396 protein-coding genes, 14 tRNA genes, 3 pseudogenes and 1 riboswitch (1 of these 414 only partly in view) are annotated in these 461,373 nt (G+C 61.2%); of the genes and pseudogenes, 234 read left to right on the top strand and 179 right to left on the bottom strand.

Translation table 11 applies throughout. From position 1 onward, the window contains the following. Positions 1–107 precede the first annotated feature (107 nt). On the top strand, positions 108–3,101 hold the full coding sequence (locus KSS96_RS19865; RefSeq protein WP_135196155.1) for an RHS repeat-associated core domain-containing protein: 2,994 nt from the start codon (positions 108–110) through the stop codon (positions 3,099–3,101). 90 nt (positions 3,102–3,191) lie between these two features. Next, a complete protein-coding gene (locus KSS96_RS19860) occupies positions 3,192–6,083 on the top strand; it encodes an RHS repeat-associated core domain-containing protein (protein ID WP_217855262.1) in 2,892 nt (963 codons plus the stop codon). 60 nt (positions 6,084–6,143) lie between these two features. Here KSS96_RS19860 and KSS96_RS19855 read toward each other — a convergent pair whose 3' ends face one another. The 3 genes from KSS96_RS19855 to KSS96_RS19845 are packed head-to-tail and all read right to left on the bottom strand — an operon-like array spanning position 6,144 to position 18,350. After that, positions 6,144–10,700 carry a SpvB/TcaC N-terminal domain-containing protein gene (locus KSS96_RS19855; protein WP_068935600.1) on the bottom strand — a complete coding sequence of 1,519 codons (4,557 nt, stop codon included), beginning with the start codon at positions 10,698–10,700 and terminating at the stop codon, positions 6,144–6,146. After that, on the bottom strand, positions 10,697–15,514 hold the full coding sequence (locus KSS96_RS19850; RefSeq protein ID WP_217855260.1) for a Tc toxin subunit A-related protein: 4,818 nt from the start codon (positions 15,512–15,514) through the stop codon (positions 10,697–10,699). The genes KSS96_RS19855 and KSS96_RS19850 overlap by 4 nt, the downstream gene beginning before the upstream one ends. A gap of 49 nt (positions 15,515–15,563) precedes the next feature. Next, positions 15,564–18,350, bottom strand: a complete 2,787-nt coding sequence (locus KSS96_RS19845; protein ID WP_217855258.1) for a Tc toxin subunit A — start codon at positions 18,348–18,350, stop codon at positions 15,564–15,566. A 224-nt stretch (positions 18,351–18,574) separates the two neighbouring features. On the opposite strand from KSS96_RS19845, the gene trhO reads away from it, so the two are divergent. The 5 genes from trhO (at position 18,575) to KSS96_RS19820 (ending at position 25,335) form a co-directional block, all read left to right on the top strand. Then, positions 18,575–19,516 carry an oxygen-dependent tRNA uridine(34) hydroxylase TrhO gene (gene trhO, locus KSS96_RS19840; RefSeq protein WP_017527741.1) on the top strand — a complete coding sequence of 314 codons (942 nt, stop codon included), beginning with the start codon at positions 18,575–18,577 and terminating at the stop codon, positions 19,514–19,516. Between the two features lie 3 nt (positions 19,517–19,519). After that, on the top strand, positions 19,520–20,155 hold the full coding sequence (locus KSS96_RS19835) for a DsbA family protein (protein ID WP_017527742.1): 636 nt from the start codon (positions 19,520–19,522) through the stop codon (positions 20,153–20,155). Beyond that, entirely contained in the window at positions 20,148–21,950 is a 1,803-nt protein-coding gene (locus KSS96_RS19830) for an ABC transporter ATP-binding protein (protein ID WP_017527743.1), read from the top strand. The genes KSS96_RS19835 and KSS96_RS19830 overlap by 8 nt, the downstream gene beginning before the upstream one ends. Before the next feature lie 71 nt (positions 21,951–22,021). After that, the gene (locus KSS96_RS19825) at positions 22,022–24,487 is read left to right on the top strand and encodes an EAL domain-containing protein (protein ID WP_116077668.1); all 2,466 of its coding nucleotides are present in this window, start codon (positions 22,022–22,024) and stop codon (positions 24,485–24,487) included. Between the two features lie 47 nt (positions 24,488–24,534). Continuing rightward, complete coding sequence (locus tag KSS96_RS19820; protein ID WP_017527745.1) at positions 24,535–25,335, top strand: iron-containing redox enzyme family protein; 801 nt, start codon at positions 24,535–24,537, stop codon at positions 25,333–25,335. Positions 25,336–25,356: 21 nt separating this feature from the next. Here KSS96_RS19820 and KSS96_RS19815 read toward each other — a convergent pair whose 3' ends face one another. Both KSS96_RS19815 and lldD read right to left on the bottom strand, forming a co-directional pair. After that, entirely contained in the window at positions 25,357–26,283 is a 927-nt protein-coding gene (locus tag KSS96_RS19815) for a GGDEF domain-containing protein (protein ID WP_217855256.1), read from the bottom strand. A gap of 281 nt (positions 26,284–26,564) precedes the next feature. Next, a complete protein-coding gene (gene lldD / locus KSS96_RS19810) occupies positions 26,565–27,707 on the bottom strand; it encodes an FMN-dependent L-lactate dehydrogenase LldD (RefSeq protein ID WP_217855254.1) in 1,143 nt (380 codons plus the stop codon). 101 nt (positions 27,708–27,808) lie between these two features. Between lldD and KSS96_RS19805 the strand changes: the two genes are divergently transcribed. The 5 genes from KSS96_RS19805 to KSS96_RS19785 all read left to right on the top strand — a co-directional run bounded on the left by KSS96_RS19805 (position 27,809) and on the right by KSS96_RS19785 (position 32,530). Next, entirely contained in the window at positions 27,809–28,705 is an 897-nt protein-coding gene (locus tag KSS96_RS19805; RefSeq protein WP_065877741.1) for a LysR family transcriptional regulator, read from the top strand. 60 nt (positions 28,706–28,765) lie between these two features. After that, positions 28,766–28,841 (top strand) — tRNA-Asn (locus KSS96_RS19800). Positions 28,842–29,003: 162 nt separating this feature from the next. Beyond that, entirely contained in the window at positions 29,004–30,326 is a 1,323-nt protein-coding gene (locus tag KSS96_RS19795; protein ID WP_217855252.1) for a tyrosine-type recombinase/integrase, read from the top strand. A gap of 909 nt (positions 30,327–31,235) precedes the next feature. Further along, entirely contained in the window at positions 31,236–32,216 is a 981-nt protein-coding gene (locus KSS96_RS19790) for an integrase domain-containing protein (RefSeq protein ID WP_217855250.1), read from the top strand. Further along, positions 32,213–32,530, top strand: a complete 318-nt coding sequence (locus KSS96_RS19785) for a hypothetical protein (protein WP_217855248.1) — start codon at positions 32,213–32,215, stop codon at positions 32,528–32,530. Before KSS96_RS19790 ends, KSS96_RS19785 begins: the two co-directional genes overlap by 4 nt. Positions 32,531–32,646: 116 nt before the next feature. Here the strand turns inward: KSS96_RS19785 and KSS96_RS19780 are convergent, their stop codons facing one another. After that, entirely contained in the window at positions 32,647–33,282 is a 636-nt protein-coding gene (locus KSS96_RS19780) for a hypothetical protein (protein WP_225913344.1), read from the bottom strand. A 251-nt stretch (positions 33,283–33,533) separates the two neighbouring features. Next, positions 33,534–34,502: a DUF4145 domain-containing protein gene (locus KSS96_RS19775; RefSeq protein WP_217855244.1), complete on the bottom strand. Its 969-nt coding sequence runs from the start codon at positions 34,500–34,502 to the stop codon at positions 33,534–33,536. 445 nt (positions 34,503–34,947) lie between these two features. Between KSS96_RS19775 and KSS96_RS19770 the strand changes: the two genes are divergently transcribed. From KSS96_RS19770 to KSS96_RS19755, 4 genes are all read left to right on the top strand, one after another. Continuing rightward, complete coding sequence (locus KSS96_RS19770; protein ID WP_217855243.1) at positions 34,948–35,685, top strand: hypothetical protein; 738 nt, start codon at positions 34,948–34,950, stop codon at positions 35,683–35,685. A gap of 256 nt (positions 35,686–35,941) precedes the next feature. After that, the gene (locus KSS96_RS19765) at positions 35,942–36,931 is read left to right on the top strand and encodes a hypothetical protein (protein ID WP_217855241.1); all 990 of its coding nucleotides are present in this window, start codon (positions 35,942–35,944) and stop codon (positions 36,929–36,931) included. A 450-nt stretch (positions 36,932–37,381) separates the two neighbouring features. Continuing rightward, positions 37,382–38,218: a hypothetical protein gene (locus KSS96_RS19760; protein ID WP_217855240.1), complete on the top strand. Its 837-nt coding sequence runs from the start codon at positions 37,382–37,384 to the stop codon at positions 38,216–38,218. 349 nt (positions 38,219–38,567) lie between these two features. Continuing rightward, positions 38,568–39,320, top strand: a complete 753-nt coding sequence (locus KSS96_RS19755) for a ParA family protein (protein ID WP_065877739.1) — start codon at positions 38,568–38,570, stop codon at positions 39,318–39,320. 44 nt (positions 39,321–39,364) lie between these two features. Here KSS96_RS19755 and KSS96_RS19750 read toward each other — a convergent pair whose 3' ends face one another. Next, a complete protein-coding gene (locus KSS96_RS19750) occupies positions 39,365–40,126 on the bottom strand; it encodes an Abi family protein (RefSeq protein WP_225913298.1) in 762 nt (253 codons plus the stop codon). Positions 40,127–40,496: 370 nt separating this feature from the next. Between KSS96_RS19750 and KSS96_RS19745 the strand changes: the two genes are divergently transcribed. After that, positions 40,497–41,659 (top strand): IS3 family transposase gene (locus KSS96_RS19745; RefSeq protein ID WP_217854995.1). Its coding sequence is split into 2 segments (ribosomal slippage): positions 40,497–40,752 and positions 40,752–41,659, totalling 1,164 coding nucleotides; the frame shifts between segments, so codons are not numbered across the junction. Positions 41,660–42,037: 378 nt separating this feature from the next. On the opposite strand, the gene KSS96_RS19740 is transcribed toward KSS96_RS19745, so the two are convergent. Next, positions 42,038–42,850 carry a DUF1206 domain-containing protein gene (locus KSS96_RS19740; protein ID WP_017527752.1) on the bottom strand — a complete coding sequence of 271 codons (813 nt, stop codon included), beginning with the start codon at positions 42,848–42,850 and terminating at the stop codon, positions 42,038–42,040. Between the two features lie 216 nt (positions 42,851–43,066). Continuing rightward, positions 43,067–44,293, bottom strand: coding sequence for a benzoate/H(+) symporter BenE family transporter (locus KSS96_RS19735; RefSeq protein ID WP_065877737.1), 1,227 nt, complete (start codon positions 44,291–44,293; stop codon positions 43,067–43,069). A 95-nt stretch (positions 44,294–44,388) separates the two neighbouring features. On the opposite strand from KSS96_RS19735, the gene pdxR reads away from it, so the two are divergent. The 3 genes from pdxR to KSS96_RS19720 all read left to right on the top strand — a co-directional run bounded on the left by pdxR (position 44,389) and on the right by KSS96_RS19720 (position 48,263). Beyond that, the gene (pdxR, locus tag KSS96_RS19730) at positions 44,389–45,888 is read left to right on the top strand and encodes a MocR-like pyridoxine biosynthesis transcription factor PdxR (protein ID WP_065877735.1); all 1,500 of its coding nucleotides are present in this window, start codon (positions 44,389–44,391) and stop codon (positions 45,886–45,888) included. A gap of 168 nt (positions 45,889–46,056) precedes the next feature. Then, positions 46,057–47,160, top strand: a complete 1,104-nt coding sequence (gene wecB / locus KSS96_RS19725) for a non-hydrolyzing UDP-N-acetylglucosamine 2-epimerase (RefSeq protein WP_304650857.1) — start codon at positions 46,057–46,059, stop codon at positions 47,158–47,160. Positions 47,161–47,444: 284 nt separating this feature from the next. Continuing rightward, entirely contained in the window at positions 47,445–48,263 is an 819-nt protein-coding gene (locus tag KSS96_RS19720) for a glycosyltransferase family protein (protein WP_223271397.1), read from the top strand. A gap of 47 nt (positions 48,264–48,310) precedes the next feature. Here KSS96_RS19720 and KSS96_RS19715 read toward each other — a convergent pair whose 3' ends face one another. From KSS96_RS19715 to KSS96_RS19685, 7 genes are all read right to left on the bottom strand, one after another. After that, positions 48,311–50,224, bottom strand: a complete 1,914-nt coding sequence (locus KSS96_RS19715) for a glycosyltransferase (protein WP_225913297.1) — start codon at positions 50,222–50,224, stop codon at positions 48,311–48,313. A gap of 157 nt (positions 50,225–50,381) precedes the next feature. Beyond that, entirely contained in the window at positions 50,382–51,359 is a 978-nt protein-coding gene (locus KSS96_RS19710) for a class I SAM-dependent methyltransferase (protein WP_223494586.1), read from the bottom strand. Between the two features lie 19 nt (positions 51,360–51,378). Further along, positions 51,379–53,535 (bottom strand): glycosyltransferase, encoded by a 2,157-nt coding sequence (locus KSS96_RS19705; RefSeq protein WP_065877729.1) that lies wholly within the window; start codon positions 53,533–53,535, stop codon positions 51,379–51,381. An 11-nt stretch (positions 53,536–53,546) separates the two neighbouring features. After that, complete coding sequence (locus tag KSS96_RS19700; protein WP_065877728.1) at positions 53,547–54,251, bottom strand: 2OG-Fe(II) oxygenase family protein; 705 nt, start codon at positions 54,249–54,251, stop codon at positions 53,547–53,549. Next, positions 54,244–55,566 carry a polysaccharide pyruvyl transferase family protein gene (locus tag KSS96_RS19695; protein WP_135196147.1) on the bottom strand — a complete coding sequence of 441 codons (1,323 nt, stop codon included), beginning with the start codon at positions 55,564–55,566 and terminating at the stop codon, positions 54,244–54,246. The genes KSS96_RS19700 and KSS96_RS19695 overlap by 8 nt, the downstream gene beginning before the upstream one ends. Beyond that, positions 55,563–56,831 (bottom strand): ABC transporter ATP-binding protein, encoded by a 1,269-nt coding sequence (locus KSS96_RS19690; protein WP_068935583.1) that lies wholly within the window; start codon positions 56,829–56,831, stop codon positions 55,563–55,565. Before KSS96_RS19690 ends, KSS96_RS19695 begins: the two co-directional genes overlap by 4 nt. Beyond that, positions 56,821–57,636, bottom strand: a complete 816-nt coding sequence (locus tag KSS96_RS19685) for an ABC transporter permease (protein WP_017527763.1) — start codon at positions 57,634–57,636, stop codon at positions 56,821–56,823. Before KSS96_RS19685 ends, KSS96_RS19690 begins: the two co-directional genes overlap by 11 nt. Before the next feature lie 258 nt (positions 57,637–57,894). On the opposite strand from KSS96_RS19685, the gene KSS96_RS19680 reads away from it, so the two are divergent. Then, a complete protein-coding gene (locus tag KSS96_RS19680) occupies positions 57,895–58,353 on the top strand; it encodes an Hsp20 family protein (RefSeq protein ID WP_065877722.1) in 459 nt (152 codons plus the stop codon). Positions 58,354–58,434: 81 nt separating this feature from the next. Here the strand turns inward: KSS96_RS19680 and KSS96_RS19675 are convergent, their stop codons facing one another. The 4 genes from KSS96_RS19675 to KSS96_RS19660 all read right to left on the bottom strand — a co-directional run bounded on the left by KSS96_RS19675 (position 58,435) and on the right by KSS96_RS19660 (position 63,119). Continuing rightward, on the bottom strand, positions 58,435–60,846 hold the full coding sequence (locus KSS96_RS19675) for a TonB-dependent siderophore receptor (protein ID WP_017527765.1): 2,412 nt from the start codon (positions 60,844–60,846) through the stop codon (positions 58,435–58,437). Between the two features lie 75 nt (positions 60,847–60,921). Continuing rightward, complete coding sequence (locus KSS96_RS19670; protein WP_017527766.1) at positions 60,922–61,872, bottom strand: FecR family protein; 951 nt, start codon at positions 61,870–61,872, stop codon at positions 60,922–60,924. After that, positions 61,869–62,390: a sigma-70 family RNA polymerase sigma factor gene (locus KSS96_RS19665; RefSeq protein WP_017527767.1), complete on the bottom strand. Its 522-nt coding sequence runs from the start codon at positions 62,388–62,390 to the stop codon at positions 61,869–61,871. Before KSS96_RS19665 ends, KSS96_RS19670 begins: the two co-directional genes overlap by 4 nt. An 87-nt stretch (positions 62,391–62,477) precedes the next feature. Further along, entirely contained in the window at positions 62,478–63,119 is a 642-nt protein-coding gene (locus KSS96_RS19660; protein WP_017527768.1) for a TetR/AcrR family transcriptional regulator, read from the bottom strand. 122 nt (positions 63,120–63,241) lie between these two features. Between KSS96_RS19660 and KSS96_RS19655 the strand changes: the two genes are divergently transcribed. The 3 genes from KSS96_RS19655 (at position 63,242) to KSS96_RS19645 (ending at position 66,726) form a co-directional block, all read left to right on the top strand. Beyond that, positions 63,242–64,507, top strand: a complete 1,266-nt coding sequence (locus KSS96_RS19655) for an MFS transporter (protein ID WP_065877715.1) — start codon at positions 63,242–63,244, stop codon at positions 64,505–64,507. Positions 64,508–64,541: 34 nt separating this feature from the next. Then, positions 64,542–65,339 carry a DNA/RNA non-specific endonuclease gene (locus KSS96_RS19650; protein WP_017527770.1) on the top strand — a complete coding sequence of 266 codons (798 nt, stop codon included), beginning with the start codon at positions 64,542–64,544 and terminating at the stop codon, positions 65,337–65,339. Between the two features lie 175 nt (positions 65,340–65,514). Continuing rightward, positions 65,515–66,726 carry a YeeE/YedE family protein gene (locus tag KSS96_RS19645; protein WP_217855238.1) on the top strand — a complete coding sequence of 404 codons (1,212 nt, stop codon included), beginning with the start codon at positions 65,515–65,517 and terminating at the stop codon, positions 66,724–66,726. A gap of 2 nt (positions 66,727–66,728) precedes the next feature. Here the strand turns inward: KSS96_RS19645 and KSS96_RS19640 are convergent, their stop codons facing one another. The 5 genes from KSS96_RS19640 to KSS96_RS19620 all read right to left on the bottom strand — a co-directional run bounded on the left by KSS96_RS19640 (position 66,729) and on the right by KSS96_RS19620 (position 71,175). Then, entirely contained in the window at positions 66,729–66,890 is a 162-nt protein-coding gene (locus KSS96_RS19640; RefSeq protein WP_065877713.1) for a DUF2986 domain-containing protein, read from the bottom strand. Between the two features lie 61 nt (positions 66,891–66,951). Continuing rightward, a complete protein-coding gene (locus tag KSS96_RS19635) occupies positions 66,952–68,178 on the bottom strand; it encodes an MFS transporter (RefSeq protein WP_068935622.1) in 1,227 nt (408 codons plus the stop codon). A 173-nt stretch (positions 68,179–68,351) separates the two neighbouring features. Then, positions 68,352–69,392 carry an alpha/beta hydrolase family protein gene (locus KSS96_RS19630; RefSeq protein ID WP_065877711.1) on the bottom strand — a complete coding sequence of 347 codons (1,041 nt, stop codon included), beginning with the start codon at positions 69,390–69,392 and terminating at the stop codon, positions 68,352–68,354. 118 nt (positions 69,393–69,510) lie between these two features. After that, the gene (locus KSS96_RS19625; protein WP_017527775.1) at positions 69,511–69,918 is read right to left on the bottom strand and encodes a hypothetical protein; all 408 of its coding nucleotides are present in this window, start codon (positions 69,916–69,918) and stop codon (positions 69,511–69,513) included. 288 nt (positions 69,919–70,206) lie between these two features. Continuing rightward, the gene (locus KSS96_RS19620) at positions 70,207–71,175 is read right to left on the bottom strand and encodes an AraC family transcriptional regulator (protein ID WP_068935571.1); all 969 of its coding nucleotides are present in this window, start codon (positions 71,173–71,175) and stop codon (positions 70,207–70,209) included. A gap of 103 nt (positions 71,176–71,278) precedes the next feature. Between KSS96_RS19620 and KSS96_RS19615 the strand changes: the two genes are divergently transcribed. Beyond that, positions 71,279–72,529 carry an MFS transporter gene (locus tag KSS96_RS19615; RefSeq protein ID WP_068935569.1) on the top strand — a complete coding sequence of 417 codons (1,251 nt, stop codon included), beginning with the start codon at positions 71,279–71,281 and terminating at the stop codon, positions 72,527–72,529. A gap of 194 nt (positions 72,530–72,723) precedes the next feature. Further along, entirely contained in the window at positions 72,724–73,851 is a 1,128-nt protein-coding gene (locus tag KSS96_RS19610; protein WP_116077690.1) for a mechanosensitive ion channel family protein, read from the top strand. Here KSS96_RS19610 and gudD read toward each other — a convergent pair whose 3' ends face one another. Together gudD and KSS96_RS19600 are read right to left on the bottom strand one after the other, a co-directional pair. After that, positions 73,852–75,177, bottom strand: a complete 1,326-nt coding sequence (gene gudD / locus KSS96_RS19605; protein WP_217855236.1) for a glucarate dehydratase — start codon at positions 75,175–75,177, stop codon at positions 73,852–73,854. Positions 75,178–75,196: 19 nt separating this feature from the next. Then, a complete protein-coding gene (locus KSS96_RS19600; protein ID WP_217855234.1) occupies positions 75,197–76,558 on the bottom strand; it encodes an MFS transporter in 1,362 nt (453 codons plus the stop codon). Positions 76,559–76,896: 338 nt separating this feature from the next. On the opposite strand from KSS96_RS19600, the gene KSS96_RS19595 reads away from it, so the two are divergent. The 3 genes from KSS96_RS19595 to KSS96_RS19585 all read left to right on the top strand — a co-directional run bounded on the left by KSS96_RS19595 (position 76,897) and on the right by KSS96_RS19585 (position 78,688). Then, positions 76,897–77,607, top strand: coding sequence for a FadR/GntR family transcriptional regulator (locus KSS96_RS19595; RefSeq protein WP_017527780.1), 711 nt, complete (start codon positions 76,897–76,899; stop codon positions 77,605–77,607). A gap of 13 nt (positions 77,608–77,620) precedes the next feature. Continuing rightward, the gene (locus tag KSS96_RS19590; protein WP_065877701.1) at positions 77,621–78,316 is read left to right on the top strand and encodes a tRNA (adenine(22)-N(1))-methyltransferase; all 696 of its coding nucleotides are present in this window, start codon (positions 77,621–77,623) and stop codon (positions 78,314–78,316) included. 81 nt (positions 78,317–78,397) lie between these two features. After that, positions 78,398–78,688, top strand: a complete 291-nt coding sequence (locus KSS96_RS19585; protein WP_065877699.1) for a DUF3144 domain-containing protein — start codon at positions 78,398–78,400, stop codon at positions 78,686–78,688. Here KSS96_RS19585 and KSS96_RS19580 read toward each other — a convergent pair. Then, a complete protein-coding gene (locus tag KSS96_RS19580; protein ID WP_026067257.1) occupies positions 78,667–79,218 on the bottom strand; it encodes an RNA 2'-phosphotransferase in 552 nt (183 codons plus the stop codon). The genes KSS96_RS19585 and KSS96_RS19580 overlap by 22 nt on opposite strands. A 351-nt stretch (positions 79,219–79,569) precedes the next feature. Here KSS96_RS19580 and KSS96_RS19575 point away from each other — a divergent pair, with 351 nt between their 5' ends. After that, positions 79,570–81,627: a methyl-accepting chemotaxis protein gene (locus KSS96_RS19575; protein WP_017527784.1), complete on the top strand. Its 2,058-nt coding sequence runs from the start codon at positions 79,570–79,572 to the stop codon at positions 81,625–81,627. A gap of 65 nt (positions 81,628–81,692) precedes the next feature. Here the strand turns inward: KSS96_RS19575 and KSS96_RS19570 are convergent, their stop codons facing one another. Further along, positions 81,693–82,814, bottom strand: a complete 1,122-nt coding sequence (locus KSS96_RS19570) for a lactonase family protein (protein ID WP_217855232.1) — start codon at positions 82,812–82,814, stop codon at positions 81,693–81,695. A gap of 374 nt (positions 82,815–83,188) precedes the next feature. Here KSS96_RS19570 and KSS96_RS19565 point away from each other — a divergent pair, with 374 nt between their 5' ends. Then, on the top strand, positions 83,189–84,925 hold the full coding sequence (locus KSS96_RS19565) for an OPT family oligopeptide transporter (protein WP_068935567.1): 1,737 nt from the start codon (positions 83,189–83,191) through the stop codon (positions 84,923–84,925). A gap of 24 nt (positions 84,926–84,949) precedes the next feature. On the opposite strand, the gene KSS96_RS19560 is transcribed toward KSS96_RS19565, so the two are convergent. Beyond that, the gene (locus KSS96_RS19560; protein ID WP_217855230.1) at positions 84,950–85,576 is read right to left on the bottom strand and encodes a glutathione S-transferase family protein; all 627 of its coding nucleotides are present in this window, start codon (positions 85,574–85,576) and stop codon (positions 84,950–84,952) included. Positions 85,577–85,638: 62 nt separating this feature from the next. After that, entirely contained in the window at positions 85,639–86,097 is a 459-nt protein-coding gene (locus KSS96_RS19555) for a VOC family protein (protein WP_017527788.1), read from the bottom strand. A gap of 195 nt (positions 86,098–86,292) precedes the next feature. Here KSS96_RS19555 and KSS96_RS19550 point away from each other — a divergent pair, with 195 nt between their 5' ends. From KSS96_RS19550 to gbdR, 6 genes are all read left to right on the top strand, one after another. Beyond that, a complete protein-coding gene (locus KSS96_RS19550; RefSeq protein ID WP_065877695.1) occupies positions 86,293–88,338 on the top strand; it encodes a 2Fe-2S iron-sulfur cluster-binding protein in 2,046 nt (681 codons plus the stop codon). 144 nt (positions 88,339–88,482) lie between these two features. Beyond that, entirely contained in the window at positions 88,483–89,112 is a 630-nt protein-coding gene (locus KSS96_RS19545) for a glutathione S-transferase family protein (RefSeq protein ID WP_017527790.1), read from the top strand. Between the two features lie 25 nt (positions 89,113–89,137). Continuing rightward, positions 89,138–90,058: a LysR family transcriptional regulator gene (locus KSS96_RS19540; protein ID WP_217855228.1), complete on the top strand. Its 921-nt coding sequence runs from the start codon at positions 89,138–89,140 to the stop codon at positions 90,056–90,058. Next, positions 90,058–90,957, top strand: coding sequence for a LysR substrate-binding domain-containing protein (locus tag KSS96_RS19535; protein ID WP_017527792.1), 900 nt, complete (start codon positions 90,058–90,060; stop codon positions 90,955–90,957). Before KSS96_RS19540 ends, KSS96_RS19535 begins: the two co-directional genes overlap by 1 nt. Positions 90,958–91,218: 261 nt before the next feature. Beyond that, positions 91,219–92,625, top strand: coding sequence for a GABA permease (gabP, locus tag KSS96_RS19530; RefSeq protein ID WP_217855226.1), 1,407 nt, complete (start codon positions 91,219–91,221; stop codon positions 92,623–92,625). A gap of 23 nt (positions 92,626–92,648) precedes the next feature. After that, positions 92,649–93,734: a choline metabolism transcriptional regulator GbdR gene (gene gbdR / locus KSS96_RS19525; RefSeq protein ID WP_017527794.1), complete on the top strand. Its 1,086-nt coding sequence runs from the start codon at positions 92,649–92,651 to the stop codon at positions 93,732–93,734. Between the two features lie 60 nt (positions 93,735–93,794). Here the strand turns inward: gbdR and KSS96_RS19520 are convergent, their stop codons facing one another. Then, entirely contained in the window at positions 93,795–95,558 is a 1,764-nt protein-coding gene (locus KSS96_RS19520) for a S8/S53 family peptidase (protein WP_217855224.1), read from the bottom strand. Between the two features lie 130 nt (positions 95,559–95,688). On the opposite strand from KSS96_RS19520, the gene KSS96_RS19515 reads away from it, so the two are divergent. After that, the gene (locus tag KSS96_RS19515) at positions 95,689–95,865 is read left to right on the top strand and encodes a hypothetical protein (protein ID WP_017527796.1); all 177 of its coding nucleotides are present in this window, start codon (positions 95,689–95,691) and stop codon (positions 95,863–95,865) included. Positions 95,866–95,888: 23 nt separating this feature from the next. On the opposite strand, the gene KSS96_RS19510 is transcribed toward KSS96_RS19515, so the two are convergent. Further along, a complete protein-coding gene (locus KSS96_RS19510; RefSeq protein ID WP_017527797.1) occupies positions 95,889–96,308 on the bottom strand; it encodes a DUF6691 family protein in 420 nt (139 codons plus the stop codon). A gap of 2 nt (positions 96,309–96,310) precedes the next feature. After that, on the bottom strand, positions 96,311–96,742 hold the full coding sequence (locus KSS96_RS19505; RefSeq protein WP_017527798.1) for a YeeE/YedE family protein: 432 nt from the start codon (positions 96,740–96,742) through the stop codon (positions 96,311–96,313). 80 nt (positions 96,743–96,822) lie between these two features. Here KSS96_RS19505 and KSS96_RS19500 point away from each other — a divergent pair. Then, positions 96,823–96,987: pseudogene (locus tag KSS96_RS19500) on the top strand (chloride channel protein); the annotation flags it as partial. 21 nt (positions 96,988–97,008) lie between these two features. Here the strand turns inward: KSS96_RS19500 and KSS96_RS19495 are convergent. Next, positions 97,009–98,628, bottom strand: a complete 1,620-nt coding sequence (locus KSS96_RS19495) for a methyl-accepting chemotaxis protein (RefSeq protein WP_217855223.1) — start codon at positions 98,626–98,628, stop codon at positions 97,009–97,011. A 437-nt stretch (positions 98,629–99,065) separates the two neighbouring features. On the opposite strand from KSS96_RS19495, the gene KSS96_RS19490 reads away from it, so the two are divergent. Further along, positions 99,066–100,070 (top strand): tetratricopeptide repeat protein, encoded by a 1,005-nt coding sequence (locus KSS96_RS19490; protein WP_065877684.1) that lies wholly within the window; start codon positions 99,066–99,068, stop codon positions 100,068–100,070. Positions 100,071–100,525: 455 nt separating this feature from the next. Here the strand turns inward: KSS96_RS19490 and KSS96_RS19485 are convergent, their stop codons facing one another. Further along, positions 100,526–101,470 carry a hypothetical protein gene (locus tag KSS96_RS19485; RefSeq protein ID WP_217855221.1) on the bottom strand — a complete coding sequence of 315 codons (945 nt, stop codon included), beginning with the start codon at positions 101,468–101,470 and terminating at the stop codon, positions 100,526–100,528. 310 nt (positions 101,471–101,780) lie between these two features. Here KSS96_RS19485 and KSS96_RS19480 point away from each other — a divergent pair, with 310 nt between their 5' ends. After that, a complete protein-coding gene (locus tag KSS96_RS19480; protein ID WP_116077705.1) occupies positions 101,781–102,383 on the top strand; it encodes a hypothetical protein in 603 nt (200 codons plus the stop codon). A 79-nt stretch (positions 102,384–102,462) separates the two neighbouring features. Here KSS96_RS19480 and KSS96_RS19475 read toward each other — a convergent pair whose 3' ends face one another. Next, entirely contained in the window at positions 102,463–102,813 is a 351-nt protein-coding gene (locus KSS96_RS19475; RefSeq protein ID WP_017527804.1) for a DUF7079 family protein, read from the bottom strand. A gap of 122 nt (positions 102,814–102,935) precedes the next feature. After that, the gene (locus KSS96_RS19470; RefSeq protein ID WP_068935563.1) at positions 102,936–103,391 is read right to left on the bottom strand and encodes a hypothetical protein; all 456 of its coding nucleotides are present in this window, start codon (positions 103,389–103,391) and stop codon (positions 102,936–102,938) included. A gap of 191 nt (positions 103,392–103,582) precedes the next feature. On the opposite strand from KSS96_RS19470, the gene KSS96_RS19465 reads away from it, so the two are divergent. Next, positions 103,583–103,816 (top strand): hypothetical protein, encoded by a 234-nt coding sequence (locus tag KSS96_RS19465; RefSeq protein ID WP_217855219.1) that lies wholly within the window; start codon positions 103,583–103,585, stop codon positions 103,814–103,816. 3 nt (positions 103,817–103,819) lie between these two features. Here KSS96_RS19465 and KSS96_RS19460 read toward each other — a convergent pair whose 3' ends face one another. Next, entirely contained in the window at positions 103,820–104,059 is a 240-nt protein-coding gene (locus tag KSS96_RS19460) for a DUF6124 family protein (protein ID WP_017527807.1), read from the bottom strand. A 379-nt stretch (positions 104,060–104,438) separates the two neighbouring features. Between KSS96_RS19460 and KSS96_RS19455 the strand changes: the two genes are divergently transcribed. Continuing rightward, a complete protein-coding gene (locus KSS96_RS19455; protein ID WP_135196135.1) occupies positions 104,439–105,011 on the top strand; it encodes a nucleotidyltransferase family protein in 573 nt (190 codons plus the stop codon). A gap of 121 nt (positions 105,012–105,132) precedes the next feature. Here KSS96_RS19455 and chrA read toward each other — a convergent pair whose 3' ends face one another. Then, on the bottom strand, positions 105,133–106,344 hold the full coding sequence (chrA, locus tag KSS96_RS19450) for a chromate efflux transporter (RefSeq protein ID WP_135196134.1): 1,212 nt from the start codon (positions 106,342–106,344) through the stop codon (positions 105,133–105,135). A gap of 133 nt (positions 106,345–106,477) precedes the next feature. On the opposite strand from chrA, the gene tspO reads away from it, so the two are divergent. Continuing rightward, a complete protein-coding gene (tspO, locus tag KSS96_RS19445; RefSeq protein ID WP_135196133.1) occupies positions 106,478–106,918 on the top strand; it encodes a tryptophan-rich sensory protein TspO in 441 nt (146 codons plus the stop codon). Further along, positions 106,918–107,841 (top strand): alpha/beta hydrolase, encoded by a 924-nt coding sequence (locus KSS96_RS19440; protein ID WP_065877666.1) that lies wholly within the window; start codon positions 106,918–106,920, stop codon positions 107,839–107,841. Before tspO ends, KSS96_RS19440 begins: the two co-directional genes overlap by 1 nt. A gap of 225 nt (positions 107,842–108,066) precedes the next feature. On the opposite strand, the gene KSS96_RS19435 is transcribed toward KSS96_RS19440, so the two are convergent. The 3 genes from KSS96_RS19435 to KSS96_RS19425 are packed head-to-tail and all read right to left on the bottom strand — an operon-like array spanning position 108,067 to position 110,839. Then, positions 108,067–108,831, bottom strand: a complete 765-nt coding sequence (locus KSS96_RS19435) for an ABC transporter ATP-binding protein (protein ID WP_116077710.1) — start codon at positions 108,829–108,831, stop codon at positions 108,067–108,069. Further along, a complete protein-coding gene (locus tag KSS96_RS19430) occupies positions 108,828–109,832 on the bottom strand; it encodes a FecCD family ABC transporter permease (protein WP_065877662.1) in 1,005 nt (334 codons plus the stop codon). The genes KSS96_RS19435 and KSS96_RS19430 overlap by 4 nt, the downstream gene beginning before the upstream one ends. Then, a complete protein-coding gene (locus tag KSS96_RS19425) occupies positions 109,829–110,839 on the bottom strand; it encodes an ABC transporter substrate-binding protein (protein WP_017527815.1) in 1,011 nt (336 codons plus the stop codon). The genes KSS96_RS19430 and KSS96_RS19425 overlap by 4 nt, the downstream gene beginning before the upstream one ends. Before the next feature lie 115 nt (positions 110,840–110,954). Beyond that, positions 110,955–111,148: riboswitch (cobalamin riboswitch) on the bottom strand. Between the two features lie 60 nt (positions 111,149–111,208). On the opposite strand from KSS96_RS19425, the gene KSS96_RS19420 reads away from it, so the two are divergent. The 3 genes from KSS96_RS19420 (at position 111,209) to KSS96_RS19410 (ending at position 113,317) form a co-directional block, all read left to right on the top strand. Then, complete coding sequence (locus KSS96_RS19420) at positions 111,209–112,072, top strand: M24 family metallopeptidase (RefSeq protein ID WP_223271395.1); 864 nt, start codon at positions 111,209–111,211, stop codon at positions 112,070–112,072. Positions 112,073–112,306: 234 nt separating this feature from the next. Further along, positions 112,307–112,810, top strand: coding sequence for a hypothetical protein (locus tag KSS96_RS19415; protein ID WP_017527817.1), 504 nt, complete (start codon positions 112,307–112,309; stop codon positions 112,808–112,810). 30 nt (positions 112,811–112,840) lie between these two features. Then, positions 112,841–113,317 (top strand): hypothetical protein, encoded by a 477-nt coding sequence (locus KSS96_RS19410; RefSeq protein ID WP_017527818.1) that lies wholly within the window; start codon positions 112,841–112,843, stop codon positions 113,315–113,317. Positions 113,318–113,490: 173 nt separating this feature from the next. On the opposite strand, the gene KSS96_RS19405 is transcribed toward KSS96_RS19410, so the two are convergent. Next, positions 113,491–114,882, bottom strand: a complete 1,392-nt coding sequence (locus KSS96_RS19405) for an aldehyde dehydrogenase family protein (RefSeq protein WP_017527819.1) — start codon at positions 114,880–114,882, stop codon at positions 113,491–113,493. A gap of 104 nt (positions 114,883–114,986) precedes the next feature. Here KSS96_RS19405 and ptrR point away from each other — a divergent pair, with 104 nt between their 5' ends. Then, positions 114,987–115,859, top strand: a complete 873-nt coding sequence (ptrR, locus tag KSS96_RS19400; RefSeq protein ID WP_017527820.1) for a putrescine utilization regulator PtrR — start codon at positions 114,987–114,989, stop codon at positions 115,857–115,859. Positions 115,860–115,905: 46 nt separating this feature from the next. Here ptrR and KSS96_RS19395 read toward each other — a convergent pair whose 3' ends face one another. After that, on the bottom strand, positions 115,906–116,115 hold the full coding sequence (locus tag KSS96_RS19395) for a hypothetical protein (protein ID WP_017527821.1): 210 nt from the start codon (positions 116,113–116,115) through the stop codon (positions 115,906–115,908). 111 nt (positions 116,116–116,226) lie between these two features. Continuing rightward, positions 116,227–117,423 carry an amino acid aminotransferase gene (locus KSS96_RS19390; protein WP_068935554.1) on the bottom strand — a complete coding sequence of 399 codons (1,197 nt, stop codon included), beginning with the start codon at positions 117,421–117,423 and terminating at the stop codon, positions 116,227–116,229. A gap of 344 nt (positions 117,424–117,767) precedes the next feature. On the opposite strand from KSS96_RS19390, the gene uvrB reads away from it, so the two are divergent. From uvrB to KSS96_RS19330, 12 genes are all read left to right on the top strand, one after another. Next, complete coding sequence (uvrB, locus tag KSS96_RS19385) at positions 117,768–119,783, top strand: excinuclease ABC subunit UvrB (protein ID WP_017527823.1); 2,016 nt, start codon at positions 117,768–117,770, stop codon at positions 119,781–119,783. A gap of 162 nt (positions 119,784–119,945) precedes the next feature. Next, positions 119,946–121,427 (top strand): glutamate--tRNA ligase, encoded by a 1,482-nt coding sequence (gene gltX, locus KSS96_RS19380; RefSeq protein ID WP_017527824.1) that lies wholly within the window; start codon positions 119,946–119,948, stop codon positions 121,425–121,427. A 147-nt stretch (positions 121,428–121,574) separates the two neighbouring features. Further along, positions 121,575–121,650, top strand: a tRNA-Ala gene (locus tag KSS96_RS19375). Between the two features lie 78 nt (positions 121,651–121,728). Further along, positions 121,729–121,804: transfer RNA gene (locus KSS96_RS19370), tRNA-Glu, on the top strand. A 50-nt stretch (positions 121,805–121,854) separates the two neighbouring features. After that, a tRNA-Ala gene (locus tag KSS96_RS19365) sits at positions 121,855–121,930 on the top strand. A 79-nt stretch (positions 121,931–122,009) separates the two neighbouring features. Next, positions 122,010–122,085 (top strand) — tRNA-Glu (locus KSS96_RS19360). 182 nt (positions 122,086–122,267) lie between these two features. Next, a complete protein-coding gene (locus KSS96_RS19355; protein WP_017530682.1) occupies positions 122,268–122,807 on the top strand; it encodes a TetR/AcrR family transcriptional regulator in 540 nt (179 codons plus the stop codon). A gap of 14 nt (positions 122,808–122,821) precedes the next feature. Further along, entirely contained in the window at positions 122,822–123,655 is an 834-nt protein-coding gene (locus tag KSS96_RS19350; RefSeq protein WP_135196132.1) for an alpha/beta hydrolase, read from the top strand. Positions 123,656–123,695: 40 nt separating this feature from the next. Then, positions 123,696–124,130: an acyl-CoA thioesterase gene (locus tag KSS96_RS19345; protein ID WP_017530680.1), complete on the top strand. Its 435-nt coding sequence runs from the start codon at positions 123,696–123,698 to the stop codon at positions 124,128–124,130. A gap of 55 nt (positions 124,131–124,185) precedes the next feature. After that, entirely contained in the window at positions 124,186–125,163 is a 978-nt protein-coding gene (locus KSS96_RS19340) for a tRNA dihydrouridine synthase (protein WP_017530679.1), read from the top strand. Between the two features lie 576 nt (positions 125,164–125,739). Then, positions 125,740–126,228 (top strand): hypothetical protein, encoded by a 489-nt coding sequence (locus tag KSS96_RS19335; RefSeq protein WP_137219793.1) that lies wholly within the window; start codon positions 125,740–125,742, stop codon positions 126,226–126,228. 443 nt (positions 126,229–126,671) lie between these two features. After that, complete coding sequence (locus KSS96_RS19330) at positions 126,672–127,298, top strand: hypothetical protein (protein WP_324256291.1); 627 nt, start codon at positions 126,672–126,674, stop codon at positions 127,296–127,298. A gap of 3 nt (positions 127,299–127,301) precedes the next feature. Here KSS96_RS19330 and KSS96_RS19325 read toward each other — a convergent pair whose 3' ends face one another. Beyond that, on the bottom strand, positions 127,302–130,580 hold the full coding sequence (locus KSS96_RS19325; protein ID WP_065877653.1) for an EAL domain-containing protein: 3,279 nt from the start codon (positions 130,578–130,580) through the stop codon (positions 127,302–127,304). A 66-nt stretch (positions 130,581–130,646) separates the two neighbouring features. Next, positions 130,647–131,537 carry a LysR family transcriptional regulator gene (locus KSS96_RS19320; protein WP_017530194.1) on the bottom strand — a complete coding sequence of 297 codons (891 nt, stop codon included), beginning with the start codon at positions 131,535–131,537 and terminating at the stop codon, positions 130,647–130,649. A gap of 139 nt (positions 131,538–131,676) precedes the next feature. Between KSS96_RS19320 and leuC the strand changes: the two genes are divergently transcribed. From leuC to KSS96_RS19225, 19 genes are all read left to right on the top strand, one after another. After that, positions 131,677–133,095, top strand: coding sequence for a 3-isopropylmalate dehydratase large subunit (gene leuC / locus KSS96_RS19315; protein WP_017530193.1), 1,419 nt, complete (start codon positions 131,677–131,679; stop codon positions 133,093–133,095). A gap of 10 nt (positions 133,096–133,105) precedes the next feature. After that, on the top strand, positions 133,106–133,750 hold the full coding sequence (leuD, locus tag KSS96_RS19310) for a 3-isopropylmalate dehydratase small subunit (protein WP_017530192.1): 645 nt from the start codon (positions 133,106–133,108) through the stop codon (positions 133,748–133,750). A 151-nt stretch (positions 133,751–133,901) separates the two neighbouring features. Beyond that, a complete protein-coding gene (locus KSS96_RS19305; protein WP_017530191.1) occupies positions 133,902–134,666 on the top strand; it encodes a class I SAM-dependent methyltransferase in 765 nt (254 codons plus the stop codon). Between the two features lie 53 nt (positions 134,667–134,719). Continuing rightward, positions 134,720–135,802: a 3-isopropylmalate dehydrogenase gene (leuB, locus tag KSS96_RS19300; RefSeq protein WP_017530190.1), complete on the top strand. Its 1,083-nt coding sequence runs from the start codon at positions 134,720–134,722 to the stop codon at positions 135,800–135,802. A gap of 64 nt (positions 135,803–135,866) precedes the next feature. Beyond that, entirely contained in the window at positions 135,867–136,979 is a 1,113-nt protein-coding gene (asd, locus tag KSS96_RS19295) for an aspartate-semialdehyde dehydrogenase (RefSeq protein ID WP_017530189.1), read from the top strand. 230 nt (positions 136,980–137,209) lie between these two features. Further along, on the top strand, positions 137,210–138,220 hold the full coding sequence (locus KSS96_RS19290; RefSeq protein WP_017530188.1) for an aspartate-semialdehyde dehydrogenase: 1,011 nt from the start codon (positions 137,210–137,212) through the stop codon (positions 138,218–138,220). A gap of 163 nt (positions 138,221–138,383) precedes the next feature. Further along, complete coding sequence (locus tag KSS96_RS19285) at positions 138,384–140,915, top strand: motility hub landmark protein FimV (RefSeq protein WP_217855217.1); 2,532 nt, start codon at positions 138,384–138,386, stop codon at positions 140,913–140,915. Positions 140,916–141,042: 127 nt separating this feature from the next. Beyond that, on the top strand, positions 141,043–141,867 hold the full coding sequence (truA, locus tag KSS96_RS19280) for a tRNA pseudouridine(38-40) synthase TruA (protein WP_020379920.1): 825 nt from the start codon (positions 141,043–141,045) through the stop codon (positions 141,865–141,867). Positions 141,868–141,930: 63 nt separating this feature from the next. After that, a complete protein-coding gene (locus KSS96_RS19275; RefSeq protein WP_017530185.1) occupies positions 141,931–142,563 on the top strand; it encodes a phosphoribosylanthranilate isomerase in 633 nt (210 codons plus the stop codon). Positions 142,564–142,810: 247 nt separating this feature from the next. Further along, a complete protein-coding gene (accD, locus tag KSS96_RS19270) occupies positions 142,811–143,731 on the top strand; it encodes an acetyl-CoA carboxylase, carboxyltransferase subunit beta (protein WP_017530184.1) in 921 nt (306 codons plus the stop codon). Then, positions 143,728–145,035, top strand: a complete 1,308-nt coding sequence (gene folC / locus KSS96_RS19265) for a bifunctional tetrahydrofolate synthase/dihydrofolate synthase (RefSeq protein WP_017530183.1) — start codon at positions 143,728–143,730, stop codon at positions 145,033–145,035. The genes accD and folC overlap by 4 nt, the downstream gene beginning before the upstream one ends. Continuing rightward, the gene (locus tag KSS96_RS19260; protein WP_065877648.1) at positions 145,019–145,681 is read left to right on the top strand and encodes an SPOR domain-containing protein; all 663 of its coding nucleotides are present in this window, start codon (positions 145,019–145,021) and stop codon (positions 145,679–145,681) included. The genes folC and KSS96_RS19260 overlap by 17 nt, the downstream gene beginning before the upstream one ends. A gap of 257 nt (positions 145,682–145,938) precedes the next feature. Then, entirely contained in the window at positions 145,939–146,496 is a 558-nt protein-coding gene (locus tag KSS96_RS19255) for a CvpA family protein (RefSeq protein WP_003192538.1), read from the top strand. A 41-nt stretch (positions 146,497–146,537) separates the two neighbouring features. Next, positions 146,538–148,043: an amidophosphoribosyltransferase gene (purF, locus tag KSS96_RS19250; protein ID WP_017530181.1), complete on the top strand. Its 1,506-nt coding sequence runs from the start codon at positions 146,538–146,540 to the stop codon at positions 148,041–148,043. Positions 148,044–148,108: 65 nt separating this feature from the next. Further along, a complete protein-coding gene (locus KSS96_RS19245; protein ID WP_065877647.1) occupies positions 148,109–149,320 on the top strand; it encodes an O-succinylhomoserine sulfhydrylase in 1,212 nt (403 codons plus the stop codon). Between the two features lie 11 nt (positions 149,321–149,331). Then, entirely contained in the window at positions 149,332–150,096 is a 765-nt protein-coding gene (locus tag KSS96_RS19240) for an SDR family oxidoreductase (RefSeq protein ID WP_020379919.1), read from the top strand. Between the two features lie 107 nt (positions 150,097–150,203). Next, positions 150,204–150,279, top strand: a tRNA-Val gene (locus KSS96_RS19235). 55 nt (positions 150,280–150,334) lie between these two features. Then, positions 150,335–150,411, top strand: a tRNA-Asp gene (locus KSS96_RS19230). A gap of 105 nt (positions 150,412–150,516) precedes the next feature. After that, positions 150,517–150,593: transfer RNA gene (locus KSS96_RS19225), tRNA-Asp, on the top strand. A 157-nt stretch (positions 150,594–150,750) separates the two neighbouring features. Here KSS96_RS19225 and KSS96_RS19220 read toward each other — a convergent pair. Further along, entirely contained in the window at positions 150,751–152,034 is a 1,284-nt protein-coding gene (locus tag KSS96_RS19220) for an NAD(P)/FAD-dependent oxidoreductase (RefSeq protein WP_017531157.1), read from the bottom strand. 184 nt (positions 152,035–152,218) lie between these two features. Here KSS96_RS19220 and KSS96_RS19215 point away from each other — a divergent pair. After that, positions 152,219–152,295 (top strand) — tRNA-Val (locus KSS96_RS19215). A 183-nt stretch (positions 152,296–152,478) separates the two neighbouring features. On the opposite strand, the gene KSS96_RS19210 is transcribed toward KSS96_RS19215, so the two are convergent. After that, entirely contained in the window at positions 152,479–153,099 is a 621-nt protein-coding gene (locus KSS96_RS19210) for a CatB-related O-acetyltransferase (RefSeq protein WP_017531156.1), read from the bottom strand. Between the two features lie 344 nt (positions 153,100–153,443). On the opposite strand from KSS96_RS19210, the gene KSS96_RS19205 reads away from it, so the two are divergent. The 4 genes from KSS96_RS19205 to KSS96_RS19190 all read left to right on the top strand — a co-directional run bounded on the left by KSS96_RS19205 (position 153,444) and on the right by KSS96_RS19190 (position 156,239). After that, the gene (locus KSS96_RS19205) at positions 153,444–154,160 is read left to right on the top strand and encodes a DUF969 domain-containing protein (protein WP_017531155.1); all 717 of its coding nucleotides are present in this window, start codon (positions 153,444–153,446) and stop codon (positions 154,158–154,160) included. Then, on the top strand, positions 154,157–155,107 hold the full coding sequence (locus tag KSS96_RS19200; RefSeq protein WP_017531154.1) for a DUF979 domain-containing protein: 951 nt from the start codon (positions 154,157–154,159) through the stop codon (positions 155,105–155,107). The genes KSS96_RS19205 and KSS96_RS19200 overlap by 4 nt, the downstream gene beginning before the upstream one ends. Positions 155,108–155,114: 7 nt before the next feature. Continuing rightward, positions 155,115–155,729, top strand: a complete 615-nt coding sequence (gene pcp, locus KSS96_RS19195; protein WP_017531153.1) for a pyroglutamyl-peptidase I — start codon at positions 155,115–155,117, stop codon at positions 155,727–155,729. A gap of 63 nt (positions 155,730–155,792) precedes the next feature. Then, a complete protein-coding gene (locus KSS96_RS19190) occupies positions 155,793–156,239 on the top strand; it encodes an anti-virulence regulator CigR family protein (RefSeq protein ID WP_217855214.1) in 447 nt (148 codons plus the stop codon). On the opposite strand, the gene KSS96_RS19185 is transcribed toward KSS96_RS19190, so the two are convergent. The 3 genes from KSS96_RS19185 to KSS96_RS19175 are packed head-to-tail and all read right to left on the bottom strand — an operon-like array spanning position 156,209 to position 158,613. After that, positions 156,209–157,651: a heavy metal sensor histidine kinase gene (locus KSS96_RS19185; RefSeq protein ID WP_217855212.1), complete on the bottom strand. Its 1,443-nt coding sequence runs from the start codon at positions 157,649–157,651 to the stop codon at positions 156,209–156,211. The two genes, KSS96_RS19190 and KSS96_RS19185, sit on opposite strands and share 31 nt — an antisense overlap. After that, positions 157,648–158,319 (bottom strand): heavy metal response regulator transcription factor, encoded by a 672-nt coding sequence (locus tag KSS96_RS19180; RefSeq protein WP_065877645.1) that lies wholly within the window; start codon positions 158,317–158,319, stop codon positions 157,648–157,650. The genes KSS96_RS19185 and KSS96_RS19180 overlap by 4 nt, the downstream gene beginning before the upstream one ends. Before the next feature lie 42 nt (positions 158,320–158,361). Further along, positions 158,362–158,613, bottom strand: coding sequence for a DUF2790 domain-containing protein (locus KSS96_RS19175; RefSeq protein ID WP_017531149.1), 252 nt, complete (start codon positions 158,611–158,613; stop codon positions 158,362–158,364). Positions 158,614–158,818: 205 nt separating this feature from the next. On the opposite strand from KSS96_RS19175, the gene KSS96_RS19170 reads away from it, so the two are divergent. Beyond that, positions 158,819–159,496: an HAD-IA family hydrolase gene (locus tag KSS96_RS19170; protein WP_017531148.1), complete on the top strand. Its 678-nt coding sequence runs from the start codon at positions 158,819–158,821 to the stop codon at positions 159,494–159,496. 20 nt (positions 159,497–159,516) lie between these two features. On the opposite strand, the gene KSS96_RS19165 is transcribed toward KSS96_RS19170, so the two are convergent. After that, complete coding sequence (locus tag KSS96_RS19165; protein ID WP_065877643.1) at positions 159,517–159,771, bottom strand: hypothetical protein; 255 nt, start codon at positions 159,769–159,771, stop codon at positions 159,517–159,519. Between the two features lie 211 nt (positions 159,772–159,982). Continuing rightward, entirely contained in the window at positions 159,983–160,177 is a 195-nt protein-coding gene (gene csrA / locus KSS96_RS19160) for a carbon storage regulator CsrA (protein WP_003192511.1), read from the bottom strand. A 263-nt stretch (positions 160,178–160,440) separates the two neighbouring features. Here csrA and KSS96_RS19155 point away from each other — a divergent pair, with 263 nt between their 5' ends. Next, positions 160,441–160,806 carry an SPOR domain-containing protein gene (locus tag KSS96_RS19155; RefSeq protein ID WP_017531146.1) on the top strand — a complete coding sequence of 122 codons (366 nt, stop codon included), beginning with the start codon at positions 160,441–160,443 and terminating at the stop codon, positions 160,804–160,806. Positions 160,807–160,837: 31 nt separating this feature from the next. On the opposite strand, the gene KSS96_RS19150 is transcribed toward KSS96_RS19155, so the two are convergent. The 3 genes from KSS96_RS19150 to KSS96_RS19140 form a co-directional block, all read right to left on the bottom strand. After that, a complete protein-coding gene (locus KSS96_RS19150; RefSeq protein ID WP_017531145.1) occupies positions 160,838–161,527 on the bottom strand; it encodes an endonuclease in 690 nt (229 codons plus the stop codon). A gap of 4 nt (positions 161,528–161,531) precedes the next feature. Next, positions 161,532–161,783 (bottom strand): DUF1654 domain-containing protein, encoded by a 252-nt coding sequence (locus KSS96_RS19145; RefSeq protein ID WP_017531144.1) that lies wholly within the window; start codon positions 161,781–161,783, stop codon positions 161,532–161,534. 189 nt (positions 161,784–161,972) lie between these two features. Next, positions 161,973–163,061, bottom strand: coding sequence for an asparaginase (locus tag KSS96_RS19140; protein WP_017528197.1), 1,089 nt, complete (start codon positions 163,059–163,061; stop codon positions 161,973–161,975). Positions 163,062–163,612: 551 nt separating this feature from the next. Here KSS96_RS19140 and KSS96_RS19135 point away from each other — a divergent pair. The 7 genes from KSS96_RS19135 to KSS96_RS19105 are packed head-to-tail and all read left to right on the top strand — an operon-like array spanning position 163,613 to position 170,581. Continuing rightward, positions 163,613–164,572 carry a sugar ABC transporter substrate-binding protein gene (locus KSS96_RS19135; protein ID WP_017528198.1) on the top strand — a complete coding sequence of 320 codons (960 nt, stop codon included), beginning with the start codon at positions 163,613–163,615 and terminating at the stop codon, positions 164,570–164,572. Between the two features lie 57 nt (positions 164,573–164,629). Then, the gene (locus KSS96_RS19130; protein ID WP_065877641.1) at positions 164,630–166,183 is read left to right on the top strand and encodes a sugar ABC transporter ATP-binding protein; all 1,554 of its coding nucleotides are present in this window, start codon (positions 164,630–164,632) and stop codon (positions 166,181–166,183) included. Beyond that, complete coding sequence (locus KSS96_RS19125; protein WP_017528200.1) at positions 166,180–167,157, top strand: ABC transporter permease; 978 nt, start codon at positions 166,180–166,182, stop codon at positions 167,155–167,157. Before KSS96_RS19130 ends, KSS96_RS19125 begins: the two co-directional genes overlap by 4 nt. 3 nt (positions 167,158–167,160) lie before the next feature. After that, positions 167,161–168,183 (top strand): LacI family DNA-binding transcriptional regulator, encoded by a 1,023-nt coding sequence (locus KSS96_RS19120; RefSeq protein WP_017528201.1) that lies wholly within the window; start codon positions 167,161–167,163, stop codon positions 168,181–168,183. A 23-nt stretch (positions 168,184–168,206) separates the two neighbouring features. After that, a complete protein-coding gene (rbsK, locus tag KSS96_RS19115) occupies positions 168,207–169,124 on the top strand; it encodes a ribokinase (RefSeq protein WP_065877638.1) in 918 nt (305 codons plus the stop codon). After that, positions 169,121–169,525, top strand: a complete 405-nt coding sequence (gene rbsD / locus KSS96_RS19110; RefSeq protein ID WP_017528203.1) for a D-ribose pyranase — start codon at positions 169,121–169,123, stop codon at positions 169,523–169,525. Before rbsK ends, rbsD begins: the two co-directional genes overlap by 4 nt. Positions 169,526–169,552: 27 nt before the next feature. Next, positions 169,553–170,581: a nucleoside hydrolase gene (locus KSS96_RS19105; RefSeq protein ID WP_065877636.1), complete on the top strand. Its 1,029-nt coding sequence runs from the start codon at positions 169,553–169,555 to the stop codon at positions 170,579–170,581. A gap of 33 nt (positions 170,582–170,614) precedes the next feature. Here the strand turns inward: KSS96_RS19105 and KSS96_RS19100 are convergent, their stop codons facing one another. Beyond that, positions 170,615–170,827, bottom strand: coding sequence for a hypothetical protein (locus KSS96_RS19100; protein ID WP_017528205.1), 213 nt, complete (start codon positions 170,825–170,827; stop codon positions 170,615–170,617). A 170-nt stretch (positions 170,828–170,997) separates the two neighbouring features. Here KSS96_RS19100 and KSS96_RS19095 point away from each other — a divergent pair, with 170 nt between their 5' ends. Beyond that, the gene (locus KSS96_RS19095) at positions 170,998–171,303 is read left to right on the top strand and encodes a hypothetical protein (protein WP_017528206.1); all 306 of its coding nucleotides are present in this window, start codon (positions 170,998–171,000) and stop codon (positions 171,301–171,303) included. A gap of 144 nt (positions 171,304–171,447) precedes the next feature. After that, positions 171,448–171,768 (top strand): I78 family peptidase inhibitor, encoded by a 321-nt coding sequence (locus tag KSS96_RS19090; RefSeq protein WP_017528207.1) that lies wholly within the window; start codon positions 171,448–171,450, stop codon positions 171,766–171,768. Between the two features lie 73 nt (positions 171,769–171,841). On the opposite strand, the gene KSS96_RS19085 is transcribed toward KSS96_RS19090, so the two are convergent. Both KSS96_RS19085 and KSS96_RS19080 read right to left on the bottom strand, forming a co-directional pair. Next, the gene (locus KSS96_RS19085; protein WP_003179963.1) at positions 171,842–172,054 is read right to left on the bottom strand and encodes a cold-shock protein; all 213 of its coding nucleotides are present in this window, start codon (positions 172,052–172,054) and stop codon (positions 171,842–171,844) included. A 289-nt stretch (positions 172,055–172,343) separates the two neighbouring features. Continuing rightward, on the bottom strand, positions 172,344–172,658 hold the full coding sequence (locus tag KSS96_RS19080) for a hypothetical protein (RefSeq protein WP_017528208.1): 315 nt from the start codon (positions 172,656–172,658) through the stop codon (positions 172,344–172,346). 356 nt (positions 172,659–173,014) lie between these two features. Between KSS96_RS19080 and thrS the strand changes: the two genes are divergently transcribed. The 10 genes from thrS (at position 173,015) to KSS96_RS19030 (ending at position 181,183) form a co-directional block, all read left to right on the top strand. Continuing rightward, positions 173,015–174,937, top strand: coding sequence for a threonine--tRNA ligase (thrS, locus tag KSS96_RS19075; protein ID WP_068935350.1), 1,923 nt, complete (start codon positions 173,015–173,017; stop codon positions 174,935–174,937). Next, a complete protein-coding gene (infC, locus tag KSS96_RS19070; protein ID WP_169850653.1) occupies positions 174,937–175,488 on the top strand; it encodes a translation initiation factor IF-3 in 552 nt (183 codons plus the stop codon). Before thrS ends, infC begins: the two co-directional genes overlap by 1 nt. A 60-nt stretch (positions 175,489–175,548) precedes the next feature. Then, complete coding sequence (gene rpmI, locus KSS96_RS19065) at positions 175,549–175,743, top strand: 50S ribosomal protein L35 (RefSeq protein ID WP_002553160.1); 195 nt, start codon at positions 175,549–175,551, stop codon at positions 175,741–175,743. A gap of 30 nt (positions 175,744–175,773) precedes the next feature. Then, entirely contained in the window at positions 175,774–176,130 is a 357-nt protein-coding gene (gene rplT, locus KSS96_RS19060; RefSeq protein ID WP_005789679.1) for a 50S ribosomal protein L20, read from the top strand. A gap of 109 nt (positions 176,131–176,239) precedes the next feature. After that, positions 176,240–177,256, top strand: coding sequence for a phenylalanine--tRNA ligase subunit alpha (pheS, locus tag KSS96_RS19055; RefSeq protein ID WP_003234250.1), 1,017 nt, complete (start codon positions 176,240–176,242; stop codon positions 177,254–177,256). 26 nt (positions 177,257–177,282) lie between these two features. Next, on the top strand, positions 177,283–179,661 hold the full coding sequence (gene pheT / locus KSS96_RS19050) for a phenylalanine--tRNA ligase subunit beta (RefSeq protein ID WP_017528211.1): 2,379 nt from the start codon (positions 177,283–177,285) through the stop codon (positions 179,659–179,661). Positions 179,662–179,664: 3 nt separating this feature from the next. Beyond that, entirely contained in the window at positions 179,665–179,967 is a 303-nt protein-coding gene (gene ihfA, locus KSS96_RS19045; protein ID WP_002553164.1) for an integration host factor subunit alpha, read from the top strand. Next, the gene (locus KSS96_RS19040; protein WP_003174972.1) at positions 179,948–180,304 is read left to right on the top strand and encodes a MerR family transcriptional regulator; all 357 of its coding nucleotides are present in this window, start codon (positions 179,948–179,950) and stop codon (positions 180,302–180,304) included. The genes ihfA and KSS96_RS19040 overlap by 20 nt, the downstream gene beginning before the upstream one ends. Before the next feature lie 90 nt (positions 180,305–180,394). Further along, positions 180,395–180,471, top strand: a tRNA-Pro gene (locus KSS96_RS19035). 460 nt (positions 180,472–180,931) lie between these two features. Further along, positions 180,932–181,183, top strand: coding sequence for an RES family NAD+ phosphorylase (locus KSS96_RS19030; protein ID WP_135196125.1), 252 nt, complete (start codon positions 180,932–180,934; stop codon positions 181,181–181,183). A 508-nt stretch (positions 181,184–181,691) separates the two neighbouring features. On the opposite strand, the gene KSS96_RS19025 is transcribed toward KSS96_RS19030, so the two are convergent. Then, on the bottom strand, positions 181,692–183,188 hold the full coding sequence (locus KSS96_RS19025; protein ID WP_068933790.1) for a trypsin-like serine peptidase: 1,497 nt from the start codon (positions 183,186–183,188) through the stop codon (positions 181,692–181,694). A gap of 743 nt (positions 183,189–183,931) precedes the next feature. On the opposite strand from KSS96_RS19025, the gene KSS96_RS19020 reads away from it, so the two are divergent. The 4 genes from KSS96_RS19020 to KSS96_RS19005 all read left to right on the top strand — a co-directional run bounded on the left by KSS96_RS19020 (position 183,932) and on the right by KSS96_RS19005 (position 189,254). Beyond that, the gene (locus KSS96_RS19020; RefSeq protein WP_017528214.1) at positions 183,932–185,305 is read left to right on the top strand and encodes a sigma-54 interaction domain-containing protein; all 1,374 of its coding nucleotides are present in this window, start codon (positions 183,932–183,934) and stop codon (positions 185,303–185,305) included. A 183-nt stretch (positions 185,306–185,488) separates the two neighbouring features. After that, positions 185,489–186,637: an iron-containing alcohol dehydrogenase gene (locus tag KSS96_RS19015; RefSeq protein ID WP_017528215.1), complete on the top strand. Its 1,149-nt coding sequence runs from the start codon at positions 185,489–185,491 to the stop codon at positions 186,635–186,637. 75 nt (positions 186,638–186,712) lie between these two features. Then, positions 186,713–188,146: a hypothetical protein gene (locus KSS96_RS19010; protein ID WP_017528216.1), complete on the top strand. Its 1,434-nt coding sequence runs from the start codon at positions 186,713–186,715 to the stop codon at positions 188,144–188,146. Positions 188,147–188,297: 151 nt separating this feature from the next. Further along, complete coding sequence (locus tag KSS96_RS19005) at positions 188,298–189,254, top strand: cyclase family protein (protein WP_020379909.1); 957 nt, start codon at positions 188,298–188,300, stop codon at positions 189,252–189,254. 146 nt (positions 189,255–189,400) lie between these two features. Here KSS96_RS19005 and KSS96_RS19000 read toward each other — a convergent pair whose 3' ends face one another. The 3 genes from KSS96_RS19000 to KSS96_RS18990 form a co-directional block, all read right to left on the bottom strand. Beyond that, positions 189,401–189,811 (bottom strand): VOC family protein, encoded by a 411-nt coding sequence (locus KSS96_RS19000; protein WP_083221595.1) that lies wholly within the window; start codon positions 189,809–189,811, stop codon positions 189,401–189,403. A gap of 127 nt (positions 189,812–189,938) precedes the next feature. Then, positions 189,939–190,265: a DUF2388 domain-containing protein gene (locus KSS96_RS18995; RefSeq protein ID WP_065877624.1), complete on the bottom strand. Its 327-nt coding sequence runs from the start codon at positions 190,263–190,265 to the stop codon at positions 189,939–189,941. A gap of 77 nt (positions 190,266–190,342) precedes the next feature. Then, positions 190,343–190,906: an acyltransferase gene (locus KSS96_RS18990; protein ID WP_065877622.1), complete on the bottom strand. Its 564-nt coding sequence runs from the start codon at positions 190,904–190,906 to the stop codon at positions 190,343–190,345. Positions 190,907–191,166: 260 nt separating this feature from the next. Here KSS96_RS18990 and KSS96_RS18985 point away from each other — a divergent pair, with 260 nt between their 5' ends. From KSS96_RS18985 to KSS96_RS18975, 3 genes are all read left to right on the top strand, one after another. Beyond that, on the top strand, positions 191,167–191,637 hold the full coding sequence (locus KSS96_RS18985) for a hypothetical protein (protein ID WP_217855210.1): 471 nt from the start codon (positions 191,167–191,169) through the stop codon (positions 191,635–191,637). Between the two features lie 306 nt (positions 191,638–191,943). Next, positions 191,944–194,349, top strand: a complete 2,406-nt coding sequence (locus tag KSS96_RS18980) for a TonB-dependent receptor (RefSeq protein WP_135196120.1) — start codon at positions 191,944–191,946, stop codon at positions 194,347–194,349. 192 nt (positions 194,350–194,541) lie between these two features. After that, entirely contained in the window at positions 194,542–195,156 is a 615-nt protein-coding gene (locus KSS96_RS18975) for a TetR/AcrR family transcriptional regulator (RefSeq protein ID WP_065877620.1), read from the top strand. A gap of 122 nt (positions 195,157–195,278) precedes the next feature. Here KSS96_RS18975 and KSS96_RS18970 read toward each other — a convergent pair whose 3' ends face one another. Then, a complete protein-coding gene (locus KSS96_RS18970) occupies positions 195,279–198,017 on the bottom strand; it encodes a beta-glucosidase (protein ID WP_135196119.1) in 2,739 nt (912 codons plus the stop codon). Between the two features lie 488 nt (positions 198,018–198,505). Between KSS96_RS18970 and KSS96_RS18965 the strand changes: the two genes are divergently transcribed. The 21 genes from KSS96_RS18965 to KSS96_RS18865 all read left to right on the top strand — a co-directional run bounded on the left by KSS96_RS18965 (position 198,506) and on the right by KSS96_RS18865 (position 218,840). Next, entirely contained in the window at positions 198,506–198,733 is a 228-nt protein-coding gene (locus KSS96_RS18965; RefSeq protein WP_017528227.1) for a hypothetical protein, read from the top strand. A gap of 93 nt (positions 198,734–198,826) precedes the next feature. Then, on the top strand, positions 198,827–200,557 hold the full coding sequence (gene gspE, locus KSS96_RS18960; protein WP_017528228.1) for a type II secretion system ATPase GspE: 1,731 nt from the start codon (positions 198,827–198,829) through the stop codon (positions 200,555–200,557). Then, positions 200,554–201,756 carry a type II secretion system inner membrane protein GspF gene (gspF, locus tag KSS96_RS18955; RefSeq protein WP_017528229.1) on the top strand — a complete coding sequence of 401 codons (1,203 nt, stop codon included), beginning with the start codon at positions 200,554–200,556 and terminating at the stop codon, positions 201,754–201,756. The genes gspE and gspF overlap by 4 nt, the downstream gene beginning before the upstream one ends. Before the next feature lie 20 nt (positions 201,757–201,776). Continuing rightward, positions 201,777–202,202 carry a type II secretion system major pseudopilin GspG gene (gene gspG / locus KSS96_RS18950; protein WP_217855208.1) on the top strand — a complete coding sequence of 142 codons (426 nt, stop codon included), beginning with the start codon at positions 201,777–201,779 and terminating at the stop codon, positions 202,200–202,202. 9 nt (positions 202,203–202,211) lie between these two features. Beyond that, the gene (locus tag KSS96_RS18945; protein WP_017528231.1) at positions 202,212–202,643 is read left to right on the top strand and encodes a GspH/FimT family pseudopilin; all 432 of its coding nucleotides are present in this window, start codon (positions 202,212–202,214) and stop codon (positions 202,641–202,643) included. After that, the gene (locus KSS96_RS18940) at positions 202,640–203,002 is read left to right on the top strand and encodes a prepilin-type N-terminal cleavage/methylation domain-containing protein (RefSeq protein ID WP_017528232.1); all 363 of its coding nucleotides are present in this window, start codon (positions 202,640–202,642) and stop codon (positions 203,000–203,002) included. Before KSS96_RS18945 ends, KSS96_RS18940 begins: the two co-directional genes overlap by 4 nt. After that, on the top strand, positions 202,999–203,628 hold the full coding sequence (locus KSS96_RS18935; RefSeq protein WP_017528233.1) for a prepilin-type N-terminal cleavage/methylation domain-containing protein: 630 nt from the start codon (positions 202,999–203,001) through the stop codon (positions 203,626–203,628). The genes KSS96_RS18940 and KSS96_RS18935 overlap by 4 nt, the downstream gene beginning before the upstream one ends. Next, a complete protein-coding gene (locus tag KSS96_RS18930; RefSeq protein WP_065877615.1) occupies positions 203,625–204,350 on the top strand; it encodes a general secretion pathway protein GspK in 726 nt (241 codons plus the stop codon). The genes KSS96_RS18935 and KSS96_RS18930 overlap by 4 nt, the downstream gene beginning before the upstream one ends. After that, positions 204,347–205,390: a PilN domain-containing protein gene (locus KSS96_RS18925; protein ID WP_026067287.1), complete on the top strand. Its 1,044-nt coding sequence runs from the start codon at positions 204,347–204,349 to the stop codon at positions 205,388–205,390. The genes KSS96_RS18930 and KSS96_RS18925 overlap by 4 nt, the downstream gene beginning before the upstream one ends. Further along, positions 205,365–205,976 carry a type II secretion system protein GspM gene (gspM, locus tag KSS96_RS18920; RefSeq protein ID WP_217855206.1) on the top strand — a complete coding sequence of 204 codons (612 nt, stop codon included), beginning with the start codon at positions 205,365–205,367 and terminating at the stop codon, positions 205,974–205,976. The genes KSS96_RS18925 and gspM overlap by 26 nt, the downstream gene beginning before the upstream one ends. Then, positions 205,973–206,497, top strand: a complete 525-nt coding sequence (locus KSS96_RS18915) for a type II secretion system protein, XpsN-like (protein ID WP_065877613.1) — start codon at positions 205,973–205,975, stop codon at positions 206,495–206,497. The genes gspM and KSS96_RS18915 overlap by 4 nt, the downstream gene beginning before the upstream one ends. Next, positions 206,494–208,713: a type II secretion system secretin GspD gene (gene gspD / locus KSS96_RS18910; protein WP_065877611.1), complete on the top strand. Its 2,220-nt coding sequence runs from the start codon at positions 206,494–206,496 to the stop codon at positions 208,711–208,713. The genes KSS96_RS18915 and gspD overlap by 4 nt, the downstream gene beginning before the upstream one ends. An 823-nt stretch (positions 208,714–209,536) precedes the next feature. Next, complete coding sequence (locus KSS96_RS18905; RefSeq protein ID WP_017528238.1) at positions 209,537–209,800, top strand: DUF6124 family protein; 264 nt, start codon at positions 209,537–209,539, stop codon at positions 209,798–209,800. Between the two features lie 579 nt (positions 209,801–210,379). Further along, entirely contained in the window at positions 210,380–212,773 is a 2,394-nt protein-coding gene (locus KSS96_RS18900; RefSeq protein ID WP_065877609.1) for a TonB-dependent receptor plug domain-containing protein, read from the top strand. Between the two features lie 16 nt (positions 212,774–212,789). Then, positions 212,790–213,755, top strand: coding sequence for an amino acid ABC transporter permease (locus tag KSS96_RS18895; protein ID WP_017528240.1), 966 nt, complete (start codon positions 212,790–212,792; stop codon positions 213,753–213,755). Further along, entirely contained in the window at positions 213,748–214,521 is a 774-nt protein-coding gene (locus KSS96_RS18890) for an amino acid ABC transporter ATP-binding protein (protein ID WP_017528241.1), read from the top strand. Before KSS96_RS18895 ends, KSS96_RS18890 begins: the two co-directional genes overlap by 8 nt. Positions 214,522–214,538: 17 nt before the next feature. Continuing rightward, positions 214,539–215,465, top strand: a complete 927-nt coding sequence (locus KSS96_RS18885; RefSeq protein WP_135196115.1) for an ABC transporter substrate-binding protein — start codon at positions 214,539–214,541, stop codon at positions 215,463–215,465. 12 nt (positions 215,466–215,477) lie between these two features. After that, complete coding sequence (locus KSS96_RS18880) at positions 215,478–217,061, top strand: flavin monoamine oxidase family protein (RefSeq protein ID WP_017528243.1); 1,584 nt, start codon at positions 215,478–215,480, stop codon at positions 217,059–217,061. An 11-nt stretch (positions 217,062–217,072) separates the two neighbouring features. Beyond that, positions 217,073–217,495 (top strand): RidA family protein, encoded by a 423-nt coding sequence (locus tag KSS96_RS18875; RefSeq protein WP_017528244.1) that lies wholly within the window; start codon positions 217,073–217,075, stop codon positions 217,493–217,495. Between the two features lie 174 nt (positions 217,496–217,669). Then, positions 217,670–218,056: a DUF4398 domain-containing protein gene (locus KSS96_RS18870; protein WP_223271400.1), complete on the top strand. Its 387-nt coding sequence runs from the start codon at positions 217,670–217,672 to the stop codon at positions 218,054–218,056. A gap of 10 nt (positions 218,057–218,066) precedes the next feature. Beyond that, the gene (locus KSS96_RS18865) at positions 218,067–218,840 is read left to right on the top strand and encodes an OmpA family protein (RefSeq protein WP_065877601.1); all 774 of its coding nucleotides are present in this window, start codon (positions 218,067–218,069) and stop codon (positions 218,838–218,840) included. 110 nt (positions 218,841–218,950) lie between these two features. Here KSS96_RS18865 and KSS96_RS18860 read toward each other — a convergent pair whose 3' ends face one another. From KSS96_RS18860 to KSS96_RS18845, 4 genes are all read right to left on the bottom strand, one after another. After that, positions 218,951–220,159, bottom strand: coding sequence for a DUF1835 domain-containing protein (locus tag KSS96_RS18860; protein WP_116077755.1), 1,209 nt, complete (start codon positions 220,157–220,159; stop codon positions 218,951–218,953). A gap of 151 nt (positions 220,160–220,310) precedes the next feature. Further along, positions 220,311–220,553, bottom strand: coding sequence for a hypothetical protein (locus KSS96_RS18855; RefSeq protein WP_017528248.1), 243 nt, complete (start codon positions 220,551–220,553; stop codon positions 220,311–220,313). Between the two features lie 170 nt (positions 220,554–220,723). Beyond that, positions 220,724–221,776, bottom strand: coding sequence for an L-idonate 5-dehydrogenase (locus tag KSS96_RS18850; RefSeq protein WP_137219782.1), 1,053 nt, complete (start codon positions 221,774–221,776; stop codon positions 220,724–220,726). A 13-nt stretch (positions 221,777–221,789) separates the two neighbouring features. Continuing rightward, entirely contained in the window at positions 221,790–222,563 is a 774-nt protein-coding gene (locus KSS96_RS18845; protein WP_135196113.1) for a glucose 1-dehydrogenase, read from the bottom strand. A 146-nt stretch (positions 222,564–222,709) separates the two neighbouring features. Here KSS96_RS18845 and KSS96_RS18840 point away from each other — a divergent pair, with 146 nt between their 5' ends. Together KSS96_RS18840 and KSS96_RS28055 are read left to right on the top strand one after the other, a co-directional pair. Continuing rightward, the gene (locus KSS96_RS18840) at positions 222,710–223,582 is read left to right on the top strand and encodes a LysR family transcriptional regulator (protein WP_017528251.1); all 873 of its coding nucleotides are present in this window, start codon (positions 222,710–222,712) and stop codon (positions 223,580–223,582) included. 118 nt (positions 223,583–223,700) lie between these two features. After that, a pseudogene (locus KSS96_RS28055) lies at positions 223,701–223,853 on the top strand (ABC transporter ATP-binding protein); the annotation flags it as partial. On the opposite strand, the gene KSS96_RS18835 reads toward KSS96_RS28055, so the two are convergent. Next, complete coding sequence (locus KSS96_RS18835; RefSeq protein WP_217855204.1) at positions 223,825–223,968, bottom strand: hypothetical protein; 144 nt, start codon at positions 223,966–223,968, stop codon at positions 223,825–223,827. The pseudogene KSS96_RS28055 and the gene KSS96_RS18835 sit on opposite strands and share 29 nt — an antisense overlap. A gap of 803 nt (positions 223,969–224,771) precedes the next feature. Between KSS96_RS18835 and KSS96_RS18830 the strand changes: the two genes are divergently transcribed. The 5 genes from KSS96_RS18830 to KSS96_RS18810 are packed head-to-tail and all read left to right on the top strand — an operon-like array spanning position 224,772 to position 229,068. Then, positions 224,772–225,629, top strand: a complete 858-nt coding sequence (locus KSS96_RS18830) for an McbB family protein (RefSeq protein ID WP_217855202.1) — start codon at positions 224,772–224,774, stop codon at positions 225,627–225,629. After that, positions 225,626–226,426, top strand: a complete 801-nt coding sequence (locus KSS96_RS18825; RefSeq protein ID WP_068937406.1) for a SagB/ThcOx family dehydrogenase — start codon at positions 225,626–225,628, stop codon at positions 226,424–226,426. Before KSS96_RS18830 ends, KSS96_RS18825 begins: the two co-directional genes overlap by 4 nt. Continuing rightward, the gene (locus tag KSS96_RS18820) at positions 226,413–227,606 is read left to right on the top strand and encodes a YcaO-like family protein (protein WP_225913296.1); all 1,194 of its coding nucleotides are present in this window, start codon (positions 226,413–226,415) and stop codon (positions 227,604–227,606) included. The genes KSS96_RS18825 and KSS96_RS18820 overlap by 14 nt, the downstream gene beginning before the upstream one ends. Before the next feature lie 8 nt (positions 227,607–227,614). After that, complete coding sequence (locus KSS96_RS18815; protein WP_217855201.1) at positions 227,615–228,358, top strand: ABC transporter permease; 744 nt, start codon at positions 227,615–227,617, stop codon at positions 228,356–228,358. Then, entirely contained in the window at positions 228,358–229,068 is a 711-nt protein-coding gene (locus KSS96_RS18810) for an ATP-binding cassette domain-containing protein (RefSeq protein ID WP_135196111.1), read from the top strand. Before KSS96_RS18815 ends, KSS96_RS18810 begins: the two co-directional genes overlap by 1 nt. On the opposite strand, the gene arnT is transcribed toward KSS96_RS18810, so the two are convergent. Both arnT and pmrG read right to left on the bottom strand, forming a co-directional pair. After that, positions 229,040–230,722 (bottom strand): lipid IV(A) 4-amino-4-deoxy-L-arabinosyltransferase, encoded by a 1,683-nt coding sequence (arnT, locus tag KSS96_RS18805; RefSeq protein WP_217855199.1) that lies wholly within the window; start codon positions 230,720–230,722, stop codon positions 229,040–229,042. The genes KSS96_RS18810 and arnT overlap by 29 nt on opposite strands. A gap of 188 nt (positions 230,723–230,910) precedes the next feature. Continuing rightward, entirely contained in the window at positions 230,911–231,585 is a 675-nt protein-coding gene (gene pmrG, locus KSS96_RS18800; protein WP_026067206.1) for a lipopolysaccharide core heptose(II)-phosphate phosphatase PmrG, read from the bottom strand. Positions 231,586–231,861: 276 nt separating this feature from the next. Here pmrG and KSS96_RS18795 point away from each other — a divergent pair, with 276 nt between their 5' ends. From KSS96_RS18795 to KSS96_RS18750, 10 genes are all read left to right on the top strand, one after another. Then, the gene (locus KSS96_RS18795; RefSeq protein ID WP_017526998.1) at positions 231,862–232,530 is read left to right on the top strand and encodes an ABC transporter ATP-binding protein; all 669 of its coding nucleotides are present in this window, start codon (positions 231,862–231,864) and stop codon (positions 232,528–232,530) included. A 1-nt stretch (position 232,531) separates the two neighbouring features. Beyond that, on the top strand, positions 232,532–234,994 hold the full coding sequence (locus tag KSS96_RS18790) for an ABC transporter permease (protein ID WP_217856494.1): 2,463 nt from the start codon (positions 232,532–232,534) through the stop codon (positions 234,992–234,994). Beyond that, positions 234,984–236,045, top strand: coding sequence for a lipocalin-like domain-containing protein (locus tag KSS96_RS18785; protein ID WP_065877597.1), 1,062 nt, complete (start codon positions 234,984–234,986; stop codon positions 236,043–236,045). The genes KSS96_RS18790 and KSS96_RS18785 overlap by 11 nt, the downstream gene beginning before the upstream one ends. A 114-nt stretch (positions 236,046–236,159) precedes the next feature. Then, the gene (locus tag KSS96_RS18780) at positions 236,160–237,611 is read left to right on the top strand and encodes a hypothetical protein (protein WP_065877595.1); all 1,452 of its coding nucleotides are present in this window, start codon (positions 236,160–236,162) and stop codon (positions 237,609–237,611) included. Positions 237,612–237,814: 203 nt separating this feature from the next. Continuing rightward, entirely contained in the window at positions 237,815–238,738 is a 924-nt protein-coding gene (locus KSS96_RS18775) for a substrate-binding domain-containing protein (protein ID WP_065877592.1), read from the top strand. Positions 238,739–238,801: 63 nt separating this feature from the next. Further along, positions 238,802–240,310: a sugar ABC transporter ATP-binding protein gene (locus tag KSS96_RS18770; RefSeq protein ID WP_068937409.1), complete on the top strand. Its 1,509-nt coding sequence runs from the start codon at positions 238,802–238,804 to the stop codon at positions 240,308–240,310. Beyond that, complete coding sequence (locus KSS96_RS18765; protein ID WP_017527391.1) at positions 240,276–241,268, top strand: ABC transporter permease; 993 nt, start codon at positions 240,276–240,278, stop codon at positions 241,266–241,268. The genes KSS96_RS18770 and KSS96_RS18765 overlap by 35 nt, the downstream gene beginning before the upstream one ends. Before the next feature lie 25 nt (positions 241,269–241,293). Next, entirely contained in the window at positions 241,294–242,373 is a 1,080-nt protein-coding gene (locus KSS96_RS18760; RefSeq protein WP_065877588.1) for an alcohol dehydrogenase catalytic domain-containing protein, read from the top strand. A gap of 2 nt (positions 242,374–242,375) precedes the next feature. Next, complete coding sequence (locus KSS96_RS18755; protein ID WP_065877587.1) at positions 242,376–243,908, top strand: FGGY-family carbohydrate kinase; 1,533 nt, start codon at positions 242,376–242,378, stop codon at positions 243,906–243,908. A gap of 52 nt (positions 243,909–243,960) precedes the next feature. After that, positions 243,961–244,686, top strand: coding sequence for an SDR family oxidoreductase (locus tag KSS96_RS18750; protein ID WP_065877585.1), 726 nt, complete (start codon positions 243,961–243,963; stop codon positions 244,684–244,686). Here KSS96_RS18750 and KSS96_RS18745 read toward each other — a convergent pair. The 15 genes from KSS96_RS18745 to KSS96_RS18675 all read right to left on the bottom strand — a co-directional run bounded on the left by KSS96_RS18745 (position 244,683) and on the right by KSS96_RS18675 (position 260,932). Further along, positions 244,683–245,687 (bottom strand): LacI family DNA-binding transcriptional regulator, encoded by a 1,005-nt coding sequence (locus KSS96_RS18745; protein WP_065877583.1) that lies wholly within the window; start codon positions 245,685–245,687, stop codon positions 244,683–244,685. The genes KSS96_RS18750 and KSS96_RS18745 overlap by 4 nt on opposite strands. A gap of 58 nt (positions 245,688–245,745) precedes the next feature. Beyond that, positions 245,746–246,609 carry a LysR family transcriptional regulator gene (locus KSS96_RS18740; RefSeq protein WP_017527008.1) on the bottom strand — a complete coding sequence of 288 codons (864 nt, stop codon included), beginning with the start codon at positions 246,607–246,609 and terminating at the stop codon, positions 245,746–245,748. A gap of 98 nt (positions 246,610–246,707) precedes the next feature. Next, positions 246,708–247,187 carry a DUF2846 domain-containing protein gene (locus tag KSS96_RS18735; protein WP_217855197.1) on the bottom strand — a complete coding sequence of 160 codons (480 nt, stop codon included), beginning with the start codon at positions 247,185–247,187 and terminating at the stop codon, positions 246,708–246,710. A 118-nt stretch (positions 247,188–247,305) separates the two neighbouring features. Continuing rightward, positions 247,306–248,700 carry an amidase gene (locus KSS96_RS18730; RefSeq protein ID WP_135196107.1) on the bottom strand — a complete coding sequence of 465 codons (1,395 nt, stop codon included), beginning with the start codon at positions 248,698–248,700 and terminating at the stop codon, positions 247,306–247,308. Further along, a complete protein-coding gene (locus KSS96_RS18725) occupies positions 248,697–249,965 on the bottom strand; it encodes a Zn-dependent hydrolase (protein WP_017527011.1) in 1,269 nt (422 codons plus the stop codon). Before KSS96_RS18725 ends, KSS96_RS18730 begins: the two co-directional genes overlap by 4 nt. A 13-nt stretch (positions 249,966–249,978) precedes the next feature. Beyond that, positions 249,979–250,674, bottom strand: coding sequence for an ABC transporter ATP-binding protein (locus tag KSS96_RS18720; RefSeq protein ID WP_017527012.1), 696 nt, complete (start codon positions 250,672–250,674; stop codon positions 249,979–249,981). Beyond that, complete coding sequence (locus KSS96_RS18715; protein WP_068937413.1) at positions 250,674–251,423, bottom strand: ABC transporter ATP-binding protein; 750 nt, start codon at positions 251,421–251,423, stop codon at positions 250,674–250,676. Before KSS96_RS18715 ends, KSS96_RS18720 begins: the two co-directional genes overlap by 1 nt. Continuing rightward, positions 251,420–252,430, bottom strand: coding sequence for a branched-chain amino acid ABC transporter permease (locus KSS96_RS18710; RefSeq protein ID WP_017527014.1), 1,011 nt, complete (start codon positions 252,428–252,430; stop codon positions 251,420–251,422). Before KSS96_RS18710 ends, KSS96_RS18715 begins: the two co-directional genes overlap by 4 nt. A gap of 1 nt (position 252,431) precedes the next feature. Then, a complete protein-coding gene (locus KSS96_RS18705; protein WP_017527015.1) occupies positions 252,432–253,292 on the bottom strand; it encodes a branched-chain amino acid ABC transporter permease in 861 nt (286 codons plus the stop codon). A 57-nt stretch (positions 253,293–253,349) separates the two neighbouring features. Beyond that, entirely contained in the window at positions 253,350–254,552 is a 1,203-nt protein-coding gene (locus KSS96_RS18700; RefSeq protein ID WP_017527016.1) for an ABC transporter substrate-binding protein, read from the bottom strand. Between the two features lie 101 nt (positions 254,553–254,653). Next, on the bottom strand, positions 254,654–255,424 hold the full coding sequence (locus KSS96_RS18695; protein WP_116077771.1) for a FadR/GntR family transcriptional regulator: 771 nt from the start codon (positions 255,422–255,424) through the stop codon (positions 254,654–254,656). 110 nt (positions 255,425–255,534) lie between these two features. Then, on the bottom strand, positions 255,535–256,281 hold the full coding sequence (locus KSS96_RS18690; RefSeq protein ID WP_217855195.1) for an alpha/beta fold hydrolase: 747 nt from the start codon (positions 256,279–256,281) through the stop codon (positions 255,535–255,537). Positions 256,282–256,385: 104 nt separating this feature from the next. Beyond that, positions 256,386–257,798 (bottom strand): efflux transporter outer membrane subunit, encoded by a 1,413-nt coding sequence (locus tag KSS96_RS18685; protein WP_225913295.1) that lies wholly within the window; start codon positions 257,796–257,798, stop codon positions 256,386–256,388. Continuing rightward, complete coding sequence (locus KSS96_RS18680; protein ID WP_065877571.1) at positions 257,791–259,761, bottom strand: MacB family efflux pump subunit; 1,971 nt, start codon at positions 259,759–259,761, stop codon at positions 257,791–257,793. Before KSS96_RS18680 ends, KSS96_RS18685 begins: the two co-directional genes overlap by 8 nt. A gap of 1 nt (position 259,762) precedes the next feature. Next, positions 259,763–260,932 (bottom strand): efflux RND transporter periplasmic adaptor subunit, encoded by a 1,170-nt coding sequence (locus KSS96_RS18675; protein ID WP_017527021.1) that lies wholly within the window; start codon positions 260,930–260,932, stop codon positions 259,763–259,765. 259 nt (positions 260,933–261,191) lie between these two features. Between KSS96_RS18675 and KSS96_RS18670 the strand changes: the two genes are divergently transcribed. From KSS96_RS18670 to KSS96_RS18655, 4 genes are all read left to right on the top strand, one after another. After that, positions 261,192–261,674 (top strand): sigma-70 family RNA polymerase sigma factor, encoded by a 483-nt coding sequence (locus KSS96_RS18670; protein ID WP_017527022.1) that lies wholly within the window; start codon positions 261,192–261,194, stop codon positions 261,672–261,674. Positions 261,675–261,793: 119 nt separating this feature from the next. Further along, on the top strand, positions 261,794–263,131 hold the full coding sequence (locus tag KSS96_RS18665) for a lysine N(6)-hydroxylase/L-ornithine N(5)-oxygenase family protein (protein WP_017527023.1): 1,338 nt from the start codon (positions 261,794–261,796) through the stop codon (positions 263,129–263,131). A gap of 67 nt (positions 263,132–263,198) precedes the next feature. Next, positions 263,199–264,419, top strand: coding sequence for a putative DNA modification/repair radical SAM protein (locus tag KSS96_RS18660; protein ID WP_065877569.1), 1,221 nt, complete (start codon positions 263,199–263,201; stop codon positions 264,417–264,419). Then, complete coding sequence (locus tag KSS96_RS18655) at positions 264,416–265,249, top strand: TIGR03915 family putative DNA repair protein (protein WP_068937415.1); 834 nt, start codon at positions 264,416–264,418, stop codon at positions 265,247–265,249. The genes KSS96_RS18660 and KSS96_RS18655 overlap by 4 nt, the downstream gene beginning before the upstream one ends. A 131-nt stretch (positions 265,250–265,380) precedes the next feature. Here KSS96_RS18655 and KSS96_RS18650 read toward each other — a convergent pair whose 3' ends face one another. The 7 genes from KSS96_RS18650 to ctlX all read right to left on the bottom strand — a co-directional run bounded on the left by KSS96_RS18650 (position 265,381) and on the right by ctlX (position 271,321). Then, positions 265,381–265,878, bottom strand: a complete 498-nt coding sequence (locus tag KSS96_RS18650) for an Lrp/AsnC family transcriptional regulator (protein ID WP_017527026.1) — start codon at positions 265,876–265,878, stop codon at positions 265,381–265,383. A 5-nt stretch (positions 265,879–265,883) separates the two neighbouring features. Next, positions 265,884–266,714, bottom strand: coding sequence for an ABC transporter ATP-binding protein (locus KSS96_RS18645; RefSeq protein ID WP_065877567.1), 831 nt, complete (start codon positions 266,712–266,714; stop codon positions 265,884–265,886). 3 nt (positions 266,715–266,717) lie between these two features. Then, a complete protein-coding gene (locus KSS96_RS18640) occupies positions 266,718–267,431 on the bottom strand; it encodes an ABC transporter permease (RefSeq protein ID WP_017527028.1) in 714 nt (237 codons plus the stop codon). Continuing rightward, positions 267,428–268,129, bottom strand: coding sequence for an ABC transporter permease (locus KSS96_RS18635; RefSeq protein ID WP_017527029.1), 702 nt, complete (start codon positions 268,127–268,129; stop codon positions 267,428–267,430). Before KSS96_RS18635 ends, KSS96_RS18640 begins: the two co-directional genes overlap by 4 nt. Before the next feature lie 169 nt (positions 268,130–268,298). After that, positions 268,299–269,078 carry an ABC transporter substrate-binding protein gene (locus KSS96_RS18630; RefSeq protein WP_017527030.1) on the bottom strand — a complete coding sequence of 260 codons (780 nt, stop codon included), beginning with the start codon at positions 269,076–269,078 and terminating at the stop codon, positions 268,299–268,301. 258 nt (positions 269,079–269,336) lie between these two features. After that, entirely contained in the window at positions 269,337–270,383 is a 1,047-nt protein-coding gene (ocd, locus tag KSS96_RS18625) for an ornithine cyclodeaminase (protein WP_065877564.1), read from the bottom strand. Between the two features lie 11 nt (positions 270,384–270,394). After that, on the bottom strand, positions 270,395–271,321 hold the full coding sequence (ctlX, locus tag KSS96_RS18620; RefSeq protein ID WP_065877562.1) for a citrulline utilization hydrolase CtlX: 927 nt from the start codon (positions 271,319–271,321) through the stop codon (positions 270,395–270,397). A gap of 223 nt (positions 271,322–271,544) precedes the next feature. Between ctlX and KSS96_RS18615 the strand changes: the two genes are divergently transcribed. Further along, positions 271,545–272,429, top strand: coding sequence for a GNAT family acetyltransferase (locus KSS96_RS18615; RefSeq protein ID WP_083221593.1), 885 nt, complete (start codon positions 271,545–271,547; stop codon positions 272,427–272,429). Positions 272,430–272,495: 66 nt separating this feature from the next. Here the strand turns inward: KSS96_RS18615 and KSS96_RS18610 are convergent, their stop codons facing one another. The 5 genes from KSS96_RS18610 to KSS96_RS18590 form a co-directional block, all read right to left on the bottom strand. Further along, on the bottom strand, positions 272,496–273,515 hold the full coding sequence (locus KSS96_RS18610) for a branched-chain amino acid aminotransferase (RefSeq protein WP_017527033.1): 1,020 nt from the start codon (positions 273,513–273,515) through the stop codon (positions 272,496–272,498). Positions 273,516–273,597: 82 nt separating this feature from the next. Next, on the bottom strand, positions 273,598–274,977 hold the full coding sequence (lpdA, locus tag KSS96_RS18605; RefSeq protein WP_068937417.1) for a dihydrolipoyl dehydrogenase: 1,380 nt from the start codon (positions 274,975–274,977) through the stop codon (positions 273,598–273,600). Between the two features lie 4 nt (positions 274,978–274,981). Further along, positions 274,982–276,238, bottom strand: coding sequence for a dihydrolipoamide acetyltransferase family protein (locus tag KSS96_RS18600; protein WP_065877558.1), 1,257 nt, complete (start codon positions 276,236–276,238; stop codon positions 274,982–274,984). Next, on the bottom strand, positions 276,239–277,297 hold the full coding sequence (locus KSS96_RS18595) for an alpha-ketoacid dehydrogenase subunit beta (RefSeq protein WP_016978112.1): 1,059 nt from the start codon (positions 277,295–277,297) through the stop codon (positions 276,239–276,241). Between the two features lies 1 nt (position 277,298). Next, entirely contained in the window at positions 277,299–278,534 is a 1,236-nt protein-coding gene (locus KSS96_RS18590; RefSeq protein ID WP_017527036.1) for a 3-methyl-2-oxobutanoate dehydrogenase (2-methylpropanoyl-transferring) subunit alpha, read from the bottom strand. A gap of 194 nt (positions 278,535–278,728) precedes the next feature. On the opposite strand from KSS96_RS18590, the gene bkdR reads away from it, so the two are divergent. Continuing rightward, entirely contained in the window at positions 278,729–279,217 is a 489-nt protein-coding gene (gene bkdR / locus KSS96_RS18585) for a Bkd operon transcriptional regulator BkdR (protein WP_135196106.1), read from the top strand. Between the two features lie 54 nt (positions 279,218–279,271). Here bkdR and KSS96_RS18580 read toward each other — a convergent pair whose 3' ends face one another. Continuing rightward, positions 279,272–280,135, bottom strand: a complete 864-nt coding sequence (locus KSS96_RS18580; RefSeq protein ID WP_017527037.1) for an MBL fold metallo-hydrolase — start codon at positions 280,133–280,135, stop codon at positions 279,272–279,274. A gap of 94 nt (positions 280,136–280,229) precedes the next feature. Here KSS96_RS18580 and KSS96_RS18575 point away from each other — a divergent pair, with 94 nt between their 5' ends. The 6 genes from KSS96_RS18575 (at position 280,230) to KSS96_RS18550 (ending at position 287,210) form a co-directional block, all read left to right on the top strand. Then, entirely contained in the window at positions 280,230–280,565 is a 336-nt protein-coding gene (locus KSS96_RS18575; protein WP_017527038.1) for an ArsR/SmtB family transcription factor, read from the top strand. A gap of 51 nt (positions 280,566–280,616) precedes the next feature. Continuing rightward, on the top strand, positions 280,617–281,861 hold the full coding sequence (locus KSS96_RS18570; protein WP_017527039.1) for an NAD(P)/FAD-dependent oxidoreductase: 1,245 nt from the start codon (positions 280,617–280,619) through the stop codon (positions 281,859–281,861). After that, a complete protein-coding gene (locus KSS96_RS18565) occupies positions 281,862–282,674 on the top strand; it encodes a sulfite exporter TauE/SafE family protein (protein WP_017527040.1) in 813 nt (270 codons plus the stop codon). It begins immediately after the preceding gene. 157 nt (positions 282,675–282,831) lie between these two features. After that, positions 282,832–284,007, top strand: coding sequence for a porin (locus KSS96_RS18560; protein ID WP_065877554.1), 1,176 nt, complete (start codon positions 282,832–282,834; stop codon positions 284,005–284,007). A 172-nt stretch (positions 284,008–284,179) separates the two neighbouring features. Beyond that, positions 284,180–285,325, top strand: coding sequence for a nitric oxide-sensing protein NosP (gene nosP, locus KSS96_RS18555; protein WP_065877552.1), 1,146 nt, complete (start codon positions 284,180–284,182; stop codon positions 285,323–285,325). Next, positions 285,267–287,210, top strand: coding sequence for a PAS domain-containing hybrid sensor histidine kinase/response regulator (locus tag KSS96_RS18550; protein ID WP_017527044.1), 1,944 nt, complete (start codon positions 285,267–285,269; stop codon positions 287,208–287,210). Before nosP ends, KSS96_RS18550 begins: the two co-directional genes overlap by 59 nt. Positions 287,211–287,256: 46 nt before the next feature. On the opposite strand, the gene KSS96_RS18545 is transcribed toward KSS96_RS18550, so the two are convergent. The 6 genes from KSS96_RS18545 to KSS96_RS18520 all read right to left on the bottom strand — a co-directional run bounded on the left by KSS96_RS18545 (position 287,257) and on the right by KSS96_RS18520 (position 292,284). Continuing rightward, positions 287,257–287,922, bottom strand: coding sequence for a response regulator transcription factor (locus tag KSS96_RS18545; protein WP_017527045.1), 666 nt, complete (start codon positions 287,920–287,922; stop codon positions 287,257–287,259). Between the two features lie 27 nt (positions 287,923–287,949). Beyond that, positions 287,950–288,489: a PQQ-dependent catabolism-associated CXXCW motif protein gene (locus KSS96_RS18540; RefSeq protein ID WP_068937420.1), complete on the bottom strand. Its 540-nt coding sequence runs from the start codon at positions 288,487–288,489 to the stop codon at positions 287,950–287,952. 107 nt (positions 288,490–288,596) lie between these two features. Beyond that, on the bottom strand, positions 288,597–289,388 hold the full coding sequence (locus KSS96_RS18535) for an ABC transporter permease (protein ID WP_065877546.1): 792 nt from the start codon (positions 289,386–289,388) through the stop codon (positions 288,597–288,599). Beyond that, positions 289,385–290,125, bottom strand: a complete 741-nt coding sequence (locus KSS96_RS18530; protein WP_017527048.1) for an ABC transporter ATP-binding protein — start codon at positions 290,123–290,125, stop codon at positions 289,385–289,387. The genes KSS96_RS18535 and KSS96_RS18530 overlap by 4 nt, the downstream gene beginning before the upstream one ends. Further along, positions 290,122–291,081, bottom strand: a complete 960-nt coding sequence (locus KSS96_RS18525) for a YVTN family beta-propeller repeat protein (protein ID WP_217855193.1) — start codon at positions 291,079–291,081, stop codon at positions 290,122–290,124. The genes KSS96_RS18530 and KSS96_RS18525 overlap by 4 nt, the downstream gene beginning before the upstream one ends. 30 nt (positions 291,082–291,111) lie before the next feature. Continuing rightward, entirely contained in the window at positions 291,112–292,284 is a 1,173-nt protein-coding gene (locus KSS96_RS18520; protein ID WP_017527050.1) for an ABC transporter substrate-binding protein, read from the bottom strand. Positions 292,285–292,451: 167 nt separating this feature from the next. Here KSS96_RS18520 and KSS96_RS18515 point away from each other — a divergent pair, with 167 nt between their 5' ends. Both KSS96_RS18515 and KSS96_RS18510 read left to right on the top strand, forming a co-directional pair. Continuing rightward, complete coding sequence (locus tag KSS96_RS18515; RefSeq protein ID WP_026067211.1) at positions 292,452–293,714, top strand: sensor histidine kinase; 1,263 nt, start codon at positions 292,452–292,454, stop codon at positions 293,712–293,714. Next, complete coding sequence (locus tag KSS96_RS18510; RefSeq protein WP_217855192.1) at positions 293,711–294,337, top strand: response regulator transcription factor; 627 nt, start codon at positions 293,711–293,713, stop codon at positions 294,335–294,337. The genes KSS96_RS18515 and KSS96_RS18510 overlap by 4 nt, the downstream gene beginning before the upstream one ends. 184 nt (positions 294,338–294,521) lie before the next feature. On the opposite strand, the gene KSS96_RS18505 is transcribed toward KSS96_RS18510, so the two are convergent. Both KSS96_RS18505 and exaA read right to left on the bottom strand, forming a co-directional pair. Then, on the bottom strand, positions 294,522–295,169 hold the full coding sequence (locus KSS96_RS18505) for a pentapeptide repeat-containing protein (protein WP_217855191.1): 648 nt from the start codon (positions 295,167–295,169) through the stop codon (positions 294,522–294,524). Positions 295,170–295,267: 98 nt separating this feature from the next. Continuing rightward, positions 295,268–297,172, bottom strand: a complete 1,905-nt coding sequence (gene exaA, locus KSS96_RS18500) for a quinoprotein ethanol dehydrogenase (RefSeq protein ID WP_083221592.1) — start codon at positions 297,170–297,172, stop codon at positions 295,268–295,270. 254 nt (positions 297,173–297,426) lie between these two features. Here exaA and pedF point away from each other — a divergent pair, with 254 nt between their 5' ends. The 12 genes from pedF (at position 297,427) to KSS96_RS18440 (ending at position 311,510) form a co-directional block, all read left to right on the top strand. Then, positions 297,427–297,888, top strand: coding sequence for a cytochrome c-550 PedF (gene pedF / locus KSS96_RS18495; protein WP_017527055.1), 462 nt, complete (start codon positions 297,427–297,429; stop codon positions 297,886–297,888). Positions 297,889–297,891: 3 nt separating this feature from the next. Continuing rightward, positions 297,892–298,767 carry a substrate-binding periplasmic protein gene (locus KSS96_RS18490; RefSeq protein ID WP_217855190.1) on the top strand — a complete coding sequence of 292 codons (876 nt, stop codon included), beginning with the start codon at positions 297,892–297,894 and terminating at the stop codon, positions 298,765–298,767. 9 nt (positions 298,768–298,776) lie between these two features. Then, positions 298,777–299,526: a quinoprotein dehydrogenase-associated SoxYZ-like carrier gene (locus tag KSS96_RS18485; protein WP_017527057.1), complete on the top strand. Its 750-nt coding sequence runs from the start codon at positions 298,777–298,779 to the stop codon at positions 299,524–299,526. A gap of 16 nt (positions 299,527–299,542) precedes the next feature. Next, a complete protein-coding gene (locus tag KSS96_RS18480; RefSeq protein ID WP_065877535.1) occupies positions 299,543–300,475 on the top strand; it encodes a quinoprotein relay system zinc metallohydrolase 1 in 933 nt (310 codons plus the stop codon). Between the two features lie 115 nt (positions 300,476–300,590). Then, complete coding sequence (locus KSS96_RS18475; RefSeq protein WP_017527059.1) at positions 300,591–302,366, top strand: PQQ-dependent methanol/ethanol family dehydrogenase; 1,776 nt, start codon at positions 300,591–300,593, stop codon at positions 302,364–302,366. Positions 302,367–302,488: 122 nt separating this feature from the next. Further along, entirely contained in the window at positions 302,489–304,009 is a 1,521-nt protein-coding gene (gene exaC, locus KSS96_RS18470; protein WP_017527060.1) for an acetaldehyde dehydrogenase ExaC, read from the top strand. Positions 304,010–304,249: 240 nt separating this feature from the next. After that, positions 304,250–304,321 (top strand): pyrroloquinoline quinone precursor peptide PqqA, encoded by a 72-nt coding sequence (gene pqqA, locus KSS96_RS18465; protein WP_008365141.1) that lies wholly within the window; start codon positions 304,250–304,252, stop codon positions 304,319–304,321. Positions 304,322–304,424: 103 nt separating this feature from the next. Next, positions 304,425–305,588 carry an alcohol dehydrogenase-like regulatory protein ErcA gene (gene ercA / locus KSS96_RS18460; protein ID WP_017527061.1) on the top strand — a complete coding sequence of 388 codons (1,164 nt, stop codon included), beginning with the start codon at positions 304,425–304,427 and terminating at the stop codon, positions 305,586–305,588. Continuing rightward, positions 305,572–306,942, top strand: a complete 1,371-nt coding sequence (locus KSS96_RS18455; RefSeq protein ID WP_065877533.1) for an ATP-binding response regulator — start codon at positions 305,572–305,574, stop codon at positions 306,940–306,942. The genes ercA and KSS96_RS18455 overlap by 17 nt, the downstream gene beginning before the upstream one ends. Before the next feature lie 77 nt (positions 306,943–307,019). Further along, on the top strand, positions 307,020–308,483 hold the full coding sequence (locus tag KSS96_RS18450; RefSeq protein WP_065877531.1) for a DASS family sodium-coupled anion symporter: 1,464 nt from the start codon (positions 307,020–307,022) through the stop codon (positions 308,481–308,483). A gap of 241 nt (positions 308,484–308,724) precedes the next feature. Continuing rightward, a complete protein-coding gene (locus tag KSS96_RS18445; protein ID WP_017527064.1) occupies positions 308,725–310,368 on the top strand; it encodes an MFS transporter in 1,644 nt (547 codons plus the stop codon). Further along, the gene (locus KSS96_RS18440) at positions 310,365–311,510 is read left to right on the top strand and encodes an HlyD family secretion protein (protein WP_065877529.1); all 1,146 of its coding nucleotides are present in this window, start codon (positions 310,365–310,367) and stop codon (positions 311,508–311,510) included. Before KSS96_RS18445 ends, KSS96_RS18440 begins: the two co-directional genes overlap by 4 nt. Before the next feature lie 20 nt (positions 311,511–311,530). Here KSS96_RS18440 and KSS96_RS18435 read toward each other — a convergent pair whose 3' ends face one another. From KSS96_RS18435 to copC, 9 genes are all read right to left on the bottom strand, one after another. Beyond that, positions 311,531–312,430, bottom strand: coding sequence for an aldose 1-epimerase (locus tag KSS96_RS18435; protein ID WP_068937425.1), 900 nt, complete (start codon positions 312,428–312,430; stop codon positions 311,531–311,533). Positions 312,431–312,528: 98 nt separating this feature from the next. Further along, on the bottom strand, positions 312,529–313,809 hold the full coding sequence (locus KSS96_RS18430; protein ID WP_017527067.1) for a TRAP transporter large permease: 1,281 nt from the start codon (positions 313,807–313,809) through the stop codon (positions 312,529–312,531). A gap of 1 nt (position 313,810) precedes the next feature. Further along, entirely contained in the window at positions 313,811–314,338 is a 528-nt protein-coding gene (locus KSS96_RS18425; protein ID WP_017527068.1) for a TRAP transporter small permease, read from the bottom strand. Positions 314,339–314,401: 63 nt separating this feature from the next. Next, complete coding sequence (locus KSS96_RS18420; RefSeq protein ID WP_135196100.1) at positions 314,402–315,364, bottom strand: TRAP transporter substrate-binding protein; 963 nt, start codon at positions 315,362–315,364, stop codon at positions 314,402–314,404. Positions 315,365–315,414: 50 nt separating this feature from the next. Beyond that, positions 315,415–316,290 carry an SMP-30/gluconolactonase/LRE family protein gene (locus KSS96_RS18415; RefSeq protein WP_135196099.1) on the bottom strand — a complete coding sequence of 292 codons (876 nt, stop codon included), beginning with the start codon at positions 316,288–316,290 and terminating at the stop codon, positions 315,415–315,417. A gap of 30 nt (positions 316,291–316,320) precedes the next feature. After that, positions 316,321–317,139, bottom strand: a complete 819-nt coding sequence (locus KSS96_RS18410; protein ID WP_065877525.1) for an NAD-dependent epimerase/dehydratase family protein — start codon at positions 317,137–317,139, stop codon at positions 316,321–316,323. A 231-nt stretch (positions 317,140–317,370) separates the two neighbouring features. Then, on the bottom strand, positions 317,371–318,633 hold the full coding sequence (locus KSS96_RS18405; protein ID WP_065877523.1) for an OprD family porin: 1,263 nt from the start codon (positions 318,631–318,633) through the stop codon (positions 317,371–317,373). Between the two features lie 189 nt (positions 318,634–318,822). Beyond that, positions 318,823–319,680 (bottom strand): copper homeostasis membrane protein CopD, encoded by an 858-nt coding sequence (gene copD / locus KSS96_RS18400; protein ID WP_017527073.1) that lies wholly within the window; start codon positions 319,678–319,680, stop codon positions 318,823–318,825. A 3-nt stretch (positions 319,681–319,683) separates the two neighbouring features. After that, complete coding sequence (gene copC, locus KSS96_RS18395) at positions 319,684–320,049, bottom strand: copper homeostasis periplasmic binding protein CopC (protein WP_065877519.1); 366 nt, start codon at positions 320,047–320,049, stop codon at positions 319,684–319,686. Positions 320,050–320,165: 116 nt separating this feature from the next. Between copC and KSS96_RS18390 the strand changes: the two genes are divergently transcribed. Continuing rightward, a complete protein-coding gene (locus KSS96_RS18390) occupies positions 320,166–320,786 on the top strand; it encodes a TetR/AcrR family transcriptional regulator (RefSeq protein WP_017527075.1) in 621 nt (206 codons plus the stop codon). A gap of 112 nt (positions 320,787–320,898) precedes the next feature. On the opposite strand, the gene preA is transcribed toward KSS96_RS18390, so the two are convergent. From preA to hydA, 3 genes are all read right to left on the bottom strand, one after another. Then, complete coding sequence (preA, locus tag KSS96_RS18385) at positions 320,899–322,173, bottom strand: NAD-dependent dihydropyrimidine dehydrogenase subunit PreA (protein ID WP_017527076.1); 1,275 nt, start codon at positions 322,171–322,173, stop codon at positions 320,899–320,901. Beyond that, complete coding sequence (locus KSS96_RS18380) at positions 322,173–323,540, bottom strand: NAD(P)-dependent oxidoreductase (RefSeq protein ID WP_017527077.1); 1,368 nt, start codon at positions 323,538–323,540, stop codon at positions 322,173–322,175. The genes preA and KSS96_RS18380 overlap by 1 nt, the downstream gene beginning before the upstream one ends. 160 nt (positions 323,541–323,700) lie before the next feature. Next, positions 323,701–325,140, bottom strand: a complete 1,440-nt coding sequence (hydA, locus tag KSS96_RS18375) for a dihydropyrimidinase (RefSeq protein ID WP_017527078.1) — start codon at positions 325,138–325,140, stop codon at positions 323,701–323,703. A 591-nt stretch (positions 325,141–325,731) separates the two neighbouring features. On the opposite strand from hydA, the gene KSS96_RS18370 reads away from it, so the two are divergent. Both KSS96_RS18370 and KSS96_RS18365 read left to right on the top strand, forming a co-directional pair. Further along, on the top strand, positions 325,732–327,219 hold the full coding sequence (locus KSS96_RS18370) for an NCS1 family nucleobase:cation symporter-1 (protein WP_017527079.1): 1,488 nt from the start codon (positions 325,732–325,734) through the stop codon (positions 327,217–327,219). A gap of 155 nt (positions 327,220–327,374) precedes the next feature. After that, the gene (locus KSS96_RS18365) at positions 327,375–328,658 is read left to right on the top strand and encodes a Zn-dependent hydrolase (protein ID WP_017527080.1); all 1,284 of its coding nucleotides are present in this window, start codon (positions 327,375–327,377) and stop codon (positions 328,656–328,658) included. 160 nt (positions 328,659–328,818) lie between these two features. Here the strand turns inward: KSS96_RS18365 and KSS96_RS18360 are convergent, their stop codons facing one another. From KSS96_RS18360 to KSS96_RS18350, 3 genes are read right to left on the bottom strand one after another with little or no spacing between them, the layout of a single operon-like run. Further along, a complete protein-coding gene (locus KSS96_RS18360; protein ID WP_116077796.1) occupies positions 328,819–330,237 on the bottom strand; it encodes an efflux transporter outer membrane subunit in 1,419 nt (472 codons plus the stop codon). Further along, entirely contained in the window at positions 330,221–331,387 is a 1,167-nt protein-coding gene (locus tag KSS96_RS18355; RefSeq protein WP_068933548.1) for an efflux RND transporter periplasmic adaptor subunit, read from the bottom strand. The genes KSS96_RS18360 and KSS96_RS18355 overlap by 17 nt, the downstream gene beginning before the upstream one ends. Beyond that, positions 331,377–334,598, bottom strand: a complete 3,222-nt coding sequence (locus tag KSS96_RS18350; protein ID WP_116077799.1) for an efflux RND transporter permease subunit — start codon at positions 334,596–334,598, stop codon at positions 331,377–331,379. The genes KSS96_RS18355 and KSS96_RS18350 overlap by 11 nt, the downstream gene beginning before the upstream one ends. 195 nt (positions 334,599–334,793) lie before the next feature. Between KSS96_RS18350 and KSS96_RS18345 the strand changes: the two genes are divergently transcribed. Then, positions 334,794–335,204 (top strand): PA0061/PA0062 family lipoprotein, encoded by a 411-nt coding sequence (locus tag KSS96_RS18345; RefSeq protein WP_068933550.1) that lies wholly within the window; start codon positions 334,794–334,796, stop codon positions 335,202–335,204. Here the strand turns inward: KSS96_RS18345 and KSS96_RS18340 are convergent. Further along, positions 335,201–335,350 carry a hypothetical protein gene (locus KSS96_RS18340; RefSeq protein WP_017527085.1) on the bottom strand — a complete coding sequence of 50 codons (150 nt, stop codon included), beginning with the start codon at positions 335,348–335,350 and terminating at the stop codon, positions 335,201–335,203. The genes KSS96_RS18345 and KSS96_RS18340 overlap by 4 nt on opposite strands. Positions 335,351–335,560: 210 nt before the next feature. On the opposite strand from KSS96_RS18340, the gene KSS96_RS18335 reads away from it, so the two are divergent. Continuing rightward, positions 335,561–336,223 (top strand): C39 family peptidase, encoded by a 663-nt coding sequence (locus KSS96_RS18335; RefSeq protein WP_026067213.1) that lies wholly within the window; start codon positions 335,561–335,563, stop codon positions 336,221–336,223. Positions 336,224–336,258: 35 nt separating this feature from the next. Here the strand turns inward: KSS96_RS18335 and pbpG are convergent, their stop codons facing one another. Beyond that, positions 336,259–337,182: a D-alanyl-D-alanine endopeptidase gene (gene pbpG / locus KSS96_RS18330; protein ID WP_217855189.1), complete on the bottom strand. Its 924-nt coding sequence runs from the start codon at positions 337,180–337,182 to the stop codon at positions 336,259–336,261. Between the two features lie 207 nt (positions 337,183–337,389). Next, positions 337,390–338,244, bottom strand: a complete 855-nt coding sequence (gene folD / locus KSS96_RS18325) for a bifunctional methylenetetrahydrofolate dehydrogenase/methenyltetrahydrofolate cyclohydrolase FolD (RefSeq protein WP_065877503.1) — start codon at positions 338,242–338,244, stop codon at positions 337,390–337,392. A gap of 276 nt (positions 338,245–338,520) precedes the next feature. On the opposite strand from folD, the gene KSS96_RS18320 reads away from it, so the two are divergent. The 10 genes from KSS96_RS18320 to KSS96_RS18275 all read left to right on the top strand — a co-directional run bounded on the left by KSS96_RS18320 (position 338,521) and on the right by KSS96_RS18275 (position 347,916). Beyond that, a tRNA-Arg gene (locus KSS96_RS18320) sits at positions 338,521–338,597 on the top strand. A gap of 32 nt (positions 338,598–338,629) precedes the next feature. Beyond that, a tRNA-His gene (locus KSS96_RS18315) sits at positions 338,630–338,705 on the top strand. A gap of 57 nt (positions 338,706–338,762) precedes the next feature. After that, a tRNA-Leu gene (locus KSS96_RS18310) sits at positions 338,763–338,847 on the top strand. A gap of 76 nt (positions 338,848–338,923) precedes the next feature. After that, positions 338,924–338,999: transfer RNA gene (locus tag KSS96_RS18305), tRNA-His, on the top strand. Positions 339,000–339,397: 398 nt separating this feature from the next. Next, on the top strand, positions 339,398–340,708 hold the full coding sequence (gene tig, locus KSS96_RS18300) for a trigger factor (RefSeq protein ID WP_017527089.1): 1,311 nt from the start codon (positions 339,398–339,400) through the stop codon (positions 340,706–340,708). 91 nt (positions 340,709–340,799) lie between these two features. Continuing rightward, complete coding sequence (clpP, locus tag KSS96_RS18295; RefSeq protein WP_003174822.1) at positions 340,800–341,435, top strand: ATP-dependent Clp endopeptidase proteolytic subunit ClpP; 636 nt, start codon at positions 340,800–340,802, stop codon at positions 341,433–341,435. 112 nt (positions 341,436–341,547) lie between these two features. Beyond that, positions 341,548–342,831, top strand: coding sequence for an ATP-dependent Clp protease ATP-binding subunit ClpX (gene clpX, locus KSS96_RS18290; RefSeq protein WP_010209414.1), 1,284 nt, complete (start codon positions 341,548–341,550; stop codon positions 342,829–342,831). 160 nt (positions 342,832–342,991) lie between these two features. Next, the gene (lon, locus tag KSS96_RS18285) at positions 342,992–345,388 is read left to right on the top strand and encodes an endopeptidase La (protein WP_068935149.1); all 2,397 of its coding nucleotides are present in this window, start codon (positions 342,992–342,994) and stop codon (positions 345,386–345,388) included. 150 nt (positions 345,389–345,538) lie between these two features. Beyond that, positions 345,539–345,811 (top strand): HU family DNA-binding protein, encoded by a 273-nt coding sequence (locus tag KSS96_RS18280; protein WP_003174819.1) that lies wholly within the window; start codon positions 345,539–345,541, stop codon positions 345,809–345,811. 230 nt (positions 345,812–346,041) lie between these two features. Continuing rightward, positions 346,042–347,916: a SurA N-terminal domain-containing protein gene (locus KSS96_RS18275; RefSeq protein ID WP_017527091.1), complete on the top strand. Its 1,875-nt coding sequence runs from the start codon at positions 346,042–346,044 to the stop codon at positions 347,914–347,916. 48 nt (positions 347,917–347,964) lie between these two features. Here the strand turns inward: KSS96_RS18275 and KSS96_RS18270 are convergent, their stop codons facing one another. Beyond that, positions 347,965–349,152, bottom strand: coding sequence for an MFS transporter (locus tag KSS96_RS18270; RefSeq protein WP_065877501.1), 1,188 nt, complete (start codon positions 349,150–349,152; stop codon positions 347,965–347,967). 119 nt (positions 349,153–349,271) lie between these two features. On the opposite strand from KSS96_RS18270, the gene KSS96_RS18265 reads away from it, so the two are divergent. Continuing rightward, positions 349,272–350,171, top strand: a complete 900-nt coding sequence (locus tag KSS96_RS18265) for a LysR family transcriptional regulator (RefSeq protein ID WP_217855188.1) — start codon at positions 349,272–349,274, stop codon at positions 350,169–350,171. Between the two features lie 89 nt (positions 350,172–350,260). Continuing rightward, positions 350,261–351,034 carry a DUF2242 domain-containing protein gene (locus KSS96_RS18260; protein ID WP_017527094.1) on the top strand — a complete coding sequence of 258 codons (774 nt, stop codon included), beginning with the start codon at positions 350,261–350,263 and terminating at the stop codon, positions 351,032–351,034. 1 nt (position 351,035) lies between these two features. On the opposite strand, the gene aceE is transcribed toward KSS96_RS18260, so the two are convergent. Beyond that, positions 351,036–353,696 carry a pyruvate dehydrogenase (acetyl-transferring), homodimeric type gene (gene aceE, locus KSS96_RS18255; protein ID WP_217855187.1) on the bottom strand — a complete coding sequence of 887 codons (2,661 nt, stop codon included), beginning with the start codon at positions 353,694–353,696 and terminating at the stop codon, positions 351,036–351,038. A 145-nt stretch (positions 353,697–353,841) separates the two neighbouring features. On the opposite strand from aceE, the gene KSS96_RS18250 reads away from it, so the two are divergent. Continuing rightward, positions 353,842–354,312, top strand: coding sequence for a MarR family winged helix-turn-helix transcriptional regulator (locus KSS96_RS18250; RefSeq protein WP_065877499.1), 471 nt, complete (start codon positions 353,842–353,844; stop codon positions 354,310–354,312). 78 nt (positions 354,313–354,390) lie between these two features. Here the strand turns inward: KSS96_RS18250 and KSS96_RS28050 are convergent. The 3 genes and pseudogenes from KSS96_RS28050 to KSS96_RS18240 form a co-directional block, all read right to left on the bottom strand. Beyond that, positions 354,391–354,501: pseudogene (locus tag KSS96_RS28050) on the bottom strand (transketolase-like TK C-terminal-containing protein); the annotation flags it as partial. 261 nt (positions 354,502–354,762) lie between these two features. Next, positions 354,763–355,797 (bottom strand): AraC family transcriptional regulator, encoded by a 1,035-nt coding sequence (locus tag KSS96_RS18245; RefSeq protein WP_017527098.1) that lies wholly within the window; start codon positions 355,795–355,797, stop codon positions 354,763–354,765. Between the two features lie 4 nt (positions 355,798–355,801). Beyond that, entirely contained in the window at positions 355,802–356,932 is a 1,131-nt protein-coding gene (locus tag KSS96_RS18240; protein WP_065877496.1) for a carbon-nitrogen hydrolase family protein, read from the bottom strand. A gap of 212 nt (positions 356,933–357,144) precedes the next feature. Here KSS96_RS18240 and KSS96_RS18235 point away from each other — a divergent pair, with 212 nt between their 5' ends. Both KSS96_RS18235 and KSS96_RS18230 read left to right on the top strand, forming a co-directional pair. Further along, positions 357,145–359,184 (top strand): NADPH-dependent 2,4-dienoyl-CoA reductase, encoded by a 2,040-nt coding sequence (locus KSS96_RS18235; protein WP_017527100.1) that lies wholly within the window; start codon positions 357,145–357,147, stop codon positions 359,182–359,184. A gap of 57 nt (positions 359,185–359,241) precedes the next feature. After that, positions 359,242–360,141: a 1-aminocyclopropane-1-carboxylate deaminase/D-cysteine desulfhydrase gene (locus KSS96_RS18230; RefSeq protein ID WP_017527101.1), complete on the top strand. Its 900-nt coding sequence runs from the start codon at positions 359,242–359,244 to the stop codon at positions 360,139–360,141. Here the strand turns inward: KSS96_RS18230 and KSS96_RS18225 are convergent. From KSS96_RS18225 to KSS96_RS18215, 3 genes are all read right to left on the bottom strand, one after another. Further along, entirely contained in the window at positions 360,122–360,679 is a 558-nt protein-coding gene (locus KSS96_RS18225; RefSeq protein ID WP_017527102.1) for a cytochrome b, read from the bottom strand. The two genes, KSS96_RS18230 and KSS96_RS18225, sit on opposite strands and share 20 nt — an antisense overlap. A 115-nt stretch (positions 360,680–360,794) precedes the next feature. Then, a complete protein-coding gene (gene phnX / locus KSS96_RS18220; protein WP_217855185.1) occupies positions 360,795–361,622 on the bottom strand; it encodes a phosphonoacetaldehyde hydrolase in 828 nt (275 codons plus the stop codon). A 28-nt stretch (positions 361,623–361,650) separates the two neighbouring features. Further along, on the bottom strand, positions 361,651–362,760 hold the full coding sequence (locus KSS96_RS18215; protein WP_217855183.1) for a 2-aminoethylphosphonate--pyruvate transaminase: 1,110 nt from the start codon (positions 362,758–362,760) through the stop codon (positions 361,651–361,653). A 110-nt stretch (positions 362,761–362,870) separates the two neighbouring features. On the opposite strand from KSS96_RS18215, the gene KSS96_RS18210 reads away from it, so the two are divergent. Both KSS96_RS18210 and KSS96_RS18205 read left to right on the top strand, forming a co-directional pair. Further along, the gene (locus KSS96_RS18210; protein WP_217855181.1) at positions 362,871–363,728 is read left to right on the top strand and encodes a LysR substrate-binding domain-containing protein; all 858 of its coding nucleotides are present in this window, start codon (positions 362,871–362,873) and stop codon (positions 363,726–363,728) included. Positions 363,729–363,827: 99 nt separating this feature from the next. Next, positions 363,828–364,535, top strand: coding sequence for a YebC/PmpR family DNA-binding transcriptional regulator (locus KSS96_RS18205; protein ID WP_017527106.1), 708 nt, complete (start codon positions 363,828–363,830; stop codon positions 364,533–364,535). A gap of 61 nt (positions 364,536–364,596) precedes the next feature. Here KSS96_RS18205 and KSS96_RS18200 read toward each other — a convergent pair whose 3' ends face one another. The 4 genes from KSS96_RS18200 to KSS96_RS18185 all read right to left on the bottom strand — a co-directional run bounded on the left by KSS96_RS18200 (position 364,597) and on the right by KSS96_RS18185 (position 368,354). Then, complete coding sequence (locus KSS96_RS18200; RefSeq protein WP_065877769.1) at positions 364,597–365,898, bottom strand: protein kinase; 1,302 nt, start codon at positions 365,896–365,898, stop codon at positions 364,597–364,599. A gap of 37 nt (positions 365,899–365,935) precedes the next feature. Next, positions 365,936–367,030, bottom strand: a complete 1,095-nt coding sequence (gene zapE / locus KSS96_RS18195) for a cell division protein ZapE (protein WP_217855179.1) — start codon at positions 367,028–367,030, stop codon at positions 365,936–365,938. An 83-nt stretch (positions 367,031–367,113) separates the two neighbouring features. Then, positions 367,114–367,851, bottom strand: coding sequence for an anti-sigma factor family protein (locus KSS96_RS18190; RefSeq protein WP_017527109.1), 738 nt, complete (start codon positions 367,849–367,851; stop codon positions 367,114–367,116). Next, positions 367,848–368,354 (bottom strand): sigma-70 family RNA polymerase sigma factor, encoded by a 507-nt coding sequence (locus KSS96_RS18185; RefSeq protein ID WP_065877491.1) that lies wholly within the window; start codon positions 368,352–368,354, stop codon positions 367,848–367,850. Before KSS96_RS18185 ends, KSS96_RS18190 begins: the two co-directional genes overlap by 4 nt. A gap of 170 nt (positions 368,355–368,524) precedes the next feature. On the opposite strand from KSS96_RS18185, the gene KSS96_RS18180 reads away from it, so the two are divergent. Both KSS96_RS18180 and KSS96_RS18175 read left to right on the top strand, forming a co-directional pair. Then, on the top strand, positions 368,525–369,607 hold the full coding sequence (locus tag KSS96_RS18180) for a catalase family peroxidase (protein ID WP_017527111.1): 1,083 nt from the start codon (positions 368,525–368,527) through the stop codon (positions 369,605–369,607). Further along, on the top strand, positions 369,604–370,143 hold the full coding sequence (locus KSS96_RS18175; protein ID WP_017527112.1) for a cytochrome b: 540 nt from the start codon (positions 369,604–369,606) through the stop codon (positions 370,141–370,143). Before KSS96_RS18180 ends, KSS96_RS18175 begins: the two co-directional genes overlap by 4 nt. Positions 370,144–370,158: 15 nt before the next feature. On the opposite strand, the gene KSS96_RS18170 is transcribed toward KSS96_RS18175, so the two are convergent. Both KSS96_RS18170 and KSS96_RS18165 read right to left on the bottom strand, forming a co-directional pair. Next, positions 370,159–371,310: a M14 family metallopeptidase gene (locus KSS96_RS18170; RefSeq protein ID WP_017527113.1), complete on the bottom strand. Its 1,152-nt coding sequence runs from the start codon at positions 371,308–371,310 to the stop codon at positions 370,159–370,161. Between the two features lie 462 nt (positions 371,311–371,772). After that, complete coding sequence (locus tag KSS96_RS18165) at positions 371,773–372,123, bottom strand: DUF6124 family protein (protein WP_017527115.1); 351 nt, start codon at positions 372,121–372,123, stop codon at positions 371,773–371,775. A gap of 131 nt (positions 372,124–372,254) precedes the next feature. On the opposite strand from KSS96_RS18165, the gene KSS96_RS18160 reads away from it, so the two are divergent. Beyond that, the gene (locus KSS96_RS18160; protein ID WP_065877490.1) at positions 372,255–372,890 is read left to right on the top strand and encodes a LexA family protein; all 636 of its coding nucleotides are present in this window, start codon (positions 372,255–372,257) and stop codon (positions 372,888–372,890) included. Here the strand turns inward: KSS96_RS18160 and KSS96_RS18155 are convergent. From KSS96_RS18155 to KSS96_RS18140, 4 genes are read right to left on the bottom strand one after another with little or no spacing between them, the layout of a single operon-like run. Further along, positions 372,887–374,812 (bottom strand): acetyl/propionyl/methylcrotonyl-CoA carboxylase subunit alpha, encoded by a 1,926-nt coding sequence (locus tag KSS96_RS18155; RefSeq protein ID WP_065877488.1) that lies wholly within the window; start codon positions 374,810–374,812, stop codon positions 372,887–372,889. The two genes, KSS96_RS18160 and KSS96_RS18155, sit on opposite strands and share 4 nt — an antisense overlap. Further along, positions 374,809–375,615 (bottom strand): gamma-carboxygeranoyl-CoA hydratase, encoded by an 807-nt coding sequence (locus tag KSS96_RS18150; protein WP_017527118.1) that lies wholly within the window; start codon positions 375,613–375,615, stop codon positions 374,809–374,811. The genes KSS96_RS18155 and KSS96_RS18150 overlap by 4 nt, the downstream gene beginning before the upstream one ends. A gap of 15 nt (positions 375,616–375,630) precedes the next feature. Next, positions 375,631–377,238 carry a carboxyl transferase domain-containing protein gene (locus KSS96_RS18145; RefSeq protein WP_065877484.1) on the bottom strand — a complete coding sequence of 536 codons (1,608 nt, stop codon included), beginning with the start codon at positions 377,236–377,238 and terminating at the stop codon, positions 375,631–375,633. 11 nt (positions 377,239–377,249) lie between these two features. Then, positions 377,250–378,413: an isovaleryl-CoA dehydrogenase gene (locus KSS96_RS18140; protein ID WP_017527120.1), complete on the bottom strand. Its 1,164-nt coding sequence runs from the start codon at positions 378,411–378,413 to the stop codon at positions 377,250–377,252. Positions 378,414–378,563: 150 nt separating this feature from the next. Here KSS96_RS18140 and KSS96_RS18135 point away from each other — a divergent pair, with 150 nt between their 5' ends. Both KSS96_RS18135 and KSS96_RS18130 read left to right on the top strand, forming a co-directional pair. After that, positions 378,564–380,195: an AMP-binding protein gene (locus KSS96_RS18135; protein WP_065877482.1), complete on the top strand. Its 1,632-nt coding sequence runs from the start codon at positions 378,564–378,566 to the stop codon at positions 380,193–380,195. A gap of 99 nt (positions 380,196–380,294) precedes the next feature. Next, positions 380,295–385,418, top strand: a complete 5,124-nt coding sequence (locus tag KSS96_RS18130; RefSeq protein WP_217855177.1) for an NEL-type E3 ubiquitin ligase domain-containing protein — start codon at positions 380,295–380,297, stop codon at positions 385,416–385,418. Between the two features lie 546 nt (positions 385,419–385,964). Here KSS96_RS18130 and KSS96_RS18125 read toward each other — a convergent pair. The 3 genes from KSS96_RS18125 to KSS96_RS18115 all read right to left on the bottom strand — a co-directional run bounded on the left by KSS96_RS18125 (position 385,965) and on the right by KSS96_RS18115 (position 388,293). Further along, positions 385,965–386,864 carry a hydroxymethylglutaryl-CoA lyase gene (locus KSS96_RS18125; protein ID WP_065877478.1) on the bottom strand — a complete coding sequence of 300 codons (900 nt, stop codon included), beginning with the start codon at positions 386,862–386,864 and terminating at the stop codon, positions 385,965–385,967. A gap of 16 nt (positions 386,865–386,880) precedes the next feature. Further along, a complete protein-coding gene (locus tag KSS96_RS18120; RefSeq protein WP_003174785.1) occupies positions 386,881–387,273 on the bottom strand; it encodes a MerR family transcriptional regulator in 393 nt (130 codons plus the stop codon). Between the two features lie 84 nt (positions 387,274–387,357). Then, positions 387,358–388,293: a LysR family transcriptional regulator gene (locus KSS96_RS18115; RefSeq protein WP_017527123.1), complete on the bottom strand. Its 936-nt coding sequence runs from the start codon at positions 388,291–388,293 to the stop codon at positions 387,358–387,360. A 166-nt stretch (positions 388,294–388,459) separates the two neighbouring features. Here KSS96_RS18115 and KSS96_RS18110 point away from each other — a divergent pair, with 166 nt between their 5' ends. Then, a complete protein-coding gene (locus KSS96_RS18110) occupies positions 388,460–389,689 on the top strand; it encodes an acyl-CoA dehydrogenase (protein ID WP_017527124.1) in 1,230 nt (409 codons plus the stop codon). A 51-nt stretch (positions 389,690–389,740) separates the two neighbouring features. Here the strand turns inward: KSS96_RS18110 and KSS96_RS18105 are convergent, their stop codons facing one another. Together KSS96_RS18105 and xthA are read right to left on the bottom strand one after the other, a co-directional pair. Beyond that, the gene (locus KSS96_RS18105; protein WP_137219768.1) at positions 389,741–391,072 is read right to left on the bottom strand and encodes a substrate-binding domain-containing protein; all 1,332 of its coding nucleotides are present in this window, start codon (positions 391,070–391,072) and stop codon (positions 389,741–389,743) included. Between the two features lie 129 nt (positions 391,073–391,201). Next, positions 391,202–392,014, bottom strand: coding sequence for an exodeoxyribonuclease III (xthA, locus tag KSS96_RS18100; protein WP_017527126.1), 813 nt, complete (start codon positions 392,012–392,014; stop codon positions 391,202–391,204). Positions 392,015–392,183: 169 nt separating this feature from the next. Here xthA and KSS96_RS18095 point away from each other — a divergent pair, with 169 nt between their 5' ends. The 7 genes from KSS96_RS18095 (at position 392,184) to KSS96_RS18065 (ending at position 403,152) form a co-directional block, all read left to right on the top strand. Continuing rightward, complete coding sequence (locus KSS96_RS18095; protein WP_017527127.1) at positions 392,184–392,834, top strand: GNAT family N-acetyltransferase; 651 nt, start codon at positions 392,184–392,186, stop codon at positions 392,832–392,834. A gap of 64 nt (positions 392,835–392,898) precedes the next feature. After that, complete coding sequence (locus tag KSS96_RS18090) at positions 392,899–394,626, top strand: autotransporter assembly complex protein TamA (protein ID WP_017527128.1); 1,728 nt, start codon at positions 392,899–392,901, stop codon at positions 394,624–394,626. Then, complete coding sequence (locus KSS96_RS18085) at positions 394,626–398,297, top strand: translocation/assembly module TamB domain-containing protein (RefSeq protein ID WP_137219767.1); 3,672 nt, start codon at positions 394,626–394,628, stop codon at positions 398,295–398,297. Before KSS96_RS18090 ends, KSS96_RS18085 begins: the two co-directional genes overlap by 1 nt. A gap of 189 nt (positions 398,298–398,486) precedes the next feature. Continuing rightward, entirely contained in the window at positions 398,487–398,957 is a 471-nt protein-coding gene (locus KSS96_RS18080) for a MarR family winged helix-turn-helix transcriptional regulator (protein WP_017527130.1), read from the top strand. Then, on the top strand, positions 398,957–400,408 hold the full coding sequence (locus tag KSS96_RS18075) for an efflux transporter outer membrane subunit (protein WP_017527131.1): 1,452 nt from the start codon (positions 398,957–398,959) through the stop codon (positions 400,406–400,408). Before KSS96_RS18080 ends, KSS96_RS18075 begins: the two co-directional genes overlap by 1 nt. Before the next feature lie 15 nt (positions 400,409–400,423). After that, the gene (locus KSS96_RS18070; protein ID WP_017527132.1) at positions 400,424–401,623 is read left to right on the top strand and encodes an HlyD family secretion protein; all 1,200 of its coding nucleotides are present in this window, start codon (positions 400,424–400,426) and stop codon (positions 401,621–401,623) included. After that, positions 401,623–403,152, top strand: coding sequence for a DHA2 family efflux MFS transporter permease subunit (locus tag KSS96_RS18065; protein WP_017527133.1), 1,530 nt, complete (start codon positions 401,623–401,625; stop codon positions 403,150–403,152). Before KSS96_RS18070 ends, KSS96_RS18065 begins: the two co-directional genes overlap by 1 nt. Before the next feature lie 65 nt (positions 403,153–403,217). On the opposite strand, the gene lpxH is transcribed toward KSS96_RS18065, so the two are convergent. Further along, positions 403,218–403,967 carry a UDP-2,3-diacylglucosamine diphosphatase gene (lpxH, locus tag KSS96_RS18060; RefSeq protein WP_017527134.1) on the bottom strand — a complete coding sequence of 250 codons (750 nt, stop codon included), beginning with the start codon at positions 403,965–403,967 and terminating at the stop codon, positions 403,218–403,220. Continuing rightward, positions 403,964–404,470: a peptidylprolyl isomerase gene (locus tag KSS96_RS18055; RefSeq protein ID WP_065877469.1), complete on the bottom strand. Its 507-nt coding sequence runs from the start codon at positions 404,468–404,470 to the stop codon at positions 403,964–403,966. The genes lpxH and KSS96_RS18055 overlap by 4 nt, the downstream gene beginning before the upstream one ends. Positions 404,471–404,707: 237 nt before the next feature. Between KSS96_RS18055 and KSS96_RS18050 the strand changes: the two genes are divergently transcribed. The 3 genes from KSS96_RS18050 (at position 404,708) to KSS96_RS18040 (ending at position 411,889) form a co-directional block, all read left to right on the top strand. Beyond that, complete coding sequence (locus tag KSS96_RS18050; protein WP_116077829.1) at positions 404,708–406,408, top strand: glutamine--tRNA ligase/YqeY domain fusion protein; 1,701 nt, start codon at positions 404,708–404,710, stop codon at positions 406,406–406,408. A gap of 15 nt (positions 406,409–406,423) precedes the next feature. Continuing rightward, the gene (gene cysS / locus KSS96_RS18045; RefSeq protein WP_017527137.1) at positions 406,424–407,806 is read left to right on the top strand and encodes a cysteine--tRNA ligase; all 1,383 of its coding nucleotides are present in this window, start codon (positions 406,424–406,426) and stop codon (positions 407,804–407,806) included. A gap of 456 nt (positions 407,807–408,262) precedes the next feature. After that, positions 408,263–411,889, top strand: a complete 3,627-nt coding sequence (locus tag KSS96_RS18040) for a hypothetical protein (protein ID WP_217855175.1) — start codon at positions 408,263–408,265, stop codon at positions 411,887–411,889. A gap of 22 nt (positions 411,890–411,911) precedes the next feature. Here KSS96_RS18040 and KSS96_RS18035 read toward each other — a convergent pair whose 3' ends face one another. From KSS96_RS18035 to KSS96_RS18005, 7 genes are all read right to left on the bottom strand, one after another. Next, positions 411,912–412,271, bottom strand: coding sequence for a Na+/H+ antiporter subunit G (locus KSS96_RS18035; RefSeq protein ID WP_017527139.1), 360 nt, complete (start codon positions 412,269–412,271; stop codon positions 411,912–411,914). After that, entirely contained in the window at positions 412,268–412,546 is a 279-nt protein-coding gene (locus KSS96_RS18030; protein WP_017527140.1) for a K+/H+ antiporter subunit F, read from the bottom strand. The genes KSS96_RS18035 and KSS96_RS18030 overlap by 4 nt, the downstream gene beginning before the upstream one ends. After that, on the bottom strand, positions 412,543–413,031 hold the full coding sequence (locus KSS96_RS18025) for a Na+/H+ antiporter subunit E (RefSeq protein ID WP_017527141.1): 489 nt from the start codon (positions 413,029–413,031) through the stop codon (positions 412,543–412,545). Before KSS96_RS18025 ends, KSS96_RS18030 begins: the two co-directional genes overlap by 4 nt. Then, positions 413,028–414,710 (bottom strand): monovalent cation/H+ antiporter subunit D, encoded by a 1,683-nt coding sequence (locus KSS96_RS18020; RefSeq protein ID WP_065877461.1) that lies wholly within the window; start codon positions 414,708–414,710, stop codon positions 413,028–413,030. Before KSS96_RS18020 ends, KSS96_RS18025 begins: the two co-directional genes overlap by 4 nt. After that, complete coding sequence (locus tag KSS96_RS18015; RefSeq protein WP_003192163.1) at positions 414,707–415,051, bottom strand: Na+/H+ antiporter subunit C; 345 nt, start codon at positions 415,049–415,051, stop codon at positions 414,707–414,709. The genes KSS96_RS18020 and KSS96_RS18015 overlap by 4 nt, the downstream gene beginning before the upstream one ends. Next, the gene (locus KSS96_RS18010) at positions 415,051–417,972 is read right to left on the bottom strand and encodes a monovalent cation/H+ antiporter subunit A (protein WP_116077832.1); all 2,922 of its coding nucleotides are present in this window, start codon (positions 417,970–417,972) and stop codon (positions 415,051–415,053) included. The genes KSS96_RS18015 and KSS96_RS18010 overlap by 1 nt, the downstream gene beginning before the upstream one ends. Before the next feature lie 154 nt (positions 417,973–418,126). Next, on the bottom strand, positions 418,127–419,056 hold the full coding sequence (locus tag KSS96_RS18005; RefSeq protein WP_068934691.1) for a DMT family transporter: 930 nt from the start codon (positions 419,054–419,056) through the stop codon (positions 418,127–418,129). 93 nt (positions 419,057–419,149) lie between these two features. On the opposite strand from KSS96_RS18005, the gene KSS96_RS18000 reads away from it, so the two are divergent. The 11 genes from KSS96_RS18000 (at position 419,150) to KSS96_RS17950 (ending at position 430,039) form a co-directional block, all read left to right on the top strand. Continuing rightward, positions 419,150–419,713: a helix-turn-helix domain-containing protein gene (locus KSS96_RS18000; protein ID WP_017527145.1), complete on the top strand. Its 564-nt coding sequence runs from the start codon at positions 419,150–419,152 to the stop codon at positions 419,711–419,713. Positions 419,714–419,867: 154 nt separating this feature from the next. Further along, the gene (locus KSS96_RS17995) at positions 419,868–421,064 is read left to right on the top strand and encodes an SfnB family sulfur acquisition oxidoreductase (protein WP_217855173.1); all 1,197 of its coding nucleotides are present in this window, start codon (positions 419,868–419,870) and stop codon (positions 421,062–421,064) included. Positions 421,065–421,076: 12 nt separating this feature from the next. Then, entirely contained in the window at positions 421,077–421,403 is a 327-nt protein-coding gene (locus KSS96_RS17990; protein ID WP_065877455.1) for an acyl-CoA dehydrogenase, read from the top strand. Beyond that, on the top strand, positions 421,403–422,839 hold the full coding sequence (locus KSS96_RS17985) for an LLM class flavin-dependent oxidoreductase (protein ID WP_065877454.1): 1,437 nt from the start codon (positions 421,403–421,405) through the stop codon (positions 422,837–422,839). The genes KSS96_RS17990 and KSS96_RS17985 overlap by 1 nt, the downstream gene beginning before the upstream one ends. Before the next feature lie 109 nt (positions 422,840–422,948). After that, positions 422,949–423,797, top strand: coding sequence for an AMP-binding protein (locus tag KSS96_RS17980; RefSeq protein ID WP_217855171.1), 849 nt, complete (start codon positions 422,949–422,951; stop codon positions 423,795–423,797). Beyond that, a complete protein-coding gene (locus tag KSS96_RS17975) occupies positions 423,794–424,564 on the top strand; it encodes an ABC transporter ATP-binding protein (protein WP_017527150.1) in 771 nt (256 codons plus the stop codon). The genes KSS96_RS17980 and KSS96_RS17975 overlap by 4 nt, the downstream gene beginning before the upstream one ends. Next, complete coding sequence (locus KSS96_RS17970; protein WP_217855169.1) at positions 424,564–425,445, top strand: branched-chain amino acid ABC transporter permease; 882 nt, start codon at positions 424,564–424,566, stop codon at positions 425,443–425,445. Before KSS96_RS17975 ends, KSS96_RS17970 begins: the two co-directional genes overlap by 1 nt. Before the next feature lie 4 nt (positions 425,446–425,449). Continuing rightward, on the top strand, positions 425,450–426,499 hold the full coding sequence (locus KSS96_RS17965; RefSeq protein WP_068934695.1) for a branched-chain amino acid ABC transporter permease: 1,050 nt from the start codon (positions 425,450–425,452) through the stop codon (positions 426,497–426,499). 21 nt (positions 426,500–426,520) lie between these two features. Further along, positions 426,521–427,861 (top strand): ABC transporter substrate-binding protein, encoded by a 1,341-nt coding sequence (locus tag KSS96_RS17960; protein ID WP_217855167.1) that lies wholly within the window; start codon positions 426,521–426,523, stop codon positions 427,859–427,861. A 3-nt stretch (positions 427,862–427,864) separates the two neighbouring features. Further along, complete coding sequence (locus tag KSS96_RS17955) at positions 427,865–428,632, top strand: ABC transporter ATP-binding protein (protein ID WP_017527154.1); 768 nt, start codon at positions 427,865–427,867, stop codon at positions 428,630–428,632. 12 nt (positions 428,633–428,644) lie between these two features. Beyond that, positions 428,645–430,039, top strand: a complete 1,395-nt coding sequence (locus KSS96_RS17950; protein WP_137219765.1) for an FAD/NAD(P)-binding protein — start codon at positions 428,645–428,647, stop codon at positions 430,037–430,039. A gap of 46 nt (positions 430,040–430,085) precedes the next feature. Here KSS96_RS17950 and KSS96_RS17945 read toward each other — a convergent pair whose 3' ends face one another. From KSS96_RS17945 to KSS96_RS17930, 4 genes are read right to left on the bottom strand one after another with little or no spacing between them, the layout of a single operon-like run. Continuing rightward, positions 430,086–431,330 carry an efflux RND transporter periplasmic adaptor subunit gene (locus tag KSS96_RS17945; protein ID WP_065877447.1) on the bottom strand — a complete coding sequence of 415 codons (1,245 nt, stop codon included), beginning with the start codon at positions 431,328–431,330 and terminating at the stop codon, positions 430,086–430,088. Continuing rightward, complete coding sequence (locus KSS96_RS17940) at positions 431,320–432,783, bottom strand: TolC family protein (protein ID WP_017527157.1); 1,464 nt, start codon at positions 432,781–432,783, stop codon at positions 431,320–431,322. Before KSS96_RS17940 ends, KSS96_RS17945 begins: the two co-directional genes overlap by 11 nt. Further along, the gene (locus KSS96_RS17935) at positions 432,776–433,975 is read right to left on the bottom strand and encodes an ABC transporter permease (protein WP_217855165.1); all 1,200 of its coding nucleotides are present in this window, start codon (positions 433,973–433,975) and stop codon (positions 432,776–432,778) included. Before KSS96_RS17935 ends, KSS96_RS17940 begins: the two co-directional genes overlap by 8 nt. Next, a complete protein-coding gene (locus tag KSS96_RS17930; protein WP_017527159.1) occupies positions 433,972–434,679 on the bottom strand; it encodes an ABC transporter ATP-binding protein in 708 nt (235 codons plus the stop codon). The genes KSS96_RS17935 and KSS96_RS17930 overlap by 4 nt, the downstream gene beginning before the upstream one ends. A gap of 356 nt (positions 434,680–435,035) precedes the next feature. Here KSS96_RS17930 and KSS96_RS17925 point away from each other — a divergent pair, with 356 nt between their 5' ends. Further along, positions 435,036–435,785, top strand: coding sequence for a TetR/AcrR family transcriptional regulator (locus tag KSS96_RS17925; protein ID WP_017527160.1), 750 nt, complete (start codon positions 435,036–435,038; stop codon positions 435,783–435,785). A gap of 299 nt (positions 435,786–436,084) precedes the next feature. Then, positions 436,085–439,822 carry a hypothetical protein gene (locus KSS96_RS17920; RefSeq protein WP_217855163.1) on the top strand — a complete coding sequence of 1,246 codons (3,738 nt, stop codon included), beginning with the start codon at positions 436,085–436,087 and terminating at the stop codon, positions 439,820–439,822. Positions 439,823–439,908: 86 nt separating this feature from the next. Here the strand turns inward: KSS96_RS17920 and KSS96_RS17915 are convergent, their stop codons facing one another. After that, positions 439,909–440,970, bottom strand: a complete 1,062-nt coding sequence (locus tag KSS96_RS17915) for an FUSC family protein (RefSeq protein ID WP_135196780.1) — start codon at positions 440,968–440,970, stop codon at positions 439,909–439,911. 73 nt (positions 440,971–441,043) lie between these two features. Next, complete coding sequence (locus KSS96_RS17910; protein WP_137219762.1) at positions 441,044–442,660, bottom strand: NADP-dependent glyceraldehyde-3-phosphate dehydrogenase; 1,617 nt, start codon at positions 442,658–442,660, stop codon at positions 441,044–441,046. Positions 442,661–442,798: 138 nt separating this feature from the next. Here KSS96_RS17910 and KSS96_RS17905 point away from each other — a divergent pair, with 138 nt between their 5' ends. The 3 genes from KSS96_RS17905 to KSS96_RS17895 all read left to right on the top strand — a co-directional run bounded on the left by KSS96_RS17905 (position 442,799) and on the right by KSS96_RS17895 (position 446,317). Further along, positions 442,799–443,683: a Dyp-type peroxidase gene (locus tag KSS96_RS17905; RefSeq protein ID WP_017527164.1), complete on the top strand. Its 885-nt coding sequence runs from the start codon at positions 442,799–442,801 to the stop codon at positions 443,681–443,683. Between the two features lie 65 nt (positions 443,684–443,748). Further along, a complete protein-coding gene (locus tag KSS96_RS17900) occupies positions 443,749–445,113 on the top strand; it encodes an MFS transporter (protein ID WP_017527165.1) in 1,365 nt (454 codons plus the stop codon). 70 nt (positions 445,114–445,183) lie between these two features. Beyond that, positions 445,184–446,317: an MFS transporter gene (locus KSS96_RS17895; RefSeq protein WP_017527166.1), complete on the top strand. Its 1,134-nt coding sequence runs from the start codon at positions 445,184–445,186 to the stop codon at positions 446,315–446,317. A 1-nt stretch (position 446,318) separates the two neighbouring features. Here the strand turns inward: KSS96_RS17895 and KSS96_RS17890 are convergent, their stop codons facing one another. Continuing rightward, positions 446,319–446,840 (bottom strand): DUF3087 family protein, encoded by a 522-nt coding sequence (locus KSS96_RS17890; RefSeq protein WP_065877434.1) that lies wholly within the window; start codon positions 446,838–446,840, stop codon positions 446,319–446,321. A 126-nt stretch (positions 446,841–446,966) separates the two neighbouring features. Between KSS96_RS17890 and KSS96_RS17885 the strand changes: the two genes are divergently transcribed. Continuing rightward, positions 446,967–447,146, top strand: coding sequence for a hypothetical protein (locus KSS96_RS17885; protein WP_017527168.1), 180 nt, complete (start codon positions 446,967–446,969; stop codon positions 447,144–447,146). Between the two features lie 14 nt (positions 447,147–447,160). Beyond that, positions 447,161–447,361 (top strand): DUF6021 family protein, encoded by a 201-nt coding sequence (locus KSS96_RS17880; protein ID WP_017527169.1) that lies wholly within the window; start codon positions 447,161–447,163, stop codon positions 447,359–447,361. Positions 447,362–447,392: 31 nt separating this feature from the next. On the opposite strand, the gene KSS96_RS17875 is transcribed toward KSS96_RS17880, so the two are convergent. Further along, entirely contained in the window at positions 447,393–447,629 is a 237-nt protein-coding gene (locus tag KSS96_RS17875; protein ID WP_017527170.1) for a DUF6555 family protein, read from the bottom strand. Positions 447,630–447,890: 261 nt separating this feature from the next. On the opposite strand from KSS96_RS17875, the gene KSS96_RS17870 reads away from it, so the two are divergent. Beyond that, positions 447,891–448,643, top strand: a complete 753-nt coding sequence (locus KSS96_RS17870) for an outer membrane beta-barrel protein (protein WP_017527172.1) — start codon at positions 447,891–447,893, stop codon at positions 448,641–448,643. 91 nt (positions 448,644–448,734) lie between these two features. On the opposite strand, the gene nuoN is transcribed toward KSS96_RS17870, so the two are convergent. The 11 genes from nuoN to nuoC all read right to left on the bottom strand — a co-directional run. Continuing rightward, complete coding sequence (gene nuoN / locus KSS96_RS17865) at positions 448,735–450,198, bottom strand: NADH-quinone oxidoreductase subunit NuoN (protein WP_017527173.1); 1,464 nt, start codon at positions 450,196–450,198, stop codon at positions 448,735–448,737. 7 nt (positions 450,199–450,205) lie between these two features. After that, positions 450,206–451,738, bottom strand: coding sequence for an NADH-quinone oxidoreductase subunit M (gene nuoM, locus KSS96_RS17860; protein ID WP_017527174.1), 1,533 nt, complete (start codon positions 451,736–451,738; stop codon positions 450,206–450,208). 39 nt (positions 451,739–451,777) lie between these two features. Beyond that, positions 451,778–453,631, bottom strand: a complete 1,854-nt coding sequence (gene nuoL, locus KSS96_RS17855; RefSeq protein ID WP_068934710.1) for an NADH-quinone oxidoreductase subunit L — start codon at positions 453,629–453,631, stop codon at positions 451,778–451,780. After that, positions 453,628–453,936 carry an NADH-quinone oxidoreductase subunit NuoK gene (nuoK, locus tag KSS96_RS17850; protein WP_003174727.1) on the bottom strand — a complete coding sequence of 103 codons (309 nt, stop codon included), beginning with the start codon at positions 453,934–453,936 and terminating at the stop codon, positions 453,628–453,630. The genes nuoL and nuoK overlap by 4 nt, the downstream gene beginning before the upstream one ends. Before the next feature lie 2 nt (positions 453,937–453,938). Continuing rightward, positions 453,939–454,442: an NADH-quinone oxidoreductase subunit J gene (gene nuoJ, locus KSS96_RS17845; protein WP_017527176.1), complete on the bottom strand. Its 504-nt coding sequence runs from the start codon at positions 454,440–454,442 to the stop codon at positions 453,939–453,941. 9 nt (positions 454,443–454,451) lie between these two features. After that, complete coding sequence (gene nuoI, locus KSS96_RS17840; RefSeq protein WP_003174725.1) at positions 454,452–455,000, bottom strand: NADH-quinone oxidoreductase subunit NuoI; 549 nt, start codon at positions 454,998–455,000, stop codon at positions 454,452–454,454. Positions 455,001–455,011: 11 nt separating this feature from the next. Beyond that, positions 455,012–456,019 (bottom strand): NADH-quinone oxidoreductase subunit NuoH, encoded by a 1,008-nt coding sequence (nuoH, locus tag KSS96_RS17835; RefSeq protein ID WP_217855161.1) that lies wholly within the window; start codon positions 456,017–456,019, stop codon positions 455,012–455,014. After that, positions 456,016–458,730, bottom strand: a complete 2,715-nt coding sequence (nuoG, locus tag KSS96_RS17830) for an NADH-quinone oxidoreductase subunit NuoG (RefSeq protein WP_017527177.1) — start codon at positions 458,728–458,730, stop codon at positions 456,016–456,018. Before nuoG ends, nuoH begins: the two co-directional genes overlap by 4 nt. A 135-nt stretch (positions 458,731–458,865) precedes the next feature. Beyond that, complete coding sequence (gene nuoF, locus KSS96_RS17825; protein ID WP_017527178.1) at positions 458,866–460,221, bottom strand: NADH-quinone oxidoreductase subunit NuoF; 1,356 nt, start codon at positions 460,219–460,221, stop codon at positions 458,866–458,868. Beyond that, positions 460,218–460,715 carry an NADH-quinone oxidoreductase subunit NuoE gene (gene nuoE, locus KSS96_RS17820; protein ID WP_003174721.1) on the bottom strand — a complete coding sequence of 166 codons (498 nt, stop codon included), beginning with the start codon at positions 460,713–460,715 and terminating at the stop codon, positions 460,218–460,220. Before nuoE ends, nuoF begins: the two co-directional genes overlap by 4 nt. Positions 460,716–460,717: 2 nt before the next feature. After that, positions 460,718–461,373 carry the 3' portion of an NADH-quinone oxidoreductase subunit C/D gene (nuoC, locus tag KSS96_RS17815; RefSeq protein WP_217855159.1) on the bottom strand. It continues 1,129 nt past the right edge of the window, so 656 of the gene's 1,785 nt are visible here — the last part of the coding sequence; its start codon lies beyond the right edge, outside the window — the gene reads right to left on this strand; it ends in the stop codon at positions 460,718–460,720.

Here is a 461,373-nt window from a genome sequence, read left to right as displayed (position 1 = left end):
ATTCGCTTTGCGCATCCGGATACACAAAACGCTCCACTACTACCGCTTTTCAGCGCGCCCCCAGCAATAGCCTTCGTGATCATTTAACAACCGATGATCACAACCCCATGTCCCATGCCCTGCATCAATTCACCCCTTCGCTGACGGCGTACGATCCTCGCGGCTTGACTGTGCGTAACGTCGACTACTATCGCGCGACAGCCTCCGACCCTCCTCAGCCGCACATTTGCCGGCAGGTGCATGACAGCGCCGGTTCGATGGTTGAGCAGTGGGACCCGCGGCTGTTCCAATTGCAACGTTCGCAGCCTGCCACGCTCGCCAATCAACGCACGGTCTACAGTCTTGGCGGCCTAGCCTTGCGCACCGACAGTGTGGACGCGGGCCTGCGGTTAATGCTGCCCGGGGAGGCAGGGCAGGTGCTCGACATCTGGAGCGGCGGCGGTGCACACCAGGCCTATCGCTATGACCCGTACCTGCGGGCCGTGGCGGTGTTCGAACAAGCCTCCGGTGACGCGCAACCTCACTGTGTCGAGCGACTTGAATATGGCGCCTATTCGGTGGCAGAGGCGGCACTCAATCGGTGTGGCCGGGTCATTCGTCATGATGACGGCGGCGGCAGCGTGTTCCATGAGCGTTATGGCGTACACGGGGAGGTCGCGCTGCAGACCCGGCGTTTTCGGCAGTGGGATGCAGTGTTGGATTGGCCGCAGCCCGAGGCGCAACGAGAGGCACGCCTGGAGCTCGAACGTTTCGCCACGACCGCCGGGTTCAACGCGCTCGGTGAGCGCTTGTATCACACCGATGCCAAGGGGCACCGCGTTGAATACGCCTATGGGGTGGACGGTCAAACGACGGGCGTTTTCCTGGTGCTCAAGGGCAGCGTGCGCCAGTGCCTGTCGGATCAATACCGTTACAACGCCGCAGGGCAGTTGCTCCACCAACGGGCTGGAAACGGCGTCGTGCGCACCTTGCACTATCACCCGTGTGATGGTCGCTGCCGACAGATGATCGCCCATTTACCGGGGGCTGCGGCGCAACGGTTGCAAGACGTGCAATACGACTATGACCCCGTCGGCAATATCGTGCGGATCGACGATCGTGAACAACTGACGCACTGGTCGCGCAACACCCGGGTTGATGCGCTCAGCACCTATGAGTACGACACACTGTCGCGACTGACCAAGGCCAGCGGACGGGAAACCGCCGGCAACAGCGGTGGCCCTGCGTTACCGGGTTGGGTGGCGTTCGGCTCCACCGACGACAGTGTCTGGCGTCGTTACACCCAACACTTTCGCTATGACCCGGCCGGCAATCTGCTTCAACTGCGCCATGTGCCGAGCAGCGGGGTGGGCTACACCCGCAACATGACGATAGCTGCGCACAGCAATCATCTTTTGCCCCGGATCGATGGTGCGGCTGCGCCGGGACTGGGGCAGGGTTATGACCGCTGCGGCAATCTTCAGGCCCTGGAGGGTATTCGCGGGATGGGGTGGAATGCGCGCGGCCAATTGACCCACCTGATTCAGGTAGCGCGCGCGGGTGATGACGATGACGAGGAACGTTATGAGTACGATGCCGCAGGGCAACGAATACGCAAACGTCGGTCGTTCAAGGCTCGCGGCCGCCTGCATACGGCCGAGGTGCGATACCTGCCGGGGCTGGAAATCCGCCATGACAGTGCCACCGACGAACAGTTGAACGTGCTCAACCTGGCTGTCGGCACGACGACCGTGCGGGTGTTGCAATGGGATCGGCATCCCGGCGGGGTTGCTCAGCCGGCGCAGATTCGTTTCGGGCTGTCGGACCACTTGGGCAGCAGCACGCTGGAGTTGGATGAGCAGGCGCAACGCATCAGCCACGAGAGCTACTACCCTTATGGCGGCACCGCGTGGTGGGCAGCCAGGAATGCCAGCGAGGCGGATTACACATTCATTCGTTATTCGGGTAAGGAACGCGATGCCAGCGGGCTGTATTACTACGGTTTCAGGTACTACGCGCCGTGGCTATGCCGCTGGATCAGCCCGGACCCGGCCGGCGATATCGATGGGTTGAACCTGTATGCCATGGTCGGCGGTAATCCCGTCACCCACGGGGATGAACAGGGGTTGGCGCCCTCAATACCCACGGCAGTTTCCCGGCCCAGGCGACTGCGCACAATTTCCTGGACACGCACTGCCGCGCACATTGGTCGAATCCTGAGGCCGCGGATCCAAGCGGCCGGTTCGGCGGCGATTCGCGATGGGTTGTCGACGTATCTGGCCAACGCCATCGCGGCGGGGGTCGATGTGGCGATCTTTGGCAGCACTGCGCCGACAGCGGCAGGCAACCAGGCGTTGCGCTATACCGTCGCGGCGCTGGATGCACTGGCTGTCGTGCACATGAGTACCGGGCTCGCCGGTCGGTGGACGCGCTATGCGCCACTGGTCGGGCTGATAGCGGGCGGTGTGGCGGGAGGAGGGTACGCCGGGCATGCCGAGTCGCTGCATCCGTCCGCAGAGGAGGGTTGGGACCCTGTAGCGCGCCTGCGCTTGGCTGGGCATGTGCGCTCGTTCGCCAGGGAACTGGTGCAACAGATTATTCGCGGGCACGGCAGCGGTTTCTCTTGGGGCGCGACGCCCCTGCGCGCCAGGCTCACAAGAACCGCCGGCGCGACGGCGGCCTATGCGGTCGCGACCGTTGGCAACGCGTTTTTCGGCGCGGACGTGCCGGTGCCCCTCGTGCCGAATGTCACCCCCATGGTCGAGGCCTATGACGGGGCCATGGGCACGTTGATTCGTGCCGGCCATGCAACCGCCGTCGCTGATACGCATGGTGAGACCCTGCAGCTTCCGGACCCGACGGCGATGATGCACGGCGGCCTGAGCCGGATGTTCAATCAAACATGGGCGTACTGGGTCTCGACAGGCATAGAGGCATTGGCCGTGCGCCTGACCGGCTCGTCCATGGCCGGGCAAAGTGCATTGGCGCGTACCGCTGTGACGGCCGCGCGCGGCCTGACTTCAGCGCTCACCGAATGGCGCGGGTTCGCGGTACAGGCGGCCAGGGAAGGGTATTCGAACCTGGCGTCGAGATGGTCGCGAAGCTGGGTTGCGCGGCTCTGATGCCCACTTACAACACCGCCCAAAGCCGCCCTTGTGCCCATCCGCCATGTCTTCGCTTTGCGCACCTTTGGATTATTGAGGTTATGTGCCATGTCTTACGCCCAACACCAACACACCCCTACGCTGTCTGCCATTGACCCGCGCGGGTTACCGGTTCGCGGCGTGGCTTATCATCGCGAGACCGCGCGGGAGCGCCCCCAGCCACGTATCACCCGCCGAGTGTTCGGCGCCCAGGGGGCGTTGCACGAGCAGTGGGATTCGCGGCTGATCGCGCTGCAGGCGGCAGACCCAGCGGTTAAACCCAATGAGCGCGTGCAGTTGAGCCTTTCTGGAATGTTGCTGCGCATCGACCGCGTGGATGCCGGCTGGCAGTTGAGGCTGCCGGGAGCGGCTGGGCAATTGCTGGAGCAGTGGGACGCCCGCGGTGCTCATCAGCGTTATGAATACGACCGTCTGCTCCGTACCGTGGCGACGTTTGAACACGCCGCCGATCAGCCTGCCCCGCGTTGCGTCGAACGCCTGACCTATTCCCACGGCACCGCCACGCAGGGTGGCCTGCACGCCGGGCGCCTGGTGCGCCATGACGACACCGCCGGCACGCTGTTTTATGAGGCTTATGGCGTGCAGGGTCAGGTTGTGCGGCAAAGTCGAGCCTTTGCGCAACAACCGCAGATGCTCGATTGGCCTGAATCGCCAACGGCCCGTGAGCCGTTGCTGGAAGCGCAACGGTTTGTCACCACCTGGCACTATGCGGCGTCGGGCCAGCTGCTGGAGCAAGTCGACGCCAAGGGCAACCGCGCGCAGTCGCGCTATGGCCTGGAGGGGCAGCTCATGTCCGGCGCGGTGTTGCTTGCCGGCGGCCGTCGACAGGTGCTGGTGGAGCACTGTACCTACAACGCGGCGGGTCAATTGCTGTCGGAGCGAGCCGGTAACGGCGTCGTTACCTCGGCCGATTACGCTGAGGCGGATAACCGGTTGCAGCGTTTGCGGGTGCATCGCGCGGGTGGTCAGAACCCGTCACTGCAAGTCTTGAATTATGAATACGACGGTGTTGGCAACGTTGTGCGTATTCAGGACGCGGTGCAGCCGACGCGCTGGTTCAATAACGCGCACAGCGCCGCTGACGCGGTGTATGCCTATGACACGCTTTATCAACTGATCCGCGCCACGGGACGTGAACATGCACACGCCCTGGCGGGACAGGGGCCGGCGCCGATGGTGCTGTTCGGTGCCGTGGATGACAGCCAGTGGCGCGCCTACACCCAGCAGTACAGCTACGACGCGAGTGGCAATCTCAAGACCGTCCAACACCGGCCGGCCGTCGGCACGGGGTACACCCGCGACTTCACGGTTGGCCGCTACAGCAACCACGCTTGCCTGCAACCGACGGCGGTGGATGCGCCAGGCTTGGGCCGAGGTTTCGATGCATGTGGCAATCAGCTGGAGTTGGTGCAAGGGCAGGCCATGTCATGGAATGTGCGCAACCAGTTGACGCGGGTGACCCAAGTGCGGCGTGGCCAGGATGCCGACGACGATGACGAAACATACGGCTACGACGGCAGCGGCCAGCGCGTGTTCAAGCGCCGGCGCAGCCGCGGCCGGATGCGCACGTTCGTGCAAGAGGTGCGTTATTTGCCGGGGCTCGAAATCCGCAGCAATACGGCCACCGGGGAACAGTTGAATGTAATCACCGCGTCGCTGGGGCGTAGCCCCGCACGGATACTGCAATGGGAGGCAGGGCAACCCGAGGGGCTGGCGAACGAGCAGGTCCGCTTCAGCATCGGCGACCATTTGGCTAGCCGTTCGCTGGAACTGGATGGCCAGGCGCAATTGATCAGTCAGGAAGTGTTTTATCCGTTCGGTGGTACGGCCTGGTGGGCGGCCAGGAATGCCGTTGAAGCCAACTACAAAACCCTGCGCTATTCGGCTAAAGAGCGAGATGCCAGTGGGCTGTATTACTACGGGGCTCGGTATTACGCGCCTTGGTTGCAGCGCTGGATCAGCCCCGACCCGGCAGGCGCCGTTGATGGGCTGAATCTCTACGCCATGGTGGGCAATAACCCGGTGACGTTTGTTGATCGCGACGGCCTGCAAGGGCAGCGCGCAGCACCTGTGTCACCGCTAGCGCTGACCGCGGTGGCTGTTTTGATGATGCTTTTGGGGGTTATAGGCGGTGCGTTGATGGGACATGAAATGGCAGGCGCTTCTATCGGCGCATTGGTGGGGGCTGCTGTGGTGTATCGCCACCAACGACGCCCTCGAACCGAACCTGCTCAGATGACCGACAGCCAATATGGTGAACAGTTGACGAGCCTCGCCCTGCGGATGGCTGAGCATTACCGGTTGAGCAACGAAGAGGCTTCCAGGCTGCTGTCGCTTGCCTATGAACAGCGACGGGAAGTGGAAGGGGTCTCTTTCCTCGTTTCCTACGAACAAGACCTTATTTACGCGCATGCGGGCCCGTTTGCTGCAAAACCTCAAGCCGAGGCGCTGATCGCCCAGCACCGCAACCCCGCACCCGAGTTGGCTCGCATAGGCTGGGACACTCGCCAACTGCGCGGTCCAACCCGCTCGCAAACCCTGGAAAACGTACAAGCGTCCTCCGCTCCATCATTTGAAGTGGCGTCTACGTCCCATGCTTCCCGTGCACGCCGCCAGCGCAGGTCAGCGGTGGCCGAGGCGCATACGCCGGTTCAGCAAAGCCAGGCGGTAACAGCATCCGGCTTTGAGATCGACACGACGGCCGTGCAAGGAATAGACCCCCTGAGTACCCAGGGGCGCAGTATTGCTCTGGCGCTCAGCCACTTGCGCGAGGCGCGCTTTACTGCGGTTCATTGGCACCAGCATCGGGATCGACTGTGGTCCGTTGATTTGCATGGGTATCCCGGCGCGCGCGGGCGCGGTGCCTATCGGCTCATGCTGCAGCATATGGGCGGGCTGCATTATCGCGTTCAGGGGGTACGTGACCCCCACAGGCGTTGACTGCGGCCGTGGAGGCCAGGCCGTCACCGGCAACCGGTGACGGCCTTTTTTCGAGAGGCATCAGCGCAGCGGTGAATCCAGCGCAGGCTTTACCTCTTGGTAGGTATCGTTTTCATCCTCGCTCACCGTATACCAGGCCCAATACGTCATGCGGCGCATGAAACCGGCGGCGGTGAGTGTCCGTGTCGGGCGCCCAAGGGAATCGTAGAACTGCCGGTCGCTGTAGCCGAGTTCGCGCAGGGATTGATCATTGATGTAACCGTGCCTGTCGGCAAAGTAAGGGCGGTAGGTGCGAATGATCAGGCCTTGGTGGTTGAACTCGACCCGTTCGCTGACTCGCCAGCGAGGATCGGCCTGCACCTGGCGCAGCTGTTTTTTTACCGTGTTGGCATCAGCGTCAGGCGTTTCGTCGACCAGCAGGTTGCCTTGGGCGTCCACGGCGTTGGCCGGTCCTGGTTCGGTTTTTTGCTTGCTCTGCAGGGTGCGGCCAAAACCGTCCCAGTAGGTCAGGGTCATGCGCACCTGCTGTTCGGCATCGTCTGGGTAACGATCGGCCAGCAGCGTAAGCGCGTGTACCGGCGTTTGCCGGGCCGCGTCGATCAACACCTTGAGTTCTTTTTCGCTGTCGTTGAGCGGTCGACGAGTGTCTTTCAGACGTGAGCGTGCAAGGGGCCGAATATGCCCAGTGGGCAGAACATAACCACGGGTCACCCAGTCTTTTTTTACCTGGTCTTTATTGATCGCGCCCATCCAGCTGAAGGGGGCGTAGCAGTGAGCGCCGGCCATGTTCCGCAACACGGTCTTGCTGTTTTCAATGGCAAAGGCAGGCGTTGTATCGTCGGCCCGGGTGTCGTCGGCCAACGCTGAGAAGCCCACTCTGAGCCCCTGCTCATGACCGTAAAAGGTATGGGCGAGTAGCTGTCCAAACCCGTCATACCGTGCCTCTTGAACAGTGCCATTGGGGTCGACGATTTTGGTCGGCAGCAGCGACCCATAGTCATATTCGGCGGTGGTCAAACAACCATCGGGCAGTTTTACCTGGGTGACCTGAAGCCAATAAGGGTCGTAAGTAATGCTTGTTCTGCCATGCGCCTGGGTCGCTTGCAGCGCTTTGAGCCGGTAGAACTGTGTGGCATTTCCATACTGTGGGAAATAGCGTCGGATCGACCACAGGTTGCCGGCCTCGCCCGCGAACGAAAAAAACCGCTCCATGGTGTGGTAACCGCTGTCCTTGAGCTTTTGCGTCAACTCAACCGTGGGTTGGTTCGGCATCACCGGTATGTCTTCATAGATACCCAGCGCCTTTTCATCCAGCTCTGCCGCTTCAAGATAATCGGTCAGGGCCTGCGGGGTCGCGACGCCTGGCGCGAGGGTTTCCCCATGGCCGCCGGCTTCCCGGTAACGTTGCACCGTCAAGCCGCTCAGTTCGCGCGCGGCACCTGCGGCCAAGGGGCCGTTTTTCAGGTCGATGAGGGTTTCATGGCTGATCTGCTCCAGGCTTAACCCACCCGCCGCAGGGGCCTTGCCCAGTACCAGCGCGTTGCTGCGCTGGCGATACGGCAGGGCCAGGCGCTGCGGCCGCGCGTTATCCAGATGAATGTAGTGCGCCAACGTCTCGCTCAGGTAATAGGACTGTTGCGCGCTGTCATGGGTGTCGCGCCACCATTGCCGTTGAGGGTCGTCGGTGAGCACGGCGGGTGGCGCGTCCTCGGCGGTGGTCCGGCGCGCGTAGTGTACCGTCACGCCATGCACCAGGCAGCCATAGGCGTCCCGGCGCAGGTTGATCTGGTGCCGGCACACAGGATCGTCCGCTACGCCTTCATATTGATAACTGATCGATTCCAGCGGCAGTAACAGCAGCCTGGCATCGCGCGCGTGCGTGCTGATGGGGGCCAGTTCGCGAACCTGATAACGATGCACCTGCACTGAATAGGGCGGCCGGTGTGGCGCGGTATCCACGGCCACCACTTCGCTGCGTAAAACCATCCCGCTGAGTGCGCGCGCGGCCTGACGCAACAGCGCGGGCGCGGGCGCATGGATCACCTCATCGTGATGGCCGATGGGATCGGCCGGGTCGACGGCCCGGTGTTTGCTGAGCAACGTGGGGCCCAATGCCTTGGCTTGCCGGTCATGCGCGCTGGCGCCGCGGGTCGGCATGTCCAGCTGTTGCCCGGTATGGAACCAGGTTTTGTGCACCACCGGTGCGCTGAAACCGGCCGCGTCTGGGGGGTTACCGTCGGCCTCGGTGTCGGTTTGCAGCAGTAGGCCAAAGCCGCGAAATTCAAGGTCTTCGCGGTCGTAGTAGGCGCAGCGGTAACGCAGGTGATGGGTAAGCCGGTTGCCGGTAATTTCGTCTTGTTGGGTATGCGCGCGCACCACGTGGATCGCAAAGGGCAAATGGCTGATGGCGGGCTGGCCGGCGGCCTTGAGTTCGTGTTTTTCATCCAGCCACTCTTGGGCGCTGCTGCGGTACTGGATGGAGGCTTGGGCGCCCATGTTGTTAGAGGTTTTGATCAGCAGGCAGGGCTTGTTGTTGAAAAAGTCATAGCGCCAGTGAATGGGCGACTGGTGGGCGGCGCTCAGGATCAGGCTCGGGCAGCCCAGGCCTTGCACATCGACCAGGCTGACCTGGCAGTGATCGTCATGCACGATGCCCTTGGGCCAGGGCACCTTGACCGGCTCCGTCTCGAAGCCGTTGCCGCCGTTGTTGAGGAAAACCAGCAGGTGTTCGGGGCTCGGGTACAGTAAGTCCGTGGCACCGCTGCCCGCCAGATCGGCGAGCAGCACATTGCTTGCCTTGAACGTACGGTAAGAGAACGGCAGCGTGGCCAGTACAAAACCCTTGGCGAAACGCCCCCGGCCCAGGTTTGGCCAGCATTTCACTTCGTTGTGACGGATGCGCACCAAGTGCTGTTGCCCGCTGGCGAGGACGTCGCTGAAGGCCACCAGTTCGTCAGGTGAGGACGAGAGCGTCGGCAAGCTGTCGTCGTCCAAGTGAAGGACTTCGGTGGCCGGCGCGAAGCCGGATTTTCTGCGGTTGGCATACAGGCGCACGCTGCGGGGGCCGATCATGGCGAAATCACTGCGTCCGGCGCCCATCAAGTCAGCCAGCGCGCCCCGGGGATGGAAAAACTCCGATGGGAACGCATCGAATGGGGTAAATGCCGACCAGTTGCGCTGTTCGTCCAGGGCGAAAAAACCACTCATTCCAGGCTGGGCGACGATCCAGTCCAAGCGGCCGTCGCCCTCAAGGTCGGCCAGTGCCTGGTGGATGGGGCGGCTGCTGTCAGCGACCGGCACTCGCGCCAGCGCTTGGGCGATGCCGTACGTCACTTCGTCACCGGTAGGTGCGGCGGGTGCCCTGAGCGGCTCTCGGTAGTACCAACTTTTGTCGCTGCGGTAGAGGATCCCCGGGATCCCTTCGCCATACAGATCGACCAATTGGTAGCGATTGCCATCGTTGAGTCCCGCCATCGCACCAAGCGGTTGGTAACGGCTCTGATCCGTCCTGAGCCGGCTCGATTCATAGGCACATTCCAGCGGTGGGCGGCTCACGCATTGGCCCGCGCTGTCGAAGGCCTGCTCATGCACGGCGCCCAACAGATTGACCTTGCCGATGAGGTGGTATTCCAGCAACAGGCGCCTGACCAGCACCGGTTCGGCAGCCATTTTGGGCTCATCGGGAAAGTGGTGAAACATCAGGATCTGCCGGCACAGGCGCAGGGTGCGTAACTCAAAACCGAAGGAAAAGTCCGAGCTGGCGTCAGGTCGTATGCGCCAGGCGCGGGTGGGTTCATAGGTCGTCGGCTTGGACCATTGGATGGCGCGCTCGTCGTAATCGAACAGCAATTGAAAGTGCCAGCCCATAGCCGGCTTCTCGTCGGTATGCCACAGGTACAGGTGTTCTTGTTTCCTGGCCGTGAAGTTGCCGTAGCAGATGCGTTCCAGGTAGTGCTGGGCACGGCAATCGCGTGGGTAGCGCGAGGTGTCGGTTTCTGGCGTGTAGTGATAGTAAATATGCTCGCCGTGGGCATTCAGGCTTTCCTGCAACAACCATTGCGCCACGTGCTGTGGTTCGTCCGGGTCGGCAATGCGCGCCAGCGCGGTTTTGCCATAGAAATGCTGGCTGCCGTCAGCGCCGTGTATCAGCCAGAAGCCTGCGGTATCGGTTGCTGATCGCCAATGCTCGATGATGTCGAAGCTGCTTTCGACTCGCGCAAAGTAGCGAACCACACGATAGGCCGTGCCCGCTACCGTGGACGGGCGGTCGAGCGTCGCGCCTTGAGCGTCGCGCTCGGGCAACCAGGTTTGCGCGTCGGGCCCGATGAACTCGTCGTGTTCCGTGTAGGCAGGCACGCCATGGGCCGTGCGTCGGCGGATGGCGCTCAGGTTGATCGTCCACCCCAAGCCGAAGGGGCCGTTTCCCGCCGTGCTGTGGTAACTCAGCGTCATGGCCGGCGCATACCCCCTGGCGGGAGAAATCGGTAAGGCAATCTCAAAGGTCGCCGTACCGCTGATGCCGACGTTGGCCCAGCCCTTGCCGGTGCCTTGAATGGCGCCGCCGCCTTTGGGCAGCGTGGGTGGGTTGATCTGCAGGTCAGGCGTATCGTTGCTCATACCTGGGCCCCCGCTGCGGGCTTGACCCGCGCGGTGTAGCGCAGGTGAATGACAATGTCGTTGATCGATTCCAGGATGGCTTTTTGCATGTCGTGATTGGGAAACGTCAGGGTCCATTCGGAAATGGCGCCCGTGTACTCGAACGGCAAGTAGCGCTCGTGACTGTCGAACGTGAGCGCAAACAGGCCGTTGTCATCCAAACCGGTGGACAGCGCGATTTGCTGATGGGCGCGCTTATCCTTGATCGAGGTACCGTTGGGCAATTCGATCTCGTGGCTGGTCTGGGTCAGTATCGCCTTGATGTCTTCATACGCGCCCAGTGTCGCCGGCAACGACACGCTGATGCCTTTGATGCGCCGCAGGATGTGGTTGGGGTAGTCCTCTTCGAAGAGCGTTTGGGGCAATTTGAAGCAAAGCGCGCCATCGCTGACCAGTTGTTTTTTCAAGTGGGCCCACCGCGCCGGAGTGTCGGCTTGAGCGGTCTCACTGAGTTCGGAGGTGTTGGTCGGGACAAGGGGTTGGACGTTGCAGTCGAGCACGCGATGTCGCAGAGACAGGGTCTTGACGATTTCCAGATCGCGAACATTGGTTTGCAGGTACGCGTCGTTCATTTTCAGCAGCGACAGCTTCAGGGCTTCGCCCGCGAGGTAACCGCGGTAACGGGTGTTCCAGGCCCCTGTTTGGATAAATGAGCGGTTGTCGGCCATTTCGTATTGCCAGCTCGCTTCGGCTGCCCGGCACAGGCCCAGGCTCAGGTCGTAGGCCTGGTAGAAGAACTGGCCGAGCTGAGCATTGAGCCAATCGTAGAGCTGGGCGTTGGCGAAGCGTTTGATCAGCAATTGATAGCTCGACCAGGCCTGGGCGAGGGTCGTCTGCGCCAGGCGCAATTGCAGGCGCGTGGCCTTTTCCTGCTCGGCATAGGCTTGCAACTGGGCATCGACCTGGGCCAGTTCGAATCGGGCCTGTTCCTGGGCATGGGCCCACTCTTGTGCGCGACGCTTGAATTGTTCGGTACGGTCCAGGTCCGACGCGGTGCTGCGCAGGGCTGTCGCGGCCCCTTGGGCCAGTGCTTGTGCGGCATGGAATGGGCCTTCCCAGCGCGAACCACCGACCGACGTGCCGACGATGTTCGGCGCCATCATCGCAATGCCGGCCCCGGCGCCCGCGACCGCGCCTGCGGCATCGAACACATTACTGGCCAGGTAAAGCTGCCCCGCCTTGGTTTCGTGGTGGCTGACACCCTCGGTGAGCAGATGCTGGTAATAGCCCAGCCGGGCTTCGATGATCTGTCGGCTGATAGACAGCGCCTGGCGGTTTTTCTCGTCGATCAACAACGCCTGGGTGTGTTGCATGACCACGATATTGGCCAGGTCCCAGGCTTGTTGATGTTGCAGTTCCAGGTATTCGGCCTGGTCCTTGCGCTCATTGAGCGTCAGCAGCGTATTGCCGAATTGGATCACTGCGTCGGTGGCCGCCAGGGCATGGCCGAGCATGATCTGGAAACGATAGTGGCCAACCTGCGCAGAGGGAAAGGCCGCCGCGCCCACTGCCGGGACGAGGCCGTCTTTGACCTGGCTGGCCAACAGCGTTGGCGCTGCCAATGGCGCGCCGTACAACGCCAGCTGCAGCGGTTTGCCGGTGATGTCGAGGTTGTGCCGCAGGTTATGCAGGCGGCTTTCGAGTTTGTCCCAGCGCGCCACGAGGTCGGTGTTGAACGGCAGGCAGAGCTTGTCGGTGGGGGCCGGCAGCGCGCGTGCGGCGTCGTCGACCGGTCTGTCCATATCGATTGACGGTGTCGACCATTCCAATTCGCGTAGCGCCTGCGAAGGGGTTGTGACCAACGTACGCAGCGTGATGCTGGCCCAGGGCTCGGTAGTGGTGATGGTGGGGCGTGCGCCCAGCAGCCGATTGACCCGCGTGTACCAGAGTTTGGCCTGTGTCAGGCTGTCGGGCGTCAGCTGTCGGTAGGCGGCATCGCCACGGTTGATCAGGATATCGAGGAAAAACAGGTACACCGCCTTGCGAAAGTACAGGGGAGTACGAATCGCCAGTTCGTGCGGGTCGTGTGAGATTGCGCCAGGCACGGCCTCCCGCCGGGCCAGTTCGTTGAAGCCCCAGTAGGCCGGGCGGCCGATGGCGGCGTCGGCTGCGCGTGCGGGGTCGAAGATGTAAGTGAGCCAGGCTTGGGCTTCTTCGTGTTGCTGCTCCTGATCCAGGCGGTGAGCGACCAGCCAGGGCAGGTACAGAAACAATTCCCAGAAGTACTGGCCGTAAGCCCCTTGAAAGTCGATAGCCTCGGCCACTTGTTTTTCCGCCAGGGGAGGCTCTTGCCAGTGTTGCGGGGTTAACGAAAACACCTGTTCCAGGCCTGTATTGGCGGCCTTGACCAGCTTGTCGGCAACGCAGGTGTTCATACGAAGGGTCTTGGGCGTATCGCTGGCCGCGTTGGGCGTGCTGCCCGAGAAATCAATGAATTGGGCGGTGCCGAGCGGGAGCGACGTGTAGGTGTTGATACGCGGGGCAAGTTGTTGGAGGGCCGCGGATATCGTGGAGACGGCGGTTGATTTCAGTTCAACCGCTTTCAGGGCACAGCCAAGCGTCTGGGTGCGGTTCTCGTTAATCTCAAGCGTCAACACCCCATGGATAAGCGTAACGCCCGCTTTCAACATTTCGGCTGTCATCGGAATGCGGGCGGTGACTTTATGCCCGATCGACAATTCGGGGCTGGAGCCGACGAGGCTGGTATGGGCGGTGTCCTGCAAGTTGAGGATTCGGGCCGAGCCTTCGTTGATATGCTCTACAAGGGGGTATTCGGCAAAGTTGGAACGCATGACGACATGCTTATACACGCGGTATTTCTCGATTTTTGCGTCGCAGCGAATAAGCGATAGCGCATTCGTTCCGTGAAGTGCGACCAGGCCGCTGGGCAGGGTGGCCGTGGTGAAGCGGTTGGTCAGGACGTCGAACGTGTGATGGGTGTTTTGATACAGGTGTATGAAAGCGCTCCTGTCGATGAACTTACCTTCCAGCGATATAGCCTCTTCGCCATCCGGTGTCGGCTTGATCAAGCGCGACTCGTCATCGTGGATGCAGTTGATGAACTCTTCGTGAGTAACCCCATCTCTGAGGAAGATGGCATAGAAGCCCGCTTTGTAATTTGAGTACGCATCGGTGAAGCGCGAACCGGCACTGAGTTTTAGTTGGGGGGTAGTGGCATCGCCCAGCGTTTCAGTGGTCAGGGTTAACGTGTAATCCCCTTTCTTTATGGTGACCGTGTAAGGGTGCTGAAATGTGCCATTGAGGGTGGAAGTGAATACCAGCTCCTGAGTGTCTGGGTCGAAACTCGATGAGTTGTATTTGGCCTCTTCAATGGATGTTTTATTGCCCAGATAGTCCCAGTTTGTATAGTTCGGCTCCAGGGTGGCCTGGGTGATTGAGTGTTTGGTTGAAGGGGAAAATTTGAACTGGAGATTGCCTTGGTTTGTATGCCCGAACAGCGTGAAGTGCTGTCGAGAAGTGCCGAGCAATAATTCGTTGTAATACTCTTCATGTTCCGGGTCGTTGCCGGCGAGGGCCTGTTTGACTTGTTGCTGCTGGGACGGCTGAAAGTACTTCAATAATTCATGTATTTCTTCGGATAACTCCGAGCCCTGTGGCACTTTGTATCGCCCAGGCGTGCCGCCGTCGGCGATTTTTATCATATTGAAGTGGGGGTCTACCTCTACGGCCTGGAAAAATTTGCCACTGAAGGGTTCCTGTTGTTTCGGATCGGTCGTATGCAAGCCTAAAAACAGCCGAGCCGGCGTATTCGAGGAAGCGGCATCCACGATCGCCACGGTGTGCGTGAGGGATTTGATCGCGGCAAGGTCAACCCCATTGATTTCCTGCGCTGCACAGTACTCCTCAATACAGGTCTGGGCCGCGCTCCAGCTGTCATTGTGTTTTTTATAAGAAAAATTAAGACGGAATTTAGGAAAGTGACTGTCCGCCCATTCGTTGAGGCGTTGTTTAGTGTCCGGTTTCGCTGGCGTGGTTTTGAAGGCGCTGGTCGGCGCGGGTTTACTGCATTCGGCCCAGACTAAAAACAGCCGGTTATTAAAAAATACCGGGCGAATACTTGCCTCGATGGTGTCTTCGGAGAGTGTCAGGTTGATCTTTTTCCACGCCGACCAAGCGTCTGGAAAAAGCCGCTCGCCGGAGCGTCTGGAGAGGTCAAGGCTGCGCCAGTAATAGGTATTCTCGGAGCTGGACTTGCCAACGAAGTAATAGGTGCTGCGGTACAGCGCAGTGGTGTTGCCGTCGATATAGCCGTTGAGCGTACGGATATTGGCGATTTCTTCGAAACGCGCCAGGTAACTCTGTACCGCCGTCACGACGCTGTCTGATTGCACTCGATACTGGCTCAGCTCGTTTTCCAACTGCTGGAAACTATCGGTTTTATTGCGACGCAGCGTCGGGTCCAGGTAGTTGGCCGGGTGGTAACGCAATTGCTGGCTGGCGCTCCAGACCGGGTAAGTGTGCAGTTGCTCACGCCAAAGCCGGTCATGCTGCGCGCTCATCCCCTGGTTTTCGTAACCCGCTTCCAGGCCCAGTTGAATGCGCGTGATGTATTGCTGAAGGCTGGCAATGGCGCAGGCCACGGGGCTGGTCGGTACCGCTCGGCTGACTTGAACGTCGAGCAGCCAGTATTCGTAGAGGTCATCGGCGTTGCTGAGCTTGTCTTTGAGTGAGGCAGGTACTTTGTGGGCCAGGTAGTACGCGAGCATCGCGTCGCGCAGGCGTTCATCGGGGTGTTGATTGAACAGGTGAGACATGATCAGTCCTTGAACAGGTCGAAAGGGGCGGTGGTGAAGGTGCGGCTATTTATTGATCAGTACGCGCGAGCGCCTCGCTGACGACCTTCCATTCCTCCAGCGTCGAGGTGCTTTGCAATTGGCAGGCGCGCAGGAGCATGCCGGCCGACAGTTGGGTGTCGAGACTTGCCTGGTGGCAGCGCAGCACCCAGTCCAGACGGCTCATTGAGGTAATACGGGGAGGGCTTAAATGGTGGCTCAGCACTTCGATTTCTTCAGTGCGCCAGCCCAATAGTTGCGCGAGGTGCTCATCGGTTTCATGACGGCTGGTCAGCGAGACATCGTTGGGTGGGCGATTGGCATAATCGAAGTAGTCGAATAATTGTTGTTCCGACAGGTTGTAGCGGTCGATGCAGTGTTTGAACCGTTGCAGCAGGTAGAGGGTGTTCAGAGACAATTCCAGCAGTGAAAACGTTGGATATGCCTGATCAAGCCAGTGCGGTTTGGCCAGGAATTGATGCAGCGCCTGCTGGCTGATCGACAGTTGCAACAGCTCGGTGGCGTTGGGCAGCAACAGGATCAGGTAACCCAGGGTTTGCAGAGGCGCGGCTGATGGGGTGAGGGGCATGTACAACCGGGAGAGCGCGCTATGGCACTCATATTTCAGGCGCAGCTCGGATTCGCCGGCGGGTTGGGGTTGAGCGTTAATGAGGGGGCGCAGGCGAAGGTAGAGTTCCCATAACTCGCCGATAGTCTTGACCAGTTCGGGGAGTAGTTTTTCCTTCGCTTGCTCAATGAAATGCTTCTGACGGTCATGTTGAACGCTGATAGGGCAGGTGCCGAGGGCTTCGTCGAGCGCCTGCTCCACAGTGCCTGTGAAACGCGCCCGCGACATGGCGCTGTGAATGATTGACTGCCAGTTAATCGCTGTCAGCCGCGGTGTCTCGTCGTAGGGTTGTTGCGGAAGCGTCAGCTTGTTCACTCGATCTGTCAGGGCGTTTTGGTCGTAGTCGGCGAACCTCTTCAGCAGTGCGTTAACCGCCGAGTCAGTGCTCGCCAGCCCTTGCAACCATTGGCGACGCAACCACGATGGGCCAGTGCCCTGGGCCTTGAGCCATTGGCTGGCCCAGTCCAGTTGCATCAGTAGATCCAGGAAGTCAGGCAACCCCTGTGGTGCGGCGCGCAAATTCGGGTTGAGCAGTTGTGGCTGGAGTTGCAGCAGGTTGGCCAGTTGCTGGCATTCCAGGACGGACAGGCCAAACAGACGGGCAATGCGTGCTTGCCTGTAGATTTTGCTGAGGGTGAGGATGTTGCGTTCTGCAAAGGTGTTTGTGCTGATCAGCAACCCCAGCGAGTCGGGTGTGTCTTGCAGGCCAAGGGCGGCGCTGAGTTGTTGCCGGGTGTTCATATCGAATGGCCTGTTATCCAGGCGCAGTGGCGGCGAGTCGGTGCGGTTGAACACCTGATCGAACAGCGACAGATCTTGGCCCGAGCCGTGAACGGGCATTTGATGGACCAGCGCGGCAAACTCTTCGGCGTGTAACCCGTAGCGTTTATTCAGGTAGCGATAGACGCCCAGTGCGCGCAGGGTGTTGTGGTTGATCATCAGCAGCGTGCTATTGGTGCTGTTCTCGCCGCGCATGACGCTGACGATCAGCGTGTCCAAGTGCGCAAACGGGATATCGAGCCAGCGCTGCAAGCGGACCATGCGCTGCAAACGGTCAAAACGTTCAAGCGACACGTTTGACAGTTTGTCCGGCGCTTGCGCGTCCAGGCTGATGGGGGAATGCCCTGGCGCGTTGACGTAGCAGGCGCCATAGGTAAGGCCGGTGTCTTGCAGGCAGTTGGGCGATTTGCTGGGTTGATGGGCCTGTTGCGCAAGCAGCGCCTGAAGCTGTTCGGCGTCCAGCTGAGTATGTTGCAGAAAATCCGCGATCTTTTCCGGCGCGCCCACATCAGCGTTGTAATACGTTCGATAGAAGTCAGCGGCGCCGTGGGTGTGGGCCAATGGGCTTTTGAGCATGTTCTGCTGTTCGGGGCTTAACCCGCTGAGTAAGCACTGCACCTCATCATTAGGGGCGGTGACGAGTCCGTAGACGCTGGAGTTGCCTGCTATGGGCAGCTTGCGGCTGATGCGATAACTGAGCTCCCCCAGCGCGGGTTTTGCCCCAGAGAGCGCGTAGTGGCAGGTGTAATGGTAGACGTTGAACGGCAGGGAGTAGGGGTACCACGTGTCGCTCAATAAGGCATAGGTATCGGTTGTTGGCGTGTCCGCGATATTGCTTAGCAGGGTGTGGTTGATGATCGACAACATGGGCTGTTGTTCCGACACGCTGCGCGAGTCGATCAGCAGGCCCTTCAGGTCGGGGCGGCGCTCGGTCAGCTTGGTGGCGCTGGGCCCCAGGGCGTTTTTTTCCAGTTGCTCGGCGAATAGATAGAGTTCGCGCAGGTAAGCGGCCGGCGAATCGACCGCGGCAATGGATGTGCTGGCGCAGAACTGATCCCAGTTTTCTTCGAACAGGGCTTTATAGGTGGCACCTGCTGCGCTTTTGGCTGCGCCGATGCGCCGTTTGTGGCGCAGCGACGAAGCGTCCGAGCCGACCTGGTTTTCGCGAAATACCCCTTCCAGTTGGGCGACTGCACTCTGGGCCTTGAGGTATATCGATTGGGCGTCGTCGTCGTTATATGCAGCCAGTTGCCTGGCGAATTGCTTTTCGGATAACCGCACGATGTCGAACACCGAATGGATGTTCAAGCGTTGCAAGGCGGTCTTCAGGTCGTCCCGGCCCGGCGCGGGAGGGTTTGCGTGGTCGATCAGTCGAGTCAGTAAAGGGCTGCTGTCGGCGTCCATATCCATACGTTTCCTTGGGCTTCGCCGGTGAGTCGGCGGGTAGCGGGAAACGCTATCACGTAGGTCCCCAAGGTTCAGGTCAGCCATGTCGCGATGGGCGTGGGGAAATATCACTGGCTGCGTGTCGATGGCGCCGGGGTTTTGTTAAACTGCGCGCCGCACGGCTGCGGCCGGCGATTTTTTGCATCCGGTTCACCCCTTACGAGGGTAGCCACCTGGAGAGAACACCCATGACCCAACCCATCGTCGTGGCGGCACTGTACAAGTTCGTCACCCTCGAAGATTACGTCGCCCTGCGCGAGCCATTGCTGCAGGCGATGGTCGACAACGGCATCAAAGGCACCTTGCTGATCGCCGAAGAAGGCATCAACGGCACTGTTTCCGGCAGCCGCGAAGGCATTGATGGCCTGATGGCCTGGCTGAAGAACGACCCACGCATGGTCGACATCGACCACAAGGAATCGTACTGCGACGACCAGCCGTTCTACCGCACCAAGGTCAAGCTCAAGAAAGAGATCGTGACCCTGGGCGTCGAAGGCGTGGACCCGAACAAAAAGGTCGGCACCTATGTCGACCCAAAAGACTGGAACGCGCTGATCAGCGACCCTGAAGTGCTGTTGATCGACACCCGCAACGACTACGAAGTGTCGATTGGCACCTTTGAAGGCGCAATCGACCCGAAAACCACCAGTTTTCGCGAATTTCCCGACTACATCAAAGCCAACTTCGACCCGGCCAAGCACAAGAAAGTCGCCATGTTCTGCACCGGCGGCATTCGTTGCGAGAAAGCCTCGAGCTACATGCTCAGCGAAGGCTTCGATGAGGTGTATCACCTCAAGGGCGGCATCCTCAAATACCTTGAGGAAGTGCCTCAGGAAGAGACCAAATGGCAGGGCGACTGCTTTGTTTTCGACAATCGCGTGACCGTGCGCCACGACCTCAGCGAAGGCGACTACGATCAATGTCATGCCTGTCGCACACCGGTGAGCGTGGAAGACCGTGCATCCGAGCACTACGTGGCCGGCATCAGTTGCCCGCATTGCTGGGATAAGCTGCCGGAGAAAACCCGTCGTAGCGCCATCGACCGGCAGAAGCAGATAGAGCTGGCCAAGGCCCGCAACATGCCGCACCCGATTGGCTTCAACTATAAGCAAACCCCTTCCGAGGTCTGACCCATGTCCGCGCGCCTGCTCTACGTAATGGACCCGATGTGTTCCTGGTGCTGGGGCTTTGCCCCGGTGGCGACGGCCTTGGTGGAGCAGGCCCGGGCGGTCGGCGTGGACGTGCACCTGGTGGTGGGCGGCTTGCGCACCGGCAGCGGCGCGGCGCTGGAACCGACCACCCGGCGCTACATCCTTGAGCACTGGCAGGCCGTCACCGAGGCTACCGGCCAGCCGTTCAAGCGCGAGGGGGCGCTGCCGGACGGTTTTGTCTATGACACCGAGCCTGCGTGCCGCGCCATCGTCACCGCGCGCAGCCTGGCGCCGGATTGCGCCTGGACGCTGTTGGGGCTGATCCAGCAGGCGTTTTATGTCGAGGGCCGCGACGTGACCCTCGCCAGCGTGCTGGTGGAGTTGGCTGAGCAGGCGGGCATACCGCGCATCGAATTTGCCGGCGAGTTCGACCGCGCCGAGCAGCACGCCGCCACGGCTGCCGATTTCACCTGGGTGCAGGATCTGGGCATCGCCGGGTTCCCGACCCTGCTCGCCGAACGCAAGGGCCAGTTGGCCTTGCTGACCAACGGTTACCAGCCGCTGTCCGAGTTGTCGCCTTTGTTGGGCCGATGGCTGGAGCGAGCCGCCTGTGTATGACCCCAATACACGCACCGATCGCCTGACCTGGGCGGAAATTCGCCGCCTGGCCCTGCGTCACAAGAAATCCCTGTGGGCCGCCAATGGCGTTGCCGTGTTGGCGACCCTGTGCAGCGTGCCCATCCCCTTGCTGTTGCCGTTGCTGGTGGACGAAGTGTTGTTGGGCCATGGCGATGCGGCGCTCAAGGTGATGAACCACGCGCTGCCCCTGGTTTGGCAGAAAGCCGCCGGGTATATCGGCCTGATGCTGCTGGTGACCCTGCTGCTGCGCTGCGGCGCGCTGGTGTTCAACGTGTTACAGGCGCGGCTGTTCGCGCGCCTGGCCAAGGACATCGTGTACCGCATCCGCGTGCGCCTGATCGAGCGCCTCAAGCGTATCTCGCTGGGTGAATACGAAAGCCTGGGCAGCGGAACGGTCACCACGCACTTGGTGACCGACCTGGACACCCTGGATAAATTCGTCGGCGAAACCCTCAGCCGTTTCCTGGTCGCCATGCTGACCCTGGTCGGCACCTCGGCGATCCTGGTGTGGATGCACTGGCAATTGGCATTGCTGATCCTGCTGTTCAACCCGTTGGTAATCTACGCCACGGTGCAGTTGGGCAAGCGCGTCAAACACCTCAAGAAACTGGAAAACGACAGCACCTCGCGGTTTACCCAGGCCCTGACCGAAACCCTCGACGCCATCCAGGAAGTGCGCGCCGGCAACCGCCAGGGCTTTTTCCTCGGGCGCCTGGGCCAGCGCGCCCAGGAAGTGCGTGACTATGCGATCCATTCCCAGTGGAAAACCGACGCGTCCAGCCGTGCCAGCGGGCTGCTGTTCCAGTTCGGTATCGACATTTTTCGCGCGGCGGCGATGCTTACCGTGCTGTTTTCCGACCTGTCCATCGGCCAGATGCTCGCGGTGTTCAGCTACCTGTGGTTCATGATCGGCCCGGTGGAGCAACTGCTTAACCTGCAATATGCCTACTACGCGGCGGGCGGCGCGCTGAGCCGTATCAACGAGCTGCTGGCGCGTGCCGATGAGCCGCAATACGTCGGCGGCGAAGACCCGTTCACCGGGCATGAGACCGTCGGCATCGAGGTGCGCGGCCTCAATTTCGGCTATGGGGAAGAGCGGGTGCTCAACCAGTTGAACCTGCAGATTGCGCCTGGCGAAAAAGTCGCGATTGTCGGCGCCAGCGGCGGTGGCAAGAGCACGCTGGTGCAATTGTTGCTCGGGCTGTACACGCCCCAGGCGGGGAGTATCCGTTTTGGCGGTGCCACCCAGCAGGAGATTGGCCTGGAGACCATTCGCGAGCATGTCGCGGTGGTGCTGCAACACCCGGCGCTGTTTAACGACACCGTGCGCGCCAACCTGACCATGGGCCGCGAACGCAGTGACCAGGCCTGCTGGCAGGCGCTGGAAATCGCCCAACTGGATGCCACCGTCAAGGCATTGCCGCTGGGGTTGGACAGCGTGGTGGGGCGTTCCGGCGTGCGCTTCTCCGGCGGGCAGCGCCAGCGCCTGGCGATTGCGCGCATGGTGCTGGCCGAGCCCAAGGTGGTGATACTCGATGAAGCCACGTCTGCGCTGGACGCCGCCACCGAGTACAACCTGCACCAGGCCCTGGCGCGGTTTCTGAATGGGCGTACTACACTGATCATCGCCCACCGTTTGTCGGCGGTAAAACAGGCAGATCGAGTGTTGGTGTTTGACGGCGGTCATATCGCTGAGGATGGCGATCATCAGCAATTGATTGCCGATGGCGGGCTTTACGCCAAACTTTATGGACACTTGCAACAAGTGCGTTGATTTAGCCTAGTCTGTGCTATCGGAAGCGGGTGTTTGCGTGCGTATCCAGCAGTGCATATGCAAGGGACTTCATGAAGCAAAAGCGGACTCTCGGAACGCCTCGGCTGTTGGGCATTGTCTGGCCTTTTATAGCCGTCGTCCTGTTCCAGGCATTGTTGGGTTGCGTCAGTCTCTACGTGCTTTCTGCGGTGCGTGGTTATGTGGGCGGCGAGAGCTTGTGGTCCAAGGGCCAGAAGGACGCTATCTATTACCTGACGCTTTACGCCGATAACCGCGACGCAGCCACCTACCTCAAATACCAGCAGGCCATCGCCGTGCCCCAGGGCGGGCATGAATTGCGCATTGCCCTGGACCGCCCCAGCCCTGACCTCGCCGCCGCGCGCCAAGGCATCCTCAAGGGCGGCAACCATGCCGATGACGTCTCCAGCCTGATCTGGCTGTACCTTAATTTTCGTCATTTCAGCTACCTGGAAAAAGCCATCGAACTGTGGACCGTCGGTGATGGTTACCTGGTGCAATTGGATGACCTCGCCCGCCAGATGCACGACGCGATCAGCCGCGACCAGGTCAGTGCCAACGATGTGCGCGAATGGAAGGCGCATATCACCGCCATCAACGAGGGCGTGACGCCGGCCGCCAAAGCCTTCAGCGATGCGTTGGGCGAAGGCTCGCGCATGATCCTGCGGTTGCTGCTGATCACCAACCTGGCCACGGCCCTGGGCCTGATCGTACTGGCGCTGCTGCGCACGCATAAACTGTTGGCGCAGCGCCATGCCTTTGCTGATGCCCTGCGAGAAGAGAAGGAGCGGGCGCAAATTACCCTGGAGTCGATTGGCGACGGCGTGATCACCACCGACGTCGATGGCGCCATCACCTATATGAACCCCGCCGCCGAAGCGCTGACCCACTGGAACTCGGCCCAGGCCCAAGGCCTGCCCCTGGCGGCGCTGTTCAGCTTGCTGGATGACGATGCCCAGCCCGACGGGTTTACCCTGATCGAACACATCGTCAAGGGCCAGTTGCGGGGCGGCAGCGAGCATGCCAAGACCATCCAGCGCCTGGATGGCAGCACGGTGTCGGTCACTCTGGTGGGCGCGCCGATCCGCAGCGCCGGCAGGGTCAGCGGTGCGGTGCTGGTGCTGCACGACATGACCCAGGAGCGTCAATATATTGCCAACCTGTCGTGGCAGGCGACGCACGATGCCTTGACGGGGCTGGCCAACCGTCGTGAATTCGAGTATCGCCTGGAACAGGTACTGCACCCGGCCGGGGGGCAGCAGGGCGGGCGGCATGCGCTGATGTTCCTGGATCTGGACCAGTTCAAGCTGGTCAATGACACCTGCGGCCATGCCGCTGGCGATGAGTTGCTGCGACACATCTGTGCGTTGCTGCAATCGGACCTGCGTGAGGGCGACACGCTGGCGCGTCTGGGCGGCGATGAGTTCGGCATCCTGTTGGAAAACTGTCCGGCGTCGGCGGCGGAAAAAATCGCCGAGAGCCTTCGCCATACTGTGCAAAATCTGCATTTTGTGTGGAAGGGCCGGCCGTTCATGACCACCGTGAGCATTGGCCTAGTGCATCTGTCATCCCATACGCCGACCACGCTGGAAACCTCGCTACGGGCTGCCGACATGGCCTGCTATATGGCCAAGGAGAAGGGGCGCAACCGCGTGCAGGTCTACCATGCCGATGATTCGGAGCTGTCGCTGCGCTTTGGCGAAATGGCCTGGGTGCAGCGTTTGCACATGGCGTTGGAGGAAAACCGCTTTTGCCTGTACGCCCAGGAAATTTCACCCCTGGGTGCTACCGACGCCGGCAATGGGCATATCGAAATCCTGCTGCGCCTGCATGATGAAGCGGGCCGCATCATCCTTCCCGATAGTTTTATTCCTGCGGCCGAACGTTATGGCTTGATGACTTCCCTGGATCGCTGGGTGGTGGAAAACGTATTCAAGATCATCGCTCGTTGCATGCTCGAGCGTCCGGCCCGGCCTATGGCTATATGTGCGATTAATCTGTCAGGCATAACTATTGGAGACGACGAATTTTTAGGATTTTTACGTGAGAAATTCGAGACTTACCGCATTCCCCCAGAAATGATTTGTTTTGAAATAACTGAAACCAGCGCGATCGCAAACTTGGGTAGCGCGATTCGATTTATTAATGAACTCAAAGCCTTAGGCTGCCATTTTTCACTTGATGATTTTTGCGCCGGAATGTCCTCGTTCGCGTATTTGAAACATTTACCTGTAGACTTCCTGAAGATCGATGGAAGTTTCGTAAAGGATATGCTGGACGACCCGATTAACCGCGCCATGGTCGAAGTGATCAACCACATCGGCCACGTCATGGGTAAGCGCACAATTGCCGAGTTTGTTGAAACACCGCAAATCGAAAAGGCTCTGCTCGAAATTGGTGTGGATTACGCTCAGGGTTACCTGATTGAACGACCGCAATTGTTTACCTTTGATAGCTTGCAGTGTCGACCTGCGCGGCCGCAGCCTGTGTTATTCAAGGCGCCCGGCACATTCCGCTGAAACAACTGCTGGTCTGTACAACATCACACTTAAAAAGGAGCCTTACAGTGATCGACACATTCAACCGAACCGGTCCGCTTATGGAAGCCTCAAGTTACCCCGCCTGGGCACAGCAATTGATCCTGGACTGTAGCGAGAGCAAGCGCCGCGTTGTCGAACACGAACTGTACCAGCGCATGCGCGATAACACGCTCAGCGCCAAGACCCTGCGCCACTACTTGATCGGTGGTTGGCCCGTCGTGGAACAGTTTGCTTTGTACATGGCACAGAACCTCACCAAAACCAAGTTTGCCCGTCATCCTGGTGAGGATATGGCGCGACGTTGGCTGATGCGCAATATTCGGGTGGAACTGAACCATGCCGACTATTGGGTGCATTGGGCGCGCGCCCACGGTGTCAGCCTTGAAGAGCTGCAAGCGCAGAACGTACCGCCGGAGTTGCATGCACTGAGCCATTGGTGCTGGCACACCAGCTCGGCCGATTCGTTGATCGTGGCGATTGCCGCCACCAACTACGCGATCGAGGGGGCGACAGGGGAGTGGTCCGCAGTGGTGTGTTCCACCGGTGTGTATGCGGCAGCCTTTCCCGAGGAAGACCGCAAGCGTGCGATGAAGTGGCTGAAGATGCACGCGCAGTACGACGACGCGCACCCTTGGGAGGCTCTGGAAATCATCTGCACCCTGGCCGGGATGAACCCGAGCAGGGCCTTGCAGGTAGAGCTGCGCCAAGCCGTGTGCAAGAGCTACGACTACATGTACCTGTTCTTGGAAAGCTGCATGCGCCTGGAGAAGGAGAAAGCGCCGGCGGTGGTGCGCGAGCGCCAGATGCGCGTCGCCAGCGAAGCGTGACGTAAAAGGGATGGCGGGGTTTTACCCCGCCATTGCCAAGCGGTTGCGACCTTCGCGCTTGGCCACATACAACGCGCTGTCGGCCCGGCGCAACAGGCTTTCTGCCGACTCGGCGGCCAGCAACGTCGAGCAACCCAGGCTCACCGTCAATTCAATCCGCGCACCTTCCGCCCAATAGTCCTGGGCCTGTGCCGCCTGGCGCAGACGTTCTCCAACCATCCTGGCCGCATCCCGCCCGGTGTTGGACAGCAGGATCAGAAACTCTTCCCCGCCAAACCGGAACACCATGTCGACGTTGCGCAACTGGCTCTTGATCGCCGCCGCGATAGTGCGCAAGACGTTGTCGCCGGCCGCGTGGCCGTGGGTATCGTTGATGGTTTTGAAATGGTCGATGTCCAGCATCAGCACGGAGAGCGGGCTCAGATGCCGACGCGCCATATCGATTTCGCGCTGCAGCGTCTGGTCCATGGCAATACGATTGCCCGTTTCGGTCAAGGGATCACGCAGGGCACTGCGGGTGGCGGCTCGGTAGAGCAGGGCATTGCGCATCGGGTAGAGCAGCGTCGACAGCAGGGATTCGAGCTGGCCGAGTTCCTCTTCCGTCAGGCGTTGGTTGCGGCGAAACACCAGTTCGCCCAAATGCTCGCCTTCGTGGCTCAGGCCGTAGCTCACCGAATGGTGGCCGCGATGGCCGAACTCCAGGCGCAGGTCGCTGGCTTCGTGCCGGTAGTGCAGGGCGTCCAAGGGGACCAGGCGTTGAACCTCGCGAAAAAACGCGCCGAGGACACGCTCCACTTCCAGGCTGGTTTGCAGTTGCTGCACCAGTTGCTGGCGAAGCTGCACGATGGTCGCGGGGCGACGGGGCAGGGCGGTGGGGTGGCCAAACCCAAGGCGTTGCAATTTGGCACTGTCGAAGTCGATTGCGTGGGTCTGGGTCGGTGTTTTCATCAGCAATCGGCCTCTAAGTACTTAACTGTCTTACAGGCTTGATGAGCGCGGCGAGTGCCAAGCGTATTACTGTTCCTTCAGTTCCGTAAAACATTGGAAACAGTTTAGTCCGCTTTGCCAGGGCGTATAACCCTTGGGCCCTGCCGCACGTCTTGTCATTGCGTGACCTGCTTGAAAATTAATAGAGCGATATTCATGCCAATAGTTACAGATTAATAAATATCCTTATAAATCAACGACCGTTTTCCGGCTGGAAAACAGTCGTCGGGGTATGACGCCGGTTATTTGGCTGCTTGAACCAATGTGTTGGCGTCAATCTGCTCAATCGACGTCACGCCGGTCAATGTCATTGCCACGCGCATCTCCCTGGCGAAGATATCCAACAGGTTTTCCACCCCGTGCCGGCCATCTGCGGCCAACGCATAGGCGGTCGCGCGGCCCAGCAGGCAGGCTTTGGCGCCCAGGGCGAGCATGCGCACCACATCCAGCCCGGAACGGATGCCGGAGTCCACCAGCACCGTCAGGTCCTCGCCCACCGCGTCGGCAATCGGTGGCAGGGCTTTGGCGGTAGACAGCACGCCATCGAGCTGACGGCCGCCGTGATTGGACACCACGATGGCATCGGCGCCGAAACTGACCGCGTCCTTGGCGTCCTGAGGGTCGAGGATGCCCTTGATGATCATCGGGCCCTTCCAGAATTCGCGGATCCATTCCAGGTCTTTCCAACTGATCGACGGGTCGAAGTTGTTGGCCAGCCAGCCGATGTAGTCTTCCAGGTGCGTGGGTTTACCCAGGTACTTGGAGATATTGCCCAAGTCGTGGGGGCGGCCCATCAAGCCCACATCGAACGCCCACTGCGGCTTGGTGACGGCTTGCAGCATGCGCCGCTGCGCCGCAAACGGCCCGGACATGCCCGAGTGGGCATCGCGATAGCGCGCGCCCGGTGTCGGCATGTCCACAGTAAACACCAGCGTGGTCACCCCGGCTGCCTGGGCGCGCTCCAGCGCATTGCGCATAAAACCACGGTCTTTGAGCACATACAGCTGGAACCAGATCGACCGCGGGCTTTGCGACGTCACCTCTTCGATTGAACACACCGACACCGTCGACAGGCAGAACGGGATGCCTTTATTGGCCGCTGCCTGGGCCGCTTGCACTTCGCCGCGTCGCGCATACATACCGGTCAAGCCCACGGGGCTGAGGATGACCGGCATGTCCAGTTCCTCGCCCAGCAGCGTGGTCTTCAGGCTCAGGTTGTCGACATTGCGCAGGATGCGTTGGCGCAGGCTGATATCCGCCAGGTCCGAGCTGTTGGCGCGCAGCGTATGTTCGGCGTAGGCGCCACCGTCAATGTAGTCAAACAGAAAGCGCGGCAGCTTGCGCTTGGCGGCGGCGCGGTAGTCTGAGGCGGACGAAATGATCATGCACGGGATCTCGGCAGGGCAGGGTGGCTCCAAGATAAGCAAACATCTGTCATGATAAAAGCAACTTTTATCGCTAGTTGCCAGTCGCTAAAGGAATACTGATGAACCTCAGAACATTGCGCGCCTTCGTCGAAGTCGTGCGCCAAGGCGGCTTCTCCCAGGCCGCCGAGGTGGTGTCCCTGACCCAATCGAGTGTGAGCAAGGCGGTCAAGACCCTGGAAGACGAACTGGGCACGCCGCTGCTCAGTCGCCTGGGGCATAAGAACGAACTCACCGCCGCCGGCGAAATCGCCTACAGCCGCGCTTTGGTCATGCTTGCTGAACATAACGACCTCGTCGCTCAAATCAATGACCTGCGCGGCCTCAAGCGCGGTGTGTTACGCATCGGCCTGCCGCCGGTGGGATGTGGCGTCGTGTTCGCGACGATGTTCGCCACCTACCGCAGCCGCTACCCGGACATCGACATCGAACTGACCGAATATGGCAGCAAAAAACTGCGTGAATGCCTGGACGCCGGGGAGGTCGACCTGGCGGCCCTCCTGCTGCCGATAGATGAAGGCTTCGACTATCAACCCGTGCGCAACGAACCGCTGATGGCCGTACTGCCCATCGGCCACCCGCTGGCCGCACGCGCGAGTATCGACTTCACTGACCTGGCGGATTCACCCTTTATCCTGTTCGAAGCCGGCTTTGCCCTGAACGCCAAGATCCTCAAAGCGTGCGAGCGCAAAGGCGTCATGCCGAAGATAACCGCCCGCAGCGGGCAGATCGACTTCATCGTCGACCTGGTGTCCGCCGGACTCGGCGTCGCCTTCCTGCCGCGCATGCTGGCCCACAAGCACCAACACGCTGGCATCGCCCTGATCCCCCTGGACGAACCCCACACCGACTGGCACATCGCCCTGGCCTGGCGCGCCAGCGCCCACCTGCCACCCGCCGCGCGGGCCTGGCTGGAATTGGCCAGGGAGCCGCAACGTTCGACCGGTCATCCGGATTAATCCGCCGAAATGCTGTGCAAAGCTTGACTTATCCTTTTCAATCAGTAACATACGGCGCATTCCGCGATAGCTCAGTTGGTAGAGCAAATGACTGTTAATCATTGGGTCCCTGGTTCGAGTCCAGGTCGTGGAGCCAGACAAGGTTCCAGAGAGGGCTTCCAAAATCTCTGAAACACCCGAAAAACCCGCCTTCTGGCGGGTTTTTTCGTTTTGGCGTTCCGTCGGATTCCGATGGGTACCAGCCGTTTTAAGGGTAGAGTTTGGGATAAAGGTCAGTTCGATTAAAGGGAGTACCCTTATGTCGCGCACCACTGCTCCACTCTCCGATTCCGCTTGCCGTTCGGCCAAGCCCGCAGACCGCGCCTACAAGCTTTTCGACGGCGACGGCCTTTACCTTCTAGTCCAACCCAATGGCCGCAAAGGCTGGCGTCTTAGATACGTTAAACCTGATGGCCGGGAAGGACTGACCTCTTTCGGCAACTACCCCATCGTTGGCCTCGCCGATGCGCGCCGCAAGCGCTTGGAGGTCAAGCGAATGCTGGCGGATGGAATTGACCCCATAGGAGCCAAGAACCAAGCCAAGACGGACGCTCTGATCAAAGGCCGCACCTTTGAAAGCGTTGCGCTGGACTGGCACACGGAAATGTCAGCCAAGTGGGCACCGGACTATTCCAAGACAGTGATGAGTCGCCTCAAAACCCACCTCTTCCCGCTGATCGGCGCCCGCGCCATTGTCGACCTAGACACCCACGACCTTATGCGGCCCCTGGAAGCGATCAAGAAGCGCGGAACGATAGACATTGCTTTAAGGGTACAAAACTACCTGCAGAGCATCATGCGCGAGGCAAAGCGCCTCCGGCTTATCACCGTAAACCCTGCTTACGATCTCGAAGGCTCGATCAAAGCCTCGCGGGTCGTCCACCGCCCCGCTTTATCCTTATCGCGCTTGCCTGAATTGCAGGAACGAATCGACACCTATAAAGGCCGCGCACTTACCCGGCTGACGGTCTTGCTGTCGCTGCACGTGTTTGTACGCTCCAGCGAGCTGCGCTTCGCCCGCTGGAGCGAGTTCGACCTCAAGCGTGGCGTCTGGGAAATACCCGACACGCGACCAGCATTGGAAGGCGTACCCTTTTCCACAAGGGGTACGAAGATGGCCGGCGATATCCATCTTGTACCCTTATCGCCGCAAGCGGTCGCTTTGCTCGAGCAGATCCAAGCAATCACAGGCAAATTTGACTTGGTGTTCGCAGGCGATACCAAGTCTTGGAAACCAATGTCCGAAAACACCGTGAACAGCGCGCTTCGGAAGATGGGGTACGACACCAAAACCGAGATCTGCGGCCATGGCTTTCGTTCGATGGCCTGCAGCGCACTGATCGAGTCGGGTTTGTGGACGGACACAGCCATCGAGCGGCAGATGAGCCACAAGGAACGCAACAACGTCCGAGCGGCCTACATCCACAAGGCCGAGTTCATCGAGGAGCGCAGGCTGATCATGAACTGGTGGAGTCGCTACCTTGAGGCTAATCAGCAGAAGCATGTCAGCCCACGCGAATTCGCCAATCAGACGGGTGCGAACGTCTCTCGACTAAATGCAAAACGTGGCGCAACTGAGTAAGCGCTCAGTTCTTTTATCTCAGTGATCCGCTTGTCCACGCGGGTCCATCCAAACAGGGCTGCAAAGCCGCCCTGTTTGGATGGACCTCACTTAAAAAATCTAAAGCCCACGCAATTGTCTGTGGAAAACCACTGATTTCCATTAGTGGATAATTTCATCCACAGCCGCAGAACTCCCGAAAATTCGAGCCTTGACCCGAATTCTCCACAGGCGTAGAAAAGGTCGGGCAAAGCGCTGTCGTTGACAGCAACCCAGGTAGCCAGAACCTTTAAGGCTACGCCACACCGTGGTGGTTCTCCCAAAGTGCGATTAGCGTCCGGCGGCTCGCACGGTCACAGCGATGTGATGGATGCCTACTTCTAGCAGAGTGCCCACTGCGGCAATTCACACCCCTTCCTAACTGTTCTGCAGCAACTTATCCACTTGGCCATTTCATGCGCCAACCTGCGCCCGTCTCTTTCTTTCGGAAAGAGACGGGCGCTCCTACCACTGCTGCAGCCCACCTCGTACAAGGCATTGCGGCATTTCCCCTCGTGACAATCGGCGTGACAAACACCGAAGTCACCCGCAACAGCGATGCAGATGATGGTGCCGCAGCCCACGGAATGGACTGCACCTGACTGACAGTCAGGTATGCCCCGGTCATTGCTTCACTGCCGTCACCCGACTCAGGATCTCGCGGCGCCAGTCTCGTCAACCAGCGCAGCCTCCACCCGCCCACTTCTTCGGAAGTGCTCAGGAGGCCAGATCATGAAATGCCCAAGCTCTCGGTCGTAAGGAGCCGCCAGTCTCGCGTTAGTGGACATCCCTCACAGGTCGCAGGAGCCTTGATCCCTGATAACACTCAACATCCTTGGCGGGATGACGTGGGGAAAGCTTCAAGGGTTTAGTTTCGAGAGGAGTTTGGTCATGGGATTGGTAGGTAGACGGGATGGGCGGAATTTTGGCTATGGCCGGCAACTGAGTTATGCCGGGCCACAGGCGTTGCGGGACATGTTTGGCGGCGGGCATTACGGCACGGTCAAGGCGCACAGTGATCGCTGGCAGGCGTTTGTACGCTGGTGTCGGTCGGAGGATGGACCTGGGTTTAACGATGCGCGACAAATTGATCGGCAGACCTTGCTGGACTACGCCGGACATCTGCGTCAGCACGTTGAACAAGGCGCTATAGGCATCACCACCGCGCAAAACCGGTTGTCCAGCGTGAACCGAACCATGGCTGCGCTTCGCGGTGATCAGTATGTGAAGGTCGTGAGTCCGAGCAAGGCGTTGGGAATGCGGCGCACCAGTGTTCGTCGCTCGGTACCGCAAGGCCAAGACCACGAACACGTGAAGCGGGTCGTAGACGTGCTCTGCGGACATCAGCTGTCGCGCGCCGCCGCCATCGCGCAGTTGGCCCGAGCAACCGGTATGCGCATGCGCGAGGCGATTTTGGCCGACCTTCCCCGACTGCAACGGGAAGCCGAGCAACTCGGCAAGATCAACATCCAGGACGGTACCAAAGGTGGCCGATCCGGCGCCTCGGCCCCTCGGTGGATCACGGGGGATGAGCACATCCGCGACGCACTGGCATTCGCCCTTCAAGTTTCGCCTGACGGTAGCCGTAACCTGCTTGCAGCGAATGAACGCTACCTCGATTTCCAACAGGTAATCGTTCGCCCCGCACGGGAGATTCTCCATACGCACAACCTCAAGGGCTTCCACGAATTGCGGGCGACCTATGCGTGCGAACGCTATGAGCAAATCACCCAGCATCTTGCGCCCATCAACGGTGGCAGTTGCTACCAGTTTGACAGACACCTCGATCAGGAGGCCCGAGCACAAATCAGCTATGAGCTGGGGCACGGTCGTATCGATGTAGTTTCGGCTTACATCGGGGCCCGAGCATGAGTAAGGCATTCGATATGGAGCTGTTCCTGGCCGGCGTCCTGACTGGATCTCATACCACACGCCAACGCCACCTGCGTCAGGCGAAGGCTATCCAAACAGCAATAGCTGATCGCTGGCAACGCGACAATCCATGGACTTGGCAGCAAAAGCATCTCACATGGTTCCTAAATCACCATGTGAACCAGCACGCTGAATCGACGCGCTATTACTATCTGCTGACCGTACACTTGCTTGCTCATCGCCTAGGAAAGCCCTGGCAGTTCAACCGCCAAGCGAAGGTCAACAACCGACCAAAAGCCGTCGCTTGTGCGTGACTGCTAACGACTATGCAGACGTTCAGAAGTAGCTACCTAACACTTAGATTATGCCAGGAGTGCAGGCACGGCCGGCATATCCATGGCGTGATGAACTCGATTCCTTGTTCAAAGTCTTATATCCACTCAGGTTCTGATACCACCCCCTTTGATAGGACGGCTAGCCAAGGCTGCGCAATTTTTTTACCCGCTATAGAGTGACGGTCAACTTCATGCCCGTACAACGCATCAAAGCCTAAATTTCTAGCTGTAATGCAAATTAATTCAATTAGGCCGCGAGTTGCATTGTGCCCGACTATTGCTGAAGCCACTTTTAGCGAAACATTTAGCCGCCTTGAGTGATTACTGATCATTTCATTCAAGTTATTCTCAAGTTGCGGGTCTGTAAAAGCCATTCTTAACACATCACCAGTTTTCCATCCGGCATGCCAGTAATCACGACCTACATTCAATGTTCTCGAGGCAATTTCATTTCGCATTACTGCTTTTCTTAATCTCTCTGAATCATCGTAGTTTTCTGTTGCATCGAGCACTCTGGAGTTAGAGTTCAGCGAGACTATCGCAATCTTTTCTCCAGCACCTCTAGCAAACTCAATGTTACTTGTAAAGAAAACAGCAGTATGAGGAACAAGTAAATTTTCCCCCGGCTTCATTGGCGGGGGGAACGTCCACGATTCAAAATTTTGTTTCGTCCCATGGTACCAACAAGGCGTATCAAGTCTTTCGTTAAGCTCAGGAGAAATGGCGCTCAACGTGGGTGTTTTTTTATCTATGAGGCAACAATTCTTAAATTTTCTACCGGATTCGCAAGAACATCGCAAGTTTCTGTTATTGGTCAAACTGAAAATTCCTTTTATTAGCGGCAGCTGCGCCTAAGATCGAAGTCAACAAAATTGCTACACAGCCATGGAGTTTATTTATACCTACCATAGAGAAAAGCGACGCTAGAAAGGCCTGCTGCCGAGTTCTGGCTGGCTTTGACACACAAAGCACAGGTACATACTCATTCATCGATCCTTAGAAACCCTTCAAAGTACCAGGTAGCGGTCATGCCCTGATGATTCAGTATTGAGTATATGCTGGCAAATATCTTTTCCCCTTCAGAAAGCTCCATCTCGAACAACTGAGAAACATCCTTGCTTGTGAGGTCAACAATGAAGGGGAGACCTGAGTTTGTGTGTGTGATAGTCATCTCATTCGGAGTTATCTGCAAGTCGATTTCATCAATACGAAAAATATCGACCTGGGTAATTTTTTGACCGGACCCAGCGATAGCTACATCTATATCTAGCTCCTCAGCCATGAAGTACCTCAGCTTCATGGTGAACTCTTCTTGGTTTAAAGTATCTCCAAATGATGTTCTATAGACTTGCTGCCTCGCAAAATCCTCAATGATCTTACTTATTAATTCACCCTTTTTGTATTTTGTATTCAAGACAGAAAATAATGCCTTATAGATCGACTTTAGCTTATTTAGACAAACAAGAGCTTCTGCATTGAGCTCGTTTCGATTTCTCGATTTAAAATCATCGTTAAAGTGAAGGCAGTCATTTCGAATTTTTCTTATAGCGTCAAAGTCGTCATGAGACTGCGGTGTTATTACACCTCTCTCCTTTAGTTTTTCAAGCCTCTTAAACTGAGTGATCTCCAGCAAATCTTTTTGATTATTGAGGTTTGCGAAATACTTGCAGAGATCCTCACTGGCAATCCCTGCCAGAGAAATCGTGCTGTAGAAGGCACCCAGAGAGTAGGTTAGCTCAGCCTCTTTTATAAGGCGAATAAAGTCACCTGCCTCCTCGACAATGCCTATGTTATCTATTTGCCACTTTCTTTCTGTAATACTATCTATCTCATTTTCAATCCAGGCTCTAAAAGAGTACTTGTATGCTGACTTGTCTCGTTCAACCAGTCTTGCAACATCATCCTTATCGGCATTTTTGTAATCAAATTTTGTGCAATCAAAATAGCGCATATTATTCCTTTCGCGTTCTACTTATGCATTGTGCAAGAAAGATACTCAGCAATAACTCTGTGAGGTCGGGCAGTTAAATAGTGGGCAGTTAAATTTTTTACAATTTTACCCAGCCTTTTTGCGAAAGTAGCAAAATGCCACTCAGGCGTCTACCATACGTTTTTTGAGCAATTGTTGTCTGTCTCGACCGACGGCTATAGGTCGACTGCCGCACGTGGAAATAGGCCGGAGTCGACCCAAGCGGCTAGTCGTGCGTCCCGTTACCAATGGGTGTCGAGGTCCTATTTTGCCTGTGACGCCAAACGGTACAATGGCTCAGTCCGACGTATTGCTTCACCGGCAGGTGAGCATTTTGACGGTAGGCATTCGAGCGCCACTATCGTCGTTTCGGACGCGAGTACTAAAAATGTGTCAGTGTTCTAAAGCACCGCAACAGGGAGCATTTGTGAACGATTTGTTGATCGAACCTGAAAGCCTAGCAGTATTGCGGCATCGCTGGGCGCGCTTGTTGGAAATTCATACGGCATATAAAGCATTTCTGCATGGTGAAGTACTGGTTGGCCCGAACAAATCTTGCCCTAATGAGGTTGTAGCTAATCAAACCACAGATACGTTGCTAACGATTTACTATTCGTATCTGTATAGCATGTTTGATGAGACAAAAAAGGCTACTAATTTTTTGACAATTACCAAAGAGCTACTATCTGAACTGTCGCAGGAGGCCAAAGATTCCTGGGGATATATCTCTGATTTGTGGAGTGAAAACAAAAAAGAAATAATGCTGCTGCGCCACAAAATAGGATTTCATGGGGAGCAAACTTATGACGCGCTGATTTTCGGCTACAAGCAGTACCATCAGATTAATCCGCTCATCCCCGAGCAACTTATGCTGTGGATGAAGGTTTTTTTTCGTTATGCGCATCTGGTTTATGCTACCGGAGAACCACTGGTCAATCCGCTATCCAAAGCGGATGCCGATGAAATGTTTAATTATGCAACCCACCGGCAGCAGGCATTAATTGTGCTTTTGACGTTAAATTCTGCGGAATTTATCGATTCCATTGCGAAAGAAAACGCACATCAGCTAGACGATAGGAAAGCGGTGATGAATTCAGTTATCGAAAAATTCAATGAAATCATCGGGCTTAATCCCAAGGGTAAATCTTCTGATACGATTTCGTAACAAGCATTAAGCACGCGCTCCAATGCGACGGCACATGAGCCAACATTATCAGATTTGACAATGTGAGCCTGCCCAAGCGGCCGAGTGTATCGGGGGCCCCGTCGATATCCTCCAACGCTTGTCTTGAGCAACCGGTTGAATCCACAGCCAAGAGCGGTCGCTCGCCCCCAAACCTTCAAAATTTCGTCTATCCGATTCGTTTCAAGGCGTGTGTTAGCCTGCAAGCCTAGATCAATCACCTACAGGGAGCTGTTTGATGCATTTCTTGGCACATGTAGCGGCGGAAATTAACAAAAAGTCAAAAACATATGAAGTTGGCAAGCTACAGAGTATTCGAAAAAAAATAAATAACCAATCGAGGCTTTCATCCAGTCAACTATTCGATCGAAGAACTGTATTTGAAGAATGGGGATGGCATTATGGGGGCAGGAAAGAGCTTCAGTTTAACATCGGTATTGAGGGCGACTTCCTCAGATACGGTGTCGCGTTTTCCCTGGAGTGCAGCCAGTCTCTTCCGAGTATAGAGATACTGATCCCCAAAATAGCGCTATTCAATGAGTATCTGAACGAATATTGCGAGAATTTTTCAGACTTGCGAATGTGGCACTACGAAGGCGATGGCCGAAGCACTGAGTACATGCCCTCGTCTATTCCTCAAGAGCGAGTAAGAGAAGGTGTTTTTATATTTCTTGGAGGGAGGTTGGAGAAGAGCAGTATTGATTATGGCCTGATATTGGAAACCCTTGATCGGCTGCTCCCAATCTATTTGTTCACGGAGGGTGGTCACCCCAGTGTAGCTATCAAAGAGAAGCTTTTCGATTTTAGGTTCAGCGCGGGCTGCACAAAAAAGCCATCAGTAACTTCAGGACTGTTAACTCAAAGAGAGCTGGATATTCGACTGAAACATAACGATTATCAGAGCAATCTGTGTAGCGAACTTTCAAATATATACGGAGAGGAAAACGTCGGCACCGAAATATATGCAAACGGGCTCAGCATAGACCTTGTAGTCAAACAAGGAGAGAGCTATTGGTTCTATGAAATAAAGACGGCATCCACTGCGAGAGCTTGCATTCGACAGGCACTGGGTCAAATATTGGAGTATTCATACTGGCCTGGCCATCAGCGTGCCGCGAAATTAGTTATCGTAGGCTCAACTGTGGCAAGCGCAGAAGAGATTAGATATATCGAGTATTTGCGCGACACATTTGGACTACCACTCGAATACCAAGCGATCGTTCATTAGCCGTCAACCAATCACAATACTATATTTTTTTATCGAAAATGAACGTTTTGGCTCGATTTCAGCCCTTCGCGACAGGCAGCAATCAGCCAAAAGGAGACATTCAGGTCCAGTCGTCTGTAAGCGCCTCAAAGCTGGTAGTCGAAAGTGTTTATGAAAACCTAGTCGATTCAGGGTGATTCATGACGGCTCTGCCAACTCGGCTCAATCCGCAGCGCGGCAGCCCGGCCCAACTGAGAACGCCCTGCGCTGGGCGTCGAGGTCGATCTGCAGCACGCGAATTGACGTAATGTATCCTTTCATGCACTCTCTAATTAAGGCAGTGACAGCTGCCTCGTGCTCGCCATGCTAAGTCGCCCCCAGCGGCACTGTTGAGTCACCCCTTTCTACGACTGAGTCCTTCAAGCTCAGTGACGGATGCGAGCTTCGTTTCATCTGAGCTAGGAGAACTCCATGTCTTCAGCTATTCGCAAGCCCACTAGCATCATCGGCATCAAGAAACTGGCCAGGGAAATCAAGAAAGATACCGGCCACTCTCAATTCGACTGTTTGAATTCCGCAGCCAAAGCCGCCGGCTTCCAGACTTACAACCATGCCTTCAACACGCTTAATATCCCCTCCCCTCAAACTTCACTATTTCAATACCAAGTAACTTTTACCGTTAAGTGGGAAAAGTTTGAGAGGGGTATTTTTAGATCAGGAGAGAAGTCGGCAACCGTCAGACTCCCAGCACCTTTCCCAGATCTTTTTGGGCTCAAAGATCGGCGTGGCTACCTGCGTGGGTTCCGGAAGGTCACTCGAGACCATTATCAGTACCACGAACCTCAATCTGAGGATTACGTTGCAGAACTCCTGGCTTATCGCGCCGCTCGAACTGTACGTTTTTCGGTGGCCACGGGACTTATGCCGATACAGTGGAAAGCCGAAGCGTTTCCGAGAACTGACTCCACCCTATCAGGGGAAGAATCGATAATCCCAATTCCTCGAAAAGATCACGTTGCCTGTTGGATCGACAAAGCGGGGTGCTTTGTCATCAGTGATGAACCCTATGCGGACAATCCATTGCCTGAGTTCACGTCCGCACGACAGGAGTGGTGCAAGGAGCATGGGTACCGGTCGGCTCTTCCCGCCTGGAAAGGAATTCACAATCCAGGATACGGTACTCGTATCTATCTGTTCTCTCGTGACGTGGACCTTGATCCTATCGTGACGGCACTCAACCAGCTTCCGCAGATTGGCACCGGTATGGATGTGGAGCTGCTTGAGCCTGAGTACCGAAAGAGCCATTAATCGATTTGGGAGAGCTTCTTCTCCCTCGTCGACTCTACTGGGCGATTGCTTGGACGTTTGATGATTTTGCGACAGCTTGCTGCTGCCGTGCTCATGGGGTATCGAAAGAATTCGCATAAAACATGGGATTGTTTAGGATAATCGTAGGGATAGAAATTTTAGAACTCAGCATAATTTCATTGTAAAACATGCGCTTACTTTTCTATTCGAGTCCAGGTCGTGGAGCCAGATAGGGAAAAGCCTGCAGCGATGCAGGCTTTTTTTTGCCTTGGATTTTCCGGGGTGATCAAAGCGCACAGCGTGACCTGCATGAAAGCATCTCAAATCCTACGATTCCGAGGTCAATATCATGAAAGTCACTGCGGTCGTTTCAACCAAAGGCGGGCCGGGTAAAACCACGGTTGGCGTCAATCTGGGCGCGTTCTGCGCCGATGCAGGGATCCGTACCCTGCTCATCGATCTGGATAACCAGCCGTCGCTGTCGTCGTTTTATGCGCTATCGCATGAGGCGCCTGGTGGCACCTATCCACTGATCGCGAATAACGAAACTCGGGCCGACCAGGTCATTTCGCGGACCTGCACTCCTAATCTCTCGCTGATCCACTCCAATGATCCGTTCAATCAGTTGGGAAATCTGTCGCGGCATGCTGCTGACAGGCGTCTTCGTCTCAAGAATCTGTTGCCTGCTTTCGAGCAGGACTTTGATCTGATTCTGATCGATACCCAAGGAGCTCGCTCCATCGTGCTGGAGATGGCCTTGCTTGGGGCACACATGGCGATTTCGCCCATCACCCCGGATATGCTGACTGCACGAGAGTTGCAGCGTGGGATGCTTCAGCTTTATCGAGACCTTGAGCCGTTGGCAGCACTGGGCGCAGTGACGCCAATGCTGAATGTCGTGATCAACAAGCTTGATGCAACCAATGATGCAAACCTGATTTATCACACGCTGACCGAAACCTTTGCTGATCATCCGAAGGTTCAGATGATCCAGACCACGATCCCGGCGGCAGTGAGTTTTCGTCGGGCTGCCACAGAAGGCATTCCTGCGCACCGCCTGGAATATCGCGTCCCTACTCACCGCCGTTCACCGGACGATTAAAGACGGGATTTCAGATGCCGAACAAGTGCCGCGGAAAACCATCTTCAGAAGGAAGCCCAAGGGACCCGAACGGGCACCCAGGAAGGTTCGGTTTTGGAATCTATGACATCCGCTACATGTCGGATCCAGTCTGAGCTTGGTCCGATACGCTGTACCAGGAACCAGATGATAGCGATCTGTCCATAAAGACGGGTGAGTGCACTGTGATCCAACTTCAACGTTTGGAAGTATGGCTCTGCAGCAAGGTCAGGGAGCGCATTCGCTGACACCTGGTTCCAAATACGACTGTGATGTGCACAGCGATTTCGAAGGGTGTTAATTTCTTGCAGCCAAAGCTTGAGTGTCCTGGTGTTCGAGACACCCAGGCGCTGTGCGATACGGTTTTGATGGTTGCCCTTGAGTATCTCGTAGTACTTGGAGAGCGTACCGAAGTCCCAGGCCTCAATGGCTACCCAGAAAGGAATCGCCTTGCGGTTTCGTTTGTGCCACTCAATGCAGTCCTCTTGGCTGCGGGCAACTAGACCGTTTTGTCTTTCAAGCCACTCTAACCAGGTGTTGCGTTGCCTTTTGCTTCTATCCGTCCAGTTTTGGGTCTGCTTTGGGACGATGAAACTGGGATCCGTATAGGCCAATGCCCCGTAATACCCGACTTCATGGGCAGTGACAGTTCGAACGTGGATCTCGATTCGCTCGATGGCATCAAGCATTAACTGGCGCAGCTTTTTGTCGAAAAGGTAAAGGCTAAACGCGTCGTCGAATGTGGTGTCTGGAAGGAAGGAGTTTTGTCGAAGGGGCTTTTGGGTCACCTAGCAGAGCACCACATTCTGCAGGTGGTCTCGTACAAAATCACGAGCCGGGAACCAGTAACCGCTCAGACGGTAGTAGCCTACCTGAGCGATTTTGCGTTCCGAACGGGCTGGGTTGGCGATGCCCATACCGCGTTCAATCAGTAACGCAACGAGGTCTGGGTAAGTCCGAAAGGGCTTCGGTGGCGAGAGCTGCTGCAACTTCCGTGTTCCATAAACAAGAAGGCCCGAACACAGAGCTGGACAAGCCAGCCCCAGAGGATCGGGCGCTATTGGGCCCAAATCTCGGCTATCAGCGTCTCAGTGTGTAGTGGTCTAATGAAACCGGACACCCATTTAGGCGAGAATGCTCGCCAGATCGAGGTGTCAGATGACCAAACAACGCCGCTCCTTTACTCCTGAATTCAAACGCGAGGCTGCCGACCTCGTGCTCAAACAAAACTACAGCTACATCGAAGCCAGCCGTTCACTCGGCATTGGTGAGTCGGCATTGCGCCGCTGGGTTGACCAGATTCAGAAAGAACATAAAGGCATCACCCCGCAGAGCAAGGCTCTGACTCCGGAACAGCAAAAAATTCAGGAGCTGGAAGCCCGGATTGCTCGGCTTGAGCGAGAGAAATCAATACTAAAAAAGGCTACCGCGCTCTTGATGTCGGAAGATCACGAGCGTTCGCGCTGATTGACCAGTTGAGTGCACATGAGCCGGTTGATTGGCTGTGCAAGGTGTTTGACGTCACGCGCTCGTGTTACTACGCCCAGCGCCTGCGGCGCCGCACGCCCGATGTTGAACGGCTTCGATTGCGAAGTCGCGTCAGTGAGCTGTTCTCGCAAAGTCGCAGCTCTGCGGGCAGTCGCAGCATCTTGTCGCTGATGCGTGAAGACGGTGAGCAACTCGGTCGATTCAAAGTGCGTAGCTTGATGCGCGAGCTTGATTTAGTCAGCAAACAACCTGGCTCCCATGCCTACAAACGAGCAACAGTAGAAAGACTGGATATCCCGAACACATTGAACCGCGAGTTCGACGTGCCAGCGCCCAATCAAGTCTGGTGCGGCGATATCACCTACATTTGGGCGCAAGGAAAGTGGCATTACCTGGCTGTCGTCCTGGATCTTTGTACGCGTCGGATCGTGGGCTGGGCGCTGTCGGAAAAGCCAGACGCTGAGCTGGTGATCAAAGCGCTGGATATGGCTTACGAGCAGCGTGGCAGGCCTTCGGATCTGCTATTCCACTCGGACCAGGGATCGCAATATGCAAGCCGACTCTTTCGCCAGCGGTTGTGGCGATACCGCATGCGCCAGAGCATGAGCCGACGAGGAAACTGCTGGGATAACGCACCGATGGAGCGCGTATTTCGCAGCTTGAAAACAGAATGGATACCGACCGTGGGCTATCGAACTGCGCAGGAAGCACAGCGCGATATCAGCCATTTTTTGATGCATCGCTATAACTGGATTAGGCCTCATCAATTCAACGATGGGTTGGCCCCAGCGCGGTCCGAGGAAAAACTTAACGTCGTGTCCGGGATTAGTTGACCACTACAATGTCAATCGACTGGCAGCGTGCGTGAGTAGGCTGAGTGTATAGGACTATCAGAGCCTGAAAGCTTTGGCGAATTTATGAATTTGTCACTTTTGATTAATCTTGAGTGGGCTGGAGAAGGGCGGAGCTTCTGCTCTACCGGGCGGAGGTGTTCTGGTGCCGGTACAGGTTCCGACCGCGCCGGTTGGAATGCATCACTGGCCGCATGTTTACGTGGACATTCTGCGATTTAAACACAGAGGTCACGGGTCCGTGAGCTGACTGTTGCCGCCTCCTTTTCCTACAAGTCATTGCTTTGCCACGCTTTGACAACCCAATCCAGCCCGACTAACTTTCGTGATCCGAACGGGCTTGTACGGCGATGGCTGGCACTAGGGTCTCGGTATTCCCGGCACATCCATGTTGATCTTGCGCCAGAAGGCTTGCGAGAAGCTATAAACCGAGAAAGCTATCAGCCCTGATGCCATCACCATCAAAATCAACCAACCAGCGGGTAGGTTTTGCAGCGCGTTCAGTGCTTCCTTCATCCCCGGTGGGTCCATGGCTTGATAAGTGGAGCCGCTGATTGCCAGCAGCAGCGCAATCTCTATAAACACGACCCCACGGGCAACTAGACCGAATCGAGATACAGGGCGGACATACCGCATGACGTCTTCATCGGCCTCAAAATATTTCTCGAACGACGCCTTCCATCCCTTGATGATGTGAGCAATACCGACGCCCAGCGGAATGAGTGCGATCAGGTACAGCATCAAATTCGAGTGATCCCAAGACAAGACATGCGCCAGCCAGTCTTTGGACTGCCCACCGGAATGACCCGAACGTTCAATGCCGCTAATGAGCAGGCCCAATGCAAAGAACGCTAGAGCGCCGTTGACCAGACCTCCCGCCAACAGGCCTGCACGAATCACCAGGCCTTTGAGTGCTTTGCCGTGATGATCGACATCACGCGTAGCTTGCAGCACGCGCCACGCCGCAAATGCGAGCAGACCCGCCACCACCAGCCCCACTAAAAAATAGCCAAATGGTTGGCTTAGCAGTGCTTCCAGGCTCTTATGGCTGTCTTTGGGTTTTGTCGAATCCTGCGCTGCCAGCAGTGCGAAGAGACCGATGATCAAATAAAGCAGCCCCCGAGCGGCGTAGCCTCCCCGAGCAAGTATCACTAGGCTATGTTGCGCGGACATTCGATGTATTCCCAGGTTCTGATAAAGGAGCAGACCCTTCTCGTTGGGCTGGGTTCTATTTTCCAGTCGATGACTGTGATGTGTGATCCGGCTGCGGCAGTCGAGCCTGGCGTGCCGCCAACGTGCGTTAACCTGCCGGATACCAGGAAGGCCACATCAAGCAGACCTCTATGGCTACCCGTCTCAACGCACTGCGTTGCACCGACCTCTGCTATTTCACCCGCGCGTTGGCGCAGCATCGGAACCCGCCTCGCGACGTGGCAAGCGGCCGTTGAGCACGGCATACGCCACCAGCCCGATCAACAACCCCCAGAACGCCCCGCCGATGCCGAACACGGTAATGTTGGCGGCAGCCGCCAGGAAGGTTATCAGCGCGGCTTCGCGGGATTTGGCGTCGACCATGGCGCCGGCCAGGCTGCCGCCGAGGGTGCCCAGCAGGGCGAGCCCGGCCAGGGTTGTGATGAAGGCGGCCGGGAAGACCATGAACACCGCGGCGAGGGTCACGCCGAAAATCCCCACCAGAATATAAAACACGCCTGCGGCGATGCCGGCGATCCAGCGCTTGGAGGGTTCTTCGTGCGCCTCCTTGCCGGTGCAGATAGCCGCTGTAATCGCTGCGATGTTGAACGCGTGGGAGCCAAACGGTGCCATCAGCAAGGAACCCAGCCCGGTGAGGGCCACGATTGGATTGGCGCTGGTGCGGAACCCATCGTTGCGCAGTACCAGCATGCCAGGCATGTATTGGCCGGTCAGGGTGATCAGAAACAGCGGCAACGCGACGCTGAGCAAGGCATTGAGCGAGAACTCAGGCCGGGTGAACACGGGGGCTGCAAACTGCAACCCAAGCCCTGACACATCGAAACGTCCCTGAATCAGCAAAACGACCAGGCCCAGCGCCAGCACGCCCACCACTGCGTAGCGCGCGGTAAAGCGTTTGAGCAGCAGGTAAGCAACAATCAGCACCCCGACCAGCGTCGGCTCGACGCTCATGCCGCCAAAGGCGCCGATGCCGAACTGCAACAGGATGCCGGCCAGCAGCCCTGCGGCCACGCCTGGCGGGATCAGGCGGATGACTTTCTCGAAATAGCCCGACACGCCCAACAGCACGAAGGCCGCGCCCGAAATCATGTACGCGCCCACCGCCTCGGCATAGGGCGTGGTGGCCAGGGCGACGACCAGGAACGCCGCCGCAGGCGTCGACCAGGCGGTGATGATCGGTTCGCGCGCGACCCAACTGAGCAACAGCCCGGTCACCCCCACGCCAATCGATACGGACCACACCCACGAAGCGGTCAACTCAGGGCTCAGCCCCGCGACCTTGGCCGCCTGGAACACCAGGATGAAGGTACCGCCATAGTTGACGATGACCGAGATCAGCGCGGCGACAATCGGATGGATAAGATCCCTGAGGCGAACAGATGAGTTGGCGGGTGACGAAGACATGGCGTTACGTTGCTCCTTGCAAATGGCGATGAGCAAAGTCTACGGATAAACTGGCCTGTCATTTACGGCCAATTTATTCACGCAGGGCAGACCGCATGGCAAATACGTTCGAACTCGAAACGTTGCAGATACGCCTCAACGATGACGAGTTTCAGAGGCTGGACTTGCATCAGCGGATCCAGCGCGCCCTGCGTGCCTTGATCCTTGAAGGTGCCCTCGGCCCAGGCCTGAAGTTGCCGGCGTCCAGGGTCCTGGCCAAGACGCTCGGCGTGGCCCGCGACACGGTCGAGAACGCTTATGTGCATTTGCACCGTGACGGTTTCATCGTGCGGCGCGAGGGCTCGGGCAGCTACGTATCCGCGGCGGTCGGCGCCGAATTGCGCGGGGCTGCGCGCCGGCGCACGAACGTGCAAGGCGCCCCGCACAGCGAGGCGCCGCCGGGGGCGGGCCTGAGCCAGCGCGGGCGGATGATTTTCAACAGCGGTGGCGTTAACGATCAACAAGTCATCAAGGCATTTGCCACCGGGTTGCCGGAAACCCGAACCTTCCCCACCCGGATATGGGAGCGCCTGCAACGCCAGGTCACGAAGGATTACCAGGCCAATGTCCTGCTGCATGGCGACCCCCAAGGCGCCGAGCCTCTGCGCAAGGCAATCGCCACGTACCTGAACCTTGAGCGCGGGGCCAAATGCTCGCCTGAGCAGATCCTGGTGTTAAGCAGCACGCGCCAAGCCCTGTTCCTGTGCGCCCAGTTGCTGGTGGACGCCGGCAAACCGATCCTGCTGGAAAACCCGGGCTACTTCGGTGCCAAAAAGGCCTTTGAAACCGCCGAGGCCAACGTGGTGCCCATCGATGTCGATGCTCAGGGCATACGCACGGACCTGCTGCGGGCCGATCGCAGCGGTGCCAATTGCGTCTATGTAACGCCCTCGCATCAATACCCCACCGGTGCGACCTTACCGCTGGAGCGTCGACTCGAGCTGATCAACTGGGCGACCGAGCATGGCAAGTGGATCATCGAGGACGACTACGACAGCGAGTTCCACTACGACGGGCTGCCGATTGCGTGCGTGCAGGGCCTGGACAACGATCAACGCACGATCTACCTCGGTACCTTCAGCAAAACCCTGTATCCGGGGTTGCGTATCGGCTACATGGTGCTGCCTCTTGAGTTGGTCAAAGCCTTCACCTACGCACGCAGCATCATGGACGGCCACACACCGCAGAGCCTTCAACTGACCCTGGCGCGCTTCATGGAAGACGGCCATTACAACGCGCATGTCCGCGCCATGCGCAAACTCTACGCCGCGCGCCGTGCAGCCATGCTGGATGCGATCGGCCGGCACCTTGGCGCAATTGTCACGGCCTTAAGCCCCCAGGGCGGGCTGCAGATTCCCTGTTTGCTGGCCGAGGGTTGGTCGGAAGAAAACACCATCCGCCAGGCTGCCCGCGTGGGCGTGCAACTGCCCGGCCTCAGTCGGCTCTATGCCGGCGTAGAGAAAAAACACGGTTGGCTATTGGGATACTCGTCCCTGACCGCCCATGAAATCGAAGTCGCCATGCAGCGCCTGGCCGGTGCGCTGAGCAAAAAATAGGGCAACCTTTCCGATCTGGGAAAGCGCGTCGCGCTATCGGGCAGGAAGCGCGTTCTGTGTCTATGCTGCTTAAGCACAGCGGAATGTGCGTGCAATGGCTTGAATTCAGTTGAGTCACGAACCTCAGCAGTTATTCAGCTACTCCCTGAATATGGAAATAGGCTCGACGTGTCTCTGAAAAAAATCTTGTGTGTTGTCGGGACTCGTCCCGAAGCGATCAAAATGGCCCCGGTTATTTTAGCCCTGAAAAAAGAACGTTGGGTGGATGTGCGTGTACTTGCCACGGCGCAACACCGTCATCTGCTGGACCAGATCCTGGTGTCTTTCGGGATCGAACCCGACATCGACCTGGACGCGATGCGGCCCAATCAGACCCTCACCAGCTTGATCGCCCATTTGTTGCTCGACCTGGACACCGTGCTCCTGCAAGAGCGGCCCGATGCCGTTTTGGCACAGGGCGATACCACGTCGGTGCTGGCCTGCGCCTTGGCCTGTTTTTATCACCGTATACCGGTGGGTCATGTTGAGGCCGGCCTGCGCACCTGGGATATGCAACAGCCGTTTCCAGAGGAAGCCAACCGTGTGATGACCGGCAGGTTGGTGCGTTGGCACTTTGCACCGACGGCAAGCGCCCGGCAAAACCTGTTGAAAGAGGGCGTCTGCGCTGCAGATATTGTGGTCACCGGCAACACGGTGATTGATGCCCTGCTCACGGCAGCGGCCAGGGCGCCGGCGCTCAACCTTGATCTTGACCCCAGCCGACGCCTGGTGCTGGTGACCTCTCACCGCAGGGAACATTTCGGCGCGCCGTTTCTCGATATTTGCCGGGCATTGCGTACCCTGGCCGAGCGCAACCCTGAGGTGCAGTTCCTGTACCCCGTGCATCCGAACCCGAATATCAAGGAGGTCGCGCATGCGTGTTTGGCCGGGATACCCAATTTCAGGCTCTGCGCGCCGCTCGATTACACGACCTTCATCGCCGCCATGCAAGCCGCCTATCTGATCCTGACCGACTCGGGCGGGGTGCAGGAAGAAGCCCCGGCACTGGGTAAGCCTGTACTGGTCATGCGGGATGAAACCGAGCGACCCGAGGCGGTTGAACAGGGGTGCGTAAAACTGATTGGTACGAACGGCGATCACATTATTGAGGCCGTGCAGCACCTGCTTGATGATGAATCGGCCTATCGGGCCATGGCGCTCGGCATTTCGCCCTATGGCGACGGGCAGGCGGCCGGACGTATCGTCAACGCCCTGCGCGAGCACTTTGTTTGAACCGCGTAGTCATCCTTTCGCCGCTACCCTGGGAGAGCTTCGCTCAGCGGCCACATAAGTTTGTCGACTGGCTTCACCGCCGCACGGGCGTGTCGGTGCTATGGGTGGACCCTTACCCCACGCGGCTGCCCAAGTGGAGCGATCTGCGGCGTCTGCGCGCATCCCCAGTTGTTCAGCCACCCAGCCCAACGCCCGCCTGGCTCACGGTTTTGAAGCCGGGCGGGTTGCCCATTGAGCCGCTACTGGGGGCAGGCTGGGTAAACCGTTTTGTGTGGCGGCATGCCTTGAGCTTGATCGAAGGTTTCGCGCGCGAGGCGCCCACCTTGCTGGTGGTCGGCAAGCCGTCGGCGCTGGCGGGGTTGCTGTTGCAGCGTCTGCCGCATTGCCCGTCGCTGTATGACGCCATGGACGATTTTCCGGCGTTCTACACCGGTTTTTCGCGCGCGTCCCTGGCGCGATGGGAGCGGTTGATCGCTCAGCGAGTGGATGTCATCTGGGCGTCGAGCTCTGGCATTAATGCGCAATGGCGCGGTTATCGGGACGATGTGCACCTGGTGCATAACGGTCTGGATCTGGCGGCAGTGCTCGGCATACAACCTGCGCCGACGTCCTCCACGCGAAAGGTGTTCGGCTATGTGGGCACGATGGCCTTCTGGTTTGACTGGGGCTGGGTAGCCGCCTTGGCCCTGGCCAGGCCCCACGACGAAATCCGCTTGATCGGCCCCGTGTTCGAGCCGGCCGCCCATCAGCTACCCCCTAACGTCGTCTTGCTGCCCGCCTGTGATCATGGCGCGGCACTGCAAGCCATGGCTGAGTTCGACGTGGGGTTGATCCCCTTCAAACCGAACGTACTCACCGCCTCTGTCGACCCCATCAAATATTACGAATACCGCGCCCTGGCGTTGCCCGTGATCTCCACCGACTTTGGCGAAATGCACTGCCGCTCAGACCTGCCAGGTGTGTTTATCAGTCATTCGCTGACCGATCTTGCGGCGCTGGCCGAGGCAGCCTTGTGCTGTGAACGTGACGCGGATGAGGCCCATGCGTTTGCCTTGCAACACTCTTGGGAGGCGCGTTTTGATGCCACTAAACTTCATTCATGAGCGCGACGTTGCCGCAGGCCAGTGGTGCGCGCAACGTCGTCGCGGCCTTATTCATGTTGATGGGGCACCCATGGGCCCCATTTGGCCTCGTAGATCGCTTTGTTTTTCTCGAACAGTGCCTGGCGTTCGCTCTGGTTTATTTGCCCGAACGAGGCCGACAGCTGGTGATGAATGAACACATCGCGCGCGCATGCGCAGGCGAGGCCGGCGTGTTCGACACGTCGGCAGTAATCGTCATCTTCGAAAAAGCCTCGGCCATACACCTCGTCGAGCGGGCCGATTTGCGTGTAGGTACTGCGCCGCATCATCACGCAGAAGAACGCCAGGGTCGGCTGCCGGACACGCTCGCCAAGGTGCCGGCAGGTAAAGCGTCGAGCCGCTTGCGGCATCTGCGCCAGGCTGGTGTAGGTGACATCAACCTTGGCTTGATTGCCGATATTATTGGTCACCGGGCCAATCAGGCCGAGTTCAGGGTTACGTTGCAAATGCCGCTGCAAGGTACTCGCCCAGCCTGAAGTCACCTGGGTGTCGTTGTTGAGCAGCACCAGATAATCGCCGGTGGCGACCGCCAACCCCTGGTTATTGGCTGCCGCGAAGCCTCGGTTGTCCGGGTTGAGGATGACCCTGTGCCCGCTGTCGGCGGCCCACTGCGCCAGGAAGTCCGCGGTGGCGTCGCTGGAGGCATTGTCCACCACGATAATCTGCAGCGCGATGCCTTCGCGGTGGCGCTCAAGGCTTTCGAGGCAGGCGCGGGTCAATGCCAGGTTGTTATAGGTCACGACGATCACGCTGACCCGCGCGGCGTGGTCGCGGTGTTCGGCCAGGGTGATGAGCGCATCGGCGCGGTGCGTCCAGGTTTGTTGAGCCGCGAACGCCTGTCGTTGAGCGAGGTGTTCGGCGGTGGAGGGTGCCAGTGCCTGGGTGATCGCGGCAATAAACCCAGGCGTATCCCTGGCGACCTGCACCAGCGCGCCAAATTGCTGCATTTCCGGCAGGTCCACCGAAACCACCGGTTTGCCGGCGCTCAAGTACTCGTAAACCTTTACCGGGTTGGTGGCGAGCGTCAGCGGCGTCACGCGAAACGGCACGATGCACACGTCGAAACCATGCGCGTAATAGGGCAGGGCGCCATAGGGCACTTCGCCCATGAACTCGACGTTCGGGCAGCCGCGCAAGCGTGCCTGCACCCCGGCCGTATCGGCACCGATCAGCAGCACCACATGCTGTGCAAAGGCCTCGGCGATGCTGGCTACCAGTTCGGCGTCGAACCAACCGGCAATGGCGCCGTAATAGCCGATCACCCGGCGTTGCAGGCGATCCCGATAGACCGACGCCGGGGGGCTGGAAAAATGCGCGAAGTCAGCCGCGTTACGGACGATAGCGCTGGGTTCGTGTGGCTGGGCCGGCCATTGCCGGGCCAGCCAGTCGGAGGTAAACAGCCGGAGGTCGGCGTCGCGCACCAGTCGCCGCTCAAGCTGCAGGATGTCCGGGGCGTTGTCGTCGAACCCTTGGTGATGGTCCATGCAATCGTAGATCAATCGACTGTCGGGCAATTCACCGGCGATGTCGCACCAGAAGGGATGTTGCACCAATGAAATAACACGGGTAGATCCGGACCACAGCAGCACCTCACCGATACTGCGCAGCAATTGGTGAACCTGCGCCGCGTTTGGGGCACCGGCGTAGATACGCGGCGCGCCATGGGCGAACAGGCTGACCTGGAACAGCCGGCCCTGTTCATCCAGCGGCGCCAGTTCAAAGCCGGCATGGCGCGCATCGATCAACGACGACGACACGTAGATCACCCGGCGCCCCGTGGCGCCCAGTGCCTGGGCCAGTTGTTGCGGGCGTTGGTGGCGCAAGTCCCAGTCGATGGCGCCCCAGATGATGTAGTCGGCCAGCCCTGCCTGTTGGGGCTGCGGCACCGGTGAGGGGCTGATAAAGGTTTGTCCTGCGTTCATGGCATTTCGTATGGCGCGCACAGCGCCCAGCAACACCCGTCGATAAATCGCGGCGAGCAGCTTTTTTATACTGGCCGGCAACGGCAGCCGATGGTATGCCGCGCGCCAGCGGCTAAGCCGCGAGGGGCGTCGATCGATCAGCATGGCGCGGGCCGTTTCATGCGGTTTTCCCCGGCGATGCGGCGACCACCACGAAGTCACTTTTCAGCGTGCCCGACTCGATAAGGCCGTCCTCGATGTCGAACAACATTTGCAGCACCCTGAGCGACTGTGGATTATCCGGCGTGAAGTTGCCGGCGATGCCGTGCAGCAGAAATTGCAGGAGCGAGCCGCCGCAGCGGTTCAGCGCGCGAATCTCGAAGTGCTCCTGCACCACGCGCAAAATGTCGGCGGAGCGCACGGCTTCCGAGGGGTCGACCTTCACCACTTCGATGGGGTCGGGTAATGGCACGGCCTGTTGCACCTGGCCGTAGGAACCCTTGACGAATGAGCGGCGAAACGGTTCTGGAATCAAGCCGAACGCATGGCTGATGGCCGCACATTGTTGCGCATCAAAGGCAAAGTGATTGGCCCCGACGTACTCATTGAAAAACAGCCAGCCACCGGGCTTCAGGCTGTGGCGAACCCGTTGGCAGACGATTTCCAGTTCGCGGATGTGGTGCAGCGAGCCATTGAACCAGACCGCGTCGTAGCAGTTGCCGGGCAGGTCCGTCTGTTCGATGTCGCACAATGAATAGTTGATGCTCGACGCGCCGATCGCCAGCGCCTCGGTTCTGGCAACGTCGAGTGCGCCAGGCGCTATGTCCACGGCATCGCACTGCTCGAAGGCGTTGAGCTTGTAGAGCTCTCGCTCCAGGGTGCCGGTGCCGCAACCGATACTCAGCATCCGCGCGCCGGAAACCGAGTGGCCCAAAAACTCCTTGAGGCAGTACTGCACCCAGCCAGGGTGGCCGCTGCCGGCAGTCGCTTTGTGCTGATGGCGCTGTTGTACGGCGGGGACCGCGAGCCAATACACATCCGCGGAAAATGCGTCGGAGCCGGCCATGTTCTCCGACCAATGATCGGCGGTGACTTGCTTGTCGGCGCTGACCGCTTCCGGCTGGGCGTTGAGCTTTTTCATGATTCGCTTGAACACGATGTCATCCTCCGGTTGGTCAGCGCGCGCGCGATTGCAGGCGGGGTTCAGGGCGCTTCCATTTACCCCACTTGCTCTCGAAATAGGCCTGGTTCTTGTCCCACAGCGCCTGGTATTCACCGCTGGCGATCAGCTTCTTGAACGAGGCCTGCCCATAGTGATGAATGTATGCATCCTGGGCGCAAACCGTCCTCAGCCCGGCCGCCTGGATGCGCCGGCTGTAGTCGTCATCTTCAAACATACCGATGCCGAATGCTTCGTCCAGCAGGCCTATGCGCTCGAACACCTCGCGGCGCATGGCCACGCAGAACATGGCGAGCATGCTGATATCGAAGGTGCGGCCGCGGTGCCGTGCGACATGGCGGTCGGCGAAGGCTTCCATGTGTTCAAGGTCAACATAGTCGACGTCCACCTTGGCTTCGTTGCCGACCGCGTTCGTCATCGGGCCGACCAGGCCAATTTGCGGGTCTTGCAGGTGGCGCAACAAGGGGTCGATCCACCCCTTGGGTAGCACGGTATCGTTATTGAGCAGCACCAGGCAGTCACCGGTTGCCAGGCGCAGCCCCTGGTTGTTCGCGGCGGCGAAGCCGAGGTTGCGGTCATTGAGCACGACGGTGACATTCGCCTGGGTGCGGCTCAGGTAACGCAGGTAGTTGCGCGTATCGTCCGAAGAGGCGTTGTCGACGATGATCAATTCGTAGTTGGGGTAGGTGGTATTGCGCAACAGGCTCTGGATGCAGCCTTGGGTCAGCTCGACGTTGTTGTAGGTGACCACGATGATCGACACTTTCGCATGCAAGGCCGTCAGCGCGTTCAGATTGGTTTCGAAGCGATGATGCCAGTCATTGGCGCTGGCGAGCGCCACGCGTTCGGTGGCGGCGCGGGTGTCGGTCTCGTTCAGGGCGCACTCAATCTGTTCGATGAAGGCCCGCGGTTCGCTGGCGAAATAAACGAAGTCCTGGTAGATCTTCATTTCTTCCAGCGGCACCGATACCACCGGTTTGCCTGCGCTGATGAATTCGTAGAACTTCACCGGGTCGACCGCATGGGTCACGTTATACAAGCGGAACGGGATCAGGCAGGCATTGAAGTGGTACAGGTACAACGGCATCTGCGCATAGGGCTTCCTGCCGAGCAAATGCACGTTGGGCAGGCGGTCCAGCCCGGCCAGGTCTTTGACGAACAGGTCGCCGATCAATACGAAGTTCCAGTCCGGCCGCTGCCGGGCGATGGCCGCGATCAACGGCAGGTCCACCCATTCGGCCAGGCCGCCATAAAAGCCGATCAAAGGCCGCTTGATGTCCGCCAGCAGGTTGTTGGGCACGCAGTTGCGTTCGAAGAACTCAAAATCCACGCCGTTGCGCAGCAGCAGGCAGTTGTCGCTCGCGGTGGCCCATTTTTCCTGGAGCAAGGCCGCGGTGACCGTCATCAAATCGGCCTGCTTGACCAGGGTTTGTTCTTCTTCGAGCAAGACCTCGCCGATACCCGGGAAGCCAACCCAGTCATCCATGCAGTCGTACTGAATTTTCCAGCCGTGATCGTTGCGCAGTTGGTACGCGAGCGGGGCCCAGAAGGCCAGGTGAATCACTGAAACCGCAGTCTTTATACGCAGGTCCCTGGCCAGCGCATCGATCGCCTTTGTGTAGCCCCGCAGGGTGTTTTCAGTGAGGCGTTGGTTGTAGCAGTCCACGAACTCATCGCGCCGCAACGCAACCTCGAACACGCCAGGCGCCACTTCTACGCTGCTGTAGGCATGCCCAGGCTCGGCGCTGCGGGAGGGGACGATGTAGAAGACACGGTAGCCATGCCGGGCAAACTGGCTCATCAGTTGCTGAGGGCGCTGAAAGCGTGCGGCCCAGTCGATATTGGCAAAACAGAGAATGTCGAAGCGGGCCTCTGTCGGCGATTCGTCCGGCAAGGATGGCTGGGTAGCTTTCGCGATGGGACTTAAGGGGAGATCTTCAGCACGCAGGAATTCCAGGGTGTCGGGTTCGGTGTGCCTGGATTTGTACTTGAGCCAATGCAGCAGCGTGCGCAAGGGGCGGGTAATGCGCCATGAGCGGGTATTTTTCAGCATTGCGATGTAGGCAATCGCCGCGTCTCGTTCCCTGATGGCCGCATCGCGTTCTACCCGTGCGTTTTCGCGCTCAAGTGTGGCCAGATTGTCCTTGTCCATGGGGGCGTCCTTTACACAAGCGTTGCGTTGTTCGGTTCACTGTAAGGGTGCAGCGGTGTCGGGTCATCGGCCGGCCACATCGAGCTGCGTGAGCCTGGACGGTAGAAGGTCACGGTCACGCTGCGCCGGGAGGACCGACAGCCATCCACGACTCGCGAAACCGCGTGCCACGAGTTGTCGGCGCGCACCAGGACCGCCGAGTTGCCGATCACGGGGGGCACTTGGGCGACGACGTCGGCAGGGTCGGCAGAGCCGAGGATTTGCAGGCAACCGCCGTCGGCGGGGTTCCATGTCTCGTTGAAATACAGAATGTGCGTGACCCGTTTGTCGTCCAGGTCGGGATGGGGCCCCAGGTTGGCGCCAGGGCCGTAATGGAAGACATTCACCTCCATGGGCGCGTGGCTCAGGTCCTGGCCGGTCAATGTGGACATCGCATGGCGGTACTGCGCCGAGCGCAGGCTGTCGCTCAATGCCAGCCATGCGCGGCTCAGGGCCTGTGGGTTGACCACCTCGTGGCTGCCCATGGCGATCAATTGCCGTGCCTCGTATTCGTAATCCTTTGCCCCGCCGTAGCCCGATACCGTCTTGAAGTGGTCGTGGGGGTAGGTTCGGGCCAGTGCCTTGGCGTCTTCGGGGCTATACAGCGCGTCGATCTGCGCCCAGGAATAAGGCGCGCTTTTCAAGCGATTGGCGCTCAGTTTGCTCAGGTCAATCATGTCGAAGGGCTCCCAGCCATTTCGTCAGGGTACGGCGGATGTGGCGCAACGGCGCCGTCAGCTTGAAAGAGTTGGAGCGGTACAGCGCTTCAAGCGCGTGTTGGTGTTGCGCGTGGTCGCTTTGCCGCTCGGCGACCTGATGTTGGACCTGTGCATGCAGGTCTTCGAGTACCCCAGGCAAGCCTTGCCAATAACGGTTGAGCGCGGCTGGGGTCGACCTCGGGCCTTCACGGATCAGCTCGGCCACGCGGTCCCAGTGTGCGTCGAGCTGCTCCGTCGCGTGGGCGGTGACCTGGGACAGGGGCTGCCTGCCCAATTGGGCGCGAAACCACTGCGGCTCAATGGGCTGGTCCCGGCGTATCTGGAAGATGCGCCCATGGCTGGGCAGCGCGGTGTATTTACCGGTGCCCAGGTCCGCCGAGCAGAAGATCGGCACGCCAAACACCAGTGAGCTGATCGCCAAGTGATAGCTGTGCCCGATGACGCCCTCGGCATGGGCCAGCAGTTCCGCCAGCAGCAAAGGATCAGGCCAGAACGGCAGGCATCGCGAGCGTTCCAGGCCCTCGCCCAGAACGCTTTCGTGGTCGCCCAGCACCGGTCCTATGGGCAACAGCAGCAGCTGCAAGTCTTCGAACAATCCGGCATGGGTTCGCCACAGGTGCAGGAAGCTGTCCAACCCCCACATCGCATGCACCACCAGATACGGTTGAGTCAGCCCGGCGCTGGCGCGAAGTGCCAGGAAGGCGGCCGACGGCGCTTGCACGTCGAGCAACCGCGCAAGGCCGAAGGCGGTATCGGGGAGCACCTCGACCTGGGCGGTCGGCGACACCTGCGCCAGGGCTGACTGCGAGAGTGCATCCCGCACCCGGATATGCGGGCTGTGATCCAGGCTCAGCTTCACCAGCGGCACGGCCCACGACGGAATCTCGTTGCAATGCATGCCGGGCGCATTCCAGATCAGCGGGATTGCGTGTTGCAAGGCGATCAGCGCCGGCGTCAGCCAGTAACCGGTGGGGTGGTGAATGGAGGCATCCGGCGGGTAATAGCCGGTGGCAACCACTTTGTCGAAGCGAATAATGAAACCGCCGCCGATCAGTACGCCATCCAACTCGCCGGCGATGTCCGGCAAAGCGGTCAGTGAGGTGACCTCGTACGGCCATTCGGGTGGGGTTTTTGCGTGATAGGAAAACCGATGGAGCTTTACCGCGCCCAGGCGCCTGGTCAATTCCACTTCAGCGATGATGGGAAACAGCAAGTCGCCATAGTTGGCGACATCGAACGTGCCGAAGATCCCTACCTGCCACGCGCGACTCATTGGCGCTCCCCCAGAGTGCTCGTTTGCAGGGCGTGACCGGCCTCGATTCCCAGGTCGACGAACCCAAGGAAGTCCTTGGTGCCGGGCAGGGTGTCGAACGCCAGCAGCGCGACCTGCTTCTCGATGAGCTGTGCGGTTTCTTCGCTGTGGCCGTTCATCAGTTTCAGTGTGATGTGGTATTTGCCCGCCGAGAGGGCGGCGGGGAAGTGGACGGTGATGGTCGCCTTGCGCCAGCCATCGTGCGCCGCCTCCATCTGCAGCGGCAGGTTGGCGCCGCCGATCACCAGCAGCCGGGCTTCCTGGATTGTCACGCTGATGGAGGGCAACTCAATGGTGTCGCGAACCTGGGCCTGGATGCATATCTGGATGGTTTCGCCGTACACAAAGCTCGAATAGAGGCTGTCGGTATTGGTAAAGCAGGCGGCCACGATATGCCCCTCATCGGTGCCGAAGGCGATGCCGCCTTGTTTGTCGAGAAACGCCTTGGGAGCGACCGGCACCGCACCGCCACTGGCCCAGCGGCGCTGTTCGTCGCGCATTTCCAGCAGATAGAGTTCGGCCATTTCTTCGGGAGACCCACTGGCGCGCACCCGGCCTTCGCGCAGGTAAATGACTCGATTGCAAAAGCGTTTGACCATGCCCATGTCATGGGACACGAACAGCAACGTGGTGCCTTGCTGGGTCAGCGCCTCCAGGCGATTGAGGCACTTGAACTGAAACGATGCGTCACCCACCGCAAGGGCTTCATCGACGATCAGGATGTCGGGCTGTACGCACACGGCCACCGCAAAGGCCAACCGCACGAGCATGCCGCTTGAGTAGGTCTTGGTCGGTTGGTCGATAAAGTCGCCGATATTGGCAAAGTCAGTAATCTGGGCAAAACGCGCGTCGATTTCAGCACGACTGAGCCCCAGCACCGCGCCGTTCATATAGACGTTTTCGCGCCCGGTGAAGTCGTGATTGAAACCCGACCCCAGCTCCAGCAACGCGGCCACGCGCCCATGGCTGTGAATGCTGCCGGACGTGGCGCTCAATGTGCCGCAGATCAGTTGCAGCAACGTCGATTTGCCACTGCCGTTACGGCCGATGATCCCCACCGTTTCGCCTTTGCGCAGTGTCAGTGACACATCCTGCAGCGCCCAGAACTCGCGATAAAAATGCTTTTTACCCCGGGACAACAGCTGCCACAGACGATCCCTGGGCGTGTCATAGATGTGATAGCTCTTACTCAGGTGGGCCGTTTGTACGGCGATGTCAGAGCACATCGGCAAATCCTTTACGAGACTTCTGGAACCAGCTGAACCCCAGCCAGGCTACGCCCCCGGCCGCGAGTAGGCCGCAGACCCAAGTGAGAGGGTCGGGCAAGACGCCCCAGAACAGCACGTCACGGGTTTGCTCGACCACCAACGTGAGTGGGTTGAGGCGCAGGAGGCCTTGATAGGCCGGCGGAAAGGCGCTGGCCGGGTAAAAAATCGCGGAGACGAACATCAAGGCCGTCGTCAATACGCCAACTATCTGGCCGACATCGCGCAGGTAAACCCCCAGCGAGGCCAGCAGCCATGAAATGCCCAGGGTAAAGAGCACCAGCGGCAATAGCACCAGGGGCAGCAGCAGGCTGGTCAGGGGCGGAAAACCGAAAAACAGCAGGTGGAAGACCAGCCAGATCAATAAGCTGGCCAGGGTATGGAACAGCACCGCGCCCAGCACCACCCAAGGCAGGATCTCCAGGGGGAACATGACTTTTTTGACGTAGTTGGCGTTGGCGATGATCAGGCCGGGCGCACGGCCCACACATTCGGCGAACACGTTGAACACCAGCAGGCCGGCAAACACCAGCAGCGCGAATTCGCTCCTGGAACCGCTGCCTTGAGGCCAGCGCAGCTTGAACATCATGCTGAACACGAAGGTGTACACCAGCAACATGAACAGAGGGTTCAGGAACGACCACAACAGCCCCATGATGGAGCCGCGATACCGACCAATCACTTCCCGCTGAACCATGGAAACCAACAGTTCTCGATGTCGCCACGGGCTGGAAAACATGCCGGCCCGTGCGTTTACTTCACTCATCCAACGATTCCCATGACCAAGTCTGTGCGCTCATCAGTCTAGTCAGGAACTGCCGTTTAGCTATGCGGCCCTGGAAGATTGCTCGCGGCACTGCTCATCCGTCGGTGCTGTGGCCTGTATTCACGGGATCAGAGCCCTGCAAAAAAATTTTTAGGGACGCCGCTTGAAATTTTTTCGCCTGAACCTACTTAGGTTTTACGCGATGCCGAATACGGGTCGCGTATCAAATCACTTGGAGAAAACTCAGGAGATTTTGCAATGGCTACTACTCTCTCGTTGGCCCCACTGTTCCGCCATTCTGTTGGCTTTGACCGTTTCAACGACCTTTTCGAATCGGCGCTTCGCAGCGAGGCCGGTACCACGTATCCGCCTCACAACGTCGAGAAGCACGGTGATGACCACTACCGGATCGTCATCGCAGCCGCCGGCCTGGTGGAGGACGACCTGGAGATCCAGGTGGAAAAAGGTGTGTTGACCGTCGCCGGTGGCAAGCGTGAACACGATGAAAACATCACCTACCTGCACCAGGGCATCGCCCAGCGCGCGTTCCGCCTGTCGTTCCGCCTGGTCGACCACATCGAAGTGCAGGGCGCACAGCTCTCCAACGGTTTGCTGAGCATCGACTTGCTCAGGGTGGTACCGGAGGAAGCCAAGCCGAAGCGCATTGCGATTGGCGGTGCGGCCAAGGCTGAGGTGAAATCCATCAGCGAGCAGTAATGTCGCGATGAATAAAGGCGCTCTTTGGAGCGCCTTTATTGTTTGGCCCTATGAATGTCAACGGGGTTTGTTCCAGCCCGATTACCAGCGATACGTCAACGAACTGATCAACTGCCGCTCATCCCCATACCGGCAAATCGCGAATTCACAATAGGTGTAGCGCTTGTTGGTGACGTTATTGGCGTTGACTGCGACCTCCCAATGCTCGTCGAGCTCATAACTGGCGCGAGCGTCGTACAGGGTGTAGGCGGGCATCGACGAGGGTACGCCGGAGGCTTGGGTGGTGCCCTTGTAGCGGGCGCCGCCGCCGATGCGCAGGTGCGGGATACCCAGTGCCGCCAGGCGGTAATCGGCCCACAGGGCGGCCTGATGATAGGGAGTGTCTTCGCTGCGTTGGCCGATTTCGCTGGCGATATCGCTTTTTGTGATGCGCGCGTCGATGTAGGCGTAGGACGCGATCAGGCTGAGGTTGGGGGTGGCTTCGGTCTTGGCTTCCAGTTCAAAACCACGCGAGCGCACCTCGCCGACCTGTACCGAGAAGTTGAGGTCGGTGCGGTCCTGGCTCAGCACGTTGCGCTGTTCCAACTGATACACCGCCGCGCTCAACAGCGTGGCGCTGCCTTCGGGTTGATAGCGGATACCGATTTCATACTGCTTGCCTTCGGTGGGAATAAAGCTCTCTTCGGCCTTGTTGGTGCCGGCCACCGGAAAGAACGATTCGCTGTAGCTGATGTAGGGCGCCAGGCCATTGTCGGCCTTGTACACCAGGCCGGCGCGCCAGGTGGTGGCTTCATCGCTTTTGCCGCTGTCGACCCCGTTGCGGAACAGTTCGGTGTGCTGGTCGGCCCAGTCGTGACGGCCGCCCAACAGCAGGATCCAGCGTTCGTCGAACTTGATCTGGTCCTGGAAGTAGATGCCTTTTTGCAGGGTGTCGATCTGCGAGCCACGGTCGGTGGCGGGGTTTGTGTTGACCACTACCGGCTGGCCATATTGATAGGTCGCCAGGTTCAACGGCTGTGCGGTGCCGCGAAAGTTATGCGAGTCGTAGCTGGTGTCGTAACCATCGAAGCCCAGCAGGAAGGTGTGCTGCCAGTCGCCGAACTGCCATTTGCTTTCGATATGGGTGTCGCTGGCCAGGCCCCGCGAGCGTTCTTCGCGGTCGCTGTATTGACGGCGCAGCAGGCCGGTGGTCTGCGCGGTGGCGATGTTGTTGCCGGCGATGTTGACCTGCAGGTAGCGCCAGGTCACGTCCGACTGGTAGTAGCGCAGCTTGTGGCTGATGCGCGTGTGCTCATCGAAACGGTGCTCGAACTCATAGCCCAGCGCCGACATCTCGCCGTTCATTTCGTCGTAGTCCGGTTCACCGATAAAGTCGTGGCGGCCGATCTGGAACCGGCCGCTGCCCACGCCCTTGGTCAGTTGATAGGGCAGGGGCGCGGAGAAGCCGGTTTCAGTCTTCTGGTAGAACGACAACAAGGTCAGCGAGGTGTCGTCGTTGGGCTGCCAGGTCAGGGCCGGCGCGACGTAGACCTTGTCGTTGCGGATATGGTCGGCGGCGGTGTCGCTCTTGCGGTCGAGCAGGGTCAGGCGGTAACTCAGGGTGTCGCTGTCGCCCAGCGGGCCGGTGAAGTCGGCGGACAGTTGTTTACGGTTGTTCTGCCCGGCCTGCAGGTTGAGCTCATGGTAAGGCGTTTGGCTGGGGCGCTTGCTCACGGTGTTGATCAACCCGCCGGGCGAGAGCTGCCCGTACAGTACCGACGCCGCGCCGCGAATCACCTCGGCGCGTTCCAGCCCATAGGGTTCCTGTACGCCATCGTACGAGTTGTTTTGCAGGCGCAGGCCATCGCGCAGGGAGCCACCGGTGGCCGACTCCACGTCGAAGCCGCGAATGCGGAAACGGTCCGAGGTGCGGTTGAAACTGGTGGGTTGGCTGGTGAACCCCGGCGTCAGGTCAAGGGTTTGCGAGAGGGTTTCCGATTGCCGATCGCGGATCTCATCGCTGGTGACCACCGACAGCGATTGCGGGGTTTCGATGATCGGCGTGTCGGTCTTGGTAGCACTCAGGTTACGCGTGGCCACGTAGCCCTTGACGTGCTCGGTGCTGCGTTCTTCGGTCAGGCCCGTAATCGACGTCAGCCCCAGTTCCAGCGAGCCGCTGGTGTTGACCGGCACCAGTACATAGCCATTGGCGCCTTGCGCAGCCTGCAAACCACTGCCGCTCAGCAGTTGGGCAAAGCCCTGGTTGATCGGGAACTCACCGTGCAGGCCAGCCGTAGTCAAACCGGCGACGGTTTTGCTGTCGAACAACAACGCCACATGGGCCTGCTGGGCGAACAGGTTCAGCGCCGGGCCGAGCGGCCCCGCGGCGATGGCATAACGCGCCGCCTCTTGCGCGGCAGCCGGGCTGCACAGGGCCAGGCTCAGCGCGGCAACGCTGGCCAGGTTGATCGCCAGGGCGAGGGGCAAGGGGGAACGCTGGAAGTGGCGCGGCATGGAAGACATTCCTGTTATTGAGGTGCTTTCTTCCTTGACGGGGCAGTACGTAAAAGCGGAACCCGGCCTGCGCGATTATTTTTCGTGACGCTCGATCCGCAGCCACAACGGGCTGAACGCGCGGATGCGCACCGGCAGGCCATCGGCAATCAGTTGCAGGGCGCGGCGCGGGTTATCCAAGGGCAAGACGGCGGATACGCGCAGGTCGGCCAGTTGCTCGCGATCGAACTGCAGATGGCCGCCATATTGGCGTGCGAGTTCATCGAGGACCTCTGGCAACGGTCGGTCCTGTACCACCAACTGATGGTATTGCCAGGCGTCGTTCAGGGTGCGCGGGTCAACCTTGCCCACGCGTGTCACCGCGTTTGGCGTGATGCGCGCCTGCTCGCCCGCGCTGACGTTCACCGTGGCGTGATGGCCGGCATCGGTGGCTGCGACCGTTGACTCGAGCAGGGTCAGCAGCGTACCCGGTGCTTCGCGCTTGACCGTGAAACGCGTGCCGAGGGCGCGCATCTGGCCGTCGTCGGTCACCACCACAAACGGCCGCGCGGCATCGTGGGCCACCTGCACCAGGATTTCACCGCGCAGCAAGCGCACCTGGCGTTGCTGGCCATTGAAGGTCAGGTCTACGGCGCTGTTGCCACCAAGAGTCAGTTGCGAGCCGTCGTCCAGGTTGACCTGCTGCCATTGCGCCGGGGCGGTGCGCTGGTCGGCCAACAGATAGCTCGGCGGGTAGGCCCGCAGCGCCAGGGCCACCGGCAACGCCAGCAACAGGCCCAGCAACACCCGACCGCTCGGGTTGCGTCGGCGTACCCGGGCGGCTTCCAGTGCGGCCTGCACCGGCGCCTGTTGCGGGCGCAACGCCTGCAAGCGCCCCACGAACCCTTGCAGGCGCTCGAACGCCGCCGCATGCCGTGGGTCGGCGGCTCTCCAGCGTTCGAACTGCTGTTGCTCGCGTTCGCTGAGGTCGCCTTCGCTCAGGCGGATTACCCAGTTGGCGGCCTGTTGATCGAGGTCGGCGTTCATACATCCAGCGCATGGTGGCAGTGCAGCAAGGCGTTCATCAGGTGCTTGCGCACCATGCGCTCGGAAATCCCCAGGCGGCGGGCGATGTCGCTTTGGCGCAGGCCTTCGAGGAAGTACAGCAGGAACGCCTGCCGCGCGTTCAGGGCCAGGCCGTCGAGTACGAAGGCGATCTGTTCCAGTGCCTCGAGGGTGACGAGGATCTGCTCCGGCGATTGCTGGCACTGCTCCATGATCTCGATGGTCAGCGCCAGCTCGCGCAGATAGGTGCCTTCCAACTGACGGCGGCGCGCGCGGTCGATGATCAGGTGGCGCGCCGTGGTCGTCAAGAACGCCCGTGGTTCGCGCATGGCGCCCAGGGCCTCGCGTGACGCGAGGATGCGCATAAAGGTGTCGTGGGAGAGGTCCGCCGCGTTTTGCGGGCAACCGAGTTTTTTTCGCAGCCAGCCGAACAACCAGCCATGGTGCTCGGTGTAGAGCGCATGGACAGCCTGGTTCAAGGGAAGGTCGCTGGCCGACATCGGAAGTTACGTCTGCGGATAAGAATTATTCGCAAGATTAGCGGTGTGCCATCAACGAAAGCAAGCGTGGCCAGCACTGATTTGTAGTTAAGCCTTCGAATGGGGCGACGCAGGCGTGATCGACGCCGCGACATCCCAGGTGCGCAGGAGCCGGCTGATCGCGGCATCGATGGTTTGCGCCGGCACACCGTCGCGCGCGAGGATCGAAACACCCTGCAAGAAACTATCGAACACTGTGGCCATCACGCTCACCTGAGTGTGCGCTGGCAACTGGCCCAGGCGTACCGCGCGTTCCACACACGCCACGATCCCTGCGCGCGTGCGCAGCCGCGACTGGGTCAGCGCATCCGCCACCCGCGCGTTTTCCGGGCTCGGCGCACTCATCACGCCGAGTGCCACCATGCAGCCTTTGGGGTGGCCGTCTTCGCATTGCATGCGCGCCGATTGGCGCAGCGCGGTTTCGATGGCTTGACGCGGCAATAGGGATTCGTCCCACAGGCATTCGGTGACTTGGGCGTAGGTGGCCAAGTAACGCTGCACGCACTCCTCGAAGAGTGCTTCTTTGGAGCCGAACGCGGCGTAAAAACTCGGCGCGGAAATGCCGCCGCCCAGGCCGGCCTTGAGCTGGGCGAGGGAAGTGGCGTCATAGCCATGCTGCCAGAACAGGTGCAGCGCCTGTTCCACGGCCTGTTCACGATCGAAGTTACGCGGGCGGCCCATTTTTGCCATGGGAGGTCTCCTGTGGAAAGCGAGATAAATACTATTCGATACATAAGTCGTTGACAACGCGCGGTGCGCGCCTGCAACATTTGTATCGATCAGTATTTAAGTCTGCCTCCAAGGAGCTTCACATGACCGCCTCACTGGCCCTATCGGCTTCATCCGAACGCTTGCCCGTCGGCGCTTTGCTCGCCCTGGCCATGACCGGCTTCATCTGCATCGTCACTGAAACCCTGCCCGCCGGCCTTTTGCCGTTGATCAGCGAAGGCCTGGCGATCTCGCCGTCGATGGCCGGGCAGATGGTCACGGCCTACGCGCTGGGTTCGGTGCTGGCGGTGATCCCCATGACCATCGCCACCCGTGGCTGGCGTCGGCGCAATGTGTTGCTGCTGACCGTCGTCGGTTTTTTGCTGTTCAATTCGATTACGGCGTTGTCCTCCCACTATGGCGTGACCCTGGTGGCGCGTTTTTTTGCCGGGGCGGTGGCGGGTTTGGCCTGGAGCCTATTGGCCGGTTACGCACGACGCATGGTCGAGCCGCATCAACAGGGCAAGGCGCTGGCGCTGGCAATGGTCGGTACGCCGATTGCGCTGTCATTAGGCGTACCGCTGGGCACTTGGTTAGGTGGGTGGGTGGGGTGGCGTACCACGTTTGGCCTGATGTCGGGGCTGACCCTGATATTGATCGCGTGGGTGCTGGTGACAGTGCCGGACTACGCACCACAACCCGCGAATCAACGGCTGTCGTTGGGCAAAGTGCTGACCACGCCCGGCGTGCGCCCGGTGCTGGCGGTGGTGATCAGTTGGATGCTAGCGCACAACATTTTGTACACCTACATCGCACCGTTCTTGGCGCCGGCGGGGTTGGCCGAGCGTGTGGATCTGGTGTTGCTGGTGTTCGGGATCGCCGCGCTGGCGGGTATCTGGATCACCGCCCGATTGGTCGAGCCGTTGCTGCGCAACACCGTGTTGGCGAGCCTGGCGACGTTTGCGCTGGTCTGTGTGGTGTTCGGTTTGCTGGGAGCAATGCCTGAGGTGATCTACCTCGGCGTGGCGGTATGGGGCCTGAGCTTTGGCGGCGCCGCCACGTTGTTGCAAACCGCGCTGGCGGATGCGGCGGGCGAGGGCGCTGATGTGGCGTTGTCGTTGAACGTGGTGGCGTGGAACAGCGCAATTGCCGGCAGCGGCGTACTGGGTGGGGTGTTGCTGGACACCTGGGGCGTGGCTGCGTTTGCGTGGGCGATGCTGGTGTTGGTGGGCGTGGCGCTGAGTATCGCGTGGACGGCGCGGGCCCATGGCTTCAAACCGGGAAAACGGTCTGCCGATGGGCCGGCGGCGGCTGGAAACGCCAGCGCAACCGCCAGGGCCAGCACTAAAGTGCAATGTGAGGGTCCATAGGTCCCGCTCAATCCTCACGATAAGATTTAAAAACATGCACTTACGCAACATTGCTATCGGGCTCTCGGCCTTTTTTCTGCTGTCCACCGGGGCGCACGCCCGGGGTGCGATGGACCTCTATTCCAGCCAGGAACAACGCCTTTCGTTCGACAGCTGCGCCGATATTTTCCCGACCGCCACGCCGATCAAAACCGCGACCGTCCCCGCCAGCATGAAACCGCTGGCGCTGTGCTCCGACCATTTTGCCGTGCTGTATTCACAAACCAGCAAGACCCCGCTGCTGGTGGTCGAACGCCTCAACGCGCGCCAGCTCAACGACGCCAAAGGCGAAGAACGCACCAACCATTTCTACGCCGACCCGCGCATCCCCAAGGCAGGGCGCGCGGAGTTGAGCGACTACCACGGCCAACACCCGGCCATGGACCGCGGGCATCAGTCCCCGGCCGCCGATGCCCCCGACGCCAAAGCCATGGCCCAGTCTTTTGCGCTGTCGAACATGGTGCCGCAAGACCCCACCAACAACCGCAAGATCTGGAGCAAGGTCGAGGCCGATGTGCGCAAATTCGCCGTACGCGCCGGCGGTGACGTGTATGTGTTCACCGGGCCGTTGTTCGATGCCGGTTACGGCACCATCGGCGATAACCAGGTGTGGGTGCCGACGCGGCTGTTCAAACTGGTGTACGACGCTTCGTCCAAGCGGGCCTGGGCGTATGTGCTGCCCAACGCCGAAACGCGTATCCAGCGGCCGATGGACTACGACACCTTTGTGAAGACCACCGGGCTCAAGTTGCTGGGTAACCTTCCCGTGTCGGGATCGGTGGGGCGCGGCTGACAGCGGTGCGGCAGTGACTGTGTTCGCTGCCCTCGCCAGCGCTTGCGCAGCCTCGGTACACCCGCCGAACCGAGTCGCGCGCATCCCGGCCGCGCTGAAGCGACAGCCCAGTGCCGGTCTGGGTTTATACTCACCCGCTTCGCAACCCGTTCCTACCCACCCACCGAGATACGCCATGAGTACCTCCTTGCCTATCGCCGCCACGCGCAAACCCTTTGCGCCGCTGGTGGCCTTTATCGTCCTGGTGCTGGGCGCCTTGTTTTTGCAAGCCAGCGTCGGCTCGCGCCAGGTGCTGTTGCTGGTGGTCGGTGCCGCATTGGGCCTGACCCTCTACCACGCCGCTTTCGGCTTCACCTCGGCCTGGCGTGTGTTCATCAACGAACGCCGTGGCGCCGGTTTGCGCGCGCAGATGGTGATGCTGGCGCTGGCGGTCTTGCTGTTCTTCCCGGCGCTGGGGGCGGGGACCTTGTTCGGGCAGCCGGTGGTCGGGCTGGTCGCGCCGGCCGGTGTCTCCGTGGTGTTTGGTGCGTTTATTTTCGGCATCGGCATGCAACTGGGCGGCGGTTGTGCGTCGGGCACGCTGTTCACCGTGGGCGGTGGTAATGCGCGCATGCTGGTGACGTTGCTGTTCTTTATCTGCGGTTCGCTGATCGCCACTCATCATGTGGACTGGTGGTTCGCACTGCCTGCGTTCCCGGCGGTATCGATCGTCAACAGTTTTGGCGTCATACCGGCCTTGTTCGCCAGCCTGGCGATGTTCGCACTCATCGCCGCCGTCACCGTCCGCCTCGAAAAACGCCGCCACGGCCAGCATGAACACGGCGTGCAAAGCGAACACCAAGGCCTGCGCCGCTTCCTGCGCGGCCCATGGCCATTGGTCTGGGGCGCGGTTGGCCTGGCGCTGCTCAACTACGCCACCCTGGCGCTGGCCGGACGGCCATGGGGCATTACTTCGGCGTTCGCCCTGTGGGGCGCCAAAGTGGCAAGCGGTTTGGGTGTGGATGTCGGCGCCTGGGCGTTCTGGCAGATGCCGGGCAATGCCAAGGCCCTGGCGGCGCCGGTGTGGCAGGACATCACCAGCGTCATGGACATCGGCATCGTGCTCGGTGCGCTATTGGCCGCCGGCCTGGCCGGGCGTTTTGCCCCCAGCCTGAACATCCCGGCCCGCTCGCTGATCGCTGCCGTGATCGGCGGCCTGCTGCTCGGTTACGGTTCGCGCCTGGCGTACGGCTGCAATATCGGCGCGTACTTCAGCGGCATCGCCTCGGGCAGCCTGCATGGCTGGGTGTGGCTGGTGGCGGCGTTTATCGGCAACGGCGTGGGGGTGCGCCTGCGGCCGTTGTTCTTTGCTGGCGAGCGGCCGCAGGTGGCGCTGAGCGGTTGCTGAGATCAGTCCTGCAGGGAAAGGCTTGGCGCCTGATCGGCTTCCGCCGCCAGCTTTTCCCGTTCGGCTTTACTGATGTAGCGGTCCTTGGATTTGGGCGCCAATTTGGCGCTGGCCTTTTTGGCCTTGGCCTTGAACAGCTGCTGCAGTTTTTTCTGGCGATTCATGGAGTTCTTACCTGGGCTAAACGTGCCCGGATGATACCAGCTTAAAAACCGCAGCCAATGCCTAGCAAGGCTGCGCCGCCAAGCTGTTACTGACGCTGCGCCCCAGCACCAGCACCGTCACGAACCCGCAGCCCACCAGGGCCGTCGCCAGGCTCAACAGCACCGCACTGCCCATCTGGTCGACGATCTGCCCGCCAAAGAACGAGCCCAACGCAATAATCACCTGGAACAACGCGACGAACAGCGGCATGCCACGCTCGACATCCTTGGGCGCCACCACGAACATCCAGATACTCGCGCAGGCCGGGAAAGCGCCAAAGGCAAAGCCCCACAGTGCGATCAACATCGCCGCGCCGGTCATGCCGGTGGCGAAGTACGGGAACAACGCGGTGCTCGTGCCGATCATCAACGCCACCAGCAGCAAGGTGTGACGCACACTACGATTGGCCGCGAACCCGGCAAAAACATTCCCCATCACGCCCGCTACGCCATACAGCAACAGCAGTGAACCAATGGTCGGCCCATCGAAGCCGCAGCTGTGTTTAAAGAACGGTGCGACGTAGGTGTAAGCCGCAAAGTGCGCCAGGCCAATCAACAACACCGCGATCAAACCGACCCGCGCCTGTGGGTTGATAAACAGCGCCGGCAGGTCACTGATGCGAATGGCCTTCTCCGGGGTGAGGCGCGGCAGCAGAAACACCTGCGCCAACAGCACCGGGATGCCCACCAGCGCCGTCACCAGGAACGTCATGCGCCAGCCCATCAAACCACTGAGCCAGGTGCCGACGGGCACGCCGAGCACGGTGGCCAGGGTCACCCCCATCATGATGATCGACGTGGCCTTCGCCACGCCCACACCCTTGGGCGCCAGGCGGCCGCTGAGCGCAATGGCCGTGGCCCAGAACCCGCCGATGCTGATACCCAGCAACACGCGGCCGAACAGCAGCAGGTTGAAATCACCGGCAAAGGCCACCACCGAGTTGGCGATGATCATGATCAGCGTCAGGCCGATCAGCAGGTAACGACGGTCCATGGCGCCAATGCTCACCGACAGAAAAGGCGCAGCGAGCGCGGCCATGATGCCGGGCAGCGTCACCATCAGGCCGGCGTGACCGGCGCTGATGCCGAGGTCTGCGGCGACGTCGTTGAGTACGCCCACCGGCAGGAATTCACTGGTCACCAGGGCAAAGGCACCCACGGCAACCGAGAGAATCGCCAGCCACTGCTGTTTGACGCTTTGTTGATTATGTTCGGGAAGGCCGCTGGGGGCCTGGCTCGCGCTTGGCATGGTGTTGAGTTCCAAGAGGGGATGCGCCTGAAGACAGGCGCAGGGGAAGAAATAGGAGGCGATTATAGGAAGGGGTGTTTGGCGGGCTATAGGCGAGCGGTTCGATAGTAATCATCAGTGCTATCGATGCGAAGGCCTTGAGCACCTCGCTTCGAGAGCGTTTTGCGCTTTATTCAATGCCGAAACGATCGCCCCAGAAACTCACTGATCAGCCCCACCACCTGCTGTTGAATGACCGCCCTTGGCCGAGCCCCCTCACCATCCCGGCAAATCATCCCATCCCCAGGCGAGTCCTCTTCAATCAACGCCATGCCGCCCGGCTTGCAGATCGCCATAAAGCTGAAGTGAGTAGCGTCGCCGATCTCCACGTACTGCGTGGATGCCTTGGGCATGCGCCCAACCATGTGGGCGGACTCCAATTCAGGCGCCATGTCTTCGGTGGGTACACCTCCGGCAATCACCAGCGCAGGCACCGGCAGCGCGGCCAGGCTGGCGTCGGTGAAGCCGCGCGACAGGCCCAGGTCCAGCGACACGATGGCGGTGACGCGCTTGTCGCTCAAGTCAGCGGCCAGTTTGGCCTTGCCGGTTGGCGTGCCGGCAGGGCTCATCCGCGTGTAGCCGATGCAGCCGCCCAGCTTGGGGTGGGCGTTGCAGTCCTGAGCGAACAGGTCGGGGTCAAACCGCGCACCGGCGATTTCCATCACCGTCCAGCCGCCAATGGAATGGCCCACCGCGGCAATCTGGTTGTTCGCTACCGCGCCGAACTGCTGCGGCTGCGCAAGCACCGCATCAATGACGCGGCTCAGGTCTCTGGGTCGTTGCCATAACTGCGCGGCGGCTGCGGGGCTGCGGTCCTTGCTGGTGGTGCCGGGGTGGTTGACCGCCGCCACGATATACCCCTGGCGTGCCAACGCACTGGCCAGCCACACCTGGTTGCCCCAATTGCCGCCATAGCCGTGGGAGAGCACTGCCAACGGATGCTCACCCGCAGCCGGTGGCGCGTCGGACACCGCGAGGGCACCGATGAACACCGCGTTGTCGGCGATCCATTCGGGTTTGGCTGTGGTGGCGGCGGGGTACCAGACGGCCAATTCGAGTGGTCGGCTGTGTTGTGCGTCGGGCAGGGTGACGGTCTTGAAGCCCACGGGATTTTCGTTGGCGAATGCAGGTGCGGTCAGGCAGATCAGCAGCAGGGCGGCGAAGTGGGTTTTCACTGTTGTTATCGTCCTTGAAGTGAGCGGCGCAGCATGACTTGAAACCAGTCGTTTGCATACCGGTGAACCGCCCCACGCCGAGGCTGAGGCCACCATGTTGCGCCCTGGGCTCGTCGAGCTACGGCAGCGCATACCCCTCATAATCCAATGCAATCCGATCCTCTTTCGGATAACTCACGTACACCACCACCGCATCGCTGCTGTCCACCAATGCGTAGGGCCATTTGCCGTTCGCCTTACGCATACGCTCATACAGCGGTAGGAAAAAATCCTTGGTTTGACCGCGTGGGTCGTAGGGGGCTTGCACGTGGAATATCGGATAGTGCCCGCCATTGCACAGTTGTATGCGGTCCAGCGCGAAGTGGTTTTTTTCCAGCAAAGCGCGGGTTGGGTGCTGCCACGTGGTGAGGTCGACGTCTTGGCAGTCTCTGGCGGTTTGGCTGTAGAGGGTAGTGTCTTCCAGAGGCGGCAGCGCGAACGCCAGGGAAGGTAAAACCAACAGCAGCAAGGGAAGAAGGCGTGGCATGGTGGCGATTCGGCAGGAAGGGGAGCGCTAGTGTAGGTTTCCCGCCACCGCGACGCTTCAATTTTGTCGTCGATCATTCGATTCCCAGGCATCGTTCGCGCGGTCACGATGATCAGGTCACTGAGAAAGGTGGGGGGGCTGGGTTGGTGGGGTTCTTGTCTTGATATGGACCGCGACGCCAAGCCTTCACCAAGAAAATGGGGGGGCAGACCACATTCAAAACACTATTCGCTTCTGGCCGAAACCCGTCCAATGCCCCCCTAACTCATCCACCACCTCCACCCGCCTTCAAGAGACAGCAACCTGCCTCGATTTCCGGCTTAACCCAGGCGTCTTGCCCGTAATGCGCTTGAATGCGCGACTGAAAGCGGCTTGGGAGGTATAGCCCAAGCGCTGCGCCACTTCTTCTATCGGCAGCCTTTCGAGCGTCAGCCACTGGCTGGCAAGGCGCATCCGCACTTCGGTGACGTAGCGCAGTGGGGTCATGCCGATAGTCATCTGGAAACGGTCCGCGAAGACCGAGCGAGAGGTATTGCATTGCTCGGCCAACTGGCCGACGGTCCAGTCGCGGCCCGGTTGTTGATGGAGCGCCAGAAGCGCACCCGCCAGCCGTGGATCGCGCAAGGCGGCAACCAGGCCGGAGGCATTGCCGCACGCACACTCGACCCAACCGCGAACGACCATGGCGGCGACCACGTCGGCCAGTCGTGCGAGGATGCCGGCGAAGCCGACGCGTGCGGCGCTGACCTCGCGCTCCATGGTGGTGAGGATAGGCACAAGTCCGGGGTAACGTTGGCCGCCGGCGTCGATCAGCATCAGGCCCGGCATCAGCTTGCCCAGGCCATGAATACTGCCCAATTCGAACTCCATGCAGCCACTGAACACAATCGCGGTCGGTGTGGGGCCGGCGTTGGTTCCGGTGTCCACCGCGCTGACGGTGTCTCCGAGGGGCTCGCGATCCAGCAGGTCGATGTCCTGAACAGGCACGTCCATGTGGGAGAGCAGTTGATGGGCCGCGCCATGGGAGATGAACACGGCGTTGCCGGCGGACAGCGCATAGGGGGTGCCGTCGTCCATCCGCAGCACTGCGTTGCCGACCGCCAGGAAGTGGAACCAGGCATGCCCAGGTCTGGCGGCGAAGCCCAAGCCGAAGGTGGGGCCCGTTTGGATACGGCGGTACTCGACGCCGCGCAGGCGCATGCCGCGCAACAGCTCATTGACGAGGTCCGAGGAAAGGGCAAATTGATCTGTAGACATGGCTCAGGTGTTTCAGTCAATAAATCGAGGTTTTGGATCATAGATCATCCGGTTTCAGGTGCCTAGACTGCGGGACGCCATGAAGATTGGGAGATCTGTGCAAATGACTGACCTTGTATGCAATGCCGTAGCCGACCGCCGTCTTGATGCCGGGCCGGATGCGGAACCTGCAACCCCGGCGTGGATGGCCGTATTTTCGCTGGCAATGGGCGTGTTCGGCTTGCTGACCGCCGAGTACCTTCCGGCCAGCCTGCTGACGCCGATGGCGGGCGAGCTGGGAGTGTCTGAAGCGCTGGCTGGCCAGGCGGTGACGGTGACCGCCGTGGTGGCGCTGTTCGCCGGCCTTCTGGTGCCCGGCCTGACCCGCAGTATCGATCGTCGCTGGGTGCTGCTGGGGTTTTCTACGTTGATGATCGCGTCCAACCTGCTGGTCGCTATTTCCTCCAGTTTCGCAGTGCTGCTGTTGATGCGTATCTTGTTGGGCATCGCCCTTGGTGGGTTCTGGAGCATGGCGGCGGCGGTGGCGATGCGCTTGGTACCGGGGGCTTTGTTGCCCCGAGCGCTTTCGATCATTTTTAGCGGGATTGCCATAGGGACGGTGGTTGCGGTCCCGCTGGGCAGCTATCTGGGAGGGCTTTATGGCTGGCGCAGCGCGTTCTTCGCCGCGGCGGCGGTGGGCGTGGTGACCCTGGCTTTCCAGTCGTTCACCCTGCCGCGCCTTGCGCCGCGCCGGCCGGCACGCCTGCGCACCGTGCTTGAGGTGTTGCTGCGTCCGGGCATCGCCATGGGCATGTTCGGCTGTGTGCTGGTGCACAGCGGCCACTTCGCGATGTTCACCTATATTCGGCCATTTCTCGAAGGCACCACCGGCATCGGCCCGCAAGGGCTGTCGCTGATGCTGTTGGGTTTTGGTGTGGCGAATTTTGTCGGCACGCTGGTGGCTGGGTGGCTGCTGCCCCGTCATCCGCTGGGCACCCTGGTGTTGATGCCCGCGTTGGTAGGCGTTGCAGCGCTGGCATTGGTGCTGCTGCCGGCCTCGGTGCCGGGGCAGGCGGTGCTGCTGGCGGTGTGGGGCCTGGCCTTTGGGGGTGTGCCGGTGGCGTGGTCGAACTGGGTCGCCAGCGCGGTCCCGGATCAGGCGGAAAGCGCCGGGGGCATGGTGGTGGCGTCTGTGCAGTCGGCCATCGCAACGGGCGCAGCCGCTGGCGGGGCAATGTTCAGCCTCGGTGGCAGCGCCGGTGTATTCCTAGCGGCGGCCGTGCTGATGCTGCTGGCCGCGTTGCTGATTGCATGGCGTGTGCGCGTTCCTTCTGCCCACGGCGCTGCCCGGACCACGCCGGCGCCGCACCTTTGATTGCCAGCTTGCCCAGCAACACGGCGCGGTCAGTTATCGCCCCAGCCTTTGATTAGATTGAACAGCCGCATACCCACGGCGCCTAACCCAAACAGGCTGTTTGACGGCACCGCCAGAGCAAGCGGCGTTTACCGGGCTGCAGTCGGCCATGCGCTGAGGCGCATGCGCCGTCGCAGGCTTCAAAGGGGGTTTGAATGACCGAGGAATTCGCAGACTTTTTCAGCACCTACACGATCCTGGGCATTTCATTGGCCAGTTGGGCGCTTGCCGTGTGCGCCGCAGCGCTCAGTTACTGGCTGGCGAGAACCGCCATCCGCTTCGTGTTTCGCAAGGTCCAGGCCAGGGCGAGCGCCGGTAATGGTCATCTCAGTTTGATCGCCAGCCAAGTGCTGTCGGCGACCAGCACCACGTTGTTGCTGTTGGCCTCGATTCTGGTCGGGGTCGGTTTGCTGGATTTGCCGCAGCGCTGGCTCGGTCGGGTCAGCAGCCTGTGGTTTGTGGTGGCGGCGTTGCAGATCGGCCTGTGGGCCAACCGCGCCCTGGCGCTGGGGCTGCACCGTTATTTCTCTCGCCACAGCGCCAACGGGGTGTTTCAGGCCAGCGCCCTGGCAACCTTGAGTTTGTGGGGGGGGAGGGTGTTGTTATGGGCAGTGATTCTGCTCGCGATGCTGTCGAACCTGGGCGTCAACATCACCGCGTTTGTCGCCAGCCTCGGCGTGGGCGGTATCGCGGTGGCGCTGGCGGTGCAGAACATCCTGGGCGATGTGTTCGCCTCGCTGTCCATTGCCGTCGACAAGCCCTTTGAAGTCGGCGATTTCATCGTAGTGGGCACGCTGGCCGGTACGGTTGAGCATGTGGGCCTGAAGACCACGCGCATCCGAAGCCTGGGTGGCGAGCAGATTGTCATGGCCAACGCCGACATGATCAGCAGCACCATCCAGAACTACAAGCGGCTGCAGGAACGCCGCATTGTGTTCGAGTTTCGCCTGACCTATGACTGCTCCACCGAACAGGTCCGCCAAGTCACGCGACGGGTGCAGGAGATCATCAAGCGTGAAGAATTGGCCAGGTTCGATCGCTGCCATTTCAGGAATTTTGGCGAGAGCGCGCTCGAGTTCGAGACGGTCTATATCGTCCTGGACGCGAGCTATAACGTTTATATGGACGTGCAGCAGCGGATCAACCTGAGCATCATGGAGGCGGTCGCTGAGCTTGGCGCTTGCTTTGCTTTCCCGGCGCGCACCGTGCACGTCGCTTCAATGCCCGACGCTGCCGCACGGCCTTCGCGCACGCCGTCTCCGGCGCGCGCCGAGCATGCTTGATCAGCGCACCAGGCAAGGCTGCTTGTTGTTATAGCGCCAACCCGGTATCAAAAACTGCATCGCCACGCTGTCATCCCGCGCGCCGAGGCCCATGCCTTGGTACAGCTCATGGGCCTTGGCCACGGCGTCCATGTCGATGTCCACGCCCAGGCCAGGCTTGGCCGGTACTTTCACATAGCCGCCTTCGATTTTCAGGGGTTCACGGGTCAGGCGCTGGCCGTCCTGCCAGATCCAGTGAGTGTCGATGGCGGTGATGTCGCCCGGCGCGGCGGCAGCCACCTGGGTGAACATGGCCAGGGAAATATCGAAGTGGTTGTTGGAGTGCGAGCCCCAGGTCAGGCCCCATTCATGGCACATCTGCGCCACGCGCACCGAGCCTTGCAAGGTCCAGAAGTGCGGGTCGGCCAGCGGAATGTCCACCGATTGCAGCTGGATCGCATGGCCCATTTCGCGCCAGTCGGTGGCGATCATGTTGGTGGCGGTCTTGAGGCCCGTGGCGCGACGGAACTCAGCCATCACTTCGCGGCCCGAGTAACCGTTTTCGGCACCGCATGGGTCTTCGGCGTAGGCGAGCACGTGGTGCTGGTCGCGGCACAGGCGGATGGCTTCTTTCAGAGACCAGGCGCCGTTCGGGTCGAGGGTGATGCGTGCATCGGGGAAACGCTCGGCCAGGGCGGTGATCGCTTCGATTTCCGCGTCGCCGCTCAATACGCCGCCCTTGAGCTTGAAGTCGTTGAAGCCGTACCGGGCTTTGGCGGCTTCGGCCAGGCGCACAACCGCTTCGGGGGTGAGCGCGGTTTCATGGCGCAGGCGCAACCAATCGTCGTCAGCGTCCGCTTCGTTACGGTAAGCCAGGTCGGTGGCGTTGCGGTCGCCGACGTAGAACAGGTAACCGAGCATTTTCACCGCATCGCGCTGCTGGCCTTCGCCGAGCAGGGCGGCCACCGGCACGTCGAGAAACTGCCCCAGCAGGTCGAGCAGCGCGGCCTCCATGGCGGTGACCGCGTGGATGGTGATGCGCAGGTCAAAGGTTTGCAGGCCGCGCCCGGCCGAGTCCCGCGAGGCAAAGGTGCTGCGCATTTGATTCAGCACGCGCTGGTACTGGCCGATCGGTTGGCCGATCACCAGGCTGCGTGCGTCTTCCAGGGTTTCGCGGATGCGTTCGCCACCGGGCACTTCACCCACGCCGGTGTTGCCGCAGCTGTCCTTGAGGATGACGATATTGCGTGTGAAAAAAGGCCCGTGGGCGCCGCTGAGGTTAAGCAGCATGCTGTCGTGGCCGGCGACGGGGATAACCTGCAAGTGCGTGACGACTGGAGTATTCATGGCAAGTGTCCTGAAAGGTTCAAAGAGGTTTGCTGACGGCGGCGCTGTTGGGCGCCACGCTTGTCGGGGTCAATACGGCAGAGGGCGCGGTCTTGGCGAAGAACACCAGGATCGCCGCCAGCACCGAGGTGCCGGCCAGGCCGTAGAGGCCGCCCTGGATCGAACCGGTGGTCTGTTCCAGGAAGCCGAAGGTGGTCGGCGCAACGAAGCCGCCGAGGTTGCCGATGGAGTTGATCAGCGCGATCACCGCCGCCGCGATGCGCACATCCAGGTAACCCTGGGGGATCGGCCAGAACAGCGATGACGCCGACTTGAAACCGATGGCCGCAAAGCAGATCGCCACGAAGGCGAAAATCGGCCCACCGGTGGTAGACATGAACATGCCTGCCGCGGCAATCAACAGTGCCGCCGCGACCCAGGCCTGCTGGAACTTGAACTTGCCCGACAGCGACGCGAAGGCGTACATGGCGATGATCGAGATCAGCCAGGGGATCGAGTTGAAGAAGCCCACCTGCACGTCACTCAAGTCGCCCATCTTTTTGATGATGCTCGGCAGCCAGAATGTCGCCGCGTAAATCGTCAGTTGGATGCAGAAGTACAACGCGCAAAACAGCAGGATCTGACGGTCTTTGAGCAGCTTGCCGAGGGTGGGTTTGACGCTGGTCAGCGCTTCACGCTGGCGTTGTTCGGCGTCGATGGCGCCGACCAGTGCGTCCTGCTCTTCACGGCTCATCCATTTGGCATCGTGGGGCTTGGAGTCGAGCCAGAACCACACAAAGAACCCGATCACCACCGAGGCCAGGCCTTCGATGGCGAACATCCATTGCCAGCCATGAAAACCAAAGCCTTCGATCTGCAACAGCACCCCCGACAGAGGGCCCGAGATCAACGACGCCACCGCCGAGCCGCTGAGAAAAATCGCGATGGCTTTACCGCGCTCCACGCCCGGCAACCAGCGCGTGAAGTAGTAGATCACCCCAGGGAAGAAACCGGCCTCGGCCACGCCCAGCAGAAAGCGCAGGATGTAGAAGTGGGTTTCGTTCTGGATGAACGCCATCATCGTCGCGACGATGCCCCAGGTGAACATGATGCGGGTCAGCCAGATGCGCGCGCCGACCTTTTGCAGCAGCATGTTGGACGGTACTTCGAACAGGGCGTAGCCAATGAAGAACAACCCGGCGCCAAAGCCATAGGCCGCGGCGCCGATGCCCAGGTCATGCTCCATGTGCGTGCGCACGAAGCCGATATTGACCCGGTCGATGTAGTTGAGGATGAACATGATCACGAACAGTGGAAGCACATGGCGCTTCACTTTGCTCACGGCGCGCGTGAGGACGGGATCGCGGGTGGGTGCAACGGATGCATGGCTTGAACGAGTCACAATGGAAAACTCCCCCTGATTATTTTTATGCGGGTTTGTATGCGTTGTTGATAGACATCATACAAGTGCATTTCTGGGGTTCGCAATCCATGGCGGGGTGTTTTTGTGTTTATAAGGTGACCAGGGGGCTGCTTGGTTTAGTTATTAGTCCGTATTTATTGGGGTTTTGTGAGCGCTTGCGTTGAATTCCTCTGTTTGAAAATGCCCGCTCGATAGCGTCAGTTGTTAAACGCTACAGATTGGTTGTCATACAAGATGATGGTTTTCTCACGCGCTCAGCAATGTCCCTCCAGCAGGATGTTAAGCTCCGCCCAGCCCAACCTCGTGGACCTCCCGCAATGCCCATTGAAAGCCCAGCGCCCCTGCGTAGACGCTCTAACAACCTGGCCCAAGGCGTGGTCGATGCCCTGACCCAGCGCATCCAGCTCGGGCAATTGAAACCCGGTGAAAAACTGCCGTCCGAATCCACCATCGTGCGTGAGCACGGCGTCAGCCGTACGGTGGTGCGCGAGGCGCTTTCCAAGTTGCAGGCCTCGGGGCTGGTGGAGACGCGGCATGGCATCGGCACCTTCGTGCTGGAGCAAAACGCCCAGCAGGGCTTGCGCCTGCATGTGGATACGGTGGCCAGCGTGCGTAACATGCTGGAACTGCGCCTGGGCCTGGAAGTACAAGCGGTAGCGCTGGCCGCGCTGCGCAGAAGCGAGGTGCAACTGGCCGATATGCGCCAGGCGCTGGATGACTACCAGGCCTGCCTGGCCAACCACGACAGCTGTGTGGAAGAGGACAAGCGCTTTCACCAACTGATCGCCGAGGCCACCGGCAATACGTTCTTCAGCGAAATCATGTCGCACCTGGGCAATGCGATGATTCCCCGCACTCAGGTCAAGGGCGCCGAGCGCGGCGGCGCCGATTTTGCCAAGCTCGGGCAATTGGCGAACCTTGAGCATGAGGCGATTTTTAATGCGATCAAACGCCAGGACCCGGACGCGGCGCGGGCCGCCATGGTGCTGCACCTGACCAACAGCCGGGATCGGTTTTCCGGCGAATGACAAGGACTCAAGGTTGAACGAACAGACATTGTCCCAGCGCCTGGAGCGCGTGGCGGCGCATATACCGCACGGCGCACGCCTGGCCGATATCGGCTCGGACCACGCCTACCTGCCGGTGGCATTGTTGCGCCGTGGCGTGATCGAGGCGGCCGTGGCGGGGGAGGTGGCCGCCACGCCTTTTCAAGCGGCCAAGCGTACCGTGTGTGACAACGGCCTGGAGCAGCGCATCCGCGTGCGCTTGGCCGATGGTTTGTCGGCCATCGAACCCGACGACCGTATCACCGCCGTCAGCCTGTGCGGCATGGGCGGCGAAACGATCCGCGACATCCTCGAAGCCGGCAAGGCCCATTTGAGCGGTCATGAGCGGCTGGTCCTGCAACCCAACGGCGGCGAGCAACCGCTGCGCGTGTGGTTGATGCACAACGGCTACCGCATCGTCAGTGAAGAGTTGCTGCACGAAAACCGCTTCTACTACGAAATCATCGTCGCCGAGCGCTCGGAGCCTGTGGTGTACAGCGCTGAAGAATTGTACTTCGGCCCGCTGCACATGCAGGCGCGTACGCCGGTCTTCCTGGCCAAGTGGCAACGCGCGCTGCGCCTCAAGCACAAGACCCTGGCCGGCTTCGAACAGGCACGGCAGACGCTGCCCGAGGCTAAGCGCCAAGAGATAGCCCGGCAGATTCAGTGGATGATTCAATTGCTGGGTTGATCGCTGTTGTCGCCGGATCCGCATCCATGGCGCCGGATATGCTCCAATAACCGCCTCATTCGCTCACCCAGGACACCTGCCATGGCCGACACCACCGACCAAGCCTTCTACGACCGCGCAGACGCACATATCGAACTGTCGAACGAGCAGCTCAAAACCTTCGAAGACCTCGGTCAGGTCAGCGCCTCAATGATGTTCGGCACCACCCGGTTCAATGCCTGGGCGTGTGCGCGTAATTTTAAATCCGGCGCGCACATGGCCGAGGAGCGCGAGGCGATGCTGAAGTATTTCTGTGAGCAGTACCGGATGATGCTTGAAGACAATCTGGACGATCACATCAATAATTTTACTCAGTACATGCAAGTCAAATAGGGCGCCGGTACTGCGTCCACCAGCCATACGCCGTTGTCCGCCTGGAAGAACCGCATGCCTGCCTTTCTCATCGCGTGCGTATCAATGCTGAGCAGCACCGGTTGCCCATAGCGCTTGCCGACGGCCATCGCGGTCTCAGGGTTCTCTGTCAGGTGCACATGGTGCCGGCTGCCCGGAATCAGTCCTTGAATGTCGATGGAGGCCATGAAGCGGCTGGCGGTACCGTGGTAGAGCACGGCCGGCGGTTCCTTTTCGATGTGCTGCACCTGCACGTGTTCAGTGCTATGGCCTTGGGCGGCGCGGATGCGGTAGCCATCGTCGGAGAGTGTGAAGCGCTTTTTATCGTTGGTCTCAACGACATCGAGCAAGGCCTGGCGGTCAACGTTATGCCCGTGGCGGTTGGCTTTTGTGATCAGTTCGTCAATATCGGTCCAGCCGTCGCTGTCCAGTGCAATACTCAATGACTCCGGGGCATGGCGCAGTACGTAGCTGAGGAATCTGCTGATATCGTCGCGTTGTTTCTTATTCAAGAGGATTTCCTTTTCCGAGGTGAGCTTGATTGCCGTCAGACGCATTCAGCCCTTCAAGTTTGTTCGGTTCGCGGCCGATAGGATGCCTGTAATTGAAGATGTTTTGGAGCGCATCTCAGGTAGTCGTCTCCGCCGGTTACAACACCCTGGCCGACACTGAGTGCTTTTGCCCCATTTTCGTGCGCGCCACCGGCACCATAAGCACACCGAGCGCGCTGTTTCGGGGCTGCGTGCCGGCGGCTCGTATCTTGCTAGTGCCAAGCTAATCAATGACATGGCATTTTGCCGTTAGTCATTTCAAGGCTTGGCCTGCCGTTTATTCGCGTGGGTTGTTTTTGGGAGTGGTCGGACATGCACAGCTTGTTATCACCCGGTATCCGCCTGCTCGGACGTCTCGGTTTCGCACGTAAATTCCAGATTCTGTTTTTCCTGTTCATGCTGCCCCTGGCCGGTAGCCTGTGGATGATCGGGCAGGACTATCGTGAAAAATTAAGCGTGATTTCCAACGAACAGTCCGGCGTCCGCCAACTGTTGGCCCTGGACACACTGGACGGCCAATTGACCGCCCAGCGCAACCTGGCCGCGCGCTGGAAAGCAGCAGACATCCTGCACGCCCCGACGCCGGCGGCGAAGGCGGCGATGGACAAGGTCGATGCGAATTTCCCACTGATCCAGCAAAGCCTGCAAACCTTGGGCGATACCCTCAAAACCCAGAACGCCGGGGCCGATATCCTGGCGCGCTTCGACGCGTTGCAGGCCACGGTCAAGGGCATGGACTCCGCGTCCCTGCGCACCGTGGGCTGGTGGCCGGACGGCTACGACCGTTTCACCTCGGCCCTGAGCGCGATGCAAACCCTGCGTGAGCAGATCACCCTGGACGCCGGCCTGATCCTCGACCCCTGGCTGGAAACCTACATGCTGATGCAGATGGGCACGCAGCAGACGCCGGACCTGATCGAGCGCATCGGTCGCATGGCCAGTGTCGGTCAATCGTCCATCGCGTCCGGGCAATTCACCCTGCAAAGCCGTTTGCAGATGCGCGACCTGCGCAGCCGCATCGGCGACGCGCGCGACCAGTTGGACAAGGCTGCGACTGCGCTCAAAGCCAAGCAATTCGACGGCATGCAACCCTGGACCGCGCAGTACGACAACAGCCTGCAGCTGTTGGATAACGAACTCAAAGTGCTCGATGACGGCGTGTTCGGCGGCAGTATCAAGCTTGACACCACCAGCTTTGAGCGCAGTGTCGACACCACGCTCGCCTCGCTTGGCGCGCTGCGTGTGCAGTCGCTCACCTCGCTGGATGCGCGCTTGAGCTACTACCACAGCCACGCCAACCAACGCTTCATTCCCCTGGCGCTGACGTTCGGCCTGCTGGCCCTGGCGGCGCTGTACCTGTTCGTGTGCCTGCAAGCTTCCATCCGCCGCAGCGCCAGTGGCATCACCACCCTGGCCGAGTCCCTGCGCGACGGTAACCTGTGCGTGGAAGTGGCGGTGGAAGGGCGTGACGAACTGGCGGCTATCAGCACGGCACTGAACGTGGCGGTGATGCAGCTGCGCACCAGCCTGCTGGGGGTCAATCACGAAACCCAGCAACTGGGCTCAGCGGTGCTCACCCTCAATTCGCAATCGGGCAGCACCCTCACTGAAGTCGAAGACCAGCAACACCAGATCAGCCAGATTGCCGCTGCCGCCACGCAGTTGGCCGCCACCTCCATGGGCGTCGCCAGAAGCTGCGAGCAAGCCTCGGGCAGCGCCCAGCAGACCCGGCGCATTGCCGAAGACAGCAGCCGTGACAGCCAGCGCACCACCGCGAGCATCCAGCAGCTCAACCAACGCCTTACCGACACCGCCGATGCGTTGCAGCAGGTGAGCCAGCAGGGGCAGCAGATTCAATCGGTGGTCGACACCATTCGCGGCATTGCCGAACAGACCAACCTGCTGGCGCTCAACGCGGCCATCGAGGCGGCGCGTGCCGGTGAGCAGGGCAGGGGGTTTGCGGTGGTGGCCGATGAAGTGCGCAGCCTTTCGCAACGCACCCAGGCTTCCACGGCGCAGATCGCCGGCACCGTCGACAGCCTGCGCGCGACCGTCAGCCAGGCGGTCACCTTGATGGGCGCCGCGTGCGAGCAAGCACTCACCGATGCCGAGTCCGTCACCGGCCTGGGCGCGCGCTTGGGCGAGATTGCCGGCGCGGTGCAGAACGTCACCGACACCCTGGCGCAAATCGCCACGGCCGTGGAAGAACAAGCGGCGACGGCGGACGAAGTGAGCGGCAATATCCAGCAAGTCGATCAGGCCGCAGGGCGCTTATTGGACGGCGCCCGCGCAGTCAACCGCGCGGCCGACACCTTGAGCAAGGGCAGCCAGGCGTTGAGTGACAACACGGCGCGGTTTCGTTTGGGCTGAGCGGCGTTGTGGTGAGCGGGGCAAGCCCGCTCACCACCTGCATCGTTCCCGAAGGGTGCTGAGGGTTACTTCGCTTGGGTGTGCAACACCTCAATCCACAACGCCCCCTTGCCCGACGCCGCTTCTCCCACCCGCTTCAATGCCCCGTTGGCGCTGACCGCATACGCCCCGACCGTGTCGCTTTTCTCGCCCGTCACCAGCAACCATCGGCCATTGGGCGAAAACGCGATATTACGCGGCTGCTTTTCTTGCACCGGGTAGTTGTCGAGAAAGCGCAGGCCGCCCGTGGCTGTGTCCAGCGCAAACGCCGATACCGAACTGCTGGTGCGCTCGCTCATCAGCAGCAGCTTGCCATCCGGCGACAGACGCAGGTCGGCGGCCCAGATGCGCGGCGTCGGGTCGTCTTTGAGGTCATTGTTGCGCGCATCGCGCACTTCGCCGTGGGCCAGTTTCAAGCGTGCGGGGATGCCGTTGGCCACGCCGACCTGGGCCAGCGCGCCGGTGTTGTGGTCGATGGCAAACGCGGTCACGGTGCCGCTCATTTCGCCGACCACATACAGGTATTGACCGTTGGCCGAGAACGCCAGGTGTCGAGGGCCGGTATTGGCCGGCACGCTGACAAAGCCCGTGCCGATCGGCGTGAGTGCGCCGGTGTTGGCGTCGAAGCGGTATTGCAGCACATGGTCGGTGCCCAGGTTGCCGGCGTACGCGAAGCGATTGCTCGGGTCGGTACGCAACGAGTGCGCGTGCAGGCCGGTTTTGTAGGTGAGGATCGGCTCGGCCTTGTCGACGGGCTGCACGCTGAGCAGGTCGGCACCGTAGGAGGCCGCGAGCAGATAACGCCCGGCGCGGTCGGTGGCCAGGTAGGCCATGCTGTCGGCCAGCGGCGCCTTGGACGTTGGCGTCAAATGCCCGCTGGCCGGGTCAATGCTGAACGCCTGCACCTGAAACGGCTTGACCCGCAGCGCGGCAAACAAGGTCTTGCCGTCCGGGCTCAGGGCCATCGGGTTGACCTGATCGCCCGCCGTTACTTGCTCGACCAGGCTCAGTGCACCGTTGCTTTCATCGAGGCGATATTGAGAAATCAAGCCATCGCCGGGGCTGGAGATGTAGGCAAAGGTGGTGGCGTTGGCGTGTGCGACGAGGCCGCAGGCAATGGCGGCGGCCAGAATGAGAGGTTTATTCACGAGCGGACCTTTATTGTTTTGATTGTGGTCAGTCATCGTATGACTATGCGGGAGTCTCGGCAATGGGTGTTTGGTCGGCGCACTGACTTCTTCATCTTGGCGCCTCGCACCAACCTGGTCCTGGGCCGACGGTTTTGGCGGCAAGCCGATCCCCTGGCCCATACGGCCTATTTGCCCCAAAGTGCCGATCAGTTAAGCGAACGCAATGTTCAAAGCAATGAAGATCCCCTGTGAGCCAGCCTCCTCCCACAGGGATCTGCGCTTAACGGATCTGCCCACAAACGCGGGTGCGTCAGCGGCTGGCTCAGGAACCTTTCGCGCTCCAAGGGGCTCACTTGTCAGGTCGCTCCGTTTGATCGCCGAAAGGAATCCGCATGCTTTCAGCCTCGCCAGCCTTTGCCCAGCACCCCCCCGTCGAACGCGAACTCAGCCTGCGCGCTGTCATCATGGGGACGCTGCTCGGCATCCTGCTCACCCCTTCCAACGTGTACGCCGGCCTGAAGATCGGCTGGTCGTTCAACATGTCCATCATTGCTCTGTTGGTGGGTTATGCGATTTTCCAGGGCGTGGCCAAGCGTTCGTCCGGGCAACTGCCGTGGACGCTGCATGAAAGCAATATCAACCAGACGGTCGCTTCGGCCGCCGCTTCGATCATCTCCGGCGGGTTGGTCGCGCCGATCCCGGCCTACACCCTGCTGACCGGTAACCAACTGGACGCGCTGCCGATGATTGCCTGGGTGTTTTCGGTAAGTTTCCTGGGTATTTGGATCGCCTGGTACCTGCGGCCGTCGCTCCTCAATGACAAGGCGCTGAAATTCCCCGAAGGCATGGCCACCCTGGAAACCCTGCTGCATATCTATAACCACGGCCGCGAAGCTGCGACACGCCTTAAGGTGTTGCTCAGCGCGGCGTTGTTGTCCGGCATGGTGAAGTGGGTAGACACCTTTATGTGGACCTTCCCGCGTTGGTCACCGACGGCCCATCTGGAACGCCTGACCTTTACCGCCGACCCTTCGCTGCTGTTGCTGGGGTTTGGCGGCATCATCGGCATCCGCGTCGGTCTCACGCTGCTGCTTGGCGCGTTGCTCGCCTGGGGCGGCCTGGGCCCGTGGCTGCTGGCGCAAGGTTTGGTGACGTTGCCGGCCGACAGCAGCGGCCCGCAGTTCGCCGCTTTGGTGGAATGGCTGCTGTGGCCGGGCGTGAGCCTGATGGTGTGCTCCACGTTGGCCTCGTTGACGATCCGTCTGTGGGCGTTGCGCTCCTCCATCAAGGCCGGCGGTGGCGCCATCTGGACTCTGCCAAAACCTGGGCCTGCCGCAGGCTTCGTGTTGTCGATTGCATTCGTGGTGAGCCTGCAGGCGCTGTTGTTCGGCATCAACCTGTGGATGGCGTTATTGACCATCCCCTTGGCGATTTGCCTGGCCGCCGTGGCCGCCCGTGTAGTGGGAGCCACCGGCATTCCGCCGATTGGCGCCATCGGGCAATTGTCCCAACTGAGTTTCGGCATCGTCGCGCCCGGCCAGGTGCCGATCAACCTGATGAGCGCCAACACCGCCGGCGGCTCGGCCGGGCAGTGCACCGACCTGATGAACGACTTCAAGGTAGGCAAGGCGATTGGCGCCACGCCGCACAAGCAGGTGATCGCGCAGATCCTGGGGATTTTCATCGGCAGCATCGTCGGCGTGTGCGCCTACCTGGCGCTGATTCCCGATCCGCAGTCCATGTTGCTCACCGAGGAATGGCCGGCCCCGGCAGTGGCGACCTGGAAAGCCGTGGCGCAAACCCTCACCCATGGGCTGGATTCGTTGTCGCTGAGTATCCGTTGGGCGATTGCCATTGGCGCTGTGATGGGCGTGTTGTTGGGGGGGCTTGACAGCCTGTTGCCCGCGCATCGCTCCCGTTACCTGCCCAGTGCCGCCGCACTGGGGCTGGCCTTTGTGTTGCCGGCCTCGGTATCGCTGATGATGGCACTGGGCGCGATACTGACCTGGCTGGTGAGCTGCCGCTGGCCGAGCCTCACCGAGCGTTTCGCGATTACCGCGGCGGCGGGATTGATTGCCGGGGAGAGCATTACCGGGGTAGGGGCGTCGTTATGGCAGATGCTCGGATAGCAGCCACCATTGAGCGCCTGTTATCTACTTGGCAAACGCATACTCGCCACCCTGTTCCAGCGCCTGGCGATACGCCGGCCGTGCCTGAAACCGTTGCACCCACGCCGCCAAGTGCGGGTATGCCTGCAACTTGCCCTGCGCCTTGGCGATTTCGCCGATAAAGCTCATCTGGATATCCGCGCCGCTCAGCTCATCGCCCAAAAGGTACGGCGTCGTTGCCAGCGCGTCGTTGAGATAACCGAGGTAGTTGGCCACTTCCGATTCAATCCGCGGGTGCAACGGCGCACCGGCATCGCCCAACCGCCCCACGTACAGGTTGAGCATCAACGGCAGCATGGCCGAGCCTTCGGCGAAGTGCAGCCACTGCACGTACTGATCGTAGCGCGCGCCCGCCGGGTCCGGTTGCAGGCGGCCTGCGCCATGGCGGCGGATCAGGTAGTCGACGATGGCGCCGGACTCGATCACCACCTTGCCAGCGTCTTCGATCACCGGCGACTTGCCCAGCGCATTGATCGTCTTGAGTTCAGGCGGCGCGAGGTTGGTCTTCGGGTCGCGTTGGTAGCGCTTGATCTCGTAGGGCAGGCCGAGCTCTTCGAGCAGCCACAGGATGCGCTGCGAACGTGAGTTGTTGAGGTGGTGAACAATGATCATGGAAACTCCGGCGGCTGAGGGGTAGGTGTAGGAACAGACTGCTGTGCGGGCGCAGAGTGCCCTCAATCGGCGAACGCCGCCTCGATGAACGCGTCCAGGCCCTTCTCTTCGAGGATCTCGATAGAGAAATGCCCAAAGCGCTTGGGCAGCCAGATAATGCGCCCGCCGGCCGGCGTTTGCAGGTTTTGCTTCGCCAATGGCTGGCCATTTTCATCTTCGGGTTGCACGCCCGAGGCCACCAGTTCGTCGTAAGCAACCTCAATGTCCGGCGTCGAGTAGCAATGACGATAGATCATGCCTTCGCCATGGGCGTCCAACAATTCCCGCAGGTTGCCCGCGATCGGCTGAACCAGCATGAAGCGCTCCTGGCCCATCAGCGCCACGGCATAACGCACATGCAGGCCGCCCCGGTCCCAGATGAAAGTCCTGGAAATACGCGCCTTGAGGGTTTGCGCGTAGTAGGCGCAGGCGTCTTCAAGGTTGGCGACCAGTACGTCGACGTGACTGAATTTCAGGTCCATGGGGTGCCTCCTTTGCGAATCGACGACCATCGTAACCACGATAGGTATCACAGGGATATCCATCTCGACGGCATCCTTTCAGGCACTGAAACACTCAATTGCCATTCGTGCAGGTTCCGCCCAGCAGCCGATAGCGCAAAAATCCAACCGCGCGCTGTGCTTGCTTAACCCAAGGCGCGATCGAGGAGAGCACCAATGGATGAGATCTCGACACCGCCGGCCTCACCGTGGCACGCGGGCGAACTGGCCTTGCAACGCAGCGTGGGCGCGGTAGACATGATGGCCGGCGTGGGCCAGCGGCAAATGGCACGCGACTGGATGCCAGACCAGCACCGCGAGTTCTATGCGCAACTGCCCTTTGTGGTGCTGGGCAGCGTGGACCGCCAGGGCGATGTGTGGGCGACCCTGCGCAGCGGGCAGCCGGGCTTCATGCAGTCGCCCACCCCGCAAACCCTGCGGATTACGCTGGCGCCGCAACCCCAGGACCCGGCCCAGGAGGGCTTGGGCGAGGGGCGTGCGATCGGCATGCTGGGCATCGAGTTGCATACCCGACGCCGCAACCGCATGAACGGCATTGTGCGTCGCCAACTCAAGCAGGGCGTTGAGATCGAAGTCACCCAGGCCTATGGCAACTGCCCGCGTTATATCAACCTGCGCCAGTACCGCGTGGTCGACGAACAGCCTGGCCCTGTGGTCGAGTTGCCCGCCAACGACCCGTTGATCCGGCGCCTGGTGACCACGGCGGACTCGTTCTATGTGGCCACTTACGTGATCCGCGACGGCCAGATGCAGGTCGATGCGTCCCATCGCGGCGGGCTGCCCGGCTTCGTGCGCGTGGAGGCGGACGGCAGCCTGACCGTGCCGGATTTCTCCGGCAACCTGTTCTTCAACACCCTGGGCAATATTCTGCTGAACCCGCGTGCGGGCCTGGTTTTTGTCGATTTTGCCAGCGGTGACCTGTTGCAAATGAGCGGCAGCGCCCAAGTGCTGTTGGATGACCCCGAAATCGCCGCGTTCCAGGGCGCCGAGCGGCTGTGGCGGTTTACCCCGCAACGCAGCGTCTACCGCAAGGCCGCGCTCGGGTTGCGCTGGGAAGACCAGGCCGAAGGGGTGTCTCCCAGCTCACTGATGACCGGCAATTGGTCGCAGGCCGCCGAACGGTTCAAGGCCCAGGCCCTCAGCGCGCAATGGCGGGCGCTGCGGGTGGCGCGGGTGGTTGATGAAAGTGTACACATCCGCTCGTTTTACCTGCACGCCGACGACGGTGCGGGGCTGCCGGTCTATGCGCCGGGGCAGCATCTGCCGGTGCGCGTGACATTGCCGGGCCACGCGGCGGCGGTGATTCGCACCTACAGCGTCTCCAGTGCGCCGTCCGATGATTTCCTGCGCATCAGCGTCAAGCGCGACGGCGCGGTGTCTTCGCATTTGCATGCGCAGCTTCAGGTTGGCGACCGGCTGCAAGTGCGGGCGCCCCAGGGGCACTTCACGGTGCGGCCCGCCGAGCGTCGGCCGTTGGTGTTGCTGGGCGCCGGCGTGGGGATCACGCCGTTGCTGTCGATGCTGCGCGAGGTGGTATACGAAGGCAAACGCATCAACCGCATGCGCCCGACCTGGCTGATCCAAAGTGCGCGCACGGTGCAGGAGCTGGCGTTTACCGATGAACTGAAGGCGCTGCTGGCACGAGCCGGGGACAAGCTGCATTGGTTGCGGGTTGTCAGCCAGGCGCCTGGGCCGGGGCCGGGCTACGACGCGGTGGGCAGGATCGACATTTCGCTGCTCAAGTCGGTGCTGCCGTTGGATGACTACGACTATTACCTGTGCGGCCCCGGCACCTTCACCCAGGCGCTGTACGACGGCCTGCGCGCGCTGCGTATCCCGGACGAGCGCATTCATGCCGAAACCTTCGGGCCATCCACGCTGGTACGCGACAGCGAGGTGAGCGTGGCCGCGGCGCCACAAACGCCGGTCTCCAGCGAAGCGGTGAAAGTGCTGTTTGCCACCTCCGCTAAAGAGGCGCGCTGGGAACCCGGCGCCGGCACCTTGCTGGAGCTGGCCGAAGCGCGTGGCCTCACGCCGCCCTTCAGTTGTCGCGGCGGTTCGTGCGGCACCTGCAAATCCACCTTGCGCCGTGGCCAGGTGCATTACCTCAACACCCCCGCCGAGCCTTTGGCGCCCAACGAAGTGCTGATCTGCTGCGCCGTGCCGGCTCAGGGCAGCGAGCCGCTGGTGCTGGACATCTAAGCCCCAGGCGTGGCGCCGATCATTGCGCTTTGTGAAATGCTGGATTGCACACCCTGGTAATTCCGCTGTTGAACGCGACGGCCGAACATGGCCACACAGACGCACTAGCGTCTTGAACCCTACCTTTGATAAATGGAGCACGTCATGTCCCGCAACCCGATCAAACTGTACCGCCACCCTCTGTCCGGCCACGCCCACCGGGTCGAGTTGATGCTGTCGCTGCTGGGCTTGCCCACCGAGCTGATCTCGGTGGACCTGGCCAACGGCGCGCACAAGACCCGCGAATTCCTGGCCCTCAATCGCTTTGGCCAAGTGCCGGTCATCGACGACAACGGCACGGTGTTGGCCGATTCGAATGCCATCCTCACCTACCTTGCCGTCAAGTACGGCGATGGCCAATGGTTGCCCGCCGACGCGCTGGGGCAGGCCAGGGTGCAGCGTTGGTTGTCGGTAGCGGCCGGGCAGATCCATGCGGGCCCTGCCACGGCGCGGTTGATCACGGTGTTCGGTGCAGCGTATAACGCCGAGGACGCGATCGCGCGCTCCCACGCCTTGCTCAAGGTCATGGAAGAAGAACTGGGCGACAGCCCCTTCCTGGCCGGCAGCGCGCGAACCATCGCCGATATCGCCGCCTACACTTACGTGTCCCACGCGCCGGAAGGCAATGTCGACTTGAGCGACTACCCGCAGGTGCGTGCATGGCTGGGCCGCATTGAAGCGTTGCCCGGTTTTGCCGGCATGCAACGTACCGCCATAGGCCTGCAACAGGCGTGATTCACACCACCACAACGGGTTTGCCATGGATCGCTTTCAAGAAATGCAGGTGTTTGTCCGCGTCGCGGAAGAAGAGGGTTTCGCCGCCGCGGCGCGTCGCCTGCACATTTCCGCGCCGAGCGTGACGCGGGCGATTGCGGCCATGGAGGCGCGCATCGGCACGCAGTTGCTGGCGCGAACCACGCGCAGCCTGCACCTGACCGAAGCGGGCCAGCGCTACCTGGAAGACTGCCGGCGCATCCTGAGCGAGCTGGACGAGGCGGAGCAATCCGCCTCGGGCGGCTACTCCTTGCCGCGCGGCGCCCTCACAGTGACCGCGCCGGTGCTGTTCGGCGAACTCTACATCGCACCGTTGCTGGCTGATTACCTCGACCTGTTTCCCGCCGTACAGGTCAACGCATTGCTGGTCGACCGGCTGGTTAACCTGTCGGAGGAAGGCATCGATGTGGCCATCCGCATCGGCCATCTGCACGACAGCCAGCAGCACGCGATCAAGGTCGGTGAGGTGCGCCAGGTGGTTTGCGGCGCGCCGGTGTATTTTGCGCGTCACGGTCGGCCCAGCCATCCCCACGAGTTGAGCCGCGCCAATGTGGTGATGTCCAGCGCCAGCACGCTGCTGAGCGACTGGCACTTTCGCAGTGATGCCGGCCCCTTGAGCGTGCGCGTGGACCCACGCCTGGTGGTGAGTGCCAACCAGGCGGCGATCCATGTCGCCTGTGAGGGCTGGGGGCTGACCCGGGTGTTGTCCTATCAAGTGGCGCAACGTGTGGCCGATGGCGAGCTGAGCCTGGTGCTCGAAGCGTTCGAGCCTGCCGCGTTGCCGATTCATGTGGTGTACCAGAACACCACACGGGTGCCGGCCAAGGTGCGCACCTGCGTGGACTTTCTGGTCGAGCGTCTGCGCCAGGATTTCAGGCTCAAGCCTGTACACCCCGGCGCCGCGTGATGGACCGCTACCATGAAATGCTGATGTTTCGCGCCTTGTCGCAGCGCCCCAGCCTTGCCTCGGCGGCGCGCCTGCTGGAGGTCTCCGGCCCGACACTGGTGCGCGCCATCGCCCGCCTGGAGGCGCGGCTTGGCGTACCGCTGGTGGTGCGCAGCACGCGCGGTGTGGCGCTGACAGAAGCGGGCGCGGCGTTCATGGCTGACTGTTCGCGCATCCTGGATGACGTCGAGCAGGCCGAAGCGTTTGCCAAGGGCTTGCACGTGCAGGCACAAGGCAGCCTGCGGGTGCATCTGCCGTTGTTGTTCAGTCGTTATGTCATGGCGCCGATGCTGACGCGCTACATGGACCTGTACCCGCAGGTGCGGCTTTTTGCGCATTATCATGACCGCCTCGTCAACCTGCATGAGGAAGGCGTGGATGTGGCCGTGGTGATGGGGCATTTGCCCAACTCCTCGTTGATTGCGCGCCCGGTCGGGCAGGTGCGCTCGATCATCTGCGCCAGCCCGGCGTATCTGGCCGCCCATGGCCAACCCCAGGTTCCACACGACCTGCTGCAGCACCGACTGATCGCCGTGCAGGCCCATCAGGACAAGGTGCAATGGCCGTTCCAGGCCGGCGTCGAAACCTGCCTGCTCAAGGCGCGCCCTCACCTCAGTTGCTCCACCGTGCAGGCAGCCATCAACGCCGCTGCCCATGGCGCCGGGCTGGTGCGGTGCGAGAGTTATGCGCTGTACGACTATTTGCAGAGCGGGCGCCTGCGCCGGGTGTTATCCGCCTGCGAGCCGGCATCGATTCCGGTGCAGGTGGTATACCGCGAAGGCCTCAAGGCGCCGGTGCGTGTACGCAGCCTGGTCGATTTCCTGGTCGACCATCTGCGCGAGCACCCGGCGTTGCGCTGAGGCGCAAGTGCCCGCAGATCCACTGTGGGAGGGGCTTGCTCCCGATGGCAGAGTGTCAGATACAGATAAGTTGGCTGGCACACCGCAATCGGGAGCAAGCCCCACATTTGGAACTGCGTTGTGATTGGGTCGACTGCCGCTGACGCCCACGGTTTGCCTGCGTGTCGACATCGAGCATGACAATGGCGCAACCAGGCTACTTTGGCCTTGCCGAGCCCCCTTAAGGTGGTGCGAATTCGGTCGCAGAGCACAACAAGAACAATGAATAGCCTGAACTCCACGGATTCCAACGGCCAGTTGGCGCAAGGCTTCAAGCCGCGCCACGTGACCATGCTGTCCATCGCCGGCATCATCGGTGCCGGGTTGTTTGTCGGTTCCGGGCATGCCATTGCGGCCGCCGGGCCGGCGGTGTTGCTGGCCTATCTGGCCTCGGGGCTGCTGGTGGTGCTGGTGATGCGCATGCTCGGTGAAATGGCCGTGGCGCGGCCGGACACGGGCTCGTTTTCCACCTACGCCGACCAGGCCATCGGCCCTTGGGCGGGGTTCACCATCGGTTGGCTGTATTGGTGGTTCTGGGTGCTGGTCATCCCGATCGAGGCGCTGGCGGCCGGGCATGTGCTCAACCAGTGGTTCCCGCAGGTGGACGCGTGGCTGTTCGCCTTGCTGTCGATCATCCTGCTGGTCATCACCAACCTGTTCAGCGTGGCCAAGTACGGTGAGTTCGAGTTCTGGTTCGCGATGGCCAAGGTGCTCGCGATCATGGGGTTCATCGGCCTGGGTTTCAGCGTGTTGATGGGCTGGGTTCCCGACCGCGAGGCCAGCGGCCTCAGCCGGTTGATGCAGGAACACGGCGGTTTCGCACCCAACGGCCTGTCGGCGGTGGTGGGCGCGTTTATCACCATTATGTTCAGTTTCATCGGCACCGAAGCCGTGACTATCGCGGCGGCCGAGTCGAGTAACCCGGCGCAGAACATTGCCAAGGCCACCCGTTCGGTGATCTGGCGCATCGGCATTTTTTACCTGTTGTCGATTTCCATCGTCATTTCGGTGGTGCCGTGGAATGACCCGCTGCTGGCGTCGGTAGGTTCTTATCAACGCGCGCTGGAGTTGATGAACATCCCCCATGCCAAATTCATGGTTGACCTCGTGGTGTTGATCGCCGTGGCCAGCTGCATGAACTCCTCGATCTACATCTCTTCGCGCATGTTGTTTTCCCTGGGCAAACGTGGCGACGCACCGCAAGCGCTCAAACGCACCTCGACGGCAGGCGTGCCCAGGGCCGCGGTGGTTGCCAGCACCATCATCGGCGCGGGCGTGACATTGCTCAGTTACTTCATGCCGGCCGGGTTGTTCCAGTTTCTGCTGGCCAGTTCCGGCGCCATCGCGCTGCTGGTGTATTTGGTGATTGCCATCTCCCAACTGCGCATGCGCCGGTTGCTGCGTCGACAGAACGTCGAGTTGACCTTTCGCATGTGGCTGTTTCCCTGGCTGACCTACCTGGTGATCGTGTTCATCTGCCTGGCGCTGGGGGTGATGATGGTCACGCCGGAGCACCGTACCGAAGTGTCGTCGACCATTGGCCTGGCGCTGGTCATCTCCTTGATCGGCCTGCTCACGGCGCGTCCGCACGGCCCGACGGCCGAACCGGTTTCGCTGGGGCAATCCTGATCAGCCGTTGGGGGGTACCGGTCATGACGCCTCACGCGCCTGCTTGCCAGAACATCGGCTTTTTGCTGCTGGACCAGTTCACCCTGATTTCACTGGCCTCGGCGGTCGAGCCGCTGCGCATGGCCAACCAACTGGCCGGCGAAGAGCTCTACCGCTGGCAAACCCTCAGCTTCAACGGCCAGCCGGTGTGGGCGAGCGATGGCGTGCCGGTCACGCCGGATGCCTCGACGCAGGACCCGCACAGCTTCGACGCTGTGATCGTGTGCGGTGGCGTGGGTATTCGCACGGCGGTGAAGCCTGAGCACATCGCCTGGCTGCGCAACCAGGCCCGCGTGCATTGCAAGCGCCTCGGCGCGGTGTGTACCGGCAGCTGGGCACTGGCCATGGCAGGCTTGCTCGATGGCTTCCAATGCAGCGTGCATTGGGAGCTGATGGCGTCGATGCAGGAAGCCTTTGCGCGGGTCACTGTCAGCTCCAGTGTGTTCACCCTCGACGGCAACCGCTTCACCAGCTCCGGCGGCACCGCGCCGCTGGACATGATGCTGCACCTGATTGGCCGCGATCACGGGCATGAGCTGTCGGCGGCGATATCGCAGATGTTCGTGTACGAGCGCATCCGCAACGAACGCGACCACCAGCGCGTGCCACTTAAGCACCTGCTTGGCACGCAACAGCCCAAACTGCAGGAAGTGGTGGCCTTGATGGAAGCCAACCTGGAAGAACCCCTCGATCTTGATGACCTGGCGGCTTATGTGCAGGTATCCCGGCGCCAACTGGAGCGCATGTTCCAGCGTTACCTGTACTGCACGCCGTCACGTTATTACCTCAAGCTGCGCCTCACGCGTGCGCGTCAGTTACTGATGCAAACGCCTATTTCGATTGTGGAACTGGCGGTGATCTGCGGCTTCGTGTCCACGCCGCATTTTTCCAAGTGCTATCGGGATTTCTTCGGCGTAGCGCCCAGCGACGAACGCTGCGACATGCGCCTGCAACCCCCGCAGGCGAGCCGGCCGGTGGTGCATCCGCGCTCGTCGGCAAAGCCGAAGAACACGCTGGAACAGGCGCGCGATGAGCCGACCTTTGCGAGTGTGCAGATTCAACGGCGCTGACGCTCGGCAGGGGGGCTGGTTTTCAGCCCCACTGATAACGCAGAACCGTCGCCCTCAGGTTCAACGCACCCGCGTCCTGCTCTGTACGGCCAGGTCTAGTGCCTTTTGCATGTCCAGCCGCGCGGAACGCCCCACGTCCTTGTCATTGAGCTGATAGCTACGCTCCGACGGCAGGATCGGCGCGGTAAGGTCCTGGGCGTCGCTGCGTTCAAAGTCATGGTTGTCGCCAATCGCCATCGAGCTGCGGCGCAAGAGTGTGCGCAATTGCTCGGGTTGCAGTTGCGGGTTGATCGACAGCATGGCCGCCAGCAGGCCCGCGACCATCGGGGTGGCATAGGAGGTGCCGCAATGCACGGCGCCTTCCTCGCCGACGTCGGCCGTGGATGCATGGGCGCAGGCGGCGGCGGTGATATCGACGCGCATGTCGACGTTCGAGGAACTGCGCGTGACCGCATAGGCCGGGTCATCCACGGCGAGGCCGGCCTGCTCGCCGCGCTGGTGGCCGCCCACCACCAACAGTTGCTCGGTGATAAACGAGGAGGGCAGGCGGTAGTCATCCGTGCCGGAGAACGCCGAGCCGTTACCGGCGGAATTCACCACGATCACGTCGGGATGTTCCTTGCGCAGCCATAGGAAAAATTCTTCCAGCAATTCTTCGTAGCCGCTCATGGCAATGCCCGAGCGCACCAGTGAGTCGACGTCCTGGCCGTTGACGTCCCGGGTGCCGACGCGATGGATGCCCCAACTCCAGTTGAGCACGCGTACGCCGTCTTCCACGAGGTTGACCGATGCCGCGATGTTGGCCGTGATGCCGGCATCGGAATTACGCTCGACGATCACGTCGAAACCACCGCTGGCCTTGTCCAGGCCACGCAAAAAACCGCTGTTGCCGCCGTTGTGCCAACGCGCCGCAAGGATGCCGGCGACGGTGGTGCCGTGGCCGTTTGCACCGTCGGTGTCGCGTGCGTACACGCAGGTTCGACTGGGCGCGCAGGCACCCAGGTAGTCGGCGAAATCCGCCGTGTCGAAGTCCACGCCGCGCTCGATCACGCCTACGCGCACCGGTTTTGGCAGGATCGGCGAGTGCTGCCCCGGGATGCGCCGCTGATAGTAGGCCACCGCGTCGAGAAAGCGGTTGGCGGCCCATTCATCGGAGTCGGCGGGCGGTTTTTTCGGCGCTTCACGGCGCGTGGCGGCGTGCTCGGTTTCTTCGGCGGCGGACTCTTCGATCACCACGGCATCCACGCCGGTCTCGCTGCCCAGGCGCAGCACCAGCGCATCCCGTTGCATCAGGTCCGTGGCCGGCAGGCGCAACTGGAAGACATTCAACGGCGCGATGCTGCCGACCACCGTCGCTCCATATTTGCGCGCCAGGCGCTCGGCTTCCTGGCGGCCGTTCTGGTCTTCTTCGATCAGCACGCTGACCAGGTTCACATAGGTGGTCAGGCCGTCCATGTTCTTCGCCACTTCGCTGGGGCCGGCCGCTACCACCTGGCTGTTGCGCACGCTCAGCCAGGCGGCATTGCTGACGCGCGGGCCGTCTTCCAACCACAGCGGGCCGCTCTGATAGCGGGCGCTGTCCAGGCGCAGGCGCACGTGGTTGCCGTCGCGTTGTACCGCATCCGCCGGCAGGGCCTTGCCCGCCAGTTTCAGCTGTGGCGGGGCATCGTTCAGGCCGCGAACGGTCAGGCACCAGTCCTGCTGGCGGTTTTCCAACACGTCGCCGCAGCGTTGCAGGTTTTCCAGGCGCAGCGGTGGTTGGGCAGCGCTGGCCGTGGCAGCCAGGCTGAAAAGGGTTGCCAGGGTGGCGAAGCGTAAGGGCATGAGCGGGTTCCTTGCCGGTGGCCTGCTGTTCCGACTACGCCGGGGCTTGCTTCGTTCAGCGCATAACCGACGCCATTGAATTTGAACTCCCGTTTCAGGCGCTTACTCATAACGGGGGAGGGACTTGCACATGACGGACGTGGCCATGACCCAGCAACACGTGCTCCAACGCGACACCGCAGCGGTAGTCTTGCTGGGGCGCTTGTTTGACGTGATCGGCCGCCGCGTGATGATCAGCTTTACTTACGCCATCTCCGGTGTGTTGCTGGCGGTGAGCGGCTATGCCTTCCAACAGGCCGCGGATTGAGGGGCTGACGCCAGCCGCAATGTTCAGCGCTGCTTGCGTGATTCGAGGCCCGCGAACACCAGCATGCCCGCCAGCATGGCCACGCTGAACAGCACCGCCTGCCATCGCCCCGTCAGCAGTAAGGCCACGGCCGGTCCGGGACAGAGCCCGGCAATCGCCCAGCCGATACCGAACACGATGCTGCCCAGCACCAGCCGGCGGTCGATGTTGCGCCGTGTCGGCATCTGCATCGGCGCGCCGAGCAATGCGGTGTCACGCCGCCTGGCGAAGAAGAAAAACACGCTGCTCACCATCAGCGCCCCGAGCATGACCAAGGCCAACGAAGGGTCCCAGTCGCCAGCGAGGTCGAGAAAACCCAGCACCTTGGCCGGGTTTGTCATCCCGCTGAGGTACAGCCCCAGCCCGAAGATCAAGCCCGCCATCAAAGCCGTGATTTTGCGCATGCTCAAGCCCCCACTACATGACGTAGCACGTAGACGCCGGCAAAGCCGCTGCCCATGAAACAACCCACCGCCACCAGCGAGCGCACCGACAACCGTGAAAGCCCGCAGACCCCGTGCCCGCTGGTGCAGCCGGCGCCATAGCGCGTACCGATCCCCACCAACACCCCCGCCAGTACCAGCGCCACGCCACCGACCTGGAACGAGGGCTGCGGCAACGGCGCGCCGAGTAACCAGATCAGGGGCGAGGCGATCAACCCCGCGACGAACACCAGCGCCTCCCCCCGACCATCGCTACGCCTGGACAGCAGGCTGCCGAGCAGACCGCTGATACCGGCAATGCGCCCGTTGAGCAGCATGAACAGGCCGGCGGACAAACCTATCAAGGCACCGCCGAGCAGGGAGGTCCATGGGGTGAAATCGGCGGAGAGGCTCATGGTCGGGACAGCCTTCGGGGATTGGGGGAGTGCATCGATAGCACAGTTTCTGCCCGTATTGCGTGAAATGCCGGTGGTAGATGGGGCGGCTCAAGCCCTGGGGCGCAAGCACCGCTATGATTTTGCGGTGCTGCCTGCATTTCTTTCACCGCTATCTGCCTAACGCACGCATCGTCCGCCCTGAAGACCTGATCCCGGCCGGTGGCGCAGCGGGTATTGCCGCCGCCTTCAATACACCCCTGGCGGAACGCGTGGGGCCTGATGTTTCAAACGACGAAGCGACTCACCATCCTGTTAAGGTCGACCGCCAACTTTGACATTTCTCCGCACGCGCTGGCGGTTTGACTGGCGCCCGCGGAACTCTGCACGGCCAGCTCTCGAATGCTGACCAGATTACGGTCGACTTCACGCGCTACATGAGCTTGTTCTTCAGACGCAGTGGCTATCAAGGTGTTGCGCTCGTTGATCTGCGTAATGGCCTTGGCGATCTGGTCCAGTGAAGTGCTGGCTTCCTGGGCGACGTCGAGGGATTGGGTCGCCAGCTCTTTGCTTTTGCTCATGGCTTCCACCGCTTCGGCTGAGTCGCTCTGCATGGCGGAGATCATCTGTTCGATCTCTTGCGTGGAAGACTGCGTTCGGTGCGCCAGCGCCCTGACCTCGTCCGCCACCACGGCAAAGCCGCGCCCTTGCTCACCGGCCCTTGCGGCTTCAATGGCTGCGTTCAGCGCCAGCAGGTTGGTCTGCTCGGCGATGGCCCTGATCACTTCGACGACTTTGTTAATGCTTTGAGCGCGCTCTGACAGCACCTGAATCTTGTCGCTCGTGGTTTCAACGTTGCCGCTCAGTTTTTGAATGGACTTCAGTGTTTGAGAGACGCGCTCCAGGCCGGTCTCAGTGAATTCCTGGGTGCGACGCGACTCTTCGGAGGCCGACTCTGCATTGCGGGCCACCTCGTCAACCGCCGCGCTCATTTCGGTTACGGCGGTGGCCGCCTGGTTGACCTCATCATTTTGTGAAACAAGGCCTCGACTGGATTCCTCCGTGACCGCCGTCATTTCTTCTGCGGCCGAGGCCAGCTGCGTGGATGAATCACTGATCTGCATGATGGTTTTGCGCAGGTTTTCCTGCATCTGGGCCAGCGCTTTTAACAGGCGTGCGGCTTCATCCTTCCCGCTGACCTGCACTTCTTTGGACAGATCACTGCCGGCAATGCGTTCGGCCACGGACAGGGCTGTACCTATCGGAGTGGTGATGCTCTTGGTCAGAAGGGTCGCCAGCGCGATAGTCAGGACTACGACACCGGCAATAAGGCCACTGATTACCCAGATGCCTTCGGCGTAAGTGGCGGTTGCGTATTGCCCAGCGGCTGTCGCGCCATTGTTGTTGTAGTCAGTCAGGGCTTTGATCTCGCCCTCCAACCGATTCGTCAACGGGCGGATGCCTGTACTCACCTGGCTTACCGCTGCAGGTATGTCAGCGCGCGCCATCAAAGGTTCGAGAATGTCCAGCTGTTTGGCATATGCATCGGCGGACGCTTTAACCACTAGATACAGGGTGCGCTCGTCGTTGCTCGCGATCAGTGGTTCATACTGGGCTACCGCATCCGCCAAGACCTTCCGGTAGCCTGCAAAGGAGGCAACGGTCGACTGAAGGGTTGTAGGGTCAGCGAGCGCGCGCTGAGTTTCAAGCCTCAGCCGCATCACGCCGGAGTTCATTAATGCTGTTTGCCTGATACTTGGCAGCCAGTTGGTTTCAATATCTTTTTCTGCATCCCGCAGTTTGCCCATCTGCACTGCGGCGACTGCGCCGAGTACAAAGACCAATACGATGATTGACGCGAAAAACAAGGAAGCTCGTGGAGCTACGTTAAGGTTTCTAAGGTTCATGTGAGCTTCCTGGCTGCGAGGGGGAGCGGGTTAGTCAGGGTATCGACCTGACGTTGGGAAACTTAATCGGGCTGCTTTGGATATTCGTGCCACGTCAACGCGCCAGCTGTTACGGTGACCACTCGTGGAGTGAAGGCCACGTTTGCGCCGGCTATTCCTATAGCTGCCAACAAACCTTTCGTTTCACCCCAACGGCGCATCAGGACTATGAATTGATCCTGTTGGACAGTGGCCGGTGTCTGGTCGCGTTGCAGCGTTTGAATGCAGGGGGGGAACCTGGAAATGAGGCTGTTGAGAAGGCGGGGCTTTGTAGAGCGATGGATGTCTTTTAATAGCAGGCGTCTGGGAAGGGGGCGGGTAAACGAACCCACCCCCGTTCCGCGTCAAAGCCCGCTTCGTTACTTCAATTTAATGAGTGTGTTGGATCGAAAAAAACCATGAGTCAGATCTGCATTTCAAACCCAAGAACCTCCCTGCGCATTCGTTGGCTGAAAGCGCTATTGCCGTTCTCATTGCTCTTTCTGATGTTTGGCGCTGAGGCCGCCCTGGGGGCCGTGAGCGACAAAGCAGTTAGCCTTTTCGCGGCAGGGCAGTATCAGGCGACGATTGAGGAAGCGGATCGCGTGCTTGAAGCCGACCCTGCCAACTCCGAGGCGTTGAATATCAAGGCGCTGGCAGTCTCTGTGCTGGGCGATGACCGTACCGCCATCGTCCTGGTTACCCAGGCACTGGAGGCGGCTAAACAGAACGGCCAAGCCTCGACCGCGCAACAGGCGACCTACTGGAACAACCTCGGCTATCTTCACGAGCGACTACGCAATTTCGAGATTGCCCTTGGCTACTATGAAACATCCTTGAAAATGCGCCTCGCGGTACTTGGCACGGATGACCTGATAATTGCCGACAGCTACAACAACATCGGTACCGCGCAGAGCAAACTGGGCCGATATGAAGAGGCCTTCGAAAACCTGCGCAAAAATATCGCGTTGAGAAAGCGACTGCTCGGCGACAACGACGCTTCGGTAGCCGTCTCGCTGAACAACTTGGGCAATGCCTATAACCTCCAGGGCAAGTACGAGGCGGCGCTGCCGCTTTTTCAACAGGCGCTGGATATCGACATGGCCCTGCATGGTCCGCGCCATCCGACGGTCGCCATCCGCTGGAACAACCTCGGCGACGCCTATCGCGGCCTGGGCCAGTACGATAAAGCGGAAGCCTTCCTGACGATGGCGCTGAACAGTGACCAGGCAACGTTTGGCGAGCATCACCCCAAAATAATTTTGCGCCACTTCAACCTTGCGCGAGTCTACGAGGCTCAAGGCGACACCGCCAAGGCACGCGCCGCCTATACAAAGGCTCTTCAGATACTCAGGCAGGTCGACCCCGATGACTTGGCGCAAATCCGCTACTTCGAAGAAAAACTGCGAACACTGCAAGGCTAGTGTGTGCGCATCGGAGGGGCATTTTTTTCATGCGTCTCTCCCATGCCGACGCTTGCGTCAGAACCCTTGGCTGAAGCTGATGCCGCGCATAATCGAGAAACGTGGGTCGATCAGTTTCAGCGCCTGTTCGCCCTTCACCTTGGCCACGGTTACGTTGTAGGTCTTGGGCGCGTCGCAGAGAACTTCCGGTTGCGTGCGAGTTTTTCGATGGCCGGGTTTTTTTGGACTAGGCAGCGATGGGTCGCTGGGGGGATGTCGACGGGCAGCATCCAGGATTTTTCCACGGCGGGGCCCATCTGCTGGGGGTTAGCGGTGGTGTTCTGGATCTTGGCGATCTCATACCCCTGGGCGTAACGAAGCCGGACGCCTGCGGTACGTACGCGGTGCGGCCAGGTGTAGGGATCTGGTTTATGGGGAAGGGGTTTTGAGCTTGCGGATGCGCCAACATCCTACGTTCAAGGATTGGCTTTCATCCGCCCCAGAATCGCCGTGCGCAGGCATTGCCAGGCGATAAACCCGATCACCAGAACCTCGGCCACACCCAAAAATACATTGAATGAAAACGCGACCGGCTGCTCGGCCCAGTAGAACGTCGTGTATCCCGATCTAAAACCGCTGATTCGCAGTCGCCCGCTGATCACCGCCGGCACTAATGCGACGATCTGATTCAGCTCCAGCACTGCGAGGAAAGTGCCTATCAGCGCGAGCAGGGCGCGCGCGGGGATGCCGAGTTGTTCGGTCGACTCAGCCGCCGGCACGGGGCCTTTGGTTTTGCGCTGCCTGGCGATCTTCGCCGGCGTTGGCGCCGGCCGATAGGGTGCCGGTTTAGCGACCGCCGATTCAAGGACGACCTCGCCAGGCATGGCCACGTCGAGGTAGTCGGCCAGTGTGCGCAGCCACAGGTCGGTGCGTTTGCTGCCCGGCACCACCGGAATGTTGTCGGTGGTCAACCGGTGCTCGCCGCCATCACGCATTACCAGCCACAACTGGGTGTGGATGGGCTCGGCCTGCTCGCGACGACGCAGTTCCAGGGCGCGCGGGTTATCGATGTTGAATACCGACTTCACACGCTCTCGGCGCCCGAAAAAGTTCTGCGTGCGGCGCTTGCCTTCGCCGCCGACGCGTGACAACAACAACGACTCGCGCGAGCCCATGTACACCATCAGGGACAGGCCCAAGGCAGGCATCAGCAGCAGCGAGAGTATTAACAGGAGGGTCGACAACGGATTCAGATCAGCCAGCTGCGCTTGCCATTCGGTAAGCCAGAACCCGACGCAGGCCACCGGCAGGATGAAGGTGATTGCGCCGGTCAGCAGCATAAATGCGCTTTGCACGAGGTTGCGTGAATGGATATGCAGATCGCCGTTGGCGAGATGTTCGAAGCGGTGGCCGATTAGCATGTCGAGATCCATGGGCGCCGGGCTCAATACCGCTTCAGGGGCCGGTAGGCTGGGGTCGAGGTTGATGTCGCGCAGAATACCGTATGCAGGGCCTGCTTTCTAAGCGCATCCGATCCAGATGACAGCCTCCGTCCATGCGGTCACCCTCGGTGCCAATCCCCAGGGGGTGGTTTCCGCGCTCGCCGACACCCTGTCATCGTCCCCGGTGAAACAAACAGATGCCCGCTGAACGTTGCTTGGAGTGCGCCAGCTGTGAAATTCATCTCCCGTTCTGTGGTCTGTACAACGATCCCGTAAAGGACTGGTTCCAATGTCTATTCGCCGTACCCTTTGTTTTCTGACGCTGCCGCTATTTGCCGGCTGTCAGTATTTTCCTCATTTCCATTACTTCAAAGCGCCTGAAAACGAGCCGAACCCCGCTTGGGTCAGGGTCGTGAACTTCACTCAGCATGCCGATATTTATCAATACGAGAACGGCGTGCGTTCGGGAGGCTCCGTCCGGACGGGGCCTCTTCCATTTACCCACACGCAAGACGTGGGCATGCCCAAGGCCGGGCAGAATTTGACTTCCGACTACTATGAAACACCCATAAGGCCGGGCATCGAGACGCAAGTGAGTATGTTCTGGAAGGGCTCGCGCACCCGCTCGTGCTACGTCACAACTCAATTCACGCCACAGGCCGGGCGCTATTATCAATTCAGGCTGACATCCGGTTCGGGGGGGACCTGTACGTTGTATCCGTCGCTGATCGAACGCGATAACGACGGGACCGGATGGCATCTGACGCCCAATCCTGAGGTTACGTACATAGGCGAGGGGCCCACTGCCAAAATGCATTACAACAATAGCCGCTTTGAAGACCCCAACTACCACCCACCTGCGGATCTCTATCCCGGCATCGACGTTAACTGAAAGGGGGGATTTCGTAGATCGAATGGGCTCGTCTGGCCTATAGGAGCCCGTAACCACTGGGAGCATTGACGAAGTTGAGTCAGGCATATGCCGGCGGAAGCCGCGCTGCCACTTGCCCCCAGCATCTTCTGATTTCTCTGATAATGCCGCTGTCACCCAGCTTGTTCGTAGAGACCTCACATACCGACAAATGCTCTAACAGCCATTCATCTGTCCATCCCGCCCATTCACCTGTAATGGACTTGAGGTTGCCTTCAAGCACAGGGAAAACTTCACCCCAAAGGATGCTGTGAATGTCTTGGGGCGAATAGCCTGTTTCCAGGACCACGCGAGCGACGTAGTCAAAAGTCGAGTCGGTGATTTCAGTATCGAGAAAAAACTCTGAAAGTGCCTGCCAGATCTTCAAGCGGTTTGCGTCGACAGTTTTCATGCAATATCCCGAAGCTTGGAGGGCGCCCAGCGGCTAGAAGGCATAGTAGCCGAAAGCGTTCAGACAGTTATTCGCCGTCAGGACGGGCCGCTTTCGGCCCAGAGCGGACATAACTATCGTTATTATCGTTCGTCTAAAACAACCACATAATCGGAGAAGTCCACATCACCAACACCGTCGCTACATTCCAATGTCATCTTGCTATCGGACTCGCAGACGTGAATTCCTGCATTGCCAACCCATGCATTAATGCCAAAAGTGCTTTTCCATACGTTCCAGATTTTTAAAGTACTTCCGACTTTGGAAAACACTTCTATCTCTACAGCATCAGGACTGGAATCAGACCACAAAATTATCTCGGGATAGCCATCGCGGGAGCCGTCCACGACGATCTGCCCACTTACCGTCTTTAATGCTAACCCTTGCACTCGACCGTTCGTAGCACCCAATCGGCGAATTGAAAAGACGGTTCTGGGCTTCGTGATCTCGATCTCCATAATCGCAACGACGGTTGTCCCATTGAAAGTTATGGGCTTTCCTTTAGTGCGCATAAATATCGAAGAGAGCGTTTCTTCCATTTTCAGTCCCCGGGACTTCTCAGCCCGTTTGAGTCAGCTTGGCCCAGGCGAGGTTAGCATCTCTATAGTTTGCGGGTCTCATGAGCGGCTACTTTTGGCCGAAAGCAGCCCCTCTCATCGCAAACCCGTCTACTATGCCTTCCCCGGCAGTGGTTCCAAGCGCTACCGACTCAACTGTTAAAGGTATCGCAATGTCCATCGACCAAATTTCCCTCCCCAAAGGCGTTGGCCCTCACGCCACTAAGCTGCTTGACGCCATCACCGGCGCTGCCACCCATGACGAGCTCAACCGCGCAGGCGGCAAGGCCGAGGGTTTTGTGTTGGGGCTTGAACCCACCAAGGCCATCAAAAGCCAGATCGCCGAGTCGTTGTATGTGGCCTATGACGACGCGGCGAGCAATCGGGCGAGTGAGTTGAAGGGCTGATGATCAGCCGGGGCAGGGCGCTTCGCGGTCGAGGAGTCTGGCGGTGAGGAGTACGCCCAGTTCGCTCAGTTGGTGGATGGCCAGGGCGATGTCGCGGTGTTTGCCGTTGAGGTCTTCGCACAGGTCGAGCAGCAGGGTGCTGACGCTGGTGAAGGTTTCGTAGCTGTTGGTGATGAGGGTTTCGTTGCTGGCGTTGGGTGCGACGCTGAAAAGTGCGGCTGAATCTGGTGCGGCCTTATACATGTTTGAATTCCTGTCTAGGGCCGCCATCCTTTAGCTACTAAACAAAAGGGTGGCAGCTGTGCGCAGGTTAGTAGACCGGGGAATCCAAACGAAAGCCGGCGCGCCCGAAGGCGCCCTGCGCACAGCCACCATCAAGTACAGACTGGAATGTCTGGTTGATAACGCTTGTGCACTTTTGTCTGGATAAACCGTCAGGCTACTAAACCCGATCCCCGAGATGTCGGCGACCGAGCCACCTTAGAGACGGCTACCCAGGTGCACAAGTCGGCGGATTCTGACGCACGCGTAGGCAATGCAGCAAGTTGGAGTCGCTCGATTTTCGCTTGTGAGATCTTGTACAGTCGGCTCCTGGACAAGGACTGCTTACCAAGGGCACACCATGACATTGACCGTCGACACCTTCCTCGAACTGGCCATGGCCAACCCCATCAACGCCGAAATCACCGCGCGTCTACCCGACCTCGGTGTGGACCAGTGCATGCTCACGGCGGGTTGTCTGTTCCAGGCGGTGTGGAATCACCAGATGAAGCTACCGGCCGATCAGGGGGTGAAAGACTACGACGTCTTTTACTTCGATACGGACCTGTCCTACGAGGCGGAGGACGCGGTGATTCGCCGGGCTGACGGCTTGTTCAAGGACCTGGGCGTGAATGTGGAGGTCAAGAACCAGGCGCGGGTGCACCTTTGGTATGGGCAGCGCTTCGGTCGGCCTTACCCACAATTGCAATCGGCCCGGCAGGGGGTGGATCGTTACCTGGTGGCGGGGACGTGCATCGCGTTGGATATCGCCAGCGGTGAGGTGTACGCCCCGTATGGGCTGGCGGATGTGGAGCAAGGGGTGTTGCGGATCAACCCGTTGCATCCGGAGCAGGCGCTGTTTGCTGAAAAGGCCAGGAGTTATCAGGCGCGGTGGCCTTGGCTCACGATTGTGGAGCCGTCGGCCGGGCAATAGGGCTTTAGTGAGAGGGCGATGCAGGTGCCTTGGCCAGGCAAGGAGACTGAGGCGATCCCATCGCAGCCTCGCTGGGGCTCGACAGCTCCCACCGGTTAATCCCGTGGTGCCAGCGGCTTTTTTATCCGGCAGTGAGGCTGAGCAGCCATCCCAGCCCAGCGCTTGCCGCCACCACCAGCCACGGCGGCAACTTCCAGGCCATCAACGCCACCAGCGCGAGCACGGCCAAACCGAGGTCGTAGACGCTGAAAATCGCGCTGGTCCACACCGGGCGATACAGCGCGGCCAACAGCAGGCCCACCACGCCGGCATTCACGCCGGTCAGGGCGGCTTGGGTGCGTGGGCTGCGGCGCAGGGTTTCCCAAAAAGGCAGGGCGCCGAACACCAGCAGGAACGATGGGGCGAAGATGGCGAGCAGGCAGATCAGGCCGCCCAGCCAGCCGTTCGGGTCAGGTTGCATGGCGGCGCCGAGGAAAGCCGCGAACGTGAACAGAGGGCCGGGCACGGCTTGGGCGGCGCCGTAGCCGGCGAGGAACAGGTCGTTGCTGATCCACTGCGGCGGCACCACTTCGGCTTGCAGCAGCGGCAGCACCACGTGGCCGCCGCCGAACACCAATGCACCGGCGCGGTAGAAGGCGTCTACCAGCGCCAGGCCTTGGTTGGGCAGGTTTTGCGCCAGCAGCGGCAAGGCCATCAGCAACAGCGCAAACAGCAGTAGCCACAGGGCGCCGGTGCGACGGCGGATGGGCATGGGCAGCGCTTCGTGTTCGGCGTTCGGCGTGGGTTTTAAAAGCAGCAGGCCGATCACGCCGGTGACGACAATCACGCCCACTTGGCCCCAGGCGGAAGGCACGAGCAAGGCCACGCCACCGGCGATCAGCATCAGTATGAGGCGGGCCGCGCCCTGGCACAGATTGCGCGCCATGCCCCACACGGCTTGGGCGACCACGGCCACAGCGACCACTTTAAGGCCGTGCAGCACGCCGGGCGGCAGGGCGCTGCTGTGGTGCGCAATGCCCAGGGCGAACAGCACCAGCAGCACGGCGGATGGCAAGGTGAACCCGGCCCAGGCGGCCACGGCACCGCCATAACCCGCCCGCGACAGGCCCAGAGCGATGCCGACCTGACTGCTGGCGGGGCCGGGCAGGAATTGGCACAGCGCGACCAGGTCGGCATAGCTGCGCTCACTGAGCCAGCGCCGCCGCGTCACGAACTCGGCGCGAAAATAGCCGAGGTGGGCGATGGGGCCGCCGAACGAGGTGAGGCCCAGGCGCAGGAAGATCAGGAACACCGACCAGGGGCTGTTGGAGCAATCGGCGCGGGTGTTGGTCACGGTTGGGGTCTCTGGTGGTGCTCAAAAAAGGTGGAAGAGTGCCATTTTTGCCGCCGTTATTGAATTTATTCGCGGTAGTTCGAGTCACTCAAGCATAGCGTTGCTTTCTACCCCTCCAGCTCAAGGACCGACCATGACCTTCTTCATCTTCCTGCTCGCCTGCGCCGCCGCCGCCAGCACCGGCATTATCTTCAAGCCCTGCGCCTGGTACGAATCCCTGGTCAAGCCCAGCTTCACCCCGCCCAATTGGCTGTTCCCGGTCGCGTGGACCATCATCTACCTGCTGCTGGCCTGGGCCGGTTATCGTCTGAGCCTGATACCGGGCAGCGAAATGGTGTTGGCGCTGTGGGCCGCACAAATCGCCTTGAACACCTTGTGGACGCCGGTGTTCTTCGGTGCCCATCGCCTGCTCGCCGGCATGGTGGTTATCGTGCTGCTATGGCTCACCGTGGCGGCGATGGTGGTATTGGCGGTGCGCCTGGACCTGATCACCGGCTTGATCCTGTTCCCGTACCTGGCGTGGCTCTGCGTGGCGGCGGCGCTGAATTTCTCGATCTTGCGCAATAACCGCTGATGGCTCACAAACTCTGGCCTGCGAGCGAGGCTGAACTGGCCCAAATGCGCCGCTTCAATCAAAAGCTCGCGTGGATGCCGCGCTTTAAAATCCGCAACCGCGTCACACCGCGTCTGATCCAGGCGCTGTTGCGTGCAAGCCAAACGTTCAAGCAGGCGCCCGTGGTCGAATGCAAAGTGGTGGCGGGCGTGCCCGTGCGCATCCTGCGCCCGAGCGGCCCGCCCAAGGGGGTGGTACTGGATATTCACGGCGGCGGTTGGGTGATCGGCAATGCGCAGATGGACGATGACCTCAACCTCGGCATGGTCAACGCGTGCGACGTGGCGGTGGTGTCGGTGGATTATCGGCTGGCGGTGGATACGCCGGTTGAAGGGCTGTTGGAGGACTGCCTGACGGCGGCGCATTGGTTGCTCGCCGAGGAAGAGTTTGCGCATTTGCCGGTGGTCTTCGTCGGCGAATCGGCCGGCGGGCATCTGGCGGCGGCGACGTTGCTGGTGTTCAAACAATGGCCAGAGTTGCTCAAACGGGTAAGCGGTGCGGTGTTGTATTACGGCGTTTACGATTTGACTGGCACACCGAGCGTGCGCCAGGCCGGGCCGAGCACGTTATTGCTGGACGGGCCGGGGATGGTCGAGGCGTTGCGCTTGCTCACGCCGGAATTAAGTGATGAACAGCGCAGGCAACCGCCGTTGTCGCCGTTGTATGGCGACTTTGAAGGTATGCCGCCAGCGTTGATGTTCGTGGGCGAGTTGGACCCGCTCAGGGACGACACGTTGCTCATTGCTGAACGATGGCCGCAGGCCGAGGCCCATCTGCTGCCGGAGTCGGCGCACGGGTTCATTCATTTTCCGGTGGCGATGGCGGATGGGGTGTTGGGGTATGGCCGAAGGTGGATCACGAAACGTATCAATGGCGAACAATAAAGCCGTTCGCCACAACGGCTGATCGGCATGATTTAAAAGGCTAGGCAGGCGGAAAGTCCTTATAGCACTTTGGCAGGTATCCCCAGATTCTCAGCACACATATCCACCCATTTTTCAGGCCGCCATTAGTGAAGTTTGGCCAGACGTGACGGTCGGCGGGCGCATGGTGGGCTGTTTGTTGTGGGTTTCCCAGCGCTGATCTTTGCTGCCCGACGGCATGGTCGCTCAGTTAGAGCGCAACCGCAGTATTTGCGCCCCATCAAACGGGTCCGTCAGGTAGTGCCCCTGCACGCCGAACGTGTCCTGCAGGCGTTGCGGTGTGAGTACATCCATCGGCTTGCCCAGCGCCACCAATCGCCCGCGATCCAGCACGGCCAACCGATCACAGGTCAGTGCCTGGTTGAGATCGTGCAGCGCAATCAATGTCGTCACCGGCAGCGCCTGGACACCTTTCAAAATCGCCAGTTGATGCTGGATATCCAGATGGTTGGTCGGCTCATCCAGCAACAGAATCTGTGGCCGTTGCGCCAGGGCACGGGCGATGTGCACGCGTTGGCGCTCGCCGCCGGAGAGGCTGCGCCAGGCGCGTTGGCTCAGATGGGTGGCGTCCACGTCGTGCAGGGCCTGGCGCACGATTGTGTCGTGGTCGTGTGACCATGGGCTCAGCGCCGACAGCCAGGGTGTGCGGCCCAGCGCCACGGCGTCGAACACGCGGATCGCGTCGTCGGTGTCGGCCTGCTGCTCCACCACCGCCAACTGTTGCGCGATGGTGCGGCGCGAGAGGTCGCCCAGGCGTTGGCCGCCCAGTCGCACCTCGCCGCTGGCGGGCGTACGCAAGCCCGCCAGCAGTTTGAGCAGGGTGGATTTGCCGGAACCGTTCGGGCCGACGATGCCCAAGGTTTCACCCAGGTTTACCTCCAGGTGAATCTCGCGCAGCAACTCGGCCTCGCGCACCTTGAAGCCCAGGCCCGTGCAACTGAGCACTGTCATCGGGCATTCCTCCGGCCGATCAGGATCAGCGCAAACACCGGCGCGCCGACCAGCGCCGTGACCACGCCCACCGGGATCACCTGGCCCTTGATCAAGGTGCGCGATAGCACATCGGCCGCGATCAGGAACAAGGCGCCGCCCAACGCACTGGCCGGCAGCAGTCGCGAGTGCCCGGTGCCGAGCAACAAGCGCACGGCGTGGGGGATCACCAGGCCGACAAAGCCAATGGAGCCGACAATCGACACCATCACCGCCGTGACCAGCGCGGCGCAGCCCACCAGCACAAACTGTACGCGGCGCACCGCAATGCCGAGGGACGCCGCCGAGTCGCTGCCGAAGGTAAACGCATCCAGCGCACGCCGGTGCCACAGGCACACGGCCAAGCCCGCCACGGCGACCGGCACCGCCAGCCACACCGACGGCCAGCGCACGCCGCTGAGGTTGCCGAGCAGCCAGAACAGGATGCCGCGCGCCTGTTCCGAGCTGGCGGACTTGGTGATCAGGAATGCGGTGAGCGCATTGAACAGCTGCGAGCCGGCGATGCCCGCGAGGATGATCTGCCCGGTGCCGCTCATGGAGCCACTGGCCCGCGCCAATAAAATCACCAGGGCGAATGCCGCCATGGCCCCGACAAACGCGCCGGCCGACAGCGAAACCAAGCCGCCGCCCACGCCCATCAACGCCACCAGCACCGCGCCGGTCGAGGCGCCGGCGCTGATGCCCAACAAGTACGGGTCGGCCAACGGGTTACGCAACAACGATTGCAGAATCACCCCGCAGGTGGCCAGCCCGGCGCCGCAGGCGGCGGCGACCAGGGTGCGCGTGAGGCGGTAGTTCCACACCACGCCTTCGTCGATGGGGTCCAGCAGGTAGCCGGCGTTCCACAGTTTATTGGCGAGCACCTGCAACACCACCTGCGGTTCGATGGCGGTTTCGCCGATGGCCACGCCGGCGAGGACGGCGGCCAGCAGCAGCGCGAGGGCGAGTAGGGTACGGATCATTTGGGCAGGTTGTAGCCGTCGATGGCCGCGGCCAGTTGTTCAAGGCCATCAAAGGTGCGCAGGCTTGCCTGCAGCGCCAGGGCATCGAGGATGATGATGCGGTTGTTTTTTACCGCGTCCATGTTGCGCGTGACCGGGTCGCTGCGCAGGAAGGCGAGTTTCTTTTCATGGTCGTCGGCGGGGTAGCGGCGGCGGTCCATGCGGGCGATCACCAGGAAGGTCGGGTTGGCTTTGGCGAGGGTCTCCCAGCCGACGGCGGGCCACTCTTCATCGGACTGCACCACGTTGTGCAAACCGAGGGTTTCCAACATGAATTCGGGAACGCCCTTGTGCCCGGCCACATAAGGGTCGCTGGCCATCTCGGCGCTGGAGAACCAGACCAGTGCGCTGGCGTGTTTCAAGCCCTTGCCTTGCGCGGTGGCGACGGATTTGGCCAGGCGCGCTTTGAGTTCGTCGTTCAGTTGTTGGCCGCGATCCTGCACGTCGAAGATCTGCGCCAGTTGGTGGATGCTTTTGTAGATCGTCTCGATGCGGAACGGCTCCAGCCGCGTGCCGTCGGCGCCGACCAGGTTGTCTTTGCCTTCACAGTCGGAGGGCAGCAGGTAGGTGGGGATTTGCAATTCATGGAACTGCTCGCGCGTGCCCACCACCCCTTGCGCGCCGACCACCCATTCCAGCTCGGCCGCCACCAGTTGCGGGCGCTTGGCGATCACCGCTTCAAAGCTCGGCTCGTTGTTGGCCAGGCGGTCGATGCCGTCGTTCTGCGCCTTGAACGGCGCCAACACGCTGTTGAACCACAGCGAGGTGCCGACCACTTTGTCACCCACGCCCAGGGCGTAGAGCATTTCGGTGGCGGCCTGGCCGATGGTCACGCTGCGCTCGGGGGCGTGCTGGAAGGTCACGGTGCTGCCGCAGTTTTCGACCGCCAGCGGGTAATGAGTGGGCGCCGCTTGGGCCAGGGCACACAAGCCCAGCCCGGCGATCAGGGCGGTAACGCGTGGCAGCATGGGGCAATCTCCGTGTGAACCGTACGTGCAGCAGGGGCGTTACGGCTCGGAAATACGCCCTCGAACGCTGCCGCTCGGGCAGGCGAGGATGTCCTTCCCGGACACCCCGCCGGTGAGTGATGTTGCTGGGCCGGCAGGTCTCCTGACTGATGCGTCGTCGCCTCGCTCCGGCCTTCCCGGACGGTGTCCAGTGGCATGAAGGAGCAGGCTCGGCATCTACAGTTGCGGGGGCAGTTTCGATTGGCGCCGCGTGCGGCGTTTCGAATTCCCTATTAGTCCCGTTTGGGAACCGGCGCGGTATGGTAGTCCATCTTGGGCGCTGGGTGGAGGTACAATTCGGGTCCGTCCATAACCAACCCAAGGAAGGCCATGTTGATACGTCTGGGAATAGTGCCACTGTTGTTTTGCATGAGCGCACACGCCGCTGACCCTGCGCTCGCCCGCTACACCGACGCGATCGGCGACAGGGCCCGCGCCATCGCCCAGTTGGATGACGCAACCATTCTTGCCGAGGAAGCCAAACTGGCGCCCATCGCCAGTGACCTGTTGCGCAAGGTCGCGCCGCTGATCCGCAAGGGCGGCACCGGCACTGCGGTCCAGGAATTTTTACTCGACCAGTACGCACAGCACGGCTGGCTGCCGATGATGTTCGGTTATCGCGGCTACCCGGCAGCGGTGGCGGTGTCGGTGAATAACCAGGTGAGCGCCGCGCCGCCCACCGATGTGCCGTTCCCGGACGCGGCGCTGGTAAAAGTGGAGTTGATCGCGGCATCGGCGCAGGCCCATGTTGCTCAGGTCTGGACGTTTGCCACACCCAATGCCACCCCGGCGCAACGCCAATTGCTGATGACTGCGCGCCGTGCGCTGGCCAACGGAGTCGCCCACGTTCAGGGCGGCGAGCGGCTGGCCAATGTGGGGGCGGCGATACAACAGGAACTGGACGCGGGCCATGCCGTCGCGGTGCGTGAGTTTGCGGGCTATGCCATGGGGCAGGCGCGCATACAAAAGCCGCAAGTGCTCGGTTACAAGGTCGAGGGTGACAGCCCGTTGATGCAACCCGGGCAAGTGCTCAACGTGTATGTGATCGCCAAGGCGGGCACCGTTGGTGTGAGGTATCAGCCACCGGACTTTTGGAGCCTGCTCTCCACGGACGGTGCCGACGGCGTGATGTTGTCGGCGATGGTCGAGGTGACGGCAGATGGGCACCGGCTGCTTAGCCGGATGCTGGATTGATGCGCTGTACCGCCCTGCGAATGCTTGGGCGATGGGGTGATACGCAGTGATGGCTCAATGATATTATTTGCCGCGCCCTTTCGATTCGCCTTTGTTCATGGAGAACTTATGTCTTTTCGCAACGTCCTTGTCCTGACCCGGCTTTGCACCTTGTTACTGCTGGGTGGTTGCGCCCAGTCAGTGTCGTCACCCCCACCTGCTGCGCCAGTGCCGCTTGAACCGTTAGGACAGGTTTTGCCCTCGAACCCTTCAAGGCTGGGCTGGATCGACCAGATCATTGATCAAGACCCCGTCGTCACTTCTGCGCGCAAGCCCGTACTCCAACCGGCTCCGGATAACGACGCGCGCATTGCCAAATTGCGTAAACAAGACGGTGGCGTGCTGCCCGAGGGCTATTGGGCGCTCTACAAGCAGAACCTGGAAGCCATGCAGTACGACTTGAACCACCAGCATGACGCGGCCCGTGCCGAATACGTAAACACCTACCGCGATGAGTTGAGTCGTTTGAACGACGTGACACTGCAAACCATGGCCACCGCGCCCCAGGCACTGGATGCCCACACCCGCAGCCAGTTAAACGCACGCCTGACTGACCGCACCGCGGCCTATATCACAACCAGCAATCAGTCGTTCCGGGCGGCCACGGACGCCCACATTAACCGCATGGCCTTGATGGATCGCCAATACGATGTCTGCGCACGCCACCCGGATTGCTGGGATGCACCAGTCAAGCACTAGCCTCGATACGTCATACACAGGGAGTGAGTCATGAATGCTGATCAATGGATTGTTTTGTTCGAGCGGGCCTTTCGTGAAATGGGCGATAAACTCGAACAGGTGTTGCAACTGAACAGTTGCCGCGAGCACTGGATTCAGGCCGAAATCAGCTTGTATGCCTGGTTCAAGAATGAGATCAGCCTCTGGACCGATTTGCCGATTGGCGAGCGGCGCAAAGCCGACCTGTATGCCCTGGACGACAGTGGCTCAACGAGCATGGTTGCTGAAATCAAGTGTCTGGGCGACATATCCCAAGCCAAGTGCCTGGAGGGCAATTGGTCAGTGAGGGCTGATGTTGAGCGGTTGCGCTCATTCGAATGCCCGGTCCGGTTGTTTGTGCTGGTGATTGCCAAAGGTGAGCGCGAGACCAACACCGGACGACGCCTTCGCGGGGATGAGTGGGTAGATGGGCGTGACTGCGTCAACGTAGACCTGGGGTTTGCCTTGATCCGCCTGTGGGCGCTTTGACGCAGCTGCTTTCCCTTCGGGCATGCGACTGGCTTACTGGGCGAGCAACGGCTGGAAGCAAGTAAGGGCATGCTGCAAAAGCAGTGGGGGAAGTGACGGTCGATTGGTCGAAAAGCACCGCAGGTCAAAGGTGGGAGCAAGCCCGCTCCCACAGTTGACGGGTGTTGCCTGTTTTATTTGCGATCCCGCCACACCGTCTGTGCATTGCAGAACTCGCGCACACCAAAGTGCGACAGCTCGCGGCCGAACCCGCTCTTTTTCACGCCACCAAACGCCACGCGTGGGTCGGAGACGCTGAAGGCGTTGACGAAGATCCCGCCGGTTTCCAACTGATTGGCAATATCCCGCGCCTTGGCCGCGTCAGTGGTGAAGATGCTGGCGGTGAGGCCGAACTCGCTGTCGTTGGCCAGCGCCACCGCGTGGTCAGCGTCGCGGGCGGTGATGATCGAGGCCACCGGCCCGAACAGCTCCTGTTTGAACGAGGTCATCTGGTCGGTGACGTCTGCCAGTACGGTCGGTTCGTAATAGTTACCGGCCCCTGCGACTTTATTGCCGCCCAATAACAATGTGGCGCCTTCTTGCAGAGTGGCCTGGACCTGGCCGTGCAACTCGTCCCGCAGGTCGAAGCGGGCCATCGGGCCGACGTAGGTGTCGGCTGAGGTCGGGTCGCCCATCACCATGGCGCGGCTGGCCTCGACGAATTTGGCGGTGAAGGCTTCGACCACACCGGCCTCAATGATCAGGCGCTTGGCGGCGGCGCAAACTTGGCCGCTGTTTTGGAAGCGGCCAATCAGCGCGGCCTGTACGGCGGCGTCGAGGTCGGCATCGTTGAGCACGATGAACGGGTCGGAGCCGCCCAGTTCCAGCACGCATTTTTTCAGCGCCGCGCCCGCCTGGGAGCCGATGGCGATGCCGGCACGCACGCTGCCGGTGAGGGTGACGGCAGCGATGCGCGGGTCGGCGATGGCGCTGGACACACCCTCGGTGGTCACGTTGATCACTTCAAACAGGCCTTCGATAAAACCGGCTTTCTGGAAGGCTTGCTGGATCAGGTAGGCGCTGCCCATCACGTTCGGCGCGTGTTTGAGCACGTAGGTATTGCCGGCGAGCAGGGTCGGCACGGCGCCGCGCAGTACTTGCCATACCGGGAAGTTCCACGGCATCACGGCGAGGATCGGGCCCAGCGGGCGGTATTCGATGTGGGCAGTGCCGTTGTCCACCAGGGTCGGCTCCGGCTCAAGCATGGCCGGGCCTTGGGCGGCGTACCATTCACTCAGTTGCGCGCATTTTTCGATTTCGGCACGGGCCTGGGCAATGGGCTTGCCCATTTCCAGGGTGATCATCTGTGCCATGGTTTCGGCTTGACCGCGCAGCGCGGTCGCCAGGCCCAGCAGCAGTTCGGCGCGTTGGCTCACCGGTGTACGGCGCCAGGTGCGGAAGGCACCCGTGGCGCGGTTGAGCGCTGTGTCCAATTGCGAGGCGGTCTCGTACGGGTAGCTGCCGACCGTTTCGCCGTTGGCGGGGTTGATCGACAGGGCGTGGGTCTGGGAGGAAATCGCGTTCATGGCACCGTCCTGTAGGTACGTTGGGATGGTGGTGAGCGTACGGGGCTGGATGTTTTCTGGAAACTGAATAATATTAAGCAATACATTCACGATTGGAGAATGACTTGGATCTGGTGCAGCTGGAAATTTTCAAGGCGGTTGCCGAGCAAGGCAGCATCAGCGCCGCCGCGCAGTTGATTCATCGGGTGCCGTCGAACCTCACCACGCGCATCAAGCAATTGGAGCAGGACCTGGGCGTGGAGTTGTTTATCCGTGAAAAGAGCCGTTTGCGCCTGTCGCCGGCCGGGTGGAATTTCCTCGGCTATGTGCGGCGTATTCTCGACCTGGTACAAGAGGCCCGCGCCACGGTGGCGGGGGAGGAGCCCCAGGGCGCGTTTGCCTTGGGTTCGCTGGAGAGCACGGCGGCGGTGCGTATTCCGGCGTTGCTGGCGGCATATAACCAGAAACACACCAAGGTCGAGTTGGACCTGAGCACGGGGCCTTCGGGCACGATGATCGAAGGCGTGTTGTCGGGGCGGTTGACGGCGGCGTTTGTCGACGGCCCGGTGCTGCACTCGACGCTGGAGGGCGTGGCGGTGTTCGAGGAAGAGATGGTGGTGATTGCGCCGCTGCATCATGCGCCGATCACGCGGGGCAGGGAGGTCAACGGCGAGAACATTTACACGTTCCGTTCCAACTGCTCTTACCGACACCACTTCGAGCGCTGGTTTGCGCAGGACGGCGCGGTGCCGGGCAAGATCTTCGAGATCGAGTCGTACCACGGCATGCTCGCGTGCGTCAGCGCCGGTGCCGGCTTGGCACTGATGCCGCGCAGTATGTTGGAAAGCATGCCGGGGTCGGCTGCGGTGAGTGTATGGCCGTTGGCCGACAGCTTTCGCCTGTTGAATACCTGGTTGATCTGGCGGCGCGGCACGGTGTCGCAGAGTTTGAACAGCTTTGTGAAGTTATTGGAGGAGCGCGGGCTGGTAGCGGCGTGAATCGAAGGCGGGAGTAGGCAAGCCATCTCCCACATCTTGTTGTGTATCAGCCGCCGAACTGGAAGGAGCCCATGGCCAGCTTCGCCATGATTGCCGTCGCGCCCAGTTGCACCAGCCATAAGGCCAATCCGCCGAGAAACACCCCCAGGGCCACTTGCAGCACCAGGCTTTTCTGGCGTTTGGCTTGCGGGGCGCGTGGGGTGTAGTCGTGCAGTTCGTCGCGGTCGGCGCGCAGGTCCAGGTCGTCGTTTCTCATAGGGCTCTCACAGCAAAGGGGCGATCAGGGGCAGTCTAGGGGAGCAGGGTGTTTTCCGACAGGCATTAAAAAAGGGAAGCCGCGGCTTCCCTTCGTATAGCGCCGTCAGGGTTATAGAACCTGAACGATTGCCTGTGTGACCGCGGCAATGTTCGACTGGTTCAACGCCGCCACACAGATACGCCCGGTGTCCAGCGCATAGATGCCAAACTCGCTGCGCAAGCGGGTGACTTGCTCAACGGTCAGGCCGGAGTAGGAGAACATCCCACGCTGGCGGCCGACGAAGCTGAAGTCGTGGCCTGGAGCGGCCTTGGCCAGTGCGGCGACCATCTGCTCGCGCATGCCACGGATGCGCAGGCGCATCTCGGCCAGTTCGGCTTCCCACTGGGCGCGCAGCTCGGGGTTGTTGAGCACCGCGGCCACAATCGCTGCGCCATGGGTCGGCGGGTTGGAATAGTTGGTGCGGATCACACGCTTGACCTGGGACAGGATGCGCGCGCTTTCTTCCTTGGACTCGCCGACGATCGACAGCGCGCCCACACGCTCGCCATACAGCGAGAACGATTTGGAGAACGAGCTGGAGACGAAGAAGGTCAGGCCCGATTCCGCGAACAGGCGCACGGCAGCAGCGTCTTCGTGGATGCCATCACCAAAGCCCTGGTAGGCCATGTCAAGGAACGGTACGAGGTCCTTGGCCTTGACCACGTCCAGCACGTTTTGCCAGTCGGCCGGGCTCAGGTCGACGCCGGTCGGGTTGTGGCAGCAGGCATGCAGCACCACGATGGACTTAGGTGGCAGGGCGTTGAGGTCTTCGAGCAGGCCGGCACGGTTCACATCGTGGGAGGCTGCGTCGTAGTAGCGGTAGTTCTGCACCGGGAAGCCGGCGGTTTCGAACAGCGCGCGGTGGTTTTCCCAGCTTGGGTCGCTGATGGCAACGACCGCGTCAGGCAGCAGTTGCTTGAGGAAGTCCGCGCCGAGCTTCAGCGCGCCGGTACCGCCGACAGCTTGCACGGTGACCACGCGGCCGGCTTGCAGCAATGGCGACTCGCCGCCGAACAGCAGGGTTTGCACCGCCTTGTCGTACGCGGCGATGCCGTCGATCGGCAAGTAGCCACGGGCGGCGTGTTGGGCCACGCGAATGGCTTCCGCTTCGGCAACGGCACGCAAGAGTGGAATCTTCCCCTCCTCGTCGCAATAAACGCCGACGCCAAGGTTGACCTTGGTGGTTCGTGTATCGGCGTTGAATGCTTCGTTGAGGCCCAGGATAGGATCGCGTGGTGCCATTTCGACAGCGGAGAACAGGCTCATTTTTGCGGCAGCTCTATGGGGGAAGGGAGGGACGTGTCGCGCTCCAGCCGAATGCACTAGAGCGGTGCACAAACGGGGAGCTAGTATAGAGGCCATCACGGCTGAGAGCGACAACCGAAATGGCTTTTCGGCCAAGTTTTTCGGTTTATTTGCTGACCGTCAGTCTTATTGCAACATTGCGCCAGGATCGCGGGGTAGGGCGATTGCCTTGAAACCCGTCACATTCGTCTCCACTTCTACAGCTATCATGGTTTTTTCCTACTGCCCGCTCTGAAACTTCGCGGGTCGTGGTCTATTTCGTCCCCGACGGGTCTACAGTCCGGGGTGACTTCACGAGGTACGTTATGTCGGATTTCCAACTCGTCACCCGTTTTGAACCCGCCGGCGATCAGCCGGAAGCCATTCGTCAGATGGTCGAGGGCATCGAGGCCGGCCTGGCGCACCAGACGTTGCTGGGGGTGACCGGTTCAGGCAAGACCTTCAGCATTGCCAATGTGATCGCGCAGATCAACCGCCCGACGCTGGTGCTGGCGCCGAACAAGACCCTCGCCGCGCAGTTGTACGGCGAGTTCAAGGCGTTCTTCCCGAACAACGCGGTGGAGTACTTCGTCTCCTATTACGACTACTACCAGCCCGAAGCCTATGTGCCGTCCTCCGATACCTTTATCGAGAAGGATGCGTCGATCAACGACCATATCGAGCAGATGCGCCTGTCGGCGACCAAGGCGCTGCTGGAGCGCAAGGACGCGATCATCGTCACCACGGTGTCGTGCATCTACGGCCTGGGCAGCCCGGAAACCTATTTGAAGATGGTGCTGCACGTCGATCGCGGCGACAAACTCGACCAGCGCGAATTGCTGCGCCGTCTGACCAGCCTGCAATACACCCGCAACGACATGGATTTTGCCCGCGCCACGTTCCGCGTGCGCGGTGATGTGATCGACATCTACCCGGCCGAATCCGACCTGGAAGCGATCCGCATTGAACTGTTCGACGATGAAGTCGAGAGCCTCTCGGCCTTCGACCCGTTGACCGGCGAGGTGATCCGCAAGTTGCCGCGCTTTACCTTCTACCCGAAAAGCCACTATGTGACGCCGCGTGAAACCCTGATGGGCGCTATCGAGGGTATCAAGGTTGAATTGGCCGAGCGCCTGGAGTACCTGCGCGCCAACAACAAGCTGGTGGAGGCTCAGCGCCTGGAACAGCGCACCCGCTTTGACCTGGAGATGATCCTTGAGCTGGGCTACTGCAACGGCATCGAAAACTACTCGCGTTACCTCTCGGGTCGCGATTCGGGGGCGCCGCCGCCGACGCTCTATGACTACCTGCCGGACGACGCATTGCTGGTGATCGACGAATCCCACGTCAGCGTGCCGCAAGTGGGGGCGATGTATAAGGGCGACCGCTCGCGCAAGGAAACCTTGGTGGAGTACGGCTTCCGCCTGCCGTCGGCGCTGGATAACCGGCCGATGCGCTTCGACGAATGGGAAGCCATCAGCCCGCAGACCATCTTTGTTTCGGCAACGCCCGGCAACTACGAGGCCGAACATGCCGGCCGCGTGATCGAGCAACTGGTGCGCCCCACCGGCCTGGTGGACCCTGAGATCGAGATCCGCCCGGCGCTGACGCAGGTCGACGATCTGCTCTCGGAAATCAACAAGCGCGTGGCCCTGGAAGAACGTGTGCTGGTCACCACGCTGACCAAGCGCATGTCCGAAGACTTGACCGATTACCTGGCCGACCACGGCGTGCGTGTGCGCTACCTGCACTCGGACATCGATACGGTGGAGCGCGTGGAGATCATCCGCGACCTGCGCCTGGGCACTTTTGATGTGCTGGTGGGGATCAACCTGCTGCGTGAGGGCCTGGACATGCCGGAGGTGTCGCTGGTGGCGATCCTGGATGCCGACAAGGAGGGCTTCCTGCGCTCCGAGCGCTCGCTGATCCAGACCATCGGCCGCGCCGCGCGTAACCTCAATGGTCGCGCGATTCTTTATGCGGACCGCATTACCGGCTCCATGGAGCGGGCGATCGGCGAGACCCAGCGGCGTCGCGACAAGCAGATCGCGTTCAACCTGGAAAACGGCATCACCCCCAAGGGTGTGTTCAAAGACGTCGCCGACATCATGGAAGGCGCCACCGTGCCCGGCTCGCGCAGCAAGAAGCGCAAGGGCATGGCCAAGGCCGCCGAGGAAAGCGCCAAGTACGAGAACGAACTGCGCTCGCCGAGTGAGATCACCAAGCGCATTCGTCAACTGGAAGAGAAGATGTACCAGTTGGCGCGGGACCTGGAGTTCGAAGCGGCGGCGCAGACGCGCGATGAGATTGGCAAGTTGCGCGAGCGCTTGCTGGCTGTTTGATTGGCGGTGATGCCACTGGCCTCATCGGGGGCAAGCCCCCTCCCACATTTGACTGGGGGCTTGCCCCCGATGGCCGCGCCTCGGTTTTCCAGAAATCCCCCAGGCTGTTACCATTCGCCTCTTGTTTCAATTTTCAGTTTTATTGCCCATTCGAGACCCGCCATGACCACCGTCCGCACGCGCATCGCGCCATCGCCTACTGGGGATCCCCACGTCGGTACTGCCTACATCGCCTTGTTCAACTACTGCTTTGCCAAGCAGCACGGCGGTGAGTTCATCCTGCGGATCGAAGACACCGATCAACTGCGTTCCACCCGCGAGTCGGAACAGCAGATCTTCGATGCCCTGCGCTGGTTGGGCATCACCTGGGCCGAAGGCCCGGACGTCGGCGGCCCGCATGGCCCGTATCGCCAGAGCGAGCGCAGCGATATCTACAAGCAATACACCCAGCAACTGGTAGACATGGGCCATGCGTTCCCGTGCTTCTGCACCGCCGAAGAACTCGATCAGATGCGCGCCGAGCAACAGGCCCGTGGCGAAACCCCGCGCTACGATGGCCGTGCGCTGCTGTTGTCGAAGGAAGAAGTGGCGCGCCGCCTGGCCGCCGGCGAGCCCCATGTGATCCGTATGAAGGTGCCGAGCGAAGGTGTGTGCGTGGTGCCGGACATGCTGCGCGGCGACGTCGAGATCCCGTGGGACCGCATGGACATGCAAGTGCTGATGAAGACCGACGGCCTGCCGACGTACTTCCTGGCCAACGTCGTCGACGACCACCTGATGGGCATCACTCACGTACTGCGCGGCGAAGAATGGCTGCCCTCGGCACCTAAGCTGATCCTGCTCTACGAATATTTCGGCTGGGAACAGCCGCAGTTGTGCTACATGCCGTTGCTGCGTAACCCGGACAAGAGCAAGCTGTCCAAGCGCAAGAACCCGACCTCGGTGACCTTCTACGAGCGTATGGGCTTCATGCCTGAGGCCATGCTCAACTACCTGGGCCGCATGGGCTGGTCGATGCCGGACGAGCGTGAGAAGTTCTCGCTGCAGGAAATGGTCGACAATTTCGACCTGTCCCGCGTGTCCCTCGGCGGGCCGATCTTCGATATCGAGAAATTGTCGTGGCTCAACGGCCAGTGGCTGCGTGACTTGCCGGTGCAAGAGTTCGCCAGCCGTGTGCAGCAGTGGGCGTTGAACCCTGAGTACATGATGAAAATCGCGCCGCTGGTGCAGGGCAGGGTGGAGACGTTCAGCCAGGTTGCACCCTTGGCCGGTTTCTTCTTTGCTGGCGGCGTGAACCCGGATGCCACGTTATTCGAGTCCAAGAAACTCTCGGGCGATCAGGTTCGTCAGTTGATGCAGTTGATCCTGTGGAAGCTCGAAAGCCTGCGCCAGTGGGAGAAGGACGCGATCACCGCGACGATCCAGGCGGTGGTGGAATCCCTGGAGCTGAAATTGCGCGACGCCATGCCGCTGATGTTTGCCGCGATCACCGGGCAGGCCAGTTCGGTGTCGGTGCTCGATGCGATGGAAATCCTCGGCCCGGACCTCACGCGTTTCCGTCTGCGCCAAGCCCTTGATTTGCTTGGTGGTGTGTCGAAGAAAGAAAACAAAGAGTGGGAAAAGCTGCTGGGCGCTATCGCTTAAGCAGGCTGTTGCAACGGCGAAACCCCGGTTTTCCGGGGTTTCGCCGGTAAGTGATTGTTATCCCGGCAAAAAACTTTGGAAATTGTTGAAAATAAATTTGACACACTTCCAAACCGCCATTAAGATTCGCCCCGTCCTCACCGATGAGGGGCTATAGCTCAGCTGGGAGAGCGCTTGCATGGCATGCAAGAGGTCAACGGTTCGATCCCGTTTAGCTCCACCAATTTACAGGTTCAAGGTCTGGCCACACCGTCCTTGAATTGATCAGTACTCAGCACTGATCGGTTGTACAGAAGGTTTTGTCCCCTTCGTCTAGTGGCCTAGGACACCGCCCTTTCACGGCGGTAACAGGGGTTCGAGTCCCCTAGGGGACGCCAGTTTCAACAAGCAGTTCGAAAGGTCTGCTGCGTCGCGAGACGAAAAATCCGGGGCTATAGCTCAGCTGGGAGAGCGCTTGCATGGCATGCAAGAGGTCAACGGTTCGATCCCGTTTAGCTCCACCAATTTACAGGTTCAAGGTCTGGCCACACCGTCCTTGAATCGATCAGGTCTCAGCCCTGATCCGTTGTATAGAAGGTTTGTGTCCCCTTCGTCTAGTGGCCTAGGACACCGCCCTTTCACGGCGGTAACAGGGGTTCGAGTCCCCTAGGGGACGCCACGATTACCCGCTCTGCGGGATTTTTAAGGGTCATTCAATTATTGAATGGCCCTTTTGTTTGTCTGGCGTTTAGCCAATTTTCCTCTCGACTCCTTTCCTGTGTTCTGACCAGTGGTCATGGCGTTCGCTTGCTTAATATTATTATGGTAATAATATCCACCCCATGAGAGTCGGAGGCTTTGATGAGCGATAAAAAAGCACAAACCCGCGAACGCATTCTTCAAGCCGCCAGCGCCGCGTTGATCCAGCGTGGCCCGGCCGAGCCGAGCGTCGGCGAAGTGATGGGGGCGGCGGGGCTGACCGTCGGTGGCTTCTATGCGCACTTCGAAAGCAAGGACGCGCTGATGCTGGAGGCGTTCAGCCAGTTGCTGGCGCAGCGCCGCGCCTCCATCGACGACATGGACGAACAGATCACCGGCGAAGAGCGCCGTGCATTGGTGGCGGCGTTTTACCTGTCGCGCAAGCATCGTGACTCCACCTCCCAGGCGTGCCCCTTGCCGGCCACGGTTGGCGAGATGGGACGTTTGCCGGAGGCTTTTCGCGAGGTCTTGAGCGAGCATGTCGAGTTAATGGCCGCACAATTGGCGGGCAGCCCCGAAGACACCGACAAGGCCTTGGCAGACATGGCCTTGATGGTGGGTGGCCTGACCCTGGCGCGGGCGCTGGGGCCGGGCGAGTTGTCGGACCGGGTGATACGCGCGGCCAAGTCGGCGGTGCGCTGAAGAGGGTTTGCAGCATGGGCGCATTGACCTGGGTTCGCAGTTTCAACGGCACCGTTGGCCGCCTGGCGCCGCACATGGTTGCCAACCGGATGCGCCGCACCTTCATGACCCCGCGCGATCTGCCGCCGCGTGACTGGGAATTGCCGCTGTTGGCCCAGTCAGAGCGCATCACCTTGCGTTTTGGCTTGTCGGCCCTGCGTTGGGGGCAAGGGCCGACGGTGTTGCTGATGCATGGCTGGGAAGGGCGCCCCACGCAATTTGCCAGCCTGATCACGGCGCTGGTCGACACGGGCTATTCAGTGATCGCCCTGGACGGCCCCGCCCACGGTCGTTCGCCGGGGCGTGAAGCCCATGTGCTGCTGTTTGCCCGCGCCATGCTGGATGCGGCGGCCGAGTTGCCACCGCTGCATGCGGTCATTGGCCATTCCATGGGCGGTGCCAGTGCGATGCTGGCGGTGCAGCTCGGTTTGCGTACCGAGGTGTTGGCCAGTATTGCGGCGCCGTCACGCTTTCTGGATGTGCTGCGCGGCTTCACCCGCATGGTTGGCTTGCCGCCGCGGGCGCGTTCGGCGTTTATCCAGGAGGTGGAGCACACGTTCGGCATGCCGCTCAAGCACTTGGACGTGGCCCACTATCAGATGAACATCCCCGGCCTGATCGTACATGCCGAAGACGACACCTTTGTGCCGGTCCGGGCCTCTCAAGCCATTCACGATGCCTGGTTCGACAGCCGCCTGCTACGCCTGGAGCAGGGCGGTCACCAGAAAGTGCTGGCCGACCCCCGGGTGATCGACGCCGTGCTGGCGCTGCTGGCTGACGGTCGACTACAGCAGCGCCAGAGCGCCTGATACACTGCTGCCGCCGACATTAATCGACCGGGAGCAAGGCATGGGCTGGGATTTGGCAACGCCGTTTATCATTGATCTGCAGGTAGCGGCTGAAGACATTGACGGCCTGGGGCACGCCAACAATGCGGTGTACGTTTCCTGGCTGGAGCGTTGCGCCTGGCGCCACTCCCAGCGGCTGGGGCTGGACCTCACCGAGTATCGCCGCCTGGATCGCGCCATGGCCGTGGTGCGCCATGAGATCGACTACCTGGCGGCGGGCTATGAAGGCGACGAACTGCAACTGGCCACCTGGATCGTCGATTGGGATCAGCGCCTGAAAATGACCCGCCGCTTCCAACTGATGCGCCCGTGCGATGGCACGACCCTGCTGCGGGCACACACCACGTTTGTCTGCATCGAACTGTCCAGCGGCAAGCCCAAGCGCATGCCCTCCGAGTTTCTCGACGGGTATGGCCCCGCCCTGACCGGGGGTTAACGTTTGTTGCGGGAAACCCAGTAAACTGCGCCACGATTTTTGTTGAGTGTTTTCCATGCAAATTGCTTTGGCGCCCATGGAGGGGTTGGTCGACAACATCCTGCGGGACGTGTTGACCCGCGTGGGCGGTATTGATTGGTGCGTGACCGAATTCATTCGCGTCAACGACCGCCTGCTCACCCCCGCCTATTTCCACAAACTTGCTCCTGAGTTGCTGTGCGGTGCCCATACCGCCGCAGGCGTGCCTTTGCGCGTGCAATTGCTCGGCTCCGACCCGGTGTGCCTGGCGGAAAACGCCGCGTTGGCCTGTGAGCTGGGTTCGCAAGTGATCGACCTGAACTTCGGCTGCCCGGCCAAGACCGTGAACAAGTCGCGCGGCGGCGCGGTGTTGCTCAAGGAGCCGGAGTTGCTCAACCAGATCGTCGAGCACGTACGCCGCGCGGTCCCGGCGCATATCCCAGTGACCGCCAAGATGCGCCTGGGCTTCGACAGCCCGGACGGCGCGCTGGTGTGCGCCACGGCCTTGGCTGAAGGCGGCGCGGCGCACATTGTGGTCCATGCGCGCACCAAGACCGACGGCTACAAGCCACCGGCCCATTGGGAATGGATCCCGAGGGTGCAGGACGTCGTCAAGGTGCCGGTGTTCGCCAATGGCGATATCTGGAGCGTCGAAGACTGGAGGCGTTGCCGCGAGGTCAGCGGCGCCGAAGACATCATGCTCGGGCGCGGCCTGGTGGCCCGTCCGGACCTGGCTCGGCAGATCGCCGCTGCACGCGCAGGCGAAGAGGTGATCGAGATGACGTGGGCGCAGATGCAGCCGATGCTCCAGTCGTTCTGGCGCCAGTCGGTAGCGCAACTCACCGAAAAACAAGCGCCTGGTCGTTTGAAGCAGTGGCTGGCGATGCTGACGCGCAATTACCCTGAAGCGGTGGAGCTGTTTACCGCTATGCGTCGGGAAGTCGACTTGGAGCGGGTCAGCCGCTTGCTCGGGATGGAGCATGCCGCGGCCTCTGAGGCATGCGGTAACGCTTGAGTGACGTGAGAGGGCTGCGGTGAGTTATCGGTAGCGCTTTGGGTGTAACAAATGAATGCTCCGTATCGAAAGATGCGGAGCATTTTGCGTTTCTGGGCGCCTCTCACCGGGAATCCGCTCCCATCGCAGGGTATTGGCGGCTTTTGGAAAACAGCTGAAAAGTTCATATGTTTTAAGTTTCATAATGGATCGGTGTGTAAGCGTATTTGTTGTATTGCATCGGTGCGCAAAGAATGACTTGGCTGGCATGAGCGGGCTCGCGCTGCGCGGAATATCACAATCTGAAGTGGTGTGGTGTGCGAATGTATATCGGTGAATTGCATACTCGACGGTTTATTATTATGTGTGTCGATTGAAGTGCCATCCAAGTCGCTTGGCGCGTGGTGTTTAAAGCGGGGCATGATAAAAAAGTCGAGAGATTTTTTGATTTCCTTATATGAAGTGTCATTTTCTGGAACTCGATAGCGTCACAGTCCACGTAAGTATCGTCTGCAAAGCAACGCTGTTGTTTTCAGTCGATCAACTTTTTTCTGGCCCGCTGTCGCGCCAGATGACACCGAACAAAGGAACGTGCTCATGTCTTTATCGATTGGTAATCGCCCTGTCGTCCAACTTGATACATCATCCAATGATCAAACCGCCGTCCCCCTCATGAAAACAGCCGCGCATCCGGCATCCACGGCTTCGCATAACAACGTCCATTGCGCGCCTTTGCGGCAGGATAATAGCTGGGCTCCGCGCAGTGAGGTAATGCGCGACGCATCGGTCTTTGCGAGGTTGTTCGATATGCTGGAACTGGTATTCAAAATAATCCGCGATATGTTTCCCGCCAGAACCGTAATGCCTGATGCACGCCAGGAACCGGTCGATTTACGAATAAAGCCGGATGTCAATGAGCCGCCGGTACAACCCGACCTGGGCAAATTGCCAAGCGTGACCCCAACGCCTGCACCTGCTGTCAATCCGAGCCCGGATGAGACTGACTCGGATCTGACCAGCCCGCCCCCGACTGATAAACGATTCAGTCCAAGGCACTGGCGATTCAATTCGCGCCGAACTTTATAACGCTGAGGTTAGCCCCGGCTTTTAAGTGTGGTTAATTAAGTGCATGCATTTCTCCCGGTTTAAAAGGTGTGGAGAAGTGCGTGCTTATGGAGGGATTTATGTCGTGCTGTTCAATTAAAAGTATGCAGCAGATGGTAAGGGTGGGTCGGTTGGTCGCCGTTGAGCCCGTGCGTGCGATTGATGAAGTAGCGCCAAAAATTATGCCTGCCGGTGAAGGGCGGTCTTCTCGCTTTTATGCTCGGCCACGCGCCCTCTCGCAAAGTAAATTCGGTGTAAGGCGAGCATCAGGATCGTTCAAGACATTGACCTCTCTGTTTGCTTCTTTTTTCACCCGGTTAATGAACGTGCTGGGCGGGAAGCAGAACAGGATAATCCCCGATACAAGAGTGTCGGTTATAACCCCGTCGCCAGCCAAAATCACCCCCAAAGTGTTACCCGCGCAGGTGGCACCCCTGCCCACTTCCGACGTGAATCTTCCGGCCTTGTCGAATAAGCGCAATGGCGCAAAGCCGAACAATATCTGGAGTGGGTTTCGCCAGGGCCCGGATGGTAACTGTGTGACGGTCTCGGCCATCAAAGCGGCGATGTATCGATTCGGTCAAAGCCCCACGGACATCTTCAAGGAAGTGCGCAAGACCGGCGACTTGTACCATATCGTCATGCGCGATGATTTTCGGCTCAATTTAACGGAGCGTGAATTGGCCGAAGGTGCGCGGGCGGCGAAATTCACCGGTTCAGATCAGGAAATGCTCAAGGATGCGCGGTTTCTGTTTGCCGCCAGCGCCAAGCGTGCCCAGATGGAGAATAACGACCGTACGGCCAGCAGCAGTTATCAGGCGGCGGTTCGTAGTTTGAACAACGGCGAAGACGAGACCGGGCCGGGCGAGGGGTTCCTGCGGCTGGGGTTGCGCAAGCACATGAAAAGAGTCTCCGTGCGCGAACTGGCGGCCGGGCAATTGGGCATGTGCAATCGCGCCGGGCACTCGGTAGCGGTGATCAACGGTCGCGAAGAACTCTGGGGGCGACGCGGCAGCTCTCCCACCCGAGGGCAAGCGGTGGCCCTTATTTGAGCGCTACTCCAATAACCGCCTGAAGCCCTCGATAGGCAATGGTCGGCTGTGTAAATACCCTTGGAACAAATGGCACCCCAGCTTTTGCAGAAACGCCAATTGTTCCAAGGTTTCCACGCCCTCGGCGATCACTTCCAGGTTCAGACTGCGGGCCATGGCCACAATGGCTCGGATGATCTCGGCGTCGTTCGGGTCGTGAGTCGCATCGCGTACAAACGACTGGTCGATCTTCAACGCATCCACCGGCAGGCGCTTGAGGTAGGTCAGCGATGAGTAGCCGGTGCCGAAGTCATCCATCGCAAAGCTCACTCCGAGCTTTTTCAGGCGGCGCATTTTGCTGATCGTGTCGTCGAGGTTCTGGATCACGATGCCTTCGGTGATTTCCAATTTCAGCAGGCTGCAGGGCAGTGAGTGCTGCTTGAGGCTGTGCTCCACCTGTTCGACGAAGTCATTCTGGCGAAACTGCCGGGGGCTGATATTCACGCAGAGGCTGAAATTGAGTGGGTCCACCAGGCCTTGCGCAATCAACTGCTCAAAGGCGGCGCAGGCTTCATCGAGGATCCAGGTGCCCACTTCGAGGATCAGGCCGCTGTCTTCCAGCACCTTGATAAAGTCGGACGGCGACTGCGCACCCAACTGCGGGTGCTGCCAGCGCACCAACGCCTCCGCGCCGACGATTTTGTTGCCGCGCGCGTCTACCTGAGGCTGGTAATGCACAGTGAATTCGCCGCGCGACAGGGCCAGGCGCAGGTCGGTTTCCATGCGCAAGCGCTCGCTGGCGGTCTTTTGCATGCTGTTGTGGAACATCTGCGTGGTGTTGCGCCCGGAGTCCTTGGCACGATAAAGGGCGATGTCAGCGCGTTTGAGCAGGTCGGCCGGGGTGGAGCCATGATCGGGAATCAATGCCACACCGATGCTCGGCGTGACCTGCAAGCGATGGCCATCGAGGAACATCGGCTCCGAAAGCAGTTCGCGCAGGGTATTGGCCAGGTCCTGCACTTGATGGGTGACTTCCACGCGTGAGCCGTCCAGGCCGCTGAGCAGCACCACAAACTCATCGCCGCCCAGGCGTGCCACGGTGTCTTCCATGCGTACGCTGGCTTCGAGGCGCGCGGTGACGATTTTCAGCACCGTGTCGCCCACCGGATGGCCGAGGGAATCGTTGATGTGCTTGAAGTGGTCGAGGTCGAGAAACAGCAGGGCTCCGCGTAAATTATGGCGCTTGAGCAAGGCGATCTGCTGGCTCAGGCGGTCCATCAGCAATGCGCGGTTGGGCAGGTTGGTCAGCGGGTCGTGATAGGCCAGGTGCCGGATCTGCGCCTGGGCGTTTTTCAACAGGCTCACGTCTCGCGCGGTCAGCAACAGGCACGCGGTTTCATTCAGGCTGATGGGCTCCACCGAGACTTCCACCGCCAGCAGTTCGCCACGTTTGTTGTGCCAGAGCATCTCCATGTGATGAATACGGCCTTTGATCTTCAGCTCGGCCAATAGCGCCGAACGCTGGTTCTCATCGGCCCAGATACCGATCTGGTACAGCGTCAGGCCAATCGCCTCTTCGGCGCGGTAGCCGGTCAGGCGGCAGAAGCCGTCGTTGACCTCCACATAACGGCCGGTATCGCGTTCGGTGATGGAAATTGCGTCGGGGCTGGAGTGGAAAGCCTTGGCGAATTTCTCTTCGCTGGCCTTGAGCGCCGCCTCCGAGCGTTGTTGCTGGGTGATATCGCGCAAGGTGGTGACGATGCAGGGTTGGTCGCCGACCTTGATCAAGCGGCTGGAAATCACACAGGTCAGGCTCTGGCCGCTTTTGTGGCGCACCACCACGGCCACGTTGCTCAATGCCTGTTCGCGAATGACGCGCTCGATACGCTCCAGGCGCTTGCTGGAGTCGTCCCACAAGCCTATTTGGTCTGCGCGCTGGTCGAGCACCTCGGCGGCGGTCCAGCCGAAGGTTTGGGTAAAAGCCGGGTTGATCTCGATAAAGGTCCCGGTTTCAAGGCGCGTGACGCAGATGGGGTCGGGGCTGGCCTGGAACAGGCTGGCGAATTTTTCTTCGGAGGCGATCAAGCGTTGTTCGCGTTCCACCTGGTCGGTGATGTCCAGCAAGGTGCCGGCCATGCGCAACGGCGCACGTTTCGCATCACGGTACAAGCGGGCGCGGCTTTCCAGGTAGCGCGAGGTGCCGTCTTCCATGGGGACGCGGTAGGTCAGTTGATAATTGCCGGCCGGGCCTTCACGCAGGGTGCGGTAGGCATTGCGCATGCTCTCGCGCTCTTCATTGGGCATGCCCTCGAAAAAGGCGTCGAAGGATTCATGGAACGGCTCGGGCGGCAAGCCGTGTAGCTGGGCGGCGCGCGCCGAGCCGTAGAGCATGCCGCTGGGGATGTGCCAGTCCCAGGTGCCCAGTTGCGCGGAGTCCAGGGCCAGGTCAAGGCGCTCCTGGCTGTCCTTGAGCGCCTGCTCGGCATTTTTGCGTTCGGTGGTGTCGAGGAAGGTGCTGATCAGATAGGCCTCGCCGTCCAGCTCGACCTTTTGCGCGCTAAGGGTGCCGTCGTGGATCTGTCCGTTGCTGGCGCAAAACTGCACCTCCATGGTGATCGGCTCGCCCTTGCGCTGAGTGGACTTGACCAACTGCGCGCGCTGCTCGGGATGGCGCCACAGGCCCAGGTCGAGGGTGGTGCGGCCGATCACATCGGCGACGGGCCAGCCGAAGAGCATCTCGAAATATTGGTTGGCTTCGCTGATCAGGCCGTCTGACTGGCGCGTGAGCAGCACCATGTTCGGGCACAGGTGAAACAGCGTGGCGAAGCGTTTTTCGGAGTGGCTGAGGGCGCTTTCCCGTTCGCGCTGATGGGTGATCTCACGGATCACGCCGATCATACGGCGCCGACCGCTTTTGTCCGGCAGCAAACTGCCATTGATTTCCAGCCAGTGAAAGCTGCCGTCCGGCCATTGGATGCGGTGGTGCATGGCCTGCTCGAACGGCTCGCCCGCCAATACCGCATGAAAAGCCCGTATCACCCGCGCGCGATCTTCGGCGGCCAGCAGGTCAAGGTAATCGAGGTCATTGGGCAGTGGTTGGCGCGGGTCAAAACCAAACAGTGCCTGGGTGCCCCGCGACCAGTTGATCCTGCCGGTGTCGATTTCCCAGCACCATGCGCCCAGCCGGGCAGCGTTGAGGGCGGCCAGCAGTTGCGGGGCACTCTCCCAGCTTTGCTCCGCCTCTTGGGGGTCCAGGGCGTAGATGCGCGGCAGGGGTGGCAGGGAATCGACGGGGTTGCGCATTATCAAAGGGCCTTGATCCGATGGGCAAACAGCGCGGTTCTACTCAGAACCTGAGGCCGCACGGCGTCATGCCGGTATCCCTGGCAAATCCACCTGTGCATCCAACAGGCTCATAAAAGCCCGCGCAGCGTTCGACAGCGTCCTTTCGGTGTGCACGATATAGCCTAGCTGGCGACTGAGCTGTATGCCCGGCAAAGCGATACTTGCCACCTGATCATCGAGCATGGTGCGCGGTAAAACGCTCCAGGCCAGGCCGATCGACACCATCATCTTGATCGTTTCCAGGTAGTTAGTGCTCATTGCGATATTCGGCGTCAGGCCCTGGGCTTCGAACAACCGGCTGACAATATGATGGGTAAAGGTGTTGCCGCCAGGGAAAACCGCCGGATGGCCGGCAATATCGGCCAGGCTGATAGCGCCGTTGCTGATCAGGCTGTGCTCCGGCGCGACTACAAAGTCCAGGGGGTCGTCCCATACCGGCGTGGCGCGCACCAGGTTGTGCGGTTCGGGCGCCAGGGTGATGACGGCCACTTCGGCGCGGCCGTGGAGGATTTCTTCGTAGGCCACTTCCGAATCGAGAAACTGAATATCCAGCGCCACGTTCGGGTATTCCCGGGTAAAGGTGCGCAGCACGGGTGGCAGGCGGTGCAGGCCGATATGGTGACTGGTGGCCAAAGTCAGGCGGCCACTGACTTCACCGGTGAGGTTGGTAAGGGCGCGGCGGGTGTCGTCCAGCACATTCAGAATCTGATAAGCGCGCGGCAGCAGGGCCCGCCCGGCTTCGGTCAAACCCACTTCACGGCCCAAACGATCGAACAGGCGCACCTTCAGTTGTTGCTCCAGGCCGGCGATGCGCTTGCTGATGGCCGGTTGGGTCAGGTGCAGGCGTTCGCCCGCGCCGGAGAAGCTGCCGGTCTCGGCGATGGCAATAAAGGCATTCAGGTTGGCCAGGTCCATGGTGCTATTCCAGTTGGTAATCCAAAGCATAAAAAATATGAATTTGAGTTATTTAATGTAGCGCCATACCATCAGCCTCACAAGCCAAAGGGTTATTGAAAAGCCCGGCGCATGAAATACCGCTGATGAGGACCGACTGATGGCCGGCAAAACGCTTTACGACAAGCTTTGGGATTCCCATGAAGTGAAACGGCGCGATGATGGGTCGTCGCTGATCTACATCGACCGTCACATCATCCATGAAGTGACCTCGCCCCAAGCGTTCGAAGGCCTGCGACTGGCAGGGCGCAAGCCTTGGCGTGTCGACTCGATCATCGCCACCCCGGACCACAACGTACCGACCACCCCGGAGCGCAAGGGCGGCATCGAAGCGATTGCCGACCAGGTATCGCGTCTGCAGGTACAGACCCTGGATGACTACTGCGACGAATATGGCATCACCGAATTCAAGATGAATGACGTGCGTCAAGGCATCGTCCACGTCATCGGCCCGGAGCAGGGCGCCACGTTGCCGGGCATGACCGTGGTTTGCGGCGACTCGCACACCTCCACCCACGGGGCCTTTGGCGCCTTGGCCCATGGCATCGGTACGTCCGAGGTGGAGCATGTGTTCGCCACCCAGTGCCTGGTCGCCAAAAAGATGAAGAACATGCTGGTGCGTGTCGAAGGCACCTTGCCGTTCGGCGTCACCGCCAAGGACATCGTGCTCGCCGTGATCGGCAAGATTGGCACCGCCGGCGGTAATGGCCACGCCATTGAATTCGCCGGCAGTGCGATCCGCGACCTGTCCATCGAAGGCCGCATGACCATTTGCAACATGTCCATCGAAGCCGGTGCCCGTGTGGGCATGGTGGCGGCGGATGAGAAGACCGTTGAATACGTCAAAGGTCGTCCGTTCGCGCCAAGCGGCGCCGATTGGGACGCCGCGGTCGAAGCCTGGAAAGACCTGGTGTCGGACGCCGACGCGGTGTTCGACACCGTGGTTGAGCTCGACGCCGCGCAGATCAAGCCGCAAGTCAGCTGGGGCACTTCGCCGGAAATGGTCTTGGCCGTTGACCAGAACGTGCCGGACCCGGCCAAAGAGGCCGACCTGGTCAAGCGCGGTTCCATCGAGCGCGCCTTGAAATACATGGGGTTGAAAGCCAACCAGGCGATCACCGACATCCAGTTGGACCGCGTATTCATCGGCTCCTGCACCAACTCGCGGATCGAAGACCTGCGCGCTGCGGCGGTGATCGCCAAGGGCCGCAAGGTCGCCTCGACCATCAAGCAAGCCATCGTGGTGCCGGGCTCGGGCCTGGTCAAAGCGCAAGCCGAAGCCGAAGGCCTGGACAAAATCTTCCTGGAAGCCGGTTTTGAGTGGCGCGAGCCGGGCTGTTCGATGTGCCTGGCGATGAACCCGGACCGGCTGGAGTCGGGCGAGCATTGCGCGTCCACCTCCAACCGTAACTTCGAAGGGCGTCAGGGCGCCGGCGGGCGTACCCACCTGGTCAGCCCGGCCATGGCCGCCGCGGCTGCCGTCAACGGTCGTTTCATCGACGTTCGCGAATTGATCTGAGGAATACCCGATGAGAGCTTTTACCCAACACACAGGTCTTGTCGCGCCGTTGGACCGTGCCAACGTGGACACCGACCAGATCATCCCCAAGCAGTTCTTGAAGTCGATCAAGCGCACCGGTTTCGGCCCTAACCTGTTCGACGAATGGCGCTACCTGGATGTGGGCTACGCCTACCAGGACAACTCCAAGCGCCCGTTGAACAAGGACTTTGTGCTCAACGCCGAGCGTTACCAGGGTGCCAGTGTATTGCTGGCCCGGGAAAACTTCGGTTGCGGCTCCAGCCGTGAACACGCGCCGTGGGCCCTGGAAGAATATGGCTTTCGCAGCATCATCGCGCCGAGCTACGCCGACATTTTCTTCAATAACAGCTTCAAGAACGGCCTGTTGCCGATCATCTTGACCGACGCAGAAGTCGACGAACTGTTCAAGCAGGTGGAAGCCGATGTGGGCTACCAATTGACCGTCGACCTGGCCGCGCAAACCGTGACCCGTCCGGATGGCAAGGTGTATCACTTTGAAGTGGACGCCTTCCGCAAACACTGCCTGATCAACGGCCTGGATGATATTGGCCTGACCTTGCAGGACGGCGAGGCGATTGCCGCGTTTGAAGCCAAACACCGGGCTAGCCAGCCTTGGTTGTTTCGCGACGCCTGATTTGCTGTAGGCAGGACTGCCGCCATCGGGAGCAAGTCGAATCGTCGCACCGCCCCTCCCACATTTTGATCTGTGAATGCAGTCAAAGGTGGGAGGGGGCTTGCCCCCGATATGGCCAGTGTTAACAACACACCACCCAAGGAAAGCCACCATGACCACCACCGCCCATACCCAAGTCGTGCAAAAACAATTCGGCGAACAGGCTGCGGCCTACCTGAGCAGTGCCGTGCACGCCCAAGGCACCGAGTTCGCGCTGCTGCAGGCCGAGCTGGCCGGGCAGGGCGGTGCACGGCTACTGGATCTGGGCTGCGGCGCCGGGCATGTCAGCTTCCACGTGGCGCCGTTGGTTAAAGACGTGGTGGCCTATGACCTGTCCCAGCAGATGCTCGATGTAGTGGCTGGCGCTGCGCAAGATCGCGGCTTCACCAACATCAGCACCGTACAGGGCGCCGCCGAACGCCTGCCATTTGCCGATGGCGAGTTTGACTTCGTGTTCAGCCGCTACTCGGCTCACCACTGGAGCGATCTTGGCCTGGCCCTGCGCGAAGTGCGCCGCGTGCTCAAGCCGGGCGGTGTGGCGGCGTTTGTCGACGTCTTGTCACCGGGCAGCCCGCTGTTGGACACTTACCTGCAAACCGTCGAAGTGCTGCGCGACACCAGCCACGTGCGCGATTACTCCGCCGCCGAGTGGATGCGCCAGCTCAGCGAAGCCGGTTTGCATGTACGCAACAGCAGTCGCCAGCGCCTGCGCCTGGAATACACCTCCTGGGTCGAACGCATGCGCACGCCCCAAGCCTTGCGCGTCGCGATCCTGCAGTTGCAGCAGGCGATGGGCCAGGAAGTACGCGATTACTATGAGATTCAAGCCGACGGCACCTTCAGCACCGACGTGCTGGTGGTCTTCGCTGAACGCTGATTGATTTTTCCCGACCTGCCCACGGGCGGGTTGCTTGATGAAATGAGGAACGCATGAGCAAGCAGATTCTGATTCTCCCTGGCGACGGTATTGGTCCGGAAATCATGGCCGAAGCGGTCAAGGTGCTGGAACTCGCCAACAGCAAGTACAGCCTGGGTTTCGAGCTGAGCCACGACGTGATCGGCGGCGCAGCCATCGACAAGCACGGCGTGCCCCTGGCCGACGAAACCTTGGACCGCGCCCGCGCCGCCGACGCCGTACTGCTCGGCGCCGTGGGTGGCCCGAAGTGGGACAAGATCGAACGTGATATCCGCCCTGAGCGCGGCCTGCTGAAAATCCGCGCGCAACTGGGCCTGTTCGGCAACCTGCGCCCCGCGATCCTCTACCCGCAACTGGCCGATGCGTCGAGCCTCAAGCCGGAAGTAGTGGCGGGCCTGGATATCCTGATCGTGCGTGAGCTGACCGGCGGTATCTACTTCGGCTCGCCACGCGGCGTGCGTGAGTTGGAAAATGGCGAACGCCAGGCCTACGACACCCTGCCGTACAGCGAGAGCGAAATCCGCCGTATCGCCCGTGTCGGTTTCGACATGGCTCGCGTGCGCGGCAAAAAGGTTTGCTCGGTCGACAAGGCCAACGTCCTGGCTTCCAGCCAGCTGTGGCGCGAAATCGTTGAAGAAGTCGCCAAGGACTACCCGGACGTCGAGCTGAGCCACATGTACGTCGACAACGCCGCCATGCAACTGGTGCGCGCGCCGAAGCAGTTCGACGTGATCGTCACCGACAACCTGTTCGGCGACATCCTGTCCGACCAGGCCTCCATGCTCACCGGTTCCATCGGCATGCTGCCGTCGGCGTCGCTGGATACCAACAACAAGGGCATGTACGAGCCTTGCCACGGTTCGGCGCCGGACATCGCGGGCCAGGGCATCGCCAACCCGCTGGCGACGATTTTGTCGGTCTCTATGATGTTGCGTTACAGCTTCAACCTGTCCGATGCGGCGGACGCCATCGAGAAGGCTGTAAGCCTGGTGCTGGACCAAGGCCTGCGCACCGGCGACATCTGGTCGCAGGGTTGCACCAAAGTCGGAACGCAAGAAATGGGCGACGCAGTAGTCGCCGCGCTGCGGAATCTGTAATCTCTCGGGCCCGCTGGCAGTTATTGCCGCCAGGCGGCCCACTTTTTAACAAGGTGTAGTTGCGATGAAACGTGTAGGTCTGATCGGTTGGCGCGGTATGGTCGGTTCCGTGCTCATGCAGCGGATGCTGGAAGAGCAGGATTTCGATCTTATTGAGCCGGTGTTTTTCACCACATCGAACGTGGGTGGCCAAGGGCCGTCCGTGGGCAAGGATATTGCCCCGCTCAAGGACGCCTACAGCATTGACGAGCTCAAAACCCTCGACGTGATCCTGACCTGCCAGGGCGGCGACTACACCAGCGAAGTCTTCCCCAAGCTGCGCGAAGCCGGCTGGCAGGGTTATTGGATCGACGCCGCGTCGAGCCTGCGCATGCAGGACGATGCGGTGATCATCCTCGACCCGGTCAACCGCAAGGTCATCGACCAGCAACTGGACGCCGGCACCAAGAACTACGTGGGCGGCAACTGCACCGTCAGCCTGATGCTGATGGGCCTGGGTGGTCTGTTCGAGGCTGGCCTGGTGGAGTGGATGAGCGCCATGACCTATCAGGCGGCGTCCGGCGCCGGCGCGCAGAACATGCGCGAACTGATCAAGCAGATGGGCGCGACCCACGCCGCTGTCGCCGATCAACTGGCCGACCCGGCCAGCGCGATCCTCGACATTGATCGCCGCGTGGCCGAAGCCATGCGCAGCGATGCCTACCCGACCGAGAACTTCGGTGTGCCATTGGCCGGTAGCCTGATCCCGTGGATCGACAAGGAACTGCCCAACGGCCAGAGCCGTGAAGAGTGGAAGGCCCAGGCCGAGACCAACAAGATCCTCGGTCGCTTCAAGAGCCCGATCCCGGTTGACGGCATTTGCGTGCGTATCGGCGCCATGCGTTGCCACAGCCAGGCGCTGACCATCAAGTTGAACAAAGATGTGCCGATCGCCGATATCGAAGGGCTGATCAGCCAGCACAACCCATGGGTCAAGCTGGTGCCGAACAACCGCGATATCAGCATGCAGGAGTTGAGCCCGACCAAGGTCACCGGCACTCTGAATGTACCGGTGGGCCGCCTGCGCAAGCTGAATATGGGCAGCCAGTTCCTCGGCGCGTTCACCGTGGGCGACCAGCTGCTGTGGGGCGCGGCTGAACCGCTGCGCCGTATGCTGCGGATTTTGCTGGAGCGTTGATTGCTTGTAGGCTGTTTAAAAACCCCGCGCTCTGGTGACAGGCGCGGGGTTTTTTAATGGGCTTTCGGGCCTCATCGGGAGCAAGCCCCCTCGCACACTGCGCAGAACAAAATGTGGGAGGGGCTTGCTCCCGATGAGGCCATCAGCCACACCACAACCCCCAGGCTAATTGCCTCACCCCCTGCCACCCGGTAAAGTGCCGCTCCCCCGCAATGCCCGAGGCAGCCCCCATGACCCAGACCTTTGAAATTGCCGTAATCGGCGCCACCGGCACCGTTGGCGAAACCCTGGTGCAGATTCTCGAAGAGCTGAATTTCCCGGTGGGCACCTTGTACTTGCTGGCGGGCAGTAACTCCGCCGGTGCATCGGTCCCGTTTCGTGGCAAGAACGTGCGGGTCAAGGAAGTCGACGAGTTCGACTTCAGCAAGGCGCAACTGGCGTTTTTCGCCGCTGGCCCTGCGGTAACCCTGAGCTTTGCACCGCGCGCCACGGCGGCAGGGTGTGCGGTGATCGATTTGTCGGGTGCCTTGCCCGTCGACCAAGCGCCCCAGGTGGTGCCCGAAGCCAATGCACACGTTCTGGGCAGCCTGAAAAAACCCTTCCAGCTTGGCAGCCCGAGCCCGTCCGCCACCAACCTGGCCGTGGTGCTGGCGCCGTTGCGCGCGGTGCTGGATATCCAGCGCGTCAGCGTTACCGCCAACCTGGCGGTGTCGGCCCAAGGCCGTGAGGCGGTCAGTGAGTTGGCCCGTCAGACGGCGGAACTGCTGAACGTACGCCCGCTGGAGCCGAAGTTCTTTGATCGGCAGATGGCCTTCAACCTGCTGGCACAAGTCGGCACGCCAGATGCTCAAGGTCATACCGCCCTGGAGAAGCGTCTCGTACACGAACTTCGTGCAGTGCTGGAATTACCTTTGCTAAAGATTTCCGCAACTTGCGTTCAAGCCCCGGTGTTTTTTGGCGATAGCCTGACTGTGTCGTTGCAGTTGGGCGCGCCGGTCGACCTGGCGGCGGTCAACCGCGTGCTCGGCACCGCACCAGGCATAGAGCTGGTAGAGGAGGGGGATTACCCCACTGCCGTGGGCGATGCCGTGGGGCAGGATGTGGTCTATGTGGGCCGCGTTCGCACCGGCGTGGATGACCCTGCGGAACTAAATTTGTGGTTGACGTCAGATAACGTACGTAAAGGCGCAGCCCTTAACGCGGTGCAACTGGCGCAGTTGTTGATAAAAGGCCTTGTGTAAAAGATACTTGGCGGCAATTTGTAGATTGATTCTAACCAGGCGCTATGCTTGGCCCCAAGCAGGAACAGTTGCGTGTCGGTGACCTATCGGCTCGCCATGCCTTATGGCAAGCGGTTACCAACCTTCTCGCAGGCCGGGGAGTGTTCAGACAAAGGATGAGGCTATGGTTCAAGTTCGCAAACTGGTGTTAGCAATAGCGGCCGCCTCGGCGCTGTCCTCCGGTATGGCGCAGGCGCTGCAGCTCGGGGAAATGACCCTCAAGTCGAAGTTGAACCAGCCCCTGTCGGTGGAAATCGAATTGCTGGATGTCGGTGGCCTCACGGCGGCCGAGATCACCCCGAGCCTGGCTTCATCCCAGGCGTTTGTGGATGCGGGCGTGGATCGCCAGGCGTTTCTCAATGACCTGACGTTTACCCCGGTGATCAACCCCAATGGTCGCAGCGTGGTGCGTGTCACCTCCAGCAAGCCGCTGCCTGATTCCTATGTGCGCTTTCTGCTGCAGGTGCAATGGCCCAACGGCCGCCTGATGCGCGACTACAGCGTATTGCTCGACCCGGCCAAATTCGACCAACCCGCACCGGTGGCCAAGGCCGCCGCGCCGCGCTTGAGTGCGCCTGCCAGCAGCGCGCCCGCCGCCAGCACCTCGGCCCAACACACCACCACCTCCCGCGACACCCTGTGGGAAATTGCCGAGAAATACCGCAACGGCGGCTCGGTGCAGCAGACCATGCTGGCCATCCAGGCGTTGAACCCTGGCGCCTTTGTCGGCGGCAATATCAATCGCCTTAAAACCGGCCAGGTGCTGCGCCTGCCGGACACGGTGCAAAGCACGGCGCTGCCGCAACCCCAGGCGATCGCCGAAGTGCGTGCGCAGAACGATGCGTGGCGCCAGGGCCGGCGCTCGGCCAATAACCAGGCCGCCGGCAAACAGCAACTGGACGCCACCAAGCGCACCCAGGCGGGCAACGCACCGTCTACCACCAATGCCAAGGACAATTTGAGCCTGGTTTCGGCCGAAGCGGCCAAGAAGGGTGGCAAAGGCAAGGCCGGTGACAGTCAGGCCCTGAGCGACAAACTGGCGATGACCCAGGAGCAACTGGACACGACTCGCCGCGACAACGAAGAGCTGAAAAGCCGCGCGGCCGATTTGCAAAGCCAGTTGGATAAGCTGCAAAAGCTGATTCAACTGAAGAACGATCAATTGGCCCGTCTGCAGGCGGAAAAAGTCGAGCCGGCCGCGCAACCGACGGCGGTAATGCCCGCACATTTGGCCACTGAGCCTGCCGCGCCCGTGGCGGCCCCAGCGGCCCCCGTCGCGGCGCCGACGCCCGCGCCCGAGCCGGTCAAGCCAGTCGCTGCGGCTGACACCGCCGAAGGCAAATTCAACGAGCTGCTGACCAACCCGGTTGTGCTGGGCGTTATCGGCGGCGCGGCGGGGCTGGTGGTGCTGTTGCTCCTGCTGCTGTGGGCGCGCCATCGCAACGCCCGCCGTGAAGAGGAAAAGCACCTGCGCATGGCGCGGGCCCTGGCTGAAGAGCCTCTGTTCAGCTCGAACATCGAGCAGGACCTGCCATCGGACAGTTTTGAAGGCCTGGAAACGCCGCCGCCGAACGTCAAGCTGACGGCCGCGCCCGTCCCGGCGCCAGTGCCGCCGGCAGCCGTGGTGCCAACGGTTGCTTCCGTGCTCGCGCCGCTGGCCGTCGCCGTGGCGCCGGTCAACTCCAACGATGCGCTGGCGCAAGCCCAGTCCCATATCGACCGTGGTCATCTGAACCAGGCCGCCGATGTGCTGGAGCAGGCGATCAAGCAGGAGCCCAAGCGCAGCGACCTGCGTTTGAAGCTGATGGAAGTCTACGGCCTGCAAAGCGACAAAGACGGCTTCGTGACCCAGGAGCGTCAGTTGGTGGCCAATGGTGAAAACCATGCCCAGGTCGAGCAGCTCAAGTCGCGCTTCCCAGCGATGGCCGTCGTGGCGGCAGGCGTCAGTGCTGCGGTAGCTGCTGCGGCGCTGGATGCTCAGTACGTCAAGGAGTTGCTGGAGGACAAACCGGCAGCTGCGGCGCCTGAACCTGAAGCGGCCGACACCGATTTTGATCTGAGCCTGGACGACCTTGAAGCAGCGTCGCCGGCCGATCCGGATGATGTGTTGAGTTTTGAATCGGTGCTGCAACAGCAAACCGCAGCCAACGAATTGTCGGACTTCGACTTGGATCTGCAAGTGGATGGGCCGGCTTCGACCCTGTCCGATGATGACTTCCTTTCGGGCTTGGAAGAGCAGATGAAGGACGTCCCGGCCGTGGAGCCGCCGACCCTCACCCCCGCAGCGCTGGATGATTTCGATCTGCCGGAAGATTTCGACCTGTCACTGGCGGACGAGCCTCAAGCCGATGCCAAGCCCGATGCCTTCGCGTCCGAACTGGATGATGTCAACGCCGAGCTGGACCGCCTGTCCCAGAGCCTTGAGCATCCTCCTATCGGGCCGTCCTTCACGGCCGAAGACGCTGCACTGGGTGATGATGAGCCGGAGTTCGACTTCCTCTCCGGCGCCAATGAGGTTGCCACCAAGCTGGACCTGGCCCAGGCCTATATCGATATGGGCGATGCAGATGGCGCGAAAGACATCCTGGCCGAAGTGCTGACTGAGGGCGATGAGTCCCAGCGCGGCGAAGCCAAGGAAATGCTCGGCAGAATCTGACGGTTGTGGGAGGGGGCACTCCATAACAAAATCGCCCGCCACCCTTGCGCCGTCTTTATAATGGCCGCCTTTGCGCAACCCATCAGGCTCTCAATTCTTGGCAAATATAGATAACGCGGCCGCCGAAATGGCGGCCGCAGGCTTTCACCGCATCGCCCTGGGCGTGGAATACAAAGGTTCGCGCTATCGCGGCTGGCAGCGCCAGGCATCGGGCGTGCCGACCGTACAGGAAACTCTGGAAAAGGCCCTGTCCAAGGTCGCCGATTCGCCGGTCTCGCTGATGTGCGCCGGGCGTACCGACGCCGGGGTACACGCCTGTGGCCAAGTGGTGCACTTTGACACCCAGGCCGAGCGCACGATGAAGGCGTGGGTGATGGGCGCTAATATCAATCTGCCTCATGACGTGAGCGTCAGTTGGGCCAAGGTCATGCCGGCGCATTTTCATGCACGCTTCAAGGCGATTGCCCGGCGCTATCGCTATGTGATCTACAACGACCAGATCCGCCCGGCGCACCTTAACGAAGAAATTACCTGGAACCACCGCCCGCTGGACGCCGAGCGCATGGCCGAAGCCGCGCAGCATCTGGTGGGCGTGCATGATTTCAGTGCCTTCCGTGCCGGCCAGTGCCAGGCCAAGTCGCCGATCAAGGAGGTGCATCACCTGCGGGTGAGTCGCCACGGCAAGATGATTGTGCTGGACATCCGTGCCGGTGCGTTCCTGCACCATATGGTGCGCAACATTGCCGGCGTGCTGATGACCATCGGCACCGGCGAGCGTCCGGTGGAGTGGGCCAGGGAAGTGCTCGAGAGCCGCATCCGCCGCACGGGTGGCGTCACGGCGCATCCGTTCGGGCTGTATCTGGTCGATGTGGAGTACCGCGACGAGTTCGAACTGCCGGATCGTTTTATCGGGCCACATTTCCTTACCGGTTTCAGCGAACTTGGCGGCTGACGCCCGGAAAAGCTTTTGTTACCATCCGGGACTTTCTCGGCCAAACCCTGAGGTTTCTACGACATGTCAGCCGTTCGCAGCAAGATTTGCGGGATTACCCGCATAGAAGACGCGCTGGCGGCGGTCGAGGCGGGGGCGGATGCCATCGGTTTTGTGTTTTATGCCAAGAGCCCGCGCGCAGTGAATGTGCTGCAGGCGCGTGCGATCATCCAGGCACTGCCGCCGTTCGTCACCACTGTGGGATTGTTCGTCAATGCCAGCCGTTGCGAACTCAACGAAACCCTGGATGCCGTGCCGCTGGACATGCTGCAGTTTCACGGCGACGAAACCCCGGACGAATGTGACAGCTACCAGCGCCCGTACATCAAGGCGCTGCGCGTCAAGGCCGGTGATGACATCGCCGCCGCCTGTGCCGCGTACGCCGGGGCGCGCGGGATCCTGCTCGACACCTACGTCGAAGGTGTACCGGGTGGTACGGGGGAGGCGTTCGATTGGACGCTGATTCCCGAAGGGCTGGGCACGCCGATCATCCTGGCCGGCGGCCTTGACCCGGCGAACGTCGGGGCGGCCATCGCCCAGGTCCGGCCGTATGCCGTGGATGTCAGTGGCGGGGTGGAGCAGGGCAAGGGTATCAAGGACCACGCCAAGATTCGCGCATTCCTACACGCGGTGCGCAACAGCAACGGTGGGATGTGACGGCTGGCAGTCTGCCGCCGTCCATAACTACCACTGTGTAAAACAGTCCGGTGCCGCCTGTGGGTGGCCTGGAAACAGAAGTGGCAACCCTGCACTGGCAGGTTGTCTGGAAGGCTGAGGGTGCGGGTTGGAAATGGCAGGTCGAACGTCTGACCCCGTCCAACTGGCGTCATCGTCACATAAATGAATTTAGCTCAAGGGCATACGCGGGGCTGTGTTCAAGCCACCGGTACTGGAGAAAGAAAGCATGAGCAACTGGTTAGTAGACAAACTGATCCCTTCGATCATGCGTTCCGAGGTGAAAAAAAGCTCGGTTCCTGAAGGTCTGTGGCACAAATGCCCTTCCTGCGACGCGGTGCTGTACCGCCCGGAGCTGGAAAAGACCCTGGACGTTTGCCCCAAGTGCAACCATCACATGCGTATCGGCGCGCGCGCGCGTATCGACATCTTCCTGGATGCCGACGGCCGTAACGAGCTGGGCGCGGACCTGGAGCCGGTTGACCGTCTCAAGTTCCGCGACGGCAAGAAGTACAAGGACCGCCTGAGCGCTGCGCAAAAGCAGACGGGTGAGAAGGATGCCTTGATCTCCGTCAGCGGCAAGCTGCTGGGCATGCCTGTGGTCGTGTCGGCGTTCGAGTTCTCCTTCATGGGCGGCTCCATGGGCGCCATCGTTGGCGAGCGTTTTGTTCGCGCCGCCAACTATGCCCTGGAAAACCGTTGCCCGATGATCTGCTTCGCCGCTTCCGGTGGTGCACGCATGCAGGAAGCGCTGATTTCCCTGATGCAAATGGCCAAGACCTCCGCAGTATTGGCGCGTCTGCGCGAAGAAGGTATTCCGTTTATCTCCGTGCTGACCGACCCGGTCTACGGCGGCGTATCCGCCAGCCTGGCGATGCTGGGCGATGTAATCGTCGGCGAGCCGAAAGCCCTGATCGGCTTTGCCGGCCCGCGCGTGATCGAGCAGACCGTTCGCGAAAAACTGCCGGAAGGCTTCCAGCGCAGCGAGTTCCTGCTGGAGCATGGCGCGATCGACATGATCATTGCGCGCGGTGAGTTGCGTCCACGCCTGGGTAACCTGCTGGCGCAAATGATGGGGCTGCCGACGCCGGTCTACATCGCGCCTAAAGTAGAGCCGATTGTCGTACCGCCTGTGCCTGCGAACCTATGACCCAGCGAACCCTGGGCGAATGGCTCGCCTACCTTGAGCAGTTGCATCCGTCCGCCATCGACATGGGCCTGGAGCGCTCGCAACAGGTAGCGGCCCGCCTTGGGTTGGGCCGGCCGGCACCGCGTGTGATCACGGTGACCGGCACCAATGGCAAAGGCTCTACCTGCGCCTTCGTTGCCGCGCTGCTGCAAGCCCAAGGGCTGAAAGTGGGCGTGTACAGCTCACCGCACCTGCTGCGCTATAACGAGCGCGTGCAGCTCAATGGTGTCGAAGCCACCGACGAGCAGCTCTGCGAAGCCTTCGCGGCACTGGATGCCGGCCGGGGCGAAACTTCCCTGACTTACTTCGAGATGGGCACCCTGGCGGCGTTCTGGCTGTTCGAGCGCGCGCAACTGGATGTGGTCGTGCTGGAAGTGGGGCTGGGTGGGCGTCTGGACACGGTCAATGTGGTGGATGCGGACCTGGCGCTGGTCACCAGTATTGGCGTGGACCATGCTGACTACCTGGGTAATACCCGTGAGTCCGTGTCCTACGAAAAGGCCGGAATCTTCCGTCAGGGCAAGCCGGCGCTGTGCGGTGATCTGGACCCGCCACAACCCTTGCTGGACAAGGTGCGAGAACTGGCCTGCCCATTTTTCCTGCGGGGGCGCGAATTCAATCTCGAGGTCGGCGAGCAGTCTTGGCAGTGGCGTGGGCGTGATGCCCGAGGTCAAGCCGTAGAGCTGCGCGACCTGCCGCTGCTGAACCTGCCGATGGAAAACGCTGCGCTCGCGCTGCAAGCTTATCTGCTGCTGGATCTGCCGTGGAATGCCGAGCAGATTGCCGCGACCTTGCTGGCGACGCGCGTGGTAGGGCGCCTGGACCGTCGCGTAGTCGACTGGCAGGGCAAGCGCTTGAGCCTCTTGTTGGACGTTGGGCATAACCCCCATGCGGCGGACTATCTGGCCCGGCGTTTGGCGCGCACGGCGCCGGCCGGTCGGCGCCTTGCCGTGTTCGGTTTGCTGGCCGACAAGGACCTGGAGGGTGTGCTTGCACCGTTGTCGAGCAGTGTCCAGGCTTGGGCGGTAGCGCCGCTGGATACGCCGCGCAGTCGTCCGGCGGCAGAACTCGAAGTGGCCTTGCAGAACCTTGGTGCGTCCGTGGCATCGTATGCAAGCGTGACGGCGGCCCTTGAGGCGCAGTGCGCGGTGGCGACGGCGGAGGACGAGATTCTGTTGTTCGGATCATTTTATTGTGTTGCCGAGGCGCTTGAGTGGTTGGCCCGGCGCTCCACGGAGGAAGCTGCACATGGCATTACTCGATAGCGCGTACAAGCAGCGAATGGTTGGAGCCCTGGTTCTGGTGGCGCTGGCGGTGATTTTCCTGCCGATGTTGTTTTCCCGCCAGGACGAGCAACGCCAGGTCGTGGTTGAAGCCCCGGCTGCGCCGCAGGCGCCGGCCGTGCCGCAGGTGCAGGTTGAGCCTGTGGTGGTGCCCGAGCCCCAGGCGTTGCCGGAACAAGAGCCTGTGCCAACGGATGAGGAAGTGGCCGCGCAGCAGGCGCCGTCGATGCCGGTGCAGCCAAGCGTGCCGGTGGTCAAGCCGGCGCCCGCTGCGCCGGCTGTCGCCGCCAAGCCTGCTGCTCCTGCGTCCCCGCCCAAGCCGGTAGCGCCGCAACCTGCGGCGCCAGGCAAGCCGGATGTGGGGCAGAGCCGCATCGACCCGAATGGCTTGCCGATCAGTTGGTCGATCCAGGTGGCCAGCCTGGGCAATCGCGAAGGTGCCGACGCTTTGCAGAAGAAGCTGCGTGCCCAGGGGTACAACGCTTACATCCGCAGTGCCGATGGCAAGAACCGTGTGTTTATCGGGCCGCTGATCGAGCGCGCCGAGGCGGATCGCCTGCGCGATTTGCTGGATCGTCAGCAGAACCTGAAGGGGTTCGTGACCCGTTTCCAGCCTGAGCGCGGCTGATTCCGCATCGATTTCAGCTTGGAATGCAGTTAAGTGTGGGAGGGGGCTTGCTCCCGATAGCGGTGTATCAGTATCAGACTTTCTGACTGACCCACCGCCATCGGGAGCAAGCCCCCTCCCACATTGATGTGTGGTGGGGGTTGAAATGCGATTGGCTCGCCACAAACTATTGATTTGCAAAGCAGCCGCAATCACAGCTTACCGACAGCCCGGCGCTCTGCTAAAATGCGCCGCCTTATCCGTACGTAGGCTGCACTGTGCCATTTACCTGGGTTGATTGGGCGATTGTTGCCATCGTCGCCATCTCCGCGTTGATCAGTCTGAGCCGCGGCTTTGTAAAAGAAGCACTGTCGTTGCTGACCTGGATCATCGCAGGAGTCGTAGCCTGGATGTTTGGTGGTTCATTGTCGGTTTACCTGGCCGGTTACATCGAAACACCTTCGGCTCGCGTCATCGCGGGCTGCGCCATCATGTTCATCGCCACGCTGCTGGTGGGAGCAATGGTCAATTATCTTATTGGCGAGTTGATACGTGTCACCGGCCTCTCCGGGACCGATCGATTTCTCGGCATGGCCTTTGGTGCCGCGCGTGGCGCATTGCTGGTGGTCGTGGCGGTCGGGCTGTTGAGCCTGGGGCCGGTACAGCAGGATTCGTGGTGGCAGGAGTCGGTACTCGTGCCAAAATTTCTATTGGTTGCAGACTGGTCCAAGAACCTCATTTTGGGGTGGAGCAGTCAGTGGCTGGCCAGCGGAATCAGCGTACCCGCTGATCTTCCGTTCAAGGAACACCTCTTGCCGGCCAAAACGCCTCAGTAAGCTGTGTTCAGTCAAGATCCATTAAGTAGGGGTTGCGTCGCATGTGTGGCATCGTCGGTATCGTCGGTAAGTCGAACGTCAATCAGGCGCTGTATGACGCGCTAACCGTCCTCCAGCACCGCGGCCAGGACGCTGCCGGTATTGTGACCAGCCATGACGGCCGGTTATTCCTGCGCAAGGATAATGGCCTGGTGCGTGACGTGTTCCACCAGCGTCACATGCAGCGGCTGGTCGGGCACATGGGCATTGGTCATGTGCGTTACCCGACTGCCGGCAGCTCGACCTCGGCCGAAGCTCAACCGTTTTACGTCAACTCGCCTTACGGCATCACCCTGGCGCATAACGGCAACCTGACCAACGTGGAACAACTGGCCAAGGAGATTTACGAATCTGACCTGCGCCACGTCAACACCAGTTCCGACTCGGAAGTGCTGCTCAACGTGTTTGCCCACGAGCTGGCCCAGCGCGGCAAGCTGCAGCCGACCGAAGAAGACGTGTTCGCCGCCGTGATCGATGTGCACAACCGTTGCGTCGGTGGTTATGCCGTGGTGGCGATGATCACCGGTTACGGCATCGTTGGTTTCCGCGACCCGCACGGCATCCGCCCGATCGTGTTCGGCCAGCGTCACACCGACGAAGGCGTCGAGTACATGATCGCTTCCGAAAGCGTGTCCCTGGATGTGCTGGGCTTTACCCTGATCCGCGACCTCGCGCCGGGCGAAGCGGTGTACATCACCGAAGATGGCAAGCTGCACACCCGCCAGTGCGCCGTGGCGCCGAAACTCACCCCGTGCATCTTCGAACACGTCTACCTGGCGCGTCCGGATTCGATCATCGATGGTGTTTCGGTATACAAGGCGCGCCTGCGCATGGGCGAGAAGCTGGCCGACAAGATCCTGCGCGAGCGTCCCGAGCACGATATCGATGTGGTCATCCCGATCCCGGACACCAGCCGCACCGCCGCGCTGGAACTGGCCAACCACCTGGGCGTCAAGTTCCGCGAAGGCTTCGTCAAGAACCGCTACATCGGTCGTACATTCATCATGCCGGGCCAGGCGGCGCGCAAGAAGTCGGTACGCCAGAAGCTCAACGCCATCGAGCTGGAATTTCGCGGCAAGAACGTGATGCTGGTGGATGACTCCATCGTGCGCGGTACCACCTGTAAGCAGATCATCCAGATGGCCCGCGAAGCCGGGGCGAAGAACGTGTACTTCTGTTCCGCCGCGCCTGCCGTGCGTTACCCGAACGTGTACGGTATCGACATGCCGAGCGCCCACGAATTGATCGCCCACAACCGCAGCACCCAGGACGTGGCCGACCTGATCGGCGCCGATTGGCTGATCTATCAGGACCTGCCGGACCTGATCGAAGCGGTCGGTGGTGGCAAGATCAAGATCGAGCAGTTCGACTGCGCGGTGTTCGACGGCAAATATGTGACCGGTGACGTCGACGAGGCCTACCTGAACAAGATCGAGCAGGCGCGTAACGACTCCTCGAAGATCAAGACCCAGGCGGTCAGCGCGATCATCGATCTGTACAACAACTGAGTAGACACCGGCCCTGAGGGGCCGGTTTTGCATCATAAATAAAGCATTGAGCAAGGAGTGGCAGCATGAGTCAGGAATGGGATGCCGGTCGGTTGGACAGCGACCTCGATGGCGTAGCTTTCGATACTCTGGCTGTGCGCGCAGGCCAGCACCGGACCCCTGAAGGTGAGCACGGCGACCCGATGTTCTTCACCTCCAGCTACGTGTTCCGCACGGCAGCCGATGCGGCTGCGCGCTTTGCTGGCGAGGTGCCGGGCAATGTCTACTCGCGCTACACCAACCCGACCGTGCGTGCGTTCGAAGAGCGTATCGCGGCCCTGGAAGGTGCCGAGCAGGCAGTGGCGACGGCGACCGGCATGGCGGCGATCCTGGCGGTGGTGATGAGCCTGTGCAGTGCCGGCGACCATGTGCTGGTGTCGCGTAGTGTGTTCGGTTCGACCATCAGCCTGTTCGAGAAGTACTTCAAGCGCTTCGGCATCGAAGTGGACTACGTGCCCTTGGCCGATCTGTCCGGTTGGGATGCGGCGATCAAGGCCAACACCAAATTGTTGTTCGTCGAGTCGCCCTCGAACCCGCTGGCTGAATTGGTGGATATCGCTGCGTTGTCCGAAGTCGCTCATGCCAAGGGCGCCATGCTGGTAGTCGACAACTGCTTCTGCACGCCTGCGTTGCAGCAGCCGCTGAAGCTGGGCGCGGACGTTGTGGTGCACTCGGCCACCAAGTTCATCGACGGCCAGGGCCGTTGCATGGGCGGTGTGGTGGCCGGTCGTGGCGAGCAGATGAAGGAAGTGGTGGGCTTCCTGCGCACCGCCGGCCCGACCTTGAGCCCGTTCAACGCCTGGATTTTTCTCAAGGGCCTGGAAACCCTGAGCCTGCGCATGAAAGCCCATTGCGCCAATGCCCAGGCCCTGGCCGAGTGGTTGGAGCAGCAGGACGCCATCGAAAAAGTCCACTACGCCGGGCTCCGGAGCCATCCGCAACACGAATTGGCGCAGCGCCAGCAGCGTGGTTTCGGCGCGGTGGTGAGCTTCGAAGTGAAGGGGGGCAAAGAGGGGGCGTGGCGCTTTATCGATGCGACGCGCCTGATCTCCATCACGGCTAACCTGGGCGACAGCAAAACCACGATTACCCATCCGAGTACCACTTCCCACGGCCGTCTGGCGCCGCAGGAGCGTGAGGCGGCGGGTATTCGTGACAGTCTGATCCGCATCGCGGTGGGCCTGGAAGACGTGGCTGACCTGCAGGCAGACCTGGCTCGCGGGTTGGCGGCGTTGTGATCGAGTGGTCCATGGAAGCCGCGGCGGCCACTAACGGGCGCGTCGCGCTGGTGACAGGCGCTGCGCGAGGCATTGGCCTTGGGATCGCGGCGTGGTTGATCAGTGAAGGTTGGCAAGTGGTGTTGACCGACCTGGACCGCGAGCGCGGTGCCAAGGTGTCCAAGGTGCTGGGTGAAAACGCCTGGTTCATCACCATGGATGTGGCCGATGAGAAGCAGGTCGCCCAAGGCGTTGCCGAAGTGCTCGGGCAGTTTGGCCGCCTGGATGCGTTGGTGTGCAACGCGGCGGTGGCCGACCCGCGCAATATCACCCTGGAAAGCCTTGACCTGGCCTACTGGAATCGCGTGCTGGCGGTGAACCTCAGTGGGCCGATGTTGCTGGCCAAGCACTGCGCGCCTTACCTGCGTGCCCACGGCGGCGCGATCGTCAACCTGGCATCGACGCGGGCCCGTCAATCGGAGCCGGACACCGAAGCTTATGCGGCGAGCAAGGGCGGTTTGTTGGCCTTGACGCACGCGCTGGCCATCAGCCTCGGGCCGGAGGTGCGGGTCAATGCCGTCAGCCCTGGCTGGATCGATGCGCGTGATCCTGCCGCACGGCGTGCCGAGCCTTTGACCGACGCAGATCACGCCCAGCATCCGGCGGGCAGGGTGGGCACAGTCGAGGACGTGGCTGCGATGGTGGCGTGGCTGCTGTCGCGCCAGGCGGGCTTTGTGACCGGGCAGGAGTTTGTGGTGGACGGCGGCATGAGCAAGAAGATGATTTACAGCGAGTAGGGCCGGCAGCGGTCTTGAAGCAATTTTGTCTTTTTCAGAAAAACTTCAAGCAGGCTATTGACTTAGGTCTGCTACCTGCGTAAATTTCGCGGCCTCAACGAAGCAAAGGGTGATTAGCTCAGCTGGGAGAGCATCTGCCTTACAAGCAGAGGGTCGGCGGTTCGATCCCGTCATCACCCACCACTTCTTGAGAGTTTTGCCCTTGGGCAAGACGCAACGTTAAAGGTTGCACCGACGCGCAGCGGTAGTTCAGTCGGTTAGAATACCGGCCTGTCACGCCGGGGGTCGCGGGTTCGAGTCCCGTCCGCTGCGCCATATTTTCCAGGTTCGAGTTATCGGGCTTGAGATCGAACAGCCAAGGTTGCTCGGTCAGACGTTTAAAGACGGTTGAGGGTTTACGCTCAGCCAGTCAAGCGATACGCAGCGGTAGTTCAGTCGGTTAGAATACCGGCCTGTCACGCCGGGGGTCGCGGGTTCGAGTCCCGTCCGCTGCGCCATATCTGCCTCAAGGCCCACTGAACGCCTTGAAGCACAAAGAAAGCCATTGGCTGCTTTGATCCGATAGCAAAGACCCTGGTCGAAAGACCGGGGTTTTTTGTGTCTGCGATTTGGTGATGTGTTGCGAGAGCCGGCGAGCCGGCCCCCTTGGCAGTGTCAGAACCCCAACTTGTCCCGCAAGCCGTAGTACCAAGCCCCCAGCGCCGCAAACGGCGTGCGCAACAGTTGCCCGCCCGGGAACGGGTAGTGCGGCAGGTCGGCAAACGCGTCAAAACGTTCGGCCTGGCCTCTCAATGCTTCGGCCAGTACCTTGCCTGCCAGGTGCGTGTAGGTCACGCCATGGCCGCTGCAGCCCTGCGAGTAGTAAATGTTGTCACCCAGGCGACCCACCTGCGGCAGTCGCGACAAGGTCAGTAGGAAATTGCCGGTCCAGGCGTAGTCGATCTTCACATCCTTGAGTTGCGGGAAGGCCTTGAGCATTTTCGGCCGGATGATTGCCTCGATATTCGCCGGATCGCGCGCGCCGTACACCACGCCGCCGCCGAAGATCAGGCGCTTGTCGCTCGTAAGGCGGTAGTAGTCGAGCAGGTAGTTGCAGTCTTCCACGCAGTAATCCTGCGGCAGAAGCGTCCTGGCGAGTTCGTCCCCCAGTGGCGCGGTGGTGATCACCTGTGTGCCGCACGGCATCGACTTGGCCGCCAGCTCCGGCACCAGGTTGCCCAAGTAGGCATTGCCCGCGACGATGATGAACTTGGCCCGGACCTTGCCCTCGGCGGTGTGCACCACCGGATTGGCGCCGCGCTCGATACGCACCGCCGCCGATTGCTCATAGATCGTGCCGCCCAGCGACTCCACCGCGGCCGCTTCACCGAGCGCCAGGTTGAGCGGGTGGATATGCCCGCCACTCATGTCCAGCAGGCCGCCGACATAATTGTCGCAGGCCACCACCTCGCGGATACGGCGTTCGTCCAGCAACTCCAGCTGCGTATGGCCGTAGCGCTCCCACAGGCGCTTCTGCGACTCCAGATGGCCCATGTGCTTGCTGTTGAGCGCGGCGAACACGCCGCCGTCCTTCAGGTCGCACTGGATCTGATACTTGGCGACCCGCTCGCGAATGATCCTGCCGCCCTCGAACGCCATCTGCCCCAGCAGTTGGGCTTGCTGAGCCCCGACGCTGCGCTCGATCACATCGATATCGCGGCTGTAACTGTTGACGATCTGCCCGCCATTGCGGCCCGACGCGCCAAAGCCCACCTTGGCGGCTTCCAGTACCGTCACGCGAAAACCGTTCTCCAGCAGAAACAGCGCGCTGGACAAGCCCGTATAGCCGGCGCCGATCACGCAGACATCGGTTTCGACGTCGCCTTGCAACGTCGGGCGAGGCGGAACGGCATTCGCGGAAGCGGCGTAATACGATTGGGGGTAGGGGGTGTTCGCCATCCTGGAACCTCTGTTTTATATTTTTTACGAGTGGCCAGATCCTACCTCAGTTGAAAATTGCCTGCCAGCCACCCGGAAAAGGCGGGTGTGCCAGCTGCAAATAAAAAATTCGCATATTCATAGGCTTAGCTGCAAAAAAGAGGTTGACACCCCTGCGCAATTCCGTAGAATGCCGCCTCACAGCAGGCACGTAGCTCAGTTGGTTAGAGCACCACCTTGACATGGTGGGGGTCGTTGGTTCGAGTCCAATCGCGCCTACCAAACAAAATCCGCTCTGCTGGGCGGTCTAGAGGGGTCATCGGAAACGGTGACCCCTTTTTGCTGTCTGCGATTTGCAAAACGTTGCTAATCCCACCTCAGAACGCCAGCTCTGCATCCTCCTTGCCAACCCGACCTCGTGCTGAGGCCGGTTCAAGAGGGACGCTCGGTGTATTCCCAGTGAAATCAGCGAGCCCGCTGTTTGAGGTACTCGACGAAAGGCTCGATGTCGCTGCTGCAGAGCAGATGGGCCACTGCGCGAACCTCCGCCTCGGGCCACTCCCACCAGGCGGATTGTTCAAGGATTTGGCGAGTCGGTTCATCGAAACGCCAGCGGATGTGCTTGGCCGGGTTGCCTCCGACGATGGAGTAGGGCGCGACGTTTTTTGTTACCACTGAACCGGCCGCGACCACTGCGCCATTGCCGATGGTGATGCCAGACAAAATGATGGCATGGGAGCTTATCCAGCAATCGTTGCCAATGCTGACGTCGCCGTTGCTGCCGCCGAAGTCGGTGATGTGAGCAAGCGCCTTGATCTTCGCCGGGAATGGATAGCAGCTGAGCCAATCGGTGCGATGGTGGCCGCCCAGATAGACTTCGACATCGCCTGCGATAGAGGTATAGGCGCCTACGCGCAGGGTGGTGCCTTCATTCCAGTCGTGGACTTTCACATCACCATAGGTGCCCAGGCCGAAGCTGTACTTCGGGTAACGGTTACGCAATTTCTGGGTGGAACGTTCCAGCGCAGTCATTGCCCGTAACGCTTTGCGTTCCTGATGTTCGCGCCATTTACGCAGTAGCTTCATGCCTTGGCCTTTCGCAGATCTTGAAAACAGTGCGCCATCCTGATGACTGCGCGCGTGCGATGCAAGATCGGCGTGCCATTAGTCTTGCCCGGCCTCTGCTGTTCAAGCCGGCACCGTTCAATTAGCGCTGACGCCTTGCGCCGACAAAATTTATTGGTTCACAGCAACAATTTTTCTTGTTGGACACCTCCCGCTTCCAGGCAGCAAAGTTGCCGCCACTGACGCTCGCCCTTACGGGTCAACAATAAAAAACCGAGCCGACTGCACGCCACTTCCTGCTGTGAACCCTTTGTTCACATCCTGCTGTAATGGCGCCGCAGCGCGCACTTAAGGACTTCATCGCCATGCAAACTGTTGTGAACTTATGGCCGTTGATCGGCGTACTTGTGATCGTGGTTGGCTTTGTTTTGCGCTTCAATCCGCTGTTGGTGGTCACCGCCGCCGCTATCGCCACCGGGCTTGCCGCCCATTTCCCGCTGGAAAAAATCCTCGCCACCATGGGTGATGGCTTCCTTCAAACCCGTGCCCTGCAATTGATCCTGTTACTGCCCCTGGCGGTCATCGGCTTGCTGGAGCGCCATGGGCTGCGCCTGCATGCGCAGAACTGGATTGCACGATTTGAGCGCGCCACGGTTGGGCGCCTGTTGATCATCTACCTGTTTGTGCGCGAATCCACGGCCGCCATGGGCTTGACCAGCCTGGGCGGGCACCCGCAGATGGTGCGCCCGTTGCTCGCGCCGATGGCCGAAGGCGCCGCTGAAAAGCGCTACGGCAAACTGCCCGACAAGCTGCGCCACAAGGTCTTGGCCATGTGCGCGGCGACGGACAACGTCGGTCTGTTTTTTGGCGAAGATATCTTTGTGGCCTTTGGTGCGATTGCACTGATGCACACCTTTCTTCTGGGTTCGGGGATTGATGTCGAGCCGCTGCATATCGCGGTGTGGGGGATTCCCACGGCGATCTGTGCGTTTATTATCCACGCGATCCGCTTGCATCGCTTTGATCGAAGGCTCACCCGCGAGCTGACGCCCGCCGCGACGTCCGTGGAGGCTGCGCAATGATTATCTCCATTCAATACCTGTACTGGCTTGCCGGCGTGCTGCTGCTCATTACCGCAGGCATGATCCTGATGGATCGCGCCCATCCTAAACGTTGGTCCAGCGCACTGTTCTGGCTGTTGTTCGCGATCCCGTTCCTGGTCGGGGAGCGGCTGCCATCGGTGGCCATCGGCGTGGGCGTGGTGGTGATGGCGTTGATCGCAGGATTGGGCGGTGTCGGTCGCGGTAGCCATGCCGAGTTGCATGACAAGGCCTCCCGCGCCAGTGCCGGGCGCCTGGGGCACAAACTGTTTATCCCGGCCTTGGCCATCCCGCTGACCACGGTGATCGGCTCTGTAGTGCTCAAGCACACCGAGATCGGCGGCGTGCCGCTGCTGGACCCGAAAAACACCACGTTTGTTTCGCTTGGCATCGGTTGCCTGATCGCCCTCGGCCTGGCCTGTTGGCTGACCCGCGACACACCGGTGCAAGCCTTGCGCGAGTCGCGTCGCCTCACTGAGGCCTTGGGCTGGGCCATGGTGCTGCCGCAGATGCTGGCGATGCTCGGGTTGTTGTTCAACGAAGCCGGGGTCGGCACGGCCGTTGCGCACGTCACCACCACCTATATCAACCTGGATTACAAGTTGGTGGCCGTGATGGTCTATGTGTTGGGCATGGCCCTGTTCACCGTGATCATGGGCAATGGCTTCGCGGCATTCCCGGTGATGACCGGCGGGGTCGGGGTGCCGGTGTTGGTGGGCATCTACGGCGGTAACCCGGCGGTAATGGCCGCCATCGGCATGTTTTCCGGTTATTGCGGTACCCTGATGACGCCAATGGCGGCCAACTTCAATATCGTGCCGGCGGCGTTGCTGGAGTTGCCGGACAAGAACGCGGTGATCAAGGCGCAGTTGCCGACAGCGTTGATGATGCTGGTGGTCAATATCGTGCTGCTTTATCTGTTGATGTGAGGCCGGGATGCGAACGGTATTGCTGACGGGCTTCGAGCCCTTTGACCAAGACTCGGTGAACCCGTCCTGGGAGGCTGCGCGCCGACTGGATGGTTTTAAAATCGACGAACAGGTGACAATCGTCGCGCGTAGGTTGCCCTGCGCGTTCACCACCGCGGGCGAATGCCTGGTGAAGCTGATCGAGGAGTTGCGTCCGGCAATGGTGATTGCCACAGGCCTGGCAACCGGGCGCAGCGAGATATCCATCGAGCGGGTAGCGATCAATATCAACGACGCGCGCATCCCCGATAACCTGGGTGAGCAGCCCGTCGACACGGCGGTTGTGGCCGGTGGTCCGGCGGCTTATTTCTCGACGCTGCCGATCAAGGCCATGGTCAGGGCGGTGCGCGAGGCGGGCATTGCGGCGTCGGTGTCGCAGACGGCGGGGACCTTTGTCTGCAATCAGGTGTTCTACCGTTTGCAACATGTGCTGACGGGCTCAGAGGTGCGCAGTGGGTTTATCCATGTGCCCAGTCAATCGTCGATGGCGTTGCCTACCTTGGTAGATGGGCTGCGTAGCGCAGTGTCGGCGGCGTGGAACACGCCGGTGGATGTGGTCGAAGGTGGCGGCCAGGTGAGTTGACGTGGCGCATTACTCATCAACTTCAACTACAGTTCAATCACGTCCCGGCCTTGGATTATCGTCATGATCAAATCGTTGAAGGTCGTGTCTGTTGCGCTGTCGATTGTGCTGTTTGCCGGGAGCGGCATGGCGCTGGCTGATCCAGGCAATGGCAAGGGGCAAGGTAACAATAAAGGCAATAGCCAAGGCGGGCAGGGCCATGACAAGCCCAAAGGCAAAGGTGGGTCGAGCAGCCACGGCCCTAGTGTTGATCGCGGCAGCGTGCTGAATGTGTTGGGGGGGTATCGCGACTACTGGAGCCCGGGGCCGTCTTTACCGCCGGGTATCCAGAAGAACCTGGCGCGCGGCAAGCCGCTGCCACCGGGTATTGCCAAAAAACTCGATGGCCGTTTATTGGGCCAGTTGCCCCGTTACGACGGGTATGAGTGGCAGCAGGCGGGCACCGACCTGATATTGGTGGCTGTCGCGACAGGCATTATCTACGAAGTGCTCAATGGCGCCTTTGATTGAGCCGATGCTTCCTGTGCTTTACGCCCAGGGAAAAACAGCTCGAAACGCGTCATGCCTTCGTCGCTGCTGACGCTGTAGCGGCCGTTATGCAACTGCATGATGGTCGCCACAATGGACAGGCCCAACCCGTTGGAGTGGGCCGACCGTTCCCTGGATTCGTCCACCCGGTAAAACCGCTCGAACAGCCGCGATAAATGCTCGGCGGGGATGGTTTCACCCTGGTTGTTGACGCACAACTGAATGCCTTCAGCGTTTGGAACCGCCTGGATCACCAGTTCGGAGTTCGGCGCCCCGTATTTGATGGCGTTGGCGCACAAATTTGCCAGGGCCCGACGCAGCAGCATCGGTTCAGCCCAGATCACACCTTTCCCTTCGGCGCGAATATTGATGTTTACGTCGCTCGCCAAGCCTTCAAAGTAATCGGCGATGCGTTGCACTTCATCGGCTGCGCTGAGTTCCTGGCGTTGGCGCAGGGCGCTGGCCGGGTCGGTGCGCGCCAGAAACAACATGTTGTCGAGCATTCGCGCCAGGCGCTCCAGCTCCTCGACGTTGGAGGCCAGGAGTTGCTGGTAGTTTTCGATGCTGCGCGGCTGTTGCAGGGCGACCTGGGTTTCCCCCAGCAGGTTGTTGATTGGCGTGCGCAGTTCGTGGGCCATGTCGGTGGCCACCTGCCCCAGTTGCACAAAGCCCTTGGCCAGGCGCTCCAGCATGGTATTGAACGAGTCAATCATCGGCAGCAGTTCTTTCGGCGCGCCGTGGCTGTCGAGGCGTTCTGCGAGGTTGCCTACGCCAATATTCTCGGCATGTCGTGCCAGGCGCCTCAACGGCAGCAGGCCGCGATACACCAGTAGATAGCCTGCCAGCGCGAGAATAACTGCAGCGATACTCGCCAGGATATAAACGCTGAGCCGGTAGCTGGCGAGCATGGCGGTGCGCTCGGTCATCAGGCGCCCGCTGGTAACTTGCAGGCTGCCCAGGTCGCCGGAGTCGATGGAGGCGGCGAGAGTGGAGAAGGGCACGCCATTCAGGCCTGGCAGATGCTGCACATCGCTTAGCGCAAGCACGTGATCCTTGGGCACCGGTTTGATTGTCGGCAAGTCTATATTGGCGGGGTTTACCAGTAGCAGCGGCGCTTGGCCGGGCGCGGCGATGCTCAGCACTGATTCACGGTTGCCCAACATGTTCTGGAACAATTCCGGCTTGGTCTTGATCAGGTCCAGCGTGTTGCTGTCATTGAGCAAGTTGCGCAACTGGTCCACACGGGAGATCAACTGGGCGTCGTCGCGGCGGATCAACTCGCGCTCCAGCTCGCGATACAACGCCACCCCCAGTGTTGCCAGCAGGGCGAAGGCGAGCAGCGCGAAAATCAGCGCCAGGCGCAGGGTCAGTGAATAATGCCGACGAGTGCTCATGGCTGGGTATCGAAGCGGTAGCCGATGCCCCGCACGCTGTGGATCAACTTGAGCGGGAACGGGTCGTCGACTTTAAGGCGCAGGCGCCGCACGGCGACGTCCACCACGTTCGTGTCGCTGTCGAAGTTCATGTCCCAGACCCTGGAGGCGATCAGAGAACGTGAGAGCACTTGGTCCTGGTGGGTGGCGAACAGGTGCAACAATGCGAACTCCTTGTTGGTCAGGGTAATGCGCGTGCCGGCGCGGGTGACGCGACGCTTGAGCACATCGATTTGCAGATCGGCGATGTGCAGTTGCTCTTCTTCACGGATCGGGCCGCGACGGGTCAGGGTGCGTAGGCGCGCCACCAGTTCGGCGAAGGAAAACGGCTTGATCAGGTAATCATCGGCGCCCAGTTCCAGGCCTTTGATGCGGTCGGCAATATCATCGCGCGCCGTCAGGAAAAGTACCGGCGTGTCGGTTTCCTTGCGCAGGCGGCGCAGCACTTCCCAACCGTCCATTTTCGGCATCATCACATCCAGCACGATCACGTCGAACGGCGTTTCCAGGGCCAGGTGCAGGCCGTCCACGCCATCCCGGGCGAGGCTTACGGAGTAGCCCAATTCCTGCAAGCCATTGAGCAGGTAGTTGCCGGCCTTGGGTTCGTCTTCGACTACGAGGATGTTCATGGGAGATGCCCTGATTCAATACGTGGCGCCAGTGTAGCCCGATCAATTGTCACTGGCGCAGCCGGTGCCCTGGACCTGATAGTCGAGCACGTGTTCGCGGCCCTGGTGGTCGAGGTAGTCGAGCCGGGCGGGGACGATGCCGCACTGGCCGTTGGTGTCGCTGCTCGACAGCACTTTGGCCACGTCCAGATGCACGAAAAAGCCGGTCTTGTCGTGGATAACAGTGTTCTGGTCAGCAGCAAATACCGGGCCGGTGGCCAACAGCGCGGCAATGGCGAGGGTTAACAGTTTCATGGCGGTCTCTCGTTTAAAAAGGGGGGCTGCCAGGTCATGGCAGTGCGCTCACGGTAACCAGTGCACCCGAACAGCCGGCCAACAGGATGATGACAAGTTCGTAATGATTGGCGGCGCGACACACCCGCAGCGTTTACAAGTCGTGGGGTGATCCGTAGATTGCATCGGGCCGATTATTCGTTTCAGCTCACGAGGAAGCTCCGCAGTGTCCATCCGAGGTTCAGCCGTCTTTGCCCGCCGTTACCGCGCTTTCCTGTTCGATATGGATGGAACCCTGCTCAACTCCATCGCCGCCGCCGAGCGAGTGTGGAGCATCTGGGCTGAACGCCATGGGTTGGATGTGGCGGCGTTCCTGAAGACCATTCATGGTGCCCGCGCAATCGATACCATCACGCGCCAGGCCCTGCCCGGCGTGGATCCTGAAGTTGAGGCGCAATGGATTACCGAGGCTGAAATCAAGGATGTGCGGGGCGTCGTGGCGATTCCCGGGGCCATCGAATTTTTAAAGCGCTTGCCCGCTGATCAGTGGGCGTTGGTGACCTCTGCGCCCCGGAAGCTGGCACTACGTCGGCTCGAAGCGGCGGGGATCGCGGCGCCGGCAGCGCTGGTTACCGCCGAAGACGTGGCTATCGGCAAGCCGAACCCCGCTTGTTATGTGTTGGGTGCGCAACGCTTGGGGGTGTCGGTGCAAGATTGCCTGGTATTTGAAGACGCTGCGGTGGGCATTCGAGCCGGGGAGGCAGCGGGGGCGGATGTGATGGTCGTGACGTCGACGCACTCTGTGCCTATGGTCACGCGTCATCCGTCGATTGAGGGGTATGGGCAGTTGCAGGTGCAGCGCGACGCCGATGGCTTGCTGCGTTTGCAACACACGACGGGCTGACGCAAAAAGGCCGAGCCGCGTTATCGGGCTCGGCCTGCTTTTTTTGGCCCGGGCCGCTGGCACAGCTTACGCTGCACGGCCTTCTGGATGGGCTTGAGGCAGAATATGAACAAATAGCCGCACAGCAGCAATGCCAGGTCCAGCGGCGAGCGCGCGGCGCCTGTGCCTTCTACTTCGAGCCTCAGGCCATACTCCAAACCGACAAATACCAGCCCTATCAGCAGGGTGATCACCCAGGATCTGGGGAGAAATGGCTGCACGGCAGTGGGCCTCATCGACGCGCGCCAGAATGCGCACGAGTGGCAGGATGTCAGTCAGGGGATTCGGCCGTAGAGCGCGCGACAAGTTCCGGGCGTGAAGACAGTTTCATCTTGGGGCGCGGATGAAATAAAGGGCGCTGCGAACCGCGCAACACAAACAAGGACAGTCCGGAGGGGTTTTCGCCAGCCGTTACAGTGAACGAAAGGGCTGGCTACTGAGGGCGCTTCAAGGCGTCTGGTTTTTGTCCGGAGCGGTCAGGCCAGCCTGGATGCGCTGATAGATTTCCTCGCGATGCACGGCAACATCCTTGGGTGCGTTGATGCCGATTCGTACTTGCTGGCCGCTGACGCCCAGGATGGTGATAGTAATGTCATCACCGATGTTTATGCTTTCACCGACTTTGCGGGTGAGTATAAGCATGGACTTCTCCTTGATTACTTTTAAGGACACATGTTTCAGACAGGGCTGGTGTCGGATGTATGTAGCTTACTGCTAAGCGCGTCCCTGTGACTGCCTCTTTTAGGACGCATAGAGGCGGCATTAATTCCCGTGGCGGCATCATACAGGTCTGGGATACATCATTCGCATTGTTTAAGCCAACGTTTATGACGGCCAGAATAGACAGTGAATGATAAAGTCGCCTCTTTATCCGTTGAAGGAGCAGGGTAGTGCGTAAAGTAGCGATGGCAATGGCGGTGTTGGCATTGGCCGGATGCGGTGAGGGCAAGCCTGTCGATGCCCCCAAGGCCAAGCCCGCCGCGACCGAAAGCCAGCCACAAACCGGCGCAATTGCCGCCCAGGAATGGGACCTGCGGGTAGGGCCGCCTGATCATAAGTTGCAGGCAATCACCGACCTGACCGCCTGGTTGCTCGAACACGGTTTCAACTTCTATATCGTGAAGGTCGACGGCAAGGATGAGGTTTTGCTGGGCCCATTCGCCACCAGGGCCGAGGCCGAGGCCAAGCAGACGCTGCTGAACGAAAAAATGGCCCGCGCCAAGAAAAACGACACCGTCTCCGAAATTATCGAGCACAAGGCCGCGCAGTAACAGGCCGATTGGGCGGCGGCGCCGCCCATGTTCAACCGCAGGCTTTAAGGTTCACCGGGCCGACAAATTCATTGCCGCGCCCCATCACACACGCCACGGTCTGATTACGCTGGCGCTCCCAGGCTTGTACCGGGTAGGTCTTGTTCCAGGCCTCATACAGCTGGCGATCCTGTTTCGACAGGCGCAAGCCATACTGTTTGCTCATGTAGAAATACGTGCGCGCAATCATCCCGCGAATGGACGGGCGCGGCATGACCTTCTTGGCCTTGAAGTCCACCTGGGTCAGACAGGAGCCGTACTGCCCGCTTTGCACCGGCAGCCAGCCAAAACTAAAATTGTTACGGTCACCGTTGACCTCGCCGATGCTCGGCACCAGGTTGTGCAAGTCGGCTTCGGCGCGCTTGAACACATTGTCATTGCGCGTGCAGTTCTTGCGCCCACCGTTCTGCCAGCATTGGCGCTGGTGCCCGATTTGCCAGGCCGGAACAATATGCTCCCACTCGATGCGCGCGGCGCGGCTGGCGTTCTTGCGGGGGATATAACCGCAGGCCTTCAGGTCCACGCGGTTGCCGGTGTATTTGCAGCCGCAATAGAACTCGGTGGACTGCGGCGAATAGAGCTTCCAGGCGACTTTCTTGGCTTCGCTGAAGGTTCGGGGCGCCTGCGCGTGGGCGGTAATGGCAAAAAACAGGCAGCACAGAGCAATAAAACGGGCACTCATCGAATCAATCTTCCTTCGGCACAACCCAGAAAATCTGCACGCCGCCATCGTCGCGATAAGCGAGGGTAACGTTGTCGTTCTCTGCAATTTCCTCCAGCAAACGCTGCCACTCATCCTCGGGCTCGTCCGGTAGACGGAAAATCAACGCGGCCTTGGCTTTTTGGGCGTTGGTGGAGTTGATGATCTTTTGCACACGAATAGCCAGGCGCTCATAGGCATCAGGCGGGGTAGGCGCTGCGGAAGAGGACTTTGCCACGGGGTATTCCTTAATAAGCTGTACGCACATACAGTATTTAACTGCGGGCGATTTCGCAACTACTTAAAACTCAAGAAGTTCGTCTGACAGCGAATTGGGAGGCTTGGCGTAGGACGCAGAGTGGGATAGGGCGGGAAGCGAGGAAGGTAGAGGCGGGCATGCCCGCCTCTACAGAGGTGTCAGCGCGAATCAATACTCCCAGAACATCCGTTGCAGCTCTTTGCTGTCCTGGGTCTTGGTCAGGGCGACCATTGCCAGAATCCGCGCTTTCTGCGGGTTCAGGTCAAGGGCTGCAACCCAGTCGTATTTGTCGTCTGGCTGTTCGGCATTGCGCAGCACCATGCCGCCGGCATTTACGTGGGAAGAGCGAATGATCTGCACGCCTTGCTTGCGCAGTTCCACCAGGGCAGGGACGACTTTGGACGACACCGAACCATTACCGGTACCGGCGTGGATGATGGCTTTGGCGCCAGCCTGGGCCAGGGCCTTGTAGGCGGTGTCGCTCACGTTGCCGTAGCCGTAGGCGATTTCGACATCGGGCAGGCTCTTGATGTTCTTGATGTCGAATTCCGAATCCATGGTGTGACGCTTGGCCGGCAGGCGGAACCAGTAGGATTTGCCTTCAACTACCATGCCCAATGGGCCCCATGGGCTTTTGAACGCTTCGGTCTTGATGTTGATCATCTTGCTGACGTCGCGACCCGATTGGATCTCGTCGTTCATGGTCACCAGCACGCCTTTACCGCGCGCGTCCTTGCTGCCGGCTACGGCCACGGCGTTGTACAGGTTGAGCATGCCGTCGGCCGACATGGCGGTGCCCGGGCGCATGGAGCCGACCACCACGATAGGCTTGTCGGTTTTTTCCACCAGGTTCAGGAAGTAGGCGGTCTCTTCCAGGGTGTCGGTACCGTGGGTGATCACGATGCCATCAACGTCTTTGCTGTCGGCCAGTTCGGCGACGCGGCGACCCAGTTGCAGCAGGTTTTCGTTGTTGATGCTTTCGGATGCAATTTGCATCACTTGTTCGCCGCGCACGTTGGCGATCTGGCTCAGTTCAGGCACACCGGCGATCAACTGCTCGATACCGACTTTGGCCGCCTGGTAGGTGGCGCTATTGGCCGCACTGGCGCCAGCGCCGGCAATGGTGCCGCCGGTAGCGAGGATCACTACGTTGGACAGTTTGGTCTTGGCTTCAACTTCCTTTGCCTGGGCGGCAACGGGGAACAGCAGCAGAAGGGCTAATGCGCCCGGGACAAAGTTCTTCAATGCAGATTTCATTATTTTTCTCTCTGGTTTTTGATGAGTGCTGTAGCCGGTTCATCTAGAACACCCGGGCGGTGCTGAATGCCACGAGGCGCCTGTTAGGAGCAGGATCTGTACCAGGCTGATGGTATTTATGAATATAAATTAACTATTTGATATGTAAGGATTTTCAGTGTTTTCAACAGGCTTCTGGCCGAACCGTCGTCCGGCTTTCCGAACAACCTGAAGTGTCGCGTTCGGTTGTCCGAAAAATATGACAAAAAAATCCTGGAAGGCTCGAAAAAAACGGCGTTTCAGAAAATCATGGCGAGCGCTGGCTGTTTAAGGGGGGGCCAGCACGGGGCGCCAAGGCAGGCGCCAGAGGCCTTGCATGAAAGGCAGTGTTCTACCGTTGACAAATCTCGACAAGGTTCGCATAGTTTGAATAACGCAAACGTTTGCGAGATGTTTCGCTGGATGCTCCCTGAGCCCTGTGATCACTCGTACCAGCCTCCCGGGTGGGGGGCTGCCGAAGCGTCTTTCGGTGCAAGCGTTGCTCACAATAATCATAAGATCGGAGTGAACCCATGAAGCTGCCATTCGCTGCACGTCTTCTTGCTGTCGCTGTGCTTGCTGCCGCATCCGCCGCTTTACCTCTTTCCTCGGCATTCGCCGATGACACCGCCGCCAAGCCCAAGGTCGGCCTGGTGATGAAATCCCTCGCCAACGAATTTTTCGTGACCATGCAGGACGGTGCCAAGGCGTACCAGAAAGAGCACGCCGCCGATTTCGACATGATCACCAACGGCATCAAGAACGAGACCGATACCAGCGCGCAGATCGACATCGTCAACCAGATGATCCTCGCCAAGGTCAACGCCATCGTCATCGCGCCTGCCGACTCCAAGGCGCTGGTCACGGTGCTGAAGAAAGCCTCCGATGCGGGTATCAAGGTGGTTAACATCGACAACCGCCTGGACCCGGACGTACTGAAAAGCAAAAAACTCGAGATCCCTTTTGTCGGTCCGGACAACCGCAAAGGCTCCAAGCTGGTGGGCGATTATCTGGCCAAGCAACTGGCGGCAGGTGACAAGGTCGGCATCATCGAAGGGGTTCCGACCACCACCAACGCCCAGCAGCGCACCGCAGGCTACAAGGATGCGATGGACGCGGCCGGCATGAAGATCGTCTCTACCCAGTCCGGTAACTGGGAAATCGACCAGGGCCAGAAAGTTGCCTCGGCCATGCTCAGCGAATACCCGGACCTCAAGGCCTTGTTGGCGGGTAACGACAACATGGCGCTGGGCGCTGTCTCCGCCGTGCGTGCGGCGGGCAAGGCGGGCAAAGTGCTGGTGGTGGGCTACGACAACATCGAAGCCATCAAGCCAATGCTGCAGGACGGCCGCGTGCTGGCCACCGCCGACCAGGCGGCTGCGCAACAAGCCGTATTCGGTATCCAGAACGCGCTTAAGTTGGTCAAGGGTGAGAAAGTCGATGCCAACGACGGCGTGATCGAAACCCCGGTCGAACTCGTCATCAAGCAGTAATCCTGGCAGCACCCAACAGCGTCCGCTCGCCCTGAGCGGACGCCTGGAGATTTTCCTATGTCATCTTCCGCCCCGAACGCTGTCCTCTCGGTCAGCGGTATCGGTAAAACCTATGCCCAGCCGGTTCTCTCTGACATCACCCTCACGCTTAACCGCGGGGAAGTGCTGGCGCTGACCGGTGAGAACGGCGCAGGCAAAAGCACCTTGTCGAAGATCATCGGCGGGCTGGTCACGCCGACTACCGGGCACATGCAATTCAATGGCCAGGACTATCATCCGGCTAGCCGTACCCAGGCCGAAGCGCTAGGCGTGCGTATGGTCATGCAGGAACTCAACCTGTTACCGACCCTGACCGTTGCCGAAAACCTGTTCCTGGATAACTTGCCCAGCCACTGTGGCTGGATCAGCCGTAAGCAACTGCGCAAGGCCGCGATCGAGGCCATGGCCCAGGTCGGCCTGGATGCCATCGACCCGGACACTCTGGTCGGCAGCCTGGGCATCGGCCACCAGCAGATGGTCGAGATTGCCCGCAACCTGATCGGCGACTGCCATGTGCTGATCCTCGACGAACCCACGGCGATGCTTACTGCCCGTGAAGTCGAAATGCTATTTGAGCAAATCACCCGTCTGCAGGCCCGGGGCGTGGCGATCATTTATATTTCGCACCGGCTCGAAGAGCTGGCCCGTGTCGCCCAGCGCATTGCGGTACTGCGTGACGGCAAGCTGGTCTGCGTTGAGCCGATGGCCAACTACAACAGCGAGCAACTGGTGACCTTGATGGTCGGTCGCGAGCTGGGTGAGCACATCGACCTGGGCCCCCGCACGATTGGCGGCCCGGCCCTGACGGTCAAAGGCTTGAGCCGCTCGGATAAAGTCCAAGACGTGTCCTTTGAAGTGCGTGCCGGTGAGATCTATGGCATCTCCGGCCTGATTGGCGCGGGCCGTACGGAGTTACTGCGCCTGATCTTCGGTGCCGACCTGGCGGACAGCGGCACCGTGGCCCTGGGGCCTGCGGCCGAGGTGGTGAGCATTCGCTCGCCGGTGGATGCAGTAGGGCATGGCATCGCCTTGATCACCGAGGACCGTAAAGGTGAAGGCCTGCTGCTCACCCAATCCATCAGCGCCAATATCGCCCTGGGCAATATGCCGGAAATTTCCGGCGGCGGCGTGGTGAACAGTCGCGATGAAACGGCCCTGGCCAAGCGTCAGATCGACGCCATGCGCATCCGCAGCTCCAGCCCGGCGCAATTGGTGTCGGAACTGTCGGGCGGCAACCAGCAGAAAGTCGTGATCGGCCGCTGGCTGGAGCGTGACTGCTCGGTGATGCTGTTCGACGAGCCCACTCGCGGCATCGACGTCGGGGCCAAGTTCGACATTTATGCCTTGCTCGGCGAGCTGACCCGCCGGGGCAAAGCGCTGGTGGTGGTGTCCAGTGACCTGCGTGAGCTCATGCTGATCTGTGATCGCATCGGCGTGCTGTCCGCCGGGCGCCTGATCGAAACCTTCGAGCGCGACAGCTGGACCCAGGACGAATTGCTCGCCGCCGCGTTTGCCGGCTATCAGAAACGTGATGCGCTGCTCAACGAAGCCGCGCCTAGGAATACCCCATGAAAACCACAACATCCCCCGGCAAAACCGGCGGCAACTTCTACGGCCTGGGTACTTACCTGGGGTTGGCGGGCGCTTTACTCGCGATGATCGCGCTGTTTTCGGTGCTCAGCGATCACTTCCTGTCCTATGACACCTTCAGCACCCTGGCCAACCAGATCCCGGATCTGATGGTACTGGCGGTGGGCATGACCTTTATTCTGATTATCGGCGGGATTGACCTGTCGGTGGGCTCGGTGCTGGCGCTGGCGGCGTCGGCGGTCAGCGTGGCGATTCTTGGCTGGGGTTGGAGCGTGTTGCCGGCTGCTGTGCTTGGCATGGGCTGCGCCGCGTTGGCCGGCACCATCACTGGGTCGATCACCGTGGCCTGGCGAATTCCGTCGTTTATCGTATCCCTGGGCGTGCTGGAAATGGCGCGGGGCGTGGCGTACCAGATGACCGGTTCGCGCACGGCGTATATCGGTGATTCGTTTGCCTGGCTGTCCAACCCGATTGCCTTCGGTATTTCGCCATCGTTCATCATCGCCTTGCTGGTGATCATCGTCGCCCAGTTGGTACTCACCCGCACGGTGTTTGGTCGTTACCTGATCGGCATCGGCACCAACGAGGAAGCCGTGCGCCTGGCGGGGATCAACCCCAAGCCATACAAGATCCTGGTGTTCAGCCTGATGGGCCTGCTGGCCGGCGTGGCAGCGTTGTTCCAGATATCGCGCCTGGAAGCGGCGGACCCGAATGCCGGTTCCGGCCTGGAGCTGCAAGTGATTGCGGCGGTGGTGATCGGCGGCACCAGCCTGATGGGCGGACGCGGTTCGGTGATCAGCACGTTCTTTGGGGTGTTGATTATTTCGGTATTGGCCGCTGGCTTGGCGCAGATCGGTGCTACAGAACCTACCAAGCGCATCATCACCGGTGCGGTGATCGTGATTGCGGTGGTCCTCGACACGTACCGCAGCCGACGCGCCAGTCGGCGGGGCTGAACCATGGCAACGATCAAGGATGTGGCGGCGCTTGCAGGTATTTCCTACACCACGGTGTCCCATGTGGTGAACAAGACGCGCCCTGTTAGCGAGCCGGTACGGGTCAAGGTCGAGGCAGCTATCAAGCAGCTCGACTACGTGCCCAGCGCCGTCGCGCGCTCGCTCAAGGCCAAGACCACAGCCACCATCGGCTTGCTGGTGCCCAATAGTCTCAACCCGTATTTTGCCGAGCTGGCGCGAGGTATTGAGGATTACTGCGAGCGTAATGGTTACTGCGTGATCCTGTGCAACTCCGATGACAACGCTGAAAAACAACGCAGCTATTTACGGGTGTTGCTGGAGAAGCGCATCGACGGCTTGATCGTCACCTCGGTGGGTGGCGATGACAGCGGATTGGCCGCAGGCTTGAGTGCGGTGCGCACGCCGATGGTGATTGTCGACCGCGCGCTGGATGGTATCGATGTCGATCTGGTGCGTATCGATCACGAGGAGGGCGCTTATTTGGCGACCCGGCATTTGCTCGAGTTGGGCCATCGTGACATCGCCTGCATTGGCGGCCCGGCGCATACCCGTGTGGCGCAGATGCGTCTGGCGGGGTATCACCGTGCGCTGCGGGAAGCGGGCGTGGAGGTGGCGGCCAATCGCACCCGGGAGAGCGACTTCACCAGTACGGGCGGTTACACCGCCGCCGTTGAGTTGCTGGCGGAGAACCCGCCCAGTGCGATTTTTGCCAGCAACGATATGATTGGTTTCGGCGTGTTACGTGCGGCAGCGGAGCGTAATATCCGCGTGCCCGGCGAGCTGTCGGTCATTGGCTTTGATGACATTCAAATGAGCCGCTACGTATACCCGGCGCTGACGACGGTCGGGCAGTCGATCCTGCACCTTGGCGAGACCGCAGCCGAGCTTTTACTGCGACGAATTGCAACCCCCCAATTGCCGATCGATCAACGCGTCGTAACGCCGAGCATCGTGTTGCGTGAGTCGACGGCCCCCGTCGCCGGTGTGTTTGCCCAATACCGTTGAACCGAATTGATGAGTACTGATGTATGCCAGCAAAAGTAGTGGTAGTAGGCAGCCTGAATATGGACCTGGTCACCCGTGCCAGTCGGCTGCCCCGTGCCGGTGAAACCCTGATTGGCCGCACATTCTCCACCGTTTCCGGTGGCAAGGGCGCCAACCAGGCCGTGGCCTCGGCACGATTGGGCGCCGAGGTGGCGATGATTGGCTGTGTCGGCACCGATGCCTACGGCGCTGAGCTGCGTGGCGCGTTGCTGGTGGAAGGTATCGATTGCCAGGCCGTGAGCACCGTGAATGGCTCCAGCGGCGTGGCGTTGATCGTGGTGGATGACAGCAGCCAGAACGCAATTGTGATTGTCGCCGGCAGCAACGGTGAGCTGACCCCGGCGTCATTGCAGGCCGCTGAGGCGGTGTTGCAGGCTGGCGATGTGATCATCTGCCAGCTTGAGGTGCCGATGGCTACCGTCGGATATGCCCTCAGGCGTGGCCGTGAGTTAAACAAGGTGGTGATCCTGAATCCGGCGCCGGCCAGTGGTCCGTTGCCGGCTGAATGGTACGCGTCGGTCGACTACCTGATTCCCAACGAAAGTGAAGCCAGCGCACTCAGCGGCGTGACGGTGGATTCCATCGACAGCGCCAAGCTGGCTGCCACAAAACTGATCGAGGCGGGGGCGGGTAAAGTCATTATTACCTTGGGCGGTGAGGGCGCCTTGTTTGCCGATGGCAACGGCTTTGAGCATCTTGCGGCACCCAAGGTCAAGGCGGTGGATACCACCGCCGCCGGCGACACGTTCGTCGGTGGTTTTGCTGCCGCGTTGGCCGACGGTAAAAGCGAAGCCGAGGCCATTCGTTTCGGTCAGGTTGCGGCAGCGCTGTCGGTTACTCGCGCCGGTGCGCAACCCTCCATTCCCACGCTGCATGACGTTCAAGGTTTTGTGCCCTCATGAAAAAGACTCCTCTGCTCAATATCGCCCTGTCGCGGGTGATTGCATCCCTGGGCCACGGCGACATCCTGGTGATCGGCGATGCCGGCTTGCCGGTCCCTCCGGGTGTTGAATTGATCGATCTGGCGCTGACCCAGGGCATTCCCGACTTCATCAGCACCTTGCGCGTCGTGCTCAGCGAGATGCAGGTGGAAAGCCATGTACTGGCCGAAGAAATCCTGCTCAAGCAGCCGCCGGCGCTGACCGAGCTGAACACCCTGACCGAACAGGCCGCCCTTGGCGCACGACGCCTGGTCAGTCATGAGGCGTTCAAGCAACTGAGCCAAAAGGCACGTGCGGTTGTGCGTACCGGCGAATGCCAGCCTTATTGCAATATCGCGCTGGTGTCCGGCGTCACGTTCTAGAGTTCCCCAACGACAAGGAGTGTTTTTATGCAACGTGGTCTCCCAACCCTGAGAAATCTGTTTCGGAGTGTCCTGCTTTTGTCCGCGCTCACAGCAGCAAGCGCCCATGCGGCGGAAAAAATCGATCTGATCATCGATACCGACCCAGGCGCCGACGATGTGGTGGCCTTGCTCTTCGCCATGGCGTCCCCGCAAGAGCTGAACATTCGCGCATTGACCACCGTCGCCGGCAACGTGCGTCTGGACAAGACCTCCCGTAACGCGCGTCTGGCCCGCGAGTGGGCGGGGCGCGAGGACATCCCGGTGTACGCCGGTGCTCCGGCGCCGCTACTGCGCAAACCGATCTATGCCGAGAACATTCACGGCAAGGAAGGCATTTCCGGTGTCACCGTGCATGAACCAAAAAAAGGCCTGGCGGACGGCAATGCCGTTGACTACCTGATCAAGACCCTTCGTGCGGCCAAACCTCACAGCATCACGATTGCCATGCTCGGCCCGCAGACCAACCTTGCGCTGGCATTGACCCAGGACCCGGAAATCACCCAAGGCATCAAGGAAGTGGTGGTGATGGGCGGCGCGCACTTCAATGGCGGCAATATCACGCCGGTCGCGGAGTTCAATCTGTTTGCCGACCCGGTGGCGGCGGAGATTGTGCTCAAGAGTGGCGTGAAGCTGACTTACCTGCCGTTGGACGTGACCCACAAAGTGCTGACCAGCGAGGCGCGCTTGAAGACGATCGCCGAGATCAACAACAACGCGAGCAAGATCGTTGGGGATATTCTCAATGAGTACGTCAAAGGCGATATGGAGCACTACGGCATTCCTGGCGGCCCGGTGCACGACGCCACTGTCGTTGCCTACCTGCTCAAGCCTTCGCTGTTCAGCGGGCGCGAGGTCAACGTGGTGGTAGACAGCAGAGAAGGCCCGACCTTCGGTCAGACCATCGTCGATTGGTACGACGGCCTGAAACAGCCGAAGAACGCGTTCTGGGTTGAAAGCGGCGATGCCCAAGGCTTCTTCGATCTGCTGACCGAGCGCCTGGCGCGCCTGAAGTAAAGCGTTTGCCGGTCGACGCGCGTCGCCCGGCGTTTATTCGCGCTCGACGCTGCCCACGCCCATATGATCGGCTGGGTATTTCTCGAATACCTGGCCGATGAAGGCTTGGGCCGCTTGGGTGCCCAGCTCCTTGACCAGCAGGTCGATGCCGATGATTGCCAATTCCTCTGGGCTGCCGGGGCTGTAGGAACTCTGTCCCAGGGGCCACTTGGCTTTGATGTCGGCTTGGAGCGTTACGGTGGTCATGGAAATCTCACGGGCTTGAAATACTGGGCAATGCGCTGGAACGCGGTTCCAGCGGGCGCAGTTAAGCACTTTGCGCCGCGTTTGGCACTGCTACTTAGGCATGAAGCGTTTCCGAATGAGGCCGGCGCTATGCGACACTGTCCTTCTGTTTAATTGCCGGGGAACACCGCGTGCAAATCGATTTGAACACCCCCGAGAACCTGACCCTGGAAAGCGTGCGTCAACTGCTCGCCAGTGCCAGCGACGATCAACATACTCAATTGCGCGTCACCAAGGCGGGTATTGCCTACATCTCTTGCGGAACAGTGGGGGGTACTGATATCGACGGGCTGTTGTTTCGTCTGGAGACCTGGGCCAAGGGCTCCGGCTATGTCGGTAATGTGGCTGCCAGCGATGAAGTCTGGGTCATGCAGATTTTCAACGCCCTCAAGCAGAATTGGCCAAAACCGCCGTTCGACTATATCGATATCTACTGATCACGTTCATATCCGGTCACGATTGACCGGGCGAATGCCTGCGCAGACTCAGGCAGACTTGGCCATCGGCGGTTTACGTCTTGAAACCAATCCGCCATACCGCTGTCGCACGATCTCTGTCCATTTTTAACCATAGGAGGCTTCATGCCTTGGAAGCTCGCATCATTCGGTACTTTGTTGGCAGCACTCGCGTTGGCGGGTTGCAGCACCCCGGGTGCCTCTGAGCCAGGCAAAGATGCCGCCGTGACCGATGCCGGTCATAGCCGCTGTGAGTCGAAGGCCGCCGAATTCACCATCGGCCAGAAAGCCTCGCCCCAGTTGCTGGAACAGGCCCGTACCCGTGCCGGTGCGCAGAATGCGCGGATCCTCAAGCCCAACGACATGATCACGCTGGAATACCGTTCCGACCGCCTTAACCTCAATACCGATGACAATCTGGTGATCACGCGGGTCAACTGCGGCTGATCGAGCTCGGGCTTTTGTTGCACCCATAAAAAACCCCGTCACATGGACGGGGTTTTTTTGATCAGCGCAGAAATTACTCTGGGCGAACCTGTGCAGCTTGCATACCCTTTTGGCCTTTCTCAGCCACGAAGGAAACGGTTTGGCCTTCTTTCAGGCTTTTGAAACCGTCGCTTTCGATAGCTTTGAAGTGTACGAACAGGTCGTCACCGCCACCTTGAGGAGTGATGAAGCCGAAGCCTTTTTCATCGTTGAACCATTTAACGGTGCCGGTTTGGCGATTAGACATGGTGTATCTCCAAGAAACATATATTTTCAGTAGTGCTGTGCTGCTCAGGCCAACTGGGCACACCGGGCTATCATAGTCGAAATGTTCGGCTTGGGAGCCCCCCCAAGGCACTGTTTGCTAATCAATAGCGTTGCGTTTGGCATCTTTGTTGGCTGAAAGCCCCGATCTACGGGGCTTTCGCACGAAATATCAGTTGGTAAAAAAAGCCGTAAAAGCTGCGTAATTTGTGAGAAATAGCAGTTTTTTGGCTGTTTTTACTGCGCAAAATCCCGCTGGTCATGGGGCGTTGTTACTTTTTCTTCACCACTTTGCAGGACGAAATAGCCGCGACTGCTTTGTTTTTGAGCTGCGGGCTGGCGTTCTGGTTGGTCATGAGTTCCTTGATTTCGGCAGTGCTCAATTCCGCGTTGATCTTGTCGGCGCCGCATTCGCAATGGGCTTTGGCGGTTTTGACGTCCACGTTCTGGCTGGCGGCGGCACTGCAATCGCTGACGAAGCTGTCGCGGGCACCGGCAGGCCAGTTCGACGGGGCCGCAGCTTGTGCGCCGAGGGAAAGGAGGGTCAGGGAAGCGGCTAGAGCGAGGGTAGAGGTAAAACGCATCATGAGGATGCTCCTTTGGGTCGAGGACGAACGGCGATTCTCAGTGGGTTTGAGGCCTTGCGTACAGCCCAAGTTCATTTTTGCCGCTATTTTGTCTTTACCCGAAGGCGGGCCGGCGCGATGACCGTCCATCTGTGCTAGCATCGTCGCCCTGGCTCTTACGGGCGCGCCATTTGCCGCCTTGCCATGTTCTTTTTTAGCTCACTCCAGTCACTCTGGTTCGATTATCGGTTGGCCGAAAGGCTCCTGCCGCTGTAAGGCAGGCGTTCATCCTTGAACGGCCTGGTATTGGATCTTGTACTGGCTCATCCCAACCCACGTGACCTTTGGTAGGGGTCACCACTAGGAGAGGAGGCGCCATGCCAACTATTACTCTTCCCGATGGCAGTCAACGTTCATTCGATCATGCGGTTTCCGTAGCCGAGGTCGCCGCATCCATTGGTGCCGGCCTGGCCAAGGCCACCGTGGCCGGCAAGGTCGACGGCAAGCTGGTCGATGCCAGTGACCTGATCACCGCCGACGCCAGCCTGCAAATCATCACGCCCAAGGATCAAGAGGGGCTGGAGATCATTCGCCACTCTTGCGCGCACCTGATTGGCCATGCGGTCAAGCAGTTGTACCCGACCGCGAAGATGGTGATCGGCCCGGTTATTGAAGATGGCTTCTATTACGACATCGCCTACGAGCGTCCTTTTACGCCGGACGACCTGGCCGCCATCGAGCAGCGCATGCATGCGCTGATCGAAAAAGATTACGACGTCATCAAGAAAGTCACCCCGCGCGCCGAAGTGATCGACGTGTTCACCGCCCGTGGCGAGGACTACAAGCTGCGTCTGGTGGAAGACATGCCGGATGAGCAGGCCATGGGTCTGTACTACCACGAAGAATATGTCGACATGTGCCGTGGCCCGCATGTGCCGAATACGCGCTTCCTCAAGTCGTTCAAGCTGACCAAGCTGTCCGGTGCCTACTGGCGCGGCGACGCGAAGAACGAGCAATTGCAACGTATCTACGGCACCGCCTGGGCTGACAAGAAACAGCTGGCCGCCTACATCCAGCGCATTGAAGAAGCCGAAAAACGCGACCACCGCAAGATCGGCAAGCGCCTGAACCTGTTCCACCTCCAGGAAGAAGCGCCGGGCATGGTGTTTTGGCACCCCAACGGCTGGACTCTTTACCAAGTGCTTGAGCAGTACATGCGCAAGGTACAGCGCGAAAATGGCTACCTGGAGATCAAGACTCCACAGGTCGTTGACCGCAGCCTGTGGGAGAAATCCGGGCATTGGGCCAACTACGCCGACAACATGTTCACCACCCAGTCGGAAAACCGCGATTACGCCATCAAGCCGATGAACTGCCCTTGCCACGTGCAGGTGTTCAATCAAGGCCTGAAGAGCTACCGCGAGTTGCCGATGCGCCTTGCCGAGTTCGGTGCTTGCCACCGTAATGAGCCATCCGGTGCGCTGCACGGCATCATGCGCGTGCGCGGCTTCACCCAGGACGATGCGCATATCTTCTGCACCGAAGAGCAGATGCAGGCCGAGTCCGCCGCGTTCATCAAGCTGACCATGGACGTTTATCGCGATTTCGGTTTTACCGAAGTCGAAATGAAACTGTCCACTCGTCCGGAAAAACGCGTCGGCTCCGACGAGCTGTGGGATCGCGCCGAGGCGGCCTTGGCCGCTGCGCTGGACAGCGCGGGGCTTGCGTACGACCTACAGCCGGGCGAGGGCGCCTTCTATGGTCCCAAGATCGAGTTCTCGCTGAAAGATTGCCTTGGCCGCGTCTGGCAGTGTGGTACCCTGCAGCTCGATTTTAACCTGCCGATCCGTCTGGGAGCCGAATATGTCTCCGAAGACAACAGCCGTAAACACCCGGTTATGCTGCACCGGGCGATCCTTGGCTCGTTCGAACGGTTCGTCGGTATCCTGATCGAGCACTACGAGGGTGCATTCCCTGCGTGGCTGGCTCCGACCCAGGCAGTGATCATGAATATCACTGATAAACAGGCAGATTTTGCCGCTGAGGTTGAAAAAACTCTCAACGAAAGCGGATTTCGTGCCAAGTCCGACTTGAGAAATGAAAAGATCGGCTTTAAAATCCGCGAGCATACTTTGCTCAAGGTTCCCTATCTTTTGGTTATCGGAGATCGGGAAGTCGAGATGCAGACTGTCGCTGTGCGTACTCGTGAAGGTGCTGACCTGGGCTCGATGCCCGTCGCCCAGTTCGCTGAGTTCCTCGCGCAAGCGGTTTCCCGGCGTGGTCGCCCAGATTCGGAGTAATTATTATTAAGCGTGAAATGAGACAAGATAAACGAGCTGCACCGAAAGCCCCGATCAACGAGAATATCTCGGCACGCGAGGTTCGGTTAATTGGCGCTGACGGCGAGCAGATTGGCATCGTCTCGATTGATGAAGCGCTTCGTATCGCTGAAGAGTCCAAATTGGACCTGGTGGAAATCTCCGCCGACGCAGTCCCGCCTGTTTGCCGGGTGATGGACTACGGCAAGTCGATCTTCGAAAAGAAGAAGCAGATTGCTGCGGCGAAGAAGAACCAGAAGCAGATTCAAGTAAAAGAAATCAAGTTTCGTCCAGGGACGGAGGAAGGGGATTACCAGGTAAAACTGCGCAACCTGGTACGTTTCCTGAGTGATGGGGACAGGGCCAAGGTATCCTTGCGATTCCGCGGCCGTGAGATGGCCCACCAGGAGCTGGGGATGGAACTCCTCAAGCGGGTTGAAGCTGACCTGCTCGAGTACGGTTCGGTCGAACAGCATCCTAAGATGGAAGGACGCCAACTGATCATGGTCATCGCCCCGAAAAAGAAGAAGTAATCAACAGGGCACGGCAGGCCTTCTGATTATGTTTATCAACTGAATGCGGAGTATCCGAACATGCCAAAGATGAAGACTAAAAGTGGTGCTGCTAAGCGGTTTCTGAAAACTGCTAACGGTATCAAGCACAAGCACGCTTTCAAGAGCCACATCCTGACCAAAATGTCGACCAAGCGTAAGCGTCAACTGCGCGGTAGCAGCTTGCTGCATCCGTCTGACGTGGCAAAAGTCGAGCGCATGCTGCGCCTTCGTTAATTTTTGGATCAAGAATAGAGGAAGTAACTCATGGCTCGTGTAAAGCGTGGCGTCATTGCCCGTAAGCGTCACAAAAAAATTCTGAAACTTGCTAAAGGCTACTACGGCGCGCGTTCACGCGTATTCCGTGTTGCCAAGCAAGCGGTAATCAAGGCTGGCCAATACGCCTACCGTGACCGTCGTCAGAAAAAACGTCAGTTCCGCGCTCTGTGGATCGCTCGTATCAACGCTGGTGCACGTGTTAACGGTCTGTCCTACAGCCGTTTCATCGCTGGCCTGAAAAAAGCGTCCATCGAAATCGACCGTAAGGTTCTGGCTGAACTGGCCGTGAACGAAAAAGCGGTGTTTGCTGCGATTGTCGAGAAAGCTAAAGCCTCCTTGGCTTAAGTACCCCCGACAGTCACCTTGGGTTACTCCTGTACCCCAAGGTGGTAAACGTCATAAATAGGGGAAGAGCCTTCAAGCTCTTCCCCTATTTTGTATCTGGAGTCTGTACATGGAAAACCTGGACGCGCTCGTTGCCCAAGCTCTTGAGGCTGTGCATAGCGCTGAAGATATCAATGCCCTGGAGCAAATCCGGGTTCACTACCTTGGCAAAAAAGGTGAATTGACTCAGGTGATGAAGACCCTGGGGAATTTGCCGGCTGAAGAGCGTCCGCAAGTTGGTGCGCTGATCAACGTTGCCAAGGAGCGTGTCACAGAGGTTCTCAATGCGCGCAAGGCGTCGCTGGAGGAGGCCGACCTTGCGGCCAAACTCGCCGCCGAATCCATTGATGTCACCCTGCCTGGCCGTGGTCAGGCCTCAGGCGGTCTGCACCCGATTACCCGGACTCTGGAACGTATCGAGCAGTTCTTCACCCATATCGGCTACGGCATTGCCGAAGGTCCTGAGGTCGAAGACGACTATCACAACTTCGAGGCGCTCAACATCCCAGGCCATCACCCGGCCCGGTCGATGCACGACACCTTCTATTTCAACGCGAACATGTTGCTGCGCACCCATACCTCGCCGGTACAAGTGCGCACCATGGAAGCGAACAAACCGCCGATCCGCATCGTCTGCCCAGGCCGCGTGTATCGTAGCGACTCCGATATCACCCACTCGCCAATGTTCCACCAGGTCGAAGGCTTGCTCGTTGATCGCGATATCAATTTCGCTGATCTCAAGGGCACCATCGAAGAGTTCCTGCGGGTGTTCTTCGAGAAAGAACTGGCGGTACGTTTCCGTCCCTCGTTCTTTCCGTTCACCGAACCGTCCGCTGAAGTCGACATGGAATGCGTAATGTGCAGCGGCAAAGGCTGCCGTGTCTGCAAGCAGACCGGCTGGCTGGAAGTGATGGGTTGCGGGATGGTTCACCCTAACGTGCTGCGTATGTCCGGTATCGATCCGGAAGAGTTCTCGGGCTTTGCCTTCGGCATGGGCGTTGAGCGTCTGGCCATGCTGCGTTACGGCGTGAACGACTTGCGTCTGTTCTTCGACAACGACTTGCGGTTCCTCGCGCAATTTCGCTAGTCGTAACGAATCTTTAGGAGAGCAGGATGAAATTCAGTGAACAATGGCTGCGCGGCTGGGTAAGCCCGCAGGTGGATCGCGACGCGCTGGTTGCGCGTCTGTCGATGGCCGGCCTTGAGGTCGATAGTGTTACACCGGCCGCCGGTGTTTTCAGTGGCGTGGTCGTGGGCGAAGTGCTGAGCACCGAGCAGCACCCGGACGCCGATAAATTGCGCGTATGCCAGGTCAGCAATGGCGCGCAAACCTTCCAGGTCGTGTGCGGAGCGCCCAACGTGCGCCCGGGCCTGAAGATTCCGTTTGCCATGATCGGTGCTGAACTGCCGGGCGACTTCAAGATCAAGAAGGCTAAGCTGCGTGGCGTCGAATCCAACGGCATGCTGTGCTCCCAAGCGGAGTTGCAGGTAGGCGAAGGGAATGATGGCCTGATGGAACTGCCGGGCGACGCGCCGGTGGGCCAGGACATCCGCGTTTACCTGGAACTGGAAGATGCCAGCATCGAGGTCGACCTGACCCCTAACCGCGGCGATTGCTTGTCGCTGGCTGGCCTTGCCCGTGAAGTGGGCGCGCTGTACAACGCTCCGGTGACCCGTCCGGTGGTTGCCAGCGTAGCTGCTGTGCACGACGAAGTGCGTCCGATTGAAGTGCTGGCACCAAACGCCTGCCCACGTTATCTGGGGCGTGTGATCCGTAACGTTGATTTGTCCAAGCCAACTCCGCTGTGGATGGTCGAGCGTCTGCGTCGCGCGGACGTGCGCAGCATCGATGCTGCCGTAGATATCACCAACTACGTCATGTTGGAGCTGGGCCAACCGCTGCATGCGTTCGATCTTGCCGAAATCAACGGTGGCATCCGCGTACGCATGGCCGAAGAAGGCGAGAAGCTGGTGCTGCTTGACGGTCAGGAAGTCAGCCTGCGTGCTGACACCTTGGTCATCGCCGACCACTCCCGTGCCTTGGCGATTGCCGGCGTGATGGGTGGCGAGCACAGCGGTGTGTCCGCAACCACCCGTGACGTGTTCCTTGAAAGCGCATTTTTCGACCAGATCGCCATCGCTGGCAAGGCCCGTTCCTATGGCCTGCACACCGATGCATCGCACCGCTACGAGCGTGGCGTGGACTGGAAGCTGGCCCGTGAAGCCATGGAGCGCGCCACTGGTCTGCTGCTGGAAATCACCGGTGGCGAAGCTGGCCCGATCACCGAAACCGTCAGCGAACAGTACCTGCCGTCTGTAGCACCGATCACTTTGCGCGCCAAGAGCGTTGAGCAAATGCTGGGTCTGGTGATTGAGCCGGCCGAAATCGAGCAATTGTTGTCGGCCCTCGGCCTTGGCATTTCTGCGGGCGGGGAAGGGCAGTGGCAGGTCGAAGTGCCAAGCCATCGCTTCGATATCAGCCTGGAAGTCGATTTGATCGAAGAGCTGGCCCGTTTGTACGGCTACAACCGCCTGCCGGTTCGTTATCCGCAAGCGCGCCTGGCACCGCAACCCAAGGCCGAGGCGCGTGCGCATTTGCCTGAGTTGCGTCGCCTGTTGGTGGCTCGTGGTTACCAGGAAGCGGTGACCTACAGCTTCATCGATCCTAAGCAGTTCGAACTGTTCAGCCCAGGCGTCGAGCCACTGCTGCTGGCCAACCCGATCTCCAACGACATGGCCGCCATGCGTTCGTCGCTGTGGCCGGGCCTGGTGAAGGCGCTGTCCCATAACCTGAACCGTCAGCAAGATCGTGTACGCATGTTCGAAAGCGGCCTGCGTTTCGTCGGTCAGTTGGACGGCCTGAAGCAAGAGCCGATGCTGGCTGGCGTGGTGTGTGGCAGCCGTCTGCCGGAAGGCTGGGCACAGGGCCGCGACGCTGTGGACTTCTTTGACGTCAAGGCTGACGTTGAAGCGGTGCTGGGCTTCGCCGGCGCATTGGATGCCTTCACCTTTATTCGGGGTAGCCACCCCGCACTGCATCCGGGCCAGACTGCACGTATAGAACGTGAAGGTCGCCTGGTGGGCTTCGTGGGTGCGATCCATCCTGAATTGTCGAAAACCCTTGGTCTTGATCGCCCGGTCTTCGTTTTCGAACTGGTATTGGCTGAAGTGGCGTCGGGCAAGATGCCGAAATTCAGCGAGTTGTCGCGCTTCCCTGAAGTGCGTCGCGACCTGGCCCTGATCGCCGACAGCGAAGTCGCCGCAACTGCCGTTCTGGATGTAATCCGTGAAAATGCAGGGGAATGGCTGACAGACCTCAGGCTATTTGACGTCTATCAGGGTAAAGGCATTGATCCGCATAGAAAAAGCCTCGCAGTTGGCTTGACCTGGCAGCATCCATCGCGCACTCTTAATGACGATGAGGTGAATACCACGACACAAAATATCCTCACCTCGCTCGAACAAAGGTTGAACGCCACGTTAAGGAAGTGACGTATGGGGGCTTTGACGAAAGCTGAGATGGCGGAACGTCTGTACGAAGAGTTGGGTCTGAACAAGCGCGAGGCCAAGGAATTGGTCGAGCTGTTTTTTGAAGAAATCAGACACGCTCTGGAAGACAACGAACAGGTCAAATTGTCCGGTTTCGGCAATTTTGACCTGCGGGACAAACGCCAGCGGCCTGGCCGCAATCCAAAAACGGGAGAAGAAATCCCGATCACGGCCCGCCGTGTGGTCACCTTTCGTCCAGGGCAGAAGTTGAAGGCCCGAGTTGAGGCTTATGCTGGAACCAAGTCATAACGACGAGCTACCCGTCATCCCAGGCAAACGCTACTTCACCATCGGTGAAGTCAGCGAGCTATGTGCGGTAAAGCCGCACGTGCTGCGCTATTGGGAGCAGGAGTTTCCTCAACTCAACCCCGTCAAACGTACCGGGAACCGTCGGTATTATCAGCGCCAGGATGTGCTGATGATCCGACAGATCCGTGCATTGCTGTACGACCAGGGTTTCACCATCAGCGGCGCACGCCAGCGTATGTCCGGCGATGAAGCCAAAGATGACACCACCCAGTACAAGCAACTGATTCGCCAGATGATCTCCGAACTCGAAGATGTGCTGGTGGTTTTGAAGAAGTGATTCAGGCTTTTAAAATACTTCCACATTTCAAAAGCTTGCGGTATATTCCTGATCGCTTCGTTGCGAAGCAAACCCAGTAACACGCCTAGTCGGGGCGTAGCGCAGTCCGGTAGCGCACTAGCATGGGGTGCTAGGGGTCGAGTGTTCGAATCACTCCGTCCCGACCATATTATTCAATGACTTAGCCCAATTTTCACCGGTTGGGCTTTTTCATGTCTGCGAAAAAAACCCTACTAAAACCCCTACCGCACCGTGGGCTGTTGTGGGCCCGAGGTTTTCGCGCCTCCGTGACCTTGTCTGGTCATTGCAAACCTGGCGCCATTTGACGTATAAATTTGATCAAATGGTGGGCATGTCTATGAGCACGGCAGTTCAGTCCCACGTCTCTGACGAGTCCGTGTTCGGGCGAATGGCGCGTTTCGCGTTTGTTGGATATTCAGTTCGCATCGGAGTCCGATGCCTTGCGTATCGTGGTTGCGGGCATTTCCACCCACAGCTACAAGCGCGTCGCCAGCAAGCTGAAGTTATCGCTGTCACTGGTGGCGCCGGAGAGCACCATCCGACGCCGGTTGAGCAGCAATGCACGCTTTAGCGAGGCCGAGTCAGAGCGGGTCGTGCGTCTGACGCATGGATGTGGTGCCGGAGGCGTTGATGGGCGCACCGCCGGCGTTGCCGGTGGGCTGGCAGGCCAATGAACCGACTTCGCAGTCGGTCGGCAACCGTTGGTTGGATGAGGGCGTGGAGTTGCTCCTGCCAGTGCCGTCTGCGTTGCTGCCGCACGCGACTAACTATCTGATCAATGCCGCTCATCCACAGGCGCAGACACACCTGAGCGAGATGCTAGAGCCGTTCTGGTTCGATAAGTGTTATCTGCGCTGACGACGGCTGGGCACAGCGAACATATTGCTGCGGCAAGGCAGCGTGCATGATTCCCATGTGCTGCACGACACTCCCCTGAAATGGCTGGCGTGAAGTTGATAGGCGTTGTCCCGGGCATGTCGATACTCCATTAGCACACCTGCCCTAATTGATCCTCGCTCAAGCCCACTATTAGAGTTTGAAGCGCAAGCCAATGTATTAACGATGGGAAGGGGAGTGAAGATGAGAATAAAAAATACGTCTATATGACGGCTGCAGCCTGCCTGTTAGCGACTTCAAGCGTGCATGCGTCGTTCGCCACCAGTTGCCAGGATTCTCAGCCGTGGTACCACTTCAGCATGATTGAAGCGGCAACCTGTTGGCTCTCTGGCCAATGGTAACCGGGTCGCCCCCGCTGTGGTTCGGCGGGGGAGAGCCCAAGTGATCCCGCTCAAGTCGTGCCTTTCGGGCATTGCCCTCGATTGCGCTGACTTGAGTCATCAACATTTGCTTAAAACATCTCGCTGCCTCACCTGGCCTGACGCTGCGAGCGAACCGTTGCGCCTGTGATCACGTCTGTGCGAATGGCCGACGGTTGCCCAGCGTTGTTGCGTGCATAGCTGCATAGCGCGATTGGCAGCTCTGCTATATCAAGGAAAATGCCGTCCATGGCCAGGGCGTAGCGATCGTCGTCAATATCGCCACAGGTGGTGCTGATCGACGCGTTCACGCTGTAGTAGTAATGCTGGCTAAAACCGTTGTGCTGGGTTTCCCAGGCGATGTGATAGCGGTGCTTGAGCTGTGGTGCAGGTGCCGGGTTGGTCAGGAACACCGAATGGGTGAACACATTGCGCAGCAGCGCTTCGGTCAGCGGCTGCTCGGCCTTTTGCACCCCGAGTATGCATAGCACATGCGGCCCCAGCACTGGTCCAATGGGCTGGTTGATATAGGCCTCGTCAGAGGCGGCAGCCACTTGGTAGCCCTGCGTGCGTGCGCACTCACTGACGTCATTCACGGCCTTGAATCGGTAGAACGGTTCCTGGATCGAAAACCTCAGGTTCCAGGTCGGACGGGTAACCTGGTCGGCGTCGTCACGTTGTAAATGCACATAGGGTTTCAGGTTCCACGGCTCGTCCAGCGTGATGTCAACCGCCTTGAGCTGGCAGGTCGGGGTGTCGTTACGGAAAACACCGTCTACAAAGCAGTAGTACAAGTCGTTGGCGGGATAGCTGTAGTTGAATTTCGCGGCTTCGCATGCAGAGTTGTTCTGGCAACTGTTGAGAATGTCTTTCTGAATGGCAGACGCGACCTTGCTGATGATGCTGGTGATTTCATTGGTGTTCCGGTCCAGCATCGGACTGCCGGAGCTGCCTGGGCGCAGACCGTTGCAGCGGTTGCGCAAGGCGCTGGGGAACACGCCAGGATGCTCGGCAAAACTGTTGAGGGTCGACTCCACGCAGGCGCTCATGCGCAGGCCCTTTTTCAGAAAACCGGTCGGCGCTCCCACGTTGATCACTTCTCGATTCGACGTCTGCCGCTGGGAGGCCAGCTTGAGTGGCATGATCGCACCGGCCACCAGCACGCCCAGAGATGTATCCAGTTCGAGCACGGCCAGGTCAGTGCCCGCCATGCTGCTCCAATGTGCTGTCTTGACGGCGTAAGTGGCGCGCTGTTCGGGCGTGTCATGAAAGTAATTGAAGGTCACCTCGGCGGTGAATGCCTGGCGCACGCGCGCCGTACCGTAGCTGTAGAACACACAATGCCCGGCGGTCAGCACATAAGCCGGGCCGACGGCCTTACCCTGGCGATTGAGCGTGTCGAGCAGAACGGCATTGCAGGTCTGGCCTAAGGCGTTTTTCAGTGAGCCGATGCCGGTCCATTGCGGGTACCGTTGGTTCTTATTTTCAAGTGCCACGGAAGGTGACTGTTCCGTAAGTCCCTCGGCCAGGTCTCTGGCGTGGCTGGGCCAGACAGTGCCGAGCAACAGGAAATACAGGAAGACGCAGGCGGTGTGAGTAAGCGACATAAGGGGCCTCGACAAGGAAGTCATTGATTGGCTGAAATTACCCAATCAGGCCAAGGTAGAAGACGTACATGGCTATTGCGTAACCCTTGACGCGGGTGCTGGGGGCGGGTTGACGTTGAAGGTGTGAGCGATCTCACACTGAATTTGTAGCGCCCGTCACCAATTTTGTAACTCAATGTTGGTTCGCTGGAACCCCTGGCAGCACCGTCGTATAAACGCTGATGGCAGATGTGCTTTTCGCCCACCTTCTGTGGCCGTTCAGTTCGCATCTGTGTCTGTCGATCGGAGGTGTGCGATGCGCAAGTTGATCTTCTTCACTGCACATCAAAAAATCACCTAAGCCTATGTTTTATATAGACTAGTCCGCGTTTTTACGTGTCGCCAGGTTGCCCGACGAACCGCTCTTAAACCCATGGGGTGCTAGGGGTCGAGTGTTCGAATCACTCCGTCCCGACCATATTATTCAATGACTTAGCCCAATCGGTAACGGTTGGGCTTTTTCATGCTTGAAAAATACCCCCACAATTACACCCACGGATATCTTGGATCTTGGTAGCGCTGCGTGTAAGTGTAGTTGGCTCCGAATTTGGCACCGCATTCGTCCACTGTCTACTTAGCTACTTGCTGTCAAACTGAAAGCTAGCTGTGCACGGTGAGCGTACGCCTCTCCAGAGGTTAGCGAATAGCGGGCCCACCCAAAAAACTCTTCTGAAAGCAGCGCCCACTCGAAGGAACGGACCCCGGTGAATCTCAACGACACCAGTTTCGAAGAACTGCTCAACGCTTTACATGACGGCGTCTACATTACGGATGGCGACGGCAAGACGCTGAAGGTCAATCAAGCCTATGAACGTCTGACCGGGCTCAGCGGTGCGGATCTCGTCGGCCGATCCATGCAGGAGCTGGTGAAGGAGGGTGTCATCTCGCAATCGGCCACCTTGCGGGTATTGCAGGGCGGGCGGCCGGTGTCGGTCATGCAGAGCCTGAGCCAGGGCAAGAAATTGCTCGTTAGCGCCACGCCGATTCTTGACGCTGGAAGGCGGATTTCATACGTGGTCAGTACCGTGCGCGACATGACGGAACTGCTGCGCATGAAGCATGAGCGTGATGAACTGCAACAGCTTAAACAACTGCGCAACAGCACCGCCAAACTTCATGCCGGCCAACGAGACAACCTCCTGCTTTCTCCCCTGATGGCCAATCAGGAAATGTCCGGTCGCGTTCTCTCGCTGGCCCGCCAGGTTGCCAGCAGCTCGGTCAAGGTGTTGCTCCAAGGTGAAACCGGCGTCGGCAAGACCCTCGTTGCGCAATTCATTCACAACGCCAGCCCGCGTGCCAGCGAACCCTTTCTCGCGCTCAACTGCGGTGCGCTGCCCGAGAACCTGATCGAAGCCGAGCTGTTTGGCTACGCTCCCGGAGCGTTCACCGGCGCAGGTCCAAAAGGCAAGCGTGGCCTACTGGAGCTGGCGCATCACGGCACATTGTTTCTAGACGAGATAGGTGATTTGCCATTGCCGGTGCAGGTCAAGTTGCTCAAGGTGATCGAAGAGAACCGCTTCATTCCTGTTGGGGGCCTGGAGCTGAAGGAGGTCGATGTACGCATCATCAGCGCCACCCACCATGACCTCAAACAGCAGGTGGCGCAGGGGCGTTTTCGGGCGGACTTGTATTACCGGCTCAACGTGGTGCCGATCCACATTCCGGCACTGCGTGAACGTCGGGAGGAAATCGCGCCGCTGCTGCATTACTACCTCGACCGGTTCAATGCTCGTTACGAACGCCAAGTCCAATGGAGTCTCGAGGCCCTAGACTTGATGTGCGACTACGACTGGCCCGGCAACATCCGCGAGTTGATCAACCTTGTCGAGCGGTTGGTGGTGACCAATCAGACCGGGACTGTCGAGCCGCTCGATATGCCGGAAGAGATCCTCGACCTCAATCCACCCAGCACCTCGGACGCAGGCTTGCCGCTGCGCAAGGTGTTGGAAAATGCCGAGCGCAGTGCGATTCGTGCCGCGTTGCTTGCGCACAAGACCACGCGCCTTGCGGCCAAGGCACTGGGGGTGAGCCAAGCTACCGTGGTGCAGAAAATGAAACGCTGGGAACAGTCTGATTAGGATTCTGATCGGCTCCGGATAAATCGATCAGAAAACTAATCGGCACTGACCCAAAAAAGCCCTCCTGTTTTCGTGCGAGTCGCGCAGAGCCCCATGCCGCAGGGGCTTTGCGGGTATTGGCACGCCTTTCGCTATCTCCTGTGGCACGTCTTCCAATAAAACAACATCAACTGGACGAGCCCGATGAATATCTCTGCTTTCAAAATCGCTAATAAATTGATTACCGGACCTGGTGCTGTCGAACAGCTTTGCGCGGAACTGACGCGCCTTGAGGTCAAGAATCCGCTGATCGTCACAGACGTCATCCTAGTGAACTCCGGCACCGTTGGCCTGGCCCTGGCGCAACTCGGCGATCGCCGTTACGGCATTTTCGATCAGGTCGAACCGGAACCTGAAGTGGCCATCGTCGAGGCGTGCACCCGCGCTTATCGCGAGGGTGGCCACGACGGATTGATTGCGGTGGGTGGCGGCAGTGCCATCGATATCGCCAAGGGCGTCGCGGCGTATGCCGGGCATGCAGGTCCGCTGAGCGAACTGTTCGGTGTCGACCTGGTGAAACGCAAAGGCCCTGTGTTGATTGCCATCCCGACGACCGCCGGGACAGGCTCGGAAGTGACCAACGTCGCCATTTTTTCCGACAAGCAAGCGCAGTTGAAGAAAGGCATCGTCAGCGACTACCTGCTGCCCGACGTGGCCTTGGTCAGTCCGGCGATGACATTGACCTGTCCCCGCGGTGTGACGGCGGCCAGTGGTGTCGATGCGCTGGTGCATGCGGTCGAGTCGTATATTTCGGTGAACGCTTCGCCCATCACCGATGCCATCGCCCTGGGCGCGATCAAGCTGATCACCAAGGCGCTGCCGAAGGCTTATGCCAATCCAACCAACCTGCGGGCTCGGGAAGACATGGCCACCGCCAGCCTGATGGCCGGCATGGCGTTCGGCAATGCCGGGGTAGGGGCGGTGCATGCGCTGGCATACCCGCTGGGCGGGAGATTCAACATTGCCCATGGTGTCAGTAACGCCTTGCTGCTGCCGTACGTGATGGAGTGGAACAAGACCGCCTGCGTCGAGCGTTTTCGCGACATCGCCGAAGCCATGGGCGTGCGCGTGGCGAACCTGAACGACAACGAGGCGGCAGACCAGGCTGTCAAAGCCATGGCTGATCTATGTGCCGCCGTTGACATCCCGTCCGGCCTGCGCACTTTCAACGTGCCCGAGGATGCCATCCCGGCGATGGCGCAAGAGGCCAGCAAGATCGACCGCCTGATGCGCAACAACCCGCGCAAGCTCAGCGCCGCCGATATCGAGAAGATCTACCGCGCTGCGTATTGATCCGAAAAAGCCACGATTCCGGTGCCGCCGGAGCGTGCGCCCGCCATTACAAAACCAATAAAACAGGTGAACCGAATGTCTGACACTCCTGCGCAACGGAGCGAAAGCCCGTACATCCCGCTGGGCCCTTTCAAGGTCCGGCTGCCGTTTATCCACTACAAGATCGAGCTTCCAGATTATCTCCAGGGCTTGCTGATGTGCGCCGTGGACCTGGCTGCGATTCCGCTGATGACCGAACTGCTCGGCATGCCCTTCGAGGTCGCGCTTGCCGTCGTGATGCTCAACGGCCTGCTGTATCTCGCACACCATCTGCTCGGCGACCCGACCGTGCCGGGCTGGATCACCCCGGCAGTGCCGTTGTTGATGGCGTACTGTGCGCAGTTTCCAATGGGCCCGGAGCGTGTCCACGCGTTGATTGCCTTTCAGTTGATGCTGGGGATTTTTTCAATCGCCCTGGGCGCGACCGGAATGGCGAAAAAGGTGGTGGAATACGTGCCCTCGGCGATCAAGTCCGGGATTATCGTCGGCGCCGGCTTGAGTGCAGTGATCGCGGTGTTCCAGGTCGGCGGTAAGTTCAATGTGCTGCCCTGGACCATTTCCATTGCGGTCGGCATCGCCTTCTATTTGATCTTTTCCCAGCACTTCAATGAGCTCAAGCAACGCAACCGTTTCTGGTGGAACTTCGCCAAGCTCGGCATCTTGCCGATCGTGCTGTTGGCCGTAGTGCTTGCCCCGTTGTTCGGGGAAGCGCCATGGCCAACCCTCCAGTGGGGCATCAGCCAACCGGATTTCGCCGGCCTATGGAACAACTACACGGTATTCGGCCTGGGCATGCCGCCACTGTCGATGTTCATCTGCGCGCTGCCGACCATGCTTGCGGCGTACATCATCGTTTTCGGTGACGTCCTCAGCGCGAAGTCGCTTCTCGACGAAGCAGAAACCGTCCGCACTGACGAAGTCGTCGACTACAACGCCGACCGCGCCCACCTGATCTTCGGTGCGCGTAACGCGTTCATGAGCATCTTCGGCCCGGACGTCGCCATGTGCGGCCCGAAATGGGCGGCGATGCTGGTGGTGGTAATCGAGCGTTTCAAAGGTGGGCCGAAAGCGATGCAGTCAATCATCGGCGGCGTCGGGTCGTTCCGCTGGGGCACCAACAGCGGTCTGCTGCTGTTGCCGGTCGTGACATTGGTACAGCCGATTCTCGGCGTTGCCCTGTCGCTGACGTTACTGATCCAGGGTTACGTGAGCGTGCGCCTGGGCATTCTTGAAGCCAAAAGCCAGCGCGACCTGGGTATCGCCGGCGTGATCGGCGCGGTACTGGCGATCAAAGGCGCGAGCTGGGCATTCGGGATTGGCGTTGTGTTGTGCTTGCTGATCTATGGCAAAAATTTCTTCAAGGGAGAGGTGGATGGGATATTTACCAAGGACCTGAAGGCTGCGCCTGTTAAAGATGCTGAGTCGGCCACGGCTGTTAAGCGGGGATTAGAAGAACCTATAGTTGAATGATAGGCGTAGCCGCTCACTGACATGAACATCCATTTAAAAACGTGTCGTCATTAAGCGAGCGCTTTATTGGGTTTTTGTGTGCTCTGATTGATAGGGAAGCAAGGCGCACGGGTGTGCGCTTAATAACCACTGCAACTAAAAAGGAAAAACTATGACGACTTCAGTTCCTACTATGGAAGAACTATTGGGCGATGCTCCTTCTAATTGGGGCAGATGGGGCGCGGAAGATGAAGTTGGCTCTCTGAATTACCTGACTGCGCAGGAAGTCATGCGCGGGGTTGCGCACATTAAGACCGGAAGCGTATTTACCTTACAACGGATGATCGGCGATCCTGCTGGCGATCCAGTGTGGCCAGGCCGTACCCCGGCAGAACGTACGATGGTTCTTGATGAGTCGAGTTGGGACAATGATCATGGCCCTTGTTATCCGGGCGGCTTGCACTACGCGGATGACAAGATCGACGCGTTCCTGCAAGGATCCACGCAATATGATGCGCTTGGCCACCTTTGGTACGGCGGAAAAATATGGAACGGGTACGACGCGCGAACAACAGTGGGCGGCCTCGACAAGGCCAGTGTCGCACCTATCGGCGAACGAGGAGTCGTCGGGCGCGGAGTATTACTGGATATGGCACGGCATCGCGGTAAGCGCATGCTGGATAAAGGTGAGACGTTCACTCATAGGGATCTTGAGGCGTGCGCAGAGGCTCAGGGCCATTCAATCGAGCCTCACGATATCCTGATTATCAGAACCAACTTTCTTCAAGCGTTCTATGAGCAGGGCGAAGCGTTTTATGACGGTTTCTGCGAACCAGGCCTTACGTATTCGCAGGAACTTGTTCAATGGTTTTATGATAAGGAAATTCCAAACCTTGTCACCGATACCATCGCCAATGAAGTGACGATAGACCCCGTATCAGGCGTGGCGCTGCCTCTGCACTGCGCTTTGATGCGTAATCTCGGTATCGCCTTTACGGAAATCTGTAACTTGGAGACGCTGGCTGAAAGTTGCGCTAAAGATGGGCAGTACACTTTTCTTTATGTGGCTGCACCGCTCAAAGTGCACCGCGCGACCGGGTCGCCGGTTAATCCGGTTGTGATCAAATAGTCATTTATGCTGGGGCAGTTTAATCCTGCCTCAGCATGATTGAAGCGTTGATATAAAGGTACTTGCCCAACACGTTATAACCCTGGCCGCAGGCAAAGAACAGCCCGTGATCGGTGTGCCTCAAACAACCCCCGTTGGAGCGTTGCCTACACGGGCAACTGCACATCGCCACGATGCACGATGTGCACTTTATTGCCATCTGGGTCACGCAGGTAGGCGCCATAATATCCGCTTCCATAATGTTGGCGCGGTCCTGGCTTGCCCTCATCAATACCTCCAGCGCGAAGGCCAGCGGTATAGGCCGCATCGACTGCCTCCGGATGTGGCGCGGCAAAAGCCACCATGCTGCCATTTCCCGCGGCGGCCTTTTTAAGATTGTAGGGGCAGTAAACATAGAAGCGAGGCAGGGGATGGTCGGGGTTAACCCAGCATGCGGAAGGTGGCCCTCCATCAGGGCTAACAACCCGACGGCGAAGGCCCAGGGGAGTCAGTACCGCTTCATAGAAGGTAGCGGCCCTATCGAGATCGTTTGTCCCTACGGTGATATGACTGAACATCCTGTATTCCTGCTGACGAAGACGAGGCGTTATCGTGTCATTTTGTGGGCTGCCACGTATAGCCGGCGTTGTGTGGAACTGCGAGAGCGAGTCTCGGCCAGGCAATCGCAGGCGTGAAAGCCCCCACTCAGTACTGCGCTGCGATTGCCTGGGCCAGTTGCATGTCAGACATCAATGGCGATGGGTAGGTGGCGCGATAGTAGCGAGACGCCTGCTCAAACTGAGCGCCGCGGATCTCACCATCAGAGCCTATAAATGCGAGCGCATCGCTCTTCGCTTTCTTCATCATTGATGGGCCATAAACGGTAAACGCTGTCGTTCCGCCGAGGATCATAGTGGGAACCAGGGTGGTAGCGGACAGCGCTCTCTCGACCGGATTCTCTACGTACCACGCCATAGCGTCAGCGCTGATCGATAGCGTGATGACGGCTGTCAACGTCTTCCATAAACCCATTCTTCGATGCATCCATTGCGGTCAGAGGGCGCCACGAGATTAACGGGCATGATGAATAAACTAAAATGAGCGCCTGACTATTGGATTTCCGAGGCAAGATACTTGGCTTCAAGATCAAGAAGCTGACGGCTCCTGTTTTTTATACGCTTGGCCGGGGCCCCAAAGTAGATTCCCCATTCCTCGGTCGATTTTGTGACCATTGACATAGCCCCAACAGAGCAACCCTCAGCCAGGTTTACACCGGGAAGTACGATGGAGTGGGTGCCAATAATGACGTGCCGACCAATATAAATGGCGCTCTTGGTTTCGGCCTTGTACTCGTTGGGAACGGTTGGATTGGTCAGCGTTTTTCCTGAATAGTCATCTGACTGAGCAAACACTTGGCAGCCATAAGCCAGTCCAGAAAAGTCTTCCATCGTCACACCTGGCTCGCCGCCGGCGACGTTGCTGAATACGGCAATGTGAACGTTACGCCCAAGCGTTACCGTCCCCGAAATCATGCAAAAGTCGTCGATTCGAGTGTTATCGCCAATTGAAATTCTGTCGCAGTTGTAGAGAGAGGCTTTATCGCTGATCTTTACATTCTTGCCGAGATGCTTGAAACCCATTTCCTTTAACTGAGCCTCTGTCAGAAATGCCATGTTGTTTTCTCCTCGGCGAAGTTAAAAATTGCCACTTTATACAGGATGAAAATGCTGAGCGCGAGTAGGGCTATGTGTGTGATTGCACGCGCGAATATCTCGTGTGCCGGCGACTGGTCAGCCTTTGGAGACAGTAAGAAAAGCAACCTCGCGTTGCGTAATGAGCGTTGTGCGTTGCCCCTCCGTCCGTCGCATGACTTGAACTGTTACAGGTTCAGTGCGTCTTAACCTGTGCCCTATCTCCCTCTACGGAAGCGATCATGCTTTTCAAGAATAAAAGTCTCATTGCGGTCATGTCCTGCGCCATGATGTTTGCGGCAGCCCCGTTACTGCCAGCCGGCCTCTCTATCATGAACTCCGCCTATGCGAAGGGTGGTGGTGGTGGTGGTGGTGGTGGTGGTGGTGGTGGTGGTGGTGGTGGTGGTGGTGGTGGAAACGGAGGCGGTAATGGCGGTAGTCACAGCGGGTCGGATCACGGCAGCTCCAATAGCAATGGGCATGGCAATGGCCTGAGCAGTGATCATGCCGGCAAGGCTGTTCGCGATCGTGGCGAAAGTGGTCACCACTACGGCAGTGATCGCGGTCATGGTTCAACGACTTCAGGCATTGCGCAGTCCAAAGACACGCGCGGCGTGGCCAAGGCGGGTGCCATCTCGGCGTCCACACCGGGGGATCACAACGCCAAAGGGTTGAGTAAGGCCGGGGCGTCGGTTTCAAAAAAATCTCACTGATTCGCGACGTCTGCCGCACGCAGCTTTGAGCAAACGGGCGCCCTGTACAGGGCGCCCGTTTTCATTTATTCCCCTTTCGGTCAGTTTTCTCACTCCGTCGCTTCTGTGTACCCCAGGTGCAGCAGTGCGACTGCGTTGTTTGCCCAAAAACCCAACGTGAAGTGGTTCAAGCCCCTGCTGGCGCTGGACCGGGTCAACGTCGGGCTGGAAACCCCAGCGGGTTGAAAAATAGTCGTCGAAGCCTGTCCCTTTTTTTCACCTCGCCTGTCATTCCAGGCAAGTGAATAAAATCGAGAGTTTCCTCCCATGCCCGCCGTCCTCCCCCTGCGCTTGCGCCCGTTGCTCAAACTGAGCCTGATGCTGAGCCTCAGCGCCAGCCCGCTGTTCGTCCCTTTCAGTTTTGCCGAAGACAGCGCCGCCCGGCGCAGCTACCAGGTGCCGGCCGGCAGCCTGAGCGCGGCGTTGACCCGGTTTGCCGGGCTGTCGGGGGTCAACCTGTCGGTGGACCCGGCGCTGGTCAGCGGGCGCAGCAGCAGCGGTCTGTCCGGCGAATACGGCGTAGAGGAGGGCTTCGCGCGCCTGCTGCAAGGTTCCGGCCTGCAACTGCAACCCATGGGCGCGCAAGCCTACACACTGGTGCCGGCGCCGCAGGGCACCAGCCTGGAACTGGCGCCTACCGCCATCCTCGGCACCACCGGCCTGTACGATGGCGATACCTATGCCGGTGGCCAAGTGGCGCGCCGTGGCTCGCAAGGTTTGCTGGGCACGCGGGACTTCATGGAAACGCCGTTCAGCATGACCACCTACACGGCGGACGCGGTAAAAAACCAGCAGGCGCGTACCCTCGGTGACCTGATCGCCAGCGACCCGTCGGTGCGCGCCACCAACCCGGCCGGTGGGCGCTATGAGCAGTTCACCATTCGGGGCTTCAGCCTGTTCAACAGTGATGTGTCGTACAACGGCCTCTATGGCGTACTGCCGACCTACACCATCGACATGGAAATGGCCGATCGCGTCGATATCTTCAAAGGGCCCACCCAGTTGATCAACGGCATCTCGCCGCGCGGCAGCGTGGGCGGCGGCATCAACGTGGTGCCCAAGCGCGCCACCGACAAGGACATCACCTCGTTCACCGGCACCTGGGCTTCCGACAGCCAGGCGGGCGGCGCGGTGGACGTCGGCCGACGCTTTGGCGAAGACAATAAGTTCGGCCTGCGTTTCAACGGCGTGAAGCAGTCCGGCGATACCGAATGGGACCACCAGAGTGTCGACCGCGAGATGGCCGTGCTGGGCCTGGATTTTCGCGGCGAACGCCTGCGCCTTTCCACCGACATCGGCCGCACCGAGCGTGACACCGATGCCCCGCAGGAGCGTGTACAAGTGGCCGCCGCCGCACCGGTACCCAGCGCCAACGATGTGCGCCGCAATTACGCGCAATCCTGGAGCAAGGCACGCACCAAGGACACCTTCGGCACGGTGAATGCCGAATATGACCTCAGCGATTCGGTGATGCTCTATGGCGGTGTCGGCGCGCGCAAAAGTAACCATGAGTTCCTGCGCCACGCCGTGTCGGTGGCCAATGCGGCCGGCGCGTTCAGCGTGCAGCCCCGGGATTTCACCCGCGATGAAAACGTGCAGACCGCCACCGCCGGCGTGCGCAACTGGTTCCACACCGGGCCGGTGAGCCATGAGGTCAACCTGGCGGCCAGCTACTTCTACATGGACTTCACCAACGGCGGCGCACGCTATACCAATTCGACGAGCAATCTGTACAACCCGGTGCAAACCCCGACGCCGTCTACGATCACGCGCCGGGACGCGAAGGTGTACACCGAGAACAAATTCAGCGGCGTGGCACTGTCCGACACCCTGGGCTTTTTCGATGACCGCCTGTTGCTCACCCTCGGCGCGCGCTGGCAGCGCGTGGCCGTCGATGACTGGAGCGATGGCATCAAGGGCGACACCAACTACGACGAAGAAAAGGTCTCGCCGTCGGGCGGGCTTCTGTTCAAAGCCACCGACGCGCTGTCGCTGTATGCCAACTACATGGAGGGGTTGAGCCAGGGCAAAATCGCACCGTCCACGTCGAAAAACGAAGACCAGATCTTCCCGCCGTTTATCAGCCGCCAGATGGAAGTGGGCGCCAAGTACGACGCCGGCGCCTTCGCCGTAACCGCCGCGGTGTTTCGCATCAAGCAGCCGGCTTACGAAACCAACGCCACCACGCAGCTGTTCGGCCCCAACGGCAAGCGCCAGAACACCGGTGCGGAGCTGAGCGTGTTCGGCGAACCGCTCAAGGGCATGCGCTTGCTCGGTGGTGTGATGTATATCGACAGCAAGCTCAAGGGCACCACCAACGGCACCTTCGACGGCAACCGCGCCCCGGCCACGCCCAAGTACAACGTCAACCTGGGTGCCGAATGGGACGTGCCGACCTTCGAAGGCCTGACCCTGACCAGCCGCGGCATCCACTCCAGTTCGCAGTACCTGGACCAATCCAACGTCAAGCAAATCGATGCCTGGAACCGCATCGACGTCGGCGCGCGCTATGCCTTCAACGTGGATGACAAACACATCACCCTGCGCGCGAATGTGGAGAACGTCGCCAATAAACGCTACTGGAGTTCGGCGGGCGCGTCGGACGACAGCGAGCCGGGGCTGACCTTGTCGACGCCGCGCACCTATCTGCTGTCGGCCACGGTCGACTTCTGACCGATGTACACAGGCCAAATCAGCGGGTGATCGAGCGGCAAAGTGCCTAGGCGCACTTCACCGCCAGCACATAGGGGCGTGCGGCGTACGCCTGCATCGCAAGGCAGCGTCCCCTATCGCGCAAGGCTGAGCTTTATTTGCGGCCCCCCGTCAATTTGGATAGGGTGCAACCCAGCCATCAAGGACTTTCTCATGAGCGATCTGCCCCCCAAGACCCGCCGCGCGCCCAAAGGTGAAAAACGCCGCGAAGAGCTGCTGGACGCGGCCTTGCAGGTGTTTTCCCTGGAGGGCTACGGCGGCGCTTCAATGGCCCAGGTGGCCGGGATAGTCGGCATTTCCGTGGCCGGGTTGCTGCATCATTTTCCCAGCAAAATCTCGCTGTTGATGGGCGTGTTGCAGCGGCGCGATGAGGTCAATCAACGGATTGCCGATGAAGTGCGCGCAGAGAAATCCCTCAACGGTTTGCTCGGCAGCCTGCGGGCGATCAATCGTTCCAATGCCACGGCGCCGGGCGTGGTGCGGGCATTCAGTATTTTGAATGCGGAGAGTCTGTTGGATACCCACCCGGCGTGGAGTTGGTTCCAGGTGCGCTACGCGGCGATTCACCAGCGCCTGCAGGGTCAGTTCGCCGAACTGGTCGCGGCCGGAGAGGTGCGCGGCGATGTCGACATCGCCGGGCTGGTGGAAGAAATCCTGGCCATGATGGATGGCCTACAGATCCAATGGCTGCGCTTTGCGGAACAGGTGGACCTGGTGGCGCGCTTCGATACCTACCTTGCGCGGGTCGAAGCGGCAATCAGAACCTGAGCCGAACACCATTCAAATGTGGGAGGGGGCTTGCCCCCGATGGCGGCGGGTCAACTGATACACCTGTGACTGATCCACCCTCATCGGAAGCAAACCCCCTCCCACCCTAGACCGCGCCAGCATCAGTTACCGGCAGCGCTGCCTTGGCTGCTGTCGTAACCATCACCGTCACCGGTGCCGCTGTCACTTTCATCCTGATGCAGTACGCCGCCGGTCTTGACCGTGGACTCACGCAGGGTCGAATTGAGGGCCGAGCGCGGCAATGGGTTGCTGGTGGTGGTCGAGAGTTCCTGGCGGAACGGGTTGACCAGCCTGGCGTTCAGGCGAATGTCCTGGGACGAGGCGCCCACCGACAGAGTGAAGCTGTCGGCGTCCACCACCCATTGCTTGCGCTTGACGTCGTAGTAGGCCAGTGAGCGATCGTTGAGCTCGATCGTCACGCGCTTGCTCTCGCCAGGTTTCAGGAACACCTTCTTGTAGCCTTTGAGTTCCTTGAGCGCGCGCTCGACTTTCGGCGCGTTCTGGCCCACGTACAGCTCGGCGACTTCGGCGCCCGCCACCTTGCCGGTGTTGGTCAGGTCGAACGACACCTTGATCGGCGCGCCCGCCACCGCGACCCCTGGGGTCACACTGATGTTGCTGTAGCCGAAGGTGGTGTACGACAGGCCGTAGCCGAACGGGTAGAGCGGTTTGATGCCTTTTTTCTCGTAACCGCGATAGCCCAGGAACAGGTCGTTCTTGTAGCTCATCGTGGCCAGGGTTTCCTGATTGTCGAATGTCGGGAAGGTCGCGTAGGTCGGGTTGTCTTCGATGTTGCGCTCAATGCTGATCGGCAACTTGGCCGATGGGTTGACCTTGCCCAGCAGGATCTCCGCCAACGCCTGGCCGCCGTTCTGCCCTGGGTAGAACGCATGCAGCGCGGCCGGCACCTGATCGATCCAGTCGCTCATCTTCAGCCCGGTGCCGCCGTGCAGGGTGACGATGGTGTGGGGGTTGACCCTGGCGATGCTCTGGATCAATTGGCCCTGGAATTCCGGCAGGTCGAATCCGTGGTCGAAGCCTTCACCTTCGTACTCATTGCTGTTGCCTGCGGCCACCAGCACGGCGTCGTACTTGGCCAGGTCCTGTGGCGCAACCAGCGACGCCCAGCTCATCTGCACGCCCACCAGGCCGCCCATGGTCGAGAGGTAGCCGTTGCGGCGCGAATAGTCCAGCTTGATATCGACCGGTTGGCCGGCTTGCAGATTGACCTTGGCGAACACCGGGATGGTCGGCGGAATGCTGTTGTTGGGCAGTGGTTTGCCGTCGCCGTTGTCGAGGACTTTCTGGCCGTTGACGTAGAGGCGCACGGCACCGTCGGCGCGTACCTTGAACACCTGCTCGCCGCTGACGGTCGGGGTGATTTGGCCGCTGTAGCGGATCGAGGTGGCGGCGGTGTCACCGTTCACCGGCAGGCTATCGGTGGACCAGTCCAGGTCGACATGGTTGTCGGTGCGGCTGGCGGCCGGGTCACCGGACCAGTTGCTGTTGCTGAAGAACTCAGTCTTCAAGCCTTTGACACGGTTGCCATTGCTGTCGGCATGGGTCCAGCTGGAGCTGGCCGGGTCCAGGGACAACCCGTCGATAAACTCGACCTTGGCCCCCGGCGCCAATTGCCGCAGGCCGCTCAGCTCGCTGATGTAATTGGCCGCCATCACGTTCGCGCTGCCGAAACCGGTCGGTGGGGCGTACTTGGCCAGGTTGCCGACCACCGCGATGGTCTTGACCTGCTTGGCGTCCAGCGGTAACAGGTTGTTCTGGTTCTTCAGCAGCACAATGCCTTCGCGCGCCGCGTTCAGGGCCACGCGGTTGCTGGTGGCGCTGTTCATGTTGTGGCGGGTCAGCGGCGCCTTGCTGTCGAACGCGTACAGGTAGATCTGCTTGAGGATGCGGCGCACCTTGTCATCGAGAGTCGCGCTGCTCAGCTCGCCGCTGTCCAGGTACGGCTTGAGCACCGTGCTGTTCATCTGGTAGCCCATCATGTCCAGGTCGGTGCCGGCCTGCGCCGCCGGCAAGCCGTTGACCACTGCGTTGTAGTCGCTCTGTACGAAGCCTGGGTAACCCCACTCGGTCTTCAGGATGTCGTGGATCAGGTGCGCGTTTTCGCAGGCGAACTCGCCATTCACCTTCTGGAAGGCGCACATCATCATGGCGACTTTGCTGTTCTTCGAGGCGGACTCGAACGATGGCAGGGTCATCTCGCGCAGCACCCGCTCGCTGATGCTTTCATCGAGGTGGAAGCGGTTGCTTTCCTGGTCGTTGGCCGCGTAGTGCTTGGCGTTGGCCCACACCCCGCGCGACTGGATGCCATTGATCACCGCCGGCCCCAGGCTGGCGCCGAGAAACGGGTCTTCACCGGACAAGTACTCGAACGCACGGCCGCTGTACGGCATGCGGTACAGGTTCATGCCGGGGCCGGTGACGAACTGATACCCGCCGCTGGCGGTGTCATAGCCCAGGGCGCGACCCAGGTCAATGGCGCGGCGCGGGTTCCAACTGGCCGCCAGGTTCGGGCCCGACGGATACACCACGCCCTGGTCGTTGCCTTCGCTGGTGTAGCGCACGCCGACGCCGCCATCGGCGCCGTGGATCTGCGGGATGCCGTACCGGCTCAGCGGCTTGACGTCCCAACCGCCGGTGCCGCCGATGTAGGCGAGTTTTTCTTCCATCGTCATCTTCGCCAGGGTGTTATCCGCGGCTTTTTCCGCACGGTTCACCCGGCCTTCATCCAGCGCAGGGCTGGTGGCTGCCTGCACGTGGGACACGGCCAGGGCCAGCAGGGCGAATGCCGACTGTGCACCGATCATCTTGCGTTTACTCATGGGGTTCTCCGACAACTCTTCGTTGAGAAATGCGACGTCACGCGTCACTTTTTCGTGGGCAATAGTTCACCTTGATCGCAATGTTTAACCGATGGCTAATTGCAATTACTTGGCGGATTTTTCAGTTATAAAAGTTTAATAATTGTATTGATTGTTCTTGTGGGTAATGTCTTGGCGATATCACGAGATGGCAGTTTGAACCGCTAAAGCGGCATAATTAGGGCAATTATTGCGACAGTAAGTCAAATGAAAGCTAATTTTTGCGCGAAATAAGAAATATTTCATTACGATTTTGAACTTAGTCTAAACCTACCAGTCGATTGGTTTAAGAAATTAAAGGGCGGCATGTCAAAATAGTGGCTCCGTCCGGTAGTTCTAAAAGGCCATGTTTTATACAAGCTGTCATACACAACGCTTTGGTGTAGGGTCTTGAACGCATTCAGGGCGCTACTTGAGCGGTCCGTTGTTTTTTTGTCTGGAGAATGTTCATGAAGATGTCCCTGTTGGGTGCCGGTTTTGTGCTGGGCGTTGCATTGAGTAGCGCGGCCATGGCGGCTGAAGCCACCGACGCTGACGCCAAGTCCGGCGCCACCGATTCCACCGTGCTGACCCAGGCCCAGGATGCCAAGGCCGCGAAAAAACAGAAGGCTGAAACCACCAAGGGTGGGCGGCCGTTGACTGGCAGCAGCGAGGCCGCGCCGAAGACCTCCAACTAACGGGGAAAACGCGATCAAAAAGTGGGAGGGAGCAAGCCCCCTCCCACAGGGTTTTCCACCGTCCTTAGAACATAGCCCCTCAGACAGTCACCCATGCCCAGCTCCTCAACCCCCATCGATGCCTGCCAACTGCACATCCCGCACACCGAACAGGTCTGCGCGTGGCTGATGCGACACGCCGGCTTGAAAACCGTTGACCTGGAGCGCGCCCGGCGCTTGTCCCAGGAGTCTGGCGACAGCCAATTGCTCGGCCTGTTGACGCGCCTGGGGCTGGTCTCCGAAGTGGAGCTGGCTCGCGCCTGGGCCGATCTGCTCGGCGCGCCGCTGTTGTTGGCGGAAGCCGCGCCGCCCTTGCTGGACCCATTGCCGGCCTTGACCGAGCGTTTCATGCGCCACTATCAAGTGGTGCCGGTGGGCTGGAGCCACGGTGGCCTGCGCGTGCTGGCGGCCAACCCTGCGCTGGTCTATCCGTTCCAGGCCATGGCCTATGCCTGCGGCGTGCCGGTGTGGCTGGCGGTGGGGCCGCGCAACGAAGTCGAAACCCTGATCGAGCGTTACTACGGCCAGGGCCGTTCGGCCATGGGCACCCTGATCGAAAACCTCGACGAGCAGGGCGGTGCGCTGGAAGACATCGAACACCTCAAGGACATGGCCTCCGAAGCGCCGGTGATCCGCCTGGTCAACCTGATCCTGCAGCGCGCCGTGGAACATCGTGCCTCGGACATTCATATCGAACCCTTCGAAAACCAGCTCAAGGTGCGCTACCGCATCGACGGCGTGCTGCACGAGGCCGAGGCGCCGCCATCCAGTTCGTCGGCGGCGGTGATTTCACGGGTAAAGATCATGGCGCGCCTGGACATCGCCGAGCGGCGCCTGCCCCAGGACGGGCGCATCATGCTGCGCATCCAGGGCAAGGAGCTGGACTTGCGCGTGTCCACGGTACCGACCAGTTTTGGCGAATCGGTGGTGATGCGCCTGCTTGACCGCCAAACCGTGCAGTTCGATTTCCAGAGCCTGGGTTTCGATGGCCGGCGCCTCGAAACCTTCCTTGAAGTGCTCGAACGCCCCCACGGCATCCTGCTGGTCACCGGCCCCACCGGCTCGGGCAAGACCACCACGCTGTACACCGCGCTGTCGCGCCTCAACACCGCCGAGCGCAAGATCATCACCGTCGAAGACCCGGTGGAATACCAGCTCGAAGGCATCAACCAGATCCAGGTCAAGCCGGCCATCGGCCTGGACTTTGCCGGGGCGCTGCGTTCCATCGTGCGCCAGGACCCGGACGTGATCATGATCGGTGAAATCCGCGACCTGGAAACCTGCCGCATCGCTATCCAGTCTTCCTTGACCGGGCACCTGGTGCTCTCGACCCTGCACACCAACAGCGCGGCGGCGAGTATCACGCGCCTGCTGGACATGGGCGTGGAAAGCTACCTGATCGCCTCGACAGTCAACGGTATCCTCGCCCAGCGCCTGGTGCGACGCCTCGACCCGGCCACCCGAGAGGCCTTTGAAGCACCGCCGCCATTGATCGCCGAACACGGCCTGGATCGCTTTACCGACCAGCGCCCGATCCTGCTCTACCGCCCCCGCGCGGATGCGCCGGGCGGCGGCTATCACGGGCGCAGTGCGATCACCGAATTGCTGGTGATGAATGACGAACTGCGTAGCCTGCTGATGCGCCAGGCCGACGCCGCCACCCTCGAACAGGCCGCGCGTCGCGGTGGCCTGCGCACCTTGCATGAAGAGGGCCTGCGCCAGGCGGTGGCCGGCGTTACCTCGCTCGAAGAAGTGCTGCGCGTCACCCGTGGTGAGGGCGCATGAGTCTGTTCAAGTACCGCGCCCTCGACAGCCAGGGCCAGCCGCAAAACGGCACCCTGGAGGCCAAGGACCAGGACGCCGCCGTCGCCGCGCTGCACAAGCGCGGGTTGTTGTTACTGCACATCGATGCGGCCGGCGCCCAAGGGCTGCGCAAGGCGTTTGGGCGAGGCCAATTGACCGGCGCGGCGCTGGTCAGCTTCACCCAGCAACTGGCGACCCTGCTGGGGGCCGGCCAACCGCTGGAACGCTCCCTCGGCATCCTGCTCAAACAGCCCGGCCCGCCGCAGACCCGTGCGTTGATCGAGCGTATCCGCGAACAGGTCAAGGCGGGCCAGCCCTTGTCCAAGGCTCTGGAAGAAGAGGGCAGCCAGTTCTCGCCGCTGTACCAGAGCATGGTGCGTGCCGGTGAGGCCGGCGGCGCGCTGGAAAACACGCTGCGCCAACTCAGCGACTACCTGGAACGCAGCCAGTTGCTCCGAGGCGAAGTGATCAACGCTTTGATCTACCCGGCGTTCCTGGTCGTGGGCGTGCTCGGCTCGCTGGCGCTGTTGCTGGCGTATGTGGTGCCGCAGTTCGTGCCGATCTTCAAGGACCTGGGGGTGCCGATCCCGCTGATCACCGAAGTGATCCTGGGGCTCGGCCAGTTCCTCGGCGCTTATGGCCTGGCGGTGTTGGCCGGGTTGATCGTGACCGTCTGGAGCCTCGCCGCGCGGCTGCGTGATCCCCAGCGGCGTGAACGCCATGATCGACGTGTGCTGGGCCTTCGCGTGATCGGCCCGCTGTTGCAACGGGTCGAAGCCGCGCGGTTGGCGCGCACCCTGGGCACCTTGCTCAGCAACGGCGTGGCCCTGCTGCAGGCGTTGGTCATCGCGAGACAGGTTTGCACCAACCGCGCCCTGCAAGCGCAAGTCGCGCAGGCCGCCGAAGCGGTCAAGGGCGGCGGCACCCTGGCCGCCGCCTTCGGCAGCGAGCCATTGCTGCCGGACCTGGCCCTGCAAATGATTGAAGTCGGCGAACAGGCCGGTGAACTGGACAGCATGCTGCTCAAAGTCGCCGAGGTGTTCGACGTCGAAGCCAAGCGCGGCATCGACCGCCTGCTCGCCGCGCTGGTGCCGTCCCTGACCGTGGTCATGGCGGTGCTGGTGGCGGTGATCATGCTGGCGATCATGCTGCCGCTGATGAGCCTGACCAGCAATATATGAATCCTCAAGGAAGCAAACCGATGCGTCAGACCCGATTCAAACCCGCCCGCCGCCAGGGCGGTTTTACCCTGTTGGAAATGCTCGTGGTGATCGTACTGCTGGGCATCGTCGCGACCATCGTGGTACGCCAGGTCGGCGGCAATGTGGACAAGGGCAAGTACGGCGCGGGCAAGGCGCAACTGGCCAGCCTGAGCATGAAGATCGAAAGCTACGGGCTGGACGTCGGCTCGCCGCCCAAGACCCTGCAACAGTTGGTCGACAAGCCCGGCAACAGCGCCGGCTGGGCCGGGCCATACGCCAAGCCGTCGGACCTCAAGGACCCGTTCGGTCATGCCTTCGGTTATCGCTTCCCCGGTGAGCACGGCGCGTTCGACCTGATTTTCTACGGCCAGGACGGCCAACCCGGTGGCGAAGGCTACAGCGCCGACCTGGGCAACTGGGAATAAGCCGCCCCCATGGCCAACGCTCAACGCGGCTTTACCCTGCTGGAAATGCTGGTGGTGATCGTGCTGATCAGCATCGCGGCCGGGTTGGTCGGCTTTGGCTTGCAACAAGGCCTGCGCGCCGCCAAGGAGCGCCAGGCCGTCGGGCAGATCGTCGAGGCGCTGCGCAGCACGCGGGCGCGGGCAATTGTGAGTGGTACCCCCCAAAGCACCGTCTTCGATTTACAGCAATTGAGTTTTCAAGCATCCGGGCGCCCGAAAAAACACTGGCCGGCCGACCTGCAAGTGACCCTGCACACCGCCGAACAAGCCGGTTCGGCGGTGGCGTTTTATGCCGATGGCAGCTCCACCGGCGGCAACCTGCTGTTGGCCAATGGCAGCCGGCGTTGGCGCATCGATATTGGCTGGCTCACCGGCAGCGTTCAGTCCAGGGCGTTGCCATGAAGCGCCAGCGCGGGTTCACCTTGCTGGAAATGCTCGCCGCGCTGACGCTGATGGCGATCTGTAGCACCGTGCTGCTGGTCGCGTTCGGCCAGAGCGCGCGCTCGCTGTTGCAGGTTGCCCACAGCGACCGCCTTACCCACGCCGCCGTGAGCGTGATGGATGAGCAGGGGAGTGGGCCCCTCGCCAACGGCACTCATGAGGGCGAGATGGACGGCATCGGCTGGCAGCTGCGTATTGCCCGGCAACCGAGTCGTGTCGGCCAGCCCCACCTGTATCGCCTGGACCTGACGGTGCGCGAAGGCCCGCGTCAGGCCACGTTCAGCACCCTGAAGCTGCGCACTGCCGGGAACGCTCCGTGAAGCGGCGCCAGCAGGGTTTTACCTTGCTCGAAATCATGCTCGTGCTGAGCCTGCTCGGGGTGTTGCTGACCCTGGTCGGCGGCGCGTTGCTCGGTGCCAATCGCGCGGTGCTAAAGGCCCAGCGCTACACGGTCAGCCTGGATGAAATGCGCGCCGCCCAGCAGTTCTTGCGCACCGCCATCAGCGAGTCGTTGCCGTTGGACGTGACCGAGGACGACAGCCAGGTCGATGGTTTTTTCGCCGGTGGCCCGCAGCGCATGCAATTTGTCGCGACCTTGCCCGGCGTGCTTGGCGGCGGCATCCAGCGCTTCACCTTGCAGTTGACCGGCCCCGAGGCATCGCGCGATTTACAGGTGGCGTTCGCGCAGTTTGAGTCCAAGGCGCAGGTCAGCGTGCCGGCCTCGCGCAGCGAACCGCAGGTGTTGCTCAAGGGCGTTGAGGGTTTGCACTTCAGCTATCGCGGCCTGTCGCCCAAGGGCCAGGCCACCGGTTGGATCAGTGAGTGGCCGTGGCCCAGGCGCCTGCCGTATGCGGTGCGCATCAGTGCGCACGTGAACGGGCCGGTGCCTTGGGTGACGCAAGTGATTGCCTTGCGCCTGAACCTGTCGAGCGGCTCCCCCGAATGATCAGGCATCAACGCGGTGTCGCGCTGTTGCTGGTGCTCTGGGTGCTGGCGTTGCTCAGCTTGTTGCTGGGCGGCCTCGCCGCTTGGGTGCAACTGGAAACACGCCAGGCGGCCTGGCATCGCCAGCATACCCAGGCGGTATTGGCGGCCGAGGCGGGCGTGGCGCTGGCGATGCAAGCCGTGGCCGACCCGTTGCAGCGCAAGCAGTGGATTGCCGATGGGCGTGACGTCCCGCTGGTGTTCGACGATGCGCAGTTGCACGTCAGTCTGTACAGCGAGCGTGGCAAGTTGTACCTCAACAGCGCCGAGGTGGCTGACTTTGCCCGTCTGGCCCTGGCGTGCGGTGCCACCCAGGCCCAGGCCAGGCAACTGGCCAGGGCGCTGCAAGTGCGGCGCAACCAGGGCCTGGCGCCGTTCCGGGTGGTGGAAGAAGTGCGGCAATTGCCCGGCATGACCCAAGCGCTGTACAGCGCCCTGGTGCCGCAAATCAGCCTGTGGAGCGGCCTCGACCGCCCCGACCCGGCCTTCGCCAGCCCGTTGATGCGCCACGCCCTCAACCTGCCGCATCAGAGTGCGGTGGGCGCCGACCCCGGCGAGGTGCTGGTGGTGATCAGCCGTGCACAACGCCCCGGTGGCTACCGCGCCGAAGTACAAGCCACGGTTTTATTGAGCCCCGCGCAAGGTAGCGCACAACCTTATCGAGTATTGCGTTGGCAAGAATAAATCAACACGTAACCGCGCGGCTGGAGGCGCTGGCCGCGCCGATTGCCCGGCGCTGGCGCGCCAGCCTGCTGCAACAGGGGTGGCGCTGGTGGCTCAAGGAACTGCGTGGCTGCCTGCCCGCGTGGCTGTCCTTGCACGACATCCCCGAGCACGTTTACCCGTGGCCGCTCACTGGCGCCGTGGCCAAACCCACCGGGCAGGCGCGCCAAGTGCTGTTACTGGCGCCTGATGCTGTGCTGGTGCAAACCCTGCAATTGCCACTGGCCGCCGCGCGCAACCTGTCGACGGTGGTCGGTTATGAACTGGACCGCTTCACCCCGTTCGAGGCCGCGCAGCTGTACTTCGTCGCGCGCCAGGAGCGCCGCACAGCCAGCCATTTGCAGGTGATGCTGGTGGCGATCCTGCGCGAGCGCCTGGACCGGGTCCTCAGTGACTGCGCCGCCCTCGGCCTGCAACCGCATGCCGTGGATGTGGCGGATGACACGGGCAGGCCCATGGGCATCGACTTGCTGCCGGCACCGTTGCGTCCACGCCAACGCCCGGCCGGCAAAGGCTTGCAACGCAGCCTGCCGTGGCTGTGCGGTGCCTTGCTGATTGCGGCCATGTTGCTGTGGCTCGACGACCGCCAGCGGGTGCTCGACGCCATGCAGCACAGCGTGCGCGAACAGAAAGCCGAGGTCGCCGAGGTCCAGGCGCTGCGCCAGCAACTGCTCAATACGCGGGGCGCCGCGCAGTACCTGATTCGCCGCAAAATGGCCCAGCCGCCGTTGGCCGCGTTGCTCAATGAACTGACCGCGTGCCTGCCGGCCGACACCTGGGTCGACCAGTTGGAAGTCAACGACGGCGCCCAGGTGTCTTTCTCCGGGCAAAGCGCCAAGGCCAGTGCGTTGATCACCCGTATCAAGAACTGCCACAGCCTGGAAAACGCCCAGTTCGAAGGGGTGATTCAACCCGATGCGCAAACCGGCAAGGATCAGTTCTCCTTGCGCGCCCACCTGCACCAGGAGGCCGCCGATGCGCCGACCACTGACACCCCGTGAGCGCCGTGGCGCGGCCTTGATCGGCCTGGCCGTGGTGCTCGGCGCCGCTTACTGGTTATTGATCGACAGTTGGTTCGCCGGCCCCTTGCGCGCCATGGGCGAGCAGGCCGAACAATTGCGTGAACAGCAACAGCGTTATGCCGGGGTACTGCGCCAGCGCGACAGCTTGCGCGAGCTGCTCGAACAGGCGCGGCAAGACCCGGCCAGCAGCACCAGTCTGTTGCCGGGCAATGACCCCAGCGCGGTCGCGGCCGACCTGATGCAACGCATCGTCGACCTGATCAACAGCCGCGCCGGTCTCGGTGGCGGTTGCAGCCTGACCCAGCGCATGCCGATCACCCCGGAGCAGGACGATGCCGAGCCTTATCGCCAGGTCAAAGTCAGCCTGACCCTCAACTGCGCCATCGAACCGCTGACCGCGATCCTGCATGAGCTGGAGTACCAGCGCCCGTTTCTGTTCGTCGATGAAATGAGCATCCGCCGTGGCCCGCACGCGCCCGCCACCGGAGGCGCCGGCAAACTGGTGGTGCACTTGCTGGTGCGCGGTTACCTGCAACCGGCCGGCGCGCGGCAGGTGGCCCGATGATCAACCCATTGCGCCCGATTGAGTGGGTTTTGCTCGGTCTGTCCGCCGCGTTGGGCGTGCTGATGCTGGGTATTTTGAGCAGCATCGGCGACGCGCCGCAGTGGCTGCCGGAGCCTGAGCCTGCCGCCCATGCCAATGCCGCGGCCAAGGTGCTGACCGCGCCGGATGCAAGCCTGGACAGCCTGGCCGGTACCTGGCAGGCGCCGCTGTTCAGCACCGACCGCAGCCCGGATCCTACGGTGGGCCAGGCGGCGGTCTCCAGCCTGTCGGGCCTGACCCTCACCGGCATCGTGCTGGACGGCGACCTGCGCGTGGCACTGCTCAAGCGCGCCGACGGCCCGCCGTTGAAAGTCCACCAGAACCAGACCCTGCCCAACGGTTGGCGCCTGGAACACCTGACCCCGCGCGACGCGCGCTTTGTGCTCGATGGCCGCAGTCAAACCCTGAGCCTGCGGGCCTTGCGTCTACCGCCGCCGTCGACGACGCCCCCGATTACCCTTCCTCACGAGTCCGCCCCTTGATCGATACCTACCCTGGCGCCTTGCGCACCACCGTGCTTTGCCTGGCAACCGCTATTTCCCTGGCGGGCTGCGGGACATTCCCCGACCACCTCGACCCGGACGAGGCCCTGTTGCACGAAGCGATGCAGGGTACCGGTGCGCAACGCCCGCCCGTGGATCCGGCCAGTGAACAAGCGCCGGTCAACAGCGGCCAGCCTGCGGCAAACCCTGCGGCCCAACGCCAGTTGATTCGCGGCAACCAGCAGTTCGTGCGTCAGCCCGCCGCGGCGTCGGCACTCAAGGAGGAGGGCGGTGGCGACATCCTGTTCAATTTTGCCGACCAGCCGATTGAAGCGGTGATCAACAGCGTGATGGGCGACCTGCTGCACGAGAACTACAGCATTGCCCAGGGCGTGAAGGGCAATGTGAGTTTTTCCACCTCCAAACCGGTGAACAAGCAGCAGGCGCTGTCGATCCTGGAAACCCTGTTGTCCTGGACCGACAACGCCATGATCAAGCAGGGCAATCGCTACGTGATCCTGCCGGCCAACCAGGCGGTGGCGGGCAAGCTGGTGCCGCAAATGCGCGTGTCGCAGCCCGCCAGCGGGTTGTCGGCGCGCCTGTTTCCACTGCGTTATATCTCCGCCACCGAGATGCAGAAGCTGCTCAAGCCGTTCGCCCGTGAAAATGCGTTTTTGCTGGTGGACCCGGCGCGCAACGTGCTGAGCCTGGCCGGTACGCCGGAGGAACTGGCCAACTATCAGGACACCATCGACACCTTCGATGTGGACTGGCTCAAAGGCATGTCCGTCGGCGTATTCGGCCTGCAACGCGCCTCCGTGGCCGAGCTGATGCCCGAGCTGCAAAAGATGTTCGGCCCCGACAGCGGCATGCCCCTGGCGGGCATGGTGCGGTTCCTGCCGATCGAGCGCACCAACTCGGTGGTGGCAATCTCGTCGCAGCCGCAGTACCTGAGCGAAGTCGGCGACTGGATCCACACTATCGACGAAGGCGGCGGCAACGAGCCGCAGATGTACGTGTACGACGTGCGCAACATGAAAGCCAGCGACCTGGCCAAGTACTTGCGGCAGATCTACGGCAGCGGCGCGATCAAGGACGACGCCCCGGCCAAGGTTGCCCCCGGTTTGCGCACCGCGACGCTGTCATCGCCCGGTACCAACAGCACCTCCGGCAACACCCCGGGTGGGCTGAGCAGTACGCTCAATAACCAACCCGCCGCCGATGACCAGGCGCCAGAAGCCGAGGCCGAAGAGACCGCCGAGCCAGAGGTTACCGACGGCGCTCCCGCCAAAAGCCTCGACGCCGGCACCCGCATCACCGCGCAAAAAAGCAGCAACCAACTGCTGGTGCGGACCCGCCCGGTGCAGTGGAAGGAGATCGAATCGGCGATCAAGCGCCTCGACAACCCACCGCTGCAAGTGCAGATCGAAACACGCATCCTCGAAGTCAAACTCACCGGTGAATTGGACTTGGGCGTGCAGTGGTACCTCGGGCGCCTGGCCGGCAATTCCACCAGCACCACCGTGGCCAATGCCGCCGGCAGCCAGGGCGCGCTGGGTGGTGGCGGGGCGGGGTTGGGCGCGGCGGATTCGTTGTTCTACTCCTTTGTCAGCTCCAACCTGCAAGTGGCGTTGCATGCGCTGGAAACCAACGGCCGCACCCAGGTGCTGTCGGCGCCGTCGCTGGTGGTGATGAACAACCAGCCGGCGCAGATCCAGGTGGGGGACAACATTCCCATCAGCCAGACCACGGTGAACACCGGCACCTCAGACACGACGTTGAGCAGCGTCGAGTATGTGCAGACCGGTGTGATCCTGGATGTGGTGCCGCGCATCAACCCGGGCGGGTTGGTGTACATGGATATCCAGCAGCAGGTCAGCGATGCCCAGGACCAGGCGAACGCCAACAGCGACACGCCGACTAATCCGCGTATTTCCACGCGGTCGGTGTCGACCCAGGTGGCGGTGCAGAGCGGGCAGACGGTATTGCTGGGGGGGTTGATCAAACAGGACAACGCCGACACGGTAAGTGCCGTGCCGTACCTGGGCAAGATTCCGGGGTTGCGGTGGCTGTTTGGGAGCACCAGTAAGTCCAAGGACCGTACCGAATTGATTGTGTTGATTACGCCTAGGGTCATCACCAGCGGCAGTCAGGCAAGGCAGGTGACGGATGATTATCGGCAGCAGATGCAGCTGTTGCGGCCGGAGAAAAACTGAAGGAATGCGGTTGGAAAGGGGGGCGGGAGGGCTTGCCCTGATGCCAGTCAGTTAAGCGATAGAGCGGGGGAACACTGTACCTGTGGCGAGGGAGCTTGCTCCCGTGACGGCCTGACAGCCGACCTGGATGTTGGATCAGATCGAGTACATATCCATTTCTGCGGTAACGGCCACTTAGGGTTACGCCCTTACGGCGTGTCACTTTTGGAAGAGCGCCAAAAGTAACCAAAAACGCTTCGCCCCAACACTCGGCACCTCGCTTAGGCTCGGTGTGCCCGAACACAGGCTTGAATCCGTGGCTAACCCGGCGTCCTGCCGGGTTACCCACGGATTCAAGCCTGCGTTCGGCCAGCGTGTTTGACGGGGCGCCTGAGATCAAGATCAAAAGCCAGAGCCAGAGCCAGAGCCAGAGCCAGAGCCAGAGCCAGAGCCAGAGCCAGAGCCACGGCAACAGCAACAGCGCGGGAGCGGGAGCAAGAGCAAGCAGATCGCAGCCACCTATGAAACGGAGTTCCGCAGGTGCGAGTCTCGGATCTTTCCGACAAAGCTTTCAGGTTGTCGCTCGGAACTGCGCTGACTAACCTCCTGGCCGTCGCTGCCAATTCAGCGACCGGATTTGACCGTCCGACTCGTAGTGCTTCTGTGCCAACATCGACTCAGGCGTTTTTTTTACGTCTGTTGTATCGTGTCGCGGCAGCTGTGCGCGGGATACCTTCGGGTATGCCGGTGTTCCTACGAGCCGGTCGGTCAACCCGCGTATAGCTGCCACCTTATTTCGTTTGACCGCGAATCGTGGCGGCTCCATTTTCGTAGGAGTTCCACCATGATCAAAGACAGCCCAAATCCTCCAAGCGCTTCAGACACCGATACCCGTTACGGGCTCTTCACCGTACGCGCCGATCTGGACACGGAAACCTTACTGGTCAATGCCTCCCAGGACTTGGCCTCTATCAGCAACATCGCCACCCATCTGGCCTTTGAAATCGACGGTGCCCAACGCAATGTCGCGCTGGGCATGTGTCGAATGCTTGAAGGCGTGCAACTGTTGGTGGACAGGGCATTGGATAAGTCCCACCCGGCTGTATGAGAGGTGGGAGCGACTGCTGCTTGGCGTTGATCCTGATGGTTGCCCGGGCGATCATCAGATGCAGCTGTTACGCCCGGCGAAATACTGAAGGAACGCGGTTAAAAATGTGAGAGGGGGCTTGCTCCCGATGAGGGAGTGTCAGTGATGCATCTATGACTGACCCACTGCCATTGGGAGCAAGCCCCCTCCCACACGTTGATCTGCACAGATCAGGTAGGCCTCCGTCTAAGCTAAAGGCCAATATCAAAATATATTATTTATATCAATAAAATAATAAAAGTAGAGAATATTAGCTTATACCAAAACAGCATTATATTTTCAAAACCCATTCCGTTATGTTTGATCGCAACAGCCTACCCCTGACCTCGGATGGTACCCAGCGTAATCAAGATTCTGCGTGCCATAACGGGGTGATCATCCCCGCAGCAGAATCGTTGGAAGGGAGCTCAACGTATGTTGCCGATTCAACCCCCACGCCACACCTAGCGCCAAATCGCCGCAACCCCCCTCACAAAACCCGAGCACCGCACACGACCGCGTGCCTGCCCGACTTCGCGATTTGCAACGCTGGGAGTAGCTATGAAGCACGTTTTACAACCCACCACGGTGCTGGCGCTGGCGATCCTGGGGAACACCGCGCAAGCCCAGGACGACAGCACCCTGTCCACCGTCGTCGTTACCGGTAACCGAGGCGCCGAACAGCGCACCGTCACCAGCAGCCCGGTGCCGATCGATGTGGTCAGCGCCAGGCAACTGCAAAGCACCGGCAAGCCCGGTTTGATGGAAGCCTTGAGCGCGGTGATCCCGTCGCTGACCCTGCCGGAAAAAACCGGTTGGGACGCCAGCGGCATTGCCCGTGCGCCCAACCTGCGCGGCTTGAGCGCCGCCGAGGTGCTGGTGCTGGTCAACGGCAAGCGTCGCCATACCGCCGCCACCTTGAACATCAACGGCATCAACACCGGCGCCGCACCGGCGGACCTCGACCTGATCCCCATCAGCGCCATCGACCATGTGGAAGTGCTGCGCGATGGCGCCGCCGCGCAATACGGCTCCGACGCCATCGCCGGGGTGATCAATGTGATCCTCAAGGCCGACACCAGCGGCACCTCGGTGACCAATGCCGGCCTGGGCTATGACGGTAAAAAGCAGACCGTGCAACAAAGCCTCAACAAGGGTTTCGAGATCGGCAATGGCGGCATCCTGCAACTGGCGCTGGATGCGCGCAGCCAGAACGATGACAACAAGGCCAGTGCCAACGGCTACACCTATGCCCAAGCCTATGAGCAGGCCGGTCGCGCCACCTATGGCGGCTACGGCACGCCCAAGACCAACCTGCTGACCCTGGGCTACAACGCCGAACTACCCATCGACGACAGCTTCAGCCTGTACTCCTTCACCACCTACTCCCGACGCAAGGCCGAGCAGGGCCAGAATTTCCGCCTGCCGACCATCACCAACACCATCACCACCGGTCCCAATGGCTACCCCGGCGGCTATACGCCGACCTGGTACATCGACGAGGACGATTTCCAGGCCGCGTTCGGCGGCAAGGGCACGGTCGGGGCGTGGGACTGGGATTTGTCCACCACCTACGGGCGCAACGAAGCGGAGCAGGGCACCACCCACAACCAGAACCCGTCCCTGGGCGAGGCCACGCCCAATAGCTTTACCTCCGGCACCTGGATCAGCACCGAGCTGACCACCAACCTCGACTTCAAGCGCGGCTTCGATGTGGGCCTGCAAAAACCGTTGGACCTGAGCTACGGCTTCGAACATCGCCGCGACACCTATGAGGTCCGGGCCGGTGACTACGCCTCCTATGCCAACGGCGGTTACTGCGTGGCGCCGGGCAATTGCGCTTCCTCCGGGGCCCAGGTCACCAACGGCATTTCGCCGGATGAAGAGAGCAGCGCCTCGCGCAACAGCCTGGCCAGTTACGTCGACGTGGGCTTCAACCCGCTGCCGGACTGGTACGTGGGCACCGCGTTTCGCTATGAACACTACAACCAGGGCGTGGGCGCCACCCGCAGCGGCAAGCTGACCACCCGCTACGACTTCACCCCGAAATTTGCCGTGCGCGCCACGGTCAGCAATGGCTTTCGAGCGCCGTCGTTGGCCAACAGCCTGTTCAGTGCGCGCTCCACCACCTATGGCGTAGTGAACGGGGTGTATCAGTCGATCAACTACGGGGTGCTGCCGGTGGGTTCGGCGGCCGCCAAAGCGCTGGGCGCCGAGGAACTCAAGCCCGAGCGCTCGACCAACTTCAGCCTGGGTTTCACCCTCACGCCCACCGACCGCCTGAACTTCACCGCTGACGCCTACGTGATCAACCTGCGCGACCGCATCACCCTGACCGGCACCTTGCTCGGCCCCGAAATCACCCAGGTGCTGCAAGGCAACGGCATCACTTCCACCTCCGGCGGCCAGTACTTTATCAACGGCGCCGACACCCGCACCAAAGGCCTGGACCTGGTCGGCAACTACAACCAGGACCTGGGCCCTTATGGCGCGCTGAAGTGGACCGCGGCATTCAACTGGAACCAGACCAAAATCCTCAACTACAAAGCGTCCACCACGATCCTCGGCACCGCCTACGACCTGATGGACCGCCAGGCGCGCAACCTGATCACCGGGGTGCAACCGAGCACCAAGTTGATTCTCGGCGGTGACTGGAGTATCGACCGTTTCAACCTCAACCTGGCCCTGACCCGCTACGGCGCCTACAAGGAGGTCAACGTCTCCGCCGACCGCGGCCTCGACCGGGTCTACAGCGCCAAATGGATCACCGACCTCGACCTTGGCTACAGCCTCACCAAGGACCTCAACGTGGCCATCGGCGCCAAGAACCTGTTCGACCTCTACCCCAAGAAACAAGGCGTGCCCAGCAGCACCATGCTCAGCAGCTATGGCACCTATTCGCCCTACGGTTTTACCGGCGGGTATTACTACACCCGCCTGACCTATGCCTTCTGAGGCCGAGGAATACAGCATGCCTATCGTCGCCAAATCCTATGACCTGATCGACACGCACCGCCCGGTTCGCCAGGCGCGCATTTCCACACCGATCAAAGCCCTGCGGGTGGTACCCGCGCGGCATCCCTGGCGCTGGGCCGGGTCGATCTTCGCCGCGCTGGTGCTGCTGGCCGTCGTGCATTCCCTGGCCACCAACCCGCGCTGGGAGTGGGGCGTGTTCGGCCAGTGGTTCTTCTCGCCGTCGGTACTGCGCGGCCTCGGCCAGACCTTGTTGCTGACCCTGTTGAGCACGCTGTTCAGCGTCATCCTCGGCACCGCGTTGGCCCTGGCGCGGCTGTCGGGCTCGCCGCTGCTGGCGGCGCTGGCCTGGGGTTATATCTGGTTCTTCCGCTCGATGCCGGCGCTGCTGGTGCTGATCATCCTGTACAACTTTGCCTACCTGTATGACCACATCGTGCTCGGCGTGCCGTTCACCAGCGTGGTGTTCGCCGAGTGGTCGACGGTGGACGTGCTCAGCCAGTTCACCACGGCGGTGCTGGGCTTGAGCCTGATGCAGGCGGCGTACGCGGCGGAGATCATTCGCGGCGGGCTGATCGGTGTCGACGCCGGCCAGCATGAAGCGGCAGCGGCCCTGGGGCTGCCGGCGTCGCGACGGATCTTTCGCATCATCCTGCCCCAGGCGCTGCGCTCGATCCTGCCGTCGGGTTTCAACGAAATTATCGGCCTGGTCAAGGGCACCTCCATCGTCTACGTGCTGGCCTTGCCGGAGCTGTTCTACACCGTGCAGGTCATCTACAACCGCACCCAGGCGGTGATCCCGCTGCTGATTGTGGCCACCGTGTGGTACCTGATCATCACCACCGTGCTCACCAGCGCGCAGTACTACGTCGAGCGGCATTTCGCACGGGGTACGGCAAGAGTGCTGCCGCCCACGCCGGTGCAACGGGTGCGCCGCTGGTTCAAGGAGAAACACCATGGGTGAAACACACGCCGGGCGCATTCAAATCCAGGGCGTGGGCAAACGCTTTGGCAACCAACAGGTGCTCAAGGACATCGACCTGACCATCGACCCTGGCAAGGTTACGGTGATTCTCGGGCCCTCCGGCTCGGGCAAGTCCACCTTGCTGCGCACCATCAACCACCTGGAGAAGATCGACAGCGGCCACATCACCATCGACGGTGAATACGTCGGCTATCGACGCAAGGGCGACCTGCTCTTTGAACTCAAGGAACGCGAGATTCTCAAGCGGCGTATCGACGTGGGTTTTGTGTTCCAGAACTTCAACCTGTTCCCGCATCTCACCGCCTGGGAAAACGTCGCCGAAGCGCCCCTGGCCCACAAGCGCTGGGGCAAGGCCGAGGCGCAGGCCAAGGCGGGTGAACTGCTGGCCAAGGTCGGCCTGGCGGACAAGGTCGACGCTTACCCCCGCCAACTCTCCGGCGGCCAGCAGCAACGCGTGGCCATTGCCCGCGCCCTGGCGCTGGACCCGAAAGTGCTGCTGTTCGATGAACCCACCTCAGCCCTCGACCCGGAACTGGTGGGCGAGGTGCTCGACGTGATCAAGGGCCTGACCCAGCTGGGCGTGACCCTGGTGATCGTCACCCACGAGATCGGTTTTGCCCGCGAGGTGGCCGACCACGTGGTGTTTCTCTGCGACGGCCAACTGATCGAAGAGGGCCCGCCCGAACAGATCTTTCGCCAACCCCGACATCCCCGCACCGCCGCCTTTCTCGGCAAGGTGCTTTAGTTAACGGAGTGACTGCCATGTCTATCAAAACCGCCCGCGTGGCCTGGCTGACGCTGGCCCTGAGTGCCGCGCACAGTGCATTCGCTGCCGTGCAACCGGTGGATCTGAGCCCTGACCGCGCGCGCATTCATGCGCCGCGCAACGCGGCGGCCATCGCGCAGATCCCGCCGGGCTTCAAGTTCGCCCAGCCGGGCAAGTTCACCGTGGCCGTGTCCGGCGTGGCCGGGCCGCCCCTGGCGCTGCTGGCCAATGACGACAAGACCACCATCGGCAGCGAAGCCGACACCGCGCAGTTGATCGCCGACAGCCTGGGCCTGCAACTCAACGTGGTGCAGACCAGTTGGGAGGATTGGCCGCTGGGGGTCAGCTCGGGCAAATACGACGCCGTGATCAGCAATGTCACCGTGACCGAGGCGCGCAAGAAGCGCTTTGATTTCGCCACCTATCGCCAGGATGTGCTCGGCTTCTACGTCAAAACCACCAGCAGGATCACCGAGATCAAACAGGCGGCGGACATCGCCGGGTTGAAGATCATCGTCGGCTCCGGCACCAATCAGGAGAAAGTCCTGCTGGCCTGGAACGAGGCCAATGAAAAGGCCGGCCTCAAGCCCGCGCTGTTGCAGTACTTCGACGACCAGGCCGCCGCGCAACTGGCGGTGCAGTCGGGGCGCAGCGATGCGCTGTTCGGGCCCAACTCGGTGTACGCCTATTCGGCGGCGATCACCGGGGGTATCAAGCGCGTCGGCACGGTCAATGGCGGCTGGCCGTTGCAGGCGGATATCGCGGTGACCACGCGCAAGGACAATGGCCTGGTGCAGCCGATCCACACCGCCCTGCAAGGCGCAATTGCCGGCGGCCAATACGAGCAGGTGCTGCAACGCTGGGGCCTGGACGTGGAGCGTGTCGACGCATCGCAGATCAACCCACCCGGCTTGCCGGACTGAGGAGCAATGAGCATGGGACTGACACGACGTGAAGCGTTGTCGAGCATCGCTGCGGTCGGCGGTGAAAAGGCGGTCAAGGATGCACTCGCGGTGTTGGGGTTGGGGCCGTCATCGCACCGCCGCCCGCAACCGTTGCAACTCCAGGAGGGCCTGGGGCAGGGCACCCGCGTGCTGGTGCTGGGCGCGGGGATTGCCGGGTTGGTCACCGCCCTGGAACTCGGCCGCGCCGGGTTCGACGTACAGGTGCTGGAGGCGCGCGACCGCGTCGGCGGGCGCACCTGGACCCTGCGCCAGGGTGATCGCGTGGCCTACACCAATGGCCGCACGCAAACCGTGGCCTTCGATCCGGGCCTGTATTTCAACGCCGGCCCGGCCAGGATTCCGAGCCAGCACCGCACGCTCCTCGACTATTGCAGCGAACTCGGTGTGCCCCTGGAAGTGCTGGTCAACAGCAGCCACGGCGCCCAGGTACGGCCCGATCTGCGGCAACCGGCGTTCACGGTCGGCCAGGCGATCAACGATGCGCGCGGGCATGTGTCCGGCTTGCTGGCCAAAGCGGTGCAACGCGATGCCCTCGATGACGTACTGAGCGGTGAGGAGCGCACGCGCTTGCTGGGCTTTTTGCAGGTGTATGGCGACTTGTCCCAGGAGCTGGCCTTTGAGGGCACGCTTCGTTCGGGGCACTTGGAATCTCTTGCCCATCCCGGCGCCTTGCCGGCCAGCCGCGCACCGCTGGGGTTGGATCGGTTGCTGCATCCCGAGCTGTGGGGCGCGTTGCTGCACACCGAGTTCCCGGAATTTTCCGCGACCATGTTCCAGCCCGTCGGCGGCATGGACCGCATCACCGACGCCTTCTACCAGCGCGTGCGTGACCATGTGCAGTTGGGCGCGGTGGTTCGCCAGATCCGCCAACGGGATGACGGCGTGGCGGTGACCTACCACGACCGCGGCAGCGGCCGCGAACAGGTGGTACGCGCCGATTATTTGATCTCGACCCTGCCGTTGCCGCTGCTGGCCAGGCTCGACACCGACTTCAGCGAGCCGATCAAAGCCGCGTTGCACGGCACGCGCAACGACCAGGCGACCAAAGTGGCCTGGCAATCGCCGCGCTTCTGGGAAACCGACTACCGCACCTACGGCGGCCTGTCGTGGATCGATCACCCGGCGCGCCTGCTGTGGTACCCCAGCAACGACCTCAACACCCGCGACGGCGTGCTGGTGGCGGGCTATGTGACCGGCGAGGGCGCCGATGCGTTTGGCGCAACGCCTTTTGCCGAGCAATACGCCGCCTCCAAGGAGGCCGTGGAGCTGCTGCACCCCGGCAATTCAAAACACCTGCGCAACCCCTTGGCCGTGTCCTGGGAGCAGATCCCCTACAGCGAAGGCCCATGGCTGCAACGCGAACACTTTGCGGCCGATGCCAGCGCCTTGCTCGAAGCCGGCCACGGTCGCGTGTATTTCGCCGGTGACGGCCTGGTGCAAAGCGGCGTGGGCATCTGGCAGGAGTCGGCGGCCAACTCGGCGCGGCACGTGATTGCGCAACTGGCTGAACGGGTTACCCAACAACGACAGGTCGCGGCACTGGCCGCTTCTTAAGGAGACTCATCATGAGCGACAGCATCCAACGCACCAGCGTCGGTGATTTCCCGATCTCGCAGACCGTTACCGTACCGGCCTGCGCCAGCCTGGTTTTCGTCAGCGGCACCTTGCCCGACCTGGCCGACCCGAACGTGCCAGGGGTGTTTGGCGATACCGAGGTTCAGACGGTGTCGGTGTTCAACAAGCTGCGCCAGATCTTGCGCCAACAAGGCCTCGACCTGGGCGACATCGTGCAACTGCGGGTGTTTCTGGTGGGCGCCGAGCAGACCCAGGGCAAGCTCGACTTTGCCGGGTTGCAGCGCGGCTACACGCAATTTTTCGGCACGCCCGAACAGCCGAACAAACCGGCGCGCACGGCGCTGCAAGTGGTGGCTTTGCCGTTGCCGGGGGCGTTGGTGGAGGTTGAAGCGGTCGCCGCCAGGCCGGCCTGACAGCAACGGTGCAGGGCCTGCGCCGGGGCGCTGGTTATTGGGAGATTTCCTACACATAAGCAGGAAATCTCACCATTCTGATTAATGTTTTTCCTCCTAGCATGGCCCCCGCTTGAACTCAGGCGGGCCCTTAAGGGCCACTCGAACCCAATGCTTAGGAGCCGAACCGTGAAAATGACGAGTGTCAGTAACTACCTGCGCCGCTCGGCTTTCGCCGTCATCGTCGTGAGTGCATTGGCGGGCTGCGCCGCAACGCCTCTGCCCGCAGAAAAAATCTCCCTGGCCCGTGACTCGGTAGAGCGCGCGCTGTCGGCGCAAGCCACTCAATTCGCCCCGCTGGAACTGAGGACAGCCCAGGACAAATTGGCGCGCATGGAGCAAGCCATCGGGGAAAAGAACTCGGTCCAGGTCCACACGTTGGCCGAGCAGATCGAAGCCGACGCCAACCTGGCCGAAGTCAAGGCCAATGCCGCGCGTAAACAACAGGTCTTGAAGCAGGCGCGGGAGGGCATCCAGGTGCTCAAGCAAGAAATGCTCAACGCCCCCGCGACCACCCACTGAGGACTTTGCCATGCGTGCCATTTTTTTCATTCCTGCCCTGTCGGTCCTGAGCCTGGCGTTGGCCGGTTGTGCGACTGCGCCGGAAAACCCGCAACTGCTGCAAGCCCGCAGCCAGTTCTCCGACCTGCAACAAAAGCCCGAGTCCAATACCCTGGCGGCGGTTGAAACCCGTATTGCCGCCAACGCGCTGGACCGCGCCAATCAACTCTCCCTGCACAGTCGCACCGACCCGCAGGTCAACCAGTTGGCCTACCTCGCCACGCAGAAAATCGCCCTGGCGGAACAGACCATCATTGGTCGCACAACCGATGCCCAGCTCGACAACATCGCGGCCGACCGCACCCAGGTACAGCTTGATGTGCGCACCGCGCAGCTCAAGGCTTTACAGGCGATGAAGGCCAAGCCGTCCGAGCGTGGCCAGGTCATCACCTTTGGGGATGTGCTGTTCGATACCGCCAAGGCCGACCTCAAGCCCGCCAGCGCGCGTGATCTTCAGGGGCTGGCGGATTTCCTGTTACAGAACCCGGAGCGCCAGGTGCGCGTGGAAGGTTTCACCGACAGCACGGGGGCTGATGCTTTCAACCAGAGCTTGTCCGAGCGACGTGCCCAGGCGGTCGCCCGTGGCCTGCAACGGCTCGGCGTCGCGGCCGAGCGCGTGACGGTAACCGGTTACGGCAAGCAGTTCCCGGTCGCTGACAACCTGAGCGCACACTCGCGCCAGCTGAACCGCCGCGTGGAAGTGATCGTGTCCAACGGTGCCTCGGCGGTCAGTGCTCGCCGCTGAGTCTCGACGCTCATGGACGAGCCCTTTGCGTAGCCGCTGCGGGGTTTTGGCGCGGCTGCGTGTGCGGTGTGTCACCCACGCTGCAGACGCAGCCACGTCAGGGCGCGTTGCTAGCGCTCGCGCCACACCGGCTTGAGGTGGCGGTCCAACGCCCAATGCGCCTCACCCGGCCGCGTGCAAACACCGCCTACCCACCGCTCGGATTGGGTGTGGGCTATCCAGTTGGCGTTGCCACTCAATACCTCGCTTCCCAACGGCGTCAACGCCAGCCTGCGCTGAGGCCATGGCAGGTGGGCCTCGGTTTCGAGCAGTAACGGCTGTGCCCCATCGATCAACGGCCGCAGCAGCGCATGAAACATCATGTCCCCCAGGAACGGCAGCGGCTCGCGCTTGGCCATCAACTCGGCGAACACCCGGCCGAACGCTACCGGCCCGGCTTCGGCGATGTAAGTGAGGGCAAGGCGTTCGGTCAGCGACAGGCCGTCCTCAAGCCCCGGCAATTCCTGCAACTGGCGCAACAGGGCGGGTGCCATAAGCGGCAGGGCGGTGTGCTCGGCATGGGCCAACTGCGCCAGTGCGATGGGTGAGCTGTCGCAGTACGCCGCCCAGGCCTGTTTGGCCAGGTGAACCGCGTCGTCATCGATCACGCGCCGTTGCGGCCATAACCAGGCCAATACATCCGGTGCCAGTTGGCCAATGCCGATAAAACGCTCGACGCCGGGAATGCGGTCCACCTCGATCAGTTCCAGCCTGGGCGGAGCCTGCTCGAGACCGGCCAGGGCGCGGATCAGGAACAGCTGGTCATAGGCATCCGCCTCGCACCACAGCACGCTGTGTTCGGCGCTGGCCAGGGTTTGCAGTTGGGTGTATTCGTCGACCACGCGGCGTGTGGTGTCTGTTTCGTCCATGGCGAAGGCCCGGCTGATGAACGCGCCGCGCATGTCGTGGAATGCCTGGCGGGGCAGGTCGCGCACCGGGCCCATGCACAGCGGGTCGGTCAGCATCCGGAAGCGGCCCTTGAAGCCTGCCACCTTCAGTGTGTGGGCAATGTCGCTGCCGCAACGCCAGTGGGTGGTGCGCGCTTCATCGCTGGCATCGAAGCCCGGGTGGCGAGCCGCGAAGTCGAGGGCGTCGACATGCGCCTTGAGCTTGGGCCAACTGCTGAAACCGAGCTGTCTGGCGACTTGCCATTGGGCCTGGGATAGCGTGGCTGCCGGGTCTTGGGTCTTGAGCTGGGATAACAGTTCCTTGGCGCGCTTGCGCTGCTGCTCAAGGTTCAGACGGCCATCGGTGTTGGAGGTGACGGGACGTTGCGACATACGAGCTCCTTGCACAAACCTTTTCCGCTTTAAGGTGTGGAGTCGTAGAAATAAGAGGGTGCTTCACTGTCTTGGGCGCAGCCCTTTCCGCGGAAGGTGGCGTAGAGAGCGCCAGGCGGCAAATATAGGCAGTGCGGTGCGCGATTGCAAATCAGGCGCGCGCATCGGGCTTGCGGTCGATCCAGTGCGTCTTGATGCCCTTGGCCCACGCCACCGTGTAGAAACAGCTGAGCAATACGATGCCCCATTGCTCGGCATTGATCGAAGACCAGAACCAGAACGGCTGGCCCGCCATGCCGAACAGGCAGGCGTAGCGGCGCACCTTCAGGCGTTTGCTCTGGCTGAACCAGATGGCGACGACGCCGAGGGCGGCGATCATGATTTGTGCGATCAAGGGGCGTGCTCCATGTTCTGAAGTTTCACAGGAGGCGCTGGCTCGCGTGTGGCAGCGCGGTGCCGGAACCTGAAGTTCTGAACCGCGCAGGTGGCGATAGTTTGATTTTTTCAGGCAAAAGTCGCACTGCCTGGCAACCACCGCGCCCACAGCAAAGTCACAAACGGGCGTTAATCCAGATCGCTCACGCCAAAATCCAACACCACCTTCATCGCCTGGGTCTTGTCCGCCGCCAGCTCAAATGCCCGCACCGCCTGTTCGAATGGCACGGTGTGCGAGATCACCGGCCGTACATCAATGATCCGGCGGTTGAGCAAATCCACTGCCTGGGCAAATTCCGGATGAAAGCGGAAGGTGCCGCGCAGGTCGATCTCGCGGCTGACCAGCAGGTTGAGCGGCAGCGTCACGTCACCGCCCAACCCGACCGTCACCAACACGCCGCGCGGGGCGATGCATTCCAGGCCGTTGCGCAGGGCCTGGGCGCTGCCGGACACTTCGAACATCACATCGAAGTAGCCTTTTTCGTTGGTGTAGCGCTTGAGTGCATCGTTGCCGTCGGCAAGGTTGTGGGTGCGGCTGGCGCCCATTTTTTCGGCGCAGGCGAGGGCGCTGGCCGACAAGTCCACGGCGACGATTTCAGCCGCGCCCGCTGCGCGCAAACCGCCGATCAGCAGGTTGCCGATGGGGCCGCAACCGGTCACCAGCACACGCTTGCCGAACACCGCGCCGGCGCGTTGGATGGCGTGCAAACCCACCGACAACGGCTCGGCCAGCGCACCTTCGGCGAGGGTCACGTGGTCGGCCAGGCGATGGGCCTGGTGCGTTTCGATCACCAGGCTTTGGCGAAACGCGCCTTGGACATGCGGGAAGGGCATGGCGCTGCCGTAGAAGCGCATATTCAGGCAATGATTGGGCAAGCCCTGCTGGCAATAACGGCAACCGCCGCAGGGGCGCGACGGCGAGACCGCGATGCGCTGGCCGACCTTGAACGGCCCGGCGTCCACGCCCACGGCATCGATCACCGCCGACACTTCATGGCCGAGCACCATCGGTTCACGCAGGCGCACAGTGCCGAAACCGCCGTGTTGGTAGTAATGCAAATCCGACCCGCAGATACCGCCGCGGGCGATGCGCACGCGCAGTTGGCCGGGGGCGAGGGTTTGCGGTTCATCCTGAGGGCTGACCCGCAGGTCTTTTGAGGCATGGCAGACGATAGCGTGCATGAGTTTCTCCGGGTTACAGCGATGCGGTGATGCCGCCGTCGACATACAGGATATGGCCGTTGACGAAACTGGCCGCGTCACTGGCCAGAAACACCGCCGCGCCGGCCAGTTCGGCCACGTCGCCCCAGCGTCGGCTCGGCGTGCGTTGCACCAGCCAGTCGCTGAATTCGGGGTTGGCCACCAGGTTGGCGTTCAGTTCGGTCTTGAAATAACCGGGGCCGATGCCGTTGACCGTCAGCCCGTGCGGGCCCCAATCAATCGCCATGCCTTTGGTCAGCATCTTCAGCGCGCCCTTGCTTGCCGCATACGGCGCAATGCCTGGGCGGCCCAGCTCACTTTGCACCGAGCAGATGTTAATAATGCGCCCACGCTTGCGCGGGATCATCGCCCGCGCCACGGCCTGGCCCACCAGGAACGCACTGTCGAGGTTGGTGCTGATCAGCTCGCGCCAGTGGTGCTCGCTGTAGTCTTCCAGCGGCCCACGGCGTTGCATGCCGGCGTTGTTCACCAGAATCTCCAGCGGGCCGAGGCGCGCCTCGATGCTCGCAACGGCGGCCTGGATCGCCGCGCTGTCGGTCACATCGAACGGCTGGGTGTGCACCTCCAGGCCCTCCAACGTGAGCAAGGCGGCCGCGTCACGCAAGGTGCTGCGGTTGCGCCCGTTGAGTACCACCCGCGCCCCGGCCTGGGCCAGACCGCGCGCGATGGCCAGGCCGATGCCGGCACTGGAACCGGTGACCAGCGCGAGCCGGCCGTCGAGGCGGAAGTTATCTAAAACGCTGTGCATGGAGCCTGTCTCCTGACGTGCTTATTGTTATAAGCAAACTCATCTTCAATCATCGCGAGTGACCTTAGTTCACCCCAAGGCGCGGTGGGGGGCCAATATTCATTTATGATCGGCTGATCAATTTTTGTGATAACCGAGGAGGCGGGATGGAACTCAAGCACTTGCGGGCGTTTGTGGTGCTGGCCCAGGAGCTGCATTTCGGCCGGGCCGCCGCGCAATTGTCGATTGTGCAGCCGGCGCTGAGCATGCAGATCAAATTGCTCGAAAGTGGCTTGGGTGTGCGCCTGCTCGACCGCAATCGCCATTCGGTGACGCTGACCGAAGCCGGCCGTGTGTTCTTGCCCGAAGCCCAGGCCACCTTGCATCAGGCCGCACGGGCGGCCGATGCGGCGCGGGCGTCCAACCGTGGTGAAATCGGCCGTGTGCGCCTGGGTTTTGTCTCGTCGGTGTTGCCGCAATGGCTGCCCGAGTTGATCCGCGCGGTGCACCAGCGCTACCCGCGCATCGAGCTGGAACTCAAGGACATGCCCGGCCCCGATCAAGCCGCCGCGTTGAAAAACGGCCTGCTGGATTTCGGCCTGATGCGCCTGCCCGCCACACATCCCGGCGTGCAGACGCGCGCGGTGCTACAGGAAAGTTTTTGTGTGGCGTTGCCGGCGGACCATCCGCTGGCGGCGCAGCCCTGCGTGCTGCCCAGCGATTTGCTCGACCTGCCCGTGTATATCCTCGCGCGCCGCTATGCGCCGGGTTTTTACGATGAATTTATCCAGGCACTGGGCATGCCCTTGCAGATCGCTGCCGAACTGGGCGAGTTCACCACCATGCTTGCACTGGTCTCTGCCGGGTTGGGCATTGGCGTATTGCCAGAGCAGGCGGCGCGGGCGCTGCCGACCAACTGCGTGTCGCGGCCTCTGCAACTGGGCGCGTTCAAGGCCAGCACCGGGTTGGCCTGGACCGAACTGGACAGTGCGGTGAAGAGCACCGTGTTCAACCTGATTGGGGAGTTGTTTGGGGAGTGATTGTGAGTGGAGGGGCGGTAGGGGCAGTGAATGCATTTATAGCTGACCCACTGCCATCGGGAGCAAGCCCCCACATTTGGATCGCGGGGCCTCAGTTAGAGAGTTGTTCGAACCGTCACACGTCGATGAGATCGTCACGCACTGCGATGACTTCTACATGCTCAGCCAGCGGCGCTTCAATCGTTTCAATGATGCGCAAGGCTTTACGAGTGCGTACAAGGCCAAGAGCCTGGATGAGGCGTTTATTCATGCGGCGAGCCTGCGTTCGTGAGGGGGCGTTGTGGATACACGATCAATTCCAGTGCCCCTTTGTAATAGCGCTTGCCCCCCGGTGGCAGTTGCCCGGCCTCGCGCATTTCGCTGGTGCTGCCGACGCGTATCAGCACGCCACTTTCTAATCCTCAGTGAGGGCTCTGGCTCCCTTAACGGTCTGACAGCAAGCAGACATCTACCGCATGCCCTGCGGCCTAGATGTAGGCGGGACAAAGCCTAGCCAGTAACGTTTTTGAAACGCTTTACACGCATGGTTTTTTATACAGGTGAGGGTCAATACCGTTCGTAAAAGCGGAGTGGATTTTGCCATTTGTCGGATTGTCTGCTGCATTTTTGAAGAATGCCCAGTTTGCTAAAAGAAAATGCCTTCGAGAGCGGTCATTTCTTCTTTTAGTCTGATTACGTCTAACTTATTAATTTAATAAAGAAACAGATTTTTGATGTATGGCAAGAAGTGCGTTTTAGTGTTTTGCGCAACTATTCTTCGTCCGAAATTGTTGAGTGAAATTTCCTAATGCTTTGGGTTAAATTTCGTACGTGAGTTTTTTATTAATATTGCAGTTTTTTTTGAAGCGGCTAGATTTGGTTTTGTCGCTTGTTGATAAGCGATTGGAGGTCAGAGTTGTAAATAAAAAAGTGGAGAGTTGAAATGAACATTGAAGAGTTTGGAGAGTTTGTTTTTAGTTTCGAAAGTGAGTATGGGTTCAACCCTTATGTAGATAACGCCGGAGGGTCTGGGAGCCAAGGCGGGTGCGGGGGGAGCGGAGGATGTGGTGGTGGCGGAGGATGTAATGGAGGAAGTGGTGGCTGCCATAATTCGATAGCGGAGCATCCAGCTGCGGATGAATAGATTCAGTCTCCACTCACCTAATGAGGTTTTCTGGTTTGCCAGAAAACCTCTACAGGAGATCGTTCGATGAATATAATCATACCCAGCTATGAAATTTTAAACTTTGAAACGGAAAGTCTTGTAGTGTCTGATGTCGGGATTTCAAAAATCCATTCTCAGCCTCTGCTAAATGTGCTTCGAAAGTTAAAATTGTCGAACGTAATGACGAAAATTGAGTTAGATGAATTGCTCGCGGAAAATGGGTTGATTCAAAGTGATGCGTTTGATTTTTTAGAAAGAATTATTCCGTTCAAATGTATTGATGAGATATATTTTGAAAAGACGATAGTGGTTCATGAGTGGAAAGGCCAGGTTGATATTGAGGCCCTGTTTGGTGAGGAGTTATCTGGTTGCTTGGAATTTAAGTCATTCTCAAGTGAACTGGTTGAAGCGGTACGGCCGTTCAAGTGCTTTATTGTCTTGTTGTGCCATTCATATAATTATGAAAGTATCCGAAGCTTATATTTTAAACTTGCGCATGCATCGCCAAAGAGCGCTATAAGCGTCTGTTGGCAGATGGGCAGTGTTTTTTGTATTGGTCAGCCTTACATTCAGGAAATAGGAAATCCTTGTCATTTCTGTGCTGTGGATAGATTAATTAATAATGAGTCGATAGCCCCGGCAAAGAACAGTTGGTCAAGTGTCCTAGCATTTTGCAAAAGTCGACGTGTAGGGGTTCCTGCTAAAGCGCTGAGTCTTTATCAGGAAATGATCGTTATCGGTGCAGTTATCAGAAAGGTAAAATTCTTCACTGAGCATAACGACGGATGTAAGTATCAAGATGACGTTCTGTATAGCTCATATCTTCAATTGAGAGACGGTCAGCTTTTCGAAGAATCTAATTCTCACTGGTATATGTGTGATTGCTTGAGGGTGGAGGGATGAAAAATATTCCACATGATTACTATCTCAGATTTATAAATTCTTCAGTGTATGATGATGTGCTAGAGTTTCATTATAAAGGGAATTTTATTTTTCATAAGGCGTTCAAAGATCGTACCATTCTTCATCGTTTGGATGAAAAGCATTTGGCCCAATTGACTGGGAATGAGCTGGCTTTTTATCCGGATCTGGATTTAACAATAAAATTGCCCCAAGATAACAGAGAAGAATCGTTGTGTAGAAATGAGTCGTGTGAGCATTTTTTACCGTTGCCTTTAGAATTTTCTGACGTTGAAAAACTAATGTGTCCTTTACTTTCAAAGAGCCAGGACTCATACAAGCGAGGATATCCAAGCGCGGGAGCGCTTTACCCTGCGGAAATTTTCCTCTGTTCGCTTACTGAGGAAAACTCTAATTGGCCCAGTGCCGGAAAAATCCTTCACTTACTCCCCCGGTCACGTAAATTTGAAGTGATGCAAATTGAAACTGATATTGAAGAACTAAAAGCGGCGCTGTTGTCCTCGTTTAATAATATTGGAACGCCAAGCTTGGCGCTCATTTACGCAATCTATATGCCTAAAAATTTATTCAAGTATCGGTATCGCGGGTACCGGATGGCACTGATGGAGATTGGTTCAATTTACATGCTCGTCGAACTGCAAGCTAAATCTTTGGGGCTGGCGTGTAGACTATGGTCTGCATATACCGATACGATGCTTTGTAGGGCTCTAGGAATAAATCCAGCTTTGTTCTTCCCAGTATGCGTTCATTTTATAGGTAGGCAAAATGAAACTTATTAATCTAATGCATAAGCCTGATTTGCCCGGCACCCTCCTTTTTCAACCTGCATGTATTCTCACTTTACCTCACTCTGCCGAGGTTTCAGATTTCCTCTCGGTGAATGGGAACGGTGTTGGAGGAGGCTCAAATTCGGTTAAAACTGCTTTGGGAGAATATTTTGAGCGCCGTCATTTTTATAGAGAAGTTACTTCAAGAAGGAGTGGTCGTCTGAGTGAGTTTTTATCGGAGCGTGAGGTTCTTGGCTTTGCAAGAGCATTCGTTCAGACGGCATCTAAAAAAATGTCCATTTCTGATATTGAGAAGCATGAGTTCGCTTTAAGTGAAGTGATCAGGTCTTCAGACTTTTCCAAGTGTTTTATCCCTACTGCCTGTATTTCACTGTCATCGCATAGTCTAGGTGAGGATAGCTTGCTTTATCCTCTTCGGGATACATGTGGATGCAGCTTTCACTGGAATCCCAATATTGCCTTCTTAGGAGCAATAAAGGAATATCTGGAGCGTCAATTTCTTGTTAGGTTCTGGCTCACGAAGAAATGCTGCTCTCGAATCTCTACTGTTGAGACGGGCGAGTTATTGAAGGGGCAATCCGTTCGGCAACTCTATAAAGCTCTGGCGGCTTCAGGAGAAATTACATTTTTAGATATATCTGATACTAGATTTCCAGGGTTTTGCGTACTGGTTGTATATGGGCAAAAGAACATTAATCATTACGTAAAATATTGCGCAGGAATGGCTTATGCGTCGGAATTGGCGGTGGCTATGCAGAAGTCTTTGCTGGAGTTATGGCAGACTTTTCGTTTTATGAATTTATTCAAGGCAACTGATTCTGAAGAAAAAATGCTTGAAGATTCATATATACGTTACTTTCTAGGTTGCAATGTTTACGAGACCTACCAAGAGATTACCGATGTTGTAGAGTGCGGAGGTTGTAGGTCTTTGCAGGATTTCACCGTTTCTGAGTTCTTGTTTGTATTGAGGCGAATGGATGTTGCTGGATATTTTTATTCAACAATTGGAGGGGTTGATGGAGGGGGAGGCGTTTTTGTTAAATTCATTTCTCCTGATTTATTTCTTCATATGAATAATTCAAGAAACTTTAATTCGATCAATAAGTACTCTAAAGGGTTTAAATCTTCAATACTCCAGTCTCGGTTAGAAAAAATGGTTCCGTTTCCATGAGGTGAATCATGACCCCGTACGCCCTGTCGAAGCCTGTTTTGTTAGCGCTGTTATTTATCAAAGAACAGTTAAAAGAACCTGTTGCATTGTTTTGGACAGTGATTTCTCCGGTCGTTACCTATTACCTGATTGCCTACACAAGGGCGCCAGTGATGGGGGGGGCTGGCGATTATTTGTCGAACACTTCATGGTTCTACGCTTTTGTCGCATCAAGTGTTGCGTTGTTCGGGCTGGCGTTTTACATCGTGGGTCGCAGAGAGAGCGGTTTTCTGCGGTCTTTTGTCTATACAGGTCGCACGAAGGTTATTTTCCTTGCCGGGCAGTTTCTCGCGTATTCGATTGTTTCAATCCTGTATTGCTCTGTGTTCTACCTGCTGACACGTTATTCGTTTGGCGCGGTAGATATAGCCGAGTATCTCGTTGTCGTCGGGCGGTTTTATGTGTGTTTTCTGCTGTTTTCCATACCTTCGCTTTTGTTAACCCTGGTCCCAGTGGGCTTTCAGAATGCGAGTACGGTTTTCTCCATGTTGTCCCTTGGGATGTTGGCGCTTGGAATCGTAAGTATCGGCTCCTTAAACTCAACGCTTGCCTTGGTCCGGTTTTTTAATCCGATGTGGTGGGCAAATAGAGTTATGTTGGTTGGCGTGACGGAGTGCGGGTGGGTTGTTGTGGTGGTGGTGGTTTGTCTCGTACTTTCATGGGGGCTGATGTTTCGCTTTTTATTGATTAATCCCGTTTGGAGTCGTTACTAATGGCGCGGCTCATTGTGGACTCGCTTGATGTTCGATATGCATCGCATACCGTGCTTCATAACGCCTCGCTGGAGGTTGAGGCAGGTTCGATCTCTGGTCTGCTGGGTCCTAACGGTTCCGGTAAAACCACGTTTTTTGACGTGATGTGTGGCCTGAAAAAAAGGCATGGCGGCGAGATAAACAACTCTTTTTCGAAGCTGCTTTACCTCTCGCAAGTCATCAGCACGCCCGCTGTGTTGCGCATGTTCGACATTTTCAAGATGGTCATGCTTTTTTGCTCAGAAACGAAGGTCACGCAAGAGCACGCGCTCAATCAAATCGAAAAATGGAGCCCAGGCATTGCGCAGCGGTATTGCGAACTCTGGAACAAAAAGTCCTCCCTCTGCAGCTACGGAGAAAAGCGCTGGTTTTTCACCTTGTCGCTGCTCTGCGCCAATGCTGACATTGTGATACTGGATGAGCCCACCGCAGGTGTAGATCCCGAGTTTCGCTACCACATCTGGCGATGCCTGGAGGGGGCGGCGGCAGACGGTGTCGCGGTGCTGGTTTCATCGCATAACGTCGATGAGATCGTCACGCACTGCGATGACTTCTACATGCTCAGCCAGCGGCGCTTCAATCGTTTCAATGATGCGCAAGGCTTTATGAGTGCGTACAAGGCCAAGAGCCTGGATGAGGCGTTTATTCATGCGGCGAGCCTGCGTTCGTGAGGGGGAGTTGTGGATACACGATCAATTCCAGTGCCCCTTTGTAATAGCGCTTGCCCCCCGGTGGCAGTTGCCCGGCCTCGCGCATTTCGCTGGTGCTGCCGACGCGTATCAGCACGCCGACCGACCCCTGTTGGCGGGCGTCCTTGAGCCAGGCTTGCACCTGGTCCAGGTCGATCTTGCGGTAAACCGAATCGGCATATTGCAGGCCGTAGCGCAGCTCGCCTTCGGTGTCATACAACGCCACTTGCGGGCGTTGCAGGCGCCAGGCGAGGGCGGCGGCGAGGCTCAGGTCGTTGCTAAGCAGGGCGTGGGTCTGTTGCAGGACTTGCTGATGCTCCGAGACGAACGTGTCGGGCATTTCGTTATCGGCGATCACTTGCGGCATGCTCGCCGGCAACAGAATCACCAACAGGCCGATACCCAGCACCGGCATGGCCCACAGCGTCAACGGGCGAAAGGCTTGCAGCAGGTTGGTGAGTATCCACCCCAGCAACACGATAAACGCCAGGGACAGGCTGAACATCTCGGCGTGGCTGTTGCTGTACACGGGCCTGGCGATTTGCAGATAGATCAGGCCGACCATGGCCGCCATGCCGATCACGAAGTTGAGCAGGCCATTGAGGCAGATCGTGCGGGCCTGGCGTAGGCGCCGCAGGTCGCTCAAGGTATGCCCCATCAGCAACGCCAGCGGCAGCAGGCACGGCATGATGTAGGTTGGCAGCTTGCCGTTGCTCAGGCTGAAGAACACCAGCGGCAGCAACAGCCACAGCGCCAGGAAAGCGATGGCCGGCTGGCGTTTCTGCTGCCAGGTGGCGCGCAGGGTGCTGGGCAGCAACCCGGCCCACGGCAGGCAGGACACGGCGATGATCGGCAGGAAGAACCACCACGGTCGCACGTGTTGCGCGTTGTCGGCGCTGAAACGGCGGATGTGTTCATTCCAGAAAAAGAAGCGCCAGAAGTCCGGCTCCTGGCTGTGAATCGCCAGCACCCACGGCAAGCACACCAGCACCGCGACACAGATCGCCAGCGGGCCATAGCGCAGCAACTCGCCCAGGCGCCGTTGCCAGAGCATGTACGGCAGCGCGATCAACACCGGCAGCGCCCCGGCCAGGAAGCCCTTGGTCATGAAACCCATCGCGCAGGCAAACCCCAACACGGCCCAAGCCCCCAGGCGGCTGCGTGGGGTGCTGCTGTCGAGGGCAAACCACAATGCCACGAGGCTGAGGTTGACCCACAAGGTGAACTGCGGATCGAGGTTCGAATACCCGGCCTGCCCGGCGATCAGGCCAAAGCTCAGGTATAGCAGGGCACAGGCGAAGCTTTTGCGCGGGTCGTTCCACAGGCGGCGGGCGATGAGGTAGGCCAGCAGCACGCTCAAGCCACTGGTGAGCGCAGAGGCAATGCGCACGCCGAACAGGTTCTGGCCGAACACGGCCTGGCCCAGGGCGATCAGCCAATAGCCGCCGGCCGGTTTTTCGAAATAGCGGATGCCCATGAAGTGCGGCGCCACCCAGTTGCCACTCTGGAGCATCTCCTGGCTGATCTGGGCGTAGCGGGTTTCATCCGGGGTCCACAAACCGTGCAGGCCCAGAGGTAATAGATAAAACGCGGCGAGAGCCAAGAGCAGCACCGGCAGGGGTTTTAAACGGTTCACGAACACGTCGCTCCTTGACGGTCAAAGTTGAGGTTTTTAAGCGATGAAGTCATCACGCAAGTGTTCACAGCGTTTATTGAATAACGTGAATAAGTCATGAAGTTCTTAGTTAAAAGGCGCAATTAAACATGCCAGAACAGGCCTGTCTTTTTGCTGAACATGGGCGGTAATCGCGTTGGCGCGATGACTTAGAATTGTTTGAGGGCAGCGGGCCAGTCGGGGTTATTCATGATGCCCAGGGTCTTGAATTTGCCATTGGGCAAAACCTGTACGAACAGTGCGCTGCCGTACTCGGGGAACCTGGCGCGAGGGAAGCCCAGGCTGGTTTCGAAGTCGGCGATGCAGCCGCTGTGGGTGATGAATACGAGGTTGCGCCCAGGCTGTTTGTAGCGCAGCAATTCTTCGCCCATGGCTGCGCCGCAGACGGCTCTCTCGCCGGAGGTCAGCTCATGTTTGTCGAACATGAAGCGCAAAGTCTGGGCGGTGCGGATAGCGGGGCTGGCGAGCACGTCGCTCTGGGCCATGCCCAGCGATTTAAAGGCGTTGCCGAGTGTCTGCGCGTGTTGGCTGCCGTTGATCGTGAGGCCTTCGAGTGGGCCCAGGCACGGGTTGCTCGAACGGTCGCAGCGCTCTTCATGGCGCACCAGCACAATCACTTCGCCGTCGCGCCAAAGGGGGATCACTTGCGAGGTCAGGAGACGATCGCCCACCCCCAGGTTCCGTGGGGACGCCGGCCACAGCAGGCTGCACACGAGCAGCAAGGTGACCACGCTAATGCCTAGCCACAGCCGTTGCAGGCGCTTGGAAAAAGCCCGGCGCGAACGTGGTTTGGTCAGGGTAAGGTCAACCACTTCATTCACCATGGGCGCTGTTGGCAATGTTGTATTTGTTTGGCGCAACGTGTCGGCTATTCGCCGCAGTGAAACAGGAGGCTGTCATAGGGCTGCTGTCTTTTCGCTGAACACGTGGCGGTTAAAAAAGTTACCAGGCGTTGTAACTAACAAGTTGCCGACGCGTGGCGCTTGACCGGTAATTTAAAGCGGGGGGAGTGGGCAACCGGTGAAATCCATGTGAAAAATTTGCGTAGGATCAATACATAGCCGTTATCCTCGATTGCCCCCCATCAAACGAGTGTTGTCATGTTGCAGGTGCACGCTGTGTTTAAAAGCTATGCCACGCCCCAAGGCCCATTGGCGGTGCTGTCGGGGGTCGACCTGCACTTGGCCGAGCGCAGCAGCCTGGCGTTGATGGGCGAGTCGGGCAGCGGCAAGAGCACGTTGTTGCACCTGGTGGCGGGGCTCGACCGAGTGGACCGCGGCAGCATCCAGGTGGGTGAGCAGCGCCTCGACCAGATGAGCGAAGCGCAACTGGCCCAGTGGCGACGTACCGACATCGGCCTGGTGTTCCAGCAGTTCAACCTGATCGGCAGTTTGCGTGTCGACGACAACCTGGCGTTCCAGGCCCGGCTGGCGGGGCGTTTTGATCCGCACTGGCAGGCGCATCTGGTCGAGCGCCTGGGCTTGGGCGATTTGCTCAAGCGCTACCCGGAACAACTCTCGGGCGGCCAGCAACAGCGCGTCGCCGTAGGGCGCGCGCTGGCATCCAGGCCCGGCTTGTTGTTGGCGGATGAGCCCACCGGCAACCTAGATGAGGCTACCAGCGACGAGGTGCTGCAACTGCTGCTGGACCTGCTGCGGGACAGCGCCGCCAGCCTGTTGATGGTCACCCACAGCCCGCGCATCGCGGCGCGGCTGGACCGCCAGGTGGTGTTGCATCATGGCCATATCGTGCCTGCGGACGCGCGCTGAGATGGCGGTGTTTTATTGGACGCTACGCGCGTTGCTCAGCCATTGGCGACGCCATCCGGTGCAGTTTTTCAGCGTGCTCACCGGGCTGTGGCTGGCCACGGCGCTGTTGACCGGGGTGCAGGCCCTCAACAGCCAGGCTCGCGACAGCTACGCGCGCGCCAGCCAGTTGATCGGCGGCGAAGCCCAGGCCAGCCTCAGCGCTGCGGACTCGGCGAGTTTCCCCGAGGGGTTGTTTGCGCAACTGCGCCGCACCGGCTGGCCGGTGTCGCCGGTGGTGCAAGGGCGGGTGCAGTTGCAGGGCCATGAGGATGTGCGCCTGCAATTGATGGGCATCGAGCCGTTGTCGTTGCCCGGCAGCGCGACAGTGGCGGGGCAACGCTTGAGCCAGGCGCAACTGCTGGCCTTCTTTGACCCGCCGGGACGCACCTGGGTTGCCCCGCAGACCTTGCGGTCGCTGGGTTTGCAGGAAGGCATGCAACCACTGACGCTCAATGGCCAGCGCCTGCCGCCCCTGCAAGCCCAGGCGGACATGGCGCCCGGCCTGTTGTTGACCGATATCAGCTTCGCCCAACCGCTGCTCGACATGCCCGGGCGACTGTCGCGCCTGCTGGTAGACAAGGCGTTCGCCGCCGGCCAGCCCACGCCGCCCACCGACCTGCAACTGCGCCAGGCCGAGGACAATAACCTGGCGCGCCTCACCGAGAGCTTTCACCTGAACCTGGACGCCTTGGGTTTCCTCTCGTTTGTGGTGGGGCTGTTTATCGTGCACGCCGCCATCGGCCTGGCCCTGGAACAACGGCGCGGGCTGCTGCGTACCTTGCGTGCCTGTGGGGTCAGTGCGCGGCGTTTGATCTTCAGCCTGGGCGTGGAGTTGGCCGCGTTGGCGCTGCTCGGGGGCATCCTTGGCGTCGCCAGCGGCTACGGGCTGGCCAGCCTGTTGCTGCCGGATGTGGCCGCCAGCCTGCGCGGCTTGTATGGCGCCGAAGTGGCGGGGCAATTGAGCCTGAGCCCGGGGTGGTGGCTGGCGGGGTTGGGCCTGAGCCTGCTCGGCGCGTTGCTTGCCGGCGCAAGCAGCCTGTGGCGGGCCGCGCGCTTGCCATTGCTGGCGCTGGCCAACGATCAGGCGTGGCATGAGGCCCATGGCCGTTGGTTGCAACGCCAGGGTGGGGTGGCGGCGGCCGCGCTGCTGATCGCACTGTTGGCGCTGTGGCTGGGCGATAGCCTGGCGGCCGGCTTTGTGCTGATGGCGGCGTTGCTGCTTGGCGCGGCCCTCGGTTTGCCGGTGCTGCTCAATGGCGTGCTCAACGCCGTGCTCGGGCGCAGCCGCTCAGTGCTCGGCCAATGGTTTCTCGCCGACTGCCGCCAGCAGTTGCCGGCGCTGAGCCTGGCCTTGATGGCTCTGCTGCTGGCCCTGGCCGCGAATATCGGCGCGGGTTCGATGACATCGGGCTTTCGCCATACCTTCAACAACTGGCTGGAACAACGCCTCACCGCCGAGCTGTACCTCAACCCGCAAACCCCGGCCCAGGCCGAACAGCTCGGCGGCTGGCTGGCGCAACAGCCGTGGGTAAGGGCGGTGCTCCCCACCTGGCAAGTCGCCGTGCAAATACAGGGTTGGCCGGCGGACCTGTTCGGGGTGGTCGATGACCCTACTTATCGTCAGCATTGGCCGTTGTTGGAGGCTGTAGACCAGCCGTGGGACCAATTGCACACAAACGACACGCTGATGCTCAGCGAGCAGTTGGCGCGTCGCCTTTCAGTGACACTGGGGGATGTGCTCCCTATCCCAACAGCGCAAGGTGTATGGTCGCCCAGAGTCGTGGCGATCTACGCCGACTACGGCAACCCCAAGGGCCACATACTGGTCAATTCGCAGCACCTGCTGGCGCATTGGCCGACACTCTCGCCGGCACGCTTCAACCTGCGTGTCGCCGCGCCCGACGTGGCGCCGCTGGTGCGTGAAGTGCAGCGCGCATTTGCCCTGGAGGACAGCCGGATCATCGATCAGCAGCAACTCAAAGGCTGGTCGAGCCAAGTGTTCGAGCGCACCTTCGCCGCCACCGCGGCCCTCAATAGCCTGACGTTGGGCGTGGCCGGCGTAGCGCTGTTCATCAGCCTGTTGACCCAGAGCCAGAGCCGCCTGGGCCAACTCGCACCGCTGTGGGCGCTGGGCGTGACGCGCCGGCAATTGATGCTGCTGAACCTGGGGCAGACCTGGCTGCTGGCGGTGCTCACCCTGGTGCTGGCGGTGCCGCTGGGCCTGCTGCTGGCGTGGTGCCTGGATGCGGTGATCAACGTGCAAGCCTTTGGCTGGCGCCTGCCGTTGCAGGTGTTCCCGTGGCAGTTGGCGCAACTGCTCGGGCTGGCGTTACTGGCGACATTGCTGGCATCGGCGTGGCCACTGTGGCAGCTGTACCGCAGCCGTCCGGCAGACTTGTTGAGGACGTTTGCCCATGAAGGTTAAAGCGTTGTTGTGCGCCGCTTTGCTGCTGGCCGGTTGCGACAAAGCCCCCGCGCCGGCGCAGAGCTTCGCGGGCCTGGGCAATGATGCGGCGGACTTTGCCCAGGTGGTGCCGGGCAAGGTGTTCAGCTTTCCAGACGACCACGGCCCCCATGACGGTTTTCGGATCGAGTGGTGGTACGTCACCGCCAACCTCAAGGACGCACAGGGCAACGTATTCGGGGTGCAATGGACGCTGTTCCGCAATGCCCTCAAGCCCGGGCCGACGCAAGCGGGCTGGCATGACTCCACCGTGTGGCTCGGCCACGCCGCCGTCACCAGCGCCACTCGCCACTACGCCGCTGAACGTTTGGCCCGTGGCGGCGTCGGCCAGGCCGGTGCCCAGGCGGTGCCCTTCAACGCCTGGATCGACGATTGGAATTTTGCCAGCCGCCCCGGCGCCGCCAGTGCGTTGGCGGATATGCAACTCAAGGCCGGCGGTGCGCAATTCGCCTACGATCTGCACCTGACCTCCAGCCGCCCGCTGGTGCTGCAAGGCGCCAACGGCTACAGCCGAAAATCCGATCTGGGCCAGGCGTCGTACTACTACAGCCAGCCGTTTTTCAACGCCAGCGGCAGCCTGAGCATTGATGGCAAGGTGTACCAAGTCACGGGCCCTGCCTGGCTGGATCGCGAATGGAGCAGCCAACCCTTGAGCGCCAGCCAAACCGGTTGGGACTGGTTCTCCCTGCACCTGGACAGCGGGGCGCAACTGATGTTGTTCCGTGTGCGCCAGCAGGACGGCGCCGGTTACCTCACCGGCACCTGGATCGACCCGCAAGGCCACGCCGAGACGTTGCACAACGCCAATATTCAACTTGCGCCGCTGGCAACCACGGCCATCGAGGGGCGCAACATGCCCACGCGCTGGTCGCTTAAAATTCCGGGCAAACAGCTGGACATCAGCCCTGAGGCCGTCAACCCGAACGCCTGGATGAACCTGAGCATTCCCTATTGGGAAGGGCCGGTGCGGTTTGACGGCGGGGTGGGGTATCTGGAAATGACCGGGTATTGAATAGGTAAAATTTCCTACAAAAATACTGGACATGCATACAGTTGTTGGCTAGATTCCATCCCAGGTGACCGGATGTCACCTGACCTTCAGTTTTTAACTATGGATGGATAAAAAATGAAATCGAAAAAAGCCTTTATGTTGGGCGCGGCCATGGCGGCCTCCTGCTTCGTGTCGGCCTTTGCCCTGGCCGAGCAATACCCTCAGAAGCTCAGCGCCGAAGCGGTCAGGCTGGCCGTGGACAAAGCGCTAAAATCCGGCGGCAAGCTGGAAACAACCCAAGTTTCAACCGCGCTCAAGCAAAAGCTCAAGGCGGCGATGGCCGGCAATTCGAAGCCAGCGCAGAGCAAGGCCGCAGTCAGTGGCGCGCCGGTTGACGTGCAGGTCGATGCATTGAACACAGCTGACCCGGCGCAACTGAAAGGCTCGGCGATTGCTGCGTTCACGCCGCTGTTCCCGACCCTGGATATCAATACGCTGTACACCGTCAGCGGTGTGGAAACCGGTGCGCAAATCGCCTATCACTTCAACCTGCCGAAAAACGCGCGCATTCAGGTGCAACTGCTGAACCAGAGCGCCGGCACGGACATGTCGTTGACGCTGTTCCACGATGACGGCCAGGGTAATTTGACGCCCCTGGGCACTTCCGACGCCGCCGGCAATGCCGATGAGTACCTCAACGGTGTGATGCCGGCCGGTGACTACTACTGGTACATGGTGGCGAACACCGCGAGCAACGCACAGTTCAGCTTTGGTGTGGCGGTGGACAGCAACATCGATGCCTTCGAGCCCAACGACACCGCACAAACCGCGTTTGCCTTGCCGGATGCGCTGAACCAGGTGACGGGCAACATCGACTCCGTCAACGATGTCGATTACTTCGACTTCACTTCGCTGCGCGGTCAAGGCGTGGCCGTGTACCTGGATGAAGAAAGCACAGGCGCGCGCAACCAGTGGGTGTTCGAACGGTTTGATGGGAATAACTGGATAGTGGTCCAGCCGGAAAATACCTCGACCTACCCGAGCGTGCCCGTGGGCTATACCGTGAAGGTTCGCGTGCGCGCCAACCCAGCGGTGGCATTGAACCCCCAGGCGCACTACAAGTTGACGCTGGGTTCGGCACCCCGCCTGAACCAGTACGACGTGATTGGCGACAATGTGGTGCGCATCCCCAGTTCGATTTTCCAACTGGCCACCCAGGCGGCCCGCAACCTGAGCTGGAGCACGCAATGGTCTGACAGTACCGGCGAACCCCTGCGCGGCGTCACCCCGGTATTGCGGGTCGATAAGCAGTTCAGCGGCGCCTATAACTTTGTCAATTACGAGGCCACCACCGGCATCACTGGGGCAGCTTCGGGCAATGTCGCGCTGGGTACCTGCTCGGGTGACCACAACGCGATCTACCCGGACAGTTCGTCCGGCCAGACCTACAACTGGAGAACCTGGTTCAACGACGGCGGCTGGCGGATTGAACTCAAGGAATTCCCAGGCGTGGGTGTCGGGGTAGGTGGCAATATCGTGCAATACGTTAGCCTGGGTCATATTTGCAGCCAGACCATCGTGCGCTAACTGATTCATGCAAGTGAGGCGGGGGGCAGTCCATAGGGCTGCCCCCCTTTTTTTGCGCCTGTTATGCGCACCTCTCCAAGAGGCTGTTTGCAGGCGGTACGACCAACGGGGGCTTGCACGCCCGGGATTTCCTTGCTAGCTTCTCGCAAAATGTTAACGATAACATTTGCTCTAAAAATAAAAACAAAACAGAGACCCACGCCATGAAAATGCTCCCGAAAACCCTGTGTTTATTGGCTGTAAGCATCACCCTCGGCACCGTTGCACCGGCATTTGCCGACGCCGCCAAGCCGATCCGCATCGGCGCGTCATTCCAGGAAATCAACAACCCCTATTTCGTCACCATGAAAAACGCCCTGGAAGAAGCCGGCGCGAGCATCGGTGCGAAACTCATCATCACCGACGCCCGCCACGACGTGTCCAAGCAGGTCAGCGACGTGGAAGACATGCTGCAAAAAGGCATCGATATCCTGCTGATCAACCCCACCGATTCGGTCGGCGTGCAATCGGCCGTCAAATCCGCTCACGCCGCCGGTGTCGTGGTGGTGGCGGTGGACGCCCAGGCCGAAGGCCCTCTGGATTCATTCGTCGGTTCGAAGAACTTCGATGCCGGTTTCCAGGCCTGTGAATACCTGGCTAAAAACATTGGCGACAAAGGCAACATCGCGATCCTCGACGGCATTGCCGTGGTGCCGATCCTGGAGCGTGTGCGCGGTTGCAAAGAGGCCGTGGCCAAGCACCCTGGCATCAAGGTCGTGAGCATCCAGAACGGCAAGCAGGAGCGTGACCAGGCGCTGACCGTCACCGAAAACATGTTGCAGGCCCAACCCGGCCTCAAGGGCATTTTCAGCGTCAACGACAACGGCTCCCTCGGTGCCCTGTCGGCCATCGAAGCCAGTGGCCTGGACGTGAAACTGGTCAGTGTCGATGGCGCGCCGGAAGCGATCAAGGCGATCCAGAAACCCGGCAGCAAATTCATCGCCACCTCGGCCCAGTACCCCCGCGACCAGATCCGCCTGGCCCTGGGCGTTGCCCTGGCCAAGAAGTGGGGGGCGCAAGTGCCCGCCACTATTCCGGTGGACATCACTCTGATCGACCAGGCCAAGGCCAAGGACTTCAGCTGGTAAACCGCCCATGGCCCCACGGAAGGCGTGGGGCCTGGGGCTCCTTCTGAGCGAGAGGTCGGCGGCATGAGCAGTCTTCTGAAGCTGGAAAATATCTGTAAGCGTTACCCAGGGGTGCAGGCCCTCAAGTCCATCAACCTGCAAGTCGAGCGCGGCGAGATCCATGCCTTGCTCGGCGAAAATGGCGCGGGCAAATCGACCCTGATGAAGATCCTCGGCGGCGTCGAGCACCAGGACGAAGGGCGGATCCTCATCGATGGCCAGGCACAGCGTTTCGCCACTTACCGCGACGCCATTGCCGCCGGAATCGGCATCGTGTTCCAGGAATTCAGCCTGATTCCCTATCTCACGGCAGTGGAAAATATCTTCCTCGGCCACGAGCTGAGCAACCGCTTCGGCCTGTTGCGCAAGCGTGAGATGGTCGCGGCCGCCGAGGCATTGTTCCAGCGCCTGGGCGTGAGCATCGACCTGCATTGCGCGGTCGAGCATTTGAGCGTGGCCGAGCAGCAGTTCGTCGAAATCGCCAAGGCCCTGGCGCTGGATGCGCGTTTGCTGGTGCTAGATGAACCCACCGCGACCCTGACGCCCAGCGAGGCCGAGCTGCTGTTCGAGATCATGCGTGAACTCAAGCGCCAGGGCGTGGCGGTGATTTTTATCTCCCATCATTTGGAAGAGATTTTCCAGGTCTGCGACCGCATCAGCGTGCTGCGCGACGGCGCTAACGTGGGCGTCACCGATGTGGCCGACAGCGATATCGACCGCCTGGTGGAAATGATGGTGGGCCGCCGCCTGGAATGCAGTTTCCCGCCCAAGCCCGGCACTGGGCGCGGTCCGTTATTGCTGGAGGTCAGGGACATCCAGTTGGTGCGCAACGGCCCGCATAACAGCTTCCAACTGCACCAGGGCGAGATCCTCGGGTTTGCCGGCCTGGTCGGCTCCGGCCGCACTGAGCTGGCCTTGGGCATGCTCGGCGCGCTGCCGTCGGTGAGCAAGGAGGTGTGGCTGCGCGGTGAAAAAATCCGCCTCGACGACCCGGCCCAGGCACTGGCCCATGGCATCGGCCTGCTGCCGGAAAGCCGCAAGAGCGAAGGGCTGATCACCGATTTCAGCATTCGCGAAAACATCTCCCTGAACAACCTGCCCAAGTACCAGAACGCCGGTGGCCTGATCGACAAGGCCAAGGAATGCGCCAGCGTCGAGGCATTGATGAAGCAGCTGTCGATCAAGGCCCCGAGCGGCGAAAGCCGGGTGTTCAACCTCAGTGGCGGCAACCAGCAAAAGGTGGTGATCGCGCGTTGGGTCAACCACCACTGCGACGTGCTGGTGTTCGACGAACCCACGCGCGGCATCGACGTGGGCGCCAAGGCACAGATCTACGCGCTGATGCGCAGCCTCACCGAACAGGGCTACGCGATCATCATGATTTCCTCCGAACTGCCCGAAGTCATCGGCATGTGCGACCGCGTCGCCGTGTTCCACAAAGGCGCGATCGTCAAGGTCCTGGAAGCGTCCGCCGTCAATCCTCAAGAGGTCATGCGCCATGCAACAGGGGGCTCAAGTGAATACGTCCATTAACCGCGCCGACACCGCTCGGCTGCGCCTGAACCTGGCGCGGCTGGTGCGTTCGCCGGCGTTCTATCCGTTCGTGGGGCTGGTGGTGGTGACCCTGGTGATGATCCTCGCCAGCGACACGTTCCTGACCGCCAGCAACCTGTCGAACATCGCCCGGCAGGTGTCGATCAACGCGATTATTGCGGTGGGCATGACCTGCGTGATTCTCACCGGTGGCATCGATTTATCGGTAGGGCCGGTGATGGCGTTGTCCGGCACGCTGACGGCCGGGCTGATGGTCGCGGGGCTGCCACCGGGGCTGGCGATTGGAGCCGGCATGCTGATCGGCGTGGCCTTCGGCATCGGCAACGGTTTATTCGTGGCCTACCTGCACATGCCGCCGATCATCGTCACCCTGGCGACCATGGGCATCGCCCGGGGCCTGGGCCTGATGTACACCGACGGCTACCCGATTTCCGGCCTGCCGGACTGGTTTGCCTTCTTCGGTCGCGAAAGCGTGTTCGGCATCCAGGTGCCGATCCTGATCATGCTGATCACTTACCTGGCCGCCTACGTGCTGCTGCAACACACCCGCGTCGGCCGCTACATCTACGCCATCGGCGGCAATGAGGAAGCCGTGCGTTTGTCCGGCGTGCGCGCGGCGCGCTTCAAGTTGCTGGTGTACGGCATCAGCGGCCTGACCGCCGCGATTGCCGGGCTGGTGCTCACCTCGCGCTTGATGAGTGGCCAGCCCAATGCCGGTGTGTCGTTCGAGCTGGATGCGATTGCCGCCGTGGTACTCGGCGGTGCGTCGATTGCCGGGGGCCGCGGGGTGATCGTCGGCACCTTGCTCGGCGCCATGCTGCTCGGCGTCTTGAACAACGGATTGAACATGCTCGGCGTGTCGCCCTACGTCCAGAGCGTGATCAAGGGCGGGATCATTTTGCTGGCGATTTTTATCAGCCGTCAGCGCCATAAATAAACTCCTCTCATATAGGTCAACCATCATGGACAAGCACACCCAAATGCAAGCCGTCGTCTGCCACGGCCCTAAAGACTACCGCCTGGAACGCATCGGCAAACCGCAGGCGCGCCCCAATGAACTGGTGATCCGCATCGCCGCGTGCGGCATCTGCGCCAGTGACTGCAAGTGCCACTCGGGCGCGGCGATGTTCTGGGGCGGCGACAACCCATGGGTCAAGGCGCCGGTGGTACCGGGCCATGAGTTTTTCGGCTATGTGGAGCAAGTGGGCGAGGGCGCCGAGGAACACTTCGAGGTGCAGGTGGGCGACAAGGTCATCGCCGAGCAGATCGTGCCGTGCGCCAAGTGTCGTTTCTGCAAATCGGGTCAGTATTGGATGTGTGAAGTGCACAACATCTTCGGCTTCCAGCGTGAAGTGGCCGAAGGCGGCATGGCGCAGTACATGCGCATTCCCAAGACCGCCATCGTGCACAAGATTCCGGCGGCGGTGTCGCTGGAAGACTCGGCGCTGGTGGAGCCGATGGCCTGCTCGATCCACACCGTCAACCGTGGTGATATCCAGCTTGACGATGTGGTGGTGATCGCCGGTGCGGGCACCCTCGGGCTGTGCATGGTGCAGGTCGCGGCGCTGAAAACCCCGAAGAAACTGGTGGTGATCGACATGGTCGACGAGCGCCTGGAACTGGCGAAAAAATTCGGCGCCGACGTGGTGATCAACCCGGCCCGCGAGAATGCCCGCGAGATCATCAATGGCCTGACCGACAACTATGGCTGCGACGTTTACATCGAGACCACCGGCGTGCCGGCCGGCGTTACCCAGGGTCTGGAGCTGATCCGCAAGCTTGGGCGTTTTGTCGAGTTCAGTGTGTTTGGCGCCGAGACCAGCGTGGACTGGTCGATCATCGGCGACCGCAAGGAACTGGACGTACGCGGCGCTCACCTCGGGCCGTATTGCTACCCGATCGCCATCGACCTGTTCGAACGCGGGCTGGTGACGTCCAAGGGCATTGTCACCCATGATTTCCCGTTGGATGACTTTGCCGAGGCTTTCGAACTGGCCAATTCGACCAAGTCGATCAAGGTGCTGCTCAAGCCGGTGCGCTGATCATGCATTACGTGATGGGTGTGGACATAGGAACCCAAAGTACCAAGGCGCTGCTGGTGGATGCTCAAGGCACGATCATCGCCCAGCATAGCCAGGGGTATCGCGTGGATACCCCCAAGGTGCGCTGGGCCGAGCAATGGCCGCAGGTCTGGCTGGATGCCGTCGAGGCCTGCGTGGCGCAGTGCATGGCCAAGGCCGAGGTGGCGGCGGGGCAGGTCAAGGCGCTGTGCATCAGCAGCCTGTATGGCGGCTCGGGCATCCCGGTGGATGCGCAGATGACGCCGCTGCACCCGTGCCTGATCTGGATGGACCGGCGTGCCGGCGAGCAGGTGGCGTGGGTACGCGAGCATGTGGACCTGGAGCGCTTGTTCAGGATCACCGGCAACTCGGTGGACAGTTATTACGGCTTCACCAAGATGCTCTGGCTCAAGCAGCACCAGCCCGAGGTCTGGGCGAACACCCGCTACTTGCTGCCGCCCAACAGTTACATCAACTGGTGCCTCACGGGTGAGCTGGCGGTGGACCATAGCAGTGCCGGCAATATCGGCGGGGTCTACGATGTGGCGGCGCGGGGTTGGTCCGAAGCACTGCTGGCCGAGCTGGGCATACCGTTGGCGATGATGCCGCAGCGCCTGCTGTATGGCGCCGACGTCGTCGGTGGTTTGCTTGACGGCTGGGCCACCCGCCTGGGCTTGCAGGCGGGCACCCCGGTGCTTGCCGGGGGCGTGGATGCAGCCATGGCAACGCTGGCCGCCGGCGTCACGCAGCCGGGCAACCACGTGGCGATGATCGGCACCAGTATGTGCTGGGGCTACCTGAACCAGCAGGTGGATGCGCGTCACGGCTTGGTCAGCATGCCCCACGTCTACAACGGTCATCGGGACCTGTACATCTTCGGCGGCGCGATTACCGCAGGGGCGTCGGTGAGCTGGTTTCGCGAACAGTTCTGCCAGGCCGAGGAACAACAGGCCAAGGCCCGCGGCCTGGACAGCCTGGTACTGCTGGAACAGAGCGCGATGAATATTCCGGCGGGCAGCGAAGGGGTGGTGTTCCTGCCCTACCTGATGGGCGAGCGCAGCCCGGTGTGGGACGACCGCGCCAGTGGCAGTTTTGTTGGCCTGAACCTGTATCACAGCCGTATCCACCTGTACCGCGCGGTATTGGAGGGGGTGAGTTTTGCCCTGCGCCATAACATCGAGGCGGGTACTCGCGGCGCGCACTCACTGGACCCACGCTTGATCGTGGTGGGGGGCGCGAGCCGCTCGGATTTGTGGATGCAGATCATCGCGGATGTCACGCGGTTACCGGTGTACACCATTGTTCAGGAAGTCGAGGCGGCCTTGGGCGCGGCGCTGCTGGCGGCGCACGCGGTGGGGTTGGTGAGTGATGAGGCGATGGACAAAGGCTGGGTGCACCTGGCGTTGCGCGCCGAACCCAAGGCGCAGAACGCCGAGGTGTATGACCGGGTCTTCGCCGAGTATGTGAAGTTGTATCCAGCCCTGAGGCCGATCATGCACAACCTGCAAACTACCTGAATCAACACGGTCCAAAAATGTGGGTAACTTTATCGCCTATGGAAAAGTGATCATGAACGCAACCTTCGACTTCACCCACCAGCGCATTCTCGTCACCGGCGCCAGCAGTGGCATCGGCCGCGAAATTGCCCGGCAACTGATCGCCAGCGGCGCCGAAGTCTTTGCGCTTGGCCGCGACGCCGAGGCCCTGTCGCAACTGGGCTGTCACACCCTGTGCCTGGACATCGCCGACAGCACCGCCCTCGACAAGGCCCTGCAAGGCTTGCCGCCCTTGCACGGCCTGGTCAACTGCGCTGGTATCTCGCGCCTGGAGCCTGCCGCCGCCATCAGTGCCGAGGCCTTTGACCAGGTTATGCAGGTCAACGCCCGCGCCGCCGCGCAGGTGGCCAGCCGTGTGGCGGCCAACATGATCCAGGCGCATATCGCCGGCAGCATCGTCAACGTCTCCAGCCAGGCGTCATTGGTGGCGCTGGACGAGCACCTCGGCTACTGCGCCTCCAAGGCCGCGCTGGATGCGATCACCCGTGTGCAGTGCGCCGAATGGGGCCGCTTTGGCATCCGCGTGAACAGCGTCAACCCCACCGTCACCCTCACGCCCATGGCCACCATGGCCTGGTCCGACCCGGCCAAGCGCGATCCGGCGCTGGCGGCGATCCCACTGGGGCGCTTTGCCGAGACCGTGGAAGTGGCGCTGCCGGTGTTGTTTCTGCTCAGCGATGCCGCCAGCATGATCAGCGGCGTGAGCCTGCCGATCGACGGTGGTTACACCAGCCGCTAGCCGTTCTCCAGCTTGCCGGCGATCACCACTTTGTCCCGTGGTTTGTACGGATCTTGCAGGCGATCGAGCAGCAGGCGTACCGCGCTGCTGCCCGCCAGGGACGCATCGTGGGCCACGCAGGCGATCGGCACGCCGAAGATATCGGCGAACGGCAGGCGGTCGATGCCGCAGATGGTCAGGCTGTCATGGGGAATGTTGTGCATGCGCAGGGCGCGCAGGGCGCCCAGGGTGATCAACTGGTTGAAGCCCATGATCGCGTCCGGCGCCGGATGTTCGGCCAGGTAGTCGAGGGTGTGCAGGTAGGAGGGCATCAGCGTGTAGTCGCCGGCTTGCACGTGCACCTGTACCTGTGGATGTTCGGCCAGCACTTCGCGCAGGCCTTTGAGGCGTTCGACGGTGATGCGCGAATGCGCGGGGCCGGTGAGCACCAGCAGGTGCTTGAGGGCGGGGGTTTGGCGCAACAGGTACTGCGCAGCCTGGATGCCGCTGTGGTAGTTGTCGAGCACCACGCGACTGAACGGGCTGTCATGGAGGGTGCGATCGAGCAGCACCACCGGGGTCTTGCCGTTGCGCAGGCGCTCCAGGTAGTCGGGTTGGTAGCTCGGCTCGTCGGAGACCGGTGACAGGATGATCCCCGCCACGCGGTAGCCCAATAACGTATCGACCGCTTTGCTTTCCAGTTCCTCCAACTCATCGGTGTCCACCAGCATGATGGTGTAGCCGTGTTGTTTGGCCTCGCGGGAAATCGCCTTGATCATCTCGCTGTAGAACGGGTTGTCGACTGACGCGGTAATCACGCCGATGATCAGGCTTTCACTGCGTTTGAGCCCGCGTGCAAAGGCGTTCGGCACGTAGTCGAGTTCGCGCGCCACTTCCAGGATGCGTGCCAGGGTGGCGGGTTTGACCAGGTCAGGTTTGCTCAACGCCCGGGACACGGTGATGGTGGTCATGCCGACGCGTTTGGCGATGTCGCTGATGGTGACGGACTTTTTCTTGTTCATCGGTAAGGCTGCCAGAGGACACCCGCGCAGGCTAGCATGCGCGGCGACTGACAGTGATTCAAATCAGTGGGTCCCAGCGCTGTGACCAGTCACTTTCGGCCTTGACCACCCCGCGCAGCAATTCCAGCGCCTGCTGCAATACCGCCGAATCCCGTGCCCGCGAGTACACCAGGTACGTCGGGAAACTGAACTCCGGCGCCTTGGGCACGCGCCGCATCACGCCGCTGTCCAGGTAGCTTTGCACCACGCGTGTGCGGAAATAGCCCGCGCCGCCATGTTCGAGGATGTACTGCAACGCCAGTGGCCCCAGGTTGAAGCTCACGGCGGCGCGGGCCTTGTCGGGCAGGGCGGCGTCATGCTGCTGGCGAAAGCCCTGGCCCCAATCGATGTACACGTAGGGCTCCGGCTTGCTCACCAACTGCACCAGGATCAGTTTTTCTTCCAGCACTTGCTCCACCTGCAACCCCGGCCAGTATTGCGGCTGGAACACCAGTGCGGCATCGAGCACACCCAGTTCCAGTTGGCGCAGCAGGTATTCGCCTTCGCGGATTTCCGTGCGCAGGGCGTGCCCGGGGATGTGTTCGCGCAGGGCCTGGGCCCAGCCGAGCATCAACGGGTTGCACAGGCTCACCTCGCCGCCGATATGCAGCACATTGCGATAGCCATCGGGCAACGGCAGGTCGCGGCGCGCGGCTTCCCAGGTTTGCAGCAATTGGTTGGCGTATACCACAAACGCCTCGCCGTCGGCCGTCAGCCGGGCGCCGGCGCGGTTGCGCACGAACAGCGTACAGCCCAATTGGTTTTCCAGGTTTTTGACGCGTGCGGTAATGGCGGTCTGGGTGACGTGCAGTTTCTCGGCCGCCGCGGCCAGGCTGCCGCAACGGCTGATTTCAAGGAAAGTGCGTGCCAGTTCGATGTCCATGAAGCCCCCTGGGAAGAATGGGCGACAGTGTAAAGGCTAGGAACTGGAATGCAGTCAAAAATGTGGGAGGGGCGGTTATCGGGCTAACAGGGACGGTTCTATTCAGACTTGGCCAGCCGGTACTTGGGCATGAATGTCTGCGCAGTATCGGCAGGCAGCAGCGCCCAGCGAAAATAGTGCATGGCGCCTCGATAGCGATTGTTGTTCATCTCCCCCAGGGTGAAACCGTCCTTGGGTTCTGCCCACAAATCCTGGTCCACCACGAAGTAGCTCTGGCCGGCCTTGACGGGCAAGTCAAACTGACGCGTGGCTTCGTCGGTGAGGATTGAGGTTTTGTTGGAGCTGATGCGGTGCACGCCGGCGGGCAAGTCAACCTTGAAGTAGCCGCCGGTAGACAGTTCCCCAAGGCTCTTGCCGTCCACATGGACTTCGGTGGTGAACTGCGGGCTCATGAGGCGATACTCGCGCACGAAGTAAACGGTTGCCTTGTCGTTGGCGGTTTGGGCCGGCGCGGTGAAGTAGGGCTGCCCCAGCAGTGGGTCGGTATGCGCGCAGCCTTGCAAGCAGGCCAGCGCCAAGAAAAGACCTATCCGTGTGAGTGTTCTTGGCATTGCATAAAGCTCCTGAAAACGTTGGGGGCGCGAGAATAGCACTGAGCCAGGCGTCAGCGCATGCCGAAGGCACGGCGGTTATCCGTCAGACCGGTGCCTGCAAATGTCGGGTTGGAAAAGCGCGCGCATACACCTGGCACACCCTCAACACCTGCTCATCGGCAAACCGCGCCGCCACCACATGCAGCCCCACCGGCAAGCCATTCGCCGCCAAGCCGCACGGCACCGACGCCGCCGGTTGCTGGGTGAGGTTGAAGGGGTAGGTGAACCGCGTCCACTCGGTCCATTCCTGCAGGCCCGAGCCGGGCGGTACGTTATGCCCGGCCTCGAACGCGGTGATCGGCATCATCGGCGACACCAGCACATCGTAGTGCTGGTGGAACGCCGCCATCTTTGCCACCAACGCGGCGCGAGCTTCGAGGGCCGTGTTGAAATCATCCAGGCTCAACCGCTCGCCACGCTCCGCAATGCGCCGCAGGCCGGGGTCCAACAGCTGTTTTTGGGCGTCGCTCATCGTGCGGGTCAGGCGTGCGGCGCCGGCGGCCCAGAGGGTGCTGAATACCTGCTGTGGGTCGCTGAAACCGGGGTCGATCTGCTCGACATGAGCGCCCAGCTGCGCCAGGCCCTCCACCGCCCGGGCGACGACTTCGGCCACCTGCGGGTCAACGTCGATGTAACCGAAGTTGGGGCTGTACGCGATACGCACACCCTTCAAGTCCGTCGCGTGCGATAACCACGGCGTGCTGCGTGGCGCTCCGATCAAACCATCCCGCGCATCCGGCCGCGCCACGGTTTGCAGCATCAACACACTGTCTTCTACCGTGCGCGTCATCGGGCCCAAGTGCGACAGGATCGTCATGGAGCTGGCCGGCCATTGCGGCACATAGCCGAAGCTCGGCTTGATGCCGAACGTGCCGGTAAACGCGCACGGGATCCGGATCGAGCCGCCGGCATCGCTGCCCTGGTGCAGCACGCCCAGGTTCAGCGCCGCCGCCGCGCCGGCACCGCCGGATGATCCGCCGGCGGTGGTACGCGTGTTCCACGGGTTGCGGGTGATGCCGTACAAGGGGTTGTCGGTAACGCCTTTCCAGCCGAATTCCGGGGTGGTGGTTTTGCCCAGCAGCACCGCGCCGGCCTTGCGCATAAAGGCTGTGAAGGGTGCATCGATGTCCCACGGGCCTGCAGCGCAGGTGGTGCGCGAGCCCTTGCGGGTGGGCATGCCGACAGTCAGCGTCAGGTCTTTGATCGAAGCCGGCACACCGTCCAGCGCACCGCACGGCTCGCCCTTGAACCAGCGCTGCTCCGAGGCGCGTGCGGCGTTCAGCGCGCCTTGCGGGTCCACGTGGCAATAAGCGTTGACCACCGGGTTGTAGCGCTCGATACGCAGCAACGCATCTTCGGTGACCTCCACCGGCGATAAGGTCTTGTTGCGAAAATGCTCCAGCAGTTGCACCGCTGTCAGTTGGCCTATCTCGCTCATGCCAGGTCCCCCTGCGCCGCATTGACCATGGCGCGCAGCAGCACCGCGCAACCGGCCGCCAGGTCATCCGGCGCGGCATTCTCGATTTCGTTATGGCTGATGCCGCCTTCGCAGGGCACAAAGATCATCCCGGCCGGCCCCAACTCGGCGACGAAAATCGCGTCATGCCCGGCGCCGCTGACGATATCCATATGGCTCAAGCCCAACGCCTGGGCGCCGTCACGCACGGCTTTCACGCAAGCCGGGTTGAAATCCAGCGGTGGGAAGTCGGCGGTAGGGGTCAGCTCGACGCTCAGGCCGTGACGCTGGGCGGTGGCGTCGATCACGCCGCGCACTTCATCGACCATCGCTTGCAGTTTGTCGGCGTGCAGGTGGCGCAAGTCGAGGGTCATGTGCACCTGGCCGGGAATCACATTGCGCGAGCCGGGGTGCAGGGCCAGGCAACCAACCGTGCCGCAGGCGTGAGGTTGTTGTTGATGGGCGATGCGGTTGACCGCGCTGACCACCTCGGCGGCGCCGACCAGGGCGTCCTTGCGCAGGTGCATCGGTGTTGGGCCGGCGTGGGCTTCGACACCGGTGAGGGTCAGGTCGAACCACTTCTGGCCCAGGCACCCCATGACCACGCCGATGGTGGTGGCCTGGTCTTCCAGCACCGGGCCCTGCTCGATGTGTGCCTCGAAGTACGCACCGACCGGGTGGCCCAGCACCGCACGTGAACCGGCATAACCGATGCGCTGTAATTCGGCGCCCACCGACAGGCCTTGTTCATCCCGCTTGTCGAGGGTGTCCTGCAAGTCGAACTTCCCCGCAAACACCCCGGAGCCCATCATGCACGGCGGGAAGCGCGAGCCTTCTTCGTTGGTCCACACCACCACTTCAATCGGCGCATCGGTTTCGATCTTCAAATCATTCAGGGTGCGGATCACCTCCAGCCCGGCCATCACGCCGTAGCAACCGTCGAACTTGCCGCCGGTGGGTTGGGTGTCGATATGGCTGCCGGTCATCACCGGCGGCAGGGCCGGGTTACGTCCCGCGCGGCGGGCGAAGATATTGCCGATGGCATCGACGGTGACGCTGCACCCGGCGGCCTCGCACCACTGCACAAACAGGTCACGGGCCTGGCGGTCCAGGTCGGTGAGGGCCAGGCGACACACGCCGCCTTTGACCGTGGCGCCCAGTTGCGCCAGGTCCATCAGCGATTGCCACAGGCGGTCGCGGTTGATCAGCGGGGCATTGCTCTTGAGCGGTTGCGCAAAACTATTCATCTGCAATCTCCGATCAGGCACTCAGGGCCAGGTAGCGGTTCTTGATGGTCGGGTCGGCGCGGAAGGCTTCGGCGCTGCCTTCGTACACCACGCGGCCCTGTTCGAGTACGTAATGGCGGTCGGCGAGTTTGTCGCAGACCATCAGGTTCTGTTCCACCAGCAGCACCGGCAGGCCGTCGTCCTTGACCTTGCGCAGGATCTTCACCAGTTCGTCGACGATCACCGGGGCCAGGCCTTCGGTGGGTTCATCAAGGATCAGCAGCTTGGGATCGTTGAGCAGGGCGCGGGCGATGGCGAGCATCTGCTGCTCGCCGCCGGAGAGGGCGTGGCCGGCGTTTTTGCGGCGCTCCTTGAGGCGCGGGAACATGGCGTACACGTCCTCCAACTGCCAGCGGCTGGTTTTGCGTGCGGCGATGCGCAGGTTTTCCTCTACCGTGAGCAGGCGGAAAATCCCACGGTTCTCCGGCACCAGTGCCAACCCTTGGCGGGCGATTTCAAAGATCTTCCGCCCGACCAGCGCCTGGCCGTTGAAGTGAATCTGGCCCTGGCGCGGGCAAATGATGCCGAGGATGCTGCGCAGGGTGGTGGTCTTGCCGGCACCGTTGCGCCCCAGCAGGGTCACCAGTTCGCCGGGGTTGACCGTCAGCGACACGCCTTCGAGCACATGGCTCTTGTCGTAGTAGGAATGGATATTCTCGACGATCAGCATCAGGCAGCCTCCCCCAGATACGCCGTGCGTACGCGCTCATCGGCGCGCACGAATTGCGGGGTGCCTTCGACCAGGATCTGGCCGTGGCTCATCACGGTGATGCGTTGGCTGATGGACATGACGATGCTCATGTTGTGTTCGATCAACAGCACCGTGTGGTCGCGGCCGAGGTCGCTGATCAACTGGGTCATGATGGGGATGTCATCGATGCCCATGCCCGAGGTGGGCTCGTCGAGCATCAGCAGTTTGGGCTTGGAGCAGATCGACATGCCCACCTCCAGCACCCGTTGCTGGCCGTGGGACAACTCGCCGGCCAGGGTGTCGGCGCGGGTGCTGAGTTGCAGGCGTTCGAGGACCTGATCGGCCATCTCCAGGTGTTCGCGTTTGCTATCGACCCGGCGCCAGAAGTTCAGGGCGCGGGCGCCGTCGCGGCCCTGGGCGGCCAGGCGCAGGTTTTCGCGCACGCTGAGGTTCTGGAACAGGCTGGTGAGCTGGAACGAACGCGCCATGCCCAGGCCGACACGGGCGTGGGCCGGCTTGCGCATCAGGTTGTTGCCGTCGAAATGAATCGCCCCGGCGGTGGCCTGGCGTTCGCCGGTCAGGCAATGGAACAGGCTGGTCTTGCCGGCGCCGTTAGGGCCGATGATGGTGTGGATGGTGCCGGCCTCGACCTTGAGGTTGACGCCGTTCACCGCATGGAACGCGCCGTAGGCCAGTTCCAGGTTTCTGGTTTCCAAAAGGATGCTCATAGCACGTGCTCCTTGTTCACCACACTAGCCTTGCGGCTGCGGCGCACCTTGTCGAACAGTGAGGCCAGGCCGCCCCACAAACCGCCGCGCATGAAGATCACCACCAGGATCAAAATCACCCCCAGCAGCATCAGCCAGCGCGGCCACAGGTCGGAGAGGAAATCCCCCAGCAATACGATGGAGCCGGCGCCCAGCAACGAGCCGAACAACGAACCGGTGCCGCCGACGATGGTCATGATCAAAATGTTCTCGGACATCGCCAGGTCGATGTTCGACAACGGCACGAAGTGCAGCAGCATGGCGTACAACGCACCGGCGATACCGGTGACGGCGCCCGACAACACAAACACCAGGATCTTGAAGTGGCGCGTGTCGTAGCCGATGGCCGAGGCGCGGGTTTCGTTTTCGCGGATTGCCATCAGCGTGCTGCCGAACGGCGAGGCGATGACGCGGCGCGCGCCGATGAAGATCAGCAGGAACAGCACCGCGACAAAACCATAGAAGGCACGGGCGTCGGCCAGCGACAGCAGCACGGTGTCACCGATGCGGACCTGCGGGCGCGGCACGCTGAGCAGACCGTTGTCGCCGCCGGTCCAGTCGCTCAAGGTGTAGGCGACGAAGTAAGCCATCTGGCTGAACGCCAAGGTGAGCATCACAAAGTAAATGCCGGTACGTCGGATCGCCAACGCACCCACCAGCAACGCCAGGAAACCACCGGCGACAGCGGCACCGAGCAACGCGGTGAACAGGCCCCATTGCAGGTGGATCATCAGCAGCGCCGCGCAATACGCACCGGCGCCAAAGAAAATGCCTTGGCCGAACGACAACAGCCCGGTGTAGCCCAGCAGCAGGTTGCAGGCCAGGGCCGCCATGGCGAAGATCAGGATCTCGCTGGCCAGGGTTGCCGAAGGCAGGATCAACGGCAGGCCGATCAGCACCGCCAGTACCCACAGCAACATGGCTTTGGACTGGGTCTTGGCAAACGGCAGGGGGTTTTTCTCGCTCATGTCAGGCTCTCCCGAACAGGCCATAAGGGCGTACCAGAATCACCACGGCCATCGCGCCGTAGATCATCAGGCTCGCGCCCTGGGGCCAGAGTGTGGTCATCAGGCTCTGCACCACGCCGACCAGCAAACCGCCGACCAGCGCACCGCTGAACGAGCCCATGCCGCCGATCACCACCACCACGAAGGCGATGCCGAGAATTTCCGGGCCCACGAATGGCTGCGCGCCGCGCAAGGGCGCGAACAGCACCCCGGCTACCCCGGCCAGGGCCACGCCGAGGGCGAAGGTCATGGAGAACAGACGCAAGATATTGGTGCCCAGCAGCGACACGGTTTCGGTGCTCTCACTGCCGGCACGCACCAGGGCGCCGAAGCGCGTGCGTTCCAGCAACAGCCACAGGCCCAGGCCCACCAGCCCGGAAAACACAATGAGGAACAGGCGGTAGTAGGGGTAGACGAAATCGCCCACCACCAGTACGCCGCGCAACAGTTCCGGCACCGCCACGCTTTTGCCCACCGGGCCCCAGATCATCACGCTGGCTTCCTGGATGATCAGCGCAATGCCCAAGGTCACCAGGATCTGGAACATGTGCGGCAAGTGGTAAATGCGCTGGATCAGCAAGCGTTCAATCACCCAGGCCAGGGCGGCCACCACCAGCGGCGCGATCAGCAGCGCCAGCCAAAAGTTGCCGGTGAGGCTCACGGCGGTGTAGCAGATGTAGGCGCCCAACAGAAAGAACGCGCCGTGGGCGAAGTTGACGAAGTTGAGCAGGCCGAAAATGATCGTCAGCCCGACTGCGATCAGGAAGTAGATCATCCCCAACCCCAGGCCGTTGAGTATCTGGAACAGGTAAAGATTAAGCATGCAGAAACCCTCGAACAGGCGGCTTGGGGCCGCCTTGTCGTGTTTAACCGTTCAGGATCAGGCGAGCGTGCAGCCCGTGGCGTCTACCGGTGGGAACGATTGGCCGGCGCTGAGCACCTTGGCCAGGTCGTCCTTGTCGGCCATATCAGCCGTGGCTTTGCCGATCAGCAGGTAGTAGTCCTTGATCACCTGGTGGTCGCCTGCGCGGATCGACTCCTTGCCGGTCGGGCCCTCGAAGCTCAGGCCCTGCATGGCCTTGGCCACGGTCGGCCCGTCGAAGCTGCCGGTGGCGATGATGCTGTCCAGCATGACCTTGGTGCTGATGTAGTCGGCGGCCAGCGGGTAGGTGGGGTTGATGCCGTATTTGGCTTTCGTCAGCTTGACCAGCTCGCGGTTGAGCGGGGTGTCGACCTGGTGCCAGTACTGCGCGCCGAGGTACACGCCTTCGAGCACATCGCTGCCCAGTTCCTGGAATTGGTCAAGCCCGGCGGACCACACCAGCAGCACTTTCATGCGCTCCTTGATGCCGAAATTCACCGCCTGGCGCAGGGTGTTGGACGACTGGCTGCCAAAGTTGAGCAGCACCAGCACGTCGGGCCTGGTTGAGATGGCGTTGGTCAGGTAGCCGGAAAATTCCTGTTCCTGCAATGAGTGGTAGCTGTTGCCGACGTGCTCCAGGCCGTGCTCTTTGAGCACCGTCTTTGCGCCTTCGAGCAGCGCTTCGCCGAACACATATTGCGGGGTGATGGTGTACCAGCGCTTGGCGTCGGGCAGCAGTTTGATCAGCGGCACCATGGTTTGGCGGATCGCGCCGTAGGTGGGCACCGACCAGCGGAACGTCGCCTTGTTGCAGTCCTTGCCGGTGACTTCATCGGCGCCCACCGGGGTCATGAACACGCCACCCACCTTGTCGACTTCCTTGGCCACCGCAAGGGCTGATGACGACAGGGTGCAGCCCTGGAAGAATCGCGCGCCATCCTGCTGGATGGCCTCTTGCACCTTACGCACGGCCTTGCCGGCATTGCCTTCGGTGTCGATGACTTTGTAGTTGAGCGGGCGCCCGAGAATCTCGGGATGCTGTTCCACCGCCAGGCGCGACCCCATGTCGGCAAACTTGCCATAGCTGGCAAAAGCGCCGGACATGGACTTGAGGCCGTAAAAGGTAAAGGGCTCGGCGGCGAATGCCGAACGCACGCTCAGCGGGAGGCTGAGGGCGGCTGCGGCGGTAAGACTGGCTTTCAATAACGTACGACGCTGCATGGGGTGACTCCCTGGTTTAGTTATTGGCAGGAGCGGCAAGGGCGATACGGTGAAGCTGGGGCCTGTGGGCAGGCGTTTTTTATTGGGGTAACGCGGTGTATTCAGTGGTTGTGATCGAACTCCAGCAGAAAGTGCGGGCTGACCTGGCCTTCCAGCGCGGTCATATGGTGTTCGGCATCGCACATGTGTTCATGCATCAGGCTGCGCACCGCGCTTTCATCCCCGGCGCGAAAGGCGATCAGCAGCTGTTTGTGATAGTCCAGGTTGGCCGCGTCGAACTGTTTGCGCTTGGGTTTGTAGGCTTTTTTCAGCACCACGAGGTCGCGCAACAGGTCATTGAGAAACTGCGCCATAAAGCTCAGCAACGGGTTGGGGCAGGCCTTGGCCAGCAGGTTGTGAAACTCCAGTTCCGCCAGGCGCTGTTCGCGCTGGCCGGCCTCGCTGTCTTCCGGGTCGCTGCAAAAATCCACGTTGTCCTGCAAGGCCTGAAAGTCGTTTTCACTCAAACGCCCGAGCACGGAGACCGCCAGTTCCACCTCGATCACCTTGCGCAGTTGGTACACCTGCTCGCCGTCCAGATGCTGGAAGTGCAGGTAGTTGCGCAAGGCGCGGCTGGCGGGTTCGGTGCCGGCCTGGTTCAGGTACGCGCCGCCGCTGGGGCCAGTGCGTGTACTCACCAAACCTTCCACTTCCAGGGCCTTGAGCGCCTCGCGGGCCGAGCCTTTGGAGCACTGGAAACTTTCCATCAGCTCGCGCTCGGTGGGCAGGCGGTCGCCGGGTTTCAAGGCATCGGTGACGATGGAGCGCTTGACCGACTCGACAATCACATCGGAGAGCTTCTGGCGTTTGCGTCGCAGCGGTCGGCTTAGCATGGGTTCGATTTATCGTATTAATGCGGATAAATAGCACTTAATAACGATTGGCACGGAGCGTCAACGCAGCGCGTCGTTTTCGGTGCAAGGAGGTCGTAAACGGCGTGCTGTCACCCGTCATCTGAACCCACACAGCGGGTCGACGGTGGCGGCTGTTTGCCATACGCCAGAAAGGCCCCGACCCATTGGGTCACGCAACGGTTGGCGCCGGGTTTGGCGGGTTCCTTGAGGTGCAGTTGTTGCACTTGAGGCGCGTCCGTCATGCCGCGTTCGCCGTTGACCAGCACCATGCGCGCGACGCGTTCGGGAAACAGCGCCGCGTAGCGGTTGCCCAGGCGCGTGGCGGCGGCGTTACCCAGGTAGTGCAGTTGTGCGTCGCCCAGTTGGGTGCGTACGAATTCCAAGTCGCGTGCGGCTTGTTCGACATCCTCATCGCGGCCCAGGTCGCGCGTGCCCAGCTCAATCACGTCGTAGCGGTTGAGCAATGTGCGATAGGCGCTGGCCGCGGAAGCCCCCCACTGGCTGGCCAGTTGAATGGCGAAGGTGCCGCCGCTGTTGGGGTGTGGCGGGTCGCCGGACTGGGCGAATACCACACCCTCGCGGTTCAACGGCTCGCGGGCACCGACCCGGGTCAGGTAGAGGTTCAGGTGGCCTTGCCTGGGAGCGGCATGGTTACGCGGTACGCTCACGATGCCGCACTGGGTGCGCGCCAGTACCTCGGGGTCCAGACGCTGCGCGGTGGGGAGGGGGCAGTCCAGCAGCCAGTCGATCGCGGTGGGCCTGATCAGCGGCTCGGCATGGCCAAGGCCTGCGGCCAGCCAGAGACAGCCCCAGGCGAGGTGCTTTGCGACAGTCATCGGGAGGTCCTGGGCAGCCGTGTTAGGGCGGCTTTTTTACCAAGGACCCCGGTCTAAAGAATGTAGGGTGAGAAGACAGCTTGTGTAGGATTTTGGATTTTTTATCAGTGTTCGCTTTGCCAGCCACCCCCCAATGCCTTGTACAACCCGATGCTGGCTTGCAGGCGCGACAGACGCAATTGCACATGGGCGTCCTGGGCGGCGTACAGGGTGCGTTGGGTTTCCAGTACCGTCAGCAGGTCTTCGGCACCCGCCTGGTAGCGGCTTTCGGCGATCTGGAAGGCGGTCTGCGCCTGTTGCAGTTCTTCTGCCTGCCATTCGCGCTGCTGGTTCAGGCGCGTGATGCTGCTGAGGGATTTTTCCACATCGGCAAACCCATTGATGATTGCGCCGCGATAGGTTTGCAACAGTTCATCCTGGCGCGCACGGGCCTTGTCGCGCTCGGCGCTTAAACGACCGTTGTTGAAGATCGGCCCCACCAGGCCGGCGGTCAGGGTGTAGTAAGGGCTGCGCAGGATGTCCAGGGCTTTGTAGGCGTCGGAGCCAAAGGTCGCGCCGAGGGTCACGGCCGGCAGCATGGCGGCGCGGGCCACTGTGACGTTGGCTTGCGCCGCCGAGAGTTCCGCTTCGGCCTTGGCGATATCCGGTCGGCGGCTGAGCAGTTGGCTGGGCAGGCCGGCGCCGATGGTCGGCCAGGTCAGGGCCTGGAAAGGTTCGGTGCCCAGGTCCAGGGCTTGCACCGGTTGGCCGAGGAGGGCGGCGAGGGTGATCCGGGATTCTTCGGCCAGTTGGGCAAGCAATGGCAACTGGCGCTGTTGGCTGGCCACCAGGCTTTTCTGCTGGGCCAATTCCAGGGCGGTGGCGGAACCTGCGTCATAGCGGGTTTGCACCAGCTTGAGCACATTGCGCGCATTGGCCAGGTTCAACTCGGCGATCTGCTGGCGCTGGCGGGTGGCCAGGGTTTGTGCGTAGCGGTCGGCCACGTTGCTGACCAGGGTCAGCTCCACGGTGGCGCGGTCGAATTCGCTGGCGCGCAGGCTGTGCAGGGCGCTGTCGCGGGCGGCGGCGCGGCCGCCCCAGAAGTCCACTTCGTAACTGGCGGCAAGGTTGACGCCGAAGCCGTCGACCGTGCGTTCGCTGGGCGAGGCATCCAGGTTCGGGCCGCCGGGCCCGCGCATCAGTTTCTGGTGGCTGGTGCTCAGGTCGAACTTCACCTCGGGCAACAGCGGCGCCCCGGCGATCACCGCCGTGGCCTGGGCCTGGCGCACGCGAGCCATGGCCGCGGCCACGTCAACGCTGTCATGCCGGGCCTGAACGACCAGGCGGTTGAGTTGCGGGCTGCCGAACTGCGCCCACCATTGTGGGTGGGCGGTCTGGGCGGCTTCGCCCCCGACGTATTGCCAGGCCGCCGGCGGCGTGATTTCGCTGTCGACGGCCGCAGGGTTGCCGGCGCAGGCGCCGAGCAACAGGCACAGGCTGAGCACGCACGGGTGAGCGGGGATGGGTCGTTTATTCACTGGTCAACGCCTTAACCGGATCGAGCCGGGCAGCTTTACGGGCCGGCATAAAGCCGAATACGACGCCGGTGACCAGCGCACAACCAAATGCGCCGAGTACCGCCACCAAGGAAAACTGCACCGCCACCTTGGCCAGCACCAACACGCCACCCACCAGCAGCGCCAGGGCGATACCGCACAGGCCGCCGACCACCGAGAGCATCACCGCTTCGGTGAGGAACTGGCGCAGGATGTCGCGCTGGCGGGCGCCGGTGGCCATGCGGATGCCGATCTCACGGGTGCGCTCGCGCACGGTCATCAGCATGATGTTCATGACACCGATCCCTCCCACCAGCAGCGAAATCGCGGCAATCGAACCGAGCATCAGCGACAGGGTGTTCTGGGTACGCGCTTCGGCCTGGATCATCGCGGCGTTGTTGGTCAACTCGTAGTCGCGTTTACCGTTGTGCAGCTTTTGCATCAACTGGTCGATCGCCACTTCGGTTTCGTGAACCCGGCGCGCATCAGCGGCGGCAATCACCACGTATTCGGGGTTGTAGCTGCCGAACAGGCGCACGCTGGCGGCGGTGTAGGGGATGGCGATGCGGTCGTCGCTGTCCTTGTCGCCGGAGGCGGCGCCTTTTTCCGCGAGCACGCCGATCACTTGGAAGGGCACGTTTTCAATCAGGATGTACTGGCCGATCGGGTTGACCGGGGCCTTGAACAGCCGCTGGCGGATACGATGGCCGATCACGGCGACCGTGGCGCCGGTGCGTTCGTCGGCGGCGGTGAAATAGCTGCCCTCGACCACTGGCCAGTTGAAGATGTCCGGGAAGTTGGTGTCGTTGCCGCCCACATAGGCCATGTAGTCGAGGTTGCCATAGCGCACGCCGGCTGCGCTGCCGTTGACCGGCATGATGCGCTTGACCTGAGGCAACGCCGCCAGCGCCGCGACGTCACTGAGCGTAATCACCCCCGGCGGCGTGCGCGGGTTGGGCGATGCGCCGCTCAGGTAGAGGATGTTGGAGCCGAACGCGCCCATTTGCGCCATGACCTGGCGTTTGCTGCCTTCGCCGACCGCCAGCATTACCACCACCGAGGCCACGCCGATGATGATCCCCAGCAGGGTCAGCGCCGTGCGAAAACGGTTGATCCACATGACGCGCCAGGCCGCTTGCACGGCATCCACCACTTCGGCCTTCCAGGCGCCATTGTGTTCGACGCCGTCGCTCAGCCGCCGGCGCAGGTCCACGGCTTGCAGGGCGCCGCTGTGGGCGGTAGGGGCGAGCGGGCGGTGCTCGGCCGAATCGCTGATGATCAGGCCGTCACGAATCTCGATGATGCGGTTGGCCCGCGCCGCCACCTCGCGGTCGTGGGTAATCAGGATGACCACATGGCCCTGGCCGGCCAGTTCGTCCAGCAGGGTCATCACCTCGGCGCCGCTGTGGCTGTCGAGGGCGCCGGTGGGTTCATCGGCGAGGATGATATGGCCGCCGTTCATCAGGGCGCGGGCAATCGAGACCCGTTGCTGCTGCCCGCCGGACAGTTGATGAGGACGGTTGCCGGTGCGCTCCGCCAGGCCCAGGCGGGTGAGCAGGGCGGTGGCCCGGGCCTGGCGCTCGGCGGTACTGGTACCGGCATAGATCGCCGGCATTTCGACGTTTTCCTGGGCCGAGCCCGAGGGGATCAGGTGGTAGCCCTGGAAGACGAAGCCAAACGCCTCGCGACGCAGCCAGGCCAGCTCGTCGCTGTCCAGATGGGCGACGTTTTCCCCGGCGAACAGGTAGTCGCCCGCACTCGGGCGGTCGAGGCAACCGAGGATGTTCATCAAGGTGGACTTGCCGGAACCGGAAGCGCCGACGATGGCGACAAACTCGCCGGCGTGGATCGACAGGTCGATGCCACGCAAGACGTCGACCTGCGGGCTGTCGCCGCCGCCGTAGGATTTGCGGATGTGCTTGAGTTCAATCAGCGGTGTGGTCAATTCAACCCCCGGTGCCGTCGGCTGGGCCGATCACCAGGTGATCGCCTTCGCTCAGGCCGCCGAGTACCTGCACCCGCAGGCGGTCGCTGAGGCCCAGTTGCACTTCGCGCTCTTCGATGCGCCCGTTCGGCAGGACTACCCGGGCGATCTGCTTGTCGGTGCTGCCGTTGCCGAGCAGCGCGGCAACCGGCGCGGTGAGTGTGTCCTTGGCTTGGCCGGCGACAAAAAACACCTGGGTGGTCATTTCCGCCATCAAGGCATTGTCGCTGTTGTCCACATCCAGCAGCACGGTGTACAGCACCACGCGGCCGGTGCCGCTTTTGCCGAAACCGTTGGGGCTGCCGCTGCCCTGGGTCTCGCTCAAGGGCTTGGGCGGGATCGGCAGGATCTGCCGCACAGTGCTGGCCCAACGCCGGTTGCCGCCGCTCAGCGTGGTGAAATACGCGGTCATGCCGGGTTTGACGTGGCCGATATCGGCCTCCGACACTTCAGCCCACACGGTCATCGGCGACAACTTGGCGATACGCAGGATCAGCGGCGTTTGCTGCTGGGCGTTGAGGGTCTGGCCGACCCGCGCGTCCACCGCAACCACTGTGCCGCTCATCGGCGCATAGATGCGTGTATAGCCCAGCTCGGCCTCATCGCTGCGCAGGCTGGCCTGGGCCTGGAGAATCTGCGCCTGGAACATGTCGACCCGGGCCTGGGTGGCGTTCAATTGCGCCTTGGCGGTTTGCACATCCTCTTCGCGGGTGGCGTTGCCGGCCACCAGGCGCTGCTGGCGTTGGTACTTCTGGCGGGCCAGTGCGTGCTGGGCCTGTTGCTCCCGAAACTGGGCCTTGAGGTTTTCGATGGCATAGCGGCTGGCGTCGAGCTTGGCTTTTTGCGTGGACGGGTCGATCTCCACCAGCAATTGGCCTTCCTGGACCTGATCGCCGGCCTCGACGTGGATCTTGCGAATCTGCCCGGAGGCCTGGGCGCCGACATCCACGTAACGCCGTGGTTGCAGAGTGCCCAGGGCGGTCACGCTGTTTTCGATAGTGCCGCGCGTGACGGCGACGGTGGTCAGCGTATCGCGACCCGGCGGCAGTACCTGCCAGGCGGCGACGGCAAGCACGGGGATCAGGCACGCTACAACAAGCAGGGCGCGTCGGGCAGGTCGAGGGCGTTTCATGCTTAGGTTCCAGCCGGGAAAGTTCGGAGCGCGGTTGCGCGGAGCTGACAGTTAAACGAGAAAAATGCCCGAGGATTTAGGCCGTTACACACCGTGTAACAGGTGGAATACGCAAAAAAATCGACCGCTGGCGTAAGACTTCTTTAAAAGTAGATGAGAATTACTATAAATTGCACTTGGTCAAACTGCCATTACCCAATCGGCTGTCATTTTCAGGTGCTCAAGGAACGGATACCGCCCCTTTCGGCGGACGGGAGTCATGTTGGAAAACTACTATCGCGAGCTGGTGTGTTTCCTCAACGCCAAGCTGGGCAACCGTCAGGTGGCCGAAGATGTGGTGCATGACGCTTATGTGCGGGTACTCGAGCGTTCCAGCGACACCCCCATCGATCAGCCGCGCGCGTTTCTATACCGCACCGCGCTCAACCTGGTGATCGATGGCCATCGGCGCAATGCCCTGCGTCAGCACGAACCGCTGGAAACCCTCGACAGCGAAGAGCGCTTTTCTGCCACTTCCCCCCATGCCAGTCACGACCAGAGCCAGCGCCTGGAGCTGCTTGAGCGCGCCCTGGCCGAGTTGCCGGCGGCCTGTCGCAACAGCTTCCTGCTGCGCAAGCTCGATGGTTTGACTCATCTGCAAATCGCCGAGCGCCTGAATATTTCCCGCGCACTGGTGGAAAAACACATCGTCAATGCCATGAAACATTGCCGCGTGCGGATGCGCGAGTGGGACGCGCACTGATCGCCGATCAGTTAAATTTTATTTCACTGTCCTCGTTTCCTATCAACACACGACCTGTTGTGCAGGTCTTGAAGGTATTCCCCGCCCCATCGCCAGGGGCTTATCCAGAGGACACTGGAATGACACAGGCAATTGCTTCGCCCGCGGTTCACGACCTTATCGGTATCGGTTTCGGCCCATCGAACCTGGCGCTGGCCATCGCCCTGCAGGAACGCGAGAAAACCCAGGGCAAACTGGATGCGTTGTTTCTCGACAAGCAGGCCGACTACCGCTGGCACGGCAATACCCTGGTGACCCAGAGCGAACTGCAGATTTCGTTCCTCAAGGACCTGGTGACCCTGCGCAACCCCACCAGCCCGTACTCCTTTGTCAATTATCTGAAAGCCCACGATCGCCTGGTCGACTTCATTAACCTGGGCACCTTTTATCCGTGCCGCATGGAATACAACGACTACCTGCGCTGGGTCGCGGCGCAATTCCAGGGCCAGGGCCGATATGGCGAAGAAGTGCTGGCGATCGAACCGATCCTGCATCAGCAGCAGGTCGAGGCGCTGCGTGTGATTTCCCGCGATGCCCTGGGCGAGCAGCATGTGCGCACCACCCGTTCGGTGGTGGTCAGCGCCGGCGGCACCCCTCGGGTACCCGAGGCATTCAAGGCGCTCAGGGACGACGGCCGCGTGTTCCACCACTCGCAATACCTGGCGCGCATGGCGCAGCAGCCGTGTGTCGAGGGCAAGGCGATGCGTATCGCGATCATCGGCGGTGGCCAGAGCGCTGCCGAGGCCTTTATCGACCTCAATGACAGCTACCCGTCGGTGCAGGTCGACATGATCCTGCGCGGCTCGGCGCTCAAGCCGGCCGATGATAGCCCGTTCGTCAATGAGGTGTTCTCGCCGGCCTTTACCGACCTGGTGTTCCAGCAGGTCGGCGCCGAGCGTGAGCGGCTGGTCGCCGAGTACCAGAACACCAACTATTCGGTGGTGGACCTGGACCTGATCGAACGTATCTACGGGATTTTCTACCGCCAGAAAGTCTCCGGTATTGCCCGCCATGCGTTCCGCACCATGACCGTGGTCGAAAAGGCTGTGGCGGGCCCGCTGGGTGTGGAGTTGACCCTGCGCAACAATGCCACCGGCGAGGTCACCGTCAATCACTACGATGCCGTGGTGTTGGCCACCGGTTACGAGCGCCAGATGCACCGCGAACTGCTGGCGCCGCTGGAAGCCTACATGGGTGACTTCGAAGTGGCCCGTGACTACCGCATCGTGACCGATGAGCGCTGTAAGGCCGGCATCTACATCCAGGGGTTCAGCCAGGCCAGCCACGGGTTGAGCGACACGCTGTTGTCGATCCTGCCGATTCGCGCCGATGAAATTGCTGCATCGTTGTACGAAAACGACCGTAACCGCGGCAAGGGCCGCTCGGTGCAGGACCTGTTGCTGGCCTCCGCCAGCTGACGGGCTGCGCTTGTGAGCCGAAGGGTTGGCTGATACTGTACAAAAAACCAGTATCAGGCAGCCCTCCATGCAGTTGATCGAAAAACTCAGCATTCTCGCCGACGCCGCCAAGTACGACGCTTCGTGCGCCAGCAGCGGCGCGCCCAAGCGCAGCTCCGAGGGCAAGGCGGGGCTGGGTTCCACCGATGGCATGGGCATCTGCCATAGCTACACACCCGATGGGCGCTGCGTATCGCTGCTCAAGGTGTTGCTCACCAACTTCTGTCTCTACGACTGCCAATACTGCGTCAACCGCCGCTCCAGCGATGTGCCCCGTGCACGTTTCAGCCCGGAGGAGGTGGTGTCCCTGACCCTGGATTTCTACCGGCGCAATTGCGTCAGCGGGTTGTTTCTCAGCTCCGGCATCATCCGTTCGGCCGACTACACCATGGAGCAGTTGGTGCGCGTGGCCAAGCTGTTGCGCCAAGAGCATGACTTTCGCGGTTATATCCACCTCAAGACCATCCCTGAAGCCGACCCGGCGCTGATTGCCGAGGCCGGGCGCTATGCCGATCGCCTCAGTGTGAACATCGAGCTGCCCACTGACGCCAGCCTGCGGACGTTGGCGCCGGAGAAGCAGATCGGCTCGATCAAGCAGGCCATGCAGACCATCTATACCGGCGAGCAGACCGTCTTCAACGAACCCCGCGCGCCACGGTTTGCACCGGCTGGGCAGAGCACGCAGATGATCGTCGGCGCCGACGACACCGACGACAGCACCATCCTCCACGGTGCCGAGGCGTTGTACGGCAACTTCAAGTTGCGCCGCGTGTATTACTCGGCGTTCAGCCCCATTCCCAACAGCCCCAAGAGCGTGCCCCTGGCGGCGCCGCCGCTGATGCGCGAGCACCGTTTGTATCAGGCGGATTTTCTGCTGCGCAGCTATGGCTTCAACGCGGGCGAACTGTTCCAGGGCCCTGGCCATTTGGCGTTGGACATCGATCCCAAGCTGGCCTGGGCCCTGGAGCATCGCGAGGTGTTCCCGCTGGACCTGAACCGCGCCGAACCCACCCTGATCGCGCGTATCCCAGGCATTGGCCTGCGCACCACCCAGCGGCTGGTGGACCTGCGCCGCGAGCGCAAGATCCGCTTCGAAGACCTGACCCGCATGCGTTGCGTGCTGGCCAAGGCCAAGCCGTTTTTCATCACCAGCGACTACCACCCGCAACAGGCTGAAAGCACCAGCGTGCTGCTGCGCGAACAACTGCGTGACCGCCCGCAGCCGCAGCAGATGGGGTTGTGGGGATGATCAGCCTGGAATGCGACAACCTGTTCAGCACCTGGCGCGAACAGGCGCGCTGGTTGCTCAGCCATCAGGTCGACCCCAGCCAGGTCTGTTGGGGCGAGGCCGAGGTGGCGGACCTGTTTGCCACCGATGAGCCGATACCCACCGGGCTTGGGCCGTTTCAGGCGCGGATCCCCAAAGCGTTGATCGAGCTGCTTGAATCAGCCGCCTGCTACCACGGCGATCAACGCTGGAGCCTGTTGTACGAAGTGCTATGGCGGGTCAGCCATGGGGATCGCACGGCGATGCTGGCAGGTGACAAATTGGGCAGCGAGTTGCAGCGGCGCATCAAGCAGGTCAGCCGTGAAGCCCATCACCTGCACGCGTTTGTGCGGTTCATTGCGCTGCCAGCCGAGGCGGGGCCGCATTTGCCGGAGTACGTAGCCTGGCACGAACCGGCTCATGACATCCTTAAACCCGCCAGCCAGCATTTTGTCGGGCGCATGGGGCGTCATCGCTGGATGATCGCCACGCCATTGGACGCGGTGTATTACGACGGCGAGCAATTGATTCACGAGCGCCAATGTCCCGAAGCCTGGCGCCAGCTGGCGCAAACTGTTGAAGACCCGCACAGCGCCATGTGGTTGACGTACTACAGCCATATTTTCAATCCGGCGCGGCTGAACCCCAAGGTGATGGAGGGGCACCTGCCAAGTCGGTTCTGGAAGAACCTGCCGGAGGGCAAGCTGATACCGGGGTTGATCAGCGAGGCGCGTACCGGCAAGCAAAAGGATGGGCAGGCGAAGCTGGTTGGCGCTAGACCCGGCAAACGTATTTCAAGCGGGCAGGGTTAAAAATCTGGGAGGCTTGACCCGCTGCCAGTCAGTTAAGGGTGGGCAAAAAGTAACCTGTGGCGAGCGGGCGGGTGACTATCTAACTGATGCCCCCCGCCCACATTAAATCTCCAGTGTTGTGGGGCGGACGATCAGGTCAGTTCAGTGGCGGTGTTCTTGACGACCGCGAGTTCGGGATGCGCCACGAGCTTGTCGATATGCAGCTCATCATTGTTCAACCAGGTCTCCGTCAGCACCCGGTAATGCTCCATGTCCCGGCAGCGCATCCTCAGGCTGTAGTCAAACGGCCCGCTGATCAACTGGCATTCGAACACCTGGGGGCACGCTTTCACGCAGGCCTCGAACGCCCTTTGTGCCGAGCGCCCGCTTTGGTTGGACAAGGCCACCAGCACCAGCAGCGACAGCCCCGGTGAGACCATCTGCACATCGATGATCGCCCCGTACCCACGGATCACCCCGCGTCGCTCCAGCTTGCGCACCCGTTCCAGGCAGGGCCTGGGGGTGAGATGCACCAGCGACGAGAGCTTTTCGTAGGTGATACGCCCCTGATGGCGCAGTACTTCGATGATTGCCTCATCGATGCGGTCCAGCGCGGGGGAGGTATGGGGTCCGTTGGCCTTGGTATCCATGGGTTTCACTTCAAACGGTTGGAAAGAAATTGCTGCAAGCGTTCGCTGTTGGGGTGGTCGAGGATCTCGGCACCGCCTTGTTCCTCGACCCTACCCTGATGCAGGAACAGCACTTGGCTGGACACCTGGCGGGCAAAGCCCATCTCGTGGGTGACCATCAGCATGGTACGGCCTTCCTCGGCCAACGTCTGTATGACTTTGAGGACTTCTCCTACAAGTTCTGGGTCCAGTGCGGAGGTGGGTTCGTCGAACAGGATAATTTCCGGTTCCATCGCCAGGGCGCGTGCGATGGCCACGCGCTGTTGCTGGCCGCCGGACAGAAATGCCGGGTATTGATCCGCCACGCGGCCGGGCAGGCCGACTTTGTCCAGGTACAGGCGCGCACGTTGTTCCGCCTCGGCCGCGCTCACCCCCAGCACTCGGCGCGGGGCCATGGTGATGTTCTCCAGCACGGTCATGTGGCTCCACAGGTTGAAGTGCTGGAACACCATGGCCAGGCGCGTGCGCAGGTTCTGCAATTGCGCCTGATGCGGTGCGCGGGTACCTGCGCGGCCTTGTTGCATTTGAATGCTGATGCCGTCCAGGGTGATGACCCCGGCGTCCGGCTGTTCCAGAAAGTTGATGCAGCGCAGCAGGGTGCTTTTGCCCGAGCCGCTGGCGCCGATCAGGCTGATCACATCGCCGTGGCGGGCGTTGAGGGACACGCCCTTGAGCACCTCGTGTTCGCCGTAGCGTTTATGGATGCCTTCGACCTGGAGCTTGACGGCAGCGGTTGCGGTTTTGGCCGCGGGAATATCGACAGGATAGGTGGCCAGGGCCTGCGCGGACTGATTCATGGGTTAGCCTCGGGTAGGAACAAGAAAACGCATCCAGCGACGTTCGGCCAGTCGAAACAGGCCCACCAGTGCAAAGGACAGCAGCATGTACAGCAGGGCCGCGATACCGAAGGCCTGGAAGGTCAGGAAGGTTTCGGCATTGGCGTCGCGGGCCACTTTGAGAATGTCGGCGACCGTGGCGGTGAACGCCAGCGACGTGGCGTGCAGCATCAGGATCATTTCGTTGCTGTAGGCCGGCAACGCACGGCGCAAGGCCGCCGGAACCACCACAAACAGATTCAGCCGCCAGCCGTGCAGGCCATAGGCGCGCGCGGCTTCGATCTCGCCGTGGGGAATATTGCGGATAGCGCCGGCGAAGATTTCCACGGTGTAGGCGCAGGTGTTGAGCACAAAGGCCAGCAGGGTGCAGTTCAATGCATTGCGGAAAAATTGATTGAGCAGGGCGTTGTCCTGCACCACGTCCAGGCTGTACAGCCCGGTGTAGCAAATCAGCAGTTGGATATACAACGGCGTGCCACGGAACAGGTAGGTGTACATCTCGACCGGCCAGCGCAGCCAGAAATGCGCCGAGACCCGGGCCAGTGCCAACGGGATCGACAGAAAAAAGCCGAGTACCACCGAGACAATGAACAGCCATAGCGTCATGGCCACGCCGGATAACCCCGCGCCATCGCTGAACACGTAGGCCAGGCCGTATTGCTGGAACAGTTCGATCATCGCGCCATCCCCTTGATGCCGAGGTTGTAGCGCCGTTCGAGGCGCTTGAAGATGCGGTTGGAGAGGGTGGTGATCACCAGGTACACCAGGCCTGCGAGGATCAGGAAGTACAGCGGCTCGCTGGTGGTCTTGCCGGCGTTTTGCGCGGCCTTTACCAGGTCCGACAGGCCGATGATCGAAACCAGCGCCGTGGACTTGAGCAGCACCAGCCAGTTATTGCCCAGACCCGGCAGCGCAAAGCGCATCAATTGCGGGAATAGCACCAGATGGAAACGCTGCCAGCGGCTCAGGCCGTAGGCGGTGGCGGCTTCCAGTTGGCCGGCCGGCACGCTGAGGATCGCGCCACGGAAGTTCTCGGTGAAATATGCCCCGTAGATAAAGCCCAGGGTGATCACCCCAGCGGTGAAGGGGTCGATTTCGAAGTAGTCCCAGCCGAAGGTTTCGGTCAGGTCGTTCAGCCACAGTTGCAGGCTGTAGAAAATCAGCAGGATCAGCACCAGGTCCGGCACGCTGCGGATCAGCGTGGTGTACAGCGTGGCGGGTATGCGCAGCCATTTGGCGCTGGACAGCTTCGCGCCGGCGGCAATCAGGCCCAGGGCGAGGCTCAGGGCCAGTGCGAGGAACGCCAGCTTGAGCGTCATCCAGGCACCCTGGGCCAGCATCGGGCCGTAGCCGTGCAGGTTGAGAAAGTCGTTCATCGGAAGAATCTCTGAAGGGCGCAGACATACCCTTGTGGGAGAGGCTTTTGGGGGAGGGGGCTTGCTCCCGATAGCGGTGGGTCAGTCAATACATGTGCCGACTGGCGCGCCCTCATCGGGAGCAAGCCCCCTCCCACATAAGCCATCTCACACAGGGGATTGTGATGGCTTACTCGTGGTAGATGTCTTGGTCGCCGAAGTACTTTTGCTGGATCTGCGCATAAGTGCCATCGGCCTGCACGGCAGCGATGCCCTTGTTGATCAGCGCACGCAGTTCCTGATCGTTCTTGCGCAGGCCCATGGCGATGTCCAGGGGCAGGGTCGGGTCCTTGAAGGCCGGGCCGGTCTTGAAGTCGGCGCCTTCAGGCTTGGACAGGAAGTTGAGCTGCGCTTCGAGCTTGTCGGTCAGGGTGGCGTCGAGGCGCCCGTTCTGCAGGTCGGCGTAGTTCTGGTCCTGGGACTGGTACGCCTTGACCTGGGCACCGAGCCTGGTCAACTGCGCGCGGGCATAGGCTTCCTGCAGCGAGCCTTGCAGCACGCCGACCTGCTTGCCCTTGAGCGATTGCGGGGTGTCGCCGAAGTCGGCATTTTTGCGGGTGATCACCGAAGTCGGGCTGAGGAACAGGCGGTCGGTGAAGTCGATCTGTTTTTCGCGGGCCGGGGTCACGGCCATCGACGACATGATGGCGTCGAACTTACGCGCGCGCAGTGCCGGGATCATGCCGTCGAATTCGTTGTGCACCCAGGTGCATTTCACTTCGAGCTTGGCGCAGATCGCATTGCCTAATTCGATATCGAAGCCTTGCAGGCTGCCGTCGGCGGCGACGGATTCGAAGGGAGGGTATTCGGGGAACACGCCGAAGCGGATTTCTTTCCATTCCTGGGCGTGGGCGGCGGTGGCGCACAGTGGCAACAGCAACGCAGCGATGAGTGATCGCAATGGGGTCATGGTGTAGTCCCTATATTTTGTAATTGATGTCAGGGCAGTAGAAAAAGGTGCGGCTTGCATGCATTGGGTGACGCTTTGGTCGGGCTCAGAATGCTTCATGATGGTGCGTTTTTTGTGTCGTTTACCCCGTGCGCAAAGGGCAAATTGCGCTGTTAAAAAGCGCAATGCAGCGGAATCGGCTGCCGCACGCGCTAAATCGGCTTTTTACTCGTCGAAATCTGACCTGGCCTGGGCGCAAAGCGGCAGGCCAGAGCGGTCTCAGGCGCGCTTTTTGTGCTGTACGCCGGGCTGTTGGGCCAGGCGTGCGAACAGGTCCTTGGGGTCGGCGAGGTCAGGCACCAGCTCCAGCTCGCGGCCTACATCCAGGGCCTGGGCCACGTCCAACACGTAACGCAGGGCCGAGTAGTCTTCGATGGCAAAGCCCACCGAGTCGAACAGCGTGACCTGGCGTGCGTTTTCGCGGCCGGGTTGCTGGCCGTTGATCACTTGCCACAGTTCGGTCACCGGTGAGTCTGGCGGCATGTGTTGGATCTCACCTTCGATGCGGCTTTGCGGTTCGTACTCGACGATCACCCGGGCGCGCTCGACGATGCGGCGGTCCAGCTCGGTCTTGCCCGGGCAGTCGCCGCCCACGGCGTTGAGGTGCATGCCCGGCTCGATCATCTCGTTGGTGAGGATGGTGGCGTAGGCCTTGTCGGCGGTCACGGTGGTGACGATGTCCGCGCCTTTGACCGCTTCGGCCACGCTGGCGGCCAGGATCACCTTGATCGCCGGGAACGCCTTGAGGTTGGCCGCCAGCTTGGCGGTGGCCTTGGCGTCGATATCGAACAGGCGAATTTCATTGATGCCGAGCATGGCGTGGAAGGCCAGGGCCTGGAATTCGCTTTGGGAGCCGTTGCCGATCAACGCCATGCTGCGGCTGTTGTCGCGGGCCAGGTAGCGCGCCACCAGCGCCGAGGTGGCGGCGGTGCGGATGGCGGTGGTCAGGGTCATTTCCGCCAGCAGTACGGGTTTACCGGTGTCGACATCGCCCAGGGCGCCAAAGGCCATGACGGTGAGCATGCCGGCCAGGGTGTTTTTCGGGTGACCGTTAACGTATTTGAACGCGTACAGCGACGCGTCGGACACCGGCATCAGCTCGATCACGCCCTCCGGCGAGTGGTTGGCCAGACGTGCGCATTTTTCGAAATCCTGCCAGCGCAGGTAGTCGGCGTGGATGTATTCGGCCATCTCGCTGATGCAGGTTTGCAAGCCTTTTTGCGAGACCAGGTAGCTGAGGTCGTTTACGTCGATATAGCGGGTCATGGCAAGACTCCTTATTGAAATGAGGCGCGGGCGGGCAGATGGACTTCCGCCAGCATGCAGCGGGCACTGCCGCCGCCGATGCGTTCGATGTTGTCGATGTTCACCACCACCGGTCGCGTATGGCGTTCCACGTGTTGACGCTGGGCCGGTTGCAACGCGCCCCAGGCACTCGCGGACATCACCAGCAGCGGCTGGCCGTCGCGGTCATGCACTTCGAGCATGTTGCCGGCGAAGGCTTCCAACTGGTCGAAGTCCAGCGCGACGATGTCCTTGCCGGTGTCGCGCAGGGAGCGTTCCAGGGCCTGGCGTTCACCTTCCTCGGGCAGGGCTTGCAGGCACACCACCGAGAGGTCGCGGCCCACGCTCATCATCACGTTGCTGTGGTAGATCGGCGTGCGGTGACGGTCGACCGCGTGGAATACACACAGTTGGTAGTCGAGGCGTTCGGCGAATTGGCGCAGGGCGTCCTGATGAGTGCGCCCGGAGTGGCAGGCGTAGCTGATTCGGTGCTGGCGGTCGAGCACCATGCTGCCGGTGCCCTCGAGGAAGATGTTCTGCTGTTCCAGATGGCTGAGGTCAATGGTGTGCTTGACCGTAAAACGTTGCTCCAACACTTGCAGCACACCTTTGTTGCGCTCCAATCGTCGGTTCTGGCCTTCCATCGGGTACAGCACCAGGCTGCCGTCGGCGTGGCTGCTCCACCAGTTGTTGGGGAAGATCGAGTCGGGCGTGTGGGGCGCCGGGGTGTCTTGCACCACCAGCACTTCCACGCCGTGCTGGCGCAGGGTCGCGACATACCCGTCGAACTCTTCCAGCGCTTTGTGCTGTGCGTTGAGCGGGTCCAGGGGCTGGCGCTGGAAACGGTTGTTGATCGCGGTGTCCGGGTTGAAGGCAAAGCGCGCCGGGCGAATCATCAGGACGGTGTTGGTGGTTTGCATGGGGGCACGGGTCCATGGGGGATCTTGTGCCGCTATTTTGGGCGCTGTACGGGGTGAATCCCGGCTGAAACAACGCAGCGGTTCAGCCGGGAAAGCTGAAAAGGTGGGTGCGGCAGCCGAATCGGCTGCAGGATTGAAATAGGGTCACACTGTGGGAGGGGGCTTGCTCCCTCCCACATTGGTATTGTGGTGTTTGTCATAGTCGTGTCAGGCAGGAGGAATCATGTCTACCGCCGTTCGTCTCGCTCAGCCCACCGATGCCGAAGGCATCAGCCAGGTCATATTAGCGGCCCTGCACAGCAGCAATGCGCGGGATTACCCGGCGGATGTGATCGCTCGAGTGGCGAGCAACTTCACCGCCGACGCTGTGCTGGAACTACTCAAGCGCCGCGTCGTGCTGGTGGCGGTCCAGGCTCAATTGATTGTCGCCACGGCGGCCCTTGAGGCGAACGTGGTGCGCTCGGTGTTCGTCAACCCGGCGCTGCAAGGGCAGGGCATTGGTCGCCTGCTGATGCTCGAGATTGAGGTGCGCGCCCGTGAAGCCGGGGTAACGGTGCTGAGCGTGCCGGCCTCGCTGACCGCCGAGCCGTTCTATACCAAGCTGGGGTTTCACACCGTGCGCGACGTCTACCACGGCAACGAGCGCACGCTGGTGATGGAAAAGACGCTGCTGTCGCGCCACCCCATCGGGCCGTATCGCGACCGTCAACACCGCACACAGGTGGTCGCGCTATGGCAGCAAGCATTTGGCTATGACACCGCGCACAACCTGCCGAGCCTGGCGATCGATAAGAAGCTGGCGGTCAATGATGGGTTGTTCTTCGTCGCGACGGATAAAAAAACGGTGATCGGCACAATTCTCGCCGGCTATGACGGCCATCGAGGCTGGCTGTATTCGGTGGCGGTGCACGCTGACTATCAGCGCCATGGCCTGGGTTCGTCGTTGGTGCGGCATGCGGAACAGGCGTTGGCGGCACTGGGCTGCATGAAGATCAACCTGCAGATCACCGGCGGCAATGACGCAGTGGCAGGGTTCTATGAGGCGCTGGGGTATGCGGTGGAGCCGAGGATCAGTATGGGCAAGAAGATTGCGGCGAATATTCCCTGAACCCAAGGCGGGCCCCATGTGGGAGGGGTGTAGCCCCCTCCCACAGGGTATTGCAGGGTGGCTGGATTAGACTTTTACGATCCAACCCGCTGGCGCTTCAACATCGCCGGTCTGCACGCCGGTCAGCTCTTTGTAGAGCTTCTGGGTGAGCGGGCCCACTTCGGTTTCGCTGTGGAACACGTGCAGCTGGCCGTTGTACTGGATGCCGCCGATCGGCGAGATCACCGCAGCGGTGCCGCAGGCGCCCGCTTCTTTGAAGTCGGACAGCTTGTCAATGAACACTTCGCCCTCGACCACTTCCAGGCCCAGGCGGGTCTGGGCCAGTTCGATCAGCGACAGGCGGGTGATGCCTGGCAGCACCGAAGGCGACTTCGGCGTGATGAACTTATTGTCGTGGGTGATCCCGAAGAAGTTGGCCGAGCCGACTTCTTCGATCTTCGAGTGGGTCATCGGGTCCAGGTAGATCGCGTCGGCGAACCCGGATTTTTTCGCTTCCGAGCCCGGCATCAGGCTGGCGGCGTAGTTGCCGCCGACTTTCGCGGCACCGGTGCCTTGCGGCGCGGCGCGGTCGAACGTGGAGATCTGGAAGTTGTGTGGCACCAGGCCGCCCTTGAAGTAGGCGCCAACCGGGATGCAGAACACCGAGAAGATGAACTCCGGCGCGGTACGCACGCCAATGTTGTCACCGGTGCCGATCACGAACGGGCGCAGGTACAGCGCGCCGCCGCTGCCGTACGGCGGGATGAATCGCTCGTTGGCCTTGACCACTTGTTTGCAGGCTTCGATGAAGTCCTCGGTGGGCACGTGCGGCATCAGCAGGCGGGCGCAGCTGCGCTGCATGCGCGCGGCGTTCTGGTCCGGACGGAACAGGTTGATCGAGCCGTCCTTGCAGCGGTAGGCCTTGAGGCCTTCGAAGCACTGCTGGCCATAGTGCAGGGCGGTGGAGCCCTCGCTGATGTGCAGCACGTTGTCGTCGGTCAGGGTGCCAGCTTGCCATTCGCCGTTTTTCCAGGTCTGGAGAAACCGCTTGTCGGTCTTGATGTAGTCAAAACCCAGCTTGTCCCAATTGATGCTTTCGTTACCCATGACACCCTCTATCTCTGGTCAAGTCGGATTTTTTCTGAATGGGCGCAACAATACTGCATTAGCCGGTGCCTTAGCACCCCCTTCAAAGGTGCAACGCGTGCCCCAATGCCCGCAGCGCAGCTTCCTGTACCGCCTCACCCAAGGTTGGATGGGCATGGATGGTGCCGGCCACGTCTTCCAGGCGCGAACCCATTTCCAGGCTCAGGCCAAACGCGGTGGACAGTTCCGACACGCCCACGCCCACCGCTTGCCAGCCGACGATCAGGTGGTTGTCACGTCGCGCCACTACCCGCACGAAGCCGGTTTTCGACTCCAGGGTCATGGCCCGGCCATTGGCGGCGAACGGAAAGCTCGACACGATGCAGTCCAGGCCGGCCGCCTTGGCCTCGTCCGGGGTCTTGCCGACCACCACCAGTTCCGGGTCGGTAAAGCACACCGCCGGGATGGCCGCCGGGTTGAATTCGCGGTGTTGACCGCTGATCAGTTCGGCCACCATTTCACCCTGGGCCATGGCCCGGTGCGCCAGCATCGGCTCGCCGCTCAGGTCGCCAATGGCATACACATTGCGCATGCTGGTCTGGCAACGGCTGTCGATCTTGATCGCCGCGCCGTGCATGTCCAGGTTCAGCGCTTCGAGGTTCCAGCCCTGGGTGTTGGGTTTGCGACCAACGGCCACCAGCACTTGATCCGTTTCCAGCGACAAGGTGTCGCCATTCGGGTCACGCACTTGCAGGCAGTGGTCGGCAAAGCCGATGACGCTGTGCTTGAGGTACAGCTTGACGCCCAGTTGCTTGAGGGATTCGCCGACCGGCTGCGTCAGTTCGGCGTCGTAGGCCGGCAGGATGCGATCCTGCGCCTCGACCACACTGACCTCGGCGCCGAGTTTGCGGTAGGCAATCCCCAGCTCCAGGCCGATATACCCGCCGCCCACCACGATCAGGCGCTTGGGCACGCGAGTCGGCGCCAGGGCTTCGGTGGACGAGATGATCGGCCCGCCAATCGGCAGCATCGGCAGGTTGACGCTGGTCGAGCCGGTGGCCAGCAGCAGGTGTTCGCACTGGATACGCTGGTCGCCGACATCGACGGTCTTGCCGTCGACCACCTTGGCCCAGCCGTGGATCACCTGCACTTTGTGCTTCTTGAGCAGCGCGGCGACGCCGGTGGTCAGGCGGTCGACGATGCCGTCCTTCCATTCCACACTCTTGCGGATGTCCAGGGTCGGTACATCCACTTCGATACCCAGCGGCGAGCCCTGGCTGTGGTGCACGCTCTGCTGGAACTGCTCGGCCACGTGGATCAAGGCCTTGGACGGAATGCAGCCGATGTTCAGGCAGGTGCCGCCCAGCGCCTGGCCTTCCACCAGAACGGTCGGGATGCCCAGCTGGCCTGCGCGGATCGCCGCCACATAACCGCCGGGGCCGCCGCCGATAATCAGCAGCGTTGTTTGCAATGTCTGGGTCATGCCCTTACTCCAGGAACAGGCTGGCGGGTTGTTCGAGCAGGCCGCGAATGGCCTGGATGAATTGCGCCGCGTCCATGCCGTCGACCACGCGGTGATCGAACGAGCTGGAGAGGTTCATCATCTTGCGCACCACGATCTGGCCCTTGATCACCATGGGCCGCTCAACGATGCGGTTAACCCCGACAATCGCCACTTCCGGCAGGTTCAGCACCGGCGTGCTGACGATACCGCCCAGGGCGCCGAGGCTCGTCAGGGTAATGCTCGAACCCGACAGCTCGTCACGACTGGCCTTGCCGTTGCGCGCGGCCGTGGCCAGGCGTGCGATTTCCTCGGCATTGCCCCACAGGCTGCGCGCCTCGGCGTGACGCACCACCGGTACCATCAGGCCCACATCGCTCTGGGTGGCGACGCCCACATGCACCGCGCCGAGGCGGGTGATGATCTGGGCTTCGTCGTCGTAACGCGCGTTGATCTGCGGGAAGTCGCGCAACGCCACGACCATGGCGCGCACGATGAACGGCAGCAGGGTCAGCTTGCCGCGCGTAGTGCCGTGTTTTTCGTTGAGGTGTACACGCAGCTCGTCCAGCGCGGTGACGTCGATCTCTTCCACATAGCTGAAATGCGCGGCCCGCCGGGTGGCGTCCTGCATGCGCTGGGCGATCTTGCGGCGCATGCCGATCACCGGGATCTGTTGTTCGTCGTTGCGTTCGGCGTAGGGGTTGGCCGCTGTTGATGGCCTGGACGAGCCTTGTTGCAGGTACGCCTCGAGGTCTTCATGCAGAACCCGGCCCGCCGGGCCGGTGCCTTGCACCAGGCGCAGTTGAATGCCCGCGTCCAGCGCATGTTTGCGCACCGCCGGAGAGGCCAGCGGACGTTCATCGGCTGCACGGGCCGCTGGCGCCTGAGCGGTCACCGCGACCGGCGCTGGTTTGCTTTCGACCGGTGCCGGCCTGGCTTCAGGCACAGGCGCTGCCTTCGGCGGCTCAGCCACTGTCGGCGCGTCCTTGGCGTTACCAGCGCCTTCCACTTCAATGCTGATCAAAATACTGCCCACGGCCATGACCTCGCCCGGCTCGCCGCCGAGGGAAATCACCTTGCCGTGCACCGGCGAGGGGATGTCCACCATCGCCTTGTCGGTCATTACATCCGCCAGCACCTGGTCTTCGACGACCAGGTCGCCGACCTTCACATGCCACTGCGACAATTCAACTTCCGCGATGCCTTCGCCGATGTCCGGCATCTTGATAACGTGCGTGCCCATTCAGACCTCCATGACCCGTTTCAACGCCGCGCCCACTCGGGACGGCCCTGGGAAATACGCCCATTCCTGCGCGTGCGGGTAGGGCGTGTCCCAGCCGGTGACGCGTTCGATCGGGGCTTCCAGGTGGTGGAAGCAATGCTCCTGCACCAGCGACACCAGCTCGGCGCCAAAGCCGCAGGTGCGGGTAGCTTCGTGCACCACCACGCAGCGGCCGGTCTTTTTGACTGACTTGACGATGGTCTCCAGGTCCAGCGGCCACAGGCTGCGCAGGTCGATGACTTCGGCGTCGATGCCGGTTTCCTCGGCGGCGACTTGCGACACATACACCGTGGTGCCGTAGGTCAGCACCGTCACGGCCGAACCCGGACGCACGATGGCGGCCACGTCCAGCGGCACGGTGTAGTAACCGTCCGGCACTTGCGCTTGGGGGTGTTTCGACCACGGCGTTACCGGGCGGTCGTGATGGCCGTCGAACGGGCCGTTGTACAGGCGCTTGGGCTCCAGGAAGATCACCGGGTCATCGTTTTCGATGGATGCGATCAGCAAACCCTTGGCGTCATAAGGGTTGGACGGCATCACCGTGCGCAGGCCGCAGACCTGGGTAAACACCGCTTCGATACTCTGGCTGTGGGTCTGCCCGCCATAGATGCCGCCGCCGCAGGGCATGCGCATGGTCAGCGGCGCGGTGAACTGGCCGGCCGAGCGATAACGCAGGCGCGCGGCTTCGGAGATGATCTGGTCGGTGGCGGGGTAGACGTAGTCGGCAAACTGGATTTCCGCGACCGGTCGCAGGCCGTAGGCGCCCATGCCCACGGCCACGCCGATGATGCCGCTCTCGGAAATCGGTGCGTCGAATACCCGCGAGCTGCCGTACTTGGTCTGCAAGCCTTCGGTGCAGCGGAATACGCCGCCGAAATAACCGACGTCCTGGCCGAACACCACCACGTTGTCGTCGCGTTCGAGCATCACGTCCATGGCCGAGCGCAGCGCCTGGATCATGGTCATGGTGGTAGTGGTCATGGCGGTTTCCACTTCAATGCTGTTGTTGTGATCGTTCATGTCAGACCCCCAACTCTTGACGCTGGCGCTTCAAGTGCTCCGGCATCTCTTTGTAAACGTCCTCGAACATGGTCGCGGCGCTTGGAATCTGGCCGCCGGCGAGAGTGCCGTATTGTTCGGCTTGTTTTTGCGCGGCGATCACTTCGGCTTCCAGTTCGGCACTGACCGCCGCGTGTTCCTCTTCGGACCACTGGCCAATCTTGATCAAGTGCTGCTTGAGGCGCGCAATCGGGTCGCCCAGCGGGAAGTGGCTCCAGTCGTCGGCGGGGCGATATTTGGACGGGTCATCGGACGTGGAATGCGGGCCGGCGCGGTAGGTGACCCATTCGATCAGGGTGGGGCCGAGGTTGCGGCGCGCACGTTCGGCGGCCCAGGCGGAGGCGGCGTATACGGCGATAAAGTCGTTGCCGTCCACGCGCAGCGAGGCGATGCCGCAACCGACGCCGCGTCCGGCGAAGGTGGTGGCTTCACCGCCGGCGATGGCCTGGAAGGTGGAGATCGCCCATTGGTTGTTGACCACGTTGAGAATCACCGGCGCCCGGTACACGTGGGCAAAGGTGAGGGCGGTGTGGAAGTCGGATTCGGCGGTGGCGCCGTCGCCGATCCAGGCCGAGGCGATCTTGGTGTCGCCCTTGATCGCCGAGGCCATGCCCCAGCCCACGCCCTGTACGAATTGAGTGGCGAGGTTGCCGGAAATGGTGAAAAACCCCGCGTCCTTCACCGAATACATGATCGGCAACTGGCGGCCCTTGAGCGGGTCGCGCTCGTTGGACAGCAACTGGCAGATCAGGTCCACCAGCGGCACTTCTCGGGCCATCAGGATGCTTTGCTGGCGGTAGGTGGGGAAGCACATGTCGTCGATGTTCAAGGCCAGGGCCTGGGCGCTGCCGATGGCTTCTTCGCCAAGGCTTTGCATGTAGAACGACATTTTTTTCTGACGCTGGGCGACCACCATGCGGTTGTCGAAGATGCGCGTCTTGAGCATGGCGCGCATGCCCTTGCGCAGGATGTCGGCGGGAACGCCTTCGGCCCACGGGCCCAGGGCCTGGCCCTGGTCGTCGAGTACACGGATCAGGCCCTTGGCCAGGTCGGCGGTGTCGGCGGGTTCTACGTCGATGGCGGGTTTGCGCACCAGGCCCGCGTCGGTCAGGCGCAGGTAGGTAAAGTCGGTCTTGCAGCCTGGTCGGCCCGAGGGTTCGGGAACGTGCAGGCGCAATGGTGCATACGGCTGGTTCATGGCTTCTACGCTCGATCTTGTGAATTTCTTGTAGTGGGCGCGCTAGCTGACAGTCAGTCTTCGGGTAGAAGAAATCTTGTCCTACAACAATCATAGGCGGGGCGCAGAAGAATATTTATCTGTGTTTCGTTGCGCTGGGGCTCATTTGCGGATAAAAAAACTGCATAAACATAATAAACAGGTGATTTTGTCTCATGCGCAAACTGGACCGTACCGATATCGGCATTCTCAACGCCCTGCAGGAGAATGCACGGATCACCAACGCCGACCTGGCCCGCTCGGTCAACCTGTCGCCCACGCCGTGCTTTAACCGGGTGAAGGCAATGGAAGAACTCGGCTTGATTCGCGAGCAGGTAACCTTGCTCGACGCCGACCTGCTGGGGCTGCACGTCAACGTGTTTATCCACGTGAGCCTGGAAAAGCAGAACGAGCTGGCACTGCAGCAGTTCGAAGGGGCGATCTCGAACCGACCCGAGGTGATGGAGTGCTACCTGATGGCCGGCGACCCGGATTACCTGATCCGGGTGCTGGTGCCGACGATCCAGTCGCTGGAGCGCTTCATGATGGATTTTTTGACCAAGGTGCCGGGTGTCGCCAACATCCGCTCGAGCTTTGCACTCAAGCAAGTACGCTACAAAACCGCGTTGCCGCTGCCGGCGAATGGCATCAGCCTCGGTTCTTGAATTAACACAAGACAGAATGTGGGAGGGGGTCCCCCCACATTGTTTAATCGCATTTCATAGTTGGTTGAGTGGGATCTTCAGGTAGGTCACGCCGTTCTCTTCCGCCGGCGGCATATTCCCCGCCCGCACATTCACCTGGATCGCCGGCAGCAGTAATGTCGGCATGCCCAACCCGGCATCGCGCTGGGTGCGCATCGCCACGAACGCCGCCTCATCCACGCCGTCATGCACATGGATATTCCCCGCGCGCTGCTCGGCCACGGTGGTCAGGCATTTGGCTTCGCGACCTTCAGGCGGGTAGTCATGGCATACGTACAGTTGGGTGTGCGGTGGGAAGGCCAGCAACCTGCGCATCGACGCATACAACTGCCGCGCATCGCCGCCGGGGAAGTCGCAGCGGGCGGTGCCCACGTCGGGCATGAACAGCGTGTCACCCACCAGGATCAAGCGGTCGTCGATCAGGTAGGCCATGTCTGCCGGGGTATGCCCCGGTACATGCAGCGCCTGGGCTTTTATCGCGCCGATATGAAAGATTTCATCCGGCGCGAACAAATGATCGAACTGCGAGCCATCGGCGCGAAATTCAGGCTCCAGGTTGAACAGGTGCTTGAACACGTCCTGTACCTGGCTGATGCACTGGCCAATGGCGATCTTGCCGCCCAGCGTGCGGCGCAGATACGGCGCGGCCGACAGATGGTCAGCATGGGCGTGGGTCTCCAGCAGCCACTGCACCTGCAAACCGTGCTCGCGGACAAAGGCGATGACCTTGTCGGCCTGGCGCGTGTCGGTGCGCCCGGATGCCGGGTCGTAGTTGAGCACCGAGTCGACAATGGCGCAGGGGCCGCCGTCCGCTGCATAGACGACGTAGGTATAGGTCGACGACGCCTCGTCCAAAAAGGAATGAATCAACGCTGACATGACGGCTACCCCTGCTGCTGAAAAAAGTGATTACAATCACTTTACATTTACACATAATGTTTCGAGCTTAAGTGACGCAAAGGACCCGAGGCAAATGGAATCTACTCTGAGTGAAGGCGAAGTTGCCCAGTTGCGCGCATCGGCGTCCAAGGCCTGTGCCTTGCTCAAGGCCCTGGCCAATGAGGATCGCTTGTTGATCCTGTGCCAACTCACCCAGGGCGAGCGCAACGTCGGTGAGTTGGAAACCATGACCGGCGTGCGCCAGCCCACGCTGTCACAGCAGTTGGGCATCTTGCGTGATGAAGGGTTGGTCGCCACCCGTCGGGAAGGCAAATACATCTTCTACGGGTTGGCCAGCCACGAAGTGATTCAAGTGATGAAGACCCTGTCCGGCCTGTACTGCGGCGCGGTGATAAAAAGTTGGGCGTGACGCCATACGGCAGCGACCCTTGTGTGCATTGACGATAAAAGGCAATAGACCATGACCGACCAACACTGGGGCCCAACCATCAGTGGCGATATCGTCGTCATCGGCGGCGGTTCGGCAGGCATCGGCCTGCTGGCCAGCCTGCTCAAGCGCGACCCGCACCTGAATATCACCCTTGTCGAACCCAGCGATCACCACTGTTACCAACCGGCCTGGACCCTGGTCGGCGGTGGCGCCTACGACATTAAAAAGACCCGTCGCCCTCTGGCGGACGTGCTGCCCAACGGTGTCACCTGGGTGCAGGCGGCCGTCACTGAGCTGCTGCCGGACGAACACACCCTGGTACTCGACAGCGGCCAGCGCGTCACCTGGAACAACCTGATCGTCTGCCCCGGCCTGCGCCTGGCCTGGGAAAAAATCGAAGGCCTGGAAAACACCCTGGGCCAGCACGGCGTCACCTCCAACTACCGCTACGAACACGCGGCCTACACCTGGCAATTGGTGCGGCAGCTCAAGGGCGGCAAGGCGATCTTTACCCAGCCGGCGATGCCGATCAAATGCGCCGGTGCGCCGCAAAAGGCCATGTACCTGTCTTGCGACCATTGGCTCAAGCAGGGCAACCTCAAGCACATCGACGTGGAATTCAACCTGGCTGGCGCGGCGTTGTTCGGCGTGGCGACCTTTGTGCCGCCGCTGATGAACTACGTAGCAAAATACAACGCGCGCCTGGCCTTCAATGCCAACCTGGTAAAGGTCGACGGCCCGGCACGCAAGGCCTGGTTTGAAGTGAAGGACGCCGAGGGCAATGTCACCGTCGAGGAAAAATCCTTCGACCTGTTGCACGTTGTTCCCCCGCAGGTCTCCCCGGACTTTATCCGCCACAGCCCACTGGCCGATGCTGCCGGCTGGTGCGAAGTGAACCCCCACAGCTTGCAACACCTGCGCTACCCGCACATTTTCGGCCTGGGCGATGTGTGCGGCACCACCAATGCCAAGACCGCCGCCGCCGTGCGCAAACAGATCGTAGTGGTTGCCGAAAACCTGCTGGCCCTGCGCAAGCAGGCGCCGCTGCCGCTCAAGTACGACGGCTACGGTTCCTGCCCGCTGACGGTAGAGAAGGGCAAGGTGGTACTGGCCGAGTTCGGCTACGGCGGCAAACTGCTGCCGACGTTCCCCCTCGACGCTACCAAGGCGCGGCGTTCGATGTGGTTCCTCAAGGCCACGCTGCTGCCGTGGTTCTACTGGAACGGCATGCTCAAGGGGCGCGAGTGGCTGACCCGCTTGAGCAAGGTGGACTGAATGCTGCTGGCCAGTGTGTTGGGGTTGTTGATGGGCCTGGTCATGGGCCTTACCGGCGCGGGTGGCGGCATCCTCGGCGTGCCGGCGTTGGTGCTGGGCCTGGGCTTGAGCATGACCCAGGCCGCGCCGGTGTCGTTGCTGGCGGTGGGCGCGGCGGCGGCCGTCGGTGCGATTGATGGCTTGCGCCACGGCCTGGTGCGTTACCGCGCCGCGCTGCTGATCGCCTTGCTCGGCGCACTGTTTTCGCCGTTGGGAGTGTTTGTCGCCCATCAACTGCCGGAGCCGTTGCTGATGGGCCTGTTCAGTGCGCTGATGGTGCTGGTGGCCTGGCGCATGTTGCAGCGGGAAAAAGTCGACGCCGGGCCGAGCGACCATGGCGCCGCGTCCTGGGGCCAGAAGAACTGCATGCTCAACCAGCAGACCGGGCGCCTGGCCTGGACCGCCAAATGCAGCGCCACCCTGGCTGCGCTCGGCGCCGTGACCGGCGCGGTGTCCGGTTTGCTTGGCGTGGGCGGCGGTTTTCTGATCGTGCCAGCGTTCAAGCAGCTCACCGATGTACAGATGCGCGGCATCGTTGCCACGTCGCTGATGGTCATCAGCCTGATTTCGCTGATCGGCGTGGCGGGGGCGTTGCATGCCGGCGTGCGCATCGAACCGGTCGGGTGGATGTTCATCGGCGCCAGCATCGTCGGCATGCTGGTCGGCCGACGCCTGTGTTCGGTGATCCCCGCGCGTGCCTTGCAGGTGGGGTTTGCCGGCCTCTGTGTACTGGTTGCCGTGGGCATGTTGGCCAAGGCCGGTCTTACGCATTAAGTGCCGGGCCTGCGAGCGGGCCCGTCTTACGCCAGAATTGCCGGGCACCCGCTGCCCGCCCAAAGCACCTTCAAACCACGGCCAAGGCAGCGTAGTCCGTGGCCTGGCGCCTTTCGATAATCGCCTCCGACATCAAGTCCCCGTTGCGGAGCGCGTTATGCATAACAATAAAAATGTCCCCCTGCGTCTGTTACCTGCGTTTATCGTCGGCCTGAGCCTCAGCCCGTGGGCTGGCGCCGAAATCATGCTGTACGACAAGGACGAAACCACCTTTTCCACCGACGGCTACATCAACGCTTTCTACGTCAACAGCGATGTGGACCGCGCCGGCGACCAGTACGACCGCCGTCAATCCCGCGTGAAGATGGGCTTTCTGCCCAACTACCTGGGCTTCAACATGAGCAAGCAGGTCGACGACCTCAAGCTCGGCGCCCGCGCCTCGTTCTGGGTCACCATCAACGACAGCGAAACCAACGGCACCGACACCGCCATCGACGTGCGCCAGTTCTACGGCACCGTGGCCAACCCCGAGTGGGGCGAAGTGCTGATCGGCAAGGACTTCGGCCTGTTCGCCCGCTCCAACATCCTGCTCGATGAACTGCTCGCCGGTTACGGCCAGGTCAGCGACAGCCTCGGCCTGGTGGACGGCGGCGGAGTGTCGTTCGGCAATATCGGCAGCGGTTACCCGTACCCGTTCCCCACCTCGCAGATCACCTATCGCACTCCGGTGATGGACGGCCTGCGCGTGGCCGTCGGCATCATGGACCCGGTCGACACCAACGACAGCAGCGCCGTGGGCAAGGCCTACCAGGAGAACCCGCGCACCGAAAGCGAGGTCACCTACCAGTTCGACCTGGGCGGGGCGAAGATCTACAGTTGGCTCAACGGCAGCTACCAGACCTCCGATAACACCGACTCCTCCGTGGCCTCGGTCACCTCCAAGGGCCTGGGTTATGGCGTGCAAGCCAAAATGGGCGGCTTGTCGCTGACCGGTTCCGGCTTCCAGGCCAAGGGCATCAACCCGTTCTTCACCAACAATGCCGGGGAAGCCACCCTGCGTAATGTGGACAGCAACGGCTACCTGGTGCAGGGCTCGTACAAACTGGGCAAGAACCGCCTGGCGCTGTCCTACGGTAAAACAAAGGATGACGGCAACGGCGTGGTGGGCAGTGGCGCGGATTATGAGACGCGCGGGGTTGCGCTGTTTCATGACGTGAACGACAACCTGAAGCTGGTGGCCGAGTACAACCAGTTCCAGATCAAGGGGCATGACACCAGCGCCCAGAATGAAGACACCGATACCTTCGCCGTTGGTGCTGTCTTGACTTGGTAATGCGGTTAACTGTGGGAGGGGCGGTGCGACGATTCGACTTGCCCCTCCCACATTTTGATCTCCATCAGTCTTGAGAGAGTCATCCCATCGCATCCCCCTACCCAGTACACAAGTAGCATAGGTCCCGCCCCCCAGCCCTTTGTACACTCATGCCTCAGAGGGGGAACCAACGATGCATAACAGTGAAGGCGTAGTCAGCGCCATGTCCCAGGCCACCGACGCGGGGCAGGCGGCTGAGGAGTTGGCCCGCCAACTGCTGCACCCCTACCTGGGGTTTGTGCTGTTTTTCTGTTCGGCTTCCTACGATTTGCAGGCGTTGGGCCAGGCCTTGCAACAGTGTTTCGGCAATGTGCGCGTGGTGGGTTGCACCAGCGCCGGCGAGATCACGCCCCAGGGCTACGGGCGCAATTGCGTCACGGCGGTGGGCTTCAACCACGCGCATTTCTCCATCGCCACCGAGTTGATCGACCAGGTGGAACACTTCAGCCTGATCGACGCCCAGCACATGGTCGAACGGCTGGTCGGCGGCTGCCGCAGCAATACCCTGGCCCCCATCAAAGGCAACACGTTTGCCCTGACCCTGCTCGATGGCCTGTCCAGCCGCGAAGAGATGGTGCTCGCCGCCCTCAGCGCCGCCCTTGGCGATATCCCGCACTTTGGCGGCTCGGCCGGCGACGACAACTTCCTCACCCACACCCACGTCTACTTCAACGGCGCCTTTCACAGCGGCGCGGCGGTGGTGGTGCTGGTCAATACCTGGCTGGATTTCGAAGTGTTCACCACCCACCACATCCTGCCGCGTGCCGAAAAACTGGTGGTGACCGGTGCCGACAGCCCCTCGCGCCGGGTCTACGAGCTCAACGCCGAACCCGCCGCCGAAGAATACGCGCGGCATATCGGCGTGGCGGTGGCCGACCTCGACCATCGGGTCTTTGCCGCTCACCCGCTGGCGGTGCGCATCCATGACCAGTACTACGTGCGCGCCATCCAACAGGTGCATGAAGACCTCAGCTTGAGTTTCTACTGCGCCGTGGAAAACGGCATCGTGCTGACCGTGATGAAGCCCGGCCCGATCCTGCCCAACCTGGACAGCCTGTTCGACGGCCTGCAGTCGCGCCTCGGCGAACTCTTGCTGACCATCGGCTGCGACTGCTTCCTGCGCCGCCTGGAATTGGAAGACGCCGGCAACCTGGAACAGATCGGCAGTTTCCTGCAAGCCAAACGGGTGATGGGCTTCAACACCTACGGAGAACAGTTCAATGGCATGCATATCAACCAGACCTTCACCGGGGTCGCCATTGCCAGAGGCCGGCGCTGAACTGCTCGCCCAGGTTGCCCAGCTGCAACAGGACAACCACAAGCTGGCCCGGATCAACGCCGCGCTGATCGAACGCATCGAGTCCGGCATGAGCCAGGGCAATAACCCGTACACCACCTTCCAGCATTCGGTGGTGCTGGCCGAGCAAGTGCGCGAACGTACCGATGCGCTGAACCAGGCGATGGCCGAACTCAAGGCCAGCAACCACCTGCTGATCAACGCCCGGCTGCGCGCCGAAACCCTGCGCGGCGAACAAGTGGCGGCGCAGAAAGCCCAGGAAAGCGAGCGCTGGATTCGCCTGATCACCGATAACGTACCGGCGCTGATCGGCTACCTGAATGCCGACCTGGTCTATGAGTTCACCAATAAAGTCTACGAAGAATGGTACTGCTGGCCGCGCGGCATGATGCTCGGCCAGAGCCTGCGCGAAGTGCACAGCGAACAGCACTGCCAGCGCCTGGACGCCTACGTCGCCCGCGCCCTGGCCGGGGAGAGCGTGACCTTCGAATTCGCCGAGACCAATATCAATAACCAGGAACGCTACATGCTGCGCTCCTACGTGCCGAACATGCTGGCCAGTGGCGAAGTGGTGGGGATCTTTGTGTTGATCCGCGACATCACCGAACGCCGCCGCACCGCTGAAGCGCTGCATCAGGCCTATCAGCACCTGGAACAGCGCGTCGCCCAGCGCACCTCGGAACTCACGGCGCTCAATGACCAATTGCTCAAGGAAATCGACGAGCGCCGGCGCATGGAAAGCCGCCTGCGCGAGGCCAAGCTGGAGGCTGAACAGGCCAACCTGTCAAAAACCAAGTTCCTCGCGGCCGTCAGCCACGACCTGCTGCAACCGCTCAACGCCGCACGGCTGTTCACCAGCGCCTTGTTGGAGCGCCCGAGTGAAAAACTGGTGCGCAACGTGAGCAATTCCCTGGAAGACGTGGAAAACCTGCTGGGCACCCTGGTGGATATTTCCAAGCTGGACGCCGGGGTGATCAAGGCCGATATCGCGCCGTTCGCCTTGAGCGAATTGCTCGATAACCTGGCCGTCGAGTACACCGAATTGGCCCGCAGCGAAGGGCTGGAGCTGCACTTCATCGGCTGTTCCGCGCTGGTGCGCAGCGACATCCAGCTATTGGCGCGGATCCTGCGCAACCTGCTGAGCAACGCGATTCGCTACACCTATCAAGGGCGCATTGTGCTGGGGTGTCGGCGCCAGCATCAGCGCTTGTCGATCCAGGTGTGGGACAGCGGCATGGGCATTGCCGAGGAGCGGCTGGAGGAGATTTTCCAGGAGTTCAAGCGCGGCGATGTGCAGCGCCCGGACCAGGATCGCGGCTTGGGCCTGGGGCTGGCGATTGTGGAAAAAATTGCCGGCATTCTGGGGCACCGCATCACAGTCAAATCCTGGCCGGGCAAGGGCTCGATGTTTGCAGTGGAGGTGCCGTTGAGCGCCACCGCGCCCAAGTCATTGCCCCTGCCGTGCATGAGCGAGGCGTTGCTGGAGCGCTTGCAGGGCGCCCGGGTGTGGGTGCTGGATAACGACGCGGCGATCTGCGCAGGCATGCGCACCTTGCTCGAAGGTTGGGGCTGCCAGGTCGTGACGGCGTTATCCGAAGAAGACCTGGCGCGACAGGTGGACAACTACCATGCCGAGGCGGATTTGCTGATTGCCGATTACCACCTCGATGACGACCAGAACGGCGTCGACGCCGTGGCCCGCATCAACGCCCGGCGCGCCAGCGCGATCCCGGCGATGATGATCACCGCCAACTACAGCAACGAGCTCAAACAGCAGATCCGCGAGTTGGGGCACACCTTGATGCACAAGCCGGTGCGGCCGATGAAGCTCAAAACCGCCATGAGCCACCTGCTCGGCCGTCCCTGACAAACACAAAACCAGTGTGGGAGGGGGCTGTGTGGTTGCTGTGGGCTCAGCGGCGCAGGTAGGAGCCGAAATCGATATCTCCGGCACTCAATATCGCCTGCACGCGGTTATGCACATTCAGCTTGCGCAAGATCGCCGATACATGGGCCTTTACCGTGGTTTCGGCAATTTCCAGGGTGTACGCGATCTGTTTGTTCGACTCGCCCTTGGTCATGCGTTCGAGCACCAGCAACTGCTTGCGCGTGAGGGCCTGCAATAGCTCGGGGGCGAAGCCCGGGTTTTCGTTGAGGCGCCTGTGGGTGCCGGTTTTCTGGGTGCGGATGATGTCGGGCGGCAAGTACACATTGCCGTTGAGAATCTGCTGGATCGCCTCGGTCATTTGCAGGCGGGGCGAGGACTTGGTGATAAAGCCCACCGCGCCATAGGTGATGGCTTGCAGCACGATCTGCTTGTCCTGCTCGGCCGAGACGATCACCACCGGGATGGTCGGTGCCTCGTTGCGCAGGTTGATCAAACCGTTGAGGCCGTGCATGCCGGGCATGTTCAGGTCCAGCAGGATCAAATCGAGGTCATCGTGTTCCTGGGTCAGGGCAAGCGCGCTGTCCAGGTCGGCGGTTTCCATCACCTCGCTGCCGGGGAAGCCGTCGCTGATGACGTTGTGGATCGCCTCGCGAAACAGCGGGTGATCGTCGGCAATCAAGATCTTGTACATGGCCGTTCACCTTCTTGTTGTGGTTTTTTATTGAAAGGGTTCGGGTGTCGCAGCCGTCACTGGCAGTTGTGCCGCTTCCCAGGCATCCAACCCGTCGCGATACCAATACACAGAGGTATAGCCCAGGTTGGCGGCACGTTTTACCGCGTTCCAACTCAGCCAGCAATCGGCGCGGCAATAGAACACCAGCGGGCGTGCGAGGTCGCCGTCGGTGAACTTATACAGGTGGCGCACGAAGTATCCCTGCCACTCGGGCGTGAGGTCGCCGTCGCCGGTGTTGGCCAGCCAGTGGCTGCCGGGCAGGTTGGCGTGGGGCTGGTCTTCGATGAAGCGACCTTGCAGCCATGGGCGGCGATACACGTCAATCAGCACCGGCGCCGGCGTTTGCTCGAGCAGGGTTTGCAGGGCCGGGGTGTCGACAACGGCCGCCCCCGGCAGTTGATCGGGCGTGGGGCTGCGGTACAGGCTGATGCGATAGCCGTCGGCGGAAAACAGCGGGGAGTCGGCCTGGGCGTTGACACAGAGCAGGCACAGTAACGCCAACAGAGGCAGTCGGGCAGGCAGCATGGCGGGTCAATCCTTATCGTTATGTCGCCATTACACGTGAGTCGCGCTGCCTTGGGAATGCGACGATAGACAGCAAAACCAGTACTAAAGTAGTAGTTTTGCCGCCCTCAGCCTTTTTTGCGCAGTGCCGCGTGCTGGGGGTTGAAGGTCAGCACCGCCAACAATGCGAACAACGCTGTCAGCCCCACGCACACCGCCATCGCCAGCCCGGCGAAGCGCTCATACAGGGCAAAGCGCACCAGTTCCACGGCGTGGGTAAACGGGTTGATCGCGCACAACCAGTACAACCCTTCGCTGGAGTCGCGCATCTTCCACAGCGGGTACAGCGCCGACGACAGGAAAAACAGCGGGAAGATCACGAAGTTCATCACGCCGGCAAAGTTCTCCAATTGGCGAATCGCATTCGACAGCAACAAGCCCAGGGCGCTGAGCATCAACGCCACCAGCAGCAACGCGGGCAGGGCGATCAACAGCCCCATGGCCGGCGGGCGCACGCCGTAAACCCAGGCAATGGCGAGGAACGCATACACCTGCAACAGCGAGATCAACGCAGTGGCCAATAGTTTGCTGCACAGCAAAAACGTGCGCGGCAGCGGGCTGGTCAACAGCACGCGCATGCTGCCCATCTCGCGGTCGTAGACCATCGACAGCGAGCCCTGCATGCCGTTGAACAGCAGGATCATGCAGGCCAGGCCGGGGATGATGTAGACCTCATAGGGGATGTAGGTGTCGTAGGGCTCGATCACCGAGATGCCCAGGGCCGCGCGGAACCCGGCGGCAAACACCACCAGCCACAACAGCGGGCGCACCAGCGCGCTGAGAAACCGCGTGCGCTGCAACACAAAGCGCAGCCATTCGCGCAGCACGATGCCGCGCAGGCACTGCCAATAAGCGTTCATGCCGTGGCCCCCGCAATGGCGGGGCGCGTCAGCCGGGCGAACAGGCTGCCCAGGTCATCGCCCTGTTGTTGAGTGAGCACATCGACTTGCCCGCTGGCCACCAAGCGGCCCTGATGCAGAACCATCAGTGCGTCGCTGGCCTGCACCTCATCCAGCAAGTGGGTGGTCCACAGCACGCTGATGCCGTGTTCGGCGCACAGGCTGCGCACGTGCCGGTTCAGGGCCAGGCGGCTGGCGGGGTCGAGGCCGACGCTGGCTTCGTCGAGCAGCAGCACGCGCGGCGCGTGCAGCAACGCGCGGGCAATTTCCACACGGCGTCGGTGCCCGCCGTTGAGTTCGCGAACCTTTTCGCGGCGTCGCTCAGTGAGGGCCTGGCGCGCCAGTTCGGCTTCGACCCGCGTGTTGGCCTGGCGTCGCGACAAGCCATGCAGCGCGGCGTGGTAACGCAGGTTCTGCTCCACGCTCAAGTCCAGGTCCAGGGTGCTTTGCTGGAACACCACGCCCAACTGGGTGAGGGCGGCGCGCGGTGCCTCGCGCAGGGAATGCCCGCTCACGCGAATGTCGCCCGACTGCAGGTCATACAGCCGGGTCAGCAGGGCGATCAAGGTCGATTTGCCGGCGCCATTGGGGCCCAGCAACGCCGCAAATTGCCCGGCTGCGAGGCTGAAACCCACCTCGTTCAAGGCCTGGCGCGAGCCATAGGCGAAACTCAGCGCGCTGACCTCCAGGGCGCTCATGGCGCTACCACCACGCCCCAGGGGTAGCGCCCGACTTTTACCGACTTGATCACCTTGAGGCTGTCCACATCGATCACCGACACATCACCGCTCACGCCGTTGGTGGCCAGCAGTTGTTTCTGGTCCGGGGTAAACGCCATCTGCCAAACGCGGCGGCCCACCAGCAGGTAGTCGAGGATCTCGAAAGTCTTGGCGTCGATCACCGCCACATGGTTGGCCGGGCCGAGGGCGACAAAGCCGTATTTGCCGTCGGCGCTGAGTTTGATGCCCACCGGTTGCACCTTGTCCGGGTGGACGCCCTTGATCTTGAACGTCAGGGTCTTGAGAACCGCGCGGCTGGCCACGTCGAGAATGGTCACGGTGCCGCCGATTTCCGCCGAGGCCCACAGCTGCGAGCCATCGCTGTTGAATTCGACAAACCGTGGGCGCTGATCCACCAGGGTGCTGTCGGCCAGGGTCTGGGTGCTGGTGTCGATCCAGTGCAGCATGTTCGTGGTTTCGCTGGTATTCACCGCCCATTTGCCGTCCGGGCTCACCGCCATGCCCTCGGGCTCGACGCCGACGTTGATCTGGCCGAGCACCTTGGACGTCTCGGTGTCGATCACCGTGACCAGCGCATCGTCTTCGTTGGACACATACAACCAGCGGTTATTGGGGTGCAGGGCGAACTGCTCGGGGTCTTTGCCGGAGGGCAGTTCCTTGATGATCTTGCGCGTGGCCACGTCCATCACCTGCACACGGTCCGAGTCGCTGGCGCAGATGTACAGCAGCTTGTTGTCATGGGACAGCAGCAGGCCCCGCGGGCGCTGGCCGACCTTGAGCGTGTCGGTGACTTGCAGGGTCTGCAGGTCGATCAGGCTCAGGCTGTTGTCTTTTTCATTGGAGACCCAGGCGGTACTGGCCACGGCGTGCCCGGCGGCAAGCAGCAGGGCGCATGAGAGCAGGGTGCGGCGCATGGCGGATTCCTTATTATTGTGGGGTGGCGATCAGGGATAGCGGCACGTCACCTCGGGCTTGTCATAGCCCAGGCTGTCCATTTCATTGGTGGGGTGCAGGAAGCCGTCCTGGGGTGAGGTGCTCACCAGGGCGCGCGGTTGCACGATAGGAATCGGCTGGCGCAACTGGCCGTTCCAGGGGCGATAGCTGAGCTTGCGACCCTTGAAACCGTCCAGCGGCAGCTGTTCGCTGATCGCCAGTTGGCGGATCGCCATGGGGTCGGCCTGGCGTAACCGGCTCACCGCACTGGCAACGCTGCGCACGGCCATCCAGGCGGCGAAGTCGCGGTCGTTCATCCAGCGCCCGGTCAGGGCCTCAAAGCGTTTTTGCAATTGGGCCGCGCCGTAGGTCTCGACGGTTTTGTGCCAGCCGGTCGGCGTGAGGCCCTGCGTACCGGCGACGGGGCGGGGGTACCAGGTTTGATAGGGGACGTACTCGCCGAAGTCGCCGCGCTCATCGGCCACCAGCACCACCTCGTATTCGGCGGTCTGGGTGAACAGCGGCATGTCCGCCTGGGCGCTGCGGCGTTGGTCGTTATCGAAACGCCAGGCTTTTTCCGCCACCAGTTGCACGCCAAAACGCTTGGCGGCGCGGCGCAGGGCGGCGGCGTAGGCCTGGTCGTCTTCGGTGGGGCCGACGATCAGCAGCGCCTTTTGCCATTTGCGCAGCACCAAAAACTGCGCCAGCGCGTCGGCGAGCATCGCGCGGCTGGGCAGGGTATGCAGCACGTTGCCCAGGCAGTCGGTGCTGCGCAGGCTGTCATCGGGGCTGCCGGCGTTGAACAACAGGCTGTCGGGCAGGGCGGCGCTGAGTTGACGCAGGCTGGCGGTGGGCGCGTTCACCACGAACAGGCGCAGGCCCTGGTCATGTTGCACCTTGGCGGCGGCAAGCAGCGCCTCGGCCGTGTCCACCGTGGCGCTGGCCAGGCTGTAGCGTTGATTGAGAAAGGCGCCGGTGCTGTTGCTGTCGATGATCGCCAGTTCGGCGCCGCGTTGCCCGGCATCGGCGGGTTCGGTAATCACATTCGACAGCAGCGGCCCAGGGTCAGGTCGATAGCCCAGGTAGCCGAGCTGCACCTGCAACGGCGTCTGGGCAGCCTGGCCGGTGGTGGCCCAGGCGATCGCCATCAGGCAGACCACGGCATAAGGGGCGAGCTGGCGCATAAGGCACTCCATGACAGGTAGCGCCAGCATAGGAAGGCTTACGGTCGCTGCAAATATGCAGAAAGTACCGCCGAGCCAGTACCAAGGTAGTAGCCCCCCGCGCGCTGCGCGGTTTTAGCATGGAGCACCACGGGCCTATTCACAGGAGTGACACCAGCATGCGCGTCTTGTCGGCCTTGTGGCGGATCAACCTGTGGGTGTGCGGCTTCTTCGTGCTGGTCACCTGTGCCTGCACTGCGTTGTTGCTGCACCAGGCCCTGGCGGATGTGGAACGCGAGCTGCAATCGGCCGAAGCGGTGGTGCACTACCTGAGCGAGACCGCCGAACGCGACCCCGCCAGCCTGCAACCCAGGCTCACCGCCAGCCTGCGCCATGTGCGCGTGCACTGGCTCAAGCCTGGCGAGACCGCGCAGGCGCCCACGGCGCAGGGCCTGGATGCCTGGCTCGGGCGCCTGTTGTTCGTCGAGGCACGGCGCACGGCCCAAGTGCTGGACTTACCGGACGGTCGACGCGTGTCCATCGCGGTAGACCCACGGGATGAAATCGACGAAGTCTGGGACTCCCTGCAACAACTGTTGGGCCTGTGCGCCCTGGCGCTGGCGCTGAGCCTGTTGACCATCCGCTGGGCGGTGCGCCGTGGCATGGGCGTGCTCGATGAGCTGCTGCGCGCCCTGCAACAGGTGTGTGCCGGCCGGCTCAATGTGCGCCTGCGCAGCGAAGGCGCGCCGGAAGCGCGGCAATTGGCGCTGCACTTCAATCGCATGACCCACGCCCTGGAACAGGCCCGCACCGACAACACCCAACTCACCCAAACCTTGCTGGCGGTGCAGGAGCAGGAACGCACCCACCTGGCCCAGACCCTGCACGACGACCTTGGCCAATACCTGGCCGGTATCCGCGCCCAGGCGTGCCTGTTGCGCCTGGTGGCCGATCAGCCGCAAATGCTCACGCGCACCGTGGGGTTGCTGGAGGCGCATTGCGAGCATTTGCAGCAAGGTTTTCGCGCGCTGGTTCACGACCTGTACCCGGTGGCCCTGCAACATCTGCCGATGGCTGAGGCGTTCGCCATGCTGGTGACGCAGTGGCAGGCCAGCCATGGCATCCCGTGCCGGTTGCAGGTCAGTGCCGATCTGCCGGCGCTATCCGGCGCCAGCAAGACCCACCTGTATCGCCTTCTCCAGGAAGCCCTGACCAACATCCTGCGGCATGCCGACGCCAGCCAGGTGCGCGTGCGCCTGCAGCATCGCGGTTCACGCCTGCGCCTGTGGGTGCGCGATAACGGACGCGGCGCAGACACCCCCCAGCGGCCCGGCGTGGGCCTGCATTCGATGGCCGAACGCGCGCGCTGCCTGGGCGGCGAACTGAAGATCCTCAGCCACCCCGGCGCCGGTTGGGCGCTGGCGTTGAACATGCCATTGGAGGCCGGATGAATATTCTGTTGGTGGATGACCACGCCGTGGTGCGCCAGGGTTACGCCAGCCTGTTGCGCGCCGTGCTGCCGGCGGTCGAGGTACGCGAGGCCGCCAGTGGCGAAGAAGCGTTGAGCCGGGTGCAGGAAGCGGTGCCGCACCTAGTGATCATGGACTTCGGCCTGCCGGGCATCAGCGGCCTGGAAACCACCCGCCGCCTGCGCCAGCGCCTGCCGCAGTTGCGCGTGCTGTTTTTCAGCATGCACGACGAATTGCCGCTGGTACGCCAGGCTCTGGACGCAGGGGCCTCAGGCTACCTGACCAAAAGCTCGGCGCCCGAAGTGTTGATCGAAGCGGTGCGGCGCATCCTTGACGGCCACGCCTACATCGAACAGGTCCTGGCCACCGAACTGGCCTACACCCCCAGCGATCAACGTTTGCAGGGCATGACCCCGCGCGAGTTGGAGATTTTCCTGATGCTGGCCAGGGGCACGCCTACCCGGATGATTGCCGACCGGCTGAATATCAGCAGCAAGACGGTGTCCAACCACCTGACTTTGCTCAAGAGCAAGTTGCAGGTGAGTTCCCATGCTGAATTGGTGCATTTGGGGATCGACATGGGGGTGGTGCGGGTGGCTGGATAAGCGGGCCAGTGCAGAACCCCTTTGGGAGGGGGCTTGCTCCCTTGGCCGACGAGTCTCTAACTGATGCCCCGCGACCTGAATGTGGGAGGGGGCTTGCTCCCGATAGCGGTGTATCAGACACAGGTTTTTAACTGAACCACCGCTATCGGGAGCAAGCCCCCTCCCACATTTGAATGGCGTTGTTTCAGCGGGCCCAGGTGGTGGGGCAGTCCATGCAGCCTTCCATATTGGCGTCCTGAAAGTTCGCATAGTGCTGGCGACTGCCGGTGAGCGTCGCATTTTCCAGGTTGCTTTCACCAAACTTGGCCTCCTGCAAATTCGCATCACTCAGGTCGGCCCCTTGCAAATCCGCCTTGCTCAACCACGTCATTTCCAGATCCGCCGCACGCAGGTTGGCCTTGTGCATCTTCGCCCCCGACAGCCGCGCAAACTGCAGGTAGGCCGCGCTGAGGTTGGCGTTTTCAAATTGCGCGCCCTGGGCGAACAGGCCCCAGCCTTGCACCGCCATCAGCGTGGCGCCGGTAAAGTCGGCCAGGCGCAGGTTGCTTTGTTGCAGGCTGGCGCGGGTGAGGTTGGCGCCTTGCAGTTGGGCTTTTTCCAGGTTGGCCAGGTCGAGCGTGGCGTGGCGCAGGTCCGCACCGCGCAGGTCGGCGCCGGCCAGGTTCATCTTGCGCAAGTCCTGATTGCGCAGGTTGGCGCCCCGGAGGTTGGCGCCGGGGCATTGGCTGTGTTCGGCGATGGTGCAGCCGTTGATGATCAGCGGGGCGTCGTCGCCATCATCGGCGTGGGCCAGGGGCAGGGCGAGCAGGAGTAACAAGGGTATGTAGTTCATCACGAGACCTCTGGGGATCCTGTAGCGAGCGAGCTTGTGGGGTGAGCGGGGCAAGCCCGTTCACCACAAAAAAGCGCGGCCCGGCATCGGCTGATGGGTTATTTCTGGGCGGTCTTGTTATCCCAACTCGGGATCTTGAACACCCAGAACGACCCACCCTGTGCCACCGGCTTGGTCAGCTCAGCCATGTCGCCGCCCCACAACGGCACCGCGCCGCCATAACCGACAGTCACGCCGATGTACTGCTCGCCATCCTGCTCCCAGGTGATCGGCGGCGAGACGATGCCGCTGCCGGTCTGGAACTTCCACAGCTCCTTGCCGGTTTTCGCGTCGAAGGCCTTGAAGAAACCGTCGCCGGTGCCGGTGAACACCAGGTTGCCCTTGGTCGCCAGCACGCCGGCCCACAATGGCAGGTGTTCCTTGTGCTCCCACACCACCTTGCCGGTGGTGGGGTTCATCGCCCGCAGGGTGCCGACGTGGTCGTCATACATGCGCTTGATGCGAAACCCCATGCCCAGGTACGCCGAGCCCTTCTTGTAGTTGACCTCTTCGGTCCAATATTCCTCTTTCCACTGGTTGCCCGGGATGTAGAACAGCCCGGTGTCCTGGCTGTAGGCCATGGGGTTCCAGTTCTTGCCCCCCAGGAACGGCGGCGAGACTTCCACCGGTTTGCCTTTGGTTTCACCGGGCAATGGCTTGGCCGGGCGCTGGCCTTCGTTCTCGACCGGGCGGCCGGTCTTCAGGTCGATGTGGCTGGCCCAGGTGATGTTGTCCACGAACGGGAAGGCGTTCTGCAGCTTGCCGTTGTTGCGATCGACCACGTAGAAGAAACCGTTGCGGTCGGCGTGGCCGGTGGCCTTGACCACTTTGCCGTCCTTGCCCTTGTAGTCGAACAGCACCAGCTCGTTGTTGCCGGAGAAATCCCACGCGTCGTTGGGGGTGTGCTGGTAGAACCACTTCACTTCACCGGTGCTGGGGTCGACGCCGACCTGGCCGGAGGTGTAGAGGCTGTCGAAGTCGTGGGGGTTGCCGTCCTTGGCCGTCCGCGCCCAGGTGTTCCACGGGCCGGGGTTGCCGGCGCCGACGATGATGGTATTGGTCTCGGCATCGAAACTCGCGCTCTGCCAAGGTGCGCCGCCCCCGTGGCTCCAGGCTTCGACCTTGCCGGTTTCGGTGGTCGGGTCGTTCGGCCACGACGGTGCTTTCACGTCGCCGGTGGGCGTGCTGTCCTTGCCGTTCAGGCGACCCATGTGGCCCTCCACGAACGGGCGCATCCAGACTTCTTCGCCGGTGTCCGGGTCGCGCGCATACAGCTGGCCGACCACGCCGAATTCATCGCCGGAGCTGCCGTGGATCAGCAGTACTTTGCCGCTGACTTTGTCTTTGATCAGCACCGGGGCGCCGGTCATGGTGTAGCCGGCGGCGTGGTCGCCGAATTTTTTGTTCCACACCACTTTGCCGGTGTTTTTGTCGAGGGCGATCAGGCGCGCGTCGAGGGTGCCGAAGTAGATCTTGTCGCCGAAAATCGCCGCACCGCGGTTGACCACGTCACAGCACGGGCGAATGTTGTCGGGCAGGCGGTGGTTGTACGTCCACAGGCGCTTGCCAGTCTTGGCGTCGAGGGCAAATACGCGGGAATAGGACCCGGTGACGTAGACCACGCCGTCGTTGACGATGGCCTGGGACTCCTGGCCGCGCTGCTTCTCATCGCCGAACGAATAGGACCAGGCCGGGGTGAGCTTGAACACGTTCTTGTCGTTGACCTGCGCCAGCGGGCTCCAGCGCTGGGCGTTGGTGCCCATGCCGTATTGCAGCACGTCCTGGGTGGTCAGGTGGTCGTTGGCGATGTCTTCCCAGGTGACGTTGCGCGTCGGTTTTTGGGTAGAAGGGGCAGGCTCGGCGGCGGCAAAGCCGGTGGCACTCAACGACAGGCTGCCGACCAGCAGCAAGGCCTGCACGGCAAGGCTCAACGGTGAACGGGCGGGTAGCGATCTTATTGTCATGGTTGCAGTTCCCAGTGGAGGTTTTGGCCTGCACAGGGTGGAGCGCCGGGGCATTGGGCGGATACGGAAAAAGTCCCGCTGTGGCCGGGAAGACTTCCCGGACCGCCGCTGTTTTAGGCGTGCCCCTCAAGCCCTACTACCAAGGGAGGAGAGGCCGACCACCAAAGCAGCATACGGCCCATGCCCAGGGCTTTCTAAGATGGTTGCCATAGCCTCTGTAATGAGGTTTTGCGTGCAATTCTGAGGGCAAAATAATGACAACAAAACACAATGCCTGGCTCGTGGCTGGCCTGTTGGTGGGTGTGATCGGTGCCGGCTCCGCCTGGGCGCATGGCAACGTGGTTCCGCAAGCGGTGGAAACCAAGGGCCTGACCTCGATCAAAGACGCCGGTGTGCCGGTCGATGCCGACGGCTGGGCGGCGGTGAATCCGTATCGCACCTCGCCGGAACATGACAAAGCGGTGGAAATCGGTTCGTCCGCCTATAACCAGAACTGCGCTGCCTGCCACGGCCTGGAAGCCAAGTCCGGTGGTATCGCCCCCGACTTGCGCATGCTGGATGCGGGCGAGGCCGGTGATGAGTGGTTTGTGGAGCGCGTGCGCCACGGCGCGGTGCGCGACGGTCGGGTGTATATGCCGAAAATGGCCGATTACCTGAGCCAGGAGGCCTTGTGGGCGGTGCGTACCTACCTGGACTCCGTGCACGTCGAGGAGTAACCCATGCGCCTGTTCGCGTATGTGCTTGGCCTGGCCCTGCTGTGTTGCCAGACGGCACAGGCACAGGTGCGCAGCTATGACCAGATGATCGCCGCCGGCGAGATCAAAGTGGCGGTGTACAAAGACTTCGCCCCCTACAGCTTCCTGGACGGCAGCACGCCACGGGGGGTGGACGTGGAACTGGCCCAGGCCCTGGCCAAGGCGCTGGGGGTGCGGTTGGCGCTGATCTGGGCGCCGGCCGGCGAGAAACTCGACGACGACCTGCGCGACTACATCTGGCGCGGCAGCCCGTTGCACCACCAGCAACTGGCCGACCTGATGATGCGCGCGCCCTACGACCCTGCCTACGCACAAAAGCGCAACGACCAGGGCGAGTTGGAAAACGGCCACGTGGTGATGTTCGGGCCCTACCAGAACGAACAATGGCAGGTGGCGTATGACCGCCGACGCCTGGACAAGGTCGCCAGTGTGGCGGTGTTCGAGCAGCACCCGATTGGCGTCGAAGTCGACAGCGTGCCGTCGTTCTACCTCACCTCGGTATTCAACGGCATGCTCGCCGGCAAGACCCGTCACTACCCCGGCGTGCCCCAGGCGTTCGCGGCGATGAAGGCCGGCGAGGTCGACGCGGTGATGGCCATGCGCGGTGAAATCGACTGGCAGGTGCACGAGGCCCACGACCCGCAACTGGCCCTGGCGCAAAACGCTTACCCCAACATGGGCAAGCAGCGCTGGGAGATCGGCATGGCGGTGCACGAGAGCAATCGCCAGTTGGCCTATGCCGTGGAAGAGGCGCTGGAAGCGCTGATCCGCGATGGCTCGGTGCAGCGCATCTATAGCCACTACAGCCTGCAGTACGAAGTGCCCGACATGTACCAATAGGAGCAGGCGATGAACTGGCGACTGAGCTGCATATTGGCCTGCTGGCTGCCGTTGGCGGCGCACGCCGTGGAGGTCGACCCGGTGCCGTCGGTGATGTGGGCCTTCTACCACAAGCAGTTCCTGGCGGATGCGCCGTTTGTGTTCGACGAGCGGGTCAAGCTGCTGGCGCCGCCGTTCGCCGAGGATGCGCGCCAGGTGCCGCTGGAAATCGACGCCCGTGCGTTCAACGGCGAGGTGGTGAAGATCCTGGCCTGGGCCGAGCTGAACCCGCTGCCGAAGATTGTTGAGTTTGAACCCAAGGCCGGGGTGTTGCCGTGGCTGGCGATCCGTATTCGCATCGAACAGGCCACGCCGTTGCGCGCGGCGGTACTCACCACGGACGGGCTGTGGCATGTCGGCTCGACCCTGATCGACGCCGCCGGTGGTGGCTGCACCGCACCCAGCGTGGTGCGTAGCCAACCGGGGTGGGAGGAGCATATCGGCGAGGTGCTCGGCGGGCGTTACCCACGTGGCGAATTCAGCCGGGTGCGCGTGCAGGTGGCGCACCCGATGGACAACGGCATGGTCAGCGGCATCCCGGAATTTTTTCTCAACCATGCGCAATTGCGTGGCCGGGATGATCAGGTGCTGGCCGAACTGGAGCTGTTCCCGGCGGTCAGCGAAAACCCCAACCTGGCGTTCGATATCGACGCGCCAGGGCCCACCCGCCTGGTGCTGCGTGACAACAGCGGCAACGAATTCGACGCGGCCATCCCCTGACCAGAAGGAGCGCGGCATGCGCTGGATTCTCTTGTTGTGCCTGGGCCTGAGCCTGCCCGCCCTGGCAGACCTCGACTACGCCCTCAAACCCCGACTGATCGCCGACGACACCTGGCTGCTCGAAGGCAGCACCGACAACTTTGCCAAGGCCAATGGCGGCAATATCGTCAACACGGCGTTCATCGTCACCGAGGCCGGCGTGGTGGTGATCGACACTGGCCCGTCGCGGCGCTACGGCGAAGCCCTGCGCCAGGCCATTGCCAAGGTCACCGCCAAACCGGTGGTCCGGGTGCTGATTACCCATCATCACCCCGACCATGCGCTGGGCAACCAGGCGTTCAAGGACGTCCCCATCGGCGCGCTGGCCGACACCACGCAGTTACTGCACGAGCAGGGCGACAGCATGGCGCAGAACCTCTACCGCATGGTCGGCGACTGGATGCGCGGCACCGAAGTGGTGTTGCCCACCCAGGTGCTGGAGCCCGGTGTGCTCAGCGTGGACGGCCACGACCTGCGCCTGCTGGCACTCACCGGGCACACCGGCGCTGACCTGGCGATTCTCGACCAGAGTACCGGCGTGCTGTTTGCCGGTGACCTGGTGTTTTATCAGCGCGCCCTTACCACCCCCAACAGCCCTGGGCTGGCGGTGTGGCTGGCCGACCTCGACACCCTGCAAGCCTTGCCCTGGAGCCTGATCGTGCCCGGCCATGGCCCGGTGGCCAGCGATGCGCAGCCCTTCGCGCAGATGCGCGACTACCTCACCTGGCTCGATCAACTGCTGCGCGACGGCGCCGCCCAGGGCAGCGACATGGCCGAGATGATCCGCAGCCCCATCCCCGAGCGGTTCGCCGCGATCAGCCTGGGCCGCTATGAACTGATCCGCAGCGTCAGCCACCTGTACCCGCGCTACGAGCGCGCGCAGATGCAACGGGTGGATACCCGCTACTAAGGAACTAGCGATCTCGATACTGCGGTCAATTGTGACAATCGCCCCTGCGCCCAAGAATCTGCACCAGACCGGGAAAATTTCCCGGATATAACAAAAAACCGCAGAGGTAGCCGTCATGACCCAACCCGCACGTCGCCAACCCTTCGCCTTGAGTGTGTTGCTCGGTGCCATCCTGTTATCCGGCCAAACCATGGCGGCCGTGACCGACCAGGACATCCTCCAGGACCCGAAAACCCCCGGGCAGATCGTCACCAACGGCCTTGGCGTGCAGGGCCAGCGTTATAGCCCGCTCGATACGCTCAACGTGGACAACGTCAAGGAGCTGCGCCCGGTCTGGGCATTTTCGTTTGGTGGCGAGAAACAGCGCGGGCAGCAGGCGCAGCCGATGGTCAAGGACGGGGTCATGTACCTCACCGGTTCCTACTCGCGGGTGTTCGCGGTGGACGCGCGCACCGGCAAGAAGCTCTGGCAATACGATGCGCGCCTGCCCGATGACATCCGCCCCTGCTGTGACGTGATCAACCGTGGCGTGGCGCTGTATGGCGACCTGGTGTTCTTCGGCACCCTCGACGCCAAGCTGGTGGCCCTGAACAAAGACACCGGCAAAGTGGTGTGGAGCAAGAAAGTCGCCGACCACAAGGAAGGCTACTCGATCAGCGCCGCGCCGCTGGTGATCAACGGCAAACTGATCACCGGCGTGGCCGGGGGCGAGTTCGGTGTGGTGGGCAAGATCGAGGCCTACGACCCGAAAAACGGCGACCTGTTGTGGAGCCGTCCGACCGTCGAAGGCCATATGGGTTACGTCTACAAGGACGGCAAGGCCGTGGAAAACGGTATCTCCGGTGGCGAGGCGGGCAAGACCTGGCCCGGCGACCTGTGGAAGACCGGCGGCGCAGCACCGTGGCTGGGCGGCTACTACGACCCGGAAACCAACCTGCTGTTGTTCGGCACCGGCAACCCGGCGCCGTGGAACTCGCACCTGCGCCCTGGCGACAACCTCTATTCGTCGTCGCGCCTGGCGCTGAACCCGGACGACGGCACCATCAAGTGGCACTTTCAGAGCACGCCCCACGACGGTTGGGACTATGACGGCGTCAACGAGCTGATCTCCTTCAACTACACCGACGGCGGCAAGGAAATCAAAGCGGCGGCGACCGCTGACCGTAACGGCTTCTTCTATGTGCTCGACCGCACCAACGGCAAGTTCATCCGTGGCTTCCCGTTTGTCGACAAGATCACCTGGGCCACCGGCCTGGATAAGAACGGCCGGCCGATCTACAACGAAGCCAGCCGCCCCGGCGCGCCGGGCAGTGAAACCAAGGGCACCTCGGTGTTTGTCGCGCCGGCGTTCCTCGGCGCGAAGAACTGGATGCCGATGGCCTACAACCGCGACACCGGGCTGTTCTATGTGCCGTCCAACGAATGGGGCATGGATATCTGGAACGAAGGCATTGCCTACAAGAAAGGCGCGGCGTTCCTTGGCGCGGGTTTCACCATCAAGCCGCTGAACGAAGACTATATCGGCGTGCTGCGCGCCATCGACCCTAAAACCGGCAAGGAAGTCTGGCGCCACAAGAACTTCGCGCCGCTGTGGGGCGGGGTGCTCACCACCAAGGGCAACCTGGTGTTCACCGGCACGCCGGAAGGGTTCCTGCAGGCGTTCAACGCCAAGACCGGTGAGAAGGTCTGGGAATTCCAGACCGGTTCCGGCGTGCTCGGCTCGCCTGTGACCTGGGAAATGGACGGCGAACAGTACGTGTCGGTGCTCTCCGGCTGGGGCGGCGCGGTGCCGTTGTGGGGCGGCGAGGTGGCCAAGCGGGTCAAGGACTTCAACCAGGGCGGCATGCTCTGGACGTTCAAATTGCCTAAAGAGCTGGTCGCCAAGCACTAAATCTACGACCAAATAACAAGAGCCCCCCCTGCCAACGGCGCATTCGCCCGGCGGCGGGGGCTCTTTACTATCGGGTCATCGCCTGTTGACCGACAGGCCCGGACCCAGACAGAGGCTTCAACATGATCTACGCACAACCTGGTACCCCTGGCGCTATCGTCAGCTTCAAATCGCGCTACGGCAATTTCATCGGCGGCGAGTTCGTTGCGCCGCTCAGTGGTGAGTACTTCACCAATTCCTCGCCGGTCACCGGTGAAGTCATCGCCGAGTTCCCGCGTTCCAACGCCGCCGACATCGACAAGGCCCTGGATGCCGCGCACGCCGCCGCCGACGCCTGGGGCAAGACCTCGGCCCAGGACCGTTCCCTGGTGCTGCTGAAAATCGCCGACCGCATCGAGCAACACCTCGAAGTGCTGGCCGTGAGCGAGACCTGGGACAACGGCAAGGCCGTGCGCGAAACCCTCAACGCCGACGTACCCCTGGCTGCCGACCACTTCCGCTACTTCGCCGGTTGCATCCGCGCCCAGGAAGGCGGCGCCGCCGAGATCAACGAACTGACCACGGCCTATCATTTCCACGAGCCGCTGGGCGTGGTCGGGCAGATCATTCCGTGGAACTTCCCGCTGCTGATGGCCGCCTGGAAACTCGCCCCGGCCCTGGCCGCCGGTAACTGCATCGTGCTCAAGCCGGCCGAGCAGACGCCGCTGTCGATCATGGTGTTTGCCGAGCTGATCGCCGATCTGCTGCCACCGGGCGTGCTGAACATCGTGCAGGGCTTTGGCCGCGAGGCGGGAGAGGCGTTAGCCACCAGCAAGCGCATCGCCAAGATCGCCTTTACCGGCTCCACCCCGGTGGGCGCGCACATCATGCATTGCGCGGCCGAAAACATTATTCCGTCCACGGTGGAGCTGGGCGGCAAATCGCCGAACATCTTCTTTGAAGACATCATGAACGCCGAGCCTGCGTTCATTGAAAAAGCCGCCGAAGGCCTGGTGCTGGCATTTTTCAACCAGGGCGAAGTGTGCACCTGCCCGTCGCGGGCGCTGGTGCAGGAGTCGATCTACGAGCCGTTCATGGCCGAAGTGATGAAGAAGATCGTCAAGATCAAGCGCGGCAACCCGCTGGACACCGAGACCATGGTCGGCGCCCAGGCGTCCGAGCAGCAATACGACAAGATCCTCTCGTACCTCAAGATCGCCCAGGAAGAGGGCGCGGTGCTGCTCACCGGCGGCGCGGCCGAGCGTTTGGATGGCGACCTGGCCAGCGGGTATTACATCCAGCCGACGCTGCTCAAGGGCCACAACAAGATGCGCGTGTTCCAGGAGGAAATCTTCGGCCCAGTGGTGGGTGTGACCACCTTCAAGGACGAAGCCGAGGCCCTGGCGATTGCCAACGACAGCGAGTTCGGCCTGGGCGCCGGTTTGTGGACCCGCGACATCAACCGCGCCTATCGCATGGGCCGGGCGATCAAGGCCGGGCGTGTGTGGACCAACTGCTACCACCTGTACCCGGCGCACGCGGCATTTGGCGGGTACAAGAAATCGGGCGTGGGGCGTGAGAACCACAAGATGATGCTCGATCACTACCAGCAGACCAAGAACCTGCTGGTGAGCTACGACATCAATCCGCTGGGGTTCTTCTGACCCCCTGATTGCAACGCGGTCCCCTGTGGGAGGGGGCTTGCTCCCGATAGCAGTGGGTCAGTGACATGAATGTTGACTGACCCACTGCTATCGGGAGCAAGCCCCCTCCCACATTTTGTCCTGGGTACATTCGCGACTATTGCAGTGCATTCACTCCTTCGAAAGTAGCATTCGCACACCCATCCCCCCATGCATTAATGCCTCTACCGGAATCTTCCGGCATAACAAGAGGACTACCCCATGTGGACTAAACCGGCCTACACCGACCTGCGTATCGGCTTTGAAGTGACCATGTACTTCGCCAGCCGCTGATCGCGGGCGCCGCACGGAGGATGCCTCTTTGGTCTGATTGCATTCGCGGCCGGATCGGTTAGTGTGGAGCGCATCTTCCAAAATAATAAAAACAGGCTTTCCAATGAGCCCCAACTTGAGCCTCCTGCGTAAATTCGTCTCGCCTGAAATCATCTTTGGCGCCGGCTGCCGGCATAACGTGGGCAATTACGCCAAGACCTTCGGCGCGCGCAAGGTGCTGGTGGTCAGCGACCCCGGCGTGATCGCCGCCGGCTGGGTGGCGGACGTGGAAGCCAGCCTGCAAGCCATCGGCATCGACTACTGCCTGTACAGCGCCGTGTCGCCCAACCCCCGCGTCGAAGAAGTGATGCAGGGCGCCGAGGTGTACCGCGAACACCATTGCGACGTGATCGTGGCCATCGGCGGCGGCAGCCCCATGGACTGCGCCAAGGCCATCGGCATTGTGGTCGCTCACGGGCGCAGCATCCTCGAATTCGAAGGGGTGGACACCATTCGCGTGCCCAGCCCGCCGCTGATTCTCATCCCCACCACCGCCGGTACGTCGGCGGATGTGTCGCAGTTCGTGATCATTTCCAACCAGCAGGAGCGCATGAAGTTCTCCATCGTCAGCAAGGCGGTGGTGCCGGATGTGTCGCTGATCGACCCGGAAACCACGGCCAGCATGGACCCGTTCCTGTCGGCCTGTACCGGTATCGATGCGCTGGTGCATGCCATCGAAGCGTTCGTGTCCACCGGCCATGGCCCATTGACCGACCCCCATGCGCTGGAAGCGATGCGCCTGATCAACGGCAACCTGGTGCAGATGATCGCCAACCCCAGCGACATTGCCCTGCGTGAAAAAATCATGCTCGGCAGCATGCAGGCGGGCCTGGCGTTTTCCAATGCGATTCTCGGCGCGGTACACGCCATGTCCCACAGCCTCGGCGGCTTCCTCGACCTGCCTCACGGGTTGTGTAACGCGGTGCTGGTGGAACATGTGGTGGCGTTCAACTACAACTCGGCGCCAGAGCGCTTCAAGGTGATCGCCGAGACCTTCGGCATCGACTGCCGGGGCCTTAACCATCGGCAGATCTGCGCGCGGCTGGTGGAGCACCTGATCGCGTTGAAGCACGCGATCGGCTTCCACGAAACCCTCGGCCTGCATGGGGTGCGCGTGGCGGATATTCCGTTCTTGTCCGAGCATGCGATGGACGACCCGTGCATCCTTACCAACCCACGTGAGTCGAGCCAGCGTGACGTCGAGGTCGTGTATGGCGAAGCGCTCTGACGAGCAGCAACGCGCCCTCGCCGGGCTGCTGGGGCTGGGCGACCAGTCGGCGCGCAAGAGCCACTACCCGGAGCTGACGGCGCGCCTGGATGAGTTGGAGGACGAGCGCAGGCGCTACATCCGCCTGAACGACGAGCTGGAGCAGCGCGTGGCCGCGCGCACCGACGAGCTGCTGGAAGCCAACCACAACCTGCAACAGCAGATCGCCCAGCGCGAACAGGTCGAGCAAGCCCTGCGCGACGCCCGCGATGCCGCCCAGGCGGCCAACCGCAGCAAGGACAAATACCTCGCCGCCGCCAGCCATGACCTGCTGCAACCGCTCAATGCCGCGCGGCTGCTGATTGCCACGTTGCGTGAACGTAACCTGCCCAGCGTCGAGCAGGTGCTGGTGGAACGCACCCACCAGGCCCTGGAAGGCGCGGAAGATCTGCTCACCGACTTGCTCGACATTTCGCGGCTGGACCAAGCGGCGGTCAAGCCGGACGTGGCCCTGTATCGGCTGGATGAAGTGTTTGCGCCGCTGGTCTCGGAGTTTCAATCGGTGGCCCAGGCCGCCGGCCTCAACCTGCGGGTGCGCATGGGGCACTACGCGGTGCATACCGACCTGCGCCTGCTCACGCGGATCCTGCGCAATTTCCTCAGCAATGCCTGCCGCTACACCGATGAAGGCTGCATCCTGCTCGGCGCACGCCGCCGTGGTGATTACCTGCGCCTGGAGGTGTGGGACACCGGGCGCGGCATTGCGGCCGACCGGCTGGAGGCGATCTTCCTTGAGTTCAACCAACTGGACGTGGGCCGCGCCGCCGACCGCAAAGGGGTGGGGCTGGGCCTGGCGATTGTCGAGCGTATCGCCGAGGTGCTCGGTTATAGCATCGCCGTGCGTTCGTGGCCGGGGCGGGGCTCGCTGTTCAGCATCGAAGTGCCGCTGAGCGCCCAGATGCCAGCGGCGATCAGCCAGTTGCCGGTGCAACCGACCACGGGCAACCCGCTGCCGGGCCGGCGCTTGCTGGTGATCGATAACGAAACCAGCATCCTGGAGAGCATGCGTGCGTTGCTCGGCCAGTGGGGCTGCGAGGTCGTCATCGCCACCGACCAGGCCGGCGCGTTGCTGGCGTTGCAGGGCAGGGCGCCGGAGCTGATCCTGGCGGACTATCACCTGGACCACGGCGTACTGGGCTGCCAGGTGGTGCGGCAGTTGCGCGAGCATTTCGCGCAGAAGATCCCGGCGGTGATCATCACCGCGGACCGCACCGACCAGTGCCGCCGTGCGCTGCGGCGGTTGGATGCGCCGCTGTTGAACAAGCCGGTCAAACCTGGAAAGTTGCGGGCGGTGTTGAGTCAGTTATTGGGCTAGCCCCTTGACACCTGTCAACACGCGGCGCGGCGCTTTGCCTCATGCTCAAGGCTTGATTTAGAGCCCTGGAGCACCCCATGAGCGCGGCATCTTTCAAATTACCGTTGGGCCTGGTGGTCGCCGTACTGGTGATGACCGGTGTGCTGCTGTTGCCGCTGCCCGCCGACTTGCCGGTAGCGGGGCAGCGGATGCTGGCGATCCTCGCGTTTGCGGTGGTGGTGTGGATTACCGAAGCGGTGTCCTATGAGGCCAGCGCGATCATGATCACCTCGCTCATGGCGTTTTTGCTCGGTACCGCGCCGTCGCTGCAAGACCCCGCGCACCTGATCGGCAGCAGCCCGGCGATCAGCATGGCCCTCACCGGGTTTTCCAACCCGGCGCTGGCGCTGGTGGCGGGCGCGTTGTTTATCGCCGCCGCGATGACCCACACCGGCCTGGACCGGCGCATCGCCCTGGTTACCTTGAGCCGCGTCGGCACCAGCACCCGGCGCATTCTGCTGGGGGCGATTGCGGTGACTATTCTGCTCAGCCTGGTGGTGCCCAGCGCCACCGCACGCAGCGCCTGTGTGGTGCCGATCATGATGGGCGTGATCGCCGCGTTCGGCGTCGATAAACGCTCGAACATCGCCGCCGGGATCATGATCGTGGTGGCCCAGGGCACCAGCCTCTGGAACGTCGGCATCCAGACCGCCGCCGCGCAGAACCTGCTGACCGTGGGCTTCATGGACAAAATGCTCGGCCAGCGCGTGTCGTGGATCGACTGGCTGATCGCCGGTGCGCCGTGGGCGCTGATCATGTCGGCGGTGTTGCTGTTTCTGGTGCTCAAGTTGCTGCCTCCCGAAACCGACAGCATCCCCGGTGGCAAGGAGGCGGTGGCGCAGTCCCTGGTCGATATCGGCCCCATGACCGGCCCACAGAAACGCCTGCTGAGCGTGTCGCTGTTGCTGCTGCTGGCCTGGGCCACGGAAGGGCGCCTGCACGCGTTCGACACCACCTCGACCACCTACGCCGGGTTGGTGTGCCTGTTGCTGCCGGGTATCGGCGTGATGACCTGGAAGGATGTGCAGTCGCGGATTCCGTGGGGCACGGTGATTGTGTTCGGCGTGGGGATCAGCCTCGGTACGGCGTTGCTGAGCACCCAGGCCGGGCAGTGGCTGGGTTCTGCCGTCGTGGCCCACACGGGGCTGGATCAGGTGGGGCCGTTGGGGGTGTTTGCGATTCTGGGGGCGTTTTTGATCGTGATTCACCTGGGGTTTGCCAGCGCCACGGCGTTGACCTCGGCGTTGCTGCCGATATTGATTGCGGTACTGCAGACCTTGCCGGGGGATTTCAGCCGGTTGGGGATGACCATGCTGTTGGGGTTTGTGATGAGCTACGGGTTTATCCTGCCGATCAATGCGCCGCAGAACATGGTGTGCTTGGGCACCGGCACGTTCACGGCGCGCCAGTTTGCCAAGGTGGGCATCCTGGTGACGCTGATCGGGTACGGGCTGATGCTGGTGTTTGCCGCGACCTACTGGAGTTGGCTCGGTTGGATCTGATTGCTCTTCTGAATGCACAAGAGATCTGAATGTGGGGCTTGCTCCCAATGAGGAAGTGTCAGTGGATGCATCTGTTGCTGACCCACTGCCGTCGGGAGCAAGCCCCCCTCCCACATTTTTGACCGTGCCCGCTTCAGCCGTTAATTCCCCGCCAACATGACAAGATGAACTCCATTCAGGTTTACTACTCCCTGAATAACGCCCCCTGCGATCCCAACCGCCGGCTCATCCAGGTCATTGAATGGACAAATACACCCCCCACACCTGGGAACCCCACGAGCGCCCGAGCCTGCCGGGTTCGCCGTCGACACCGTTGCACCCCACGCACAAGCGTTGGCTGTTCGCACTGGTGGGCGTGCTGGTCGCCATCACCGGTGGCCTGGGTAACGCCCTGGTCATCGCCAACCTGCAATACCTGCAAGGCGCCCTCGGCGCGACCACGGCGGAAATGGCCTGGCTGCCCGCCGCTTATGTGATGACCAACGTTTGCATGAACCTGCTGCTGGTGAAGTTTCGCCAACAGTTCGGCCTGCGCGCGTTTACCGAGGTGTTCCTGGTGTTGTATGCGCTGGTGACCTTCGGCCATTTGTTCGTCAACGACCTCAGTTCAGCCATCGCGGTGCGTGCGGCGCATGGGATGGTGGGGGCGGCGCTGAGTTCGTTGGGCTTGTACTACATGATCCAGGCGTTCCCGGCGAAGTGGCGCTTGAAGTCGCTGGTGCTGGGCCTGGGCACGGCGCAACTGGCGTTGCCGCTGGCGCGGCTGTTCTCCGAAGACCTGCTGCAAATCGCCGAATGGCGGGGCCTGTACCTGTTCGAGCTGGGCCTGGCGCTGATCTGCCTCGGCTGCGTGTTCCTGCTCAAGCTGCCGCCTGGCGATCGTTTCAAGACCTTTGAAAAACTCGACTTTCTCACCTTCGCCATTCTCGCCAGCGGCGTCGCGCTGCTCTGCGCGGTGCTGTCCCTGGGGCGTATCGACTGGTGGCTGGAAGCGCCGTGGATCGGCGTCGCCTCGGCCTGTTCGCTGGTGTTGATCATGGCCGGCCTGGCCATCGAACATAACCGCGCCAACCCGATGTTGATGACCCGCTGGCTGGGCAGCGGCACCATGATTCGCCTGGCGCTGGCAGTGATCCTGATTCGCATGGTGCTGTCCGAGCAGTCCACCGGTGCGGTGGGCTTCATGCAGATGCTGAACATGAGTTACCAGCAGATGCACACCCTGTACGTGGTGATGCTGGCCGGGGCGATCAGCGGGTTGGTGGTCAGCGCGTTAACCATCAACCCGGCCCACTTGTTGATGCCGCTGGTGATTTCCCTGGCGCTGATGGCAACCGGCTCGGTAATGGACAGCTTTTCCAGCAACCTGACCCGCCCCGAGAATCTGTACGTCAGCCAGTTCCTGCTGGGCTTTGGCGGCACGTTCTTCCTGGGGCCGACCATGGTGCTGGGCACCAAAAACGTATTGGCCAACCCGCGCAACCTGGTGAGCTTTTCGGTGATGTTCGGCATTTGCCAGAACCTCGGCGGGCTGATTGGCGCAGCGTTGCTCGGCACCTTCCAGGTGGTGCGCGAGAAGTACCATTCCAGCATGATCGTCGAACACCTGAGCCTGATTGACCCGCGTGTGGCCGCACGGGTGCAGAGCGGCGGTTCGGCTTATGGCGGTCTTGTCGCCGACCCGGAACTGCGCAACCTCATGGGCATTCGCAGCCTGGCCACGGCGGCTACCCGTGAGGCAAACGTCATGGCTTACAACGATGTCTTTATGCTGATCGCGATTATCGCGATGCTGACCATGACCTGGATCTTTATCCGCAGTCTGTGGTTGATGAGCACCACCAAAACGGCCACTCCCGTTCAACCCAGCGGCGCGACTTCATGACCGAACCCACGACCACGACCACCAATGCCATCGCCTCCACCCCGGAAGGCACTACGCCGCCGGGCGCCACCGTTACCGAGCCGCGTTCGTTGCGGGTGCGCATACTCTCGTCCCTGGGCTTTGCCGCGATTGCCGTGGTGGGGGTGTTGATTGTGCTTTACGCCTGGCAGTTGCCGCCGTTCAGCAGCGCCGTGGAAACCACCGAAAACGCGCTGGTGCGCGGGCAGGTGACGATCATTGGTCCGCAGCTCAGTGGCTATGTATTTGAAGTGCCGGTGCAGGACTTTCAGTACGTCAAGGCCGGCGATTTGCTGGTGCGCCTGGACGACCGTATCTACAAGCAGCGCCTGGACCAGGCCCTGGCACAGTTGGCGGTGCAGAAGGCCGCCTTGGCCAATGTGGTGCAGCAACGTAACAGCGCCGAAGCGACCATCAAGCTGCGCCAGGCGGCATTGGCGGACAGCCAGGCCCAGGCGCGCAAAAGCACCGCCGACCTGCGCCGCAACGAAGAGCTGATCAGCGACGGGTCGGTGTCCCGGCGCGAGCTGGACGTGACCCGTGCCGCCCATGCGCAAACCCTCGCCGCCGTGACGCAAGCCCAGGCCAGCCTGGAAATTGCCCGGCAGGACCTGCAAACGGTGATCGTCAATCGCGGCTCCCTGGAAGCGGCGGTCGCGAGTGCCGATGCGGCGGTGGAGTTGGCGCGGATCGACCTGTCCAACACGCGCATTACCGCGCCGCGTGACGGTCAATTGGGGCAGATCGGTGTGCGCCTGGGGGCCTACGTCAATTCCGGCGCGCAGTTGATGGCGCTGGTGCCCAAGCAGTTGTGGGTGATCGCGAACATGAAAGAAACCCAGATGGACAACGTGCAGGTCGGCCAACCGGTGACCTTCACCGTGGATGCGCTGAACCACCGCAAATTCCACGGCACGGTGCAGCATATTTCCCCGGCCACCGGGTCCGAGTTCAGCCTGTTGCAGGCGGACAATGCCACCGGCAACTTTGTGAAGATCGCTCAGCGCGTGCCGGTGCGGATTATGGTGGATCCCGACCAGGTTGAGAGTGAGCGGCTGCGGCCGGGGTTGTCGGTGGTGGTGAGCATTGATACGGCGGGGCGCCTGAAAAACAGCCCGCCCTGACATCCCTGACACAACACAAATCAAAATGTGGGAGGGAGCAAGCCACCTCCCACAGTTGGAATGTATTTCAAGGTGAAATCGAGGTGGGTTGATTGGCCTTGCTCCAGCAGTTTCAGGCCCGGTTTGCCCGGCAGGTGATGAGCATTCACCGGATGACTCACCGGCTCGATGCAAAAGAACCCCAGCCCCGGCGGGCAGTACAGCAGGAAGTAATCGGCGCCGCTGGCCTGGCATTCCAGGGCGTAACCCAGCTCGGGCTGTTCAATGCGGCAATGCCCGTCCCACTGGCAAAAGCCGTTGTCCACGAGACCTTCGGGCAGCGCCTTCAATAGCTGAAAATCCCATTCGGGCGGCACTGGCGCCAAGCCTGTCGGCAACTTCGTGGTATCACTCAACCACACCTGTGCCGCCGAGGCCTGCAATCGTGTGTCCGGCCGGCGCGGGAAGTAGGGATGCAACCCCAGCCCGTGCCACGCGGCTTTTTCCGCCAGGTGGGTGACGCGCAATTCGATACTCAGCTCCCCATTGTTCAACCCAATCCGTTGCTCGGCGCGATAGGTAAACGGTGTCTCGCACCGCACCTCAAGCACCACTTCATTCGCCGTTTGGCTGACCACCTGCCACGCCTGCTGCCAGGCCGAGCCGTGAATCGGAAACGGATCGGTGGCGCTGTTGGGCGTCAGCACCAGCCAGCCGTCGGGATTGTCGAACCCTTCTTTTGCAATGCGGTTGGACCAGGGCGCCAAGGGGTAACAGCCCAGCTTGCCGGGCAGGCCGATGTTCAATGCCTGCTGGTCGTTATGCCGCAACAGCGGCTGGCCCGTGGCGCGTGCGGTCCAGTTGACGAGGCTGCCGCCGATGGCGGGGGCGAGGGTGAGGTGTGTGAGTTGATCGCTGATTTCGATGAGGTTTGAAGGCATGGTCTTTCGCCGGATGAAGGGGGACGGTGGCAGGGGCAAATTGTGGGAGGGAGCAAGCCCCCTCCCACATTTGATCTGCTTTGTGCTTGAGAGCGGGTTTACAGCACCACACTCGGCAGCCACAGCGACAAGGCCGGGATGTAGGTCACCGCTATCAGGATCAGGAACAGCACCGCGTAAAACGGCAGCAGCGCCTTCACGGTTTTCTCGATCGTGGTTTTGCCCACTGCCGCGCCGACGAACAGCACCGCGCCCACCGGCGGGGTGATCAGGCCGATGCCGAGGTTCACCAGCATGATCATGCCGAAGTGCACCGGGTCGACGCCGATACCCAGCACCACCGGCAACAGGATCGGCGTGAGGATCAGGATCAGCGGCGCCATGTCCATCACCGTGCCGAGCAACAGCAGCATGACGTTGATGCACATCAGGATCACGTAGCGGTTGTCCGACAGGGTCAGGAACAGCGTGGTGATCTTCGCCGGGATCTGCATCAGGGTCATGATGTAGCCGAAGCTGGCGGCGAAGGCGATCAGGATCATCACGATGGAAATGGTGCGCACCGTGCGGTGCATCAGCTTGGGCAGTTCGTTCCACTTATAGTCGCGGTAGATAAACATGGTCACGAAGAACGCCCACAACACGGCAATCGCGGCCGATTCAGTGGCGGTGAAGATCCCTGAGAGGATACCGCCCAGAATGATCACCATGGCCATCAGGCCCCAGAGTGCATCGGCGGCAATTTTCAGCGCCTGCTTGAGGGGGATGACTTCGCCTTTGGGGTAGTCGCGTTTCTTCGCGAAGATCAGGCACAGCACCATCAGGCACGCGCTCATCAACAGGCCCGGGACCACGCCGGCCATGAACAGCGAGGCGATGGACACCGTGCCGCCGGCCGCCAGGGAGTAGAGCACCGAGTTGTGGCTGGGCGGCGTCAACAGCGCCTGCACCGAGCCGCTGACGGTCACGGCGGTCGCGAACTCACGCGGGTAGCCACGCCGTTCCATTTCCGGGATCAGCACCGAGCCGACCGAGGCGGTATCCGCCACCGACGAGCCCGAGATGGCGCCAAAAAAGGTCGAGGCCACGATATTCACCAGGGACAGGCCACCGCGCACGAAGCCCACCAGCACCCCGGCAAACGCCACCAGGCGCCGCGACATGCCGCCCTCGGCCATGATCGCCCCGGCCAGCACAAAGAACGGGATCGCCATCAGCGAAAACTTGTTCACGCCGCCGGCCACCTGAATCATCAGGGCCTGGAAGGGGATGTCGATCCACCATGCGCCAATCAGCGCTGACAAGCCCAGGGCGTAGGCCACCGGCATGCCGATCAGGATCAAGGCGATAAAGCTGCCCAACAGAACTAAAGCATCCATTTCACGCAGCCCCTTCACTTTCTTCGACGAGGTCGAAGCGCACCACACGACGGTTGCTCTGGTCACCGAGCAGGAGTTTTTCCACCACAAAAATCAGCGTCAACACACCGCCGATAGGGATCGGCATGTAGGTGATGCCCACGCGCAGGGTGGGGATGGCACTCATGAATTGGTTCCAGGTGGACAGGCACAGCTTGGTGCCCCAAATGGCCATGAACAGACAGATGGTCGCCATCAGCAGTTGCGAGAAAATGCCGACGAGGCGGCGTTGTGCGGGCGGCAGGCGGTCAACGACCATGGCCACCGACATATGCGCGCCGGCGCGATAACTGGCGGCGGCACCGATAAAGGTGAACACCAGCATCAGCAGGATAGCGGTGGGTTCCGGCCAGCTTGCGCCGGTACCCAGGACGTAGCGGGCGAAGATGCCCCAGGGGATGATCAGGGCGACGCCGAGAACCGAAAGGCCGGCGACCCAGATACAGGTCATATAGATACGGTCGTTGATGCGCAGCAGTAAATTCTTCATGGCGTTCACCGTGACCGGGCGCGTCAGTACCCACCGCGCCGGGCCTTGTCAGAGAGGAGGGCGTTACTGCACGGCGTCGATACGCTTGATCAGGTCGGCGTAAGGCGCGCCGTACTTGGCCCGCACCGCTGCGGTGGCGTCGTAGAAGGGTTTTTTGTCGACGCTGATGAACTCGACGCCGGCATCCTTGAGTTTTTTCTCACTGCTGGCGGACTTGGCGTCCCACAGCGTGCGCTCATCGGCCTGGGCGGCCTTGGCGGCTTTTTTCACCATGTCTTGCTGGGCGGGGGTGAGTTTGTTCCAGGTGATTTTAGACATCACGATGGGTTCGGGCAGGATCAGGTGTTCGGTGAGGGTGTAGTACTTGGCGTTCTGGTAGTGGTTGTGCTCGAGCATGGTCGGCGGGTTGTTCTCCGCGCCGTCGATGACCCCGGTCTGCAAGGCGCTGAAGATCTCGCCGGTGTCCATGGCGATGCCATTGGCGCCCATCGCGTTGAAGGCTTCGATGAAGATCGGGTTGCCCTGCACGCGAATCTTCATGCTCTTGAGGTCTTCGATTTTGCGCACCGGTTTCTTGGTGTAGAGGTTGCGCGTGCCGCCGTCCATCCAGGCCAGGGCCACCAGGCCGAATTCGGAGTTGGTGATTTTGGCGAGGATTTCGTCACCGATCTCGCCGTCGATGATCTTGCGCATGTGCGCCTGGTCACGGAATACGAACGGCAGGTTGAACACATTCACATCGGGCACCACCGGCCCGACAATGCCGAGGCTGACGCGGGTCATTTGCACGGCGCCGACCTGGGCCTGTTCGACCACCTCTTTTTCGGAACCGAGCACACCACCAGGGAAGTACTTGAAGGTCAGTTCGCCGTTGGTTTCCTTCGTCAGTGCCTTGCCCATGTTCTCTTCGGCAACCACGGTGGGGTAGCCGGCGGGGTGGATATCGGCAAATTTGATTTCCAGCGCGTGGGCGGCGCTGCTGAGGGTGAAGACTGCGGCGGCGAGCAAGGTGCGTTTGAAGTCCATGGGTGTGTCTCCTGTGTTGTTATTTTTTTATTCAAGGCACAGCGATGCAGCTAGAGGGTGAAGGTGGGCTCCGGCAATCCGGTGACGCCGGGGTTGAGGGCGAACACGCCGCCGGACAATGACTCTTCACTTTGGTCGTCACGGATCGAGGTGACGAACAGGGTGTCCAGGCGACTGCCGCCAAAGGCACACATGGTGGGTTTTTTCACCGGCACGCTGAGGGAGCGATCCAGCCGGCCGTCAGGGGTGAAACGGTGGATCAACCCGGCGTCGTTGGCGCAGATCCAATAGCAGCCGTCGGCGTCCACCGCGGCGCCGTCGGGGCGGCCAGGGTGGTTATGCATGTCCACGAACACGCGGCGATTGGACGGCGTGCCGGTGTCGATGTCGTAGTCAAAAGCCCAGATCTGTTGCACCAGCGGGTGCGAATCCGAGGCGTACATCGTGCGGCCATCGGGGCTGAAGGCCAGGCCGTTGAGGGTGATGAAGCCATCCAGTTGGGCGTGGGGTGCTGAGCCTGACGCATAGCGGTAGAGGATGCCCTCGGCGGCATTTTTGCCCATGTTCAAGACCATGCTGCCGGCCCAGAAGCGGCCCTGGCGATCGCAGCGGCCGTCGTTCAGGCGCATGTCTTCACGCGGGTGCTCGACGCTGGCCAAAGCCACGGTGTCGAGGCTGCCGTCGTTGTGCGGGGTGAGTTGGAAAAAACCGGTTTGCATGCCGGCGACCCACTTACCCGCCTCGGTGCGGGCGATGCAGGCCAGCATCTGCGGGGCTTTCCACGCGGCGAGGTGGCCGCTGTCGGCGCTCCAGCGTTGCAGGCGACCATTGGGGATGTCCACCCAGTACAACGCGTTTTCCTCTGGCACCCACACCGGGCATTCGCCCACGGCGTTGCGGGCATCGACGATCAATTCAGCAGTCATGGCAACGCATTCCCTTGGGTTGATGTGAACTCAGTCACCAAACGGCCCGGCTGCGCAGAACGCACCGCCCTGATACACCGCGGCCGGGTCATCGGCGGGCACCGGCGGTTGGGCTTCGACCTGGGCGCGGAACACTTCGGAGCTGTCCTTGGGTCCAAAACCCAGGTGCGCGGCGTAGCGGTTGTCCCACCAGGTAGCGAGGTTGTCCGACACGCCGTAGACCACGGTGTGGCCCACATTTGGCGTGTACAGCGCACGTTCGAGCAGTTGGGTGAGGTCATCGAAGCTCAGCCAGGTATGCATCATGCGGCGGTTCTGCGGCTGCGGGAACGAGGAGCCGATGCGGATGCTCACGGTCTCGATGCCGTAGCGGTCGAAGTAGAAACTGGCCATGTCTTCGCCATAGGACTTGGACAGGCCGTAGTAGCTGTCCGGGCGGCGAGGGGAGTGGGCGTCGATGGTTTCGGTTTGCTTGTAGAAGCCGATCACATGGTTGGAACTGGCGAAGATCACGCGTTTGACGCCATGGCGGCGGGCGGCTTCGTAGATGTGGAAGGTGCCGCTGATATTGGCGCCGAGGATTTCTTCAAATGGGCGCTCTACCGAGACACCGCCGAAATGCAGGATGGCGTCGACGCCTTCGACCAAGTGATGCACAGCTTGTTTGTCGGCGAGGTCGCAGGGCTGGACTTCTTCCGAAACATCGGCAGCCGGGGCCATGGCGGCGATATCGGACAGGCGCAGGACGTGGGCGTAGGGGCGCAGGCGCTCGCGCAGGACTTTGCCGAGGCCGCCGGCGGCGCCGGTGAGGAGCAGGCGGTTGAAGGGCGCTTGGGTGGTCGTGGTCATGGGGATTCCAAATTTTTGTTGTAGGTTGTCGTATGACTGTGTCGAAGTATTGTGATGCAGCCCCAGGTTGTCAACGCTCTTGCCGACGAGTGAGAGTCAAAATGTGGGAGGGGGCTCCCGATGAGGGAGTGCCAGTAAATGTATCTGTTACTGACTGATCTATATCGGGAGCAAGTCGAATCGTCGCACCGCCCTCCCACAGGGGATTCGCTGTAGGAGGACGACTAAGTTCTACAGCAGGGAAATCGGATAGCTGACAAAAATCCGGTTCTCGTCAAACTCGTTGGTGCTGAAGTCCCGACGAATTGACGCGTTGCGCCATTTCACGTTGAGGTTCTTCAGCGCGCCGCTCTGCACGGTGTAGGCCAGCTCCGATTCACGGCCCCATTCCTTGCCATCGGTGATCGTCCCGGTGTGCACGTTGCTGCCGCTGATATAGCGGTTCATCAAGGTCAGCCCCGGCACGCCGAGTGCCGCGAAGTTGAAGTCGTGGCGCACCTGCCAGGATTTTTCCTTGGCGTTGTCATAACTGGAGTTGTAGCTGTCGTTGGCCAGGGTGCCGCCGCTGGTGCCGTTGACGCGCATCCACACGCTGTCGCCGGTGAGTTTTTGCAGGCCCACGTAGAAGGTGTTGCCACCGTATTTGGCCGAGAGCAGGGCGAAGGTGGTTTTGTTGTCGAGGTCGCCGGCCAGGGCGCTGCCGTCTTCCTTGCCGCTGAAAAACCCGAGGTTGGCGCCCAGGGTCCAGTCGCCCACGGGTTGGCTGTGGGTCAGGTTTATGTAGCGCTGCTGGTAGATATCGGTGAGTTCGGCGTACCACAGGCCGACCTGGGTGCGTTTTTCGTTGAAGCTGTATTCGCCGCCGCCGAAGTTGAAACGGTCGGAGGTGAACGCGGCTTTGCCGTTCATGAACATGTCTTCCATGCTCGCGTCGTTGCGTGGGCTGTTACCCCGGAACTGCCCGCCGTAGAGGGTCAGGCCGGCGATTTCATTGGAGGTCACCTGGCCGCCGCGGAACGTTTGGGGCAGGGAGCGGCCATCGTCGGAACGCAGGATCGGCAATACCGGCATCCATTCGCCGACCTTCAACTCGGTCTTCGATAGCTTGGTTTTCAACGCCACGCCCAGGCGCCCGAAGTTATCGGCGGGGCGGCCGTCGTCGTGGATCGGCAGCAACTGAGTACCCCCGGTGCCTTTGCCGCCATCGAGCTTCTGCGAATACAGGCCCAGCACATCCAGGCCAAAGCCCACGGTGCCTTGGGTGAAGCCGGACTTGGCGTCGAGAATGAAACTCTGCGTCCATTCTTCAGCCTTGCCCTGGGCATTGGCCGGGTTGGTAAAATTGCGGTTGAAGTAGGCGTTGCGCAGGTTGAGCGTGGCCTTGGCGTCATCGACAAAACCTTCGGCGTGAGCACCGAGAGGCAGGGTGAAGGCCAGGCTGCCGAGGCCGATAAGGCCCAGGCGTGAAGAGGAATTGCGGGCGAATTGACTCACAGCGGTGCTCCCTTCTTTGTTGTTTTTATTATTTGTTATACGTCGTCGTACAACATTTGAGGGGATATTTGCGGGGTTTTCGTGGAGTGTCAAGCAGAAGTTATACGATGACTAAGCGGGAGGTGATCTAAAAAAGCGGACACGGTCAATGCGGGAGGGGGCTGCATTCAAACTTGAGAGCGGTGGGGTTCAGCCAGCCAGGACCATCGGAGGCAAGGTGCCAAGCACTGACACGGCCGCTACCGCGCCCACACCCAGGGCCCATTCCAGCATCACACTGGTTTTCAGGGCGGCCAGGCGCTGCTCGCACTGCTCCAGGCGCAACCGGTTGAGCAACGCCAGCGCTACCATGCCCAGCACGAGCATCGCCTTGATCAACAGAATCAGCGCAAACCCGCTGAACAATGGCGTGGGCCACAGTTGCCCGGTGAGCACGCGCACGTTGATCAGCCCGGTGACCAGCAAGCCGGCAACCAAACCGTAGCCCACACCGCTGAAGCGCCGCAGGACCGTCTGCAACGCATACCCCGGCGGTTGCCTGAGGATCAAGACCAGCAACAACAACCCACCCAGCCATGCACCGACACAGGCCAGGTGCGCCATTTGATTAAGGATCAGCAACTGCCCGCTAAGGCCGTCGAGCATCGCGCCATGGCCGACGGGCGCCAGGGTTACAAGCAATAGCGCCAGCAACGCCAGGCGCAAGGCCGGCCAGGGTTTGATCAGCGCGATCAGCAGTAGCAGGTTGAGCAGCAAGTGCCAGCCCCACACCTGGCCAAAAAAAGTCTTGCCCAGCACCAATCGCACCGTGCTCGGTTGCAGCGCTGCGCTCCAACTGCCGGCCATGCTTGCGGTGATCAACAACAACCAGGCCACCCCGGAAACCAGCGCCACCCAGGCCAGGCCACGGGTGATGCGCAGCAGTTGCCGGTCCAGCCTCGGCTGCGGTGCAGCGCCCAAAAGCCGGGGCCTGAACACGCAGGCCCCGAACATCAGCAACACCACGCTGAAATGCAGGAAGCGGCACAGCACCAGCAGCGTCATCATCGGTTATTGGCCAACCTTGAAGCTGTATTCACCGTTGCTCTTGTGGGTGTCGACCGAGACGGCGTTCCACACGACTTTGTAGTTGCCGGCGGCCAATGGCGCAGCGGGGGTGACCACCAGGACTTTTTTGTCGGCGTCCGGTGTTTCTACGCCCTTGATGGCAACTTCGGTGCCGTCCTTGCTCAGGGATACCTTGGTGAAGGTGGCCTCGACGCCTTCGCTGAACGTCAGGCGCAGCTCCTTCGGCGCCGCGCCGCTGCTGTCGGCGGCAGGTTCCGAGCTTTTCAGATGGGCGTGGGCAAAGGCCGCCGAGGCACCCAGCAGGGAAGCAAACAGGGCGATGGCGGTGAGGGATTTCTTGATCAACATTGTTCAATACCAATCAATGGGCAGGAGCGGGCAGTGTACGAAGTTTCAGTTGCCCCTGTCGCCCCGATCTAGAGCGGATGGTAGTCTTTGGGCCAAGTAGTTGTCAGGGAGCCCTTATGGGCAATCACAAGATCGGAATTCGTCGGGTCAACGTCGAGAAAATCCTGCTGGCGGCGGAGAAAGTCTTCGCCGAGAAAGGCTATGGCAGCACTGCCATGGCCGACATCGCCGAGCAAGCGCAACTGCCGCGCTCCAACCTGCATTACTACTTCACCACCAAGAGCGAGTTGTACAGCGCGGTGCTGTTCGACCTGCTCGATGTGTGGAAGCAGGACGCCCTGAGTTTCGAAACTTTCGATGACCCACGGGTGGTGCTCAGCAGCTACATCCGCGCCAAGATGCAACGCTCGCGCACGCGGCCCTATGGCTCCAAAGTCTGGGCCAACGAGATCATCCATGGTGCGCCCACTCTGGGTGAGGCATTGGATGAAAGCCTGTACGACTGGGCCAAGATGAAGGAGGCGAAAATTCGCCAGTGGGTGGAAGACAAACGCATCCTGCCGGTGGAGCCGTCGAGCCTGCTGTACATGATCTGGGCCTCGACCCAGCACTACGCTGACTTTGACCACCAGGTGAAGATTTTGAATGATCACCAGCCGCTGTCGGATAGGCAGTTCGAGAAGGCGATCCAGACGGTGACGGCGGTGATATTGCGGGGGATTGGGTTGGAGCCTTGAGTCTTGTGGTGAGGCTGATGGCCCTATCGGGAGCAAGCCCCCTCCCACATTTTGAATGTGTTCACACATCGAAATGTGGGAGGGGGCTTGCTCCCGATAGCGGCCTAAAGGACTACACAGCCTCCCGGTAGGGATTGCGGGGGTCCTGGGTCCAGTTCAAAAACGGCTTGCCCGTGTCCACCGGCACCATCTCGATGCAGTCGGCCACCGGGCAGGTGATCTGGCACAGGTTGCAGCCCACGCACTCATCATCGATGACCTCGTAGGTGTGCGTACCGTCTGCCTGTTTCACGCTGGCGATGGCCTGGTGCGAGGTGTCTTCACAGGCAATATGGCAACGGCCACAGCCAATACAGGCCTCTTGGTCGATCTTGGCGATCACCTGGTAGTTGATGTCCAGGTACTTCCAATCCGTGGTATTGCCCACCGCCTTCCCGGAAAACGCTTGCAGGCTGGTGTAGCCCTGGCTGTCCATCCACCGCGACAGCCCATCCTTCATCTCTTCAACGATGCGGAACCCATGCAGCATCGCCGCCGTGCACACCTGCACCGCGCCGCAACCCAGGGCGACGAATTCCGCGGCGTCGCGCCAGTTGCCGATGCCGCCGATGCCGCAGATCGGCAGGCCTTGGGTCTGCGGGTCGCGAGCGATTTCGGCGACCATGTTCAAGGCGATCGGCTTGACTGCCGAGCCGCAATAACCGCCGTGGGTGCTTTGCGTACCGACGGTGGGCAGGGCAACCATGTGTTCGAGGTCGACGCTGGTGATGGAGTTGATGGTGTTGATCAGCGATACCGCATCCGCACCGCCTCTGTAAGCGGCACGCGCGGCCACGCGGATATCGGTGATGTTCGGCGTGAGCTTGACGATCACCGGCAGTGAGCAATAGGTCTTGCACCAGCGCGTCACCTGTTCCACGTATTCCGGCACCTGGCCCACCGCCGCGCCCATGCCGCGTTCGGGCATGCCGTGGGGGCAGCCGAAGTTCAGTTCGATGCCGTCGCAGCCAGTGGCTTGCACCAGCGGCAGGATGTTTTTCCAGGACGCTTCAACACAGGGCACCATCAGCGACACGATGAGCGCACGGTCGGGCCAGTCCTTTTTCACCTGGGTGATTTCCCGCAGGTTGATCTCCAGGGAACGGTCGGTGATCAGCTCGATATTGTTGATGCCCAGCACTTCACGGTTGGCGCCGTAATGTGCCGAATAGCGCGACGACACGTTGACCGCCGCCGGGTCTTCACCCAGGGTTTTCCACACCACGCCGCCCCAGCCGGCCTCAAAGGCGCGGACCACGTTGTAAGCCTTGTCGGTGGGTGGCGCGGAGGCCAGCCAGAACGGGTTGGGGGCTTTGATACCGGCGAAGACAATCGAGAGATCGGCCATTACGCAGCCTCCACATTGAGCATGAGTTGGGCGTGCATGGCTTCGGCGGCCAGCTTGCCGTGTTGCACCGCCTGCACGGTGAGGTCCTGGCCGAGGCTCACGCAATCGCCGCCGGCGTAAATGCCTGGAATGCTGGTGCGCAGGTGCTCGTCGACGAAAATCCGCTCGCCCACGCGATGCAGTTGCTGGGCCAGTGGATCGTGCAATGCCGCGTTGTCGAAGCCTTGCCCGATGGCCTTGAAAATCGCATCGGCGGCCAGTTCGAAGGTGTCTGCGGTGGCGCTCAGGCGGCCGTTTTCCAGGCGCGTGCGGGCAAAGCGCATGCCGCGCACATGGCCTTGAGCGTCGAGCAAGACTTCCTCGGGTTGGGCCCAGGTCAGCAGGCGTACCTGGTTGGCCTTGGCGATGTCCTGTTCGTGGTGAGTGGCGCCCATGTCCGCCAGGCCGCGACGGTAGACAAGGTTGACGTCGCGGGCACCGAGACGGGCCATTTGCACGGCCATGTCGATGGCCGTATTGCCGGCGCCGAGCACGATGCAGCGGTCGGCCAGCGGCAGTTGGGTCAGGTCATCGGCCTGGCGCAGTTCGCGGATGTAGTCGGTGGCGGCGAGCAGGCCGGGGGCGTCTTCATGGGGCAGACCCAGTTGTTTGCTGGCGGCGAGGCCGAGGCCGAGGAACACCGAATCGTATTGCTGGTGCAGTTCGCTCAGGGTGAGGTTGTCGCCCAGGCGCTGGCCGTGTCGAATCTCGATCCCGCCGATTTGCAGCAGGAACTCCAGCTCCTTCTGGGCGAAGTCGTCCACCAGCTTGTACTTGGCGATCCCGTATTCATTCAGGCCGCCGGCCTTTTCCCGCGCTTCGAAAATCACCACGTCATGGCCGTGCAAGGCAGCGCGATGGGCGCAGGCCAGGCCGGCGGGCCCGGCGCCGACCACGGCAATGCGTTTACCGGTGGGCGCGGCGCGTTGGAAAGGGTGCTCGCCAAAGTGCGCGTTGTCGATGGCGTAGCGTTGCAGCAGGCCGATCAGCACCGGTGCGCACTCTTCGGCGTGGTTACGCACGCACGCCTGTTGGCAGAGGATCTCCGTGGGGCACACCCGCGCGCAACTGCCGCCGAGGATGTTGGCCGAGAGGATTTTCTGCGCGGCACCTTGCACATTGTCGGTGTGGATGTTGCGGATGAACGACGGGATATCGATCTCGCTGGGGCATGCATTCACGCACGGCGCGTCGTAGCAATACAGGCAGCGCGAGGCTTCCAGCTGGGCCTGGCGGGCGTTGAGCGGGGGCGCCAGGTCGGTGAAATGGGCGGCGAGGGTTGTGCCGTCTTCACGGGGGTGGGGGAGGTGGGTCAGGGTCTGGATCACGGTGGTGGCCTCACGGTTTTTTTTTTGGATTGCCTCTAAATGGGCATTTTTGTTGCCTGTGCTGGCCTCATCGGGGGCGAGCCCCCTCCCACATTTGACCGCGTTTTTCCAATTGGAATGAGATCAGTGTGGGAGGGGCGACTTGCTCCCGATAGCGGTCTCAGCGTTTCACGGCCGTGGGCCTGGAATGCTCGGCCCGCTTGCTCAACTGCTCGAACACCGGCGGGTACGCCGGCCGTTCCACATAACGCCCGGCCCCGCGCTCGGCGCGCAGGTCGCCATCGGCCCAGACCAGCTTGCCCTGGCTGATGGTATGGCTCGGCACGCCGCGCACGGTCTTGCCTTCGAAGATGTTGAAGTCGACTTGCTGGTGATGGGTCTTGGCGGAGATGGTCCGGGTGCCTTCGGGGTCCCATAGCACCAGGTCGGCATCGGCCCCCACGCGGATCGCGCCTTTGCGTGGGTAGAGGTTGAAGATCTTCGCGGTGTTGGTGGACGTGAGTGCGACGAACTCCTGCATGGACAGGCGCCCACTGTTGACGCCTTCATGCCACAGCAGCGCCATGCGGTCTTCGATACCGGCGGTACCGTTGGGGATCTTGCTGAAATCGTCGCGCCCCGCGGCTTTTTGCTCGGCGCAGAAGCAACAGTGGTCGGTGGCGGTGGTGTGCAGGTTGCCCGCTTGCAGGCCGTGCCAAAGCGCCTCCTGGTGCCCACGCGGGCGGAACGGCGGGCTCATCACGTAGCCGGCGGCGGTTTGCCAGTCGGGGTGCTGGTAGACGCTGTCGTCCAGCAACAGGTGGCCGGCGAGCACTTCGCCGTACACCGGCTGGCCCTTGGCGCGGGCATAGGTGATTTCATCGAGCGCCTCCTTGGTGGACACATGCACCAGGTACAACGGCGTGCCGAGGGTCTCGGCGATGCGGATAGCGCGGCTGGCCGCTTCGCCTTCAACCTGGGACGGGCGCGACAGCGGATGCGCTTCCGGCCCGGTGATGCCTTGGGCCATCAGCTTGCGTTGCAGGTGGTACACCAGCTCGCCGTTTTCCGCATGCACGGTGGGCACCGCGCCCAGTTCCAGGCAGCGCTCGAAGCTGGCGACCAGGGTATCGTCCGCCGCCATGATTGCGTTCTTGTAGGCCATGAAGTGTTTGAAGCTGTTGATGCCGTGATGGCTGACCAACTCGGCCATTTCCGCGCGCACTTGCTCGCTCCACCAGGTGATCGCCACGTGAAAACCGTAGTCGGATGCGCACTTTTCGGCCCAGCCGCGCCACTGGTGAAAAGCTTCCATCAGCGACTGCTGCGGGTTGGGAATCACAAAGTCGATGATCGACGTGGTGCCGCCCGCCAAACCCGCCGCCGTGCCACTGAAAAAGTCTTCACTGGCCACGGTGCCCATGAAGGGCAGTTGCATATGGGTATGGGGGTCGATGCCGCCGGGCATCAAGTATTGGCCACTGCCATCGAGTACTTCAGTACCGGCCGGAATATCCAGACCGGTGCCAATGGCGCGAATCAAGCCGCCCACACATAAAACATCGGCGCGGTAACTTTCATCATGGGTAATAACGGTGGCGCCACGGATCAACAGCGACATGTCGAGTTCCTCACAGGCTTGACCGGCTTGTGCCAGTTCTAAGTGTTGTAATGCTGCTTGCCGATGGCTGGTTGATTCTTGTCATCGGTGACAGGAATAGAAACTAGCCCGAGTTTTTCGATTGGGCAAGCAGATTTTTTATAAGCTTATTCAGATAGTAAATACTTAATTTTTAAAGGAAAAAATCAAATATCACCAAAATGTAGCGGCCTCTCCCCATTTTGACGCACTTGACAGGTTCGAGATTTGAGCAACATTTTCTATTGCAAATCAGGTGCTTGAGATATGCCTCTTGACGGCGTCGGGAAATAAAAATAATTGTGTCGCACCAGATTGAACCCCGACAGTTCGGGCAACTTGCAGGTTATTGCGCCTGGGTAACGCGGCAAGTGCGTAAGGTTTAATCGGAAAGCTGATTAACATCAGCAAGTTATATAAGCGGTGCGGGCGTGGTGGTGGTTTTCGGCACGGTTATTGAGTGCGGTAACGGCTGGCCGGGCCCGTGATGTCATGTTGTTTACGAGGTACTCCGGCCACCTGCATTCACTACGCAGGTGAGCAAAAATAATTCGAAAAAACCGTGGAGCGGCCATGCAACAGAACAGATCGCAAGTCATTGAACGCAACGGCCTGTACGAACTCGACGCCGGCCCCGACGTCCTCGACAGCCCTCGCTACAACCACGACATGGCACCGACCAAGGTGCACGAACGAACCTGGAACACATGGCACATCACCGCGCTGTGGGTTGGCATGTCGATCTGCGTGCCCACCTACACCCTGGGCGGGGTGCTCACGGCGTATTTCGGGTTGTCGGTGGGCGAGGCGCTGGTGGCGATTTTGCTGGCCAATATCGTGGTGCTGATCCCGTTGACCCTCAATGCCTTCCCGGGCACCAAGTACGGCATTCCATTTCCAGTGTTGTTGCGTTCATCGTTCGGCATTCTCGGCTCCAACGTGCCGTGTTTGATACGGGCGCTGGTGGCATGCGGCTGGTTTGGTATCCAGACGATGTTTGGCGGGCTGGCGATTCACCTGTTCCTGGGGTCGATCTTCGAGGGCTGGAAGTCCCTCGGCGGCACCGGTGAAGTGATCGGTTTCATGGTGTTCTGGACGCTTAACCTGTGGGTGGTGCTGCGTGGCGCCGAATCGATCAAGCGCCTGGAGACCCTGTCGGCGCCGCTGCTGGTGGCGGTGGGGATCGGCCTGCTGGTGTGGGCGATGCCCAATGTGTCGCTCAGCGAACTGATGGCGATCCCGCCCAAGCGTCCGGAAGGCGCGAGCCTCACCGGTTATTTCATGGCGGGGCTTACCGCGATGGTGGGGTTCTGGGCCACCTTGTCGCTGAACATTCCCGACTTCAGCCGCTACGCCAAGAGCCAGAAAGACCAGATCCTCGGGCAGATTTTCGGCCTGCCGCTGACCATGTTCCTGTTCGCCGCGCTTGGCGTGGTAATGACCGCCGCCTCGGTAAAACTGGTGGGCGTGAGCGTGTCCGACCCGGTCACCTTGATCGGTCATATCCACAGCCCTGTCTGGGTGGCCGTGGCCATGGCGCTGATCATTGTCGCCACGTTGTCCACCAACACGGCGGCCAACATCGTCTCGCCCACCAACGACTTCCAGAACATCGCGCCCAAGCTGATCAACCGCACCACGGCGGTGATCCTCACGGGCCTGGTCGGGCTGGTGCTGATGGCCCATGAACTGCTGAAAAAACTCGGCCTGATCGTCTCCGATGTGAGCCTGGAGACCGTCTATTCCAACTGGTTGCTGGGCTATTCAAGCCTGTTGGGGCCGATCGCCGGGATCATGGTGGTGGACTATTTCATTACCCGCAGACAGCAATTGGACCTGGCCGGCCTTTACCGCGACGACGTGTACCCGGCATGGAACTGGAGCGGCTTTATCGCCTTTGGCGTGCCGGTGGTACTGACCTTGCTGTCGCTGGGCAGCGATGCGTTCAGCTGGTTCTACAGCTATGGCTGGTTTACCGGCTCGGCGTTGGGCGGGGTGTTGTATTACGGGTTGAATGCCAGGCGTGGCGTGATTCCGGTCGCGGCTAAATCCCCGTTGTAAACACTGCCAAATGTGGGAGGGGACTTGCTCCCGATTGCGGTGGGTCAGCCGCCCATGCACTGGCTGAAGGGCTGCTATCGGGAGCAAGCCCCCTCCCACACTGAATCGCGTTTCACCTGTTCCAATCATAAGAAACTCAGCCTGAGGAGATCCCCATGAACGCTGCCCTGGACGTTCTGCAATCGACCGATCAGCACATCAATCGCGACCGCTTGTGGCAGTCGCTGATGGACCTGGCCACGCTCGGCGCCACGCCCAAGGGCGGCGTGTGCCGGCTGGCCCTCACCGACCTCGACCGCAAGGCCCGCGACCTGTTTGTGCAGTGGTGCGAAGCGGCCGGCTGCACCGTGACGGTGGATGGCATCGGCAATATTTTCGCCCGCCGTCCGGGGCGCAATCCCGATTTGCCGCCAGTGATGACCGGCAGCCATATCGACACCCAGCCTACCGGCGGTAAGTTCGACGGTTGCTTCGGTGTGCTGGCGGGGGTGGAAGTGCTGCGTACCCTCAATGACCTGAACCTGCAAACCGAGGCGCCATTGGAAGTGGTGGTGTGGACCAACGAAGAGGGCTCGCGTTTTCCACCGTGCATGATGGGCTCCGGGGTGTTCGCCGAGAAGTTCACGCTGGCGGACACCCTGGCCAAGGTGGATGCGGATGGGGTCAGCGTGGGTGAGGCGTTGAATGCCATTGGCTATGCGGGAACGCGGCCGGTCAGCGGGCACAAGGTCGGCGCTTACTTTGAGGCGCATATCGAGCAGGGGCCGATTCTGGAGGATGAGAAAAAGACCATCGGCGTGGTGCTTGGTGCCCTCGGGCAAAAATGGTTTGACTTGAAGTTGCGCGGCGTCGAGGCGCATGCCGGGCCAACGCCGATGCACCTGCGCAAGGACGCCCTGGTGGGTGCAGCGGCCGTGGTCGCGGCGGTGAACGCGGCAGCATTGGCGCACCAGCCCCATGCGTGCGGCACGGTCGGTTGCCTGCAGGCATATCCGGGTTCACGCAATGTCATTCCGGGTGAAGTGCGCATGACCCTGGACTTTCGTCACCTGGAACCGGCGCGGTTGGATGCGATGATTGCCCAGGTGCGCAAGGTGATCGACGACACCTGTGCCAAGCATGGCTTGAGCTTCGAGATGCAGCCCACCGCCGACTTCCCGCCGCTGTACTTCGATAAAGGTTGCGTGGACGCCGTGCGCGATGCCGCCAATGGTTTGGGGTTGTCGAACATGGACATCGTCAGTGGGGCAGGGCACGACGCGATCTTCGTCGCCGAACTGGGCCCGGCGGGGATGATCTTCGTGCCGTGCGAAGGCGGCATCAGCCATAACGAAATCGAGAATGCCGCGCCGGATGATCTGGCGGCGGGGTGCGCGGTGCTGTTGCGCGCCATGGTTGCTGCTTCGGCCGCGATTGCCAGCGGTAAGCTTGCGGCCTGAAATGCGCTAAACAATGTGGGGGCTTGCTCCCACATGGGGCCTGTGGTGTTTATACATTGTGTGTCTGGCATAGAGCCAGTGTGGGAGGGGGCTTGCTCCCGATGACGGTGGGGTGGGCACTGCATGCATCAACTGAAGCAGTGCCATCGAAAAAACCGCCTCATGCCCCAGGCTGCCAACCACCCCCCAACGCCGTCAGCAACCCCACACTCGCTTGCAACTGCCGCGTCTGCACCGCCTGCAACGTCCGTTGCGCCTGCAATGCCGCCGTTTGGGCGGTTACCACGTCCAGGTAGCTGACCGCGCCCGCCTGATAGCTGTTCATTGCCAAGGCCTCGGTATGCTGGGCTGCATCCGCCGCTGCTTGTTCATCCTGTGCCTGCTGTTGCAAATCGCGCAGTTGCGCCAGGTTGTCTTCCACTTCGCGTACGGCTTTGAGCACTTGGCTGCGGTACTGCGCGCTGGCTTCTTCAAACTCGGCCTTGGCCTGGCGCTCATTGGCGCTTAAACGCCCGCCGTCGAAAATCGGCAGATTCATCAGCGGCCCCAGCGCCCAGTACCGATTACCCGCCGAGAGCAAATTCCCCACGCCCTGCGTCTGCCCACCGACCACCCCGGTCAAACTGAAATCCGGATACCACGCCGCCTTGGCCACGCCGATAGTCGCGTTGGCCGCAAACACCCGTCGTTCTGCCGCCGCGATATCCGGGCGACGTTGCAGCAGTTGACTTGGCAACTGCGACGGAACTACCGGCAGGGCGATCAAGTGCTTGTCGGGCGGCAAGCTAAAGTCGCCGGCTGCCACGCCCACCAACTCACCGATGGCATGCTCAGTGAGGCGGCGTTGCCCGCGCACCTCATCCCATTGCGCCTTGGCCTGCGCCAGTTGATTTTGCGCACGGGTCAGGTCCAGCTCCGAGGCAATCTGGCCTTCGTAACGGCTGCGGGTCAGTTGCAGTGCCTGCTTGAAATCCTCCAGCGAGCCAGTGAGGATCCGGCTCTGGGCGTCCAGCCCGTTGAGCTGCACGTACAAGGTTGCCAATTGACGCTGCAAGCTCAGGCGCGCCACCGCCAAGTCATCTCCGCACGCTTGTGCCTGGGCATCGCCGGCCGCGACCTGGTTGCGGATTCTGCCCCACAGGTCCAGCTCGTAACTCAACGAAAACCCGGCGCTGTTGCTGTCGTACACCGACGGCTGCGTGGTGCCCCGCAACGGCCGCGAGTCCGATTGGCGCTGGCGCAGGGGCTGCGCGCTGGCGGTGATCTGCGGGAACAACCCCGCCTGCAGCTGGCTGGCGTACGCCTGTGAGGCGTCGAAGTGCGCGAGTGCCGCCGCCAGGTCCGGGTTGGCCTTGAGCAGTTGCTGTTGCAGGTCATTCAGGCGCGAATCGTGATAGAGCTGCCACCATTCGGGGGCCAGTAGGTCGGACGGTTGCGCGCTGTGCCAGGGGCCGTCGCTGATTTGTTCGCGGTAGTTGGCCGGCAGGTCGAGCGTCGGCACCTTATAGGTCGGCGCCATCGAGCAGCCTTGCAATGCCAGCAGCATCACCGCCGCGAGCGGTTTAAGCCTTGGGTGCATGCGCACCTCCGGCGTCGGCCAGCTGTACGGCATCGCCTTCGCGCAGAGCATCGGGCGGGTTGTCGACGATGCGGTCGGCGGGTTTCAAACCTTGGTCGATCACCAGGCGTTCGCCCAGGTCCAGGCCGATATGGATCGCTTGCAGGTGCACATGATTCTGCGCATCCAGCACCGCGACCTGGGTGCCCTGGGCGCGGAAAATCAAGGCGCTGGCCGGGATGCTCACACCATGGGTATCCGCCGGAATCGGTAGGGTGGCTTCGGCGTAGTCGCCGGGCAGCAACTGCCCGCTGGGGTTGTCGACCACGAACTGTGCGAGCAGGGTACCGGAGCGGCGGTCGATGGCGGTGGAGTCGCCGATCAAGCGTGCGGTGAAATGCTTGCCGGGGTGTTCGGGCACGGTCAACGCTGCCTCCAGGCCGGGGTGGATCACCGCCGCGTAGTTCTGCGGCACCGGCACGTACAGGCGCAGTTGATGGGTGTCGGCAATGTTGAACAGCTCCGGATCGCTGTCGGTGTCGGCCTTGATCAACTGGCCGATATCGGTATTGCGCGCGGTGATGGTGCCGGCGAACGGCGCACGAATGGTCTTGTAGCTTTCCAGCGCCGACAGCCGTGCGACGTCGGCAGCCGCCGCCTCGGCATTGGCTTTGGCGGCCGCGGCGTTGGAGGTTTTTTCATCGGCTTCCTGGCGCGACACCGAGTGGCTGGCCAACAGGTTCTGCCAGCGCGTGGCGGTGGTTTGCGCCAGCCGCGCATTGGCTTGTTCCTGCACCAGCCTTGCCTGGGTTTGTGCAAGCTGTTGATCCAGGTCCGGGCTGTCGATTTGTGCAAGTATTTGCCCTGCTTTGACCGGGCTGCCGATGTCGACTTTCCAGTCCTTGAGGTAACCGCTGACCCGTGCGTGAATCGGCGCCTTGCTCCAGGCTTCCAGGTGCGCGGGCAAGCGCAGGGTGTCGCCGGTGGCGTTCTGTTTGGGTTGAAACACCATCACTTGGGGGACCGCGGCGGTTTCGGTCCAGGCAGTGACGGTTTGTGCGTGCAAAGTGCGCGCGTGCAGGCCGTTGGCGACCAGCAGGGCGGCGAGGGTCAGGCCACCGATACCCAGCAGCATCAGGCGCTTGCGCGAGGGTGTGTGATCAGACGACATGTGGGGTTTCTCCAACAGCTGCGCGAGTGGGGTGACGCCCGTGGACCAGGCTGAAGACCACGGGAACGAACAATAGGGTGGCGACGGTGGCAAAGATGAGGCCACCGATGACGGCGCGGCCCAGCGGCGCGTTTTGCTCCTCGGACAAGGCCAGCGGCAACATGCCGATGATCATCGCCAGGGCGGTCATGCACACCGGGCGAAAGCGCGTATAGCCGGCTTCCAGCGCGGCCTTGAGCGCGTCGCCATGTTCGGCCAGGCGTTCACGGCAAAAGCTCACCACCAGGATCGAGTTGGCGGTGGCCACGCCCATGCACAGGATCGCCCCGGTCAAGGCGGGCACCGACAGCGAGGTGCTGCTGAGGAACAGCATCCACACGATTCCGGCCAGCGCGGCCGGCAGCGCGGTGATGATCACGAACGGGTCGGCCCAGGACTGGAAGTTGACCACGATCAGCAGGTAAATCAGCACCACCGCGCCGAGCAGGCCCAGGCTCAGGCCGCTGAAGGCTTCATGCAGTGCATCGATTTGCCCATGCAGGCTGATCGTCGCGCCTTTGGGGCGCAGGTGCGCGGTGTCATCCAGCACTTTTTGCACGTCGCGAGCCACGCCACCGAGGTCGCGGCCCTGCACGTTGGCGTACAGGTCCAGGGTCGGTTCGATGTTGTAGTGGGTGACCACCGCCGGGCTTTGTACCCGGGAGATCGTGGCCACGCCGCCGAGGATCTGTGATTGGCCATCGGCACCGGTGACCGGCAAGGCTTCCAGCGACGGCAGGCTGTCGAGGCGATATTGCGGGGTGGCGGCGACGATGGAATACGACACGCCGTTGGCCGGGTTGAGCCAGAAGGTCGGCGCGGTTTGCGAACTGCCGGCCAGCGACGCGACCATGCTGTTGGTCACGTCACGTTCGGTAATGCCCAGGCCGTTGGCGCGCAGGCGGTCAACATTGACCTGCAGTGACGGGTAGCCGGTGGATTGCTGGATCCGCAGGTCGGCGATGCCCGGTACATGTTGCAGGCGGCGTTCAAGTTCGATGGCGTAGGCGCGGTTTTCGGCGTCGTTGCGCCCGGAGATTTTTACGTCCAGCGGAGCCGGGGCGCCGAAGTTGAGGATCTGGCTGCTGATATCCGCCGGCAGGAACGCGAAGTGGCTGCCGGGGAAACTCTGCGGCAAGGCTTCGCGCAGTTTTTTTACGTAAGCGGCGGTGGGCGCATGCTGCGGTTTCAGGCTGACCTGGATGTCGCCATCCTGCGGGCCGATGGTGCCGCTGCTGCTGTAGGCCATGTCGATGCCGCTGAGCGGGATGCCGATGTTGTCGACGATGGTGTCCAGTTCCTCGGCGGGAATGACCTCGCGAATCCGCGCTTCGATGCGGTCGAAGGCGGCGGCGCTTTCTTCGATGCGTGTGCCCAGCGGCAGGCGAACGTGGAGGGCCAGTGCTCCCGCGTCGGTGGCCGGGAAAAAGTCCTGGCCCAGGCTGGGCAGCAACAGCATGGAAGCGAGGACGCAGGCCAGGAAACCGATGATAAAGCGGCGGCGATGGCCCAGCGCAAGGGCGAGCAGGCCGTGATAGGTATCGCGGATATTCGAGAAATGGCGCTCGAAGCCCTGCTGAAAATTCAGCACCGCTTGCAGTGCGCGGTTACGCGGCTTGTTGTGCTGCTCACCCTCATGGTGGTTGATGAATGCATCTTCCGGGTGATGGCCTGCGCCCTGCTCGGGTATATGCGGCTTGAGCAGGAACATCGCCAGTGTCGGCACCAGCGTGCGCGAGAGGACGAACGAGCTGACCATGGCAAAGATCACCGCCAGCGCCATCGGCCGGAACAGGTAGCCGGCGATGCCTTGCAGCAGGAACATCGGCACAAACACGATGCAGATGCACAGCAGCGAGACAAAGGCCGGGCCGACAATCTGCGCGGCGCCGTCGAGGATCGCAGTCTTCACCGCCTTGCCTTGTTCCAGGTGCCAGTTGATATTTTCGATGGTCACCGTGGCGTCATCCACCAGGATCCCCACGGCCAACGCCAGCCCGCCGAGGGTCATCACGTTGAGGGTTTGCCCGGTGGCCGCCAGCAGCGCAATGGCCGACAGCACCGCCAGCGGGATCGACGCGGCGATGATCAGGGTGGAGCGCCAGCTACCCAGAAACAGCAGGATCATCGCGCTGGTCAACAGTGCGGCGATGATGCCTTCCTGAGCCACGCTGCCCACCGATTGCTTGACGAACACCGAGGCGTCGCCCAGCAGCGAGGTCTTCAGCGACGGCGGCAGGGTTTCGTTGATGCGCGGCAGCATCTGGCGGATGCCGTCGATGATCGACAGGGTGGAGATGCTGCCGTTTTTCAGCGCCGGCATCAGCACCGCGCGGTGGCCGTCGACGCGCACGATGTTGGTTTGTGGCGGCGAACCGTCGCGCACATGGGCCACCTGGCCGATGGTGATCAACGCGCCGTCGACGGTCTTGATCGGCAGGTCGTTGAGTTCATCGATGGCCTTGGGGCTGTTATTGAGCAGGATCGTGTATTCGTTGGGGCCGAGCTTGGCGGTGCCCACTGGGATGATCTGGTTCTGCAGCGCCAGGGCGTTGCCCACGTCCTGTGCCGACAGGCCTTTGGCAGCCAGTGCCTGGGGGTCGAGGTCGAGGGTGATCTGGCGTTGCTTGCCGCCCATGGGGGTGGGCATGGCCAGGCCGGGCAGGGCGCTCAGGGGCAGGCGGATGTTGTTCTGCACCAGGTCGCGGATTTTGGCTTCCGACAGGCTGGGGCTGGAAAACGCCATTTGCAGGATCGGTACCGTGGACGCGCTGTAGTTGAGGATCAGCGGCGGCGTGATGCCCGGCGGCATCTGCTTGAGCACGGTTTGCGACACGGCGGTTACTTGAGCGTTGGCGGTGCGTATATCCACGCCGGGCTGGAAGAAGATCTTGACGATGCCCATGCCGGGCAGCGATTGCGACTCGATGTGTTGGATGTCGTTGACGGTGGTGCTCAGGGAGCGTTCGTAGGTGTAGATCACCCGACCGGCCATGGCGTCCGGCGACAGGCCGTTGTACTGCCACACCACGGCGACCACGGGGATGCCGATATCGGGGAAAACGTCAGTGGGGGTACGCAGGGCCGCCATCGGCCCGATGATGCAGATGAATATGGCCAGCACGATAAACGTGTAAGGCTTTTGCAGTGCGGTCTTTACCAGCCCGAGCATGCGTGATCTCCGGAGAAAGCAGGGTTGCAAACCCCGGCAGTCTTGCCCGACCCACCTAACACGCACCTTTCAGCCAGGTGAAGGAACATTTAGGTCGAGGCTGAAAATCGTTTCATGGGTATTCATTTGTTCTACACAGGGCTGCTCGCCAAGCTTGTAACCCATCGGACACATTGTCTTTATTGGAGCCCTGCCATGTCACTTAAACCCTTGTTGTTGATCCCTGCACTCGGTGCCGTCCTGTTGTTGTCGGCGTGCGCCGGCCCGATCCCCAAGGCAGACCCGAGCGAGGCCTGGATTGGTCTTCAAGAAGAAGCGCCGAACGACCTGATGGCCGAACGCGTGGACGGCAAGCGTGTGGATGACGGGCGCTTCTTTGAAGTGACACCGGGCGATCATCGCCTGGATGTGACGTTATTTGAGGAAGAGGCGGGCGAGGACAACCAGCAGGACTGCCAGGGGCGCGTCGAGTACAGGCACTTCAAGGCGGGTGAGCACTACATCCTGGTGGAATCCAGCCTGGGCACCACCGTGCGCGCATCCTTGAAGGATGACCACGGCAAGGAAGTGGCGGCGACGCAAGACTTCAACTGTATGCCTGGCTAGGCGTGGCGTACCGCAGCCTTAGGGGGCTTGGCGGTTTTGACGTGGGGGTGATGGCGACGGGTAATGCGCAATACCCCCCACAGCATGGCGCCGGCAACCGCCAGCCAACCGCAGATCAACAGCATAATCGTCGTTGCAAGGCTCATTTGGGCCTCCTTTCGCCCCGCAGGGGGCACACACAGTCTTCTCAATGGACAGTCTAGCCACCTGACGGTTGCCTGCTATTGACCAATGGTCGTGTCTGTCCAACTTGTTTGCTCTATGCGAGCGGTAAACCCAGGCTTTGGGCTATACCCGCGTGGCAGAGCGTCCTATGATCAGGGCCCTTACCGGCAGTTGATCAAGAGAGTAAAAAATTGCGGTTACGGTCGAACGTTAAAACCTCCTTGTTATTGGCCTGCGCCCTGGGGCTGGCGGCGTGTGCCGGGCAGCCGTCGAAACTCGCCGGCTTGCCTGAGCGCGTTGAACTCAACGGTGTGCCGACCTTTCGCAGCGAGGCGTATCAGAGCGGTCCTACGGCTCTGGCCAGCATGCTGTCGCAACAAGGCATTGTCATGACACCAGGCTTGTTGGATAAGCCGCTGCGTTTACCGGGCGGCGAAGCGGACCTTGAGCGCAACATGCAGGTGTTGGCGCGTGAATACGGGCTGATGGTGTATCCACTGGATGCCAGGCTGACGGCGGTGCTGGCGCAAGTGGCGGCGGGTTATCCGGTGATGGCGCGGGTGGGCGGTGGGCTGTGGTCTGACGCGCACTATGTGGTCGTGGTGGGGTTCAACCAGCAGAAAAGCACGGTGCTGCTGCGCTCGGGCATGGACCGGCGCTTGTTGATGAGCTTCAGCGACTTTGAATCGAAGTGGGCAAGTGCCGGGAACTGGGCGATCCTCATTCAGCGCCCCAGCCAGTTGCCGGCCAATGTGGATGCGCAGCGCTGGCGCGAGGCCGCCCATGCGACGGCTCAGGCCGGGCAGGAACAGGCCGCCGCGCAGGCACTCAAGGTGCTGGCGCAAGGAAAATAAAAAAAGGCGCTCATGGCGCCTTTTTCATTTATCGGTTACCGACGGACTTCTGTGGCATTCGGGCGGCTCTTCAGGTTCTTGTCGGCTTTATAGCGCAGCGCCACATCCGGCACCGAACCGCCCTTGCCGGTCTCGACCCAGCTGCGAATACGGCTGGCATCAGCGAAGTGAGTGAACTTGCCGAACGCATCCAGAATCACCAGCGACACCGGACGATTACCCATACTGGTCACCAGCACCAGGCAGTGGCCGGCCTGGTTGGTGAAGCCGGTCTTGGTCAGCTTGATGTCCCAATTGGCGCGGTTGATCAGGTGGTCGGTGTTGGAGAAACCGAGGGTGTAGTTGGGTTTGCGGAACGAAACGGTCTTTTCCTTGGTGGTGCTCAACTGGCTCAACATAGGGTAATGACGGGCGGCGGCCAGCAGTTTGCTCAGGTCGCGGGCAGTGGACACGTTATGGATCGACAGACCGGTGGGTTCCACATAATGAGTGCTGGTCATGCCCAGCGCCTTGGCTTTGGCGTTCATCGCTGCAATAAAGGCTGCATAGCCGCCTGGGTAGTGGTGGGCCAGGCTGGCTGCGGCGCGGTTTTCGGAGGACATCAGGGCGATCAGCAGCATTTCCTTGCGCGGCATTTGGCTGCCGATCTTCACCCGCGAAAACACGCCTTTCATTTCCGGGGTGTCGGTGATGTTGATGTCGATGTATTCGTCCATGTTTTGCTTGGCTTCAAGCACGATAAGGCCGGTCATCAATTTGCTCACCGAGGCGATGGGCACGACTACGTCCGGGTTGCTGGCGTAGATGACTTTGTTGGTTTGCAGGTCGACCAGCATGGCGCTGCCGGAAGCAATCTGCAGTTTGGACGGATCGCGCGGCGCCAGGGTGGATTCGGCGGCGTGCGCAAAGGTGCCTGTGAAAGCAAAAAATAGGCTGACGATAGAAAGACGAATTTTCACGCGGATGAACTCGCTAAAAAGTAAGAAATACCGTTAAAAAACGGGTTTTGTGAAAAATGGCGTTACATTTTAGGAGTATGGATCAGAAACTGTCGAATGTTCTTCTACATCCAGATGAAAGTGCTTAAAAACTAAGAAAAAACAGGGTTTCTTCCGGGCAATAAAAAGCCCTGCGATAAGGCAGGGCTTTTTCAGTACGCCTGGTTATTAAGCGTGCAGGGTCTCTGCGGCGTACAGGGTGTTTTCCAGCAGGCAGGCACGCGTCATCGGGCCAACGCCGCCCGGCACAGGGGTGATCCAGCCGGCGCGAGGCAGTGCGGTTTCGTACACCACGTCGCCCACCAACTTGCCGTCTTCCTGACGGTTGATGCCCACGTCGATGACGATGGCGCCTTCCTTGATCCATTCCCCTTTGACCAGGCCAGGCTTGCCGGCGGCAACCACTACCAGGTCGGCACGACCGACGTGGCCAGCGAGGTCCTTGGTGAAACGGTGCGTGACGGTCACGGTGCAGCCGGCCAGCAGCAGTTCCATGGCCATTGGGCGACCGACGATGTTGGACGCGCCGACGACCACGGCATCAAGGCCGTACAGGTCGATGCCGGTGCTTTCCAGCAGGGTCATGATGCCTTTGGGCGTGCACGGGCGCAGCAGCGGGATACGCTGGGCCAGGCGGCCGACGTTATAGGGGTGGAAACCGTCGACGTCTTTGTCCGGGCGGATGCGCTCCAACAGCTTGGATGCGTCTAGGTGCTCGGGCAGCGGCAGTTGCAACAGGATGCCGTCCATCGCCGGGTCGTCATTGAGGCTGTCGATCAGGTCGGTAAGGGCCTGCTGGGTGGTCTCGGAAGGCAAGTCGTAGGCCTTGGAAATAAAGCCGACCTCTTCACAGTCTTTACGCTTGTGCGAGACATAAACCTGAGAGGCAGGATCGCTGCCGACCAGGATCACCGCGAGGCCCGGCGTGCGCAGGCCTTGCTGGCTGCGCTCGGTGACTCGTTTGGCGATCTGCTGGCGCAGGCTGGCGGCGATTGATTTGCCGTCGATAAGTTGTGCAGTCATTACGCGTGATTAACCATCGAGAGGGGGAAGAAAAGTGCGCGCATTCTCGCACGCCAAGACGTGAGGGCAAAGGCGCTTGGTCTGCAAATTGGCCTAACCCCTTAAATAAAATGAATTTTTTTTAAAAAAGATTTGACGGGTTTCCAGCCCCTCTATACTATTCGTCGCACTTGTCGGGCACAGCCTAGCACTGGTTAAGAAGGTCAAGCAGAATTGCTGTTCTGCAAGGCTGGAAAGCACTTAGTTTGTAATCCTCAAAGAGTACAGATTAATAAGGCGCCCGTAGCTCAGCTGGATAGAGCATCCGCCTTCTAAGCGGATGGTCGCAGGTTCGAGTCCTGCCGGGTGCGCCATTAGGCAGCTTTGGCACAAGTAGCGCTATATGGTGGGCGTAGCTCAGTTGGTAGAGCACGGGATTGTGACTCCCGTTGTCGAGGGTTCGATCCCCTTCGTCCACCCCATATTTTGAAAAGGCGCCAGATTAATCGTCTGGCGCCTTTGCTTTAAGAGCTACAAGCGCGGATGTGGTGGAATTGGTAGACACACTGGATTTAGGTTCCAGCGCCGCGAGGCGTAAGAGTTCGAGTCTCTTCATCCGCACCAATATAGCTTGGCCCAGTCGACAGGCAGGGTAGGGCTCAACAAAGAAGTGGTTTGGTTTCTTTGTTAACGCAATATGGTGGGCGTAGCTCAGTTGGTAGAGCACGGGATTGTGACTCCCGTTGTCGAGGGTTCGATCCCCTTCGTCCACCCCATATTCGAAAGGCGCCAGATTTAACAGTCTGGCGCCTTTTTTGGTTTTAGCGGTTCAAATATTCGCGACTGCAGGTGCTGGGTCGCAACGGCAGGGCGTTTCGTCGTATTTGTGTTGCTCGATGATGCCGCGCTGCCTGCCGGCCCCGTTTGCGGGTTGGCCGTCAGGGAAGTGGATGACGACTTCTTCTATATATAGAAGGGGCGGCGCAGAGCCCTGGCGTGATGGGCTGTATTTGTCACCGGGGCGAGGTGCATCAGTGCCTTCGTACCGATAAATTGCCGGCTGTTTTCGGGCGTATTTCCAGTAGGGTGACTTCTTGAGTTTGACCCTCTAGAATGCATGCCCTTGATTGGGGTCGGAAATGGCCGGCTAACGTCTGTGCAACGAGGAATATCCATGCAAGTTTCTGTTGAAAATACTACTGCTCTCGAGCGCCGCCTGAGCATCACCGTGCCGGCAGAACGTATTGAGACTGCGGTCAACAAGCGTCTGCAGCAGACTGCCCAAAAGGCCAAGATCGCTGGTTTCCGTCCAGGCAAAGTGCCGATGAGCGAAATCAAGCGCCGTTTTGGTGCCGATGCGCGCCAGGAAGCTGTGGGTGACGTCATCCAGGCTTCTTTCTACGAAGCCGTTGTCGAGCAAAAGCTGAACCCGGCTGGCTCGCCTTCGATTGAGCCGAAGTCCCTGGAAGCTGGCAAGGACCTGGAATACGTTGCCGTATTCGAAGTGTTCCCAGAGTTTGAGGTTGCCGGCTTTGACGGTATCGAAGTCGAGCGCCTGAGCGCCGACGTCGCTGATGCCGACCTGGACAACATGCTGGAAATCCTGCGCAAGCAGAACACCCGTTTCGAAGTGGCCGACCGTGCCGCTCAGAGCGAAGACCAGTTGAACATCGATTTCGTGGGCAAGGTTGACGGCGAAGTGTTCGCTGGCGGCTCCGCCAAGGGTACTCAGCTGGTGCTGGGTTCCAACCGCATGATCCCTGGTTTCGAAGACGGCCTGGTTGGCGCCAAGGCTGGCGAAGAGCGCGTTCTGAACCTGACTTTCCCTGCTGACTACCAGAACCTGGACCTGGCCGGCAAAGCCGCCGAGTTCACCGTGACTGTCAACAGTGTTTCCGAGCCTAAGCTGCCAGAGCTGAACGAAGAGTTCTTCGCCCAGTTTGGTATCAAGGAAACCGGTATCGAAGGTTTCCGCACCGAAGTTCGCAAGAACATGGAGCGCGAGCTGCGTCAGGCCATCAAGTCCAAGGTCAAGAACCAGGTCATGGACGGTCTGCTGGCGACCAACCCGATCGAAGTGCCTAAGGCTCTGCTGTCCAATGAAGTGGATCGCCTGCGCGTTCAAGCGGTTCAGCAGTTCGGTGGCAACATCAAGCCTGACCAACTGCCGGCCGAGCTGTTCGAAGAGCAAGCCAAGCGTCGCGTTGTGTTGGGTCTGATCGTGGCGGAAGTGGTCAAGCAGTTCGACCTCAAGCCTGACGAAGACCGCGTTCGCGAAATGATCCAGGAAATGGCTTCGGCCTACCAGGAGCCTGAGCAGGTTGTGGCTTGGTACTACAAGAACGACCAACAGCTGAACGAAGTACGTTCGGTTGTGCTGGAAGAACAAGTTGTGGATACTGTTCTGCAGAAGGCTAAGGTGACCGATAAAGCGGTCTCTTACGAAGAAGCAGTCAAACCGGCGGAAGCAGCACAAGCCGACTGATTGTCCAACTCGTTGGAAATACAACCATAAGCCAGCCTCGCGCTGGCTTATGCGTTTTCAAGACATGACTATTTGGGAGTAACTGCAGAGCATGTTCCGTAATTCCTATATTCAGCAGAACTCTGATATCCAGGCCGCAGGCGGCCTGGTCCCGATGGTTGTCGAGCAGTCCGCTCGTGGCGAACGCGCCTACGACATCTACTCGCGCCTGCTCAAGGAGCGAGTGATCTTTCTGGTGGGCCCGGTAGAGGACTACATGGCCAACCTGATCTGTGCGCAACTGCTGTTCCTTGAAGCGGAAAACCCGGACAAGGACATCCATCTCTACATTAACTCGCCGGGCGGTTCGGTGACCGCGGGCATGTCGATCTACGACACCATGCAGTTCATCAAGCCGAACGTATCGACGACCTGTATTGGCCAGGCCTGCAGCATGGGCGCCTTCCTGCTGACCGCCGGTGCCGAGGGCAAGCGTTACTGCCTGCCGAACTCACGCGTGATGATTCACCAGCCACTGGGCGGTTTCCAGGGCCAGGCGTCGGACATAGAAATCCACGCCAAGGAAATCCTTTTCATCCGCGAGCGCCTCAACACGCTGATGGCCAAGCACAGCGGGCACACCCTGGAAGAAATCGAGCGCGACACCAACCGCGACAACTTCATGAGCGCCGAAGCCGCACGTGAATACGGGTTGATCGACGCAGTGATCGAAAAGCGCCCTGCTTAATATAAGCACCTCAAAATAAGGCTGGTCGGCTTTTCCGATCATCGGCGGGCTTGAAAAAGCCCGCATAAGCCTTCATCTTGTGTTGCAAGCCTATCGGATTTGGATCGAACGAATGACTGACACCCGCAACGGCGAGGACAACGGCAAGCTGCTCTATTGCTCCTTCTGTGGCAAAAGCCAGCATGAAGTACGCAAATTGATTGCCGGCCCCTCGGTCTTTATCTGCGACGAGTGCGTCGACTTGTGCAATGACATCATCCGCGAGGAGGTGCAGGAAGCACAGGCCGAAAGCAGCGCGCATAAATTGCCTTCGCCTAAAGAAATCAGCGGCATCCTTGACCAATACGTCATCGGTCAAGAGCGTGCAAAGAAGGTTCTGGCCGTAGCGGTGTACAACCACTACAAGCGTCTGAACCAGCGTGACAAGAAAGGCGACGAAGTCGAACTCGGCAAGAGCAACATCTTGCTGATCGGTCCTACAGGCTCGGGTAAGACCCTGCTTGCAGAAACCCTCGCTCGTCTGCTCAACGTTCCCTTCACCATCGCCGACGCCACCACTCTCACCGAGGCTGGCTACGTTGGCGAGGACGTCGAGAACATCATTCAGAAGCTACTGCAGAAGTGCGACTACGACGTAGAGAAGGCCCAGATGGGTATCGTCTACATCGACGAAATCGACAAGATTTCGCGCAAGTCCGACAACCCGTCGATCACTCGGGACGTTTCCGGTGAAGGCGTGCAGCAGGCCCTGTTGAAACTGATCGAAGGCACGGTTGCTTCCGTACCGCCACAAGGCGGCCGCAAGCACCCGCAGCAGGAATTCCTTCAGGTGGATACGCGTAACATCCTGTTTATCTGTGGTGGTGCGTTCTCGGGTCTGGAAAAGGTCATTCAGCAACGCTCCACCCGTGGCGGCATTGGGTTCAGTGCGGAAGTGCGCAGCAAGGAAGAAGGCAAGAAGGTGGGCGAGTCCCTGCGTGAAGTCGAGCCTGACGATCTCGTCAAGTTCGGTCTGATCCCGGAATTCGTTGGCCGTCTGCCGGTTCTGGCTACGCTGGACGAACTGGATGAGGCTGCTCTGATTCAGATCCTCACCGAGCCGAAAAACGCCCTGACCAAGCAGTACGCCAAGCTGTTCGAAATGGAAGGCGTGGACCTCGAGTTCCGCACCGATGCACTCAAATCGGTGGCCAAGCGGGCACTGGAGCGCAAGACCGGTGCGCGTGGCCTGCGTTCCATCCTCGAAGGCGTGTTGCTCGACACCATGTACGAAATCCCCTCGCAGTCCGAGGTGAGTAAAGTGGTGATCGACGAAAGCGTTATAGAAGGCAAGTCCAAGCCACTGTATATCTACGAAAACAGTGAGCCGGCTGCCAAGGCTGCGCCAGACGCGTAAGCGTTTCGCAGTTTCGGTACAAACAAGGGGCCTCTAGGGGCCCCTTTGTTTTTTCGAAGAGTTTTACTGCGTTTAACCGCGGGCAATAAGCTTGTTTTTTTTGCATGCAGCCCCCATCTTGGCTTCAAGCATATTTTTCAACTGTCATAGAGGCGAAATCATGAAGACAACCATTGAATTGCCTCTCCTGCCGTTGCGTGATGTCGTCGTCTATCCGCACATGGTTATCCCGCTGTTCGTGGGGCGCGAGAAGTCTATCGAAGCCCTCGAGGCCGCGATGACGGGCGACAAGCAGATCCTGCTGTTGGCCCAGAGAAATCCTGCCGATGATGATCCAGGCGAAGATGCCCTGTATCGCGTCGGTACCGTTGCCACCGTGCTGCAATTGCTCAAGCTGCCGGATGGCACCGTCAAGGTGCTGGTGGAAGGCGAACAGCGCGGTGCGGTCGAACGTTTCATGGAAGTGGACGGCCATCTGCGCGCCGAAGTGGCGCTGATCGACGAAGTCGAAGCGCCTGAGCGCGAGTCCGAAGTTTTCGTACGCAGCCTGCTCTCGCAGTTCGAGCAGTATGTGCAGTTGGGCAAGAAAGTCCCGGCTGAAGTCCTGTCTTCGCTCAACAGCATCGATGAGCCAAGCCGCCTGGTCGACACCATGGCCGCGCACATGGCGCTGAAGATCGAGCAGAAGCAAGACATCCTCGAAATCATCGACCTGCCGACCCGTGTCGAACACGTGTTGGCACTGCTGGATGCCGAAATTGACTTGTTGCAGGTCGAGAAGCGCATCCGGGGCCGTGTGAAGAAACAAATGGAGCGCAGCCAGCGCGAGTACTACCTGAATGAGCAGATGAAGGCCATTCAGAAAGAGCTTGGTGACAGCGAGGAAGGCCACAACGAGCTCGAGGAGCTGAAAAAGCGTATCGATGCGGCCGGCCTGCCAAAAGACGCTTTGACCAAAGCCACTGCCGAGCTGAACAAGCTCAAGCAAATGTCGCCGATGTCGGCCGAAGCCACCGTGGTGCGCTCGTACATTGACTGGCTGGTTCAAGTGCCGTGGAAGGCCCAGACCAAGGTGCGCCTGGACCTGGCCCGCGCCGAAGAAATCCTTGATGCCGATCACTATGGCCTCGAAGAAGTCAAAGAACGCATCCTCGAATACCTCGCCGTGCAAAAGCGCGTGAAGAAAATCCGTGGTCCGGTGTTGTGCCTGGTCGGTCCTCCGGGTGTAGGTAAAACCTCCCTGGCTGAGTCGATTGCCAGTGCCACCAACCGTAAATTCGTGCGTATGGCCTTGGGTGGCGTGCGTGACGAAGCGGAAATCCGTGGGCATCGCCGTACGTACATCGGTTCCATGCCAGGAAGATTGATTCAAAAGATGACCAAAGTGGGCGTGCGCAACCCGCTGTTCCTGCTTGATGAAATTGACAAAATGGGCAGCGACATGCGCGGCGATCCGGCGTCGGCGTTGCTTGAAGTGCTCGATCCGGAGCAGAACCACAACTTCAACGACCATTACCTGGAAGTCGACTACGACCTGTCCGACGTGATGTTCCTGTGCACCTCCAACTCCATGAATATTCCGCCAGCCTTGCTGGACCGGATGGAGGTGATTCGTCTGCCGGGTTATACCGAAGACGAGAAAATCAATATTGCCGTCAAATACCTCGCGCCCAAGCAGATTTCGGCCAATGGCCTGAAGAAGGGCGAGATTGAATTCGACGTCGAGGCAATCCGCGACATCGTGCGTTACTACACCCGCGAGGCCGGTGTGCGTGGCCTTGAGCGTCAGGTCGCGAAGATCTGCCGCAAGGCGGTCAAGGAACATGCCCTGGAAAAACGCTTCTCGGTGAAGGTCACGGCCGACTCTCTCGAGCACTTCCTGGGTGTGAAGAAATTCCGCTACGGCTTGGCTGAGCAGCAGGATCAGGTAGGGCAGGTGACTGGCCTGGCATGGACCCAGGTGGGCGGTGAGTTGCTGACCATCGAGGCCGCGGTGATCCCGGGCAAGGGCCAACTGATCAAGACCGGTTCCCTGGGTGATGTGATGGTCGAATCCATCACCGCAGCGCAGACCGTGGTGCGCAGTCGCGCCCGTAGCCTGGGAATTCCTCTGGACTTCCACGAGAAGCACGATACCCATATCCACATGCCGGAAGGGGCAACGCCCAAAGACGGTCCCAGCGCTGGCGTAGGTATGTGCACTGCGTTGGTGTCGGCATTGACCGGCATCCCGGTGCGCGCCGATGTCGCCATGACCGGGGAAATTACCCTGCGGGGTCAGGTATTGGCCATCGGTGGTCTGAAAGAGAAATTGCTTGCCGCACACCGGGGGGGTATCAAGACCGTGATCATTCCTGAAGAGAATGTTCGCGACTTGAAGGAAATTCCTGACAACATCAAGCAGGATCTTCAGATTAAACCGGTTAAATGGATTGACGAGGTCCTGCAAATTGCGCTGCAATACGCGCCGGAGCCCTTGCCGGATGTGGCTCCGGAGATAGTCGCTAAGGACGAAAAGCGAGAGTCTGATTCCAAGGAAAGAATTAGCACGCATTAATGCAATTAAGCCTGGGGGCTTCCTTGACAGCATTTTAGAGCCCTTGTTATAAAGCGGCTCTTAAGTGTCTGTAGGCCATTCAGCACTCGTTTTTGCTGTTTACCAAAAAAACTTAGAATCATACTCAATAGATATATAAGGGGACTTAGAGTGAACAAGTCGGAACTGATTGATGCTATCGCTGCATCCGCTGATATCCCGAAAGCTGCTGCTGGCCGTGCGCTGGATGCAGTAATCGAATCCGTCACTGGCGCTCTGAAGGCCGGCGACTCCGTGGTACTGGTAGGCTTCGGTACTTTCTCTGTGACTGACCGCCCAGCTCGCACTGGCCGCAACCCACAGACTGGCAAAGCACTGCAAATCGCTGCTGCCAAGAAACCAGGTTTCAAAGCCGGTAAAGCCCTGAAAGAAGCCGTTAACTAAGCTTCGATCAAGCCTTGCTTACCCGGGTCGGACGCATGTCCGGCCTGGCAGCGGAGCGGTAGCCGACCCACGTATCCATCGGGTCGCCACGCCGGGGGTGAGAAGTCAAACCCCCGTCCGCTCCGCCAGTTACGAGAAGGCGCATCCTCGGATGCGCCTTTCTTCTATCCGGACTCTACCCACGCTCCACGGTTGCCTATTTTTGAAGTTCAACCGTTTCTGGGGGACGCATGCTGCAAAATATCAGGGACAATTCACAAGGCTGGATTGCCAAGACCATTATCGGGATCATCGTCGCATTGATGGCGTTCACCGGTATCGAGGCCATTTTCCAGGCTTCGGGTACTAACAAGCAGGACGTGGCCAAGGTCAACGGTGAAGCCATCACCCAGACCGAACTGAGCCAGGCTGTCGACATGCAACGTCGCCAACTGATGCAACAGTTGGGCAAGGATTTCGATGCTTCGCTGCTGGACGAAAAACTGCTGCGCGAAGCGGCGCTCAAGGGCCTGATCGACCGCAAGCTGTTGCTGCAAGGTGCCGCCGATTCCAAGTTCGGCTTCTCTGAAGCGGCACTGGACCAGGTGATCCTGCAAACGCCGGAATTCCAGGTGGACGGCAAATTCAACGCCGAACGCTTTGACCAGGTGATCCGTCAGCTGGGCTACAGCCGTCTGCAGTTCCGTCAGATGCTGACCCAGGAAATGCTGATCGGTCAGGTTCGCGCAGGTATCGCGGGCAGCGGTTTCGTCACCGATGCCGAAGTACTGGCCTTCGCCCGTCTGGAAAAACAGACTCGCGATTTCGCCACGGTCAACATCAAGGCCAACCCCGCAGCGGTGAAGCTCACCGACGACGAGGTCAAGGCCTACTACGACCAGCACGCCAAAGAGTTCATGACGCCGGACCAAGTGGTCATCGACTATCTGGAATTGAAGAAGTCGTCCTTCTTCGACCAGGTCAGCGTCAAGGATGATGAACTGCAGGCGGCCTACGAGAAAGAAACCGCCAACCTCGCCGAACAGCGTCGTGCCGCGCACATCCTGATTGAAGTCAACGACAAGGTCACCGAGGCGCAAGCCAAGGCCAAGATCGAAGAGATCCAGGCGCGCCTGGCCAAAGGCGAGAAGTTCGAAGCCCTGGCCAAGGAGTTCTCCCAGGACCCAGGCTCGGCCAATAACGGTGGTGACCTTGGCTTTGCCGGCCCTGGCGTCTACGACCCGGACTTCGAAACCGCCTTGTACGCGTTGAAACAGGACCAGGTATCGGCGCCGGTGCGCAGTACCTTCGGCTGGCATCTGATCAAGCTGTTGGGCGTTGAAGCACCACAGGTGCCGACCTTCGCCAGCCTGAAAGACAAGCTGACCCGTGAGCTCAAGGCCCAGCAAGTCGAGCAGCGTTTTGTCGAAGCCACCAAGCAATTGGAAGATGCGGCATTCGAAGCGTCCGACCTGGCTCAACCCGCATCTGACCTGAAGCTGACCGTGCACACCTCCGCGCCATTCGGCCGTGAAGGTGGTGAAGGTGTTGCGGCCAACCGTGCCGTGGTCACCGCAGCGTTCAGCCCGGAAGTGCTGGATGAGGGTGCCAACAGCACCGCCATCGAGCTGGACCCGGAAACCATCATCGTGCTGCGTGCCAAAGAGCACCGCAAACCTGCGCAACTGCCGCTGGAAAGCGTTGCCGCGGCGATCCGCACCCAGATGGCCAAGGAGCGCGCCAGCGCCGCTGCCAAGACTCACGCCGACGAGCTGATCGCCAGCCTGCGTGATGGCAAGACACCGCTGAACCAGCCGGTCGACGGCCAGGCCTGGAAAGTCACTGAAGCGGCTACCCGTAGCGCGGACGCGGTCGACCCGGCCGTGCTGCAAGCGCTGTTCCGCATGCCCAAGCCTGCGGCCAAGGACAAGCCGACCTTCACCACCGTGACCCTCGCTGACGGCAGCCTGGTGATCGTGCGTTTGAACGGCGTGAACGAAGCGAGCGCTCCAACGGAAGAAGAAAAGGCGCAATACCGTCGCTTCCTCGCTTCCCGTGTTGGCCAGCAGGACTTCGCGGCATACCGCAAGCAGTTGGAAACCCAGGCTGACATCAAGAAGTATTGATGGCGGTTTGAATAAGAAGCCCCCGGCCTGAAAAGACCGGGGTTTTTTTTATGTGCGCTGGACGCCGACCTGTGATGCACCTGCCAGGGCCAACAGCATCAATAACACGATCGCCCAGGGGAACGTCGCAACGCCCCAGCCCTGAAGCAACACGCCGCCAGCCAACCCGCCGCCGGCTATCCCCAGGTTCCATACGGTCACGAGCATCGATTGCGCGGCGTCCGCCGATTCGCCCGCCGATTGGGCCAGGGCGGTTTGCAACAAAGCCGGCAGGCCGCCAAACGCCAGGCCCCAAAACACCACCGCGAGGTAGATGACGGTCGGCACCTCGATCCATAACGCCAACGCCAGGGCGATCATGCCGAACAGTGCGCAACTGATGAGCAGCAGTGTGCGCAACCACCGATTAATCAGCACGCCGGCCAGCCAGATGCTCAACAGCGCGGCGAGACCAAACACCAGCAGCACTCGGTCGATATCGGCAGCGATACCGGCGGGCTCCAACAGCGGTGCCACATAGGTGTAGAGGATGTTGTGGGCCAATACGTAGGTAAAGGTCACCCACAGCACCGAGCGAATACCGGGCAGGGTCAATACCTGGTGCAGGCGCAGGCGCTTTTGAGCGGCTTGGCCGGCAAAGTCCGGAAGCTGCCAGCGTGCCCATATCAGCAACACCAGTGTGAGCCCGGTCATGATCGCAAAACTCAGGCGCCAGCCCACGATGGTGCCGAGCCAGGTGCCGGCCGGCAGGCCCAGGCACAACGCCAACGGTGCGCCGAGCATCGCCACCGCGATTGCCCGGCCTTGCAGGTGCGGTGCCACCATGCGGCTGGCGTAGCCGGCGAGCAATGCCCAAAGCAGCCCGGCGAACACGCCGGCAAAGAAGCGTGCCACCAGGGTCAGGCCGTAGTGGCTGGAGAATGCCGTCACACTGTTGACCACGGCAAAGCCGCCGATGGCCATCAACAGCAGCGGTCGGCGGCGCCAGCCTCGGGTCAGCAGCGTGAGGGGGATGGCCGCCAGCAATGACCCTAGGGCGTAGAGGGTGACCAACTGGCCGACCAGTGCCGGCGACACGCCCAGGCCTTGGCCCATTTGCGGCAAGAGCCCGGCGGGCATCGCTTCGGTAAGAATGGTGATAAAACCAGCGCAGGCCAGGGCCAAAAGGCCACCCAAGGGCAGTGTTTCCCGTGGGGCGGTGGTGCCGATCTCAGTCACTAAGGGGTTAGCGCTCATAGTGTGTCCATGCAGAAAAGGGGCGAGGGCGCAGCGTAGGGGGCTGTGTCTTGCGGAAAAACAGGCTAAGGTTCCGAACTTATCGGACGTGGGTGTCCGCAATCGGCAAAGGCAAAATCATGGATAGCTTGGGCAGCCTCGCGGTATTCGTGCAGGTGGCGCAGACCCGCAGTTTCACCGCTGCCGCGCGTGTGCTGGGCGTATCGTCATCGGCGGTGGGCAAAAGCATTGCGCGCATGGAGGAGCGCCTGGGCGTGCGGTCGTTTCATCGCAGTACGCGCAGCATCACCCTGACTGGCGAAGGCGCACTGTTCCTTGAGCGTTCGCGGCGGATCCTGCTCGAGATCGAGGCCGCCGAGCGCGAATTGACCGACGCCCGCGTGGCGCCTCGAGGCAAGTTGCGCATCAGTGTGCCGCAAGTGCGTGGCTTGTTGATGCCGGTGCTCAGCGACTTTATGCGCGCTTACCCGGACATTGAGTTGGATGTGGATTTTTCCGACCGCATGGTTGACGTGATCGAGGAAGGTTTCGATGCGGTGATTCGCACCGGCAAGCCAGAAGATTCGCGCTTGATGGCCCGTCATCTGGGGCACTATCAACTGGTGCTGGTGGCGACGCCGGGCTACTTTCAACAGCACGGCACGCCGCTGCTGCCCCAGCATTTGAGCGGTCACGCCTGCCTGCGTCACAAGTTTTGCGCCACCGGTCAACTGGAGCCCTGGCCGCTGCGGCGGGCACTCGACGAGGTGGAGCCCACCTTGCGTACGCCGTTGGTCAGCACCACCATCGAGTCCCTTAACCATGTGGTGCATGAAGGCTTGGGCATTGCCTGCCTGCCGGACTATATGGTCCACCAGGCAGTGCGGGAGGGGCGTTTGCAGCGTGTGCTGGACGACTACCTGGAACACCGGGGCAGTTTCTGGATGTTGTGGCCATCCAGCCGCCATGCATCGGCCAAATTGCGCGTGTTTATCGATCATATGTGCGCGCAGCTTTTTCCTGCAGGCGCCGTCGTGTAGGTCTGTGACGTTTTACCGACAGGAATGCGCGCGCCAAGGCCACGTTCTGTTGCACAATACCGGCCAGACCGTTTTCCTCAGGATTTTCAATGTCGACATCATTTCACTTGCGTTGCCTCGGGATGGCGCTGGTGTTGGCGGGCGCCGCGGGCTGCTCGTCACCCAAGACCGCTATTTACGAACATGAGAATTTCGACGACTCCGGCACGTTTTCCCGGGATTATCCGGTCAGTGATACCGCCGCGTGCGAAGCTGCCCGGCGTGCCTTGCTGAGCCAGGGTTACATCATCACCAGCAGCGATCCGAAGTTGGTAGTGGGTAACAAGAGTTTCCAGCAGACCGGCGAAACCCATCTGCAGATCAGCTTCAACGTGGTGTGCGCCGATGACGGCAAAGGCACCCACCATTCGACGATGTTCGCCAACGCCTTGCAGGACCGTTATGCGCTGAAGAAGGTCAACAACTCGGCAAGCCTGGGTGTGGGTGTGCTGGGGTCGGTGTCGATGCCGATCGGCTCCACCGATGACTCGATGGTGAAAGTGGCCAGTGAGACCGTTTCGGCACCGAAGTTCTACGAGCGTTACTTTGCGCTGGTGGACGTGTTCCTGCCTCAGGAAGTGAAGCAGGCGGCGCACATTCCCGAGCAGCCCAAGGCGGAGCTGGGTGTTCCGGAACCCAAGGCCGCACCGGCTGCCGAGAAGGTCGAAGCGCCGAAGGAAGAACCCGCCGCTTCGGAACCTGTGGCACCGCCGGCCGAACCTACGCCGATCGCGCCTCAGTCAGAGCCGGCACCGTCGCCGACCAATCCTGAGCTGCCGGCGCCGACAGAGGCGATTCCACCGCTGCCGACGCCTGCTCCATAAATCAGACCGCTGCGGGGTCGGTCTTGTCGACGTTGATCCCGTAGCGCTTGATTGCCTCACTGACTTTATCGCGACCGATCACGCCGTCATTGGCCAGTGCCTTCAAGGCCGCGAGTGCGATGAAGTGTCGGTCCACCTCAAAGAACTCGCGCAAGGCCTCCCGCGTATCCGATTGCCCGAAGCCGTCGGTGCCCAGCGCCACAAAGCGTCGGTTGTGCACGAATGGGCGGATCTGGTCGGCGAACAGTTTCATGTAGTCCGTCGCCACCACCACCGGCCCCGTCTGTCCGGCCAGGCATTGCTCCACATAACCCATGCGTGGCTCGCCTTCCGGGTGCAACAGGTTCCAGCGCTCGACTGCCTGCCCGTCACGGCGCAATTCGGTGAGGCTGGTCACGCTCCACACGTTGCTGTACACCGCGAAATCCTTGGCGAGCAATTGCGCCGCCGCGATCACTTCGCGCAGGATCGAACCACTGCCCATCAGTTGCACCTGGGCCTGCGGGCTGACGCCGAGCGGGTACATGCCCTTGAGAATGCCTTCTTCCACATCTTCTGGCATGGCCGGGTGCGGGTAGTTTTCGTTGAGCAGCGTGATGTAGTAGTAAATGTCCTCTTGCTCGACATACATGCGCCGCATGCCTTCGCGAATGATCACTGCCAGCTCGTAGGCAAAAGTCGGGTCATACGACACGCAGCACGGAATGACCGACGCCAGGATATGGCTATGGCCGTCGTCATGCTGCAGGCCTTCGCCCATCAGCGTGGTACGCCCGGCCGTAGCGCCCAGCAGGAAGCCACGCGCCCGCGCATCGGCCGCCGCCCAGGCCAGGTCGCCGACGCGCTGGAAGCCGAACATCGAATAAAAAATATAGAACGGTACGGTCATCAAACCGTGGTTGCTGTAGGACGTACTGGCCGCTATCCACGAGGAAATAGCGCCGGACTCATTCAGGCCTTCCTGCATAATCTGTCCGTCCTTGCTCTCCTTGTAGTAGCTCAGTTGCCCGGCGTCCTGTGGCGTATAGAGCTGGCCGACAGCAGAGTGGATGCCGATCTGTCGGAACAGGCTTTCCATGCCGAAGGTGCGTGACTCATCCGGCACGATGGGGACGATCAACTTGCCCATCTGTGGGTCCTTGAGCAGGGTGCCGAGGATGCGCACGAACGCCATGGTGGTCGAAATGGCCCGCTCGCCGGTGTCCTTGAGTTGAGTGGCGAAGGCGGCCAGGTCGGGGATCTGCAAAGGCTCGACGGCACTGTGACGCGCTGGCACGTGGCCACCCAGGGCTTGGCGGCGGGCAGCGAAGTAGCGGGCTTCTTCGCTGTCGACGGCGGGCTTGAGGTAAGGGATGTCGGCGAGTTGTTCGTCGGCCACGTCCAGGCCGAAGCGGTCGCGGAAGGCCTTGACGGCGTCGGCGCCCATCTTCTTCAGTTGGTGGTTGATGTTCTGGCCTTCGCCGGCTTCGCCCATGCCGAAGCCCTTGACGGTTTTGGCCAGGATCACAGTGGGTTGGCCGGTATGGCGCACGGCGGCGGCGTAGGCGTTGTAAACCTTGTCCGGGTCGTGCCCGCCGCGTGAGAGTTTCCAGATATCGTCGTCGGACATGTCCGCAACCAGTGCCAGCAATTCTGGGTATTTACCGAAGAAATGCTCGCGCACGTAGGCGCCGTTCTGCGATTTGTAGTTCTGATAGTCGCCGTCTACGCATTCCATCATGCGCTGGCGCAGCAGGCCGCTCTGGTCTTTGTCGAGCAACGCATCCCAGCCACCGCCCCAGATCACCTTGATCACATTCCAACCGGCGGCGCGGTACAGGCTTTCGAATTCCTGGATCACCTTGGCATTGCCGCGCACCGGCCCGTCCAGGCGTTGCAGGTTGCAGTTGACCACGAAGATCAGGTTGTCGAGTTTCTCGCGCCCGGCCAGGGAAATGGCGGCGAGGGATTCCGGCTGGTCCATTTCGCCATCACCGAGGAACGCCCAGACCTTGCGGCCTTGGTGTTGCTTGAGGCCGCGGTACTCCAGGTAGCGCATAAAGCGCGCTTGATAGGCGGCAGTGATCGGCCCGAGGCCCATTGATACCGTAGGAAATTGCCAGAAGTCCGGCATGAGTCGTGGGTGCGGGTAGGACGAAATCCCTTCGCCATTGGCCTCGCGCCGGAAATTGTCCAACTGCGCTTCGCTGATGCGCCCTTCGAGATAGGCGCGGCTGTAGATACCGGGTGAGGAGTGGCCCTGGATGTACACCAGGTCGCCATCGAAGCTATCGGTGCGACCACGGAAGAAATGGTCAAAACCTACGTCGTACAGGACGGCGGCTGACGCATAGGTCGCAATGTGCCCACCGACGCCCGAATGTTTGCCCGCACGCAGCACCATCGCCATGGCGTTCCAGCGGATAAACGCGTTGGTGCGGCGTTCGATGGCCAGGTTGCCGGGGTAGGGCAGTTGGCGCTCCACCGCGATGGTGTTGACGTAGGGGGTTGTCACCCGCCCGTAGAAATCACCGTGACGCGCCACGTCGAAATCCAGCAATTGATCGATCAGGTAGTGGGCGCGCGGGCGGCCTTCGGTGGACAGCACCGATTCGATGGACTCCAGCCACTCGCGGGTTTCCTGTGGGTCGTCGTCGCGGCGCACTGCGGTATTGGGGGTCATGTGAGGCTCCAGGGTAGGCGGATATCGAGTGGCGGGCTCCTTGTGGGAGGGTCGCCAAAGTAATTGCAATTGCAACTACATAAACGAATCTAGCGCGGGATGAGCTACTATTGCAACCTTCTTGAAATCCCCCGGATGGTGTTGCATGTCGTCGAAAGAGCCTGATGTATGGTTCCGTTTTGTCAGGGCTCACAGGACGGTCATCCGTGAAATCGAACGCCGCCTGGCCGAGGCGAACCTGCCGCCTTACGCCTGGTACGACGCCTTGTGGGGCCTGGAAAGCGGCCCCGACGGCACCCGCCGCATGCACGAATTGGCCGATGTGCTGGCCATCGAGCGCTACAACCTCACGCGCCTGGTAGACCGCCTGGAAAAAGACGGCCTGGTGGAGCGTTCCCGCTCGGACGGCGATGGCCGCGCGGCGTTTGCCTCGATTACCGAGGCCGGGCGGGCGCTGCGAAAAAAGATGTGGAAGATCTATGAAAGTACGGTAGATGAGCTGTTCCTCTCGCAGATCGAGCCCGAACAGCGCCAGGGGTTTGCCGATGCGTTGGAGCGCACGGCCGGGCTGGCGATGGAGGCGAGTGTGCAGACCCGCAGCCGCCGCAAATCCTGAAGTCGAAGCCGATCCCGTGTGGGAGGGGGCTTGCTCCCGATAGCACCGGGTCAGCTACAGATGCGTTGGCTGATGCACCGCTGGTGCCGATGGCTGCACCGAACCTGCTCCCAGCGCGATAAACCTTGAGTCCACGTAGGCCGCTAACTGATCGACAATCGCCTGCGGATACCCGGTTACCGCAATCACTGCGCCGCCTCGAAGCTCAGGGGCTAAATTCGGATAACGCTGCTACGTTTAATCTTGGAGTGCGGGAACGCCATGACGCAGACATTTTTTCGTCATGACGGCACTTTAAGCTGCTCATGCAGGTCATCTGTGTGCAGCCGCTTTTAACGTCAACAAGGAGTCCGCGATGGATGATTACCAGGAAGAACTGCTGGAGTACCAGGCCTTTGAATGGGATCCGCTGGATCCGGCCGACGACGCCACCGAGCTGTAGGACCGATTTCAGGCGTACTGCCGCTGACTGCGGCGAAACTCCCCTGGGGTCTGGTTGTTCCACCGCCTGAACGCCCGTTGAAATGCTTGGGCCGAGGCAAAACCGAGCAAGTAGGCGATCTCGCCGAACGCCAGTTCCGTATCGCGGATGTAGGTCATGGCCAGGTCGCGGCGGGTATCGTTGAGAATCGCGCGGAACTGAGTACCTTCTTCGGTCAGTTTGCGGCGCAGTGTCCAGGTTGGCAGCTTCAGGCGTGCCGCCACTTCTTCCAGGTCGGGTTCCCGGCCGCCATTGAGCATTGGCCCGAGCAAGCGGGTAATGCGCTCGCGCAGGCTGCGCGTGCGGGTCAACTGCTCCAATTCCCGTTCACACAATTGCAACAACAGCTGCCAGGTACTGGGGCAATGCTGCGGGTTGCGCAGGGCCAGGGTGGCCTGGTTCAGGCGCAGTTGGTTGGCGTCGGCGCCAAAGTGGACCGGGCTGTCGCCCAACAGGCGGTATTGGTCGCTATAGTCCGGTGCTTCGAACTCGATGTCGATGCGTTGCGCCTGCACTGGTTGTTGGGCCAGGCTCGACAGCTGGTGCAGCCAGCCGGCGATGATCGAGTCCACCACAAAGCGGTTATAGGCGTTGTAGGGGCTGATGGAATAGAAACGCAGCCAGGCGCCGTCGGCATCTTCTTCAAAACTGGACTGCCCACGATAATTGGCGCCATACAGCGGCTCGAAGCGCGTGAGCGTGCGGGCCGCCTCGCGGACGTTCGGCGCCTGGGCGGCGGTGACCCCGGCGAGCCCCGCCTGGCTCAAGCGGCTGAGCCGGCCCATGCGCAGGCCCAGGCCGGCGTCGCCGGTGAGTTGGATGGCCGCATGGCCCAGGCGCATGTAGCGTGGGATCGACAAGCGTGCGCCCGCTTCGGCAAGGCGCGCCGCGTCGAGGCCGTATTGCAGCAGCAGCGGTTGCGGGTCCAGGCCATGGCTGCTGATGGCATCGGCCAGGGTGTGCACGAAGCCCACCGACAGATCCCCCAGGCGCACCGGTTTCACGGCGTTACAGCCAGATATTCAATAAGCGCGCACCCTGTGCGTCGCCGTCGGCGCTGATATGCCCGGCGTGGCTCAGGAAGCTCTGCCCGGCGGTGCCCAGGTCCCAGAACTGACCCCGCAGGAACACGCTCATGCCGGCGCTGGCCTGGCTGATCGGTTGTTGGCTGATCAGTGTGAGGCGCCGCCAGGCTTCGCCTTCGCTGAGTTCCTCGGGCTTGAGGCTGATTTCCGGCGGTGTCGACACGCTTTTGAAACCGCGCCACGGCCGTTCCCAGGTATCGCGCCCGAGCACAAAGGCCGGCACCGCGATCAATTGCGCGCCTTGTTCGTTGAGTTTGCGGTAGTTGTCCGGGTACCAGCTGTCGCTGCCAACCAACACGCCGAGGCGTCCGGCTGGCGTGTCGACCACGCTGACGATGTTCTCGTCGCCGGGCTCGATAAAGCCGCGTTCATCGTAGATCGGGTAGAGCTGGCGCTGTGGATCGCCGATCGGCAAGCCGTCCGCCGCGAACACCACGCTGGCGTTGTACAGCGCACCATGACCGATCTGCAGTTGCCCCTGCCTCACCGTCGGGTTGGGCAGGGCGATGGAGCCGGCCACCACGGTAACGCCGAATTCCTTGGCCAGGCCACCGAACAGCACTTGATAGTCACGCGCCATGGTCGGGGCCTTCATGCGCAGGTACGCGTCGTCGCTGCGGCTGGTGCCGGTGGCGCTGATCCAGGCGCGCAGGAATTGCACTGGGTTACTCAATGACAACCAGTTCATCGCATCTTTCACATGCAATGCCTGGTACACCTCGTTTTTTTCGCCGGTGAGCATCAGCCAGGTGCCGATGTGCTCCGGCAGCACCACGATGGTCTTGTCGTTGATCAGGCCTTGGTCCCGGGCGTTTTGCAGGTAGGCCGCGAGTTTCAGGTGCAGGCGTTCCAGGCTTTGGTAATCGGCGGGGTACAGCTGCGGTTGGATGCCCAGCAAGTTGCCGCGATCGGCCGGCTGGCCTTCGTTGACCGCGAGGGTGATGCGCAGGTCCGACAGGTAATGCGCCACGGGGCGCTCCTGGGTCCAGACCAGATACGCGGCGACGGTGGCAACCAGGGCCAGGGTGACGGTGAACGCTAGAAGTTTACGCATGGGGCAACAGACAACAGACCGTGTGCTGGGTTCGCCGACTAGGGTAGGGCGCCTGTGGCGGCTTGCCAAGGGGCGCTGTGCATTTGGATCAATAACTTGTGAGTTTCGGTCATTGAGCGGTAGGGCATCGGCTCTTAGTCTGTGGGACATAAACCGATGGGGCGTCATTCGAACGCCTCACGTCCCGTGATGATCCGTTGTGGAGCTGTACCATGACCGCTGCTGCCTACCCGCACCTGCTGGCCCCGTTGGACCTGGGTTTCACCACCTTGCGCAACCGTACCCTGATGGGCTCGATGCACACCGGCCTGGAAGAAAAACCCGGCGGCTTCGAGCGCATGGCCGCTTATTTTGCCGAGCGCGCCAGGGGTGGCGTGGGCCTGATGGTCACCGGCGGCATTGGCCCGAATGACGAAGGCGGGGTGTATTCCGGCGCGGCCAAGCTGACCACCGACGAAGAAGCGCAAAAGCACAAGATCGTCACCCAGGCGGTGCATGAGGCGGGTGGCAAGATCTGCATGCAGATCCTTCACGCCGGCCGTTATGCCTACAGCCCCAAGCAGGTGGCGCCAAGCGCGATCCAGGCGCCGATCAACCCGTTCAAGCCCAGGGAACTGGACGAAGAGGGCATCGAAAAACAGATCCAGGATTTCGTCACCTGCTCGCTGCTGGCCCAGGTGGCCGAGTATGACGGTGTGGAAATCATGGGCTCCGAAGGTTATTTCATTAACCAGTTCCTCGCCGCCCACACCAACCACCGCACCGACCGTTGGGGCGGCAGCTACGAAAACCGTATGCGCCTGGCCGTGCAAATCGTAAGCCGTGTGCGTGCAGCGGTAGGCCCGAACTTCATCATTATTTTCCGCCTGTCGATGCTCGACCTGGTGGAAGGCGGCAGCACCTGGGAAGAGATCGTGCAGTTGGCCAAGGCGATCGAGCAGGCAGGCGCGACGATCATCAACACCGGCATCGGCTGGCACGAAGCGCGTATCCCGACCATCGCCACCAAAGTGCCACGCGGCGCATTCAGTAAAGTCACCGCCAAATTACGCGGCGCGGTGCAGATCCCGCTGATCACCACCAACCGCATCAACACCCCGGAAATTGCCGAGCAGATCCTCGCCGAGGGCGATGCGGACATGGTCTCGATGGCGCGACCGTTCCTTGCCGACCCGGAGTTCGTCAACAAAGCTGCTGCCGGTCGCGCCGATGAAATCAACACCTGCATCGGCTGCAACCAGGCGTGCCTGGACCACACCTTCGGCGGCAAGCTGACCACTTGCCTGGTTAACCCGCGGGCGTGCTACGAGACCGAGCTTAACTACCTGCCGGTGCGGCAGATCAAAAAAATCGCCGTGGTCGGCGCCGGCCCGGCGGGTCTGGCCGCCGCCACGGTGGCGGCTGAGCGCGGCCATCAAGTGACGCTGTTCGATTCGGCCAGCGAGATCGGTGGCCAGTTCAACATCGCCAAGCGCGTGCCGGGCAAGGAAGAGTTCTTTGAAACCCTGCGCTATTTCAACCGCAAGCTGCAGACCACCCACGTCGAGCTGTGCCTCAACACTCGCGTGGATGCCGCGCAGTTGGCGGCCGGCGGCTACGACGAGATCATCCTGGCCACCGGCATCGCACCGCGCACGCCGGCGATCCCTGGTGTAGAAAACGCCAAGGTGCTGAGCTACCTGGACGTGATCCTCGAACGCAAGCCAGTGGGCAAGCGCGTCGCGGTGATCGGTGCTGGCGGTATCGGTTTTGACGTCTCGGAGTTTCTCGTGCATCAAGGCGTGTCCACCAGCCTGGACCGCGAAGCGTTCTGGAAGGAGTGGGGCATCGACACCCACCTGCAAGCCCGTGGCGGCGTCGCCGGGATCAAGGCTGAGCGCCATGCGCCGGCGCGCGAAGTATTCCTGCTGCAACGCAAGGCGTCCAAGGTCGGCGACGGTTTGGGCAAGACCACCGGCTGGATCCATCGCACCGGGTTGAAGAACAAGCAGGTGCAGATGCTCAACAGCGTTGAGTACCTGAAGATCGACGACGACGGCCTGCATATCCGCATCGGCGCCGAGGGCGAGCCGCAACTGCTGGCGGTGGACAATATCGTCATCTGTGCCGGCCAGGACCCGTTGCGTGAACTGCACGACGGCCTGGTCGCTGCGGGCCAGAACGTGCACCTGATCGGCGGTGCTGACGTAGCGGCCGAGTTGGACGCCAAGCGCGCTATCAACCAGGGCTCGCGCCTGGCGGCCGAGCTGTAAAAACCCATGCGGGGCGGTGTTAGACTACCGCCCCGTTTTTCATGCGGTTCCCCTCCAATGGGCCCCTTCGATTGGCTTCCCTACGCACCCCTTGAACCCTTGGCGCTGGATTGGCTCAATGGCGTCGAGTTGGCCGTGCTGCGCCTGGATCGCATCGACCCGCTGATCAGCGGCAACAAGTGGTTCAAGCTCACCGAGCATCTGGCCCAGGCGCATCAGGCGGGGGCCAGTGGCGTTATCAGCCTTGGCGGCGCCTATTCCAACCATCTGCACGCACTCGCGGCGGCGGGCAAGCGTTTTGGCTTTGCCACCGTCGGCCTGCTGCGTGGCCATGCGCACCACACGCCTACCGTCGAGGATCTGCAGGCATTTGGCATGCACCTGCATTGGCTGGGTTTCGGCGGCTATCGCGCGCGCCATGAGCCGGGTTTCTGGGCGCCCTGGCGTGAGCGTTACCCGCATCTGTATCCCGTGCCCGAAGGGGGCGGCGGGTTGGCGGGCGCAACGGGTTGCCGGGTGCTGGTCGAGCAAGCTCGCGCGCAATTGAGCCACCTGGGTTGGGCCGATTACGACGCCTGGTGGCTGGCGGCGGGCACCGGTACCACGCTGGCGGGGTTGGTCTTGGCCGAGGCGGGGGCGCATTTGGTGTACGGCGCCATGGCGGTGCCGCACGATCATGGCGTGGCGCAAAATGTGAGTGCCTTGGTGCAGGGCGGCTATCAATTGCTGGACGCCAGCCGGGGCGGCTTCGCCAAGGTCGACCCGCTGTTGCGCGACTTTATTGAAACCACGGAGCAGGCCTGCGGCGTGCCGCTGGAACCGCTCTACACCGGCAAAGCGTTACTGGCGTTGAAGCATCAGGTCGAGGCCGGGCACGTCGCGCCCGGCACTCGCCTGATCTTTGTGCACACCGGCGGCCTGCAAGGCCGGCGTGGGTTTACAGCCGGGCGCGCTTGACCGGCATCATGCGCAACGCGGTGTTATCGCGCACCACGTAATGGTGGAAGATCCCCGCCAATGCATGCAGCCCGATCAACCAATAGCCGATCTGGCCGAACAGCACGTGCCAACCTTCAATCTGTTTGGCCAAGGCTTTGTTCTCGCCGATCAACGGCGGCAGCTCGATGCCGTAGAACAGTACCGAATGCCCCTCGGCACTGACGATCAACCAGCCCGCGATGGGCAGGCCGATCATCAAGGCGTACAACGCAAAATGCGTCAGCGTGGCCAACAGGCTCTGCCACTTCGGCGGCGCCGGTACGATCTTCGGCGCAACCCCCAGGCTGCGTGCAAACAGGCGCAGCCACACCAGCACAAACACGGTGAGGCCGAGCATGAAGTGCATCTCGACGATCAGTGTGCGTGCGCCACTGCCTTTGGGGAACTGGCCGCGTAACTCAATGCAGGCGTAGACCACCGCCAGCAGCACCACCATCAGCCAGTGCAGCGCAATCGACATGGTGCTGTAGCGCGTATCGGAATTTTTCCACGGCATCGCTGGGTTTCCTCATTCATCAGGGCAAGCCTCCGTTCTTTGGCGACGGAGTACGGTTACTGTATGCCTGTTTTGAACGGATTACCCGGCGCGAATGCCGCACTATTGACCTCCATCAGCGGCCTTGCGGCATTTCACCGCGCGCCAGGCGCTGGTTGATATCGCTGATTACCGCCGGCAGGTCGGTAATGGTGTCGATCAGGTAGTGCGGGCGCGAGCCTTCGAACATCGCCTCGATGCGCTTGCGCTCGCCGGCCAGTGTGGCGTTGTCCAGGGCGCGAAATTGCTCATAGGTCAGGCCCAGCGCGTTGCCCGAGCAGGTCAGCGCCACGCTCCACATCCCGGCGCGGCGGCCTTCAAGGATGCCCGGCACGGTGTCGTCGACCTTCACACACGCCGCCACATCATCAACCCCCAGGGCAATCACGTTGGCCAGCGCCTGGGCCGGCCATGGGCGGCCGTTGGGTACTTCGTCGGTAGCCACTACATGGTCGGCGACGTAGCCATGGGTGGCGGCCAGGGCGACCACCTTGTCCATCACTTGCTTGGGGTAGCCGGAACACGAGCCGATCCTGATCCCTTGCCCGCGCAGATGCGCGAGGGTGTCGAGGGCGCCGGGGATCAGGGCCGAGTGCTCGGCAATTTTCTCGATCTGCAGGGGCATGAAACGCTGGTAGATGGCGGTCACGTCGTCGTCGGTGGGCGTACGGCCGAACGCCTTGCGGTAGCGCTCGGCGACCTGCGGCTGGTAGCAGAGGGTGCGGATATGGTCCCACTTGCCCATGCCCATCGGGCCACGGGCTTCTTCGATGGAGACTTGCACATCGAACTCGGCGAAGGCTTCGACAAAAATCTGGGTAGGCGCGAAGGAGCCGAAGTCGACCACGGTGCCGGCCCAGTCAAGGATCACGGCCTGGAGGGTGTTGGGGTTTTGATAGTTCATGGTTCAAATCCTGTGGGTAAGGGGGGAATCAAATGTCCAACACGTCCATTTCTTGCAGCACGTGGGCGATGGCCTTGACTGCCGCGCGCATGCCGGTGGCGTCGACGTGGCCGATGCAGCCGACGCGGAAGGTCTCAACCTGGGTCAGTTTGCCGGGGTACAAGATGAATCCCTTGGCCTTGACCCGTTCGTAGAAGTCCCTGAACTGGTAGCGCGGGTCTTTCGGGGCGTGGAAGGTCACGATAATCGGGGCCTGGATAGCGGCCGGGAGGAAGCTGCGCAGGCCGAGCCCGGCCATGCCCTCCAGCAGCGCCTGGCAGTTGTCGGCATAACGTTGATGGCGCGCGGGCAGGCCACCTTGCTCCTGGTATTGCAGCAACGCTTCGTGCAGGGCGGCGACCACGTGGGTTGGCGGGGTGAAGCGCCATTGGCCGGTCCTGGCCATGTAGGTGTATTGGTCGAACAGGTCCATCGCCAGGGAGTGGCAGTTGCCTTGGGCGGCGGCCAGTGCCTGCTTTTCGGCGAAGACGAAGCCCATGCCGGGCACGCCCTCCAGGCATTTGCCGGAGGCGGCGATCAGGGCGTCGAACGGCACTTGGCGGGCATCGATGGGCAGCGCGCCGAAGGAGCTCATGGCGTCGATGATCAGGCGCTTGCCGTGGTGCTTCACCACCTGGGCGATTTCCGGCAGCGGGTTGAGGATACCGGTGCTGGTTTCGCAGTGAATCAAGGCAACGTGGGTGATGCCCTCGTCGGCCTGCAACAGGCGCTCGACATCGGCGGCCGTCGTGGGCTCATCTTCAGCGGTTTCAAAGGTGCTGAAGTCGCGGCCCAACACTTCACAGATGTTCGCCAGGCGCTTGCCGTAGGCGCCGTTGATCAGCACCAGCACCTTGCCATTACGCGGGACCAGGGTGCCGATGGCGGCCTCGACGGCAAAGGTGCCGCTGCCCTGCAAGGGGACGCAGTGATGGCTGGCCGCGCCGTGGAGGATCGCCAGTAACCGGGCGCAGACGCTGGCGGTGAGTTGGTTGAAACCTTCATCCCATGAACCCCAGTCCACCAGCATCGCCCGGCGCGTGCGGTTCGCTGTGGTCAGGGGGCCAGGGGTGAGCAGGAGGGGCGCGGCAGGGGTCATCTCGTGTCCTCGTAAACAACGGTGTGAATCTACGGCGCCTAAATTGCAGTTTGGCTTGTTATCAATCAAATTGTTTGTTGTTATGCGAGCTATCAGTGAGGCCGATAGCTATGAACCTGTTCCAATTGCGCGCATTCGACGCGGTGGCCCGCGAGGGCAGCTTTACCCGTGCGGCGGCGCGGCTGTTTATCAGCCAGCCGGCGGTGACCGGGCATATCAAGGCCCTGGAGGAGTACTACCAGATTCCCCTGTTGCGTCGCACCGCCCGGCGGGTGGAGTTGACCGAGGAGGGCGCACGCCTGGCCGCGATCACCCGGGCGATCTTCGGCCTGGTGGACGAGGCGCAGACGCTGCTCGAAGCCAATCGGCAATTGTTCACCGGGCGCCTGGAAGTGGCGGCGGACGGCCCGCACCTGGTGATGCCGATGATCGCCAGCCTGCGCGCGCGTTACCCCGGCATCACCGTCAACCTGCGCTTGGGCAATGCCCAGGAAACCCTGGCCGCGTTGTTGTCCGAGCACGCGGATGTGGCGGTGCTCACCGAAGTGCAGGCGCGCAATGGCCTGCACTTGCAGCCCCTGGACGAATCACGCATCTGCGCCTTGGTGCCGGCCGGTCACCCCTGGGCGATGCAGGCCGAGGGCATTCGTCTCGAACAGCTCCATGAGGTGATCATGGTGCTGCGTGAACCCGGCTCCATTACCCGTCGCACCTTTGACGATGCCTGCCAGGCGGCCGGTGTGCAGCCTAGCGTGCTGCTGGAACTGGACAGCCGTGAAGCCGTGACCGAAGCCGTTGCGGCGCAACTGGGCGTGGGGGTCGTGTCGTCATTGGAGGTCAGCCCCGACCCCCGCGTGCAGGCGATTGCCCTTCAGGGCCATGGGCTGGTCAATCGACACCTGCTCGGTTGTTTGGAGCGGCGGCGCTCATTGCGCTTGATCCAGGCGTTTTTCGACTTGGCGCCCTGAGGGTTTTTTGGTGGAACGATGCGTTCTCGCGCTATAAACTCTGCCCCCAAAGCGCCGGCCAGTAGACGTCTCGGCGCTATGGAAATCAGAGAGTGAGTCATGGGCGCACAGTGGAAAGTCAAACATAAAGAAGCGGCATCCAATGCCAAGGGCAAGATCTTCGGCAAGCTGGTGAAAGAAATCACCATCGCCGCCCGCAACGGTGCCGACACCGCGACCAACGCCCACCTGCGTCTGGTAGTGGAGCAGGCCAAAAAAGCCTCGATGCCTAAAGAAACCCTGGAACGCGCGATCAAGAAGGGCGCCGGTCTGCTCGGTGAGACCGTGCAGTACCACCGCGTGACCTACGAAGGGTTTGCCCCGCACCAGGTGCCGCTGATCGTCGAATGCGTGACCGATAACATCAACCGTACCGTGGCCGAAATCCGCGTGGCGTTCCGCAAGGGCCAATTAGGGGCTTCGGGCTCAGTGGCCTGGGACTTCAACCACGTCGGCTTGATCGAAGCTTCCCCGGACAGCCCGGACGCCGATCCGGAAATGGCCGCTATCGAAGCCGGCGCCCAGGATTTTGAAGAGGGCGAGGAAGCGGGTACGACCCTGTTTATCACCGAGACCACCGACCTGGATGCGGTACAGAAAGCACTGCCGGAGCAGGGTTTTACCGTGCTGTCGGCCAAGCTGGGCTACCTCTCGAAAAACCCGGTGAGCGGTTTGACCGATGAGCAGATGGCTGAAGTCGAGGCGTTCCTCGAAGGCCTGGACAATCATGACGACGTGCAGGACATGTTTGTCGGTTTGGCGGGCTGATTCTTATCTGGATGCATGGGGGCAAAATGTGGGAGGGAGCAAGCCCCCTCCCACATTGGTTTCAGGGGTGTTGGATAGATTTGAGCAAGACCTCTACCTCTTCAAAGCTTGGTCGCGCCAACACATCCGACTGACAGCAGGTTCTATGCAGTTCCAGCAGTTCGTCGCTCGCTCCCCCCTCAACCCGCGCCAGCAACTCCCCCAGCAACACCCCGAACGCCCGCACTTCAATCCGCTGCAACGCCCACGTTTCGAGAGTGTCCGCCGTGGCATGGAACGACGCCGCGCCAAAATCCCCGAGCAGACAACTCCCCGCGTCATTCCACAGAATATTGTGGCCGTACAGGTCGCCATGGGTGATGCCGTGGCGGTGCAAATGCGTGGCCACCGAAGCGATGCCCCGGGCCATGCGCAGGGCCACTGCGGCACTGAAGCGAGTATCGGCGGCGTACACGTCGCGGGTACATGAGGCCAGGCTCGGCAGGCTCGCGAGGTTGCGGTAGCTCGGGTCGATCAGGTCCATTACCAGTGCGGCCTGTTGGTCGGGATGGCCGACCACGCGGCCTTGCACCTTGATCAGGTTGGGGTGCAGCCCGGCGGCGATGCACGCCTGCATTTCGTGCAGCGGCGAGCCGTCGCTGGTGATGGTGCCTTTGTAGAGCTTGACGGCGACAGGTGTGCCTGTGGGTTTGCGCAGCGCTTGGCGAATCACTCCCGATGCTCCTTCGCCCAGCACCTCGCCCAGTTCCAGCTCTGCCCAGGGAATAGTCGGCGTGGCGTCGTCGGTAACCACCTTCACCGCCATTTCTACCGGGTTACCGGCATAGGCCAGCCAGGTCAGGCTTGGCAGCGTCAGCAGCCACTCGGGCAGGCGGGTGAAGCGGTTGGAGGCAATGCGCAGCAGTTCGAGGTGGTGACAGTTGGCCAGGCTGTCCGGCAGCTCTGCCAGGTGGTTGCCGGCCAGCATCAGCTTTTGCAGGTGGGGGCGCTCGCCCAATTCGCGGGGCAATTGGCTGATGCGGTTGTCGGTGAGGATCAGCCAGCGCAGCAAGGGCGGCAGCGCGGCGGCGGGGACGTGGCTGATGCGGTTGGCCTTGAAGCCGATCATGCTCAGTTGCGCGCACTGGCCCAGGCATTCGGGCAGCTCGGTGAAGGCGTTGTCCGAGCAAAACAGCACACGCAGGTGCGGCAGGCGGTGCAGGTCGTCGGGCAACTGGCTAAGGGCGTTACCGCTGAGGTTGAGGATTTGTAGGGAATCGGCCAGTTCGAAGATTTCCCGGGGGAACTCGGTAAGCCCGCAAGACAGGTCCAGGCGCGTAATGCCGGCCAGTTGGCCGGCCTTGAGTTGGGCGAGGGTATGCATGAACGGCGCGGTCACTCGGCTAGGGGGTAAAGGGCGTTCATGATACCGGGTCGGGCAGCGGTTGCGGGCTGGCCTGTTGCAATTGGTTCAGGCGGCTGGCGGTACGGGCGAGGTCGATGGCCTGGCCGCTCAGCGCCTGTGCCAGCGGTTGGTCGCCGATCAACACCACATGCTTGTCCTTGTCGTAGAGCACGTCCACCAGGTTGATAAAGCGCTGCTGCACGGCGATCGGGCAGTGCGCCAGAGGCGGCAGGCCGTCGATGATCCAGTGGTCGAAAGCCTCGCACAACAGCAGATAGTCCATCACCGCGGTCAATTGTTCGCAGAGGTCGTTGAAGGTGAACGCGACAGTGCGCGCCTGATGAAAGCGGCAGATCAGCTGCCGGTTTCCGACCGCCAGGGGGTGCGCCGGGCCATCCGTGGCGGGCAGCCCGAGCGCTGCACGCTGGGCCGCGGTGCCTGGCCACAGGTAGTGCCCGGTGGTAAAGCGCTGCGTGGCATGGGCCTGGGGCAGGCTGCGAAAATCCTTGGGTGAATTGACCTCCAGCACGTCCATGCGCGCGGCGATCAAGTCGATCACCGGCTTGAAACGCTCGTGATACAGCGGGTTGGGCAACAGGCCTTCGGGCGGATAGTTGGAGGTGACCAGTACCAGCACACCCCGCTCGAACAGGGCTTTGAACAGCCGCGTGATCAGCATGGCGTCGCCGATGTCGTGGACGTGGAACTCGTCGAAACACAGCACCCGGCAGCCGGCGAGCAGTGTGTCGAGGGTCACGCCCAGTGCGTCGTCCGCGGCTTGGTGCGCGAACATGCCCAGGTGCAAGCGAGCGAAAAAACCATGAAAGTGCACGCGTTGTTTCTCGGCGATGGGCAGCGCCTCGAAAAAACCATCCAGCAGCCAGCTTTTGCCACGCCCCACCGGGCCGTGCAGGTACAGGCTGCGGGTGGGCTGGTTGGCGAGCAGGTGTCGGGTTTCGCGGGCCATGGCGGCGATCGCCTGGGCCTGGCCCGCGCTGAGGGTATACCCCTGCTGTCGGGCCTTGTTCTGAAAGAACGTCTGGATGGGCGAGTGTTTGTGGCTGTCGGAAGGTTTACCGAGCCAGCGACGGATCAACGAAAGCACGGCCAATGCGAGTCACTCTGTAGTGCGGTGGTCGCTCACTTTAGGACGCTCGCGGTGATTTGACCAATACAGAAGGCGCCTGCGTTCGCCTAGAACTGCAACACATGCGTGGGCGCCAGATCCGCCGGGCTGACCACCGCATAGTTGTAGCCGGCGCCGGACCAGTATTGCGCTTGCAGCCCGTTTGCCGTGCGGCTGCCGTGGGGCAGGAAGCCATTGTTCGGACCCGGTGGGCGAATGTAAAAGCTGATGCGCCGACCTTGTGGGTCTTCGTATAGCACCATGGCAGCCGTGCCTTGCTCGGTGTTGAGTAGCCGCCCGCTGACCGGTTTGAACCCCGATGGGCTCAAATCCGGCAGGCGATGGGCCTGGTTGAAATAGCGGTCGAGCCACGCCTGCATGGTGCCGCTGTCCTGGGCACGGTAATCGGCGGGCAGGACACCGTCCTGGGCAAACAGGCGGAATGCTTGCATCGCGTCGGCCATCGGTAGCATCGACGGTTGAGTGGCTTCGCGGGCGTGCCAGCCGCCGAGGCCGCCGAGGCTCACGGCGATCAACAGCACGGCGGCCGTCGCAAGGTGGCGGCGCGATTGGAGCCTGATGCGCCGACGAATCAGCGCCGGGTCCAGGTCGGGGTTGGCCGGCAGTTGCAGGGTGCCGCTCAATGAGGCACGCAGCACGTGCGCGTCCTGCTGCCAGGCATGTACCTGGGCGGCGGCGTCGGGGTGGGCGGCGAGCCAGGTTTCGAGGACTCGGCGATCACTTTCCGGCAGTTGGTGATCGACGTAGGCATGCAGGTCGCGTTCGCTGGGGGGCAGGCTGATCATTTGAGTATCCGCAGGGAAGGGCTGGCAATTTCACCATCGCTGAGTTGCCGCAGGGCTTGGCGGGCGCGTGACAGGCGTGACATCACGGTGCCAAGCGGCACATCGAGTATTTCGGCGACTTCCTTGTAGCTCAAGCCTTCGACCGATACCCACAGCAACAACGCGCGCTGTTCGGTGTTGAGTTGATCGAACGCTTGCAGGGTCGACTGGGCGATCACCGTACGCTCGACGGATGGCTGCACATCCTCGCGGCCGGTGAAAAACGCCAGCATGCGCGCATAGCGCCGGGTGCGGCGGTGGGCATCGAGGAACTGGCGATAGAGGATCGAGAACAGCCATGCACGCAGGTCGCCTTCGATGCGCTTGTCGGCCCAGCGGGTAATCGCCCGTTCCAGGGTCGATTGCACCAGGTCGTCGGCGCTGCTGGCGTTACGGGTCAGGGACACGGCAAAACGCCGCAGCCTGGGGATGAGTTCACGTAACGGTTCGTCGAGTTCATGCATGGGATGTCTGGCTGGTCACTGCGCTGGGACTAGAGAGACGCCCGGCGCTGGCGGTTATTCCGGGCCACGGAAAATAAATCCGCGGCGAGGGAATAGGGTGGATCGGCGTTCGTCTCAATGCTCCGACCTTATGTTTGACCCCCTAAGGCCTTTGGCCCTGGAGTTTGTTCATGGTAGATCACTCATCACCGCCCCGTCCCCCGTTGAGTACGGCGAGCCTGATCGCGCGCCTTGCCGGTATCGGCGCCGTGGTTGCCGTTGTTGCGGGGGCATTTGCCTACGTCAATGGCACGCTCGACCCACAACGGCTGCGTCCGAAAACCTTGGTCAACGCCTTGGAAACCAATAATGGCGTGCACGCAGGCTTTCGGCGTAACCATGCCAAGGGCGTGTGCGTGGCCGGGTATTTCGAGAGCAGCGCCCAAGCCCGCGCGTATTCCAGCGCACAGCTGTTCAGCGACGCCAGGACCCCGCTGATCGGCCGGTTTGCCTTGCCCAGCGGTAACCCCTATGCGCCGGACAGCAGTGTGCCAATCCGCAGTTTTGCCGTGCAATTGAGCCAGGCCAACGGCCAGCAATGGCGCACGGGAATGAACAGCATGCCGGTGTTCCCCGTGGGCACTCCCGAGGCGTTTTACCAGTTGCTCAAGGCTGGCGCGCCGGACCCGGCCACCGGCAAGCCGAACCCGGCAAATATGCCGGCGTTTTTTGCCGCGCATCCGGAGGCCGCGCCATTTTTGGCGTGGGTCAAGACCGCCAAGCCCTCGGCCAGCTATGCCACCGAAACCTATAACGGCATCAACGCGTTTTACCTGGTGAGCGCCGAGGGCAAGCGTCAGGCCGTACGTTGGAGCGTAGTGCCCCAACACGAGGATGCCGAGGGCGAGACCGCACCGGCCGGCGCTGACTTCCTCGAAAAAGACCTGGTGCAACGTCTGGCTGCCGGCCCGTTGCGTTGGCAGTTGAACATGACCCTGGCCAACCCCGGCGACCCGCTGGACGATGCGAGTAAGCCCTGGGCCGGTGAGCATAAGGTCTTGAACGCCGGCACCCTGGTGCTGCAAAGCAGCCAGCCCCAGGCGGAGGGCGATTGTCGCGACATCAACTTCGACCCGCTGGTTCTGCCCAGCGGCATCGAAGCCTCCAATGACCCGCTGCTGGCCGCGCGTTCGGCGGCGTATGCCAGCTCGTACCTGCGCCGTGCCGGTGAAGTCAGCCCGTTGCACAGCGCCCCCAAGGAGTCGAAACCATGAATGCACAACCGCGCTTTTTCGCGCCTTTGGCGCGCCTGCTGCATTGGCTGATGGCGTTGCTGATCATTGCCATGCTGTTTATCGGGGCAGGGCTGGCGGCGTCGGTGTCGCAGCGGCATGAATGGTTGATTCACCTGCATAAACCCTTGGGGATTGCGATCCTGGCACTGGTGATTGTGCGCCTGGTGGTGCGCTTTTCTACGCGCCAACCGCCATTGCCCGCCGACTTGCCGCGTTGGCAAGTGCTGGCGGCCAAGGCGTCTCATCTGCTCTTGTATGCCTTGATGCTGGTGTTGCCGTTGTTGGGCTGGGCGATGATTTCGGCGGCGGGCGACCCGGTGATGCTCGGCAGTTCGGTACGGTTGCCGGCGTTGGTGGCGGCGGATGCGCCATTGTTTGCGCTGTTGCGCAAGGCCCATGGGTATTTGGCCTACCTGCTGTTCCTGACGGTGCTGCTGCACTTGGCGGCGGCGCTGTTCCATGGCTGGGTTCGGCGTGATGGTGTGCTGCAGAGCATGACCGGCACCAAGGGCTGATGCCGGGGGCAGGGGTTAGCGCAGGGCTGTGACGATATCGGCCACGGTGCTCAGCACATCCTTGCCCAATTGCTTGGACCGTTCACCTGACCAGCCGGTTTTTGGGTTGGGGGCGTCATTGTTGTCCTTGAAGGGCATTTCCAGGGTCAGGGACAGGCAATCGTATCGCTCGCCGACCGCATTGCAGGCCAGGGTCATATTGGCTTGGCCTGGCTGGTCGCGGGTGTAACCGTGGGTGGTCTGGAAGTCGCGGGTCAAGGCGCTCAAGTGGCGGCGGAAGTGTTTTTCCAAGGTCTCGATACGCGGGGTGTAGCCCGGGTTGCCTTCGCAAGCGGCGGTGAACACATAGGGGATTTCTTCGTCGCCGTGGATATCGAGGAACAGATCGACACCGTACTTCTCCATTTGCTGCTGCACAAACAGCACTTCCGGGCTGTTCTCCTGGCTGGCGCTTTGCCAGGCGCGGTTGAGGTCCTGGCCGGCGGCATTGGTGCGCAGATGGCCATGGAAGGCCCCGTCTGGGTTCATATTGGGCACCAGGTACAGGTCGGCCACCTTCAGGAGCTTTTTCACCTCGGCATCGCCGTCTTGTTGCAGACGCTCGATGATGCCTTCCATAAACCATTGCGCCATGTGCTCGCCAGGGTGCTGCTGGGCGATGATCCAGACCTTGCGTCGGCCCTCGCCGCCTTTGCCACGGCGAAGCAGTTGGATGTCGCGCCCCTCGACACTTTTGCCCGTGGCCAACAGCTTAGTGCCGGCGTATTTCAATGCCTGCTCGATCAGCCAGGCGTGGCGTTCGCGGCTGTAGGGTTCGAAATAAGCGAACCAGGCGTGTTTCTCGCGGGTTTCCAGGCTGATGTGCAGGATTTCTCCATCAAAGCGCGTAGGCACTCGGAACCAGTTGACATGGTCATAGGACGCCACGGCGTTGTAGCCGCTCCAGGCATGCTTGTAGGAAGACTTGCCCGCGTTGCTCAGGCGGAACGTGTGGGTGTGGCCCACATGCATGCCTTCGGCCTTGAAATGAAACCATTGGAAATGCTGGCTGCGAGTATCGGGTTTGATTGCCAGCAGCAACTGATAGGCATCACTGGCGTCGAGCACCTGGATGTTGCCACTGTCGAAGTTGGTGCTGATCTTGATGGAGGTCAAGGCCACGGTCATAGTCTGGTTGCCTGAATATGAGTGTTGTGGCGGCTATATTACACAGGAGTCCGGTAAAGCCCGGATGCAAAATTGTTGCGAGGAGGGGGCGTCGTCCATGACGCGGCCGCAGCTTAGAATTTATGAGATTGATTCTCAAGCGCTATTTCGCAGAGATACGAGCCGGAGCGCTACGCTGGCTTTCATTAGGCGATGGTCTTTTGCTACCATGCGCGCCATCAAGCAGCACACAGTCTTCATTAGCCTGAAGCCATGCCAGGGAAACTGGCAAAAAAAAGACCCGGCCAAAGAGCCGGGTCAAAAACCGTGATTAGCCTGATGAGGAGATATTCCAAGAGTCCGACCTAAGGTCCCTTGGACTATCGACTGATCTCGCGATCAGCTGAGCCCAATAATAATCATTATCATTTGCAAGTCAAATGTTTTTATCCGTGGGATAGAAATATTTTTCCTTCGGGCCTTCTATACGTTCGCTTGAGCCTCTGTCGCCTGCAACGAGCGCTCCAGCATCGCCTTCGCCATATCAATCAAATACACCACTGAAAACGCCAGGTCGCGGTGATTGCCTTGATGGCTGCTTGCTGACTCGTAGGCTGTTGCCGCCGCACTGCGCAGCAGGTCGGAGGCGTAGACCAGCGCCTCCTCCTGGCTGATGCCAGGCTTGATGGCAAACATGGCCTCGTCCGGGGCGGGTGCCGACATTTTTTCTTTCAAATAAAAGTCCAGCGCGCGCTGGGCAGCACCGCTGCCACGCAGGTCGTGCGCGTCATTGTTTTCGGTTGGTTCGGGCAGGAGGTACGGGCTCGTCGTCATAAGGGGCGGTACTCTGGGTGGGTGTCGAAAACCTTATGCCTGATGATAGTACGTGTCGTATTAATGTCGTTTCGTGGATTACTACAAACTGTTTATTGCCCTGAAAAATACCTGACGTATTGTCTGGCCCCATGGATAACTGGATAGCGTTGGTCAAGGCCAACATGAAAGACCGCAAGGTCACGCAGGGTGAGCTGGCTGAACGCTTGGGCATGTCCCAGGGCGGCGTCGGCCATTGGCTCAACAAACGCCGCGTGCCGAGCCTGGCGGACATGAACCGGGTGCTCGAAGAACTGGGCCTGGGTTACCTGGAAGTGGTGCAGGAAGTCCGCGAAAAGGCCCGCGACGCACCAGCCCTGTCAACACAGTACAACCCGTATTTTCGTTACCCGGTCAACGACTGGAGTGGCCTGTGCGAAGTCCGCGAAGAACGCCAGGCCTACGGCGCCGCGCGTTTCGAAACGACCGACTACCATGCGCGAGGCGACGCCTTCTGGCTGCCGGTTACAGGCGATGCCATGACCGCACCCAGCGGCCTGAGCATCGCTGCGGGCATGATGATCCTGGTGGATCCGGCCCTTAGCGCCGAGCCCGGCAATTTGGTGGTCGCCCAATGGGCTGACCGGCCTCACGCGACGTTCCGCCAGCTACTGGAAGAAAGCGGCCAGCGCTACCTGGTGCCGCTCAACCCCACTTATCCGAAACAGCTGTTTGACGCCGATTGCCGCATCCTTGGCGTCGTGGTGCAGGCCACCGCGAAGTTCTAGCCGACTGTTTCGAGCTCCACCAGTGCGCACCCCTCGGCAACCATTTCGCCCTCCTGGCAGAACAGCGCCTTGACCACCCCCGCCTGGGGCGCGCGGATGCTGTGCTCCATTTTCATTGCCTCCAATACCACCAGTTGCGCGCCGGCTTCGACCGCTTGGCCAATGTCCACCAGCACCCGTACGATGCTGCCGTTCATTGGCGCCGTGAGGCCTCCCTGGTGAGACTGGCTGGCCTCCACCGCTGCAATCGGGTCGAACAGGCTGACGCACTGCATCTCGCCATCCCAACGCAAAAACACCGCCCCCGCGCGACGCACCGCCAAGTGTGAACGGCGCACGCCCTGACGCTCGATCAGCAACTGTTCGCCCTGCAACTGCGCAGCATCTGCCGCCAACGTCACCAACCGATCCTGCCCGTTGCAGCTCAGGTGCAACGACACCTCGGCGGGCAAACCGGCACGAAAACCACGTCTATCCGCCCACGGCCCTTCAGCCACGGGCAAGCTCTGCATAAAGGCCGCGCCCGCCGCCTGCCAGAACTCATCGCTCAATTCACCGGGTGGCGGTAGCAACTCATCCTGATAACGTGGAATAAACCCGGTATCCAACTGCGCGGTTGCAAACGCCGGGTGCCCGATGATGCGCCGCAGGAACCCCAGGTTGGTCTTCAGCCCGCCGACGGCAAATTCATCGAGCATACTCAGCAAGCGCAGGCGTGCCTGTTCACGGTCCTCGCCCCAGGCAATCAGCTTGCCGAGCATCGGGTCGTAAAAGGGCGATACGCTGTCACCTTGCTCGACACCGCTGTCTACCCGGCGGCCCGCACCGGGTGCCGATTCGCGATACAGCGCCAGATGCCCGGTGGCGGGCAGGAAGTCATGGGTCGGATCTTCGGCATACAAGCGCACTTCAATCGCGTGGCCGATCAGCGGCACTTGTTCCTGGGTGAGCGGCAGCGCTTCGCCCTGGGCCACGCGAATCTGCCAGGCTACCAGGTCCAGGCCGGTAATCGCCTCGGTCACCGGGTGCTCCACCTGCAACCGCGTGTTCATTTCCATGAAAAAGAACTCGCCGCGTGCGTCCAGCAAGAACTCCACCGTGCCGGCGCCTACGTAGCCAATAGCCTGGGCCGCCCGTACGGCGGCTTCGCCCATGGCCCGGCGTTGTTCAACGCTCAACCCCGGTGCCGGTGCTTCTTCGACGACTTTTTGATGGCGACGTTGGATCGAGCAATCCCGCTCGTTGAGGTACAGGCAATGCCCGTGTTGATCGGCAAATACCTGGATCTCCACATGGCGTGGCTTGAGCAGGTATTTCTCCACCAGCATCTGCCCATTGCCAAAGGACGACAGGGCTTCACGCTGGGCCGAGGCCAGGGCTTCGGCGAGTTGGTCGACGTGCTCGACCACCTTCATGCCCTTGCCGCCGCCACCGGCTGTGGCCTTGAGCAGTACCGGGTAACCGATGCGTGCGCAGGCTTCGCGGAAAGTCTCCAGGTCCTGGGCTTCGCCGTGATAACCCGGTACCAGTGGCACGCCGGCGGTCTCCATCAGCGCCTTGGCGGCGGATTTGCTGCCCATGGCGTCGATGGCCGAGGCGGGTGGGCCGAGGAAGATCAGGCCCGCGGCTTCAATCGCGCGGGCAAAGGCGGCGTTTTCGGACAGGAAGCCGTAGCCCGGATGAATCGCCTGGGCCCCGCTGGCCTGGGCGGCGGCGATGAGCTTGTCGATTTGCAGGTAGCTCTCCGTGGCCTTGCTGCCGCCCAGGTCGACGCGGACATCAGCCTCGCGGCTGTGTCGCGCGTCGCGGTCGATGGCGCTGTGCACGGCGACCGTGGTCAAGCCCATGGCCTTGGCGGTACGCATCACCCGGCAGGCGATTTCGCCACGGTTCGCCACCAGTAAGGTGGTCAACGTGCTCATGAGCGCGGCTCCTGCGGTTGCCAACTGGGCGCACGTTTTTGCAGGAAGGCTCTCAAGCCTTCCTGGCCTTCGGCGCTGACGCGAATCCGTGCGATGGCATTTTCGCAATAGCGACGCAGGGCAGGGGTGAGGGCGCCGTTACCCACTTCACGCAGTAAGTCTTTGCTGGCGCGCATCGCGGCGGGGCTGTTGTGCAGCAGGTTGGCGATCCACTGTTCCACGTGCGTGTCCAGCTCGCCCGCCGGATAGCTTTCCGCGAGCAGGCCGATGTCCCGCGCACGCTGGCCGCCAAAGCGTTCGGCGGTAAGGGCATAGCGCCGCGCCGCACGCTCGCCGATGGCCTGCACCACGAAGGGACTGATCACCGCCGGTGCCAGGCCGATACGCACTTCCGACAGACAGAACTGCGCGTCGTCGGCGCCGATGGCCATGTCGCAGCAACTGATCAAGCCCAGCGCGCCACCATAAGCCGCCCCTTGCACCACCGCCAGGGTAGGGATTTTCAGCTTGGCCAGGTTGTACATCAGCTCGGCCAGTTCGCGCGCGTCGTCGAGGTTGGTGTGGTAATCCAGCTCGGCCGACTGCTGCATCCAGGCCAGGTCGGCGCCGGCGCTGAAGTGCTTGCCGCGCCCGCGCAGCACCAGGAAACGCAGGGAGGCATCGCCTTGCACGTGGTCGAGGGCGATGATCAGTTCGCGGATCATTTCGGCGTTGAACGCGTTGTTCTTGGCTTCACGACTGAGCCACAGCGTGGCAAAACCACGGCGGTCGGTGATCAGTTCGAGGGTGTTGAAATCGCTCATGGGGTACAGCTCCAGTTACATGCGGAACACGCCGAAGCGGCTCGGCTCGATGGGGGCGTTCAGCGCGGCGCAGAGGGCCAGGGCCAGCACATCGCGGGTCTGCAACGGGTCGATCACGCCGTCATCCCATAGGCGCGCGCTGGAATAGTAGGGGTGACCCTGGGTTTCATACTGGTCGAGGATCGGCTGTTTGATCGCCGCTTCCTCCTCGGCACTGAAGGGGTTACCGGCCCGCTCGGCCTGCTCACGCTTGACCTGCACCAGCACCCCGGCGGCCTGCTCGGCGCCCATCACACCAATGCGCGCGTTGGGCCACATCCACAAAAAACGCGGGTCGTAGGCGCGGCCGCACATGCCGTAGTTACCGGCGCCAAAGCTGCCGCCGATGATCACGGTGAATTTCGGCACCTTGGCGCAAGCCACGGCAGTGACCAGTTTGGCGCCATGCTTGGCGATGCCGCCGGCTTCGTATTTTTGCCCGACCATAAAACCGGTGATGTTCTGCAGGAACAGCAGCGGGATTCCGCGTTGGCAGGCCAGTTCGATAAAGTGCGCGCCCTTTTGCGCCGCTTCGGCGAACAGAATCCCGTTGTTGGCCAGGATTGCAATCGGGTAGCCGTGCAGGTGCGCAAAACCGCACACCAAGGTGGTGCCGAACAGCGCCTTGAACTCATCGAACACCGAACCGTCCACCAGCCGCGCGATTACTTCGCGCACGTCGAACGGCTGCTTGGCATCGGCCGGGATCACGCCATACAACTCTTCGCCGCTGTACAGCGGCGCCATCGGCACGCGCTGGGCCAATTGGCCGTGCTTGCGCCAGTTGAGGTTGGCCACGCTGCGCCGGGCCAGGGCCAGGGCGTGTTCGTCGCTGTCGGCATAGTGGTCGGCCACGCCGGAGACCTTGCAGTGCACATCGGCACCGCCAAGGTCTTCGGCGCTGACCACTTCACCGGTGGCGGCTTTCACCAGCGGCGGGCCGGCGAGGAAGATGGTGGCCTGGTGGCGCACCATAATCGCTTCGTCGGCCATGGCCGGTACATACGCGCCACCGGCGGTGCATGAGCCCATCACCACGGCGATCTGCGGGATGCCCTGGGCACTCATGTTGGCCTGATTGAAGAAGATGCGCCCGAAGTGTTCTCGGTCGGGGAACACTTCGTCCTGACGCGGCAGGTTGGCGCCGCCGGAGTCCACCAGGTAGATGCACGGCAGGCGGTTCTGCTCGGCGATGGCTTGGGCGCGCAGATGTTTTTTCACCGTGAGTGGGTAGTACGAGCCGCCTTTCACCGTGGCGTCGTTGGCGACGATCATGCATTCGACGCCCTCCACGCGGCCGATCCCGGCGATCACCCCGGCGGCGGGCACATCCTCGCCATACACTTGGTGAGCGGCCAATTGGCTGAGTTCCAGAAACGGCGAGCCGGGGTCCAGCAGGCGGTTGATGCGCTCGCGCGGCAGCAGCTTGCCCCGTGAGGTATGCCGCTCCTGAGCCTTGGCGCCGCCGCCTTGCTGCACGTGGGCGAGCAAGGTGTGCAGGGCGTCGACCTGTTGGCGCATTGCCGCGCTGTTGGCGGCGAATTCCGCCGAGCGCGGGTTGAGTTGGGTGTGCAGGGTGGCCATGGCGCGTTCCCTCAGCGGGTTTCGTTGAACAGTTCGCGCCCGATCAGCATCCGCCGAATCTCACTGGTGCCGGCGCCGATTTCGTACAGCTTGGCGTCACGCAGCAAGCGCCCGGCGGGGAACTCATTGATATAGCCATTCCCGCCCAGAATCTGGATGGCATCCAGGGCCATTTGCGTGGCGCGTTCGGCGCTGTACAGGATCACCCCGGCGGCGTCCTTGCGTGTGGTTTCGCCGCGCTCGCAGGCCTGCGCAACCGCGTAGAGGTAGGCACGGCTGGCGTTGAGTTGGGTGTACATGTCGGCGACCTTGCCCTGGATCAGCTGGAACTCGCCGATGCTCTGGCCGAACTGCTTGCGGTCATGGATATAGGGCACGATCAGGTCCATGCAGGCCTGCATGATCCCGGTGGGGCCGCCGGAGAGCACCACGCGTTCGTAGTCGAGGCCGCTCATCAGCACTTTAACGCCACCGTTGAGTACGCCGAGGATGTTCTCCTGCGGCACTTCGACGTCGTCGAAAAACAGCTCACAGGTATTGGAGCCGCGCATGCCCAGCTTGTCGAATTTGTTGCTGCGGCTGAAGCCTTTCCAGTCGCGCTCGACGATAAACGCGGTGATGCCATGCGGGCCCTTGTCCAGGTCGGTCTTGGCGTAGATCACATAGGTGTTGGCGTCGGGACCGTTGGTGATCCAGGTCTTGCTGCCATTGAGCACGTAATGGTCGCCACGTTTGTCGGCGCGCAGCTTCATCGAGACCACATCGGAGCCGGCATTCGGCTCGCTCATGGCCAGGGCGCCGACGTGTTCGCCGCTGATCAGTTTGGGCAGGTAGTTGAGTTTCTGTTCGTGGTTGCCGTTGCGGTTGATCTGGTTCACGCACAAGTTCGAGTGCGCGCCGTAGGACAGTGCCACCGAAGCCGAGCCACGGCTGATTTCTTCCATGGCGACCACGTGGGCCAGGTAGCCCAGCCCGGCGCCACCATATTCTTCCGCCACGGTGATCCCCAACAGGCCCATGTCTCCGAACTTGCGCCACAGGTCGGCGGGGAACAGGTTATCGATGTCGATCTGTGCCGCGCGGGGAGCGATTTCCTTGGCCACAAAGGACTGCACCTGGTCGCGCAGCATGTCGATGGTTTCGCCAAGGGCGAAGTTCAGGGACGGGTAACTCATGGACAGGCACCTTAATGTCAGCGTTGTTGTTGTGTCGATGGCGCGCCAGGGGAGGGCGCTCACCTTTACGTTAACGTAAGCTTGCGTTACGGCGCTGTCAATCGTAGTTTACGTTCACGTCAACCTACAAAAAAGACAACAGGGGTCGTTATGGATCAACCGCACCCGAGCTACAGCAGTGGCTCTCAGGATAAGCCCTTACTGGCCATGACCATTGGCCAGGCCTTCGATCACACGGTGGCGCAATACCCCGACGGCGAAGCCCTTGTGGTGCGTCATCAGCAGCGCCGCTATACCTGGCGGCAACTGGCCGAAACGGTTGAACTGCACGCCCGTGCATTCCTGGCGTTGGGCATGCGGGCCGGCGACCGCCTGGGGATCTGGGCGCCCAATTGTGCCGAGTGGTGCATCAGCCAGGTCGCCAGCGCCAAGCTCGGGGTGATCCTGGTGAATATCAACCCGGCCTACCGCAGCAGTGAGCTGGACTACGTGCTCAAGCAATCCGGTTGCCAATGGCTGGTATGTGCCGGGTCGTTCAAAACCTCCGATTACCACGCGATGCTTCAAGAGCTGAAGCCCGATCTGCGCGGCCTCATCAGCCTTGACCCCAACCCACCTTCGGGGTTCTTGCCCTGGTCGCAACTGACGGCCCTCGGCGCGGGTGTGCCGCCCGAGCAAGTGCACCGCCGCCAGGCCAGCCTGCATGTCGACCAGCCCGTGAATATCCAGTACACCTCCGGCACCACCGGCTTCCCCAAGGGTGCCACCCTCAGTCACCACAACCTCCTCAACAACGGCTACATGGTCGGCGAAAGCCTGGGCCTGACTGCGCGGGATCGCCTGGTGATCCCGGTGCCGCTGTATCACTGTTTCGCGATGGTGATGGGCAACCTGGGTTGCATCACCCACGGCACCACCATGATCTACCCCAATGACGGCTTCGACCCGCTGCTGACCCTCACCGCCATCGCCGCGGAGCGCGCTACCGGCCTGTACGGCGTGCCTACCATGTTTATCGCCTTGCTCGACCACCCACGGCGGGGCGAGTTTGAATTGTCCAGCCTGCGCACCGGCATCATGGCCGGCGCCACATGCCCCATCGAAGTGATGCGCCGGGTCATCAATGAGTTGCACATGGGCGAAGTACAAATCGCCTACGGCATGACCGAAACCAGCCCGGTGTCGTTGCAGACCGCTGCCACGGACGACTTGGAACGCCGCGTCACCACGGTCGGCCGCACCCAGCCGCACTTGGAACACAAGATTATCGACGGCGATGGCAACACGGTCGCGCGCGGTGAGATTGGCGAGTTGTGCACCCGAGGCTACAGCGTGATGCTCAGCTACTGGAACAACCCCGAAGGCACCCGCGACGCGATTGACGAGGCCGGCTGGATGCACACCGGCGACCTGGCGACCATGGACGAGCAGGGTTACGTGTGCATCGCGGGGCGTAACAAGGACATGATCATCCGTGGCGGCGAGAACGTGTATCCGCGGGAATTGGAGGAGTTTTTCTTCACCCATCCGGCGGTGGCGGACGTGCAGGTCATCGGTATTCCCGATGAGCGTTACGGCGAAGAGATCGTCGCCTGGGTCAAATGTCATTCAGGCCATATGGTCAACGAGCTTGAGCTTCAGAACTGGTGCAAGGGCCGCATCGCGCACTTCAAGACGCCGAGGTATTTCAAGTTCGTGGAGGCGTTTCCCATGACGGTGACAGGCAAGATCCAGAAGTTTCGGATGCGTGAGATCACCCTGAAGGAACTCGGCCGCGCTTGACACACTTCGGCATACGCAGGGCGATACTCGTGTGCCGCCTGTGTGCCGGTGCCACAGCCTAGGGTAGCGAATCTATTTCGCTCCCCCAGGGTTATGCTCGTGACACAGACCACTTCAGGCCAGAATGAACAAAACGTTCACCTTCACACCATCACAGACAACACACCCGACTGGTACACCGACGCGCTGGCGGAACACAAAACACAATTGGCCCTCCAGCCGCTGAACATTCCGGGTTGGTACAGGCACGCACCGGAGTCAGCCAGGGACGCGCTCAAGGCGATCCATATACGTAGCCGGCGCTCATTGAATCAGCTGGATCAACTGCTGGTCGGGTTGAACAGTGTCACTGACTTTGCCGAACCCTTGCTGGTCGAGGCCATCAAGAAAACCTTCGGCGTTCAATTGGACGTCAGGCAGACTTTTTATGCACGCAAGATAGAACAAAAGGAATGCGAGCGCCTGTCCGCTGAAGCGTCCCGAAGTCGTGAGTCGCCACTGGCGTCAGAGTTCTACTCCTATAAAGGGGTTAGCCTGCTGGAAGCGGCACTAAGCAACTTCAGCGAAGACGAAACCAGTGTGCCTGTCTGCCAGGACTGCCACCTGATTACCCGATACCCCTTTCATCGGCGTTCATTGCGGGCATGGCCGGATGCGGGCAACGTCAGGTCTGTGCCGGTGGGAATCAAGGCTCACGAGTTTGCCCGCATGTGCAGGACACTGGACCTGGGGGCGAAGTATTACGCGCATGTGCGTACCACGCTCAATGCCCGGATCACCTCGACAATCCCGGGGGCAGCCGCCGGTAAACTCTACAGCGCGATGATTACCGCGCATCGCAACCAGCTGGAGCTGGCCGCGCAGATCGCGGTGATGAAGCAGGACATCCAGAATGATGGTCATGCCTTGATCAAGGACATCCTGGTTAACCATCGCGGCCGGCAGTTGGATGGGGAGGATATTAAGTTCTCCAGGTTCTCGCTGTGCGCATTGGCGCTGGAAAATATTCTGGTCATCGGGCCCGTAGTGTTTAAAGCCCACTTCAGGAATGCTTCGCTTCAGCCCCGGCGATGCTGGGTCTACATTCCGGGCGATCCGGAATGTGTATTGAAGGAATATCCCAATCTCGGCTGGTTTGCCGATGATCTGACCACGCGTTTGTGCAAGGCCGAATACCGGACGTTCTTCAGCCAGTTCGTGCCGCTTTCCGAGCAGCAGGCGTTTTTCACCAAGCTCAAGACACTGCTTGACCCTGAGGGAAAGTTCACTCAATCCGAGGATTTCGCCCCGGCTTCCAAGCGCAGAATCTTTAGCCCGGCCGACTACGGCTACGGTCCGTCATTAAAGGATGTGTGGCAGGACAGCGCGGTGCAGAAAGTCCGTTTGATCATGGCCAACTGCAGTACCGCAGCCGTTTCGACGGGGGACATGGATAATCGTGTCGCACGCGCCAGGCTGTCGTTGTGGGGAAACAGGCTGCTGGACATTCTGAACCTGGCCGGGCTTGTGGTGCCGGGTCTTGGCGAAGTCATGCTGGTCGTCGGAGCGCTGCAAATGTCCTATGAGCTTTTCGAAGGCATCGAGTCGTGGTCCGAGGGGCAAGTACAAGAGGGCTGGGCGCATTTCTCGACGGTATTGCTGGGTGTGGCGGGGCTGGCGGTTCCCAAGGCACTGCTGGTGGCCAAGGAGTCGGCGTTCGTCAAACGCCTGGTCCGTGTCGAACTCGGGGGCGCAAGAGTACGCTTGTTTGATTCCGATCTGAGGGCCTTCAGGCACACGGTTACCCTGCCTGCCGAACTCAAGCCGGATGCCCGAGGGTTATACGCGCATGCGGGCGAAAGCTATCTGCCGGTGGAGGGCGGGCACTACAAAGTCGCAGGCAGCCATAACGATATCCGGCTTGTCCATCCAGACGACGCTTCGCTGTATTCACCGCGTATTCGGCATAACGGCGGCGGCGCCTGGGTGCATGAGTTCCAACAGCCCCTCACCTGGGACCGTAAGACGTTGTTACGCCGTATAGGGCACAGTGTCGACGCCTTGAGCGATACAGACCTGGAACAGCTCAGGGTCATGAGCGGGGTGACGGATGAAGCGCTGCGTGGCATCTATATTGACCAGCAGTTACCCCCACCGCTGTTCAGGGAAGCCCTGAGACACTTCGAGGCAAGCGCCAGACACCAGGCATTGCTCGATAATCTGCGCAGTACGGACCCGCAAGCGCTTACGCGCGTAGCCGGCTATGAGCAACTCAATTTGATCATGCGTAAGGGTGTGTGGCCTGACACCAAGGAGCTGCGGATTGACAATGCGGCGGGAGACGCCGTGTGGAGTTCTTATAAGGGAGACACAGAAAAGCCAGTCGTGCTGCTGCACGAACAGGACGTGCTTGCTGGGCGTATCCTGCCGTCGCTCCTGGCACAGCTGGAGCTGACGGAAGCTCGTCAGTTATTGGATGAAGGCATTGCGCGCGATACGGTAAGACTCGATACCCTCGTCGGTGAGACAGAGGTCGAGCTGCCGGATCACTTGCAACGCCCTCTCGCCAAGAGGGCGCTTGAAGCGCCTTCCGACGCCAAAAGGCTTGTCACCTACCAGCGTCGTTTGCTGCAACTGGCAACTGAGTACCGCAGTGAAATCATTGAGCGCGACATTGCGTCCGGGGACCTGTCCGTTGACAGCAACGTGCAGCGGATCCAGCGCTCCTTTCCTGGCCTGCCCAAACTGGTCATCGAAGAATTGCTGGCCAATGCCAACAGCGAGGAGCTGGCACACATGACGCAGCACTCACGCGTGCCGTTGCGGCTGGCGGAAGAGGCGCGCCGCTACTTGCCGCGCTTACGCATCCTGCGGGCGCATGCCGCGCTTAATTTTGACGGCCCTCTCACAATGGATACTGTGCAACTGGCCCTGCACACGCTGGCGGCCATGCCTGGTAGATTGGAGGCAATCGGCATCGAGTTACGTGCCGACAGCCTCACCGGCGCGCTGCTCGATCGTGTTGGCAGCAAGGATGCTCCCCTACAGCGCCGGTTGGTTCGGGTCACCCTGGCACATTGGGAAGTTGTGAATGAGTCCGGTAAAACGCTGTACGCCCGAACCGATAAAGACGCTTTCTACAGCGCCCTCTGGTTCGCCGCAGGGGGTAAGTTCACCAGTTGGGAACGGCTGCACGCCGACACTCAGGCGCTGAAGCTTGAGCTTATGAGACAACCTTTGAACGACGCGCAGGCCCGGCGTGCATTAGCGCTACAACCCATCAAGCCAGGTTACAAATCCCCCATGCGCCTTGCCGATGGGCGTTTCGGTTATCCATTGAGCCCTGTGGGGGGCGCCTCGCAGCGACCTCTGGCACTTGAGCTTGCGGCGGTGAAAATCTATCCCTCCAGGACGCTTGAAGAGGTGCGCGCCTTTTTGGGATTTGAGGGGCGTAGCGACGCTGACTTCCACGCGAAGCTGACTGAGCTTGGGGTTGAGTTTGAACAACTCCAAACGGTGCTTAGCACATGGGTTGACGAGGCGGGTTCGGGTTATGCAAGGGCCAGGCGCAGGGTCGCCAGCACCCTCAAACTTGCTTGGCAGCGCAGCACCACCCAGGCATTTGCAGGAGCGCATACCCTGGATTTGTCTGACGAGATGATCGAAGAGCTCCCCGCGATCAGCGCAAATATGGACCATGTGAGCGATCTGCGTTTGAGCCGTATGGCGTTGAGCGATGAGTCGGCGGGGTTCTTGCGGGCCTTTGGCGGCTTGCGACGGCTGCTGCTCGAAAATAATAACCTGACCCAATTGCCGGAGTTTGCCAATGGCGGCGTCAACCTCACTGAGCTGAACCTGAGCGCCAACGATATTCGCCTGACCGAACAGTCGACCGCCCGCCTTGAGAGCCTGCATAGCCTGCAAATCCTCGACCTTTCCCATAACACCCTGCTGGGGTGGGCCCCAGACCTGAGCGGCCTGCGAAGCCTGAACCGGCTCAACCTGCGCCGTACCGGGACAAGAACATTCCCCACAGGTGTGCAGCATTTGCCGCAGCTTGTCGATATCGATTTGCATACCAATCAGATCAGCACGCTGCCCGATTACGTGTTCGAACAACCTGCACGAATCAATCTGCACGACAATCCGTTATCCGCACAGACGCTCCAGCGGCTGGGTCTCCAGGCCCCTGTGGTTCAACCGAACTGGGAGCATGTTACGGCTGCCGAAGGGCGGGAGTCATGGCTGCGCGACTTGGAACAGATCGAGCGATCACGCTATGAAACGATCTGGGACTCGCTCACGGCCAATCCGGAATCGAGTGCATTGCTGACGGTAGTGGCCGATACCACACGCTCTGCCGAATACCGCAGCGCGGCCACTCGACCGCAATTGAGAGCGCGTGTCTGGGAGATGCTCAAGGCGGTCAGCGAAAACGAGCGTATTCGCAATGAGTTATTCGTGATTGCCGATGACAGGGCCACGTGTGGTGATGGCAGTACGCTTGAGTTCATGAACCTGGAGCGTGAACTGTTCGTGCTGAACGTCATGGAGCTGGCAGAGGGACCGGCGCTCAAGGATCAGTTGTTGAACGCTTCGAAAAAACTGTTTCGACTGAAGTTGGTAGATGACATTGCGCAACGAGATGTGATCGCCAGAGGCGCGGCGTTTACAGAGCAGAGTGAAGTGATTCTGGCGTATCGAATTGGGTTGGCGGACAAGTTGGGTTTACCGGTCAAGTCGCGGAACATGCTGTTTTCTCAGACGGCCAATGTGGGCCAGGCGGCCATCGATGACGCCTACACGCAAGTGCTGACAGCCGAAGCTGTCAGCGGCGACCGGGAAACGTTTCTGGTTGAACAAACATTCTGGGACAGATACCTGCGTACGCACTACAACGATGAGTTGCAAATGCTGACAGCCCCCGCAATCAAGCTGATAGATGAAAAGAGCGATGCGCTGTATGAGCTGTCGAGGTTGCAGGAGGGGCCCGGTGCTCAAGCGGATCAAGCGGCAAGGGAGGCCTGGCAAACGGAACGAGACAGGGCGGTTGACACAGTGGTCAGTACGCTGGGCATGAGCCGCGAAGAAATTTTGGTCGATGGCTCGATGCAAAGTGACTTTTATGTGAAGCAGATGGACGCGCTCAGCATCGCGCGAAGGAGAGAGGAAAAACTGGGGCTAACACTATTGACGCGAAAAGTGCTCAATAATCACGCTGCGGAGCATGGCTCGCAGCTCTGAAATACCCACCGGAAAACACAAAGGGGACCCGAAGGTCCCCTTTAATGTGTCGTTGCGTGCTCTTTTTTATTATTGAGGGGCGGCCTGTTGTTGTTTTTGGCAGCCGTGGCCCTTTGTTGCTGTTTTTGGCGACCCCCATTCGGGGTCAAGAGCAAACGTATTTTTTTGAGCGCTGATCTGCTTCTTCGTAAACGATCCAACCAGTGGGTAGCTACCTGAGGTAGTTTTATTGTTCTCTAACCGGTTGCGGGTTTCGGCAAGCCGTACCCTGCGAAGCACATCTTCTCCAAAAAAATCTGTTAGCTGCGTCTCTGCCGTGTTGTTTTTGTTATGTCAGAGTCGTTTCGTCTTATTTTTATTAGGTTTGGTGCTTTTTATTCTTGTTATGCAATAGAGATAGCAGAAGGCGTGCCAACTTTTAAAAGTTGTTTAAATTCAATGGCTTGAGTTTTTTAGGGGAAATGCCACGCGGCCAATGCCCCACAATATGTTCCCGTGTTACTCGATGTGTAGAGGCTCGGTAACACATTGTCACAAGCCTTCTACTCAAACCGCACTGCGCGCCTTGACCACCCGTGAGCCGGTAGGCCGGCCCAGTACCGTACTGATTTGCCGGCCCGCAAGAATCAAGGCCTCCAGGTCGATACCGGTGTCGATCCCCAAGCCATTGAGCAGGTACACCACATCCTCGGTGGCGACGTTACCGCTTGCGCCCTTGGCATAGGGGCAGCCGCCAAGGCCCGCGATAGAGCTGTCGAACACCTGGATGCCCTCCAGCAGGCTGGCGTAGACATTGGCAATCGCCTGGCCGTAGGTGTCATGGAAGTGACCGGCCAGTTTGTCCCGTGGCACCTGGGCACCCACCACCTCAAACAGCCGCCGCGTGGCGCCCGCCGTGCCGGTGCCGATGGTGTCGCCCAGGGACACTTCATAACAGCCCATGGCGAACAGTTCGCGGGCAACCGCCGCCACCTGTTCCGGTGCGACCGAGCCTTCGTACGGGCAACCCAACACGCAGGACACATACCCGCGCACGCTCACCCCATGGGCTTTGGCGGCGGCCATGATCGGCACAAACCGTTCCAGGCTTTCGCTGATGGAGCAATTGATATTGCGCTGGGAAAACGCTTCGGACGCGGCCGCAAACACCGCGACTTCCTTCACCCCGGCCGCCAGGGCATCTTCAAAGCCGCGCAGGTTCGGCGCCAGCGCGCCGTAGGTCACGCCGGGCTTGCGCTGGATTTGCGCAAACACCTCGGCCGAACCGGCCATCTGCGGCACCCACTTGGGCGAGACAAAACTGCCGACTTCGATATAGCTCAAGCCCGCGGCGCTGAGAGCGTCCACCAGTTGCACTTTGTCGGCCACGCTGATGGGGTGGGCTTCGTTCTGCAAACCGTCGCGCGGGCCGACTTCCACCAGGCGTACGTAGGAGGGGAGGGACATGGCAGTTACCTTCTGATCAATGGCCGGCCTGGCTCATGGTGTGCGCAAGGGCCTGGGTGCAGCGCTCTTCGGCGGTGTCCAGTTCCAGTTTCATCTGCTCGATATCCAGCAACTGCTGTTCCAGTTGCTCACGGCGCTCGGCGATTTTCGCCAGCATGCTGTTGAGCTGGATATGGTTGCCGCTGGTGGGGTCATAGAGTTCGATCAACTCGCGGCATTCGGCCAGGGAAAAGCCGATGCGTTTGCCGCGCAGGATCAGCTTGAGGCTGACCTTGTCCCGCGCCGAGTAGATGCGTTCCTGGCCCCGGCGCTCCGGGGCCAGCAAGCCTTGCTCTTCATAAAAGCGAATGGCGCGGGTGGTGATGTCGAGCTCGCGGGCGAGGTCGGAAATGCTGTAAGTGGTGCTCATGACGATGCTCAAGGGTGGCTTGGGCGTTAGGCTAGTGGCTGGTTTACGTTAACGTCAAGGGCTGCTTTGCAGCCCCGGCGCAGGTCAAGCCTGCTTGCCATCCAGTTTTTTCTCATGGGCCGTCACTTGCTGGCACAACTCGATCATCTGTTCGCGCATCCAGCGGTTGGCCGGGTCCTGGTCGGTGCTTTCGTGCCAGTACAAATGGGTTTCCACCGGCGGTACATCGTTGACCGGCAAATTGAACCAGTGCAGTTCATGGCGCCGGGCGAAGCGTTCGGGCACGGTCATGACCATATCGGTCTGCTGCAGCACTTGCGAGGCCATCAGGTAATGCTGGGAGCGCAGGGCGATCTTGCGCTGCAGGCCCATCTTGCCGAGGGCCAGGTCGACATGGCCCAAGCCGTTGCGGCGGCTGGAGATATGGATATGGGTCAGCCCCATGTAATCGTCCAGGGTCAGTTTGTCTTTACCCACCATCGGGTGGCCCTTGCGCATGGCGCACACGTAGCGGTCTTCCATCAGCTTGACATGGCGCACTTGCGGGTCGGTGTTGAGCGGCGCGTCCACCGCAAAGTCCAGGCGGCCGGCGGCCAGTTCCTTGGTGGTTTCGCGGCGCTTGGACAGGAAACTCTCGATCACCACCGTCGGCGCCAGGCGGCGCAGGCGCTGGAACAGCAGCGGCAAGATCACCGCCTCCGTCAGGTCGGTCATGCTGATGCGGTAGGTCTTGGCCGCCTGTTGCGGGTTGAAAATGCGGCTTTCCTGCACCGACACCCGCAGCAACGACAGCGCATTGCGCACCGGCCCGATGATGTTCTGCGCCATGGGCGTAGGCACCATGCCTTGGGCGGTGCGCACGAAAAGCGGGTCGTTGAAGGTCTCGCGCAGGCGCGCCAATGCGTTGGACACCGCCGGCTGGGTGATGCCGACGATCTGCCCGGCGCGGGTCAGGTTGGCTTCGGTGTAGATCGCGTCGAAGACGATAAAGAGGTTGAGGTCGACCTTGCTCAGATTCATTGGGGTGCGCTCTTATTGTTAGGTGGCGATTTGTTGCGTGCCGAGGCGTCGATCATATATCGGTGATGAATGTTAATACACGCCGAGAATAGGCTAGGTAAATTATCAACGCTGTTCTAGCATCGATTGCATGACTTAAACAACCTCTCAGAGAAGGGAGCTGCTCATGGATTTCGCCTATTCGCCCAAGGTTCAGGAACTGCGTGAACGCGTCACCGCCTTCATGGACGCTTACGTCTACCCGGCTGAGCCGGTGTTCGAGCGCCAGGTCAGCGAAGGCGACCGCTGGCAGCCCACCGCAATCATGGAAGAGCTCAAGGCCCGCGCTAAAGCCGAGGGCCTGTGGAATCTGTTCCTGCCCGAGTCCGAACTGGGCGCCGGCCTGACCAACCTTGAGTACGCACCGCTGGCCGAAATCATGGGCCGATCCTTGCTGGGCCCGGAGCCGTTCAACTGCTCGGCCCCCGACACCGGCAACATGGAAGTGCTGGTGCGTTATGCCAACGAAGAGCAAAAGCACCGCTGGCTCGAGCCGCTGCTGCGCGGCGAGATCCGTTCGGCCTTCGCCATGACCGAACCCGACGTGGCCTCCTCGGACGCCACCAACATGGCCGCCCGCGCCGAACGCCAGGGCGACGAATGGGTGATCAACGGTAAAAAGTGGTGGACCTCCGGCGCCTGCGACCCGCGCTGCAAGATCCTGATCTTCATGGGCCTGAGCAATCCGGATGCGCCGCGCCATCAACAGCACTCGATGATCCTGGTGCCGGTAGACACCCCCGGGGTGAAAATCGTACGGCCGCTGCCGGTGTTCGGCTACGACGACGCGCCCCACGGCCACGCCGAAGTGCTGTTCGACAACGTGCGCGTGCCGTATGAAAACGTCCTGCTCGGCGAAGGCCGCGGCTTTGAAATCGCCCAGGGCCGTCTTGGCCCGGGCCGTATCCATCACTGCATGCGCTCCATCGGCATGGCCGAGCGTGCGCTGGAATTGATGTGCAAACGCTCGGTCAGCCGCAGCGCATTTGGCAAGCCGTTAGCCCGTTTGGGCGGCAATATCGACAAGATCGCCGACTCACGGATGGAAATCGACATGGCGCGCCTGCTGACGTTAAAAGCCGCCTACATGATGGACACCGTAGGTAATAAAGTGGCGAAAAGCGAAATCGCCCAAATCAAGGTGGTGGCACCGAACGTGGCCTTGAAAGTGATCGACCGCGCCATTCAGATCCATGGCGGAGCGGGCGTGTCCAATGACTTCCCGCTGGCCTACATGTACGCCATGCAACGTACCCTGCGCCTGGCCGACGGCCCGGACGAAGTGCACCGCGCAGCCATCGGCAAATTCGAGATCGGCAAGTACGTGCCCAAAGAGCTGATGCGCGGCGGGCAGTAAGATCGCGTCGCCTGTATCGGGAGCAAGCCTGAGCCCCGCAAGGCTCAGGTTTTAATACACCCAGACCTCCACCCGCCGATTCTTGATCCGGCCTTCATCCGCGGTATTCGCCGCCACCGGCATCTGCGCGCCAAACCCGCGAATGTCCCTGAGCACCACGCCGTTTTTTACCAACTCGCGACGCACCGCCATCGCCCTCAGCTTCGACAGCAACGCGGCCCGCTGCGGGTCATTCTTGGCGTCGCCGAACCCCACCAGTGTCACCTGTTTATCCAGCTTGGCGTGGTTGCGCAGGTACGCCACCACCCGCTGCAGATCCTGGCGCGCTTTGTTATCCAGGCTGGCGCTGCCTTCTTCGAAACGAAAATTCACCGTCAGCCGCTGGGCATCGCGGGCGATGGCTTGATAGTCCTCGGGCATCGACCCGCGCGCTTGCACCGCCATCGCCTGCACCTGCTGCGCGATAAACCCGTTGGCCGCGACGATGGCCTGGCCCTTGCTGCTCTGGGCAAACTCCACCAGTGCCTTGGCCCATGGGTTGTGGCCTGCCGGCGGCAAATAAAAGAACAGCCGCCGGGACAGTGGGTAATCCTCGGTGGCAATCAGGCTGTTGAGCGGCAACATGGGTTGTGAGTCGCCGTCCACAATCGCCACGGCCTTGGCCTGGCGTACATAGGGCAGGCCGATAAACCCGATGCCTTGGGCGTCCTGGCTCACCGCATCCGACAACTGCTCGCTCGACTCGAAACGCTTGGCCGAGGCGACGAGGGGCTTGCCACGCAAGCGCAGCACCAGTTCCTTGAAAGTGTCGTAGGTGCCGGACTGATCATCCCGCGCATACACATGGATAGGCCCGCCGATACCGCCCAGCGCCTCCCAGGTGCTGACTTCACCGTTGAAGACTTGCGCCAGTTGCTCGGTGTTCAAGGTATTCAGCGGGTTTTGCGGGTTGAGGATGATCGCCAAGCCGTCAATGGCGATCACCTGTTCGGCACCGGGGCTTTTCAGGTCGCCGAGGGGCTCGAGGTCGACCAGCTCATTGTCCTTGATCGGGCGGGATGAAGCCGCGAGGTCGGCCGTGGAGTTTTTCAGCGCAGCAAAACCCGTGCTGGAACCATGAGCCGCCACTTCGACAGTGACCGACTTCCCCTGGCGAGTCTTGCCGATCACACGCTGCTCGTTGGCGCTGGCCGGCTCAGTGTGTATCGCCTGCAAGCCCTGTTGCTCCATCAATCCCTTGGCCAACGCAGGTCCCAGCGCCGCGCCGATGGTGTTGGAGCCCTGGATGCGCAACGCGGGGCCTTGTTCGGGGACGGGTAGGGGAGTGGCCATGGCGCAGAGGGGCACCGCGCAACACAACAGAAACAGAACGCGCAGCGTCATGCCGGCACCTTCTCAAGCCAAAGGGAGTGCCGCGAGATTAAGTCAGTTGGATTGCAATAATGTGACTGGCAATCAAGCGATCAAATGTGGGAAAGCCCTCCCACATTCAACCCAAGACGGTGAGGGGGATCAGCTCAGTTCAAGCCAGATCGGCGCATGGTCCGACGGCTTTTCCAGGCCGCGCAAATCGTAATCCACCCCGGCATCCTTGACCCGCTGCACCAGGCCAGTGGACGCCATGATCACGTCAATGCGCAGCCCACGCTTGGGCTCATCTTCAAACCCACGGCTGCGGTAGTCGAACCAGCTGAAGCGGTCGGCCACGTCCGGGTTGAGGTGGCGGAAGCTGTCCACCAGGCCCCAGTTCTTCAAGCGGGCCATCCACTCGCGCTCTTCCGGCAGGAAGCTGCACTTGCCGGTTTTCAGCCAGCGCTTGGCGTTGTCGGGGCCGATGCCAATGTCGCAATCTTCCGGGGAAATATTCACGTCGCCCATCACCACCAGCGCCTGGTCATTGCTGAACTGGCTTTCCAGCAGGTGCTGCAAATCTTCGTAGAACCGTTGCTTGGCCGGAAACTTGGTAGGGTGGTCGCGGCTTTCGCCTTGAGGGAAATAGCCATTCATGATGGTGATCGGCTGGCCGTTTTCATCGGCGAAGGTGCCCCAGATAAAGCGGCGCTGGGCGTCTTCTTCATCGCTGGCAAAACCTTTGTTCACGCTCAGTGCTTCCTTGCGCGAAAGCAAGGCCACCCCGTAATGGCCTTTTTGGCCGTGGTAATACACGTGGTAGCCAAGGGCCTGTACTTCGGCCAGGGGGAACTGATCGTCGTGGACTTTGGTTTCCTGCAGGCCGATCACATCCGGTTGGTGCTTTTCAATCAGCGCCGCCAACTGATGGGGGCGGGCGCGCAGCCCGTTGATATTGAAGGAGACGATTTTCATGGTCGGCAGTCCGGTCCTGGCAAAAGGGCGATGCTAGCCGACAAGTCAGACGGGGGCCAGCGTGGCGGTAGCACAGTTGCACTGCTAAGGTCTGAGAACGATTTGTGCCGCGCAGGTTCGTACCCATACGAACGCCATCGTTTAAATGGCGCCCAGGGAGATTGACCGTATGCCTGAAACTTCGACTGCCGTTGCTGAAATCCGCCTGCTCAACAGCGGGTACTCCCGCGAGGCCCGCTCACTGCTGTACCAGGCTTATCGGCATGAGCCGACGTTCGCCTATATCTTCGAAGCAGAGCGTACCGGCTATGAACAACGGGTACGCGCCACGGTGCGCGAACTGGTCAAGCAACACTTTTTCCAGAAGCTGCCTGCCATTGGGCTGTTCGTGAATGATCGGCTGATCGGTATTGCCCTGATCGCCCCGCCGCAACGGCGCCTGGGAATTACCGAGAGCTGGGCCTGGCAGTTGCGCATGTGGCTGAGCACCGGCGTACGCGGTACGCGGCGTTACCTCGACTACCATCACGCGGTGCTGGCGTGCCTGCCCAGCGAGTCGGTGCACGTGCTGCCATTGTTGGGTATTCACCCACAGTTCCAGGGCAAGCACTACGGCGAGCAGTTGCTGGAGGCGGTCCACAACTGGTGCGCCGACGACCCGCATTCGTCCGGGGTGGTGCTGGATACCGGAAACTCACGGTATCTGGATTTCTATAAACGCCAGGGCTACGAGGAAATCGGCGAAGTGGCTGTAGGGCCTATCCTGGAGCACGTGTTTTTCCATCCCAACCCGCAGTCGTTACAGGCGACAACGGCTTAGAACAGAATTATTCAGATAATTCTCAGTTCAACGTAACTCTTCAGCTCGTGTAGCATCCGCGCCTATGAGATTTCCAGGAAGATTTACCAGCGGCTTGGTTCTGCTGTTCACAAGCTGCGGCGCATTTGCACAAAGCGAATTGGACGTGCGGATCAAACCCTCGAACGACGCGTTGAAAGCCAACATCGAAGGCTATATCGGCGGGGTGGGCGATCGTGATGAAGAGGCCTTGCTACGGTTCAGCCGTGGCGCCGAGGAGCAGGCGCGCAAAGCCGCCCAGGCGTTGGGCTTTTATCAGCCACAGATCGAAAGTGACGTGAAGGGCGGCAAGAACCCGCGCCTGATCCTCACCATCGACCCCGGCGAACCGGTGCATTTACGTAACGTGACCTTGCGGGTCGATGGCCCGGCCGCGAACCTCAAGGCGTTTCGCGTGCCCGCCAGCAACGACCTCATTTCCGGCGCCGTGCTCAACCATGGCCACTACGAAGACGCCAAGCGGCTGATCCAGAACCAGGCCTCGCGCTACGGTTTTTTCAGCGGGCGGTTTACCCGTCAGAAACTGGCGGTGGACCCCCAGGCCGGCGTTGCCGATATCGAACTTGTCTACGACAGCGGCCCGCGCTACACCCTGGGCAAGGTCAACTTCGCCGGCGACACGCCGTTCGACGAAGAGCTGCTGCAACGCATGGTGCCCTTCAAGGCCGGCGACCCATACGACTCCGAACTGATCGCCGAACTCAACCAGAACCTGCAAGCCAGCGGCTTTTTCGAGGGCGTGCGCGTGGACGCCGCTCCGGCGGCGTCGGCCAACGATGTCATCCCGGTCGCCGTACGCCTGCAAACCCGCAAGCCACGCACCATGGGCCTGGGCCTGGGGTTTTCCACCGACGTCGGGCCGCGCGGCAAAGCCAACTGGACGCGCCACTGGGTCAACCCCCAAGGCCACAGTTATGGCTGGGAAACCGAACTGTCGGCGCCGCGGCAGAACGTCGGGCTGTGGTACGACATCCCGCTGGACCCACCGCTTACCGACAAACTGCGTTTCGCCGGTGGCTACCAGAATGAAGAACTGGCCAACACCGACACCCTGAGTAAATTGCTCACCGTGGGCCCGGAATGGCACAGCAAGTTGCCCAGCGGCTGGACCCGGGTGATCTCGCTCAAGTACCAGCGCGAGGAATATCGCCTGGGCGATGACTCGGGCCTGAGTAACCTGGTGATGCCGGGTGTCAGTTATTCCTACCTGCGCAGCGACAACCGCATCGACCCTCACCACGGCTACCGCCTGCAATTGGATACCCGGGTGGCCAAGGAAGGCTTGGGTTCGGACACCAACCTGCTTTACGGCACGGCCATGGTCAAAGGCCTCACCACCTTGTGGGACAACCACCGTTTCCTGGCGCGGGCCCAGTTCGGCGGCAGCGCCACCAATGGCTACAAGTCGGTACCGCCGTCGCTGCGCTTCTTTGCCGGTGGCGACCAGAGCGTGCGCGGCTACGAGTACCAGACCTTGTCCCCCGAAAACGATCGCGGCGACCGCATCGGTGGCCGCTACATGGTGGCGTTGAGCGCCGAGTATCAATATTCGATTGCCGACAAATGGCGGATCGCGACGTTTATCGACCAAGGCAATTCCTTCAACAACCTGGAGCTGCCGAGCTTGAAAACCGGGGTCGGCATCGGTGTTCGCTGGGTGTCGCCCGTCGGCCCGATCCGCCTTGACCTGGCCCATGCCCTGCAAGACCCGGGCGGCATTCGTTTGCACTTTTCCATGGGGCCTGAGTTGTGATGCGTGGTTTGAAAATCGCGGGGCTGGCGCTTGTCGCTGTCCTCGCCGTGGTAGTGCTGGCGCTGTGGGTGGTACTCGGTACCCAGGCGGGCAGTCGCTGGGCCTTGGGCCGCTTGCCGGGGGTGAGCGTGGAGAACTTCCAGGGCCACTTGGGTGGGCAGTGGCGCGCCGATCATCTGCTGTGGCAGCAAGGCAGCAGCCGCGTGGAGCTGACTGCGCCGACCTTCGATTGGGCGCCGGCCTGCCTGCTGCGCATGACGCTGTGCATCAACCGGTTGGATGTGGAGCAGGTCAGCCTGCAATTTCCACCGAGTACCGAAGACAGCAGCGGCCCCATCACGTTGCCGGATTTGACGTTGCCGGTTGCCCTGCAGTTGGGCGACATTCGCGTCGCTAGCCTGCTGTTCAACGGCAGCGAGGAGCTCAAGGGTCTGCAATTGGCGGCGCATTGGACCGCCGCCGGCCTGCAGATCGATTCGGTGCAACTGCAGCGCGACGACCTGGCGTTGGACCTCACCGGCCTGCTGCAACCCACCGGCGATTGGCCGTTGACTGCCAGCGGCAACCTGAGCCTGCCTTACGCGCCCGGCGGCGCGCCTTGGAAAATCGCCCTCAAGGTCGATGGCAACCTGCTCGATACCCTCAAGCTCGACGCCGATAGCAGCGGCTACTTGGCAGCCAAGCTCACCGGCGAGCTGCAACCCTTGGTGGAAAACCTGCCGGCAACCGTGCATATCAAGGCTGACGGTTTCAAGCCCAGCGCCGATTTGCCCGACACCTTGCAACTCAATCAGCTCAACCTCAGCGCCCGAGGCGACCTGAAAAAGGGCTATCAACTGCTGGGCAAAGCCGCGCTGCCGGCGGAAAAAGGCCCGATAGACCTGCTGCTGCAAGGTAAGGTCGACGCCAAGGGCGCACAGATCGCCGGCCTGGACCTGACTGCCGGGGATAAACAGAGCGTTAAACTCAGCGCCCAGCTGGATTGGCAACAAGGCTTCAGTGCCGACGCCAGGATCGATTGGATCGACTTCCCGTGGCATCGCCTTTATCCGCTGATCGACGCGCCGCAGGTAACATTGCGCACCTTCAACGGTGAGATCTCCTACAAAGATGGCAACTACCTCGGCAACCTCAAGGCCGACCTCGACGGCCCGGCGGGCAAGTTCAATGTAGTCACCCCGTTCAGCGGTGATCTTAAGCAAGTCTTCCTGCCCGAGCTGAAACTGACCGCAGGCCAGGGCAAGGCCGAAGGCCACCTGAACCTGCAGTTCGCCGATGGCATCGCCTGGGATACGGCGTTGGACCTGTCGGCGCTGAACCCGGCGTACTGGGTGGCTGAACTGCCCGGTACGCTGGCCGGGCCGCTGCGCAGCAAAGGCGAGTTCAAGAATGAGCAGCTCAAGCTCAACGCCGACCTCGACCTCAAGGGGCGCTTGCGGGGGCAAACGGCAGTGCTGGCGGCCAAGGCCGATGGCGCCGGCGAGCAATGGACCTTGGCGAACCTGGATATCCGCCTGGGTGACAACCGCATCAATGGCAGCGGCAGCCTGCAACAACGTCTGGCCGGGCAAATCGACATCAAGCTCGCGCGTCTGGCCCAGCTGTGGCCGCAGTTGCGTGGGCAGGTCAACGGTCGTCTCGATGTGGCCGGCAGCCTCAAGGCGCCCCACGGCAAACTCGACCTCAAGGGCCAGCAACTGGCGTTTGCCGACAACCGCCTGCAAAGCCTGAGCCTCGGCGCCACCCTGGATAATGCCCAGCGCGCGACCATCGATCTCAAGGGCAGCGGCATTCAAAGCGGCGAGACCCAACTGGGCACGCTCACCGCCGCCGCCCAGGGCGATATCAACACGCAAAAAGTCCAACTGGACCTGGCCGGCCCGTTGCTCAAACTGGCCCTGGCCCTGGACGGCAACCTCGACAAGGGCAACTGGCGCGGGCGCCTGGCCAGTGGTGATGTGCAAGCCGGCGGCCAGGACTGGAAACTGCAAGCCCCGGCGAAAATCGAGCGCCTGGCCGATGGCAAGCTGACCTTTGCTGCGCATTGCTGGGTGTCCGGTCCTGCCAGCCTTTGCGGCGAAGACCAGCGGCTGATGCCTGAGCCCAAACTGCGTTACCACCTCAAGCAATTCCCCCTCGACAGCCTCGCGGCGTTTTTGCCTAAAGACTTCGCCTGGCAGGGCAAGCTCAACGCCGACCTGCAGTTGGACCTGCCCAACAGTGGCCCCAAGGGCCTGGTCTCGGTGGATGCCAGTGGCGGCACCTTGCGCGTCAAGGACAAAGACCAGTGGCTGGATTTCCCGTATGACACGCTCAAGCTGGAAACCACCCTCAATCCCAAGCGCATCCACACACAACTGAACCTGCGCGGTGGCAAGCTGGGTGAGTTGCTGGTGCAGGCGCAGATCAACCCATTGCCGAAGAGCAAGCCGATGACGGGCAACTTCAGCCTCGTCGGCCTCGACCTGGCCGTGGCGCGACCCTTTGTACCGATGGTGGAAACCCTCGGCGGCACGCTCAACGGCAATGGACGCATCTCTGGGGGGCTATTGGCGCCGCAGGTCAACGGCAGCGTGAATCTGGTGGGCGGCGAAATTTCCGGGCCGGAACTGCCCATCAGCCTCGAAGGCTTGAATGTGCAGGCGTTGATCGCCGGTGAAAGCGTGCAGCTCAACGGTGGCTGGCGCAGCGGCAAGGCCGGGCAGGGCAGCCTCAAGGGCCGGATCGACTGGGGCCAGGCCCTGGCAGTGGACCTGAGCCTGCAAGGTTCGCAGTTGCCGGTGACGGTGGAGCCCTACGCGGTGCTCGAAGTGGCGCCCGACCTGAACATCAGCCTCAAGGATGACAAACTCGCCATCGTCGGCAAGGTGCGGATCCCCCGTGGTGACATCACCGTGCGCGAACTGCCGCCGTCGACCGTCAAGGTGTCGGACGACACGATCATCATTGGCAGCCAGACCGAAGAGGGCAAGCCGCCGATGGCCATGGCTATGGATATCGACGTGGCGGTGGGTGACGACCAGCTCAATTTCTCCGGCTTCGGCCTGACCGCCAAGGTGCAGGGCCACGTGCATATCGGCGACAACCTAGACACCCGTGGCGAGTTGTGGCTCAACGACGGCCGCTATCGCGCCTATGGCCAGAAACTCGACGTACGCCGCGCGCGCCTGCTGTTCGCCGGGCCCCTGGACCAGCCGTACCTGGATATCGAAGCCATCCGCAAGACCGACGACGTGGTGGCCGGCATCCGCCTCAGCGGCAGCGCCGAACAACCCACCACGCAAATCTTCTCGGAACCGGCCATGAGCCAGGAGCAGGCGCTGTCCTACCTGGTGCTGGGCCGCCCGCTGAGCACCACTGGCGAAGACAACAACATGCTCGCCCAAGCCGCCCTGGGCCTGGGCTTGATGGGCAGCGCAGGGGTGACATCCGACCTGGCCAGGAACCTGGGCATCAAGGACTTTGAACTCGACACCCAGGGCAGTGGTAACAACACGGCGGTGGTGGCCAGCGGCAAGATCACCGAGAAACTCAGCCTGCGTTACGGCGTCGGGGTGTTCGAACCGGCCAGCACCATCGCCTTGCGCTACCTGCTGAGCAAGAAGGTGTACCTGGAAGTGGCCAGCGGCGTGGCCAGCTCGCTGGATATCTTCTACAAACGCGATTTCTGATCCTGAGGCGGTAAAAAAGTGGGCGGGGCGGGGCGACGATTCGACTTGCCCCCTCCCACATGGGGCCTCTTTCAATCCTCCTTCCTGAACAAATACCAAGCAACCTAATTATTCCATTTGACTTTCGCTGCCTAGGCAGTAACATCTCGTCATACATTCACTGCCTAGGCAGTAATAAGGTGACTTCCGATGTCCCACTTCACCCCTGACAACTTCCACAACTGCCACCTCGGCTTGTTGCTGGGCCGCGCGGCGATCCTCAAGGACCGCATCATCGACACCCATATGGAACCCCACGGCATTACCGCCGCGCAGTTCAAGGTGTTGATCATCATGGCGCAGTTCGGCGTCGACACCCCGGCCGAGCTGTGTCGCCACCTGTCGTTGGACAGCGGCTCGATGACCCGCATGCTCGACCGGCTGGAGCAAAAAGACTTGCTCAGCCGCAAGCGCTCCGAACTCGACCGCCGCCAAGTGCAGTTGGTACTGACCCCCGACGGCCAGCGCCTGGCGGACCTGCTGCCGTACATCGGCGCGCAAGCGTTGAACCAGTTGGCCGGCGCACTTGAGCCGGGCGAGCTGGAAACCCTGGAACGGATTCTCAAGAAAATTCTGATAGCTGCCGGTGACCCCATCACCCTGCAGCGGGTAGGTAAATAATGAACCCACGTGCCCTTTGCCTGGTGCTCGCGGCGATGAGCCTGGCCGGTTGCGCCAACTTCAGCGGCCTCGACACCCAAGGCCGGCGCCTCGACGCCAACACCTTGCAGGCGGGTAAATCCCTGAGCGGTGCGGCCCTGTCGAACGCCGCCTGGCCTCGCGCCGACTGGTGGAAAAGCCTCGGCGACCCGCAACTCGACGGCCTGATCCAGGAGGCCCTGCAAAACAGCCCCGACATGCAAGTGGCCAGCGCCCGTGCCCACCAGGCCCAGGCCGCTGCCTACGCCGCGAACGCCGCGCGCATGCCGACCCTGGACGCCAGCGCCGGCGTCAGCCGCTCGCGCCTGGCCCGGGACCAAGACCCGCGCGGTGAGGGCGATGCCTACTCCACCGTGCGTAATATTGGCGCCAGCTTCAATTACACCTTCGACCTGTGGGGTGGCCAGCGCGCCGCCTGGGAAGCCGCGTTGGGCCAGGCCCGTGCCGCCGAAGTCGACCAGCAGGCCGCGCGCCTGACCCTTGCCGCCGATGTGGCCAAGGCCTACAGCGACCTGGGCCAGGCGCATATCGTGCGCGACCTGGCCACCGATGACCTCAAGCGCACCCGGCAAATGCTTGAATTGAGCAAGCGACGCCTGAGCGCGGGCATCGACAGCCAATACCAGTACCAGCAGACCGAGAGCCTGGAAGCCAGCTCCCAGTCGCAACTGATCGACGCGGAAAAACAACTGCAGAGTGCCAAGATCGCCCTGGCGGTGTTGCTCGGCAAGGGCCCGGATCGCGGCAATGAGCTGGCACGCCCCAGCGTGTTGAAACCCGCCGCCGTTGCCGTCCCTTCGGTGCTGCCCGCCGAACTGTTGGGCCGTCGCCCGGACCTGATCGCCGCGCGCTGGCGGGTCGAGGCCGCGAGCAAGGACATCGCCGCGAGCAAGACGCGCTTCTACCCCAACCTCAACTTGAGCGCGAGCGCCGGGGCCGAGTCGTTGCTGGGGGACGCGATGTTTGGTTCGCCGAGCCGCTTCTTCAATATCGCACCGACTATTTCCCTGCCGATCTTCGACGGCGGCCGCCTGCGCGCCGACCTTGACGCGCGTGACGCCGACTACGACCTGGCGGTGGCGCAATACAACAAAACCCTGGTGCAGGCCTTGGGCGATATCGGCGACACGCTGTCGCAACTGCGCGAAACCGGCCGGCAGATCCAGGCCCAGCAACACGCCACCGACATTGCCCAGCAGTCCTACGACACCGTGGTTCAGCGCTACGGCTCCGGGGTCGGTAACTACCTGGATGTGCTCAGCATCGAGCAGCAATTGCTGCAGGCCCAGCGTCAGCTGGCGACCTTGAATGCCGGGCAAATCGCTCTGTCGATTCAATTGATGCAGGCCCTGGGCGGCGGCTTCGACGCCGACAACGTGGCATCGACCACCCCAGCCACACGCACGGAATAATTCGAGGTATTTGTCATGGCCACTGCCGAAAACACCCAAGCAACTGAACAACCGAAAGACAGCAACCCGCGCAAACGCAAAGTCATGCTGATCGGCCTGGCGCTGATCGTCATCCTCGGCGTCGTGGGCGTATGGGGCTGGTATGAATTTTACGGGCGCTTCAACGAAAGCACCGACGATGCCTATGTAAACGGCAACGTAGTGGAAATCACCCCGCTGGTCACCGGCACCGTGGTCAGCATCGGCGCCGACGATGGCGACCTGGTCCACGAAGGCCAGGTGCTGGTCAATTTCGACCCGAATGACGCTGCCGTCGGCCTGCAAAGTGCCCAGGCCAACCTGGCGCGCACCGTGCGCCAGGTGCGCGGTTTGTATAGCAACGTCGACGGCATGAAAGCCCAGGTGAACGCACAGAAAGCCGACGTGCAAACCGCCCAGGACAACTACAACCGCCGTAAGACATTGGCCCAGGGCGGGGCGATCTCCCAGGAAGAACTGTCCCACGCCCGTGACAGCCTGACCGCGGCGAAGAACGCGCTGACCAACCTTGAGCAGCAACTCAAGACCAGCAATGCGCTGGTGGATGACACCGTGATCAGCTCTCACCCCGACGTGCAGGCCGCCGCCGCGCAACTGCGCCAGGCCTACCTGACCAATGCGCGCAGCACCCTGATCGCTCCGGTGACCGGCTACGTGGCCAAGCGCACCGTGCAACTGGGCCAGCGCGTGCAACCGGGCACCGCGTTGATGGCGGTGATCCCGTTGAACCAACTGTGGATCGACGCCAACTTCAAGGAAACCCAACTGCGCGACATGCGCATCGGCCAACCGGTAGACATCGAGTCGGACATCTACGGCAGCGACGTGAAATTCAGCGGCACCGTCGACAGCCTCGGCGCCGGCACCGGCAGCGCGTTTGCCCTGTTGCCCGCGCAGAACGCTACCGGTAACTGGATCAAGATCGTGCAGCGGGTACCGGTGCGTATTCACATCAATGCCGAAGAACTGGCCAAGCACCCGCTGCGCGTGGGCTTGAGCACGGTGGTCAACGTGAACCTGCACGACCAGAGCGGCCCGGTGCTGGCGCAACAGCCACCGCAAAAGGCCTCGTTCACCACCAACGTGTATGACCGCCAATTGGCCGAGGCTGACGCCATGATCACCCAGTTGATCCATGACAACAGCGTCGCCGCTCCCAAGGCTGTGCAACGCTGATGAGCAATAACGCCTCCTTCACGCCACCCAGCCTGTTGATGGCCACCATTGGCCTGTCGCTGGCGACCTTTATGCAGGTGCTCGACACCACCATCGCCAACGTGGCGTTGCCGACCATTTCCGGCAACCTGGGTGTGAGTTCGGAGCAGGGCACCTGGGTGATCACCTCGTTTGCCGTGAGCAACGCCATCGCCTTGCCGCTCACCGGCTGGCTGAGCCGTCGCTTCGGCGAGGTGAAGCTGTTCCTGTGGGCAACCCTGCTGTTTGTGCTGGCCTCGTTCCTCTGCGGTATTTCTACCTCGATGCCCGAGCTGATCGGCTTTCGGGTGCTGCAAGGCCTGGTGGCCGGGCCGTTGTACCCGATGACCCAGACCCTGCTGATTGCGGTGTATCCGCCCGCCAGGCGCGGCATGGCCCTGGCGTTGCTGGCGATGGTCACAGTGGTGGCGCCGATTGCCGGGCCTATCCTCGGCGGCTGGATCACCGACAGCTACAGCTGGCCATGGATCTTTTTCATCAACGTGCCCATCGGTATCTTTGCGGCGATGGTGGTGCGTTCGCAGTTGAAAAAACGCCCGGTGGTGACCAGCTACCAGCCGATGGATTACGTCGGTTTGCTCAGCTTGATCGTGGGCGTCGGCGCCCTGCAGATCATCCTCGACAAGGGCAATGACCTGGACTGGTTCGAATCCAACTTCATCCTCATCGGCGCGGCGATTTCGGTGATTGCCCTGGCGGTGTTCGTGATCTGGGAAATGACCGACAAGCACCCAGTGGTCAACCTGCGCTTGTTTGCCTACCGCAACTTCCGTATCGGCACCATTGTGTTGATCGGCGGCTATGCGGGCTTCTTCGGCATCAACCTGATCCTGCCGCAGTGGCTGCAAACCCAGATGGGCTACACCGCCACCTGGGCCGGGCTGGCGGTGGCGCCGATCGGTATTCTGCCGGTGCTGATGTCGCCGTTCGTGGGTAAGTATGCGCACAAGTTCGACCTGCGCCTGCTGGCGGGGCTGTCGTTCCTGGCGATGGGGTTGAGTTGCTTCATGCGCGCCGGCTTCACTAACGAGGTGGACTTCACCCACATCGCCCTGGTGCAGTTGTTCATGGGCATCGGCGTGGCGCTGTTCTTCATGCCGACCTTGAGCATCCTGATGTCCGACCTGCCGCCGCAGCAGATTGCCGACGGCGCCGGCCTGGCCACTTTCCTGCGGACCCTGGGCGGCAGCTTTGCGGCGTCGCTCACCACATGGATCTGGATTCGCCGGGCCGACCAACACCATGCCTACATGAGCGAGAACATGACCGTTTATGACTCGGCCACGCGCGACGCCTTGCAGGCGCTGGGTGGGGCAGGGCAGAAGGCATACACGCAACTGGACCAGATACTGACCAGCCAGGCGTACATGATGTCCACCGTGGACTACTTCACCTTGATGGGGTGGATATTCGCCGGGTTGATGCTGTTGGTGTGGCTGGCCAAGCCGCCGTTTACCGCCAAGGCGGGGCCTGCGGCTTCAGGTCACTGACCGCTGAAGGCTGTAATGCAATTCAATTGGATCTCTATTCACGTTTGAACGACGGTGTGCTTGAGTCAGGCGCCAGGCAGCGCCAACTGCGGGTTCACAAAATCAAACGCCGCCAACGCGAACCCCTGCTCATCCACCTGCAAGGCCCAGCCTTGCTTGTCCCAGTCCCCCAGCACAATGCGCTTGGCCGCCTGGTCACCGATCTGCAATTTGTGGATGGCCGGGCGGTGGGTGTGGCCGTGGACCAGGGTACGCACGCCAAAGTGCTGCATCACCCGTGGCACTTCCTCGGGCGTCACATCGACAATGTCGTTGGCCTTCATGCGGGTTTGCGCACGGCTTTCACTGCGCAGCTTGCGCGCCAGCCTGTGGCGGGTACGCAAAGGCAGGTGACGCAGGATAAACAGCACGAGCGGGTTACGCAGGATGCGCCGCAGCTTCATATAGCCGAGGTCGCGGGTACACAGGCTGTCGCCGTGCATCAGCAGCACGGGTTCGCCGTAAAACTGCACGACACTCGGGTCCTTGAGCAGGGTGGCGCCTGCGGCTTTGCAGAACGCCTTGCCGATCAGGAAATCGCGGTTGCCGTGCATGATGAAAATCGGGGTGCCGCTGTCGCTCAGCTCACGCAGAGCCTCGCCAATCGAACGCTGGAAGGCGGTCATCCCATCGTCGCCAATCCAGGCTTCGAAGAAGTCCCCCAGAATGTACAACGCCTGGGCACCACGGGCGCGGCCGTGGAGCAGATCCAGAAACGCCCGGGTGATGTCCGGGCGCTCCTGTTCCAGATGCAAGTCTGAAATCAGCAATATCACGCTTCGATGATCTCGGCTTTCTCGACGATCACGTCTTCGGCGGGAACGTCCTGGTGACCGGCCTTGGAGGTGGTGGACACGCCTTTGATCTTGTCGACAACGTCGGTGCCTGCGGTGACTTTACCGAACACCGCGTAGCCCCAACCCTGCACGTTCTTGCCGCTGTGGTTCAGGAAGGCGTTGTCGGCGACGTTGATGAAGAACTGCGCGGAGGCCGAATGCGGCTCCATGGTACGGGCCATGGCGACGGTGTACTTGTCGTTGGAAAGGCCGTTATCCGCTTCGTTCTGGATGCTTGGGCGCTTGTCTTTCTTCTCTTTCATGCCCGGCTCGAAACCGCCGCCCTGGATCATGAAGTTGCCGATGACACGGTGGAAAACAGTGTTTTCGTAGTGGCCGGCCTTCACGTACTCGATGAAGTTGGCGACGGTGATCGGCGCTTTCTCGGCGTTCAGTTCGATGACGATGTCACCGTGGTTGGTGGTCAGTTTCACTTGAGTCATGTTCACTACTCTTTTCAGGGAATTCGTGGGTTTGGGCGAATAAACGCTTTACCTGTCTGGCTAAACGGCGGCCAAGGCGCGCAGTTTAGCCTGCCCTGTGCGAATTTCGAGGTGGTTTTTTACCGCCCGGGCAATTAATTGGCCGCGCTCTGTCAGTGTCTTGACTGCTTCGGCTATCATGAGCCCTTTGTTTTATCTGGCCCCAACCGGCCACGAACCTGTCTGTTCAAGGATCCTATGAGCAAGCCCACTGTCGACCCTACCTCGAACGCCAAGGCCGGACCTGCCGTCCCGGTCAATTTCCTGCGCCCGATCATCCAGGCGGACCTGGATTCGGGCAAGCACACGCAGATCGTCACCCGTTTCCCGCCAGAGCCCAACGGCTATCTGCACATCGGTCACGCCAAGTCGATCTGTGTGAACTTCGGCCTGGCCCAGGAGTTCGGTGGCGTCACGCACTTGCGTTTCGACGACACCAACCCGGCCAAGGAAGACCAGGAATACATCGACGCGATCGAAAGCGACGTGAAGTGGCTGGGCTTCGAATGGTCCGGTGAAGTGCGCTATGCCTCGCAGTACTTCGACCAGTTGCACGACTGGGCCGTCGAGCTGATCAAGGCCGGCAAGGCCTACGTCGACGACCTGAGCCCCGAGCAAGCCAAGGAATACCGTGGCAGCCTCACCGAGCCGGGCAAGAACAGCCCGTTCCGTGACCGCTCCGTGGAGGAGAACCTCGACTGGTTCGCCCGCATGCGCGCCGGTGAGTTCCCGGACGGCGCCCGCGTGTTGCGCGCCAAGATCGACATGGCCTCGCCGAACATGAACCTGCGCGACCCGATCATGTACCGCATCCGCCACGCCCACCACCACCAGACCGGTGACAAGTGGTGCATCTACCCCAACTACGATTTCACCCACGGTCAGTCGGACGCCATCGAAGGCATCACCCACTCCATCTGCACCCTGGAATTCGAAAGCCATCGCCCGCTGTACGAGTGGTTCCTGAGCAACCTGCCGGTGCCGGCGCAGCCGCGCCAGTACGAATTCAGCCGCCTGAACCTGAACTACACCATCACCAGCAAGCGCAAGCTCAAGCAACTGGTCGATGAAAAACACGTGCATGGCTGGGATGACCCGCGCATGTCGACGCTGTCGGGCTTCCGCCGTCGCGGCTACACCCCGGCGTCGATCCGCAACTTCTGCGACATGGTCGGCACCAACCGTTCCGACGGCGTGGTCGACTTTGGCATGCTCGAATTCAGCATCCGCCAGGACCTCGACGCCAACGCCCCGCGCGCCATGTGCGTGCTGCGCCCGCTGAAAGTCGTGATCACCAACTACCCGCAAGACCAGGTCGAACACCTCGAACTGCCGCGTCACCCGCAAAAAGAAGAACTCGGCGTGCGCAAGCTGCCGTTCGCCCGTGAACTCTACATCGACCGCGATGACTTCATGGAAGAACCGCCGAAGGGCTACAAGCGCCTGGAGCCCAATGGCGAAGTGCGCCTGCGTGGCAGCTACGTGATCCGCGCTGACGAAGCGATCAAGGACGCCGATGGCAACATCGTCGAACTGCATTGCTCGTACGACCCGGACACCCTGGGCAAGAACCCTGAAGGCCGCAAGGTCAAGGGTGTGGTCCACTGGGTGCCGGCCGCTGCCAGCATCGAGTGCGAAGTGCGCCTGTACGATCGTCTGTTCCGTTCGCCCAACCCCGAGAAGGCCGAAGACAGCGCGAGTTTCCTCGACAACATCAACCCTGACTCCCTGCAAGTACTCACGGGTTGTCGTGCCGAGCCATCGCTTGGCGACGCACAGCCGGAAGACCGTTTCCAGTTCGAGCGCGAAGGTTACTTCTGCGCGGATATCAAGGACTCCAAACCTGGTCATCCGGTATTCAACCGTACCGTGACCTTGCGTGATTCGTGGGGCCAGTGATTTAAGGGAGTTGTCGTGTTAACGATCTACAACACACTCAGCAAGACCAAAGAAGTCTTCAAGCCGCTCGATGGCAACAAAGTGCGCATGTACGTGTGCGGCATGACCGTGTACGACTACTGCCACATCGGCCACGGCCGCAGCATGGTTGCCTTCGACCTGGTGACCCGCTGGTTGCGTTTCAGCGGTTACGACCTGACCTATGTGCGCAACATCACCGACATCGACGACAAGATCATCAACCGCGCCAATGAAAACGGCGAGGCGTTCGACGCGCTGACCGAGCGCATGATCACCGCGATGCACGAGGACGAGGCGCGCCTCAACATCCTCAAGCCGGACATGGAACCGCGTGCCACTGACCACATCCCTGGCATGCACGCGATGATCCAGACCCTGATCGACAAGGGCTATGCCTACGCCCCCGGCAATGGCGACGTGTACTACCGCGTCGCCAAGTTCATGGGCTACGGCAAGCTGTCGCGCAAGAAGATCGAAGACCTGCGCATCGGCGCGCGCATCGAAGTCGACGAAGCCAAGCAGGACCCGCTCGATTTCGTGCTGTGGAAAGCCACCAAGCCCGGCGAGCCAAGCTGGGAGTCGCCATGGGGCGCCGGGCGTCCGGGTTGGCACATCGAATGCTCGGTGATGTCCACCTGCTGCCTGGGCGAGACCTTCGACATTCATGGCGGCGGCAGCGACCTGGAGTTCCCGCACCACGAAAACGAAATCGCCCAGAGCGAAGCCGCCACCGGCAAGACCTACGCCAACGCCTGGATGCACTGCGGCATGATCCGCATCAATGGCGAGAAGATGTCCAAGTCCTTGAACAACTTCTTCACCATCCGCGACGTGCTGGAAAAGTACCACCCGGAAGTGGTGCGTTACCTGCTGGTGTCCAGCCATTACCGCAGCGCCATCAACTACTCGGAAGACAACCTCAAGGATGCCAAGGGCGCCCTGGAGCGGTTCTACCACGCGTTGAAAGGCCTTCCCGCAGTGGCTCCGGCCGGCGGCGAAGCGTTCGTGGCACGCTTTACCGAAGTCATGAACGACGACTTCGGCACCCCGGAAGCCTGCGCGGTGCTGTTCGAAATGGTGCGCGAGATCAACCGCCTGCGCGAGAGCGATCTCGACGCGGCGGCGGGCCTGGCGGCGCGCCTCAAAGAGCTGGCCAGCGTGCTGGGCGTGTTGCAGATGCACGCCGATGACTTCCTGCAAGCCGGCGCTGAAGGGCGTGTGGATGCGGCTGAGGTGGATGCGCTGATTCAGGCGCGCCTGGCCGCTCGCGCAGGCAAGGACTGGGCGGAGTCCGACCGTATCCGTGACCAACTGACCGCGATGGGTGTGGTGTTGGAAGACGGCAAGGGTGGGACGACGTGGCGGTTGGCTGACTGACGCTTGGTTGCCGCACGCTGAATAAAAACGCCCCGACTGGTTCGGGGCGTTTTTTTTTGTGTTCTCAACGCTCTCCTCGCGATCTCAAGTGATGTGAGAGGCAAGCCCGCAAGCCTGTATGAAATGGAACCGCCCGCCGCCACTTCCCCACTTAGCGAATAAGAGGCCTCTCTGGCCTGCCGATCAGCGATGACAGGTTCACATAACCTCTACCCGCTGATGCATAGGTAACGCGTTTGACAGCACCTGTTCTTAGGACGAGGACATTTTCAAAAGTCTCTTTCAAGAGGGTTGAATATGCCGGTCTCCATGATCAATCTCCACGCACGCAACAGTCTGTACCCCTCCCACCCATCGCCTGAGCCTGAGGGCCCGCGCATCGCCGTTTCGTCTGAGAACACTGCGCAGCCCGGCTCGCCTCCAGGCAACGGGTTATTGCGAGCGCCGGGCGGGCACGTGGCGCCGCTTCCCTTTGGTACATCAGCGTTCGAGGAAACCGCTGCACGGCGCGAAAAACGCTCGCTTTTGAACGTGCCCTCCAGCGCCACGCGTCACACCCTGGGCATGCTGGATGGCCCGGCGTCTGCCTCCGTCGAAGCAGATAAAACCCTGCAAACACAATTGACCGGGAAAATGGCAAGCGTGTCTGACTCGTCGGTGAGCGTACCCGCGAACGCCCTGATCTCGCGACCGTTCGAGATCTACAAGCAAGTGGTGAATCAGCCCGAAGTACTGGCCTGGTTGAGGAGCAAGGGGTTTTCACTGGACTCGGTCGTTATTGGCCACAACGGCGTAACGGGCCTGGTCACCCGCGATGGTGTGGTCACCCGCCAAACCTATGCGTTGCAAGACACCTGCGGCTGGTGGCAAATATCCGGTCGAGTGATGCGTGCGCTCGAAGCACTGGACCCCTCACACCACGGCGTGCCTTACGTCTCTGCCGCCAGCTCGCACATTTCTCGCAACGTGGCGAGCCTGTTTTATGGCGTTCAGCCGCCTCACACCCCGGAGCAAGCGAGCGCATTGGCCGCGACGCTGGAGGCGGGTTGGCCCGCGCTCTCCACAGCCCAGACACGTAACCGCCAACTCAGGCTCGAATGGGCCAAGCGCGGTATCGATGAAATGGACGACCGACACAACCTGGCGGACGCCTTGGAGCGAGTGGCGCAGGGCCTTGAAGACGATAAGCCGATAGCGTTATCGGCTACCGCGTTCGAGGTGTCTCGAACACACCCGTTAAAGAGCGATCACGAGGCTCGCACACGCCTGGCCGAGCTGATTGCACGCCCCGAGATGCAGGGTGTTTTGGCGGACCTTGGGCAAACATTGCCGGACCGGCCGGTGCGTATCAGCGAAGGCCGTCTGCAAGTGCTGCAACCCACGCTGAATCAATGGTTGGAGGTACCTGTCAGTGACCGTTGGAGCCAGCCGCTGAAAGACGCATTGGCGGCGGTTGTCGTGTCGAGCGAACCGTTCGGTAACGCGCTCTATTCAGACGATAGCCACGATCTGCGCCAGGTCGCCAGGTCGATGGGCCTGGGGGCGCTCGATACCGCCGGCCAGGCTCGCGCCGCTGCCAAATGGCTGCGCACCTACTTCGCGCCGACGACGCCTGTCGGTAATTACGCGACATTACTGCCTCAGCATTGGGCTGCGGGCGCCTTGTCGGCGGGTGACAAAACCAAGTTGATCGCGTTGGCGACGGATCAGAAGTATGGCGCCAATACGATAGGGTTCGCCTTGGGCCTGCACGCGGTGACACACGTCGACCCGCAGGAAACAGCCGCCAAGGCAGACCAGATCTGGGACGACATACTCAACACCCCGCAGGCCCGGCAGTGGGGGCTGGAGCTCGCCCAGGCGTTGAATTGGTATACGGGGAACGCCGACAGTGATGCCGCGCAACACAAAAACCTGCTGACCAGCGCCATCCTGCTCAGTGTCGACCCAGATGTTCCCGGCGTCCCGGGAAGCGCCGCGGGTTACCCGTTTTATACGCCGGCCAACATGGGCCGTGAGATGGGGGCCGTACGCAAAGACTTTGAAAAGCACCTGATCGAGAAGAAAGGCGTGAGCGTACGGGCTGCACCGTTGGTGGCTCATCTGTTCCTGGCACATGCCGCCCCGGAGTTTTTGGTGAAACCGGACCAGCAGGAGTCTGCAGCGCTCCCCGGGCCGCTACGCCAGGCGCCAGGCAAAATACGTATCGGCAGCCCGGCGTGGATGACGCTCAGCCTGGGCACCGCATTGGCTGAAGTGTGGGGCGGTGCCGGCGCCAGTCGCGGCATGAGCCTCACCGAGCTTGGCGCATTGACCACCCTGCAAGCCGTGCAGCCGCAACAACAGGTCCTGGCCATAGGGCTGGGTGCCAAGTTGGTGCTGGATGCAGGGGTCATGACGGGGGCCGTGCCGCGGCGCAGCGACAACCGCTATACGCCAGAGGATTACCAGTTGGCGTCTAGCGCCATAGCCCGTCGCAGCGAGGCGCTCGAGCAGTCCGTCGTCACACTGGGGACGGCGCCGCCCACGCGTAGCAGTCTGGCGATCAAGGCACTGAAACAGGCATTTCCCGAGCTGACCGAGCGCGAGATCGAAACGCTCACGTTGACCAAGCCCGCGACGAAACACAGCCTATCGGGTGTGGGCATTAATACGAAGTGGCCGACCTTGGTCGAGGCGTATGCAACGGGCGATCTGCATGAGCATTGGTTCAAATTCAGCCACCCTCGAATGACCCAAGCGCAATTTGAAGCCCGAATACAGACACTTCCGCGTATTGCCGATCAGGTCGCAGGTGCAGTCGATGAGTACCTGAGTGATGTCAAAGGTGCGATGCCCTCGCTGATGAAGATGAGCCTTGCAAACCTGCCGCTTGACGTTCGGCAGGCGCTTGAATGGGGGGAGGTCGACGTCTACAGGCTGCGTCGGGAAACCGGTGAAACGCAGAAGGATGACGCTGCCAAGGGCAATAAGGTAGCCCGGAACCGTGGGTGGCACGGGGTACTGCTGCGCAGCAAATACAACGGTAAATACCGCTACCTCGAATTTTTTCCCACGTCCGGGACGATCATTGATCGCACGGCCAGTCTGGCGGGGAACAAGTCATTGAACCTGAAGGGGGGCGTCCTTGAAAAAGAGACCGTGCCCAGATGGAGAAGTGGCGAGAAGACCCACTGGTATCTGCGGGGCACAAGGCAGCCTTTTGATTTCAACGCCTACCTCACCGGGGAAGCCCCTCGCGAGAACACCTGGTCTAAGGTCATCATTTCCAAAGTCGGTGCTTCCCTGGCGGGGTCAACGGCCAAAGGCGCCGGCGACAACCGTAATGACTGGGTGCCCGACACCTTTGCCTCGGCTAAAAGCCAGGCGATTGTCGACACTGTCCTGACGGGTAATTACCTGGGCAATTTCAGCGGGCATCGCCAGGAACTCATTGACCATGCCAATGCCATGCTGCCCAGCGAAGACACTGTTCGAGGCTACGTCAATCGTCTGACGAGTGGGGAGAACGGTCGCGCACTGGTGTCGATGATTTCGTTCATCGGCCCATTGGTGGATATCTATGAGGGCAACGTCAAAGACGGCTTAAAGAATCTGGCAATCGATGCATTGCTGCTGATTGGCGCGGGAGGACTTCAGGGCGCCCGCAAAGCCTGGAAGGCGGTCAAGTTTGCCTCGCGCCTGAACAAGCAGGCATTTGGCATTTCTGCTCTTAAGGAAGGCACGGCATTGCTGCGTGGCATTTTCAACCCGGCGGATGGCTTATCCAACCTGCCGAGCCTGCCGGGTCGACTCACCAACTTTTTAAGACGTTCGAGCAAGGGTGTCCCCGTCAGAATCGGGATGGGCGTGTATGCACCGGTTGATATTTTTGCAAAGCTTCGCTTCACCCGTGACACCACTCCCACGGTCGTCGACATGCTCAATAAGGCGAATGCCCAGCAGGTGACTCCCCTGCAGGGCACGGTTAACCAAGTGGAGTTGCAGGCGATCCAGGCAGGGGGGCAATGGTATGCGATCAATCCCCACAGCGGTTTACCGTTCGGCTCGCCCCTCCAGGGTTTTGTCCCAACACACCCTTAGCACCCACGGGCTGATGGCGTCGCTAGGCTGATTTGGAGCGTTCAGCTCGGCGACTGCTGACCTCGGCGGGCACATCGTCACCGGCCATGCGTTTGCGAAACAGCGCCGTACGCGCCAGCAAAAGGGTAGTCACCGGCACGGTGATCGACAGCAGAATCGGGATCAACCAACCGTGCAACACCGGCCCGGACTTGAGTACCGAAAAATAGATGATCGACGCCAACGCCACACACCATGCACCCAGCGTCGAGGCCAGCGCCGGCGGGTGCATGCGCTGGAAGAAGTCCTTCATGCGCAGCAAGCCAATTGCTCCGATCAGCGCGAACACACTGCTTAATACCAGCAGCACAGCCACGAGGATTTCCACCCATAACGGCATCATTCAATCACCTCCCCACGCAGCAGGAATTTGGCCAGGGCAAACGAGCCGACGAAGCCGAACAGCGCGATCAACAGCGCCGCTTCAAAGTAGGTATCACTGGCGTACCGGATGCCCAGCACCAGCATCATCAGCATCGCCAGGATATACAGGTAGTCCAGCGCCAGGACCCGGTCCTGGGCCGAGGGGCCTTTGAACAGGCGCACCAGGGTCAGCACCATGGCCAGCGAGAACAAAAACAGGCTGAACAGGATCGCATTGGCGAGCAGGGCGCTCATTCGAAGATCTCCATCAGGGGCCGTTCATAGGTGGCTTTGAAGTGTTCGATAAACGGCGCTTCATCGTGCAGGTCGAAGACATGCAACAGCAGGAGGCTGCGGTCCAGGGCCAGCTCCGACCAGATGGTGCCGGGAATCACCGTGGTGATCATCGACAGCGCGGCGAGGCCGTTGGGGCTGCGCAGATCCAGGGGGATCTTGATGAAGCGCGAGTGTGGCGGGCGTGAGCCGCAGGTCAGGACGCGCCACGCCACTTGCAGGTTGGAGACAATCACGTCGCGGCCCACCAGCAGAAACAGGCGCAGGATCACGCCGGGACGGCGCAGGCTTATCGGTTGCGGGCGCAGCGGTGCCATCATCCACGGCGCAAGAACGCCCAGCAGTGCGCCCAATAGCAGGTTGCCGGGGCTGACCGACAGGTTCAGCAGCAGCCACAGTATGCACAAGGCCAGCGATAACCACGGGGCAGGGAGCAGGCGTTTCATGGCTGTACCTCCCGTGCGGCGGCCTTGGCTTCAGGGCTAGGCACCGGGCGCGTGGCCATCACGGCCATCACGTAGCGCTCCGGGTTGTTCAAGCTCTGGGCGGTGGCCAACGTGTAGTGCAGCAGGGGTTCAGCCTTGAAGGTCAGCGCAATGCTCAGGCCCAGCAGCAGGAAGATCGGCAGGCACTCATAGCGCCGCAACAGCGGCGAAGGGCGCTCTTCGGGGGTCCAGAAGCGTTGGATGCCCAAGCGCGCAAAGGCGATCAATGAAGCCAGCCCGGACAGAATCAGCAGCGCCACCAGGCCCCAGGCCGCCGGGCGAATCGGCTCATCCACGGCATTGCCCAGGCCCAGCGGGTTGACCAGCGCACTCAAGAGGCTGAGCTTGCCGATAAACCCGGACAACGGCGGCATGCCGATGATCAGCAGCGCACAGGCGATAAAACTCAAGCCCAGGAAGGCCATGGTCCAGGGAATGACCTGGCCGACCACGGCTTTCTGTTCGTCATCCAGATTCACGCCTGGCCGTGGATGCAGCGACTCCATGGCCTTGGGCAGCGCATCGATTTCTTCATCCAGCGGCAGGTCATTGGCCGAGCGCGACCGCTCGATCAATTCCGCCAGCAGGAACAGTGCGCTCAGCGCCAAGGTGGAGCTGACCAGATAGAACAGCGCCCCGGCGGTGAGGCTCGGCTGGGCAAAGCCCACCGACGACAGCAGGATCCCGGCCGATACCAGAATGCTCAGGCTCGCCATGCGTTCCAGCCGCTGCGCCGCCAGCATGGCCAGCGCCGCGCAGACGATGGTCGCCATGCCGCCATACACCAGCCAGTCGCCGCCAAACAGCGCCGATGCGCCGGCCTGGCCGGAAAACAGCAGGGTCCACAAACGCAGCACGGTGTACACGCCGACCTTGGTCATGATCGCAAACATCGCCGCCACCGGCGCGCTGGCCGAGGAGTAGGCGGGCGCCAGCCAGAAATTCAGCGGCCACATGCCGGCCTTGGCCAGGAACGCCGTCGCCAGGATCGCCGCACCCGCATGCAGCAGGCCACGGTCAGCTTCGGGCACCAACGGAATCTTCAGCGCCAGGTCGGCGAAGTTCAGCGTGCCGGTCACGCCGTAGATCATCGCCGCGCCAATCAGGAACAATGACGACGCCAGCAGGTTGATCGCGATGTAATGCAGCCCCGCCGATACGCGCGCGCGGCCGGAACCGTGCAGCATCAAACCGTAGGACGCCGCCAGCAGCACTTCGAAGAACACGAACAGGTTGAACAGGTCGGCCGTAAGGAAGGCGCCATACAGGCCCATCATCTGAACCTGGAACAGGGCATGGAAACTGGTGCCGGCACGGTCCCAGCGGGCCATGGCAAACAGCAGCGCGCTCACGCCGATGATCCCGGTGAGCACCAGCATCAGCGCCGACAGCGGGTCCACCACCAGCACGATGCCGAACGGCACTTGCCAGTTGCCCGGCAGGTACACGCCAATCGAGCCGGGGCCGTCTTGTTGCGTCCAGTACAGCAGCAACACGGCAATGCCCAGGCCGATCAGGCTGGAGAACAGATTGATGCGCGCCTTGAGCGGGCGGCGCTTCTCGCCGAGCATCAGCATCAGCCCGGCGGTCAGCAACGGCAGCAGGATCGGCGCGACGATCAGTTGATTGACCCCATTCATTCCTTGGGCTCCCGGCCATCCACGTGGTCGGTGCCGGTCAGGCCTCGGGAGGCCAGCAGCACCACCAGGAACAATGCGGTCATGGCGAAGCTGATGACGATGGCCGTGAGTACCAGTGCCTGAGGCAGCGGATCGGTGTAGTTGAGCAGGTCCTGCGGCACACCGTCCTTGATGATCGGCTCCTTGCCGATAAACAGGCTGCCCATGCTGAAAATGAACAGGTTGACCCCATACGACAACAGGCACAGGCCCATCACCACCTGGAACGTTCGCGGGCGCAGGATCAACCACACACCGGAGGCCGCCAGGACCCCAATGGCAATCGCGATGACTTCTTCCATCAGGCGGCTCCTTCTGTTGCGGCAACGGGTTGGGGCTGGTTGCTCGGTTTGTGCGCGCGCACCGATTGGTGGCCGAGGGCGGTGAGCATCAGCAGGGTGGAACCGACCACCATGGCGTACACCCCAACGTCGAAAAACAACGCACTGGCCACATGGATATCGCCCAGCAGCGGCAGGCTCACATGCCAGGTATGGGTGGTGAGGAACGGGTAGCCGACAAACAGCGCGCCGAGCCCGGTGAGGGTCGCCGACAGCAGCCCGAAGCCCATCCAGCGCATCGGCCGCAGGCGCATCTGCGCTTCGACCCACTGCGTACCGGCGACCATGTATTGCAGAATGAACGCCACCGACATCACCAAGCCTGCGACGAATCCGCCGCCCGGTTGGTTGTGGCCGCGCATGAACAGGTAGAACGACACCACCAGCGCAATCGGCAGCAGCAGGCGCACCAATACCGCCGGCACCATCATGAAGCCCAGGGCGGTGTCGCTGGCCTGGCGCGGGTTGACCAGGTCGGTGGCCACGTCCGGCGCCAGTTGGCGCTGTTGCGCGGGCAGTTGCATGCTTTCCTTCGAAGGGCGGAAGCGGCGCAGCAGCGCGTAGACGGTCAGCGCCACGGCGCCGAGCACGGTGATTTCGCCCAGGGTGTCGAAGCCCCGGAAGTCCACCAGCATCACGTTCACTACATTGCTGCCGCCGCCTTCGGGCAGGGCACGGCTCAAGTAGAACGAGGAAATGTCGTTGGGCGTCTGGCGCGTCAGCATCGCGTAGGACAGCAGCGCCATGCCGCCACCGACCACGGTGGACAACAAGAAGTCACGCAGGCGACGGACACGGGCCTTGCGCAACGAACTGGGCAGTGGCGAGACGTCTTCGATCCGCCGTGGCAACCAGCGCAGGCCGAGCAGGATCAGCACCGTGGTGACGACTTCGACGACCAATTGGGTCAGCGCCAGGTCCGGCGCCGAGAACCACACGAAGGTCACGCAGGTCATCAGGCCGCACACGCTGACCATGGTCAGGGCCGCGAGCCGGTGATACTTGGCTTGCCAGGCGGCGCCCAGGGCACAGGCAATCGCCAGCAGCCACAAGGTTACGAACACGACGGAACCGGGGATCTTCGGCCGCTCGCCCCAGGTGAGGCCACTGTGCAGCAGCGGGATCATGGCGCCTATCACCGCGACGATCACCAGCAGGAACAACTGCGTTTGCAGGCGCTTGGTGCTGATGCGTTTTTCGATCTTGCGTACCCCGCGCATCATCACCACCAGGCAGCGTTCGAAACCGCGCTTGCCGTTGAAGTAGCTGATGACCGGCGGGTATTTGAAGCGACCGCGCTTGAGTTGCTTGCGCAGCATCAGGTAGAGCACCACGCCGCCGGTCATGGCCACCAGGCTCATGATCATCGGCGCGTTCCAGCCATGCCAGATCGCCAGGCTGTACTGCGGCAGCACACCGCCCACCACCGGCAACGCGGCGGCGGCGAGGATCGAACCGACCATCTGGGCCGGGAAGATCCCCACCAACAGGCAGGTCAATACCAGCAGCTCAACCGGCGCGCGCATCCAGCGCGGTGGTTCGTGGGGCGTGTGCGGCAAATCGGTGGCGGGCGGGCCGAAGAACACATCGACGGTAAAGCGCAGGGCATAGGCCACGCTGAATGTGCCGGCGATGGTCGCAATCACCGGCAGGGCGATTTCCACCCATTTTGTCGCCGAGATAAACACCGTTTCGGCGAAGAACATCTCTTTGGACAGGAAACCATTGAGCAACGGCACGCCGGCCATGGAGGCGCTGGCCACCATCGCCAGGGTCGCGGTAAACGGGATCAGCCGCACCAGGCCGCTGAGCTTGCGGATGTCCCGCGTGCCGCTTTCGTGGTCGATGATGCCCGCCGCCATGAACAGCGAGGCCTTGAAGGTGGCGTGGTTGAGGATATGGAACACTGCCGCGACGGCGGCCAGCGGGCTGTTGAGCCCCAGCAGCAAGGTGATCAGCCCGAGGTGGCTGATGGTGGAGTAGGCCAGCAGGCCTTTGAGATCGTTTTGAAACATGGCGCAGTAAGCGCCGAGGAGGAGGGTGAGGGCGCCGGCACCGCCGACGATCCAGAACCATTCTTCGCTGCCCGACAGCGATGGCCACAGGCGGGCCAGCAGGAACACGCCGGCCTTCACCATCGTCGCCGAATGCAGGTAAGCGGAAACCGGTGTCGGCGCCGCCATGGCGTGGGGCAGCCAGAAGTGGAACGGGAACTGCGCGCTCTTGCTCAACGCGCCGATCAGCACCAGGGTCAGCATCACCGGGTACAGCGAGTGCGCGCGAATCTGATCGCCCGCCGCCAGCACCTGGTCCAGGTCATAGCTGCCGACGATATGCCCCAGCAGCATCACCCCCGCCAACAGGCACAAGCCGCCCGCGCCGGTGACCATCAACGCCATATAGGCGCCGCGTCGTGCATCGGCGCGGTGGTGCCAGTAGCCGATCAGCAGGAACGAGAACAGGCTGGTCAGTTCCCAAAAGAACACGATCTGCACCAGATTGCCGGAGATCACCAGCCCGAGCATGGCGCCCATAAACGCCAGGAAGAACGCGAAGAACCGCGGCACCGGGTCTTCCGGCGACATGTAGTAGCGCGCATACAGCGACACCAGCGTGCCGATGCCCAGCACCAGCATCGAGAACAACCAGGCGAAGCCATCCATGCGCAGCACGATGTTCAGCCCCAGGCTGGGCAACCACATGAATTCTTCGCGGATCACGCCGCCATAGGCGACCTGGGGGTAGAGCAGGGCAACTTGAACAGTCCCCACCAGCGCCACGAGGCCGGCCAGCAGGGATTCGGTATTACGTGCGTTGTGCGGCAGCAAGGCCGCCAGACAGCTGCCGATAAAAGGCAGAAGCAGTAGAACTATCAGGGACATAGGCTTCTAATCTGCGGGAGTTTGGGATGCATCATACGTGCCGCTTTCGTGATCACCAAACGGCAAGATGTGGCAGGATCCTACAAGGTAGATCGAAAATTCCGAATAAGCATTGTTTCAGCCCCGCACCGTTACCTGTGGTGAAGGCCGGGTCTTATCCTTGTTGTTCGTGTTCTACCTCCGCTTGAAGTTCAACCGCCTTCTGCCCGCGCGTCTTCATCTCACTCACAATTACCGCCAGCACAATCAACACCGCCCCCAGCATCGCTATCGGCGGGAAGCGCTCGCCGGCGAGCCGCCCGATCACCCCGGCCCAGACCGGCTCACCGGCATAAATCAAGGTGGCCCGTGTTGGCGAAACGCTCTGCTGCGCCCAGTTCATCGCGACCTGGATCACCGCGCTGGTCAAGCCCAGGCCCACCGCGCTGAACAGCAGCAACCACGAGAACCCCGGCAATACCTCGCCCATCGGCACGACCATCAGGAACGACAGCAGCGATGCCGTGGCCAGTTGCACCACGGTGACGCGACGTACATCCACCTGCCCGGCAAATGCGCTGATCAGGATGATTTCCGCGGCAATCGCGATGGCGCCGATCAAGGTCGCGATTTCGCCGGGGCTGAAATTCAGCGATGCTCCGGTCGGGCCGGTCAACAGCATCAACCCGGCAAACGCCAGCATGATGCCGATACTGGGCATCAAGCCCGGACGACGCCCCAGCACCAGCCATTGCAGCAACGGCACGAACGGCACGTACAGCGCGGTGATGAACGCCGACTGGCTGCTCAAAATGGTTTGCAGGCCGATGGTCTGCAGGCCGTAGCCGAACATGATCGCCACGCCGATAAACACCCCGGCCTTCAGTTCGAACAGGCTCAGGTCACGCAGGGTGCGCAGGGAAAAGAAGCCCACCACAATCGCGGCCGCCGCAAAGCGCAGGCCCACGAAGAACATCGGCCCGCTGACGGTCATGGCGTGCTGCACCAGCAAAAAGGTGCCGCCCCAGATCATGGTGATAAACACCAGGATGCATTCGGCTTTGCTGAAACGATTGAAACGCGAAGGGGAGGTCGGGGCGGTCATGGCGGCTCTGGTCTTGCAAGGGAAAGGCACGGACCGCACAATGCGCCGCACGCTGGGCAGTATACTGCGCACACCCACCCATTGAGCAATATAGTGCACAAAGAAAATCCACACCGGGCCTCGGTCCTGCAACACGTCAGCCAGAACGTCCGTCGTCTGCGCCACGCCGCCGACCTCAGCCAGACCGCGCTGTCGGAAAAGTCCGGGGTCAGCCGGCGCATGCTGGTGGCCATCGAGGCCGGCGAGAAGAACGTCAGCCTGTCCACCCTCGACCGCGTGGCCGAAGCACTGGAAGTGGCCTTCAGCGACCTGATCCAGGCCCCGGATGCGGGCGACCACAGCCGCATCAACGAACTCGCCTGGGCCGGCGACATTCCCGGCAGCAAAGCCGTATTACTGGCCAAGGCCACTGCGCGGCGCGAAGTCGAGCTATGGGAGATGCGCCTGGAGCCCGGCGATCGCTACAGCCCCGAACCCGACCCCGAAGGCTGGAGCGTGCAGGTGTTTGTGTTTGAAGGCTGCCTGACCTTGCGCGTTGGCGAAGAAGACAAACAGGTCGCTGCCGGTGAGTTTTTCATGTTTGCCAGCCGCCAGGTCCATGGCTATCGCAATGACGGCGACGTGGCCGTGCGCTTTGTTCGTAACGTGGTGCTCTAACTGTCCGCCAGGCAACAGTGGATGGACATTTTGCTGGTTTGCACTGCGCTCAAGGGTCTCGCTTAACCCGCAATCCGCTGATTTTGCTGGTGATTAGATTCAGGCACGACTCCTGCAATCCCTCCGTTATTCTCTCGGAGCCTGGAGTCGGCCCATGTCAGCCCACCCTCAACACCCTGCCCATATCATCCGCTCGGACGCGGAGGCCATTGAAGTCGTCACGCGCCTGGCCGAACGCTTTGCCGTCGAAGCCAGCGCGCGCGACCGCGACCGGCGCCTGCCGGTGGCCGAACTTGACGAATTTTCCGGCAGCGGCCTGTGGGGTATCACGGTGCCCAAGGCCTACGGCGGTGCCGGGGTGTCCTATGTGACGGTGGCCGAGGTGATCAAACGGATTTCCGCGGCCGACCCGTCCCTGGGGCAAATCCCGCAGAACCATCTGGGGGTGGTGGACCTCCTGCTGCAAACCGGTACCGAGGAACAAAAGCGCTATTACTTCGGCAAGGTCTTGGCGGGTTACCGCTTCGGCAATGCGTTCTCCGAAGCCAAGAGCAAAAACGCCGGTACCTTCGACACGCAGATCCGGTTCAACGGCGACACCGCGCAAATCAATGGTGAAAAGTTTTACTGCACCGGCGCGCTGTTCGCCCATATCGTGCCCACCGCAGGCAATAACGAGCAGGGCCAGGCGTTTATTGGTTTCGTCGGACGCGACGCGCCGGGGCTGAGCGTGATCGACAACTGGGACGGCTTCGGCCAGCGCACCACCGCCAGTGGTGGCGTGACCCTCGATGGCGTGAACGTACCGTTGAGCGCGGTGATCCCTGCGCATCTAGCGTTCGATAAACCCACCGCCGACGGCCCGATTTCACAAATCATCCAGGCCGCCGTCGATACCGGCATCGCCCTTGGCGCGCTGGAACAGGCCAAGATCCATGCCCGCCAGGCCCGGCCCTGGATCGACAGCCAGCTGGACCACGGCTGGCAGGACCCATTCACAATCGCCGCCATCGGCGACCTGCAATGGCGCGTTCACGGCACCGAAGCCATCCTCGCCAAGGCCGGCATCGCGGTCGACCAGGCGCTGGCCGAGCCGAATGAAGACAGCGTGGCCCACGCCTCTCTGGTGGTGGCCCAGGCCAAGGTGCTGTCGGCCGAAACCGCCTTGCTCGCCAGCAGCAAACTCTTCGAACTGGCCGGCACCCGCTCGGTGACCGCCAAGCACAACCTCGACCGCTTCTGGCGCAACGCGCGCACCCACACCCTGCATGATCCGGCCCGCTGGAAATACCACCTGATCGGTAACTTCGTGCTCAACGGCGTGAAGCCTGCGCGCCACGCCTGGAATTGAGGAGCCTGCCCCATGACCGCACTGACACTCGCCCGCCAACTGCTCGACAGCACCCGTCTTCACGTCCAAAAAAGTGACGACCCCTACGTGATCAGCCGCTTCGGCGACTTGCAGATCCGTGTCGACGTGGCCGCCGCCTTGCTTGAGCGCGCCGACAGCCACCCCAGCCCGGTGGCCGCCACCGAAGCGCAGATCGCCGCGGCCGAGGCCCTGATTGCCGCCAGCAACGCCGAATTCGAATTGACCGGCCAACGCACCGCGCTGCCGTCGACCCTGGATGACCCCTTGCGGCGCAAATACCAGATCGTCGGCAACTACCACCTCAACGGAGTGCTTTGATGGCCCGCCAAATCCGCTTGAACGCCTTCGACATGAACTGCGTCGGCCACCAGTCGCCAGGCCTGTGGGCGCATCCGCGTGACCGCTCGTGGCAGTACAAGGACCTGGAGTACTGGACCGATCTGGCGAAAATCCTCGAGCGTGGCAAGTTCGATGGCCTGTTTATCGCCGACGTGCTGGGCATTTACGACGTGTACCACGGCAACGGTGACGCGGCGATTCGCCAGGCCACCCAAGTGCCGGTCAACGACCCGCTGTCGCTGATCGCACCGATGGCGCTGGTCACCCAGCACCTGGGTTTTGGCCTCACCGCGTCGCTGTCCTTCGAGCATCCGTACCCCTTCGCGCGCCGGCTGTCGACGCTCGATCACCTGACCAAGGGCCGCATCGGCTGGAACATCGTCACCTCCTACCTGGAAAGCGGCGCCAAGAACCTCGGCCAGAAGGCCCAGACCGAACACGATGCACGTTATGACTACGCCGAGGAATACCTCGAGGTTTGCTACAAGCTCTGGGAAGGCAGTTGGGAGGAGGGCGCGGTGCTGCGTGATCGGGAGCGTCGGATCTTCAGCGACCCGAGCAAAATCCATGAGATCCGCCACGTCGGCAAACACTTCCAGGTGCCCGGCATTCACCTGTGCGAGCCGTCGCCGCAGCGCACGCCGGTGCTGTACCAGGCCGGCGCCTCCAGCCGTGGCAAACAGTTCGCCGCCGAGCAGGCCGAATGCGTGTTTGTCGCCGCACCGTCCAAGGTGCTGCTGAAAAAAACCGTGGCCGATATCCGTCGCCGTGCCGCCGAGGCGGGGCGCGATCCGAAGAAAATCCTGATCTTCAATTTGCAGACGGTGATCGTCGGCGAGACCGACGCCAAGGCCAAGGCCAAGTTTGACGACTACAAAACCTACGTCAGCTACGAAGGCGCAATGGCGTTGATCTCCGGCTGGACCGGTATCGACTTCAGCCAGTTCAAGCCCGACGAGCCGCTCAAACATGTCCACACCAACGCGATTCAATCGGCGGTGGAGGCGTTCTCCACGGCTGATCCGAACAAGGTCTGGACGCCCAATGAACTGGCTGACTGGGTGGGCATCGGCGGGTTTGGGCCCTTGTTTGTCGGCGGCCCGCAAACCGTCGCCGACCTGTTGCAGGAATGGGTGGAAGACACCGACGTGGACGGCTTCAACCTGGCGTATGCGCTGACCCACGAGACCTTCATCGACGCCGTGGAGTGGTTGGTGCCGGAGCTGCAAAAGCGTGGCGTGTACAAGACCGAATATGCCCAGGGCACCCTGCGCGAGAAGTTGTTCGGCGAGGGCGCAAGGTTGGGTCCAAACCACCCCGGCGCCAGCTACCGCGATCTGTCTGGTGCACGAAATTCCAATGTGGGAGGGGGCTTGCCCCCGATAGCAGTGGGTCAGCAATTGATAGGTGTCTGACACACTGCCATCGGGGGCAAGCCCCCTCCCACATTTGTCCCGTGTCGATCCAAATATCCCAGCCAGCGGACCACCGCACGCTTGACCACCCCAATAGGAACCACCCCCTATGAGCGTGCACGACCCCAAGGCCCTTCTGGAGCACCTGCGCCGCTGGGCGCAACTTACGCCGTTGCACATCGCCCTGCGCCACAAGCGCCAGGGCCAGTGGTACGCCTGGCGCTGGATCGACGCCTTGCGCGACGTCGAACGCCTGGCCGATGGTTTGCGCCAGCACGGTTTCGATCAACACTCACGCCTGGTGCTCAGTGGCGCCTTTGAGCCGAACCTGCTGTTGCTGGCATTGGCGGCCCAGTCCGTCGGCGCGCAGGTGCTCACGCTGGCCGATAACCTCGACCCGCAGGCCCTGGAGCAGCAACTGTGGCGTATTCACCCCAGTCATGCCTACGTTCAAGGTCGCCTGCGCGATTGGGCATTCACCCAGCGCTTGGACTTCGCTCAGTTGCTCGGCCCGGTCGATCCGGCGCAACACCTGCAGCGTTGGTGGCAACCAACGGGCGAAACCGTGCTGTGGAGCGAAGAAGGCACCGGCTGGCCAGACGGCCTTGGCGTGGTGCTGGAGCAATGGCTGCACAGCGGTCATGGCCTGGCGTTTCCGGAAAACCTGGCCTCGGCGCGACGCGATCGCAGCGAAGTGGCGCCCACCGGCCTGGTGCTGTCGCCCGAGCGTTTGCAGCACCTGGCCGATGAGATCGAAAGCCGCCTGGCTCCCGTCGGCAGTTGGCGGCGCCGCCTCTGCGACTGGGCCATCGCCCACCCGCAAGGCGGCCTGCGCCGGTTGCTGAAAAACCGCGTGCGCACACTGCTGGGCTTTCAACGCCTGGCCTCTATCTGGCAACCCCTCAAAGCCGGTAATGAGCCGACGTGGCTGGCCGAATTCAAACGGGACATCGCATGAGCCAGGCCATTCTCCAGGTGCGGGACATTTCGCTGTCGTTCAAAGGGGTCAAGGCCATCAATGCGCTGTCGTTCGAGGTACAACGCGGCGAGATCTGCGCGTTGATCGGCCCTAACGGCGCGGGCAAAAGCTCGCTGCTCAATGTGCTCAACGGCGTGTACCGTTTCGATGCCGGCGAGATCGTCTTTGAGCAACAACACTTCCATCGCATCGACCCCTTGGGCGCCGCCCGCCGAGGCATTGGGCGCACCTTCCAGAACAACGCACTGTTCAAGAAGATGAGCGTGCTCGACAACCTCCTTACCGGGCTGTCGCGGCATATGCGCGCCGGCTTTCTCGAACAGGCCCTGGGCTTGCCCCGTGCACGCCGCGAAGCCGAAGCATTTCGCCGGCGCGGCCAACACATCCTGGAATTTCTTGAGCTGCAAGCCCATCGCGATGTGCTGGTGGGCAACCTGTCTTACGGCCTGCAAAAGCGCGTGGAGTTGGGCCGCGCACTGATCGCCGGGCCCAGCCTGTTGCTGCTTGACGAACCCATGGCCGGCATGAACGCCGAAGAGAAACAGGACATGGCACGCTTCGTCGCCGACGTGAACCGAGACCTGGGCACCACGGTGGTGTTGATCGAACACGACATGGGCGTGGTGATGGGCCTGTCTGACCATGTGGTGGTGCTCGACTATGGGCGCAAGGTCGGCGACGGCACGCCGGCCGAGGTGCAGGCGCACCCCGAGGTGATCGCGGCGTATCTGGGAGCGGTGCGCTGATGTCGTTCTTCTTCGAAACCCTGCTCGGCGGTTTGCTGGCCGGCACCCTGTACTCGCTGGTCGCCATCGGCTTCGTGCTGATCTACAAGGCCAGCGGCGTGTTCAATTTCGCCCAGGGCGCGATGTTGCTGTTTGCCGCGCTGACCTTCGTCAGCCTGCACGAGCAGGGCGTTCCGTTCGCCGTGGCGCTGCTGCTGACGGTGCTGGTGATGATCGTCGGCGCGTTGCTCATCGAGCGCCTGGTGCTACGCCCGCTGGTGAACCGTTCGCAGATCACCCTGTTCATGGCGACCCTGGGCCTGTCGTTCATCATCGAGGGCCTGGCCCAGGGCTTGATGGGCTCCCAAGTGCGCGCACTGGACCTGGGCATCGACGACGTGCCGCTGTTTGTCGGGCCGCTGATGCTCAGCCAGTTTGACCTGATCGCCGCCGCCACCGCCGTGGTGCTGGTGACGGTGCTGGCGTTGCTGTTCAACAAGACCCGCATCGGCGTGTCGTTGCGGGCGGTAGCCGATGACACCACGGCGGCGCTGTCCATCGGCATCAACCTCAACCGCATCTGGCAGATCGTCTGGGCAGTGGCCGGCGTCGTCGGCCTGGTGGCGGGGCTGCTATGGGGCGCGCGCCAGGGCGTGCAGTTCTCGCTGTCGCTGGTGGTGCTCAGGGCGTTGCCGGTGTTGATCATCGGCGGCTTTACCTCGATTGGCGGGGCGATGGTCGGCGGGCTGATCGTCGGCGCCGCCGAGAACCTCGCCGAGGTGTATATCGGCCCGCTGATCGGCGGCGGCATCACGCCGTGGTTCGCCTATGTATTGGCGCTGGCCTTCCTGTATATGCGTCCCGCCGGCCTGTTCGGCGAGCGCGCCATCGAGCGAGTCTGAAACCATGTCGATTCCTGTTGCGCAAGGCACCGCGCCGTTACTGCTGATGCAACGACGCCTGCCCTGGGGCCTGCTCGGCCTGCTGGCCCTGGCTTTTGGCGTGGTGCCGCTGTGGGGCAATGACTATTGGCTCAATGCGATCCTGATTCCGTTTCTGGTGCTGTCCCTGGCCGGGTTGGGCTTGAACCTGCTGACCGGCTACACCGGGCAGACCTCGGTGGGCGCCGCCGGCTTCATGGCGGTTGGCGCATTTGCCACCTACGGCTTTCTGCTGCGCCTGCCCGAGCTGGGCCTGCCGGTGGCGCTGCTGGGCGGTGGGATTATCAGCGCAGGGGTGGGCTTGCTGTTCGGCCTGCCCAGTTCGCGGATCAAGGGCTTCTACCTGATGGTCACCACCCTGGCCGCGCAGTTTTTCCTGGAGTGGCTGTTCGTCAAATTCCCCTGGTTCTACAACTACGGTTCGTCCGGCACGATTTCGGCGCCCAAGCTTGCGCTGTTCGGCCATGACCTCAACACGCCGCTGGGCCGTTACCTGCTGACGCTGGTCACGGTGCTGCTGTTGACCTGGACCGCGACCAACCTGGTGCGCAGCCAAGTGGGGCGCAACTGGATGGCGATCCGCGACATGGACACCGCCGCCGCCGTGGTCGGCATTGCGGTGGTGCGCTACAAGCGCCTGGCGTTTGCGGTCAGTTCGTTCTACTTGGGCATCGCCGGCGCGCTGTGGGCCTTCGCCTACCTGGGCACCGCCAGTGCCGGCAGCTTCGATATCAACCGCTCGTTCCAGATCCTGTTCATCATCATTATCGGCGGCATGGGCAGCATCGCCGGCAACTTCGTCGGCGCGGCCTTCATCAGTTTGCTGCCGATCTTTCTCAGCCACGCCGGGCAGGCATTGTTCGGCGGTTCGGTGGACGCGGGGCAGTTGCAGAACCTGCAGAAAATTATCTTTGGCGTGTTGATCATCGTGTTCCTGATCAAGGAGCCCGAGGGCTTGATTCGCCTGTTGCATACCCTTCGCGATCGGCTGCGGCAGTGGCCGCTACGTTTCTAACCCCTGTAGAAGAGAACTTCCATGCGTGCATCCTTGAAACGTTCCCTGGTCGGCGCCGCCTTTGCGTTGGCCGCATTGGCCGGCGCCGTGCCCCAGGCCATGGCGACGCCGGACCAGCAATTCATTCCCCTGGCTACCTATCGCGTGGGCGCCTATGCCTCCAGTGGCGTGCAGGTGTGGGCCGGGATGATCGACTACCTGCGCTACATCAACGAGGTCGAAGGCGGCATCAACGGCGTCAAGCTGGTGTGGCAGGAATGCGAGACCGAATGGACGGCCGAGAAGGGTATCGAATGCTATGAGCGCTTCAAGCACGGCCTGGATGGCTCGCCGGTCGCGGTGTACCAACCCAACGGCGCGCCGGCGGCGTATGCCCTGAGCGAGCGCGCCGAAGTCGACAAGATCCCGCTGATCACCCTCGGCTACGGGCGCACCGAGGCCACTGACGGCACGGTGTTCCCCTACAACTTCCCGGTGATGCTGACCTTCTACAGCGAGGCGTCGAGCCTGGTCAATTACATCGCCGAGCGCGAAGGCGGCTTCGACAAGCTCAAGGGCAAGAAGATCGCCACGGTCTATCACGACTCGGCCTACGGTCGCGAAACCCTCGGGCCACTGAAATTGCTCGCCGAAAAGTATGGCTTTGAGAACATCCAGATCCCGGTGGCCGACCCCGGCAACGAACAATCGGCGCAATGGCGCCAGGTCCGCCAGGCCAACCCGGACTGGGTGTTCCTGCGTACCTGGGGCGTGTCCACGCCGGTAGCGGTGAAGACCGCCGCGCGCTTCGGCTTCCCCGTGGACCACATCATCGGCGACATCTGGGCCAGTTCCAGCGAGGACGTGCTGCCGGCCGGTGCCGCCGCCAAGGGGTACCTGGCGCTCACGCCGTACCCGGCCGGGGCCGACTTCGAGATCCATCAGCGCCTCAAGCAAGCCATCCTCGACAAGGGCCACAGCGACCTCAAGGACCTGAAAAACTTCGGCAGTGTCTACTACAACTCCGGCCTGGTGAATGCCGCCGTAGCGGTAGAGGCGATTCGCACCGCGCAGGCCAAATTCGGTAAGCGCCCACTCAATGGCGAAGAAGGCCGCTGGGGCCTGGAACACCTGAACATCGACGACGCACGCCTTAAAGCCATGGGCTACCTGGGCCTGATGCAGAACCTCAAGCTGTCGTGCCGCGACCACGAAGGCGGCGGCTCGGCGCGGGTGCAGCAGTGGGACGGCGCCCAGTGGACGCTGATCAGCGACTGGATCGCCGCCGACCGCGCACTGCTGCGCCCGTTGATCGATGAAAAGTCGGCCGCGTTCGCCAAGGAAAAAGGCCTGACGCCACGCACCTGCACTGGGGATGAATAAATCATGAGCCAGCCTGCCACCGAGCCTGCGCGCCCGTCGCTGCTGACGGTCAACGACATTGAAGTGATTTACGACGGCGCAATCCTGGCGGTGGCCGGGGTGTCGCTGAGTGTGCCCAAGGGCGCCATTGTTGCCTTGCTCGGTGCCAACGGCGCCGGCAAGAGCACTACCCTCAAGGCCATCTCCGGGCTGGTGCGTGCCGAGCGCGCCGAGGTCAGCCGGGGTGTGATTGAATACGCCGGGCGCGACCTGGCCGGTATCGACCCCAGCCAGCGCGTGCGCGAGGGCATGGTGCATGTGCTGGAGGGGCGGCATGTGTTCGGCCAACTGAGCGTGGAAGACAACCTGCGCAGCGGCGGCTTTGTGCGCCGCCTGAGCCGCAAGGACATGGAGCACGACTTGGAGCGCATCTACACCTGGTTCCCAAGGCTCAAGACCAAGCGCCACACCCGCGCCGGGCTCACCTCCGGCGGCGAGCAGCAGATGGTCGCCATCGGCCGGGCGTTGATGACGCGTCCTACTTTGGTACTGCTCGACGAGCCGTCCATGGGTTTGGCGCCTATGATCGTGCAGGAGATCTTCGCGATCATCGCGCAGCTCAACCGTGAACAGCAGGTGAGCTTCCTGATCGCCGAGCAGAACATCAACGTCGCGCTGACCTATGCGTCCCACGGTTACGTGCTGGATACTGGGCGCGTGGCCTTGAGCGGCAGCGCCGCTGAGCTGCTGGCACGGGGTGATTTGCATGATATTTATCTGGGTAAACAGTAAGGGCGAACCTGCATGAGTGAATCCACCCGCGACGCTGATGTGCTGATCATCGGCGGCGGCCTGAGCGGCACGATGCTCGCCGTGCAACTGCTGCGCTTGCCTGGCCGGCGTCGGATCCTGGTGATCGAGCCGCGTGCCGAATTGGGGCGGGGCGAGGCCTACAGCGCGGTCGAGCTGGGCCACACGCTGAACGGCAACGCGGCGCGCATGAGCGTCGACCCCGACAATGCCGACGACCTGACGCAGTGGCTCACCGAGCACATCGGCGCCGGTGGCTGGCCGGAGTCGGACCAACAGCACGTACCGATCAGCGAACTGTTCCCGCCGCGCGGGCTGTTCGGCTTGTACGCGCAGCAGCGGCTGGCCGAGGCCAAGGCGCTGTCGGCGTCCACGGTGGCGCATGTAAGGGCCGAAGTGGTCGACCTGCAAGTGGACGCGGGTTCAACCCGGCTGACCCTCGATAACGGCCAGTCACTGCGCGGCGCCGTTGCGGTGTTGGCCACCGGCATGTTCCCGGCGGCGCGCACGCCACAAACCGAGTCCAGCGGTTTGAACGCGGCGGCGGTGGACCCTTGGGACGTGCAGGCCATGGCCCAGCTCGACCCGCAATCGACGGTGCTGATCATTGGCTCGGGGCTGACCATGGTCGATGCCGTGGTGTCCCTGGAACAGGCCGGTCATCGTGGGCCCATCGAGGTGTTTTCGCGCCATGGCCTGCTGCCCCATGTGCGCCGCCAACCGCCGAGTTGGGTGGACTTTCTCGGCGAGGACCACAGCCTGCGCAGCCCTCGGCAGTTGCTGCGAGAGGTGCGGCGCCAATGCCGGATTGCAGTGGCGCAAGGCATTGACTGGCAGGCGCCGCTGGACACGGTACGCGCGCATATCGGCCGGCTGTGGAGCCAGGCCGGCGAGCGTGAGAAACGCCAATTCGTGCGGCATGTGCGGCCGTGGTGGGAGAGCCATCACCACCGCTCGCCGCCGTTGAGTGCGCAGTTGGTGGCGCGGTTGCACGACGAGGGGCGGTTACGCATTCGCGCGGCGTCGTTCAAGGGCCTGGCGCCTGCGGATGAGGGCGTGACGATCCGTTTGCGCTATCGCGGTGAGCCAGCGCTGACCCAGGTGTCGGGCGCGGCGCTGATCAACTCCAGCGGCATCGAATACGACTGGCGCCGCGTGGCGCGGCCGTTGCCCCGGCAATTGCTCAAGCGCGGCCTGATCCAGCCTGGGCCGTTGGCGTTGGGGATTGCGGCGCACGTGTCGGGCGCGGTGCTGGACGCCCAGGGGCAGGCCAGCCAAAGACTGTTCGCCATGGGCCCGCCGTTGCGCGGGATGTGGTGGGAGAGCACCGCGGTGACGGACGTGGCGCTTCAGGCCAAAGCCCTGGCTTCGAGGCTGGCGGAAATCTGAGTGTGGGAGGGAACAAGCCCCCTCCCACAGAAGAGCGGAACTCCATTTATTTTAAGATTTTCACCAGGCCGGGCTTGAGGCCGAATACCTCGACCCCTTGCGCCGTCGATTGGCCTGTCGTCACGTTCACCCGTTCCACCGGTTTATCCATCGCCTCGCGATATTCCACGGTCATGTCCGTTTGGATCGCCTGGCTCGGCACGACGAGCGCCTGGGCATTGTTGTAGGTGACGATGGTCAACCGTGCGCTCATGCCCAGCCGCACCCGCTGCAACTGCTGGGGCGTGAGCCGGGGGATCGTCAGGGTCACCGGAAACTGGGCGCTGCCCTGGCTGTCACTGGCCATCGCCAATCCACTGACCACACTCACCGAACCGCTCAGCCGTTCGCCGTCAAAACCATCACCCATCACTTCCACCGCCTGGCCCTGATGCAATTGGTTGATGTCCAGTTCCGAGACCTTGGCGACGATTTTCAGCCGTTCGATATTTGCCAGGCCAAACAGTACCTGGCCCTGGCTGACCTTACTGCCGGCCTGGATGGGCGCGTTGTTAATGTTGCCCCCCTGGGCTGAATTATTACCGGGCGCGGGCACCACGATGCCGGAGAACGGCGCCTTGACGTCCTGGCCTTCGAGCAACGTGCGCAGCGCCTCGTATTTCACCGTGGCGTTGGTCAGTTCCATGTCGGCGATCTGGCGGTATTCGCCCTTGCCCTGGTCCAGGGCCTGTTGCAGTTCACTGCGTGCGGAGGCGAGGTCCAGCTGTTGCTGTTGGGCCTGTTGCTTGAGGTCGTCCAGTTCATTGCGCGGGATGATGCCGCGCTTGAACAGGTTGTCGCTTTCGGTGAGCTTGCGCTGGGTGTTGCCGGCGCTCATTTCGGCGGTGCGCAAGCTGCGTCGGGCGCGGCTGACGGCGGGGCTGCTGTCCCAATCCTGCATCTCCTGCACGGTGCGCCGAGCCTTGAGCTGGGCGGCGAGGGCGTCGCGCAGTTGCATTTGCAGGGTGGCAGGGTCCATGCGCAGCAGCACCTGGCCGGCTTCGACCCGCTGACCTTGCTCCACCAGGTTGGCCTGCACATTGCCGTCGAATGGCGCGGTGAGGACCAGAGTGGTGTCGGGCTCGATCTTGCCCACCAGGCCGATCTGGTGCACCAGCGCGTCGGGCTTGACTGCCAGCCACTGCTCGGCGGTGCCGGCCGGGTCTTGCGCGGGGCTGCGCAGGGCCAGCGCCGCGCCGGCCACCAGCAGGATCAGCACAGCGCCCAACAGGCGTTTTTTATCAGTAGTCATTGAGGGCGATTTCCCAACTTTCCAACGTCATGCCCAGCGTCAGGTCGAGCTGGGTCTGGGCGTTCAAATAAGCGATCAGGGCATTGAGCCGGGCATTTTCGGCGTTGCGCAGGTCGGTCTCGAAACTCAGCACCTGGAAGTTGGTGGAGCGCCCGGCGCTGAGTTTTTCCCGTTCGATCTCGATTTTGCGGCGCGACAACTCCACCGCGCGCTGGGAGATTTCATACTGGCGCCAGCGCGTGCCGAGGTCGCGCACCACATCGTTGACGCTGCGCTCCAGCTCTTGGCGCGCATCGGTGATGCGGATCTGCTGGTCCTCGACGTTGACGCGCGCACGCACTTCGGCCTGGCGGGTGCTGATGTCGCCGATGGGGATCTGCACTTGCACCCCGGCGTAGCTGTCCCAGGTGCGGTTGTTACTGCTGCCGGCGTCGTTGTTGTAGGCGTCGCGAATCTGGTTCGCGCCGGCGACGAGGTCGACTTGCCAGCGCCCGGAGTCCTTGGCGATCACCAGGTTGAGGTCGGCCTGCTGGCTGCCGAGCAGGGCGGCGAGGTATTCCGGTTGCTGGGTTTGCGCCAGGTTGAAGGCTTGGCGCTTGTCGATCTGCATGGGCTTGGCCTCCAGGGCTTCGGTGGCGCGAATCGGCGTGGACAGGTCCAGCGCCAGCAGGCGCAGCAGGGCCAGGCGATTGGTGTCCAGTTGGTTCTGGGCTTCCTCCACGCCCAGTTGCTGGGTGGCGATGTCGGCTTCGGTCTGCACGATTTCGAACTCGGCCATGCGCCCGGCACTGATCAGCGCCTGGTTCACTTCCAGCAGGGTGCCGGAGCGCGCGAGGGCGTCTTGCACGATGCTCAGTTGCTCCTGGGCGCGCAGCAATTCGCGATAGGTGGCGATGATCTGGCTGATGGTCTGCGCCACCGTGGCCTTGAGGTTCAGGCGGTTGGCCTGCTCCGACAGGCGCGACAGGCGCAGCGGCGCGGTGGTGGCGTCCCAGCCGGCGCCGCGCAGCAGCGGTTGGATAATTGCCAGGTCCAGGCCGTCGCTGCGATAGCGGCCGGCGCGGTCGGCGTTGTTCAACTGCTGGGTCCAGGCCATGCTCAGGCGCGTGCCGTACTCACCGAGCAGGCTGCTGGACGGCGCCAGGTTGGCGTTGCGTGCGCTGTCCTGGGAGCCGCGAGTGCCGCGGTAATAGCTGTTGAGGGTGAGCTTGGGGTTGAACACGTCTTCGGCCACGCGCAGGTCGAACTTCTGCGCGACCCGTTGCAGGTACGCGCTGCGGATCGCCGGGTTGTTGCGCAGGCCCAGATACACCGCATCACCCAGGGTCAGGGTGGTGACCTGCGCATTCAGCGATACGCTGCGCGAGGTAGTGGGCGCCGACGGCCGGATGACCACGTCGGCGGCCATGCCGGGCAGGCTGATCAGCGTCAGCAATAGCAGCCATTTATTCATCGCGCAGGGCCTCCACCGGTTGCAACCGCGAGGCCGAGACCGCGGGGTAGATGCCGAAGAACAAACCCACCCACAACGTACTGCCCACTCCCAGGGGCAGGGCCGCCGCGGCCAGCGCGAATTCCCAGCCTGACAGCCAGGCGTAGAACCACGCCGCCGTCATGCCGAGTACCGCGCCGCACAACGCGCCGACGGCGGTGAGGGTCACCGCTTCGATCAGGAACAGGTTGCGGATATCCCGTCGACGCGCGCCCAGGGCCATGCGGATGCCGATTTCGCGGCGCCGCTGCGAAACGTTCATCAGCATCACGTTCATCACGCCCACGCCGCCGCCCACCAGCGAGATCGCGCCCAGGGCCAGCAGCAAATAGGCGAACGTGCGGCTTTGCCGGGTCATGCCATCGATCATTTGCTGAGGCACCTGGATGTCGACATCGTGGTCGGTGAGTTGGCGTTGCAAGGCCGCGGCGGCGGCTTTGGCAATGCATTCCATGTCTTGGCCGGGCGCGGCGCGAATGATCACGTTGCTGATCTGCGGGGTGGCGTAGATGCGGCGCATGCCTTCGGCGGGGATGAACAGCGACTCGTTGGCCTGCACCGGCATTAACATCGCCCGGGGCTGGTTGTGCAGGATGCCCACGATCAGGAACAGGTAATCGTTGATGCGCACGCGGTCGCCCAGTTGCACTGGGTCGCCCGGTGCGCCGAGGGCCTGGGCGATCTGGTCGCCGATCACGCCATAGGTTTCGTGGGTGTCGAAGCTCGACAGGAAGCGGCCCTGTTGCACCACCAGGCGCATCGCTGGCTGGATGTCGGGCGTACTGCCGACAAAGTTGGCATTGACGCTGCGGCCATGGAACACGATGGGCCCGCTGAACAGCGTCAGGGCGCCGATATGCGCGATGCCCGCTACCGCCTGGCGCACCGCATGCAGGTCGAGACGGCTGCGCATCGGCACGTTGGCGCCGCCTTTGGGGGGGAACTGGACGATGAGCGTGTCGGTGCCCATGTCCTTGAAAATCATCGCGGCATCCACCGCCGCGTTGTGCCCGATATTGATCAACGCCACCACCGAGGAGCTGCCGATCACGATGCCGAGCAACGCCAGGACCGAGCGCTTGCCCAAGGTGCGCAGGCTGATAAAGGCTTCATGCAGCAGTTGGCTGAGGCTTTGTTCGACCCGCAGGCTCATGGGCGATGCGCCTCGTGCACCACGCCATTGCGCACCAGGATCTTGCGCGCCAGGCGTTCGGCGATGTGCGGGTCATGGGTGACGATAATCAGCGTGACCTGTTGCTCGCGGTTCAGGGCCAGCAACAGGTCCATGATGTCTTGGGCGGTGGTGCTGTCGAGGTTGCCGGTGGGTTCGTCGGCGAGGATCACCGAGGGGTTGCCGACCAAGGCGCGGGCAATCGCCACCCGTTGGCGCTGGCCGCCGGAGAGGTCGGCAGGGCGATGGTGAGCGCGGTCGGCCAGGCCGACCTGTTCGAGCATGCGCAGGGCCCGCTCCACGGACTCATGGCGCGACACGCCGCGATAGCTCAAGGGCAGGGCGACGTTATCCAGCGCGCTGAGGCGCGGCAGCAGGTTGAAGCTCTGGAACACGAAACCGATCTGCTGGTTGCGAATGGCGGCCAGTTCATCGGCGCTGGCGTTGAAAATATCGTGGCCGGCAAAGTGGTAGTGGCCGTCGTTGGGCAGGTCCAGCAAACCGAGGATATTGAGCAGGGTACTTTTGCCGGAACCGGAGGCGCCGAGGATGCCGCAGCTGTCACCGCTGGCGATGGACAGGCACACATCCTTGAGAATGGTCAATTCCTGCCCGGCGAGCTGATAGCGCTTGCCGATGCCTTGCAGGGAGATCAAGCCTGGGTGCGCGCGGGTATCGGTCATCATGACTACGCCTGCAGTCTCGACGCTGCCGTCATACCCCCGGTAAAGCCTTGTAACAAGTTCGGGAGCTGTCTGTTACGCGTCTCGGACTGGTTTTATTTCTTGTTTTTAAAATATTGTTTGAATACTAACCGCGTTCCCGGCGCTTCGCCAGCCATGGATGTAGAGCGTTTTTACCCTTTGAAATGATTCTTTGATGGCGCTGAAGGCGCTCTGGAAAACTCCCGGTCGATCCCCGAAACCGCCGTATGCCGAGGCTTTCGATGATATGGCGGAGTGTCACTACTTGCTTTCGACGGGCTGCATCGGTATAAAAATCAAATTATTTTTTAAAACAATATTTCCGCCGTGGAACCCTTATGGTCGCGAAGAAACTCAGCGCTCCAAACGTTACCAAGACCCGCTTGCTGGATGCGACAGAAGCTCTGTTTATCAAATACGGGTATGACGCGGTGCTATTACGGCAGATTACCGAGCGTGCCCAAGTCAACCTGGCCGCCGTGAACTACCACTTCGGGGACAAGGATTCCCTGATGAAAACCCTGCTGATGCAACGTCTGGAGCCGCTCAACGAGCAGCGCCTGGAACTGCTGGCGCGCTGCGAAGCCGAATCCGACGGCCCGCTTGATTGCGACACGCTGCTGGGCGTGCTGTTCGCCCCGGCCATGGGCCTGGAGCGCAGCGACCCGTCAAGCGGGGAAGGGCGCTCGTTCATCCGCTTTTTGGGCCGGGTATACAGCGACACGTCGCCGTTTATCCAGGAATACCTCAAGGTGCATTACCAGCCGGTGTTCCAGCGCTTCTTCGAAGCCTTCGCCCTGGCCTTGCCGGACCTGCCGCGCAACGAGCTGGGGGTGCGCCTGCAATTTGCCCTCAAGGCGATTTCCGGGGTAATGGCCGGCACCGAGCTGCGCCTGCTGATGAACTCCATGAGCCTGGGCCGCCCGGCCACCGACGCCGAAGTCATGGCCAAGCTGATCACCCTGGTCTCGGCGGCGATCCGCGTGCCGCAACAAAGCCCCGAAGCGCAAACCGCCTTGGCCAAGGTGCTGGACACCCAGCGGGCTATTCGCGAACAAACGGCGCCTGTTGCCAACGCCGCACGCTGAGGCCCAAACCCCAGGCAAAAAAAAGCCCGCTGGGGCGGCGGGCTTGATGTGCAACGTTTGTAACGGATGAGGCTTCACCCTACGTCTGTGCATGTGAATAAATCGTGAAAAAAGCGTAAGAAAAAGTGTGGATGTTAAGAGATTCATACTCGGTTGCGAGCACGTCGGTTAGGCATTGCGTCCTAGCCATTCGTCGTCACTGTCAATTCTGACAGTAGATTTGATTGTCTCCCCAGGCGTTTAGTCACCTTGCCCGTCGCGCCATTTCAGCGCGGCCCTGACCATGCAAGGTGATGGCGATGTCCACAAATTTTCCTGTACCCGAACTTAACCCTTCTCCGATATACCCCCCCGTAGACCTGACGAAGGCCAAATACGCTGAAACATCCAAGATAGGCCTTGGCAGAAATGGCATATATGCCCTATTTGGCATCGATGACACAGACAAGGGCGCCATATTTAGCGTTTTGCGTTGGGACGTCGTAGATGGCGACTATCTGAGTTTGTGGATCAATAATCAGGCGTTCGTCGGGGCCAACGTCACGCGCGGCGAAAACTCTCATTATCTCTTGGAAGTCCCTGCCGAAAAGGTACCCGAGGGTGACTGCACGTATTTTGCCAGAGTTCGCCGTGCGCTCAGCGGGAATGAGGTTGATTCGGAGGTTCAGTCCATTCTGTTCAAGACGACCATCCCGGGCGGCTACGACGACGACGATACGCAGCAATGGCACAGCGGTTTGGCGATGGAGCTTGGGAACTTCAAGCCAGGCGCTATTCTGACGCCGACCAACACCGCAGACGGCTTGCAGTGTTTGATCATGCCTTATGAGAACATCCGCAAGAACGACAAGATCATCGTTCGCGTGGGCGGGACTATTTATGTGCACACCGTCGACGGTGAACAGGCGAAACAGCCACCGACGCAGCCGATTGTCGTGACTGTGCCCGTGGAGGTCTTGCGCAATCTCAACCCATCAGGGGAGGTTAAGGTGTACTTCACCGTGCTCGACGTGGTGAATAATGAACCTTTTGGTCGATTTCCGTACTCCCAACCTATCGTATTGAACAGTGAGATGTACACGTATCCGTTGGCGCCACCCTATGTGATGGTGGATGGCCAGTATATCAGCGAGCTTGATCTCGACACCCAGAGCGGAGCAACACTGGAGGTGGAGGTTGAGTTGAAGCCCAGTACCGTGCTGCCCAAGCCTCCGAATAAGGTAAAGGTTCATGTAGAAACGACCGATAAATACGGCGCGACCGAAACCTTGACTCACCTGGTAGACGACAACAATCGCAGGTTTCAAATCATCCCCCTGCCGGCCGAATGGATGGCAACGTTCAAGCAATTGGCCGGGGGGAGCTTTCGCGTATGGTACGAGCAGATTAAGAGCGACGGGGTATTCCTGAGGCGTTCGAACAGTACGTCGATTGGTGTAGTAGGTACACCAAGCCTGATGCCAGCACCCATCATCACACTTTTGGAAGCAGGGCTGTTTCCACTCAATACACATATGGAGTTGGTACTACCGCCTTATCAACCCCACGACCCTTCATACACGGAAACTGTGAAGCTTCAGCATATAGATGCGAACGGCAGCGGTGCGCTCGTGATCTCCCGTCAACAGGCTGGCGCGCAGGGCGGCACACGGCTGATACTCATGGAGGCCCTGAAGGTATTTGAGGGCAAGGGTGTCTGCCAGGCTTTCTACGAAACCGACGATGGTAAAGGTACGCCTGGCTCCGTTCGGCAATCGGAAAAGCGGAACTTCGAAATTGGTGTTCGCGTTCCAACCCTGCCGCCCATGACGGTTCCCGCCATCCTGGACAACAACATCGACCCGGCCACGGTGCCGGGTGCGAACTGGCTGATGTACATTCCCTACGCAGGCACTGTCGTCGGTGACAAAGTGTATTGGACCGTGAGTGGCGAAAGTTCGATTTCAGGTTTCATCGACATCACGACCGCGCTTAAGGGAGTTCAGTTGACAACCCTGGAAATTCCGATAGATACCTCTTTCCTTGTCGAGAACAACAACCGCAGCATCCGTATCAGCTATAGCGTTGTACACGCCGGCCCGCCAAAAACGACTGAGAGCTCGATGGTGCTCAACCCCACCGTCGGTGCGGCGGTGGAGCTGGGGTTGCTCAAAATTCTTGAGGCTGATCCGACTACGGGCAGTATCCGGCCGATAACGGTGAAAGGCGGCGCAACCCTGCAAATCAGCTACAAATCGATGCTGCCGGGCGATGTAATTACGTACACATGGCGAGGTCAATATGGCTACAGCCAGTTTAAAGCTGTCGCGGCACCCAATCCGGCAACCGACAGCATTGATGTGGTTATTCCGGCCAACGTCATTGCCAAGGGCGTGCACCCAAAAGGTAACGCCATCACGGTGGAGTGTGAAGTAACGCGTGGGCAACTGAGCTACAAATTTCAGCCGTTGAATGTGCGTCTGCTGCCCCTAAAGGTATTCCCGACGCCTTATATCGTTGGGTTTGAAAACCAGACAGTGTTGCCGGTGAGTGAACTGCCTGCCGAGGCCACTATCAAGGTCGCGCCGTGGGAGTTTATCAGGGAAGGCCAACTCTATTGGGTGACGGTGGAAGGTACCTTGGCAACGGGTATTGAGTGCACCGCCGACCTCGCCATCGCCAAGCCACTCACCGTAGGCGATCTGACCAACGGGATTTCCTTGCCGCTCTCGACAAGTATAGTGCGCGCGCTTCAGGATAATTCGGTCTTCAAGATTCGCGTTTGGGTAAGTTTCCCAGAAATCCCCATCAAGCAAGTAGCGATCGCCTTTGAGGTTGCCAATTACGTTGTACAGCTACTGCCGACTGAGCTGCCTTTTCCAACCCTTAACGGCGCTCCGAGTATCGGGCAAACGGTGACGGTCGACCCCTTGATGTTTAAAGACAGCACCCAGGTAACGGTTAAATACGGAGGTATGGTCCCGACGGACATTATTACAGCAGAATGGATTCATTGGAGTGGGACTAAAGTTACATTAACGCTCAATGGCGTGACAGGCGGGTCAGTGACGTTTGACTTTACGTCGAATAAGGTGATGCACAATAGCGTGAATAGCATCGTGCAATTAAAATACTCGGTTGTGCGCGGCGGCAAAACCATTCCGTCCTCGGCCCAGACCGTTAACGTTTCGACTATTGCACCGGCTAGTCTGCCGAGACCGAGCATAAATGGTCTGACTGAAGGCGCTATTCTTGATCTGACTAGCTTTTCAGGAAATGCCCAATTAGCCTTGAAAGCATGGCCTTTTATCAAAACCGGACATCGGGTATGGATCACCCTGAGCAGCAATGGTGTAGCGCCATTGAGTGTGCTGGCAGGTTATTTTGTCACGGAGAACGAACTCCCGAATGGCCTGGCGAATATACCTGTATTAAGAAGTTGGCTGGAGAAACTGCCCAATAACAGTACTCTGGTCGTGGGTGGTCGCGTGGGGTTTGATGGTGATCAACAAGAGCAGAAGGCGGTGGAGCTGGGCAGTACATCATATGCGCTCAAGAGAAATTACATTGAGAATTTTGATAGCTCTCCTGCTACAACTATTCGATTGGTGGGCACTGGGTTTCTTTCTGAAACTCTGATGGTAACGCTTATAAGTCTTCCTCAAGGGAAACACCCTACGATTGTTCCTTATGTGCAGTTGTCCGACTCATATCAAACTTATTTCAATCCTAGTAGCGGTAAGAATATTCATAACTATTTACCCCTTACTAAAGTTGGCGATAATATTGTTTTTGATATTCGATTAATTCGCGGAACGGCGAGTAGAATTGGTTTTTGGGCGCTTAGGGGTAATCATGTTATACTTGATCCGACGTTGACTGTTATATATTTAAATGTCGCAGGGGGTGAGTTGGGTAGAAAAGTGTTTCGTGGTCCGTTTGCCTTTGCCGCTTTTTATGTAGATAGTGGAGATCTCAAGGACATTAAGGCTATTAGAATTTTGACGGAGTCTCAATATTTTCTTACGAACTTTGAGATTTTTGATCACGTCATGTAAATCAATGTGGCTGGTTTCAAATCGTCGATAAAGTTAGTTTAGGGCAGACCTATCTAATCCATAGGTCCGCCCTGTTTTAATCAGCCTCAGATTTTCCAGCGCGATGAACTCTTCGCCAACCGCCCCCGCATCCCCTCCACATTCCCCGCCAGTTGCACCGTCAACAACCGATACCCATCCAACGCACTCTGCACCGGCGCAGCCAACCCCTCGCCCTCCACGGCATGGGTGGCCTGCCGATCGAGCCTGTCGGTAAACCCCGACTTCAACGCCCGCGCCATCCCCACCAACTGCACCCGAATCTGCCGGTGCTCGGCCTTCAACATCACTTGCATTCTTGCCATTGCCTGCTTGTCACGCGGGTCCGGCCGGGTATTGCCGAGAATCTCCAGCGTGCTGATGCACATGCGCAGGTGGCGCTGGATGGCGTCCAGTTCGGTCATGGAGATGCGTACTTCCTTGGACACCGAGGGCATCAGCGAACGCAGTTGCACCATCGCCGCGTTGAGGCGGTTGAGCAGCTTGAGGTGTTCGTCGTCGGTGACCGACTGGCCATTGACGATGCGGCTGTAAATGGCGGCGCAGTCGCGCAGGGCGCCGGCCAGGTTGTAGCGCCACGAATACACCGCATACAGCGGCAGGGCGAAGGAGAACGCCAGGGCCAGCACGATGCCGATAAGAATATCGACGGTACGCCACAACCCGTCCGACAAGGGATTGTCCCCGTGGCCGGCGACGATAAACACGGTGATCGCCGACAACAGCGCGATGTAGCCGCCCTTGCCGATGGCATGGTAGGAGAAGAACCCGCACACCACCGACATCAGCAGGTAGGTCAACAGCGGCAGGCCAAAGTAGGCCTGTTGCACCACCAGCAGCAGGCCGACGCTGGCGCCGATCAAGGTGCCGTAGGCGCGCTCCACGGCCTTTTTGCCGATGTTGCCGTGGTGCTGCAAGCCGCCGATGACGATCAACATGGTCACCGATGCCCATTCGCCATGGGGTAGGTTGATGCCGGTGGTCAGCAGGATCGTCGCCAGCAAGCCGATGGACACGCGCGCGGCGTGGATCAGCTTGGCATGGCGATAGCGCCGGTAGGGGTCGAGCAACGGGCGCAACAGGCGCCGGGCGAAGAGTGGCAGGTTCATCAGTACTAAAGTGGCCTCGGTTCAGGAGATGTACACAATCCAAATGTGGGAGGGGCGGTGAGTCGTGCAGATGTTAGAAGATGTAATCGGTGGTCAGAAAGCTTGAATCGCGGTTGCGCAGGATGTCGCTGACCAGCGCCTTGTTGCTCTCCTGGAATTTGGTCGCCACCAACGTGCGGATCGAGAACACGCGCAAGGCGTCATGAACCGACAGCGTGCCTTCGGCGGAGTTTTTGCGCCCGTTGAACGGGAAGGTGTCCGGGCCGCGCTGGCATTGGGCGTTGATATTGATGCGCCCGACCTGGTTGGCGAAGGTGTCCACCAGGCGCCCGACCTGGGCGGCGTCGGTGCCGAAAATACTCAGTTGTTGGCCAAAGTCGGCGTCGAGCACGTAGTCGATCACCGTTTGCAGGTCACGGTAGGGCACGATCGGCACCACCGGGCCGAACTGTTCTTCGTGGTACACGCGCATCTGCGGGTTCACCGGGTACAGCACCGCCGGGTAAAAGAACGAACCGCGACTGACCCCACCCTCGCTATTGACCACGTTGGCGCCGTGTTGCACGGCATCGGCGACCAGCCCGTTGAGGTAATCCACCTTGCCCGCTTCCGGCAACGGCGTCAGTGCCACGCCGTCCTCCCAGGGCATGCCGGGTTTGAGCGTTGCCAGCCTGGCATTGAATTTTTCGATGAAACTGTCGACCACGTCCTGGTGCACAAACAGGATTTTCAACGCGGTGCAGCGCTGGCCATTGAACGACAGCGAACCGGTGAGCGCTTCGCTGACGGCGTTGTCCAGGTCGACCTCGGGCAACACGATGCCGGGGTTTTTCGCATCCAGGCCCAGGGCGGCGCGCAAGCGGTGCGGTTTGGGGTGCAGTTTTTTCAGGTCGCTGGCGGCCTTGTTGGTGCCGATAAACGCAAAGATGTCGATCTTGCCGCTGGCCATCAGCGCACTCACGGTTTCGCGGCCACTGCCGTAGATCACGTTGATCACCCCGGCCGGGAAGCTGTCGCGGAAGGCTTCCAGCAACGGGCGAATCAGCAGCACGCCGAGCTTGGCCGGTTTGAACACCACGGTGTTGCCCATGATCAGCGCCGGGATCAGCGTGGTAAACGTTTCGTTGAGCGGGTAGTTGTAGGGGCCCATGCACAGCGCCACGCCCAGCGGCACGCGGCGGATTTGCCCGAGGGTGTCCTGTTCCAGCTCGAAGCGGCTGCTGCGGCGGTCGAGGTCCTTGAGGGCGTTGATGGTGTCGGTGATGTAGTCGCAGGTGCGGTCGAATTCTTTCTGCGAGTCTTTGAGGTTCTTGCCGATCTCCCACATCAGCAGCTTGACCACCGCGTCGCGCTGTTCACGCATGCGTCGTAAGAACGCTTCGACGTGCTGGATGCGCTCGACCACGCGCATCGTCGGCCATGCGCCCTGGCCACGGTCATAAGCGCGCACGGCGGCGTCGAGGGCGGTGAGGGCGGTGCCTGCGTCCAGCAGCGGCGTGCTGCCGATATGCACGCGCTCGTCGCCCAATTGCACCGGGCTTTGCACGCGGGCCAGCGGGCCGTTCCATATGTGCAATTGGCCGTCCACCAGGAACTCACGCTGTTCAATGGGCGCTCCCAGGCGAAAGGGCTCGGGAATATCGGCGGCGGAGGTCGGGAACAGTTGGGCGATCAGGTTGCTGGTGGTCATGTCGCTACCCCTGGAATAGTTGCAAAACATGACTAGAGAGTCACCCATCCCAGTGCGCTATGGCAAGGCTTGCGCGCTTTCTCCTACGCACGATGGCGTGCGCCGGGTAAACTGCGCGCCTTTCTTGAAGGAGTTCACATGAGCCAGTACCAGCCGGGCATTCTTGCCGCACCGGTGCCTTTGCAGGCACGCCATCTGTTCTTTGCCGTGCAAACGCCGGTAGCCGTACCCGCTGCGCTGGACGCGTTGGTACAGCTTGCGGATTCGTCGGCAGTGGTCGGTTTCGGTGAGCCGCTGGTACAGGCATTGGGCGTACACATTGATGGCCTGCGCGCCTTCCCGGCCGTCAGTGGTCCGGGCGCGCATAACCCGTCTACCCAGCACGCACTGTGGGTGTGGTTGCACGGCGTGGATCGCGGTGAGTTGTTGCTGCGCAGCCGGGCGTTCGAAAAGGCCCTGGCCCCCGCGTTTGGCCTGGTGCAGTCAACCGAAGGTTTCCGCTACAAGACCGGTTTTGACCTTACGGACTACGAGGACGGCACCGAAAACCCCCATGACGACGCCGCCGTCGAAGCCGCCTTGACCGACAGTGGCGCCAGCTTCGCCGCCATCCAGCAATGGCAGCACGACCTGGATGGCTTCGCCGCGTTGCCCGCCCAGGAGCGCGACCACATCATCGGCCGCCGCCATGGCGATAACGAAGAACTGGAAGACGCCCCCGAGTCTGCCCACACCAAACGTACCGCCCAGGAGAGCTTCACCCCCGAAGCCTTCGTGGTGCGCCGCTCCATGCCATGGGCCGAGAACGGCCAGGCCGGCTTGATGTTCCTTGCCTTCGGCCATTCCTTCGACGCATTCGAAGCGCAACTGCGCCGTATGAGCGGGCTGGAAGACGGGATCGTCGATGGTCTGTACCGCATCAGCACGCCGTTGACCGGTGGTTACTACTGGTGCCCGCCGATCATCGGCGGGCACCTGGACCTCAGCGTGCTGGCGAACATGAAATTGTCGACAGGCGGTTGATCGGCGGCTGAAAAAAATCTGCGCCGCCCTTAATCTGGCGGCCTTATCACCGCGTGGGTTCGTTCATGTCTTCTGTTGCCGATGGCCTGCCCCTTAATAAACGCCTGCCGGCGGTCATCGCGATTTCCCTGGGGATCGGCATGGCGACGCTCGACACGGCCATCGTCAACACCGCATTGCCGACGCTGGCGCAGGGCATCGGCACCGATTCGGCCTCGGTGATCTGGGTGGTCAATGCCTACCAGTTGGCGATTATCGCCACGGTCCTGCCATTTGCCTCGTTGAGCGATGTGCTCGGGCACCGGCGGGTGTACCTCGGTGGGCTGCTGCTGTTTATCGTCTCGTCGTTGTTGTGCGGGTTGGCCGGTTCGCTGGTCACGCTCACGGCCGCACGGGTAGCGCAGGGCCTGGGGGCGGCGGCGATCATGAGTGTGAACACCGCGCTGCTGCGGCACATTTACCCGTCAACCATGCTCGGGCGTGGCCTGGGCTATAACTCGCTGGTGGTGGGGCTGGCCTTCACCTTGGGGCCGACCGCGGCGTCGGCGATTCTGTCGGTGGCCAGTTGGCACTGGTTGTACCTGATCAACGTGCCGCTGGGGTTGCTCGCCTTGGGCTTGGGCCTGCGTTCCTTGCCGACGTTGCCGATGACCGGGCATGCGTTTGATCGTCTGGCGGCGGTGTTGTGTGCCGGGCTGTTCGCCTTGTTGGTGCTGGGCCTGGGCACGGCGGTACACGGTGCCCAGTGCGCGTTGACCCTGGGGCTGGTTGCCGTGGCGCTGGTGTGCGGTGGGGTGTTGTTGCGTCGTCAGGCGGGGCATCCGGCACCGATGCTGGCGCTGGACCTGTTCAAGCGCCCGGTGTTTGCCCTGTCCTCGCTCACGGCGATCTGCGCCTTCAGCGCCCAGGGCCTGGCCTTTGTGTCGCTGCCCTTTCTGTTGCAGGCGGTGCTTGGCCATAGCCAGGTGGAAACCGGTTTTCTGATGACGCCCTGGCCGGCGGTGGTAGCGGTGATGGCACTGGTTGCCGGGCGCTTGGCCGACCGCGTGTCCCTGGGCTTGTTGTGCGGTATCGGCCTGTTGATGTTGAGCGCGGGCATGGCAGCGATGGCGACGTTGGGCAATGGCGCGTCCGCCTTCGATATCGCTTGGCGCATGGCCTTGTGCGGCGCCGGTTTCGGCTTCTTTCAGTCGCCCAACCTCAAGGCGTTGATGACCAGTGCGCCGTTGGCGCGCAGCGGTGGGGCCAGTGGCATCGTGGCGATTTCACGTTTGCTTGGGCAAACGCTGGGGGCTTCCTTGGTGGCTTTGTGTTTCCACTTGTCCTTGGGCAGCGGTCCTTACTACGCGCTGTGGCTGGGCTGCGCGTTTGCGTTGGTGGGCAGTGTGGCCAGCGGTTTGCGTTTGTTGCCCTACGGGAAAAAACCCTGATGGGGCGTTGTAAAACAGCGTTCGGGAAGGCTACCGTGGCGGCCTGAATATTTCGGGATGTTTCAGATTTATGTCCAGCCAGGCTCAACGCACTGCCGACACCACCTCCCGCCGCGCCGCGCTGACCCTGGCTTTGTGTTTACCCAGCGACGTGTTGCTCTACCTGTTGCTGCCCATGGAATCCCAGGCGTTCGGCATCACCTTGGCCCAGGCCGGGGTGTTGCTGGCGGCCAACCGCCTGGTGCGGATTTTCGGCTATCGGCATGTACTCAACTTCTACGCGCGCAACGGCGATCGCCTGACCTGCATGATCGCCGCCGGTGCGGCTGCGCTGTGCGCCGTGGGCAACTCGGTGCTGTCGGGTTTTGCCGCGTTGTTAGGGCTGCGGCTGGTGTGGGGCTTGTGTTTCGCGGCGTTGAACCTGTCGACCCAAGTGCTGGCGACCTCCGAGCCCGTCGGCGCCGCACGCCGGGCCGGGCGTTCACGCGCGTTGATCGCCTGGGGGCCGATGCTGGCGTTGCCGTTCGGCGGCTGGCTGACCTTATGGGTGGGGCCGCGACCGATCTTTCTGATTCTCGCCGCCTGCTGCTTGCTGGGTGTGTGGGCGGCGCGGGGATTGCCGGGCGCCGCCCATGACTTGCACAACAGCTCGGGGCGGCGCTTCAAGTTTCCCGACAGCGTGGCGATGTGGTCGTTTATCGAAGGCGTGGCATTGGATGGGTTGTTCATCTTTGGCCTGTCGATCCAGGCGCAAAAGCTGCTGGGGGGCGATGCGGTGCTGATTGCCGGTGGGTTGATGGCGCTGCGCTATGTCTCGGAAATGCTCCTGAGCCCGCTGGGCGGTCGCGCGGCGCAACGTTTTGGCGCCACCTCGATGTTGCTGCTGTTTTCGTTCCTGAGTGCCCTGGCCCTGAGCGCGTTCGGCAGCTATTGGGTGATAGTCGGCGCGGCCGCGGTGCTGGTGCTGCGCGCACTGCAACTGCCGCTGGTGACGACGTTGGTGGCCGAGCGCAACCCCGGCGCGATGCGCGTGTCGGCCCTGGCCTCCAATGCGGTGTGGCGGGACATCGGCGCAGGCCTTGGCCCGCTGCTGGCGGGCCTGCTGTTGCCGGTGGCCTCGGCGCCCCTGGTATTTGGCGTGGCCGGGGCGGCGATTGCCGTGAGCGCGCTGTTCTGCTGGCGGGCCGGCCCGTCGGCGAACTGACTCAGGCGCTCTTCAGGCGTTCCAGCCAGGCGGGATCGAAGCGGTTTTGTGCGGTGTCGATGCCCAGCGCCTGCAGCTTGGCTTGATGGGCCTGCATCTCGCCGACCAGTTGCGCCTGGGCACTGGAATTGGCGTCCAGCGCGTGCATCTGCGTCAGTCCCAGGTGATAGAAACGCAACACCTTCATCGCCGTCGGGTCGTTGGCCTGCACACCCTCGGTGACCTTGTGCATCACGTTGGTCACCCGCATCAGGCTGCGCTTGAGCTGCCAGCCATACACCGCCGGCGCCAGCCATGGCTGGCTCCAGAACGGGCCGCGTACCAGGGCAACGGTGATCAGCACGCCGGCGAATACACCGCCGACATTGAAGCGAAAGTTGTCTGCGCCGGGCTCGCCGAACAGCATCACCGCGGCGCTCGACAGCAGCATGGCCAAGGCCAGGAATAGCATGGCGACGATCAACGTGCTGCGGCGGGTCTGTTGGCGGTAGGTGACGGGGTCGCAGGCTTTGAGTTCGAACATGCGGGTAAGGTCTCCAGAGGGTGGCGGGGTGGCATCATCGCACGCCTGGGCAAACAAGTTGAACGATGCCGGCGGCGGCGTTCTCTAAATTCAGCCAGGCCACCAATGTTCATGAGGTGAACCATCATGCCCGAATACAAGCAGCCACCACCGGGTACACCCAACCCGGACCGCACACCCGGAGAAGAAGAGCGTGACAACGATGCGTTGCGCCCCAATGACCCGGCTGAGCGTGACCAAAATGACGACGTGGAGCGGGTCGAAGAAGACCTGGAAAACCTCCACGACAAAGCCCGCCCGCTTTGACAGAAGAGACTGCCATGACGAATCCTCCGAAAGGCCCGCGTTCCAGCGAGCACGCCAGCGGCAAGGACGAACTGGGCTTCGACCCGGACTCGCCGGACGTTGCCGACCCGCAGGTCGACCCCATCGGCCCGGCGATCGCGCCGTTGGACAAAGACAAGAAGCAGCCATCCGAAAAAAAACCGCCCTATGACCCGTTGGGCGACCTGAAGAAGTGACGCAGGCCCCGCCGTCGAGCGGGGCCTTCATTTATTTGGGCGCTACCCAGGTGACGTCGCTGATCCCGTACTTTTCCGCCCAGGGCCGGGTGGTTTTCTTGACCTGCTCGTGGCCCACACGGCCGATGCGGCTGACGTGCGCAATATCGGCATCCACCGCCGCCCAGTGCCAGGCTTCGGCGTTATTCATCACTTCGGCGCGCACCACAAAAGACTTCGGTTTACCGTGCAATTGGTAGTGGACGGTGTAGATTTTTGCGCTACTCATGTTGCCTCCCTGTCTCGTTTTAAATGGAGGCAAATGCGTTCAAGAAGGTTCATTCAAAATGACAACCTGCACACGGCGGCGGCATAGTGGCCCATTCGCCTCGTGCACAAGGATCGCGGCTGATCGCCGGGAGCCTTGAGCTAGAGGCGTCGCTGAACCGTTTTATCTCCAACTGGGTGCATTTTTTTTCGAACCTTTTGCGTCAACCTGCGCTCGAACCGGTTCCTGAATAATTTGCAACCAACAAGGAGATGTAAAACGATGTCAAGGCTATTCGGAACATTCCTCAAGAATTCTTCATTGCTGGCGCTGGTTGCCGCGCCGGCCGTGGTGTTCGCCGCCCCGTCCACCGACCCGATTTCGACCTTCGGGATCCTGGGCAGCTACAACGACTTCAAACTGGAGGGCGGTAGCGAAAGCGATAAAGACCATATGCCGCAGGCGGGCCTGTTCTATAACTTCGGTAACAAGCTCACTGCCGAATCCGGCTTTATTTACCAGGCCGGTATCGAAGCCAAGTACGGCAAGAAGAGCGACAACAAACTCAAGGAAGGCCAGGCCGACCTCGACCTCGGCTGGCGTGCCGCGCTCGATGCGCGCAACTTTGTAGACGTGGTCGTGGGCGGTGGCTACAGCTGGACCCGTTACGAGTTGGAGTCCAACGACAACGATCTGGAACTCACCAACAAATCGCCATTCGCCAAGGCCGCCCTGGGTTACAACCACCAGTTCGATGACATGACCCTGCGCGTCGAAGCCGGTGCCCGTCGCACCCTGGATGGCCGCACGCGAATCAAGGTCGACGGTCTGGGCAGCGACACCGTGGACCTCAAGGACCGCACCAACCCCTATGCCGAAGTCAGCCTGCTGATGAACCAGAAGGGTGATCTGCCGGTGACGGCGGGCCTGTATTACACCCGCACCGAGTACAAGCTGGATGCCGACTCCGAAGTCGCCGATAACACCAAGCTCAAGCGTGACGAGTATGGCGTCAAGGTAGGTATTGCGTTCTAAGCAGCTCCCTCGCCACAGAGGGGGCGGTGGTCTTCAGAATGTAAAAACGGCGCCCGAGGGCGCCGTTTTTTTTACTGCATCAGCGGTACGATCACACACCCAATACCGCGTGCTGCACCAAGGTGAGCAACGGTTGCGGGTACACGCCCAGGAAGAACGCGAGCAGGGCGATGGCCAGCAGCATCACGCCACCGGCTTTCTGTTCCCAGTGCAGTTCGGCGTCCACACGGCGCAGGTTCGGCTCGATCAGGTACAGGGTGACCATCACACGCAGGTAATAGAACACGCCGATGGCGCTGCCCAGTACCAGGGATGCAACCAGCCACCATTCGTGGGCTTCGACACCGGTTGCCACGATGTAGAACTTGCCGATAAAGCCAGCGGTCAGCGGAATGCCGGCCAGGGACAGCATCATCACGGTGAGTACGGCGGTCAGGTACGGACGGCGCCAGAACAGGCCGCGGTATTCGTACAAGGCGTCGGCGTCACGGCCTTTGTAAGGCGAAGACATCAAGGTGATCACGCCGAACGCACCCAGGCTGGTGATCACGTAGGTGACCAGATACACGCCGATGGCTTCCACGGCCAGGCCTTTGCTCGCCACCAGGGCGATCAGCAGGTAGCCGAAGTGGGCGATGGACGAGTAACCCAGCAGACGCTTGAGGTTGTTCTGGGTCAGGGCCAGCAGGTTACCGAACAGGATCGATGCAATCGCGATCACGGTCAGCACGTTGCTCAGCACACCGGTGTTGGCCGCGGGCGAGATCTGGAACAGACGCACCATCACCGCAAACACTGCAACCTTGGACGCCGTGGCCAGGAACGCGGCCACCGGCGCCGGGGCGCCTTCGTACACGTCCGGGGTCCACAGGTGGAACGGTACCAGCGACAGCTTGAACGCCAGACCGATCAGCATCATCGCCAGGCCCAGTTGGGCGATGGGCGCAGGGCTGTTGGTGGTCGCCAGGGCGTGGCCGATACCGGTGAAGCTCAGGCTGCCGGCTTCGGCGTAGAGCAGGGCCATACCGAACAACAGGAACGCGGAACCGGCGGCCGACAGCACCATGTACTTGATGCCGGCTTCCAGGGAGCGTTTGTTGAAGAAGGCATAGGCCACCAGGCCGTAGGTCGGGATCGACAGCAGTTCCAGGCCGATGAACAGGCCGGCCAGGTGCTGCGCGCTGACCAGCACGATACCGCCGGCCGCAGCCAGCAGGATCAGCAGGTACAGCTCTTCGCGGTTGCCGGGGTAGCCGGTGCCGCCTTCGCCGAGGTAGGCGTGGGCGAGGGTGACGCAGGCCAGGGTCGCGACCAGGATCAGCGCGATGTACAGCAGCGCGAAGTCATCGACCATCATCAGCGGGGTGACCGCCAGTGGCGCGACCTTGAGGGCCGGGATGATCGACAGCAGGGCCAGGTTCAAACCGGCACAAGACAGCAGGAACGTTTGCGAGTGATTGCGGCGCCAGGCGATCGCCAGCATCACCACCACGATGGTGAGGCTGGTGATCAGCAGCGGCGCAAGCGCGATAAAGTGTTGGATCGTGAATTCCATAGCGCTCTTACCGGGCCGAAGCGAGTTGAGAGAAGGCGGTGCCGAACCACTGCTGCACGCCATGCATCGTTGCGGCAGAAGTGTCCAGGAACGGCTGCGGGTATACGCCGATGTAGATCAGCAGTACCGCGAGGCCGAGCACCATGATCAGTTCGCGAGCATCCATCCCCTTCAGGACAGTGTCGGACTTGGCCGGGCCGAAGTAGGCACGGTGGATCATGATCAGCGAGTAGACCGAACCGAACACCAGGCCCGAGGTAGCGATGGCGCTGATCCACGGCGTCTGCACGAAGGCTCCCATCAGGATCAGGAACTCGCCGATGAAGTTACCGGTACCCGGCAAGCCCAGGGATGCCGCGGCAAAGAACAGGCTGATCGCCGGCAGGTAAGCGATGCGTGACCACACGCCACCCATTTCACGCATGTCACGGGTGTGCAGACGCTCGTACAGCTGGCCGCTGAGGATAAACAGCGCAGCCGCCGAGACACCGTGGGCCAACATCTGGATCACCGCGCCCTGCAACGCCAGCTGGCTGCCGGAGTAGATGCCGATCAGTACGAAACCCATGTGGGAAACGGACGAGAAGGCGATCAGGCGCTTGATGTCGGTTTGGGCGAAGGCCAGGAACGCACCGTAGAAGATCCCGATCAGACCCAGGGTCATGGCGATCGGCGCGAACTCGGCCGAGGCGTTCGGGAACAACGGCAATGCGAAGCGCAGCAGGCCGTAAGCGGCGGTTTTGAGCAGGATACCGGCGAGGTCGACGGAACCGGCGGTCGGTGCCTGGGCGTGAGCGTCAGGCAACCAGGAGTGGAACGGCACCACCGGCAGCTTCACCGCGAAGGCGATGAAGAAGCCCAGCATGAGGATGTACTCGGTGGTCAGGGACATCTTGGTTTTCAACAGGTCGGCGTAGTTGAAGGTAATCACGCCTGTGCTGTTGAAGTTGACCAGTACCAGACCCAGGATCGCCACCAACATGATCAGGCCGGAAGCCTGGGTGAAGATGAAGAACTTGGTCGCCGCGTAGATCCGGGTTTTCTTGCCGTCCGAAGAACTGTGACCCCAAAGCGCGATGAGGAAGTACATCGGCACCAGCATCATTTCCCAGAAGAAGAAGAACATGAACAGGTCGAGGGCGAGGAATACGCCGACAACACCGCCCAGAATCCACATCAGGTTCAGGTGGAAGAAGCCCACGTGACGCTGAATTTCTTTCCAGGAGCAGAGTACCGAGAGGATACCCAGCAGGCCGGTCAGCAGGATCATCAACAGCGACAGGCCGTCGAGGGCCAGGTGCACGTTGATGCCGAAACGCTGGATCCATACGTGCTTGAATTCAAGCGCGAAGGTCGGATCGACGCCCGGTGCCGGAGCGAATGAGTAGTCACCATGGGCCCACAGCCAAAGGCCGAGCGCGAGTTCCAGGGACATGGTCAGCAACGCAATCCAGCGGGGGAGGGTGGCGCCGAAGCGTTCACCCATCCAGCAGAGCAGGCCGCCGATAAAGGGGATCAGGATTAGCCAGGGCAGAATCATGACAGGCTCGTTTCCTTTCGCAAGTTCGCAAAGTTCATATCAGACCGCTACCACTACGATGGCGCCGATCACCAGCACGGCACCGGCCGCCATGGAAGCTGCATACCAACGCAATTGGCCCGTCTCGCTTCGGCTCAGGGCGGTGTGACCGCCTTTCGCGGCGCGCGGGATCAGACCGATGGTCTGGTCGAGCGGGTCTTTGCGCAGTACGTGGCTGATAGCGAGGTAAGGCTTGACGAACAGTTTGTCGTAGATCCAGTCGAAGCCCCACGCGGCGAACCACCAGGCCGACAGGAAGCGGCCGATGCCACTGTTGGCCACGGCCGTCACGAAGCGACGCTTGCCGAGGAACAGCAGGGCCGCCAGCAGGATACCGGCAATGGCAATGGCGCCCGAGGCGATTTCCAGGCTGTGCTGAGCTTCGCCGCCGGCATGGCCGACGCTCTGTGGCAACACACCGTGCAGAGGCGGGGTGATCATCGCGCCGACGAAGGTCGACAGGATGATCAGCACCGACAATGGCAACCAGTGGGAGATGCCGTGGCCTGCGTGCGCTTCGGTCTTGGCTTCACCGTGGAAGGTGATGAAGATCAGGCGGAAGGTGTACAGCGAGGTCATGAACGCACCTACCAGGCCTGCGTACAGCAGGTTCCGGTTACCGCTGGCGAAGGCTTCCCAGAGAATTTCGTCCTTGGAATAGAAACCGGCGGTCACCAGCGGCAGGGCGGCCAGGGCGGCACCACCGACGATGAAGCTGGCGTAGGCCAACGGCAGTTTCTTCCACAGACCGCCCATCTTGAAGATGTTCTGCTCGTGGTGGCAGGCAACGATCACCGCACCGGAAGCGAGGAACAGCAGGGCCTTGAAGAAGGCGTGGGTCATCAGGTGGAAAATCGCCGCGTCCCAGGCTCCGACGCCCAGGGCCAGGAACATGTAGCCGATCTGGCTCATGGTCGAGTAGGCGAGGATACGCTTGATGTCGGTCTGCACCAGCGCGGCGAAGCCGGCCAGTACCAGGGTCACGCCGCCAACGATGCCTACAAGGTGCAGGATGTCCGGCGCCAGGGTGAACAGGCCGTGGGTACGGGCGATCAGGTAGACACCGGCGGTTACCATGGTGGCGGCGTGGATCAGTGCCGATACCGGGGTAGGGCCGGCCATGGCGTCCGCCAGCCAGGTTTGCAGCGGCAGTTGCGCGGATTTACCCACGGCGCCGCCCAGCAGCATCAGGGTCGCCAGGGTGATCCAGAAGTCGCCGACCTGGAATTTTTGCGGTGCCAGCACCAGCAGTTCCTGGATATTCAGCGTGCCCACCTGTTGGAACAGGATGAACAGGCCGATCGCCATGAACACGTCGCCGATGCGGGTGACGATAAACGCCTTGAGCGCCGCGTTACCGTTGTTGCGGTTGCTGTAGTAGAAACCGATCAACAGGTACGAGCACAGGCCCACGCCTTCCCAACCGAAGTACAGGAACAACAGGTTATCGCCCAGCACCAGGAACAGCATGCTGGCGATAAACAGGTTGGTGTACGAGAAGAAGCGCGAGTAGCCCGCTTCACCGCGCATGTACCAGGACGCGAACAGGTGGATCAGGAAGCCCACACCCACCACCACGCCGAGCATGGTGATCGACAGGCCGTCGACGTAGAGGGCGAAGTTGGGCTTGAAGCCCTCCACCGACATCCACTGCCACAGCACCAGGGTGTAATGGCCGCCTTCGGGCGGTGCCACGTTGAATTGCCAGATGACGTAAGCGGCGACGATGGCCGACAGGCCGATCGAACCCACGCCCACCAGGGCAGACAGGTTTTCCGACCAGCGTCCACGGGAGAACGACAGCAGCAGGAAACCGATCAGGGGAAATACGAAAGTCAGAAAGATCATGTTCATCCGCGCATCTCACTGGCAGCGTCGATATCAAGCGTGTGGAAGCGACGGTACAGCTGCAGCAGGATCGCCAGGCCAATACTGGCTTCGGCGGCTGCCAGGCTGATCACCAGGATGAACATGACTTGTCCATCCGGCTGGCCCCAACGTGCGCCCGCCACGATGAACGCCAATGCCGCGGCGTTCATCATGATTTCCAGGCTCATCAACACGAACAGAATGTTACGGCGAACCATCAGGCCGACCAGGCCAAGGCAGAACAGGATGCCGGCGACCGCCAGACCATGCTCCAAAGGGATAGCAGGCATCGTCATTGCTCCTTGGCTTCGTTGCGGCCCAAGTGGAAGGCAGTGATGGCTGCGGCGAGCAGCAGCATCGACGCCAGTTCGACCACCAGCAGGTACGGGCCGAACAGGCTGACGCCCACGGCTTTCGCGTCCACGGTGGTGTGGCCGATGGCCTGGCCGCTCTGGTGGGCGAACAGCACATACAGCAGTTCACCCAGCAGCAGCGCTGCGAGGACAACCGGGCCGAGCCAGATGCCGGGCTTGAGCCAGACGCGCTCCTGGGCGACCGAAGCCGGCCCCAGGTTGAGCATCATCACCACGAACACGAACAACACCATGATGGCGCCGGCGTAGGCGATCACTTCCAGCACACCGGCGAACGGTGCGCCGAGGCTGAAAAAGGTCATGGCCACGGCGATCAGCGAAATGATCAGGTAGAGCAGGGCGTGCACGGGGTTGGTGTTGGTGATCACGCGAAGCGTGGACACCACTGCAATACCCGATGCGAAATAGAAAGCGAATTCCATCTTTCTTCCTTAAGGCAGCAAGCTCTTCACGTTGATCGGCTCGGCTTCGTTTTGTGCGGCGCCTTTGGGCTTACCGGCAACGGCCATACCTGCAACACGATAGAAGTTGTAATCAGGGTTTTTACCGGGACCGGAAATCAACAGATCTTCTTTCTCGTACACCAGGTCCTGACGTTTGAACTCGGCCATCTCGAAATCCGGTGTGAGCTGGATCGCGGTGGTCGGGCAAGCTTCCTCGCAGAGGCCGCAGAAAATGCAGCGCGAGAAGTTGATGCGGAAGAAGTCCGGGTACCAGCGACCGTCTTCGGTTTCAGCTTTCTGCAGGGAGATGCAACCCACCGGGCACGCCACGGCGCACAGGTTGCAGGCTACGCAACGCTCTTCGCCATCGGGGTCGCGGGTGAGTACGATGCGGCCGCGATAGCGCGGCGGCAGGTACACCGCTTCTTCCGGATATTGCAGGGTGTCGCGTTTGCGAAAGCCGTGACCGAACACCATCACCAGGCTTCGCAACTGGGTACCGGTACCCTTAACGATGTCGCCAATATATTTGAACATGGGTCAAATCCTCACTGAACCGCGCCGGCTGGCGTGTCCAACAACACGACGGCAGCCGTCACCAGCAAATTGATCAGGGTCAGCGGCAGGCAGAATCTCCAGCTGAAATCCATCACCTGGTCATAGCGCGGGCGCGGAATCGAGGCGCGCAGCAGGATGAACAGCATGATGAAGAACGCGGTCTTCAGGAAGAACCAGAAGAAGGCCAACTGCGGCAGGATGCCGAACGGACCGTGCCAGCCGCCGAAGAACAGCGTGACCAGCAGGGCCGAGATCAAGATGATGCCGATGTACTCACCGACGAAGAACATGCCCCACTTCATGCCGGCATATTCAATGTGGTAACCGTCGGCCAGTTCCTGTTCCGCTTCCGGCTGGTCGAAGGGGTGACGGTGAGTCACGGCCACGCCAGCGATGAAGAACGTACAGAAGCCAAAGAACTGCGGAATGATGAACCACAGGTTCTGCGCCTGGTACTCGACGATGTCGCGCATGTTGAACGAGCCAACCTGCACCACGATGCCCATCAGTGCCAACCCCATGAACACTTCATAGGATACGGTTTGCGCCGAGGCACGCAAGCTGCCCAGCAGGGCGAACTTGTTGTTGCTCGACCAACCGGCGAACAGCACCGCGTAGACCGACAAACCGGCCATGGCGAAGAAGAACAGCAAACCGATGTTCAGGTCCGCCACGCCCCAGGTCGGGGTGATCGGGATGATCGCAAACGCAATCAGCAAGGCGCTCATGGCCACGACGGGTGCTAGGGTGAAGATCACCTTGTCGGCAAACGGCGGGGTCCAGTCTTCCTTGAAGAACATTTTCAGCATGTCGGCGGCGATCTGGAACATACCGAACGGGCCAACGCGGTTCGGACCGTAACGGTCCTGCCACCAGCCCAGCAGGCGACGTTCGACGAAGCTGAGCAGGGCGCCCGCGACGACCACGGCCAACAGGATCACGATGGCCTTGACCACCGAGATGATCACGTCAATTACTTCCGGCGTGAACCAAGTCATTGCGCTGCCTCCTGCAGACCGTCAACGGTTTTGCCGAAAATGGCGGGCGGGATCCCGGCGATGCCTTTTGGCAGCGCAACCAGGCCGGCACCCAGCTCTTCGTTGATGCGCAGCGGCAGGCGCAGGGCCTGGCCGGCCACGTTCAGGCTGAGCAAAGCGCCGTCGTTGACGCCCAGGCGGTCGGCTTCGGACTTGGCCAGCGACACGTAGGCGGCTGGAATGCGCTCTTGCACCGGCGCGGCCTTGGAAGAGTTCTCTTCGCTGCCGAACAGGTGGAAGAACGGCACGACCTGCCAGGTACCCGGCGCCGGGTTGAACGGACGCGGGACCGCGGCGAACCAGTTCAGCGAGTCACCGCTGCTTTCGATCAGGCGGGTGCCCGGGTCACCGGCACGGATATGCCCACCGACTTCGTCCTGGAACTTGTTCCAGGCCTGCGGCGAGTTCCAGCCCGGCGACCAGGCGAACGGCACCTGCTGACGCGGTTCGGCCGAACCCGAGTAACCTTCCATCGAGAAGGCGAACGCGGTGTCGTTGTCTTGCGGGGTACGCGGTTCGTGCACGCTGATGTCGGCGCGCATGGCGGTACGACCGGAGTAACGCAGCGGTTCACGGGCGAGTTTCAAGCCCTTGATGCGGAACGCGGCGGACGGCGCGGCATCGACGATACGCGCCAGTTGCGGTGCACTGGAGGCCACGGCAGCGGTGACGTGGTCGAGCTGGGTCCAGTCGATCGGCTGGTTCAGCAGGGTCGCGCGCAGGGCATGCAGCCAGCGCCAGCCTTCGTGAACCAGGATGCTGGCGTCCATGTACTTCGGATCGAACACCTGGAAGAAGCGCTGGGCGCGGCCTTCCTGGCTGACCAGGGTACCGTCGCCTTCGGCGAAGGTGGCGGCCGGCAGCACCAGATGGGCACGGTCGCTGGTGGCGGTCTTCTGGTGGTCGGCCACGATCAGCACTTTGGCGGCGCTGAGTGCGGCGTCAACCTTGGCGGCATCGGTGCGGGTGTACAGGTCGTTTTCCAGTACCACGATGGCATCGGCACGGCCGTCGGTCACCGCTTGCAGCGCAGCGTCAACGGACTCGCCACCGAGCATGGCCAGGCCGAGGCTGTTGGCTTCCGGCACGACCAGACTGATGGAACCGTTCTTGTCGCGCAGCTTGAGGGCCTTGGCGATGTTGGCGGCGGCTTCGATCAGCGCTTTGGAACCCAACGAGGTACCGGCAATGATCAGCGGGCGCTTGGCCGCCAGCAGGGCGTCGGCGATACGCTGGGCCAGCGCCACGGCTTCAGCGTCCAGGCCGTCGACGGCAGGCGCGCCGGCGTCAAGGGCGTGGGCCACGGCGAAACCGATGCGGGCCAGGTCGTCCGGTGCTGCGTGGACGCATTCTTCGGCGATGTCGTCGAGCTTGGTTTCAGCCAGGCTTGCGATAAACAGCGGGTTCAGCGCGTGCTGGCCGATGTTCTTCACGGCGGCGTCGAGCCACGGCTGTACGCGCATGGCGTCGGCCATTTCTTCGGCTTTGCCTTTGACCGACTGGCGCAACGACAGCGCTATGCGCGCGGCGGTCTGGGTCAGGTCTTCACCGAGCACGAAGATCGCGTCGTGGTCTTCGATGTCGCGCATGTTCGGCACGGGCAGCGGGCTGTCGTTCAGCACTTGCAGCACCAGACGGATACGCTCCAGCTCACCGGCTTCGATGCCGCTGTAGAAGTGCTCGGCGCCTACCAGCTCGCGCAACGCGTAGTTGCTTTCGAGGCTGGCGCGCGGGGAACCGATACCGACGATGTTGCGGCCGCGCAGCAGGTCGGCGGCTTTATCCAGCGCTTCGTCCAGGCTCAGCTTGGCGCCATCGGCCAGCAATGGCTGGCGTGGGCGGTCTTCGCGGTTGACATAGCCGTAGCCGAAACGGCCACGGTCGCACAGGAAGTACTGGTTGACCGAACCGTTGAAGCGGTTTTCGATACGACGCAGTTCACCGTAGCGCTCGCCCGGGGAGATGTTGCAACCGCTGGAGCAGCCATGGCAGATGCTCGGCGCGAATTGCATGTCCCACTTACGGTTGTAGCGCTCGGAGTGGGTTTTGTCGGTGAACACACCGGTCGGGCAGACCTCGGTGAGGTTGCCGGAGAACTCGCTCTCGAGCACGCCGTCTTCAACGCGACCGAAGTACACGTTGTCGTGTGCGCCAAAGACGCCCAGGTCGGTGCCGCCGGCATAGTCTTTATAGAAGCGCACGCAGCGGTAGCAGGCAATGCAGCGGTTCATCTCGTGGGAGATGAACGGGCCGAGGTCCTGGTTCTGGTGGGTACGCTTGGTGAAGCGATAGCGGCGCTCGTTGTGGCCGGTCATCACCGTCATGTCTTGCAGGTGGCAGTGACCGCCTTCCTCACAGACCGGGCAGTCGTGGGGGTGGTTGGTCATCAGCCATTCGACAACGCTGGCGCGGAACGCCTTGGATTCTTCATCGTCGATGGAGATCCAGGTGTTGTCGGTGGCTGGGGTCATGCAGGACATGACGATACGACCACGGGTGTCGTTCTCGTCGGTGTATTGCTTGACCGCACACTGGCGACAGGCACCGACGCTACCAAGCGCGGGGTGCCAGCAGAAATACGGGATGTCGAGGCCTAGTGACAGACATGCCTGTAACAGGTTGTCCGCCCCATCGACTTCGAGCGCTTTGCCGTCTACGTGGATAGTGGCCATGGTTCAAAGTTCTTCGTTGGCCCGTTGTCAGCGGGCGTGGCTAATGGAATCTTGTTATTCATGTGCATCTACACAGCCGTTACGGCGTCAGCACATGAGCAGGCGAAGGGCACGGACCCTTCGCCTGTTTAAGCGTTACGCGCCGACTACGATCGGCTTCGCCAGAGGCGGCACGGCGGCGCTGGTAGGCGCGATGCCGGCTTCGAACTCCGAGCGGAAGTATTTGATTGCGCTGCCCAGTGGCTCCACGGCGCCCGGTGCGTGAGCACAGAAAGTCTTGCCGGGGCCGAGGAAACCGACCAGGCCCAGCAGGGTTTCGATGTCACCCTCGCGGCCTTCGCCGTTTTCCAGCGCCATCAGCAGCTTCACGCTCCACGGCAAACCGTCGCGGCATGGGGTGCAGAAGCCGCAGGACTCGCGGGCAAAGAACTGCTCCATGTTGCGCAGCAGCGAGACCATGTTCACCGTGTTGTCCACCGCCATCGCCAGGCCGGTACCCATCCGGGTGCCCACCTTGCCGATGCCGCCGGCGTACATTTGTGCGTCGAGGTGCTCAGGGAGCAGGAAACCGGTACCGGCGCCGCCTGGCTGCCAGGCTTTCAAGGTGTAGCCGTCGCGCATGCCACCGGCGTAGTCCTCGAACAGCTCGCGCGCGGTCACGCCGAATGGCAGTTCCCACAGGCCAGGGTTCTTGACCTTGCCGGAGAAGCCCATGAGCTTGGTGCCCATGTCTTCGCTGCCTTCGCGGGCCAACGATTTGTACCAGTCCACGCCGTCGGCGATGATCGCCGGCACGTTGCACAGGGTCTCGACGTTGTTCACGCAGGTCGGCTTGCCCCACACGCCCACGGCGGCAGGGAAGGGCGGCTTGGAACGCGGGTTGGCGCGGCGGCCTTCGAGGGAGTTGATCAGCGCGGTTTCTTCACCGCAGATGTAACGCCCGGCGCCGGTGTGCACGAACAGTTCGAAGTCAAAACCCGAACCGAGGATGTTCTTGCCCAGCAGGCCCGCTGCCTTGGCTTCGGCCACGGCACGGTTGAGGTGCTTGGCGGCGGTGGTGTATTCGCCACGCAGGAAGATGTAGCCACGGTAGGTCTTGAGGGCGCGGGCACTGATCAGCATGCCTTCGATCAGCAGATGGGGCAGTTGCTCCATCAGCATGCGGTCTTTCCAGGTGTTGGGCTCCATTTCATCCGCGTTGCACAGCAGGTAGCGGATGTTGATGGACTCGTCCTTGGGCATCAGGCCCCACTTCACGCCCGTGGGGAAGCCTGCACCGCCGCGGCCCTTGAGGCCGGCGTCCTTGACCGTCTGGACGATATCGTCCTGGGCCATGTCGGCGAAGGCTTTGCGCGCGGCGGCGTAACCGTTCTTGGCCTGGTATTCGTCGAGCCATACCGGCTCGGCATCATCACGCAGGCGCCAGGTCAGCGGGTGGGTCTCGGCCGAACGCTTGATCAGGTTGGCCGGGCCGAAAGAAGTCAGGGTCATGGGTAGCCCTCGAGCAATTGGGTCACGCCAGCAGGCTGCACGTCACCGAATGTGTCGTCGTCGATCATCAACGCCGGCGCCTTGTCGCAGTTGCCCAGGCAGCACACCGGCAGCAGCGTGAAGCGCCCGTCCGGGGTGGTCTGGCCGAGGCCGATGCCCAGCTTGTTCTGGATCTCGCTGACCACCGACTCGTGACCCCCGATATAGCAGACCATGCTGTCGCACACGCGAATGATGTGGCGGCCGACCGGCTGGCGGAAGATCTGGCTGTAGAACGTCGCCACGCCTTCAACGTCGCTGGCGGGGATGCCGAGGATCTCGCCGATGGCGTAGAGCGCGCCGTCAGGCACCCAGCCACGTTCCTTCTGGACGATCTTCAAGGCTTCGATCGACGCCGCGCGCGGGTCTTCGTAGTGATGCAGCTCGTGCTCGATGGCCGAGCGCTCGGTTTCACTCAAGGTGAAACGGTCTGTCTGGATAAGCGTGCTGTTCATGCTTAGCGGTCCACGTCGGCCATAACGAAATCGATACTACCCAGGTACGCAATCAAGTCCGCGACCATCTCGCCTTTGATCACCGAAGGGATCTGCTGCAAGTGCGGGAAGCTTGGGGTGCGAATCCGGGTGCGGTAGCTCATGGTGCCGCCATCGCTCGTCAGGTAATAACTGTTGATACCCTTGGTCGCTTCGATCATCTGGAAGGATTCGTTGGCCGGCATGACCGGGCCCCACGAAACCTGCAGGAAGTGCGTGATCAGGGTTTCGATGTGCTGCAGCGTGCGCTCTTTAGGCGGCGGCGTGGTCAGCGGGTGATCCGCTTTGTACGGGCCGGCCGGCATGTTGCGCATGCACTGCTCGATGATCTTCAGGCTCTGGCGCATTTCTTCGACGCGCACGATGCAACGGTCGTAGGCATCGCCATTGGCCGCCAAGGGTACTTCGAACTCGAAGTTCTCGTAGCCGGAATACGGGCGTGCTTTACGCAGGTCGAAGTCGCAACCGGTGGAACGCAGGCCGGCACCGGTGACGCCCCATTCCAGGGCTTCTTTGGTGTTGTACTGCGCGACGCCGATGGTGCGGCCCTTGAGGATGCTGTTGTCCAGGGCGGCTTTCTGGTATTCGTCCAGACGCTTGGGCATCCACTCGACGAATT

This window comes from Pseudomonas asgharzadehiana, assembly GCF_019139815.1.
Lineage (GTDB): Bacteria > Pseudomonadota > Gammaproteobacteria > Pseudomonadales > Pseudomonadaceae > Aquipseudomonas > Aquipseudomonas asgharzadehiana.
This window is presented reverse-complemented; position numbering and strand designations above follow the sequence as displayed.

Bases quoted from the DNA above. Each gene is read 5' to 3' on its own strand.
- KSS96_RS19865 (WP_135196155.1), top strand. From the start codon at position 108: ATGTCCCATGCCCTGCATCAATTCACCCCTTCGCTGACGGCGTACGAT.
- KSS96_RS19860 (WP_217855262.1), top strand. From the start codon at position 3,192: ATGTCTTACGCCCAACACCAACACACCCCTACGCTGTCTGCCATTGAC.
- KSS96_RS19855 (WP_068935600.1), bottom strand. From the start codon at position 10,700: ATGAGCAACGATACGCCTGACCTGCAGATCAACCCACCCACGCTGCCC.
- KSS96_RS19850 (WP_217855260.1), bottom strand. From the start codon at position 15,514: ATGTCTCACCTGTTCAATCAACACCCCGATGAACGCCTGCGCGACGCG.
- KSS96_RS19845 (WP_217855258.1), bottom strand. From the start codon at position 18,350: ATGGATATGGACGCCGACAGCAGCCCTTTACTGACTCGACTGATCGAC.
- trhO (WP_017527741.1), top strand. From the start codon at position 18,575: ATGACCCAACCCATCGTCGTGGCGGCACTGTACAAGTTCGTCACCCTC.
- KSS96_RS19835 (WP_017527742.1), top strand. From the start codon at position 19,520: ATGTCCGCGCGCCTGCTCTACGTAATGGACCCGATGTGTTCCTGGTGC.
- KSS96_RS19825 (WP_116077668.1), top strand. From the start codon at position 22,022: ATGAAGCAAAAGCGGACTCTCGGAACGCCTCGGCTGTTGGGCATTGTC.
- KSS96_RS19815 (WP_217855256.1), bottom strand. From the start codon at position 26,283: ATGAAAACACCGACCCAGACCCACGCAATCGACTTCGACAGTGCCAAA.
- lldD (WP_217855254.1), bottom strand. From the start codon at position 27,707: ATGATCATTTCGTCCGCCTCAGACTACCGCGCCGCCGCCAAGCGCAAG.
- KSS96_RS19805 (WP_065877741.1), top strand. From the start codon at position 27,809: ATGAACCTCAGAACATTGCGCGCCTTCGTCGAAGTCGTGCGCCAAGGC.
- KSS96_RS19795 (WP_217855252.1), top strand. From the start codon at position 29,004: ATGTCGCGCACCACTGCTCCACTCTCCGATTCCGCTTGCCGTTCGGCC.
- KSS96_RS19790 (WP_217855250.1), top strand. From the start codon at position 31,236: ATGGGATTGGTAGGTAGACGGGATGGGCGGAATTTTGGCTATGGCCGG.
- KSS96_RS19785 (WP_217855248.1), top strand. From the start codon at position 32,213: ATGAGTAAGGCATTCGATATGGAGCTGTTCCTGGCCGGCGTCCTGACT.
- KSS96_RS19775 (WP_217855244.1), bottom strand. From the start codon at position 34,502: ATGCGCTATTTTGATTGCACAAAATTTGATTACAAAAATGCCGATAAG.
- KSS96_RS19765 (WP_217855241.1), top strand. From the start codon at position 35,942: ATGCATTTCTTGGCACATGTAGCGGCGGAAATTAACAAAAAGTCAAAA.
- KSS96_RS19760 (WP_217855240.1), top strand. From the start codon at position 37,382: ATGTCTTCAGCTATTCGCAAGCCCACTAGCATCATCGGCATCAAGAAA.
- KSS96_RS19755 (WP_065877739.1), top strand. From the start codon at position 38,568: ATGAAAGTCACTGCGGTCGTTTCAACCAAAGGCGGGCCGGGTAAAACC.
- KSS96_RS19740 (WP_017527752.1), bottom strand. From the start codon at position 42,850: ATGTCCGCGCAACATAGCCTAGTGATACTTGCTCGGGGAGGCTACGCC.
- KSS96_RS19735 (WP_065877737.1), bottom strand. From the start codon at position 44,293: ATGTCTTCGTCACCCGCCAACTCATCTGTTCGCCTCAGGGATCTTATC.
- pdxR (WP_065877735.1), top strand. From the start codon at position 44,389: ATGGCAAATACGTTCGAACTCGAAACGTTGCAGATACGCCTCAACGAT.
- KSS96_RS19715 (WP_225913297.1), bottom strand. From the start codon at position 50,224: ATGAACGCAGGACAAACCTTTATCAGCCCCTCACCGGTGCCGCAGCCC.
- KSS96_RS19705 (WP_065877729.1), bottom strand. From the start codon at position 53,535: ATGGACAAGGACAATCTGGCCACACTTGAGCGCGAAAACGCACGGGTA.
- KSS96_RS19700 (WP_065877728.1), bottom strand. From the start codon at position 54,251: ATGATTGACCTGAGCAAACTGAGCGCCAATCGCTTGAAAAGCGCGCCT.
- KSS96_RS19695 (WP_135196147.1), bottom strand. From the start codon at position 55,566: ATGAGTCGCGCGTGGCAGGTAGGGATCTTCGGCACGTTCGATGTCGCC.
- KSS96_RS19690 (WP_068935583.1), bottom strand. From the start codon at position 56,831: ATGTGCTCTGACATCGCCGTACAAACGGCCCACCTGAGTAAGAGCTAT.
- KSS96_RS19685 (WP_017527763.1), bottom strand. From the start codon at position 57,636: ATGAGTGAAGTAAACGCACGGGCCGGCATGTTTTCCAGCCCGTGGCGA.
- KSS96_RS19680 (WP_065877722.1), top strand. From the start codon at position 57,895: ATGGCTACTACTCTCTCGTTGGCCCCACTGTTCCGCCATTCTGTTGGC.
- KSS96_RS19675 (WP_017527765.1), bottom strand. From the start codon at position 60,846: ATGCCGCGCCACTTCCAGCGTTCCCCCTTGCCCCTCGCCCTGGCGATC.
- KSS96_RS19670 (WP_017527766.1), bottom strand. From the start codon at position 61,872: ATGAACGCCGACCTCGATCAACAGGCCGCCAACTGGGTAATCCGCCTG.
- KSS96_RS19665 (WP_017527767.1), bottom strand. From the start codon at position 62,390: ATGTCGGCCAGCGACCTTCCCTTGAACCAGGCTGTCCATGCGCTCTAC.
- KSS96_RS19660 (WP_017527768.1), bottom strand. From the start codon at position 63,119: ATGGCAAAAATGGGCCGCCCGCGTAACTTCGATCGTGAACAGGCCGTG.
- KSS96_RS19655 (WP_065877715.1), top strand. From the start codon at position 63,242: ATGACCGCCTCACTGGCCCTATCGGCTTCATCCGAACGCTTGCCCGTC.
- KSS96_RS19650 (WP_017527770.1), top strand. From the start codon at position 64,542: ATGCACTTACGCAACATTGCTATCGGGCTCTCGGCCTTTTTTCTGCTG.
- KSS96_RS19645 (WP_217855238.1), top strand. From the start codon at position 65,515: ATGAGTACCTCCTTGCCTATCGCCGCCACGCGCAAACCCTTTGCGCCG.
- KSS96_RS19640 (WP_065877713.1), bottom strand. From the start codon at position 66,890: ATGAATCGCCAGAAAAAACTGCAGCAGCTGTTCAAGGCCAAGGCCAAA.
- KSS96_RS19635 (WP_068935622.1), bottom strand. From the start codon at position 68,178: ATGCCAAGCGCGAGCCAGGCCCCCAGCGGCCTTCCCGAACATAATCAA.
- KSS96_RS19625 (WP_017527775.1), bottom strand. From the start codon at position 69,918: ATGCCACGCCTTCTTCCCTTGCTGCTGTTGGTTTTACCTTCCCTGGCG.
- KSS96_RS19620 (WP_068935571.1), bottom strand. From the start codon at position 71,175: ATGTCTACAGATCAATTTGCCCTTTCCTCGGACCTCGTCAATGAGCTG.
- KSS96_RS19615 (WP_068935569.1), top strand. From the start codon at position 71,279: ATGACTGACCTTGTATGCAATGCCGTAGCCGACCGCCGTCTTGATGCC.
- KSS96_RS19610 (WP_116077690.1), top strand. From the start codon at position 72,724: ATGACCGAGGAATTCGCAGACTTTTTCAGCACCTACACGATCCTGGGC.
- gudD (WP_217855236.1), bottom strand. From the start codon at position 75,177: ATGAATACTCCAGTCGTCACGCACTTGCAGGTTATCCCCGTCGCCGGC.
- KSS96_RS19595 (WP_017527780.1), top strand. From the start codon at position 76,897: ATGCCCATTGAAAGCCCAGCGCCCCTGCGTAGACGCTCTAACAACCTG.
- KSS96_RS19585 (WP_065877699.1), top strand. From the start codon at position 78,398: ATGGCCGACACCACCGACCAAGCCTTCTACGACCGCGCAGACGCACAT.
- KSS96_RS19575 (WP_017527784.1), top strand. From the start codon at position 79,570: ATGCACAGCTTGTTATCACCCGGTATCCGCCTGCTCGGACGTCTCGGT.
- KSS96_RS19565 (WP_068935567.1), top strand. From the start codon at position 83,189: ATGCTTTCAGCCTCGCCAGCCTTTGCCCAGCACCCCCCCGTCGAACGC.
- KSS96_RS19560 (WP_217855230.1), bottom strand. From the start codon at position 85,576: ATGATCATTGTTCACCACCTCAACAACTCACGTTCGCAGCGCATCCTG.
- KSS96_RS19555 (WP_017527788.1), bottom strand. From the start codon at position 86,097: ATGGACCTGAAATTCAGTCACGTCGACGTACTGGTCGCCAACCTTGAA.
- KSS96_RS19550 (WP_065877695.1), top strand. From the start codon at position 86,293: ATGGATGAGATCTCGACACCGCCGGCCTCACCGTGGCACGCGGGCGAA.
- KSS96_RS19545 (WP_017527790.1), top strand. From the start codon at position 88,483: ATGTCCCGCAACCCGATCAAACTGTACCGCCACCCTCTGTCCGGCCAC.
- KSS96_RS19540 (WP_217855228.1), top strand. From the start codon at position 89,138: ATGGATCGCTTTCAAGAAATGCAGGTGTTTGTCCGCGTCGCGGAAGAA.
- KSS96_RS19535 (WP_017527792.1), top strand. From the start codon at position 90,058: ATGGACCGCTACCATGAAATGCTGATGTTTCGCGCCTTGTCGCAGCGC.
- gabP (WP_217855226.1), top strand. From the start codon at position 91,219: ATGAATAGCCTGAACTCCACGGATTCCAACGGCCAGTTGGCGCAAGGC.
- gbdR (WP_017527794.1), top strand. From the start codon at position 92,649: ATGACGCCTCACGCGCCTGCTTGCCAGAACATCGGCTTTTTGCTGCTG.
- KSS96_RS19520 (WP_217855224.1), bottom strand. From the start codon at position 95,558: ATGCCCTTACGCTTCGCCACCCTGGCAACCCTTTTCAGCCTGGCTGCC.
- KSS96_RS19515 (WP_017527796.1), top strand. From the start codon at position 95,689: ATGACGGACGTGGCCATGACCCAGCAACACGTGCTCCAACGCGACACC.
- KSS96_RS19510 (WP_017527797.1), bottom strand. From the start codon at position 96,308: ATGCGCAAAATCACGGCTTTGATGGCGGGCTTGATCTTCGGGCTGGGG.
- KSS96_RS19505 (WP_017527798.1), bottom strand. From the start codon at position 96,742: ATGAGCCTCTCCGCCGATTTCACCCCATGGACCTCCCTGCTCGGCGGT.
- KSS96_RS19495 (WP_217855223.1), bottom strand. From the start codon at position 98,628: ATGAACCTTAGAAACCTTAACGTAGCTCCACGAGCTTCCTTGTTTTTC.
- KSS96_RS19490 (WP_065877684.1), top strand. From the start codon at position 99,066: ATGAGTCAGATCTGCATTTCAAACCCAAGAACCTCCCTGCGCATTCGT.
- KSS96_RS19485 (WP_217855221.1), bottom strand. From the start codon at position 101,470: ATGCTAATCGGCCACCGCTTCGAACATCTCGCCAACGGCGATCTGCAT.
- KSS96_RS19480 (WP_116077705.1), top strand. From the start codon at position 101,781: ATGTCTATTCGCCGTACCCTTTGTTTTCTGACGCTGCCGCTATTTGCC.
- KSS96_RS19475 (WP_017527804.1), bottom strand. From the start codon at position 102,813: ATGAAAACTGTCGACGCAAACCGCTTGAAGATCTGGCAGGCACTTTCA.
- KSS96_RS19470 (WP_068935563.1), bottom strand. From the start codon at position 103,391: ATGGAAGAAACGCTCTCTTCGATATTTATGCGCACTAAAGGAAAGCCC.
- KSS96_RS19465 (WP_217855219.1), top strand. From the start codon at position 103,583: ATGTCCATCGACCAAATTTCCCTCCCCAAAGGCGTTGGCCCTCACGCC.
- KSS96_RS19460 (WP_017527807.1), bottom strand. From the start codon at position 104,059: ATGTATAAGGCCGCACCAGATTCAGCCGCACTTTTCAGCGTCGCACCC.
- KSS96_RS19455 (WP_135196135.1), top strand. From the start codon at position 104,439: ATGACATTGACCGTCGACACCTTCCTCGAACTGGCCATGGCCAACCCC.
- tspO (WP_135196133.1), top strand. From the start codon at position 106,478: ATGACCTTCTTCATCTTCCTGCTCGCCTGCGCCGCCGCCGCCAGCACC.
- KSS96_RS19440 (WP_065877666.1), top strand. From the start codon at position 106,918: ATGGCTCACAAACTCTGGCCTGCGAGCGAGGCTGAACTGGCCCAAATG.
- KSS96_RS19435 (WP_116077710.1), bottom strand. From the start codon at position 108,831: ATGACAGTGCTCAGTTGCACGGGCCTGGGCTTCAAGGTGCGCGAGGCC.
- KSS96_RS19430 (WP_065877662.1), bottom strand. From the start codon at position 109,832: ATGATCCGTACCCTACTCGCCCTCGCGCTGCTGCTGGCCGCCGTCCTC.
- KSS96_RS19425 (WP_017527815.1), bottom strand. From the start codon at position 110,839: ATGCTGCCACGCGTTACCGCCCTGATCGCCGGGCTGGGCTTGTGTGCC.
- KSS96_RS19420 (WP_223271395.1), top strand. From the start codon at position 111,209: ATGTTGATACGTCTGGGAATAGTGCCACTGTTGTTTTGCATGAGCGCA.
- KSS96_RS19410 (WP_017527818.1), top strand. From the start codon at position 112,841: ATGAATGCTGATCAATGGATTGTTTTGTTCGAGCGGGCCTTTCGTGAA.
- KSS96_RS19405 (WP_017527819.1), bottom strand. From the start codon at position 114,882: ATGAACGCGATTTCCTCCCAGACCCACGCCCTGTCGATCAACCCCGCC.
- KSS96_RS19395 (WP_017527821.1), bottom strand. From the start codon at position 116,115: ATGAGAAACGACGACCTGGACCTGCGCGCCGACCGCGACGAACTGCAC.
- KSS96_RS19390 (WP_068935554.1), bottom strand. From the start codon at position 117,423: ATGAGCCTGTTCTCCGCTGTCGAAATGGCACCACGCGATCCTATCCTG.
- uvrB (WP_017527823.1), top strand. From the start codon at position 117,768: ATGTCGGATTTCCAACTCGTCACCCGTTTTGAACCCGCCGGCGATCAG.
- gltX (WP_017527824.1), top strand. From the start codon at position 119,946: ATGACCACCGTCCGCACGCGCATCGCGCCATCGCCTACTGGGGATCCC.
- KSS96_RS19355 (WP_017530682.1), top strand. From the start codon at position 122,268: ATGAGCGATAAAAAAGCACAAACCCGCGAACGCATTCTTCAAGCCGCC.
- KSS96_RS19350 (WP_135196132.1), top strand. From the start codon at position 122,822: ATGGGCGCATTGACCTGGGTTCGCAGTTTCAACGGCACCGTTGGCCGC.
- KSS96_RS19345 (WP_017530680.1), top strand. From the start codon at position 123,696: ATGGGCTGGGATTTGGCAACGCCGTTTATCATTGATCTGCAGGTAGCG.
- KSS96_RS19340 (WP_017530679.1), top strand. From the start codon at position 124,186: ATGCAAATTGCTTTGGCGCCCATGGAGGGGTTGGTCGACAACATCCTG.
- KSS96_RS19335 (WP_137219793.1), top strand. From the start codon at position 125,740: ATGTCTTTATCGATTGGTAATCGCCCTGTCGTCCAACTTGATACATCA.
- KSS96_RS19325 (WP_065877653.1), bottom strand. From the start codon at position 130,580: ATGCGCAACCCCGTCGATTCCCTGCCACCCCTGCCGCGCATCTACGCC.
- KSS96_RS19320 (WP_017530194.1), bottom strand. From the start codon at position 131,537: ATGGACCTGGCCAACCTGAATGCCTTTATTGCCATCGCCGAGACCGGC.
- leuC (WP_017530193.1), top strand. From the start codon at position 131,677: ATGGCCGGCAAAACGCTTTACGACAAGCTTTGGGATTCCCATGAAGTG.
- leuD (WP_017530192.1), top strand. From the start codon at position 133,106: ATGAGAGCTTTTACCCAACACACAGGTCTTGTCGCGCCGTTGGACCGT.
- KSS96_RS19305 (WP_017530191.1), top strand. From the start codon at position 133,902: ATGACCACCACCGCCCATACCCAAGTCGTGCAAAAACAATTCGGCGAA.
- leuB (WP_017530190.1), top strand. From the start codon at position 134,720: ATGAGCAAGCAGATTCTGATTCTCCCTGGCGACGGTATTGGTCCGGAA.
- asd (WP_017530189.1), top strand. From the start codon at position 135,867: ATGAAACGTGTAGGTCTGATCGGTTGGCGCGGTATGGTCGGTTCCGTG.
- KSS96_RS19290 (WP_017530188.1), top strand. From the start codon at position 137,210: ATGACCCAGACCTTTGAAATTGCCGTAATCGGCGCCACCGGCACCGTT.
- KSS96_RS19285 (WP_217855217.1), top strand. From the start codon at position 138,384: ATGGTTCAAGTTCGCAAACTGGTGTTAGCAATAGCGGCCGCCTCGGCG.
- truA (WP_020379920.1), top strand. From the start codon at position 141,043: ATGGCGGCCGCAGGCTTTCACCGCATCGCCCTGGGCGTGGAATACAAA.
- KSS96_RS19275 (WP_017530185.1), top strand. From the start codon at position 141,931: ATGTCAGCCGTTCGCAGCAAGATTTGCGGGATTACCCGCATAGAAGAC.
- accD (WP_017530184.1), top strand. From the start codon at position 142,811: ATGAGCAACTGGTTAGTAGACAAACTGATCCCTTCGATCATGCGTTCC.
- folC (WP_017530183.1), top strand. From the start codon at position 143,728: ATGACCCAGCGAACCCTGGGCGAATGGCTCGCCTACCTTGAGCAGTTG.
- KSS96_RS19260 (WP_065877648.1), top strand. From the start codon at position 145,019: ATGGCATTACTCGATAGCGCGTACAAGCAGCGAATGGTTGGAGCCCTG.
- purF (WP_017530181.1), top strand. From the start codon at position 146,538: ATGTGTGGCATCGTCGGTATCGTCGGTAAGTCGAACGTCAATCAGGCG.
- KSS96_RS19245 (WP_065877647.1), top strand. From the start codon at position 148,109: ATGAGTCAGGAATGGGATGCCGGTCGGTTGGACAGCGACCTCGATGGC.
- KSS96_RS19240 (WP_020379919.1), top strand. From the start codon at position 149,332: ATGGAAGCCGCGGCGGCCACTAACGGGCGCGTCGCGCTGGTGACAGGC.
- KSS96_RS19220 (WP_017531157.1), bottom strand. From the start codon at position 152,034: ATGGCGAACACCCCCTACCCCCAATCGTATTACGCCGCTTCCGCGAAT.
- KSS96_RS19210 (WP_017531156.1), bottom strand. From the start codon at position 153,099: ATGAAGCTACTGCGTAAATGGCGCGAACATCAGGAACGCAAAGCGTTA.
- KSS96_RS19205 (WP_017531155.1), top strand. From the start codon at position 153,444: ATGCAAACTGTTGTGAACTTATGGCCGTTGATCGGCGTACTTGTGATC.
- KSS96_RS19200 (WP_017531154.1), top strand. From the start codon at position 154,157: ATGATTATCTCCATTCAATACCTGTACTGGCTTGCCGGCGTGCTGCTG.
- pcp (WP_017531153.1), top strand. From the start codon at position 155,115: ATGCGAACGGTATTGCTGACGGGCTTCGAGCCCTTTGACCAAGACTCG.
- KSS96_RS19190 (WP_217855214.1), top strand. From the start codon at position 155,793: ATGATCAAATCGTTGAAGGTCGTGTCTGTTGCGCTGTCGATTGTGCTG.
- KSS96_RS19185 (WP_217855212.1), bottom strand. From the start codon at position 157,651: ATGAGCACTCGTCGGCATTATTCACTGACCCTGCGCCTGGCGCTGATT.
- KSS96_RS19180 (WP_065877645.1), bottom strand. From the start codon at position 158,319: ATGAACATCCTCGTAGTCGAAGACGAACCCAAGGCCGGCAACTACCTG.
- KSS96_RS19175 (WP_017531149.1), bottom strand. From the start codon at position 158,613: ATGAAACTGTTAACCCTCGCCATTGCCGCGCTGTTGGCCACCGGCCCG.
- KSS96_RS19165 (WP_065877643.1), bottom strand. From the start codon at position 159,771: ATGAGGCCCACTGCCGTGCAGCCATTTCTCCCCAGATCCTGGGTGATC.
- csrA (WP_003192511.1), bottom strand. From the start codon at position 160,177: ATGCTTATACTCACCCGCAAAGTCGGTGAAAGCATAAACATCGGTGAT.
- KSS96_RS19155 (WP_017531146.1), top strand. From the start codon at position 160,441: ATGGCAATGGCGGTGTTGGCATTGGCCGGATGCGGTGAGGGCAAGCCT.
- KSS96_RS19150 (WP_017531145.1), bottom strand. From the start codon at position 161,527: ATGAGTGCCCGTTTTATTGCTCTGTGCTGCCTGTTTTTTGCCATTACC.
- KSS96_RS19140 (WP_017528197.1), bottom strand. From the start codon at position 163,061: ATGAAATCTGCATTGAAGAACTTTGTCCCGGGCGCATTAGCCCTTCTG.
- KSS96_RS19135 (WP_017528198.1), top strand. From the start codon at position 163,613: ATGAAGCTGCCATTCGCTGCACGTCTTCTTGCTGTCGCTGTGCTTGCT.
- KSS96_RS19130 (WP_065877641.1), top strand. From the start codon at position 164,630: ATGTCATCTTCCGCCCCGAACGCTGTCCTCTCGGTCAGCGGTATCGGT.
- KSS96_RS19125 (WP_017528200.1), top strand. From the start codon at position 166,180: ATGAAAACCACAACATCCCCCGGCAAAACCGGCGGCAACTTCTACGGC.
- KSS96_RS19120 (WP_017528201.1), top strand. From the start codon at position 167,161: ATGGCAACGATCAAGGATGTGGCGGCGCTTGCAGGTATTTCCTACACC.
- rbsK (WP_065877638.1), top strand. From the start codon at position 168,207: ATGCCAGCAAAAGTAGTGGTAGTAGGCAGCCTGAATATGGACCTGGTC.
- rbsD (WP_017528203.1), top strand. From the start codon at position 169,121: ATGAAAAAGACTCCTCTGCTCAATATCGCCCTGTCGCGGGTGATTGCA.
- KSS96_RS19105 (WP_065877636.1), top strand. From the start codon at position 169,553: ATGCAACGTGGTCTCCCAACCCTGAGAAATCTGTTTCGGAGTGTCCTG.
- KSS96_RS19100 (WP_017528205.1), bottom strand. From the start codon at position 170,827: ATGACCACCGTAACGCTCCAAGCCGACATCAAAGCCAAGTGGCCCCTG.
- KSS96_RS19090 (WP_017528207.1), top strand. From the start codon at position 171,448: ATGCCTTGGAAGCTCGCATCATTCGGTACTTTGTTGGCAGCACTCGCG.
- KSS96_RS19085 (WP_003179963.1), bottom strand. From the start codon at position 172,054: ATGTCTAATCGCCAAACCGGCACCGTTAAATGGTTCAACGATGAAAAA.
- KSS96_RS19080 (WP_017528208.1), bottom strand. From the start codon at position 172,658: ATGATGCGTTTTACCTCTACCCTCGCTCTAGCCGCTTCCCTGACCCTC.
- thrS (WP_068935350.1), top strand. From the start codon at position 173,015: ATGCCAACTATTACTCTTCCCGATGGCAGTCAACGTTCATTCGATCAT.
- rpmI (WP_002553160.1), top strand. From the start codon at position 175,549: ATGCCAAAGATGAAGACTAAAAGTGGTGCTGCTAAGCGGTTTCTGAAA.
- rplT (WP_005789679.1), top strand. From the start codon at position 175,774: ATGGCTCGTGTAAAGCGTGGCGTCATTGCCCGTAAGCGTCACAAAAAA.
- pheS (WP_003234250.1), top strand. From the start codon at position 176,240: ATGGAAAACCTGGACGCGCTCGTTGCCCAAGCTCTTGAGGCTGTGCAT.
- pheT (WP_017528211.1), top strand. From the start codon at position 177,283: ATGAAATTCAGTGAACAATGGCTGCGCGGCTGGGTAAGCCCGCAGGTG.
- ihfA (WP_002553164.1), top strand. From the start codon at position 179,665: ATGGGGGCTTTGACGAAAGCTGAGATGGCGGAACGTCTGTACGAAGAG.
- KSS96_RS19040 (WP_003174972.1), top strand. From the start codon at position 179,948: ATGCTGGAACCAAGTCATAACGACGAGCTACCCGTCATCCCAGGCAAA.
- KSS96_RS19030 (WP_135196125.1), top strand. From the start codon at position 180,932: ATGGATGTGGTGCCGGAGGCGTTGATGGGCGCACCGCCGGCGTTGCCG.
- KSS96_RS19025 (WP_068933790.1), bottom strand. From the start codon at position 183,188: ATGTCGCTTACTCACACCGCCTGCGTCTTCCTGTATTTCCTGTTGCTC.
- KSS96_RS19015 (WP_017528215.1), top strand. From the start codon at position 185,489: ATGAATATCTCTGCTTTCAAAATCGCTAATAAATTGATTACCGGACCT.
- KSS96_RS19010 (WP_017528216.1), top strand. From the start codon at position 186,713: ATGTCTGACACTCCTGCGCAACGGAGCGAAAGCCCGTACATCCCGCTG.
- KSS96_RS19005 (WP_020379909.1), top strand. From the start codon at position 188,298: ATGACGACTTCAGTTCCTACTATGGAAGAACTATTGGGCGATGCTCCT.
- KSS96_RS19000 (WP_083221595.1), bottom strand. From the start codon at position 189,811: ATGTTCAGTCATATCACCGTAGGGACAAACGATCTCGATAGGGCCGCT.
- KSS96_RS18995 (WP_065877624.1), bottom strand. From the start codon at position 190,265: ATGGGTTTATGGAAGACGTTGACAGCCGTCATCACGCTATCGATCAGC.
- KSS96_RS18990 (WP_065877622.1), bottom strand. From the start codon at position 190,906: ATGGCATTTCTGACAGAGGCTCAGTTAAAGGAAATGGGTTTCAAGCAT.
- KSS96_RS18985 (WP_217855210.1), top strand. From the start codon at position 191,167: ATGCTTTTCAAGAATAAAAGTCTCATTGCGGTCATGTCCTGCGCCATG.
- KSS96_RS18980 (WP_135196120.1), top strand. From the start codon at position 191,944: ATGCCCGCCGTCCTCCCCCTGCGCTTGCGCCCGTTGCTCAAACTGAGC.
- KSS96_RS18975 (WP_065877620.1), top strand. From the start codon at position 194,542: ATGAGCGATCTGCCCCCCAAGACCCGCCGCGCGCCCAAAGGTGAAAAA.
- KSS96_RS18970 (WP_135196119.1), bottom strand. From the start codon at position 198,017: ATGAGTAAACGCAAGATGATCGGTGCACAGTCGGCATTCGCCCTGCTG.
- KSS96_RS18965 (WP_017528227.1), top strand. From the start codon at position 198,506: ATGAAGATGTCCCTGTTGGGTGCCGGTTTTGTGCTGGGCGTTGCATTG.
- gspE (WP_017528228.1), top strand. From the start codon at position 198,827: ATGCCCAGCTCCTCAACCCCCATCGATGCCTGCCAACTGCACATCCCG.
- gspF (WP_017528229.1), top strand. From the start codon at position 200,554: ATGAGTCTGTTCAAGTACCGCGCCCTCGACAGCCAGGGCCAGCCGCAA.
- gspG (WP_217855208.1), top strand. From the start codon at position 201,777: ATGCGTCAGACCCGATTCAAACCCGCCCGCCGCCAGGGCGGTTTTACC.
- KSS96_RS18945 (WP_017528231.1), top strand. From the start codon at position 202,212: ATGGCCAACGCTCAACGCGGCTTTACCCTGCTGGAAATGCTGGTGGTG.
- KSS96_RS18940 (WP_017528232.1), top strand. From the start codon at position 202,640: ATGAAGCGCCAGCGCGGGTTCACCTTGCTGGAAATGCTCGCCGCGCTG.
- KSS96_RS18930 (WP_065877615.1), top strand. From the start codon at position 203,625: ATGATCAGGCATCAACGCGGTGTCGCGCTGTTGCTGGTGCTCTGGGTG.
- gspM (WP_217855206.1), top strand. From the start codon at position 205,365: ATGCGCCGACCACTGACACCCCGTGAGCGCCGTGGCGCGGCCTTGATC.
- KSS96_RS18915 (WP_065877613.1), top strand. From the start codon at position 205,973: ATGATCAACCCATTGCGCCCGATTGAGTGGGTTTTGCTCGGTCTGTCC.
- KSS96_RS18905 (WP_017528238.1), top strand. From the start codon at position 209,537: ATGATCAAAGACAGCCCAAATCCTCCAAGCGCTTCAGACACCGATACC.
- KSS96_RS18900 (WP_065877609.1), top strand. From the start codon at position 210,380: ATGAAGCACGTTTTACAACCCACCACGGTGCTGGCGCTGGCGATCCTG.
- KSS96_RS18895 (WP_017528240.1), top strand. From the start codon at position 212,790: ATGCCTATCGTCGCCAAATCCTATGACCTGATCGACACGCACCGCCCG.
- KSS96_RS18890 (WP_017528241.1), top strand. From the start codon at position 213,748: ATGGGTGAAACACACGCCGGGCGCATTCAAATCCAGGGCGTGGGCAAA.
- KSS96_RS18885 (WP_135196115.1), top strand. From the start codon at position 214,539: ATGTCTATCAAAACCGCCCGCGTGGCCTGGCTGACGCTGGCCCTGAGT.
- KSS96_RS18880 (WP_017528243.1), top strand. From the start codon at position 215,478: ATGGGACTGACACGACGTGAAGCGTTGTCGAGCATCGCTGCGGTCGGC.
- KSS96_RS18875 (WP_017528244.1), top strand. From the start codon at position 217,073: ATGAGCGACAGCATCCAACGCACCAGCGTCGGTGATTTCCCGATCTCG.
- KSS96_RS18870 (WP_223271400.1), top strand. From the start codon at position 217,670: ATGACGAGTGTCAGTAACTACCTGCGCCGCTCGGCTTTCGCCGTCATC.
- KSS96_RS18865 (WP_065877601.1), top strand. From the start codon at position 218,067: ATGCGTGCCATTTTTTTCATTCCTGCCCTGTCGGTCCTGAGCCTGGCG.
- KSS96_RS18860 (WP_116077755.1), bottom strand. From the start codon at position 220,159: ATGTCGCAACGTCCCGTCACCTCCAACACCGATGGCCGTCTGAACCTT.
- KSS96_RS18850 (WP_137219782.1), bottom strand. From the start codon at position 221,776: ATGCACGCTATCGTCTGCCATGCCTCAAAAGACCTGCGGGTCAGCCCT.
- KSS96_RS18845 (WP_135196113.1), bottom strand. From the start codon at position 222,563: ATGCACAGCGTTTTAGATAACTTCCGCCTCGACGGCCGGCTCGCGCTG.
- KSS96_RS18840 (WP_017528251.1), top strand. From the start codon at position 222,710: ATGGAACTCAAGCACTTGCGGGCGTTTGTGGTGCTGGCCCAGGAGCTG.
- KSS96_RS18830 (WP_217855202.1), top strand. From the start codon at position 224,772: ATGAATATAATCATACCCAGCTATGAAATTTTAAACTTTGAAACGGAA.
- KSS96_RS18825 (WP_068937406.1), top strand. From the start codon at position 225,626: ATGAAAAATATTCCACATGATTACTATCTCAGATTTATAAATTCTTCA.
- KSS96_RS18820 (WP_225913296.1), top strand. From the start codon at position 226,413: ATGAAACTTATTAATCTAATGCATAAGCCTGATTTGCCCGGCACCCTC.
- KSS96_RS18815 (WP_217855201.1), top strand. From the start codon at position 227,615: ATGACCCCGTACGCCCTGTCGAAGCCTGTTTTGTTAGCGCTGTTATTT.
- KSS96_RS18810 (WP_135196111.1), top strand. From the start codon at position 228,358: ATGGCGCGGCTCATTGTGGACTCGCTTGATGTTCGATATGCATCGCAT.
- pmrG (WP_026067206.1), bottom strand. From the start codon at position 231,585: ATGGTGAATGAAGTGGTTGACCTTACCCTGACCAAACCACGTTCGCGC.
- KSS96_RS18795 (WP_017526998.1), top strand. From the start codon at position 231,862: ATGTTGCAGGTGCACGCTGTGTTTAAAAGCTATGCCACGCCCCAAGGC.
- KSS96_RS18790 (WP_217856494.1), top strand. From the start codon at position 232,532: ATGGCGGTGTTTTATTGGACGCTACGCGCGTTGCTCAGCCATTGGCGA.
- KSS96_RS18785 (WP_065877597.1), top strand. From the start codon at position 234,984: ATGAAGGTTAAAGCGTTGTTGTGCGCCGCTTTGCTGCTGGCCGGTTGC.
- KSS96_RS18780 (WP_065877595.1), top strand. From the start codon at position 236,160: ATGAAATCGAAAAAAGCCTTTATGTTGGGCGCGGCCATGGCGGCCTCC.
- KSS96_RS18775 (WP_065877592.1), top strand. From the start codon at position 237,815: ATGAAAATGCTCCCGAAAACCCTGTGTTTATTGGCTGTAAGCATCACC.
- KSS96_RS18770 (WP_068937409.1), top strand. From the start codon at position 238,802: ATGAGCAGTCTTCTGAAGCTGGAAAATATCTGTAAGCGTTACCCAGGG.
- KSS96_RS18765 (WP_017527391.1), top strand. From the start codon at position 240,276: ATGCAACAGGGGGCTCAAGTGAATACGTCCATTAACCGCGCCGACACC.
- KSS96_RS18760 (WP_065877588.1), top strand. From the start codon at position 241,294: ATGGACAAGCACACCCAAATGCAAGCCGTCGTCTGCCACGGCCCTAAA.
- KSS96_RS18755 (WP_065877587.1), top strand. From the start codon at position 242,376: ATGCATTACGTGATGGGTGTGGACATAGGAACCCAAAGTACCAAGGCG.
- KSS96_RS18750 (WP_065877585.1), top strand. From the start codon at position 243,961: ATGAACGCAACCTTCGACTTCACCCACCAGCGCATTCTCGTCACCGGC.
- KSS96_RS18745 (WP_065877583.1), bottom strand. From the start codon at position 245,687: ATGAACAAGAAAAAGTCCGTCACCATCAGCGACATCGCCAAACGCGTC.
- KSS96_RS18740 (WP_017527008.1), bottom strand. From the start codon at position 246,609: ATGGACATCGAACTGGCACGCACTTTCCTTGAAATCAGCCGTTGCGGC.
- KSS96_RS18730 (WP_135196107.1), bottom strand. From the start codon at position 248,700: ATGAGCGAGATAGGCCAACTGACAGCGGTGCAACTGCTGGAGCATTTT.
- KSS96_RS18725 (WP_017527011.1), bottom strand. From the start codon at position 249,965: ATGAATAGTTTTGCGCAACCGCTCAAGAGCAATGCCCCGCTGATCAAC.
- KSS96_RS18720 (WP_017527012.1), bottom strand. From the start codon at position 250,674: ATGCTGATCGTCGAGAATATCCATTCCTACTACGACAAGAGCCATGTG.
- KSS96_RS18715 (WP_068937413.1), bottom strand. From the start codon at position 251,423: ATGAGCATCCTTTTGGAAACCAGAAACCTGGAACTGGCCTACGGCGCG.
- KSS96_RS18710 (WP_017527014.1), bottom strand. From the start codon at position 252,430: ATGAGCGAGAAAAACCCCCTGCCGTTTGCCAAGACCCAGTCCAAAGCC.
- KSS96_RS18705 (WP_017527015.1), bottom strand. From the start codon at position 253,292: ATGCTTAATCTTTACCTGTTCCAGATACTCAACGGCCTGGGGTTGGGG.
- KSS96_RS18700 (WP_017527016.1), bottom strand. From the start codon at position 254,552: ATGCAGCGTCGTACGTTATTGAAAGCCAGTCTTACCGCCGCAGCCGCC.
- KSS96_RS18695 (WP_116077771.1), bottom strand. From the start codon at position 255,424: ATGCTAAGCCGACCGCTGCGACGCAAACGCCAGAAGCTCTCCGATGTG.
- KSS96_RS18690 (WP_217855195.1), bottom strand. From the start codon at position 256,281: ATGACTGTCGCAAAGCACCTCGCCTGGGGCTGTCTCTGGCTGGCCGCA.
- KSS96_RS18675 (WP_017527021.1), bottom strand. From the start codon at position 260,932: ATGAAACGCCCTCGACCTGCCCGACGCGCCCTGCTTGTTGTAGCGTGC.
- KSS96_RS18670 (WP_017527022.1), top strand. From the start codon at position 261,192: ATGTTGGAAAACTACTATCGCGAGCTGGTGTGTTTCCTCAACGCCAAG.
- KSS96_RS18665 (WP_017527023.1), top strand. From the start codon at position 261,794: ATGACACAGGCAATTGCTTCGCCCGCGGTTCACGACCTTATCGGTATC.
- KSS96_RS18660 (WP_065877569.1), top strand. From the start codon at position 263,199: ATGCAGTTGATCGAAAAACTCAGCATTCTCGCCGACGCCGCCAAGTAC.
- KSS96_RS18655 (WP_068937415.1), top strand. From the start codon at position 264,416: ATGATCAGCCTGGAATGCGACAACCTGTTCAGCACCTGGCGCGAACAG.
- KSS96_RS18650 (WP_017527026.1), bottom strand. From the start codon at position 265,878: ATGGATACCAAGGCCAACGGACCCCATACCTCCCCCGCGCTGGACCGC.
- KSS96_RS18645 (WP_065877567.1), bottom strand. From the start codon at position 266,714: ATGAATCAGTCCGCGCAGGCCCTGGCCACCTATCCTGTCGATATTCCC.
- KSS96_RS18640 (WP_017527028.1), bottom strand. From the start codon at position 267,431: ATGATCGAACTGTTCCAGCAATACGGCCTGGCCTACGTGTTCAGCGAT.
- KSS96_RS18635 (WP_017527029.1), bottom strand. From the start codon at position 268,129: ATGAACGACTTTCTCAACCTGCACGGCTACGGCCCGATGCTGGCCCAG.
- KSS96_RS18630 (WP_017527030.1), bottom strand. From the start codon at position 269,078: ATGACCCCATTGCGATCACTCATCGCTGCGTTGCTGTTGCCACTGTGC.
- ocd (WP_065877564.1), bottom strand. From the start codon at position 270,383: ATGACCCGCTATATCGACGTAAACGACCTCAGCTACCTGGTCTCGCAA.
- ctlX (WP_065877562.1), bottom strand. From the start codon at position 271,321: ATGCAAACCACCAACACCGTCCTGATGATTCGCCCGGCGCGCTTTGCC.
- KSS96_RS18615 (WP_083221593.1), top strand. From the start codon at position 271,545: ATGTCTACCGCCGTTCGTCTCGCTCAGCCCACCGATGCCGAAGGCATC.
- KSS96_RS18610 (WP_017527033.1), bottom strand. From the start codon at position 273,515: ATGGGTAACGAAAGCATCAATTGGGACAAGCTGGGTTTTGACTACATC.
- lpdA (WP_068937417.1), bottom strand. From the start codon at position 274,977: ATGACCCAGACATTGCAAACAACGCTGCTGATTATCGGCGGCGGCCCC.
- KSS96_RS18600 (WP_065877558.1), bottom strand. From the start codon at position 276,238: ATGGGCACGCACGTTATCAAGATGCCGGACATCGGCGAAGGCATCGCG.
- KSS96_RS18595 (WP_016978112.1), bottom strand. From the start codon at position 277,297: ATGAACGATCACAACAACAGCATTGAAGTGGAAACCGCCATGACCACT.
- KSS96_RS18590 (WP_017527036.1), bottom strand. From the start codon at position 278,534: ATGAACCAGCCGTATGCACCATTGCGCCTGCACGTTCCCGAACCCTCG.
- bkdR (WP_135196106.1), top strand. From the start codon at position 278,729: ATGCGCAAACTGGACCGTACCGATATCGGCATTCTCAACGCCCTGCAG.
- KSS96_RS18580 (WP_017527037.1), bottom strand. From the start codon at position 280,135: ATGTCAGCGTTGATTCATTCCTTTTTGGACGAGGCGTCGTCGACCTAT.
- KSS96_RS18575 (WP_017527038.1), top strand. From the start codon at position 280,230: ATGGAATCTACTCTGAGTGAAGGCGAAGTTGCCCAGTTGCGCGCATCG.
- KSS96_RS18570 (WP_017527039.1), top strand. From the start codon at position 280,617: ATGACCGACCAACACTGGGGCCCAACCATCAGTGGCGATATCGTCGTC.
- KSS96_RS18565 (WP_017527040.1), top strand. From the start codon at position 281,862: ATGCTGCTGGCCAGTGTGTTGGGGTTGTTGATGGGCCTGGTCATGGGC.
- KSS96_RS18560 (WP_065877554.1), top strand. From the start codon at position 282,832: ATGCATAACAATAAAAATGTCCCCCTGCGTCTGTTACCTGCGTTTATC.
- nosP (WP_065877552.1), top strand. From the start codon at position 284,180: ATGCATAACAGTGAAGGCGTAGTCAGCGCCATGTCCCAGGCCACCGAC.
- KSS96_RS18550 (WP_017527044.1), top strand. From the start codon at position 285,267: ATGGCATGCATATCAACCAGACCTTCACCGGGGTCGCCATTGCCAGAG.
- KSS96_RS18545 (WP_017527045.1), bottom strand. From the start codon at position 287,922: ATGTACAAGATCTTGATTGCCGACGATCACCCGCTGTTTCGCGAGGCG.
- KSS96_RS18540 (WP_068937420.1), bottom strand. From the start codon at position 288,489: ATGCTGCCTGCCCGACTGCCTCTGTTGGCGTTACTGTGCCTGCTCTGT.
- KSS96_RS18535 (WP_065877546.1), bottom strand. From the start codon at position 289,388: ATGAACGCTTATTGGCAGTGCCTGCGCGGCATCGTGCTGCGCGAATGG.
- KSS96_RS18530 (WP_017527048.1), bottom strand. From the start codon at position 290,125: ATGAGCGCCCTGGAGGTCAGCGCGCTGAGTTTCGCCTATGGCTCGCGC.
- KSS96_RS18525 (WP_217855193.1), bottom strand. From the start codon at position 291,081: ATGCGCCGCACCCTGCTCTCATGCGCCCTGCTGCTTGCCGCCGGGCAC.
- KSS96_RS18520 (WP_017527050.1), bottom strand. From the start codon at position 292,284: ATGCGCCAGCTCGCCCCTTATGCCGTGGTCTGCCTGATGGCGATCGCC.
- KSS96_RS18510 (WP_217855192.1), top strand. From the start codon at position 293,711: ATGAATATTCTGTTGGTGGATGACCACGCCGTGGTGCGCCAGGGTTAC.
- KSS96_RS18505 (WP_217855191.1), bottom strand. From the start codon at position 295,169: ATGAACTACATACCCTTGTTACTCCTGCTCGCCCTGCCCCTGGCCCAC.
- exaA (WP_083221592.1), bottom strand. From the start codon at position 297,172: ATGACAATAAGATCGCTACCCGCCCGTTCACCGTTGAGCCTTGCCGTG.
- pedF (WP_017527055.1), top strand. From the start codon at position 297,427: ATGACAACAAAACACAATGCCTGGCTCGTGGCTGGCCTGTTGGTGGGT.
- KSS96_RS18490 (WP_217855190.1), top strand. From the start codon at position 297,892: ATGCGCCTGTTCGCGTATGTGCTTGGCCTGGCCCTGCTGTGTTGCCAG.
- KSS96_RS18485 (WP_017527057.1), top strand. From the start codon at position 298,777: ATGAACTGGCGACTGAGCTGCATATTGGCCTGCTGGCTGCCGTTGGCG.
- KSS96_RS18480 (WP_065877535.1), top strand. From the start codon at position 299,543: ATGCGCTGGATTCTCTTGTTGTGCCTGGGCCTGAGCCTGCCCGCCCTG.
- KSS96_RS18475 (WP_017527059.1), top strand. From the start codon at position 300,591: ATGACCCAACCCGCACGTCGCCAACCCTTCGCCTTGAGTGTGTTGCTC.
- exaC (WP_017527060.1), top strand. From the start codon at position 302,489: ATGATCTACGCACAACCTGGTACCCCTGGCGCTATCGTCAGCTTCAAA.
- ercA (WP_017527061.1), top strand. From the start codon at position 304,425: ATGAGCCCCAACTTGAGCCTCCTGCGTAAATTCGTCTCGCCTGAAATC.
- KSS96_RS18455 (WP_065877533.1), top strand. From the start codon at position 305,572: ATGGCGAAGCGCTCTGACGAGCAGCAACGCGCCCTCGCCGGGCTGCTG.
- KSS96_RS18450 (WP_065877531.1), top strand. From the start codon at position 307,020: ATGAGCGCGGCATCTTTCAAATTACCGTTGGGCCTGGTGGTCGCCGTA.
- KSS96_RS18445 (WP_017527064.1), top strand. From the start codon at position 308,725: ATGGACAAATACACCCCCCACACCTGGGAACCCCACGAGCGCCCGAGC.
- KSS96_RS18440 (WP_065877529.1), top strand. From the start codon at position 310,365: ATGACCGAACCCACGACCACGACCACCAATGCCATCGCCTCCACCCCG.
- KSS96_RS18435 (WP_068937425.1), bottom strand. From the start codon at position 312,430: ATGCCTTCAAACCTCATCGAAATCAGCGATCAACTCACACACCTCACC.
- KSS96_RS18430 (WP_017527067.1), bottom strand. From the start codon at position 313,809: ATGGATGCTTTAGTTCTGTTGGGCAGCTTTATCGCCTTGATCCTGATC.
- KSS96_RS18425 (WP_017527068.1), bottom strand. From the start codon at position 314,338: ATGAAGAATTTACTGCTGCGCATCAACGACCGTATCTATATGACCTGT.
- KSS96_RS18420 (WP_135196100.1), bottom strand. From the start codon at position 315,364: ATGGACTTCAAACGCACCTTGCTCGCCGCCGCAGTCTTCACCCTCAGC.
- KSS96_RS18415 (WP_135196099.1), bottom strand. From the start codon at position 316,290: ATGACTGCTGAATTGATCGTCGATGCCCGCAACGCCGTGGGCGAATGC.
- KSS96_RS18410 (WP_065877525.1), bottom strand. From the start codon at position 317,139: ATGACCACGACCACCCAAGCGCCCTTCAACCGCCTGCTCCTCACCGGC.
- copD (WP_017527073.1), bottom strand. From the start codon at position 319,680: ATGATGACGCTGCTGGTGCTGTGCCGCTTCCTGCATTTCAGCGTGGTG.
- copC (WP_065877519.1), bottom strand. From the start codon at position 320,049: ATGTTGATCAAGAAATCCCTCACCGCCATCGCCCTGTTTGCTTCCCTG.
- KSS96_RS18390 (WP_017527075.1), top strand. From the start codon at position 320,166: ATGGGCAATCACAAGATCGGAATTCGTCGGGTCAACGTCGAGAAAATC.
- preA (WP_017527076.1), bottom strand. From the start codon at position 322,173: ATGGCCGATCTCTCGATTGTCTTCGCCGGTATCAAAGCCCCCAACCCG.
- hydA (WP_017527078.1), bottom strand. From the start codon at position 325,140: ATGTCGCTGTTGATCCGTGGCGCCACCGTTATTACCCATGATGAAAGT.
- KSS96_RS18370 (WP_017527079.1), top strand. From the start codon at position 325,732: ATGCAACAGAACAGATCGCAAGTCATTGAACGCAACGGCCTGTACGAA.
- KSS96_RS18365 (WP_017527080.1), top strand. From the start codon at position 327,375: ATGAACGCTGCCCTGGACGTTCTGCAATCGACCGATCAGCACATCAAT.
- KSS96_RS18360 (WP_116077796.1), bottom strand. From the start codon at position 330,237: ATGCACCCAAGGCTTAAACCGCTCGCGGCGGTGATGCTGCTGGCATTG.
- KSS96_RS18355 (WP_068933548.1), bottom strand. From the start codon at position 331,387: ATGTCGTCTGATCACACACCCTCGCGCAAGCGCCTGATGCTGCTGGGT.
- KSS96_RS18350 (WP_116077799.1), bottom strand. From the start codon at position 334,598: ATGCTCGGGCTGGTAAAGACCGCACTGCAAAAGCCTTACACGTTTATC.
- KSS96_RS18345 (WP_068933550.1), top strand. From the start codon at position 334,794: ATGTCACTTAAACCCTTGTTGTTGATCCCTGCACTCGGTGCCGTCCTG.
- KSS96_RS18340 (WP_017527085.1), bottom strand. From the start codon at position 335,350: ATGAGCCTTGCAACGACGATTATGCTGTTGATCTGCGGTTGGCTGGCG.
- folD (WP_065877503.1), bottom strand. From the start codon at position 338,244: ATGACTGCACAACTTATCGACGGCAAATCAATCGCCGCCAGCCTGCGC.
- tig (WP_017527089.1), top strand. From the start codon at position 339,398: ATGCAAGTTTCTGTTGAAAATACTACTGCTCTCGAGCGCCGCCTGAGC.
- clpP (WP_003174822.1), top strand. From the start codon at position 340,800: ATGTTCCGTAATTCCTATATTCAGCAGAACTCTGATATCCAGGCCGCA.
- clpX (WP_010209414.1), top strand. From the start codon at position 341,548: ATGACTGACACCCGCAACGGCGAGGACAACGGCAAGCTGCTCTATTGC.
- lon (WP_068935149.1), top strand. From the start codon at position 342,992: ATGAAGACAACCATTGAATTGCCTCTCCTGCCGTTGCGTGATGTCGTC.
- KSS96_RS18275 (WP_017527091.1), top strand. From the start codon at position 346,042: ATGCTGCAAAATATCAGGGACAATTCACAAGGCTGGATTGCCAAGACC.
- KSS96_RS18270 (WP_065877501.1), bottom strand. From the start codon at position 349,152: ATGAGCGCTAACCCCTTAGTGACTGAGATCGGCACCACCGCCCCACGG.
- KSS96_RS18265 (WP_217855188.1), top strand. From the start codon at position 349,272: ATGGATAGCTTGGGCAGCCTCGCGGTATTCGTGCAGGTGGCGCAGACC.
- KSS96_RS18260 (WP_017527094.1), top strand. From the start codon at position 350,261: ATGTCGACATCATTTCACTTGCGTTGCCTCGGGATGGCGCTGGTGTTG.
- aceE (WP_217855187.1), bottom strand. From the start codon at position 353,696: ATGACCCCCAATACCGCAGTGCGCCGCGACGACGACCCACAGGAAACC.
- KSS96_RS18250 (WP_065877499.1), top strand. From the start codon at position 353,842: ATGTCGTCGAAAGAGCCTGATGTATGGTTCCGTTTTGTCAGGGCTCAC.
- KSS96_RS18240 (WP_065877496.1), bottom strand. From the start codon at position 356,932: ATGCGTAAACTTCTAGCGTTCACCGTCACCCTGGCCCTGGTTGCCACC.
- KSS96_RS18235 (WP_017527100.1), top strand. From the start codon at position 357,145: ATGACCGCTGCTGCCTACCCGCACCTGCTGGCCCCGTTGGACCTGGGT.
- KSS96_RS18230 (WP_017527101.1), top strand. From the start codon at position 359,242: ATGGGCCCCTTCGATTGGCTTCCCTACGCACCCCTTGAACCCTTGGCG.
- KSS96_RS18225 (WP_017527102.1), bottom strand. From the start codon at position 360,679: ATGCCGTGGAAAAATTCCGATACGCGCTACAGCACCATGTCGATTGCG.
- phnX (WP_217855185.1), bottom strand. From the start codon at position 361,622: ATGAACTATCAAAACCCCAACACCCTCCAGGCCGTGATCCTTGACTGG.
- KSS96_RS18215 (WP_217855183.1), bottom strand. From the start codon at position 362,760: ATGACCCCTGCCGCGCCCCTCCTGCTCACCCCTGGCCCCCTGACCACA.
- KSS96_RS18210 (WP_217855181.1), top strand. From the start codon at position 362,871: ATGAACCTGTTCCAATTGCGCGCATTCGACGCGGTGGCCCGCGAGGGC.
- KSS96_RS18205 (WP_017527106.1), top strand. From the start codon at position 363,828: ATGGGCGCACAGTGGAAAGTCAAACATAAAGAAGCGGCATCCAATGCC.
- KSS96_RS18200 (WP_065877769.1), bottom strand. From the start codon at position 365,898: ATGCATACCCTCGCCCAACTCAAGGCCGGCCAACTGGCCGGCATTACG.
- KSS96_RS18190 (WP_017527109.1), bottom strand. From the start codon at position 367,851: ATGATCAGCCTGCCCCCCAGCGAACGCGACCTGCATGCCTACGTCGAT.
- KSS96_RS18185 (WP_065877491.1), bottom strand. From the start codon at position 368,354: ATGCATGAACTCGACGAACCGTTACGTGAACTCATCCCCAGGCTGCGG.
- KSS96_RS18180 (WP_017527111.1), top strand. From the start codon at position 368,525: ATGGTAGATCACTCATCACCGCCCCGTCCCCCGTTGAGTACGGCGAGC.
- KSS96_RS18175 (WP_017527112.1), top strand. From the start codon at position 369,604: ATGAATGCACAACCGCGCTTTTTCGCGCCTTTGGCGCGCCTGCTGCAT.
- KSS96_RS18170 (WP_017527113.1), bottom strand. From the start codon at position 371,310: ATGACCGTGGCCTTGACCTCCATCAAGATCAGCACCAACTTCGACAGT.
- KSS96_RS18165 (WP_017527115.1), bottom strand. From the start codon at position 372,123: ATGACGACGAGCCCGTACCTCCTGCCCGAACCAACCGAAAACAATGAC.
- KSS96_RS18160 (WP_065877490.1), top strand. From the start codon at position 372,255: ATGGATAACTGGATAGCGTTGGTCAAGGCCAACATGAAAGACCGCAAG.
- KSS96_RS18155 (WP_065877488.1), bottom strand. From the start codon at position 374,812: ATGAGCACGTTGACCACCTTACTGGTGGCGAACCGTGGCGAAATCGCC.
- KSS96_RS18150 (WP_017527118.1), bottom strand. From the start codon at position 375,615: ATGAGCGATTTCAACACCCTCGAACTGATCACCGACCGCCGTGGTTTT.
- KSS96_RS18145 (WP_065877484.1), bottom strand. From the start codon at position 377,238: ATGGCCACCCTGCACACCCAACTCAACCCGCGCTCGGCGGAATTCGCC.
- KSS96_RS18140 (WP_017527120.1), bottom strand. From the start codon at position 378,413: ATGAGTTACCCGTCCCTGAACTTCGCCCTTGGCGAAACCATCGACATG.
- KSS96_RS18135 (WP_065877482.1), top strand. From the start codon at position 378,564: ATGGATCAACCGCACCCGAGCTACAGCAGTGGCTCTCAGGATAAGCCC.
- KSS96_RS18125 (WP_065877478.1), bottom strand. From the start codon at position 386,864: ATGTCCCTCCCCTCCTACGTACGCCTGGTGGAAGTCGGCCCGCGCGAC.
- KSS96_RS18120 (WP_003174785.1), bottom strand. From the start codon at position 387,273: ATGAGCACCACTTACAGCATTTCCGACCTCGCCCGCGAGCTCGACATC.
- KSS96_RS18115 (WP_017527123.1), bottom strand. From the start codon at position 388,293: ATGAATCTGAGCAAGGTCGACCTCAACCTCTTTATCGTCTTCGACGCG.
- KSS96_RS18110 (WP_017527124.1), top strand. From the start codon at position 388,460: ATGGATTTCGCCTATTCGCCCAAGGTTCAGGAACTGCGTGAACGCGTC.
- KSS96_RS18105 (WP_137219768.1), bottom strand. From the start codon at position 391,072: ATGACGCTGCGCGTTCTGTTTCTGTTGTGTTGCGCGGTGCCCCTCTGC.
- xthA (WP_017527126.1), bottom strand. From the start codon at position 392,014: ATGAAAATCGTCTCCTTCAATATCAACGGGCTGCGCGCCCGCCCCCAT.
- KSS96_RS18095 (WP_017527127.1), top strand. From the start codon at position 392,184: ATGCCTGAAACTTCGACTGCCGTTGCTGAAATCCGCCTGCTCAACAGC.
- KSS96_RS18090 (WP_017527128.1), top strand. From the start codon at position 392,899: ATGAGATTTCCAGGAAGATTTACCAGCGGCTTGGTTCTGCTGTTCACA.
- KSS96_RS18085 (WP_137219767.1), top strand. From the start codon at position 394,626: ATGCGTGGTTTGAAAATCGCGGGGCTGGCGCTTGTCGCTGTCCTCGCC.
- KSS96_RS18080 (WP_017527130.1), top strand. From the start codon at position 398,487: ATGTCCCACTTCACCCCTGACAACTTCCACAACTGCCACCTCGGCTTG.
- KSS96_RS18075 (WP_017527131.1), top strand. From the start codon at position 398,957: ATGAACCCACGTGCCCTTTGCCTGGTGCTCGCGGCGATGAGCCTGGCC.
- KSS96_RS18070 (WP_017527132.1), top strand. From the start codon at position 400,424: ATGGCCACTGCCGAAAACACCCAAGCAACTGAACAACCGAAAGACAGC.
- KSS96_RS18065 (WP_017527133.1), top strand. From the start codon at position 401,623: ATGAGCAATAACGCCTCCTTCACGCCACCCAGCCTGTTGATGGCCACC.
- KSS96_RS18055 (WP_065877469.1), bottom strand. From the start codon at position 404,470: ATGACTCAAGTGAAACTGACCACCAACCACGGTGACATCGTCATCGAA.
- KSS96_RS18050 (WP_116077829.1), top strand. From the start codon at position 404,708: ATGAGCAAGCCCACTGTCGACCCTACCTCGAACGCCAAGGCCGGACCT.
- KSS96_RS18035 (WP_017527139.1), bottom strand. From the start codon at position 412,271: ATGATGCCGTTATGGGTGGAAATCCTCGTGGCTGTGCTGCTGGTATTA.
- KSS96_RS18030 (WP_017527140.1), bottom strand. From the start codon at position 412,546: ATGAGCGCCCTGCTCGCCAATGCGATCCTGTTCAGCCTGTTTTTGTTC.
- KSS96_RS18025 (WP_017527141.1), bottom strand. From the start codon at position 413,031: ATGAAACGCCTGCTCCCTGCCCCGTGGTTATCGCTGGCCTTGTGCATA.
- KSS96_RS18020 (WP_065877461.1), bottom strand. From the start codon at position 414,710: ATGAATGGGGTCAATCAACTGATCGTCGCGCCGATCCTGCTGCCGTTG.
- KSS96_RS18015 (WP_003192163.1), bottom strand. From the start codon at position 415,051: ATGGAAGAAGTCATCGCGATTGCCATTGGGGTCCTGGCGGCCTCCGGT.
- KSS96_RS18010 (WP_116077832.1), bottom strand. From the start codon at position 417,972: ATGTCCCTGATAGTTCTACTGCTTCTGCCTTTTATCGGCAGCTGTCTG.
- KSS96_RS18005 (WP_068934691.1), bottom strand. From the start codon at position 419,056: ATGACCGCCCCGACCTCCCCTTCGCGTTTCAATCGTTTCAGCAAAGCC.
- KSS96_RS17995 (WP_217855173.1), top strand. From the start codon at position 419,868: ATGTCAGCCCACCCTCAACACCCTGCCCATATCATCCGCTCGGACGCG.
- KSS96_RS17990 (WP_065877455.1), top strand. From the start codon at position 421,077: ATGACCGCACTGACACTCGCCCGCCAACTGCTCGACAGCACCCGTCTT.
- KSS96_RS17985 (WP_065877454.1), top strand. From the start codon at position 421,403: ATGGCCCGCCAAATCCGCTTGAACGCCTTCGACATGAACTGCGTCGGC.
- KSS96_RS17980 (WP_217855171.1), top strand. From the start codon at position 422,949: ATGAGCGTGCACGACCCCAAGGCCCTTCTGGAGCACCTGCGCCGCTGG.
- KSS96_RS17975 (WP_017527150.1), top strand. From the start codon at position 423,794: ATGAGCCAGGCCATTCTCCAGGTGCGGGACATTTCGCTGTCGTTCAAA.
- KSS96_RS17970 (WP_217855169.1), top strand. From the start codon at position 424,564: ATGTCGTTCTTCTTCGAAACCCTGCTCGGCGGTTTGCTGGCCGGCACC.
- KSS96_RS17965 (WP_068934695.1), top strand. From the start codon at position 425,450: ATGTCGATTCCTGTTGCGCAAGGCACCGCGCCGTTACTGCTGATGCAA.
- KSS96_RS17960 (WP_217855167.1), top strand. From the start codon at position 426,521: ATGCGTGCATCCTTGAAACGTTCCCTGGTCGGCGCCGCCTTTGCGTTG.
- KSS96_RS17955 (WP_017527154.1), top strand. From the start codon at position 427,865: ATGAGCCAGCCTGCCACCGAGCCTGCGCGCCCGTCGCTGCTGACGGTC.
- KSS96_RS17950 (WP_137219765.1), top strand. From the start codon at position 428,645: ATGAGTGAATCCACCCGCGACGCTGATGTGCTGATCATCGGCGGCGGC.
- KSS96_RS17945 (WP_065877447.1), bottom strand. From the start codon at position 431,330: ATGACTACTGATAAAAAACGCCTGTTGGGCGCTGTGCTGATCCTGCTG.
- KSS96_RS17940 (WP_017527157.1), bottom strand. From the start codon at position 432,783: ATGAATAAATGGCTGCTATTGCTGACGCTGATCAGCCTGCCCGGCATG.
- KSS96_RS17935 (WP_217855165.1), bottom strand. From the start codon at position 433,975: ATGAGCCTGCGGGTCGAACAAAGCCTCAGCCAACTGCTGCATGAAGCC.
- KSS96_RS17930 (WP_017527159.1), bottom strand. From the start codon at position 434,679: ATGATGACCGATACCCGCGCGCACCCAGGCTTGATCTCCCTGCAAGGC.
- KSS96_RS17925 (WP_017527160.1), top strand. From the start codon at position 435,036: ATGGTCGCGAAGAAACTCAGCGCTCCAAACGTTACCAAGACCCGCTTG.
- KSS96_RS17920 (WP_217855163.1), top strand. From the start codon at position 436,085: ATGTCCACAAATTTTCCTGTACCCGAACTTAACCCTTCTCCGATATAC.
- KSS96_RS17915 (WP_135196780.1), bottom strand. From the start codon at position 440,970: ATGAACCTGCCACTCTTCGCCCGGCGCCTGTTGCGCCCGTTGCTCGAC.
- KSS96_RS17910 (WP_137219762.1), bottom strand. From the start codon at position 442,660: ATGACCACCAGCAACCTGATCGCCCAACTGTTCCCGACCTCCGCCGCC.
- KSS96_RS17905 (WP_017527164.1), top strand. From the start codon at position 442,799: ATGAGCCAGTACCAGCCGGGCATTCTTGCCGCACCGGTGCCTTTGCAG.
- KSS96_RS17900 (WP_017527165.1), top strand. From the start codon at position 443,749: ATGTCTTCTGTTGCCGATGGCCTGCCCCTTAATAAACGCCTGCCGGCG.
- KSS96_RS17895 (WP_017527166.1), top strand. From the start codon at position 445,184: ATGTCCAGCCAGGCTCAACGCACTGCCGACACCACCTCCCGCCGCGCC.
- KSS96_RS17890 (WP_065877434.1), bottom strand. From the start codon at position 446,840: ATGTTCGAACTCAAAGCCTGCGACCCCGTCACCTACCGCCAACAGACC.
- KSS96_RS17885 (WP_017527168.1), top strand. From the start codon at position 446,967: ATGCCCGAATACAAGCAGCCACCACCGGGTACACCCAACCCGGACCGC.
- KSS96_RS17880 (WP_017527169.1), top strand. From the start codon at position 447,161: ATGACGAATCCTCCGAAAGGCCCGCGTTCCAGCGAGCACGCCAGCGGC.
- KSS96_RS17875 (WP_017527170.1), bottom strand. From the start codon at position 447,629: ATGAGTAGCGCAAAAATCTACACCGTCCACTACCAATTGCACGGTAAA.
- KSS96_RS17870 (WP_017527172.1), top strand. From the start codon at position 447,891: ATGTCAAGGCTATTCGGAACATTCCTCAAGAATTCTTCATTGCTGGCG.
- nuoN (WP_017527173.1), bottom strand. From the start codon at position 450,198: ATGGAATTCACGATCCAACACTTTATCGCGCTTGCGCCGCTGCTGATC.
- nuoM (WP_017527174.1), bottom strand. From the start codon at position 451,738: ATGATTCTGCCCTGGCTAATCCTGATCCCCTTTATCGGCGGCCTGCTC.
- nuoL (WP_068934710.1), bottom strand. From the start codon at position 453,631: ATGAACATGATCTTTCTGACTTTCGTATTTCCCCTGATCGGTTTCCTG.
- nuoK (WP_003174727.1), bottom strand. From the start codon at position 453,936: ATGCCTGCTATCCCTTTGGAGCATGGTCTGGCGGTCGCCGGCATCCTG.
- nuoJ (WP_017527176.1), bottom strand. From the start codon at position 454,442: ATGGAATTCGCTTTCTATTTCGCATCGGGTATTGCAGTGGTGTCCACG.
- nuoI (WP_003174725.1), bottom strand. From the start codon at position 455,000: ATGTTCAAATATATTGGCGACATCGTTAAGGGTACCGGTACCCAGTTG.
- nuoH (WP_217855161.1), bottom strand. From the start codon at position 456,019: ATGACTTGGTTCACGCCGGAAGTAATTGACGTGATCATCTCGGTGGTC.
- nuoG (WP_017527177.1), bottom strand. From the start codon at position 458,730: ATGGCCACTATCCACGTAGACGGCAAAGCGCTCGAAGTCGATGGGGCG.
- nuoF (WP_017527178.1), bottom strand. From the start codon at position 460,221: ATGACCCTGACTTCTTTCGGCCCGGCCAACCTGATCAAGCGTTCGGCC.
- nuoE (WP_003174721.1), bottom strand. From the start codon at position 460,715: ATGAACAGCACGCTTATCCAGACAGACCGTTTCACCTTGAGTGAAACC.